The organism is Micromonospora sp. L31 (assembly GCF_052068075.1).
GTDB classification, from domain to species: domain Bacteria; phylum Actinomycetota; class Actinomycetes; order Mycobacteriales; family Micromonosporaceae; genus Micromonospora; species Micromonospora purpureochromogenes.
Map to the genome: position 1 here is coordinate 57,404 of NZ_JBQHDC010000003.1, position 447,454 is coordinate 504,857.

At 73.1% G+C, this 447,454-nt stretch carries 425 protein-coding genes, 7 tRNA genes, 8 pseudogenes and 1 riboswitch (1 of these 441 only partly in view); of the genes and pseudogenes, 176 read left to right on the forward strand and 264 right to left on the reverse strand.

Translation table 11 applies throughout. The features are described 5' to 3' along the window. The first annotated feature begins 18 nt into the window (after positions 1–18). From ACTMS9_RS09840 to ACTMS9_RS09860, 5 genes are all read left to right on the forward strand, one after another. Positions 19–90, forward strand: a tRNA-Arg gene (locus tag ACTMS9_RS09840). A 379-nt stretch (positions 91–469) separates the two neighbouring features. Next, positions 470–2,017, forward strand: coding sequence for a multiple monosaccharide ABC transporter ATP-binding protein (mmsA, locus tag ACTMS9_RS09845; protein ID WP_441164735.1), 1,548 nt, complete (start codon positions 470–472; stop codon positions 2,015–2,017). Further along, a complete protein-coding gene (gene mmsB, locus ACTMS9_RS09850; RefSeq protein WP_441164737.1) occupies positions 2,014–3,312 on the forward strand; it encodes a multiple monosaccharide ABC transporter permease in 1,299 nt (432 codons plus the stop codon). Before mmsA ends, mmsB begins: the two co-directional genes overlap by 4 nt. A gap of 50 nt (positions 3,313–3,362) precedes the next feature. Then, a complete protein-coding gene (locus ACTMS9_RS09855; RefSeq protein ID WP_280835974.1) occupies positions 3,363–4,463 on the forward strand; it encodes a substrate-binding domain-containing protein in 1,101 nt (366 codons plus the stop codon). 116 nt (positions 4,464–4,579) lie between these two features. Next, positions 4,580–5,806, forward strand: coding sequence for an ROK family protein (locus tag ACTMS9_RS09860; protein ID WP_441164965.1), 1,227 nt, complete (start codon positions 4,580–4,582; stop codon positions 5,804–5,806). Positions 5,807–5,944: 138 nt separating this feature from the next. Here ACTMS9_RS09860 and ligD read toward each other — a convergent pair whose 3' ends face one another. Then, positions 5,945–6,904, reverse strand: a complete 960-nt coding sequence (gene ligD, locus ACTMS9_RS09865) for a non-homologous end-joining DNA ligase (protein ID WP_441142964.1) — start codon at positions 6,902–6,904, stop codon at positions 5,945–5,947. Positions 6,905–6,952: 48 nt separating this feature from the next. Continuing rightward, entirely contained in the window at positions 6,953–7,714 is a 762-nt protein-coding gene (locus ACTMS9_RS09870) for an isocitrate lyase/PEP mutase family protein (RefSeq protein WP_441164739.1), read from the reverse strand. Positions 7,715–7,767: 53 nt separating this feature from the next. Between ACTMS9_RS09870 and pdxR the strand changes: the two genes are divergently transcribed. Next, a complete protein-coding gene (pdxR, locus tag ACTMS9_RS09875) occupies positions 7,768–9,174 on the forward strand; it encodes a MocR-like pyridoxine biosynthesis transcription factor PdxR (RefSeq protein WP_441164966.1) in 1,407 nt (468 codons plus the stop codon). Here the strand turns inward: pdxR and ACTMS9_RS09880 are convergent. Then, positions 9,114–10,556 carry an MFS transporter gene (locus ACTMS9_RS09880; protein WP_441164740.1) on the reverse strand — a complete coding sequence of 481 codons (1,443 nt, stop codon included), beginning with the start codon at positions 10,554–10,556 and terminating at the stop codon, positions 9,114–9,116. The genes pdxR and ACTMS9_RS09880 overlap by 61 nt on opposite strands. A 99-nt stretch (positions 10,557–10,655) precedes the next feature. Between ACTMS9_RS09880 and ACTMS9_RS09885 the strand changes: the two genes are divergently transcribed. After that, a complete protein-coding gene (locus ACTMS9_RS09885; protein ID WP_179801629.1) occupies positions 10,656–11,024 on the forward strand; it encodes a winged helix-turn-helix transcriptional regulator in 369 nt (122 codons plus the stop codon). Here the strand turns inward: ACTMS9_RS09885 and ACTMS9_RS09890 are convergent. Then, positions 10,978–12,225, reverse strand: a complete 1,248-nt coding sequence (locus tag ACTMS9_RS09890; RefSeq protein ID WP_441164741.1) for an FAD-dependent oxidoreductase — start codon at positions 12,223–12,225, stop codon at positions 10,978–10,980. The two genes, ACTMS9_RS09885 and ACTMS9_RS09890, sit on opposite strands and share 47 nt — an antisense overlap. Before the next feature lie 57 nt (positions 12,226–12,282). On the opposite strand from ACTMS9_RS09890, the gene ACTMS9_RS09895 reads away from it, so the two are divergent. The 3 genes from ACTMS9_RS09895 to ACTMS9_RS09905 all read left to right on the forward strand — a co-directional run bounded on the left by ACTMS9_RS09895 (position 12,283) and on the right by ACTMS9_RS09905 (position 15,729). Beyond that, complete coding sequence (locus ACTMS9_RS09895) at positions 12,283–12,894, forward strand: PadR family transcriptional regulator (RefSeq protein WP_441164742.1); 612 nt, start codon at positions 12,283–12,285, stop codon at positions 12,892–12,894. Between the two features lie 77 nt (positions 12,895–12,971). Next, positions 12,972–13,532, forward strand: a complete 561-nt coding sequence (locus tag ACTMS9_RS09900; protein WP_441142975.1) for a TetR/AcrR family transcriptional regulator — start codon at positions 12,972–12,974, stop codon at positions 13,530–13,532. Positions 13,533–13,545: 13 nt separating this feature from the next. After that, a complete protein-coding gene (locus tag ACTMS9_RS09905; protein WP_441164743.1) occupies positions 13,546–15,729 on the forward strand; it encodes an MMPL family transporter in 2,184 nt (727 codons plus the stop codon). Positions 15,730–15,752: 23 nt separating this feature from the next. Here ACTMS9_RS09905 and ACTMS9_RS09910 read toward each other — a convergent pair whose 3' ends face one another. Next, positions 15,753–17,009 (reverse strand): erythromycin esterase family protein, encoded by a 1,257-nt coding sequence (locus ACTMS9_RS09910; protein WP_441164744.1) that lies wholly within the window; start codon positions 17,007–17,009, stop codon positions 15,753–15,755. Between the two features lie 140 nt (positions 17,010–17,149). Between ACTMS9_RS09910 and ACTMS9_RS09915 the strand changes: the two genes are divergently transcribed. Next, on the forward strand, positions 17,150–17,341 hold the full coding sequence (locus ACTMS9_RS09915; RefSeq protein WP_210778133.1) for a DUF2795 domain-containing protein: 192 nt from the start codon (positions 17,150–17,152) through the stop codon (positions 17,339–17,341). Here the strand turns inward: ACTMS9_RS09915 and erm are convergent. From erm to ACTMS9_RS09930, 3 genes are all read right to left on the reverse strand, one after another. Then, the gene (gene erm / locus ACTMS9_RS09920; protein ID WP_441142981.1) at positions 17,295–18,149 is read right to left on the reverse strand and encodes an ErmE/ErmH/ErmO/ErmR family 23S rRNA (adenine(2058)-N(6))-methyltransferase; all 855 of its coding nucleotides are present in this window, start codon (positions 18,147–18,149) and stop codon (positions 17,295–17,297) included. The genes ACTMS9_RS09915 and erm overlap by 47 nt on opposite strands. A 230-nt stretch (positions 18,150–18,379) precedes the next feature. Further along, on the reverse strand, positions 18,380–18,502 hold the full coding sequence (locus ACTMS9_RS09925; protein WP_255540576.1) for a hypothetical protein: 123 nt from the start codon (positions 18,500–18,502) through the stop codon (positions 18,380–18,382). A gap of 327 nt (positions 18,503–18,829) precedes the next feature. After that, a complete protein-coding gene (locus tag ACTMS9_RS09930; RefSeq protein WP_441143996.1) occupies positions 18,830–19,729 on the reverse strand; it encodes a Gfo/Idh/MocA family protein in 900 nt (299 codons plus the stop codon). A 169-nt stretch (positions 19,730–19,898) separates the two neighbouring features. Between ACTMS9_RS09930 and ACTMS9_RS09935 the strand changes: the two genes are divergently transcribed. Both ACTMS9_RS09935 and ACTMS9_RS09940 read left to right on the forward strand, forming a co-directional pair. Beyond that, complete coding sequence (locus ACTMS9_RS09935) at positions 19,899–20,294, forward strand: hypothetical protein (RefSeq protein WP_441142984.1); 396 nt, start codon at positions 19,899–19,901, stop codon at positions 20,292–20,294. Then, positions 20,287–20,703: a hypothetical protein gene (locus ACTMS9_RS09940; RefSeq protein ID WP_441142986.1), complete on the forward strand. Its 417-nt coding sequence runs from the start codon at positions 20,287–20,289 to the stop codon at positions 20,701–20,703. Before ACTMS9_RS09935 ends, ACTMS9_RS09940 begins: the two co-directional genes overlap by 8 nt. A gap of 115 nt (positions 20,704–20,818) precedes the next feature. On the opposite strand, the gene fabG is transcribed toward ACTMS9_RS09940, so the two are convergent. Both fabG and ACTMS9_RS09950 read right to left on the reverse strand, forming a co-directional pair. Then, entirely contained in the window at positions 20,819–21,577 is a 759-nt protein-coding gene (gene fabG / locus ACTMS9_RS09945) for a 3-oxoacyl-ACP reductase FabG (protein WP_154942235.1), read from the reverse strand. A gap of 157 nt (positions 21,578–21,734) precedes the next feature. Then, complete coding sequence (locus ACTMS9_RS09950; RefSeq protein ID WP_441164745.1) at positions 21,735–23,387, reverse strand: alpha-amylase family protein; 1,653 nt, start codon at positions 23,385–23,387, stop codon at positions 21,735–21,737. Positions 23,388–23,482: 95 nt separating this feature from the next. On the opposite strand from ACTMS9_RS09950, the gene ACTMS9_RS09955 reads away from it, so the two are divergent. Both ACTMS9_RS09955 and ACTMS9_RS09960 read left to right on the forward strand, forming a co-directional pair. Then, complete coding sequence (locus tag ACTMS9_RS09955; protein WP_441164746.1) at positions 23,483–24,091, forward strand: DUF1349 domain-containing protein; 609 nt, start codon at positions 23,483–23,485, stop codon at positions 24,089–24,091. Positions 24,092–24,305: 214 nt separating this feature from the next. Beyond that, positions 24,306–24,977 carry a DedA family protein gene (locus ACTMS9_RS09960; RefSeq protein ID WP_441164747.1) on the forward strand — a complete coding sequence of 224 codons (672 nt, stop codon included), beginning with the start codon at positions 24,306–24,308 and terminating at the stop codon, positions 24,975–24,977. A gap of 15 nt (positions 24,978–24,992) precedes the next feature. Here ACTMS9_RS09960 and ACTMS9_RS09965 read toward each other — a convergent pair whose 3' ends face one another. From ACTMS9_RS09965 to ACTMS9_RS09985, 5 genes are all read right to left on the reverse strand, one after another. Then, the gene (locus tag ACTMS9_RS09965; protein WP_441164748.1) at positions 24,993–26,531 is read right to left on the reverse strand and encodes a cellulose binding domain-containing protein; all 1,539 of its coding nucleotides are present in this window, start codon (positions 26,529–26,531) and stop codon (positions 24,993–24,995) included. 273 nt (positions 26,532–26,804) lie between these two features. Beyond that, the gene (locus ACTMS9_RS09970) at positions 26,805–28,205 is read right to left on the reverse strand and encodes a chitinase (RefSeq protein ID WP_441164749.1); all 1,401 of its coding nucleotides are present in this window, start codon (positions 28,203–28,205) and stop codon (positions 26,805–26,807) included. Between the two features lie 135 nt (positions 28,206–28,340). After that, positions 28,341–29,753: a carbohydrate-binding protein gene (locus tag ACTMS9_RS09975; RefSeq protein ID WP_441142559.1), complete on the reverse strand. Its 1,413-nt coding sequence runs from the start codon at positions 29,751–29,753 to the stop codon at positions 28,341–28,343. A 78-nt stretch (positions 29,754–29,831) separates the two neighbouring features. After that, positions 29,832–30,575, reverse strand: a complete 744-nt coding sequence (locus ACTMS9_RS09980; RefSeq protein WP_441164750.1) for a YidC/Oxa1 family membrane protein insertase — start codon at positions 30,573–30,575, stop codon at positions 29,832–29,834. Between the two features lie 91 nt (positions 30,576–30,666). After that, complete coding sequence (locus tag ACTMS9_RS09985) at positions 30,667–30,981, reverse strand: DUF6412 domain-containing protein (protein ID WP_441164751.1); 315 nt, start codon at positions 30,979–30,981, stop codon at positions 30,667–30,669. 158 nt (positions 30,982–31,139) lie between these two features. On the opposite strand from ACTMS9_RS09985, the gene ACTMS9_RS09990 reads away from it, so the two are divergent. The 4 genes from ACTMS9_RS09990 to ACTMS9_RS10005 all read left to right on the forward strand — a co-directional run bounded on the left by ACTMS9_RS09990 (position 31,140) and on the right by ACTMS9_RS10005 (position 35,714). Beyond that, a complete protein-coding gene (locus ACTMS9_RS09990) occupies positions 31,140–32,276 on the forward strand; it encodes a carboxylate-amine ligase (protein ID WP_441142553.1) in 1,137 nt (378 codons plus the stop codon). Positions 32,277–32,300: 24 nt separating this feature from the next. Next, positions 32,301–33,671 (forward strand): FAD-dependent oxidoreductase, encoded by a 1,371-nt coding sequence (locus ACTMS9_RS09995; protein WP_441164752.1) that lies wholly within the window; start codon positions 32,301–32,303, stop codon positions 33,669–33,671. A gap of 85 nt (positions 33,672–33,756) precedes the next feature. Next, on the forward strand, positions 33,757–34,704 hold the full coding sequence (locus ACTMS9_RS10000; RefSeq protein WP_441164753.1) for an endonuclease domain-containing protein: 948 nt from the start codon (positions 33,757–33,759) through the stop codon (positions 34,702–34,704). A 143-nt stretch (positions 34,705–34,847) separates the two neighbouring features. After that, the gene (locus ACTMS9_RS10005; RefSeq protein WP_441164754.1) at positions 34,848–35,714 is read left to right on the forward strand and encodes an aminoglycoside phosphotransferase family protein; all 867 of its coding nucleotides are present in this window, start codon (positions 34,848–34,850) and stop codon (positions 35,712–35,714) included. 7 nt (positions 35,715–35,721) lie between these two features. On the opposite strand, the gene ACTMS9_RS10010 is transcribed toward ACTMS9_RS10005, so the two are convergent. Further along, the gene (locus ACTMS9_RS10010; protein ID WP_441164755.1) at positions 35,722–36,531 is read right to left on the reverse strand and encodes an Fpg/Nei family DNA glycosylase; all 810 of its coding nucleotides are present in this window, start codon (positions 36,529–36,531) and stop codon (positions 35,722–35,724) included. A 118-nt stretch (positions 36,532–36,649) separates the two neighbouring features. Here ACTMS9_RS10010 and ACTMS9_RS10015 point away from each other — a divergent pair, with 118 nt between their 5' ends. The 3 genes from ACTMS9_RS10015 (at position 36,650) to rocD (ending at position 39,807) form a co-directional block, all read left to right on the forward strand. Then, a complete protein-coding gene (locus ACTMS9_RS10015) occupies positions 36,650–37,438 on the forward strand; it encodes a thrombospondin (protein WP_441164756.1) in 789 nt (262 codons plus the stop codon). 342 nt (positions 37,439–37,780) lie between these two features. Beyond that, a complete protein-coding gene (gene ddaH / locus ACTMS9_RS10020; protein WP_441142654.1) occupies positions 37,781–38,596 on the forward strand; it encodes a dimethylargininase in 816 nt (271 codons plus the stop codon). Beyond that, positions 38,593–39,807 carry an ornithine--oxo-acid transaminase gene (gene rocD, locus ACTMS9_RS10025; RefSeq protein WP_441142541.1) on the forward strand — a complete coding sequence of 405 codons (1,215 nt, stop codon included), beginning with the start codon at positions 38,593–38,595 and terminating at the stop codon, positions 39,805–39,807. Before ddaH ends, rocD begins: the two co-directional genes overlap by 4 nt. A 61-nt stretch (positions 39,808–39,868) precedes the next feature. On the opposite strand, the gene ACTMS9_RS10030 is transcribed toward rocD, so the two are convergent. Together ACTMS9_RS10030 and ACTMS9_RS10035 are read right to left on the reverse strand one after the other, a co-directional pair. Beyond that, entirely contained in the window at positions 39,869–41,020 is a 1,152-nt protein-coding gene (locus tag ACTMS9_RS10030; protein WP_334569071.1) for an FHA domain-containing protein, read from the reverse strand. Next, the gene (locus tag ACTMS9_RS10035; RefSeq protein WP_441142538.1) at positions 41,017–41,310 is read right to left on the reverse strand and encodes a 4a-hydroxytetrahydrobiopterin dehydratase; all 294 of its coding nucleotides are present in this window, start codon (positions 41,308–41,310) and stop codon (positions 41,017–41,019) included. The genes ACTMS9_RS10030 and ACTMS9_RS10035 overlap by 4 nt, the downstream gene beginning before the upstream one ends. 214 nt (positions 41,311–41,524) lie before the next feature. Between ACTMS9_RS10035 and ACTMS9_RS10040 the strand changes: the two genes are divergently transcribed. After that, positions 41,525–42,295 carry a hypothetical protein gene (locus tag ACTMS9_RS10040; protein WP_441142536.1) on the forward strand — a complete coding sequence of 257 codons (771 nt, stop codon included), beginning with the start codon at positions 41,525–41,527 and terminating at the stop codon, positions 42,293–42,295. A gap of 66 nt (positions 42,296–42,361) precedes the next feature. On the opposite strand, the gene ACTMS9_RS10045 is transcribed toward ACTMS9_RS10040, so the two are convergent. From ACTMS9_RS10045 to ACTMS9_RS10085, 9 genes are all read right to left on the reverse strand, one after another. Beyond that, entirely contained in the window at positions 42,362–43,408 is a 1,047-nt protein-coding gene (locus ACTMS9_RS10045) for a fatty acid desaturase family protein (RefSeq protein WP_441164757.1), read from the reverse strand. A gap of 121 nt (positions 43,409–43,529) precedes the next feature. Further along, positions 43,530–47,150 carry an SCO7613 C-terminal domain-containing membrane protein gene (locus tag ACTMS9_RS10050; RefSeq protein WP_441164758.1) on the reverse strand — a complete coding sequence of 1,207 codons (3,621 nt, stop codon included), beginning with the start codon at positions 47,148–47,150 and terminating at the stop codon, positions 43,530–43,532. 79 nt (positions 47,151–47,229) lie between these two features. Continuing rightward, positions 47,230–47,685, reverse strand: coding sequence for a pyridoxamine 5'-phosphate oxidase family protein (locus ACTMS9_RS10055; RefSeq protein ID WP_441164759.1), 456 nt, complete (start codon positions 47,683–47,685; stop codon positions 47,230–47,232). A 116-nt stretch (positions 47,686–47,801) separates the two neighbouring features. Continuing rightward, entirely contained in the window at positions 47,802–48,428 is a 627-nt protein-coding gene (locus ACTMS9_RS10060) for a glyoxalase (RefSeq protein WP_441164761.1), read from the reverse strand. Positions 48,429–48,433: 5 nt separating this feature from the next. Beyond that, entirely contained in the window at positions 48,434–48,898 is a 465-nt protein-coding gene (locus tag ACTMS9_RS10065) for a helix-turn-helix transcriptional regulator (RefSeq protein ID WP_441164762.1), read from the reverse strand. A gap of 81 nt (positions 48,899–48,979) precedes the next feature. After that, positions 48,980–49,390: a VOC family protein gene (locus tag ACTMS9_RS10070; protein ID WP_441164763.1), complete on the reverse strand. Its 411-nt coding sequence runs from the start codon at positions 49,388–49,390 to the stop codon at positions 48,980–48,982. Positions 49,391–49,470: 80 nt separating this feature from the next. After that, entirely contained in the window at positions 49,471–49,791 is a 321-nt protein-coding gene (gene cutA / locus ACTMS9_RS10075) for a divalent-cation tolerance protein CutA (protein ID WP_154942211.1), read from the reverse strand. Positions 49,792–49,838: 47 nt separating this feature from the next. Then, complete coding sequence (locus tag ACTMS9_RS10080; protein WP_441164764.1) at positions 49,839–50,861, reverse strand: 1-acyl-sn-glycerol-3-phosphate acyltransferase; 1,023 nt, start codon at positions 50,859–50,861, stop codon at positions 49,839–49,841. Next, positions 50,861–51,694 carry a patatin-like phospholipase family protein gene (locus ACTMS9_RS10085; RefSeq protein WP_441164765.1) on the reverse strand — a complete coding sequence of 278 codons (834 nt, stop codon included), beginning with the start codon at positions 51,692–51,694 and terminating at the stop codon, positions 50,861–50,863. Before ACTMS9_RS10085 ends, ACTMS9_RS10080 begins: the two co-directional genes overlap by 1 nt. 192 nt (positions 51,695–51,886) lie before the next feature. Here ACTMS9_RS10085 and ACTMS9_RS10090 point away from each other — a divergent pair, with 192 nt between their 5' ends. Then, positions 51,887–53,362 (forward strand): protein kinase domain-containing protein, encoded by a 1,476-nt coding sequence (locus ACTMS9_RS10090; RefSeq protein WP_441164766.1) that lies wholly within the window; start codon positions 51,887–51,889, stop codon positions 53,360–53,362. Positions 53,363–53,399: 37 nt separating this feature from the next. On the opposite strand, the gene ACTMS9_RS10095 is transcribed toward ACTMS9_RS10090, so the two are convergent. From ACTMS9_RS10095 to ACTMS9_RS10135, 9 genes are all read right to left on the reverse strand, one after another. Beyond that, positions 53,400–54,455, reverse strand: a complete 1,056-nt coding sequence (locus ACTMS9_RS10095; protein WP_441142650.1) for a glycosyltransferase family 4 protein — start codon at positions 54,453–54,455, stop codon at positions 53,400–53,402. Between the two features lie 151 nt (positions 54,456–54,606). Next, positions 54,607–55,278 carry a BON domain-containing protein gene (locus tag ACTMS9_RS10100; protein WP_441164767.1) on the reverse strand — a complete coding sequence of 224 codons (672 nt, stop codon included), beginning with the start codon at positions 55,276–55,278 and terminating at the stop codon, positions 54,607–54,609. Between the two features lie 190 nt (positions 55,279–55,468). Further along, on the reverse strand, positions 55,469–57,088 hold the full coding sequence (locus ACTMS9_RS10105) for a trypsin-like peptidase domain-containing protein (RefSeq protein WP_441164769.1): 1,620 nt from the start codon (positions 57,086–57,088) through the stop codon (positions 55,469–55,471). Between the two features lie 62 nt (positions 57,089–57,150). After that, entirely contained in the window at positions 57,151–58,707 is a 1,557-nt protein-coding gene (locus ACTMS9_RS10110; RefSeq protein ID WP_441142516.1) for a sensor histidine kinase, read from the reverse strand. After that, positions 58,704–59,405, reverse strand: coding sequence for a response regulator transcription factor (locus ACTMS9_RS10115; RefSeq protein ID WP_154942204.1), 702 nt, complete (start codon positions 59,403–59,405; stop codon positions 58,704–58,706). Before ACTMS9_RS10115 ends, ACTMS9_RS10110 begins: the two co-directional genes overlap by 4 nt. 68 nt (positions 59,406–59,473) lie before the next feature. Next, the gene (locus ACTMS9_RS10120) at positions 59,474–60,076 is read right to left on the reverse strand and encodes a PadR family transcriptional regulator (RefSeq protein ID WP_441142515.1); all 603 of its coding nucleotides are present in this window, start codon (positions 60,074–60,076) and stop codon (positions 59,474–59,476) included. Beyond that, entirely contained in the window at positions 60,073–60,909 is an 837-nt protein-coding gene (locus ACTMS9_RS10125; RefSeq protein WP_441164771.1) for a DUF4097 family beta strand repeat-containing protein, read from the reverse strand. Before ACTMS9_RS10125 ends, ACTMS9_RS10120 begins: the two co-directional genes overlap by 4 nt. A gap of 101 nt (positions 60,910–61,010) precedes the next feature. After that, on the reverse strand, positions 61,011–61,946 hold the full coding sequence (locus ACTMS9_RS10130; RefSeq protein ID WP_441164772.1) for a lysophospholipid acyltransferase family protein: 936 nt from the start codon (positions 61,944–61,946) through the stop codon (positions 61,011–61,013). Continuing rightward, positions 61,943–62,722 (reverse strand): GNAT family N-acetyltransferase, encoded by a 780-nt coding sequence (locus tag ACTMS9_RS10135; protein ID WP_441142512.1) that lies wholly within the window; start codon positions 62,720–62,722, stop codon positions 61,943–61,945. The genes ACTMS9_RS10130 and ACTMS9_RS10135 overlap by 4 nt, the downstream gene beginning before the upstream one ends. Positions 62,723–62,901: 179 nt before the next feature. Between ACTMS9_RS10135 and ACTMS9_RS10140 the strand changes: the two genes are divergently transcribed. From ACTMS9_RS10140 to ACTMS9_RS10170, 7 genes are all read left to right on the forward strand, one after another. Further along, positions 62,902–63,573 carry a hypothetical protein gene (locus ACTMS9_RS10140; RefSeq protein ID WP_441164773.1) on the forward strand — a complete coding sequence of 224 codons (672 nt, stop codon included), beginning with the start codon at positions 62,902–62,904 and terminating at the stop codon, positions 63,571–63,573. Between the two features lie 151 nt (positions 63,574–63,724). Next, entirely contained in the window at positions 63,725–64,663 is a 939-nt protein-coding gene (locus tag ACTMS9_RS10145; protein WP_441142510.1) for an ATP-binding cassette domain-containing protein, read from the forward strand. Then, the gene (locus ACTMS9_RS10150) at positions 64,660–65,493 is read left to right on the forward strand and encodes an ABC transporter permease subunit (protein ID WP_280835925.1); all 834 of its coding nucleotides are present in this window, start codon (positions 64,660–64,662) and stop codon (positions 65,491–65,493) included. Before ACTMS9_RS10145 ends, ACTMS9_RS10150 begins: the two co-directional genes overlap by 4 nt. A 257-nt stretch (positions 65,494–65,750) precedes the next feature. Continuing rightward, entirely contained in the window at positions 65,751–69,461 is a 3,711-nt protein-coding gene (locus tag ACTMS9_RS10155) for a multifunctional oxoglutarate decarboxylase/oxoglutarate dehydrogenase thiamine pyrophosphate-binding subunit/dihydrolipoyllysine-residue succinyltransferase subunit (RefSeq protein ID WP_441142509.1), read from the forward strand. A gap of 89 nt (positions 69,462–69,550) precedes the next feature. Further along, the gene (locus tag ACTMS9_RS10160; RefSeq protein ID WP_088960493.1) at positions 69,551–69,730 is read left to right on the forward strand and encodes a DUF6104 family protein; all 180 of its coding nucleotides are present in this window, start codon (positions 69,551–69,553) and stop codon (positions 69,728–69,730) included. 81 nt (positions 69,731–69,811) lie between these two features. Then, positions 69,812–71,878 carry a phosphate acetyltransferase gene (gene pta, locus ACTMS9_RS10165; protein ID WP_441164774.1) on the forward strand — a complete coding sequence of 689 codons (2,067 nt, stop codon included), beginning with the start codon at positions 69,812–69,814 and terminating at the stop codon, positions 71,876–71,878. Beyond that, positions 71,875–72,996 (forward strand): acetate/propionate family kinase, encoded by a 1,122-nt coding sequence (locus ACTMS9_RS10170; protein ID WP_441164775.1) that lies wholly within the window; start codon positions 71,875–71,877, stop codon positions 72,994–72,996. Before pta ends, ACTMS9_RS10170 begins: the two co-directional genes overlap by 4 nt. 22 nt (positions 72,997–73,018) lie before the next feature. Here ACTMS9_RS10170 and ACTMS9_RS10175 read toward each other — a convergent pair whose 3' ends face one another. Beyond that, positions 73,019–73,189, reverse strand: a complete 171-nt coding sequence (locus ACTMS9_RS10175; RefSeq protein ID WP_280835921.1) for a hypothetical protein — start codon at positions 73,187–73,189, stop codon at positions 73,019–73,021. A gap of 158 nt (positions 73,190–73,347) precedes the next feature. Between ACTMS9_RS10175 and ACTMS9_RS10180 the strand changes: the two genes are divergently transcribed. Further along, positions 73,348–74,235, forward strand: a complete 888-nt coding sequence (locus ACTMS9_RS10180; RefSeq protein ID WP_441164776.1) for an alpha/beta hydrolase family protein — start codon at positions 73,348–73,350, stop codon at positions 74,233–74,235. 99 nt (positions 74,236–74,334) lie between these two features. Next, on the forward strand, positions 74,335–75,303 hold the full coding sequence (locus ACTMS9_RS10185; RefSeq protein WP_441164777.1) for an alpha/beta hydrolase family protein: 969 nt from the start codon (positions 74,335–74,337) through the stop codon (positions 75,301–75,303). A gap of 76 nt (positions 75,304–75,379) precedes the next feature. Here the strand turns inward: ACTMS9_RS10185 and ACTMS9_RS10190 are convergent, their stop codons facing one another. From ACTMS9_RS10190 to ACTMS9_RS10200, 3 genes are all read right to left on the reverse strand, one after another. Further along, positions 75,380–76,342: a zinc-binding dehydrogenase gene (locus ACTMS9_RS10190; RefSeq protein WP_441164778.1), complete on the reverse strand. Its 963-nt coding sequence runs from the start codon at positions 76,340–76,342 to the stop codon at positions 75,380–75,382. A 155-nt stretch (positions 76,343–76,497) separates the two neighbouring features. Beyond that, on the reverse strand, positions 76,498–77,676 hold the full coding sequence (locus ACTMS9_RS10195) for an NAD(P)-dependent malic enzyme (protein ID WP_441164779.1): 1,179 nt from the start codon (positions 77,674–77,676) through the stop codon (positions 76,498–76,500). A gap of 141 nt (positions 77,677–77,817) precedes the next feature. Further along, positions 77,818–78,171 carry a S26 family signal peptidase gene (locus tag ACTMS9_RS10200; protein ID WP_441142502.1) on the reverse strand — a complete coding sequence of 118 codons (354 nt, stop codon included), beginning with the start codon at positions 78,169–78,171 and terminating at the stop codon, positions 77,818–77,820. A gap of 84 nt (positions 78,172–78,255) precedes the next feature. Here ACTMS9_RS10200 and sodN point away from each other — a divergent pair, with 84 nt between their 5' ends. The 3 genes from sodN to ACTMS9_RS10215 all read left to right on the forward strand — a co-directional run bounded on the left by sodN (position 78,256) and on the right by ACTMS9_RS10215 (position 79,675). Then, positions 78,256–78,660 (forward strand): superoxide dismutase, Ni, encoded by a 405-nt coding sequence (sodN, locus tag ACTMS9_RS10205; protein ID WP_088960486.1) that lies wholly within the window; start codon positions 78,256–78,258, stop codon positions 78,658–78,660. Between the two features lie 65 nt (positions 78,661–78,725). After that, complete coding sequence (locus ACTMS9_RS10210) at positions 78,726–79,235, forward strand: GNAT family N-acetyltransferase (RefSeq protein ID WP_350797447.1); 510 nt, start codon at positions 78,726–78,728, stop codon at positions 79,233–79,235. 32 nt (positions 79,236–79,267) lie between these two features. Beyond that, positions 79,268–79,675: an ATP-binding protein gene (locus ACTMS9_RS10215; protein WP_154942188.1), complete on the forward strand. Its 408-nt coding sequence runs from the start codon at positions 79,268–79,270 to the stop codon at positions 79,673–79,675. Positions 79,676–79,697: 22 nt separating this feature from the next. Here ACTMS9_RS10215 and ACTMS9_RS10220 read toward each other — a convergent pair whose 3' ends face one another. After that, on the reverse strand, positions 79,698–80,087 hold the full coding sequence (locus tag ACTMS9_RS10220; protein ID WP_210774483.1) for a hypothetical protein: 390 nt from the start codon (positions 80,085–80,087) through the stop codon (positions 79,698–79,700). 43 nt (positions 80,088–80,130) lie between these two features. On the opposite strand from ACTMS9_RS10220, the gene ACTMS9_RS10225 reads away from it, so the two are divergent. Together ACTMS9_RS10225 and ACTMS9_RS10230 are read left to right on the forward strand one after the other, a co-directional pair. Continuing rightward, the gene (locus ACTMS9_RS10225) at positions 80,131–81,081 is read left to right on the forward strand and encodes a diacylglycerol/lipid kinase family protein (RefSeq protein WP_441164780.1); all 951 of its coding nucleotides are present in this window, start codon (positions 80,131–80,133) and stop codon (positions 81,079–81,081) included. A 441-nt stretch (positions 81,082–81,522) separates the two neighbouring features. Continuing rightward, complete coding sequence (locus tag ACTMS9_RS10230; RefSeq protein WP_088960482.1) at positions 81,523–81,780, forward strand: WhiB family transcriptional regulator; 258 nt, start codon at positions 81,523–81,525, stop codon at positions 81,778–81,780. Between the two features lie 127 nt (positions 81,781–81,907). On the opposite strand, the gene ACTMS9_RS10235 is transcribed toward ACTMS9_RS10230, so the two are convergent. The 4 genes from ACTMS9_RS10235 to ACTMS9_RS10250 form a co-directional block, all read right to left on the reverse strand. Further along, positions 81,908–82,666, reverse strand: coding sequence for a sirohydrochlorin chelatase (locus ACTMS9_RS10235; RefSeq protein ID WP_441164967.1), 759 nt, complete (start codon positions 82,664–82,666; stop codon positions 81,908–81,910). 89 nt (positions 82,667–82,755) lie between these two features. Next, a complete protein-coding gene (locus tag ACTMS9_RS10240) occupies positions 82,756–83,517 on the reverse strand; it encodes a phosphoadenylyl-sulfate reductase (protein WP_441164781.1) in 762 nt (253 codons plus the stop codon). Beyond that, entirely contained in the window at positions 83,514–83,675 is a 162-nt protein-coding gene (locus tag ACTMS9_RS10245; protein WP_170285433.1) for a hypothetical protein, read from the reverse strand. The genes ACTMS9_RS10240 and ACTMS9_RS10245 overlap by 4 nt, the downstream gene beginning before the upstream one ends. Further along, positions 83,672–85,384, reverse strand: coding sequence for a nitrite/sulfite reductase (locus tag ACTMS9_RS10250; protein ID WP_334569115.1), 1,713 nt, complete (start codon positions 85,382–85,384; stop codon positions 83,672–83,674). The genes ACTMS9_RS10245 and ACTMS9_RS10250 overlap by 4 nt, the downstream gene beginning before the upstream one ends. A gap of 1,090 nt (positions 85,385–86,474) precedes the next feature. Between ACTMS9_RS10250 and ACTMS9_RS10255 the strand changes: the two genes are divergently transcribed. Next, positions 86,475–88,196 carry a glycosyltransferase family 39 protein gene (locus ACTMS9_RS10255; protein ID WP_441164968.1) on the forward strand — a complete coding sequence of 574 codons (1,722 nt, stop codon included), beginning with the start codon at positions 86,475–86,477 and terminating at the stop codon, positions 88,194–88,196. Here the strand turns inward: ACTMS9_RS10255 and ACTMS9_RS10260 are convergent. Together ACTMS9_RS10260 and ACTMS9_RS10265 are read right to left on the reverse strand one after the other, a co-directional pair. Further along, positions 88,193–89,728: a sensor histidine kinase gene (locus ACTMS9_RS10260; protein ID WP_441164782.1), complete on the reverse strand. Its 1,536-nt coding sequence runs from the start codon at positions 89,726–89,728 to the stop codon at positions 88,193–88,195. The two genes, ACTMS9_RS10255 and ACTMS9_RS10260, sit on opposite strands and share 4 nt — an antisense overlap. Before the next feature lie 25 nt (positions 89,729–89,753). Next, the gene (locus ACTMS9_RS10265) at positions 89,754–90,785 is read right to left on the reverse strand and encodes an SIS domain-containing protein (RefSeq protein ID WP_441164969.1); all 1,032 of its coding nucleotides are present in this window, start codon (positions 90,783–90,785) and stop codon (positions 89,754–89,756) included. Positions 90,786–90,968: 183 nt separating this feature from the next. On the opposite strand from ACTMS9_RS10265, the gene ACTMS9_RS10270 reads away from it, so the two are divergent. After that, positions 90,969–92,804 (forward strand): tetratricopeptide repeat protein, encoded by a 1,836-nt coding sequence (locus ACTMS9_RS10270; RefSeq protein WP_441164783.1) that lies wholly within the window; start codon positions 90,969–90,971, stop codon positions 92,802–92,804. 138 nt (positions 92,805–92,942) lie between these two features. Here ACTMS9_RS10270 and ACTMS9_RS10275 read toward each other — a convergent pair whose 3' ends face one another. Then, on the reverse strand, positions 92,943–94,529 hold the full coding sequence (locus ACTMS9_RS10275; RefSeq protein WP_441164784.1) for an MDR family MFS transporter: 1,587 nt from the start codon (positions 94,527–94,529) through the stop codon (positions 92,943–92,945). A gap of 106 nt (positions 94,530–94,635) precedes the next feature. Here ACTMS9_RS10275 and ACTMS9_RS10280 point away from each other — a divergent pair, with 106 nt between their 5' ends. Then, entirely contained in the window at positions 94,636–95,229 is a 594-nt protein-coding gene (locus ACTMS9_RS10280; RefSeq protein WP_441164785.1) for a TetR/AcrR family transcriptional regulator, read from the forward strand. Here the strand turns inward: ACTMS9_RS10280 and ACTMS9_RS10285 are convergent. After that, positions 95,220–95,732, reverse strand: coding sequence for a GNAT family N-acetyltransferase (locus tag ACTMS9_RS10285; RefSeq protein ID WP_441142493.1), 513 nt, complete (start codon positions 95,730–95,732; stop codon positions 95,220–95,222). The genes ACTMS9_RS10280 and ACTMS9_RS10285 overlap by 10 nt on opposite strands. Next, a complete protein-coding gene (locus ACTMS9_RS10290; RefSeq protein ID WP_088973021.1) occupies positions 95,729–95,944 on the reverse strand; it encodes a biotin/lipoyl-binding carrier protein in 216 nt (71 codons plus the stop codon). The genes ACTMS9_RS10285 and ACTMS9_RS10290 overlap by 4 nt, the downstream gene beginning before the upstream one ends. 248 nt (positions 95,945–96,192) lie before the next feature. Between ACTMS9_RS10290 and ACTMS9_RS10295 the strand changes: the two genes are divergently transcribed. Continuing rightward, positions 96,193–96,267 (forward strand): 50S ribosomal protein bL37, encoded by a 75-nt coding sequence (locus tag ACTMS9_RS10295; RefSeq protein WP_407940601.1) that lies wholly within the window; start codon positions 96,193–96,195, stop codon positions 96,265–96,267. Between the two features lie 110 nt (positions 96,268–96,377). Here the strand turns inward: ACTMS9_RS10295 and rsrA are convergent, their stop codons facing one another. The 5 genes from rsrA to ACTMS9_RS10320 form a co-directional block, all read right to left on the reverse strand. Further along, positions 96,378–96,665 carry a mycothiol system anti-sigma-R factor gene (gene rsrA / locus ACTMS9_RS10300; RefSeq protein WP_441142492.1) on the reverse strand — a complete coding sequence of 96 codons (288 nt, stop codon included), beginning with the start codon at positions 96,663–96,665 and terminating at the stop codon, positions 96,378–96,380. A gap of 1 nt (position 96,666) precedes the next feature. Then, positions 96,667–97,485 carry a sigma-70 family RNA polymerase sigma factor gene (locus tag ACTMS9_RS10305; protein WP_357617859.1) on the reverse strand — a complete coding sequence of 273 codons (819 nt, stop codon included), beginning with the start codon at positions 97,483–97,485 and terminating at the stop codon, positions 96,667–96,669. A gap of 238 nt (positions 97,486–97,723) precedes the next feature. Beyond that, complete coding sequence (locus ACTMS9_RS10310; protein ID WP_441142491.1) at positions 97,724–98,338, reverse strand: alpha/beta hydrolase family protein; 615 nt, start codon at positions 98,336–98,338, stop codon at positions 97,724–97,726. Positions 98,339–98,458: 120 nt separating this feature from the next. Next, on the reverse strand, positions 98,459–98,851 hold the full coding sequence (locus tag ACTMS9_RS10315) for a WhiB family transcriptional regulator (RefSeq protein WP_088979381.1): 393 nt from the start codon (positions 98,849–98,851) through the stop codon (positions 98,459–98,461). Between the two features lie 200 nt (positions 98,852–99,051). Continuing rightward, entirely contained in the window at positions 99,052–99,750 is a 699-nt protein-coding gene (locus ACTMS9_RS10320; RefSeq protein WP_441142490.1) for an SOS response-associated peptidase, read from the reverse strand. A gap of 102 nt (positions 99,751–99,852) precedes the next feature. On the opposite strand from ACTMS9_RS10320, the gene aroA reads away from it, so the two are divergent. The 4 genes and pseudogenes from aroA (at position 99,853) to ACTMS9_RS10340 (ending at position 104,073) form a co-directional block, all read left to right on the forward strand. Then, a complete protein-coding gene (aroA, locus tag ACTMS9_RS10325; RefSeq protein WP_441142489.1) occupies positions 99,853–101,151 on the forward strand; it encodes a 3-phosphoshikimate 1-carboxyvinyltransferase in 1,299 nt (432 codons plus the stop codon). An 18-nt stretch (positions 101,152–101,169) separates the two neighbouring features. Continuing rightward, positions 101,170–102,255, forward strand: coding sequence for a ribosome small subunit-dependent GTPase A (gene rsgA / locus ACTMS9_RS10330; protein WP_441164970.1), 1,086 nt, complete (start codon positions 101,170–101,172; stop codon positions 102,253–102,255). 25 nt (positions 102,256–102,280) lie between these two features. Next, positions 102,281–103,099 carry a histidinol-phosphatase gene (gene hisN / locus ACTMS9_RS10335; protein WP_441164786.1) on the forward strand — a complete coding sequence of 273 codons (819 nt, stop codon included), beginning with the start codon at positions 102,281–102,283 and terminating at the stop codon, positions 103,097–103,099. Positions 103,100–103,159: 60 nt separating this feature from the next. Continuing rightward, positions 103,160–104,073 (forward strand): annotated as a pseudogene (locus tag ACTMS9_RS10340) (hypothetical protein). Here ACTMS9_RS10340 and ACTMS9_RS10345 read toward each other — a convergent pair. Beyond that, positions 104,031–105,230 carry a glycosyltransferase gene (locus tag ACTMS9_RS10345; RefSeq protein ID WP_441142487.1) on the reverse strand — a complete coding sequence of 400 codons (1,200 nt, stop codon included), beginning with the start codon at positions 105,228–105,230 and terminating at the stop codon, positions 104,031–104,033. The pseudogene ACTMS9_RS10340 and the gene ACTMS9_RS10345 overlap by 43 nt on opposite strands. Before the next feature lie 461 nt (positions 105,231–105,691). Between ACTMS9_RS10345 and ACTMS9_RS10350 the strand changes: the two genes are divergently transcribed. The 3 genes from ACTMS9_RS10350 (at position 105,692) to ACTMS9_RS10360 (ending at position 108,136) form a co-directional block, all read left to right on the forward strand. Beyond that, the gene (locus tag ACTMS9_RS10350) at positions 105,692–106,693 is read left to right on the forward strand and encodes an SDR family oxidoreductase (protein ID WP_441142486.1); all 1,002 of its coding nucleotides are present in this window, start codon (positions 105,692–105,694) and stop codon (positions 106,691–106,693) included. Between the two features lie 56 nt (positions 106,694–106,749). Further along, complete coding sequence (locus tag ACTMS9_RS10355) at positions 106,750–107,490, forward strand: ATP-binding protein (RefSeq protein ID WP_441142485.1); 741 nt, start codon at positions 106,750–106,752, stop codon at positions 107,488–107,490. Between the two features lie 73 nt (positions 107,491–107,563). Next, on the forward strand, positions 107,564–108,136 hold the full coding sequence (locus ACTMS9_RS10360; RefSeq protein WP_280841218.1) for a DUF5709 domain-containing protein: 573 nt from the start codon (positions 107,564–107,566) through the stop codon (positions 108,134–108,136). Between the two features lies 1 nt (position 108,137). Here ACTMS9_RS10360 and ACTMS9_RS10365 read toward each other — a convergent pair whose 3' ends face one another. Both ACTMS9_RS10365 and macS read right to left on the reverse strand, forming a co-directional pair. Then, positions 108,138–108,785, reverse strand: coding sequence for a response regulator (locus ACTMS9_RS10365; RefSeq protein ID WP_441142641.1), 648 nt, complete (start codon positions 108,783–108,785; stop codon positions 108,138–108,140). Between the two features lie 14 nt (positions 108,786–108,799). Next, positions 108,800–109,930 (reverse strand): MacS family sensor histidine kinase, encoded by a 1,131-nt coding sequence (macS, locus tag ACTMS9_RS10370; RefSeq protein ID WP_441142484.1) that lies wholly within the window; start codon positions 109,928–109,930, stop codon positions 108,800–108,802. A 119-nt stretch (positions 109,931–110,049) separates the two neighbouring features. Here macS and ACTMS9_RS10375 point away from each other — a divergent pair, with 119 nt between their 5' ends. After that, complete coding sequence (locus ACTMS9_RS10375) at positions 110,050–110,517, forward strand: ATP-binding protein (RefSeq protein ID WP_441164787.1); 468 nt, start codon at positions 110,050–110,052, stop codon at positions 110,515–110,517. A gap of 11 nt (positions 110,518–110,528) precedes the next feature. Here the strand turns inward: ACTMS9_RS10375 and ACTMS9_RS10380 are convergent, their stop codons facing one another. The 6 genes and pseudogenes from ACTMS9_RS10380 to ACTMS9_RS10405 form a co-directional block, all read right to left on the reverse strand. Continuing rightward, positions 110,529–111,467 carry a ribose-phosphate diphosphokinase gene (locus tag ACTMS9_RS10380; RefSeq protein ID WP_441164788.1) on the reverse strand — a complete coding sequence of 313 codons (939 nt, stop codon included), beginning with the start codon at positions 111,465–111,467 and terminating at the stop codon, positions 110,529–110,531. Positions 111,468–111,657: 190 nt separating this feature from the next. Further along, on the reverse strand, positions 111,658–111,933 hold the full coding sequence (locus tag ACTMS9_RS10385) for a DUF397 domain-containing protein (protein WP_441164789.1): 276 nt from the start codon (positions 111,931–111,933) through the stop codon (positions 111,658–111,660). Then, positions 111,855–112,187, reverse strand: coding sequence for a DUF5753 domain-containing protein (locus tag ACTMS9_RS10390; RefSeq protein WP_441164790.1), 333 nt, complete (start codon positions 112,185–112,187; stop codon positions 111,855–111,857). Before ACTMS9_RS10390 ends, ACTMS9_RS10385 begins: the two co-directional genes overlap by 79 nt. Further along, positions 112,153–112,341, reverse strand: coding sequence for a Scr1 family TA system antitoxin-like transcriptional regulator (locus tag ACTMS9_RS10395; protein WP_441164791.1), 189 nt, complete (start codon positions 112,339–112,341; stop codon positions 112,153–112,155). Before ACTMS9_RS10395 ends, ACTMS9_RS10390 begins: the two co-directional genes overlap by 35 nt. A gap of 175 nt (positions 112,342–112,516) precedes the next feature. Beyond that, positions 112,517–112,639: pseudogene (locus tag ACTMS9_RS10400) on the reverse strand (helix-turn-helix transcriptional regulator); the annotation flags it as partial. A gap of 103 nt (positions 112,640–112,742) precedes the next feature. After that, on the reverse strand, positions 112,743–113,576 hold the full coding sequence (locus tag ACTMS9_RS10405; RefSeq protein WP_441164792.1) for a phosphoribosylaminoimidazolesuccinocarboxamide synthase: 834 nt from the start codon (positions 113,574–113,576) through the stop codon (positions 112,743–112,745). Between the two features lie 208 nt (positions 113,577–113,784). Between ACTMS9_RS10405 and ACTMS9_RS10410 the strand changes: the two genes are divergently transcribed. Next, positions 113,785–115,116 carry an ABC transporter substrate-binding protein gene (locus ACTMS9_RS10410; protein WP_441164793.1) on the forward strand — a complete coding sequence of 444 codons (1,332 nt, stop codon included), beginning with the start codon at positions 113,785–113,787 and terminating at the stop codon, positions 115,114–115,116. A gap of 35 nt (positions 115,117–115,151) precedes the next feature. On the opposite strand, the gene ACTMS9_RS10415 is transcribed toward ACTMS9_RS10410, so the two are convergent. The 7 genes from ACTMS9_RS10415 to ACTMS9_RS10445 form a co-directional block, all read right to left on the reverse strand. After that, positions 115,152–115,400: a hypothetical protein gene (locus tag ACTMS9_RS10415; protein ID WP_179801708.1), complete on the reverse strand. Its 249-nt coding sequence runs from the start codon at positions 115,398–115,400 to the stop codon at positions 115,152–115,154. Between the two features lie 111 nt (positions 115,401–115,511). Then, positions 115,512–115,585: transfer RNA gene (locus tag ACTMS9_RS10420), tRNA-Met, on the reverse strand. 126 nt (positions 115,586–115,711) lie between these two features. Beyond that, positions 115,712–115,788 (reverse strand) — tRNA-Met (locus tag ACTMS9_RS10425). Between the two features lie 59 nt (positions 115,789–115,847). Beyond that, positions 115,848–116,771, reverse strand: coding sequence for a hypothetical protein (locus ACTMS9_RS10430; RefSeq protein WP_441164794.1), 924 nt, complete (start codon positions 116,769–116,771; stop codon positions 115,848–115,850). Next, positions 116,761–117,270: a SigE family RNA polymerase sigma factor gene (locus ACTMS9_RS10435; RefSeq protein WP_210774458.1), complete on the reverse strand. Its 510-nt coding sequence runs from the start codon at positions 117,268–117,270 to the stop codon at positions 116,761–116,763. Before ACTMS9_RS10435 ends, ACTMS9_RS10430 begins: the two co-directional genes overlap by 11 nt. A 151-nt stretch (positions 117,271–117,421) precedes the next feature. Beyond that, on the reverse strand, positions 117,422–120,376 hold the full coding sequence (locus ACTMS9_RS10440; protein ID WP_441142478.1) for a UPF0182 family membrane protein: 2,955 nt from the start codon (positions 120,374–120,376) through the stop codon (positions 117,422–117,424). Positions 120,377–120,491: 115 nt separating this feature from the next. Then, positions 120,492–121,505, reverse strand: a complete 1,014-nt coding sequence (locus ACTMS9_RS10445; RefSeq protein WP_441142477.1) for a YlbL family protein — start codon at positions 121,503–121,505, stop codon at positions 120,492–120,494. Between the two features lie 182 nt (positions 121,506–121,687). On the opposite strand from ACTMS9_RS10445, the gene ACTMS9_RS10450 reads away from it, so the two are divergent. Continuing rightward, complete coding sequence (locus ACTMS9_RS10450) at positions 121,688–122,923, forward strand: zinc-dependent metalloprotease (RefSeq protein WP_441142476.1); 1,236 nt, start codon at positions 121,688–121,690, stop codon at positions 122,921–122,923. A gap of 95 nt (positions 122,924–123,018) precedes the next feature. Here ACTMS9_RS10450 and ACTMS9_RS10455 read toward each other — a convergent pair whose 3' ends face one another. After that, positions 123,019–123,627 carry a hypothetical protein gene (locus ACTMS9_RS10455; protein WP_441164795.1) on the reverse strand — a complete coding sequence of 203 codons (609 nt, stop codon included), beginning with the start codon at positions 123,625–123,627 and terminating at the stop codon, positions 123,019–123,021. A 140-nt stretch (positions 123,628–123,767) separates the two neighbouring features. Further along, a complete protein-coding gene (locus ACTMS9_RS10460) occupies positions 123,768–124,298 on the reverse strand; it encodes a M48 metallopeptidase family protein (RefSeq protein WP_154942154.1) in 531 nt (176 codons plus the stop codon). 514 nt (positions 124,299–124,812) lie between these two features. On the opposite strand from ACTMS9_RS10460, the gene ACTMS9_RS10465 reads away from it, so the two are divergent. The 3 genes from ACTMS9_RS10465 (at position 124,813) to ACTMS9_RS10475 (ending at position 127,770) form a co-directional block, all read left to right on the forward strand. After that, entirely contained in the window at positions 124,813–124,980 is a 168-nt protein-coding gene (locus tag ACTMS9_RS10465) for a DUF5679 domain-containing protein (RefSeq protein WP_165945332.1), read from the forward strand. A gap of 204 nt (positions 124,981–125,184) precedes the next feature. Beyond that, the gene (locus ACTMS9_RS10470) at positions 125,185–126,270 is read left to right on the forward strand and encodes a ThiF family adenylyltransferase (RefSeq protein WP_441164797.1); all 1,086 of its coding nucleotides are present in this window, start codon (positions 125,185–125,187) and stop codon (positions 126,268–126,270) included. Positions 126,271–126,438: 168 nt separating this feature from the next. Further along, positions 126,439–127,770 (forward strand): ABC1 kinase family protein, encoded by a 1,332-nt coding sequence (locus tag ACTMS9_RS10475; RefSeq protein WP_441142473.1) that lies wholly within the window; start codon positions 126,439–126,441, stop codon positions 127,768–127,770. Between the two features lie 305 nt (positions 127,771–128,075). Here ACTMS9_RS10475 and ACTMS9_RS10480 read toward each other — a convergent pair whose 3' ends face one another. From ACTMS9_RS10480 to ACTMS9_RS10490, 3 genes are all read right to left on the reverse strand, one after another. Beyond that, the gene (locus ACTMS9_RS10480; protein WP_088960445.1) at positions 128,076–128,441 is read right to left on the reverse strand and encodes a WhiB family transcriptional regulator; all 366 of its coding nucleotides are present in this window, start codon (positions 128,439–128,441) and stop codon (positions 128,076–128,078) included. Positions 128,442–128,570: 129 nt separating this feature from the next. Beyond that, positions 128,571–128,825 (reverse strand): hypothetical protein, encoded by a 255-nt coding sequence (locus ACTMS9_RS10485; RefSeq protein WP_088964418.1) that lies wholly within the window; start codon positions 128,823–128,825, stop codon positions 128,571–128,573. A 124-nt stretch (positions 128,826–128,949) separates the two neighbouring features. Beyond that, a complete protein-coding gene (locus ACTMS9_RS10490; protein WP_441142472.1) occupies positions 128,950–131,115 on the reverse strand; it encodes an ATP-dependent DNA helicase UvrD2 in 2,166 nt (721 codons plus the stop codon). A gap of 93 nt (positions 131,116–131,208) precedes the next feature. On the opposite strand from ACTMS9_RS10490, the gene ACTMS9_RS10495 reads away from it, so the two are divergent. Continuing rightward, a complete protein-coding gene (locus ACTMS9_RS10495) occupies positions 131,209–131,451 on the forward strand; it encodes a mycoredoxin (RefSeq protein WP_154942149.1) in 243 nt (80 codons plus the stop codon). A gap of 70 nt (positions 131,452–131,521) precedes the next feature. Here the strand turns inward: ACTMS9_RS10495 and ACTMS9_RS10500 are convergent, their stop codons facing one another. Next, positions 131,522–132,781, reverse strand: coding sequence for an MFS transporter (locus ACTMS9_RS10500; RefSeq protein WP_441164798.1), 1,260 nt, complete (start codon positions 132,779–132,781; stop codon positions 131,522–131,524). 228 nt (positions 132,782–133,009) lie between these two features. Here ACTMS9_RS10500 and ACTMS9_RS10505 point away from each other — a divergent pair, with 228 nt between their 5' ends. The 3 genes from ACTMS9_RS10505 (at position 133,010) to ACTMS9_RS10515 (ending at position 134,782) form a co-directional block, all read left to right on the forward strand. Continuing rightward, a complete protein-coding gene (locus ACTMS9_RS10505) occupies positions 133,010–133,984 on the forward strand; it encodes a helix-turn-helix domain-containing protein (protein WP_441142470.1) in 975 nt (324 codons plus the stop codon). Between the two features lie 72 nt (positions 133,985–134,056). Beyond that, positions 134,057–134,290 (forward strand): DUF397 domain-containing protein, encoded by a 234-nt coding sequence (locus ACTMS9_RS10510; protein ID WP_154942146.1) that lies wholly within the window; start codon positions 134,057–134,059, stop codon positions 134,288–134,290. Between the two features lie 216 nt (positions 134,291–134,506). Next, complete coding sequence (locus tag ACTMS9_RS10515; protein ID WP_441142469.1) at positions 134,507–134,782, forward strand: hypothetical protein; 276 nt, start codon at positions 134,507–134,509, stop codon at positions 134,780–134,782. A gap of 155 nt (positions 134,783–134,937) precedes the next feature. Here the strand turns inward: ACTMS9_RS10515 and nudC are convergent, their stop codons facing one another. The 3 genes from nudC to ACTMS9_RS10530 all read right to left on the reverse strand — a co-directional run bounded on the left by nudC (position 134,938) and on the right by ACTMS9_RS10530 (position 138,885). Next, the gene (gene nudC, locus ACTMS9_RS10520; RefSeq protein WP_441142468.1) at positions 134,938–135,885 is read right to left on the reverse strand and encodes an NAD(+) diphosphatase; all 948 of its coding nucleotides are present in this window, start codon (positions 135,883–135,885) and stop codon (positions 134,938–134,940) included. Then, positions 135,882–137,219, reverse strand: a complete 1,338-nt coding sequence (locus ACTMS9_RS10525) for a M16 family metallopeptidase (protein WP_441164799.1) — start codon at positions 137,217–137,219, stop codon at positions 135,882–135,884. The genes nudC and ACTMS9_RS10525 overlap by 4 nt, the downstream gene beginning before the upstream one ends. A 355-nt stretch (positions 137,220–137,574) precedes the next feature. Next, entirely contained in the window at positions 137,575–138,885 is a 1,311-nt protein-coding gene (locus tag ACTMS9_RS10530; protein ID WP_441142466.1) for a M16 family metallopeptidase, read from the reverse strand. 272 nt (positions 138,886–139,157) lie between these two features. On the opposite strand from ACTMS9_RS10530, the gene ACTMS9_RS10535 reads away from it, so the two are divergent. Genes ACTMS9_RS10535 through ACTMS9_RS10550 form a run of 4 tightly spaced genes read left to right on the forward strand, consistent with a single transcriptional unit; the run spans position 139,158 to position 142,434 of the window. Further along, on the forward strand, positions 139,158–140,216 hold the full coding sequence (locus tag ACTMS9_RS10535) for an ABC transporter substrate-binding protein (protein WP_441164800.1): 1,059 nt from the start codon (positions 139,158–139,160) through the stop codon (positions 140,214–140,216). Next, positions 140,213–140,992, forward strand: coding sequence for an ABC transporter ATP-binding protein (locus tag ACTMS9_RS10540; RefSeq protein ID WP_154942140.1), 780 nt, complete (start codon positions 140,213–140,215; stop codon positions 140,990–140,992). The genes ACTMS9_RS10535 and ACTMS9_RS10540 overlap by 4 nt, the downstream gene beginning before the upstream one ends. Continuing rightward, positions 140,982–141,866, forward strand: a complete 885-nt coding sequence (locus tag ACTMS9_RS10545) for an ABC transporter permease (RefSeq protein WP_441142463.1) — start codon at positions 140,982–140,984, stop codon at positions 141,864–141,866. Before ACTMS9_RS10540 ends, ACTMS9_RS10545 begins: the two co-directional genes overlap by 11 nt. A 1-nt stretch (position 141,867) precedes the next feature. Further along, a complete protein-coding gene (locus tag ACTMS9_RS10550) occupies positions 141,868–142,434 on the forward strand; it encodes an RrF2 family transcriptional regulator (protein WP_441164801.1) in 567 nt (188 codons plus the stop codon). Positions 142,435–142,521: 87 nt separating this feature from the next. Here ACTMS9_RS10550 and ACTMS9_RS10555 read toward each other — a convergent pair whose 3' ends face one another. From ACTMS9_RS10555 to ACTMS9_RS10585, 7 genes are all read right to left on the reverse strand, one after another. Continuing rightward, the gene (locus tag ACTMS9_RS10555; RefSeq protein ID WP_154942138.1) at positions 142,522–142,722 is read right to left on the reverse strand and encodes a hypothetical protein; all 201 of its coding nucleotides are present in this window, start codon (positions 142,720–142,722) and stop codon (positions 142,522–142,524) included. Between the two features lie 281 nt (positions 142,723–143,003). After that, positions 143,004–144,308 (reverse strand): DEAD/DEAH box helicase, encoded by a 1,305-nt coding sequence (locus tag ACTMS9_RS10560; RefSeq protein WP_441142461.1) that lies wholly within the window; start codon positions 144,306–144,308, stop codon positions 143,004–143,006. 249 nt (positions 144,309–144,557) lie between these two features. After that, positions 144,558–144,761, reverse strand: a complete 204-nt coding sequence (gene cspE, locus ACTMS9_RS10565; RefSeq protein ID WP_007464836.1) for a transcription antiterminator/RNA stability regulator CspE — start codon at positions 144,759–144,761, stop codon at positions 144,558–144,560. Between the two features lie 204 nt (positions 144,762–144,965). After that, entirely contained in the window at positions 144,966–148,421 is a 3,456-nt protein-coding gene (locus tag ACTMS9_RS10570; RefSeq protein ID WP_441164802.1) for an ATP-dependent helicase, read from the reverse strand. Beyond that, positions 148,418–152,287: an ATP-dependent helicase gene (locus tag ACTMS9_RS10575; protein WP_441164803.1), complete on the reverse strand. Its 3,870-nt coding sequence runs from the start codon at positions 152,285–152,287 to the stop codon at positions 148,418–148,420. The genes ACTMS9_RS10570 and ACTMS9_RS10575 overlap by 4 nt, the downstream gene beginning before the upstream one ends. 133 nt (positions 152,288–152,420) lie before the next feature. After that, a complete protein-coding gene (locus tag ACTMS9_RS10580; RefSeq protein WP_441142458.1) occupies positions 152,421–152,966 on the reverse strand; it encodes a TIGR00730 family Rossman fold protein in 546 nt (181 codons plus the stop codon). 3 nt (positions 152,967–152,969) lie between these two features. Further along, positions 152,970–153,869: a TIGR00730 family Rossman fold protein gene (locus tag ACTMS9_RS10585; RefSeq protein WP_441142457.1), complete on the reverse strand. Its 900-nt coding sequence runs from the start codon at positions 153,867–153,869 to the stop codon at positions 152,970–152,972. Between the two features lie 155 nt (positions 153,870–154,024). Here ACTMS9_RS10585 and ACTMS9_RS10590 point away from each other — a divergent pair, with 155 nt between their 5' ends. Then, positions 154,025–154,183, forward strand: a complete 159-nt coding sequence (locus ACTMS9_RS10590) for a hypothetical protein (RefSeq protein WP_441142456.1) — start codon at positions 154,025–154,027, stop codon at positions 154,181–154,183. 182 nt (positions 154,184–154,365) lie between these two features. Here the strand turns inward: ACTMS9_RS10590 and dapE are convergent, their stop codons facing one another. Further along, positions 154,366–155,439, reverse strand: coding sequence for a succinyl-diaminopimelate desuccinylase (gene dapE / locus ACTMS9_RS10595; RefSeq protein ID WP_441142455.1), 1,074 nt, complete (start codon positions 155,437–155,439; stop codon positions 154,366–154,368). Between the two features lie 80 nt (positions 155,440–155,519). Between dapE and dapD the strand changes: the two genes are divergently transcribed. After that, positions 155,520–156,479, forward strand: a complete 960-nt coding sequence (dapD, locus tag ACTMS9_RS10600; protein ID WP_441142454.1) for a 2,3,4,5-tetrahydropyridine-2,6-dicarboxylate N-succinyltransferase — start codon at positions 155,520–155,522, stop codon at positions 156,477–156,479. A gap of 84 nt (positions 156,480–156,563) precedes the next feature. Here the strand turns inward: dapD and ACTMS9_RS10605 are convergent, their stop codons facing one another. After that, entirely contained in the window at positions 156,564–159,953 is a 3,390-nt protein-coding gene (locus ACTMS9_RS10605; protein WP_441164804.1) for a S8 family serine peptidase, read from the reverse strand. A 113-nt stretch (positions 159,954–160,066) separates the two neighbouring features. Between ACTMS9_RS10605 and ACTMS9_RS10610 the strand changes: the two genes are divergently transcribed. Beyond that, complete coding sequence (locus ACTMS9_RS10610; protein ID WP_441142452.1) at positions 160,067–160,624, forward strand: sugar O-acetyltransferase; 558 nt, start codon at positions 160,067–160,069, stop codon at positions 160,622–160,624. Between the two features lie 345 nt (positions 160,625–160,969). Here the strand turns inward: ACTMS9_RS10610 and ACTMS9_RS10615 are convergent, their stop codons facing one another. Genes ACTMS9_RS10615 through fdxA form a run of 5 tightly spaced genes read right to left on the reverse strand, consistent with a single transcriptional unit; the run spans position 160,970 to position 164,755 of the window. Further along, entirely contained in the window at positions 160,970–161,617 is a 648-nt protein-coding gene (locus tag ACTMS9_RS10615; protein ID WP_441164805.1) for a nucleoside/nucleotide kinase family protein, read from the reverse strand. Continuing rightward, positions 161,617–162,258 carry an SIMPL domain-containing protein gene (locus ACTMS9_RS10620; RefSeq protein ID WP_441142450.1) on the reverse strand — a complete coding sequence of 214 codons (642 nt, stop codon included), beginning with the start codon at positions 162,256–162,258 and terminating at the stop codon, positions 161,617–161,619. Before ACTMS9_RS10620 ends, ACTMS9_RS10615 begins: the two co-directional genes overlap by 1 nt. 4 nt (positions 162,259–162,262) lie before the next feature. Further along, positions 162,263–163,309, reverse strand: a complete 1,047-nt coding sequence (locus ACTMS9_RS10625; RefSeq protein ID WP_441142449.1) for a prephenate dehydrogenase — start codon at positions 163,307–163,309, stop codon at positions 162,263–162,265. 7 nt (positions 163,310–163,316) lie between these two features. Next, a complete protein-coding gene (dapC, locus tag ACTMS9_RS10630) occupies positions 163,317–164,432 on the reverse strand; it encodes a succinyldiaminopimelate transaminase (protein WP_441164971.1) in 1,116 nt (371 codons plus the stop codon). Further along, positions 164,429–164,755, reverse strand: a complete 327-nt coding sequence (fdxA, locus tag ACTMS9_RS10635) for a ferredoxin (RefSeq protein WP_007464872.1) — start codon at positions 164,753–164,755, stop codon at positions 164,429–164,431. Before fdxA ends, dapC begins: the two co-directional genes overlap by 4 nt. 79 nt (positions 164,756–164,834) lie before the next feature. Here fdxA and ACTMS9_RS10640 point away from each other — a divergent pair, with 79 nt between their 5' ends. After that, the gene (locus ACTMS9_RS10640) at positions 164,835–165,794 is read left to right on the forward strand and encodes a GNAT family N-acetyltransferase (RefSeq protein WP_441142448.1); all 960 of its coding nucleotides are present in this window, start codon (positions 164,835–164,837) and stop codon (positions 165,792–165,794) included. 107 nt (positions 165,795–165,901) lie between these two features. Then, on the forward strand, positions 165,902–166,828 hold the full coding sequence (locus tag ACTMS9_RS10645) for a hypothetical protein (RefSeq protein ID WP_441164807.1): 927 nt from the start codon (positions 165,902–165,904) through the stop codon (positions 166,826–166,828). A 278-nt stretch (positions 166,829–167,106) separates the two neighbouring features. Here ACTMS9_RS10645 and ACTMS9_RS10650 read toward each other — a convergent pair whose 3' ends face one another. The 3 genes from ACTMS9_RS10650 to mshB all read right to left on the reverse strand — a co-directional run bounded on the left by ACTMS9_RS10650 (position 167,107) and on the right by mshB (position 169,031). After that, positions 167,107–167,571: a hypothetical protein gene (locus ACTMS9_RS10650; protein ID WP_441142446.1), complete on the reverse strand. Its 465-nt coding sequence runs from the start codon at positions 167,569–167,571 to the stop codon at positions 167,107–167,109. A gap of 81 nt (positions 167,572–167,652) precedes the next feature. Further along, positions 167,653–168,090 (reverse strand): hypothetical protein, encoded by a 438-nt coding sequence (locus tag ACTMS9_RS10655; RefSeq protein WP_441142637.1) that lies wholly within the window; start codon positions 168,088–168,090, stop codon positions 167,653–167,655. Positions 168,091–168,107: 17 nt separating this feature from the next. Beyond that, positions 168,108–169,031 (reverse strand): N-acetyl-1-D-myo-inositol-2-amino-2-deoxy-alpha-D-glucopyranoside deacetylase, encoded by a 924-nt coding sequence (gene mshB / locus ACTMS9_RS10660; RefSeq protein WP_441142445.1) that lies wholly within the window; start codon positions 169,029–169,031, stop codon positions 168,108–168,110. 87 nt (positions 169,032–169,118) lie between these two features. Here mshB and ACTMS9_RS10665 point away from each other — a divergent pair, with 87 nt between their 5' ends. Beyond that, positions 169,119–171,260, forward strand: a complete 2,142-nt coding sequence (locus ACTMS9_RS10665; protein WP_441164808.1) for a prolyl oligopeptidase family serine peptidase — start codon at positions 169,119–169,121, stop codon at positions 171,258–171,260. 56 nt (positions 171,261–171,316) lie between these two features. Here the strand turns inward: ACTMS9_RS10665 and ACTMS9_RS10670 are convergent, their stop codons facing one another. The 5 genes and pseudogenes from ACTMS9_RS10670 to ACTMS9_RS10690 form a co-directional block, all read right to left on the reverse strand. Further along, positions 171,317–173,011 (reverse strand): ABC transporter substrate-binding protein, encoded by a 1,695-nt coding sequence (locus ACTMS9_RS10670; protein ID WP_441164810.1) that lies wholly within the window; start codon positions 173,009–173,011, stop codon positions 171,317–171,319. 203 nt (positions 173,012–173,214) lie between these two features. Continuing rightward, positions 173,215–174,201, reverse strand: a complete 987-nt coding sequence (locus ACTMS9_RS10675; RefSeq protein WP_441142442.1) for an ABC transporter permease — start codon at positions 174,199–174,201, stop codon at positions 173,215–173,217. 10 nt (positions 174,202–174,211) lie between these two features. Continuing rightward, positions 174,212–175,222, reverse strand: coding sequence for an ABC transporter permease (locus tag ACTMS9_RS10680; protein WP_441164812.1), 1,011 nt, complete (start codon positions 175,220–175,222; stop codon positions 174,212–174,214). A 185-nt stretch (positions 175,223–175,407) separates the two neighbouring features. Next, positions 175,408–176,427, reverse strand: a pseudogene (locus ACTMS9_RS10685) (ABC transporter ATP-binding protein); the annotation flags it as partial. Further along, complete coding sequence (locus ACTMS9_RS10690; protein ID WP_441142635.1) at positions 176,424–177,479, reverse strand: ABC transporter ATP-binding protein; 1,056 nt, start codon at positions 177,477–177,479, stop codon at positions 176,424–176,426. The gene ACTMS9_RS10690 and the pseudogene ACTMS9_RS10685, both read right to left, overlap by 4 nt. 287 nt (positions 177,480–177,766) lie before the next feature. Here ACTMS9_RS10690 and ACTMS9_RS10695 point away from each other — a divergent pair, with 287 nt between their 5' ends. The 7 genes from ACTMS9_RS10695 to ACTMS9_RS10725 all read left to right on the forward strand — a co-directional run bounded on the left by ACTMS9_RS10695 (position 177,767) and on the right by ACTMS9_RS10725 (position 186,769). Beyond that, on the forward strand, positions 177,767–178,315 hold the full coding sequence (locus ACTMS9_RS10695) for a Uma2 family endonuclease (protein ID WP_441164972.1): 549 nt from the start codon (positions 177,767–177,769) through the stop codon (positions 178,313–178,315). 33 nt (positions 178,316–178,348) lie between these two features. Beyond that, entirely contained in the window at positions 178,349–179,785 is a 1,437-nt protein-coding gene (locus ACTMS9_RS10700; RefSeq protein WP_441142440.1) for a TldD/PmbA family protein, read from the forward strand. Beyond that, the gene (locus tag ACTMS9_RS10705; RefSeq protein WP_441164814.1) at positions 179,782–181,161 is read left to right on the forward strand and encodes a TldD/PmbA family protein; all 1,380 of its coding nucleotides are present in this window, start codon (positions 179,782–179,784) and stop codon (positions 181,159–181,161) included. The genes ACTMS9_RS10700 and ACTMS9_RS10705 overlap by 4 nt, the downstream gene beginning before the upstream one ends. A gap of 191 nt (positions 181,162–181,352) precedes the next feature. Then, complete coding sequence (locus ACTMS9_RS10710; protein WP_441164815.1) at positions 181,353–182,696, forward strand: DUF4872 domain-containing protein; 1,344 nt, start codon at positions 181,353–181,355, stop codon at positions 182,694–182,696. A gap of 269 nt (positions 182,697–182,965) precedes the next feature. After that, on the forward strand, positions 182,966–183,772 hold the full coding sequence (locus tag ACTMS9_RS10715) for a hypothetical protein (protein ID WP_441164816.1): 807 nt from the start codon (positions 182,966–182,968) through the stop codon (positions 183,770–183,772). A 13-nt stretch (positions 183,773–183,785) separates the two neighbouring features. Further along, the gene (locus ACTMS9_RS10720; protein WP_441142436.1) at positions 183,786–185,702 is read left to right on the forward strand and encodes a fumarate reductase/succinate dehydrogenase flavoprotein subunit; all 1,917 of its coding nucleotides are present in this window, start codon (positions 183,786–183,788) and stop codon (positions 185,700–185,702) included. Further along, entirely contained in the window at positions 185,702–186,769 is a 1,068-nt protein-coding gene (locus tag ACTMS9_RS10725) for a succinate dehydrogenase/fumarate reductase iron-sulfur subunit (RefSeq protein ID WP_441164817.1), read from the forward strand. Before ACTMS9_RS10720 ends, ACTMS9_RS10725 begins: the two co-directional genes overlap by 1 nt. A 168-nt stretch (positions 186,770–186,937) precedes the next feature. On the opposite strand, the gene ACTMS9_RS10730 is transcribed toward ACTMS9_RS10725, so the two are convergent. Next, positions 186,938–187,327: a (deoxy)nucleoside triphosphate pyrophosphohydrolase gene (locus ACTMS9_RS10730; protein WP_374103781.1), complete on the reverse strand. Its 390-nt coding sequence runs from the start codon at positions 187,325–187,327 to the stop codon at positions 186,938–186,940. Between the two features lie 237 nt (positions 187,328–187,564). Here ACTMS9_RS10730 and ACTMS9_RS10735 point away from each other — a divergent pair, with 237 nt between their 5' ends. Both ACTMS9_RS10735 and ACTMS9_RS10740 read left to right on the forward strand, forming a co-directional pair. After that, complete coding sequence (locus ACTMS9_RS10735; protein WP_154942109.1) at positions 187,565–187,873, forward strand: 4a-hydroxytetrahydrobiopterin dehydratase; 309 nt, start codon at positions 187,565–187,567, stop codon at positions 187,871–187,873. Between the two features lie 304 nt (positions 187,874–188,177). Beyond that, positions 188,178–188,516, forward strand: a complete 339-nt coding sequence (locus ACTMS9_RS10740) for a hypothetical protein (protein ID WP_247658321.1) — start codon at positions 188,178–188,180, stop codon at positions 188,514–188,516. Positions 188,517–188,580: 64 nt separating this feature from the next. Here the strand turns inward: ACTMS9_RS10740 and ACTMS9_RS10745 are convergent, their stop codons facing one another. Beyond that, on the reverse strand, positions 188,581–189,654 hold the full coding sequence (locus tag ACTMS9_RS10745) for a DUF4190 domain-containing protein (protein WP_441164819.1): 1,074 nt from the start codon (positions 189,652–189,654) through the stop codon (positions 188,581–188,583). A gap of 85 nt (positions 189,655–189,739) precedes the next feature. Here ACTMS9_RS10745 and ACTMS9_RS10750 point away from each other — a divergent pair, with 85 nt between their 5' ends. The 8 genes from ACTMS9_RS10750 (at position 189,740) to ACTMS9_RS10785 (ending at position 195,062) form a co-directional block, all read left to right on the forward strand. Continuing rightward, complete coding sequence (locus ACTMS9_RS10750; protein WP_088960401.1) at positions 189,740–190,102, forward strand: PH domain-containing protein; 363 nt, start codon at positions 189,740–189,742, stop codon at positions 190,100–190,102. Between the two features lie 193 nt (positions 190,103–190,295). Next, a complete protein-coding gene (locus ACTMS9_RS10755; protein WP_441164820.1) occupies positions 190,296–190,919 on the forward strand; it encodes a DUF6928 family protein in 624 nt (207 codons plus the stop codon). Continuing rightward, a complete protein-coding gene (locus tag ACTMS9_RS10760; RefSeq protein WP_441164822.1) occupies positions 190,916–191,596 on the forward strand; it encodes a class I SAM-dependent methyltransferase in 681 nt (226 codons plus the stop codon). The genes ACTMS9_RS10755 and ACTMS9_RS10760 overlap by 4 nt, the downstream gene beginning before the upstream one ends. A gap of 35 nt (positions 191,597–191,631) precedes the next feature. Then, a complete protein-coding gene (locus ACTMS9_RS10765) occupies positions 191,632–192,156 on the forward strand; it encodes an SMI1/KNR4 family protein (RefSeq protein ID WP_441142430.1) in 525 nt (174 codons plus the stop codon). A 606-nt stretch (positions 192,157–192,762) separates the two neighbouring features. Continuing rightward, positions 192,763–193,539, forward strand: coding sequence for a class I SAM-dependent methyltransferase (locus ACTMS9_RS10770; protein ID WP_441164823.1), 777 nt, complete (start codon positions 192,763–192,765; stop codon positions 193,537–193,539). 91 nt (positions 193,540–193,630) lie between these two features. Beyond that, positions 193,631–193,885, forward strand: a complete 255-nt coding sequence (locus ACTMS9_RS10775) for a zinc finger domain-containing protein (protein ID WP_441164824.1) — start codon at positions 193,631–193,633, stop codon at positions 193,883–193,885. A gap of 181 nt (positions 193,886–194,066) precedes the next feature. After that, complete coding sequence (locus ACTMS9_RS10780; protein WP_441164825.1) at positions 194,067–194,405, forward strand: hypothetical protein; 339 nt, start codon at positions 194,067–194,069, stop codon at positions 194,403–194,405. A gap of 360 nt (positions 194,406–194,765) precedes the next feature. Continuing rightward, positions 194,766–195,062, forward strand: a complete 297-nt coding sequence (locus tag ACTMS9_RS10785; protein WP_441164827.1) for a hypothetical protein — start codon at positions 194,766–194,768, stop codon at positions 195,060–195,062. A gap of 90 nt (positions 195,063–195,152) precedes the next feature. On the opposite strand, the gene ACTMS9_RS10790 is transcribed toward ACTMS9_RS10785, so the two are convergent. The 4 genes from ACTMS9_RS10790 to ychF form a co-directional block, all read right to left on the reverse strand. Further along, positions 195,153–196,085: a hypothetical protein gene (locus tag ACTMS9_RS10790; RefSeq protein ID WP_441164829.1), complete on the reverse strand. Its 933-nt coding sequence runs from the start codon at positions 196,083–196,085 to the stop codon at positions 195,153–195,155. After that, entirely contained in the window at positions 196,082–196,603 is a 522-nt protein-coding gene (locus ACTMS9_RS10795) for a SigE family RNA polymerase sigma factor (RefSeq protein WP_441142423.1), read from the reverse strand. Before ACTMS9_RS10795 ends, ACTMS9_RS10790 begins: the two co-directional genes overlap by 4 nt. A gap of 82 nt (positions 196,604–196,685) precedes the next feature. Further along, positions 196,686–197,396, reverse strand: a complete 711-nt coding sequence (locus ACTMS9_RS10800; RefSeq protein WP_441164830.1) for a VOC family protein — start codon at positions 197,394–197,396, stop codon at positions 196,686–196,688. 177 nt (positions 197,397–197,573) lie between these two features. Continuing rightward, positions 197,574–198,659, reverse strand: coding sequence for a redox-regulated ATPase YchF (gene ychF, locus ACTMS9_RS10805; RefSeq protein ID WP_441142421.1), 1,086 nt, complete (start codon positions 198,657–198,659; stop codon positions 197,574–197,576). 104 nt (positions 198,660–198,763) lie between these two features. On the opposite strand from ychF, the gene ACTMS9_RS10810 reads away from it, so the two are divergent. Continuing rightward, on the forward strand, positions 198,764–199,348 hold the full coding sequence (locus ACTMS9_RS10810; RefSeq protein WP_441164832.1) for an exonuclease: 585 nt from the start codon (positions 198,764–198,766) through the stop codon (positions 199,346–199,348). 46 nt (positions 199,349–199,394) lie between these two features. On the opposite strand, the gene ACTMS9_RS10815 is transcribed toward ACTMS9_RS10810, so the two are convergent. Together ACTMS9_RS10815 and ACTMS9_RS10820 are read right to left on the reverse strand one after the other, a co-directional pair. Continuing rightward, a complete protein-coding gene (locus ACTMS9_RS10815) occupies positions 199,395–200,129 on the reverse strand; it encodes a Type 1 glutamine amidotransferase-like domain-containing protein (RefSeq protein ID WP_441142419.1) in 735 nt (244 codons plus the stop codon). Between the two features lie 70 nt (positions 200,130–200,199). Further along, positions 200,200–200,739: a MarR family winged helix-turn-helix transcriptional regulator gene (locus tag ACTMS9_RS10820; protein ID WP_308495021.1), complete on the reverse strand. Its 540-nt coding sequence runs from the start codon at positions 200,737–200,739 to the stop codon at positions 200,200–200,202. A 52-nt stretch (positions 200,740–200,791) separates the two neighbouring features. On the opposite strand from ACTMS9_RS10820, the pseudogene ACTMS9_RS10825 reads away from it, so the two are divergent. Beyond that, positions 200,792–201,613, forward strand: a pseudogene (locus tag ACTMS9_RS10825) (EamA family transporter); the annotation flags it as partial. Between the two features lie 77 nt (positions 201,614–201,690). Here ACTMS9_RS10825 and ACTMS9_RS10830 read toward each other — a convergent pair. Then, the gene (locus ACTMS9_RS10830; RefSeq protein ID WP_357610316.1) at positions 201,691–202,140 is read right to left on the reverse strand and encodes a hypothetical protein; all 450 of its coding nucleotides are present in this window, start codon (positions 202,138–202,140) and stop codon (positions 201,691–201,693) included. Between the two features lie 174 nt (positions 202,141–202,314). On the opposite strand from ACTMS9_RS10830, the gene ACTMS9_RS10835 reads away from it, so the two are divergent. The 8 genes from ACTMS9_RS10835 to valS all read left to right on the forward strand — a co-directional run bounded on the left by ACTMS9_RS10835 (position 202,315) and on the right by valS (position 213,546). Next, complete coding sequence (locus tag ACTMS9_RS10835) at positions 202,315–202,824, forward strand: SigE family RNA polymerase sigma factor (protein WP_179801770.1); 510 nt, start codon at positions 202,315–202,317, stop codon at positions 202,822–202,824. Continuing rightward, positions 202,821–203,300: a hypothetical protein gene (locus ACTMS9_RS10840; protein WP_441164835.1), complete on the forward strand. Its 480-nt coding sequence runs from the start codon at positions 202,821–202,823 to the stop codon at positions 203,298–203,300. The genes ACTMS9_RS10835 and ACTMS9_RS10840 overlap by 4 nt, the downstream gene beginning before the upstream one ends. 153 nt (positions 203,301–203,453) lie before the next feature. Then, entirely contained in the window at positions 203,454–204,962 is a 1,509-nt protein-coding gene (locus tag ACTMS9_RS10845) for a DNA-3-methyladenine glycosylase 2 family protein (protein ID WP_441164837.1), read from the forward strand. Then, on the forward strand, positions 204,959–205,468 hold the full coding sequence (locus ACTMS9_RS10850; protein ID WP_441164838.1) for a methylated-DNA--[protein]-cysteine S-methyltransferase: 510 nt from the start codon (positions 204,959–204,961) through the stop codon (positions 205,466–205,468). The genes ACTMS9_RS10845 and ACTMS9_RS10850 overlap by 4 nt, the downstream gene beginning before the upstream one ends. A gap of 37 nt (positions 205,469–205,505) precedes the next feature. Continuing rightward, positions 205,506–207,311: an ABC transporter ATP-binding protein gene (locus tag ACTMS9_RS10855; protein ID WP_441164839.1), complete on the forward strand. Its 1,806-nt coding sequence runs from the start codon at positions 205,506–205,508 to the stop codon at positions 207,309–207,311. Continuing rightward, positions 207,308–209,182, forward strand: coding sequence for an ABC transporter ATP-binding protein (locus tag ACTMS9_RS10860; protein ID WP_441164840.1), 1,875 nt, complete (start codon positions 207,308–207,310; stop codon positions 209,180–209,182). The genes ACTMS9_RS10855 and ACTMS9_RS10860 overlap by 4 nt, the downstream gene beginning before the upstream one ends. A gap of 154 nt (positions 209,183–209,336) precedes the next feature. Continuing rightward, positions 209,337–210,926 (forward strand): trypsin-like serine protease, encoded by a 1,590-nt coding sequence (locus ACTMS9_RS10865; RefSeq protein ID WP_441164842.1) that lies wholly within the window; start codon positions 209,337–209,339, stop codon positions 210,924–210,926. Positions 210,927–210,981: 55 nt separating this feature from the next. Beyond that, entirely contained in the window at positions 210,982–213,546 is a 2,565-nt protein-coding gene (gene valS / locus ACTMS9_RS10870; RefSeq protein WP_441164843.1) for a valine--tRNA ligase, read from the forward strand. Between the two features lie 52 nt (positions 213,547–213,598). Here the strand turns inward: valS and ACTMS9_RS10875 are convergent, their stop codons facing one another. Genes ACTMS9_RS10875 through ACTMS9_RS10890 form a run of 4 tightly spaced genes read right to left on the reverse strand, consistent with a single transcriptional unit; the run spans position 213,599 to position 217,053 of the window. Beyond that, positions 213,599–214,309 (reverse strand): ABC transporter permease subunit, encoded by a 711-nt coding sequence (locus ACTMS9_RS10875; RefSeq protein WP_441164844.1) that lies wholly within the window; start codon positions 214,307–214,309, stop codon positions 213,599–213,601. Continuing rightward, complete coding sequence (locus tag ACTMS9_RS10880) at positions 214,309–215,268, reverse strand: ABC transporter ATP-binding protein (protein WP_441142408.1); 960 nt, start codon at positions 215,266–215,268, stop codon at positions 214,309–214,311. Before ACTMS9_RS10880 ends, ACTMS9_RS10875 begins: the two co-directional genes overlap by 1 nt. Beyond that, positions 215,265–216,146, reverse strand: coding sequence for an ABC transporter permease (locus ACTMS9_RS10885; protein WP_441142407.1), 882 nt, complete (start codon positions 216,144–216,146; stop codon positions 215,265–215,267). Before ACTMS9_RS10885 ends, ACTMS9_RS10880 begins: the two co-directional genes overlap by 4 nt. Then, positions 216,139–217,053, reverse strand: a complete 915-nt coding sequence (locus ACTMS9_RS10890) for an ABC transporter ATP-binding protein (RefSeq protein ID WP_441164845.1) — start codon at positions 217,051–217,053, stop codon at positions 216,139–216,141. Before ACTMS9_RS10890 ends, ACTMS9_RS10885 begins: the two co-directional genes overlap by 8 nt. Positions 217,054–217,243: 190 nt before the next feature. Between ACTMS9_RS10890 and ACTMS9_RS10895 the strand changes: the two genes are divergently transcribed. The 4 genes from ACTMS9_RS10895 (at position 217,244) to galT (ending at position 221,438) form a co-directional block, all read left to right on the forward strand. Beyond that, positions 217,244–217,822 (forward strand): DM13 domain-containing protein, encoded by a 579-nt coding sequence (locus tag ACTMS9_RS10895; RefSeq protein WP_441164846.1) that lies wholly within the window; start codon positions 217,244–217,246, stop codon positions 217,820–217,822. 97 nt (positions 217,823–217,919) lie between these two features. Further along, positions 217,920–219,449 carry an adenylyl-sulfate kinase gene (cysC, locus tag ACTMS9_RS10900; RefSeq protein WP_441142405.1) on the forward strand — a complete coding sequence of 510 codons (1,530 nt, stop codon included), beginning with the start codon at positions 217,920–217,922 and terminating at the stop codon, positions 219,447–219,449. Positions 219,450–219,558: 109 nt separating this feature from the next. After that, on the forward strand, positions 219,559–220,365 hold the full coding sequence (locus ACTMS9_RS10905; RefSeq protein ID WP_441142404.1) for a DeoR/GlpR family DNA-binding transcription regulator: 807 nt from the start codon (positions 219,559–219,561) through the stop codon (positions 220,363–220,365). After that, entirely contained in the window at positions 220,362–221,438 is a 1,077-nt protein-coding gene (galT, locus tag ACTMS9_RS10910) for a galactose-1-phosphate uridylyltransferase (protein WP_441142403.1), read from the forward strand. The genes ACTMS9_RS10905 and galT overlap by 4 nt, the downstream gene beginning before the upstream one ends. Before the next feature lie 386 nt (positions 221,439–221,824). On the opposite strand, the gene ACTMS9_RS10915 is transcribed toward galT, so the two are convergent. Continuing rightward, positions 221,825–223,042: an NADP-dependent isocitrate dehydrogenase gene (locus tag ACTMS9_RS10915; RefSeq protein WP_441164847.1), complete on the reverse strand. Its 1,218-nt coding sequence runs from the start codon at positions 223,040–223,042 to the stop codon at positions 221,825–221,827. Between the two features lie 136 nt (positions 223,043–223,178). Here ACTMS9_RS10915 and ACTMS9_RS10920 point away from each other — a divergent pair, with 136 nt between their 5' ends. Next, positions 223,179–223,985 (forward strand): MBL fold metallo-hydrolase, encoded by an 807-nt coding sequence (locus ACTMS9_RS10920; RefSeq protein ID WP_441164848.1) that lies wholly within the window; start codon positions 223,179–223,181, stop codon positions 223,983–223,985. Between the two features lie 185 nt (positions 223,986–224,170). Here the strand turns inward: ACTMS9_RS10920 and ACTMS9_RS10925 are convergent, their stop codons facing one another. Both ACTMS9_RS10925 and ACTMS9_RS10930 read right to left on the reverse strand, forming a co-directional pair. Continuing rightward, positions 224,171–225,121, reverse strand: a complete 951-nt coding sequence (locus ACTMS9_RS10925) for a malate dehydrogenase (protein WP_154942076.1) — start codon at positions 225,119–225,121, stop codon at positions 224,171–224,173. 101 nt (positions 225,122–225,222) lie between these two features. After that, on the reverse strand, positions 225,223–226,083 hold the full coding sequence (locus tag ACTMS9_RS10930) for a bifunctional methylenetetrahydrofolate dehydrogenase/methenyltetrahydrofolate cyclohydrolase (RefSeq protein WP_441142400.1): 861 nt from the start codon (positions 226,081–226,083) through the stop codon (positions 225,223–225,225). 414 nt (positions 226,084–226,497) lie between these two features. Here ACTMS9_RS10930 and ACTMS9_RS10935 point away from each other — a divergent pair, with 414 nt between their 5' ends. The 5 genes from ACTMS9_RS10935 to ACTMS9_RS10955 all read left to right on the forward strand — a co-directional run bounded on the left by ACTMS9_RS10935 (position 226,498) and on the right by ACTMS9_RS10955 (position 232,129). After that, positions 226,498–228,102 (forward strand): peptide ABC transporter substrate-binding protein, encoded by a 1,605-nt coding sequence (locus tag ACTMS9_RS10935; RefSeq protein ID WP_441142399.1) that lies wholly within the window; start codon positions 226,498–226,500, stop codon positions 228,100–228,102. Positions 228,103–228,181: 79 nt separating this feature from the next. Next, a complete protein-coding gene (locus ACTMS9_RS10940; RefSeq protein WP_154941917.1) occupies positions 228,182–229,120 on the forward strand; it encodes an ABC transporter permease in 939 nt (312 codons plus the stop codon). Continuing rightward, positions 229,113–230,069: an ABC transporter permease gene (locus ACTMS9_RS10945; RefSeq protein ID WP_210779652.1), complete on the forward strand. Its 957-nt coding sequence runs from the start codon at positions 229,113–229,115 to the stop codon at positions 230,067–230,069. Before ACTMS9_RS10940 ends, ACTMS9_RS10945 begins: the two co-directional genes overlap by 8 nt. 7 nt (positions 230,070–230,076) lie before the next feature. Further along, a complete protein-coding gene (locus ACTMS9_RS10950; protein WP_210779651.1) occupies positions 230,077–231,114 on the forward strand; it encodes an ABC transporter ATP-binding protein in 1,038 nt (345 codons plus the stop codon). Further along, positions 231,098–232,129: an ABC transporter ATP-binding protein gene (locus tag ACTMS9_RS10955; protein ID WP_441164849.1), complete on the forward strand. Its 1,032-nt coding sequence runs from the start codon at positions 231,098–231,100 to the stop codon at positions 232,127–232,129. Before ACTMS9_RS10950 ends, ACTMS9_RS10955 begins: the two co-directional genes overlap by 17 nt. 154 nt (positions 232,130–232,283) lie before the next feature. Here the strand turns inward: ACTMS9_RS10955 and purH are convergent, their stop codons facing one another. Continuing rightward, positions 232,284–233,855, reverse strand: a complete 1,572-nt coding sequence (gene purH / locus ACTMS9_RS10960) for a bifunctional phosphoribosylaminoimidazolecarboxamide formyltransferase/IMP cyclohydrolase (protein ID WP_441142398.1) — start codon at positions 233,853–233,855, stop codon at positions 232,284–232,286. Then, positions 233,852–234,472 (reverse strand): phosphoribosylglycinamide formyltransferase, encoded by a 621-nt coding sequence (gene purN, locus ACTMS9_RS10965; protein ID WP_238451937.1) that lies wholly within the window; start codon positions 234,470–234,472, stop codon positions 233,852–233,854. The genes purH and purN overlap by 4 nt, the downstream gene beginning before the upstream one ends. Before the next feature lie 178 nt (positions 234,473–234,650). Between purN and ACTMS9_RS10970 the strand changes: the two genes are divergently transcribed. Both ACTMS9_RS10970 and ACTMS9_RS10975 read left to right on the forward strand, forming a co-directional pair. Further along, positions 234,651–234,956, forward strand: a complete 306-nt coding sequence (locus tag ACTMS9_RS10970) for a CD225/dispanin family protein (protein ID WP_441142397.1) — start codon at positions 234,651–234,653, stop codon at positions 234,954–234,956. 26 nt (positions 234,957–234,982) lie between these two features. After that, positions 234,983–235,621 carry a DUF4190 domain-containing protein gene (locus ACTMS9_RS10975; RefSeq protein ID WP_441142396.1) on the forward strand — a complete coding sequence of 213 codons (639 nt, stop codon included), beginning with the start codon at positions 234,983–234,985 and terminating at the stop codon, positions 235,619–235,621. A 228-nt stretch (positions 235,622–235,849) separates the two neighbouring features. Here ACTMS9_RS10975 and ACTMS9_RS10980 read toward each other — a convergent pair whose 3' ends face one another. After that, positions 235,850–237,268 (reverse strand): cell division protein PerM, encoded by a 1,419-nt coding sequence (locus ACTMS9_RS10980; protein WP_441164850.1) that lies wholly within the window; start codon positions 237,266–237,268, stop codon positions 235,850–235,852. Between the two features lie 156 nt (positions 237,269–237,424). Between ACTMS9_RS10980 and ACTMS9_RS10985 the strand changes: the two genes are divergently transcribed. Next, positions 237,425–237,688, forward strand: coding sequence for a DUF4190 domain-containing protein (locus ACTMS9_RS10985; protein WP_154941910.1), 264 nt, complete (start codon positions 237,425–237,427; stop codon positions 237,686–237,688). Between the two features lie 78 nt (positions 237,689–237,766). On the opposite strand, the gene sucD is transcribed toward ACTMS9_RS10985, so the two are convergent. The 3 genes from sucD to ACTMS9_RS11000 form a co-directional block, all read right to left on the reverse strand. Then, on the reverse strand, positions 237,767–238,654 hold the full coding sequence (gene sucD, locus ACTMS9_RS10990) for a succinate--CoA ligase subunit alpha (protein ID WP_441142394.1): 888 nt from the start codon (positions 238,652–238,654) through the stop codon (positions 237,767–237,769). Positions 238,655–238,656: 2 nt separating this feature from the next. Beyond that, on the reverse strand, positions 238,657–239,835 hold the full coding sequence (gene sucC, locus ACTMS9_RS10995) for an ADP-forming succinate--CoA ligase subunit beta (protein ID WP_210778428.1): 1,179 nt from the start codon (positions 239,833–239,835) through the stop codon (positions 238,657–238,659). A 542-nt stretch (positions 239,836–240,377) separates the two neighbouring features. Then, the gene (locus ACTMS9_RS11000) at positions 240,378–240,782 is read right to left on the reverse strand and encodes a cobalamin B12-binding domain-containing protein (RefSeq protein ID WP_154941907.1); all 405 of its coding nucleotides are present in this window, start codon (positions 240,780–240,782) and stop codon (positions 240,378–240,380) included. 387 nt (positions 240,783–241,169) lie between these two features. Here ACTMS9_RS11000 and ACTMS9_RS11005 point away from each other — a divergent pair, with 387 nt between their 5' ends. The 3 genes from ACTMS9_RS11005 (at position 241,170) to ACTMS9_RS11015 (ending at position 243,788) form a co-directional block, all read left to right on the forward strand. Next, a complete protein-coding gene (locus tag ACTMS9_RS11005) occupies positions 241,170–241,886 on the forward strand; it encodes a M23 family metallopeptidase (protein WP_441164851.1) in 717 nt (238 codons plus the stop codon). 262 nt (positions 241,887–242,148) lie between these two features. Continuing rightward, a complete protein-coding gene (locus ACTMS9_RS11010; RefSeq protein WP_441142392.1) occupies positions 242,149–242,922 on the forward strand; it encodes a M23 family metallopeptidase in 774 nt (257 codons plus the stop codon). A 119-nt stretch (positions 242,923–243,041) separates the two neighbouring features. Beyond that, positions 243,042–243,788 (forward strand): hypothetical protein, encoded by a 747-nt coding sequence (locus tag ACTMS9_RS11015; RefSeq protein ID WP_441164852.1) that lies wholly within the window; start codon positions 243,042–243,044, stop codon positions 243,786–243,788. Positions 243,789–244,043: 255 nt separating this feature from the next. Here the strand turns inward: ACTMS9_RS11015 and pcrA are convergent, their stop codons facing one another. Further along, on the reverse strand, positions 244,044–246,449 hold the full coding sequence (gene pcrA, locus ACTMS9_RS11020) for a DNA helicase PcrA (protein WP_280836885.1): 2,406 nt from the start codon (positions 246,447–246,449) through the stop codon (positions 244,044–244,046). Positions 246,450–246,650: 201 nt separating this feature from the next. Here pcrA and ACTMS9_RS11025 point away from each other — a divergent pair, with 201 nt between their 5' ends. Together ACTMS9_RS11025 and ACTMS9_RS11030 are read left to right on the forward strand one after the other, a co-directional pair. Beyond that, the gene (locus tag ACTMS9_RS11025; RefSeq protein ID WP_441164853.1) at positions 246,651–248,504 is read left to right on the forward strand and encodes a bifunctional metallophosphatase/5'-nucleotidase; all 1,854 of its coding nucleotides are present in this window, start codon (positions 246,651–246,653) and stop codon (positions 248,502–248,504) included. Positions 248,505–248,765: 261 nt separating this feature from the next. Next, positions 248,766–249,107, forward strand: a complete 342-nt coding sequence (locus tag ACTMS9_RS11030; protein WP_154941902.1) for a chorismate mutase — start codon at positions 248,766–248,768, stop codon at positions 249,105–249,107. Positions 249,108–249,295: 188 nt separating this feature from the next. On the opposite strand, the gene ACTMS9_RS11035 is transcribed toward ACTMS9_RS11030, so the two are convergent. The 8 genes from ACTMS9_RS11035 to ACTMS9_RS11070 form a co-directional block, all read right to left on the reverse strand. Beyond that, the gene (locus tag ACTMS9_RS11035) at positions 249,296–250,309 is read right to left on the reverse strand and encodes an ABC transporter ATP-binding protein (protein ID WP_441142388.1); all 1,014 of its coding nucleotides are present in this window, start codon (positions 250,307–250,309) and stop codon (positions 249,296–249,298) included. After that, positions 250,302–251,330 carry an ABC transporter ATP-binding protein gene (locus tag ACTMS9_RS11040; RefSeq protein ID WP_441142630.1) on the reverse strand — a complete coding sequence of 343 codons (1,029 nt, stop codon included), beginning with the start codon at positions 251,328–251,330 and terminating at the stop codon, positions 250,302–250,304. The genes ACTMS9_RS11035 and ACTMS9_RS11040 overlap by 8 nt, the downstream gene beginning before the upstream one ends. A gap of 26 nt (positions 251,331–251,356) precedes the next feature. Then, entirely contained in the window at positions 251,357–252,331 is a 975-nt protein-coding gene (locus ACTMS9_RS11045) for an ABC transporter permease (RefSeq protein WP_441142387.1), read from the reverse strand. Then, positions 252,324–253,250 carry an ABC transporter permease gene (locus ACTMS9_RS11050; protein WP_441142386.1) on the reverse strand — a complete coding sequence of 309 codons (927 nt, stop codon included), beginning with the start codon at positions 253,248–253,250 and terminating at the stop codon, positions 252,324–252,326. Before ACTMS9_RS11050 ends, ACTMS9_RS11045 begins: the two co-directional genes overlap by 8 nt. A 146-nt stretch (positions 253,251–253,396) precedes the next feature. After that, a complete protein-coding gene (locus ACTMS9_RS11055) occupies positions 253,397–255,037 on the reverse strand; it encodes a peptide ABC transporter substrate-binding protein (protein ID WP_441164854.1) in 1,641 nt (546 codons plus the stop codon). A 691-nt stretch (positions 255,038–255,728) separates the two neighbouring features. Then, positions 255,729–256,904, reverse strand: a complete 1,176-nt coding sequence (locus ACTMS9_RS11060) for a thioester domain-containing protein (RefSeq protein WP_441164855.1) — start codon at positions 256,902–256,904, stop codon at positions 255,729–255,731. A gap of 181 nt (positions 256,905–257,085) precedes the next feature. Next, the gene (locus tag ACTMS9_RS11065; protein WP_210778416.1) at positions 257,086–257,772 is read right to left on the reverse strand and encodes a response regulator; all 687 of its coding nucleotides are present in this window, start codon (positions 257,770–257,772) and stop codon (positions 257,086–257,088) included. A 2-nt stretch (positions 257,773–257,774) separates the two neighbouring features. Beyond that, positions 257,775–258,968 (reverse strand): PspC domain-containing protein, encoded by a 1,194-nt coding sequence (locus ACTMS9_RS11070; protein WP_435819927.1) that lies wholly within the window; start codon positions 258,966–258,968, stop codon positions 257,775–257,777. 243 nt (positions 258,969–259,211) lie between these two features. Between ACTMS9_RS11070 and ACTMS9_RS11075 the strand changes: the two genes are divergently transcribed. The 3 genes and pseudogenes from ACTMS9_RS11075 to ACTMS9_RS11085 all read left to right on the forward strand — a co-directional run bounded on the left by ACTMS9_RS11075 (position 259,212) and on the right by ACTMS9_RS11085 (position 263,051). Next, entirely contained in the window at positions 259,212–260,801 is a 1,590-nt protein-coding gene (locus ACTMS9_RS11075; protein ID WP_441142383.1) for a PspC domain-containing protein, read from the forward strand. Beyond that, a pseudogene (locus tag ACTMS9_RS11080) lies at positions 260,798–261,037 on the forward strand (hypothetical protein); the annotation flags it as partial. The gene ACTMS9_RS11075 and the pseudogene ACTMS9_RS11080, both read left to right, overlap by 4 nt. A gap of 766 nt (positions 261,038–261,803) precedes the next feature. Continuing rightward, entirely contained in the window at positions 261,804–263,051 is a 1,248-nt protein-coding gene (locus ACTMS9_RS11085) for a phosphatidylserine decarboxylase (protein ID WP_441142382.1), read from the forward strand. Positions 263,052–263,109: 58 nt separating this feature from the next. Here ACTMS9_RS11085 and ACTMS9_RS11090 read toward each other — a convergent pair whose 3' ends face one another. The 3 genes from ACTMS9_RS11090 to ACTMS9_RS11100 form a co-directional block, all read right to left on the reverse strand. Next, positions 263,110–263,940 carry a CDP-alcohol phosphatidyltransferase family protein gene (locus ACTMS9_RS11090; RefSeq protein WP_441142628.1) on the reverse strand — a complete coding sequence of 277 codons (831 nt, stop codon included), beginning with the start codon at positions 263,938–263,940 and terminating at the stop codon, positions 263,110–263,112. A gap of 436 nt (positions 263,941–264,376) precedes the next feature. Next, positions 264,377–265,288 (reverse strand): NUDIX hydrolase, encoded by a 912-nt coding sequence (locus ACTMS9_RS11095; RefSeq protein ID WP_441164856.1) that lies wholly within the window; start codon positions 265,286–265,288, stop codon positions 264,377–264,379. Between the two features lie 110 nt (positions 265,289–265,398). Next, positions 265,399–266,346 carry an NUDIX hydrolase gene (locus ACTMS9_RS11100; protein WP_154941892.1) on the reverse strand — a complete coding sequence of 316 codons (948 nt, stop codon included), beginning with the start codon at positions 266,344–266,346 and terminating at the stop codon, positions 265,399–265,401. 144 nt (positions 266,347–266,490) lie between these two features. Here ACTMS9_RS11100 and ACTMS9_RS11105 point away from each other — a divergent pair, with 144 nt between their 5' ends. Continuing rightward, the gene (locus tag ACTMS9_RS11105) at positions 266,491–266,859 is read left to right on the forward strand and encodes a PspC domain-containing protein (RefSeq protein ID WP_441164857.1); all 369 of its coding nucleotides are present in this window, start codon (positions 266,491–266,493) and stop codon (positions 266,857–266,859) included. A 10-nt stretch (positions 266,860–266,869) separates the two neighbouring features. Here ACTMS9_RS11105 and guaA read toward each other — a convergent pair whose 3' ends face one another. Further along, complete coding sequence (gene guaA, locus ACTMS9_RS11110; protein WP_441142380.1) at positions 266,870–268,426, reverse strand: glutamine-hydrolyzing GMP synthase; 1,557 nt, start codon at positions 268,424–268,426, stop codon at positions 266,870–266,872. A gap of 146 nt (positions 268,427–268,572) precedes the next feature. Then, a complete protein-coding gene (locus ACTMS9_RS11115; RefSeq protein ID WP_441164858.1) occupies positions 268,573–270,270 on the reverse strand; it encodes an FAD-dependent oxidoreductase in 1,698 nt (565 codons plus the stop codon). 137 nt (positions 270,271–270,407) lie between these two features. Here ACTMS9_RS11115 and ACTMS9_RS11120 point away from each other — a divergent pair, with 137 nt between their 5' ends. Further along, complete coding sequence (locus tag ACTMS9_RS11120) at positions 270,408–271,538, forward strand: LCP family protein (protein ID WP_441142378.1); 1,131 nt, start codon at positions 270,408–270,410, stop codon at positions 271,536–271,538. Here the strand turns inward: ACTMS9_RS11120 and ACTMS9_RS11125 are convergent. The 4 genes from ACTMS9_RS11125 to guaB all read right to left on the reverse strand — a co-directional run bounded on the left by ACTMS9_RS11125 (position 271,535) and on the right by guaB (position 277,214). Beyond that, positions 271,535–272,983 (reverse strand): M1 family metallopeptidase, encoded by a 1,449-nt coding sequence (locus ACTMS9_RS11125; protein ID WP_441142626.1) that lies wholly within the window; start codon positions 272,981–272,983, stop codon positions 271,535–271,537. The genes ACTMS9_RS11120 and ACTMS9_RS11125 overlap by 4 nt on opposite strands. A 61-nt stretch (positions 272,984–273,044) precedes the next feature. After that, on the reverse strand, positions 273,045–274,454 hold the full coding sequence (locus ACTMS9_RS11130; RefSeq protein WP_441142377.1) for a M1 family metallopeptidase: 1,410 nt from the start codon (positions 274,452–274,454) through the stop codon (positions 273,045–273,047). Positions 274,455–274,504: 50 nt separating this feature from the next. Further along, complete coding sequence (locus tag ACTMS9_RS11135) at positions 274,505–275,623, reverse strand: GuaB3 family IMP dehydrogenase-related protein (protein WP_441164859.1); 1,119 nt, start codon at positions 275,621–275,623, stop codon at positions 274,505–274,507. A gap of 28 nt (positions 275,624–275,651) precedes the next feature. Then, positions 275,652–277,214 (reverse strand): IMP dehydrogenase, encoded by a 1,563-nt coding sequence (guaB, locus tag ACTMS9_RS11140; RefSeq protein ID WP_357918528.1) that lies wholly within the window; start codon positions 277,212–277,214, stop codon positions 275,652–275,654. 196 nt (positions 277,215–277,410) lie between these two features. Between guaB and ACTMS9_RS11145 the strand changes: the two genes are divergently transcribed. Continuing rightward, positions 277,411–277,821 (forward strand): DUF5319 domain-containing protein, encoded by a 411-nt coding sequence (locus ACTMS9_RS11145; RefSeq protein WP_154941884.1) that lies wholly within the window; start codon positions 277,411–277,413, stop codon positions 277,819–277,821. Between the two features lie 35 nt (positions 277,822–277,856). On the opposite strand, the gene ACTMS9_RS11150 is transcribed toward ACTMS9_RS11145, so the two are convergent. Next, entirely contained in the window at positions 277,857–278,681 is an 825-nt protein-coding gene (locus ACTMS9_RS11150) for a response regulator transcription factor (protein WP_441164860.1), read from the reverse strand. A 254-nt stretch (positions 278,682–278,935) separates the two neighbouring features. Here ACTMS9_RS11150 and ACTMS9_RS11155 point away from each other — a divergent pair, with 254 nt between their 5' ends. Next, positions 278,936–279,319, forward strand: coding sequence for a WhiB family transcriptional regulator (locus ACTMS9_RS11155; protein ID WP_441142375.1), 384 nt, complete (start codon positions 278,936–278,938; stop codon positions 279,317–279,319). Positions 279,320–279,593: 274 nt separating this feature from the next. Here ACTMS9_RS11155 and ACTMS9_RS11160 read toward each other — a convergent pair whose 3' ends face one another. The 3 genes from ACTMS9_RS11160 to groES all read right to left on the reverse strand — a co-directional run bounded on the left by ACTMS9_RS11160 (position 279,594) and on the right by groES (position 283,608). Then, positions 279,594–281,453: a molybdopterin-dependent oxidoreductase gene (locus ACTMS9_RS11160; protein ID WP_441164861.1), complete on the reverse strand. Its 1,860-nt coding sequence runs from the start codon at positions 281,451–281,453 to the stop codon at positions 279,594–279,596. A gap of 129 nt (positions 281,454–281,582) precedes the next feature. Next, positions 281,583–283,223: a chaperonin GroEL gene (groL, locus tag ACTMS9_RS11165; RefSeq protein ID WP_441164862.1), complete on the reverse strand. Its 1,641-nt coding sequence runs from the start codon at positions 283,221–283,223 to the stop codon at positions 281,583–281,585. A 70-nt stretch (positions 283,224–283,293) separates the two neighbouring features. Further along, complete coding sequence (gene groES / locus ACTMS9_RS11170; protein WP_088960325.1) at positions 283,294–283,608, reverse strand: co-chaperone GroES; 315 nt, start codon at positions 283,606–283,608, stop codon at positions 283,294–283,296. Positions 283,609–283,895: 287 nt separating this feature from the next. Between groES and ACTMS9_RS11175 the strand changes: the two genes are divergently transcribed. From ACTMS9_RS11175 to ACTMS9_RS11210, 8 genes are all read left to right on the forward strand, one after another. Further along, positions 283,896–285,083 (forward strand): THUMP-like domain-containing protein, encoded by a 1,188-nt coding sequence (locus ACTMS9_RS11175; protein ID WP_441164863.1) that lies wholly within the window; start codon positions 283,896–283,898, stop codon positions 285,081–285,083. 28 nt (positions 285,084–285,111) lie between these two features. Further along, the gene (gene ybaK, locus ACTMS9_RS11180) at positions 285,112–285,591 is read left to right on the forward strand and encodes a Cys-tRNA(Pro) deacylase (RefSeq protein WP_441142372.1); all 480 of its coding nucleotides are present in this window, start codon (positions 285,112–285,114) and stop codon (positions 285,589–285,591) included. A gap of 244 nt (positions 285,592–285,835) precedes the next feature. After that, positions 285,836–286,933: a sugar ABC transporter substrate-binding protein gene (locus tag ACTMS9_RS11185; RefSeq protein WP_441142371.1), complete on the forward strand. Its 1,098-nt coding sequence runs from the start codon at positions 285,836–285,838 to the stop codon at positions 286,931–286,933. Between the two features lie 33 nt (positions 286,934–286,966). Next, the gene (locus ACTMS9_RS11190) at positions 286,967–287,791 is read left to right on the forward strand and encodes an ATP-binding cassette domain-containing protein (RefSeq protein ID WP_441142370.1); all 825 of its coding nucleotides are present in this window, start codon (positions 286,967–286,969) and stop codon (positions 287,789–287,791) included. Continuing rightward, positions 287,788–289,047: a sugar ABC transporter permease gene (locus tag ACTMS9_RS11195; protein ID WP_441142369.1), complete on the forward strand. Its 1,260-nt coding sequence runs from the start codon at positions 287,788–287,790 to the stop codon at positions 289,045–289,047. Before ACTMS9_RS11190 ends, ACTMS9_RS11195 begins: the two co-directional genes overlap by 4 nt. Positions 289,048–289,066: 19 nt before the next feature. Continuing rightward, positions 289,067–290,248: an ROK family protein gene (locus ACTMS9_RS11200; protein ID WP_154941874.1), complete on the forward strand. Its 1,182-nt coding sequence runs from the start codon at positions 289,067–289,069 to the stop codon at positions 290,246–290,248. Between the two features lie 44 nt (positions 290,249–290,292). Further along, entirely contained in the window at positions 290,293–290,589 is a 297-nt protein-coding gene (locus ACTMS9_RS11205) for a DUF1707 SHOCT-like domain-containing protein (protein ID WP_441142368.1), read from the forward strand. Positions 290,590–290,724: 135 nt separating this feature from the next. Next, positions 290,725–291,462, forward strand: a complete 738-nt coding sequence (locus ACTMS9_RS11210; protein ID WP_441164864.1) for a DUF4142 domain-containing protein — start codon at positions 290,725–290,727, stop codon at positions 291,460–291,462. A gap of 67 nt (positions 291,463–291,529) precedes the next feature. Here the strand turns inward: ACTMS9_RS11210 and ACTMS9_RS11215 are convergent, their stop codons facing one another. The 4 genes from ACTMS9_RS11215 to tsaB are packed head-to-tail and all read right to left on the reverse strand — an operon-like array spanning position 291,530 to position 294,004. After that, the gene (locus tag ACTMS9_RS11215) at positions 291,530–291,784 is read right to left on the reverse strand and encodes a hypothetical protein (protein ID WP_179805953.1); all 255 of its coding nucleotides are present in this window, start codon (positions 291,782–291,784) and stop codon (positions 291,530–291,532) included. Between the two features lie 23 nt (positions 291,785–291,807). Beyond that, complete coding sequence (gene tsaD / locus ACTMS9_RS11220) at positions 291,808–292,854, reverse strand: tRNA (adenosine(37)-N6)-threonylcarbamoyltransferase complex transferase subunit TsaD (RefSeq protein WP_441164865.1); 1,047 nt, start codon at positions 292,852–292,854, stop codon at positions 291,808–291,810. Beyond that, the gene (gene rimI, locus ACTMS9_RS11225) at positions 292,854–293,330 is read right to left on the reverse strand and encodes a ribosomal protein S18-alanine N-acetyltransferase (protein ID WP_441164866.1); all 477 of its coding nucleotides are present in this window, start codon (positions 293,328–293,330) and stop codon (positions 292,854–292,856) included. Before rimI ends, tsaD begins: the two co-directional genes overlap by 1 nt. Next, complete coding sequence (gene tsaB / locus ACTMS9_RS11230) at positions 293,327–294,004, reverse strand: tRNA (adenosine(37)-N6)-threonylcarbamoyltransferase complex dimerization subunit type 1 TsaB (protein WP_441164867.1); 678 nt, start codon at positions 294,002–294,004, stop codon at positions 293,327–293,329. The genes rimI and tsaB overlap by 4 nt, the downstream gene beginning before the upstream one ends. A 266-nt stretch (positions 294,005–294,270) precedes the next feature. Here tsaB and ACTMS9_RS11235 point away from each other — a divergent pair, with 266 nt between their 5' ends. Further along, positions 294,271–294,585, forward strand: coding sequence for a helix-turn-helix domain-containing protein (locus tag ACTMS9_RS11235; RefSeq protein WP_441164868.1), 315 nt, complete (start codon positions 294,271–294,273; stop codon positions 294,583–294,585). 56 nt (positions 294,586–294,641) lie between these two features. Continuing rightward, a complete protein-coding gene (locus tag ACTMS9_RS11240) occupies positions 294,642–294,977 on the forward strand; it encodes a hypothetical protein (RefSeq protein WP_441164869.1) in 336 nt (111 codons plus the stop codon). On the opposite strand, the gene ACTMS9_RS11245 is transcribed toward ACTMS9_RS11240, so the two are convergent. From ACTMS9_RS11245 to ACTMS9_RS11270, 6 genes are all read right to left on the reverse strand, one after another. Continuing rightward, entirely contained in the window at positions 294,966–295,667 is a 702-nt protein-coding gene (locus ACTMS9_RS11245) for a uracil-DNA glycosylase (RefSeq protein WP_441164870.1), read from the reverse strand. The two genes, ACTMS9_RS11240 and ACTMS9_RS11245, sit on opposite strands and share 12 nt — an antisense overlap. 53 nt (positions 295,668–295,720) lie before the next feature. Further along, positions 295,721–296,203: a tRNA (adenosine(37)-N6)-threonylcarbamoyltransferase complex ATPase subunit type 1 TsaE gene (gene tsaE, locus ACTMS9_RS11250; RefSeq protein ID WP_210775394.1), complete on the reverse strand. Its 483-nt coding sequence runs from the start codon at positions 296,201–296,203 to the stop codon at positions 295,721–295,723. Beyond that, on the reverse strand, positions 296,200–297,294 hold the full coding sequence (locus tag ACTMS9_RS11255; protein WP_441164871.1) for an alpha/beta fold hydrolase: 1,095 nt from the start codon (positions 297,292–297,294) through the stop codon (positions 296,200–296,202). Before ACTMS9_RS11255 ends, tsaE begins: the two co-directional genes overlap by 4 nt. Further along, positions 297,291–298,409, reverse strand: coding sequence for an alanine racemase (gene alr, locus ACTMS9_RS11260; protein ID WP_441164872.1), 1,119 nt, complete (start codon positions 298,407–298,409; stop codon positions 297,291–297,293). The genes ACTMS9_RS11255 and alr overlap by 4 nt, the downstream gene beginning before the upstream one ends. Before the next feature lie 88 nt (positions 298,410–298,497). Next, the gene (locus ACTMS9_RS11265) at positions 298,498–299,970 is read right to left on the reverse strand and encodes an NAD(P)H-hydrate dehydratase (protein ID WP_441164873.1); all 1,473 of its coding nucleotides are present in this window, start codon (positions 299,968–299,970) and stop codon (positions 298,498–298,500) included. A 55-nt stretch (positions 299,971–300,025) separates the two neighbouring features. Then, positions 300,026–300,394: a holo-ACP synthase gene (locus ACTMS9_RS11270; RefSeq protein ID WP_088960309.1), complete on the reverse strand. Its 369-nt coding sequence runs from the start codon at positions 300,392–300,394 to the stop codon at positions 300,026–300,028. A 145-nt stretch (positions 300,395–300,539) separates the two neighbouring features. On the opposite strand from ACTMS9_RS11270, the gene ACTMS9_RS11275 reads away from it, so the two are divergent. Then, entirely contained in the window at positions 300,540–300,857 is a 318-nt protein-coding gene (locus ACTMS9_RS11275; RefSeq protein WP_441164874.1) for a hypothetical protein, read from the forward strand. Next, positions 300,854–302,569, forward strand: a complete 1,716-nt coding sequence (locus ACTMS9_RS11280) for an alpha/beta hydrolase (protein WP_441164875.1) — start codon at positions 300,854–300,856, stop codon at positions 302,567–302,569. The genes ACTMS9_RS11275 and ACTMS9_RS11280 overlap by 4 nt, the downstream gene beginning before the upstream one ends. A gap of 147 nt (positions 302,570–302,716) precedes the next feature. Here the strand turns inward: ACTMS9_RS11280 and glmS are convergent, their stop codons facing one another. After that, a complete protein-coding gene (glmS, locus tag ACTMS9_RS11285) occupies positions 302,717–304,630 on the reverse strand; it encodes a glutamine--fructose-6-phosphate transaminase (isomerizing) (RefSeq protein ID WP_441142355.1) in 1,914 nt (637 codons plus the stop codon). A gap of 243 nt (positions 304,631–304,873) precedes the next feature. Between glmS and ACTMS9_RS11290 the strand changes: the two genes are divergently transcribed. The 4 genes from ACTMS9_RS11290 (at position 304,874) to ACTMS9_RS11305 (ending at position 309,630) form a co-directional block, all read left to right on the forward strand. Continuing rightward, entirely contained in the window at positions 304,874–305,974 is a 1,101-nt protein-coding gene (locus ACTMS9_RS11290; protein ID WP_441142354.1) for an MmpS family transport accessory protein, read from the forward strand. 30 nt (positions 305,975–306,004) lie between these two features. Beyond that, on the forward strand, positions 306,005–307,195 hold the full coding sequence (locus ACTMS9_RS11295; RefSeq protein ID WP_441142353.1) for a pyridoxal phosphate-dependent aminotransferase: 1,191 nt from the start codon (positions 306,005–306,007) through the stop codon (positions 307,193–307,195). Further along, complete coding sequence (locus ACTMS9_RS11300; RefSeq protein WP_441164876.1) at positions 307,195–308,304, forward strand: threonine aldolase family protein; 1,110 nt, start codon at positions 307,195–307,197, stop codon at positions 308,302–308,304. Before ACTMS9_RS11295 ends, ACTMS9_RS11300 begins: the two co-directional genes overlap by 1 nt. Positions 308,305–308,670: 366 nt before the next feature. Continuing rightward, positions 308,671–309,630 (forward strand): aldo/keto reductase, encoded by a 960-nt coding sequence (locus ACTMS9_RS11305; RefSeq protein WP_441142351.1) that lies wholly within the window; start codon positions 308,671–308,673, stop codon positions 309,628–309,630. Between the two features lie 198 nt (positions 309,631–309,828). Here ACTMS9_RS11305 and glmM read toward each other — a convergent pair whose 3' ends face one another. The 7 genes from glmM to ACTMS9_RS11340 form a co-directional block, all read right to left on the reverse strand. Beyond that, the gene (gene glmM, locus ACTMS9_RS11310; RefSeq protein ID WP_238449061.1) at positions 309,829–311,184 is read right to left on the reverse strand and encodes a phosphoglucosamine mutase; all 1,356 of its coding nucleotides are present in this window, start codon (positions 311,182–311,184) and stop codon (positions 309,829–309,831) included. Positions 311,185–311,297: 113 nt separating this feature from the next. Then, positions 311,298–311,762, reverse strand: coding sequence for a 30S ribosomal protein S9 (gene rpsI / locus ACTMS9_RS11315; RefSeq protein ID WP_088998399.1), 465 nt, complete (start codon positions 311,760–311,762; stop codon positions 311,298–311,300). Between the two features lie 20 nt (positions 311,763–311,782). Further along, complete coding sequence (gene rplM / locus ACTMS9_RS11320) at positions 311,783–312,226, reverse strand: 50S ribosomal protein L13 (RefSeq protein WP_154941857.1); 444 nt, start codon at positions 312,224–312,226, stop codon at positions 311,783–311,785. A gap of 191 nt (positions 312,227–312,417) precedes the next feature. Next, the gene (locus ACTMS9_RS11325) at positions 312,418–313,800 is read right to left on the reverse strand and encodes a nitrate/nitrite transporter (protein WP_441142350.1); all 1,383 of its coding nucleotides are present in this window, start codon (positions 313,798–313,800) and stop codon (positions 312,418–312,420) included. 124 nt (positions 313,801–313,924) lie between these two features. Then, entirely contained in the window at positions 313,925–314,218 is a 294-nt protein-coding gene (locus tag ACTMS9_RS11330; protein ID WP_088960296.1) for a type II toxin-antitoxin system PemK/MazF family toxin, read from the reverse strand. After that, positions 314,208–314,465, reverse strand: a complete 258-nt coding sequence (locus ACTMS9_RS11335; protein ID WP_154941856.1) for a DUF6364 family protein — start codon at positions 314,463–314,465, stop codon at positions 314,208–314,210. The genes ACTMS9_RS11330 and ACTMS9_RS11335 overlap by 11 nt, the downstream gene beginning before the upstream one ends. Positions 314,466–314,816: 351 nt before the next feature. Next, a complete protein-coding gene (locus ACTMS9_RS11340; RefSeq protein ID WP_441164877.1) occupies positions 314,817–315,518 on the reverse strand; it encodes a class I SAM-dependent methyltransferase in 702 nt (233 codons plus the stop codon). A gap of 146 nt (positions 315,519–315,664) precedes the next feature. On the opposite strand from ACTMS9_RS11340, the gene ACTMS9_RS11345 reads away from it, so the two are divergent. Genes ACTMS9_RS11345 through ACTMS9_RS11365 form a run of 5 tightly spaced genes read left to right on the forward strand, consistent with a single transcriptional unit; the run spans position 315,665 to position 323,255 of the window. After that, positions 315,665–317,773, forward strand: a complete 2,109-nt coding sequence (locus ACTMS9_RS11345; protein ID WP_441164878.1) for a molybdopterin oxidoreductase family protein — start codon at positions 315,665–315,667, stop codon at positions 317,771–317,773. Beyond that, entirely contained in the window at positions 317,770–319,200 is a 1,431-nt protein-coding gene (locus ACTMS9_RS11350; protein ID WP_441142347.1) for an FAD-dependent oxidoreductase, read from the forward strand. The genes ACTMS9_RS11345 and ACTMS9_RS11350 overlap by 4 nt, the downstream gene beginning before the upstream one ends. Positions 319,201–319,255: 55 nt before the next feature. Beyond that, on the forward strand, positions 319,256–321,787 hold the full coding sequence (gene nirB, locus ACTMS9_RS11355; protein WP_441164879.1) for a nitrite reductase large subunit NirB: 2,532 nt from the start codon (positions 319,256–319,258) through the stop codon (positions 321,785–321,787). 32 nt (positions 321,788–321,819) lie between these two features. Further along, the gene (gene nirD / locus ACTMS9_RS11360) at positions 321,820–322,167 is read left to right on the forward strand and encodes a nitrite reductase small subunit NirD (RefSeq protein WP_441142345.1); all 348 of its coding nucleotides are present in this window, start codon (positions 321,820–321,822) and stop codon (positions 322,165–322,167) included. Continuing rightward, on the forward strand, positions 322,167–323,255 hold the full coding sequence (locus ACTMS9_RS11365) for a uroporphyrinogen-III synthase (protein WP_441142344.1): 1,089 nt from the start codon (positions 322,167–322,169) through the stop codon (positions 323,253–323,255). The genes nirD and ACTMS9_RS11365 overlap by 1 nt, the downstream gene beginning before the upstream one ends. Positions 323,256–323,267: 12 nt before the next feature. Here ACTMS9_RS11365 and ACTMS9_RS11370 read toward each other — a convergent pair whose 3' ends face one another. From ACTMS9_RS11370 to ACTMS9_RS11385, 4 genes are all read right to left on the reverse strand, one after another. Beyond that, complete coding sequence (locus ACTMS9_RS11370; protein WP_441142343.1) at positions 323,268–323,888, reverse strand: GTP-binding protein; 621 nt, start codon at positions 323,886–323,888, stop codon at positions 323,268–323,270. Further along, a complete protein-coding gene (locus ACTMS9_RS11375) occupies positions 323,869–324,231 on the reverse strand; it encodes a DUF742 domain-containing protein (protein WP_088960287.1) in 363 nt (120 codons plus the stop codon). Before ACTMS9_RS11375 ends, ACTMS9_RS11370 begins: the two co-directional genes overlap by 20 nt. A gap of 89 nt (positions 324,232–324,320) precedes the next feature. Next, positions 324,321–324,728: a roadblock/LC7 domain-containing protein gene (locus ACTMS9_RS11380; protein WP_007465177.1), complete on the reverse strand. Its 408-nt coding sequence runs from the start codon at positions 324,726–324,728 to the stop codon at positions 324,321–324,323. Continuing rightward, the gene (locus ACTMS9_RS11385) at positions 324,725–327,976 is read right to left on the reverse strand and encodes a nitrate- and nitrite sensing domain-containing protein (protein WP_441164880.1); all 3,252 of its coding nucleotides are present in this window, start codon (positions 327,974–327,976) and stop codon (positions 324,725–324,727) included. The genes ACTMS9_RS11380 and ACTMS9_RS11385 overlap by 4 nt, the downstream gene beginning before the upstream one ends. Before the next feature lie 435 nt (positions 327,977–328,411). On the opposite strand from ACTMS9_RS11385, the gene ACTMS9_RS11390 reads away from it, so the two are divergent. Next, positions 328,412–329,593, forward strand: coding sequence for an ABC transporter substrate-binding protein (locus tag ACTMS9_RS11390; RefSeq protein ID WP_441142341.1), 1,182 nt, complete (start codon positions 328,412–328,414; stop codon positions 329,591–329,593). A 131-nt stretch (positions 329,594–329,724) separates the two neighbouring features. Here ACTMS9_RS11390 and ACTMS9_RS11395 read toward each other — a convergent pair whose 3' ends face one another. Continuing rightward, positions 329,725–330,609 carry an ABC transporter permease gene (locus ACTMS9_RS11395; RefSeq protein ID WP_441164881.1) on the reverse strand — a complete coding sequence of 295 codons (885 nt, stop codon included), beginning with the start codon at positions 330,607–330,609 and terminating at the stop codon, positions 329,725–329,727. Positions 330,610–330,711: 102 nt separating this feature from the next. Beyond that, positions 330,712–331,740: an ABC transporter substrate-binding protein gene (locus ACTMS9_RS11400; RefSeq protein WP_441142339.1), complete on the reverse strand. Its 1,029-nt coding sequence runs from the start codon at positions 331,738–331,740 to the stop codon at positions 330,712–330,714. A 268-nt stretch (positions 331,741–332,008) separates the two neighbouring features. Between ACTMS9_RS11400 and ACTMS9_RS11405 the strand changes: the two genes are divergently transcribed. From ACTMS9_RS11405 to ACTMS9_RS11420, 4 genes are all read left to right on the forward strand, one after another. Next, positions 332,009–332,788, forward strand: coding sequence for an ABC transporter ATP-binding protein (locus ACTMS9_RS11405; protein ID WP_441164882.1), 780 nt, complete (start codon positions 332,009–332,011; stop codon positions 332,786–332,788). 2 nt (positions 332,789–332,790) lie between these two features. After that, positions 332,791–333,741, forward strand: a complete 951-nt coding sequence (locus tag ACTMS9_RS11410) for an LLM class F420-dependent oxidoreductase (RefSeq protein WP_441142624.1) — start codon at positions 332,791–332,793, stop codon at positions 333,739–333,741. After that, positions 333,738–334,046: a cupin gene (locus ACTMS9_RS11415; protein ID WP_154941843.1), complete on the forward strand. Its 309-nt coding sequence runs from the start codon at positions 333,738–333,740 to the stop codon at positions 334,044–334,046. Before ACTMS9_RS11410 ends, ACTMS9_RS11415 begins: the two co-directional genes overlap by 4 nt. A gap of 65 nt (positions 334,047–334,111) precedes the next feature. Beyond that, positions 334,112–337,276 (forward strand): hypothetical protein, encoded by a 3,165-nt coding sequence (locus ACTMS9_RS11420; protein ID WP_441164883.1) that lies wholly within the window; start codon positions 334,112–334,114, stop codon positions 337,274–337,276. Between the two features lie 57 nt (positions 337,277–337,333). On the opposite strand, the gene thiC is transcribed toward ACTMS9_RS11420, so the two are convergent. The 10 genes and pseudogenes from thiC to ACTMS9_RS11470 all read right to left on the reverse strand — a co-directional run bounded on the left by thiC (position 337,334) and on the right by ACTMS9_RS11470 (position 347,115). After that, positions 337,334–338,926: a phosphomethylpyrimidine synthase ThiC gene (thiC, locus tag ACTMS9_RS11425; RefSeq protein ID WP_441142336.1), complete on the reverse strand. Its 1,593-nt coding sequence runs from the start codon at positions 338,924–338,926 to the stop codon at positions 337,334–337,336. 17 nt (positions 338,927–338,943) lie between these two features. Further along, the gene (thiD, locus tag ACTMS9_RS11430) at positions 338,944–339,732 is read right to left on the reverse strand and encodes a bifunctional hydroxymethylpyrimidine kinase/phosphomethylpyrimidine kinase (RefSeq protein WP_441164884.1); all 789 of its coding nucleotides are present in this window, start codon (positions 339,730–339,732) and stop codon (positions 338,944–338,946) included. Positions 339,733–339,980: 248 nt separating this feature from the next. Beyond that, a pseudogene (locus ACTMS9_RS11435) lies at positions 339,981–340,580 on the reverse strand (thiamine phosphate synthase); the annotation flags it as partial. Positions 340,581–340,711: 131 nt separating this feature from the next. After that, positions 340,712–341,491: a thiazole synthase gene (locus ACTMS9_RS11440; protein WP_441142334.1), complete on the reverse strand. Its 780-nt coding sequence runs from the start codon at positions 341,489–341,491 to the stop codon at positions 340,712–340,714. Next, the gene (thiS, locus tag ACTMS9_RS11445) at positions 341,488–341,688 is read right to left on the reverse strand and encodes a sulfur carrier protein ThiS (protein ID WP_088960276.1); all 201 of its coding nucleotides are present in this window, start codon (positions 341,686–341,688) and stop codon (positions 341,488–341,490) included. The genes ACTMS9_RS11440 and thiS overlap by 4 nt, the downstream gene beginning before the upstream one ends. Then, complete coding sequence (gene thiO / locus ACTMS9_RS11450) at positions 341,679–342,818, reverse strand: glycine oxidase ThiO (protein ID WP_441164885.1); 1,140 nt, start codon at positions 342,816–342,818, stop codon at positions 341,679–341,681. Before thiO ends, thiS begins: the two co-directional genes overlap by 10 nt. Continuing rightward, the gene (gene thiE / locus ACTMS9_RS11455) at positions 342,812–343,438 is read right to left on the reverse strand and encodes a thiamine phosphate synthase (protein WP_441164886.1); all 627 of its coding nucleotides are present in this window, start codon (positions 343,436–343,438) and stop codon (positions 342,812–342,814) included. The genes thiO and thiE overlap by 7 nt, the downstream gene beginning before the upstream one ends. After that, a riboswitch (TPP riboswitch) is annotated at positions 343,433–343,541 on the reverse strand. Its footprint overlaps the gene before it by 6 nt. Before the next feature lie 242 nt (positions 343,542–343,783). Next, positions 343,784–344,746, reverse strand: coding sequence for an aldo/keto reductase (locus ACTMS9_RS11460; RefSeq protein ID WP_441164887.1), 963 nt, complete (start codon positions 344,744–344,746; stop codon positions 343,784–343,786). Positions 344,747–344,788: 42 nt separating this feature from the next. After that, a complete protein-coding gene (locus ACTMS9_RS11465) occupies positions 344,789–346,468 on the reverse strand; it encodes an ABC-F family ATP-binding cassette domain-containing protein (protein ID WP_441164888.1) in 1,680 nt (559 codons plus the stop codon). Positions 346,469–346,509: 41 nt separating this feature from the next. Next, positions 346,510–347,115 (reverse strand): class I SAM-dependent methyltransferase, encoded by a 606-nt coding sequence (locus ACTMS9_RS11470; RefSeq protein ID WP_441142622.1) that lies wholly within the window; start codon positions 347,113–347,115, stop codon positions 346,510–346,512. Positions 347,116–347,242: 127 nt separating this feature from the next. Here ACTMS9_RS11470 and ACTMS9_RS11475 point away from each other — a divergent pair, with 127 nt between their 5' ends. Further along, positions 347,243–348,337, forward strand: coding sequence for a hypothetical protein (locus tag ACTMS9_RS11475; RefSeq protein ID WP_441164889.1), 1,095 nt, complete (start codon positions 347,243–347,245; stop codon positions 348,335–348,337). 175 nt (positions 348,338–348,512) lie between these two features. Here ACTMS9_RS11475 and truA read toward each other — a convergent pair whose 3' ends face one another. The 58 genes and pseudogenes from truA to ACTMS9_RS11765 form a co-directional block, all read right to left on the reverse strand. After that, positions 348,513–349,343 (reverse strand): tRNA pseudouridine(38-40) synthase TruA, encoded by an 831-nt coding sequence (gene truA, locus ACTMS9_RS11480; RefSeq protein ID WP_441142328.1) that lies wholly within the window; start codon positions 349,341–349,343, stop codon positions 348,513–348,515. A gap of 74 nt (positions 349,344–349,417) precedes the next feature. Continuing rightward, positions 349,418–349,975: a 50S ribosomal protein L17 gene (rplQ, locus tag ACTMS9_RS11485; RefSeq protein WP_280836951.1), complete on the reverse strand. Its 558-nt coding sequence runs from the start codon at positions 349,973–349,975 to the stop codon at positions 349,418–349,420. Between the two features lie 34 nt (positions 349,976–350,009). Next, positions 350,010–351,032: a DNA-directed RNA polymerase subunit alpha gene (locus tag ACTMS9_RS11490; protein ID WP_154941831.1), complete on the reverse strand. Its 1,023-nt coding sequence runs from the start codon at positions 351,030–351,032 to the stop codon at positions 350,010–350,012. A 97-nt stretch (positions 351,033–351,129) separates the two neighbouring features. After that, positions 351,130–351,756 carry a 30S ribosomal protein S4 gene (rpsD, locus tag ACTMS9_RS11495; RefSeq protein WP_154941830.1) on the reverse strand — a complete coding sequence of 209 codons (627 nt, stop codon included), beginning with the start codon at positions 351,754–351,756 and terminating at the stop codon, positions 351,130–351,132. Between the two features lie 14 nt (positions 351,757–351,770). Then, the gene (gene rpsK, locus ACTMS9_RS11500) at positions 351,771–352,178 is read right to left on the reverse strand and encodes a 30S ribosomal protein S11 (RefSeq protein WP_013288613.1); all 408 of its coding nucleotides are present in this window, start codon (positions 352,176–352,178) and stop codon (positions 351,771–351,773) included. An 18-nt stretch (positions 352,179–352,196) separates the two neighbouring features. Next, positions 352,197–352,577 carry a 30S ribosomal protein S13 gene (gene rpsM, locus ACTMS9_RS11505; protein WP_091079342.1) on the reverse strand — a complete coding sequence of 127 codons (381 nt, stop codon included), beginning with the start codon at positions 352,575–352,577 and terminating at the stop codon, positions 352,197–352,199. 261 nt (positions 352,578–352,838) lie between these two features. After that, complete coding sequence (gene rpmJ / locus ACTMS9_RS11510; protein ID WP_012184307.1) at positions 352,839–352,952, reverse strand: 50S ribosomal protein L36; 114 nt, start codon at positions 352,950–352,952, stop codon at positions 352,839–352,841. Positions 352,953–353,045: 93 nt separating this feature from the next. After that, the gene (gene infA, locus ACTMS9_RS11515) at positions 353,046–353,267 is read right to left on the reverse strand and encodes a translation initiation factor IF-1 (protein ID WP_007073013.1); all 222 of its coding nucleotides are present in this window, start codon (positions 353,265–353,267) and stop codon (positions 353,046–353,048) included. A 357-nt stretch (positions 353,268–353,624) separates the two neighbouring features. Next, positions 353,625–354,476, reverse strand: coding sequence for a type I methionyl aminopeptidase (map, locus tag ACTMS9_RS11520; protein ID WP_441142327.1), 852 nt, complete (start codon positions 354,474–354,476; stop codon positions 353,625–353,627). A gap of 94 nt (positions 354,477–354,570) precedes the next feature. After that, positions 354,571–355,224 carry an adenylate kinase gene (locus ACTMS9_RS11525; RefSeq protein WP_280836954.1) on the reverse strand — a complete coding sequence of 218 codons (654 nt, stop codon included), beginning with the start codon at positions 355,222–355,224 and terminating at the stop codon, positions 354,571–354,573. Beyond that, entirely contained in the window at positions 355,225–356,553 is a 1,329-nt protein-coding gene (secY, locus tag ACTMS9_RS11530) for a preprotein translocase subunit SecY (RefSeq protein WP_441142326.1), read from the reverse strand. Between the two features lie 233 nt (positions 356,554–356,786). Further along, on the reverse strand, positions 356,787–357,230 hold the full coding sequence (gene rplO, locus ACTMS9_RS11535; RefSeq protein WP_280836956.1) for a 50S ribosomal protein L15: 444 nt from the start codon (positions 357,228–357,230) through the stop codon (positions 356,787–356,789). After that, positions 357,230–357,412, reverse strand: a complete 183-nt coding sequence (gene rpmD, locus ACTMS9_RS11540) for a 50S ribosomal protein L30 (protein ID WP_074314584.1) — start codon at positions 357,410–357,412, stop codon at positions 357,230–357,232. The genes rplO and rpmD overlap by 1 nt, the downstream gene beginning before the upstream one ends. After that, the gene (gene rpsE / locus ACTMS9_RS11545; protein ID WP_154941824.1) at positions 357,412–358,026 is read right to left on the reverse strand and encodes a 30S ribosomal protein S5; all 615 of its coding nucleotides are present in this window, start codon (positions 358,024–358,026) and stop codon (positions 357,412–357,414) included. The genes rpmD and rpsE overlap by 1 nt, the downstream gene beginning before the upstream one ends. A 33-nt stretch (positions 358,027–358,059) precedes the next feature. Continuing rightward, positions 358,060–358,449: a 50S ribosomal protein L18 gene (rplR, locus tag ACTMS9_RS11550; protein WP_030329901.1), complete on the reverse strand. Its 390-nt coding sequence runs from the start codon at positions 358,447–358,449 to the stop codon at positions 358,060–358,062. After that, entirely contained in the window at positions 358,446–358,988 is a 543-nt protein-coding gene (gene rplF / locus ACTMS9_RS11555; RefSeq protein WP_154941823.1) for a 50S ribosomal protein L6, read from the reverse strand. Before rplF ends, rplR begins: the two co-directional genes overlap by 4 nt. A gap of 16 nt (positions 358,989–359,004) precedes the next feature. Beyond that, a complete protein-coding gene (gene rpsH / locus ACTMS9_RS11560) occupies positions 359,005–359,412 on the reverse strand; it encodes a 30S ribosomal protein S8 (protein WP_013288624.1) in 408 nt (135 codons plus the stop codon). A 72-nt stretch (positions 359,413–359,484) separates the two neighbouring features. Next, a complete protein-coding gene (locus ACTMS9_RS11565; RefSeq protein WP_007465272.1) occupies positions 359,485–359,670 on the reverse strand; it encodes a type Z 30S ribosomal protein S14 in 186 nt (61 codons plus the stop codon). 4 nt (positions 359,671–359,674) lie between these two features. Continuing rightward, positions 359,675–360,244, reverse strand: a complete 570-nt coding sequence (gene rplE, locus ACTMS9_RS11570) for a 50S ribosomal protein L5 (protein WP_154941822.1) — start codon at positions 360,242–360,244, stop codon at positions 359,675–359,677. Beyond that, the gene (gene rplX, locus ACTMS9_RS11575) at positions 360,244–360,564 is read right to left on the reverse strand and encodes a 50S ribosomal protein L24 (protein ID WP_207914040.1); all 321 of its coding nucleotides are present in this window, start codon (positions 360,562–360,564) and stop codon (positions 360,244–360,246) included. The genes rplE and rplX overlap by 1 nt, the downstream gene beginning before the upstream one ends. After that, complete coding sequence (rplN, locus tag ACTMS9_RS11580) at positions 360,561–360,929, reverse strand: 50S ribosomal protein L14 (protein WP_007465279.1); 369 nt, start codon at positions 360,927–360,929, stop codon at positions 360,561–360,563. The genes rplX and rplN overlap by 4 nt, the downstream gene beginning before the upstream one ends. A gap of 98 nt (positions 360,930–361,027) precedes the next feature. Then, positions 361,028–361,303 (reverse strand): 30S ribosomal protein S17, encoded by a 276-nt coding sequence (gene rpsQ / locus ACTMS9_RS11585; RefSeq protein ID WP_179801877.1) that lies wholly within the window; start codon positions 361,301–361,303, stop codon positions 361,028–361,030. After that, entirely contained in the window at positions 361,300–361,536 is a 237-nt protein-coding gene (gene rpmC / locus ACTMS9_RS11590; RefSeq protein WP_013288628.1) for a 50S ribosomal protein L29, read from the reverse strand. The genes rpsQ and rpmC overlap by 4 nt, the downstream gene beginning before the upstream one ends. Beyond that, entirely contained in the window at positions 361,536–361,961 is a 426-nt protein-coding gene (gene rplP, locus ACTMS9_RS11595; RefSeq protein ID WP_073834927.1) for a 50S ribosomal protein L16, read from the reverse strand. Before rplP ends, rpmC begins: the two co-directional genes overlap by 1 nt. A 3-nt stretch (positions 361,962–361,964) precedes the next feature. Beyond that, positions 361,965–362,834 carry a 30S ribosomal protein S3 gene (gene rpsC, locus ACTMS9_RS11600; protein ID WP_088960256.1) on the reverse strand — a complete coding sequence of 290 codons (870 nt, stop codon included), beginning with the start codon at positions 362,832–362,834 and terminating at the stop codon, positions 361,965–361,967. After that, a complete protein-coding gene (gene rplV / locus ACTMS9_RS11605) occupies positions 362,834–363,292 on the reverse strand; it encodes a 50S ribosomal protein L22 (protein ID WP_088960255.1) in 459 nt (152 codons plus the stop codon). Before rplV ends, rpsC begins: the two co-directional genes overlap by 1 nt. A gap of 40 nt (positions 363,293–363,332) precedes the next feature. Beyond that, positions 363,333–363,614 (reverse strand): 30S ribosomal protein S19, encoded by a 282-nt coding sequence (rpsS, locus tag ACTMS9_RS11610; RefSeq protein ID WP_007073032.1) that lies wholly within the window; start codon positions 363,612–363,614, stop codon positions 363,333–363,335. A gap of 12 nt (positions 363,615–363,626) precedes the next feature. Next, a complete protein-coding gene (rplB, locus tag ACTMS9_RS11615) occupies positions 363,627–364,466 on the reverse strand; it encodes a 50S ribosomal protein L2 (RefSeq protein WP_088998353.1) in 840 nt (279 codons plus the stop codon). Positions 364,467–364,478: 12 nt separating this feature from the next. Further along, a complete protein-coding gene (rplW, locus tag ACTMS9_RS11620) occupies positions 364,479–364,781 on the reverse strand; it encodes a 50S ribosomal protein L23 (RefSeq protein WP_073834931.1) in 303 nt (100 codons plus the stop codon). Beyond that, positions 364,778–365,428 carry a 50S ribosomal protein L4 gene (rplD, locus tag ACTMS9_RS11625; protein WP_154941819.1) on the reverse strand — a complete coding sequence of 217 codons (651 nt, stop codon included), beginning with the start codon at positions 365,426–365,428 and terminating at the stop codon, positions 364,778–364,780. The genes rplW and rplD overlap by 4 nt, the downstream gene beginning before the upstream one ends. Further along, positions 365,425–366,090, reverse strand: a complete 666-nt coding sequence (gene rplC, locus ACTMS9_RS11630) for a 50S ribosomal protein L3 (RefSeq protein WP_334569339.1) — start codon at positions 366,088–366,090, stop codon at positions 365,425–365,427. Before rplC ends, rplD begins: the two co-directional genes overlap by 4 nt. A gap of 11 nt (positions 366,091–366,101) precedes the next feature. Further along, complete coding sequence (gene rpsJ / locus ACTMS9_RS11635; RefSeq protein WP_007073037.1) at positions 366,102–366,410, reverse strand: 30S ribosomal protein S10; 309 nt, start codon at positions 366,408–366,410, stop codon at positions 366,102–366,104. Positions 366,411–366,763: 353 nt separating this feature from the next. Beyond that, complete coding sequence (tuf, locus tag ACTMS9_RS11640; RefSeq protein ID WP_334569340.1) at positions 366,764–367,957, reverse strand: elongation factor Tu; 1,194 nt, start codon at positions 367,955–367,957, stop codon at positions 366,764–366,766. 222 nt (positions 367,958–368,179) lie between these two features. After that, the gene (gene fusA / locus ACTMS9_RS11645; protein ID WP_346538166.1) at positions 368,180–370,276 is read right to left on the reverse strand and encodes an elongation factor G; all 2,097 of its coding nucleotides are present in this window, start codon (positions 370,274–370,276) and stop codon (positions 368,180–368,182) included. Positions 370,277–370,351: 75 nt separating this feature from the next. Next, the gene (gene rpsG / locus ACTMS9_RS11650) at positions 370,352–370,822 is read right to left on the reverse strand and encodes a 30S ribosomal protein S7 (RefSeq protein ID WP_088647009.1); all 471 of its coding nucleotides are present in this window, start codon (positions 370,820–370,822) and stop codon (positions 370,352–370,354) included. 1 nt (position 370,823) lies between these two features. Next, positions 370,824–371,198: a 30S ribosomal protein S12 gene (rpsL, locus tag ACTMS9_RS11655; RefSeq protein ID WP_007465318.1), complete on the reverse strand. Its 375-nt coding sequence runs from the start codon at positions 371,196–371,198 to the stop codon at positions 370,824–370,826. 470 nt (positions 371,199–371,668) lie between these two features. After that, a complete protein-coding gene (locus tag ACTMS9_RS11660) occupies positions 371,669–372,091 on the reverse strand; it encodes a hypothetical protein (protein ID WP_441164973.1) in 423 nt (140 codons plus the stop codon). Positions 372,092–372,575: 484 nt separating this feature from the next. Then, a complete protein-coding gene (locus ACTMS9_RS11665) occupies positions 372,576–372,944 on the reverse strand; it encodes a hypothetical protein (RefSeq protein WP_154941815.1) in 369 nt (122 codons plus the stop codon). Between the two features lie 118 nt (positions 372,945–373,062). Next, on the reverse strand, positions 373,063–376,950 hold the full coding sequence (locus tag ACTMS9_RS11670) for a DNA-directed RNA polymerase subunit beta' (RefSeq protein ID WP_441142325.1): 3,888 nt from the start codon (positions 376,948–376,950) through the stop codon (positions 373,063–373,065). An 80-nt stretch (positions 376,951–377,030) separates the two neighbouring features. Then, the gene (gene rpoB, locus ACTMS9_RS11675) at positions 377,031–380,462 is read right to left on the reverse strand and encodes a DNA-directed RNA polymerase subunit beta (protein ID WP_441142324.1); all 3,432 of its coding nucleotides are present in this window, start codon (positions 380,460–380,462) and stop codon (positions 377,031–377,033) included. A gap of 574 nt (positions 380,463–381,036) precedes the next feature. Then, positions 381,037–381,420, reverse strand: a complete 384-nt coding sequence (gene rplL, locus ACTMS9_RS11680; RefSeq protein ID WP_088960246.1) for a 50S ribosomal protein L7/L12 — start codon at positions 381,418–381,420, stop codon at positions 381,037–381,039. 54 nt (positions 381,421–381,474) lie between these two features. After that, positions 381,475–382,020: a 50S ribosomal protein L10 gene (gene rplJ / locus ACTMS9_RS11685; RefSeq protein WP_120729737.1), complete on the reverse strand. Its 546-nt coding sequence runs from the start codon at positions 382,018–382,020 to the stop codon at positions 381,475–381,477. Positions 382,021–382,428: 408 nt separating this feature from the next. Continuing rightward, positions 382,429–383,118 (reverse strand): hypothetical protein, encoded by a 690-nt coding sequence (locus tag ACTMS9_RS11690; protein WP_441164890.1) that lies wholly within the window; start codon positions 383,116–383,118, stop codon positions 382,429–382,431. Next, positions 383,115–383,930: an ABC transporter ATP-binding protein gene (locus ACTMS9_RS11695; protein WP_441164891.1), complete on the reverse strand. Its 816-nt coding sequence runs from the start codon at positions 383,928–383,930 to the stop codon at positions 383,115–383,117. The genes ACTMS9_RS11690 and ACTMS9_RS11695 overlap by 4 nt, the downstream gene beginning before the upstream one ends. Before the next feature lie 79 nt (positions 383,931–384,009). After that, positions 384,010–384,726: a 50S ribosomal protein L1 gene (gene rplA, locus ACTMS9_RS11700; protein WP_334569349.1), complete on the reverse strand. Its 717-nt coding sequence runs from the start codon at positions 384,724–384,726 to the stop codon at positions 384,010–384,012. Positions 384,727–384,809: 83 nt separating this feature from the next. Beyond that, a complete protein-coding gene (gene rplK / locus ACTMS9_RS11705) occupies positions 384,810–385,241 on the reverse strand; it encodes a 50S ribosomal protein L11 (protein ID WP_088960243.1) in 432 nt (143 codons plus the stop codon). 196 nt (positions 385,242–385,437) lie between these two features. Further along, entirely contained in the window at positions 385,438–386,160 is a 723-nt protein-coding gene (gene nusG / locus ACTMS9_RS11710) for a transcription termination/antitermination protein NusG (RefSeq protein ID WP_179801890.1), read from the reverse strand. A 38-nt stretch (positions 386,161–386,198) separates the two neighbouring features. Next, positions 386,199–386,603 (reverse strand): preprotein translocase subunit SecE, encoded by a 405-nt coding sequence (gene secE / locus ACTMS9_RS11715; RefSeq protein WP_441142321.1) that lies wholly within the window; start codon positions 386,601–386,603, stop codon positions 386,199–386,201. A 212-nt stretch (positions 386,604–386,815) separates the two neighbouring features. After that, positions 386,816–386,888: transfer RNA gene (locus tag ACTMS9_RS11720), tRNA-Trp, on the reverse strand. A gap of 127 nt (positions 386,889–387,015) precedes the next feature. Further along, positions 387,016–387,408, reverse strand: a complete 393-nt coding sequence (locus ACTMS9_RS11725) for a MaoC family dehydratase (RefSeq protein ID WP_441142320.1) — start codon at positions 387,406–387,408, stop codon at positions 387,016–387,018. A gap of 1 nt (position 387,409) precedes the next feature. Continuing rightward, positions 387,410–387,856 carry a MaoC family dehydratase N-terminal domain-containing protein gene (locus ACTMS9_RS11730; RefSeq protein WP_280836968.1) on the reverse strand — a complete coding sequence of 149 codons (447 nt, stop codon included), beginning with the start codon at positions 387,854–387,856 and terminating at the stop codon, positions 387,410–387,412. Between the two features lie 128 nt (positions 387,857–387,984). Continuing rightward, positions 387,985–388,152 carry a 50S ribosomal protein L33 gene (gene rpmG, locus ACTMS9_RS11735; protein WP_013288652.1) on the reverse strand — a complete coding sequence of 56 codons (168 nt, stop codon included), beginning with the start codon at positions 388,150–388,152 and terminating at the stop codon, positions 387,985–387,987. A gap of 132 nt (positions 388,153–388,284) precedes the next feature. Beyond that, positions 388,285–388,357 (reverse strand) — tRNA-Met (locus tag ACTMS9_RS11740). Positions 388,358–388,383: 26 nt separating this feature from the next. Then, positions 388,384–388,456 (reverse strand) — tRNA-Thr (locus ACTMS9_RS11745). Positions 388,457–388,551: 95 nt separating this feature from the next. Continuing rightward, entirely contained in the window at positions 388,552–391,098 is a 2,547-nt protein-coding gene (locus ACTMS9_RS11750) for a putative bifunctional diguanylate cyclase/phosphodiesterase (RefSeq protein ID WP_441142319.1), read from the reverse strand. A gap of 884 nt (positions 391,099–391,982) precedes the next feature. After that, entirely contained in the window at positions 391,983–392,270 is a 288-nt protein-coding gene (locus ACTMS9_RS11755; protein WP_441142318.1) for a DUF1905 domain-containing protein, read from the reverse strand. A 94-nt stretch (positions 392,271–392,364) separates the two neighbouring features. Further along, the gene (locus ACTMS9_RS11760) at positions 392,365–393,261 is read right to left on the reverse strand and encodes an alpha/beta fold hydrolase (RefSeq protein WP_441164974.1); all 897 of its coding nucleotides are present in this window, start codon (positions 393,259–393,261) and stop codon (positions 392,365–392,367) included. Between the two features lie 27 nt (positions 393,262–393,288). Further along, positions 393,289–393,587, reverse strand: a pseudogene (locus ACTMS9_RS11765) (epoxide hydrolase N-terminal domain-containing protein); the annotation flags it as partial. 434 nt (positions 393,588–394,021) lie between these two features. On the opposite strand from ACTMS9_RS11765, the gene ACTMS9_RS11770 reads away from it, so the two are divergent. Further along, positions 394,022–394,666, forward strand: coding sequence for a dihydrofolate reductase family protein (locus ACTMS9_RS11770; protein ID WP_441164892.1), 645 nt, complete (start codon positions 394,022–394,024; stop codon positions 394,664–394,666). A gap of 486 nt (positions 394,667–395,152) precedes the next feature. Here ACTMS9_RS11770 and ACTMS9_RS11775 read toward each other — a convergent pair whose 3' ends face one another. Both ACTMS9_RS11775 and ACTMS9_RS11780 read right to left on the reverse strand, forming a co-directional pair. Further along, positions 395,153–396,367, reverse strand: a complete 1,215-nt coding sequence (locus ACTMS9_RS11775) for a PP2C family protein-serine/threonine phosphatase (RefSeq protein WP_441164893.1) — start codon at positions 396,365–396,367, stop codon at positions 395,153–395,155. A gap of 243 nt (positions 396,368–396,610) precedes the next feature. Beyond that, positions 396,611–396,694 (reverse strand) — tRNA-Tyr (locus ACTMS9_RS11780). 148 nt (positions 396,695–396,842) lie between these two features. Between ACTMS9_RS11780 and ACTMS9_RS11785 the strand changes: the two genes are divergently transcribed. The 8 genes from ACTMS9_RS11785 (at position 396,843) to ACTMS9_RS11820 (ending at position 403,286) form a co-directional block, all read left to right on the forward strand. Beyond that, entirely contained in the window at positions 396,843–397,337 is a 495-nt protein-coding gene (locus ACTMS9_RS11785; RefSeq protein ID WP_441142315.1) for a YajQ family cyclic di-GMP-binding protein, read from the forward strand. Between the two features lie 176 nt (positions 397,338–397,513). Further along, complete coding sequence (locus ACTMS9_RS11790) at positions 397,514–397,870, forward strand: hypothetical protein (protein WP_441164894.1); 357 nt, start codon at positions 397,514–397,516, stop codon at positions 397,868–397,870. Continuing rightward, positions 397,867–398,316, forward strand: coding sequence for a MerR family transcriptional regulator (locus ACTMS9_RS11795; protein ID WP_441164895.1), 450 nt, complete (start codon positions 397,867–397,869; stop codon positions 398,314–398,316). The genes ACTMS9_RS11790 and ACTMS9_RS11795 overlap by 4 nt, the downstream gene beginning before the upstream one ends. After that, positions 398,300–398,608 (forward strand): hypothetical protein, encoded by a 309-nt coding sequence (locus ACTMS9_RS11800; protein WP_441142312.1) that lies wholly within the window; start codon positions 398,300–398,302, stop codon positions 398,606–398,608. The genes ACTMS9_RS11795 and ACTMS9_RS11800 overlap by 17 nt, the downstream gene beginning before the upstream one ends. Next, positions 398,605–398,940, forward strand: coding sequence for a YnfA family protein (locus ACTMS9_RS11805; protein ID WP_441164896.1), 336 nt, complete (start codon positions 398,605–398,607; stop codon positions 398,938–398,940). Before ACTMS9_RS11800 ends, ACTMS9_RS11805 begins: the two co-directional genes overlap by 4 nt. 939 nt (positions 398,941–399,879) lie before the next feature. Next, on the forward strand, positions 399,880–400,182 hold the full coding sequence (locus ACTMS9_RS11810; RefSeq protein ID WP_441142310.1) for an FIMAH domain-containing protein: 303 nt from the start codon (positions 399,880–399,882) through the stop codon (positions 400,180–400,182). A gap of 83 nt (positions 400,183–400,265) precedes the next feature. Beyond that, positions 400,266–401,843, forward strand: a complete 1,578-nt coding sequence (locus ACTMS9_RS11815) for a protein kinase domain-containing protein (RefSeq protein WP_441142309.1) — start codon at positions 400,266–400,268, stop codon at positions 401,841–401,843. Between the two features lie 1,047 nt (positions 401,844–402,890). Beyond that, positions 402,891–403,286 (forward strand): low temperature requirement protein A, encoded by a 396-nt coding sequence (locus ACTMS9_RS11820; RefSeq protein WP_441164975.1) that lies wholly within the window; start codon positions 402,891–402,893, stop codon positions 403,284–403,286. Positions 403,287–403,494: 208 nt separating this feature from the next. Here ACTMS9_RS11820 and ACTMS9_RS11825 read toward each other — a convergent pair whose 3' ends face one another. The 8 genes from ACTMS9_RS11825 to ACTMS9_RS11860 all read right to left on the reverse strand — a co-directional run bounded on the left by ACTMS9_RS11825 (position 403,495) and on the right by ACTMS9_RS11860 (position 412,741). Beyond that, positions 403,495–404,754 (reverse strand): MFS transporter, encoded by a 1,260-nt coding sequence (locus tag ACTMS9_RS11825; protein ID WP_441164897.1) that lies wholly within the window; start codon positions 404,752–404,754, stop codon positions 403,495–403,497. A gap of 137 nt (positions 404,755–404,891) precedes the next feature. Further along, positions 404,892–405,770 (reverse strand): zinc metalloprotease HtpX, encoded by an 879-nt coding sequence (htpX, locus tag ACTMS9_RS11830; protein ID WP_358000201.1) that lies wholly within the window; start codon positions 405,768–405,770, stop codon positions 404,892–404,894. 321 nt (positions 405,771–406,091) lie between these two features. Next, the gene (locus ACTMS9_RS11835) at positions 406,092–407,591 is read right to left on the reverse strand and encodes an NADH-quinone oxidoreductase subunit N (RefSeq protein WP_441164898.1); all 1,500 of its coding nucleotides are present in this window, start codon (positions 407,589–407,591) and stop codon (positions 406,092–406,094) included. 157 nt (positions 407,592–407,748) lie between these two features. Beyond that, on the reverse strand, positions 407,749–409,251 hold the full coding sequence (locus ACTMS9_RS11840; RefSeq protein WP_441164899.1) for a complex I subunit 4 family protein: 1,503 nt from the start codon (positions 409,249–409,251) through the stop codon (positions 407,749–407,751). A gap of 55 nt (positions 409,252–409,306) precedes the next feature. Beyond that, on the reverse strand, positions 409,307–411,238 hold the full coding sequence (locus tag ACTMS9_RS11845) for an NADH-quinone oxidoreductase subunit 5 family protein (RefSeq protein ID WP_441164900.1): 1,932 nt from the start codon (positions 411,236–411,238) through the stop codon (positions 409,307–409,309). After that, positions 411,235–411,633 carry an NADH-quinone oxidoreductase subunit NuoK gene (gene nuoK, locus ACTMS9_RS11850; protein ID WP_441164901.1) on the reverse strand — a complete coding sequence of 133 codons (399 nt, stop codon included), beginning with the start codon at positions 411,631–411,633 and terminating at the stop codon, positions 411,235–411,237. The genes ACTMS9_RS11845 and nuoK overlap by 4 nt, the downstream gene beginning before the upstream one ends. Beyond that, positions 411,630–412,151, reverse strand: a complete 522-nt coding sequence (locus ACTMS9_RS11855; RefSeq protein ID WP_441142302.1) for an NADH-quinone oxidoreductase subunit J family protein — start codon at positions 412,149–412,151, stop codon at positions 411,630–411,632. The genes nuoK and ACTMS9_RS11855 overlap by 4 nt, the downstream gene beginning before the upstream one ends. After that, on the reverse strand, positions 412,151–412,741 hold the full coding sequence (locus tag ACTMS9_RS11860; RefSeq protein ID WP_280836989.1) for a NuoI/complex I 23 kDa subunit family protein: 591 nt from the start codon (positions 412,739–412,741) through the stop codon (positions 412,151–412,153). The genes ACTMS9_RS11855 and ACTMS9_RS11860 overlap by 1 nt, the downstream gene beginning before the upstream one ends. A 104-nt stretch (positions 412,742–412,845) precedes the next feature. On the opposite strand from ACTMS9_RS11860, the gene ACTMS9_RS11865 reads away from it, so the two are divergent. Continuing rightward, positions 412,846–413,418 carry a Uma2 family endonuclease gene (locus ACTMS9_RS11865; RefSeq protein ID WP_441164902.1) on the forward strand — a complete coding sequence of 191 codons (573 nt, stop codon included), beginning with the start codon at positions 412,846–412,848 and terminating at the stop codon, positions 413,416–413,418. An 86-nt stretch (positions 413,419–413,504) separates the two neighbouring features. Then, the gene (locus tag ACTMS9_RS11870; protein WP_441164903.1) at positions 413,505–416,024 is read left to right on the forward strand and encodes a carboxypeptidase-like regulatory domain-containing protein; all 2,520 of its coding nucleotides are present in this window, start codon (positions 413,505–413,507) and stop codon (positions 416,022–416,024) included. A 242-nt stretch (positions 416,025–416,266) separates the two neighbouring features. On the opposite strand, the gene ACTMS9_RS11875 is transcribed toward ACTMS9_RS11870, so the two are convergent. Beyond that, a complete protein-coding gene (locus ACTMS9_RS11875) occupies positions 416,267–416,674 on the reverse strand; it encodes an ester cyclase (RefSeq protein WP_441142299.1) in 408 nt (135 codons plus the stop codon). Between the two features lie 132 nt (positions 416,675–416,806). Here ACTMS9_RS11875 and ACTMS9_RS11880 point away from each other — a divergent pair, with 132 nt between their 5' ends. Then, positions 416,807–417,844, forward strand: coding sequence for a glutathione S-transferase family protein (locus ACTMS9_RS11880; RefSeq protein ID WP_441164904.1), 1,038 nt, complete (start codon positions 416,807–416,809; stop codon positions 417,842–417,844). Positions 417,845–417,854: 10 nt separating this feature from the next. Here ACTMS9_RS11880 and nuoH read toward each other — a convergent pair whose 3' ends face one another. Together nuoH and ACTMS9_RS11890 are read right to left on the reverse strand one after the other, a co-directional pair. Beyond that, a complete protein-coding gene (nuoH, locus tag ACTMS9_RS11885; protein WP_441164905.1) occupies positions 417,855–418,817 on the reverse strand; it encodes an NADH-quinone oxidoreductase subunit NuoH in 963 nt (320 codons plus the stop codon). Then, a complete protein-coding gene (locus tag ACTMS9_RS11890) occupies positions 418,817–419,599 on the reverse strand; it encodes an NADH-quinone oxidoreductase subunit C (protein ID WP_441142297.1) in 783 nt (260 codons plus the stop codon). Before ACTMS9_RS11890 ends, nuoH begins: the two co-directional genes overlap by 1 nt. A 105-nt stretch (positions 419,600–419,704) precedes the next feature. On the opposite strand from ACTMS9_RS11890, the gene ACTMS9_RS11895 reads away from it, so the two are divergent. Beyond that, the gene (locus ACTMS9_RS11895) at positions 419,705–420,751 is read left to right on the forward strand and encodes a glucose 1-dehydrogenase (protein WP_441142296.1); all 1,047 of its coding nucleotides are present in this window, start codon (positions 419,705–419,707) and stop codon (positions 420,749–420,751) included. A 12-nt stretch (positions 420,752–420,763) separates the two neighbouring features. Here ACTMS9_RS11895 and ACTMS9_RS11900 read toward each other — a convergent pair whose 3' ends face one another. After that, positions 420,764–422,080 (reverse strand): DUF2252 domain-containing protein, encoded by a 1,317-nt coding sequence (locus ACTMS9_RS11900; protein ID WP_441164906.1) that lies wholly within the window; start codon positions 422,078–422,080, stop codon positions 420,764–420,766. Positions 422,081–422,155: 75 nt separating this feature from the next. Continuing rightward, positions 422,156–422,731 carry an NADH-quinone oxidoreductase subunit B gene (locus ACTMS9_RS11905; RefSeq protein WP_441142294.1) on the reverse strand — a complete coding sequence of 192 codons (576 nt, stop codon included), beginning with the start codon at positions 422,729–422,731 and terminating at the stop codon, positions 422,156–422,158. A 165-nt stretch (positions 422,732–422,896) separates the two neighbouring features. On the opposite strand from ACTMS9_RS11905, the gene ACTMS9_RS11910 reads away from it, so the two are divergent. The 3 genes and pseudogenes from ACTMS9_RS11910 (at position 422,897) to ACTMS9_RS11920 (ending at position 424,971) form a co-directional block, all read left to right on the forward strand. Continuing rightward, positions 422,897–423,055 (forward strand): hypothetical protein, encoded by a 159-nt coding sequence (locus ACTMS9_RS11910; protein ID WP_441142293.1) that lies wholly within the window; start codon positions 422,897–422,899, stop codon positions 423,053–423,055. Positions 423,056–423,248: 193 nt separating this feature from the next. After that, positions 423,249–423,779: pseudogene (locus tag ACTMS9_RS11915) on the forward strand (SigE family RNA polymerase sigma factor). Then, complete coding sequence (locus ACTMS9_RS11920) at positions 423,772–424,971, forward strand: hypothetical protein (RefSeq protein WP_441142292.1); 1,200 nt, start codon at positions 423,772–423,774, stop codon at positions 424,969–424,971. Before ACTMS9_RS11915 ends, ACTMS9_RS11920 begins: the two are co-directional and overlap by 8 nt. A gap of 43 nt (positions 424,972–425,014) precedes the next feature. Here the strand turns inward: ACTMS9_RS11920 and ACTMS9_RS11925 are convergent, their stop codons facing one another. Genes ACTMS9_RS11925 through ACTMS9_RS11935 form a run of 3 tightly spaced genes read right to left on the reverse strand, consistent with a single transcriptional unit; the run spans position 425,015 to position 428,219 of the window. After that, positions 425,015–426,493, reverse strand: coding sequence for a pyridoxal phosphate-dependent decarboxylase family protein (locus ACTMS9_RS11925; RefSeq protein WP_441164907.1), 1,479 nt, complete (start codon positions 426,491–426,493; stop codon positions 425,015–425,017). Next, complete coding sequence (locus tag ACTMS9_RS11930; protein WP_441164908.1) at positions 426,490–427,872, reverse strand: MFS transporter; 1,383 nt, start codon at positions 427,870–427,872, stop codon at positions 426,490–426,492. Before ACTMS9_RS11930 ends, ACTMS9_RS11925 begins: the two co-directional genes overlap by 4 nt. 32 nt (positions 427,873–427,904) lie before the next feature. Then, positions 427,905–428,219, reverse strand: coding sequence for an MGMT family protein (locus ACTMS9_RS11935; protein WP_441164909.1), 315 nt, complete (start codon positions 428,217–428,219; stop codon positions 427,905–427,907). 61 nt (positions 428,220–428,280) lie between these two features. Here ACTMS9_RS11935 and proB point away from each other — a divergent pair, with 61 nt between their 5' ends. From proB to ACTMS9_RS11975, 8 genes are all read left to right on the forward strand, one after another. Further along, complete coding sequence (gene proB, locus ACTMS9_RS11940; protein ID WP_441164910.1) at positions 428,281–429,390, forward strand: glutamate 5-kinase; 1,110 nt, start codon at positions 428,281–428,283, stop codon at positions 429,388–429,390. Between the two features lie 90 nt (positions 429,391–429,480). Next, positions 429,481–430,725, forward strand: coding sequence for a glutamate-5-semialdehyde dehydrogenase (locus ACTMS9_RS11945; protein ID WP_441142288.1), 1,245 nt, complete (start codon positions 429,481–429,483; stop codon positions 430,723–430,725). 85 nt (positions 430,726–430,810) lie between these two features. Next, positions 430,811–431,209, forward strand: coding sequence for a YbaB/EbfC family nucleoid-associated protein (locus ACTMS9_RS11950; RefSeq protein WP_441164911.1), 399 nt, complete (start codon positions 430,811–430,813; stop codon positions 431,207–431,209). Positions 431,210–431,211: 2 nt separating this feature from the next. Next, a complete protein-coding gene (locus ACTMS9_RS11955) occupies positions 431,212–431,538 on the forward strand; it encodes a WXG100 family type VII secretion target (RefSeq protein ID WP_441164912.1) in 327 nt (108 codons plus the stop codon). A 30-nt stretch (positions 431,539–431,568) separates the two neighbouring features. Further along, positions 431,569–432,063, forward strand: coding sequence for a hypothetical protein (locus tag ACTMS9_RS11960; RefSeq protein WP_441164913.1), 495 nt, complete (start codon positions 431,569–431,571; stop codon positions 432,061–432,063). Then, positions 432,056–432,673 carry a hypothetical protein gene (locus ACTMS9_RS11965; protein WP_350797929.1) on the forward strand — a complete coding sequence of 206 codons (618 nt, stop codon included), beginning with the start codon at positions 432,056–432,058 and terminating at the stop codon, positions 432,671–432,673. The genes ACTMS9_RS11960 and ACTMS9_RS11965 overlap by 8 nt, the downstream gene beginning before the upstream one ends. After that, positions 432,670–433,290, forward strand: a complete 621-nt coding sequence (locus ACTMS9_RS11970) for a hypothetical protein (RefSeq protein ID WP_441142285.1) — start codon at positions 432,670–432,672, stop codon at positions 433,288–433,290. Before ACTMS9_RS11965 ends, ACTMS9_RS11970 begins: the two co-directional genes overlap by 4 nt. Before the next feature lie 29 nt (positions 433,291–433,319). Then, positions 433,320–433,835, forward strand: coding sequence for an SUKH-4 family immunity protein (locus ACTMS9_RS11975; RefSeq protein WP_358000267.1), 516 nt, complete (start codon positions 433,320–433,322; stop codon positions 433,833–433,835). Here ACTMS9_RS11975 and ACTMS9_RS11980 read toward each other — a convergent pair. From ACTMS9_RS11980 to ACTMS9_RS12005, 6 genes are all read right to left on the reverse strand, one after another. Continuing rightward, a complete protein-coding gene (locus ACTMS9_RS11980) occupies positions 433,819–434,649 on the reverse strand; it encodes a prenyltransferase/squalene oxidase repeat-containing protein (protein WP_154942060.1) in 831 nt (276 codons plus the stop codon). The genes ACTMS9_RS11975 and ACTMS9_RS11980 overlap by 17 nt on opposite strands. Positions 434,650–434,752: 103 nt before the next feature. Then, positions 434,753–436,003 carry an adenylyltransferase/sulfurtransferase MoeZ gene (moeZ, locus tag ACTMS9_RS11985; RefSeq protein WP_358000654.1) on the reverse strand — a complete coding sequence of 417 codons (1,251 nt, stop codon included), beginning with the start codon at positions 436,001–436,003 and terminating at the stop codon, positions 434,753–434,755. 41 nt (positions 436,004–436,044) lie between these two features. Next, entirely contained in the window at positions 436,045–436,890 is an 846-nt protein-coding gene (locus tag ACTMS9_RS11990) for a DUF3152 domain-containing protein (protein WP_441164914.1), read from the reverse strand. Between the two features lie 83 nt (positions 436,891–436,973). Next, entirely contained in the window at positions 436,974–437,852 is an 879-nt protein-coding gene (locus tag ACTMS9_RS11995; protein WP_441164915.1) for a DUF3152 domain-containing protein, read from the reverse strand. A gap of 5 nt (positions 437,853–437,857) precedes the next feature. Beyond that, positions 437,858–438,832 (reverse strand): alpha/beta fold hydrolase, encoded by a 975-nt coding sequence (locus tag ACTMS9_RS12000; RefSeq protein ID WP_441142281.1) that lies wholly within the window; start codon positions 438,830–438,832, stop codon positions 437,858–437,860. 46 nt (positions 438,833–438,878) lie between these two features. Continuing rightward, positions 438,879–440,993: a hypothetical protein gene (locus ACTMS9_RS12005; protein WP_441164976.1), complete on the reverse strand. Its 2,115-nt coding sequence runs from the start codon at positions 440,991–440,993 to the stop codon at positions 438,879–438,881. Positions 440,994–442,283: 1,290 nt separating this feature from the next. On the opposite strand from ACTMS9_RS12005, the gene ACTMS9_RS12010 reads away from it, so the two are divergent. Both ACTMS9_RS12010 and ACTMS9_RS12015 read left to right on the forward strand, forming a co-directional pair. Next, positions 442,284–442,922: a TetR/AcrR family transcriptional regulator gene (locus tag ACTMS9_RS12010; RefSeq protein ID WP_280837012.1), complete on the forward strand. Its 639-nt coding sequence runs from the start codon at positions 442,284–442,286 to the stop codon at positions 442,920–442,922. Between the two features lie 65 nt (positions 442,923–442,987). Further along, entirely contained in the window at positions 442,988–443,215 is a 228-nt protein-coding gene (locus ACTMS9_RS12015) for a DUF3107 domain-containing protein (RefSeq protein WP_334449574.1), read from the forward strand. A gap of 57 nt (positions 443,216–443,272) precedes the next feature. On the opposite strand, the gene ACTMS9_RS12020 is transcribed toward ACTMS9_RS12015, so the two are convergent. After that, complete coding sequence (locus ACTMS9_RS12020) at positions 443,273–443,920, reverse strand: ferritin-like fold-containing protein (protein WP_441142279.1); 648 nt, start codon at positions 443,918–443,920, stop codon at positions 443,273–443,275. Between the two features lie 291 nt (positions 443,921–444,211). On the opposite strand from ACTMS9_RS12020, the gene ACTMS9_RS12025 reads away from it, so the two are divergent. Together ACTMS9_RS12025 and ACTMS9_RS12030 are read left to right on the forward strand one after the other, a co-directional pair. Continuing rightward, a complete protein-coding gene (locus tag ACTMS9_RS12025; RefSeq protein WP_441142278.1) occupies positions 444,212–445,891 on the forward strand; it encodes a DEAD/DEAH box helicase in 1,680 nt (559 codons plus the stop codon). A gap of 250 nt (positions 445,892–446,141) precedes the next feature. After that, entirely contained in the window at positions 446,142–447,299 is a 1,158-nt protein-coding gene (locus ACTMS9_RS12030) for a class I SAM-dependent methyltransferase (protein WP_441164916.1), read from the forward strand. Positions 447,300–447,353: 54 nt separating this feature from the next. Here ACTMS9_RS12030 and ACTMS9_RS12035 read toward each other — a convergent pair whose 3' ends face one another. Beyond that, a protein-coding gene (locus tag ACTMS9_RS12035; protein WP_441164917.1) for a hypothetical protein crosses the window boundary here: on the reverse strand, positions 447,354–447,454 show its 3' end. 340 nt of this gene lie beyond the right edge of the window; 101 of the gene's 441 nt are visible here — the last part of the coding sequence; its start codon lies beyond the right edge, outside the window; it ends in the stop codon at positions 447,354–447,356.

Sequence of the window (447,454 nt, forward strand, 5' to 3'; positions counted from 1 at the left end):
CTCTTCTCGGGTCGCTGAGCCCCCGTAGCTCAGGGGATAGAGCACCGCCCTCCGGAGGCGGGGGCGCAGGTTCGAATCCTGCCGGGGGCACACAACATCGCAGGAGCGGGCTCCGCGACAAGACGAACGAGGATTCCCCGGCGGGTACGCCGGGGAATTTTTCGTTTCCCGGATCGGCACTCACCCGCAGGTCGTGGCCCCGGCGACCAGGCGGCGGGGTGGACCGGCCCGGGCGGGAGACCGGCGCCACAGCCGCCGATGTCTACCGCGTCACCCGGCCGCCGAGGAACCAGACAGCCCCGCCAGCCGGGGCAGGGACCGGACTCCATATTGCCGGATTGTTACAACGGCCGGCCAACGGAAACTTGCGGATCGCCGTCGCGCGTGAATAAGTTGTGGTACGCAACAAAACCTCGTGAGGCCCGATCCAGCGAGAGGCATCCATGATGTTGGCGAGGTGCAGCAAGTCATGAGCGACGCGCCCATCCTCCTGGAAATGCGCTCCATCACCAAGGAGTTCCCGGGAGTCAAGGCCCTTTCCGACGTCAACCTCGTGGTTCGCGCCGGTGAGATCCACGCCATCTGCGGCGAGAACGGTGCGGGCAAGTCGACGCTGATGAAGGTGCTCAGCGGCGTCTACCCGTACGGCACGTACGACGGCGACATCATCTACCAGGGCGCCGAGACCCGCTTCTCCGACATTCGGGCGAGCGAGGCCGCCGGCATCGTGATCATCCACCAGGAGCTCGCGCTCATCCCGCACATGTCGATCACCGAGAACATCTTCCTCGGCAACGAGCCGCGCAAGCGGGGTGCGATCGACTGGAAGGCCGCGAACCGGATGGCCCTGGACCTGATGGCCCGGGTCGGTCTCCAGGAGGACCCGGACACCCTGATCAAGGACATCGGCGTCGGCAAGCAGCAGCTGGTGGAGATCGCCAAGGCGTTCGCCAAGGACGTCAAGCTGCTCATCCTGGACGAGCCCACCGCCGCGCTCAACGAGGCGGACTCGCGGCACCTGCTGGACTTGCTGCGCGGCTTCCGCTCGCGCGGCATCACCTCGATCATGATCTCGCACAAGCTGAACGAGATCGAGGCGATCGCGGACCAGATCACCATCCTGCGCGACGGCCGGACGGTGGAGACCCTGGACGTCCAGGCCGGGGCGGTCGACGAGGACCGGATCGTGCGGGGCATGGTCGGCCGCGAGCTGAGCAGCCGCTTCCCGGACCACACGCCCAAGATCGGCGAGGTCTTCTTCGAGGTCCGCGACTGGAACGTCCGGCACCCGATCTCGGCCGAGCGCCAGGTCTGCAAGAACGAGAGCTTCGTCGTACGCCGCGGCGAGATCGTCGGCTTCGCCGGCCTGATGGGCGCGGGCCGCACCGAGCTGGCGATGAGCGTCTTCGGCCGCTCCTACGGGGTGTACGAGTCGGGCACGATCATCAAGGACGGCAAGGAGATCGTGCTGAAGTCGGTGGCGGACGCGATCGCCCACGGGCTCGCGTACGTCAGCGAGGACCGCAAGGCGATCGGCCTCAACCTGCTCGACGACATCAAGGCGTCGACGGTGGCCGCCAAGCTGTCCAAGATCTCCCGGCACGGCGTCCTCGACGAGGTCGCGGAGTACAAGGCGGCCGAGTCGTACCGCCGGGAGCTGCGCACCAAGGCCCCGTCGGTCGACGAGGGCGTCTCCAAGCTCTCCGGCGGCAACCAGCAGAAGGTCGTCCTGGCGAAGTGGATGTTCACCGACCCCGACCTGCTGATCCTCGACGAGCCGACGCGCGGCATCGACGTGGGCGCCAAGTACGAGATCTACGGAATCATCCAGCGGCTCGCCGACCAGGGGAAGGGCGTCGTCGTCATCTCCTCGGAACTGCCTGAGCTGATCGGGCTCTGCGACCGCATCTACACCGTGTTCGAAGGAACCATCACCGGCGAGATCGCCCGTGAGGATGCGGACCCGGAGACCCTCATGAAGCAGATGACCTCTACGAAGAAGATGCAGACACGATGAGCCGATTGAAGGACCTGCAGAAGAACCTCTTCGGAGGCACCACTTCCAACGCCCGCCAGTTCGGGATGATCTTCACCCTGGTGGCGATCGTCGTCCTGTTCCAGATCTGGACGGACGGGCTGACCCTGCGGTCGGACAACCTGATCGCGCTGTTCCAGCAGAACTCGTACATCCTCATCCTGGCCATCGGCATGCTGATGGTGATCGTCGCCGGGCACATCGACCTCTCGGTCGGCTCGGTCGCCGCCATCACCGGCATCCTGGTGGCCAAGTCGATGGCGGAGTGGTCGCTGCCCTGGCCGGTCGCCATCCTCTACGGTCTCGCCATCGGCGCGATCATCGGCGCCTGGCAGGGCTTCTGGGTCGCCTACATCGGGGTGCCGGCGTTCATCGTCACCCTGGCGGGCATGCTGCTCTTCCGGGGCGGCAACCAGTTCATCGGCGACGCCAACACCATCCCGGTGCCGGAGGGCTTCCGGGTGATCGGCTCGGGCTTCCTGCCCGAGGTCGGCCCGAGCACGGGCTACAACAACCTGACCCTGCTGCTCGGCCTGGCCGCCTGCGTGGCCGTGGTGTGGCGGGAGCTGAAGTCCCGCAAGACCCGCCGGGAGATGGACGCCGACCCGGCACCGATGTGGATCTCGGTCCTCCGGATGGCCGTCATGGTCGGTGTGATCGTCTTCGCCTCGCTGCGCTTCGCCAGCGGCCGCGTCGGCACCAGCTTCCCGGTCTCCGGCATCATCCTGGTGGCGCTGGTGCTGGCGTACTCCTTCTACACCCGCAACACCGCCGGTGGCCGGCACATCTACGCGGTCGGCGGCAACTCGCGGGCGGCGGAGCTCTCCGGCGTCAAGCTCAAGCGGGTCAACTTCTTCGTCATGATGAACATGTCGGTCCTGGCCGCGCTGGCCGGCATGATCTTCGTGGCCCGTTCGGCGGCCTCCGGTCCGCAGGACGGCAACGGCTGGGAGCTGGACGCGATCGCCGCGGTCTTCATCGGCGGCGCGGCCGTCGCCGGCGGCATCGGCACCATCAGTGGCTCGATCGTCGGCGGTCTGGTCATGGCCGTGCTCAACAACGGCCTGCAGCTGAAGGGCGTCGGCAGCGACCAGGTCCAGATCATCAAGGGGCTGGTCCTGCTGCTGGCCGTCGCGCTCGACGTCTACAACAAGAAGCAGGGACGCTTCTCGATCATCGGCAGCCTCACCCGCTCGTTCCGCCGAGACGCACCCAGCACGCCCTCGTCTGCGTCGGAAGCGGAGCGCGAGCCCGCCAAGACCGCGGTGTCCGGCTGACGGCCACCGACCTCTCCCCTATCACCACTCCAGAAGGGCACTACCCTCTCATGCGCAATCTCCTTGCCAAGACGGTGGCCATCGGTGCCATCGCGACGCTGGCCCTGACCGGCTGCGGCTCCGGCCGTGACGGTGAGTCCGGCGGTGCCGGCGCCCCGACCAAGGGCTTCGCGGCCGACTCCCTGATCGGTGTCGCCCTGCCGTCGAAGACCTCGGAGAACTGGGTCCTCGCCGGTGACCTGTTCACCAACGGCCTGAAGGAGGCCGGCTTCAAGAGCGACGTGCAGTACGCCGGCGCGTCGACCACCGTTGCCGACCAGCAGGCGCAGATCACCGCCATGGTGACCAAGGGCGCCAAGGTCATCGTCATCGGCGCGACCGACGCCGCGCAGCTGTCGACCCAGGTCGCCGCGGCGCACCAGGCCGGCGTGAAGGTCATCGCGTACGACCGGCTGATCACCAACACCCCGGACCTCGACTACTACGTCGCCTTCGACAACTTCAAGGTCGGCCAGCTCCAGGGCCAGGCCCTGCTGGACGGCATGAAGGCCAAGAAGCCGAACGGCCCGTACAACATCGAGCTCTTCTCCGGCTCTCCGGACGACAACAACGCCGGTGTCTTCTTCAACGGCGCGATGAGCGTGCTCAAGCCGGAGATCGACAAGGGCAACCTCGTCGTCGCCTCGAAGCAGACCGACGTCAAGCAGACCGCCATCCAGGGCTGGAAGGCCGAGGGTGCGCAGGCCCGCATGGACCAGCTGCTGACCTCCGCCTACGGCAACAAGCAGCTGGACGGCGTCCTCTCCCCGAACGACACGCTGGCCCGCGCGATCATCACCTCGATCAAGGGTGCCGGCAAGCCGATCCCGGTCGTGACCGGTCAGGACTCCGAGGTCGAGTCGGTCAAGTCGATCATGGCTGGCGAGCAGTACATGACGATCAACAAGGACACCCGGAACCTGGTCAAGCAGACCATCGCGATGGTGAAGTCCCTCCAGGCCGGTGACAAGCCGGAGATCAACGACACCAAGTCGTACAACAACGGCAGCAAGGTCGTCGACACGTACCTGCTCCCGCCGGTCGCCGTGACCAAGGCGAACGCGGCCGAGGCGTACGCGAACGACCCGAAGCTGGCGCCGCTCACCAAGTAAGCACCAGCGGGTAGTCACGACGTCGGGTCCCGGAAGTCCGTTTCCGGGACCCTTCGTTGTACTCCCCGGCAGATACCCACAACAGACCGGGAGGCGGCCTGACCGTGGCGACACCCATGCGGTCCGGGCCACCCCGGCAGGGCCGCAACCCGGAACCCCTGCCGGCCTCGGCGCCCGGCGCCAGCCAGGAGGAGATCCGCCGGAAGAACCTCGGCGCCGTGCTGCGCTACGTCCACGTGCACGGCCCGACCTCCCGCGCCGAGCTGACCAGTCGGCTCCGGCTCAACCGGAGCACCATCGGTGCACTCGCCGCCGACCTCGCCGCCGCCGGCCTGGTGACCGAGGAGGCGCCGACCACCGCCCGCCGCGCCGGCCGCCCCTCGCTGGTGGTCAGCCCCCGCTCCAGCCGCGTCTACGCGCACGCGCTGAGCATCGAGGCGGACCGGCTGCGCGCCGCCCGCGTCGGCCTCGGCGGCCGCATCCTCGACCTGCGCGAGGCCGACCGTCCGTCCGGAATGGCGGCCCCCGACGCCGTCGCCCCGCTGGCCGACTTCGTCCGCGACATGGAACGCGCCGTCCCCGGTGACGCGCTGCTGGCCGGCGGCGCGGTCGCCGTGGTCGACACGACCCGCGACGCCGACGGCCGGATCCGGATCGGCGGCGCCGACGAGACGCTGCACGCCGCGCTCAGCGCGGAGTTCGGGGCCGGACCCCGATTCGTCACCGGCGACCTGGCCGACATCGCCGCTCTCGCCGAGCACGTCCGGGGCGTGGCGGCGGGGGTCAACGACGTCGTCTACCTGCACGGTGACCTGGGCGTCAGCGCCGGCATCATCAGTGGCGGCCGGCTGGTGCTCGGCCACCGCGGGCGCAGCGGCAAGGTCGGCCACATGGTGGTCAACCCGGACGGCCTGCCCTGCGGGTGCGGCTCACGCGGCTGCTGGGAGACCGAGATCGGCGAGGCGGCACTGCTGCGGCACGCCGGCCGGGAGCCGGGCGGCCCGGACGCGGTCGCCGACGTCCTGCGCGCGGCGGCGGCCGGGGAGCAGCCGGCGGTGGCGGCCGTGGAGCGGGTCGCCGACTGGCTCGGCTTCGGCGTGGCCAACCTGGTCAACGTGGTCAACCCGAACACCGTGGTGTTCGGCGGCTCGCTGCGCGAGCTCTACCTCGCCGGCGCGGGCACGGTCCGCCGCCGCCTGGACACGATGGTCCTGCCGCCCTGCCGCGAGATCGTGCACCTGCGCGCGGCGGCGCTCGGCCGCGACGCCGCCCTGATCGGCGCCGCCGAACTGGCCTTCGACACGCTCCTGGCGGACCCGCTGCAGATCGCCGCCACCGGCTAGGCGACTTCCCCGGCGGTCCGCCCGAGCGCCGCCGGCCGGCACCCGCCGCCTGGCCGGTCCCCGACGAGCGGCAGCGGACCCGAGGGCGCACGACACGTCGCCGGCGCTCGGCCGGCCCCGGTGGACCGAAACCGAAGGTCAGCCGGCCGCCCGCCGGGCCCGGGCCCGGCGCTTCCCCTCGTGCATGGCCTGCACCCGGGCGACCGGAATGGTCCGCCCCTCGGCGACCAGGTCGGCCGGGAGCCGCTGCGGCGCGGGCAGCGCGTCGGCCCACGGGTCCCGGTCGGCCACCAGCGCCGGCACCGTCCGCACCGTGAAGTCGGCCGGGGTGACCCGGTCGAGGTCGTCCCAGGCCACCGGGAAGGAGACCGGCAGGCCGGGCCGGACCCGTGGGCTGTACGCGGCCACCACGGTCGCCCCGCCGGCCCGGGTCGCGTCGACGAAGACCCGGCCACCCCGGTCCTCCCGGATGAAGGCGGTGGTGGCCAGGGCCGGGTCGAGCCGTTCGGCGTGCACGGCGAGCGCCCGGGTGGCGGCGGCCGCCTCCTCCGCGGTGGTCGCCGGGTCGACCGGTACGAAGACGTGCACGCCCTTCGCCCCGCTGGTCTTGAGCGCCCCGGCCAGGCCCACGTCGTCGAGCGCCTGCCGCACCAGCGCGGCGGCCCGGACGACCAGCCCGAACGGCTCCCCCTCCGGCGGGTCGAGGTCCAGCACCAGGTGGGTCGGGTGCTCGGGGTGCGCCACCGTGCTCAGCGTCGGGTGGTACTCGATCGCCCGCTGGTTGGCGAACCAGAGCAGGGTGCGCCGGTCGTCGCAGAGGGCGTACGACACCTGCCGGTGGGACGCCTCCGCCCAGACGGAGGTGCGGCGCACCCAGTCCGGCGTGTACTTGGGCAGGTTCTTCTGCATGAACGGGTCCTGCCCGCGCAGCAGCCGGATCACCGAGAGCGGCCGGTCGCGCAGGCCGGTCAGGATGCGCTCGCGCACGGCGTCCAGGTAGTCGACCAGGTCCCGCTTGGTGACGTCACCGCCGGCGAGCAGCGGTTGGTCCAGGTTGGTCAGCCCGACCCCGTCCCGGGTCTCCTCCGCCCCGCTCATCAGCCCACCTTCCCGGCTGCACCGTCCGGCCGCAAGCCGACGCGGCGGTCAGCCCGCGAACGGGTCGCCGCCGCCGCGCAGCACGTCGAGCATCCCGGCGGCCCGGGCCCGGGCCGCGGCGTACACGCCGGAGCCGAGGCTGATCCGGGCCACGCCGAGGCGGGCCAGCTCCCCGACCCCGGGGGTGCCGGGGCGCAGCAGCACGTTCACCGGCCCGTCGACCGCCGCGACGAACCGCCCGATCAGCTCCGGGTCGGCCAGCAGGATCGGGTAGACGCAGTCGGCGCCGGCGGCGCGGTAACGAACGGCCCGGCGGACCGCCTCGTCGAATGCCCGGGCCGGATCGCCGGCGGCGCGCAGGAAGACGTCCACCCGGGCGTTGACCACCAGGTCCGGCCCGGCCGCCGCACGGACGGCGGCGAGCAGGTCCGCCTGATCGTCCACCTCGCACAGCCGTCCGGTACCCGGTTCGGAGTCCTCCAGGTTGAGTCCGGCCGCCCCGGTGGCGAGCAGCCGCTCGGCCAGTTCGGCCGGCGGCAGGCCGTACCCGCGCTCCAGGTCGGCGGTGACCGGCACCTCGACGGCTCCGACGACCCGGGCCACCGCGGCGAGCATCTCGGCCACCGGGGTGGCCTCGCCGTCGGTGTGGCCGAGCGATTCCGCCACGGCGGCGCTGCTGGTGGCGACGGCGGGGAAGCCGGCGGCGGCGACGGCGCGGGCGGAGCCGGCGTCCCAGGCGTTCGGCAGGATCAGCGGGTCGCCGGGGCGGTGCAGGGCACGCAGCGCGGCGGCGGAACGGGTCGACGTCATGGGTCGATTCTCGGCCGGCGGGTGGCCCACCCCTAAGCTCCAATCCCGTGCCGATGGACTGGGCCGGTTTCGGCGTCGACCTGCACCTGGAGTTGGACGCCAGCGGCGGCCGGCGGGCCGGGCTGGAACGCGCGCTGCGCGCGGCCATCCGGGACGGCCGGCTGCCGCCGTCGACGCGGCTGCCCGCAACCCGGGCGCTCGCCGCCGAGCTGGGCCTGGCCCGGGGCACCGTCAGCGCCGCGTACGACCAGCTGGTCGCCGAGGGCTGGCTGGTGGCCCGGGTCGGCTCCGGCACCGAGGTGAGCCCGCTGCGGCAGGCCGGGCCGCCGGCCGCCACGCCGCCGCCCGGTCCCGCCGCGCCCCGGTACGACCTGCGGCCGGGCAGCCCGGACGTGGGCGCCTTCCCGGTCACCGCCTGGCTGCGGGCCACCCGCCGGGCGCTGGCCGTCGCCCCGGCGAGCGCGTACGGCTACGGCGATCCGCGCGGGCGGGCCGAGCTGCGGGCCGCGCTCGCCGGCTACCTGGGCCGGGCCCGCGGCGTGCTGGCCGACCCCGAGCGGATCGTCGTGACCAGCGGATACGTCCAGGCGCTGGTGCTGCTGACCACGGTGCTGGCCGACGCCGGCGCGCCGACGGTGGCGATGGAGGACCCGGGGTTGCCCTTCCACCGCGAGGTGGTGCGCCGCCAGGGCGGCCGGGTGCTCCCGCTGCCGGTGGACGACGGCGGGGCCCGCGCCGACCTGCTCGGCTCCGGTGCGCTGGCCGAGGTGGCGGCGGCGGTGGTCACCCCGGCCCACCAGTACCCGACCGGGGTGACGCTGCGCCCGGACCGCCGGCACGCGCTGACCGGCTGGGCCCGGGACGCCGCCGCCCTGGTGGTGGAGGACGACTACGACGGCGAGTTCCGCTACGACCGGCAGCCGGTCGGCGCGGTGCAGGGCATGGCCCCGGAGCAGGTCGCCTACGTCGGCACCGCGGCGAAGACCCTCGGCCCGGCGTTGCGGCTGGCCTGGCTGGTGCTGCCGGCCCGGCTGGTCGAGCCGGTGGTGGAGGCCAAGCGCCACCTGGACGTGCAGACCGAGGTGGTCGGGCAGCTCGCGCTCGCCGACCTGATCACCAGCCACGGGTACGACCGCCAGGTGCGCACCGTCCGCCGCCGCTACCGGCAGCGGCGTGACCTGCTGCTGGACCGGCTGGCCGGGCTGGCGCCCGTCGGCGGGGTCGCCGCCGGGCTGCACGCCACCGTCGCGCTGCCGCCGGGCGGGCCGACCGAGGCGGAGGTGCTGGCCGCCGCGGCCGCCCGGGGGTTGGCGCTGACCGGGCTGGACGCCCACCGGCACCGCCCCGGGGCGGGCCCGCCGGGCCTGGTCGTCGGGTACGCCACCCCGCCCGCGCACCGCTATCCGGCCGCGCTGGACGAGCTGGCCACGGTGCTGCGTACCGTCTCCACCCGGCCCTGACCCCGGCGCAGCGCCACCAGGGCGACCAGCAGCGCGGCGGTGACCAGGGCGGCCGCGGCGGCGAACGCGGCGCGGTAGCCGGCGGCGAGGGCGTCGGTCCCGGCCCGGCCGGCGGCGCCCAGCACGTCGGTGCGGTGAGCGGCCAGGGTGGCCAGCGCGGCCAACCCGAGCGCGCCGCCGACCTGCTGGGTGGTGTTGGCCAGCCCGGAGGCGAGGCCCGCGTCGGCCGGGTCCGCGCCCGCCATGGCGAGGGTGGTGACCGCGGGCAGGGTCAGCCCGCCGGCCAGGCCGAAGACGAGGATCGCCGGGAGCACGTCGGTCGGGTAGTCGCCGTCCACCGGCAGCCGGGCCAGCAGCAGGAACCCGGGTACGGCCAGCGCCAGCCCGGTGAGCAGCACCGCCCGGCCGCCGAACCGGGCGATCAGCCGCCCGGCGAAGCCGAGCGAGACCACCGCGATCACCACCGGGGTGGGGAGGAAGGCCAGCCCGGTGGCGGCCGGCGCCAGGCCCAGCACGAGCTGGAGTTCCAGGGCCAGCAGGAACTGGAAGCCGAAGAACGCGGCGATGGTGAGGAACTGGACCAGGTTCGCGGCGACCAGGTCCGGCGTGCGCAGCACCCGGGGCGGTAGCAGCGGGGTGGCGGCGACCGCCTGCCGGAGCGCGAACGCCCCGAGCAGCGCCCCGGCCAGCAGCGCGGCGGCGAGGGTGCGCGGGGACGTCCAGCCGTGCTCGCCGGCGCCGACGATCGCCACCACGGTGGCCATCAGGCCGGCGGTGACCAGCGCCGCGCCGGGCAGGTCGAGGCCGGCCCGCAGCCCGATGCCGGAGTCGGCCGGCACCCACCGCGCGGCGCCGCCCACGATGAGCAGGCCGATCGGCAGGTTGATCAGGAAGATCGCCGGCCAACCGGCCAGCTCGGTGAGGAACCCGCCGGCCAGCAGGCCGAGCGAGGCGCCGGCCGCGCCGGTGAAGCTGAACACCGCGATGGCCCGGGCCCGCTCGGCGGGCGCGGGGAAGAGCCCGACGACCATGCCGAGGCCGACCGCGGTGGTGAGCGCGCCACCGGCGCCCTGGAGGAACCGGGCGACGACCAGGGTGGTCGGGTCGCCGGCCAGCGCGCAGGCCACCGAGGCGAGGGTGAACAGGGCGACCCCGGCGAGGAACACCCGCCGACGGCCGGCCAGGTCGCCGAGCCGCCCGGCGAGCAGCAGCAGCCCGCCGAACGCGACCAGGTAGGCGTTGACCACCCAGGGCAGGTCGGCGGCGGCGAAGCCGAGGTCGCGCTGGATGGCGGGCAGGGCCACCGCGACGATGCTCCCGTCCAGAATGATCATCAGGCTGCCGGCGCAGAGCACGAGCAGCGCCGCCCATCGGTTCGTCATCGACGTCCTCCTTGGTGCACGGTTTGTTACCAAGGCCATCGTCTGTGACCATCAGACCGAGCGGAAGGAGGCACTTTGGTGTCCCAGGGGAACAGCTGTGTGTCCATCGGACGCGCCCAGGCCCGCGCCTGCACCGTCCGCGAGGCGCTGGACCGGGTCGGTGGCAAGTGGAGCATCGGCATCCTGGTGGCGGCCGCCAAGGGGCCGGTCCGCTTCACCGAACTGGAACGGCAGGTGGAGGGGATCAGCCGGCGGATGCTGACCCTCACCCTGCGCAACCTGGAACGGGACGGCCTGCTGCACCGGCGGGTGTACCCGACCGTGCCGCCGAAGGTGGAGTACACCGCCACCCCGATGGCCCTGGAGCTCTACGAGTCGCTGGTGGCGCTCACCGACTGGGCCGAACGGCACCGCGGGGCGATCAGCGAGGCGCGGGCCGCGTACGACCGGGAGCACGCGGCGCAGTGACTCCGGCGGCGACCGGCGCGTCCCACTCGACGTGGTGGTCGTACAGCCAGGCGAGGGAGGCGCCGCCGGTCTTCGCCATCCGCTTGGCGTACAGGGGCAGGGCGATGTCCCGCACCAGCCGGGCGACCGGACCGGCGGCCTTGGTGCCGCTGTTCCGCCGCCCCTGCGCCACCACCCGCTCGACCCGCTCCCGGCGCAGCCGCTCGTACGCGGTGAAGGCGGCCGGCACGTCGGGCAGGTCGCGCAGGCACCGGGCCAGCGTCACCGCGTCCTCGAACGCCATCGCCGCGCCCTGACCGGAGGAGGGGGCGGCGGTGTGCGCCGCGTCGCCGATGACGATCATCCGGTCGCGGTGCCAGACGGGCAGCGACGGCAGGTCGTAGGTGGGCCAGCCGTACCGGATCCGGTCGGTGGCCTCGACGATGCGCAGGGCCGGGCCGGCGTCGTCCGCGAAGAGGGCGCGCAGCCGGGCGCGTGACTCCTCCGGGCCGATGGCGGCGAGCTGATCCGGGGTCAGCTCCGCCGGCTGGGGCGGGTTGGCGAACCACCAGATCTCGTCGTCGCCCACGGGGATCCAGCAGAAGAAGCACCGCCGACCGAAGACCATGTTCATCACGCCCGGCTCGCCGGGCAGCCCGAGGCCGCGGGTGAAGCCACTGGCGTTGAGCAGCGGGACGTAGCGGGGCGCGGGCGCCGCCGGGTCGATGATCTCCCGGGTCCGCGAGCGCAGCCCGTCCGCGCCGATCAGGAGGTCACCCTCGGCGCTCCGGCCGTCGGCGAACCGGGCCGTTACCCCCACCCCGGTCGACTCGGCCGACACCAGGCGGGCGCCGTGCACGATCGGTACGCCCTGCCGGGCGGCCTCGTCACGCAGCGCCCGGTAGAGGTCGGACCGACGCACCGTGGTGCTGCCCCGCCCCCGGGTACGGGTGCCGCTGGTGCCGAACTCGCCCAGCCGGCGGCCCTGGTGGTTGAACATCGCCATCCGGGGAGTCGGGTGGCCGAGCCCGGCGACCAGCGCGTCCAGGCCGATTGCCCGCAGCGCGTCCATCCCGTTGACCGAGAGGGTCAGGAAGGAGCCCACGCCGACGGCGTCCCGCTCGTACGCCTCGTGGATCGCCGAGTCGATGCCGGCGCGGCGCAGGGCGAGGGCGGCGACCGGGCCGGCGATGCCACCACCGATGATCAATGCTTTAGTCATGTAATGACTATACATAGAATGACTATGACGGGGAAGACCGTCACCTAAGGTGAGGCCATGGCCGCCCGCGCACACCGCCACTCACCGCTGGCGATGATGGTGCTCGCCCTCCTGGTCGAGCAGCCGATGCACGCGTACCGGATGCAGCAGCTCATCCAGGAGCGCGAGAAGCAGGACGTGGTCAACGTCGCGCAGCGCAACAGCATCTACCAGGCCATCGAGCGGCTGCGGCGCGACGAGCTGGTGCGGGTCAGCCACACCGCCCGGGACGAGCGGCGGCCGGAACGCACGGTCTACGAGCTGACCGACGCCGGCCGGCGGACGCTGGACGGCTGGCTGGTCGAGGCGCTGGCCACCCCGGCGCGCGAGTTTCCCGAGTTCCCCGCCGCGCTCTCCTTCCTGCCGCTGCTGCCACCGGCCGAGGCGGCCCGGCAGCTCGAACGACGCGCCGAGACCCTCGCCGCGCGGCTGCGCGAACGCGAGGCCGTCCTCGCCCGGGTCGACCTACCGCGGCTCTTCCTGGTCGAGGACGAGTACCGGCTGGCACTGCTGCGCACCGAGCTGGACTGGGTCCGCGGCCTCGCCGGCGACCTGCGCGCCGGGACGCTGACCTGGTCCGGCGAGTGGCTGGCCGGCTGGACCGGCGGGGCGGACGGCGCCGGGGAGTGACCGGTGTGGCGAACGCCACCCGATGCGTCTGACCGATCGGTCAGGCTCTGACCGATCGGTCAGGCATGCTGGAACGCATGGCACGGACGACCCCGCAGACCCACGGCGAGATCCTTGCCGCGGCGGCACGGCGGTTCGCGGTGACCGGCTACAAGGGCACCTCGTTGCAGGACATCGCCCGTGCGGTGGGCTGTTCCAAGGCGGCCGTGCTCTACCACTTCGCCAACAAGGAAGCCCTGCTCGCCGAGCTGATGGCCAGGCCGATCGAGGTGCTGCGCCAGCTCGACGAGCGGATCGCCGCCCTCGACGGCGCCGCCGCCCAGCGCGCCGCCGCCGAGGGCTTCGTGGACCTCGCGGTCCGCTTCCGGCGGGAGATCGCGCTGCTGCGCGGCGAGTTCCCCGAACTGCTGGCGCAACCGGCCTTCGCCCACGTCCAGCGCATCTCCGAACGGCTGCTCGACGCGCTCGCCGGGCACTGCGAGGGCCCGGGCGGCCGGATCGCGGCGATGGTCGTGCTGGCCGGGGTGCCGGAGGCGTGCGCCGAGTTCGTCGACGTGCCCGACGACGAGTTGCGCCCCGCCCTGCTGGCGATCGCCACCCGGGCGCTGGCACCGCTCGACCCACCCAACCCCGAATGAGGACAAGGATCTGATGGCGACCCTGCTGTACCGGCTCGGCCGGGCCTCATTGCGCCACCGGCGACTCGTCGTCGCCGTCTGGCTCGTCGTACTCGTCGGCCTCGGCCTCGCCGCGGCGACCCTGCGCGGCCCGACGGCGAGCAACTTCACCATGCCCGGGACCGAGTCGCAGCAGGCACTGGACCTGCTGGCCGAGCGGTTCCCGGCGGCCAGCGGCGCCACCGGGACCATCGCGGTCAAGGCGCCGGCGGACGGCCAGCTCGCCACGCCCGAGGGGCAGTCGGTGGTCAAGGGCGTCGTGCAGGAGGCCGCGGCCCTGCCCGGCGTGGTCGGCGCCGTCGACCCGTTCCAGGTCCAGGCGGTCTCCCCCAACGGCCGGTACGCCCTGGTGCAGGTGCAGTTCGCGACGGGCGCCGACGAGGTCACCGACGACCAGCGCGAGGCGTACGAGAAGGTCGGCGCGCAGGCCGAGGCGCAGGGCTGGCAGGTCGCGCCCGGCGGCGAGGTGCTCAACACCGAGCCCGAGGTCGGCTCCACCGAGGCGCTGGGCGTGCTGGTCGCCGCGATCGTCCTGATCATCACGTTCGGCTCGCTGGTCGCCGCCGGGATGACCATGCTCAACGCCCTGATCGGCGTCGCCGTCGGCATGGCCGGCCTGTTCGCGCTCAGCGGCGTGGTCGAGCTGACCAGCACCGCACCCATCCTGGCCCTGATGCTCGGCCTGGCCGTCGGCATCGACTACTCGCTCTTCATCACCTCCCGGCACCGGCAGAACCTGCTCGACGGGCTGGAGCCGGACGAGGCGGTCGGCCGGGCGGTGGGCACCGCCGGCTCCGCCGTCGTCTTCGCCGGCGCCACCGTGGTCATCGCGCTGGCCGGCCTGGCCGTGGTCAACATCCCCTTCCTCACCGTGATGGGTCTGGCCGCCGCCGGCACCGTCACCGTGGCGGTGCTCGTCGCGATCACCCTCCAGCCGGCCCTGCTCGGCTTCGCCGGCCGCAAGGTGCTCCCCCGCAGGCTGCGCCGGGCCGAGGCCGCGCCGGCCGCCGGCGACACCCCGCCCGCCGAGGACCGCTCCGGCTTCGGCTTCCGCTGGGCGCACTGGGTCACCAAGCTGCGGATCCCGGTCATCCTGGTCGGCCTGCTCGGCCTCGGGCTGCTCGCGCTGCCGGCGCAGGACATGCGGCTGGCCCTGCCGGACGCGGCCACCGCGCCCGAGGGCAGCGCGGCCCGGGTCAGCAGCGACGTCATCCGCGAGGGCTTCGGGCCCGGCTTCACCGGCCGGCTCGCCGTGGTGGTCACCTCGGACTCCCCGCAGGACACCGCGGCCGCCGTACCGCAGGTCACCGCGCTGATCCAGCGCACCGAGGGCGTGCTGGCCGTGGCCCCACCGCAGGTCGACCCCTCCGGCCGGACGGCGCTGCTCGGCGTCATCCCCAGGACCGGGCCGACCGACGCGGCCACCGAGACGCTGGTCCACGACATCCGCGACGGCGTCGGCTCGATCGGCAACGCCGAGGTGCTGCTCACCGGCGTCACCGCGATCGGCATCGACGTCTCCGAGAAGCTCTCCGACGCGCTGCCGGTCTACCTGCTGCTCGTCGTCGGGCTGTCGATCCTGCTGCTGATGCTGGTGTTCCGCTCGATCCTGGTGCCGGTCAAGGCGGCGCTGGGCTTCCTGCTCACCGTGGCCGCCACCTTCGGCATCACCGTCGCGGTGTTCCAGCAGGGGCACCTGGCCGACCTGGTCGGGCTGGACACCCCGGGCCCGCTGATCAGCTTCCTGCCGATCCTGCTGATCGGCATCCTGTTCGGACTCGCCATGGACTACGAGGTCTTCCTGGTCTCCCGGATGCGGGAGGACTTCGTGCACGGCGACACCCCGCACCAGGCCACCATCAACGGGATGGGCCACGGCGCCCGGGTGGTCACCGCCGCCGCGCTGATCATGATCTCGGTCTTCGGCGGCTTCGTCTTCCTCGACGACCCGGTGATCAAGTCGATGGGCTTCGCGCTCGCGATCGGCGTCGCCATCGACGCCTTCGTGGTGCGGATGACCATCGTGCCGGCGGTGATGTCGCTGCTCGACCGGACGGCCTGGTGGCTGCCCCGCTGGCTGAACCGGGCACTGCCCAACGTGGACATCGAGGGTGAGGGGCTGCGCGCCCACCTCGACCGGGAACCGGTCGACGCCTGACGGACGGGGCCTGCCCGGCCGGCCTACACGCCGGCCGGGTAGGTCTCCATCTCACCCATCGCGCTCAGCGCCGGCAACGGATGCAGCGCGGTGGTCTCGTCGCACCAGATGAACCCGTCGTACCGCTCGGCCAGCCGGGTCGGCACGTAGTTGCCCCAGGACTCGAAGGTCGGGTCGTAGACCACCCCGATCGCCCGGTGGTCGACGGTGCCGGTGATCCACTCCGGCTCGTCCGCACCGCCGAAGACCAGCACCGCGCGCTCCGGCATCAGCTCGTGCAGCCGCCGCTCCACCGAACCCTCCCGGGCCGGCGGCACCACCATCGCCTCGGCCGGCGAACCCCAGCGCGGCGCGGCGACGACCGTCCCCCGGTAGCCGCCGAAGCCGACCAGCACGACCCCGTCGCGGCCCAGCCGTTCCCGGCCCAACTGGCCGATGTTCACCAGCCCGTCGGCGGCCATGTCGGTGGCCCGGGCATCTCCCACGTGCGTGTTGTGCGCCCAGACGATCCCCCGCGACTGGGGGCCGTAGTGCTCCAGCAGGCGGTCCAGGGTGTCCGTCATGTGGATGTCCCGCACGTTCCACGACTCCGGGCCGCCGCGCACCATCGCCCGGTAGTAGCGCTCCGCGCCGGCCACCACCTCCGCGTTCTGCCAGGCCGCGAAGGCGTCCGGGCCGTCCGCCGCGGCGTGTGCCCGGGTACGCGCCAGCAGGCGTACCACCTCCTCCTCGCAGCGCGCGGAGACGAACCGGCTGGCCGCGCCGTACTCCTCGACCTGCTTGCCGTACGGCTCGAAGCAGCGGTAGGCCTCCTGCGCCGCCTCCAGCGACTGCGGGTCCTCCTCGCCGAGGTAGTCGAAGATGGCCTGCATCGACTCCCACAGGCTGTAGACGTCCAACCCGTGGAAGCCGGCCCGCTCCCCCGCCGGGCGTTCCATGTTCCAGGCCCGCAACCAGCGGCAGAACCGGTTCACCTCGGCGTTCGCCCACATCCAGGTGGGCCAGCGTTCGAAGCATTCCAGCGCGAGCCGCGGGTCGGCGGCGCCGCCGGGCGCGCCGGTCACCGACCGGTTCACCCGGTCGCAGTCCGGCCAGTCGCCCTCCACCGCCACGAAGGAGAAGCCGTGCTCGGCGATGAGCCGGCGGGTGAGCTGCTCGCGCAGCCGGTAGTAGTCGTAGTTGCCGTGCGTCGCCTCGCCGATCATCACCACCCGGGCGTCCCCGACACGCGCCAGCAACGGATCGAAGTCGCTCGGCGCGCCGAGCCGCTGAACCAGCATGTGCGCGGCTACCCGGCGGGCCGGCGACCAAACCGCCGCCCGTGGCCGCGGGCGTCGACGGGCGTCCCGGTCTCACCCCTGGAACCGGTCACTTCCGCCGATTGCGGTGTGCCGGCGCGCAGGACGGGTAGCCGGGCGGCATGACCGTCACCGGGGCGCAGTTGCAGGACTACCTGGCCGGGCTCGACTACCCGGTCTCCCGTGAGGACCTGGTCCGCTGGGGTCAGGAGAACGGGGCCAGCACCGAGCTGTTGCAGATGTTGCGGGCGTTGCCCGTCGAACAGTTCAACGACCCCGCCGAGCTGCACGAGGCGCTGGCCACGCTCGCCTGAGATCGCGCGGGTCGCGGGCATGCAGCAGACGGAACAGGACCAGCCACTGCTCCGGCCAGACCAGCCCGACCGGCGTGGCCGGGTCGAGCCGGGCGGCCCGTAGCGCACCGTCCACCCGGCCGCGCGGGTGCGCCGTGCGCAGCGAGGCGGCGAGTGAGCCGCCGGCGCCGCCGAACCCGAGCTCGACCATCCTCCGGTACGCCGGCAGCGCCGCCGGGGGCAGCAGCGGCTCGGGCCGGCGCTCGACCCGCAGGATCCCGCCGTCGACGCCGGGCACCGGCCGGAACGCGGCACGGGGCACCCGCCCGGCCAGCCGCCAGTGGTGTTCCGGCCAGGTGAGCACGGTCAGCCTGCTCCACCGGCCGTGGTCGCCGGTGCGCTTGCGGGCGTACTCCAGCTGGGTGAGCAGCGTCGCGGCCCGCAACCCGGGGGCGGCCAGGCACCAGCGGACCACCGCGGCCGTCAGCGACCAGGGGATGTTGCCGACCACGGAGAACGGCTCGTCCGGCGGCGGTGCGGCCAGGAAGTCCTCCTGCCGGTGGCTGACCTGGGGCAGTTGGGCGGCGAGGGCGGCCAGGTCACCGGCGGCGGCCGGGTCCACCTCGTAGGCGACCAGCCGCGCGCAGCGGACGGCGAGCGGACGGGTCAGTTGACCCCGGCCCGCACCGACCTCCAGCAGCAGGTCGTCGGGGCCGGGCCGGGCGGCCCGGACCAGCCGCGCGACGGCGGCCGGATCGGTCAGGAAGTTCTGGGACAGTACGCGACGGGACCGGTCGCGTGCGGTGGTGCGGGGTCGGCGGGGCGCCACGGGAATCGTCCTGTCTGTCGCCGGTCGGCGACGGGTACGGACAGGCAGCGCGCACGGCGGGCCTGTCCGAGTGGATCGGGACTCGGACGACCCTGGAGATTCGGCGTGGGACGCGGAGGTGCGCCCGCCGACCGCGAGGTGTCAGCGGTCAGCGGCATGGCGGCGCCGGGTGCGACGCGACCGCACCGACCCCGGTCGGTGGACGGGTCGGCGACGGTGCGGAGGTCAGGTCAGGCGCGGCGGTGGGCGTCCCGGCCGGCCAGGGCCGGGCGCCGGACTCGCGGGCGGGCAACCAGGAGGAGGCCCCGCACGGCCGGCGCGGCGGCCACGTCGATCAGGGCGTGCGTGAACATGTCGGCCAGGCTAGCGGCGGGCCGGTCGCGCCGCGAGGGGTTTCCGGAACCGTCCGGGTCGTCGCCATCCACCGGTCACCTGGCTGTTCGACTCGCCGAGTCGCCACCGAGGTTGCCGGCTGCGGGCCGGCGGGCTGTCGGCGGCTCGCCCGGCCCCGGGGCCACGGAGGGTAGCGTCCGCCCCCACTCTCCACAGCGAGCGATATACCTCTGAGGCATATTTATGCCTCAGAGGTATATCGCTCAGGACTCATATGCCCTTGGACCGACGACACGCCCGGCCGGCACAGCGGCCGGGGTCAGCGACCGGCCGGACCCGGGAAGGGCTCAGATTTCGACGGTGCGGCCCTCTGCGCGGGCGACCTCGGCGGCGGACAGGATCTCCACCACCTCGCGACCGAAGCGCACGTCGCAGCGATGGTCCCGGGTGCCGGCGTCGATCTCTTCGAGGAGCTGGTCGATCGCGGTGCCGAAGGCGGTGATGGCGTCGCCGTCGCCCGGCGGCACCGTCTCGGTGCCGTTCTCGCCGAAGAAGACGAAGTCGCGGGTCGTCGCCTCACGAGGCGCGTCCAGGGTGAGCGAGATCGCGCTGGTGGCGCCGCCGACGTGGGTGAGCAGCAGGTGGACCAGGCCGCTCGGGCCGTTCATCGCGGCCACCCGGGTGACCCGGCCGAGCACCGGCAGGATGATCGACAGCGCGTGCGGACCGATGTCCCAGAGCGCGCCGTGCTCGATTCGCCACTGCGAGTCGCCGTACGGGCTGCCGGGCTGGTAGATCGAGGCGAACATGGTCGCCCGCGCGTGCTGCCAGCCGCCGGCAGCGGCGGTCGAGGCGAGGAAGGCGGTGACGTTCGGGTGGTAACGCTGGGTGAAGAAGACCACCGAGGCCACCCCGGACTGCTGGGCGGCGGCGACCACCCGGTCGGCGTCGGCGAGGGTGAGCGCCAGCGGCTTGTCCAGCAGCAGGTGCCGGCCCGCGATGGCGGCGCGTACGGCGAGGTCCGCCTGGATGTCGGGCGGGAGCGCCACGGCGACCGCGTCGCACTCGTCCAGCAGCGCGTCGGCGTCGCCGAACGCCGGTACGCCGTGCCGGTCGGCCAGCTCGGCGGCCCGCTCCGGGTTGCGTCCCCAGACCCCGACCAGTTCGGCGCGCGGGTGCGCGTCGATCGCGGCGGCGTGCGTCTCCGCCGCCCAGTGACCGGTGCCAAACAAGCCGAACCGCAGCACGAGTACCCCCGGTGTCGTCGTCCGCCACGGCGGTGCCGTGGCGTGATCCAACCTAGTCGTCCCCGGCCGGGCACGTCCGGCCGACCTGGCCGAGTGACCGGGGCGAGGGCGATTACTACGACGGTTAGTAGGCTGTGCCGGTGACCGAGACTGGGACGGTGTGCCCGCGATGACCAGCGCAGCCTCAGCCGGCTCGCCGGTGGACGGGATCCTCGCGACGGCAACGATCGTGCTGTCGCTCGTACTCGCGCTCTGGAGCCTGGTGGCGACGCTGCGCCACCGCGCGCCGGACCGGCTCCAGTTCGTCGGCCTGGCGGTGCTGGAGGTGGCGCTGCTCGCGCTGGCGGTGGCGGCGCTGGTCGCGCTGAGCGGCGGCGAGCGGCCGGGCGAGCCCGGCGCCTTCTTCGGCTACCTGGTGACGCTGGTCTGCCTGCCGCCGCTGGCCTGGGTGCTGGCCAGGATGGAACCGACCCGCTGGGGCTCGGCGATCGTCTGCGCGATCTGCCTGGTCACCCCGGTGGTCGTGGTCCGGCTCCAGCAGACCTGGGAGGTCCTCGGTGGTTGAGACCCGCACCTCCGCGCCGGCCACAAACAAGGGTCCGGGTCGGCTGCTGATCGCGGTCTACCTGCTCTTCGCGATCGCCGCGACCTCGCGGGCCGGGCTCCAGATCGCCACGAAGTTCGACGAGGCGCCGGTGGCGTACCTGCTCTCCGCGCTGGCCGCGGTGATCTACATCGTCGCCGCCGTCGGGCTGGCCCGCGCCGGTCACGCCGGCCGCCGGGTCGCGCTCGCCTGCTGCTCGGTGGAGCTGGCCGGGGTCGTCGGGGTGGGCCTGCTGAGCCTGGTCGACAAGGAACTCTTCCCGGACGAGACGGTCTGGTCCGGATTCGGCAGCGGCTACGGCTACATCCCGCTCGTCCTGCCCATCCTCGGCCTCCTCTGGCTCTACCGCACCCGCCACACCCCCACCTGACCCCGCGCGACCCCCGGCCTGCGGCCGCACGTTCGGAGAAAGCGTGGCCTTGGAAGCCGAAATGGCCACTCTTTCTCGGAAAGAGTGGCCATTTGGTGGTGCGGGGGGGTAGGGGTCAGTCCTTGGGGCCGCCGGCTACGTAGATGACCTGGCCGGAGACGAAGGACGCGCCCTCGCTGGCGAGGAACGAGATGGTGTGGGCGACGTCCTCCGGGCGGCCGCAGCGGCGGACCGGGATCTCCGCGGCGGCGTGCTGCTGCAACGCCTCGAAGTCGACCTTCATCCGGGCGGCGGTCGCGGCGGTCATGTCGGTGACGATGAAGCCCGGCGCGACCGCGTTGACCGTCACGCCGAACGGGCCCAGCTCGATGGCGAGCGTCTTGGTGAAGCCCTGGAGGCCGGCCTTCGCCGCCGAGTAGTTCGCCTGGCCCCGGTTGCCCAGCGCGGAGGTGCTGGAGAGGTTGACGATCCGGCCCCACTTCCGGTCGACCATGTGCTTCTGGGCGGCCTGGCTGAACAGGAACGCGCCGCGCAGGTGCACGCCCAGCACCGTGTCCCAGTCGGCGTCGGTCATCTTGAACAGCAGGTTGTCGCGGAGCACGCCGGCGTTGTTGACCAGGACGGTCGGCCCGCCCAGCTCGGCGGCGATCCGCTCGACGGCCGCCTCGACCTGGGCCCGGTCGGACACGTCGGCGCCGACCCCGAGTGCCCGGCCGCCGTCGGCGGCGATCGCGTCCACGGTCTCCTTCGTCGCCGACTCGTCGATGTCGACCACGGCGACGGCCATGCCGTCGGCGGCCAGCCGGCGGGCGGTGGCCGCGCCGATGCCGCGCGCGGCTCCGGTCACGATGGCGACGCGGGGCTCCTCCGACATGATTACCTCCCGGTAACTTGTGGGTCGATCGAAGGAGCTTAACCCAGGGGTACGCCCACCCGGACCGGCCCGCAACGGCGGTCCGCGCCCCCGGACGCGGGCCGGCTCCTGAGCACATCGGACACCGCCGGGCCCGGCCGGAGGTCGGTCGGGAGGGTCAGACGGCCTCGCCCCGGCAGAGCCGGATCCAGCGGTAGCCGTAGCCGGCCAGCTTGAGGTTGTCCAGCTTGCCCACCTCGCCGTACCCGCGGTCGGAGAGGACGTCATTCGGCAGGTCCGCCTCGGGCGCGAGCACGCTCAGGTCGACCTCGACGTCCTCGGTGCCCAGGTTGTGCAGGAAGACCATCGTCCCGGTCGGACCGTCAGCGCGGTGCGCCAGCACCCCGGCCGGCATCGGCACGTCGATGTGCGTCGTCGCGCCCGAGCCGATCTCGGGGGCCTCGCGCAGCGTACGGATCATCCGCTCGAACCAGGCCAGCAGCGACTTCGGGTCACGGCGCTGGGCGGTCACGTTGACCTTCTCGTAGCTGAACTCACCCTTGTCGATCACCGGCCGGACCAGCTTCTCCGGGTCCGCGGTGGAGAACCCGGCGTTCGGCTTGAACGACCACTGCATCGGGGTGCGGATGGCCTCCCGGCCGGGCAGCGACAGGTCCTCGCCCATCCCGATCTCCTCGCCGTAGCGCAGCACCGGCGTGCCGCGCAGCGAGAACTGCAGGGCGTACGCCAGCTCGATGCGGCGGCGGTCGTTGCCGAGCATCGGGGCCAGCCGGCGCCGGATGCCCCGGTCGTAGATCCGCATGTCCTCGTCCGGGCCGAACTCGGCGTACACCTGGTTGCGCTGCTCGGCGGTGAGCCGGGAGAGGTCGATCTCGTCGTGGTTGCGCAGGAAGGTGGCCCACTGGCCGCCGGCGGGCAGCGCCGGGGTGTCCCGCAGCGCCTCGATCACCGGCTCCGGGTCCTGCCGGGCCAGGGCCAGCATGAGCCGGCCGTTGAGCATGAAGTCGAAGAGCATGTGGATCCGGTTGCCGGAGCCGCCGCTGTCGCCGAAGAACGTGGGCAGCTGGTCCGGCTCGACGTTCGCCTCGGCCAGCAGGACCGCGTCGCCGCGCCGCCACTGCACGTGCTGGCGCAGCTCGGTGAGGAACTCGAAGTCCTTGGGCGAGTTGGGGTTGCCCGGCTCGGTCAGCTCGATGATGAACGGCACCGCGTCCATCCGGAAACCGGAGACGCCGAGCTGGAGCCAGAACGACATCACCTTCTTGATCTCCGCGCGGACCTCCGGGTTGGCGAAGTTGAGGTCCGGCTGGAACGTGTAGAACCGGTGGTAGTACCACGCCTTGGCGGTGCGGTCGTAGCTCCAGGTCTCGTTCTGCTCGCCGGGGAAGACCATGCCCTGGTGCCGGTCGTCCGGCTCGGTGTCGGACCAGACGTACCAGTCCCGGTACGGCGAGTCGGGCGAGGAGCGGGCGGACTGGAACCAGGGGTGCTCGTCGGAGGTGTGGTTGACCACCAGGTCGATGATCACCCGGATGCCCCGGTTCTGCGCCTGGTGCAGCAGCTCCGCGAAGTCGCCGAGGGTGCCGAAGCGGGGGTCCACGTTGTAGAAGTCGGTGGCGTCGTAGCCGTCGTCCCGGCTCGGTGAGGGGTGGATCGGGTGCAGCCACAGGCAGGTCACCCCGAGCCGGGCCAGGTAGTCCAGCCGGCCGATCAGCCCTCGGATGTCACCGACCCCGTCGCCGTCGGAGTCCGCGTACGTGTCGATGTCGAGGCAGTAGACGACGGCCTCGGAGTACCACCTGTCACCCATGCCGACCTTATGTCTCCGATCGGCCGTCCCGGCAAACGCGAGGCCGTCGCCGCCGGCCCTCGGATCGGCGCCGTCCGGACGGGTACGGTGCCGGCATGGGCGAGGACGAGACGCTGCGGGACGTCGACTGGGCCGACGGTCGCTGGCTGCGCGAGCCGGTGCGGGTCGAGCGGACCGACGCGGGTGACCTGCTGGTGGAGCCGGGCGCGGAGAGTGACTTCTGGCGGCACACCGGCTACGGGTTCGTGCACGACGACGGGCCCGCCCTGCTCGCCCCGCTGCCCGGCGGCAGCGCCGTCGAGGTGAGCTTCCGGCTGGACTACGGCGAGCAGTTCGACCAGGCCGGGGTGCTGGTCCGGGTGGACGAGCGGAACTGGGTCAAGGCCGGGGTGGAGGTCAGCGACGGCGAGCCGCAGCTCGGCGCGGTGGTCACCCGGGAGGTCTCCGACTGGTCGGTCGCGCCGGTGCCGGACTGGGCCGGGCGGGAGGTCACCGTCCGGGTCAGCCGGGACGGCGACGCGCTCACCGTCCGGGCCCGGGTGGACGACGAGCCGTGGCGGCTGGTCCGGCTCGCCCCGCTCGCCCCGGAGGCGGCGGCGTCCGCCGGTCCGTTCTGCTGCTCGCCGACCCGGTCCGGGCTGACCGTCCGGTTCACCGGCTGGCGCCAGGGCCCGGCCGACCGCCAACTGCACCCCTCGACCTGACCTGCCCGGCCCCCAGCAGACCCACGATTTGCGGCGTGTCGCGGTGTCGCGGGTGCCGGACACCCCGACACGCCGCAAACGGGGCGGGCCGGCGGGCAGGTCGGCGGGCGGACCGGGCCTGAGCGGATGGTCAGTGGGGCGGGTCACCGGCAGGTGTGGGGGTCGGATGCGCGGGTACGACTCTCCGATCCCGGCAGCTCTCGGAAGGACGCCCATGGCTCTCGCCCAGAACGTCGACCCGAACCAGTTCACCGGGCTGACCGGCTGGGTGGCGAGCGTCATCGACTCGCTGGGCGCGGTCGGGGTCGCGCTGCTGGTGGCCCTGGAGAGCATCATCCCGCCGATCCCCAGCGAGGTCGTGCTGGCGATGGCCGGCTACCTCGCCAGTGCGGGCCGTTTCCACCCGGTGGTGATCGTGCTCGCCGCGACGGTGGGCTCGCTGTTCGGCGCGCTGGTGCTCTACTGGCTCGGCGCGGCGCTCGGCGAGGAACGGCTCAAGCGCTGGCTGGACCACCTCCCGCTGGTGGACTCCGACGACCTGGAGAAGGCCGACCGCTGGTTCGAGCGGTACGGCCGGTGGGCGGTGCTGATCGGCCGGGTGGTGCCGGTGGTCCGCAGCCTGGTGTCGGTCCCGGCCGGGGCGAACCGGATGCCGCTGGGTGAGTTCGTCCTGTTGACCACGCTGGGCAGCGGGGTGTGGAACACCGTGATCGTGGGGCTGGGCTACGCGCTCGGGTCGCGCTGGGAGGACGTCGACCGGTACAGCAGCTGGTTCAACTACGCGATCTTCGCCGTCTTCGCCGTCATGATCGCGAGCTGGGTGGTGAAGAAGGTCCGCAAGCGGCGGGCGCGGCGCGACCGGCAGTCGGTGACCGCCGGTCGCTGACCGCGACGCCGTCGCTCAGTACTTCGCGGTGATCGAGGTGAACTCCCAGGTGTTCTGGGCGATGCCGGAGCAGTTGGAGACCACTCCCCCGCCCGGGCAGGGGCGGTCCCGGTTGACCGACCAGAAGGTGAAGCGGGACAGGCCGCGGGCCTTGGCCCAGTCCCGGATCTGCGTCCAGGTGGCCGGAGAGGTCAGCTCCTGCTGGTCGGAGAGGCCGTTCATGCCGGAGATGCCCATGTGCGCGTACGCGGTGGCGTCCGACCAGCCGAAGGCCGTCTTCAGCGCGTTCTTCAGGCCCTCCGCCGCGTTGATCGTGTTCTGGTACATGTTCGCGCCACCGCCGAAGTCGAACGGCATGATGGTGAAGGTGTCGATGTTCGCGCCGAGCGCGGCGGCCTGGTTGATCAGCCGGGTGCCCCAGTAGTTCGGCCCGGTGGTCGAGGTGCCGAACGTGACGATCGTCTTGATCCCCGGGTTGTTCTGCTTGACGATCTTCAGCGCGCCGAGGATCCGGTCCTGCACCACCGCGTTCTCGAACTCGTCGCTGTTCTCGATGTCGATGTCGATCGCCTTCAGCCCGAACGCGTTGATCACCTGCTGGTACGCCCCGGCGAGCGCGGCGGCCGAGGAGCAGTTCGGGCCGAGCTTGTTGCCGCTCCACCCGCCGATGGACGGGATCACGTCACCGCCTGCGGCCCGGATCGCGGCGATCGTGTTGGCGTGCGCGCCGCCGGTGAGCGGGCCGCTGCCGTCCCAGGCCGGGGTGCAGCCGCCGCCGGAGAGGACGAACGCGATGGTGAACCACTTGATCCCGGTCGCCCCCATCACCGTCGACGGCGCGGGCGGGTCGCCCCAGCCCGGGTAGAGGTAGGGCGCGGCGGCCATCGGGGCGGTGCCGCCGGTGCAGCCGGTGGTGGTGGCGGAGACCGGCGCGGACTTCGCCGACTCACCGGAGGAGTTGTACGCGGCCACCGTGTAGCTGTGCGCGGAGCAGGCGGCCAGCCCGCTGACCGTGGTCGAGGTGCCGGTGAGGGTGGCCCGGACGGTCGAGCCCTCGTACACCCGGTAGCCGGTGACCGTGCCGCCGACGGCGTTCCACGCCAGCGCGATCGAGGAGGCGGTGGTGCCGGTGACCCGCAGGCCGCCGGGGGTGGCCGGGGCGGACGGGTTGCCGCCGCCTCCGGTGCAGGAGCCGCCGTTGACCGTGCAGTTGGTCGGGTCGCCGTTACCGCTGACCACGAAACCGAACGAGGTGCTGGCACCCGGGGCGAGGGTGCCGTTCCAGGACTGGTTCACCGCGGTCACGTGCTGGCCGGAGGTGGTCAGCCGGGCGTCCCAGAAGGTGCCGAGCGAGCTGCCGGCGGGCAGGTCGAACTGCACGTTCCAGGAGCTGATGCTGGCCGAGCTGTCGTTGGTGACGGTGAACTTCGCCTCGTACCCGCTGCCCCAGCTGGAGGTGCGGACGAAGGCGGCGGTGGCGGCGGACGCGGCCGGTGGAGCCACGACGGTGGCCGCGACCAGGGCGGCGGCGAGCGCGACGGCGAATGTCGCCACGCGTGGCGAGCGGAGTTTCACGGTGGCCTCCAGGGACCTGTGGTGGGGGACCGCCCGGGGTGGGCGGGGTCGCCGGCCCGCAGGAGGCGGGTCGGTGGCGCGGGAGGACCGGCCCGGCCGCTGCGGTGGGCCGGCGGTGCGGACGGCCCGGCCGGGGGTGGGCCGGGTGCGGACTCGCCGGCCGGGGGTGGGCCGGGTGCGGACGGACCGGCCGGGGGTGGGCCGGGTGGTGCGGCGTGGCCGGCCCGCGGGACGGCGGACCGGCCACGCCCGTCAGGGCAGGGTGGCCAGGTGCGGCTTGACGGTGCGGGCGAAACCGTTGCCGTTGCTGACGTCCCAGTTCACCGACCAGGTCATCGCGCCCCGGATGCCCGGGTAGGTGCGCGGCGGCCGGAAGCTGCCGCAGTTGGTGCCGCGGGCCAGGCAGTCCAGGGCGGCGTTGACCACGCTCGGCGCGACGATGCCACCGCCGGCGGCGCCCGGTCCGGCGGGCAGGCCCAGGCCGACCTGGTCGGGGCGCAGCCCCGCCTCCAGCTGGATGCAGGCCAGGGCGACGATGAAGTTCACCGTGCCCTGCGAGTACGCGGCGTTCTGGTCGCAGCCGAGCATCGCCCCGGAGTTGTAGAACTGGGTGTTGACCACGGTGAGGATGTCCCGGATGTCCAGCGCCAGCTTGAAGTAGCCGGTGGTGGGCGACTGCATGTCGATGGTCTGCGGTGCCATCGCGATGATCAGGCCGGCCCCGACCTTCGCCCGCAGGGCGCGCAGCGCCTGGGCCATGTACGTCGGGTTGAGCCCGTTCTCCAGGTCGATGTCGACCCCGTCGAAGCCGTACCGGCGGATCAGCGCGTGGACGGTGTCGGCGAAGGCGGTGGCCGAGGTGGCGTCGTTGACCGCGACCCGGCCGGTCTCGCCGCCGACGGAGAGGATCACCTTCTGGCCGCGCGAGCGCAGGGTCTGCACGTCGGCGGTGAACTGCGCGTCGGTGTAACCGCCGAGTGCGGCGGACAGGCCGGGGTCGACGGCGAACCCGACCGCGCCGGGCGTGGCGGTGGCCTCGCCGAAGGCGACGGCGACGATGTCGTACTCGGCGGGCACGTCGCGCAGTCGCAGCTCGACCGCGGGGTTGTCGAAGTTGTGCCAGTAGCCGGTGAGCAGGTGCTTCGGCAGCCCGCCGGTGGGCGGCGGCGGAGTGGTGGTGGGCGGCGGGGTGGTCGGCGCCGGGGTGGTGGGCGACGGCGTCGGAGTGGTCGGCGTCGGGCTCGGCGGGGTGCTGCCGCCACCGCAGGGCGCCCCGTTGAGCAGGCAGTTGGTCGGCGAGCCGGTCCCGGTCCCGAGGAAGCCGAACGACACCGAGGCGCCCGGGGCGACGGTGCCGTTCCAGGACCGGTTGGTGAAGGTGTACCGCTGGCCGGAGCTGGTGAGCAGCGCGTCCCAGTAGCTGCCGACGGTGGTCCCGGCGGGCAGGTCGAAGGAGACGGTCCAGCCGGAGATGGTGCTGCCGCCGCCGTTGGTGATCGTGTACTTCCCCTCCCAGCCGCTGCCCCAGTCGGAGGTCTTGACGAAGCTGGCGGTCGCCCCGGCCGCGTACGCGGGCAGCGCGACCCACGCCGCGCCGAGGGTCGCGACCAGCGCGGCGACCAGGGAGAGGAGCAGGGTTCTGGAACGCGTCATGCGACCCTCCGTACTGCGATCGATCCATGGATGTCGACGTGCGCGCTTATTATTAAGACTGTTAACTGATTCTGTCCAGAGTGGTCGACCCATCGATCGGGGCCCGCGTCGCCTCGACGCGGGCCCCGGACGCGCTCAGCGCCGGAAGGTGAACCAGTTGACGTTGACGAAGTCGGCGCTCTGGCCGCTGCTGAAGGTCAGGTAGACGGTGTGCCGCCCGGTCGCCGCGGCGACGTTGCCGGGCACCGAGCGCCAGCTCTGCCAGCCGCCGGTGTTGGCGATGGCGAAGCTGCCGATCGGCGTGCTGGTCGGGCTGTCCAGGCGCACCTCGACCAACCCGCTCACCCCGCCGGCCGCCCCGGAGGCCACCCGGGCGACGAAGTCGCGGGGCGGGGTCGCGCCGAAGTCGACGTTGTCGTAGCGGACCCAGTCACCGCTGCGCACGGCGCCGATGTTCTGCCCGCCCTCGGCGCACGCCTCGACGATCACCCCGTTCTGCGCGGTGAACGCCTCGGCCTGGATCGTCCCGTACGCGTCGACGCCTCCGGACGGCGGCGGGGTGGTCGGCGGTGGCGTGGACGTGCCCCGCCGGTAGACCGCCACGTAGTCGACCAGCATCGGCCGGCCGGAGACGGTCGAGGCGGTCGGCGTGGCGTAGCCGGCCACCCCGTTCGGGAACGAGCCACCCATCGCGACGTTGAGCAGCAGGAAGTAGCCGGCGTGGCCGGTCATCTGGGTCCAGTACGGCTCGCCGACCTGGTTCTGGCCGACGGTGTGGAACAGCTGCCCGTCGACGTACCAGCGCAGTTGCTGCGGGGCGACCGAGGCGTCCCACTCGAACCGGTAGGTGTGGAAGGCGGACTGGCAGGTGCTGCCGGGGCAGGGCCGGGAGTTGCCGAGGCCGCTGAACTCGTTGCACGGGCCGCCCGGGGCGTACCCGCAGTGCAGCACGCCCCAGACCTGGTTCAGGCCGTTGACGTTCTCCATCACGTCGAACTCGCCGATGCCGGGCCAGTTCTGGTAGTTGCCCCGGTACGGCGAGCCGAGCGCCCAGAACGCCGGCCAGTACCCGGCGGCCTGCGCGCCGGTGACGTTGGGCATCTGGATCCGCCCCTCGATGGCGAGCACTCCCCCGGCGGGCGGCTTGAAGTCGGTGCGGACGGTCTCGATCCGGGCGGAGGTCCACCGGCCGGCGCCGTCGCGGACCGGGGTGATCCGCAGGTTGCCGGCGCCGTCGTGGGCGAGGTTGGTGGTGCTGGCGGTGTACGTCTGGATCTCGCCGGTGCCCCAGTTGGCCGGGCCACCCGGGTAGCTGGTGCCGGTGTCGATGATCCAGTTGGCCGAGGACGGCAGGGTGCCGGCGGAGCCGGTGAAGTCGTCGCTCCACATCAGGCTCCAGCCGGACGGGGGCGGTGGGACGGCGGCCTGCGCGGTCACGGTCACGCCGGCCAGCGCGGTGGTGGCGACGGCCAGCGCGACGGCCAGCGGGAGCCGTCGGCGCGACCGGGGTGGGCGGGGGGCGGCGGAGGCCGCCGGGGCAGGGTTCATCGGGGGTGCCTCTCTGCGGGGGACGGGTCGAGAGAGCGCTCTCTGACAGCGATTTGTACGCCGCCGAGCCGACATATGTCAACGCTTGTCGATGGGTTCCGGCTGCGGGCGGCGCAACGTCACCTGCTCCAGCGCCGTCCACGCCGTGGTGGTCACCAGGTAGATCACCGCGGCCAGCGGCACCACCAGCGCCACCAGCACGGTCACGTACGGCAGCAGCGGGATCAGCCGGCCCAGCGTGGCCGCGCCCGGTCCCTCGATCGGCGTACCGGCCACCGTGCCCGTCGACGCCGCGGCGCGCTTCGCCCGCCGGGAGGAGAACCAGGCGAGGCCGGTCAGCACCGCCAGCAGCAGGCCGAAGACCAGCACCACCGGGCCGGAGAGCCCGTCGCCCAGGTGCCAGCCCAGCGGCACCCCGCCCAGCCGCTCGTCGAGCAGCCCGCCGCCGCCCTCACCGGTGGCGAAGAGCCGGTACATGACCAGGAAGAAGGGCGCCTGGAGCAGCGCCGGCAGGCAGCCGGCGACCGGACTGGCGCCGGCCTTCCGGTAGAGCCCGAACAGCTCGGACTGCAACCGCGCGGGGTCGTCGGCGTACCGCTGCTGGAGCTGGCGGACCTCGGGGGCGAGCGCCGCGCGGCGCCGCTCCCCACGGACCTGCGCCAGGGTGAGCGGCGAGATCAGCAGCCGGACGGCGATGGTGAACAGGACGATGGCGGCGGCGGTGGCCGTCCCGCCGGTCAGCGGCGCGAGCGCGTCGGAGAGCCAGGTGACGGCGGCGCCGGCGGCAGCCACCGCGTCGTGCACGGGTGAGAAGGCGAGCATCAGGTGACCCCTCGGTCCGATCCCGGATGTCCCCCGGCCGGGGCCGGTGGGACGGATGACGACGGAATCGGCCGGGCGGCGACGCGCGGGATCAGCCCGCGACCGGACGCCACCCGGCCGAGGGACGCCACCCCGGGGCCCGGGGACGGGGCCGGCCGGCCGCGTCCGGATCGACCTGGCGCGGCACCCGCCGGCGCCGGGCCCGCTCCCGCAGGCCCACTGCCCGCCGGCCACCCCGGGCCGGGCCGCCCACCCGGCGGGGACGCGCCGCCAGCAGCGCCGCGAGCAGCAGCGCGGCCACCACCGCCGCGCCGGCGAGGAGTTCCGCCGGACGCTGCCCGAGCAGCGTCAGCTCGGTGAGCGCGTACGCCCACAGACCCGTCACCGCCACCAGCAGACCCGGCACGCGATCAGCCTAGGGTCCGTCGTCCACTCCACCGGCGGGATCGGCGACACGCCGCCCCGACGCGCCGGTCCGGCGTTTTCCGCCGCCGCCACCCTGGGTAACCAGAGCCCCGACCGGCGCGGACGGACCGTGACCGGGGCGAACGGACGGTGGTGGCGATGACCGGCCAGGTGGCGGCGGCGAGCCCGGCGGCCCCGAACGGCACCGACCTGCTCACGGTGGGCGTCGAGGAGGAGTTCCTGCTCGTCGACCCGCACACCGGTGCCGCGGTGCCCGCCGTCGACCTGGTGCTGGAGCAGGTGCCGGCGGAACTGCGCGGCCAGGTGGAGCGGGAGTTCCAGACCAGCCAGATCGAGATCGGCAGCCCGCCCGGGCTGGAACTCCGGTCGATCCGCCACTCCCTCGGCGTGCTGCGGGCCGCGCTCGCCGACGCCGCCGAGCGGGCCGGCGTACGGCTGCTCGCCATCGGCACCGGCCCGGTCGACGGCCCGGTTCCGCCGGTGGTCGACAAGCCCCGCTTCGACCAGATGATCGAGCGGTTCCGGCTGCTGGTGCCGGGCCCCGGCAACAACGGCATGCACGTGCACGTCGGCGTCCCCGACCCGGAGACCGGCGTCCAGGTGCTCAACCACGTCCGCCCCTGGCTGCCCGTGCTGCACGCGGTGACCACCAACTCCCCGTTCGCCCGGGGCGAGGACACCGGCTACGCGAGCTGGCGCTCGGTCGAGTGGGAGCACTGGCCGTCGGTCGCCCCCACCCCGTTCCTGAAGTCGCACGAGCACTACCAGCGGCTGATCCGGCAGCTCATCTCCAGCGGCGTGATGCTCGACGAGGGGATGCTCTACTGGTACGCCCGGCTGTCGGCGAAGTACCCGACGGTGGAGATCCGCATCGGTGACGTCTGCCCGTCGGTGGACGACGCGGTGCTGGTCGCGGCCATGGTCCGGGCGATGGTGGCGACCGCGATGACGGACATCGCCGAGGGCCGCCGCGCGGTCAACACCGACCACCACCTGCTGGTCGCCGCGCACTGGCGGGCCGCGCACGACGGGCTGGAGGGCGAGGGCGTCGACCTCACCAACGGCGAGCTGCGCCCGGCCTGGGAACTGCTGGACGCCCTGGTCGAGCGGGTGCGCCCCGCGCTGGAGAGCCACGGCGACCTGGCCGAGGTGACCGACCTGCTGGGCGGGCTGCGCCGGCACGGCAGCGGCGCCGCCCGGCAGCGGGCCGTCTTCGAGCGGACCGGCCGGCTGGAGGACGTGGTGGCGGACGTGGCGCGACAGACCCGCGGCTGAGCCCTGCGTGGAAGACTGGTCACCGTGGCACAACGGCTGATCGTCATCGGCGGGGACGCCGCGGGCATGGCGGCGGCCTCCCAGGCCCGCCGCCGTCGCCGCCGCGACGACCTGGAGATCGTCGCGTTCGAGCGGGGGCACTTCACGTCGTACTCGGCGTGCGGCATCCCGTACTGGATCAGCGGGACGGTCGAGGAACGCGACGACCTGATCGTCCGGTCCCCGGCCACGTTCCGCGAGGAGCACCAGATCGACGTGCGGACCCGCACCGAGGTCACCGGCATCGACCTGGACCGCCGCGAGGTCGTCGCCCGCGACCTGGACCGCGGCGGCGAGGTCCGCGAGCGGTTCGACACCCTGGTGTACGCCACCGGCGCGGTGCCGACGAAGCCCGACTGGGCCCGCGACGACGTGGGCGGGGTCTTCGGGGTGCAGACCCTCGACGACGGCGCGGCGGTGCGCGACTGGCTGGACGCCGAGCCGAAGCCACGCCGGGCGGTGGTGGTCGGCGGCGGCTACATCGGGGTGGAGATGGCCGAGGCGCTGGTCCAGCGAGGACTTTCGGTCACCCTGGTGGAGCAGGGCGAACAGCCGATGTCCACCGTCGACCCGGACATGGCGTCCCTGGTCGCCACGGCGATGCGCGGCCTCGGCATCGAGATCCGCACCGGCGTCCGGGTGACCGGGATCGAGGAGCGCGACGGCCGGGTCGTCGCGGTGGTCACCGACGCCGGGTCGCTGCCGACCGACGTCGTGGTCCTCGGCCTCGGGGTACGCCCCAACACCGCGCTCGCCGCGGCCGCCGGCCTGCCGGTCGGCACCACCGGCGGGGTCCGCGTCGACCGGCGGATGCGGGTGCCGGGGATGCCCGACGTCTGGGCGGCCGGCGACTGCGTGGAGACGCTGCACCGGGTCAGCGGGATGTCCGTGCACGTCCCGCTCGGCACGCACGCCAACAAGCAGGGCCGGGTGGTCGGGATCAACATCGGCGGCGGGTACGCCACCTTCCCCGGCGTCATCGGCACCGCCGTGACCAAGGTCTGCGACCTGGAGGTGGGGCGTACCGGGCTGCGGGAGCGGGAAGCCGCGTCGGCCGGCTTCGAGTTCGTCACGGTGCGGGCCGAGTCGACCAGCCGGGCCGGCTACTACCCGGGGTCCCGCCCGATGACCGTCAAGCTGATCGCCGAGCGTCCCACCGGGCGGCTGCTCGGCGCCCAGATCGTCGGCCGCTCCGAGTCGGCCAAGCGGATCGACGCGCTGGCCGTGGCGCTCTGGAACGGCATGACCGTGGACGACATGACCGCGCTGGATCTCGGCTACGCCCCGCCGTACGCCCCGGTGTGGGACCCGGTGCTGATCGCCGCCCGCAAGGCCGTCGACGCGCTGGCCAGCTGACCTCACCCTGTCGACTTCGGGTGCGGTTCTTGTCGTCCGGACGACAATCACCGCACCCGAAGTCCGGTGTCATGGCGGGGTGCGGATGCCGAGCGACGACGCGTCAGGGTTGGACTGGCTGCTGTTCACCCAGTCGGGGGTACTGACATGGGGGCAGGCGACCGGCGAGCTGAGCCCGTCGGCGGTGCGGCACCGCCTCGCCACGGGGCGCTGGCACCGGATCTGCCGAGGGCTGCTCCGGGTGGGCGACCCGCACGCGGCATTCCACCGGGACCAGCAGTGGTGGGTGGCGGTGCTCGCCGCCGGGGAGGATGCCGTCCTCGCGGGACTGGCCGCGGCGCAGGCCGCGGGGCTGCGCGGCAACTGGCGGTACGAGGTCGTCGACGTGCTCGTGCCCCACGGCCGGCGGGCGGCGGACCTGCTGCGTCGGCTTCCACCGGGGCTACCGGCCGTCCGGGTCCGCCGCACCCGTGACCTGCCGGCCGAGGATCGCCAGCGCGGCCACCCCGACCGGACCGGGATGGCGCGTTCCCTGGTGGACGCAGCCGGGTGGGCCCGCACGGACGACCAGGCGCAGGAGATCCTGGCGGCCGGCTGCCAGCAGCGCCGGGCTACGCCGGACGAGATCGGCGTGGTGCTGGAGCGGATGCCACGGGCCCGTCGCCGGCTCCTGATCCGGCAGACCCTGCGGGACATCGTCGGCGGAGCCCAGGCGCTGTCGGAGATCGACCTGGTCCGGCTCTGCCGGCGGCACCGGCTACCCCTCCCTGAGGGGCAGGAACGGCGGCGCGACGCCGACGGGCGCGTGCGTTACCTGGACGCCTACTGGCGGCGATGGGGCCTGCACGTCGAGGTCGACGGCGGGCACCACATGGACGTCCGGCACTGGGCGGCGGACCTGCGGCGGCAGAACCAGATCTGGATCGAGGGCGACCGCATACTCCGGTTCACCGCCTTCGACGTCCGTCGCCGGCCCGACGAAGTGGCGGCCCAACTACGCGCCGCGTTGACGGCCGCCGGTTGGCGCCCCTGATCGGTGCGGTGTGGGTGCGTTTCCTGTCGTCAGGGTGACAAGAAACGCACCCGAAGCCTGCATCACCCGGCCGGCGAGGGACGCGCGAGGCCGGCGGAACGGGGTGGGTCCGGCACTGCCCGGGGGGCGGGCAGGATGGCCGGGTGGAGATCCCGGAGGGGTTGTCCTGGGTGCGGGGTACGCCGGTGGGGCGGGACTGGTTGGCGACGCTGCCCCGGTGGCGGGACGAGTGCGTCGAGCGCTGGTCACTGCGGCTCGGGCCGCCGTTTCCGTACGCGTTCGCCTCCCTGGCGATGCCCGCCACGCTGCCCGACGGCACCCCGGCGGTGCTCAAGCTCCAGTACCCGGACGAGGACAGCCGCCGTGAGGCCGACGCGCTCGCGCACTGGGCCGGCGACGGGGCGGTACGCCTGCTCGCGCACGACCCGCGGCGGCGGGCGCTGCTGGTCGAGCGGTGCCTGCCCGGCTCGCCGGTGCACGAGCTGCCGCCCGACGAGGCGCTGGACGTCGTCGCCGGGCTGCTGCCCCGGCTGTGGCAACCGGCCGGCGGGCCGTTCACCACGCTCGCCGAGGAGGCCGCCGGCTGGCGCGCACGGCTGCCGGTGAACTGGGAGCGGGCCGGCCGGCCGTACGAGCGGCGGCTGCTCGACGCGGCGCTCGGCCGGCTCGCCGACCTCGTCGACGACCAGGGCGAACAGGTGCTGGTCAATCAGGACCTGCACGCCGGCAACGTGCTGCGCGCGACCCGCGAGCCGTGGCTGGTGATCGACCCGAAGCCGCTGGTCGGCGAGCGGGAGTTCGGGGCGGTGCCGATCGTGCGCGGCCCCGAGCTGGGTCACTCGCCGGCAGCGCTGCGGCGGCGGCTCGACCGGCTCACCGGCGCGCTGGGGCTGGACCGGGACCGGGTCCGGGGCTGGGCGATCGCACAGACGCTGGCCTGGAGCACCGACGGGGAGGTCGTCTTCCCGAACCAGGTCGAGTCGGTCCGCTGGCTCGTCGACGGCGACTGAGCCGGGCTCAGCCGGCCTGGCAGGTGGCGCACCAGTAGAGGTTGCGGCCGGCCAGCACGCCTCGGCGCACCGGCGTCGCGCAGACGTGGCAGGGGTCGCCGGGGCGGCGGTAGACGTACACCTCGCCGCCGTGCCGGTCGACGCGGGCCGGGCGGCCCATCGCCTCCGGCAGGTGCGCGTCGCGGACGGTGTCGATCCGGCCGCGGTCGACGGCCAGCGTCATCAGCTCGACCAGGTCGGCCCAGAGCGCGTCCCAGCCGGCCGGGGTCAGCTCCCGGCCGGGCAGCGTCGGCGGCAGCCCCGCCCGGAACAGCGCCTCGGTGACGAAGATCAGCCCGGTGCCGGCCACCACGGACTGGTCCAGCAGCAGCGCGGCGAGCGGGGTGGGACTGCGCCGGACCCGCGCCCAGGCCCGGCGCGGGTCGGCGTCGGCGCGCAGCGGGTCCGGGCCGAGCCGGTCGCGCAGCGCGGCGACCTCGGGCGGGGTCAGCAGCTCGCAGGCGGTGGGGCCGCGCAGGTCGAGCCAGTGCCGGTCGCTGGCGAGCCGCAACCGGACCTGCCCGACCGGGGGCGGCGGCTCCCCCGGGCCGTCGGTGAACTTGCCGTACAGGCCGAGGTGCACGTGCAGGGTCAGCTCGTCGGCGTAGTGGTGCAGCAGGTGCTTGCCGTACGCCTCGGTGCCGTCGAGGACGGTGCCGGAGAGCCGGGCGGCGCCCTCGGCGAAGCGGCCCTGCGGGCTGGCGGCGGTCACCTTGTCGCCGGCGAACAGCTCGGCGTGCCGGGCCGCCAGGCGGTGGATGGTGTGTCCCTCTGGCACGACGGCAACGGTAGCCCGGGTGTGGCGGATCGGGCCGCTGGGTACCACAGCGGTGATACGCGTGGCTGCCCACCGGCGCTTACCGAGGCCTCCACGCATCGATCAGGAGGTGTTCACAATGAAGATTCCTTCGCTGTCGCGCCGGACCGAACCGGCGCCCACGACCGACCGTAACGGCGACGGGCGCGTCGACGGACACGACCGGAGCGCCACCGTCGACCGCCCGGCCGATCCGCCGGTGGTCACCGACCGGGACGCCGAGCAGACGACGTACCGCAGCAACGCGCTGGCCACCGACGGCGAGCGCGACGCCGAGACGGAGCGCCGGGCGGCGGAGCGCGCCGCGCTGGCCCGGGCGTCCACCGCCCGCTCCGAGTCGACCCGCGGCCCCTCCGGCCGGGTCGCCGCGATCGACGACGAGCCCCGGCGTACGACGTCGGACCGGCTCACCGGCGCGGACCGGGACGCCCGGCCGGGCACCGGCCTCGCCGACCCCACCGCCGAGCGGACGGTCGACGTGGACCGGGACGGTGTCCCCGACCGGGACGAGGCCCGCCGGGAGACCCCGGTGGTCGCCGGCCCGAAGCCGCGGGCCAGCCTGCTGGCCACCCTCGGCCTGATCGTCTCCGTGGTCGGTGCCCTGTTCGTGCTCACCGGCACGCTGGCCGGGTACGGCATCGCCGTCGGCGCGGCCGGCGCGGTGCTCTCCGTCCTCGGCCTGATGGCGACCCGGCGGCGGCACGTCGCCGGCAAGACCGACGCGCTGATCGGCATCCTGGTGGGCCTGGCCGCGGTGGTGGTCGGGGTGGTCGCGATGACCGGCCAGTTCGACTGGCCGACCGCCGACGGCGAGTGGGTCTCCCGGTTCCGGGAGTGGCTCGACTCACAGTTTGTCGACCGGTTCTGACGGGCACCTTTCCGCTCGCCGGTGGTGCGCCGGCGACGCCCGATCAGTCTGGTGGTTCACCAGCCGGGCACGCATCCTTTCGGGGGCGGCGTTCGCCGCCCCCGAAGCGCGTCCAGGGGCCGTCACCTCCCGTTCCGGGGGTGGCGGCCCCTTCGTCATGTGGGTGGTAGGCGGGAACGCAACAGATCGCCGCCCGGCCGACGCCAGACGCAACGTTTCGTCGGCGTACGCAAGTCTCGGCGGTGGATGTCGTCGGCCGATGCCGCATACCGTTGACGGACGGCGCCAGCCCGTCGGCCGAGGTGGCCGGGCGCGCCCGACCCCCAGGAGCAGGACATGACGATGGACGCCATCAGCCAGCGCTTCCTGATGTGCCGGCCGACGTACTTCGCCGTCGACTACGCCATCAACCCGTGGATGGACCCGACCGCGCCGGTCGACGCCGACCTGGCCATCCGGCAGTGGGAGCAGCTGCGCCGGACCTACCTCGACCTGGGCCACTCCGTCGAGCTGATCGACCCGGTCGCCGGCCTGCCGGACATGGTCTTCGCCGCCAACGGCGGCACGGTGATCGACGACAAGGCCATGGCGGTGCAGTTCCGCGACCCGCAGCGCGCCGACGAGGCCCCCGCCTACCGCGCCTGGTTCGAGGCCGCCGGCTTCGAGATGTACGACCCGAAGCACGTCAACGAGGGCGAGGGCGACGTCCTGCTGGTCGGCGACTACCTGCTCGCCGGCACCGGCTTCCGCACCGCGCACGCCTCGCACGCGCAGCTGCAGGAGGTCTTCGGCTACCCGGTGATCACGATGCAGCTGGTCGACCCGCGCTTCTACCACCTGGACACCGCCCTGACCGTGCTCGACGAGCGGACCGTGGCGTACCTTCCGGAGGCGTTCTCCCCCGGCAGCCAGGCGGTGCTGCGCCGGCTCTTCCCGGACGCGGTGCACGCCACCATGGCCGACGCCGAGGTGCTGGGGCTGAACGCGGTCAGCGACGGCCGGCACGTGGTGCTGCCGGCGCAGGCCACCGACCTGGCCGCGAAGCTGCGCGACCGGGGTTACGAGACCATCGGGATCGACCTGTCCGAGCTGCGCAAGGCCGGCGGCGGACCGAAGTGCTGCACGTTGCGACTCCGTCAGGGAAAGGCGACCAAGTGATCGAGGACATGCTGCGGACTCCGGCTGCGGTACGGGACGCGGAGAAGCACACCGCGCACAACTACCACCCGCTGCCGGTGGTGATCTCCTCCGCCGAGGGCGCCTGGCTCACCGACGTGGACGGCCGTCGCTACCTGGACTGCCTCGCCGGCTACTCGGCGCTGAACTTCGGCCACCGGCACCCGACGCTGATCCGCGCCGCCCACGAGCAGCTCGACAAGCTGACGCTCACCAGCCGCGCGTTCATCCACGACCAGTTCGCCGACTTCTGCAGGGAGCTGGCCGAGCTGTGCGGCAAGGACCTGGTCCTGCCGATGAACACCGGCGCCGAGGCGGTCGAGACCGGCGTCAAGGTCGCCCGCAAGTGGGGCTACCAGGTCAAGGGCGTCACCCCCGGCCAGGCCAACATCGTCGTCGCCGAGGGCAACTTCCACGGCCGGACGACCACCATCGTCAGCTTCTCCACCGACGAGGACGCCCGCGCCGACTTCGGGCCGTACACCCCGGGCTTCACGGTCGTCCCCTACGGCGACCTGGACGCGCTGGCCGCCGCGATCGACGAGAACACCGTCGCCGTGCTGCTCGAGCCGATCCAGGGCGAGCAGGGCGTGGTGGTGCCGCCGGAGGGCTACCTGCCGGGTGTCCGCCGGGTCTGCACCGAGCGCAACGTGCTCTTCATCGCCGACGAGATCCAGTCCGGCCTCGGCCGGACCGGGCACACCTTCGCCTGCGACCACGAGGGCGTCGTGCCGGACATGTACCTGCTGGGCAAGGCGCTCGGCGGCGGCATCGTGCCGGTCTCCGCGGTCGCCGCGAACGCCGACGTGCTGGGGGTGCTGAAGCCGGGCCAGCACGGTTCGACCTTCGGCGGCAACCCGCTGGCCTGCGCGGTCGCCACCGAGGTGGTCCGGCTGCTGGCCACCGGCGAGTTCCAGCGCCGCTCCGCCGAGCTGGGCACGCGGCTGCGCGCCGGCCTGGAGGGGCTGCTCGGCAAGGGTCTGGTTGCCGTCCGGGTCCGGGGCCTCTGGGCCGGGGTGGACATCGACCCGGCGCTGATGAGCGGCCGCCAGGCATGCGAGCGGCTGATGGAGCGCGGCGTCCTGGCCAAGGACACCCACGGCTCCACCATCCGGCTGGCCCCGCCGCTGGTGATCACCGAGGAGGAGATCGACCACGCGGTGGCCCAGCTCGCCGCCGTGCTGGCCGGCTGACCTCGTACGCGCGAAGCGGGCGTCGGGACCACGGTCCCGACGCCCGCTCGTCGTTCGTCGGTCAGTTGCGGGGCAGGCGCATGGCCATGGTGGGCGCCTCGGCCATCACCGAGGTGGGGGTGAACGGGGCGCCGGTGGGCAGCTCGCCGGCGCGGCCGACCTGGACGCCCGGGTAGAGCTCGACCATGTCGGCGCCGCCGAGCACCCGGGACTGGTTCGGCGCGAGCGGGATCCGTTCCGCCTCGGTCATCGACCCGTGCGGGCGGATGCCGGAGCCGTTGGTGCTCACGTCGGTCACGATCACCTCGCCGACCCGCAGCTCCAGCTTCAGGTGGCTGCGGCTGATCCAGCGCCGGGCCTCGTCGTTGAGCCACTGGCCGAGCACGATCCCGCCGCTGGCCTCGGGCGCCCGCCCGACGAAGACCGGCTGCTCCTCGGTGAGCACGAACCGCCGCCGGACCAGGCCACCGATCCGGACCGCCAGCACCTCGGTGCGGGGCCGCGGCCCGGCGTCACCGAGCCGGGCGCCGTGCCGGGGGCAGGTCGGCACCCCGTTGCGCAGCGCGGGTGGCGGCTGGCCGGCCGGCGCGCGCTCGACCCGGGCCAGGTCGGCGAAGGCGCCACCGCCCCCGCCGCCGCCGAAGAGGGCGCAGCCCGGCTCCGGGCAGCGCCACTGCCGGGCCAGCAGCTTCGCCCCGACCGGCGAGCGGTCCCCCTCGACCGGGGTCGAGCCGCCGCCGACGTGCGCGACGAAGACCGGGCCGCCGGCGCCGGGCACCGGCGCGAGCACCCGGCCCGGCTGCTCCACCAGCCACGGGAACCGACCGCGCAGGCTGTCGAACCGGACCCGGGTGAGCACCGGCAGGCCGAGCAGATCGGCCACCTCCAGCATCCGGTCGCCCGGGTTGTCCAGCACCTCGACGAGGCCGTCGTCGGCCCAGCGCCGGACCACCATCCGCTCGTTCGAGGTGAGGTCGGCGTCGGAGAGCAACGCCCGGTGCACCACGGCGTAGACCGGGACGCTGTCCTCCTCCAGCTCGCGGGAGAGGGCGTCGATCACCATGCCGAGCCGCAACAGGCTGGCCGGCCGGCCACCGTCGAGATCCTGGTAGCGGATCACCTCGGCCAGGTCGAGGACGGCCCGGGCCAGGGACGGGTCGGTGCAGACGCGCCCCTCGATGGCGTCCAGCACCTTGCTGATCTCGAATCTCATCGGACGCTCCGGACGATGTCGTCGATCTGGCGCGCCAGCTCCACGTCCCGGTGGGTGACCCCACCGGCGGAGTGGGTGACGCAGCGGAAGGTCACGGTCCGCCACCGGATGTCGATGTCGGGGTGGTGGTCGAGTCGCTCGGCCACCTCCGCCACCCGGTCGACCACGGCGATGGCGGCCGGGAAGCTGCCCAGCTCGACGGTGCGGCTGATCTGAGTCGGGTCGCCCGACCAGTCCGCCAGCCCGCCCAGCTTCTCTCGCACCGCCTCGGCGGTGAGCAGGTCTGTCATGGCCCGACCCTACCGGCACTGGCCTGGGCAAGTCGGACGCGCCGGAGGTGGGTCGACGCCCATTGACCGGGTGTGCCGGGTCGAGCACCGACGGCTACGAGGGACGGACATCGACACCCGACTGTCGCTTTCGCCCGCTACGCTGACCGACGGCCCGGCCGGTGGCGGGCAGCACACGCCGCACCGGCCCACCCTTCACGAGGAGTAATCCACAATGAACACTCGACGGCTGGCGACCACGGGGGTCGCGCTCGTCGCCGCGCTGGGTCTGCTGACCGGCTGTGGCAACCAGGACGGAGCGGACGCTCCAGCCGCCGGCGGAAGCGCCGCGAGCGTCGCCCCGAGCAGCAGCGCGTCGGTCGCTCCGCTCGACGAGCTGACCGCCGCCGCGCTCAAGCTCAGCGAGGACAGCGTCCGGGTCACCATCACCTCGTCGGTGGTCAACGGCGGTGGCCTGCTGGACCCGCGGACCAAGGCGATCGACATGACCCTCGACATGGGCAGCCAGGGCAAGGTCCGGATGATCACCCTCGGCGACGACGCCTGGATGAAGATCAGCGGCATGGCCGGCGCCCCGAAGAAGTGGCTGCACATGGACGCCACCAGGCTCGGCGCCAGCGGCCAGATGAACCTGATGCCGGACGGCGACCCGGGCGGCGCCAAGCAGATGATCAAGGGGGTCACCGAGGTCGAGAAGACCGGTGAGCACGCCTTCGCCGGCACCCTCGACTACACGAAGGCCAAGCCGGACGACAAGGGCATCAAGGCGCTCGGCGCCAAGGCCAAGGCGGTGCCCTTCACCGCGAAGACCGACGACCAGGGCCGACTGATCGAGCTGGTCGTCGACACCACCGTGCTGTCCCCGGCAGCCGGCAAGCTCAAGACCACCTACACCGACTTCGGCGCGGCCGTCGCCCCGCAGAAGCCGCCGGCCAGCCAGACCCAGGAGGCTCCGGAAGAGCTGATCAAGGCGTTCGGCGGCTGACCGCCCCGCACCCCGACGCGACGGGGCGGCACCGTGACCGGTGCCGCCCCGTCGTGCGTACGAGGGTCAGCCGCGCAGCGGCCGGCCCACCTCGTGCAGGTGCGCCAGCGCCTGCCGGTACGACTCGACCAGCCCGGTCTCGACGTACGGCACCTCGCGCTCCGCGCAGTACGCCTGCACGATCGGCTGCGCCCGGCGCAGGTTGCCCCGCGGCATGTTCGGGAACAGGTGGTGCTCGATCTGGTAGTTGAGCCCGCCCAGTGCGACGTCGACGAACCGGCCGCCCCGCACGTTGCGCGAGGTGAGCACCTGCTTGCGCAGGTAGTCCAGGTTGTCTTCCGCCGTCGGCATCGGCATGCCCTTGTGGTTCGGGGCGAACGCGCAGCCCATGTAGAGGCCCCAGAGCCCCTGGTGGATGGCGATGAAGGCGAGCGCCTTCGCCGGCGACATCACGGCGAAGATGAGCCCCAGGTAGCCGACGGTGTGCGCGACGAGCAGCAGCCCCTCCACGCCCCGGTGCCGCATCGGCGTGGACCAGCCGCCGTCCGACCGACCGACCAGCGCCTTGATGCTGGCCACGTGCAGGTGGAAGCCCTCCAGCAGCAGCATCGGGAAGAACAGCCAGGCCTGCCGCCGCGCCAGCCAGCGCAGGTAGGGCGGCGTCGCCGCCGCCTGCTCGTATGTCCAGACCAGCGCGCCGCCGCCGACGTCCGGATCCTCGTCGGTGTGGTTCGGGTTGGCGTGGTGCCGGTTGTGCTTGTCGACCCACCAGCCGTAGCTGAGCCCGACCGCCAGGTTGCCGGCGAGCAGACCGGCCAGCTCGCTCGGGCCCCGGCGGCGGAACATCTGCCGGTGCCCGGCGTCGTGGCCGAGGAAGGCGACCTGGGTGGTGGCCACCGCCATGCCCACCGCCATCAGCAGCTGCGCCCACGAGTCGCCGACCGCCACCACCGCGGCCCAGCCCGCCAGGAAGAAGGTCGCCGTCAGCGCGATGCGCACCGCGTACCGGCCGGGGCGGCGCTCGAGCAGGCCCGCCTCGCTGATCCGTCGGGACAACACGGCATAGTCACTGCCGCGTCGTACCGGTTGGTCCGCCACCGCTGAACGCGCCATCTCCGCTCCCTGTCCTCGATCGGGGCCGCACCCGTTGGCGGGCCCACCCTTGATTCTCGCGGCGACGGTTGCGCCTGGTAATCATGGCAACACCCCGATTCGTGGTGGTGTTGCCCCTACCTCAGCCCATTCGGCCGACGGCCGCGCGCAGCCGGGTCAGGTCACGCCGCCGCCGCTCGTAGGTGGCGGCGAGGGCGATCAACGCGAGCCCGCCGACGGCCAGGAAGATCCACCGGGGCAGCAGGTCCCAGCCGCGGACCAGCTCGTGCAGGGCCAGCAGGGTCAGCGTGGTCCCCCCGAGCACCACCGGCGCCTGCCAGCGCCGGGTGGCCCCGGCGAGCACCACGGCCAGCGCGGCGACCCCGAGCAGCAGCCGTCGCCAGGGTTGGGGCTCGGGGGCGACCAGCACCGACACCAGGCCGGGCAGCAGCCCGGCGGCCAGCCCGGGACCGAGCGCCAGCCAGCTGGTCAACCCCGGCCGGGTACGCAGCGCGACCACCCCGGCGACCAGCGCCAGCCCCGCCGCCGGCAGGGTGTACGCCTCCAGCAGCACCACCTTGCCGGCGGCGAGCAGCAGCCAGGCGCCGAGCAGTTCGCTGCCGCCGGCGATGCCCGCGAAGGCCCACCGCCGGTCGGCGGACTCGCTCCGCCGCAGCACCCGCGGCGCCACCGCCGCGCCCCAGAGCACACAGACCGCCGCCGCGTGGCGCGGGGCGGACGCGGTGAGCAGGAGCGCCAGCAGCGCCACGGCCTGGGCCGCGCCCTCGGACGCCCGTCCGGTCACCGGCGTGCGCCGGGCCAGCGGCGGCGCGGCGTACAGCACCGCCACCGCCACCGCGAGCACCGCGAAGCCGGCGGCCCGCAGCGGCAGCCCCGCGGCCAGCGACGCGGTCACCGCGAAGCCGGTGGCCGCGGCGACCGCCACCAGGAAGCCGAGCAGCCGCACCTCGGCCCGCCGCCCGGCGACGCCGGCCACCGCCGCCGCCACGACCAGCAGCGCCAGGCCGGCGAGGGTGCCGGCCCGGGTGGCGAGCAGCCCGGTCAGCCCGGCCACGGTCCAGAGCGCCCCCACCGGCACCGCGACCGCGCCCAGCAGGGGGCCCGGGCGCCGCAGCGCGGCGGCCAGCAGGGCGGCCAGCCCGGTGAGCAGCGCCACCGCCGGCACCACCGGCCAGGGCACGCCGGCCGCCGCCAGCAGCACCGGCAGCGCGGCGGCGGCGAAGGGCAGTGCCAGCAGGGCCGGGACGGCCGCGCCGCCCCCGGTCCGCCGGCCGACCAGCGCGGCGGCGACCGCCAGCACCAGCAGGGCCGCGCCACCGGCCCACCCGCCGGGCAGCGGCCCGGTCGCGGGTACGCCCGACCAGGGCTCGACCGGCCCGTCGTACGGGGACAGCAACGCCGTCACGGCCACCGGGGCGGCGGCGAGCGCCGCGACCACGGCCAGCGCGGCGGCCACCACCCGACCGACGGCCGACGCCGGGGTGGCCCGGTCGACGACCACCAGCAGCAGCGCGGCGAGCGCGGCGTAGAGCGGGACCGGTTCGGCGGCCGGTACGACCACCGGCGCCAGCCCGAGCACGCCGAGCGCCACGGCGGCGGCGGTCGAGGCGTACCCGTCGAGGTCGGGCCAGTGGCGGCGGACCGCGCCGAGGGCGAGCAGCGGGACCACGGCGGCGGCGAAGCCGGCCCGCAGCTGCCACCAGGGGGCCGAGCCGGCGGCGAGGAGCGCGACGACCGTCCCCGCCGGCACGGCGAGCAGCGCCACGGCCAGCCCGCCTCCGGCGACGGCGCGCTGCGCCGGGGTCCCCCGGCGGGCGAGGGCCGCCACCGCCAGCCCGGCGGGCAGCAGCACCCCGAGCGTCACCAGCATGCCGCCCGGCGCGGCCAGGGCCACCAGCAGACCGTGCCCGAGCAGCGCCGCGCCGGCCAGCGACCCGACCACCACGGTCGGGGTGCGGCGAGCCGGCCGGACGACGGCCAGCAGGAGCGCCACCCCGACGACGAGATCGACGGCGAGCGCCGCCGGCCACGGCGCGGCGGCCACCGCCGGCAGGGCGGACGCGGTCAGCGCGACACCGACCAGCCCGGTCACCGGGCGGGCGCCCCGGGGCAGCAGCAGGCCGATCGCGGCGGCCGTCAGCGCGACGGCGACCGGAAGCTGCCAGCCCCAGCCGACCGCCGGGCCGGCCGCCGCGCCCCGCCACCCGGGCAGCGACCGGGCCACCGCGCCACCGGCGACCAGCAGGGTGGCCAGGACACCCACCTGGGCCAGCGCGCCGGCGACGAGCAGGGCGCCGACCCGGGGGCCGGAGCGCAGCCGCGCCGGGGCCACCCGGGCCGCCCCGGCCAGGGCGGCGGTCACCAGGGCGGCCGCCACCAGCAGCACCCCGGGGCGCAGCTCGGCCACCGGGCGGAGTAGCGCGGCGGCCAGCAGCGGCACCAGCAGCGCCGCCGCGACCTGACGGAACAACCGGCCGCCGGCGGTCCACGCCGCGCCGAGCAGGACCAGCCCCACCAGCAGCAGCGGCGCCCCGGCCAGCAGCGGCCGGCCGGCGGCCCGGCCCCAGGCCAGCGGCACCAGCGCGCAGCCGGCGGCGAGCGCCGTCGCGGCACCGAAGCCGAGCCAGGCGAGCACCTGTCCGGCCCGCACGACGGCCGGGACGCGCGGCCCGGCGACCGGTCCCCCACCGGCCGCCGGCCCCCCGATCCGCGCCCCCGGCCCAGCGGCCGGCGTCCCCCCGCCGACCACCGCCGGCCCCCCACCGGCCCCCGCCGACGCCGGCTGGCCGGTGGCCGTGTCCTGGTCCGCCCCACCAGCGGTGGCCGCACCGGGCGGAACCGGAGCGGCGGCCGGGGACGGCACCGGACCGGGCTCGGAACGCCCGGCCGGCGCCGCGGAGCGGCGACGCAGCGCGACCACCACCACGAGGTCGAGCAACGCCACCCCGAGCAGGACCAGGGCCCACCCGGCGGCATCGGGGCGGGCCGCCACCGCCGCCAGCGGCAGCACCGGCTGCGCGACGAGGAGCGCCGCGAACCAGGGCACGGTCAACCGGCTGAGCCGGGCGTACCCGGCGGCGATGGCCGCGCCGGCCCCCCCGACCAGCGCGGCGTACCGGGTGCCCGGCCAGTCGGCCACGCCGAACAGGTCCACCGCCCAGGCGGCGTACCCGTCGAGGACCACCAGCAGCAGCCCCACCGCGGCGAAGGTCTCCGCGGTGCCCCGCAGCCCGCGCCGCGCCGCGACCAGCGGCGCGGCCAGAGCCAGCACGGTGAACGCGGCCAGGATCGCGGCCCGCCCGGCGACCCCGACGGCGGCCCAGGCCACGGCGGTGAAGACCACCGCCGCGGTGCCGAGCAGCAGCCCGCCGAGGACGAACAGCAGCCCCTGCACCGTCCGGGTGGAGGTCTCCGGCCGTCCCGGCGGCGGCGGGACCGGGGCGGGTCGGACCCGGACCGGCGGTACCGGGGGCAACGGACCGGCCGGCACCGGCCGGGCGACCTCCGCGCGGACCCGGGCCGCCAGCTCCGCCCGCCGGCGCTGCGCCGCGAGCAGCCGACCGGCGAGCCCCTGGTACGCCTCGCGGGCCCGCTCCACCTCCTGACCGAGCGCCCGGATCTCCGCGTCCAGCCGGATCACCTCGGCGGCGGGCGGGTACGGCGGGCGGCCGCAGCCGGAGCAGCCGCGGACGAGATCGGCGGGCGCGCCGCAGCCGGGGCAGGGGTAGCCGGTGTTCTCCACCCGGCCATCCTCGCGGCCGGGCGGGGGCGCGCCCAGAGTGCGCGTACCTAGGTGTACCGGTGCGGTTTCCCTGCGACGGTCAGCCGAGCCAGCGGCCGTCGCGCATGAGGACCCGTCCCCGCATCTCGTTCACCTCGCGCCAGGCCTGGATGCGTCGCGGCCGGATCCGGAAGTACTGGTAGGGCTCGTCGAGTTCGCGCGGGTCGAAACCGGTCCTGGCCGCGAACGCGTCGCCCGCCTGCTGGCCGAGGTCGGCGATGGCCACCGGCTCGGCGGTGCCGTCGACGATCACGACGTCGCGCGTCGGCCCGAGGCTGAGCCGCACCCGGCCGTCCGCCAGCAGGTTGCGGCCGGTGACCGAGGCGCGCGACGTCGAGATGACGAACGCGGTCCCGTCCCAGAGGTACGAGAGCGGAATGAGGTGGACGCCGCCCGGGGAGCCCGACGTCGCGGCCCAGAGATCGACCTCGCTATCCAGTTTCGCGCGGGTGTCCCGCAGCCTCTCCTCAAGCCCACGCGGCGGCGCGCCCGTCATGCTTCCCCCAGTCACTTCGTGGCGAGCCCTTCCTTCAGGGAATGGGCTCCGGCGGTCATCGGTCGGTTCACCCGGCGGCCGTCTCGTGATCGGCCGCCGGACAGGGCACGCAGCCGTCAGGGCGTGGGTGCCAGCGAGACGGCCTCCCAGGCGAACCCGTCCGGGTCGGTGAACGGCCCGGCAGGGCCGCCGATCATGAGCCGGTGCGATCCGGTGCCGTCGGGAGCGACGCCGACGTCCTTGGCAAGGGCACGGCGCCGGTACAGCGCCAGCTTGACGGGACTCGACCCGGCAGCGAACTCGACGTACATGCGGCTGAAGCTCTTCGCCACGGCAAGGCCGCGCTCGACGTAGAACCGCTTGCTCGCGGCCACGTCCGCGACCCCCAGCAGGAGCACGATCTCGTCGATCTGCCGGGTCGCCGGGCCGGTGTCCTTCTTCGCCGAGGTCGCGACCTTCCAGATCGTCCCGTCCGGGGCCTGTACGACACCGCCGTAGCCCCAGAGCGACTTCGCGGCCGGCTTCAGCGACGTGGCGCCGGCGTCCAGGGCAGCGCCGATGAAGCCGTCGACGGTGGCCGGCTGGGACACCGTGAGGGCCAGGATGAACCCACGGAAGCCGGTCGTCGGTGCCGCCGAGGCCCGCAGGCGGATCTGCGTGTCCAACCCGAAGGCGGCGGTGTAGAAGCGCTGGGCGGCCGTGGGGTCGGCCACTTCGAGGGTGACGGATTCGATGTTTGCCATGGTCGTCACGCTAGGTGCGGCTCGGCGACCGGCGCTTCTCGATTCCTGACCGGTCTGGTCACCTGTTTCGCCACACACGGCGGCATCCCCGCCGCAGCGCCCGTCGCACGGCGTCGGTAGGCGCTGGGCGGCATGCCGACCAGCTCGGTGAAGCGGGTGCTGAAGGTGCCCAGCGACGAGCAGCCGACCGCGAAGCAGACCTCGGTGACGCTCAGGTCGCCACGGCGCAGCAGCGCCATGGCGCGCTCGATGCGCCGCGTCATCAGATAGGAGTACGGCGACTCGCCGTAGGCCTGCCGGAACTGGCGGCTGAGGTGACCGGCCGACATGTTCGCGCCGCGGGCGAGCGCCTCGACGTCCAGCGGCCGCGCGTACTCCCGGTCGATCCGGTCGCGGACCCGGCGCAGCCGCGCGAGGTCGCTCAGGCGCTGCGCCTCGGCGAGTGCGCGCCCCCACGAGGGGTGACACATGGGAGAACTCCTTTCAACGATGTCCGGGAGCACCCGGGGCGCCTGCCGAGCAGGCGGCCGGGTGCTCGACGACCGGAGGGCTCAGCGAAGCTCCTGGATGCGGACCAGGTTGCCCGCGGGATCGCGGAAGGCGCAGTCGCGGATGCCGTACGGCTGCTCGATCGGCTCCTGGACGACCTCGGCGTCGCCGGCCTGCAGCTTCTCGAACGTGCCGTCGAGGTCGTGGGTGGCCAGCAGGATCCAGCCGTAGGTGCCTTTGGCCATCATCTCGGCGATGGTGCGGCGCTCGTCCTCGGTGACCCCGGGGTCGGCGGCCGGCGGCGCCAGGAGGATGGACGTGTCGGGCTGGCCGACGGGGCCGACGGTGATCCACCGCATCTTGCCCTGTCCGACGTCGTTGCGGACCTCGAAGCCGAGGACGTCGCGGTAGAAGGCCAGGGATTCGTCCGGGTCGACGTGCGGCAGGAAGCTGGTGTGAATGGTGATGTCCATGACGATCACGTTAGGCGCGGCACCATGACCCGCACTTCTCGATTCCTGATCGATCCGGCCACCTGCTCGGCCAGGTACACCTAGGTACGCGTGTTCTCGTGCACCCAGGCGGCGTACGCCGGCTCCCCGCACTCCACCCGGGACACCAGGATCTCCGGCACCTCGTACGGGTGGGCGGCGCGGATCCGGTCGACCAGCGCGACCACCCGGTCGGGGGCGGTCTTGAACTGCACCGACCACTCGGTGCCGGTCTCGACGGCGGACCGCCACCAGTAGGTGCTGTCGACCTGGCCGCCCACCTGCGCGCAGGCCGCCAGCCGCCCGGCGACCGCCTCGGCCGCGAGCGCGTCCGCGACCGGGCGCGCGTCCACCACCGTCGTGACCACGCAGATCTGTTCCATCAGCGCACCCTACGCGGCGTCGCCACGGGCGGCCCCGACCCGCGCGGTCAGCCGGTGGACACGCCGTCGCGGTTGGCGGCGATCCAGGTGTCGATCCGGGCCCACCAGTCGAAGAGCCAGTCGATGCGCTCCTGCCGGTCGGTCGGCACCTCCTCCGGCGGCACCGACCAGAAGCGCATCACGATCCGCTTGTCCATCGGCAGCTCCCGCCAGACGTCGGTTACGGTGAGCATCCGGTCCAGCCCGGTGTGCGCCACGAAGATCACCCCGGCGTCCGGGGCGGCGTCCAGCGCGGCGAGCAGTCCGCCGGGCTGTGGTGCCAGCACGTGCCGCATCCGCTCGGCGCGCGACGCCATCCGCTCCAGCCCGAGCGCGCGAAGCCGGGCGATGGCCCGCAGCCGGCGGCCGGGCGTGAAGTTGCCGCCCTCCGGAAAGATCACGAACGCGTCGTCGTCGTCGAGGTCGGTGGCGAGCTGGCCGATCTGCCGGACCGCCGAGTCACGGCCGTCCGGACCGGGCGCGATGAACCGGTTGGGCAGCCGGTTGAGCAGCACGTCGATCGCCGGGTCCCACTGGAGGCTCTCCTTGAGCACGATCCGCGGCTCGCGGTGGAACCAGTTGACCAGCGCGTGGATCAGGATGAACGAGTCGCCCGGTCCGGCGTGCCGGCAGAGCACCAGCTCCGGGCGGCCGGGCAGGGCCGTGTCCGGGTCGGTGCCGACCACGTCGATACTCAGCCGCAGCGTCCAGCGGGCCTGCCAGAAGAGCACCCGCAGGAAGCGGCCGGCGAGCGCGTAGTGCGCGCGCTGGAAGGCCGGCGAACGCTTGCGCAGCCCGAACCCGGACGCCAGCCAGAGCAGGAAGAGCGCGGCCAGCGCCGCCGCGTCCCAGACCAGGTAGACGGAGCCGATCCAGAGCAGGCGCAGCGGCCGCAGCCGGCCGGGCACGAAGGGCGACAGCGCCAGGCCGAGCAGCGCCCAGACCGGCACCGTGGTGACCACCGCCAGCGCGAGCAGCACCACGCCGGGGGCCAGCAGCATCCGGCGTACCCACCGGGGTGGCAGCGGCATCAGCGGTCCAGTTGGGTGGCCAGGTAGTGCCGGGAGGCGGTGTAGGCCCGGCTGATCCGCCGCCCCACCGCCGCCATGTCCCGGTAGGCCCACGGGCTGTCGTCCCGGGGATTCAGCCCACCGGTGGGCAGCACGTGCACCTCCACCCCGTCGGGCAGCGCCGCCATCTCCCGGGCGAACCGGTGCCGCCGGGCGATCTCGAACGCGACCTGGGCGATCTCCCAGGGCCGCTGGGGCGGCGTCAGCTCCCGTTCGATCCGACCCACCTGGAGTACGAAGATCTGCCGCGCGCCCAGCGCGACCGCTTCGCCGATCGGGATGGAGTTGACGATCCCCCCGTCGACGTAGTGCTGGTCGCCGATCCGGGCCGGTGGCAGCAGCCCCGGCACGGAGGCCGAGGCGAGCACGGCCGGCACCAGCGGACCGCTGTCGAACCAGTGCTCGGCGGCCCGCTCGATGTTCGCCGCGCAGCAGCGGAACGGCACCTTCAGGTCGGCGAAGGTGGTCTCGGCGCCCAGTTCGGACTCCAGCAGCTTGCGCAGCGGCCGGGGCGAGTGCAGGTGGGTACGCGCGGCGAACCGGCGCAGCTGGCGGGCGACCGAGTCGCCGTACACCTCGCTCGCCTCCGGCGAGGCCCAGAGCCGGACCAGCCGGTCGGTGACCGCCTCGGACGGGTCGGCGGCGACCAGCGCGCCGTTGACCGCCCCGATGGAGGTGCCGAGCACCACGTCCGGGCGGATCCGGGCGCGGAACAACGCGCGCAGCATGCCCACCTCGACCGCGCCGAGCACTCCCCCGCCGCCGAGCACGAACGCCACCGGACCCCCAGCCATGTCGTTCATCCTGGCACGTGCCCGCCGCCCGACCGGCTCCAGCCGCTGGTCACCCGGGTGCGGCCGGGTCCAGGTGGCGGTGTGCGAGCCGTCCACGACGGAGGGTGACCACCAATCCGGACGACCGTTGACACGGCGGACACATTCCCGCAACCTGATACCGCCCCCACCCCCAGGCAGGTGCGATCACTGATGGCAGCGCTGCACGCCGGCAGGTTGCTGGCCCGCCGGTACCGGCTGGTCGACCAGATCGGGGCCGGTGGCATGTCGGTGATCTGGCGGGCCCGCGACGAGGTGCTCGACCGGATCGTCGCGGTCAAGGTGCTCGCCCCCTCCCTGGCCACGGACGCCCGCTTCCGGGACATGGTCCGCGAGGAGGCCCGCTCCGCCGCCCAGCTGGTCCACCCGCACGTGACCTCGGTGCACGACTACGGCGAGACGCTCGCCCCGGACGGCTCGATCACCTCGTTCGTGGTGATGGAGCTGCTCACCGGGGAGGAGCTGGAGCACCGGCTCACCGAGGGGCCGCTGCCCTGGGCCGAGGCGGTCGAGGTGGGCGCCCAGGTCGCCGAGGCCCTCGCGGCCGCGCACCGGCTCGGCATCGTGCACCGGGACATCACCCCGTCCAACGTGATGATGACCCGGGTCGGCGCGAAGGTGCTGGACTTCGGCATCGCCACCCACGTCGGCGCCCCGGACGAGGACGAGGACGGCGGCACCTTCGGCACCCCCGCGTACGTCGCGCCGGAGCGGCTGGACGGGGCACCGGCCCAGCCGGCCACCGACGTCTACTCCCTCGGCGTGCTGCTCTACGAGACGCTGACCGGCCAGGTGCCGTACCCGGCGGACACCTGGGAGCAGCTCGGCGAGGCGCTGGCCGCCGACGAACCGCCCACCCTGGACGGTGTGCCGGGGCTGCCGCCGGCGGTCGCCCGTACCTGCCTGCGCTGCCTGGCCCGCGACCCGCGCGACCGGCCCACCGCGCACCAGGTGGCCGCGGCGCTGCGCGACCAGCTGCTGCCCGGCGACCCGCAGGCGGCCACGATGCTCGCGCCGACCGTGACCCTGCCCGCGCTGCCCGGCCAGGCAACCGGGCAGGCAGCCGGGCAGGCGGAACCGGCCGGGCGATCCGCGCAGGCCGGAGGGCCGCCGCGGCGACGGCGGCCGCTGCTGGTGGTGGCCGCGCTGGTGGTGGTGACCACGGCCGCCGCGCTGCTCGCCCCGACCCTGGTGCCGGAGTCGACGCCGCCGCCGGACGCCCGGCGGACCGGCGCCCCGGCGGTGCAGCCGACGATCCCGCCCGCCGAACCGTCCACATTCCCACCCGAGTCGACCGCGGCGGCGACCAGCGCGCCGCCGTCCCGACCGCGACCCGCCCCGGACGGCGGGCAGGGCGCCGGTGGGCTCACCGAGGCCGCCGAGCGGCTGCGCCGACTCATCGACGACGGGGTGCGCAGCGGCGACGTCCGCGCCGACGTCGGCACCGACCTGCGCAACGTGCTGGCCAACCTGACCCGGTCGGCCGCCTACGGGCGGTCCGACCTGGCCGAGCCGGTGGCGCTGCTGCGCGAGAAGGTCACCCACCGCGTCGACGAGGGCGGCATCACCCCGGCGTACGCGCGCCGCCTCGACGCGGCCATCGTGGACCTCGGCACCAGCCGGGTCTGACCTCCGGTCGGGGCTGCGCCGGTCCCGCTGCCCGTGGTCAGCGGGTGGCGACCGGCGTCGGCTCCCGGGCCGGCGCGGCGGCGCCGAAGGCGAGCCGCCGGTACACCGCCTCGTAGCCCTCCGCCATCCCGTCGGTGGAGAAGCTCCGGGCCACGTGCGCGACGGATGCCTGCGGGTCCAGCCGGTCCGCCGCGCGCAGCGCCGCCGGCAGCTCCTCGGCGTGGTCCCGGATCAGCCCGGTGACCCCGTCCACCACCAGCTCCGGTACGGCGCCGCGCCGCAGCGCCACGACCGGCGTACCGGTCGCCATCGCCTCCACCATCACGATGCCGAACGGCTCGTCCCACTGGATCGGCATGATCAGGCAGCGCGCGTCCACCATCAGCCGCATGGTCGCCTCCCGGTCGGCGTTGAACACCACGGTGACGTCCTCGTCCAGCAGCGGCTCGACGACCTCGGCGAAGTAGCGCCGCTCGGCGGGCTCGTTGCACTTGCCGGCCAGGGTCAGCGGCAGGCCGGCCGCCCGGCAGGCGCGGATCGCGAGGTCCGGGCCCTTGTCCGGACTGAACCGGGCCAGCCAGAGCACCGGGCCCCGGCCGGGGCCCTGCTTGTGCGGGAACTCCCGCACGTCCATCGCGTTGTGCACGGTCCCCACCCAGGGCAGGCCCGGGTTCAGCCGGCGCTGCGCGTGCGAGATGGCGACCAGCCCCACGTCCCGGTCGACGTCGCTGAGCACGGTGCCGTACTCGCCGACGGGGTTGCCGTGCACGGTGGCCACGGTCGGCACCGCCCGCCGGCCGGCGACCAGCGGGCCGATCGTGGTGTGGTCGTGGATCACGTCGAAGTCGGCCGCGGTGACCAGATGCCTCACCCGGGCCAGGTGGGCCAGCTCCGGCAGCGCCTCGCCCAGCCTTTCGTACTGGAGGTCCTCGACGGTGGAGACGAAGTCGGCGGCGGTGCCGTTGTGCCGGCCCGCGCCGAACAGGGTCACCGCGTGGCCGCGCTCGACCAGGCGGTCCACCAGCCCGTGCACCACCTGCTCCAGCCCGCCGTACCCGGGCGGCGGCACCGACAGCCACGGTGGGACCACCATCGCGATCCGCAGCGGCCCTCCCGGCGGGCTCTCCGACGGACGGTGGGTCACGGCCACAGGTCCTCCCCGTTGCTTCCCGGTGAGCGGGATCGGCGGCGATTTCCCCACCCCGGCTGCGCTAAACGGACATTCGTCGGACGCGACGGGCGGCTCACCCGGTGACGACGAGACGGTCGTCGACGGCCCGCACGCCCGGTGCCGACCAGGCGACCCGCTCCGCCTCGTCCCGCTCCCACCAGGAGCGGACGGTGCCGCCCAGGACGACGGTGTCGCCGGCCAGCTCCACGGTGATCGCCTCGGTGCCGGTCCGGCGGCGCAACGCCCGGCGCAGGTCCAGGGCGGTCTGCTCGGCGCTGGGCGGGGCCGGCGGCACCACCTCGACCAGGTTGGTCACCCCGCGTACGCCCCGCAGCCGGCGCAGCTCCTGCTCGGCGGTACGCCGCTGGTAGCCGAACTCCACCTCGCCGCGCAGCATCAGCCAGCCGTCGGAGACCGTCACGTCCAGCCGCTCGGCGGGCACGAAGCTGTCCCACTCCAGCGCCCGTACGGCGGCGAGGGCGAGTTCGCCGTCGTCCTGGCCGTCCAGGCCGGGCAGGCGTACCTCGATGTCGTCGGCGACCGCCCGCACGCCTCGTACCCGGTGCGCGCAGCGCTGCGCCGCCCACTTGCGGGCGTAGCTGTCCACCCGGCCGGTCAGGGTGACCACGCCGTCGGCGACGCTCACCCCGATCTCGTGCGGCTGGGCCTGCGGGTCCCAGGCCAGTTCGTCGAGCACGTCGCGCTGGATGTCCGGATCGGTGCGGGTGGCCGCTGCCGTCGTCATGGCGTCCCCTCCCGTGCGGTCGGCTCCTGGCGAGGATGCCGACTCCTCGGGTGAGGCCGGCTCACCCCGCCGGGGTGAACCGGCACCGGACCGGCGTCGGGGGCCGCGCGGGGTACGAAAAAGGCGACGGGTGACGGAGCCAACCCCCTTGGCCCCGCCACCCGCCGCCCCGGAGGAGGCAGGTCTGGTGTTATGACGTCTCGGCGAGCGTCACGGTTGCCTTCGCCTCCGCACCATTTCGCTTGTAGGTCACCTCGACCCGGTCGCCGACCTTGCCGGCCTGCACGGCGCCGACCAGGTCGTTGGAGTCGTTGACCACCTTGTCGCCGAACCTGGTGATCACGTCGCCCCGCTGGATGCCGGCCTTCTCGGCGGCGCTGCCCGGCACGACCGCGGCGACCAGCGCCCCGCCGTCCTCGGCGGCGTTGACGCTCACCCCGAGGGACGGGTGGCTGACCTTCTCGCCGCGCTGGAGCTTCTCGGCGACGTCCTTGGCCTTGTTGCTGGGGATCGCGAAGCCGACCCCGATGTTGCCACTGCTGCCCTGTCCGGCGGTGGCGATCGCGGTGTTGATGCCGATCACCTCGCCCCGGGTGTTGACCAGCGCGCCGCCGGAGTTGCCGGGGTTGATCGGTGCGTCGGTCTGGAGCAGCCCGGAGATCGAGCTGGCGCCCTGCTGCGGGTTCTGCTGCCCGTTCTCGCCGGCCTGGATGGTCCGGTCCCGGGCGCTGAGGATGCCGGCGGTGACCGAGCCCTGCAGGCCCAGCGGGCTGCCCAGGGCGAGCACCTGGTCGCCGACCTGCATCCCGTCGCTGTCGCCGAACTTCGCGGCCTTCAGGTCGCTGACGCCGCTGGCCTTGACCACGGCGAGGTCGGTCTTCGGGTCGGTACCGACGATCTTGGCCTGGGCGGTCTTGCCGTCGGCGAAGACCACCCGGACCGTGTCGCCGGAGGCGGAGGCGACCACGTGGTTGTTGGTCAACACGAAGCCGTCCGCGCTCAGGATCACGCCGGAGCCCTCGCCGTTGCCCGTGATGATGGAGACCACGCTGTCCTGCACGGCGGCGGCGATCTTCGGCAGGTCGGCGCTGTTGATCACCGGCGCTGCCGAGTAGGTGCGGGTGATGCCGCCGGAGTCGCCGTCGACCGCGAGAGCGAGCGCGCCGCCGGCCACGCCGGAGCCGAGCATCAGGGCGAAGACCGCCACGCCGGCGCCGACGAACTTGGCCACCTTCGAGGGGCGCGGGCCGGCGGCCCAGGGCGGCACCGGCTGCCCGCCGTGCTGCGGCGGGACCGGCCCACCGGGCCCCTGCGCACCCGGGTAGCCCGCCGGCCAGCCGGACTGCTGCCCGGGCTGCCCGGGCTGGTAGCCGGCGGCCGGGTACTGACCGGCGGACGGATACGGCTGGTAGCCGGGTCGGTAGGCCTGGTCGCCACCGTGCGCCCCGCCCGGGTACGGCGCGGCGGAGACCTGACCCGCCTGCTGGTACCCGGCCGACGGGTACCCGGCATCGGGAGTCTGGCCGGCGTACGGCGCGGCGGAGGTCTGCCCGGCACCCGGGTACGGGCCGGCGGAGGTCTGGCCGGCGTACGGGGCGGCCGAGGTCTGGGCGTCCGGCGTGGTGGCGGCGCTCGGCTGGGTGCCGGCCGGCTCCCCCGCGGTGCCGGCGGCGTCGCCCGGGGCGGCCGGGCGAGGTTCGGTGGAGTCGGACTGCCCACGCTCGACGGGGGACAGCTCGGCGGTGGGGTGCGACGGCTCCGCGTCGGGGGCGGCCGGCCGCCGCTGCGGGTCGGTCTCGAACTCGGTCATGACTCCACTTTCTCCCGTCGCACTGGCACCAGCCTGGAACCCGCCTGAATGTTTTCTGAAAGTCACTCGATCTCGCCGTCGGCGTCCGGCAGCAGCGGCAGCCGGACCCGGAAGGTCGCCCCGCCGCCCGGGGTCTCGGCGACCTGCACGGTGCCGTGGTGGGCGGCGACCAGGGCGGCGACGATGGCCAGCCCCAGCCCGGTGCTGGTGATCCCGCTCGCCCGGCGGGTCCGGGCCGCGTCGGCACGGTAGAAGCGCTCGAACACCCGCTCGGCCTGCTCCGGGGTGAGGCCCGGACCGGTGTCGGCCACCTCGACCACGGCCAGGTTCCCCGGCTCGGCGCGCAGGCGCAGGGTCACCGACGCCTCGGGCGGGGTGTGGGTGAGCGCGTTGGTCATCAGGTTGCCGATCACCTGCCGCAACCGGGCGTCGTCGCCGTGCACCACCAGCGGGCCCGAGCCGGGCTCGATCTCCAGCTCGATCCGCCGGTCGGGGGCGACCACCCGCGCGGCCTGCACGGCGTCGGAGGCGAGCACCGGCAGCTCGATCGGGGCCAGCGAGAGCGGCCGTTCCCGGTCCAGCCGGGCCAGCAGCAGCAGGTCCTCCACCAGCAGCCCCATCCGGGCCGCCTCGTCCTCGATGCGGCGCAGCAGGTCGGCGGTCTGCTCGGGCGCGCGGGCCGCGCCCTGCCGGTACAACTCGGCGAAGCCCCGGATGGTGGTCAGCGGGGTACGCAGCTCGTGCGAGGCGTCCGCGACGAACTGCCGCATCCGCTCCTCCGAGCGGCGGGCCCGCGCCTCGGAGATCTGCGCGGCGTGTGCCGCGTCCCGGGCGCCGGCCTCGGCCGAGCGGGCGGCGGTCTCCGACGCGGCCCGGGCGGTGAAGGCGGCCTCGATCTGGGCCAGCATCGCGTTCAGGGCGCGGGAGAGCCGGCCCAGCTCGGAGGTCGCGCACTCCTGCCCCTCCTCCGGGTCGGGCACCCGTCTGGTGAGGTCGCCACCGGCGATCGCGGCGGCGGTGCGCTCGATCTCCACCAGCGGCTTGAGGCTGGTCCGCACGATCGCCGCGCCGATCGAGGCGAGCAGGATCAGCACCGCCCCGCCGACCAGGAGGTCTATCCAGACCAGCCGCTTGACGGCCAGGTCGACGTCGGTCAGGTGCTGGCCGAGCGCCAGGACGCGGCCGTTCCCCAGGTCGGTGTAGAGCATCCGCCACCGGGTCTTGCCGTCCTGGGACCGGACGGTGAAGGGTGCGCCCACCTGGTCGGCGAAGCCCTGCACGTCGGACGGCAGCGGCGGCAGCTCCTCCGCACCCAGGCCGGAGTAGCGGGAGGCGGGCCGAACCCCCAGCTCCGGAGAGGCCTGCGCGGCGACGTAGTCAGTGGGGAGACCGACCAGGATCTGGCCGCCCCGGGCCTGGTCGAGCGCGTCGGCCACCTCCATGCTGTCGCCCCGGAGCTGCTCGTCGACCTGGCTGATCAGGTAGTCGCGCAGGAAGTACGTGGTCAGTGAACTGATCACGACCAGCGCCATGGCGACCAGCGTGAGCACCGACGCGACCAGCTTGATCCGCAACGGGACGCTGCGGAGTCGACCCTTCGCGTCGTGCAGGACGCTCACGCTGTCGGCTTGCGCAGCACGTAGCCCACCCCGCGCAGGGTGTGGATCAGCCGGGGCTGGGTGTTGTCCACCTTGCGGCGCAGGTACGAGATGTAGGACTCGACGATGTTGTCGTCGCCCCGGAAGTCGTAGTTCCAGACGTGATCGAGGATCTGCGCCTTGCTGAGCACCCGGTTGGCGTTGAGCATCAGGTAGCGAAGCAGCTTGAACTCGGTCGGCGAGAGCTGCACCCGCTGGCCGGCCCGGTGCACCTCGTGGGTCTCCTCGTCCAGCTCCAGGTCGGCGAAGGTGAGCCGGGAGGGGGCGTGCTCGCCGGTGGCCGTACGCCGCAGCACCGCGCGGATCCGGGCGGTCAGCTCCTCCAGGCTGAACGGCTTGGTGACGTAGTCGTCGCCGCCCAGGGTGAGCCCACGGATCTTGTCGTCGGTGGCGTCCCGCGCCGTCAGGAACACCACCGGGGTGCGGGTGCCGCCCTCGCGGAGCATCCGGATGACCTCGAAGCCGTCCAGGTCGGGCAGCATCACGTCGAGGACCACGAGGTCGGGACGGTGGTCCTTCGCGGTGCTCAACGCCGCGCTGCCGCTGGTGGCGGTGGCCACGTCGAAGCCGGCGAAGCGCAGGCTGGCGGAGAGCAGTTCGAGGATGTTGGGATCGTCCTCGACGACGAGCAGTCGCGCCTCGGTCTGGGTAGCGGCCATGCCCGCCATCATCCGCGACGCGGCTGCGCCGGCGCTGGACGCTTCCTGAAAAGACCCTGTGAGCCGCGTCAGCGCAGCAGCCGGCGGAGCCCGTCGAGCGCCCCGTCGAGGACCCGGATCGCCGTACGCAACTGGTTGTCGGAGAGTCGGTGCGCCCGGACCAGCCCGCCGACCTCCATGGTGAAGGCGGCCAGCCGCTGGTCGAACTCCGTCAGCAGCGGTGAGGCGGCGGGGGCGGGAGCCGGCGGCGGCACCGGCCGGTCCCAGCGGGCCTGCCGGGTCTGCCGGGCCGCCTCGCGCAGCTCGCGCTTGAGGCCCCGGACCGAGCCGCGAACCTCGGTCTGGATCTCCCCGGCGAGGGTGGAGAGGTCCTGCACCGAGGCGGTGATGTCGGCCTCCAGGGTGGCCAGCTCGGCGGCGCGCTGCCGCAGCTCCGCCCGGCCGGCCTCGGTGATCTCGTAGACCTTGCGGCCGCCGGCCGCGGTGTGGGTGACCAGCCCCTCCACCTCCAGTCGTTGCAGGCGGGGATAGATCGTGCCGGCGCTCGGGGCGTACAGGCCGAGGAAGCGGTCCTCCAGCAGCCGGATCAGCTCGTAGCCGTGCTTCGGGCCGTCGTCGAGCAGCTTGAGCAGGTAGAGCCGGAGCCGCCCGTGACTGAACACGGCGGTCACGGCAGCTCCTCCTGGTCGTCGTCCACCGGACGGGCGAGCAGCGCGATGCTGCCCGACGTCGCGGAGGCCCAGAGCTTACCCTCGCCCGCTCCCAGGACTCCCTCGCTGTCGCGCACCGCGGCCAGCCCCCGGCTGGCCAGCACCTGCGGAAAGCCGCTGGTGATGCGACCGGAGGCGGTGTGCAGCCGGACGGCGAGGTCGCTGTCCTCCCGGACCCGGACGGTGATGCTGCCGGAGATGGTGCTGAGCCGGATCTCGCTACGGCGGGGGTTGTCGAAGTCGCAGGTGATCGCGCCGGAGACGGTGCGCGCGCTGACCTGGCCCGGCGCGCTGTCGGCCAGGATGACCTCGCCGGAGACCGTCTCCAGGGTGACCTCGCCGGCCACCCCGAGCGCCTCCACCGGACCCGAGGCGATCTTCGCGGCGGTGGTGCCGCGCAGCCCCATCAGGGTGATCTGGCCGGAGGTCACCTCGGCCCGGGTCCGCCCGCGCAGCCCGGAGGCGACCAGCGAGCCGGCGATCAGGTGGAGGGTGGCCGCCACGGGGGCGGGGACCGCGACGGAGACGTCGACCCGGGGCCAGCGGGCCAGTGGGCCGACCCACCGGAACACCTCCGACCAGCGGAACTTCCGCTCCTGGACGACGCTGAGCCGGCCGTCGCGGTGCTCGACGTGGATCGGCCGGCCCTCGCCGCCGGCCTGGGTGATGTCGACCCGGGCCGGGCCGTCGGTGGCGACCACGTTGAGCCGGCCGCTGATCAGCCGCACGTCGAGCTCGGTGACCGGGTCGTCCAGGGTGAAGCGTCGCGGCTGCTCGACCGTCCAGCGGGTCATGGCATCCTCCCCTCGATGCGCACGGCCGGCGGCCCACGCTCGGGAGGAGCATAACGCGATACATCGCGATAGGACAAGACACGTCGCGAGTCGGGTACGCGTCAGGCCGCCAGGTCCAGCCTCCGTGCGGTCGCCGGCGCGGGGGTCGGGACGACCGCCCCGACGGGACCGCCGGCGGCCGGCGCGGTCACCGGCCGGAGCGCAACGGGCCGGGCCGGCACCAGGTGGACCGCAGACTCGGCGGCCCGGGCCAGCGCCCGCCGGTCCGCGTCCGGGGCCGGGTGCAGGGCCGCGGCGACCCGGACGGTGACCACCAGGTCGCGGGCGGCGAGCACCCGGCGCACCGACCGCCAGAGGGTGTCGTCGCCGAGGAAGGCGGCCGCCGTGGTGGCCTCGCCGGTCGCGGCGCGGCGGTAGCCGACGCGCAGCGGCACCACCGGCGCCCCGGCGTCGATCGCCGCCTGGAACACGGCCGGCCGGAACCCCCGCCCCGGCCGGCAGTCGCCGGCGGTCAGGGTGCCGCACCAGGTCGTACCCTCCGGGAAGACCGCGACCGGGTCACCGGCCCGCAGCGCCCCGGCGATCCTGGCGACGGTCGCCGGCAGCTCGCGGGGCCGGGCCCGGTCGACGAAGAGCGCGCCGCCCGCGCGGGCCAGCACCCCGACCAGCGGCCAGGCCCGGACCTCCCGCTTGGCCAGCATCCGGGCCGGCGTGATGGCCAGCACCGCCAGCACGTCCAGCCAGGAGACGTGGTTGGCGACCAGCAGCGCGCGCCGGCGCGGCGGCCGGCCCCGCACCTCCAGCCGCACCCCGAGGGCGCGCGCCGTCGCCCGCGCCCAGTTGCGCAGCGCGGTCGCGCGCGACGCCGCCGGCAGCACCGGCAGCAGGCCGGCCAGGCCGGCCCCCACCAGCAGCATCCCGAGTACGCCCAGCAGCCGGGCCACCCGCCGGGCGGCCGGCACGGCGGGCACCTGGCCCGACACCGGCAGGCAGTCCGGACCGCAGCCGGAGGTGGGCCGCCACAGCTCGGCGCTCACTCCTGCGCCCCGCCGAGGAAGTGCCGCAGGTAGCGCGGGTTCATCCGGTCCAGGGAGAAGAGCACGTAGAAGTCGGCCACCCCGAAGTCCGGGTCGTACGCCGGCTCCCCGGCGACCCAGGCGCCCAGCCGGAGGTAGCCGCGCAGCAGCGGCGGGATCAGCGCCTGCCCGGCGGCGCCGCCCTCGGCGGTGTCCAGCGGGACCGCCCCCGGCTCGGCGAACCAGGGCCGCAGCGGACGGACCCGCAGCAGCGGCGGGGCCAGGTGCCGGGCGCGGGCCCGGGCCCACACCTCGGCGGCGGCCCGGCCCCCGTCGCCGACCGGCACCGAGGCGCAGCCGCCCAGCCAGCGGGAGCCGCGCAGGTGCAGGTAGCGGGTGATGCCCGCCCACATCAGGTTGATCACGGCGCCCGAGCGGTGGTCGGGGTGGACGCAGGAGCGGCCGGCCTCCACCAGGACGTCGCGCAGCGGGTCCAGGGAGGTCAGGTCGAACTCGCTCTCGGCGTACCGGCGGTCGGTGCGTCCCGGCGGCAGCAACCGGTACGTGCCGACCACCGCGCCGGTGCGCTCCTCGCGCACGATCAGGTGGTCGCAGTGGGTGTCGAGGTCGTCGACGTCCAGCCCGGCCCCGCCCGGGCGCAGGGTCGCGCCCAGCTCGGTGGCGAAGACCTCGTGGCGCAGGCGTTGCGCGGCCGCGACCTGGGTGGGGTCGTCGGCGATCAGCAGGGTGTATCCGCTGGTCGTCAGGGGTGCGCCAGCGGCGTGCAGAACGGCCATGGGACCTGTGTAGGTGTCCGGGGTTGCCGGCCGCCCCGGCGAAGGATGTCGATCCGGTGAACGGCGGTCGGCGGTCCGCCCCGAATCGCCGACCCGGCTACCTGACCTTCCGCCGGGTCGGCGTGGCAGGCTGCCCGGGCGGACCCGGCGGCGGCGCCGGGCACGACGGAGGTGCGTCGATGATCATCGAGTCCCGGTTCAACGGGCCGCCCGGATCGGGCAACGGCGGGTGGAGCGCCGGGGTCTTCGCCGAGGCGTACGGGGGCGACCGGCCGGTCGAGGTGACGCTGCGCCGCCCGCCCCCGCTGGAGACCCCGCTGACCCTGGCTGACGGCGACGTCCTCGACCCGGACGGGCAGCTCGTCGCCCAGGTCCACCCGACCGACGACCCGCCCGCGGCGGTCGCCCCGGTCGACCCGGCGACGGCGGCGGCCGCCTCGGCCGCGTACCCCGGCCTGCGGGACCACCCCTTCCCCGGCTGCTACGTCTGCGGCCCGGACCGCCCGGACGGGCTGCGGATCTTCCCGGGACGGCTGCCGGACGGCCGCACCGCCGCGCCGTTCCGCGCGCCCGACCGGGTGGTGCCCGCCACGGTCTGGGCGGCGCTGGACTGCCCGGGCGGCTGGGCGGTCATCGCCCCGGGCCGGCCGTACGTCCTCGGCCGGGTCGCCGCGGTCGTCGACGCGCTGCCCCGGCCCGGCGACGAGTGCGTGGTGACCGGCGAGCTGGTCAGCGGTGAGGGGCGCAAGGCGGTCGTCCGCACCAGCCTGTACGGCCCGACCGGCGCGCTGCTCGGCCGGGCCCGGGCCACCTGGATCGCGCTGCCCCCGGAACCCGCCTCTCGTCCCTGAGGACGACCGCCTCCTGCGTGAGGTGGAGCCCGGACTACGGACCGCGCCCGATTGACCGGGTTGCGCGCCCTTGCCAGGCTGTGCCCCGGCGCTCTCCGCAACGGCGCCGCACACCGCGGCGCGTGACGCGCCGCCGCACGGGAGGAGCACGATGTCCGACGGGCAGTGGAGCCCCAGCACCGGGACCGGCCAGATCGTGGTGTCCGGACTGACGAAGCACTACAAGAACGTCCGGGCGGTGGACAACCTGTCCTTCACCGTCGAACCGGGGCGGGTGACCGGCTTCCTCGGCCCGAACGGCGCCGGCAAGACCACCACGCTGCGCATGCTGCTGAACCTCGTCACCCCGACCAGCGGTGACGCCACCGTGGACGGGGTCCGCTACGCCGACCTGACCGACCCGCTGCGGCACGTGGGCGCGGTGCTGGAGGCGTCCAGCGCGCACAAGGGCCGTACGGGCCTGAACCACCTCCGGGTGATCTGCGCCGCGGCCGGGCTGCCCCGGCAGCGCGCCGACGAGGCGCTGGCCCTGGTCGGGCTGACCCCGGCCGCCCGGCGCAAGTTCAAGGGCTACTCGCTGGGCATGAAGCAGCGGCTCGGCATCGCCGCCGCGATGCTCGGTGACCCGCGGGTGCTGATCCTGGACGAGCCGGCCAACGGGTTGGACCCGGAGGGCATCCGGTGGATGCGCGGGTTCCTCAAGAGCCTGGCCCAGGAGGGCCGCACGGTGCTGGTCTCCAGCCACCTGCTCTCCGAGATGCAGCTGCTCGCCGACGACGTGGTGATCATCGCCGCCGGCCAGCTGATCCGGCAGGGGCCGGTCGAGCAGGTGATCGGCTCGATGGCCCAGGGCGTGCGGGTGCGGGTACGCACCCCGCAGGCCGAGGAGCTCGTCGCCGCGCTGAAGGCGCAGTCGGCCACCGTCACCCCGGACGAGCACGGCGTCCTGCTGGTGGACGGGGCGGACGCCCCGACCGTCGGCCGGGTCGCCCTGGCCGCCGGGGTGGAACTGCACGAACTCACCACGGAACGACCCGACCTGGAACGGGTCTTCCTGGAGCTGACGGCCGGGAAGGCGGGCATTCGATGAACCTGGTCCGAGCCGAACTGCTCAAGATCCGTACGACCAACACGTGGTGGCTGTTCGGCCTCGGCGCGCTGGTCACCCTGGCCCTGGCGTTCCTGGTCAACGCGGTCAACGCGAACCTCAGCCTCAGCGGCCCGCAGGACGTGGAGGGCCTGCCGCGGGAGCAGGCCGAGCAGGTCCTGGCCTCGGCCGACGAGGTCTACCAGGCGGCGAACCTGTTCACCTCGGGGCAGTACTTCGGGCTGCTCTTCGTGCTGCTGCTCGGCATCATCGTGGTAACGAACGAGTTCTACCACCAGACCGCGACGACCACCTTCCTCACCACCCCGCACCGGACGGTGGTGGTCACCGCCAAGCTGGTCGCGGCGGCGCTGATCGGCGCGCTCTTCTGGCTGGTCACCACCGTGCTGACCGTGCCGGCGACGCTGATCTTCTTCGCGGCCAAGGGGTGGGACGCGCACCTGGGCGACTGGGACATCACCCGCGCGATCCTGCTCAACCTGCTGGCGTACGTGCTCTGGGGCGTCTTCGGCGTCGGCTTCGGCGTGCTGATCCGCAGCCAGATCGGGGCGACCATCACCGCCGTGGTGCTCTACCTGGTCGGCACGACGGCGGCGAACCTGATCTTCTTCCTGCTCCAGCAGTGGCTGGAGCAGGACTGGATCGGCAAGCTGGCGGTGATCGTGCCGTCCACCGCGTCCTCGCTGATGATCAGCGGCACCGAACTGCCGGGCAGCCCGCCGCAGTGGGTGGGCGCGGTGGTCCTGATCGCGTACGCCGTGGTGACCTCGGCGGCCGGCAGCCTCATCATGCGGCGCCGCGACATCGCCTGAGTCGGACCCGGGCGACGGCCCCGGTCGGTGGCGGTGACGTCACCGACCGGGGCCGTCGCGTCTATCAGGAGTCGGCGCGACACGCAGGGTTTGGCGAACTTCTGGCATCTTCTGTGAAACGGGCCACCCGTCGGAGGCGGAAATGCCTGCGGCATTCGTACGGCGTAGCCTGGGAGCCGTCTCCCGTGCGCCGGTAACCGGGCACGGGTGCCGACCGCGTGACATACGAACCCGCGTGAAAGAGGCGATTACCGGCCGTGTCGACCCAGCAGACTTCGCAGGAGAACCCACTGGCGGGTTTCGGCCCGAACGAGTGGATCGTCGAGGAGATGTACCAGCGCTACCTCGCCGACCCGTCGAGCGTCGACTCGGCCTGGCACGACTTCTTCGCCGACTACCGGCCGGCCCCGGGCGCCGCCACGCCGCGCCCCGCCGAGGAGAAGGCCCCGGCCAAGGCCGCCCCCGCCGAGCCGGCCGGCCAGCCGGAGGCCGCCGTGACCGTGGCGCAGCCGGCCGCCCCCGCCAAGCCGGCCCCCGCCGCCAAGGCCCCCGCCAAGCCGGCGCCGGCCAAGGCCGCCCCGGCCAAGCCGGCCGCCAAGGCGCCGGCCGTGAGCGGTGCGGGCACCACCCCGCTGCGCGGCGTGGCCGCCAAGATCGTGCAGAACATGGACGCCTCGCTGGCGGTGCCGACCGCGACCAGCGTGCGCGCCGTCCCGGCCAAGCTGCTGGTCGACAACCGCATCGTGATCAACAACCACCTCGCCCGCGGGCGCGGTGGCAAGGTCAGCTTCACCCACCTGATCGGGTACGCGCTGGTCCGGGCGCTGGTCGAGCACCCCGAGATGAACAACTCCTTCGCCGAGGTCGACGGCAAGCCGGCGATGGTCCGCCCGGAGCACGTCAACCTGGGCATCGCCATCGACCTGGCCAAGCCGGACGGCTCCCGCAACCTGGTGGTGCCGTCCATCAAGGCCTGCGAGCAGATGGACTTCCGGCAGTTCTGGCAGGCGTACGAGGACGTGGTCCGGCGCGCTCGCCGCAACGAGCTGACCATGGAGGACTACGCCGGCACCACCATCTCGCTGACCAACCCGGGCGGCATCGGCACGGTGCACTCGATCCCCCGCCTGATGCAGGGGCAGAGCGCCATCATCGGCGTCGGCGCGATGGAGTACCCGGCGCCGTACCAGGGCATGAGCGAGACCACCCTGGCCGAGCTGGCGGTCAGCAAGATCATCACGCTGACCAGCACGTACGACCACCGGATCATCCAGGGCGCGCAGTCCGGCGAGTTCCTCAAGGTGATGCACGAGCTGCTGCTCGGCGAGCGCGGCTTCTACGACCAGATCTTCACCTCGCTGCGCATCCCGTACGAGCCGGTGCGCTGGATGCGGGACGTCGCGGTCGACTCCGAGGGCCAGATCAACAAGACCGCGCGGGTGCACGAGCTGATCCACGCGTACCGGGTGCGCGGCCACCTGATGGCCGACACCGACCCGCTGGAGTTCAAGATCCGGAAGCACCCGGACCTCGACGTCCTCCAGCACGGGCTGACCCTGTGGGACCTCGACCGGGTCTTCCCGGTCAACGGCTTCGCCGGCCGGCAGCGGATGAAGCTGCGGGAGATCCTCGGCGTGCTGCGTGACTCGTACTGCCGCCGGGTCGGCATCGAGTACATGCACATCCAGGACCCGGAGGAGCGCCGCTGGATCCAGGAGCGGATTGAGCGCCGGTACGAGAAGCCGTCGGCCGACGAGCAGAAGCACGTGCTCAACCGGCTCAACGCCGCCGAGGCCTTCGAGACCTTCCTGCAGACCAAGTACGTCGGGCAGAAGCGCTTCTCGCTGGAGGGCGGCGAGTCGCTGATCCCGCTGCTCGGCGAGATCCTGGAGTCGTCCGCCGAGGGCGGGCTGGACGAGGTCGTCATCGGCATGGCCCACCGCGGCCGGCTGAACGTGCTGGCCAACATCGTCGGCAAGCCGTACGAGAAGATCTTCTCCGAGTTCGAGGGCCACCTGGACCCGCGCTCGACCCAGGGCTCCGGCGACGTGAAGTACCACCTGGGCCAGAACGGCAAGTTCACCACCCCGGACGGCGACCACGCGGTCAAGGTCTCGGTGGTGGCGAACCCGTCGCACCTGGAGGCCGTGGACCCGGTGCTGGAGGGCATCGTCCGGGCCAAGCAGGACCGGATCGACCTCAAGCTGGAGGGCTACACCGTGCTGCCGCTGGCGGTGCACGGTGACGCCGCCTTCGCCGGCCAGGGCGTGGTCGCTGAGACGCTCAACCTCTCCCAGCTGCGCGGCTACCGCACCGGCGGCACCGTGCACGTGGTGGTCAACAACCAGGTCGGCTTCACCACCGCCCCGGAGTACAGCCGCTCCAGCCTCTACAGCACCGACGTGGCCCGGATGATCCAGGCGCCGATCTTCCACGTCAACGGCGACGACCCCGAGGCCGTGGTCCGGGTCGCCCGGCTGGCCTTCGAGTACCGGCAGGCGTTCAACAAGGACGTCGTGATCGACATGGTCTGCTACCGCCGGCGCGGGCACAACGAGGGCGACGACCCCTCGATGTCCAACCCGGAGATGTACAAGATCATCGACTCGAAGCGCTCGGTCCGCAAGCTCTACACCGAGGAGCTGATCGGGCGGGGTGACATCACCGTGGAGGACGCGGAGGAGCTGCTGCGCGACTACCAGGGGCAGCTGGAGCGGGTCTTCAAGGCCACCCGCGACGCCGCGACCACCCCGCGCAAGCTCAGCCGGCCGCGCCGCGAGGAGGAGCCGGAGCCGCAGGTGGAGACCGCCACCGACGCCGCCGTGGTCAAGGCGATCGGCGAAGCGCACGTCAACCTCCCCGAGGGCTTCACCCCGCACAAGCGGATCCAGCAACTGCTCGACCGGCGGGCCAAGATGTCCGTCGAGGGCAACATCGACTGGGGCTACGGCGAGATCATCGCCTTCGGCGCGCTGCTGCACGACGGGGTCACCGTCCGGCTCGCCGGGCAGGACTCCCGCCGCGGCACCTTCGTCCAGCGGCACGCCTCGGTGGTGGACGCCAAGACCGGCGACGACTACCTGCCGCTGAAGTCGCTCACCGGTGACGGCGAGCGGTCCCGGTTCTTCGTGCACGACTCGCTGCTGTCCGAGTACGCCGCGATGGGCTTCGAGTACGGCTACTCGGTGGAGAACGTCAACGCGCTGGTCTGCTGGGAGGCCCAGTTCGGTGACTTCGTCAACGGCGCCCAGTCGGTGATCGACGAGTTCATCTCCTCCGGCGAGGTGAAGTGGGGCCAGCGCTCCGCGGTCACCCTGCTGCTGCCGCACGGCCACGAGGGCCAGGGCCCGGACCACACGTCGGGTCGCCCGGAGCGGTTCCTCCAGCTCTGCGCGGAGGACAACATGCGGGTGTCCATCCCGACCACCCCGGCGAACTACTTCCACCTGCTGCGTCGCCAGGCCCTGTCGCCGAAGCGCAAGCCGCTGGTGGTGTTCACGCCGAAGTCGCTGCTGCGGCACAAGCTCTGCGTCTCCTCGGTGGAGGACTTCACCACCGGCACCTTCCAGCCGGTGCTGGCCGACACCGCCGCCCCGGCGCCGGAGCAGGTGAAGCGGGTGCTGCTCTGCTCGGGCAAGGTCTACTACGACCTGTTCCAGGCCCGGGCCGAGCGCGGCGTCACCGACACCGTGATCCTCCGGATGGAGCAGCTCTACCCGCTGCCGATCGAGGAGATCCGGGCCGCGCTGGCGCAGTACCCGAACGCCGAGGACTTCGCCTGGGTGCAGGAGGAGCCGGCCAACCAGGGTGCCTGGTCGTTCGTCGCGCTCAACCTGCTGGAGCACCTGGCCGACGTCCGGCTGCGGCGGATCTCCCGCCCGGCCGCGGCGGCCCCGGCGGTCGGCTCGGCCAAGATGCACGAGGTCGAGCAGACCGCGCTGATCGAGGCGGCCCTCCCCCGCCCGTGACCTGACCGCACCGCCGAGACCCGGGGCAGCGCCGTCCGCCGACGGCCCTGCCCCGGTTCCGTCGGCACCCTCCCGACAAGGACGTACGGATGTACTTCACCGACCGTGGCATCGAGGAACTCGTCGAGCGCCGGGCCGACGAGCAGGTCAGCATCGAGTGGCTCGCCGAGCGCCTGCGCGACTTCGTCGACCTGAACCCCGAGTTCGAGACCCCCATCGAACGCTTCGCCACCTACCTGGCCCGCCTCGACGACGAGGACGACGAGTAACCCCGGGACCATCCCGTCCGGCCCGGGTGGGTGGGACGGAGGTCCCGGGCGCGGGAGCGCGTGATCTCCTAGGGTGGGGGCGTGGCCCGCAGCGTCTACCTGACCAGCGTGGGGTCCGGCGGGGGGAAGTCGACCATCGCCCTCGGCCTCGCGGAACTCCTCTCCCGACAGGTCGAGCGGATCGGCGCGTTCCGGCCGCTGGTCGCCGACACCGGCGCCGATCCGATCCTCGCCCTGCTGATCGACCGCTACCGGGTGGACCTGCCGCAGCATGAGCTGACCGGCGCCACCTACGCCGAGGCGAGCGCGCTGGTCGCCGACGGCCGCCGGGAGGAACTGATCTCCCGGATCGTCGAGCGCTACCGCAGCGTCGAACAGCGCTGCCCGGCCGTGGTCGTGGTGGGCAGCGACTTCGCCGACGGCGGCGACGGCGCGGGCCCCCGCGAGCTGGCCTTCAACGCCCGGCTGGCCACCGAGTTCGGCAGCGTGGTGGTGCCGGTGATCGACGGCTTCGGGCAGGAGCCGGAGGCGATCGCGGCGGCGGCGCGTGGGGCGTACCACGATCTGGAGGACCTGGGCGCGACGGTGCTGGCGGTGATCGCCAACCGGGTGCCCGGGCCGATGACCCTGCCGGAGCTGCCCGTCCCCGCGTACGCCATCCCGGAGGTGCCGACCGTGTCGGCGCCGACGGTGGCCGAGGTGGCGGCGGCCCTCGGCGCCATCCTGCTCGCCGGGGACGACGCCGCGCTCGACCGCGACGTGCTCGACTACGTGGTCGGCGCCGCGCACGTGCCCACCCTGCTCGACCACCTCACCGAGGGGGCGCTGGTGATCACCCCGGGCGACCGGGCGGACCTGCTGGTCGCGGCCAGCGCCGCGCACGTCGCCGGGCAGGTCTCGGTGGCCGGGCTGGTCCTCACCCTTGGCGAACAGCCCGATCCCCGGGCGATGCGGCTGGTCGAGGGGCTCAACACCGGGCTGGCGGTGCTCTCGGTACGCAGCGACAGCTACGACACGGTGGCCGCGTCCAGCCGGATCGAGGGGCGCCCGAGCCCGGCCAACCCGCGCAAGGTGGAGGCGGCGCTCGGCGCGTTCGAGGGCAACGTGGACACCGTCGACCTGGCCCGCCGGCTGCGGGTCAGCCGGTCCGAGCGGGTCACCCCGCTGATGTTCGAGTACGACCTGATCGACCGGGCCCGGGCCACCCGCCGTCGGCTGGTGCTGCCCGAGGGGGCCGAGGAGCGCATCCTGCGGGCGGCGGAGGTGCTGCTCCGGCGGGGCGTGGCCGACCTGACCCTGCTCGGCCGCCCGGACGACGTCACCCGCCGCACCCGGGAGCTGGGCATCGACGTCACCGGCGCCGACGTCGTCGACCCGGTCACCAGCGCGTGGCGCGACGAGTTCGCCGTCGAGTACGCGCGGCTGCGCGGCCACCGCGGCGTCACGGTCGAGCTGGCGCACGACGTCGTGGCCCGGCCCAACTACTTCGGCACGATGATGGTGGCCACCGGGCACGCCGACGGCATGGTCTCCGGGGCCACCCACACCACGGCGGCGACCATCCGCCCGGCGTTCGAGATCATCCGGACGGTGCCCGGGGTCTCGGTGGCCTCCAGCGTCTTCTTCATGCTGCTCGCCGACCGGGTGCTGGTCTACGGCGACTGCGCGGTCAACCCCGACCCGGACGCCGCCCAGCTCGCCGACATCGCCATGTCGTCGGCCGACACCGCCGCCCGGTTCGGCATCGAGCCCCGGGTGGCGATGTTGTCGTACTCCACCGGCGACTCGGGGGCCGGGGCGGACGTGGAGAAGGTCGCGGCGGCCACCAAGCTGGTCCGCGAGCGCCGCCCGGAGCTGCTGGTCGAGGGCCCGATCCAGTACGACGCGGCGATCGATCCGCAGGTCGCGGCGACGAAGCTGCCGCAGAGCACGGTGGCCGGCCGGGCGACGGTCTTCATCTTCCCGGACCTGAACACCGGCAACAACACGTACAAGGCGGTGCAGCGCTCGGCGGGCGCGGTCGCGGTCGGCCCGGTGATGCAGGGCCTGCGCCGGCCGGTCAACGACCTGTCCCGGGGCGCGACGGTCGCCGACATCGTCAACACGGTGGCGATCACCGCCATCCAGGCCGCCGCGGAGGCGTCATGACCGACCGGGTGCTGGTCCTCAACTGCGGTTCCTCGTCGGTGAAGTACCGGCTCTACGACGGTGAGACGGTCCGCGACTCCGGCACCGTGGAGCGGGTCGGCGAGCCGGGGGGCGGGCCGGCCGACCACGTCACCGCCGTCCGGCAGATCCTGGACCGACTCGACTTGGACGGGCTGGGTGCGGTCGGGCACCGGGTGGTGCACGGCGGCCGGCGGTTCAGCGAACCGGTGCTGATCGACGACGCGGTCCTCACCGCGATCCGGGAGCTGGTGCCGCTCGCGCCGCTGCACAACCCGGCCAACCTGGCCGGCATCGAGGTGGCCCGGGAGGCGCTGCCCGACGTGCCGCAGGTCGCCGTCTTCGACACCGCCTTCCACCATTCGCTGCCCGAGGCCGCCGCCACCTACGCCATCGACCGGGACGTCGCCGAGCGCTACGGCGTCCGCCGGTACGGCTTCCACGGCACCTCGCACGCGTACGTCTCGCGGCGCACGGCGGAGCTGCTCGGCCGGCCGTACGAGGCGCTGCACACGATCACCCTGCACCTGGGCAACGGCGCCAGCGCCTGCGCGGTCTCCGGCGGGCGCAGCGTGGCCACCTCGATGGGCATGTCCCCGCTGGAGGGCCTGGTGATGGGCACCCGCAGCGGTGACCTGGACCCGACGGTCATCTTCCACCTGCGCCGGGAGGGCGGGCTGGGGGTGGACGAGATCGACGACCTGCTCAACCACCGCAGCGGGCTGCTCGGCCTGACCGGCGCGAACGACATGCGCGAGGTGCTCCGACGGCGGGCCGCCGGGGACCCGGCCGCCGCGCTGGCCTTCGACGTCTACTGCCGCCGGATCACCGGGTACGTCGGGGCGTACTACGCGCTGCTCGGCCGGGTCGACGCGGTCACCTTCACCGCCGGCGTGGGTGAGCACTCCGCCGACGTCCGGGCCGCGGCGCTGGCCGGGCTGGACCGGCTGGGCATCGCCGTGGACCCGGCGCGCAACGCCGGCGCCGGCGACCGGGTGATCTCCCCCGACGGCGCCGAGGTCAGCGTGTGCGTGATCGGCACCGACGAGGAGCGGGAGATCGCCCGGGAGGCCCGCGTGGTGGCGGCGACCGCCGGCTGAGGGGAACCGGGTCGGCGGCGGCTCAGCCCAGGGCCAGCCAGCCGGCGACGGCGACCAGCAGCACCGCGACCGCGGCCGCGCCGGCGATCAGCGGCAGGCGGGACGCCACCTCGGCGGGCGCGGCGGGCTCCGAGTGGGCGAAGGCGCGGAACTGCTCGGTGTTGCCGCTGGGGTCCACGTACTCGTCAGACATGCCGGAGACCCTAGCGAAGCCGCGCACCCCGCACGGTCCCGCCGAACCCCGGGTGACGCTTGCGATCCGAGCGGTGGACGGGAACCGGCCGGGCGGCGGGCGGCACCCGGTCCGGACGGTGGGCCCGGGGTGGGCCGCCGGCCCCCTACCGTGCAGGGATGGGGGTGCCGCGGCCGGTCGTCGCGTTGATCACGGCGCTGCTGGCGGGCTGCGCACCGGCCAATGCCGCGGTCGGCGGGCCGCCGCCGGCCGGGCACGCCCCGGACCGGCTCCACCCGGTCGCGGTACGCACCCTCACGATCGACCCGACCGGGCCCCGGCCGCTGCCGGTGACGCTCTGGTACCCGACCGAGGGCGGGCGGGTTGCCCCGGGGCGGTTCCCGGTGGTGGTCTACAGCCACGGCCTGTGGAGCCTGCCCGAGCTGCACGCCGGGCTCACCACCCGCTGGGCGGCGGCGGGGTTCGTGGTGGCCGCGCCGACGTACCCGCACACCAACCTGCGGGCCCGGACGTTCACCCGGGCCGACGTACGGCACCAGCCGGCGGACGGCTGGCGGCTGGTGCGGCACCTGGCCCGGCTCGACGCGGGCCGGAAGGACCCGCTCGCCGGGCACCTGGACGTCAGCCGGGTCGCCGCCGCCGGCCACTCGGCGGGCGGCTTCACCACCGCCGGCATGTTCACCTCGGGGCACTCGGCCCGGCTCCGCGCCGGCATCGTGATCGCCGGCGGCGGGCTGGCCGGCAGCTTCGCCGGGCCGGCCGCTCCCCTGCTCTTCGTGCACGGCACCGCCGACCCGGTGGTGCCGCTGGGCGTCGGTCGGGCCGCGTACGACCGGGCCGGCCCGCCGGCGGCCTTCCTGAGCGTGCTCGGGCAGGGGCACGGCGAGTACCTGACCCCGGGCGGCCCCGGCTTCGACCAGGTGCTCGCCACCACCACGGACTTCCTCCGCTGGACGCTCTACGACGATCGGGAGGCGGCCCGACGCCTGCCGGCCGACGCCCTCCGGCCCGGCGTCACCGCCCTCGACGACCGCCTGCGTCCCTGAGCGCGGGCGCCCGGCGGTCCGGCCACCGACGGTCCGCCGCAGGTCACACTGCGTCCAACAGTGGCCGGGCACCCCGGTGACCGGGGCACAATCGGATTCATGTCCCGTCGCCCCACCCCGGTCCTGCTCGCCACCGCCCTGCTCTCCGTCGGCCTCGCCGGCTGCTCGGCGGCTCCCGCCCCGACCGCCCGGCCGGCCGCCCCGCCGGAGCCGCCGAAGGCCACCACCCCGGCGCCGCAGGTACCCGCCGGCACCGCGCCGGGGAAGACCTTCGCCGTCGGCGTACGGCAGGTGAAGCTGAACCGGGACGGTGACCGCCCGCTGCCGGTGACCCTCTGGTACCCGGCCCGGGGCGCAACCGGTGGCGGGCCGGAGCGGGGGGCGGACGTGGCGGACGGGCGGTTCCCCGTGGTGATGTTCAGCCACGGCCTGAACGGCCGGCCGGACGACTACGCGGAGCTGCTCACCCGGTGGGCGGCGGCCGGGTTCGTGGTGGCCGCGCCGACCTTCCCGCACACCAGCCGGGGCGCCGACGGCAACGTGCTCGACGTGCTCAACCAGCCCGCCGACGTCTCGTACGCGCTGGACAAGGTGCTCGCGCTGGACGCGAAGGCCGGCGACCCGCTGCGCGGCCGGCTGGCCACGGACCGGGTTGCCGCGGCCGGGCACTCGGCCGGCGGGGTGACCACCATCGGCCTCTTCACCGCCGGCCGGGACGAGCGCCTCGACGCCGGGGTGGTCTTCGCCGGGACCGCGCTCGGGGTCGGCACCGCCTTCGCCGGGGCCGCCGCGCCGCAGCTCTTCGTGCACGGCGAGGCCGACGAGGTGGTCGACTACGCCGCCGGCAAGGCGGTGTACGACGCGGTCCCCTGGCCGAAGGCGATGCTGAGCCTGCCGAAGGGCGACCACGGCCGGGCCCTGCTCAGCGACGGCGCGGCGCTGCGGGTGGTCTCCGACACCACGTCGGAGTTCCTCCGCTGGACCCTCTACGGCGACGCGGCGGCCCGGGACCGCCTCCCCGCCGACGCCGCCCGCGGCAACCTCGCCACCCTCGACGACCACCTCTGAGGCACTTTCCGAGAAAGAGTGGCCATCCGACGCGGAATGGCCACTCTTTCTCGGAAGGTGCGGGGAGCTTGGGGGGTCAGGCGGTGTGGTCGATGACGACCTTGCCGAAGACGTCACCGGAGTGCAGGCGGGCGAAGGCGTCCTCGACCTTGCTGAACGGCACCACGCTGTCCACCACCGGGCGCACCTCGTGCTCGGCGCAGAAGGCCAGCAGGTCGGTCAGCTCGTCCGGGGTGCCCATGGAGGTGCCGAGGATCTCCAGCTGCATGGCGAAGACCCGCCGCAGGTTGATCTTCGGCTCGTGCCCGGCGGTCGCACCGGAGACCACGATCCGGGCCAGCGGGGCGGCGGACTTCAGCGAGTGGTCGAAGGTGGCCGCGCCGACCGTCTCGATCACCACGTCGACCCGCTCGGGCAGGCGTGCGCCGGGTTCCAGCGCGGTCGCCCCGAGGGCGGCGATCCGCTCCCGCTTGCCGGCGTCCCGGCTGGTCGCGTACACCCGCTTGCCGTGCCCCACGGCGAGCGCGACGGCCGCGGTGGCCACGCCGCCGCCGGCACCCTGGACCAGCACCGACTCGGCGTCGTCGATCCGGCCCTTGGTGGTCAGCATCCGCCACGCGGTCAGCCAGGCCGTCGGCAGGCAGGCCGCGTCGGTCGCCGACAGGCCCGTCGGCAGCGGGATCAGGTTCACCCGGGGTACGGCCACCCGCTCGGCGAGGGTGCCGGCGAAGTGCTCGGAGAGGATGGAGACGCCACGTGGGTCGCCGGGGGTGGGCACCACCGGGTAGATGACCACCTCGTTGCCGTCCGGGTCGGTGCCGACCGCGTCGCAGCCCAGGATCATCGGCAGCTGGTCGGGGGCCAGGCCCACCCCGCGCAGGGACCACAGGTCGTGGTGGTTGAGCGAGCTGGCCCGCACCTGCACGGTCACCCAGTCTTCCTCCGGGTGGGTCGGCTCGGGACGCTCGCCGACCGTCAACGCGGCGAGCGGATTGTCGGTGTCGAAGCTCGAGGCATAGGCGGCACGCATGGTCGGCACCGTAACAAGGAGAACCGCCGCCGACACAGGACCTACCCCACAACCCCGCCCCCGCCCCCGGTCACCACCCCCGCACATTCAGAGAAAGAGTGGCCTCCCGGCGTCAGGAGGCCACTCTTTCTCGGAAACTGCGTGTCCCGGTGGGCGGAGCGCGGTCAGGCGCGGGTGACGCCGTCGCGCCGGGCCGCCTCGGCGACCGCCGCCGCCACCGCGGGAGCCACCCGGGGGTCGAGCGGGGAGGGCACGATCGCGTCGGCGGTGAGCGACTCGGCCACCACCCCGGCGATCGCGTCCGCCGCGGCCACCTTCATCCCGTCGGTGATCCGGGTGGCCCGGGCGTCCAGCGCACCCCGGAACACGCCGGGGAACGCCAGCACGTTGTTGATCTGGTTGGGGTAGTCGCTGCGGCCGGTCGCCACCACCGCGACGTGCCGGGCGGCCACCTCGGGGTGCACCTCGGGGGTGGGATTGGCCAGCGCGAAGACGATGCCGCCGGGCGCCATGCCGGCGATCGCCGCCTCGGGGATCTGCCCGCCGGAGACGCCGACCAGCACGTCCGCGCCGCGCAGCGCCTCGGTGATGTCACCCTCGCGGCCCTCGGCGTTGGTGGACTCCGCCAGCTCGGCCTTGGTGCCGGTCAGCCCGGCGCGGTGCCGGCCGATGATGCCCTTGGAGTCGCAGACCACCACCTGGTCGGGGTTCACGCCGCCGGCGACCAGCATCTTCGTCACCGCCACCCCGGCCGCGCCGGCGCCGCTGACCGCCACCCGCAGGTCGCCGAGCTTGCGGTTGAGCAGCGCCGCCGCGTTGCGCAGCGCGGCCAGCACGACGATCGCGGTGCCGTGCTGGTCGTCGTGGAAGACCGGGATGGCCAGCGCCTCGTCCAGCCGGCGCTCCACCTCGAAGCAGCGGGGGGCGCTGATGTCCTCCAGGTTGATCCCGCCGAAGGAGGGGGCGAGCGCCTTCACCGTCGCCACGATCTCGTCCACGTCCTGGGTGTCCAGACAGATCGGTACCGCGTCCACGCCGGCGAACTGCTTGAACAGCACCGCCTTGCCCTCCATCACCGGCAGCGCGGCGCGCGGGCCGATGTTGCCGAGGCCGAGTACGGCCGAGCCGTCGGTGACGACCGCGACGGTGTGCGACACCCACGTGTAGTCGTCGGCCAGGGCCGGGTCGGCGGCGATCGCCTCGCAGACCCGGGCGACGCCCGGGGTGTAGGCGAGGGAGAGGTCCTCGCGGCTGGTCAGCGGGACCGTCGAGGTGACGGCCATCTTGCCGCCGACGTGCAACCGGAAGACGGGATCAGCGGGATCCACGGTGGACGCAGACATGGTGACTCCAGGATCTGTCGAGCAGACGGAGCGGCCGGCGCGGGCGCGAGGTGAGGCGCCTGGCGGCGGCACGCGGTGCGGGGGGTCACCCGGGCACTTTCCGAGCATAGTCACGCCAGGGGTGCGCCGATGTGAGCAGGGTCATAACGGGTCGCGTGGCAGCCGACCGGGGCGGGGCCAGTAGCGGCACACCACCCGTCCGAGCACGTCGGCCACCCCGTACGCCCGGGAGTCGTCGGTGACGAGTTCGTTGTCGCCGCGTACCCACCAGCCGCCGTCCTGCCGGCGGACCGCGCGCTTGACCACCAGCAGGTCGGGCCGGGTCCGGAAGACCGCGACCACGACGTCGCCCGGCCGGACCGACCGGCCGACCCGACGGACCAGTACGGCGTCCCCGTGCCGCAGCGTGGGCGCCATGGACGGACCGGTCACCCCGACGGCCGTGAGCCACCGGCGCAGCCGCGCCGCCGCCGGGCCCGCCCCCTCGACCGTCACCAGGTTTCCCCTCCACCCCTGCCGGGGACGCCCCCAGGAGTAATGTCGGCTTGGATCATCGCAAACATCCCGTGGAGGACCCAGATGCGACTTCCCCGCATCCTTACGCCCCGTCTGACCGCCAGCGCCCACTGCGACCTGCCGTGCGGCGTCTACGACCCGGCGCAGGCCCGGATCGAGGCCGAGTCGGTCAAAATGATCTGCGAGAAGTACCAGGCGAACACCGACCCGGAGTTCCGCACCCGGGCCATCATCATCAAGGAGCAGCGGGCCGAGCTGGTCAAGCACCACCTCTGGGTGCTGTGGACCGACTACTTCAAGCCGGCCCACTTCGAGAAGTACCCGCACCTGCACCAGCTCTTCAACGAGGCCACCAAGATGGCCGGCGCGGCCGGCGCCAAGGGCGCGACCGACCCGAGCAAGGCCGACGAGCTGCTGCAGAAGATCGACGAGATCTCGAAGATCTTCTGGGAGACCAAGAAGGCGTGACCCTGGCCTCCCCGGCACCGACGATCCGGCCGGCGCGTCCCGCGGACGTGCCGGCCGTCGTCGCGATGGTGCACGAACTCGCCGACTACGAGCGCGCCGCCGACCAGTGTCGGCTGACCGAGGAACAGCTCACCGCCGCCCTGTTTGCGACTGCTCCAGGTCGCGGCGCGGCGTCAGACGCGCCGAGCTGGAGTAGTCGTAGCCCGGCGCCGGCGTTGTTCGGGCACGTCGCGGTGGACGACCGGGACGAGCCGGTCGGGTTCGCGCTCTGGTTCCTCAACTTCTCCACCTGGGCCGGCGTGCACGGCGTCTACCTGGAGGACCTGTACGTCCGCCCCGAGCACCGGGGCACCGGCGCCGGCCGGCTGCTGCTCGCCGCGCTCGCCGCGATCTGCGTGGAGCGGGGCTACGAGCGGCTGGAGTGGTGGATGATCAACTGGAATCCGGCGGCCCGCTTCTACGCCTCCATCGGCGCGGTGCAGCTCGACGAGTGGGTGCCGTACCGGCTCAGCGGGCCGGCGCTGCACGGGCTCGCCGCCCAGTCGACCTCGGCCCCCGCCCGGCCGGACGCCTGAGGGGGTAGAGTCCCCGACCGGGGGGATGAGGCGTGACTCAACTGACCGGCCAGCCGACGACCGACGACGACGTCGTGCACCTCACGGTGCCCGCCGACGGCGGCTACCTCGGCGTGCTGCGCACCGCCACGGCGGGGCTCGCGGCCCGCCTCCAGTTCGCCCTCGACGAGATCGAGGACCTGCGCATCGCCGTCGACGAGGCCTGCGCGATGCTGCTCGCCATCGCCACCCGCGACGCCGAACTGGAGTGCCGCTTCTCGGTCACCGAGGACGCGCTCACCGTCGAGGTGACCGTGCCGACCGTGCGGGGCGCCACGCTGCCGTCGGAGTCCTCGTTCGCCTGGAAGGTGCTCACCGCGCTGACCACCGCCGCCTTCGCGGACGCGGCCGACGGCCGGGCCACCATCTCGCTGCTGACCCGGCGCTCCTCCGGCTACTGAGCCGCCGGGCGGCCCGCGGCGGTCACCGGAAGCCCAGGGCGCGCGTCGTGGGCGGGCTGACCAGCAGCGCGCAGACGCCGACCCCGAGGACCATCAGCGGTACGCCGAGCCACCCCAGGCCGCCGGAGATCATGAACCAGCCGACCGGCAGCAGCATCAACTGGAGCACCATCGCCGGCGCGCGGGCACCGGCCCGGCGACGGGCCAGCGCCGCGCCGAGAGCCCAGAGGGCGGCGGCGCCGGCGAACGCGAACCCGGTCACGAAGAGTGCCGACACCAGATCGGTCTTGGTGGCGGTCAGGTCGGCCCAGATCAGCCAGGCGGCCAGCAGCGCCAGCGCGACCGCCTCGCCGCGCAGCAGCCGTACCGCCCAGCGCAGCGTGTCGGGCACCGGGCCGGAGTCGATGGTCACGCGCGCCACGATACCCGTGACGGATCGGGGTACAGTGCCGCCCATGCGGGCCGTCCTGGTGGTCAATCCGAAGGCCACCACCACCAGCGAGCGCAGCCGGGACGTCCTGGTCCGGGCCCTGCGCAGCGAAGTAGACCTGTCGGTGCGGTACACCCGGCGACGGGGTCACGCCATGGACATCGCCCGGGAGGCGGTCGCCGAAGGGGTCGACGTCGTCGTCACGCTGGGTGGCGACGGGACGGTCAACGAGGTGGTGAACGGCCTGATGAAGGCCGCGCCGCCGGCCACCCGCCCCGGCGGTACGCCCGCCGAGCGACTGCCCGCGCTGGCCACCGTGCCGGGTGGTTCGACCAACGTCTTCGCCCGCGCCCTGGGGCTGCCCCGGGAGTGGCCGGAGGGCACCAGCATGATCCTCGAAGGGCTGCGGCTGGGCCGCTCCCGCACGATCGGGCTGGGTCGCGCCGACGACCGCTACTTCACCTTCTGCGCCGGCTTCGGAGTGGACGCGGCGGTGATCCACCGGGTGGAACAGGCCCGCAAACGCGGTCGCGTCTCCACCCCGGCGCTCTACTTCCGCTCCACGCTCAGCCAGTACTTCCTCGACTCCGACCGGCGGCACCCGGCGATCACCCTGGAGCGCCCCGGTGAGGCGGCCGAGGCTGAGCTGGCCACGGTGATAATCCAGAACTGCGCCCCGTGGACGTACCTGGGCGAGCGGGAGATCAATCCGAATCCGGAGGCCTCGTTCGATCTGGGGCTCGACGTGATGGCGCTGCGTCAGCTCCGGGTGGCCAGCACCACACGCACAGTGACGCAGTTCCTGTCCCGGCACCCCGATCCGCGCGGCAAGCAGGTGCTCCGGCTGCACGACGTGCCCGAGTTCACGCTGATCAGCGCTCGCCCGCAAGCGTTCCAGCTCGACGGGGACTACCTTGGCGAACGGGAGAAAGTCAGATTCACATCCGTTCCCGACGCACTGAGAGTAATCTGCTAGGTCTCGGGTAACGCCCTAGGTTGACGGTCGTTACACCGCACGACGCGGTGGCCGCCACAACGAGGGGTTGGTGCCGGAAATGTCAGCAATGTCACGCGCACTGTACTATATTGATCCTCGACTGTGGTACGCCGGGTAACCAGGGACGCCTGGAATCCGGACAAAAGGGTCGTGAGCTTGCTCACCGTGCGGAGTTTTTCCGCGCGGCACCCTTGACATCGACAGCGTTCGTGAAAGTATTCACAAGCGAACTTGAGTTACCGGGACATTGCCTGGATATGCTCGGCAGGTTGAGCTGTTCCAGCAGGTCCAGGGACTGCACAAGCCTGCTCACGCACTGCCGAATAGTCAGACGCGAACCGTCACGACCGGCACTGCGGACGCATATAAGAAAAGCACCAGCGTTTCTGCCACCCATCCAGAATGAGGAGTGTTGCCGCCATGGACTGGCGCCACGATGCCGTCTGCCGCGACGAGGACCCGGAGCTGTTCTTCCCGATCGGGACGTCCGGTCCGGCCCTCCTGCAGGTGGAGCAGGCCAAGGCCGTCTGCCGGCGCTGCCCGGTGACCGACCACTGCCTGCAGTGGGCGCTGGAGTCCGGTCAGGACGCCGGCGTCTGGGGCGGGATGAGCGAAGAGGAGCGCCGCGCGGTGAAGCGCCGCGGCGGCATCCGGGTGCTGCGCGCTCACTCTGCCTGACCCACCACACAGTCGTACGCCCCGGCCGGGTTCCACCGGTCGGGGCGTTCTGCTGTCCGGACGCCGCACGGCTGCTCCGATACCCGGCCGGGCACCGATCCGATCATCGACGGGACGGTGAGCCCGGTCACCACCGCTGCACCGCATCGACCCGCCGCAGCACCAGCTCGGCCAGCTCGGGCGTATCGGTCAGCGGCCCGCTGACCGCCACCGCACCGGCCCGGCAGGCCGCCGCCACCACCCCGTCGTGGAAGAGCCCCGGGGCCAGGAAGTACGCCGCCACGGCCACCCGCCGGGCGCCGGCGGCGCGCAGCCGGGCCACCGCCACGTCGGTCGTCGGCGGCGCCGCCGAGGCGTACGAGACGGTGCAGGGGACCCCCAGTTCGGCGGCGAGCGCCGCGGCGACCCGACCCACCGAGCCGCGCGCCCGGGCGTCCCGGGTGCCCGCCGCCGCCAGCACCAGGGCGTCGAAGTCGTCCGGCTCCGCCTCCGCCAACCGCCGCCGCAGCCCGGCCAGCAGCCGGGCGTCGACCGTGCCGTCGGCGGGGCCGAGCACGTCGGTGACGCGTACCGCCAGCTCCGGCGCCGTGTCGCGAGCCGCCACCACCGCCGCCGGGATGTCCACCCGCCGGTGGTAGGCGGCGGTGAGCAGCAGCGGCACCAGCACCGCCCGGGTGTGCCCCGCCACGGCCAGCCCGCGCAGCACCGCCGTCGGGTCCGGTGCGGTGTGGTCCAGCCAGCTCGGCAGGACGGCCGTGCCGGGCCGGGCCGCCTCGACCGCCCGGGCCAGCGCCCGGGTCGCCTCGGCCGCCCGGGGATCCCGGCTGCCGTGCGCCACCAGCACCACCGGCGGACGGCCGCCGCCCGGCCCCGGGCAGGGCCGGATCCCCCGCGCCGGCGCCGAATGGTCGCCGACCGGCACGGCCGGTCCGCTGGCCCCCGGCGCGGTCTCCCCCGCGCCGGGAACCGGCCCGGTCAGACGTGCAGGCCGCACTCGGTCTTCTCGAACATGGCCCAGCGGCCGGCCCGCGGGTCCTCACCCGCCTTGGTGCGGCGGGTGCACGGCCAGCAGCCGATCGAGCCGTAGCCGCGACTGAACAGCTCGTTGACCGGGATGTCGTACCGGGAGATGTAGGAGTCCACGTCGGCCTGGGTCCAAGCCGCGATCGGGTTGACCTTCACCTTGCCGCGCCGGGCATCGAAGGTCACCACCGGCGTGTTCGCCCGGGTGGGCGACTCGTCCCGACGCAGCCCGGCGGCCCAGGCGTCGTACCCGGCCAGGGCCCGCTCCAGCGGCTCCACCTTGCGCAGCTGGCAGCAGTCGTCGGGCGAGCGGTTGAACAGCCGGGGGCCGTACTCGCCGTCCTGCTGGCCCACGGTGAGCCGGGGGCGGATCGAGCGGACGTTGACCGGCAGCCGGCGGGCCACCTCGTCGCGCACCTTCAGCGTCTCTGGGAAGTGCAGCCCGGTGTCGAGGAAGACCACGTCCACCCCGGGGGCGACCCGGGAGACCAGGTGCGCCAGCACCGCGTCCGCCATCGAGCTGGTCACGCAGAACCGGTCGCCGAAGGTCTCGGCGGCCCAGCGGGCGATCTCCAACGCCGGGGCGCCCTCCAGCTCCCGGCCCGCCCGCTCGGCCAGCGCGCGCAGCTCCTCCGGGTCACGCCGCGCCGGTTCGGCCGGCAGCGGGCCGCCGATGCCGACCAGGCCCAGGCTCGTAGCGGAGGCCAGGTTCATCGGGCCACCACCTTGGCGAGCAGGCCGGTGAACCGCACCGTGAAGACGCGGGCGCAGGCGTGGCACTCCCAGGCGCCGTGCCCGGCCTCGTTCGGCCGCAGGTCCTCCTCGCCGCAGTACGGGCAGTACAGCGGCGCGGAACGGGTTTCGCTACTCATCGAAGCTCCTCCTCGTCGACCCTGATCACCCAGTTGGCGAACGTCTCGCCCTCGCTCCGGCCGGCCAGGTAGCGGCGGGCCAGTCGTTCCACGTACTCCGGGAGCTCCTCGGCGGTGGTCTTGAGGCCGCGCAGCTTGCGCCCGAAGCCGGCCGTCTGCCCCTGGGCCATGCCCAGCCCGCCGCCGAGGTGCACCTGGAAGCCCTCCACCTGCCGGCCGTCCGGGCCGACCACCAGCTGCCCCTTGAGGCCGATGTCGGCGACCTGGGTGCGGGCGCAGGCGTTCGGGCAGCCGTTGAGGTGGATGGAGATGTCGGCGTCGAAGTCGCGCAACCGCTCCTCCAGCCGGGCCACCAGTTCCTCGCCGCGTCGCTTGGTCTCGACGATGGCCAGTTTGCAGAACTCGATGCCGGTGCAGGCCATGGTGCCGCGCCGCCAGGCCGACGGCCGGGCCTCCAGGCCGATCCCGCGCAGCGCGTCGACCAGGGACTCCGTCCGCTCCGGCGGCACGTCGAGCACCAGCAGCTTCTGGTACGGGGTGAGCCGTACCCGGTCGCTGCCGTGCGCCTCGACCGTGTCGGCCAGCTGGGCGAGCTGACTGCCGGAGACCCGCCCGACCACCGGGGCGGCCCCGACGTAGTTGCGACCGTCGCGCTGGCGGTGCACGCCGATGTGGTCGACCGGCTTGTCGGGCAGCTCCGGGGCCGGGCCGTCGAGCAGGGTCCGGCCCAGGTACTCCTTCTCCAGCACCTCGCGGAACTTCTCCACGCCCCAGTCGGCGACCAGGAACTTCAGCCGGGCCCGGTTGCGCAGCCGGCGGTACCCGTAGTCGCGGAAGATGCCGACCACGCCGGCCCACACGTCCGGCACCTCGTTCAGCGGCACCCAGACGCCCAGCCGCTTGGCCAGCATCGGGTTGGTGGAGAGGCCGCCGCCGACCCAGACGTCGAAGCCGGGGCCGTGCTCCGGGTGGTCGACCCCGAGGAAGGCGACGTCGTTCGCCTCGTACGGGGTGTCGACCAGCCAGGAGATCGTCGTCTTGAACTTGCGCGGCAGGTTCGAGTACGCCTTGTCGCCGACGTACCGGCGGACGATCTCGTCGATCGCCGGGGTCGGGTCGAGCACCTCGTCGCGGGCCACCCCGGCGACCGGGCTGCCGAGCACGATTCGCGGGCAGTCACCGCACGCCTCGGTGGTCTGCAGGCCGACCGACTCCAGCCGGCGCCAGATCTCCGGCATGTCCTCGACCCGGATCCAGTGGTACTGGATGTTCTGCCGGTCGGTGATGTCGGCGGTGTCCCGGGCGAACTCGCGGGAGATGTCGGCGATCACCCGGAGCTGGGCCAGGTTGAGCTGGCCGCCGTCGACCCGCACCCGGAGCATGAAGAACTCGTCCTCCAGCTCGTGCGGCTCCAGCACGGCGGTGCGCCCGCCGTCGATGCCGGCCTTGCGCTGGGTGTAGAGGCCCCACCAGCGGAACCGGCCACGCAGGTCCTGCGGGTCGATGGCGGCGAAGCCGCGGTGGGCGTAGATGTTCTCGATCCGGGCCCGGACGTTCAGCGGGTCGTCGTCCTTCTTGATCCGCTCGTTGGCGTTGAGCGGCTCGCGGTGGCCGAGCGCCCACTGCCCCTCGCCGCGCGGACGACGGGCTGCCCGGGCGGCGGGTGCCGCCGGGGTCTCCGGGCGGGCCGGGGTGCTGCTGACCGCCATCGCGGCGTCCTCCGTTGTCTGCTGTGCCTCGGTGGGATACGCGGGCGCGGCGGCCGACCCGTGGGACGGGCCGAGGACAACGGTGTCGGAACGGCCGGCGCGCAGTACGCGCCCGAGACGGATGGGTCGGGCGTCGTCAGTGGGCCGGACAGATCGCGCTGCGCACGCGGCCGTAGTCGACGTGGCGACGGGCCACGAAGCGGCGGACGACAGCGGCGGTCATGGGGCCATGCTGCCACACCCCTGGGGGGCCGGCCAACGAGCGCGTGCGCCATCCCACATCACGGGCCGCGGCCGCCGCCGGCACCGCCCCCGCGCTGCGACCGCCTCCGCCAGCCCTTCGACCTCCGCGAATGGGTTGCCCGGGCAGGGCCCGCATCTGCCGGTGTTCCCTCACGCCCAGTGCTTCCTCACGCCCGACGGTCTTTCAGGCCCGGTACTTCTTCCCGACGTCCTTCAGGCCCGCTGCTTCTTCACGCCCGGCCCTTCAGGCCCGGTGGTTCTTCAGGCCCGGTGGTTCTTCCGGCCCCGTGGTCTCCACGGCCCCTGCTGGTCGACACGGCCTCCCCCACTCCTCGGGCGGCCCCTGATCGGCTCGGGTCCCTGCCATCACCTGCCCTGCGCCGGCCCTTTCGAGCTGATGTCGTGAACGAATCAACGGCCGCCCGCCGGATCCCTGCGGTCACGTCATCGCACCGGCCGAGTGAGGCCGGTCGGGGGCGGAGAAAGAGCGGCGCAGGCTGTTCGCAGCACTGCTGAATCGTCTACGACATCAGCTCGAAAGGGCCCGCACGAGGCATCCAGCCCGCTTCCCAGGGCCACCACCCGGCGTGCGGCCAAGCTTCCCAGGGCCAGCGCCAGGCGTCCGATCAAGCTACGCGGGGCCAACGCTGGCATCCAGCCACGCTTCCCCAGGGCCAGCACCGGGCGTCCGGCGACGCTTCCCCAGGGCCAGCGCCGGGCGGCCGGTCGAGCTGCGCGGGACAGCGGTGAAGCTCTGGCCGTGTTCGTGGGGATGGGCAGCACGGCGGCCGGGGCCGCTGTGGCAGCGTGGCCCGGCGCGGTGTGGGACGCTCGGCGCGTGGGCAGTATGTCCGGAAAGCGGCATGCGTTGGAGGGGTGGGCGCGGCTCGTCTGGGTGCCGCCCCTGCTGGCCACGCTGATCGTCGGGCTCTACGGCATCGGCCACGCCCAGCCCTGGCGGGACGAGCTGGCCACCTGGAGTGCCGTCACCCGCCCGCTGGGCGACCTGCTCCGGCTCACCGGCACCGTGGATGCCGCTACCGGGCCGTACTACGTGCTCATGCACGGCTGGGTCCGGATCTTCGGGGACTCGGCGACGGCGCTGCGGCTGCCCTCGGCGCTGGCCATGGCCGGGGCGGCCGGGCTCACCGCCGTACTCGGCAGGTGGCTGCTGGGGACGCGGGCCGGCCTGCTCGCCGGCCTGCTCTTCGCGGTCCTTCCCGGCACCTCCCGGTACGCCCAGGAGGCCCGCCCCTACGCGTTGGCCAGCCTCTTCGCGGTGCTGGCCACCCTGCTGCTGGTCGCGGCGGTGCGCCGGCCCGCGTGGACCCGCTGGGCCGGGTACGCGACGGCAGTCGCCGCACTCGGCCTGACCCACCTGCTGGCGCTCACCCTGCTGGCCGCGCACGCCGCGGTGGTGCTGGTCGCCTGGTGGCGCGGCCCCACGGCGGCCGGCCTCGCCCCACCGCCCGCACCGGCGGCCGGACTCAACCCGCCACCCGCCAACCCGGCGGACCGAGAGCCGACTGCCGACCTACCCGCCCCGGCACACGACCGGAACGGGACGGCGGACCGCCGGAACGGAACGGCCGATCCGGACGGGCGGTTGCCGGTGCGCTGGATGCTCGCCGTGCTGCCGGCGCTCGCGCTGCTCACCCCGCTGCTGCTCACCGCCCGTGGGCAGCGCTCCCGCCAGCTCGACTGGGTCGAACCGGCACGGCTGGCCGACCTGGCGGCGCTGCCGGGCGGGGTGGCGCAGAGCTCGGTGGTGGGCGGCCTGCTGGTCGGGCTGGCCGCCCTCGGCGCGGTCCTGGCTGGTCGCCGGGCGCTGCTGCCCGGGCTCTGCGTGCTCCTGCCGGTGCTGCTGGTCTTCGTCGGCGCGCTGGTGGTGGCCCTCTGGGTGCCCCGCTACCTGGTCTTCACCGTGCCCTTCGCGAGCGTGCTCGCCGGCGCCGCGCTGGCCAGCGCACCGACAGCCGACCCGCCGGCAGACCAGCGCGGGCCGGATGCGTCGGCCCGGGCCACGGCCGCCGGCCCAGCGGCGTCGGCGTCGGCTTCGGCGGCATGGGCGTCGGTGCCGGCAGCGTTGGCGTCGGTGTCGGGGGCGCTCGCGGTCGTGGTGCTCGCCGGGCTGCTCGGCCTGCCCGACCAGGCGGCGCTGCGGCGGACGCACGGCTGGCCGCGCAGCGCGACCGTCGACTACCGGGGGGCGGCGTGGATCGTCGCGGCCGGCCAGCAGCCCGGCGACGCGGTCGTCGTCCACCCCCGGGACGGCTGGCTCTTCCTCGACCTCGGGCTGACGTACCACCTGGGCGGGGCGCGGCCGCGCGACGTGCTGGTGGTACGCGACCAACGGCAGCGCGCGGACCTCTGGGCCACCGAGTGCGCCCGGCCGGCCGAGTGCCTGGCCGGGGTGCGGCGGGTGTGGCTGGTGGTCGCCGGCCGGCGACCCGATCCGCTGGCGGCGGTGCCCGGCGCCAAGGGGGACGCGCTGCGGGCGGGCTTCACCGTCGGTCAGGTGTGGCAGCGGCCCGGTGTCACCGTCGCTCTGCTCACCGCGCGCGGCTAGCCGCGCTCTCCCCGCGCCAGCGGCACGACCAGCACGGCCTCGGTGCCGCCGGCCGCGCCGGGTCGCAGCTCGATGCTGCCGCGCAGCTCCCCGGTGACGAGCGCCCGGACGATCTGCAGGCCCAGCCGGCCACCGCGCTCGGGGTCGAACTCGGCCGGCAGGCCGCGCCCGTTGTCGGCGACCGAGACGTGCAACTGCTTGCGGAACCGGTGCGCGGTGACCACCACCTGCGGCGCGGCGCCGCCCTCCGGGCCGGCGACGCCGTCCTCACCGGCCGGCGGGAAGCCGTGCTCGACGGCGTTGAGCAGCAGCTCGTTGAGGACCATCACCAGCGAGGTGGCGATCTCGGCCGGCAGGACGCCGAAGCTGCCCTTGCGGCGCATGCCGACGCTCACCTCGGTCGCCGCGACCTCGGTGGCCGCGCTGGCCACCCGATCGACGATCCCGTCGAACTCGACCGCCTCGTCGCTGGACATGGAGAGCGTCTCGTGGACGAGGGCGATCGAGGCGACCCGGCGTACCGATTCCTCCAGCGCCACCCGGGCCTCGGGCATGGACACCCGGCGGGCCTGGAGGCGCAGCAGCGCGGCGACGGTCTGGAGGTTGTTCTTCACCCGGTGGTGGATCTCCCGGATGGTGGCGTCCTTGGTGATCAGCGCCCGGTCGCGGCGGCGTACCTCGGTGATGTCGCGGACCAGCACCAGCGCGCCGATCGGCACGCCGGCCGGCATCAGCGGCAGCGACCGGGTGAGCATGGTGGCGCCCCGGGCGTCGATCTCCCGCCGGGGCGGGGCCTCGCCGCGCAGCGCGGCGAGCACGCCGTTGGCCGCGTCGGTCCCCTCCAGCGGGTCGCTGGCCAGCCGCCGGTGCAGCTTGGCCAGGTCCTCCCCGACCAGGTGGGAGGCGTAGCCCAGCCGCCGGTACGCCGACTGCGCGTTCGGGCTGGCGTAGGTGACCTTGCCGTTGGCGTCCAGCCGGACCAGGCCGTCGCCGACCCGGGGCGCCGAGGTGGTCTCGCCCGGGTGCCGGGGCGGCGGGAAGGTGCCGTCGGCGGTCATCTGGGCCAGGTCGTCGGCGGTGGTGAGGTAGTTCAGCTCGAGCTGGCTGGGCGTACGGGCGGTGGAGAGGTTGGTGTCCCGGCCCACCACGGCGACCACCTCACCGGACTCGCCGTCGGCGGTGCGCAGCCGCACCGGGATCGCCTCGTGCCGGGCGGGCACGTCGCCGTACCAGACCGGGTCGCCCTCCCGCCAGATCCGGCCCTGCCGGTAGGCGACCTCCAGGTGCGCCACCTCCGGCCCGCCCACGATCCGCCCCACCTGGTCGTCGAGGTACGCGGTGGGGGCGGTCGTCGGGCGGACCTGGGCGACGCAGAGGAACGTCCCGTCGCCGTCCACCGGCACCCACAGCAGCAGGTCGGCGAAGGAGAGGTCGGACAGCAGCTGCCAGTCCCCCGCGATCCGGTGCAGGTGGTCGATGTCGGCCGGCCGGAGCTGGGTGTGCTCCTCGGCGAGGTCGCGCAGCGTGGACACGAGACACAGCGTGCCACGCCGGGCCTCACCTCGTCGCGGTGACCTTCTTCAGCCCGCGCGGGGCGTCCGGGTCCTCGCCCCGCGCCAGCGCCAGCGCCAGCGCCAGCCGTTGCAGGGGCAGGATGTCCAGCAGCGGGGCGTACCGCTCGTCAACCTCGGGCACGGCCATCCGGGTGGCCCCCTCGACCTCGGCGGAGCCGACCACCACCACGTCGGCGCGGCGTTCGCCGAGCCGGGGCAGCACCTCCTCCATCGACCGGCCGCCGGGGCCGGAGCCGACCACGGCCAGCACCGGCACGTCCGGGTCGGTCATCGCCAGCGGGCCGTGCAGCAGGTCGGCGCCGGAGAAGGCGAGCGCGGGCAGGTAGGAGGTCTCCATCAGCTTCAGGGCGGCCTCCCGGGCGGTCGGGTACGCGTACCCCCGGCCGGTGGTGACGAGCTGGCCGGCGAAGCGGTAGCGGGGCGCGAGCTGGGCCGGGGTGGGGTCGGTCAGGGTGCGCTCGGCCAGCCCGGGCAGGGCGTCCAGCGCGGCCCGCTCGTCGGCGGGGAGCACCCCGTCGCCGGCCCGGACGCCCTCGACCAGCATCAGCAGGGCCAGCAGCTCGGCGGTGTACGTCTTGGTGGCGGCGACCGCCCGCTCGTGCCCGGCGGCGATGTCGACGGAGAGTTCGGCGGTCTCGGCCAGCGGGCTGCCGGGGGCGTTGGTAACCGCCAGGGTGAGCGCCCCGGCGTCGCGGGCGGCGCGCAGCACCTCGGTGAGATCGGGCGACCCGCCGCTCTGGCTGACCCCGACGACCAGGGCGTCGGAGAGGTCGGGGCGGGCCCCGTAGAGGGTGACCACGCTCGGCGAGGCGAGCCCGGCCGGCAGACCGAGCCGGATCTCGGTCAGGTACGCCCCGTAGAGCGCCGCGTGGTCGGAGGTGCCCCGGGCGGTGAAGACCACGTGCCGGGGCCGCCGCTGCGCGATCACCGCCGCGACGCGGGCGATCGCCCCGGCGTGCTCGGCGGTGAGCAACCGGGCGTAACCGGCCGGCTGCTCGTCGATGTCGGCGGCCATCCCGGCCCCTGGACGCGTCACGGAAGCTCCTCCCACTGCGCGATTGCCGCGCGTTTCGTGCTCAGTCTTGCACCATTGTTCGCGTCTGATCAATCCTACGAGCAGGAATGCGCAGTGGATCACCAGATCGGCGCGTCATCCCCTAGGCTTGCCCAGCCCTGGAACTGCGAGCGAGAGGCCGACGTGTCGGAGGGACCTGACGAACCTGTGCTGTCCGCCGCGGAGGAGCTCGCGCTGGCCCGGCTGGCGCTCGACGAGGGCGACCTGCCGCACGCCGCCGGTCACCTCGCCGCCGCCATCGTCCAGGCCCCGACCCTGCCCGAGGTGCACGAGGCGCTGGCCCGCATCGCCGCGGCCTCCGGCAACGACCTGGAGCTCTTCCCGCTCGGCCAGCGGGTCTTCGTCGGCGCGGTGGTGGCCCGGGCCCATCTGCTCGCCGCCGCCGGGCGCCCGGCCGAGGGGCTCGACCTGCTGGTCGCCGCCACCGGGCACGCACCCGGGGTCGACTGGGCCGGCGTGCCCTGGGTGAGCGCCCCCGAGCTGGCGCGACGGCTCGACCCGGAACGCGCCGCCCGGATCCTGATGCAGGTCTGCGCCGCCGTGCCCGACCCGGTGCCCCGGGCCGGCCGGCCGCCGCTGCTGCCGTACCTCACCCTCGCTCGCAACGCGGTGGCCGCGCATCCGCGCCACGCGCTGCTGCTGGGCGCGGCGTCCGCGCTGGCCCGGCGCCTCGGCGAGGTCGCCCTCGCGGTCACCTGGGCCAGCCGCGGGGTACGCGTGGAGCCGTCCAAGCTCGGCGAGGTCTGGCTCGGGTACGCGTACCGCAGCGCGGGCCGGACCCGGGACGCCCTGGCCGCCCTGGAACGGGCCGTCGACCACGATCCCGACGACCTCGCCGTGTACGCGGACATCGCCGGCACCCTGGCCGACACCGGCCGGCTGGACGCGGCGCTGGAGTGGATCGACCGGGCGCTGGCCCGCGACCCCACGTTCGACTGTGCCGTGCACACCGCGCACCGGCTGCGCTACCTGCGCGACGGGGACGTGGCGCACCTGGTCGCCCTCGCCGACTTCGTCCGGGACCATCCCGACGACAGCCACGAGCACGGCGACCTGGCCGAGTGCTGCCGGGGCCGGCCCTGGCTTGGGCAGGTCACCCCGGCGGCCGGCGCGATGGTCGACGCGCTCCGCCGCGCCCTGGCCGCCGACGGCACGCCCGGCGCCTCGGTACGGCTGGCCGCCGTCGAGCCGCCGAGCGCGATGCGTACCGTGGCGGCGGCCGTGCCGGGCCTGGACGTCGAGGTCACCGGCGTGGCCGACCCGGACCCGCGGGAGCCCCGCCGGGCCACCACCTGCCAGCTCTGGCGCTACGACGGCAGCACCGCCGCGCCCACCCTGCCGGTCCCCTCCGCCGACGCGGCGGACCGGGTCCGCCACCTGGCGCATCCCGCCTGGCCCCACCCGCCGGCCGCGTACGACGCCGCGGTGGGGCTGGCCACCCTGGAGCTGGGCGACCTGCTGGGGCTGCTGGTGCATCCGCCCGAGGCGCCCGCGACCGCGCTGGGGCGGGTGCTGACCGGGCAGGACCCGTCGCTCTGGGTGCGGTGCGTGCAGGTCTGGGCCTGCCTCGGCCTGCTGCACCACCGCACCGACGAGCCGTGGGCGGAGTCGACCCGGCGCCGGGTGCTGGTCGAGCTGGTCTGGGGTGTGGAGGACTGGATCACCGAGGCGGCGCTGTTCGCCCTGGTCACCGCCGCCTGGGTCGACCCCGCGGTACGCCCCGACGTGGCCCGGGTCGTCGCCGAGCGGCTCGCGGACGCGGCGGAGGTGGCCCGGGACCGGCCGGTGCCGATCGCCACCTCGCTGGCCCACCTGGCGCTGGCCACCCCGGCCCTGGACGAGGCGACCACCGCGCTGGCCGACCGGATCGTCGCCGCCGCGACGGCGCCACCGCCCCGCCGTCCGGGCCTGCTGGCCCGCCTCCGCGCCCTCCTGTCCCGCGCCCTCCGCCGCCCCTGACCCCGCCCGACCGAGCGCCACCCCCGCTCGCGGTTTGCGGCGTGTCGCGGTGTCCGGTCGCCGGGACACCGCGACACGCCGCAAACGGGGTCGATCATGCCCCCGGGGAGGGGACGACGCGGCCGCGACGGAGCCGGGTCAGGCCACCGGGGCCTTGCCGAGGGCGGTCTCGGCCTGCTCCTCGGGCGTCGCCCCGGCCGGGGCGTCGTTGGACGACCGCAGCGGGACCTCCTTGATGAACCAGGCGAGCACCGGCACGACGACGGTGAAGAGGACCGCCCAGAGGAACACGTGGGAGATCGCGCCGGAGAGGCCGCCGAGCACCAACTCGCGCGCCTGGGCCGGCAGCTCCTTGAGCTTCGCCAGGTCCATCCCCTGTCCCTCGCCGGCACCGCCGCTGAACGCGCTGCCGGCCGCGGAGTCGGCCAGCCGGTTGGCGAAGATGGCGCCGAAGAGCGAGATGCCGAACGAGCCGCCGATGGAGCGGAAGAAGGTGGCCGCGCCGCTGGCCGCGCCGAGGTCCTTCTGCTCGACGCTGTTCTGCGCGATCAGCATCGAGGTCTGCATCAGGAAGCCCATGCCGACGCCGAGCACGACCATGTAGAGCGAGGACTCGACCTTGCCGGTGTGCACGTCGAGGCGGCTGAGCAGGAGCATGCCGGCGGTCATCACCACGCCGCCGACGATCGGGAACATCCGGTACCGGCCGGTCCTGGTGATCGCCCGGCCGACCACCAGCGAGACCACCAGCATGCCGAACATCAGCGGGAGCAGCAGCAGGCCGCTGTTGGTGGCCGAGGCGCCCTGCACGGTCTGCTGGTAGAGCGGCAGGAAGTTCATCGCGCCGAACATCGCGAAGCCGAGCAGGAAGCCGATCACCGAGATCAGCGCGAAGTTGCGGTTGGCGAAGAGCCCCAGCGGCAGGATCGGCTCGGGAACCCGGCGCTCGACGAGGCCGAAGGCGACCAGCGCCACCACGGCGAGCACCGCCAGGCCGAGGATCTGCGGGGAGACCCAGTCGTACTCGTTGCCACCCCAGGTGGTGAGCAGGACGATCGCGGTGATGCCGACCGAGAGCAGGGCGGCGCCCAGCCAGTCGATCTTGTGCTCGGTCCGGTACTTCGGCAGGTGCATGGTGGTGGCCAGCACCAGCAGCGCGACCCCACCCAGCGGCAGGTTGACGTAGAACGCCCAGCGCCAGGAGAGGTTGTCGGTGATGAAGCCGCCGACCAGCGGGCCGGCCACCATGGCGATGGCCATGATGCCGGCGATCATGCCCTGGTAGCGGCCGCGCTCGCGGGGCGGCACCAGGTCACCGATGATCGCCATCACGCCGACCATCAGGCCACCCGCGCCCAGGCCCTGCACCGCGCGGAACGCGATCAGCTCGACCATGCCGTCGCCGGGGCCGCCGAGCATGTCCGAGCCGGCCATCCCGCAGAGCGCCGAGCCGACCAGGAAGACGACCACCGAGGTCAGGAAGACCGCCTTGCGCCCGTACAGGTCGCCGAGCTTGCCCCAGATCGGGGTGGAGACGGTCGTGCCCAGGACGTACGCGGTGACGACCCAGGTGAAGTGGTCGACGCCGCCGAACTCGCCGACGATCCGCGGCAGCGCGGTGCTGACGATCATGTTGTCGAGCATCGCGAGCATCATCGCGATCATCAGGCCGAACAGCACGACCCTGACGTTGGGTCTCGCCGCCGTCTGGCTTTCCTGACTCATGGGTAAGCTCCCCCGGAGAAGTGTCGCACTTACTTGCCGCCCGGCTAGTTACCTTACTAGCCGCACGGTAAGTTGGACAGCGAGAGACCGTCAAGCGAGTTGGGTGGTGCAGGTGAGGGAGAGCACAGGCGGCACGCGTGAGCGTATCCAGGCCGTCGCGCTGGAGCTCTTCACCGAGCAGGGGTACGAGCGGACCTCGCTGCGCGAGATCGCCGAGCGGCTCAACGTCACCAAGGCGGCGCTGTACTACCACTTCAAGAGCAAGGACGAGATCGTCAACAGCCTGGTCGAGGACCGCGTGCGGCGGATCGACGAGCTGATCGCCTGGGCCCGGTCGCAGCCGCCCACCCGGGACACCCGGCGGGCGCTGCTGAACAGGTACGCCGACATGATGTTCGCCAGCGAGCAGCCCTCGGTGATGCGGTTCTTCGAGCAGAACCAGACCGTGTTGAAGAGCCTCTCGGCCGGCATGCAGATGCGTGAGCGGATGCTGGGCCTCGCCGACCAGCTGTGCCAGGGCGACAAGTCACCCGCCGCCCAGCTGCGCGCGACCCTGACCCTCTTCGCGGTGCACAGCAGCTGGTTCGCCGTGCGCGCCCCGCACATCACCGACCAGGAGCGCAAGAAGATCGCGCTGGAGGTCGCCGACGAGCTGCTCGCCGGGATCGGTGAGCCGGAGCCGGACGCGACTCAGGACTGAGCGGTCAGCTCCAGCCGCAGGCCCAGCAGGTCCACCCCGGGCACCGGCGACCAGTCCTTCTCGCGCAGCCGGACGAAGCCCATCCGCTCGTAGAGCCGGTGCGCGGGCGCGGCGAACCCACCGCGTACGCAGATCACCACCGCCGTGCAGCCCAGCGCAGCGGCCCGGTCGACGCAGGCCCGGGCCAGCACCGCCCCGGTGCCCCGACCCTGGGCCGCCGGGTCCACGGCGAGCATGCGGAACTCCGCCTCGCCGGGACCGGAGAGCTCCGCGTACGGGCTGCCGGGCAGCACGAAGGTCACCGAGCCGAGCACCTCGCCGGTCGCCTCGTCCACGGCCACCAGCACCTCGCCGTGGGTCGCCCGGTGCGTCACGTCGGCGAGCACCTCGGCGTACCCGTGCTCGCCCTTGAGCTGCCCGTCCGCCTCGTACGCGGCCACCGTCAGCCGGGCGACCGCGGCGAAGTCGGCCGAGGTCGCCGGGCGGACCAGCAGGCCGGTCAATCGATCACCGCGATCAGGTCACCGTCCTGCACGACGTCGCCCTCGTTGACGGCGAGCTGCTTGACCACGCCGTCGGACTCGGCGACGACGGGGATCTCCATCTTCATCGACTCCAGGATCACGAGCGTGTCCCCCTCGGACACGGTGTCCCCGGCCGACGCGACGACCTTCCAGACGTTGGCCACCATCTCGGCACGGATCTCCTCGGCCATCTCCCGGCCCTCCCTCTCGCGATTGCCTGCCGACGTATCCAATCATGCGGCGGCACGCGATGGGCGGGGAGCGGGCGGCGCCACGTCCACGACCGGAAACGCCGCGCGCCCTCCCCGCCCCGGCGGACGATGGCGGATACCGGCCGCACTAGCATCAGCGGGTCGGACCCTGGCGCCGGGAGGACCGGTGCGTGCACCGGCGCCGAGGGTCGCCGCAGCAGGGATCCGCCCATCACGAGGAGGTCAGCATGGCGAAGAAGTCCCGTAGGAAGAAGGCCCGTAGGAAGAACGCCGCGAACCACGGCAAGCGCCCCAACTCCTGATCTCGCACGGCGGGACCCCGCCGTCGCGGTCAGCACCGCCGGCCCGAGGGCCGGACAGACCGGTGGCCCGGGTCGAATCGACCCGGGCCACCGTCGTGTTCCGCGTACGTTCAGTCGGCCAGTTCGCGCGACTCGGTCGTCTCGAAGACCACCAGCTCGGTCAGGCGGATCCGCAGCCGCTCGCGCAGCTGGTCGGGGGCGGCCTCGTTGCCGCAGCAGCGGGCGACGAGCGCCTTCACCTCCTGCTCGATGCCGTACTCGCGCAGGCAGTGCCCGCACTCGTCGAGGTGGTGGCGAATCAGGGTGCGCCGTTCCTCCGCGCACTCCAGGTCCAGGTAGAGGTAGACCTCCGCGAGTACCTCACGGCAGTCCGTCTCGTGCGGCTCTCCACAGCTCACGTCACACCTCCCGGCCGGCAGCGGCGGTCGAGCCCTTCGAGGACTGCGCGGCGCTGAAACCGCGCTCCGCGGCGTAGCGCTCGAGCAACTTCCGCAGATTACGTCGGCCCCGGTGCAGCCGGGACATCACGGTGCCGATCGGCGTGCCCATGATGTCGGCGACCTCCTTGTAGGAGAACCCCTCGACGTCGGTCAGGTAGACCGCCAGGCGGAACTCCTCCGGCAGCTGCTGGAGGGCCTCCTTGACGTCGCTGTCCGGCAGCCGGTCCAGCGCCTCGGTCTCGGCCGACCGCAGACCGCTGGAGGTGTGCGACTCGGCCTCGGCGAGCTGCCAGTCGGTGATCTCCTCGGTGGGCGCCTGGATGGGCTGGCGCTGCCGCTTGCGGTAGGTGTTGATGTAGGTGTTGGTCAGGATCCGGTAGAGCCAGGCCTTCAGGTTCGTGCCCTGCTCGAACTGGTGGAAGGCGGCGTACGCCTTCAGGTACGTCTCCTGGACCAGGTCCTCGGCATCCGCGGGGTTGCGTGTCATCCGCAACCCGGCAGCGTAGAGCTGGTCGACGAAGGGCATCGCGTCCCGCTCGAAGCGGGCCCTGCGCTCGTCCGTCTTCTCGGTGGTCAACCGCACATCCCCTCGCGTCGGATGCTTCCCCGCCGAGGATACGCGTACGGGCCTGCCGGCAGATTCGGTTCCGCCGGGTGTGCCCGCTCTCACCACCGCCGTGCCGCCCACCGTCGCGGGCCAGTCCGGTCCGCCCAGCAGCTGCCGGAGCTGCCGCGCTTCCCGTTCGTCCCGTTCCCGGCTCCGTGTCTCGGTCGGCACCGGTCACCCCCCTCGCCAGATGTGTCGCTCCGGTGGTGGTAACGCCCGGTCGGGGTCCGGACATTCCGCCAGCCGCCCCCGTTCCTGGTCCCGGCCTCGGCGGAGACCGACGCTGGGACCAGGAAGGGCCTGGGAGGACGGTGCCGTTCGCCCGGATCGGGCGGCCGGCACCATCCGATGCAACGACCCTGCGCCGCCCCGGTCACGCTCGTCGGGCGGGGCGGCCGCACGCCGTGGCTCAGGGCAGCGCCCAGCCCCGCTCGCGCAGCCAGGCGAGCACGGCGGTGGCCACGGCGGCCGGATCCTTGCGCAGGTCGTGACGCTCACCGGGGCGGACGACCACGCGGACCGAGGCGTCGGCCTCGGGCACGCCGAAGGGATCGCGGTCGCCGTTGACCACCAGGGTGGGCAGCCCGGTCAGCAGCTCGGCGGCGCGGGACCGCTCCGGCCGGCCCGGCGGGTGCAGCGGGAAGGCCAGCGCGACCACCCCGGCCGCACCCACGGCCGCCGCCGTACGACAGGCCACCCGGGCACCACTGGAACGCCCGCCGACCAGCAGCGGCACGTCCGGGTGCCGGGTACGCAGTCCGACGGCCACCGCCGTCCACGCCTCGTCGACGTGCCCGGCCGGTGCCGGCGCCCGCCGCCCGGCCACCCGGTACGGCTGGGTCACCCGCGCCACCGCCACCCCCGCGCCGACGGCCGCGTCCCGGACCGCGAGCAGGTCGGGGGCGTCCACGTCGCCACCCGCTCCGTGCCCGAGCACGAGCAGGGCGACCGGCGGGCCGGCCGGCAGGTCGGTCTCGACCCGGGCCGGGCCCCGTGGAGTGTCGATCTCGTCGCGGTGCGGCACCGGCCCATTCTGCGCCGTATGGCCGCCGGACACGGCGACCAGGCCGGCCGGGACGCCCGACGGTGGGGCGACCCCGGCCGGTTCAGTCGACGAGCGGTGCCGTGGCGTTCGGGTGCGGCCTCAGCTCAGCGGCACCAGCGTGAGCAGGCGGTCGCGCACCGGCGGGCCGGCGTCGTCCGCGGCGTCCGGATCCGGCTGCACCTCGCTGCGCCAGGCGACCAGCATGGCCCGCCGCTCGCGCGGCGTGGTGCCACCCCAGACACCGTGGCAGTCGCCGACCTCCAGCGCCCAGGCCAGGCACGAGCCCTGCACGTCGCAACTGCGGCAGAGCGCGACGGCGGCGTCGGCCGGCTCGTTGGGCGCCGGAAAGAATGTTTCCGGATCGACGCTCTGGCAGGTCCCTCTGGTCCGCCAGGCCTCGTCCTGGCGGCGTTCGCGCAACGCCCGCAACAGTCGCGGATCTCGTCGTGCGGCGGCCACCTCGTGCGGTCGGGGCATACGCGCCCGGGTCATCACACCCACCTCCCCCGTGGGACCGGCAAGATCGACGGGCATCGTTCGCACCGCGCGAAGACGCTCCCAGTGCCGGCGCTGTGTTCTATCGCACCCGTGCACACGGAGACAAGAGGATGTGCACAAAGATGACTGAAGATCCGAGCGAAATTTCGCCCGGAACTCTGGCAATTCGTACGCGACAATGTCGCGAATCGCGTTCAGAAAAGCGTCATTTCCCCCTCGACGCGCTCCTCGGGCAGCGGCACCCGCTCGATCAACCCCGGGCCGTCGTTGCGCACGTCGCCCACCGCCGGACCCACCGGCCGGATCTCCAGACCGGCGAGCCAGTCGACCGGCGGCGGGGCGAGCAGCGTCGCCGGGTCGTCGGCCGGCCCGAGCCAGGCCGCCCAGCGGTCGGCGGGCAGCAGCAGCGGCATCCGGTCGTGCACCTCGGCCAGCTTCCCCACCGCGGCGGTGGTGAGCACGCTGAAGGTGAGCAGCGACTCCCAGCGCGACCAGATGCCGGCGAACGCCAGCACGGAGCCGTCGCGGGGGGTCATGTAGTAGGGCTGCTTGCCGCCGGCGGGGCGGCGCACCCACTCGTACCAGCCGTCGGCGGGGACCAGGCAGCGCCGGCGGGCGAACGGGTCGGCGTACGCGCGACTGGTGGCGACCGTCTCGACCCGGGCGTTGATCATGCGGGCGGCGCCGGCCGCCGAACGGGACCAGTGCGGCACCAGGCCCCAGCGCCCCGCCGACAGCACCCGACCGGCCTCGGCGTCCATCCGCACGACCGGCACCGGGTCGGTCGGCGCGACGTTGTGGTCAGGCGCGAGCCGGCCCTCGGTGTCGTCGTACGACTCGAACAGCGCGCTCAGGTCACCGGCGCTCCGGGTCGTGGCGTACCTCCCGCACATGGCGCACACGCTAACGCCCCGCCGGCTTCCCGGCTGTCCCGCCAACCGGGAGTAGGACCAACGGCCGGCTCCACGGGCCGGCGAGCTTGGCAGAATGTAACCGTGGGGAATCCGACCGCGACCCGGCCGCAGCCGTGGACCGCACCGACCGCCAGCGATCCGGTTGCCGCGACGCTGCGCCTGCCCGGCTCCAAGTCGATGACCGCCCGGGCGCTGGTGCTCAGTGCCCTGGCCAGCGGTCCGTCGACCCTGCACGGGCCGCTGCGCGCGCGGGACACCGAGCTGATGGCCGCCGGGCTGCGGGCGATGGGCGCGCACATGTCGATCTCCGACGACGAGCGCTGGCTGGTCCGGCCGCACCGGCTGGTCGGTCCGGCCCACGTCGACGTCGGGCTGGCCGGCACGGTGATGCGCTTCGCGCCGCCGGTCGCCGGCCTGGCCGAGGGACGGGTCACCTTCGACGGCGACCCGCAGGCCCGGGTCCGCCCGCTCGGTCCGCTGATCGGCGCGCTGCGCTCGCTCGGCGTACGCGTCGAGGCCCCGGCCGCCGGCAGCCTGCCGCTGACGGTGCAGGGCACCGGCCGGGTCGCCGGCGGCGAGGTGGTGATCGACGCCTCCGCCTCCAGCCAGCTCGTCTCCGGCCTGCTGCTCGCCGGCGCGCGCTTCGACCGGGGCGTGGTGGTGCGCCACCAGGGCCCGCCCGTCCCCTCCGCGCCCCACCTGCGGATGACCGTGCAGATGCTGCGGGCGGCCGGCGCCGCGGTCGACGACAGCGTCCCGGACGTCTGGGTGGTCGAGCCCGGCCCGCTGGCCGGGCGCGGCTGGGAGATCGAGCCGGACCTCTCCGGCGCGGTCCCGTTCTTCGCCGCCGCGCTGGTCACCGGCGGTGAGGTGACGTTGCAGGGCTGGCCGCGCAGCAGCGCGCAGCCGGTCGAGCAGCTCCGCTCGCTGCTGCACCGGATGGGCGGCGAGGTGACGCTCGGCACCGCCGGCCTGACCGTGCGCGGCACCGGCACGGTGCACGGGCTGGAGGCCGACCTCTCCGACGTCAGCGAGCTGACCCCGGCGCTGACCGCGCTGGCCATGCTGGCCGACTCCCCGTCCCGGTTCACCGGCATCGCGCACATCCGCGGCCACGAGACCGACCGGATCGCCGCCCTGGCCCGCGAGTTCACCTCGCTCGGCGCCGACCTGACCGAGTCCTCCGACGGGCTGGAGATCCGGCCCCGCCCGCTGCGCGGCGGCACCTTCCGCACCTACGCCGACCACCGGATGGCGCACGCCGCCGCGGTGGCCGGGCTGGCCGTCCCCGGTATCGAGGTGGACGACGTGGCGTGTACCTCAAAGACCATGCCCGAGTTCCCGGCACTATGGTCGGCAATGGTGACCGGTAAAAGCTGAGGCGTAGAGGGGGCGGTCCTGGCGACCAGACGGCGGGAGTACGACGAGGACGACGTACGGGTCCGGCCCGGAAAGTCCTCGCGTCCACGCACCCGTACCCGCCCCCGGCACGCCGACGCGGTCGACGGCTTCGTGATCGCCGTCGACCGGGGCCGCTACACCTGCGTGCTGGCCGGCGCCGACGCCGACGACACGGTGACCGCGATGCGGGCCCGGGAGCTGGGGCGCAAGTCGGTGGTGGTCGGCGACCGGGTGGGCCTGGTCGGGGACACCTCCGGGGCGGCCGGCGCGCTGGCCCGGATCGTCCGGATCGCCGAGCGGCGCTCGGTGCTGCGGCGGACCGCCGAGGACGACGCGACCACCGCCGAGGGTCGGCTGGAACGGGTCGTGGTCGCCAACGCCGACCAGTTGGTGATCGTCAGCGCGCTGGCCGACCCGCCGCCGCGCACCGGCTTCATCGACCGCTGCCTGGTGGCCGCGTACGACGCCGGCATCGAGCCGCTGCTCTGCCTGACCAAGGCCGACCTGGCCGGGCCCGAGCAGGTGCTCGGCTACTACACCGAGCTGGAACTGCCGTACGTGCTCGTCCGCCCGGACTCCGACCTCGACGCGCTGCGGGCGCTGCTCGCCGGCCGGGTCTCGGTCATGGTCGGGCACTCCGGGGTGGGCAAGTCGACGCTGGTCAACCGCCTGGTGCCGGACGCCGCCCGGGCCGTCGGCGTGGTCAGCGCGATCGGCCGGGGCCGGCACACCTCGACCAGCGCGGTGGCGCTGCGGCTGCCGCCCGCGCCCGGCGTCGACGGCGACCCCGGCTGGATCATCGACACCCCCGGGGTGCGCAGCTTCGGGCTCGCCCACGTCTCGGCGGAGAGCCTGCTGCACGGCTTCGCCGACCTGGTCGAGGCGACGGTGGACTGCCCGCCGAACTGCCCGCACACCGCCGACGCGGCCGACTGCGCGCTGGACGCCTGGGTGGCCGCCGGCAAGGCCGATCCACGCCGGCTGGCGTCGTACCGTCGGCTGTTGTCCTCGCGGTCCGGGGAGGGTGACCCGCGCGGCGAGGCCGACCAGCGGAATCCGGGCGACCCGCTCGCCGGGTCCTGAACCGGGCGTGGCTACGGTTTCTCCCATGACCGGGTACGCCGACGACATCGCCCTCGCCCACCAGCTCGCGGACGCCGCCGACGCCATCTCCACGGCCCGCTTCCGGGCGCTCGACCTGCGGGTCGAGGCAAAGCCGGACCTCACCCCGGTCTCCGACGCGGACACCGCCGTGGAGCGGGAGATCCGCGCGCTGCTGGCCGACCGCCGTCCCGGCGACGGCCTGCTCGGCGAGGAGTACGGCGAGCAGCCCGCCGCCGGGCCCGGGGGGCGGCGCTGGGTGGTCGACCCGATCGACGGCACCAAGAACTTCGTCCGGGGCGTGCCGGTCTGGGCCACCCTGATCGCCTTGCTGGAGGGGGACCGTCCCGTGGTCGGGCTGGTCTCCGCCCCGGCGCTGGGCCGCCGCTGGTGGGGCGCGCTCGGCGAGGGCGCGTACGCCGGGCCGGACGCCGCCTCCGGCACGCCGATCCGGGTCTCCGCCGTCGGCGACCTGGCCGACGCGAGCTTCTGCTACTCCTCGCTCAGCGGCTGGGAGGAGGCGGGCCGGCTGGACGCGATGCTCCAGCTCATGCGGGACACCTGGCGCAGCCGCGCGTACGGCGACTTCTACGGTTACATGCTGCTGGCCGAGGGCGCACTGGACGTCATGGTGGAGCCCGAGTTGTCACTCTGGGACGTCGCCGCGCTGGTGCCGGTGGTGACCGAGGCCGGGGGCGTGTTCACCGATCTGTCCGGCCGTGGCGTCCCTGCTGGGGAGGGTTCCGGGGAGCACAGCGCCGTGGCCAGCAACGGCCTGCTGCACGCCGACATCCTCGCCCGGCTGGGTCGGCCAACCGCGCGCTGAACCCCGGGCACCCTCTATCCTCGCCAGGTGGTGTCCTCCGGTTGGTGCTTCCTCGCGGCCATGATCGTCGCGTACGGCTTCGCCAACATGCTGCAGTCGGTCGCCGCCGCCCGGACGACCGTGCACCACACCTTCGATCCGGGGCTGCTGCTGAAGCTGGCCGTGCACCGCACCTACCTGGTCGGTCTGCTCTGCCAGGTGGCCGGGTTCGTGCTGGCCTTCCTGGCCCGCCGGGACCTGCCGCTGTTCCTGGTGCAGGCCAGCGTGGCCGCCGGGCTGGGGGTCACCGCCGTGCTGGGCGTGGTGGTGCTCAAGTGGCGGCTGCCGAAGGCGGAGGTGGCCCTGCTGGTGCTGCTCTTCGGCGGGATCACCGCGCTGGTGCTCTCCGCCCAGCCGGCGCCGTCGAAGTCGCTCGGCACCGCCGGCCTGGTCGCTCTCGCCGTGGCGCTGGGCGGCATCGGGATCCTCGGCTTCTTCGCCGTCCGCCTGCACGGGCCGCCCGGGTCGGTGGCGCTCGGCTCGCTGGCCGGGATGGCGTTCTCCGCCGCCGCGGTGGCCGCCCGCCCGCTGGCGTCCGCGCCGACGGCCGAGGCGTTCGTCCAGGACCCGCTGCTCTACCTGCTGATCGCCCACTCCCTGGTCGGGCAGCTGCTGCTCGGGCTGGCGATGCAGCGCGGCTCCACCACGGCCGCCGTCGCCGCGATGGACGCCGCCGGGGCGGTGCCCGCCGCGATAGTCGGCCTGCTGCTGCTCAACGACCGGATCTGGCCGGGCCGGGAGTGGCTGGCCGCGGTCGGCTTCCTGGTCACCCTCGCCGCGGTCATCGGGCTCACCCGGTACGCCGAACCACAGCACCACCATGCCGTCGTCCGGCGACGGGAACGGATCGCGGTCGGCGCCGGCTCCGGCCGACCACCGCTGTGACCGACGGTCAGGCCTCGACCGGCTTGCGCCGGAGCACCACCCGCTCGTAGAGCCGCTCCAGGGCGCTGGCGGTGCGCTCCCAGGTGTAGCTGCACCGCACCCGGTCCACCGCCGCGTGCCCGTACGCGAACCGCCCGGCGTTGTCGGCCAGCAGCCGGCGCAGCGTCACGCCCAGCGTGCGGACGTCGCCCGGGGGCACCAGCCGCCCGGTGACCTCGTCGACCACGGCGTCGGCGATGCCGCCCATCGCGTACCCGACCACCGGTACGCCGCAGGCCATCGCCTCCAGCGACACCCGGCCGGCGGAGGAGTAGTGCGGGGTGCAGGCGACCACGTCGGCCGAGCGGTACCAGGTGGCCATCTGGTCGTGCGGTACCGCCCCGACCAGCTTCACCTGGTCGGCGACCCCGGTCCGCTCGGCCAGCTCGCGCAGCCGGCGGGCCTCGGCGTGGGTGGCCAGCTCCTCGGGCGGCGGGCCGCCGGCGATGACCAACTCGGCGTCGCCCACCAGGCGCATCGCCCGGATCAGGTCCTCCTGGCCGTGACCGGGCGACAGCCCGCCGACGGAGAGGATGCGGGCCCGCTGGTCGCGGGGGGCCGCCTCGCCGTCGGGGTGGAACCGCTCGATGTCCACCCCGGCGGGGACCATCGCCACCGACGTGCGTTGCAGGCCCATCCGGGTCAGTTCGTCCACCTCGTCGTTGCACTGCGCGACCGCGATGTCGACCGCACGGGTCAGCGCCCGCTCCAGCGGGATCCGCTCCCCCGGGCCGTCGTACTGCTGGCCGAGGTGGCGCAGCTGCTCGACGCCGAGGGAGTGGAAGGTCTGCACGACCGGGATGTCCGTCTCGCGGACCGCGTGGGCGGCGGCCAGGCCGCCGATCCAGTAGTGCCCGTGCACCACCTCGGGGGTCCACTCCGCGGCCCAGCGGTCGGCCAGCCACCGGCCGAACTCCGACACGTACGGCACCAGCTCGGCGGTGGGCGTGATCCGGGCCGGCCCGACGGGCACCCGTTCGAGGCGGTAGCCGTCCACCTCCACGGCCTCCGGCAGGGCGGGGTCGTCGCGGCGCTCGTAGACCCGTACGTCGTGGCCGCGCCCGGCCAGCTCGGCGGCGACCCGGGCGATGTGCTCGTGGGTGCCGACGGCGGGGGCGTCCGCATGCCGGGCCGAGCCGGCGTGCGCGCAGACGAGGCCGACGCGCATGGTCACCTCCATGCGATTCGTGAGGGATGGTCCTCCGGTCAGAGGGTCCCATTAACCCGGCCCCGGCGAGCCGAAACCTGGCAGATCGGGAGCAGTCGGAACGCCGCCGGCCGACCGTTGCGGGCACCCGACCAGCGAGCCGCCGGCAGGCCCCCGCCACCGGACTTTCCGCAGGTCCCACGCGATTTCGCGGGGGGTCCGGCCGGGTGAGCGGAGGCCGGTACCCGGCCGTTCGGGGTGATCGGTTTACGCCATCGTCCAGCGGGGTGTCCGGAAGGCCCGGAAGGCCGGGATCGCCGCCCCGGCACGCGCCGGCGCAGGACCCCCCGACCGCGGGCTCCCGGCGACCGCCGGGCGCCCGCCCCAGCCCTCGGCCCCGGGCTCACGCGGGCCGCCCGACCCGGTGCCGATCCGTGCCCACCCGGCCGCATGACCCACTCTGGTCGGGGTACCGACGAAGAATGCCGCTAACCCGCAGTCTCTCGGACGCCGTCGTGGTGGTCACCGGCGCCTCGAGCGGCATCGGTACCGCCACGGCCTACGCGCTGGCCCGCCGGGGCGCGGACATCGTCCTCGCCGCCCGCAGCGAGCCCGCCCTGGAGGACGTCGCCCGGCGCTGCCGGGAGCTGGGCGGGCGGGCGCTGGCGGTGCCCACCGACGTGACCGACCCGGTGGCGGTCGAGGAACTGGCCGCCCGCACCGCGGCCGAGTACGGCCGGATCGACGGCTGGGTGAACAACGCGGCGGTCAGCGCGGTCGGGCTCTTCGACGAGATCCCGGTGTCGGAGTTCCGCCGGGTGCTGGAGGTCAACCTGCTGGGCGCCGCGTACGGCATCCGCGCCGCGCTGCCCTGGTTGAGCCTCTCCGGCGGCGGGGTCGTGGTCAACAACGCCTCGGTGCTGGCCGAGGTGGCGATGCCCTACCAGTCGGCGTACAACGCCACCAAGCACGGCATCCGCGGGCTGGCCGACACGGTCCGGCAGGAGCTGCGGGTCACCGGCCGGGGCAACATCTCGATCTGCACCGTGCTGCCGGCCACCATCGACACCCCGTTCTTCCGGCACGCCGGCAACCACACCGGGCGCGAGCTGGTCCCGCCGCCGCCGGTGTACCCGCCCGAGATGGTGGCCGAGACCATCGTCCGGCTGCTGCGCCGCCCGCGCCGGGAGGCGTACGCCGGCGGCGCGGCCCGGCTGATCGGCCTGCAGTGGCGGCTCGCGCCGGCGCTGGCCGAGCGGGCCCTCGGCTGGTACGCCCACCGGACGCAGTTCGGGCCGTCGGGCGCGGCGGACAGCACCGGCAACGTCTTCCGCGCTGACGCCGAGGCGCAGCGCGCGGGCGGCTGGCACGGCCGACGCCGGCAGGTGGTCCGGGTGACCGCCGCGTTCGGGCTGGCTGCCGCCGGGACCGCGGTCGGCACGATGGCCGCGATGACCCGCCGCTCCCGGGCGGAACGGCGATGACCGGCACGGAGCGGCCGGGTGCGCGTCCGGCCGCCGGCATGCACAATGGGACGATCATGCCGACGGACGCGCGATGCCTGGTAGAGGCGGACGAGTCGTCCGCGACCGTGCGGCTGAGCGGCGTGCTGGAGCCCACCACCGCCGACCGGGTCCGCGACGCCCTGCTGGCGCGACTGAGCGACCGGCCCGGCCCGATCGTGGTCGACGTGGCCCGGCTCCGCTCCACCGACGGCAGCGCCGCGCGTCTGCTGGCCGAGGTCCGCCGCGCAATTGCCGACTGGCCCGCCGCCGACCTGCTGGTGCTCGACCCGGCCGGCACGGTCACCGGCGCCGACGCGACCGGGCTGCCGGTGTACGCGACCGCCGACGAGGCGACCGCCGCGCTGGCCCGTACCCCGATGGCCGCGCTGCTCGCCGCGGACCTCGCGCCCACGGTGGGGGCCGCCCGGCAGGCCCGGGCGATGATCGCCGACGGGTGCGCCCGCTGGGGTGTGCCGCAGCTGACCGAGCCGGCGTCGATCGCGGTGACCGAGATGGTCAACAACGTGGTGGCCCACGCGCGGACGCCGATGACGGTCCGCCTCGCGCCGCGCGACAGCTCGTTGCACGTCGCGGTCCGCGACCACTCCCCCCGACAGCCCGCGTACGCCGGCCTGGCTCCGCTCACCTCGACCGGCGGCCGTGGCCTGCTGCTGATCGACACGGTGGCCCGACGCTGGGGCAGCACCCCGGTGCCGAACGGCAAGGTGGTCTGGTGCGTGCTCCACGCCGAGGACGAAGCCGCGCGCCAGGGCTGACTCCTCCCTTTTCGTCCCGATTGCGGGGTCCGGCTCCGGTTACCCCGGGCATGGCAGTGGGTAGTGATCAGTCATGCGCGACGACGAGTACCCGACCCCCCTCTCCGACCCTGAGGCGGAGGGTCTGCCGCAGACCGCCGACGACGACTCCACCGCCAACGACGACGTCCTCACCGGCCGCGAGGCCGACGGCCCGGAGCCGGCCCAGCTGCCCGGCGACCGCACACCGGTCGCGGTCGACAGCTTCGGCACCACCGCCGAGGAGCAGCTCGAAGGGGAGTCGCTGGACTACAAGCTGCAGCGGGAGCAGTACGAGCGCGCCGCCGACGACCCGCTGGCCGGCCCGGTCGACCCGGACATCGCCGCCGAGGCGGACAGCGACGAGGCCGCCGCCGAGGCGCAGCTGGACGCCGATGTGATGAACCCCGGTCCCACCTCGGACCCGCACTCCCCGGTCTCCATCTACGACCACGGCAAGCTGGGCACCATCGCCGACTCCCAGGTGGGCCGGCTGGTCGAACCGGACGAGGGGGCGCACACCGACCAGGAGACCGACTCGGTCGCCTACGACGCGGGTTCGGCCGGCGGCGGGGCCACCGCCGAGGAGCTGGCGATCCACGAGACCCGGCCGCCGGAGTCGCACTGACTCAGTCGTCGAGCCCGCGCTCGATCGCGTAGCGGGTCAGTTCGACCCGGTTGTGCAACTGGAGCTTGCCCAGCGTGTTCTGGACGTGGTTCTGCACGGTGCGATGCGAGAGCCCCAGCCGCTCGGCGATCTGCCGGTACGACAGCCCCTTGGCGACCAGACGCAGCACCTCGGTCTCCCGCTCGGTGAGCCGGGGGGCCGCGTCGTCCCGGCCCGACCGGGCCCCGCCGTCCGTGGCGCCGGCCAGCCGGCGGTACTCGCCGAGGACCAGTCCCGCCAGGCCGGGCGTGAAGACCGGTTCCCCGGCGGCGGTGCGGCGCACCGCGTCCAGGAACTCGGCCGGCGCGGCGGACTTCACCAGGTAGCCGGTGGCACCGGCCTTCACCGCGTCCAGGACGCTCTGCTGCTCGCCGCTGGCCGACAGCATCAGCACCCGCACCTGGGGCAGCACGGCCCGCAGGCCCCGGATCACCTCGACTCCGGAGATGTCGGGCAGCTGGAGGTCGAGCACCACCACGTCGGGCCGGGCCGCGGCGGCCACCCGGACGGCCTGCCGCCCCTCACCACTGGTCGCCACCACCCGGTGGCCGGCCTCGGTGAGGTCGCGGGCCACCCCCTCCCGCCACATCGGGTGGTCGTCGACCACCATCACGCGTACCCCGGTCACCCGTCCTCCCTCGGTACCACCAGCTCGACCTCGGTGCCCTCCCCCGGCGCGGAGACGACCCGCACCTCGCCGCCGAGGTCGGCGATCCGGCCCCGGATCGACTGGCTCATGCCCAACCGCCCCTGCCGGGCCGCCTCGACCAGCCGGCCCGCTCCGATGCCCGGGCCGGCGTCACGCACCGACACCGTCACCGTCTCCCCCTCGTCCTCGACCAGCACCCAGGCGCGCCCGTCGGCGTGCCGCCGCACGTTGTCCAGCGCCGCCGCGGTGGCGGCGGCCAGTTCCCGGGCCACCGGGGCGGGCAGCGGGACCGGGGTGGCCGGGGCGGAGACGGAGACCGTCGCCGAGGCGTACCGGCCGAGCAGGGCGCGCAGGTCCAGGGTGCCGGTCGGCTCGTCGGCGGCGGGCGCCGGGTCGACCCCGGCGATCAGGGCGCGCAGCGCCGCCTCCTGCTCGCCGGCGAGCCGGGCCAGCTCACCGGCCTCGCCGTCGAGGTGGGCGCCGCGCCGCTGCACCAAGGCCAGCACCTGGAGCACCGAGTCGTGGATGCCCCGGGCCAGCCGCTCCCGCTCCCGGGTGGCCGCCTCCAGCTGCACCGCCCGGTGCAGCCGCTCCTCGGCGGTCACCGCCAGCCGCGCGACGTGCCCCACGATCACCCCGGCGAGCAGCAGCAGGATCACCCCGGTGAGCGAGGACGGGCCGATCCGTCCCCGGCTGGCCAGGTCCGCCGCGCCGAGCGCCAGCGCCGCGACCGCGCCGCGCCGCCGCCCGCCGGAGACCGCCCAGGCCAGCACCGGGCCGGCCAGCCAGACCACGGCCAGGGTCGGCACACCGGCGGCCAGCGCCGGGCGGCCGACCACCCACGGGGAGACGGCGAGGACGACGAGCACGACGCCCAGGTCGGCCAGGAGCAGCGGCCAGTGCCGGTTCGCCGGCCGGGCGTAGCCGGCGGCGGTCACCCCGGACCAGGCCAGCATCGACAGCAGGACGGCGCCGGCGGCGAGCGGGTGGGCGTACCGGTCGGCGTCGCGGAGCACCAGCAGGCAGACGTACCCCAGGGCGGCGAAGCGGAAGACGGCGATGGAACGCCACAGCGGCACCTCGAGACCACCCGGCGGCGACGGCATGGCCGTCACGATGCCACAGCCGCCGGCCGGCTCGGCGCCGCCGCCGGTCGCGGTACGGAGAACCCTGACGTACGGTGGAAATGCCGCGAAACTCCGAGACCGGCTGTCGGGACAGGGCCATGACGAACGCAGATCCGCCCCCGCCGCGTACGGTTGTGCCCATCGAATCTTCCGTTCTCATCGCCGAGGCCTTCGAGCAGGCCCAGGTGACCGAGCTGCGACACTCGGTCACCTCCTGCGCGCACGCCGCGGGGCTGAACGGCCAGCGGCTGGACGACTTCGTCCTCGCCGTCAACGAGCTGATCACCAACGCGGTCCGGCACGGCGGCGGCCGGGGCTGGCTGCGGCTGTGGCGGCGGGCCGACGAGCTGGTCTGCGAGGTCTCCGACCACGGCGCGGGAATCAGCGCGCAGCGGCTCAGCGACCACAGCCGCCCGGCGCCGGACACCGCCGGCGGGTGGGGGCTGTGGCTGGCCCGGGAGCTGAGCGACGCCATGGAGGTCGAGACCAGCCCGGCCGGCACCACGGTACGGATCAGCGCCCTGATCCGGGAGCTGCGCCGCGCGGGCGGCCCGGCCGGCGACTGACCCGGCCCGACTCAGCCGAAGAGCGCGCTGACCGACTCGCCGTTGTGGATCCGCCGCACCGCCTCGGCCAACGCGGGCGCCACCGAGAGGATCTCCAGCTTCGGCACCCGCTTCTCCGCCGGGATCGGGACCGTGTTGGTGCAGACGATCTCCAGCACCCCGTCCTCGCCGCTGAGCCGCTCCAGCGCGCCGCTGGAGAAGAGCCCGTGGGTGCAGGCGAGCCGGATCGAGCGCACCTTCCGCTCGCGCAGGTGCGCCATCAGCTCGATCACCGTGCTGCCCTTGGCGATCTCGTCGTCGAGGACGATGACGTCCCGGTCGGCCACGTCGCCGATCACCGTACTGATCTTGACCCGGTCGTCGCTGAACCGCTGTTTCGCCCCGGCCGCCACCGGCGTGCCGAGCATCCGGGCGAAGGCGGCGGCCTCCTTGGCGTTGCCCAGGTCCGGCGAGACCACCACGGTGTCGGTCAGGTCGTAGCGCCGGAAGTGGGCGGCCAGCTCGCGCAGCGCGTGCAGGTGGTCGACGGGAACGCTGAAGAAGCCGTGCACCTGCGGCGAGTGCAGGGTCATCGCCAGCACCCGGTGCGCCCCGGCCGAGGTGAGCAGGTCGGCGACGAGCCGCCCGCCGATCGAGATGCGCGGGGCGTCCTTCTTGTCCGACCGGGCGTACGCGTAGTGCGGCAGCACCACGGTGATCCGGCCGGCGGACGCGCCCCGGGCCGCGTCGATCATGAGCAGCAGCTCCACCAGGTGCTCCTGGACCGGCGGCACCAACGGCTGGATCAGGAAGACGTCGCGCTCCCGGCAGTTCGCCTGCAACTGCACCTCCAGGCAGTCGTTGGCGAACCGGGAGACCCGCACCGGGTGCAACGGGACGTCGAGGTGGGCACAGATCTCGGCGGCGAGTTCGGGATGGGCACTTCCGCTGAACACGGCGATGTCACGCACGGTCCAGATCGTACGGACGCCCCGGGGCGGGCGACGCGTGGGCGCGCGAGCTGCGCAAGGGTGGCGCGCACCCTGGACCGGGTGGAGTGAACGCCGGGTACTCATGATCATCTGATGAATCCCGACGGGCGGCACGGCGTGTCGCGTCGGTTCCCATCAGACGATCATGAGACCGGCCCGTCGGGAGGATTCAGATGCTCGGCGCTGACTTGATCAGCGCGACGAAGGACCGCCAGGCGGCCGGAGCGAAGGTGAGGATGCCGCCACTGGGGTCTTTCGAGTCGCGGACGAGCACGCGGCCGGACAGGTTGTCGGCCACCTCGACGCAGGTGTCGCCACCGTTGCCCGACCGGCTCGACACTCGCCACCGAGGGGTGGGGGCAGTGTTCACAGCTCGCTCACCAGCTTTCCGATCAACTCTGCGGACACATTCTGCGGCAGGGCCTCGCTGAGGAGTGTGTCCCACATGACCCTGATCGTATCCAGCGCGTCCGGCTGATCCATGACCTGACCGAAGACGCCGTCCACATAGGCGACCTCGTCACCGTCCGGCAGCGTGGCCAGCACGAAACCGCCGGCCAGACCCGGATGAGCTCCCACCCCGATCGGCACGACGTACAGCCGGATGTGGGGTAGATCCGCCAACTCCCTCAGACGTTCCAGCTGTGCCCGCTGGGTCTCCCGGTCACCGACCACCCGCCGCAGGGCGGCCTCGTCCATGATCGCGGGTGAACCGCTTCGGCACTTCGCCGGTGAGCAGATCCTGACGTTCCATCCGGCCGGCGACGAGGTGCGCCACCTGGTCGGGCCCGTGGGTGCCCTGCGCCGTGAGCACCGCCCGCGCGTACGCCTCGGTCTGCAGGAGGCCGGGCACCAAACGACGGTTGGAAGGTACGGAGGATGCACGCGGCGGCCTCGACCCCGCGCCACGGCGCGAACCACGTCGGCGATTGCTGGCGGTTGGCCGCAGCCAGCAGCTCGGAGAGCAGGCCTGCGGTGCTCAACGCATCGTCGGCGGCGGCGGCGAACTGCGGGGTCGGCCGCCGCCGACCGGTCTCGATCGCCGCGATGGTCGACGGACTCCAGCTGATCCGCTCCGCGAGGGCCTCCTGGGAGACTCCCGCGCTGGCCCGGGCGGCCTTCAGAGCTCGGATCCACATGTCGAAGTTCATCTCCACCAGCCCGACATTCACGAATGCGGAAAGCGACGATGCAACCCTCAATCGTGACGGCCGGGAGGTCCAGCCGGACGCCCGCCCTGCTGCGGCTTTCTGATCAGGCCCAGCGGTTGCCGGTGAGCCTCTCGTAGACGTCGACGTAGCGGGCCCGGGTCGCCTCGACCACCTCGGCCGGCACCTCGGGAGCCGGGCCCTGCTTGTCCCAGCCGCTGTCGGTCGCCCAGTCCCGGACGTACTGCTTGTCGTAGGAGAACTGCACGCGGCCCGGCTGGTACGACTCGGCCGGCCAGAACCGGGACGAGTCGGAGGTCAGCAACTCGTCGCCGAGCATCAGGGTGCCGTCCGGCGTCCAGCCCAGTTCGAGCTTGGTGTCGGCGACCAGGATGCCCCGGTCGGCGGCCAGCTCGGCGCCGCGGCGGTAGACGTCGAGGGTGATCTGGCGCAGCCGCTCGGCGGTCTCCGCGCCGACCTTGTCCACCACCTCGGCGAAGGTGATCGGCTCGTCGTGCTCCCCCACCGGCGCCTTGGTCGACGGGGTGAAGATCGGCTCGGGCAGGATCGACGCCTCGACCAGGCCGCGCGGCAGCGCCACGCCGGAGACGGCGCCGGTGCGCTGGTACTCCTTCAGGCCGCCGCCGGTCAGGTAGCCGCGGGCGACGCACTCCACCGGGACCATCTCCAGCCGCCGACAGCGGATCGCCCGGCCGGCGAACTCGGCGGGCACGTCGGTGGTCGAGATGATGTGGTTCGGCACCAGGTCGGCGAGCTGCTCGAACCACCAGACGGAGAGGGCGGTGAGCAGTCGACCCTTGTCCGGGATCGGCGTCGGCAGCACCACGTCGTAGATCGAGATGCGGTCGGAGGCGACCAGGATCAGGTCGTCGCCGTCGGCGTAGACGTCCCTGACCTTGCCCGAGTGCAGAAGTTCCACGCGCCCTAGTACATCAGACGACGTCGGGACGCCTGGTGCGGCCACCGGCCGTCCCGAGGCCGGCGGGCCCGGGTCGGCTCGGCGCGCATCGATGCCGGTCAGCGCCCGAGCGACCGTCCCCGCCGCCGCCGGCCGCCCGGCGTTGACACCCGGGCTCACCGCCTGCGTGAATGGTCCGGCCCGCACCGCCGCGCACCAGGAGCCCCCCGTGCCCGCTGCCCGCCCTCCGCGCCCCCGGCCCGGCGCCGACCCGGACCGGCGGCGGCTGCTCGGCGCGCTGCTGGCGGTGCCGGCGCTCGCCACCGGCGGCCTCGCCGGGTGCAGCGACGGCCCGGCCGCCCCGGTCGACGAGAACGGGCCGATCGAGTTGTCGGTCTTCTGGTGGGGCAACACCCGGCGCGCGGAGGCCACCGAGCGGGCACTGCGGCTCTACTCCTCGCGCAACCCCCGGGTCACCTTCCGGGTCACCTGGCAGGCCGCCAGCGGCTACTACGACCGGCTCGCGACCCAGGCCGGCGGCGGCAACGTGCCGGACCTGTTCCAGGTCGACGACACCGTGCTGACCGAGTACGCCCAGCGCGGCATCGCCCTGGACCTCAGCCCGTACGCCGCGGACGGCCGGCTCGACCTCGGCGGCCTGCCGCCCGGGCTGGCCGACTACGGCCGGGTGGACGGTCGGCTGTACGGCGTCCCCGCCGCGCAGACGCACGTCGCCGTGGTCTACAACAAGGACCTGCTGCGCCGGCTCGGGGTGCCCGCCCCGACGATCATGCCGTGGGCGGACTACCTGGCCTGGGCCGCGCGGGTCACCCAGGCCAGCGGCGGGCGGGTGGCCGGCACCATGGACCCGTCCGGCGACCACCGGGCGCTCTGGCTCTGGCTGCGCGGCCAGGGCGGCAAGTTCTACCAGGGGCGGCAACTCGGCTTCAGCTCGGCGGCCCTGGTCGACTGGTTCGAGCTCTGGCAGCGGGCCCGCAACGACCGGGCGACCCCGGCCGCCGCGTTGGTGGACCGGGCCGACGGCGGCGAACCGGCCCGACAGCTCGTGGTGACCGGCCACACCGCCGCCTCGTTCGCCTGGTCGCACCAGCTGCCCGAACTCCAGCGCTACACCGACGACGAGTTGGGGCTGGCCGCCTTCCCCGGGCCGCCGGCCGCCCAGTGGGACCTGGCCTCGATGTACTGGGCCGGCTTCCACGGCACCCGGCACCCCGGCGTGGTGGCCGACGTCGTCGCGTTCCTCACCACCAACGTCGAGGTGGGCCGGATCCTCGGCACCGACCGCGGGCTGCCCGCCGACCTGGCCGTGCGGCAGGCCGTCACCCAGGCGTCCGACGATCCGGTGGTCAAGCGCGTCGCCACCTTCGGCACGTCCCTCAACGACCTGGTCGGGCCCGCCCCGGCCCCACCGCCCCGGGGGCACGCCCGGGTACGCGCGCTGCTCACGGCGGCGGCCCAGGACGTCCGGTCGGGCCGGGTGGGAGCGCGGGCCACGACGTCGAAGTTCATGGCGCAGGCGCAGGGGGCGCTGGCCGAGTGACCCCGGCCGGCGTCTGCCGGCCGGGGCCAACCGGATCAGCTCGGCGGACGGTTGCGGCGGTTGCGCATCAGCCGCAGCACCAGGAACACGATCAACCCCACCACGACGAGGCAGCAGAGCAGGCCCAGGATGCCGCCACCGCCCCGGCCCCTGCGCCGTGCCGCCTCCACCACCAGCTCGCCCTGGCCCGTGGACGCCCAGGCCGCGACCGGTACGAAGACCGAGAGCACGACCGCACCGAGGACCGCGCTCAGCCGGCCCCACCACCTGTTCCAAGATGACATGCCCCCATCCTGACCGAGCCGGGCAAGCGAGGCACGCCGGACGGAGGGGAAACCTCCGGCGGGCGGAAACGGCGAAGGCCCCGGAGCTGGGCTCCGGGGCCTTCGAACGAGTAGCGGGGACAGGATTTGAACCTGCGACCTCTGGGTTATGAGCCCAGCGAGCTACCGAGCTGCTCCACCCCGCGTCGGCTCCATAAGCCTAGCGCATCCCCCGGACCGAGATCAGGCGGGTCCCGGATCGGCCATCGGGGGCCGCGCCGGGCGGGGAAAAAGCGAACGGCCCGAGGATCAGATCCTCGGGCCGTTCGTCGTGGTAGCGGGGACAGGATTTGAACCTGCGACCTCTGGGTTATGAGCCCAGCGAGCTACCGAGCTGCTCCACCCCGCGTCGACTCGTTAACCGTAGCCTACGAGGCCCCGGACCCGCAAAACGGGCCCGGGACCCACTCAGCGCAACCAGTTGCGGATCGCCAGCACCGCCCGCCGGCTGTCCGCGTCGACCTGCGACTTCGGGCTGGAACTGCCCTCCCAGCCCTGCTCCCAGAGCACCGTCACCACGTTCCCGATCCGGATGGCCCGGATCAGTCGGACCTCCTCGTCGCCGGTCGGCTGGTCGTTGACGTCGAGGAAGGGCTTGCGCATCTCGAACAGCACCGACTCGTCGCCGTAGCCGCTGCTGGGCAGCAGCTTCTGCCGGGACTTCACCTTCCCGACCGGCTGCTCGGCGCAGTCGCGTACCGCGTCGCGCACTTCGTCGAGCGCAGCGGCGGCCTTACCGTCGCGGTAGATGGTGATGCTGTGCCGGTAGAGACCATCCGGGATGTTCCCCTCCGGCGTGCCGGCCAGCTTGAACGGCACCGTCCGGACCCGCTGCCGGACCGTCCCCGACGCGCCCGGCTCCGCCCCGCAGAGCGCGGGCAGCACCTGACCCTCGCCGAACCCGGCCCCCGCCCCGGTGTCGTTCGCCGCCGCCAGCGCGAAGAAGGCGGAGTCGGGAATCGAGGTCGGCGTCCGGACGGGCGGCGGGACGCCGACGCTCGTCGGTGACGTCGACGGCGAGTGCTGCGACACCGACCCGCTCGGGCCGGGCGAGGTAGCCGACGGGGTGGGCGTCGGGTTCGACGGCACCGGCGAGGGCGGGGCCGGGGTGTCGGCGGGCGGCCCGACCCGGGTGGCCGGGCCGGCGGTGAGGACGAACTGGGCGCCGACGGCCGTCCCGCCGACCAGCGCCGCCGCGGTCAGCACCCCCAGCGCCGCCCGGGTCCGCGCCCGCCGGTCGGCGTACCGACGCACCAGGTCGGGCGCCGCCAGGCCGCGTGGGTCGGTGTCCTCGGCGAGCGAACGGTAGAAACCGGTCAGTTCACGCGACATCGTTGACCTCCAGCTTCTCGGACGCGACCCCGGGCAGCAGCTCGGCCAGCCTCGTCCTGCCCCGGGACAGCCAGGACTTCACGGTGCCGGTGGGCGCCCCCGTCTCGCGGGCGATCTCCTCCACCGGCATGTCGAACAGGTAGTGCAGGGCCAGCGCCTGCCGTTGGTTCGCCGGCAACTGCCGCAGGGCAGCGACCAGCAGGACGGTGTCCTCGCCCGGTGGCCGTACGTCCTCGGGTAAGCCGGTGCGGCTCACCGCCGTGCGCCAGCCGCGCAGCCGGCGGAACCGGTCGGTGGCCAGGCGGCTGACCACCAGCCGCAGCCACGCCTCCGGCGCCGGATGGGTGGCCAGGCTGCCCCACTGCCGCCAGGCCCGGGCGTACGCCTCCTGCACGAGGTCCTGCGCCTCGCCGTGGTCACCCGCCACCGCGTGGCCGTACCGCAGCGTCCGCCCGGAGGTGCTCCGGTAGAACTCGTCGAAGCTCTGCGCGTCCCTCATGCTCACACCACGTCTCCCCGTTTCCCCCACCTGCTGACAAGACGGTGGACGGGGCCGTTCGGTTGCAGGGATCGGGTCGGAAAAGCGACAAGCCCGCGACCGGAGAACCTGCAGGTCCTCGGGTCGCGGGCTTGTCGGGTCGCGCTGCGGCTCAGCCGCTCGGCGTCGGTGCCGGCGCGGACGGGCTGCCGCTCGGCGTCGGGGCCGGCCCGGCGGTCTGCTGCGCCTGCTGGAACGCGGTCATCGCCTCGTCCAGCGCCTTGAGCGCCCGGCCGTACCGCTCGAAGTCACCGGACGTCTGCGCGGCCTTGACCTCGACGATCGCCGTCTGCACCCGCTCCGCCGCGGCGGCCAGCTCACCGGTCAGCGGCGGCGGGTTGGTGCCGCCCGGGGGCGGTGGCGGGGTGCCGCCGGGCGGCGGCGTCGTGCCCTGCCCGGCCCGTTTGCCCTGGTCGACGAGCTGCTTGATGCCGTCGGTGAGGTTGTCGGCCAGCGCCACGTAGGAACCGCCGTCGCCGTACGAGAGCAGCACCTTCTGCAGCAGCGGGTACGCGTCCTGCTGGTTGCTCTTCACGTAGACCGGCTCGACGTAGAGCATCCCGTCGCCGAACGGCAGCGACAGCAGGTTGCCGTACTGCACCTGGGCCTGGTTGGAGGAGAGCAGGTTGAGCTGCTGCCGGATGTTGGCGTTGTTGGTCATCTGCTGGTGCACCTGGACCGGCCCGGAGACCCGGGTCTGGTCCGGCAGCTCCCACACCTCCAGCTTGGGCTGACCGTCGACGTACGACCCGGAGATCAGCGCGGCGAGGTTCTGCCGCCCGTTCGGGGTGACCGCCGCGGTGATCTGGAAGCGCGGCCCCTGCTGCCCGGGGAACTGGGTGAACAGGTAGTACGGCGGCTGCTTCTGCCCGCTGTCCGGCGCGTCCGGCACGTTCGGCACCTGCCAGAAGTCCTGGCCGGAGTAGAAGTCGCCGGGGTCGGTCACGTGGAACTTGGTGAGCAGGTTCCGCTGCACCTTGAACATGTCGGCCGGGTAGCGGAAGTGCTCGGCCAGCTCCGCCGGGATGGCGGTCTTCGGCAGCACCAGGTCGCCGCCGAACGCCTTGTTCCAGGCCTTGAGCACGGGGTCGGTCTCGTCGAACTCGTAGAGCCGCACCGTGCCGTCGTACGCGTCGACGGTGGCCTTCACCGAGTTGCGCATGTAGTTGACGTTCTCCCGGGCCAGCTGGAACGTGCCCCGGTTGGTCAGCTCGTCGGCGGTCTCGGTCTGCAGGTTGACCCGCTCGGCGTACGGGTAGGTCGCCGCCGTGGTGTAGCCGTCGACGATCCACTGGATCCGGCCGCCCACCACCGCCGGGTACGGGTCGCCGTCGAGGGTGAGGAAGGGGGCGACCTTCTCCACCCGGTCCCGCGGGTTGCGCACGTACAGCAGCCGCGAGTTGTCGTTGACCGCCTCGGAGAGCAGGAAGTTCGACTCCTGCTCCTTGATGGCGTAGAGCAGCCGGCGGGTGAACGAGCCGATCTCGACGCCGCCCTCACCGGTGTAGGTGTAGTACTGCTCGCCGCCGGTGGTCGGGGTGGGCCGGTCGAACTCGGCGTTGCGGGACTTGTCGGACTGCCCGACGATCGCGTAGTCGTCCTCCTTCATCCGCTCGCCGTAGTAGATCCGCGGCTGGGTGGCCGGGATCTGCTCGGCCTGCGAGGAGCACGCCTCCTGCGCCTTCTCGCCGAGGAAGCCGGAGACGAAGTACGGCTGGCCGCCGCAGACCACCTGGTTGGCCGGGGCCGCGACGAGGCCGTACCCGTGGGTGAAGACGGTGTGCCGGTTGATCCAGTTGTTCTGGGTCAGCTCGCCGTAGTTGATCTCACGGACGCCGACCACGTAGTCGGAGGTCTTGTTCGCCACCGAGTACCGGTCGATGTCGAGCTTCGGCCCGAAGTCGTAGAAGCCGCGGACCTGCTGGAGCTGCGTGTACGTCTCGGAGACCAGCTGCGGGTCGAGGAGCCGGACGTTCGGCACCACCGAGGTGTCGGTGGCCAGGTTCGCCGGCGGGGTGAGGTTGCTCGCCGCGTACCCGGTGGTCTTCGTGTCGCCCAACCCGAACGCGGCGCGGGTGGCCCCGATGCTGCGTTCGATGTACGGCGCCTCCTTGTCCCGGGCGCTCGGCTTGACCTCGAAGGTCTGCACCGCCCACGGGTAGATGCCGCCGATCGCGACGGCGGAGACACCGAGCAGGGCCAGCGCGATGCCCGGCCAGACCAGGTTCCGCATCACCGCGTTGGAGAAGACGATGATGGCGATCGCCACCACCACCGAGATGTACGCCAGGATCTCCTTGGCCGGCAGCAGCGCGTTGACGTCGGCGTAGCCGGCGCCGTAGAGCTTGGCGCCCTCGTTGTACTCCAGCAGCATCGCCCGCCGGTCCAGCACGTACGCGACGGCCTTGAGCAGCACGAAGACGGCGACCAGCGTGGAGAGGTGGGCCCGCGCGGCGTTGGTCATCCGGTCGCCGACGCCCTGCAACCGCACCCCGCCGAAGATGTAGTGCACGGCCAGCGCGCCGAGCAGCGCCAGCACCACCGCGGTGAAGCCGACGCCGAGCAGGTACCGCCAGAAGGGCAGCTGGAAGACGTAGAAGCCGACGTCGACGCCGAACTCCGGGTCCTTGACGCCGAAGTCGCCGCCGTTGCGGAAGAGCAGCCACTGGTTCCACCGGCTCTGCGCGGAGAGGCCGGCGAAGAGCCCGAGCACGACCGCGGTCAGGCTGATCCAGGTGCCGATCCGGGGCGTGAGCAGCATCCGGTAGCGCTCCAGGGTGGCCTGCTCCAGCGAGTGCGGCCGCAGCGCGGGTCGCAGCCGGTACGCCAGCCAGAGGTTGCCGCCCACGAAGAGCCCCAACCCCACGCCGATGGTGAGGAAGAGCAGCAGCCGGGTGACCAGCACCCCGGTGAAGACCTGGGTGTAGCGGACCTCTTCGAACCAGAGCCAGTCCGTCCAGGCCTGGACACCCCAGCCGAGCAGGGTGAAGAGCACGAACACCCCGACCAGGACTCCGATGGTGACGCGTCCGCGCCGGCTCATCCTCGGCAGGGGGCTGCTACGCATGACCACTGTTGGCTCCGCACGCTCGATGTGATCGGCTCCGGACAGGCACCCAGAGTACGGGGTGTTCCTGAACGTGTCGGTCCAAGGTCACGGCGGGCTGCCGCGGTGCCCGGGCTCAGCAACGGATCGGCTGCCCACCCGACCGCAACGTCTCCAGCGCCGTCAATGCCTCGTCCAGCGAGCCGACCCTGATCAGGGGCAGGTCGGGCTGCGGATTGCGGACCGCCTCGGCGCAGTTGTCCGCCGGCACCAGGAAGACCTTCGCGCCGGCCTTCTTCGCCCCGACCAGCTTCTGGGCGATCCCGCCGATCGGACCGACCCGGCCCTCGTCGTCGATGGTGCCGGTGCCGGCGATGATCTTCCCGCCGGTCAGGTCGGCCGGTTCGAGCTTGTCCACGATGCCGAGGGCGAACATCAGCCCGGCGCTCGGCCCGCCGATGTTGGCCAGGTCGATCTTCAGCGTGAACGGGTGCGGCTGCCGCTGCTCCGGCACCAGCCCGACGCGCGGCCGGCCGTCCTGCTCCCGGCTGGTCACCGTGGCCGTGCCGGCCACGCCGTCGCGGGTGTAGCCGATCCGCAGCGCGGTGCCGGCCGGCTTCGCCCGGACCAGCTCGACCAGCTTGGTCGCCGTGGTCACCTTCACGCCGTCGACCGTGGTGATCACGTCGCCGGCCTTGAGCACGCCCGCCGACGGGCCGTCGGAGGCGACCTCCTTGGCCACCACCTGCACCGGGTAGCCGAGTTCCACCAGCGCGGCGGTCTCGGCGCTGGTCTGCGAGTTCTGGAAGTCCTCGGCGTTGCGCTTCTCCACCTCCTCCTGGCTCTCGTTCGGCGGGTAGACCAGCTCGCGCGGCACCACCGCCTCGTCGGCGGAGAGCCAGCCGGCGATCGCCGCGCGCAGCTTGACCGTGGGCTGCACCCCCACCGTGGTCATCCGCAGCTGACCGACGGAGTTGGACGTCGACCGGCCGGTGACCTGGATGACCTCCTTGCCGTCCGAGGTGCCGAGGGTGTTCACCGTCGGCCCCGGGCCGAGCACCACGTACGGGATGGGCGCGCCGAGCACGCCGATGCTGAGCAGAGTGGTGAGCAGAGCACCGAGGAGGACGGTCACGCCGCGACGTCTCATGCGGCAGAGCGTACCGATTCAGGCGGTGCCGCCCGGGCGGCCGAGGCCGACTTCGCCCTCAGCGCAACGACAGCGAGGGCGACCTGGGGCGCGGCGCGCGTACCGTAGACGTCGTGCCTGATATTCCGTTCGGTTTCGCGCTCCCGGGTGGGCAACCACCAGACCCCAACGATCCCGCGCAGATGCAGCAGTTCATGTCGCAGTTGCAGCACCTGCTCTCCGCGTCGGGCAGCGGGCCGGTCAACTGGGACCTGGCCCGGCAGGTGGCCGCCAGCCAGCTCGCCGCCGCGGGCGACCCGGCGGTGTCGCCGTACGAGCGGCACGCGGTGGAGGAGGCGCTGCGCATCGCCGACCTCTGGCTGGAGCCGGCCTCCGCGCTGCCGTCCGGCATCCGCACCTCGGTGGCGTGGAACCGCAACGAGTGGATCTACAAGACCCTCGACGTCTGGCGCAAGCTCTGCGACCCGGTGGCCAGCCGGATGGTCGGCGCGATGGGCGACCTGGTGCCGCCGGAGGCGCGGGCCCAGCTCGGCCCGATGCAGTCGATGGTGGCGACCCTGGGCGGGGCGCTCTTCGGCGGGCAGCTCGGCCAGGCGCTCGGCTCGCTCGCCGCCGAGGTGCTCTCGGCCGGCGACATCGGCCTGCCGCTGGGCCCGGCCGGCACCGCCGCGCTCGTCCCGGCCAACATCCGGGCGTACGGCGAGGGCCTGGAGCTGCCCGAGGACGAGGTACGCCTCTACGTCGCCCTGCGCGAGGCCGCCCACCAGCGGCTCTTCGAGCACGTCCCGTGGCTGCGCGGGCACGTGCTGACCGCGGTGGAGAACTACGCCTCCGGCATCCGGGTCAACCGAGAGGCGATCGAGGAGGCGATGGGCCGGGTCGACCCGACCGACCCGGAGTCGATGCAGGCCATCGCCCTGGAGGGCATCTTCACGCCGGAGGACACCCCGGCGCAGAAGGCGTCCCTGGCCCGACTGGAGACGGTGCTCGCGCTGGTCGAGGGCTGGGTCTGCCACGTGGTCGACAACGCCGCCGGCGAGCGCCTGCCCAGCGTGGTCCGCCTCGGCGAGGCGTTCCGCCGCCGCCGGGCCGCCGGCGGTCCGGCCGAGCAGACCTTCGCCGCGCTGGTCGGGCTGGAGCTGCGACCGCGCCGGCTGCGCGAGGCGTCGGCGCTCTGGGCCGCGCTCACCACGCACCGGGGCATCTCCGGCCGGGACGCGGTCTGGGGCCACCCCGACCTGCTCCCCTCCGACGACGACTTCGCCGACCCGGTGGCCTTCGCGACCGCTCAGCTCGACCTCGACGACGAGCTGGCGAACTTCGACTTCACCGCGCCGGGCGGCCCGGAGGAGCAGGCACCGGGTGACGGCACCCCGCCCCGCTCCGACGACTCCGGGGACGACACCGACAAGTCCTGATCCGCACCGCACCGGCCGGGCCGCACCCCACGCGCGCGCCCGGCCGGCGGCGTCTGCACGCCCGTCCGGTGGGTCGCCCACCGGCTTCAGAGCGGTCAGCTTCGGCGGGCGGGGCCGGAGAGGAGGGCCCGGGTGGCCTCCCAGCCCTCGACCGCCGGGTTCAGGGCGGCCAGGTCGGCCGGGCCGCGCAGCCGCCGCCAGGCGGGAGTGACGGCCACGTCGCCCGGGGCCGGCGCCGCGCGGCGCACGTCCGCCGGCACCGCCGCGTCGAGGTCCACCGCCGGCAACCATCCGGGTACGGGCAGCCGGGTCGCCACCCCGAGCAGGCCGGGCCCCTCCCCCTCGACCGGGGCGACCGCCACGGGCCGGCTGGTGAGCGGCCGGAGCAGCTTGCCCAGGGTCAGGCCGGGCAGGTCCGGGGCGTCGGCGGCAACCACGGCCGCCTGGTCGTACCCGGTCAGCGCGGCCAGTACGGCGTTCACGGCGGGCTCGGCCACCTCGTGCACGGCGGTACCCGGCCAGATGACGGCGTCGGCGAGCCAGCGGTCCGCCGGGATGACCGCCACCGCGGTCTCCACCTCGCTGAGCGTGGCGAGCATGTCGACGGTGTCCTCAGCCAGCGCGGTACGCCAGTCCACGGCATCGATTCCCGGCGGCGACCAGGTCACCGGGCCGAGCAACGCCACCACCACACGTCGGGTCACCCTCCGACCCTAACGTCCGGGGTGATCGACTCCGGGTCGCGGCAATGGCGGTATCGGAGGCGGACGGATGCCGCCACGTCGCCGACCTGGAGTCGATCATCATGCGGTGGCGGGAGGGGGGCCGGGCAGAGCGGTGCGGGTCAGCCGGGGACGGGTACGGCGGAGGCGGCGGCGACGCCTTCCAGGTAGCCGCGGGCCCGCTCGGTCTTCGGGTACCGGCCGACGAGCTCCCAGAACCGGGCGTTGTGGCTGGGCACGATCAGGTGCGCCAGCTCGTGCAGCAGCACGTAGTCGAGCACCCAGTCCGGCATGTCCTGGAGGCGGTGCGAGATCCGGATGGTCCGGTCCGCCGGGGTGCAGGACCCCCACCGGCCGTTCTGGTTGGTGACCCAGCGGACGCTGGCGGGCAGGGCGTCGCTGCCCTGGTCGGGGAGGTAGAGGTTGATCAGGCGCAGCGCCCGGTCGAGCAGTTCGGTGTCGGAGCGGGCGAGCCTGCCCTCACGGGCGGCGAGCCGGGCGAGCATCCGGTCGACCCACTCGCTCTCCTCGGCCCGGGAGAACTGGTCGGGGATCAGCACCACGACCCGCTCCCCGTCGCGGTAGGCGGACACCGTGCGTCGCCGGCGCTGACTGCGCCGTACCTCGACGACCGGCTTCCGCGCCCCAGCCATCAGTGGGCCGCGCAGCCGTGCATTCCTGCCACGAGGGAAAGCTAATGCGTACTGACCAGGGGTCCGCAAGGGTCAACACCGCGACACGCGCCCGGAAAATGGTGGTTGGTCGCGAGGAGTCCCGAAAAAAACTGTGGATGACCATGTCGGGCCGCCCCGGTCACCCTTCGTGGCGGCCGGAGAGGCACTTCGACGCTCGCGTCTCACCCACCGTAGGTGATCACCCTCCGCAGCGCCGCTCGGGCCCCGTCCGGGCGTGTTTGCGGGTCTCCGACCGGCGTGTCCCCGGCAAACTCACTAATCCGGCCCATTCCGGCATGCACACTCTCGACGTCGACTTCCTCACAGTGTCGATGCACAGCTGACATGGATTCGCCCAGATCTGGGTAGGGTCCGCCAACCAGCGGTCACGAAGGTGTCCGCGGAGAAAGACCCAGCGTCTGGGCCCCGCGTGGCCCGCCGCCGGGAGACCCGCCGGGCCGGCTCGCCCGGCGGACGAGACGAGGAGGCTACCGTGGCCGACCAGGCCCAGACCTACAACGGTTACTGCGTCAAGTGCAAGGAGAAGCGGGACTTCGAGGGGCGCATCGAGGTTTCGAAGACCGGGATGAACATGGCCAAGGGCAAGTGTCCGGTGTGCGGCACAACAGTGAACCGCATCCTGGGCAAGGCCAAGGTCTGACCCGTACGCGTTCCGGGGGAGGGGTGGCCGGCGGCCACCCCTCCCCCGCGCCGTTCCCGGGGGCACGACGGTGTCGGGAGGGCGACAGAGTTACCCGCCGGTTGTGGATATCCCGCCGCTTCCTGTGGACAGCGCTGGACAGAGCGCCGCGCACCTGTGGACAACGATCGACGGACAGCGTGGATTCGGTCACGATCCGTCGTCATGAGCCCGTCGACCCGCCCGGCCCACCCGACCCTCTCCCGCCCGCCCCTGCCCCGCCCGACGCTGCTGCCCGGCCTGACCCGGCTCTGGCGCGACCGGCACACCCTGCAACTCGGGCTCGACCCGGGGCGCGCCGTCCTGCTCGAGGTCGCCGACCCGCGCGCCGCGCGCCTGCTCGACCTGCTCGACGGCAGCCGCAGCGAGCGCGGGATCCTGGCCGATGCCGCAGCCGCCCGGATCGGCCCGGACGAGGCCCGCGAACTGCTGGACGCGCTGCGCGCCGCCGGTCTGGTCGTACCCGCGCACACGCTGCTCCCCCGAGACCTGGCCGGCCCGGCGCGCAGCCGCCTCGCCGCGGAGGCCGGGGCGCTCGCGCTGGCCGCGCCCACCCTGCCCGGCACCCCGGCGCAGGTGCTGCGCCGGCGGCGGACCGCCCGGGTGGTGGTCGCCGGCGCCGGCCGGCTCGGCGGCCCGGTCGCCGTCGCGTTGGCGCAGGCCGGAGTGGGTCACGTGGCACCCGAGCTCGCCGGCACGGTCGGCCCCGCCGACCTGGTCGGCACCGGGCTGGCCGCGTCCGACGTGGGACGCCCGCTGGCCGCCGCGCTCCGCTCGGCGATCGGCCGGACCGCCCCCGGCACGCAGACCCGCCCGTTGCGCCGCGCTCGGGTGGAGCTGGTGGTCCACCTCGGCGCCGACCGGCCAGCCGCCCTGCTCGCCGCCGGGTACGCCCAGCGTCGCCAGCCGCACCTGCTGCTCGGCCTGCGCGAGGGCGTACCCGTGGTCGGGCCGCTGGTGCGACCGCCGGTCGGCCCCTGCCTGCACTGCCTGGACCTGCACCGGGCCGACCGGGACCCGGGCTGGCCCGGGCTGGCCGCCCAGCTCGCGGCGGACCCGGCCGACCAGGCGTGCGCCGCCGCGACCCTGCTGGCCGCCGTCGGCTACGCGGTCGCCGAGGCGCTGGCCCACCTCGACGGCGGCGCTCCGGAGACGCTCGGCTGCGCCGTGGAGATCGGCGCGGCGGGCCGGTTCCGGCGCCGGATGTGGCCGCCGCACCCCTCCTGCGAGTGCGCCGGCCGCCGGCGCTGACCGGCCGCCCGCAGCAGCGGGAGGACGGCCGGAGGCGAGGTCGGGCGGCGCGTCGGCCCGCTCGGGCGGCGGGGCGGGTGGGGCCGGAGGGGGCGCGGAGGAGGGAAGCCGGGGCCGAGCCCGGCTTCGGAGCAGCAGCGGGCCCACCGAGTCGGTAACAATGACCAAGTGACCGACATCCCGCGCCGGGCCGTGTCCCGGACCGCCAAGCTCGCCGCTCTGCCGCTCGGCTTCGCCGGGCGGACCGTCCTCGGCATGGGTAAGCGCGTCACCGGGCTCGCCTCCGACGTCATCTCCGCCGAGATCCAGCAGCGCACCGCCGAGCAGCTCTTCAGCGTCCTCGGGCAGCTCAAGGGCGGGGCGATGAAGTTCGGTCAGGCGCTGTCGGTCTTCGAGGCGGCGCTGCCGGAGGAGATCGCCGCCCCCTACCGGCAGGCGTTGACCAAGCTCCAGGAGGCGGCCCCGCCGCTGCCCGCGGCGACCGTGCACAAGGTGCTCGCCGAGCAGCTCGGGCCGGACTGGCGGGACCGGTTCGTCGAGTTCAACGACACTCCGGCCGCCGCGGCGAGCATCGGGCAGGTGCACAAGGCGATCTGGCGGGACCCGGAGACCGGCGAGGCGCGGACCGCGGCCGTCAAGATCCAGTATCCGGGCGCCGGTGACGCCCTGCTCGCCGACCTCAAGCAGCTCTCCCGGCTGGGCGGGATGTTCCGGGCCATCCAGCCGGGTCTCGACGTCAAGCCGCTGCTGGTCGAGCTGCGGGAGCGGGTCACCGAGGAGCTGGACTACGAGCTGGAGGCCGAGTCACAGCGGGCCTTCGCCGCCGCGTACGCCGACGACCCGGAGATCTTCATCCCGGCCGTGCTCTCCAGCTCGCCCCGGGTGCTGGTCACCGAGTGGATCGAGGGGACGCCGCTGGCGGACATCATCCGCGAGGGCACCGAGGAGCAGCGGGACGAGGCGGGCCGGCTGATGGCGACGCTGCACCTCTCCGCGCCGCCCCGGGCCGGCCTGCTGCACGCCGACCCGCACCCCGGCAACTTCCGGCTGCTGCCCGACGGTCGGCTCGGCGTGATCGACTTCGGCGCGGTGGCGCGGATGCCGGAGGGCACCCCGGAGCCGATCGGCCGGATCGCCGGGCTGGCGTTGCGCGGCGACGCGGACGGGGTGGTGGACGGCCTGCGGAAGGAGGGCTTCGTCAGCTCCACGGAGCCGATCGACGCCCACGCGGTGCTCGACTTCCTGCGGCCGATGCTGGAACCGATCGCCGCCGAGGAATTCCGGTTCAGCCGGGCCTGGCTGCGGTCCGAGGCGGCCCGGCTGGCCAGCCCGAAGTCGCCGACCTACCAGCTCAGCCGGCAGCTCAACCTGCCCCCGTCGTACCTGATGATCCACCGCGTGACGCTGGGTTCGATCGGGGTGCTGTGCCAGTTGGAGGCCAAGGCGCCGTATCGGGGGATCCTGGAACGCTGGCTGCCCGGCTTCGCGCCGGTGGCCTGACCGGGACGTAACGACGCGGGAGCGGTGACCGGATTCCGGTCACCGCCCCCGCGTACTCGGTAGGGATCTAGAGAGCGCCCAGGTCGCGAGCCGACTGGCTCCGGCTCTTCATCGCGACGGTACGGGCGGAACGGGTTGCCTCAGTGCTCGTGGTGGTACGACCGGCCTGAGGCCGGCGCATTCGAGCACGGGACAACGCTTCGTGGAGTAGTTGCATCTCGGTTCCGTTCGGGTAGTTCAGCAGCATTGGTTTCGGCTTTCTCGCGGCCGGTGTCGGACACCGGCGGGGTTGGAACGGGAAGTTGTCAGGCCGCCAGCCGGACCGCGTTGCGCGACGTGGCCACACCACTGGCCACCAGTCGCGCCTCGGCCTCGACCCGGAGCGCCGCGTCACGGGCGAGGTCCTCCTTGCGCGGACGGCCACGGGGCCGCTTGCGCGGGACGACCGCGCCACGCTCGAAGATCTCGCCGCCCCAGACGCCCCACGGCTCCGCCCGCTCCACCGCACCGGCCAGGCACTCGACGCGCAGCGGGCAGTCCCCGCAGAGCGACTTGGCCAACTCCAGCTCGGCGGGCTGGTCGGAGAACCACAGGTCAGGGTCGAACTTCCGGCAGGGCAGGTTCGCCTCCATCTCGACGCTCACGTCGAGCGGGGCCAACGCCAGACTCATCGCCCGGTCACCTCTCTCTCACTTCGATCTCGTGGATCGCATTTCCGACGTACGGCGGGGCAAAAAACTGAGGCCGCGGATCCCGGTGAGCGGGTTCCGCGGCCTCGAGGTGAGCCGGTGGTCTGGGATTCAGACCGGTCTACCTCGAGGTGGAACGCCGCGGACATCCGTGCGCTTCTTGGCGACACCGATGCCCATGCCCGTGAAGCCACTGGTCCCCTCGACTCCGATCGGTGCGACGGTCAGGGTCAGCTCGGCCTGAGCCTGGACCTGGTGCACCTGCGGAACCGACGGTCGCGTGGCGGCAAGGGCCACCCGGACAGTCGACAGCGGAGCGCAGGCAGCTGGCATCGCCGCCGGACGCTCATAGGTGAAGATCTCCACGGGTGCCACCTCCCTCACGTTCCTCGTGCCGACTTGGTCTCCCACCCCGTGAGCAGCCGGAATGGCGCCGCTCCCGAGGTGTGCCATGAGGCTATTCCTCGCCCGGGGGCGAGGGCAAACGAATTTACGACGAGATTTCGAAAGTTTTTTGCGGCGCGATGTCGTCCACCGCCGCACCGTCCACTAGCGCCAGCACCGCCTCGCCGTAGAGGCCGAGCTTGCGCGGTCCGATCCCGGCGATGGCGATCAGCTCCTCGGTCCGCCCGGGGCGCCGCTCGGCCAGCGCGGTCAGGGTGGCGTCGGTGAAGACGACGTACGCCGGGACCTTCTGCGCGCCGGCCACCCGGGCCCGCCAGTCCCGCAGCCGCTCGTACAGGTCCTCGTCGATGTCGGACGGGCAGGTCGGGCAGCGGCCCAGCTTGCGGTCCGGGCCGGCGAGCAGGGTCGCGCCGCAGATCCGGCAGGAGACGATCTGGGTGGCGGGGCGGCGCGCGGCGGTGCGCTTCGCCACGCCGCCGCCGGCCCGCTCGCCGCCGCCGGAGCGGTCCAGCTGCGGCAGGAACCGGGACGGCCGCCGGGCCCGTCCGCCCGGCGAGCGGGCCGAGGCGTACGACAGCCAGAGCCACTGCCGGGCGCGGGTGATCCCGACGTAGAGCAGCCGGCGCTCCTCCTCGACCTGCTCCGGGGTACGGGCGTACGTGGTGGGCAGGGTGCCCTCGGAGAGCCCGACCAGGAAGACCGCGTCCCACTCCAGCCCCTTGGCCGAGTGCAGCGACGCCAGCGTCACCCCGTCGACGGTCGGCACGTGCTGCTGGGCGGCACGGCGGGCCAGTTCCTCGTTGAAGTCGCTCAGGGTCACCGGCCGCTCGATGGCGGCGGCCTCGCCGATCGGCAGCACCTCGGGCGTTGCCGCGTACTCCTCGGCGAGCTGGACCAGCGCGGCCAGCGCCTCCCACCGTTCCCGCGCGGCACCGCCCGCCGGGGGCGCGTCGGGGGCCCAGCCCACCGCGGCGAGCGCCTCGACCACGGCGGTCGGCAGCGGGGTCTCCCCCGGGATCGAGCGGGTGGCGGCCCGCAGCGCGACCATCGCCTGGCGCACCTCGACCCGCTCGAAGAACCGCTCCGCCCCCTGCACCACGTACGGCACGCCGGCCTCGGTCAGCGCCTTCTCGTACGCCTCGGACTGCGCGTTGGTCCGGAACAGCACGGCGATCTCCTTCGCCGGAGTGCCCCCGTCGACCAGGGTCCGGCAGCGGGCGGCGACGGCGTTCGCCTCGGCCGGCTCGTCGGTGAAGATCCGCAGCTCCGGCTCGGGGCCCGGCGGGCGCTGCCCGTGCAGCTCCAGCCGCAGCCGCGCCTCGGCGCCCCGGGCCTGCGAGATCACCGCGTTGGCCAGCCCGACCACCTGCGGGGTGGAGCGGTAGTCGCGGACCAGCCGGACCACCGTCGCGCCGCGGTGCCGGCGCGGGAAGTCGACCAGGTACGACGAGGTGGCCCCGGTGAACGAGTAGATCGTCTGGCTGGCGTCGCCCACCACGGTCAGGTCGTCCCGGCCGCCGAGCCAGGCGTCCAGCAGCCGCTGCTGCAACGGGTTGACGTCCTGGTACTCGTCGACGACGAAGTGCCGGTACTGGCCGCGTACCTGCTCGGCGACGTCCCGGTGCTCCTCGATCCCCCAGACCGCGGCGCGCAGCATGTCCTCGAAGTCGATCACGCCGTTGGAGCGCTTGAGCCGTTCGTACGCGGCGAAGACCTCGGCCACCTTCGCCGGCTCGTACGGCGTCTCGCGCAGCGCCTTGGCCGCGGCGACCACGTACTCCCCCGGCTCGACCAGCGACGACTTGGCCCACTCGATCTCGCCGGCGAGGTCGCGCGCGGCGGCCCGGTCGGCGCGCAGGCCGACCTTGGCGGCGGCCAGGGTGACCACCCGCACCTTGCTGTCCAGCAGCTCGGGCATGGCGCGCCCCTCGAGCAGCCGGGGCGCGAAGTAGCGCACCTGGCGCAGCGCGGCGGCGTGGAAGGTCCGCGCCTGGACACCGGACACCCCGAGCACGGTGAGACGGGCCCGCATCTCGGCGGCGGCCCGGGCGGTGAAGGTGACCGCCAGCACGTGCCGGGGGGAGATCTCGCCGGTCAGCGCGCGGTGGGCGATCCGGGAGGTCACCGCGCGGGTCTTGCCGGTGCCCGCGCCGGCCAGGATGCAGACCGGGCCGGCGGGGGCGGTCACCGCCGCGCGCTGCTCCGGGTCGAGCCCGGCGAGCACGACTTCCGCCGCTGAGTGAACCCCCACAGCGAGGAATCATCTCAGCTCCCGCTGATGTTGCAGCGGTTAGCCTGACCTGAACGACAGGCCGGGCGACGCGAGCACTTGGAGGACCTGACCATGTTGACGATGTATTCCACCCCGTGGTGCGGCTACTGCCACCGGCTCAAGTCGCAGCTGGACCGGGAGGGCATCGGGTACGAGGTGGTCGACATCGAGCAGGACCCGAAGGCGGCCCAGTTCGTGATGAGCGTCAACGGCGGCAACCAGACCGTCCCCACGCTGCGCTTCGCCGACGGCAGTGCCCTGACCAACCCCTCCATCACCCAGGTCAAGCAGCACCTGGCCAGCCTCGCCGGCTGACCCCTCAGCAGTCAGGAGAAGTGGTCGTTCCCCCCGGAACGGCCACTTTTCCGTGTCCGGGTGCGGGCGCTCAGAGGCGGGTGGCGTCGGGGGTGAGGTGTTCGGCCGGGTGGGGACGGCGGGGCGACGGGACTCCAGCGGGCGTCCCGGGCGGCGGGGAGAGCCGGCGGCCGCGCCAGAGCCAGGCGCCGGCGGCGGTGGTGACCACCCCGACCAGGACGAACAGCAGCCGGTAGTCGAACACCCCGACGAGCAGCGCGCCCGCCCCGATGGAGCACGCCTGCGGGCCACTGACCAGCGCCTCGGACGCCGCGGCGACCCGGCCCAGCAGCCGGGGCGGGGTGCGCCGCTGGATCAGCGTGGCGAGCCCCACCATGGTCAGCGGCAACGAGACCCCGGCCAGCAGCAGCGCCAGCACCCCGAGCCGGAGGTCCGGCCAGGCCAGCGCCAGCGCGGCCGGGCCGAAGAAGGTCACCCCGGCGGCGAGCGCCCCGACCTCGCCGATGCGGCGTACCACCGCGGGTGAGAGCAGGCCGCCCACCAGCCCACCCACCCCCTGCACGGTGACCAGTACCCCGACGAACGCGGCGTCGCGGCCCAGCCCCTGGTCGACGTACGCGAAGATCAGCGACTCGCTGAAGCCCATCACCAGCGAGCCCAGCCCGTAGCCGAGCAGGGCCCGGCGCAGCGCCGGCTCGCCGGCCAGGTGCCGCAGCCCGGCGCCCAGCTCGGCCGGCCAGCGCAGGGTGGCCGCCGCCGGTTCGGTCTCGGCCACCCGGAGCAGCCCGACCACGGCGGCGGCGGTGACGAACCCCACCATCGCCAGGGTGGTGAGCAGCCAGCCACCGACGGCCGCGTAGAGGGCCGCCCCGGCCAGCGGGCCGCCGAGCCGCAGCCCCTGCCGCACGGTCTGCAGCGCCCCGTTCGCGTCGGCGAGCAGTTCGCTGGGCACCAGCTGCCGGATCAGGCCGCTCAGCGTCGCGCTGAGCGTGAGATACGACAAGCCGTACAGCGCGGCCACCACGTAGATGATCCAGACATCGGCGCGGTCCCGGACCGCGAAGAGCGGGGTGAGCAGCATGGCGGTGCCCAGGTTCGCGGCGACGAAGAACGGCCGCCGCCGGTAGCGGTCGACCACCCAGCCGACCAGCGGCGCCAGCGTCATCGGGGCGACGATCGCGAAGATGGTGGCGCCGGCCAGCCCGTCGGAGGAGGTCAGATCCTTGACCCAGATGGCGAGCGCGAGCAGCAGGATCGACTCGGCGGCCATGCTGGCCAGCAGCGCGCCGAAGAGCAGTCGGAAGTCGGGGCGGCGCAGGACGGTGCGCATGAGGGTTCCCTCCGCGGGGATGGCGCCGGTCGGCGCGTCAGGGGAGGTGCGGCCGGCCCGGTCATCGTCGCCCGGACGGCCGACACCTTCCACAGTCCTCTTTTTGTCTCGTGACACGCCCTCGCCGGAACCTCCGGCACCGGTCGCGCCGTCCATACTGACCGTGGGGGGCGAATTTCATACAGTTACCGTCGCGTCCGCGGCGGTCGACGCGAAACGAGGACACCCGTGCCTCCTGCCGTGCCCAGTCCGATCCTGCGACGACGCAGGCTCGGCACCGAACTGCGCCGCCTGCGCGAGGCGGCGGGACTCACCGGCGACCAGGTCATCGAGCGGATCGGCTGGGCGTCGGCGTCCAAGCTGTCCCGGCTGGAGAACGGGCGCAGCCGCCCGGACCCGGACGACGTACGCCTCCTGCTGGACCTCTACGGCGCCGAGCCGGAACTGCGCGACGACCTGATCGGGATCACCCACGAGGCCGGCGACATGCGCGGTTGGCGCAAGTCGTACCCGGTGATGACGCAGCAGCAGCTCGGCTGGGCGGAGATCGAGGCCGGCTGCGCGGAGATCCGCGAGTACAACCCGGTGCTGGTGCCGGGGCTGCTGCAGACCCCCGGCTACGCCCGGCTGCGGATCGTCTCGGCCGACCGGGCGGCCAGCGCGACCGGCGACCCCGAGGCCGGCGAGGACCCGGAGACCGAGGTACGCGCCCGGCTCGCCCGCCAGTCGCTGCTGGACCGGGTCGACGGCCCCCGCTACACGGCGGTGCTGGAGGAGGCCGCGCTGGGCCGCCGGGCCGGGCCGCCGGAGGTGCTGCACGAGCAGTTGGTGAAGCTCTGTGAGCTGGCCATCCTTCCCAACGTCACGCTGCACCTGCTGCAACGCGACACGGTGATCGGCGATTTCTACCTGCCACCCACCGCCTTCTCGCTCTACCGGTTCGCCGATCCGCAGGATCCGGAGACCCTGGCGATCGAAGGTGGCTTCATCGACGTCATGTCACACGAGGCAAACCCGGTAAATCGCTATAAAGTGGCCTTCGAGTGGCTGTGCTCGGCGGCGCTCTCCGCATCGGACACCCTCTCCTGGCTCTTCGAGGCGACGGGGCGGCTGACCGACTCGGCAGCCCCGTCCACGTCGGCCCACGGGTCGGCACCGCCGGTCCAGCGCCGGCGACACTCCGGGCGCCTGACGGAACGGTGATCCACACCGGACCCCGTCGGGGCCGGGCGGGCCACTCGTCCCCATCGGAGTTCCAGGAGCAGGAGCAGAACCATGAACGACATCCGCAACACCGTCTCCGCCCGGCAGCTCGCCGACGCCCCGTGGCGCAAGAGCACCCGCAGCCAGACCTCGAACTGCGTGGAGGTGGCGCCGCTGGGAGCCGGTCCGGCCGTGGTCGCGCTGCGGGACAGCAAGGACCCGAGCGGGCCCGTGCTGCTGTTCAACCGGGCCGGCTGGCTCGGCTTCGTCGGCGGCGCGAAGAACGGGCAGTTCGATCTGAACTGATCCGGTGACGCAGCGAGGGGCCGTCGGCGCACCGCTGGCGGCCTCTCGTCGTCTCCGCCGGCGCGAACGTCCGGACCGGGCATCGGATGATCGGACGAGAGCGGACGGATGGCCGCGTTTCACTTGCTGGGACGACGTGCGGGCGTAACATGACGAAAGAGTGACGTGGAACTTCCACAGCGTGCTCGCCCCGTCGCGGTCCATCCGGAGACAGCCATGCGTTTCCTGATCGTTCGTACCGACATCCGCACCGCCGCCGACAACGACATCGCCGCCGCCTGGGCCGGTGGTGGCCTGCTGCGGGACGAGACGACCGCGCCCGAACCGCGCCGTCAGATCGTGCACGCCGAGGACCGCGACGCCGCGCTGCTGCTCGCCCGCGCGCTGTCCACCGTCGGCGCCGTCCGGTCCGGCCGGCAACGGGTCAAGGTGCTCCCACTCGACGATCCCGGCGTCGTCTACCAGGAGTGGTGGGAGGCCAGCGGCACCTGAGAACCACCGACGTCCGCCGTGGTCGGACCGGCTCCCCCGCCGTGTTCCTCGCCTCATCCGCCACGACGGTCCGTGTTCCCGGCCCGGGATCGTCGCGGCAACGACGGTCCCGGGCCGGGACCGCGTCCAGGCCCGGTGCCCGGACCGTCAACCGGTCAGCAGTGCCCGTCCAGCCAGCGGTGGATGAGGAAGAGGGCGATCGAGGAGGGCGGCGGCAGGATCACCCGGTCCCCGTCGCCGGCGTCCACCGCCCGCCCGGCCAGCACCGCGCCGACCTCCCGCCGGGTGAACCAGCGGGCGTACGCGATCTCGGTCGGGTCGAGGAGGACCGGCGCCTTCGGGTCCGCCTCGGCCAGGAAGCCGAGCATCAGCGAGCCGGGGAACGGCCAGGCCTGGCTGCCCGCGTACCCGATCCGCTCGACCGCGACCCCGACCTCCTCGTGCACCTCGCGCAGCACGGCCGCCTCGGCCGACTCCCCCGGCTCGACGTAGCCGGCCAGGCAGGAGAAGCGGCGCTCCCCCGCCGTGCGTGGCCAGGTCGCGTTGTTGCCGAGCAGGCAGCGCCCGTCCGGACCGTCCACCCCGTCGTGCACCAGCACGATCATCGCCGGGTCGGTGCGCGGCCAGGCCCGGTGGCCCTGCGCGTCCACCCGGGACCAGCCGCCCTCGTCGATCTCCGTCCGGTGCCCCGTCCGCGGCGACCAGCCGTGCCCGAGATGCCAGTTGACCAGCGCCAGCGCGGTGGTGAAGATGCCCGCGTCCCGGTCGCTGAGCAGGTGCCCGACGTCCCGCAGGTGCACCGCCCGGGTGTCCGGCAGATCGGGCAGCGGCGCGTCCACCGCGAAGACCGGCGCCCCGTCCGGCTCCAGGCCGAGGAAGAGCGGCGCGGCGTCGGCGATCCCGTTCAGTTCGCCCGGCTCGCGCAGCACCAGCGCCGGCGGGTTGGCATCGGTACGGACCAGCGTCATCCCCTCCCGCGACGAGTCGAGCACCAGCACCCGGGACCGCCGCCAGGCCTGCGCCAGCCAGTCCGGGTCGGTACGCCGGTGCGCGGCCCGGTCCAGGGTGGTGCGGGCCAGCGGCGGGGCGGGCTCGCCGCTCACGCCGACTCCCGGCGTACCGGGGTCAGCGCGGCCAACTGTCCCTCGATCCGGTCGGCGTCGCCCAGCACCACGGTGACCGCCTTCGTCGGGGCGAGGTAGCGGGCCGCGACCTCCGCGACATCCTCGGGGGTCGCCTTGGCCAGCCGGGCGGCGTGCTCGGCCAGAAAGTCCAGTCGCAGCCCGTTGCCGGCGTACGCGCTGGTCAGCGAGGCGAGACCGGCCTGCGTGGACATGCCGAGCTGGAGGGTGCCCAGGGCGTACTGGCGGGCCTGCTCCAGCTCGTCCGGCTTCGGCGGCAGCGAGGCGAGCCGGCCCAGCTCGTACGTCGTCTCCAGCAGTGCCGGGCCGGTCACCTCGGTGGCCACCTCGGCGGCGGCGACCAGCACCGAGCCGGCGACCGAGTGCTCGACCGACGAGTGCGGCCCGTACGTGTAGCCCTTGTCCTCACGGATGTTCTCCACCCAGCGGGAGGAGAAGTAGCCGCCGAAGACCAGGTTGGCCAGTTGCAGCGCGGCGTGGTCCGGGTGGGTGCGCGGCACCGCGGGCAGCGCGATGCGCAGCGAGGACTGCACCGAGCCGGGCCGGTCGACCAGCAGCAGCGGACCGGGCTCCAACGGCGGGGTCGGCGGCAGGTCGACCCCCCGGGTCTCGCCGCGCCAGCCGCTCAGCGCCTGCTCGGCGGCGTCCAGCGCCCGCTCCGGCCGCACGTCGCCGACCAGCACCAGCACCGCCTCGGCCGGGTGCACCCGCTCGGCGTGCAGCTTGCGCAGCGCCGGAGGCTTCACCGCGCGGACCTGCTCGGGCTCCGGGGTCTGCACCCCGTACGGGTGGCTGCCGTAGATCCGCTTGAGCAGGGCCGTCCGGGCCAGGTGCGCCGGCTGGCTCTGCGCCACCTGGATCCGGTCGATCAGCCGGTCCCGCTCGGTGCCGACCCAGTCGGCCGGGTACGTCGCGTCGGTCAGCACGTCGGCCGCCAGCTCCAGCATCCGGCCCAGGCCGGTGACCAGGGCGGCCCCGGAGAGCATGAGCCGGTCCGGGTCGATACCGGCCGACAGCCCGCCGCCGACCTTCTGCAACTCGGCGGCGATCTGGGTGGCGGTGTGGGTCTGCGTGCCGGAGAGGATGGTCTGCGAGAGCACCGCGCCGCGCGCCAGGTGGGTACGGCCGAACGGCAGCCACAGCCGCAGCTCGACCAGGGGCACGGCGGGGCGGCGTACCGCGATCACGGTGAGCCCGTTGGCGAGCCGCCGCTCGGCCTGCTTCGGCACCTTGAGCTTGCGGGTGGGGCCGAGCGGCGGCAGCGCGCGCGGCGTGGCAGGGGCGGTCGTCGTCACCGGGCCACCTTCGTTCGCGACTGCGGGGCTCGCAACCCCGGCTCACTCCTCGCGCTCACCGGGGTCACCTTCGTTCGCGACTGCGGGGCTCGCAACCCCGGCTCACTCCTCGCGCTCACCGGGGTCACCTTCGTTCGCGACTGCGCGGCTCGCAACCCCGGCTCACTCCTCGCGCTCACCGGGGCGTCTTCCGTTCGCGACTGCGCGGCTCGCAACCCCGGCTCACTCCTCGCGCTCACCGGGGCGTCTTCCGTTCGCGACTGCGCGGCTCGCAACCCCGGCTCACTCCTCGCGCTCACCGGGGCGTCTTCCGTTCGCGACTGCGGGGCTCGCAACCCCGGCTCACTCCTCGCGCTCACCGGGCACCTCCGGGAATGACCTCGACGGCGGCGCGGCGCTCCGGCCGCAGGGTGGCGGCGGCGGCTCGGACCTGCTCCTCGGTGACCTCGCCGACCAGCCGGGGCAGCTCGTTGAGCAGGCCCGGCTCGCCGCGCTGCTGTTCCAGCACGGCCATCCGCAACGCCCGACCGAGCACCGCGTCGGTGTCCCGCAGCAGGTGGGTGGCCATCCTGGCCTGGGTACGCGCCAGCTCGCCCTCGATCAGCCCGTCGGTGGCCAGCCGGTCCATCTCCTCGTCGATGGTGCGCAGCACCTTGTCCACGTCGCCGCCGGGTGGCAGGTGCGCCTGGAGCAGCAGCGCGGTGGGGTCGCGCACGTCGAACGGGTCGCCCATGAAGCCGAGGTAGCCGCCGAGGCCGGTGACCGTCCGGTCCCGCTGGACCAGCCGCTCGACCAGCCGGGAGGCGTCGCCGTCGGTGAGCACCTCGGCCAGCACCACGTAGGGCAGGTAACCGCCGAAGTCGTCGATCGGGTCGGGCACCCGCCAGGCCCCGGCGACCGCCGGCAGCGGCGCCAGCGTGTCGGTGTACGTGCTGCGCCGCTCGGCGGTCAGGTCCGGCTCGGTGAAGTCGGGCCGCCGCGGCGCGGGTCGGGCCGGCACGTCGGAGAAGTGCCGCTCGATCAGGGTCATCGCCTCGGCGACGTCGATGTCCCCGCTGACCGCCAGCACCGCGTTGCCGCTGGCGTAGTAGCGGCGGAAGAAGTCGGCGGCGTCGGCGACGGTGGCCGACTCCAGGTCGACGAAGGAGCCGTAGCCGTCGTGCGCGTTGGGGAAGGTGTCGAACATGACCGGCGGCAGGGTCAGCCACGGGAAACCGCCGTACGGCCGGTTCAGCACGTTGACCCGGATCTCCTCCTTGACCACGTCGACCTGGTTGCGCAGGTTCTCCTCGGTCAGCCGGGGGCCGCGCATCCGGTCGGCCTCCAGGAAGAGCGCCCGTTCCAGGGCGTTGCTCGGCAGCGTCTCGAAGTAGTCGGTGTAGTCCAGGTGGGTGGAGCCGTTGAAGGTGCCGCCGGCGCCCTGGACGTGCCGGAAGTGGGCCAGCTTCTCCAGGTTCTCCGAGCCCTGGAACATCAGGTGCTCGAAGAGGTGGGCGAAGCCGGTACGCCCCTCGGGCTCGGACCGGATGCCGACGTCGTAGACGACCGCGACCCCGATGACCGGGGCGCTGCGATCGGGGGTGAGGACCACCCGCAGGCCGTTGTCGAGGGTGTACCGCTCGACCGGATATTTCGTCGCGGGGATTCTGACTCTGCGCGTCGGCACGAGATCGACCCTAGCGCGTTGGCACCCCCAACACCGGCGACCTCCGCGCAGAAGCGGTCGGCACCGGCGGGTGCTCCGCCGCGGGGGGTGGTGCGCCGCCGGACGGCGGTTCGGCGGGCGACCGACCGACGCCGCCAACCCCACCGAACAGGTGGGAATTGCCGAGATTCCCCCGGCAGGCCGTCCCGGATCGTGGATGGGTCTTGACGCCGGCCGGCCACTGCCCCACTCTTCCTACTAATCAAGTAGGAATACTGCGGATTGGATGGACGATGAGACGGCTCCCCTTCCGTCGGTTGGTCTCCCTCGCCACCCTCGCCGTCATGGGCGTGGCGACGGCGGGGACCACGGCGGCGTGCGGCGACGACAGCGAGGCCGGCGGCTCCGGCCCGGTCACTCTGCGGCTGGGCTACTTCCCCAACATCACCCACGCCCCGGCCGTGGTCGGCGTGGAGAAGGGCATCTTCACCGAGAGGCTCGGCACCGACGTCAAGCTGGAGACCAAGACCTTCAACGCCGGCCCCGCCGCCATCGAGGCGGTCTTCTCCGGCGCGCTCGACGCGACGTACATCGGTCCGAACCCGACCGTGAACGCCTTCTCCAAGTCCAAGGGCGAGGCGGTCCGGGTGATCTCCGGCGCCGCCTCCGGCGGCGTGGCCCTGGTGGTCAAGCCGGAGATCACCTCGGTCGAGCAGCTGCGCGGCAAGAAGATCGCCACCCCGCAGCTGGGCAACACCCAGGACGTGGCGCTGCGCTACTGGCTCAAGGAGAAGGGCCTGAAGACCACCAAGGAGGGCGGCGGCGACGTCACGATCGTGCCCCAGGAGAACGCCCAGACGGTGGAGACCTTCGGCAGCGGCGCGATCGACGGCGCGTGGGTGCCCGAGCCGTTCGTCTCGCGGCTGGTCAACGCCGGCGGCAAGGTGCTCGTCGATGAGCGTGACCTCTGGCCGGACCGGAAGTTCGTCATCACCAACCTGATCGTCAGCACCAAGTTCCTCAAGGCCCACCCGGACGTGGTGAAGAAGCTGGTCGAGGGGCAGGTCGCCGCGAACGAGTTCGTCAACAGCAAGCCGGACGAGTCCCAGCAGGCGATCTCTGCGGCCGTCGGCAAGATCACCGGTAAGCCGCTCGACCTCAAGCTGATCAAGCAGGCCTGGCCGACGTTGGAGTTCACCAACGACCCGATCGCGGCCTCGCTCAAGACCGGGCTCGACCACGCGGTCGCGGTGGGACTCACCCAGCCGGTCAGCCTCGACGGGCTGTACGACCTGACGTACCTCAACGAGGTGCTCAAGACGCAGGGCAAGACCGAGGTCGCCCAGCCATGACGTCGACCACGACGGCGCCGGGAAGCGCGACCACCGCGGTCGCGCTCTCCGGCGTGACGAAGGTGTACGGGCGCGGGGCGAACGCCGTCCTCGCCCTCGACGGGGTGAGCCTCGACGTCGCGCCCGGGGAGTTCGTCTGCCTGGTCGGCGCCTCCGGCTGCGGCAAGAGCACCCTGCTGAACCTGGTGGCCGGCCTGGACCGGACCAGCGGTGGGCGGATCGCGCTGGCCGGCGACGCGAGCCCGGGGCTGATGTTCCAGGAGCCGGCGCTCTTTCCGTGGCTGACCGTCGAGGCCAACGTGGAGGTGCCGCTTAAGCTGCGTGGGCTGCCCCGGGCCGAGCGGCGCGAGCGGGTGGCGGAGCTGCTGCGCACCGTCCACCTGGCCGAGTTCGGCCGCAAGCGCCCGCACGAACTCTCCGGCGGGATGCGCCAGCGGGTCGCGCTGGCCCGCACCCTGGCCCTGGACACCCCGGTCCTGCTGATGGACGAGCCGTTCGGCGCGCTGGACGCGATGACCCGGGACATCCTGCATGACGAGCTGGAACGGATCTGGTCCGAGCGGAAGCTGTCAGTGCTCTTCGTGACCCACAACGTCCGCGAGGCGGCCCGGCTCGCCGACCGGATCATCCTGCTCAGCAGCCGACCCGGCCGGATCATCTGGTCGACCGAGGTGGACGTGCCCCGACCCCGGCGCATCGACTCCCCCGAGGTCGCCGCGATCGCCGCCGAGGTCACCGACCGACTTCGTACGGAGGTGGGCCGTCATGGCCGGTGACACCCTCACCGGGGCGCCGCGTACCGACGCGGAGATCTCCGGGCTGGACGCGCTGGAGATCGCCGGTCGGGACAAGGAGGTCTCCCGGGGCGCCCGGCTCTGGGCGGCCACCTGGCCGAAACTCGCCGCGCTGGCCCTGGCCATCGCCATCTGGCAGGTGGTGGTCTGGAGCGGCTGGAAGCCACCGTGGTCGCTGCCGGGACCGGTGGTGGTGGGCGAGGAGCTGATCCGGCAGGCGAGCGGCGCCCAGCTGTGGGAGGGCATCGCGATCACGCTGCGCCGGGCCGCCGTCGGGTACGTCTTCTCGGTCGCGGTGGGCCTGCTGGTCGGCCTCGCGGTGGCCCGGTCCCGGGTGCTCCGGGCGGCCATCGGCTCGATGATCACCGCCCTGCAGACCATGCCGTCCATCGCCTGGTTCCCACTGGCGATCCTGCTCTTCGAGCTGAGCGAGAAGGCGATCTTCTTCGTGGTGGTGCTCGGGGCCGCCCCGTCCATCGCCAACGGGGTGATCAGCGGCGTCGACTACGTGCCGCCACTGCTGCTGCGCGCCGGCCGCAACCTCGGCGCCCGGGGACTCAACCTCTACCGGTACGTCATCGCACCGGCCGCGCTGCCGGCGATCGTGGCCGGCCTGAAGCAGGGTTGGGCCTTCTCCTGGCGCAGCCTGATGGCCGGTGAGCTGCTGGTGGTCGGCATCTCGCAGACCTCGCTCGGCGCGCAGCTCACCTACGCCCGGGAGCTGGCGGACTCGCCCTGGCTGCTCGCCACGATGATCGTGATCCTGGTCGTCGGCCTGCTCGTCGACGCGGCCTTCGGCGCGGCGGACAAGGCGATCCGGCGCCGCTGGGGCGTGCTGGACCAGGCCGGTCAGTGACGTGTACGTCTCCGCGCGCAGCGACTACGCGCTCCGGGCGATGCTCGCCGTCGCCGCCGCCTCGACCGGCGGCGACGGCGGTCCGGTGGGCTCGGAGTCGCCGACGGCCCCCGTTCCGGCGGGCGGGTCGGGTACGCCTACCGGCTCCCGGGCCGGGCCGGCCGGCGGGTCGGTGCCGGCCGGCGGGCCGACAGCGCCCGGCGGGGCCGGTGGCGAGCTGGTGAAGGCGGCGGCCCTGGCGGAGAGTCAGGGCATCCCGCTCAGCTTCCTCCAGGGCATCCTGCTGGACCTGCGCCGGGCCGGGCTGCTGCACAGCCACCGGGGCACCGAGGGCGGGTACGCGCTGACCCGGCCCGCCGGGGAGATCAGCGTCGGGGACGTGCTGCGCGCCGTCGGCGGCTCGCTGACCACGGTGCGCGGCCTGCCGGCGGAGGACGCCGGCTACCACGGGGTGGCGACGGGGCTGCGCGACGTCTGGCTCGCGGTGCACGGCGCGATCGCCGTGGTGGTCGACCGGACCACGCTGGCCGACCTGCTGGTCCGCCGCGAGAATTCCGCCATCGGGTGACGGCCGGTCGGTCCTCCCCCCGGAGCCCGACCGGCCACCCCCGCGTACCGGCCCCTCGCCGGCCGCGGCCCCGGGACCATCTCCCGGCTAGCCGGAGGTCAACTCCACCGCCGGGCCGGCCGAGCCGGCCGGGCTGCGCAGTTCCACCAGCCCCGCCGGGGCGGCGCGCCCCGGCCTCGGGTGCCAGGGCGCGAACGCCGCGACCATGGCGAGCACCAGCCCCGCGCCCGCCACTGCGAACACCACCAGCAGCTCGCGCACGGCCCCCGAATCGGCGTCGCCCGCCATGGTCACCCCTCCCGTGCCCGGCCGCCCCCCGGCCGGATCTTCCCCCCGGGTACAAGCTTTGATCAGGCAGGGGCCTCGGGACAGTCGCCGATCGGACCCAACCTCGCCTGTTTGCCGACTCAGCCGGCCGAACGTTCACCCAGCGTGGCCGTCCGGCCCCGCCAGGTCGACGATTTCCAGCGATGCCGCGACTCCGGGCCAGACGGGACGTGCCGGAAAACCGAAACAGCGGCCGCGCGACCGCCGTCGGGCGGTGCGCGGCCGCTGCGGGCCGGACAAGGTCAGGCGGTACGCGGGCGGCGCGGGCGCCGGGAGCGGCCCGAGGTGCGGTGCGCGGAGCGCGCGCCGTCCCCGCCACCGTTGGCCGTACGCGCGGCCGGTGCCGGCTGCGGGACGGCGATGGTCACCGGCAGGCCGGACGGCTCCCGGGCACCGGTCACCCGGGCCAGCGACCCGTCGTTGAGGCGTACCTGGGTCGACTGCGGCTTGATCCCGGCCACGCTCATCAACCGGGAGACGTCCCGGCGCTGCTCGGGCAGGACCAGTGTGACCACGGTGCCGGACTCCCCCGCCCGGGCGGTACGACCGCCCCGGTGCAGGTAGTCCTTCGCCTCGGTCGGCGGGTCCACGTTGACCACCATGTCCAGCCCGTCCACGTGGATGCCGCGGGCCGCCACGTCGGTGGCGACCAGGGCGGTCACCTGGCCGGTGCGGAACTGCTCCAGGATCCGGGTGCGCTGCGGCTGGGACTTGCCGCCGTGCAGGGCGGCGGCGCGTACCCCCTTGGCCAGCAGCTGGCGGGCCATCCGGTCGGCGCGGTGCTTGGTGGCCATGAACATGATGGTGCGGCCCTCACGGGCGGCGATCTGGGTGAGCGCGGCCGGCTTGTCGGCCGCGTCGACGTGCAGCACGTGGTGCGTCATCGCTGTCACCGTGGCGGTGCCCGGGTCGACCGAGTGCGAGACCGGGTTGGTCAGGAACCGGCGGACCAGCTTGTCCACGCCGCCGTCCAGGGTGGCGGAGAAGAGCATCCGCTGGCCGTCCGGGGCGACCTGCTCCAGCAGCTTGGTGACCTGCGGCAGGAAGCCCATGTCGGCCATCTGGTCGGCCTCGTCCAGCACCGTGATGGCGACCTGGTCGAGGCGGGCGTCGCCCCGGTTGATCAGGTCGTGCAGCCGGCCGGGGGTGGCCACCACCACCTCGGCGCCGGAGCGCAGCGCGTCCGCCTGCCGCTGCAACGACAGGCCGCCGACCACGGTGGCGCAGCGCAGCCCGACGGCGCGGGCGTACGGGGCGAGCGCGGTGGTGACCTGCTGGGCCAGCTCACGGGTCGGCACCAGCACCAGCGCCAGCGGGCGACCGGGGCGGGCCCGACGGCCGGCGGTACGCGACAGCAGCGGGAGCCCGAAGGCGAGCGTCTTGCCAGAGCCGGTACGGCCCCGGCCGAGCACGTCGCGGCCGGCGAGCGAGTCCGGCAGGGTGGCCGTCTGGATCGGGAACGGCTCGGTGATGCCCTGCGCCGTCAGCTCGGTGAGCAGCGCCGGCGCCAGGCCGGTCGCGGCGAAGGTGGGAATGGTCATGGTCATGCGGAAATGCCTTCCTCGACGCGGCACGTGTCGAGGGAGGGCGCCGGTGAATCGGCGCTGTCGCCGGCGGAGCGGATCCGCCGCGACTCACAAGCACGAACCGAAGGGGTACAGGCCGGTCCGCCGCAGCACGCCACTCCCGCCGGAGCGGGGGGCGGCGCGGCGGACCGGTCCCGTCACCGCGCCCGGAGGGCGCGGAGGTGTTACGGGTCGATCCGAAGATCAGGGTGTTACGGATTGATCCGAGGATCAGAGCGGGCGGATGTTCTCCGCCTGCGGGCCCTTCTGGCCCTGGGTCACCTCGAACTCGACCCGCTGGTTCTCGTCCAGGCTCCGGTAGCCGGAGGACTGGATCGCCGAGAAGTGGGCGAAGACGTCAGCGCCGCCGCCGTCCGGGGTGATGAAGCCGAAGCCCTTGTCAGCGTTGAACCACTTGACGGTGCCAATAGCCATGTGTTCTGTCTCCTTGACGGAACGTCGAACCCGCACCTGTTGCGGACTCGAAGAGGAGCGCTCCGCGCGGGAATGCGCGAATCGCTTGTCGCTTCTGGTCGCCCCGCCCGGAGAACTCCGGACACAACAAAGAGCGCCTGGGGCCACAATCCGCCAGGCGCACACAGAGTCTCTGGAAACCAAAACTGCAACGGGACGAACCTATCACGGATTGCCCGGCGCGCCACCCCCGGGCCGAAATTCCGGTACGCCGGAGATCAACGCGGTGAGCCCGTCGGCGTCGAGCAGGTCCGTCGGCCGCACCGTCACGCCCTCCCGGACGTAGTGGAAGGCCGCGCCGACCCGGTCGACCGGCACCCCGGCCAGCTCGGCCCAGGCCAGCCGGTAGACGGCCAGCTGCACCGCCGCCACCTCGGCTTCCCGGCCGGTGGGCCGGCGGCCGGTCTTCCAGTCGACCACGTCGTAGCGGCCACCGGGGCGGGTGAAGACGGCGTCCATCCGGCCCCGGACCACCACCCCGGCGAGCACTGTGGCGAACGGCACCTCCACCTCCACCGGCACCCGCTCGGCCCACTCGCTGGCCAGGAAGCGCTCCTGCAACTCGGCCAGCGCCTCGTCCGGCGCGGCGTCCGCGTCGGCCGCGCCGGGCAGCTCGTCCACGTCGAGCAGCCGGTCGGCGCCGAAGCGCTGCTCCAGCCAGGTGTGGAAGGCGGTGCCCCGCCGCGCGTACGGGTTGGGCTCGGTCGGCATCGGCCGGCGCAGCGTCCGGGCCAGCGCCTCCGGGTCGCGGCGCAGCGCCACCAGCTGGGTCACCGACAGGTGCCCGGGCAGCGCCACCTCCACGGCTTCGGCCTGCCGGAGCAGCTCTGCCCGCTCGGCGAGGAGCAGGTCGGCCTCCCGCCGCCAGCGCGCCACCTCCGGATCGTCCACCTCGGTCGGCCGCACCTCGCCCGGGGCCGGCTCGGCCTGATCCTCGCCCGAGGCCGACTCGGACCGGCCCTCGGCCGGGGCCGAATCGCGGCGGGCCGCGGCGGGGTCGGCGAGGAACCGGCGGACCAGCGCGGCGGCCTCGGCCAGCGCCGGCCGGCGGGCGCCCAGCGGGTCCGCCGGCCACTCCGCCCGCAGCACCATCTCGGTGGTCGGGTTGACCGCGTCCCCGGCCGGCTCGGGCGCCCAGGCGTCGACCAGGTGCCCGGTCGCGCCGTCGAGGCAGGCGTCGTGCACCTCGCGGAGAAAGACCGACGGACCCCGGAAGCGTTTGGTCCCCTCCCCCCACCAGTAGCCGGAGCAGAGCAGCAGCCGACGCGGCCGGGTCACCGCCACGTACGCCAGCCGGCGCTCCTCCCGCTCGTCGTGCGCCCGCCAGGCGTCGGTGAAGTCCTCCACGGCCCGGGCCACCCCGCGCTGGTCCTCCGCCCCGGCCAGGCCCAGCTCGGGCAGCCCGTCGGCGTCGCCGCGCAGCGGGAACGGCAGCACGCCGAGCCCGCCCAGCCAGTGGTCCGAGTTGCGCACCGGCCCCGGCCAGCCTCCCCGGGTCAGCCCGGCGACCGCCACCACGTCCCATTCCAGCCCCTTGGCGGCGTGCGCGGTGAGCACCTGCACGGCGCCCTCGACCACCTCCACCTCGCCGGGGGCCAGGCCGCGCTCCTCGTCCTCGGCGGCGGCCAGGTAGGCCAAAAACCCGGCGAGGGTGGCCCCCGGGGTCTCGCCGCTGAACCGGGCTGCCACGTCGCCCAGGGCGTCCAGGTGGCCCCGGGCCAGCCCGGCGTCGCCGGCGCCGTCCCGGCCGGCCCGGACCGCCACCTCCACGTCCAGGCCGATGGTCCGCTCGATGTCGGCGATCAGCTCCGGCAGGGTCTGGTCCAGCCGGTAGCGCAGCAGCGCCAGTTCCATCCCGTACGCGCGCAACCGCGCGTAGCCCTCGGCCGAGTACGCCTGCGCCGGCCCGAGGTCGGCCAGCGCCTCGACCAGCGTCGCCTCGTCCAGCACGTCCACCGCGATCTCCGGCCCGTCGTCGCCGGTGAGCCGGTGCCGCGCCCGCGCGATCGCCCGGGCGCGCCGGTGCAGCGCCACCAGGTCACGCGGCCCGATCCGCCAGCGCGCGCCGGTGAGCAGCCGCAGCAGCGCCGCCCCGTCGGTCGGGTCGGCGAGCACCCGCAGGGTGCAGACCACGTCGCGGACCTCGGGAGTGTCCAGCAGGCCACCCAGGCCGACCACCTCGACCGGCAGGCCGCGAGCCCGCAGCGCCGCCTCGATCGCCGGGATCTGGCTGCGCAGCCGGACCAGCACGGCGGTGGTGGGGCGCTGCGGCACCGGGATGTGCTCGGGCAGCGCCCCGGGCAACCGGGCGGCGCCCCGCCAGGCGGCGAGCACGCTGTCGGCGATCCAGTCGGCCTCGTCGGCGTACGTCTCCAGCAACGCGCAGTGCACGGTGCCGGCGGCGTGGCCGCCCGGGCTCCGGTGCGGAATCGGGTCCCGGACGCTCAGCGCCGCGCGCAGCTCGGGCACCCGGGCGCCGGCGGCGCGCAGCGGCAGGGAGAGCGCGTTGGCCACGCCGAGGATCTCCGGTCGGTTGCGCCAGCTCGTGGTGAGGCTCAGCACCTCGGCCGGGGTGCCGTCGGCGCGGGTGAACTCCGTCGGGAACCGCTCCAGGGTGCCGGCGCTGGCCCCGCGCCAGCCGTAGATGGACTGGCACGGGTCGCCGACCGCGGTGACCGGGTGGCCGCCGCCGAACAGCGCGTTGAGCAGCACCACCTGGGCGTGGCTGGTGTCCTGGTACTCGTCGAGCAGCACCACCCGGAAGCGGTCCCGCTCGACCGCGCCCACCGCCGGGTGGTCGCGGGCCACCCGCGCGGCCCGGGCGAGCTGGTCGGCGAAGTCCATCGCCTCGAAGTCGTCCTTCCGCCGCGCGTACGCCCGCACCAGCGGCAGCAGCTTGAGCCGGGTCTGCTGGAGCTGCAACGCCCTGCGCACGTCGGCGTAGACCCGGCCGGGGCGGGACTGCACGTCGGCGAAGAAGCGGCCGGTCCAGGCGGCCAGCTCGTCCGGGTCGACCAGGTGCTCGTCCAGCTCCCCGGCCAGCGCCAGCACCGCGTCGGTGATGGTGCTGGGCATCCGGTCGACCTCGGACATGTCGCCGTCGTAGTTGCGCACCAGCAGGTCGACCAGCTGCCAGCGGGACGCCTCGGTGAGCAGCCGGGTGGTCGGCTCGTACCCGGCGCGCAGCCCGTGCTCGGTGACGATCCGGCCGGCGTACGAGTGGTAGGTGGAGACGGTCGGCTCGCCGGCGAGCGGGTCGTCCAGCGGGTCGCGCCCGCGCCGGCCCAGTCGCCGGACCAGCTGGTCGAGCCGGGTACGCACGCGGTGCGCCAGCTCACCGGCCGCCTTGCGGGTGAAGGTGAGGCCGAGGATCTGCTCCGGCCGGACGTACGAGTTGGCGACCAGCCACACCACCCGGGCGGCCATCGTCTCGGTCTTGCCCGATCCGGCGCCCGCCACCACCAGCAGCGGTTCCACCGGCGCGGCGATGATCGCCGCCTGCTCCCGGGTCGGAGCCGGCAGCCGGAGCAGCTTCGCCAGCTCGACCGGGGTGTAGCGGGGCCCGGCGTCGGCGGCCCGGGGCGCCGGGGCGGCGGTGCTGAACAGGGTCGGCTGGGTCACGGCTCCTCCGGGGTGCGGATCGCCGGGGGCTCGACGACCTGGCGCCCCTGCCCCGAGACCGGGCAGCTGGTGCGCACCGGGCAGACCCGGCACTTCGAGTTGGCGACCGCGGCGAAGGTGGCGGCGGCCATCGTATCGGCGGTGCGCCGGACCAGGGCGGTGGCCCAGCCGGCCTCCGGACCCTCCCCGGCGGCGGCCTGGGCCTGCTCCTTGGCGTCCTTCGCCCCCGTGCCGAGCTGCACCAGCGCGGCACCGCCGGACTCCTCACCGAACTCGGCGAACGCCCCCGCCTCCACCGCCGCCTGGTACGCCCCGAGCTGCGGGTGCTCGGCCACCTCCCGCTCGGTGACCGCCGTCGACTTGCCGGTCTTCAGGTCGATCACCACGAGCCGGCCGTCGGCGTCGACCTCCAGCCGGTCGACCCGGCCGGTCAGCTCGACCGGGCGGGTCGGGTCGTCGAGGCGGACGGCGAACTCGTGCTCGATGGCGAGCAGCCGGCGCGGGTTGCCGGCGAGCCAGCGCAGCAGCTTGTCCACCATGGCCTCGGCGCGGGAGCGTTCCGGGCCGACCATCCACCGGGCGGCCAGCTCGATGGCGTCGAACCGGGCGGCGACGTACTCCAGCAGGGCGGTGCGGTCGGCGCTGGCGTCCTCGGCGAGCATCGCGGCGGCGTGCACCAGGTTGCCGACCCCCTGCGCGGCGCTGGCCGGGCCGCTGCCGCCGTGCCGTTCCAGCAGCCAGCGCAGGCTGCACCGCAGCGCGCTCTCCATCGCCGACGGGGTGACCCGGACCGGCTCGCCCTCGTCGACCAGCGGCCGGTCGTCGGAGAGGCCGCGCAGGCCCCACCAGTCGTCCGGGTGGGCGCCGGGGATGCCGGCGGCGGCCAGGCGGGCCAGCTCGGCCGCCGCCGCGCGCCGCCGGGCGGGTGGCGCCGCCGGCTCGGTGACCGCGGTACGCAGCTCCGCGACCAGCGCGGACAGGGTGAGCGCCCGGGGCGGACGCCCGAGCGGCAGCTCGCCGGGTTGATGGGGCTCGTCGTCGTCCACCGCCGACGACACGGTAGCGCCGGGCTGGGCCGCTGCCGCCGAGGCGGTCAGGGCGGCGCCGTCGCCCGGCCGGTCGGGGGCGACCCGGCCAGTGACCGCGGCACGGTCGCTGGGCCCGTCCGGGGCGGTCGCTGCGGCACCGTCGCCCGGCCGGTCGGCGACTGGGCTCGTCACCGCGGCACGGTCGCCCGGCCGGTCCGCCACCGGGGCGGTCGCTGTCGCGCCGTCTCCCGGTCGATCCGGCGTCCGGCCGGTCGCCTTCGATCCGGTCGACGTCAAGTCGGTCGGCTTCGAACCGGGCACCGGGCCGGTCGGCTTCGGGCCGGGCACCGGGTCGGTCGGCGCGGGGCCGCCCGACCCGGTCGCGGGTGGCTCGGTGGTGCCCAGCTCGTGCAGAAAACGGCTCGGCTGCTCCTCGTGGTCGTCGCCGCCGACCGCCGCCGAGGCGACCGCGGTGACCAGCAGCCGGCGCCGGGCCCGGGTCACCGCGACGTGGAAGAGCCGACGTTCCTCGTCGAGCAGGGCCGAGGTCTGGCCGACCAGGCTGGCCCGGGTGCCGGCGCCGTCGGCCCGGCCGGCGAGCACGTCGACCAGCCGCTCGGAGCCGAGCAGGCTGCCGCGCAGCCGCAGGTCGGGCCAGATCCCCTCCTGGACCCCGGCGACGGCGACCAGGTCCCACTCCAGTCCCTTGGCCGCGTGGGCGGTGAGCAGCCGGACGGCCTCGCCCCGGTCCGCGCTGGCGGCCAGGGTGTCGGCCGGCAGGTCCTGGCCGAGGACGTGGTCGAGGAAGACCTCGGTACGCGCGCCGGGCAGCCGGTCGGTGAAGCGGGCGGCGGCGTCGAAGAGCACCATCACCGCGTCGAGGTCGCGGTCGGCGGCCTCGGCCCGCCAGCGCTGGGCGGTCTCGTGCTCGCCGGTGGCGGCCCGACCCCGGTTGATCGCCCCGGCCCAGCGCTCGGCGAGGCCGCTGGCCCGCCACACCGCCCAGAGCACGTCCTCGGCGGTGGCACCGGGGGTGGCCGCCGCCGTCCGCGCGGTGGCCAGCAGCTCGGCCACCGTCCGGGCCGGCTCGACCCAGCGCCGGTCGATCGCGGCCAGCTCCGCCGGGTCGCGCAGCGCCTCGACGATCAGCTCGCCGGAGGGGCGGCGGTCCCCGGCGGCCAGCGCGAGCGCCCGCAGCCCCTGGCGCAGCCGTCGCTCGGCGAGCGGGTCGGCGCCGCCCAGCGGCGAGTGGAGCAGGGCGACGGCGGTCTCCTCGTCCAGCCGGTCCGGTTCCAGCGCGCAGCGCAGCAGGAGCAGCAGCGGCGCCACCGCGGGTTGCAGGTGCAGCGGCAGGTCCTCGCCGTGCACCACGGTCGGCACCCCGGCGGTGTGCAGGGCGCGGCGCAGCGAGGGCAGGTGCAGGTTGGTCGAGCGGACCAGCACCGCCATCCGCGACCAGGGCACCCCGTCGAGCAGGTGCGCCGACCGCAGCGCGTGCGCGAGCCAGGCCGACTCGCTGGTGCCGGAGCGGAACGTGCGCACCTGCACCGTGCCGGGCGGCGCGTCGGGCAGCGGGTGCAGGGCCCGGTGCGCGGCCGGGCCGCGCAGCCGCCGGGCCAGCCGCCCGGTGGCGGCCAGCAGCCCCGCCCCGGCCCGGTACGACGTGGTCAGCACCACCTGCGCGGCCGGCGCGCCGGAGGCCGTCCGGAACCGGTGCGGGAAGGTGTGCACCACGGCCGGGTCGGCACCCCGGAAGGCGTACGTGGAGGAGTCCGGGTCGGCGAAGGCGACCAGGGGCTTGCCGCCGCCGGCGATGACGGCGAGCAACTCCTGCTGGGCGGGGTCGGTGTCGGCCAGCTCGTCGACGTAGACGTGGGCCAGCCGGCGCCGCTCGGCCGCCAGCAGCTCGGGGTCGTCCAGCAGCATCCCGGTGGCGGCGCGGACCAGCTCCGCCGGGTCGTACGCGATCGAGCCACGGTTGGCGACGTCGCGCAGGGCGAGCACGGCGACGTACTCGCGGAGGAAGCGGGCGGCGGCCGGCCAGTCGGCGCGGCCGAGCTTCTCGCCGAGCCGGGCCAGCTCGACCGGCCCGACGCCGCGCTCGGCGGCCCGCATCAGCAGATCGCGCAGCTGGCCGGCGAAGGCCCGGGTACGCAGCGCGGGGCGCAGGTCCTCCGGCCAGCCGACCGGGTCGTCGCCGGGCTCCTCGCCCACCACGTCGAGCAGCTCGCGGATGATCAGATCCTGCTCGGGACCGGTGAGCAGCCGGGGCGACGGCTCGCCCCGCTCGGCGGCGGCGCGGCGGAGCAGCCCGAAGGCGTACGCGGGGAAGGTGCGCACCAGCGGCTCGCGGACCACCCGGGCGGGCCGGGTCACGGTGCTGCTCCCCGCCGGCGGGCTGCTGGCCGCCCGCCCCTCCTCCGGGAGGTGGCCGGCGCCGGCGATCCGCGCCTCGATCCGGTGGCGCAGGTCGGTGGCCTGCCGCCGGGCGAAGGTGAGCACCAGGATCCGCTCGGGGTCGACCCCCTCGGCCACCCGGGCGGCGACCGCCTCGACCAGGGTGCTGGTCTTACCGGTGCCCGGGCCGCCGATGACCAGCATCGGCCCGTCGGTGTGGCCGACGATCTCCGCCTGGAGCGGGTCGGTCAGCCGGGCACCGGGCTGCGCGCCATCGACCGCCGACCCCTCGGACCGCGGCTCCCCCTCGACGCCCGCGCCCGCCCGGCCGTGTCCCTGAATCGCTCCGCCGGCTGGCCGGTCCCCCCGAACCGTCGCGGCGGACCGCTCCGCCCCCGGGCCCGGTCCGGCAGGCCGGCGCACCAGCCGGTACCCCTGCACCCCCACATCCCACCACGCCCCTACGACACCCACCCCGCCCCCACCCCGCCGGACATTTGTCGATCATGAAGTTGTCGCCACGACACGCCGGCATCGAGGGCAACAACTTCATGATCAACGGGCGGACCCGGGATCAGGTGAGGTGGGATTCGAGGAGGTCGAGGGCGGCGGGGACGGTGTCGGCGACCAGGAGGAGGCCCAGGCCGGCGGGCTTGAGGAAGGTCTGGTCGGCGAGGGTGGCGAGCCAGTCCAGCAGCGGACGGTAGAAGCCGTCGATGTCGACCAGCACCATCGGCTTGGCGTGCAGGGCCAGCGTGGCGGTGGTCCAGACCTCGAAGAGCTCGTCCAGGGTGCCCAACCCGCCCGGCAGGGTGAGGAAGGCGTCCGACTTGTCGACCATCAGCGTCTTGCGGCTGGCCATGCCATCGGTGACCAGCAGCTCGTCGGAGGCCAGGTCGGCGACCTCCAGGTCGACCAGCGCCTGCGGGATCACCCCGACGGTGCGCCCGCCGGCCGCCCGCGCGCCGTCGGCCAGGGCACCCATCATCCCGACGCAGCCACCGCCGCTGACCAGGGTGTGTCCGCGCCGGGCGAGCTCCGCGCCCGTCTCGGCCGCCAACTCCAGCCAGCGCCGGTCGAGGGTACGGGAGGAGGCGCAGAAGACGCAGATCGCCGCCACGGCTCAGCCCTTCCGGCCCGCGCCCGACCCGGTCGGGCCGGCCGGCCCGCCGCCCTGTTCGCGGCTGCCCGCGCTGTCCGCGGCGGCCTGCTGGTCGGCGGCGGTCCGCGCGACGGCCTCCTCGCGTACGGCCTCCTGCTCGACGGAGAGGGCGGCCTCCGCCTCGACGATGTGCCGGACCGCGGCGTCCACGTCGTCGGTGAGGCAGATCAGGTCCAGGTCGACCGGCCCGATCTTGCCCTCGGCGGCCATGCTGTCCCGCAGCCAGTCCAGCAGCCCCCGCCAGTACGCGGTGCCCATCAGCACCACCGGGAACCGGGTGACCTTGCCGGTCTGCACCAGGGTGAGCGCCTCGAAGAGCTCGTCCATGGTGCCGAAGCCGCCGGGCAGCACCACGAACGCCTGGGCGTACTTGACGAACATGGTCTTGCGGGCGAAGAAGTACCGGAAGTCGATGGCCAGGTCGACCCAGTCGTTGAGCCCCTGCTCGAAGGGGAGTTCGATGCCGAGTCCGACGGAGAGTCCACCGGCGTCGCTGGCCCCCCGGTTCGCCGCCTCCATCACGCCCGGCCCGCCACCGGTGATCACGGCGTAGCCGGCGCGGGCCAGGGCGGCCCCGAGCTCCCGGGCCAGCCCGTACTCGGGGCTGTCCAGGGTGCTGCGGGCGGAGCCGAAGACGCTGACGGCGGGCGGCAGGTCGGCCAGGGTGTCGAAGCCCTCCACGAACTCGGAGAGGATCCGCAGCGCGCGCCAGGCGTCCTTGGTCTTCCAGTCGCCCCGGCCCCGGGAGTCGAGCAGCCGCTGGTCGGCGGTGCTGGTCGGGATCGCGCCGCGGCGCAGCGTGACCGCGCCCCGGTGCCGCTCCGGATCGCGGCCCGGCTGCCGCCCGTTGCTCTGGCTCATGGGAGCAACCGTAATGGAGCGGCACCGGCCGGGTGCGGTGCCAGGCGAGCCGGAGAAAAAGTTCGCGATCTTGGGCAACTAATTCTGTCGCCCGTACGTCTTACTATTCACATACCGGGTATGCCCCGGCGCGCGCCTTCGGGGGAGGAGCAAGCGTGATCAACAACAACGAGCGGATGCGGATCCGCCGGCAGATGCAGCGGCGCATCCGGGACGTGGTGGCCGAGCGCCGCCGTGCCCGACAGTTGGAGTCCCCGGCGGCACCGACCGCCGACCCCGAGACCACCGACTCCCCTGCCCTCACCACCGCCTGACCACCCACCGCACTCCGCACCCACTGCCGAGGCCCGGGCGCGCCTCGCCGGCCCGGGCCGCCCGGTGCTTGGTGGCGATCAAGAGGTTTGCGTCACCTGAAGGGCCTCTTTAGACGCAAACCTCTTGATCACCGAGGCGAGCGGACCGGGAGCGCGGGCCGAGCCGGACGAGAAGCGCGGGGTCAGGCGGAGGCGAGCCAGCGGTGCAGGGTGGCGGCGCCGTCGCGGATCTTGGTGATCTCGACGTGCTCGTCCTTGTGGTGGGCCAGGTTGGGGTCGCCGGGGCCGAAGTTCAGCGCCGGGATGCCCATCGCCGCGAACCGCGCCACGTCCGTCCAGCCCAGCTTGCCGATCGGCGCGGCGCCGACGGCGGCGAGGAATTCCTGCGCCGCGGGCGACTCCAGGCCGGGGGCCGCGCCCGCCGCCGCGTCGGTCACCGTCAGGTCGAAGCCAGCGAAGACCTCCCGCAGGTGCGCCTCGGCGGCGGCCGGGTCACGGTCCGGGGCGTACCGGTAGTTGATCTCGATCTCGCAGCGGTCCGGGACGACGTTGCCGGCCACCCCGCCGGCGATCCGCACCGCGTTCAGTCCCTCGCGGTAGTCGCAGCCGTCGATGGTGACCCGTCGGGCCTCGTAGCCGCCCAGCCGGCGCAGCACCTCGCCCGCGCCGTGGATGGCGTTCACCCCGTGCCAGGACCGGGCGGCGTGGGCGCGCTCGCCGTACGTGGTGACGACCGCCCGCATGGTGCCCTGGCAGCCGGCCTCGACGATCCCGTACGTCGGCTCCAGCAGCACCGCGAAGTCGGCCTCCAGCCACTCCGGGTGCGCCTGCCCGACCAGGGTGAGCCCGTTGTACCTCGACTCGATCTCCTCGGCCTCGTAGAAGAAGTACGTGACGTCGTAGCGCGGGTCGGGCAGGGTCACCGCCAGGTGCAGCGCGAACGCCACCCCGGACTTCATGTCCGAGGTGCCGCAGCCGTACATCAGGTCGCCGCGCATCGTCGACGGGAAGTTGTCGTTCAGCGGCACCGTGTCCAGGTGGCCGGCGAGCACCACCCGGGACGCCCGGCCCAGGTCGGTACGGGCCATCACCGTGTTGTTGTGTCGGAACGTGGCCAGGTGCGGCACGCCCCGCAGCACCTCCTCGACGCAGTCGGCGATCGCCTTCTCGTTGAGGGAGACGGACTCTATGTCGACCAGGGCACGGGTCAGGGCCACCGGATCAGCCAAGACCTCGGGGGTCAGCGGGTTCTCCATGCTGGGCACGGTACCGTCAAATTCGGTGCACGCGGGCAGTGAGCCCGCGTGCCCCGCAGCCGCGAACGAGAGGTGTAACAGTGACGTCCGCAGTACCCGCCTGGGGCATCGGCCTGGCCACCGTCACCGCTGACGACCAGGTGCTCGACACCTGGTACCCGACCGGCAAGCTCGGACTCGGCGAGCTGCCGCTGGTCCCCGGCGAGGACCAGGGCGACGTGCTCGACCTGCCGCCGGGCGCGATCGGGGAGCGGGCGCTGCCGGGTCTGCGTACCGTCGAGGTCACCACCGTGCTCGGCTCGCTGGACGACCCGATCAAGGACGCCGCCGACGCGTACCTCCGGTTGCACCTGCTCTCCCACCGCCTGGTGCGGCCCAACGAGGTCAACCTGGACGGCATCTTCGGCAAGCTGGCGAACGTGGCCTGGACGTCCGCCGGGCCGTGCCCGCCGGAGCGGGTCGACGAGCTGCGGGTGATCGAGCGGGCTGCCGGCCGGTACCTGGCGGTGTACGGAGTGGACAAGTTCCCCCGGATGACCGACTACGTGGTCCCCTCCGGGGTCCGGATCGCCGACGCGGACCGGGTCCGGCTCGGCGCGCACCTGGCCGCCGGCACCACCGTGATGCACGAGGGCTTCGTCAACTTCAACGCCGGCACGCTGGGCACCTCGATGGTCGAGGGGCGGATCGTGCAGGGCGTGCTGGTCGGTGACGGCTCCGACATCGGCGGCGGGGCGTCGATCATGGGCACCCTCTCCGGCGGCGGCAAAGAGAAGGTCAGCATCGGCGAGCGGAGCCTGATCGGCGCGAACGCCGGCGTCGGCATCTCGCTCGGCGACGACTGCGTGGTCGAGGCGGGCTGCTACATCACCGCCGCGTCGAAGATCACCCTGCCGGACGGGCGGGTGGTCAAGGCCCGCGAGCTCTCCGGCGTGGACGGCCTCCTCTTCTGGCGCAACTCCGTCACCGGCGCGCTGGAGGCGAAGCAGCGCACCGGCAAGGGCATCGAGCTGAACGCCGCCCTGCACGCCAACGACTGACGGACCGGTCGGGGCCGGGGCGAACCGCCCCGACCCCGACCGGCGTCCCGGCCCACGGCGGTGAGACCGCGGGCCCGGCGTCGCTCACCGCAGGCGGTACGCCTGGACGATCCGCTCGGTCACCGTGTTGCCGGCGGTGTCCCGGGCGGTGGCCCGCAGGGACACGTGACCGGGGCCGGCCGGGTGCCGCAGCAGCGCGACCCAGCCCTTCCCGGGCACCCGCAGTACGGCGGCCTTGCGCCAGGTCTTCCCGCCGTCGTACGAGGCGTCGACGGTCAGCTTCTCCACCCCGGCGGCCGGCGCCCCGGGCTGCCGCTGCACCTGCACCGGCACGGCGAAGAGGCGGCCGGCCGGCGCGCTGTTGTCGACCCGCAGCGGCGGGGCGAAGCGCACCGCCATCAGCGGCAGCCGGGCCGGGGTGTCACCGGCGACGTGACCGGACCGGAAGGTCCACGTCGACTCCACCTCGGTGCTCAGGTCGGTGAAGCTCCGGGTGGCCGACACCGTCAGCTTGTAGTCGGCCGCCGCGGGCGGCACGGTGAACTCGCCGTAGCCGGCGTACTCGCTCTCGCCGACCAGCTTCCCGTTGCGCCACAGGGCGGTCCGGGCGGTGTCGGTGACCGACCCGCCGGGGTGCCCGGCGGCGTCGCTGTGCACCGGCAGGCCGACGAAGATGAGGTCACCGGTACGGCTGACGCTCTCCTCCGGCCAGCGCGGGGCCGGGAACGACGGCCCGTACGGAGCCTGGTTCCAGGTCTCGTGGACCGTCCGCCCCGCCTTGTACGCGGTCGGCACAGAGAACAGCGCCGCCTTCGGGTCCAGCCAGCCCTCCTCGTCGACCACCCCGAAGTCGATCTCGGACTCCCAGCGCACGCCCCTGGTGTTGTAGTGCTCCACCCGCTCACCGGGCACCTCGGTCGGCAGGATGATCGCCGAGGCACCGGTGTTGTACTCCAGCTCCGGCATGACGAACCGCTCGGCGACCATCCCCGGGTAGCCGCCCCGGAACCGGTGCACCACGGTGGCCAGGTCACCGGCCCGGTAGTGCCGGACGAAACCGGTCGGCATCCGGCCGGGGACCGCCTCGCTCAGCGCGTACAGGTAGGGGCTGCTGGCGGCCTCCCGGTCGGCCCACTGGCTGCTGACCGTCGAGACGAACCGGTCCGCGGAGACCGGGCTGCCGAGCTGGGCGGTGGTCAGGCCGGCGAAGCTGTCGGCCCAGAGCCCGAAGCCGTAGCTGCTGCCATCGTCGCCGAAAAAGACCGCGCTGACGTCGATCAGCAGCGGCGTCGCGTCCCGCTTCGGGATCGTGGTCAGGACCGGCTTGCCCCGCCGGGCGTCCACGGTGACCGAGAGGTCCCGGTCGACGGTCAGCTCGGGCTGGGCCAGCATGGTGAGCCCGCCGGCTTCGCCCTCGGGGGCGGGCTCGAAGATGAGCGTGCTCAGGCCGTAGCGCCCCTTGGGCAGCCGGACCTGGGCCACTCCGTCGGGGTCGTAGGCGTCCCGGACGTCGAAGCGGTCCAGGCTGGCCAGGCTGGTGTAGTAGTCCGCCGTCGTCGCGCCGGACCGGTCCAGGTGGGTCAGCGTCAGGGTGTAGCTCTCCACCTCCCGGTTCACCGCCACCGGGGTCACCGCGACGGTGGCGCCGAAGCGGGCGACGACCCGGCCGGTCCAGTAGCCGTCGGCGGCCCCGAGCCGGGTGTCGGCGGTGACGGTGGTCTCCGCCCGACCGCCCGCGGGCACGGTCACCCGGGTCGCGCCGAGGCGGAACATCCCGGCCGGCGCCGGCTGGCCGCCCGGACCGGTGATCTCGGTGCTCAGGTCGAGCGTGACGGCGGTCGGGCCGGCGTTGCGCCAGGCCACCGTGCGGGTGATCGGCGCGTCGTCGCCGTGCGGCCAGAGCGCACGGCCGAAGGAGACGCTCACCGGGTCACTGGTCACCTGCTGGCCGATCGCGCGGGTCAGGTCGACCCGGCCGGCCCCCTGCTCGTACGCGGTCTGCGCCGGGTGCGGCTTCGCGGCGGCCATCAGGGTCGCCTTGAACTGGCCGGCCTTCCAGTCCGGGTGCTGCTGGGCCAGCAGCGCCACCGAGCCGGCCACGTGCGGGGTGGCCATCGAGGTGCCGGAGAGCGCGACGTACCTCTCCCCCACCGGGTCGCCGATGCTGCCGCTGGCGGACCGGGCGGCGACGATGTCGACGCCGGGCGCGGTGATGTCGGGCTTCACCGCGTCGTCGCCCACCCGCGGGCCCCGGCTGGAGAACTCGGCAAGCTGGTCGTCGCGGTCCACCGCGCCGACGGCGAGCGCCGCGTCGGCGCTGGCCGGGGAGCCGACGGAGGCGTCCGACCCGGCGTTGCCGGCGGCGGTGACGAAGAGGGTGCCGGTCTGCGCGGTCAGCGTCTGCACCGCCTCCTCCAGCGGGTCGACCTCGGGGAAGTCCCAGCCGCTGAGGCTCATGTTGACCACGGCGGCCCGCTTGTCGACGGCGGCCCACTGCATCCCGGCCAGGATGGCCGAGTCGGTGCACCCGATGTCCTCGCAGACCTTGCCGTTGAGCAGCGTGGCGTCCGGCGCGACGCCCTTGTACCGGCCGCCGGAGGCGGCGCCGCTGCCCGCGATGGTGGAGGCGACGTGGGTGCCGTGGCCGACCGTGTCCCGGTCGTCGGTGACCTCGGTGAAGTTGCGCGACTCGGCCACCTTGCCGGCCAGGTCGGGGTGGCTCGTGTCGACGCCGGTGTCCAGCACCGCCACGCTGACGCCCTTGCCGGTGAAGCCGGCCGACCAGGCGGTGGGCGCCCCGATCTGGGGCACGCTGTGGTCCAGGGTGACCCGACGTCGGCCGTCGAGCCAGATCCGCTCGACGCCCCCCGCCGCGCCGAGCCGGGTGCCGGTGGAGCCGGTGGTGACCGCCGCCCACACCTGACCGGCGGTGGACTTGCCGGTGGTGAGGGCGGCGCCGCGGATCGCCGGCAGGTCCCGGGTCACCCGGGCGCCGGGCAGCGCGGCCACGCCGCGCCGGGCCTCCCCGGAGGCGTACGACACCAGCAGCGGCAGGTCGTCGCGGCGGGCGTCGTCGTAGCCGGCGGAGATCAGCTCGGTGACGTCGAAGAGTCGGCGGTCGACCCGGCCGGCGCGGATCAGCGCCAGCGCATCCTGGGGCACCACGGTGAGGTGCCCGCGCTCCCGGCGTACCACGAATCGCACATCGCTCCGGCCGGCGGCGGGCCGGACGGCGGCGTCGCCGGAGCCGGTGACGGTGACCCGGTCCCCGGTGACCAGGGTGACGGTGGTCGACCCGCCGGTCGGGGCGGACGGTTTCCCGGCCGGCCGGGACGCCTCGGCGCCCGCCGGTGCGGTCGGTGCGGCGGCCGATGCGGTGGCCGGGGCGCCGAGCGCCAGGCCGAGCACCAGCCCGAGCGCGACGGTCTTCCTTCTGGTTCTGTGCAACGGATCCTCCTCGGGAAGCGTCTTCATAGACGGGAGTCGCATTGACGGGGACCAGAATTACATACCGGGTATGCACAAGGAAAGTCCGGAATATGACGGTCCCCGCCCCTGGCGGGGACCCGGCCAGCGATGATCGCCCGGTGACGTCCATGCGGGAACGAATGCTGGCCGGCGAGCCCTACATCGCCAACGAGCCCGAGATCATCGCCGACCTCGACCGCGCCGCCCAGCTGATGGAGCGCGTCAACACCACCGCCGCCACCGACCCGCAGGGCCGCCTGGCCGCGCTGCGCGAGCTGCTCGGCTCGCTCGGCGAGGGCACCTGGATCCGTCCACCCTTCTACTGCGACTACGGCTGGCAGATCCACCTCGGCCCGCGCTGCTTCGTGAACTTCAACGCGGTCTTCCTCGACGTCGCCCGGATCACCATCGGCGCCGACGTCCAGATCGGACCCAACGTGCAGCTGCTCACCCCCACCCACCCGATCGAGCCGGGTCCGCGCCGGGAGAAGTGGGAGGCGGCGAAGCGGATCACCATCGGCGACAACGTCTGGCTCGGCGGCGGGGCCATCGTGCTCGCCGGGGTGACCGTCGGCGCGAACACCGTGGTCGGCGCCGGCGCCGTCGTGACCAAGGATCTGCCACCGAACGTGGTCGCCGTCGGCAATCCCGCCCGCCCGGTGCGCACCCTCGAATAACCCGGTTGACCTGCTAAAACAGCAGACGTGCGGGTGGCCGGAACCGGGCACCAGGGTGCACTCTGGGTAGTGAGCGCGACACCAGGGGGCACGGATGGGCGATCGGGTGCTCGAACTACGGGTGCACGGGGTGTCCAACACTCCGCCCGACCAGCTCCTCGGGCTGCGGCCCGAACCCGCCGAGGCCGGCCCGCAACCCGCCCGGTCGTCGACCCGGAGGCGCTGCACCCCAGCGGCGGCGAGGTCGCCGACCCGCCCATCCGCAACCACAGCGGATACCCGGAGGCGGTGGAGTTCCAGCGGGAACGAGCCCTGGTCGCCCGGCTGCTGCGGCGCGGTGTCCCGTCACCCCGGCGGGGGGTCGGTTAGGCGTACCACCAGGTCGGCGTAGTTCGCGGTGTTGCGGACCAGGGCGGCGTTGGTCTCGTCGCTGCCGTACGCCCAGGCCGCCGCCTGCTCCGGCGTCCGCCCGTACGCCTCGTGCCGGGCGACGAGCCGGCGCAGCCGCGACTCCGCGTCCAGGTCGACGAACCACGCCTCGTGCAGCAGCGCCCGCACGTCGTCCCACGGCGGGTCGCTGAGCAGCAGGTAGTTGCCCTCGGTCACCACCAGCCGGACCGAGGGCGGCACCTCGATCGCCCCGGCCACCGGCTCCTCCAGATCCCGCCGGAACAGCGGCGCGTAGACCGCGGTCGGCTCCAGCCGTCGCAGTCGGCGCAGCAGCGAGACGTACCCGTTGGCGTCGAAGGTGTCCACCGCGCCCTTGCGGGCGGCGCGGCCCAGCCGCTCCAACTCGGCCTGGGCCAGGTGGAAGCCGTCCATCGGCACCAGCCGGGCGTTCGGGCCGATCGCCGCGACGATCCGCTCGGCGAGAGTGGACTTGCCCGCCCCGGGCGCCCCGGCGATGCCGAGCAACTGCCGGGGCCCCGCCTCGGCCAGGGCACGAGCCCGGGCCACCAGGTCGTCGAGCGGGAGCGGGGTGGCCTCGGGCATCAGGGCAGCACCGGGTCGCTGACCGTGAACCGGGCCCGCACCACGGCGTGCACGGTCTGCAGCTGCGGGTCGAGTTCCAGCTCCGGCGGCGCGCCCGTCTCCATGCGGTGGGAGAACGCCGCGCCGGCCATCGGGGCGAACCCCTCCTCCGCGTCGGCCAGCTCCAGCAGGGCGGTGACCCGGGCGCCCAACGCCTCGGCGTACTCCCGGGCCCGATGCAGCGCGTCGGCGATGGCGGCGTGCCGGGCCTCCCGGTGGGCCGGGCTGTCCGGCCGCAGCGACCACCAGGGGCCGGCCACCTCGACCTGCTCCTGGTCGGCCAGGCGGAGCATCAGTTCGGCGAGGACGGCGAAGTCGGTGACGGTGACGCTGGTGGTGACACTGCCGTGGTAGCCGACCACTCGCTCGCCGGAGCGGTTGGTCTCGGGGCGTACCCGCAGGTCGCCGGCCTCCCGGCGGTCGAGGGCGGCGGCGTGCTCGTCGAGCAGCACCCGCACCGCGGCGGCCCGCTCGGCGAGCCGGGTCAGGGTGACCTCCCGGTCCCGCTCGCGGGCCGTCGCGGTCACCTGGAAGCGGGCCAGCTCGGGCGCGACCTCCCGGTACGCCTCACCGCGTACCGCCACGACCGGTCCGTCCGTCACGCCCTCACCCTAGCGGCGGGCCCGGTGCGCCGTCCGGTTCCACGGCCAACCGACGGGCCAGGTACTCGACCTGGTCGCCGGTCGTCCGGCACCCGTCGAGGTACCCGCCGGCCGCGCCCAGTTCGAGCAGGAAGCGCAGCTCCGCGTCCCCGCTGCCGGCCAGCGGGAAGGCCCGACGCAGCTCGACCGTCGCGCGGCCGGCCAGCGCGGCCCGGGCGTCGCGGCCCTCGCCGTGTCGGGCGGTGAGCGCGGCCCGGTCGTCGTCACGCAGCGCGGCCGCCAGTTCGTCCAGGAAGGAGGTGACCGAGGTCAGCGCGGCCAGCACCGCCGCCCGGTTGGCGAGCAGCATGTTCGCCGTCCGCTCCGGTGGCGTGCCGGCGACCCGGGTGCCGTCGCGGAAGCTGCCGGCGGCGAGGCCGAGGACGGCGTCGCGCAGCGGGGAGCGCTCGGCCGCGCCGGCGAGGGCGCCGGCGAGCAGGTGCGGCACGTGCGAGGCGAGCGCGACGACCGAGTCGTGCCGATCGGCCGCCATCGGCACCACCCGGGCGGCGAACACCTCCATCACCAGCACGGTGAGCCGGCGGAAGGCGGCCAGGCCGGGACCGGGCGCGGGGCAGAGCACCCAGGCCGCGTCGTCGAAGAGCCCCGGCACCGCAGCGGTCAGGCCGGCCCGGTCGGTGCCCGCCATCGGGTGGCCGGGGACGAAGCGGTGGGTCAGCCCCTGCGCGGCGGCGAACGCGGCCAGCTCCGCCTTGGTGCTCCCGACGTCGGTGAGCAGGCAGTCCTCGGCGGTCACCGCGGCCACCTCGACCAGGGTCCGCGGCAGGGTGGGCAGCGGCCCGCAGAGGAAGACCACGTCCCGGTCGGCCACCGCGTCGACCAGACGCTCCGGTGCCGGTACGCCGGCCCGCCGGGCCTGCCGCCGGGTCGCCTCGTCCGGGTCCCAGCCGGCCACGTCCAGCCCGGCCGCGTGCAGCCGGAGCAGCACCGAACCGCCGATCAGCCCGGTGCCGACCACCGCCGCCCGGACCACCCCGCCGGCCCCGCCCATCGGCGCGTCAGGCCCGTGCGAGCCGCGCGGCGACCGCCGCGACGTGCGCGTCGGACTCGGTCAGCGCGGCCCGGACGTGCTGCGCCCCGCCGGGGCCGTAGAAGACGCCGGCGGCGACCAGGATGCCCCGGCGGGCCAGCCAGTCCACCGTTGCCCAGCAGTCCTCGCCCCGGGTCATCCACAGGTAGAGCCCGGCCTCCGAGTGCTCCACGGTGAAGCCCGCCCCGGTGAACGCGGCGAGCAGCGTCTCCCGCCGGGCCCGGTAGCGTTCCCGCTGCTCGTCGGCGTGCGCCTGGTCGGAGAGCGCGGCCACCATGGCGGCCTGCACCGGCGCGGGCACGATCATGCCGGCGTGCTTGCGGATCTTGAGCAGCTCGGCCACCAGCGCCGGGTCGCCGGCGACGAAACCGGCCCGGTAGCCGGCCAGGTTGGAGCGCTTGGAGAGCGAGTGCACCGCCAGCACCGAGTCGTACGACCCGCCGCAGACCTCGGGCGAGAGCACCGAGACCGGCTCGGCGTCGGCCGTCCAGCCCAGCGGCAGGTAGCACTCGTCGCTGGCCACCACGGCGCCCCGCTCGCGGGCCCAGTCGACCACCTTGCGCAGGTGGGCGGTGGGCAGCACCCGACCGGTCGGGTTGCCGGGCGAGTTGACCCAGACCAGGCGTACCCGGGAGGTCGGGCCGACCGCGGTCAGCGAGTCGGCGCGGACGGTGGTGGCGCCGGCGAGCCGGGCCCCGTCCTCGTACGTCGGGTAGGCGATCGACGGCACCACGACCACGTCACCGGGGCCGATCCCGAGCAGGGTGGGCAGCCAGGCGACCAGTTCCTTGGAGCCGATCGTGGGCAGGACGCCGAGCCCGTCGACCCCGGCCCCGCAGGTGCGGGCCACCCAGCCGGCGATGGCGTCGCGCAGCGCCGGGGTGCCCGCGGTCAGCGGGTATCCCGGGGCATCGGACGCGTCCGCCAGCGCCTGCCGGATCACCGGGGGCACCGGGTCGACCGGCGTGCCCATCGAGAGGTTGATCAGACCGTCCGGGTGCGCCGCGGCCACGGTGGCCGCGGCGTCCAGGGTGTCCCAGGTGAACTCGGGCAGCCGCGACGAGACCGGCGCGGGCCGGTTCAGTGGCCCTCTCCGCGCGGCGGCTGGGCGGCGACGAACGTCGCGTCCTTCTCCACCTTGCCGATCTTCGACGCGCCACCCGGCGAGCCGAGGTCCTCGAAGAACTCGTAGTTGGCCCCGGTGTAGTCCTTCCACTGCTCCGGGACGTCGTCTTCGTAGAAGATCGCTTCGACCGGGCAGACCGGCTCACAGGCACCACAGTCGACGCACTCGTCGGGGTGGATGTAGAGCATCCGATTGCCCTCGTAAATGCAGTCGACCGGGCACTCCTCGATGCATGCCTTGTCGAGCACATCCACGCACGGCTCGGCGATGATGTAGGTCACCGGTCTTCTCCTCCGCAAGACTCGCCGCGATCACCCGCGACGCTAAGAGCCTAGTATCTCGCCGGGGAGGAGGTCGATCGTGCTCCGACAGCAGGACGTGGGCCACCGGATCGTGGTGCGCCGCATTGTGGGGATTCGCGAGGGCCGCCCCCTCTTCTCGGACGCTCTCGGCGAGCTGGTCGAGCTGACCGAGACCCATCTCACTCTCGCCACCAGGCAGGGCCGGCTGCGGGTACCGGTGACCGAGGTGCACCGGGCCAAGCGCGTGCCGCCGACCCGCCGGCCGACCGCCTCGGCCGTGATCGAGCTGGAGCTGGCCTCCGACGAGGCGTGGCCCGCCGCCGTCCGGGACCGGCTGGGCGACTGGCTGCTGCGCTCCGCCGCCGGCTGGTCCGGCCGGGCCAACTCCGCGCTGCCGGTGGGCGACCCGGACCGGCCCCTGCCGGCCGCGCTGGACGCGGTGGAGCGCTGGTACGCCGACCAGGGGCAACCGGCCATGGTGAACACCCCGCTCCCGCTGGCCGCGCCGGTCGGCGCGGAGCTGGACGCCCGGGGCTGGGGCAGCCGGCCACCGGTGCTGGTGCAGACCGTCGCCCTCGCCGCGCTGCCGCCGGCCGCGTCGGCCCCGGCCGGCTCACCGCCGGTCGAGCTGGCCGCCGCGCCGTCGGACGACTGGCTCGCGATCGCCGCCGGCCGCAAGGGCGGCCTCCCGGACGCCGCCCGGCACGTGCTCACCGCCGTGGCCCGGGTCCGCTTCGCCCACGTGTACGCCGACGGCACGCTGGTCGCGATCGGCCGGGGCACCGTCACCGGGCGGGGACGCTGGCTCGGGCTCAGCCTGATCGAGGTGGTGCCCGAGGCCCGGCGGCGCGGGCTGGCCGGCCGGGTGGTCCGGGCCCTGGTCGACTGGGGCGTGGCGGAGGGAGCGACGCACGCCTTCCTCCAGGTGGAGCAGCGCAACACCGCCGCGGTGACGCTCTACCGGGGACTGGGGTTCACCACCCACCACACCTACCTGACCCGGGTCGCCCCGGACTGAGCACAGGGACGATTCCCGCAGGTCGTTCGGGGTACCGGAAGAACTGGACGCGGCACGACGCGCGTCGTGACGCCTCCTTCGACCCCGGACCAGGAAGGACCTGCTCGATGGCCACGCGCAGCGGATCGGGACGCGCCAGCGCCTCGACGGCGACGAAGAACGCCCCCGGCAACCAGACTCCGAACACCCCCGACGTCAACGAGAGCGAGATCGCCCGCCTGAAGGTCGACCAGCTCCGCGACCGACTGCGCCGACGCGGCATCACCGGCACCGCCGACATGCGCAAGGACGAACTCGTCGACGCCCTGATCACAGCGCTGCGCGAGGGCCGGAAGACCACCCGCTCCCGCAACACCTCCGGCAGCGGCCCGGCGTCGCGCTCCGACGGCGGCTCGCGGGGGAACTCCCGCGACGGCGGCACCGCCCGCGGCCGGGGCGGGTCGCGCGGCGGCGGTTCGCGCGGGGCGCAGACCGGCGAGCAGCCGGGCAACCAGACCCCGAACACCCCCGACGTCAACGAGAGCGAGATCGCCCGCCTCAAGGTCGACCAGCTCCGCGACCGACTGCGCCGACGCGGCATCACCGGCACCGCCGACATGCGCAAGGACGAACTCGTCGACGCCCTGATCACGGCGCTGCGCGAGGGCCGGAAGACCAACGGCTCGGGCTCCGGCCGCTCGGCCAGCTCGGGCTCCGGCCGCTCGGATTCCGTGCGCTCGGCCGGCTCGGATTCCGGACGCACTGGCTCCGGACGCTCGACGACCGGCGGTAGGTCGGCCACCCCCGACCGCTCCAACCCGCGTCGGCCTCGGCCCGAGTCGCCGGAGGTGGAGCTGGCGGAGGTGGAGCGGCGGGCGGCGGAACTGGCGGACGTGACGCCGCTGGCCGTCGAGGTCGAGGAGGTCGAGCGGCGGGCGGCGGAGCTGGAGGAAGCGGTGTCCGAGTCGACGACGACCGCGCGCCCGAATGCCCGCGTCCCGCAGCCCCGGGCCGGAACGGACACCAGGGACCGGGCCTCCTCCCCCGCCAGCTAGGCGAGCAGCAGGGTCGGGGGCCGTCACCGGCCCTCGACCCGGCCCGGCCCTGCCCGGCTCGGGGCGCGCCCCGTCCGCCGAACCACGGATGCTCCGGACGCGACAGCGCGACCTCCCGCACCGGGGCCGGCCGGAGGACGACACCCGTACGAGCGATATGCCTGAGAGTCATAAATATGCCGCTCAGGCATATCGCTCACACCGACGTTGCCACCGACGCCACGACACGCCGGACCGACGAGTGGGCCGCGCCGATCGGGACCGGAGAACTCGACGCCTCAGCGGCGGACGACCCGGCGCGGCTTGGCAGACTTGATCTCGGCGTACCGCTTGAGCTGCTGTGAGCGGTGGTCGAGGCCGAGCGCGGTGAGCAGCAGGTAGCCGACCGCCACGCCGGCCCCGGCGGCCAGCAGGTAGAGCCAGATCTGGGCGAAGAACAGCCCGGCGCCCCCGCCGAACGGGTTGTTGCCGACCAGCAGCGGCCCGACCAGCACGGTCAGCAGCAGCGCCACCAGCACCGCCGCGCCGACATCGGTGCCCCAGGCGCCCGCCGGACGGGTACGGCCCTGCACGAAGACCACCCCGGCGAGGATCAGCCCGATCACCACGAACATGCCCAGCGAGACCCGGTCGGCGGCGGTGTCGTTCCCGTCGAAGCCGAGCTTGATGATCACCCGAGCCACCACGTTGACCGCGAACAGCGCCCCCGCGAGCACGCCGACCGCGCGCCACCGATTCCCCATCGCACGCCTCCCGCCGTACCGCCCGCCCCACTGGCGAGCCTTCTGGCAGGAATGTCTACCACCACAGGCTGTGCGGCGTCATCACCCGTCGTGACGTCGTTGCGGCGGGCCGAGGATCTGCCGGAACGCCATCACCGCGAAGGTCATCGCCCCGGCGGTGATCATGCCCAGCCCCACCCAGTTGTCGCCGGCGACGAGCAGGTCGCCCTCGGTGGTGCGGACCGCCGCCACGGCCATCAGCACGAACCACGGCAACGCCGGCAGCGCCACCGCCCACTTTCGGCCGACCGTGGCGTACGCGAACCAGCTCACCGCGACCGCCGCGCCGATGGTGACCAGCACCGACACCCCGATCAGGTGACCGCCCACCCGGACGGTGGACAGCAGCAGCCCGAGCAGCGCCACCAGCACCCCGCCGACCACCGAGACCAGCCCGCCGGCGATCCGCAGGGCGACGTCGAGCAGCCGCGTGGACCGGCCCGGGGGCGGCGGTGTGACCTGCTCCTCGACCACCGTCATCGGCGCGGCGGGCAGGGTCACCGGAGCCCGGCCACCGCGACCGGGGAGCGGTCGGTGCCGTCCGCGGCCAGCCCGGCGAAGAGGTCGTCCTCCCAGCCGTACGGGCCCTTGCCGGGGCCCTTCTCGCCCACCGCGAGGGTGAAGTACTCCACGCCCATGAACTCGGCGCCGAAGTTGCCGGCGATCGAGTACAGCCACGAGGTGGCCGGGATCTGGGTGGCGTGCGCGCGCATCGCCGCCTCCTTGGCGGCATGCTGGTCGGTGGCGTCGATCCGCGCGGCGATCTGCGGATCGGGCGTGCCGAAGGGCAGCTCGTCTGCGCTGTCGATGCCGTCGAAGGGGTTGTCGGACGCCTCGGTGAAGGCGGTCAGGCCGGCCTCCAGCACGCTGCGCGGCATGGCCGTCCAGTAGACCTTGGCCGGGGCGAAGCCCTCGGCGGCGGCCAGCTCGTGCGCGCGCATCGCCACCCGGTGGGCCTGGATGTGGTCGGGGTGGCCGTAGAAGCCGTTCGGGTCGTACGTGATCATGACCTGCGGGCGGACCTCGCGCATGATCTCCACCAGGTGCCCGGCGGCCTCGTCGAGGTCGGCCTGCCAGAAGGCCCGGGGGTGCTCGTTGGTGGCGAGCCCCATCATGCCGGAGTCGCGGTAGCGGCCGGCGCCGCCGAGGAAGCGGTGGTCGGTGACGCCGAGCGCGGCACAGGCGGCCGCCAGCTCGCCGATCCGGTAGCCGCCGAGCTGGTCGGCCTCGGCGGCGGCGAGCTGCGCCAGCTCCGGCACGTGGATCTCGCCCTCCTCGCCGAGAGTGCAGGTGACCAGCGTGACGTGAGCGCCGCTGGCGGCGTACCAGGCCATCGTCGACCCGGTGCCGATGGACTCGTCGTCGGGGTGCGCGTGAACCAGCAGAAGGCGTCGATTGGGCAGCGTCGTCACGTCCGTCACTCTAACCGGCGGTCTCCGTCCGCCGAGCCTGACGCGTCCGCCCAGGTCGGCCACATCACGTCGCGAGCCGCCCTACGATCTGGAGCTGTGGACTTTCCCGAGCTGGCCGCCCGCACCCGTCGGTTCAGCCACGGGGCGCCGCGCGCCGTTTCCGTGGCCGACGACGGCTCCCGGGTGGTCTTCCTCCGCTCGGGCGGTCCCGAGGACCCGGCCGAGCAACTCTGGTCGCTGGAGGTCGCCAGCGGCGAGGAGCGGCTGATCGCCGACCCGGCCGCGCTGCTCGGCGCCGACACCGAACCGGGCGCGCTCGCCCCGGGCGAGCGGGCACTGCGCGAACGGCTGCGGCTCAGCAGCGCCGGCATCGGCTCGTACGCCCTGGACGCCGCCGGCCGGGTGGCGGTCTTCGCGCTGGCCGGGCGGCTGTTCCGGGCCGACCTGGTGCACGGCGACGTGGTCGAGGTGGAGACCGTCGGGCCGGTGATCGACCCGCGGCCGGACCCGACCGGCGAGCGGCTGGCGTACGTCACCGACGCCGCCGAGGGCGTCCGCCGGGGCCAGCTGCGGGTGGTCGAGTCCGACGGCACCGACACCCTGCTGGCCGGCGAGGATTCCGGCGTGACCTGGGGGCTGGCCGAGCACGTCGCGGCCGAGGAGTTCGACCGGTTCCGCGGCTACTGGTGGGCGCCCGACGGCCGGTCGGTGCTGGCCGCCCGGGTGGACGAGTCCCGGCTGCCGCGCTGGCACCTGCACGACCCGGCCGACCCGACGAGCCCGCCGACCACGGTCGCGTACCCCCGCGCGGGCGGGCCGAACGCCGAGGTCAGCCTGCACCTGCTCGACCTTGACGGCGGCTGGGTCGACGTGCACTGGGACCGCGAGACCTACCCGTACCTGGCCTCGGTGGGCTGGGCCGACGGCGGGCCGCTGATCACGGTGCTGCGCCGCTCACAGCAGCACGGCCTGGTGCTGGCCGTGGACCCGCGCACCGGGGAGACGCAGGTGCACGCCGAGCTGGCCGACCCGCGCTGGGTGGAGCCGATCCCGGGCACCCCGGCGCACCTGCCGGACGGCCGGGTCCTGGTCGGCGGGGAGCTGGCCCACGACGGGTACGACGCCCGCTGCCTCTTCGCCGACGGCACCCTGCTCACCCCGCCCTCGCTCTACGTACGCCGGGTGGTGGGGCGGCTGCCCACCGGCGGCGGCCCGGCGGACCTGCTGGTCGAGGCGAGCGAGGGCGAGCCGAGCCAGCGCCACCTGTACCGGGTCCGCACGGTGATCGGCGGCGGCGTGGACGCCCGCCGGATGAGCGGCACCCCCGGCTGGCACACCGCCGCGGTGGGCGGGGACGTGCTGGTGGTGGGCACCGCCTCGCTGGACGACGCGGGGACGAGCTGGTCGGTCTGGCGCGGCGACCGGGAGGTGGCCCAGTTGCGCTCGCTGGCCGCCACCCCGCCGTACGCCCCGCGCCCGATGCTGGTCCGGGTGACCGACCGGCGGCTGCCGTCCGGCGTGCTCTACCCGAGCGACCACGTCAAGGGCACCCGGTTGCCGGTGCTGCTGGACGTGTACGGCGGTCCGGGTCACCAGGAGGTGGTGGCCGCCCGGGCGGCCTGGCTGGAACGGCAGTGGTGGGCCGACTCCGGCTTCGCGGTGGTGACCGTCGACAACCGGGGCACCCCGGGGGTGGCGCCCTCGTTCGAGAAGGCGGTGCACCGCCGGCTGGCCGACGTGATCCTGGCCGACCAGGTGGACGCGCTGACCGCGCTGGCCGGCAAGCACCCGGACCTGGACCTGGACCGGGTGGCGATCCGGGGCTGGTCGTTCGGCGGCTGGCTGGCCGGGCTGGCCGTGCTGCGGCACCCGGAGCTGTTCCGCTGCGGCATCGCCGGCGCCCCGGTCACCGACTGGCACCTGTACGACACCGCCTACACCGAGCGCTACCTGGGCCTGCCGGACGACGGGATCGACGTGTACGGCCACCACTCGCTGGTGGAGCTGGCCGCCGAGCCGCTGCTCGAGTCGGAGCAGGCCCGGCCGCTGCTGCTGGTGCACGGCCTGGCCGACGACAACGTGGTGGCCGCGCACACGCTGCGGCTGTCGGCGGCGCTGCTGGCCACCGGGCGCCCGCACGCGGTGCTGCCGCTGACCGGGGCCAGCCACCTGGCCGCCGACGGGCTGTCCGAGCGGCTGCTCCGGCTGGAGCTGGACTTCCTGCGTACGCACCTCTGAGACGCGGAAGGCCCCGGCCGACACCGTTGTCGACCGGGGCCCGTCCCTACCGCGAGTTACTGCTTGACGTGCGCGTTGACGAAGGACGGGTAGCCGAAGACGCTGGAGATGAAGACCCCGCCGGCCTTGGAGCCGTGCACGACGTAGGCCACGTCGACGTAGAGCGGCACCACCGGGGCGTGCTCCTTCATGATCCGCTCATCGAGCTTGCCCCACTCCGGGCCCTGGTCGGCCGGGGCCATGGCCAGGATCCGGTCGAACTCGGCGTTGATGGCCGGGTCGTTGAAGTAGGACTGGTTGCTGTTGCCCTCGGCCTTGATCGACCGGCCGTCGTAGAGCACCGGCAGGATGGACGCGCCGCTCGGCCAGTCCGCCGCCCAGTTGCCGATGTACAGGTCCCAGGGGTTGTTCTTCTTCTTGATCTCGTCGAGCTTGGCGTCGTCCGGGATGTTCCGGATCGTGATCTTGAAGCCGGCCTTCTCCAGGTTGCTCTTGATCTGGGTGGCCATCTCCTGCTCCTCCGAGTCGTCGGAGGCGCCGAGGACGAGCTGCGGGGTCTGGCCGCCGAGCAGCTCCTTGGCCTTGTCGATGTCGCCGCTGGCGCCCGCCGGGTACGCGTCGTACGCCTTGTAGCCGATCGTCGCCGGCGGCATCAGCGTGGTCAGCGGGGCCGCCACGGTGGAGCCACCGATGGTCTTGATCAGGCCGTCCCGGTCGATGGCGTAGTTGAGCGCCTGCCGGACCTTGAGGTCGGTGACCCGCTGGGTGTTGATGACCAGCTGGTTGGCGCTCGGCGTCGGGGAGAGGATGGTCCGCGACTTCAGGTTGGCGTCACCGGCGACCTTGGCCACCAGCGAGGCGGGCACGAAGTTCCACGCGAGCGCGCTCTGGTCGGCGCCGTTGTCGGCGATCACCCGGTTGTTCGCGGCGTCGGCGGTCGGGCCGAACGTCCAGACGAACTGGTCCGGGTACTGGTGCCGCACCGGGTCGGTCTTCGGGTCCCAGTTCGGGTTGCGGTCCAGGGTCAGCTGCACGCCGACCTGGTGCTTGGCGACCTTGTACGGGCCCGACGAGAACGGCTTCTGGTCGAGGTTGACGCCGGTGTCCATCTCCGGCTTGAGCGGCGCGGTGGTGGGCAGCGAGACGGCGAACGGCAGGTCGCAGCGGGGCTTGGCGAACTCGAAGCGCAGCGTCTTCGCATCCGGCGTGGTCAGGCCCGGGGGCAGCCCGGTCTTGTTCTTCTTGAAGTCCCACTTGGTGTCGAACTGCGGGCTGTCGGCCAGCCACTCCTGGATGTAGGTCGGGCCGCCGGGCAGGTCCGGGTCGAAGGAGCGGGCGATGCCGTACGCGATCTCCTTCGAGGTGATCGCGCTGCCGTCCTCGAACTTCACCCCGTCCTTGATCTTGAATTCCCAGACCTTGCAGTCGTTGTTGACGTTGGTGCCGGGCGTCTCGGCCAGGTCACCCACCAGCACCAGGCCGCCCTTGCCGTCGTCCTTCCAGGTGGTCAGGTAGCGGGCGAAGAGCGGGTTGGCCATCAGGCCGGCGAACGAGTACGTCCGCTGCGGGTCCAGGTGGGAGATCGGCGTCTCCCGGATGATGCTGAAGGTGCCGCCCTTCTGGGCCCCCTCGACCTCGGCCGCCGGCCCCTGGGAGTCCTTCGGGTCGGTCGCGATCACCCCGGTCTGCTTCCGGTTGTTGTCCACCACCGGGCCGTCGTCCGTGTTCTTCGTGCACGCGCCCAACGCCACAACCAGTGCGATAGCGCCGGATGCGGCTGCCGCCACCCGTGGTCGCATGTCGTACCTCCTCCACCGTGTGCTCTGCGGGCGCCGGGCGGGGACCCGCCGACGTCCCGAGGATCGTAAAGAAGAAAACCTTCAAGTTGTGTAACAGTTGTCGCTAAATTTCAACGACGCGTACATCGGGTGTCCGCTCCCGACCCGCGACGGCGTCAGCCAAGCCGGACCCGCGGGTCGATCGCGGCGTAGAGCAGGTCCACCACCAGGTTGGCGACCACCACGAAGAAGGCCGCGATCAGCACGGTGGCCATGATGGTGGGCAGGTCACCGCCCTTGACCGCGTCCACGGCGGTACGCCCCAGCCCGGTCAGGCCGAAGGTCAGCTCGGTGATCACCGTGCCGCCCAGCGCTCCGCCGACGTCCAGCCCGGCGATGGTGACCACCGGGGTGATCGCCGCGCGCAGCGCGTGCCGCCCGTACACCTGGGGTTTGGCCAGGCCCTTGGCGCGCGCGGTCCGGACGAAGTCCTCCGACAGCGTCTCCAGCATCTGTGCCCGGGACAGCCGCGCGTAGATGGCGGAGAAGAGGAAGGCCAGCGCGACCCAGGCGAGCACCAGCCCGCTCGCCCACTTCAGCGGATTGTCGAGGATCGACGTGTAGCCGGGCACCGGCAGCAGCCGCGTGGTGTAGACGAAGACCAGCAGCAGCACCGCGCCGACGAAGTAGAGCTGCAACGAGGCGCCGGTCAGCGAGAAGCCGATCGCGGCCCGGTCCACCCAGGTGCCCCGACGCAGCGCGGAGATCATGCCGAGACCCACCCCGAGCAGCAACCAGAGGATCGCCGCCGGGATCACGATGCTCAGCGTCACCGGCAGCACCCGGGCGATGGTGTCGGAGACCGCCTCGTTGGCCACGTAGGACCAGCCCAGGCAGGGGGCTTCACACCGACCGCCCTGGGCGCTGCCCAGGTCCCGGCCGGTGAAGATGCCCTTCATGTAGCCGGCGTACTGGGTGACGAGCGGATCGCGCAGCCCCAACTCCTGGCGTACCCGCTCCAACCGCTCCGGGTTGCAGTTCTTCGGGCACATGCCGCTGACCGGGTCCCGGGGCAGCGCGAAGAACATCAGGAAGGTCAGCACGCTCACCACGAAGAGGGTGAGGGCGGCGGAGAAGATCCGCTTGATCAGGAAACGGGCCATGTCGGCACCCCTACCGCGACGACTTCGGGTCGAGCGCGTCGCGCAGCGCGTCCCCGAAGAGGTTGAAGGCCAGCACCAGCAGGAAGATCGTGACGCCGGGGAAGAAGACGTACATCGGGTCGGTCTCCAGGTACCGCAGGCTCCGGAAGATCATCCGGCCGAAGCTCGGCGTCTCCTCGGAGAGCCCGACGCCGATGAAGGCGAGCGCCGCCTCGCTGGTGATGAACTGCGGCACCGCCAGCGAGAAGGCCACCAGGACCGGCGCCCAGATGTTCGGCAGCAGCTGCCGGAAGAGCATGTGCCCCAGGCCGGCGCCGCTGGCCCGGGCCGCCTCCACGAACTCCCGCTCGCGCAGCGCGATCACCTGCCCGCGGACCAGCCGCGCGGTGCTGGTCCAGCCGAAGACCGCGAAGATCCCGATCAGCATCGCCACGCCGAACGCCTCGGGCACCGCGGCGCGCTGGCCGTAGAAGCGCAGCACCAGCGTCGGCGTCAGGGCCAGCGCGATGATCAGGAACGGCATGGCCAGCACCAGGTCGGTGATCCAGGTGATCACCGCGTCGACCCAGCCGCCCAGGTAGCCGGCGACGACACCGAGCGTCACGCCGAGCGCGGTGCTGAGCACCGCCGCCGAGAAGGCGATCAGCAGGGAGGTCCGCAGCCCGTACACCATCCGGATGAAGATGTCCCGGCCGGTGCCGGGCTCCAGCCCGAACCAGTGCTCGCCGGAGATGCCGCCCAGGTAGCCCAGCGGCATGCCGCAGCACGAGTCCAGCTTGTCCTTGAAGTCCTCGCCGGGACCGACGCCGTACACCATCGACAGCAGCGGGGCGACCAGCGCGACCACCACGAAGAAGACCAGCAGGGCGGCACTGACCCGGGCGGTCCGGTCCCGGCGCAGCCGGGCCAGCGCGAGCTGACCGGGTGACCGGCCGACGACGCCTCTGCTCCGCGGCGCGTCGCCGTCGCCGCCGGACTCGATCTCCGCCAGCGCCACGCCCTCGATCGGGGACAGACTCACTTCGCCACCTCCTCGCCGCTCGCGCCCACCGACCCGGCCGGGGGCGTCGACCCGGCCGGAGCCGTCGACTCCGCCGACTCCACCGACTCCGCCGGCTGCACCGGCCGCACCGGCCGCACCGGAACCACCGGGCCGGCGGCGGCCACCGGGCCGGCCTCCGGGCTCGTGCCGGCCGGTTCCCCTTCGGGGCTCGTGCCAGCCGGTTCCCCTTCGGGGCTCGTGCCAGCCGGTTCCCCTTCGGGGAAGTGGCAGGCGGTGGCCTGCCGGCCGCCGTCCCGGGGCACCAGGGCCGGTTCCTCGGTGGCGCAGACGTCCTGCGCCTTCCAGCAGCGGGTCCGGAACCGGCAGCCCGAGGGCGGGTCCAGCGGCGTCGGGACGTCGCCGGCCAGCCGGATCCGCCCGGCCGGGCCGAGCGCCGTCACGTCCGGGATCGCCGACAGCAGGGCCCGGGTGTACGGATGCTGCGGCCGTTCGTAGATGTCGGCCCGGTCGCCGATCTCGACGATCCGGCCGAGGTACATGACGGCGACCCGCTGGCAGAAGTGCCGCACCACGGCCAGGTCGTGGGCGATGAACACGAACGCCAGGTCGAGGTCGCGTTGCAGGTCCCGGAGCAGGTTGATCACCTGCGCCTGGATCGAGACGTCCAGCGCGGAGACCGGCTCGTCGGCGACGATCAGCTTGGGCCGCAGCGCCAGCGCCCGGGCGATGCCGATGCGCTGCCGCTGCCCGCCGGAGAACTCGTGCGGGTAGCGGTTGTAGTGCTCCGGGTTCAGCCCGACCAGCTCCAGCAGTTCCTGCACCCGCTTGCGCACCCCGCCGGGCGGGTCGATGCCGTTGACCTGCAACGGCATCGCCACGATCCGGCCCACGGTGTGCCGGGGGTTCAGCGAGGCGTACGGGTCCTGGAAGATGATCTGAAGGTCCTGCCGCAGCGGCCGCAGCTCCCGCCGCCGGGCGTGGGTGATGTCCCGGCCGGCGAACTCGATGGTCCCGGCGCTGGGCTCCAGCAGCCGCACCAGCATCCGGCCAGTGGTGGTCTTGCCGCAGCCGGACTCCCCGACCAGGCCCAGGGTCTCCCCCGGCCGCACGTCGAAGTCCAACCCGTCGACCGCCCGCACCAGCCCCCGGCTGCGTAGTCCGGTGCGCACCGGGAAGTGCTTGGTCAGCCCGCGTACCCGCAGCAGGGGTTCGGTCTCACTCATCGGGCCACCCCCACCTGTGCCACGTCCTCCTGGTAGAGCCGGGTGCGCTCCTGCGCCGACAGGTGACAGGCGACCAGGTGGCCGGCCTCGCCCGCCGGGCCCAGCTCGGGCACCTCGGCGCGCGAGCGGTCACCGTTGCGGCCGGCGTACCGGCAGCGCGGGTGGAACGCGCAGCCCGACGGCAGGTTGATCAGCGAGGGCGGCGTGCCGGGGATCGGCACCAGGTCCGCGTCCGCGTCGCCGTGCAGCGAGGGCACGCTCGACAGCAACCCCCAGGTGTACGGGTGCTGCGGGCGCCGCAGCACCTGCTCGACCGTGCCCCGTTCGACCGCCCGGCCCCCGTACATCACCAGCACGTCGTCGGCGACCTGGGAGACCACGCCCAGGTCGTGGGTGATCAGGATGATCGCCGAGTGGAACTCGGCCTGCAGGTCGGTGAGCAGGTCCAGGATCTGCGCCTGCACGGTCACGTCGAGGGCGGTGGTCGGCTCGTCGGCGATCAGCAGGTCCGGGTTGTTGACCAGCGCCATCGCGATCATCGCCCGCTGCCGCATGCCGCCGGAGAACTCGTGCGGGTACTGGTCGAAGCGGCGCGCCGGCTGCGGGATGCCGACCCGGCCGAGCATGTCGACCGCCCGGGTACGCGCCTCCCGCCGGCCCGCCCCCGGGTGGTGCACCCGGTACGCCTCGGCGATCTGCCGGCCCACCGTGTAGTAGGGGTGCAGTGCCGACAGCGGGTCCTGGAAGATCATCGCCATGTCCCGGCCGCGCAGCCGGCGCACCTCCTCGTCGGGAAGGCCGACCAGTTGACGACCGCCGAGGGTGATCTCCCCGGTGATGGTGGTCCGCTTGGCGTCGTGCAGGCCCAGGATGGCCAGCGAGGTGACGCTCTTGCCCGAGCCGGACTCGCCGACGATGCCGAGCGTGCGCCCGCGCGCCACCGAGAAGGACACCCCGTCGACCGCGCGTACCACCCCGTCGGTGGTGTCGAACCGGACCCGCAGGTCGTCGACCCGCAGGTGGGGCGCCTCGACAGCGCGCTGCTCCGGCACGCCGGGGCGGTCGTCCGACTGCCCGGACGGCACGGGTTCCGGACTGTCCACGACCGCCTCCCTCAAGTTGTAGAGAACCTACAACAAAGCTTCGAGGGTGAAAATAAGCTACAAGCCGCGGAGCTGTCAGCGGCCCACAGCGTAACGAGTCGACAACGGGCGTGAACAGCCCTCACCAGGACATCCACCGCGGCAACTCGATGTCGTCGGCCCACGCTCGCACGTCGGGTGCGACGATGGTCGTGGCGGCCACGGAAGGATTCGACGCCAGAGAGGTGGAGGTGACGATGACCGCGGCGGTGTTCGACCACGACGGCCCGTGGACCGAAGAGGAGTACCTCGCCCTCGGCGAGACGCAGCAACGCGTCGAACTCTTCGACGGGAGCCTCCACGTGACCCCAGCCCCCACTCCACGCCACCAGCGCATCTCGCGCAAACTGGGCAACATCCTCGAAGCCGCGGCCGAGACCGCCGGGCTGGAACTCCTGGAGGCGGTGAACGTCCGGCTCCGACCGGGCCGGATCCCCATTCCCGATCTCGTCATCACCGGACCGGTCGACCTGGACGAACTCATCATCGACGCGGTCGACGTCCGGCTCATCTGCGAGATCATCTCGCCGAGCAACGCGGCCACCGACAAGGTGCTCAAGATGCACTACTACGCCGCCGCCGGCATCGAGTGGTACCTCCTCGTCGAGCAGGAGACCGGCACGTTGCACCTCTACCGGCGGCAGGGCAGCCACTACGTCGAGCAGTCGGTGACCAAGCCAGGTGACACGTTGGAGCTGAGCGAGCCGGTGAAGGCCGCCATCCGGCCGGAGGAGCTCGTCCCCTGACGAACGTCGGCCGGCTCGCCTAGGGTCGGGCGCATGACCGAGTTCGACGCGGCCTCCGCCGCCGTCCAGGCCGCCCTCGACGCGGGCGCCCGGTACGCGGACGCCCGGGTGATGCACCGCCGCTACGAGTCGATGTCGGCCCGCAACGGCGCCATCGAGGAGCTGACCCAGGACGAGAGCATCGGCCTGGGGGTGCGGGCGCTGGTCGGGTCGAGCTGGGGCTTCCACGCCGTACCCGAGCTGTCCGACGCCGCGGCCCGCGATGCCGGCCGGCGCGCCGCGGCGATCGCCGCCGCGAGCGCGCGGGTGCCCGGCCCGCCGATCGACCTGGTGCAGGCCGGAGCGGCCGTGGCGAGCTGGGCCTCGTCGTGCCGGGTCGACCCGCTCGGGGTCGCCCTCTCCGACAAGGGCGACCTGCTGGTCGGGGCCACCGCGACGATGCGGGAGCACGGCGCCGACCTGGCCGAGGGGCTCTACCAGATCTGGGACACCGCCAAGTGGTTCGTCTCCAGTGAGGGGCACCGGATCGACCAGCGCATCCGCGAGTGCGGCGGCGGCATCTCGGCCACCTCCATCGGCGACGGCGAGACCCAGCGCCGCTCCTACCCCAGCTACCGGGGCCAGTACGGCACCACCGGTTGGGAGCTGGTCGAGTCGCTGGACCTCACCGCGCACGCCGCGCGCATCGCCGAGGAGTCCCGGGCGCTGCTCACCGCGCCCGAGTGCCCGGCCGGCGAGACCGACCTCATCCTCGGCGGCGAACAGCTCGCGTTGCAGATCCACGAGTCGGTCGGCCACGCCATCGAGCTGGACCGCATCCTCGGCTGGGAGGCCGCCTTCGCCGGCACGTCCTGGTTGGACCTGGCCCAGCTCGGCTCGCTGCGCTACGGCTCCGAGCTGATGAACGTCACCATCGACCCGACCATCCCGGGCGCACTGGGCAGCTTCGGCTTCGACGACGAGGGCTCCCCGGCGGTCCGCCGGGACGCGGTCCGCGAGGGGCGCTGGGTGGGCGTGCTCGCCGGTCGGGACTCGGCCGCCGTCGCCGGTCTCGACCACGGCGGCAGCGTACGGGCCGACGGCTGGGCCCGGCTGCCGATGGTCCGGATGACCAACGTGGGCCTGGAGCCCGGCCCGCACACCCTCGACGAGATCATCGCCGCCACCGACGACGGGGTGCTGATGGACGTCAACCGCTCCTGGTCGATCGACGACAAGCGGCTCAACTTCCAGTTCGGCTGCGAGATCGGCTGGGAGGTGAAGAACGGCCGGCGCGGGCGGATGCTGCGCAACCCCACCTACACCGGCATCGGCCCGCTCTTCTGGCGCTCGATGGACATGCTCTCCTCCGAGACCGTCGCCTGGGGCACACCCAACTGCGGGAAGGGCCAGCCCGGCCAGGTCGGCCACACCGGCCACCCGGCCGCCCCGGCCCGCTTCCGGGACGTCCGAGTGGGGGTACGCGCATGACCGAGCTGGACGTCGCCGGTCAGGTGATGGAGCTGGTCCGCCGGCTGGCCGGCCCCGACGCGCAGGCCGAGGTGACGGTGACCCGGCACGACCTGGCGCTGACCCGGTTCGCCAACTCCTTCATCCACCAGAACGTGGCCGAGTCCGGGGTATCGGTGCGGCTGCGGCTGCACGCCGACGGCCGGACCGCCGCCGGCGGTGGCAGCCTGGTCGACGCCGACGGCCTGCACGCGCTGGTCGAGCGGACGGTGGCGGCGGCGCGGCTCTGCCCGCCGGACCCGGCCTGGCCGGGGTTGACCCCGCCCACGGCGGTGCGCTCCAGCGGCCTGCTCGACGAGGACACCGCCTACGCCGAGCCGGGCGCGCGGGCGGACCGGGTGCGCGCCTTCGTCGACGCGGTGGACGGCCTGGAGGCGGCCGGCTACTGCCGGACGTCGTACCGGTCCGGGGCGTTCGCCAACTCCGCCGGCCACACCGCGCAGGGCCGCACCACCGAGGCGGCGATGGACGGCATCGCCCGGACCGGCGGCGCGGACGGGGTGGCCCGGCTCTGCGCCGACCGCCTGGCCGACCTCGACGGGGCGGCGCTGGGCACCCGGGCCGCCGGCAAGGCGCGCGCCGCCGCCGACCCGGTGGAGCTGCCCCCGGGCCGGTACGAGGTGGTGCTGGAGCCGGCCGCGGTGGGCGACCTGCTGCAGAACTTCTCCTGGTACGGCTTCAACGGCAAGCGGTACGCCGAGCGGCAGTCCTTCGCCGAGCCGGGCAGCGCCCAGTTCGACCCGTCGGTGACCCTGGTCGACGACCCGCTGCACGCCTCCGCCCTCCCGTACGACCTGGAGGGCACCGCCCGGCGGGCGCTGACGCTGGTCGAGGCCGGGGTGACCAGCGCGGTGGCACACGACCGGCGCAGCGGCGCCGAGGTGGGCACCGGGTCCACCGGCCACGGCATGGTCGGCGCGTCCACCTTCGGCCCGATCCCGCGCAACCTCCGCCTGCTCGCCGCGGCCGGCCCCGGCAGCGGCGCCGAGTTCACGCCCGGGGCGGTGGCGGACGGGGACACGGCCGCGCTGGTCGCCGGGATGGAGCGCGGGCTGCTGGTCAGCGACTTCTGGTACACGCGGGTGCTCGATCCGAAGAGCCTGGTGATCACGGGGCTGACCCGCAACGGGGTGTGGCTGGTCGAGGACGGGGTGCCGACCCGGGCGGTCCGCGACTTCCGGTTCACCGAGTCGTACCCGCGGGCGCTGGCGCCGGGCGCGGTGCTCGGCCTCGGCCGACGGCCGGTCCGCCAGCCGGACCGGCTGGACGGGGTCTGGTGGGAGGCGCCGGCGCTGCGCCTGGCGGCCTGGAACTTCACCGGCGGCGCCTCCGGCTGACCTCGGGTACCGTGGTCGCCGGCACGCTCGCGTGCCGGACCTCCTGACCTGGCGCCCACGCCGCCGGGCCGAGCGGGGGCGAAGGTGGCCCGTTGCCATCGCGAGTGACGCGTGTCGTTCGGGCCGATCCGCCGGATGGACGCGACGCTGGCGTGGGGTACGGCGGTCGCGCTGTCCAGAAGGCGTAGCTCATGACCGAACAGAAGAAGCTCAAGCAGCGGGTACGGGCCCGCATGGCGGCCACCGGCGAGAGCTGGACCACCGCCCGCCGTCAGGTGCTGGCCCACGCCGAGCCGTCGGCGGACCGGGTGCTCCCGCCGGGCCTCGTGCCCGGCTACCGCACCTTCGGTCCCCGCCAGCACCGCGAGTCGGGGCTGCTCGCCCACGTGCTGGCGGCACAGGGGGTGCGCGCGCCGCACACCGACGCCCCGTACACCGAGGCCATGCTCGCCGGGCTCGGCGGCGGTGTGGGATTCATGTACGCGGTGTTCGAGTACCGCGACCTGCCCCCGTTGCTGACCATCGTGGCCCAGCACCATCCACAGCCCTGGGTACCGGCCGCGCTGGACCGGCTGGGCCTGCCGTACGTCGAGGAACACAGCTCGAAGGCGGGACCGGCGATCGAACGGCTCCGGACGGCGCTGGGCGCAGGCCGACCTGTCTTCGCCACCGTGGACCGCAGTCGACTCCCGTGGCACGGACTGGAACCGGGGCCCGGCAACGACCCCTATCCGGTGGTGGTCGCCGGCGTCGACGGGGATGTCCTCCACCTGGACGACGAGGGGCCGCACCCCCGCCAGCTCCCGGTGCAGACGTTCGCCGCCGCCTGGTCGGCCCACCGCAAGGGGCGCCACCAGGCCGTCACGGTCACCGCCACCCGCCAGCGGACCGACCTGCCGACCGCGATCCGCGACGCCGTCGCCACCACCGTCGCACACCTGACCGGTCCGGTCCTCCACACCAGCTTCGACACCAACTTCGGCTTCAGCGGCATGGCGAAGCTCGCCCACCAGTTGCGCGACACCCGCACCAGAACCGGTTGGGCCCGGCGCTTCGGGGCCCCGGTGCCCTTCTTCCACGGCGTGCGCCGGTTGTACGAGTGCCTGGAGGTGGAGTACACCGCGCCCGGCGCCACCCGGCTGGTCTACGCCGACTTCCTCGACGAGGCCGCACCCCTGGTCGGCGACCGGCTCACCGAGGCCGCAGCGCTGTTTCGCCACTCCGGTGAACAGTGGTCGCGCCTCGCGGCACTCGCCCTGGACACGGTGCAGGGACTCGGCGCGTACACCGAGGTGGCCGAGCAGCGCATGGCGCTGGTCTTCAGCCGGGGGCGCGACGCCGAGGCCGAGATCCGGGAGCTGACCCGACGCCTGGCCGAACTCACCGAGGAGTTCACCGCCGAGGACCAGCTCGGGGCGGTCGGCCGGCAGGAGCTCTTCGCCGCCATGGCGGATCTGGTGGAATCCTGCCTGGAGTCGGAGCGGCACGCGGTGACCGCGCTGGCCGGCAGGACCATCGGCGGGGTCGTCGGCTGACCGTCCGGCGTCAACCGAAGACGATCTTTTCCGGCTGACGGACATTGATCATGCTCCGGGTCTTTCCAACCTGCGGGACACACGGGACACTGCGTTGCGCGGCCGGGCCGTGGAGATCGGCGTAACGTGTGTCACTTAGCTGCGCCGTCATGCCGGTGCGGTCGTTGGTGTGCGCAAAGACGTGGCAGTGGACCCCAGTCCCACCGGTCCGCTGACCGAACGGAACGTGATCCGCCGCCCGCGAGGGCCCCGTCAGGGAGACGACTCGAATGACATCAACGGCAACGAAGCCGCTGCGGGCGCGGGCGCGCGCCGCCATCGCGGCGAAGACGTTGCGGACCGACCGATGGTGGCTCGCCCCACTGCTCACCTTCCTCGGGCTCAGCGCCTGGGTCGCGTACGCGACGGTCCGGGTCTTCATGCACAAGTGGTACTGGGTCGACGCGTACCACTACCTGACCCCGTTCTACTCCCCGTGCGTGACCGACCGGTGCGTCGAGGGTGCCTCGCACTTCGGCCGGTTCCTGCCCGGCTGGTGGATCGTCCCGGACGCCGCGCTGACCCTGCCGTTCCTGCTGTTGTTCCGGTTGACCTGCTACTACTACCGCAAGGCGTACTACCGCTCGTTCTGGCTGTCGCCGCCGGCGTGCGCGGTGCCGGACGGGCACAAGGCGTACAGCGGCGAGACCCGGTTCCCGCTGCTCGGGCAGAACCTGCACCGCTACTTCTTCTACGCCGCCGCGATCATCTCGCTGATCAACACCTGGGACGCGATCCTGGCCTTCCACTCGCCGAAGGGCTTCGGCTTCGGGCTGGGCAACATCATCCTGCTCGGCAACGTGGTGATGCTGTGGGCGTACACCATCTCCTGCCACTCCTGCCGGCACATCATCGGCGGGCGGCTCAAGCACTTCTCGAAGGCTCCGATGCGTTACAAGGCCTGGACCTTCGTCTCCGCCCTGAACGTCCGGCACATGCAGCTCGCCTGGATCACCCTCGGCACCCTCGCCCTGACGGACTTCTACGTCATGGCGGTCGCGGCCGGCTGGTTCAACGACCTGCGGTTCATCAACTAGAGGGCGCCTGGACATGACGACTACCACTCGCATCGAACGACACCACTACGACGTCGTCGTGATCGGGGCCGGCGGCGCCGGCCTGCGCGCGGCGATCGAGGCCCGGCTGGCGGGCAAGAAGACGGCGATCATCTCCAAGTCGCTCTTCGGCAAGGCGCACACCGTGATGGCCGAGGGCGGCGCGGCGGCCGCCATGGGGAACGTGAACAACCGGGACAACTGGCAGGTCCACTTCCGCGACACCATGCGCGGCGGCAAGTTCCTCAACAACTTCCGGATGGCCGAGCTGCACGCGAAGGAGTCGCCGCAGCGGATCTGGGAGCTGGAGACCTACGGGGCGCTCTTCGACCGCACCAAGGACGGGAAGATCTCCCAGCGCAACTTCGGCGGTCACGAGTACCCGCGGCTGGCGCACGTCGGCGACCGCACCGGCCTGGAGCTGATCCGCACCCTCCAGCAGAAGATCGTCTCCCTCCAGCAGGAGGACAAGCGCGACCACGGCGACTACGAGGCCCGGATCAAGGTCTTCTCCGAGACCACGATCACCGAGCTGCTGCTCGACGGTGACCGGGTCGCCGGCGCGTTCGGCTACTACCGGGAGTCCGGCGAGTTCGTCCTCTTCGAGGCGCCGGCGGTGGTGCTGGCCACCGGCGGCGTCGGCCGGTCCTACAAGGTCACCTCGAACTCCTGGGAGTACACCGGGGACGGTCACGCGTTGGCGCTGCGCGCCGGGGCGACGCTGATCAACATGGAGTTCCTCCAGTTCCACCCCACCGGCATGGTCTGGCCGCCCTCGGTGAAGGGCATCCTGGTCACCGAGTCGGTGCGCGGCGACGGCGGCGTGCTGAAGAATTCCGAGGGCAAGCGGTTCATGTTCGACTACGTCCCCGACGTCTTCCGCAAGCAGTACGCGGAGACCGAGGAGGAGGCGGACCGCTGGTACACCGACCCGGACAACAACCGGCGCCCGCCGGAGCTGCTCCCCCGCGACGAGGTCGCCCGCGCGATCAACAGCGAGGTCAAAGCCGGCCGGGGTACGCCCGCGGGCGGCGTCTACCTGGACATCGCCTCCCGCCGCTCGGCGGAGGAGATCCGTCGCCGGCTGCCGTCGATGTACCACCAGTTCAAGGAGCTGGCCGACGTCGACATCACCGCCGAGCCGATGGAGGTCGGCCCGACCTGCCACTACGTGATGGGTGGCGTGGAGGTGGACCCGGACTCGGGCGCCGCGTACGGCACCGTGCAGGGGCTCTTCGCTGCGGGTGAGGTCTCCGGGGGCATGCACGGCTCCAACCGCCTCGGCGGCAACTCCCTGTCCGACCTGCTGGTCTTCGGCAAGCGGGCCGGCGGGCACGCGGCGTCGTACGCCGACCAGCTCGGCGCGCGGCCGAAGGTGTCGATCGGCGCGGTGGAGGCGGCGGTGGAGACGGCGCTGGCGCCCCTGCAGCGGGACACCGGTGAGAGCCCGTACACCCTCCAGCAGGATCTCCAAGCGGTGATGGGGGATCTGGTCGGGATCATCCGGCGCGAGGGTGAGCTGGTCGACGCGCTGCGCCGGCTGGCGGAGCTGCGCGAGCGGGTGGCCAAGGTCAGCGCCAGCGGCGGCCGGCGCTACAACCCGGGCTGGCACCTGGCCCTGGACCTGCGCAACATGCTGGTGGTGTCGGAGTGCACCGCCAAGGCGGCGCTGGAGCGGCAGGAGTCCCGGGGCGGGCACACCCGGGAGGACTTCCCGGCGATGGAGCCGAAGTGGCGGCGGGTCAACCTGGTCTGCTCCCTGGACGGCGACACCGTACGCCTGGACCACAAGCCGCTGCCGACGATGCGGCCGGAGCTGATCGGCCTCTTCGACCGTGCCGAGCTGGCCAAGTACCTGACCGACGAGGAGCTCGCGGAGTTCGACGCCCTCGCTGAGGAGGCGGGCAAGTAATGGGCAACAAGCGACAGTTCCGGATCTGGCGGGGCGACGAGACCGGCGGCGACCTGCAGGACTACACGGTCGAGGTGAACGAGGGCGAGGTGGTCCTCGACGTCATCCACCGGCTCCAGGCCACCGACGCGCCCGACCTCGCCTGCCGGTGGAACTGCAAGGCGGGCAAGTGCGGCTCCTGCTCGATGGAGATCAACGGCAAGCCGCGGCTGAGCTGCATGACCCGGATGTCGACCTTCGAGGAGGCCGAGACGGTCACCGTCACCCCGCTGCGCACCTTCCCGGTCATCCGGGACCTGGTCACCGACGTCTCGTTCAACTACGAGAAGGCCCGGGAGATGCCGGCCTTCGCGCCGCCGGCCGACGTGCCGCCCGGGGACTACCGGATGCAGCAGGTCGACGTGGAGCGCTCGCAGGAGTTCCGCAAGTGCATCGAGTGCTTCCTGTGCCAGACCGTCTGCCACGTGATCCGCGACCACGAGGAGAACAAGCAGGCCTTCGCCGGCCCCCGGTTCTTCATCCGGGCGGCGGAGCTGGACATGCACCCGCTGGACGCGAAGACGGACCGCAAGGATTACGCGCAGGCCGAGCAGGGCCTCGGCTTCTGCAACATCACCAAGTGCTGCACCGAGGTCTGCCCCGAGCACATCAAGATCACCGACAACGGGATCATCCCCATGAAGGAGCGGGTCGTCGACCGCAGGTACGATCCCCTCGTGTGGCTTGGTAGCAAGATCTTCCGTCGGGGTGACACGCCCCAGAGCACCGCGGGCAGCGCGGGGAAGGAGTCCGCGGTGCACAGCGGCGCTCGTCAGGCTGGGGTCCACTCGCACGCGGGGGGTTCGCACGATCCGCTCGCCGAGGTGCAGGCCCAGCAGGGTGTGAACTGGCACCGCGAGGTCCCGCACCCGACCGCCCCGGCGGTCGACGCCACCGGCCGGCTGCCGCTGACGGAGCTGACCTTCGACCGGGCGGCGGCACCGTCGCCGTTCGGCGACGACGTCACCTTCCCGCTGCCGCCGGAGCACCTCAACTTCGCTCACCCGAGCCAGGACGAGAAGCACTGATCACGACAAGCATCGACGGGGGCCGCGGCGACAGCCGCCGGCCCCCGTCCCCTTTTCGCCCCCCTGTCGCTTTCCCCCGGGCCGCCCAGCTCGTCGATCATGAACTTGTTGCCCGCCGGCCGGCGTGTCGGGGCGACAACTTCATGATCGCCGGGCGGACACCGGGGGTCAGGGGGCGGTCAGCAGGAGGGGGCGGAGGGCGGCCACGATGGGAACGTCGGCGGGGAGCCAGGTGACGGTGTCCAGTTCGGCGGCGGAGAGCCAGCGCATGGCCTGGTGCTCCAGCGCCTTCGGCTGGTCGTCGTGCAGGAGCCGGGCCGCGTACACCTTGAGCACCGAGCGGCCGTGGGCCATCCGGACGTCGCGGCCCACGCGGTCGCCGATCTCGACGCGTACGGCCAGCTCCTCGGCGCACTCACGGGCCAGCGCGGCGGTCTCGCTCTCGCCCGGCTCGACCTTGCCGCCGGGGAACTCGTACATCCCGGCCACCTCCGGCGGCGCGGACCGCGCGCAGGCCAGCACCCGCCCGTCGCGGATGATTGCCGCCCCGACGACCACCTTCGGCTCGCGCCGCTCGGCCTGTCCGCTTCCGCCTACCCGTTCGGTCCGCACGGGCGTCCAGCGTGCCAGATCAATCGTCGGTTTGGGTACCGTCCCCGACCGGTAGGTCAGCAGAACACGGAAGTGTGGGCGTGGACACACCGTCCCACTGACGACAGACTAGTGAACATCGCGAGGACACGGGACGGCGACGATTTGGCCACAAGCCGGCAACGACGCCTGGGAGGTGCGGTGATGCGCGGGCTGTTCAACAGCCGGTCGAAGCACGACTACCTCAGCGACGCGCTGACGCTCCTCACCGGGTGGACCCGCGAGGGTGAGCAGATCCGGCGGACCCTCGTGATGGACGACACCCAGCACGCGGCGCTGACCGAACGCGTCAAGGTGGTCGCGGACGCGCTCCGGCTACGTCCCGAGATCAGTCGCCGGGACGAGGAGACCCAGATCCGGGTCGGGCACGGCGACGGTGAGCCGCTGACCGAGGGCGAGGTCCTGCTGGCGGCCCGCATCGAGGACGCGTACCGGGCGGTCACCGCCTCCTGAGCGGCACCCGTCGTGGCCGCAGCCTGGTGGCCCGTCTCCATCGTCGGCCCCCGTCCCCCACCGCCGGGGTGATCGGCGGCGTCGCTCCCAGCCTAGGGCTCGCCGGTGCCGCCCGGCCTCGCCGGAACGTGCGGGCCCGGGCCGGCCGAGTGGCCGGTCGGCGACGGTCCGTCGCCCCCTCCTGAGACTTTCCTGAAAATCTGTCGTTTCCGTGAAGTCGCCCAGGGTAGAAGCTTCGGCACGGGCCGACTGAAAAGGCCCGTAGAGGACTAACCCACACGAAGTTATCCCCTTTGGAGCTGACATGACCACGCCCACCGGCACCAACGTCACCACCCACGGCGTCGACCACCACGGCGACCACCTCGGCCACCACGACGTGCGGGTCGCCCGTCGGCACGGCGACGAGACCAAGCCCTCGTGGAAGACCACCGAGCTCGCCGTCTACCTGCTCTCCGTGATCGGCGTGCTGATCGCCTCGAACGCCGTCGGCGACGGCGCCGCCAACAACGGCGGGGACTACTTCGCCGCCGACAAGGCCTGGTGGTACATCACCCTGCTGACCATCGGTTATCTGGTCAGCCGGGGCCTGGCGAAGTCGGGCAGCCGCAGCCGCGACGACGACCCGCGCACCAACCACTGACGACCGCACCTCCGCAGCCCTGCCGCGCCGCGTCCCCCGACGCGACCGGCGGGGCTCGCGGGTGTCAGCGCGCCGGTTCGCCCTGCACGGTGGACAGACCCAGGGCCCGGCGTACGGCCAGCTCCGTCTGCGGCTCGCGACGCTGCTCGGCCTGCGCCACCAGCCGGAGCGTCTGGTCACGGTCGGCGGCCTTCTCGGCGTCCCGCCAGTACGCCGCGGCCTCCTGCGCCTCGGCGATCAGCTTCTCCATCGGCTCCTTGACCTGCGCCGGCCACGCCTGGGCGCTGAGCGCGAGCCAGAACCGGCCGTTGGCCGTCGCCGTCCGGGCCACCATGGCGCGCAGCTCGGCCGGCGCGGCGGTCGGGCCGTGGGCGGCGAGGACCGCCCGGGCCTCGTCGAGCTCGCGGGTCGCCATCAGGTAGGCCAACTGCTCGGGGCGGACCACCGTGGCGTCCTGGCGCAGCTGCCTCGTCAACGGCGTCGACCCGGCGGCCAGATAGCAGGTGATCTGCGGATAGGTCGGCCACTCGACCCGCGACGGGACGTACCAGCGCAGCCGCACGTCCGGCGGGAGCGAGAGCGGGTCGAGGACGTAGCTGCGCTGCTGCTGCCGGCAGGCCGTCTCGGCCCGCGCAGACAGCGCGGCCGTACCCGGGTACGCCTCACCGGCGTGCCGAACGTAGGCGGGCAGGCGGTCGACCAGCTCCGCGTCGTGCGGCGTGGTGCAGGGCACCGTGGTGACCTCCTCCGGCGCGGTGCGCGTACCCGTGGGGGTGTCGTCGACGCGGAAGCAGTCACCCGCCCGCAGCCCCCGGACGCCGACCGCCGGGTCGGGCCGGGACACCACCCCGGTGAGGACCAGCACCAGCGCCAGCGCCCAGACGCCGCAGAGCACCAGGCCGGCGACCGCCAGACCCCGGCCCCGCTCGCCGGTCCGCCTGATCCGGCACAGCGCGAACACCCCGGCCACCGCCCCCAGCACGCCGCCGAGCAGGCCGAGGACGAAGGCGGCGACCGCCAGGCGGTTCATCCGCCCGTGCGACGGCCGGGGACCCGCCCACGGCTCCCACTCGCCCGCGGCCGCCTCGGCGAGGCCGGGCGACGCCGGTTGCCTCGACCTGGTGTCGTCCGTGGTCATGTCGCGTTCCTTCCCCCGTGTCCCCCGTGCGGCGTGCAGACTAGTCGACCGGGCCGGCTGGCGTCCGCTTCCTACCGTGGGATCCATGGCCAATGCGACGTACGACCGCAAGGAGCAGTTCCAGCAGATCCAGAGTGGACTGCTCGACGGAGAGCAGATCATCGCCGTCTACGACGCCGTCGGCACCGGCACCGGGTTCATCGGGCTCACCGACCGGCGCGTGATCATTCAGGACCGGTCGTTCATCGGCAAGCGGTACGCCATCACCAGCATCCCGTACTCGAAGATCACCAGCGTGAGCGTGGTGAGCAACAAGTCGTGGGGTGGCTCGTTCTTCTCCACCGGAGCGATCGCCGTCCACGTCGGCACGCACACCTACGAGGTGGAGTTCCGGGGCGCGCAGAAGAGCCACCACGTGCACAACGTGATCCTGCACTACATCTCCTGACCCCCCGGCTGTCGTAGCTTCCGGCTAGCGTCGCCGGCATCGCATGAGACCGACGGGGAGTGGTGGATGGGCGCCAAGACCGGATTGCTGGCCTTCGCCGACGGGGACGTGCCGAGCGCACTCCGACGCGGCGGCACACCCGACGCTCGCCGCACAGCCGAACTGGTCCGCCGCCGCGCACCCGGGTTTCGACGTGCGCGCCACCGCTGGCAGCACCCTCTCCGACGGCAGCTACCCGCCGGACGACGTGACCTACGCGGCGAGCCTGCCCGGCGTCGACATCCTCTGCGACCAGCGGTTCATGGTGGACCGTCCATCCGAGCTGCCGGCTCACCTGCTGGGGCTGGCCGCCGGCCGGCGGGTCGTCCTGCACGCGATGCACTCGGTCGTCGACTGGCTGGCCTTCGCCGTCTGGGAGGACGGGGAGCTGGTCCGCTCACTGAGCGTCTCCCCCGGTGGCGGTGTCGGCGAGGACATCGGCACGCCGTACGCCTTCGAGCTGCCGTACCGGGCGGGCGAGCACCCGGTGCGGCCCGTGCCGGGGTGGACCGACGACGAGCCGTACCCGCTGCCCTACCACCCGCTGACGCTGGGCGAGGAGGCGCTGCGCCACCTGTTCGGCTTCGTCCTGGAGGGTCGCCGGAAGCCCGACGATCTGGACGCGGACAGGATCGCCCTGCTCGGCTTCCGGGTGGTGGACCCGACCGGCCGTGCGGCCGCCGAGCGTGCCGCCATGTTGGAGCTGGTACGGACGATGTGGCCGCCCCGCCGGTTCCGTTACGAGAACGGCCGGATGGTCGAGGTCGTGGACCGGTGATCGCCCCGGACGGTTCCGACGGCGTGCCCCGCGCGACCGACCACGACCGGGTACGCCGGAGCTACGACACGGTGGCCGAGACGTACTGGGAACGCATCGGCGACGAACTGGCCGGCAAGCCCCTCGACCGGGCGCTGCTCGCGGCCCTCGTCGAGCGGGCCGGCGTCGGGCCGGTGGCCGACCTGGGGTGCGGGCCCGGGCACGTGGCGGCCTGGCTGGCGGAGCGCGCCGTCGTCGCCGTCGGCGTCGACCTCTCCCCCGCGATGGTCGCCGCCGGCCGGCGCAGGTACCCGGAGGTGGAGTTCCGCCAGGGTGACCTGCTGAGCCTGCCGGCGGCGGACGGCGAGTTCGGCGCGGCGGTGGCGCTCTACTCGGTCATCCACCTGCGCCCGGCGGAGCTGCGGCCGGCGTTCGCCGAGATGCGGCGGGTGCTGCGGCCCGGCGGCCCGCTGCTGGTGGCGTTCCACGTGGGCGCCGAGGTGCAGCGGCTGACCGACTGGTGGGGCCACCACGTCGATGTCGACTTCCACTACCACGAGGTGGAGACCGTCGCCGGAGCACTGCGCGAGGCCGGCTTCACCGAGGAGGCTCGGCTGGAACGGGCACACCACCCGCAGGAGGGCGAGACGCAACGCTGCTACCTGCTGGTCCGGCGCCCGGACGAGGGACCGAGCTGAGCGGACGTGTCGGGGGCCGCCGCTAGGGTGCGGCGGTGACCGGAGGACAACTCACGCTCCCCGCCCCGCTGCGGGAGGCCCACGACGGTGGCTTCGACTACGACGGCGGCGACGGCATCGATTTCGAGCCGTACGACGCCTTCCTCACCCTCCCCGAGACCGCCGAGTGGTGGCAGGCGTGGAGCGGCAACCCCTCGATGGACGGGGTCGACTTCCGGATCTTCGGCCAGGACGGCACGGGCGGGCTGGCGGCCTGCTGGCTGGTCCGCCCCGGCGAGCCGATCGAGCGCCAGCCGGTGGTGTTCCTCGGCTCCGAGGGTGAGATGTCCGTGATCGCCCGCGACCTGGCGGCCTACCTCTGGCTGCTCGCGGGCGGTTTCGGCCCGATGGAGGCGACGATGTGGCCGCAGCACGAGCACCAGCCCCGCCCGGACGCCCGTCGCACGACGATCGCCGAGCGGTACGCGCCGCAGGCGCGACAGACCGCGCCCGAGGTGATCGAGGCGGCGCGGGCCGAGTTCCCCGACTTCGAGCCGTTCATCGAGTCCCTCTGCCACTGAGGGGCGGGGCCGGTCCAGGGGGCGTACCCGGGCGCCACGCGACGCGAGTCGGCCGCCTCCGCCAAGCCGGAGGACCTGCCGGAGGCGCTGGCCCGACGGCAACTCCCGCAGATTGATGTCGAAATCGGGTCCTCGCCACCGGCCGGGTGGCCGTTCAGCCCCCGGCCGGTCGCGCTCTCACTGGAAACGCCTGCCGGGCCTTCTGGCGCCGGTCGGCTTGCTGATCACGGAATCCTTGGCTCGGCGGCGCACCACGATCGCGCTCGCCCTCTTCCGCAACCCTTTCAGGATCCTGTCCTTCATCGCCGGCATCCCCTCTCGCGTACGTCAGATCAGTCGTGCGCGTTTCCGCACCCGGACAATTGATCCTTCGCGTACCGCAGTCCGCGTACCCGATGGGACAGCAGCCATTCATCAGCGTCGGGCCACGCTGCCTGGCCGACGTCGGCTGGCAGACCGACCACCCCGCCCACCGCGCCCGACCAGGGGGCGGAGGCCCGAATCGGACGTTGAGGCGGAACTTGGGCAGCCCTCCCGTCACCTGTACCGACCTGGCGGCTGGGTCGCGCGGAAAGTCCGGGCATCGACGGCGCAGATCGTGCCAGGATGCTCGCCATGTCTCGTCGCGCACTGAGCTTCGGAGTGGTGGCGGAAGCATACGAACGGTTCCGGTTGGGGTATCCCGTAAAACTCTTCGACATGGTGATGACGTACGCGGGTCAACCGGTCCGGACTGCCCTGGAGATTGGCGCCGGGACCGGCAAAGCAACGCGGCTGTTCGCTGAACGAGGGTTGACGGTCACCGCGACCGAGCCTGACGGGGCCATGCTCGCCGAGCTGCGTAAGCACGTGGCAGCAAACGTCAAGACCGTGCAAGCCGCGTTCGAGGACTTGCGACCGGGCGAGCGCTACGGGCTGGTGTATGCGGCAGCGGCGCTGCATTGGACGAATCCGGAGGGCCGGTGGTCGCGCATGGCCGCGCTGCTGGAGCCGGGTGGCGTGTTCGCCTCGTTCGGTGGACCACTCCAGCTGGCCGACCCGGCTCTGGAAGAAGCTGTTCGCGCGGCCCGGGCACCGTTCTTGGAGAGCGACGATGTTCCGTCTCCAGATGGGACGCCTCCTGGACATGACATGCAGTGGCCGGGTACGGAGCTCCGCCGGTCTGAGTGGTTCGCCGATGTTCGGCAGTCCGTGATCGTGCGACGGGCGACGATGAGTGTTCGCGACTACGTCGGCCATCTCTCGACCATTTCGGCCTATCTCGAATTACCGACCCCGGAGCGGGAGCAGGTATTCAGTCAGATCATGCAGGTCCTGCCCGAGACGGTCGAGATTGCCGCCGACCTCACCGTCCACCTCGCGCGTCGGTGCTGCGACCAGTAGTGCTTCGACATGCTGGAGCAGGCCGGCACCGCGCTATCCGCAGGGCAACAGGGGTGCGTGTGACGGCGCGCACGGCGGGAAGGTCAGTCGGATGACTGACCCAGGGGAGCTGGCGCGAAGCGCGCTCCAGCGAATCCACAAGGCTGCCGTGAGACATCGGGACCTTGAGCTGCACCGAGCGGCCGATGACATCGTCCGAGCGGCCCAGGCGAGGGACCTCGATCCGGGGTCCGTCGAGTCGTACCGCCCCTGCCCGGTGTGCGGTGCCGAGCCGGGACAGTTGTGCATGAGCGTCCCTGGCCGCCCAGTGACGCCGGGCGACATGCACCCTGAGCGCACGCAATAGGGCCGCTTTCCGATCCCGTCAGCCCTCGAAACGGACGTAGCCAACCGCCTGACCTGCGGGAAGGGGCCGGAATCAGACGTTGTGTGGGCCAGTGTTGACCGCTGCACCGGGCACGCGGCGGGCACGGCCCCGCCCGCCGGCCTGCGGACGAGACCTAGCCGTGCACCTTACGTTGAAGCGCGTGGAGATCCCCCTGTTGCGCTCCGGCTGGATATCGCACGTCAGCGGGGCATTTGTTGCCGCGCTTCCCCACGCTTTGTTGCTGTGGAGACTCGGGTGGGGGCCGGTAGGAAACGACAACGTGGGGGAGTGGTTTTTCGCCCTGGCGTTCGTCGGTTTCTGTCCAGCGGTTGTCACCGTTGTGGTGGCAATGCTTCTACTACGCACCAGATTTCGCGGCGCTGGCGTCGGAGCGCTGAGTGGAACCGCCGTCCTGATTCTGCTGTGGATGGTCGGCGTAACGTCCTACGCCGCCGGCGTCGTGCCACCAGGGATGATGGACGCTCCCCGCATGCGCTGAGGCTACGTCTTGCCTTTTCGATGCTCACTCCCATGGCGGTCAACCTCCGCCGGCCACCCCGCTGACGGAGGTTGGCCCCTTTCGCCCCGAAAAGACCACCAGCAGTCAATGAACTGCTTGAGCCTTGGGACTCGCCTGTCCGAGGTCCACCAGCGTCCGACATTGCTCGCGCCCGTGGTCACCCAGAAAGTCACTCAGCATCGGTCGATGCGTCCCTCCTTGGCTGCCATGTCATTGGTACGGTTGGCGCGGGAGGCTCCGCGAATGTCCGGATCAGACCAGCGTTGGCACTGGTTCGTGCCCACAGCCGGAAACCAGGCGGCACCGGTGCCGACACCTCCGCGCCCAACCGTGGCAGCGGTGGTGCCGAGCCTGATCGGGGCTGTTCCCGGAGTGGCACTGTCGCTTGCTCCGCTGGCACTCATTCATCAGTACGTGGAGGTGTTCGCGGCCACCGCCACACCGGACAGCGGGTTCAACATCTACACCCTCGGGGCGCTGGCCTGCTTGGCGCTCGGCGGCCTCCTGCTGGTGAGCGCACTTGTGTCGTTGTTCTTCCGGCAGACACGGGCGCTCGGTATCGGGTACCTGTCTGGGCTCGTAGTCGGGCCTGTCTCCTTCATGTTTGTCCTTGGGGTCACGAGGCTGGCCGCATAGGGCCGTCAGAGCGGCATCATCAGACACAGGTGCTGCTCGGCTCGCCCGGGTACGCCCGTCGTCATCGCCGAGGCGCTTCGTCCGAATCAGTTACTTGGACGACCACGTATGGAAGTGGGCCGGCGGTTCGACCTTCACTGGCGTGCCGTAGTCGGACAGTTCGGTGACCACGTGCAGGTGGTAGGTGAAGACCTTACCCCTGGTGACGGAAACCTTACGGTCGTAGGCCACCTTCGCGATTCGTTTGTCCGCGCCGAGCGTCACCTCGCCCACGAGACGGTCGACGGCGCCCCGCGAGGGAACGTCCTTCACCTGGACCTCGAAGTGGTAGGCGCCATCGGGGGTCTCGGTGACCTTGGCCCCGGCCCGCCGCAGGGCACCGAACAGCCCCTGCGGATCCGCCGAAGCGGCCAGGCCACCGCCCAACACGAGGTCGTAGTCCAGGTTGGCCTGCTGGCCCGGGTATCGGCTCCAAACGATCTTGCCGTTGTCAGGCGCGGAGCCGTCCCGGGTACCGATGTACCGGACGCCGTTGACCAGCCGCTCATGTTCGAAGCCTGCGGCGACCATGGGACGCAGACCCGTGTACGGCGAGTCCAGGTAGCCGGTGGCCGTCGCCGGATCGAAGGCTCCCTTGGTGACCCAGCTCGGGCTCACCGGCTCGGGCAGTTCATTCTTCGGCGGGAGCTTGTCCTTCACGGTGGTCGTGACCCTCACCCGGTAACTGATGTTCTCGCTGGCCGCGGCAGCTGCGGCCAGCCGCAGCTGCGGCGTGTCGGCCGTCGTCGCCGTGGGCCGCTCGGCAACCGGCCCGGGCGAGACTGCCGTGCCGCCGCCCACGGTCATGGCCGCGGCAAGCGCCCCGGCCACACCGACGACGCCAACGGCGTACGCGGTGCGGCGCAAGGCGGTGCGCCGCTGGTGCCGTCGAGTGGCTTCCCCCAGTACGTCACGGGTGAACGCCAAGCCGGCGACCTCGTCCCGCATCCCGACGGTCAGCTGATTTTCCAGGTCAGTGGTCATCTACCCACTCCGTTCATGCCTGCGTCTTCGAGCACCCAGGCGGCCGTGAGCTCGCGTAGCCGGGCCAGCCCCCGGGAGGCGGTCGACTTGACGGTGCCAACCGAGCAGCCGAGCAGCTCGGCGGCTTCGGATTCGCTGAACTGCTCCCAGTAGCGGAGCACCAGCACGGCCCGTTGCCGCGGCGGCAGCATGGCCAGCGCCTGGATGAGTGCCTGCCGGAGGTGCAGCGCCTCGGTACCGTCCGCCTGGCCCGGCGGCTCAATCTCGGCCAACACCTCCGGTCGGCGCCCGCGGAGCCGCCACCGGTCAACCGCAAGGTGGTACAGCGTGCGACGCAGGTACCCCTCCTTGTCGCCCTGTACCCGGCTCCAGTTCCGCATCAGCCGTTCCAGCGCCACCTGCAACAGGTCCTCCCCAGCGACCCGGCTGCCGGTCAGCAGGACCGCCGTCGCGAGGAGCGCACCGCCGCGTTCGGCGACGAGGACGTCCAACCCGTCGAAGCGTTTCTTCCGCCGCACCCGATCTCCTTCCGTCCTCACCAAGGACGACGGGTACAGCCCGAAGGTTGACTGGCAGGCGAAACTCGCCTGCGTTGCCGAATCACCTGAGCGTCGCCGCGAGTTCGGCGGCGTTCTCGAACGCGGAGGCCGCCCGTTCTGATTCATCCGCGTTCAGCACGACGCGTTCGACACGGGCCAGCATCTCGCTTGCGGTATCAAGGTCGTGCAGCACCACCGCGAGTTCGGCGCGGTACACGAGGACCTCTATCTGTGCGACCGGATCGTCCCCGGCCTGGGGGCGGGCCAGTGCGCTGTCGAGGATCCGGACGGCCTGCCGGACATCGCCCCTGGAATCGGCCTGCACGACAGCGTTCGCCAGAGCCTTGGCCAGGCGCCCCGCTGGCGTGGGTTCAGGGGCGGCGGCCTGGTGGACGACGCGGATCCAGTTGCCGCCGGGGTCGATGACGCTGAACCCGCTCACCCCGTCAGAGTTCTTCCGCGCCCGAGGCCGGGTCATGCGCGGCGTTCCGGACACCAGAACCTTCCCGTACGTGGCGCGCATGCCTGCGGCGAACGCCCGGTGCAGTCCTTCGATGTCCGAGGTGAGGACCAGGCAGGAGCCGTAGGACTGCTCCGGGTCGAAGCCGGCGATCTCGAAGAAGTGAAGATGCAGGTCTTCACGCTGCAATGCCACGTACGGGTTGGGCTTGCGCTGCCGGTAGGTCGTACGAAAACCGAGAACCTCGTAAAAATCGACCATGTCGTCGATGGAGGCGCAGGGCAGCAGCGGAACGGTCACCTCGTTGGCCATGCCCCCTTCCTACGCAGGTCGGGGAGCCCGTCGCACATGGAAATAGCCGTTCGCCGTCTCCAGCCACCTGATCGTCGACCACGCCACCCGGACGGTTCGGATCGAATGGCAGTTCGCGCCGCAGTCAAGGTGCGCATCGAGCCGAAGACTCGCCGGTGACGCCGGAGCGGGCCGGATTCAGACGTTGAAGCGGAACTCCACCACGTCGCCGTCCTGCATGACGTACTCCTTGCCCTCGATCCGGACCTTGCCGGCGGCCTTGGCCGCCGCCATCGATCCGGCCTCGACCAGGTCGGCGTAGGAGACGACCTCGGCCTTGATGAAGCCGCGCTGGAAGTCGCTGTGGATGACGCCCGCGGCCTCCGGCGCGGTCGCGCCGACCGGGACGGTCCAGGCGCGCGCCTCCTTGGGGCCCGCCGTCAGGTACGTCTGGAGCCCGAGCGTGCGGAAGCCGACCCGGACGAGCTGGTTGAGGCCGGGCTCGTTCTGCCCGATCGACTCCAGCAGCTCGCGGGCCTCCTCCTCGGGCAGGTCCACCAGTTCGGACTCGATCTTCGCGTCCATGAAGACCGCCTCGGCGGGCGCGACCAGCGCGCGCAGCTCGTCGAGGAACTCGGCGTTGGCCAGCTCGGCCTCGTCGACGTTGAAGACGTACAGGAAGGGCTTGGTGGTGAGCAGGTGCAGCTCGCGCAGGTGCTCCAGCTCGATCTTCGCGGCGGCGGCGCCGGCGTAGAGCGTGGTACCGCCGTCGAGCACGTCGACGGCGGCCTTGGCGGCGGCGACCGCGGCGGCCCGGTCCTTGCGGAGCTTGGCCTCCTTCTCCAGCCGCGGCAGCGCCTTCTCCAGGGTCTGGAGGTCGGCGAGGATCAGCTCGGTGTTGATCGTCTCGATGTCGTCGGCCGGGGAGATCTTCCCGTCGACGTGCACCACGTTCGGGTCGGAGAACGCGCGCACCACCTGGCAGATCGCCGAGGCGTCGCGGATGTTGGCCAGGAAGGCGTTGCCCCGGCCCTGCCCCTTGGAGGCGCCCCGCACCAGGCCGGCGATGTCGACGAACGACACCGGCGCCGGCAGCACCTTCTGCGAGGCGAAGATCTCCGCGAGCGTGGCCAGCCGCTCGTCCGGCAGCCCGACGACGCCGACGTTGGGCTCGATCGTGGCGAACGGGTAGTTCGCGGCGAGCACGTCGTTCTTGGTGAGCGCGTTGAACAGGGTGCTCTTGCCGACGTTGGGCAGGCCGACGATGCCGATGGAGAGACTCACGACGAGCCAGCTTACGCCGGTGTCCGCCGACACCCGGCAGGTAGGCCCACCAGCCGGGGGAAAAGACGTCCCGGGTACGCCGACAGCGTTGCTAGCCTGCCCGGATGACGAGCGGGGCGGACGAGCGGCTGCCGGAGCTGTACGTGGCGGTGGACGTCGAGGCGGACGGCCCGATCCCCGGCCCGTACAGCATGATCTCGCTGGGCATGGCGGTGGCCGGGCGACCCGACCTCACCTTCTACACCGAGCTGAAGCCGATCTCCGAGGAGTTCGTGCCGGCCGCCCTCGCGGTCTCCGGGCTCGACCGGGACCGGCTGCTGCGGGAGGCGCCGACCGCCGAGGAGGCGATGGCCGCCGCCGCGAGCTGGGTCAACGGGCTGCGCCCGATCGGCCGGCCGGTCTTCCTGGCGGCGCCCGCCGTCTGGGACGGCATGTTCGTGCACTGGTACTTCGTCCGGTTCACCGGCCGCAGCCCGTTCGGCGCGACCGGCTCCGGCGTGGACCTGCGTAGCTGGTGGATGGGGCGGACCGGCTGCGAGTGGGTGCGGACCCGCAAGGGGATCATCAAGCACGAGCTGGGCCTGACCGACGTGCCGCACACCCACCACGCCGGGGAGGACGCGGCCGAGCTGGCCCAGGTCTTCGACGCCGCGCTCCGGCACCGCCCCGGGCGGGCCGAGACGGGCTGAACCGGGCCGCACCGTGCGCGTACCCGAAGGGGCCGGCGACCGGCGCTCAGGCGGTGAGCAGCCGGGGTTCGATCCGGGTCTCCCGGGCGCCGCCCGCGCCGTCCGGGGTCAGCTCGTACGCGGCGACGCCCTCGCGGTCGGCGACCGCCTCGGCCAGCCGGGTACCCCGGTAGACCAGCCCCACCCCGTCGTCCGTGCAGTGGCTGACCGGCAGGGTGCCGTCGCCGACCAGCCGGTGCATCAGCGGGCGGCGCTGCTCCTCGCTGTCGTAGTGCACCCCGTTGCCGTACGGCAGCCACCCGAGGCCGTCCGTGAAGGCGCGCAGCGTGCGGCCGAAGCTGTCGGTGGCACCGCCGACGTGCCAGCAGATCGAACCGGCGGAGACGCCGCCGAGCACCACGCCGGCTTCCCAGCACTCACGCAGGATCTTCGGCAGGCCGTGCACCCGCCAGACGGCGCAGAGGTTGGCGACGCTGCCGCCACCGACCCAGATGATGTCCTGGGCGAGCAGGTGGTCCCGGATGTCGTCGACCGTCGGCATCGGGAACAGCGCCAGGTGGGAGGGGCGGAACCGGGTGCCGGCGAAGGCGCCGTAGAAAACGGTGAACGCGGTGGGCTGGTCGCCGACCGCCTGGTTGAGGTAGCAGATCTTCGGCTCGTCGGCCCCGGCCAGCTCGGCCATCAGGTCGAAGACCGGCCCGGGCTTCGCGTCCCAGGGGCCGCGGTCCCGGCTGCTGAAGCCCATGCTGGTCGCGACGATGGTGGGTTCGCTGGCGGGCACGGATGATCCTTCCGTCGGGCGGGGTGACGGCCTCATCCTGCGTCATGGCCGGCCCGGCCGTCGTACCTGGTCAGCCCGCCTCGGCGGCGGCGAGCAGCGCGCGCAGCAGGTCACCCAGGCGGGTCTGGTCCGCCGGGGGCAGGGCGTCGAGGATCCTCCGCTGCACCGCCAGCCCCGCCTCGGCGGCCTCCTCGACCGCACGGCGGCCGGTGTCGGTCAGGGTCACCCGCAGGCCCCGCCGGTCGGCGGGGTCGGGCGCGCGGCGCAGCAGCCCGGCCCGTTCCAGCCGGTCGAGCCGGCCGGTCATCCCGCCCGAGGTGAGCATCAGCGCGGCGGCCAGCTCCTTCGGCGCCAGCGTGTACGGCTCGCCGCTGCGGCGCAGCGCGGCCAGCACGTCGAACTCGCCACGGCCGATGCCCCAGTCGGCGTAGACCCGCTCCTGCGCGTCGCCGACGATCCGGGCCAGCCGGTAGATCCGGCCGAAGACCGCCATCGGCTCGGGCCGCATCCCGGCGCGCTCGCGGCGCCACTGCTCGACGATGAGGTCGACGTCGTCCCGGTCGGTCACCCCCGGATTGTGCCCCACGTCGCCCTTCCGCTTTTCGCTCACGGGTGATTAGCTTAGCACTAAGCTACTTACTGCAAAGAGAATCGAGTGCCCGATGAGCCGTCGCCGCACCGACATCGCGTTGACCGCCCTCGCGCCCACCGTCTGGGGCACCACCTACCTGGTCACCTCCGAGCTGCTGCCGCCGGACCGGCCGCTCTGGTCCGGCGCGCTGCGGGCCCTGCCCGCCGGGCTGCTGCTGCTCGCGCTGACCCGTCGCCGGCCGCACGGCTCCTGGTGGTGGCGGGCCGCCCTGCTCGGGGCGCTGAACATCGGCGCGTTCTTCCCGCTGCTCTTCCTCGCGGCGTACCGGCTGCCGGGCGGCACCGCCGCCGTGCTCGGCGCCGCCCAGCCGCTGCTCGTCGCCGGCCTCACCGTGCTGGTGCTGCGGGACCGGCCGCACCGGCTCGCCCTGCTGGCCGCCGTGGCCGCCCCGCTGGGCGTCGCGCTGGTCGTGCTCCGGCCGGATGCCGGCACCGACCCGCTCGGCGTGGCCGCCGGCCTGGCCGGCACCGCCGCGATGGCCACCGGGCTGGTGCTCACCCGCCGCTGGGGCCGCCCGGCCGGAATCAGCACCCTGGCCGCGACGAGCTGGCAGCTCACCGCCGGCGGCCTGCTGGTCACGCCGGTCGCCGTCGCGGTCGAGGGCGCGCCGCCGGCCCCGGACGGCCCGGCCCTGCTCGGGTACGCCTGGCTCGGGCTGGTCGGCACCGCGCTGGCGTACGTGCTGTGGTTCCGGGGCGCGGCGCGGCTGCCGTTGACGCAGGTCTCCGTGCTCGGCGCGCTGAGCCCGCTGACCGCCGCGGCGCTGGGCTGGATCGTGCTGGACCAGGCGCTGAGCCCGACCCAGCTCACCGGCTTCGCGCTGGCGGTGGCGGCGATGGTGGTGGCGCAACTGCCCGCCCGCCCCGGTGGCGCGGCGTCCGGACCCGTCGGCCGCCTCGGCGGGGCGGGTCAGCCGGCCAGGCGCCAGTCCGCCCCGAGGGTGTCGGCCTCCGGCAGCGCCCCGGCGGGCAGCTCGGCCGCCGCGGCCAGCGGCAGGGTGAACCGGTGCGCGGCGGACGGGCCGGCCGCGTACGACTCGCCGAGCATCCAGCGCACCTCGTCGGCCGTCCAGCCCAGCCCGCGCCGGCCGGCGATCTCGCGGACCAGCCGCAGCCCCGGGCGGGTGTCGTCGTCGTAGAAGCGCATGCACCAGTGGTGCGCCCACATGCCCAGCGCCCGCACGCCGGCCGGATCCAGCGACGCGGCGAGCCGGCCGCACGCCGTCTCCCCGAACGGGCGCCCCGGCTCACCGACCCGGTCCCGCTCGATCGCCCCGTACGCCGCCGGCGCCACCGCCCGCATCCGGTCGTAGAAGCCCTGCACCACCGCGCGGTCGAGCCGTGCCCGCCCCGACCGCATCAGCGGGCACCCCGCCCGGCCACGCTCGCCATCGCCCCCGCACCCTTCTTGAGTTGGTGGCCGGACCGTACCGACCACTACCGACAATTTCTCGCGTCAGATTCCTTGCCCCGCAACGGATAGCTGGCCCGAGCTGCGGCGTCTGTATCGGTAGGAGCGGACCGGGGAGGATGCGTGGACGAGGACGAACGGGCCCGGCTGGCCGAGTTCGTGGCGAGCCGTACGCCGGCGCTGATGCGGGTCGCGTACCTGCTCACCGGCGACCGGCACGCGGCGGAGGATCTGGTCCAGTCGGCGCTGGCGCGGACGATCCCGCGCTGGCGGACGCTGCGCAACGCCGACCCCGAGGGCTACCTGCGCACGGTCATGTACCGGGAGCAGGTGAGCTGGTGGCGGCGGCTGCGCCGGTACCGGGAGTCGCTGCTCACCGGCGCGCACGAGGTGCCCGCCGCCGATCCCAGCGGCGGCACCGACCTGCGGCTGGCCATGCGGGCGGCGCTGCGGCACCTGCCGCCGGCGCAGCGGACCGTGGTGGTCCTGCGCTACTACGAGGACCTCACCGAGACCCAGGTGGCCCAGGTGCTGGGCTGCTCGGTCGGCACCGTCCGCAGCCGTACCCATCGCGCCGTCTCTCGGCTGCGCGAGCTCCTGCCGGATGTCGAACTCCTGGAGGTACGGCGATGACGTCCCCCCTCGAAGACCTGATCCGCGACACCCTGACCGACCTTGCCGAGGAGGCCCCGACAGTGCAGGACCAGTTGCCGCCGGCGGAACGACGAGCCCGGACCCGACGCCGCGCCACGGTGACCATGGGCGCGGTGGGCACGCTCGCCGCCGTCCTGATCGCCGCCCCGCTCGCCATCGCCCAGGCCGGCTCGGACGCCCCCCGCCCGGCCGCCCCCACCGCCCCGACCCCGTCGCCGCGCTCGGCCGAGCCGGTCCCCTCCCCCAGCTCCGACCCGACCCCCGCGCCCCGACCCCCGCTGCCCAGCCCGACCGCTCCGCAGACGCCCCCGCCGCCGGGCGTCCCCAGCCCCGCCAGAGTCGTGCCGTCGGAACCGCCGGCGGCCAGCCCGGCGCACCCCGGCGCGCCCCGGCCGCCGGGGGTGCCGAGCCCGATCGGCACCCGGACGCCGGGCCCCGCCCCGTCCCCGCGCTGACCCGCGAGGGCGCTCCCGGTCGCACCTGCGCCGGGGGCGCGAACGGGATACGCCAGGCGCCCCGGCCGACTCGCGGCCGGGGTGTCGGGCGTCGCCACGCCCAGGTCCGATTCCCGCGAGCCATCGGCCTGACCAGCGGGCATCATCGGTGGCGTGGAGTTGGACTTCGAACGGTGCTACCGGGCCGTGGACAGCCGTGACCAGCGCTTCGACGGCTGGTTCTACACCGGCGTGACGTCGACCGGGATCTACTGCCGGCCGTCCTGCCCGGCGATGACGCCGAAGCGGCAGAACGTCCGGTTCTTCCCGTCGGCCGCCGCCGCGCAGGGCGCCGGACTGCGCGCCTGCCGCCGCTGCCGCCCGGACGCGGCGCCCGGCTCGCCACAGTGGGACGTCCGGGCCGACGTGGTGGGCCGCGCCGTCCGGCTGATCGCCGACGGGGTGGTCGACCGGGACGGCGTACCGGGGCTGGCCACCCGGCTCGGCTACACCGAGCGGCACCTGCACCGGATGCTCCGCGCCGAGCTGGGCGCCGGCCCGCTGGCGCTGGCCCGGGCCCAGCGGGCGCAGACCGCCCGCACCCTGATCGAGACGACCGGGCTGGGCATGGCGGAGATCGCCTTCGCGGCCGGGTTCGGCAGCGTCCGGCAGTTCAACGACACGGTCCGCGAGGTCTTCGGCATCGCCCCGTCGGAGCTGCGGGTGGCGCGGGGCGGCCGGCCGGTGGCGGGCGGCGCGGGGACGATCACGCTGCGGCTGGCGTACCGGCCACCGCTGCACGCCGCCGCGCTGCTGGACTTCCTCGCGCTCCGCGCGCTGCCGGGCGTGGAGGAGGTACGCGACGGGACGTACCGCCGGGGGTTGCGACTGCCGCACGGCGCCGCGGAGGTGGCGCTGACCCCGGCGGCCGGCCACGTCTCGGCGACCCTGCGCCTGGCCGACATGCGCGACCTGGCCCCCGCGGTGGCCCGCTGCCGCCGCCTGCTCGACCTCGACGCGGACCCGCAGGCCATCGACGAGACCCTCGCCGCCGATCCGGCCCTGGCCGCCGCGGTGGCGGCCGAGCCCGGCATCCGCCTGCCCCGCGCGGTGGACGGATTCGAGGCGGCCCTGCGCGCCGTGGTCGGCCAGCAGGTCTCCGTCCGCTCCGCCCGCACCACCCTCACCCGCCTCCTCCAGGCCGCCCGCCCCCTGACCATCCCCGGTGATCATGAAGTTGTTGCCCCCGACGACGGCGTGTCGCGACAACAACTTCATGATCACGGCGCGGGCACGGCGGGCGGGCTGCGGGGGTTTCTTCGGGCGGAGGAGGTGGCGGGGTTGCCGGACTCGGCGTTCGGGATGCCGGCGGGGCGGCGGGAGACGGTGCGGGCGCTGGCCCGGGCCGTCGCCTCCGGCGAGATCGACCTCGACCCGGGCGGGGACCGGGAGGAGGTGGTCCGGCGGCTGACCGCCGTGCCCGGGATCGGGCCGTGGACCGCCGGCTACGTGGCCATGCGCGCCCTCGGCGACCCGGACGTCCTGCTCCCCACCGACCTCGCGGTAGGCCGGGGCGCCGCCGCCCTCGGCCTGCCCATCGACCCGAAGACCCTCGACACCCACGCCGAACGCTGGCGCCCCTGGCGCTCGTACGCGGTGATCCGACTCTGGAGAGCAGCATGAGCATCGACAGCACCGTCATCGACACTCCCGCCGGCCCGCTGAGCGTCCTGGCCGGCCCGGACGGGGCCGTCCGGGCGGCCGGCTTCACCCCGGCCCCGGAGAACCTGCTCCCGCTGGTGCACCCGAGCCTGCGCGGGGCGCTGCGGCACCGCGCCGACCTCGGCCCCGTCACCGTCGCCGTCCGGTCCTACCTGGACGGTGACCTGACCGCCATCGACGGGGTGCCGGTACGGCAGTACAGCGGCGGGGCGTTCATGACCCACGCCTGGGAGGTGCTGCGCGAGGTGAAGCCGGGCGATCCGGTGACGTACACCGGGTTCGCCGGGCTGGCCGGCCGGCCGGCCGCCGTACGGGCGGCGGCCGCCGCCTGCGCCCGCAACGCCGCCGCCCTCTTCGTCCCCTGCCACCGGGTGCTGCGCACCGACGGGACGCTCGGCGGCTACCGCTGGGGGCTGGACGTGAAGGAATGGCTGCTCGGTCATGAGCGGCGAGTGACGGCAAGCTGACAGCGGTGAGGCCGTCATCTGACGCTACCGTCGGGTAGTGCCCGCGCAGCGCGACGGCGACCCGACCCACCGGGTGGACGCCCGGCCGCGCCCGCTGCACAACCTCCGGCGACTGGGCCCCTACCTGCGCCCGTACGCGGGCGAGTACTGCTGGCTGCTGCTCGCGGCGCTGGCCGCCACCGCGGCCAGCCTGGCGGTGCCGCTGGTGGTGCAGCGGGTGGTCGACGGCCCGATCGCCCGGCACGACGCCGACGGGCTGCTCCGCCTCGGCGGCCTGGCCCTGCTGCTCGGGCTCGCCGAGGCGGTGCTGATTTTCATCCGGCGGTGGACCCAGTCTTCCTCCTCGGTGGGCATGGAGTCGGCGATCCGCGCCGACCTCTACGCCCACCTGCAACGGCTCCCGGCGGGCTTCCACGACCGGTGGCAGTCCGGCCAGCTGCTCTCCCGGATCACCAGCGACCTGTCGGTGATCCGCCGGTTCCTCTCCTTCGGCCTGCTCTTCCTGGTGCTCAACCTGATCACCTACCTCGCGGTGGTGGCCCTGCTGATCCGGCTGCACGGCCCGCTGGGCCTGCTGGTGGCGGCCAGCGCGGTGCCGCTGTTCCTGATCAGTCGCCGGTTCGCCCGGCACTACCACGCCGCGTCCCGCCGGATGCAGGACCAGCAGGGCGACGTGGCCACCCTGGTCGAGGAGACCGCGCAGGGCCTGCGCACCATGAAGGCGTACGGGCGGGGGCCGGAACTGGTCGCCCGGTTCGGCGAGCGGGCCCGGGCGCTGCACGACACCGGCGTCGACAAGGCCCGGCTGCTGGCCCGTACCTCCGCGCTGTTCGACCTGGTGCCCAACCTGACCCTCGGCGTGGTGCTGGTCTGCGGGGCGGCGCTCGCCGCCCGGGGCACCCTCACCATCGGCGAGCTGGTCGCCTTCGTCAGCCTGCAACTGATGCTGATCTGGCCGGTGCAGTCGCTGGGCTGGATCATCGCGAACGCCCAGGAGGCGGCGACCGCGGCCGACCGGATCCAGGAGGTGCTGGACACGCCGCCGTCCATCGTGGACGCGCCGCACGCGGTCACGCTCGCCCCGGCGGCGGTGCGGGGCCGGCTGCGCTTCGAGGGCGTCTCGTTCCGCTATCCCGGCGCGCCCGAGCCGCTGCTGCGGGAGGTCGAGCTGACCGTGGAGCCGGGCGAGACGCTGGCGCTGGTGGGCGCCACCGGCACCGGCAAGAGCACCCTGCTCTCCCTGGTGCCCCGGCTGCACGAGGTGACCGGCGGGCGGATCACGCTGGACGGGCACGACCTGCGCGACCTGCGGCTGGCCTCGCTGCGCCGGCTGGTCGGGGTGGCCTTCGAGGAGCCGACGCTGTTCTCCATGTCGGTCTGGGAGAACCTCACCCTGGGCCGCCCCGACGCCGACGAGGAGGAGGTCCGGGCCGCGCTGGCGCTGGCCCAGGCCGAGTTCGCGTACGACCTGCCGTGGGGGCTGGCGACCCGGGTCGGCGAGCAGGGACTGTCGCTCTCCGGCGGGCAGCGGCAACGGCTCGCGCTGGCCCGGGCGGTGCTCGGCCGGCCCGCGCTGCTCGTGCTGGACGACCCGCTCTCCGCCCTGGACGTGCACACCGAGGCGCTGGTCGAGGCGGCGCTGAGACGGGTGCTGCGGGACACCACCGCGCTGCTGGTGGTGCACCGCCCGTCGACCGTCGCGCTGGCCGACCGGGTGGCGCTGCTCGACGGGGGCCGGATCGTCGCGGTGGGGCGGCACTCCGAGCTGCTCGCCACCGTGCCGGCGTACCGGGCGGTGCTCTCCGCGGAGCCGAACTCCGCGCCCGGTCTGGTGCACTCATGACACTCCGGCTGCCCCGGCAGCGGGCCGAGCCACCCGAGGAGTCCCGCTGGCGGGGGCTGGCCACCGATCCGGACGCCGACCGCAGCCGCGCCGAGGACACCGCACCCGAGGCGGTGGCCCACCTGCGCGCCCGCAGCCGGGCGCTGCTGGGCGAGCTGCTGCGCCCGCACCGGGGCCGGCTGGGCCTGGCGGTGGGCCTGCTGCTGGCGCAGAACGTGGCCGCCATGTCCGGGCCGTACCTGGTCATGCTCGGCATCGACCGGGCCATCGCGCCGCTGCGGGCCGGCGACGCGCGCCCGCTGGCCGCCGTCGCCGGCGCCTTCGTGGTCGCGGCGGTGACCGAGTACGCGGCCCGGCGCGGCTTCCTCACCCTCTCCGCGCGGATCGGCCAGGCCGTCCTGCTGGAGCTGCGCCGGCGGGTGTACGGGCACTTCCTGCGCCTCTCCGTCGGCTTCCACGAGCGCTACACCTCCGGCCGGGTGGTGTCCCGGCTGACCAGCGACCTGGAATCCATCGCCGAGCTGGTCGACGGCGGCATCGACAGCCTGGTGACCGCCGCGCTGTCGGTGCTCTCCGTGGCCGCCATCCTGCTCTGGCTGGACCTGCCGCTGGCCGCGGTCACCCTGCTCGCCTTCCCGTTCCTCTACCTGCTGTCCCGCTGGTTCGCCCGCGCGTCGGCCGACGCGTACCGGCGCAGCCGGGAGGCGGTGGCGCTGGTCATCGTGCACTTCGTGGAGTCGCTGCGGGGCATCCGCGCCGTGCAGGCGTACCGGCGGGAACCGCGCAACCAGCAGATCTTCGGGGCGGTCAACGACGGGTACCGGCGGGCCAACCTGCGGGCGTTCCGGCTGATCGCCACCTACTCGCCGGGGATCAAGGTGATCGGCAACGTCACCGTCGCGGTGGTGCTCGGGTACGGCGGCTGGCGGGTGCTCGGCGGCGCGACGGAGGTGGGGGTGCTCGCCGCCTTCCTGCTCTACCTGCGCCGCTTCTTCGAGCCGATGCAGGAGCTGAGCCAGTTCTACAACTCGTTGCAGTCGGCGACGGCGGCGCTGGAGAAGCTGGCCGGGGTGCTCGACGAGCGGCCCGGCGTACCCGAACCGGCACAGCCGGTGCCGCTGCCCACCGGGCCGGGGCGCGGGGCGGTGGCGTTCCGGTCGGTCTCCTTCGGCTACCGGCCGGGCACGCCGATCCTGGTCGGGCTGGACCTGCGGGTGCCGGCCGGGCAGACGGTCGCGCTGATCGGGCCGACCGGGGCGGGCAAGTCCACCGTCGCCAAGCTGCTGGCCCGCTTTCACGACCCGGACAGCGGCGCCGTCGAGCTGGACGGGATCGACCTGCGCGACCTGGCCGACCCGGAACTGCGCCGCGCGGTGGTGCTGGTGACCCAGGAGAACCACCTGTTCAGCGACACGGTGGCGGAGAACATCCGGTTCGGCCGCCCCGGCGCCGACGACGCGGCGGTGCAGGCCGCCGCGCGGGCGATCGGCGCGCACGACTTCATCGCCGCGCTCCCCGACGGGTACGCCACCGAGGTGCACCGGCGCGGCGGCCGGCTCTCCGCCGGGCAGCGGCAGCTCGTCGCGTTCGCCCGGGCGTTCCTGGCCGACCCGCGGGTGCTGATCCTCGACGAGGCGACCTCGTCGCTGGACGTGCCGACCGAGCGGCTGGTGCAGCGGGCGCTCGCCACCGTGCTGCGCGACCGCACCGCGCTGGTGATCGCGCACCGGCTCTCCACGGTCGAGACCGCCGACCGGGTGCTGGTCCTCGACGGGGGTCGGGTGGTGGAGGACGGACCGCCCGCGCGGCTCGCCGCCGCCGGTGGCCGGTACGCCGCCCTGCACCGGCAGTGGCGCGACTCGCTGGTCTGAACCGCCGGTCCCCGGGCGCTGTCGCGACGACGCGGGCAACCCGGGGACCCGTCCCCCGGCTAGACTGCCGGGCGTCGATCGGCCCGGCGATCGCCCGAGGGCGACGCCCGGTGGGACCGGTCAGGCACAGCCGAACACACGGGGAGGTTGCGGCGTGCGGATCCGACGACGAGTGGTTGTCGCGGCGGCATTGGTGATCAGCACGGTGGGCGCGGCGACGGTCGCGCTGACCAGGGAGGGCGACGCCGGTGCCACACCGACCGCCGTCTCGGCGGCCGGCGACCTGTCGGCGACGGCCGGTGCCGCCCCGGCGGACACGCCGCCCAGCGCGGACAGCGGCATCGGCAGTCGAGCCGGGGCGACGCGCTCCACGTCGGACGCCCGACCGGTCACCGCGGTCGGGCGGCCCGCCGGGGAGGTGGCGAAGGACGCGCCGGCCTCGGTGGCCTACCTGAGCGACCGCTACCGGGTCAGCCAGGACGAGGCGGCCCGCCGGGTCGCTCTCCAGGAACTTTCCGCGCCGCTCGCGGCCACCCTCGCCGCGAGGTACCCCGCCGAGTACGCCGGCATGTGGCTGGACCAGGCCGGCGGCGGCGTCCTCACCATCGCGGCCACCGACCCGGCCCCGGTCGCGAAGGCGGTCACCGGGGTGCCGGACGCCGCCCACGTGAAGGTCGTCCCGGTGCGCCACTCGCTGCGCGAGCTCACCGAGGCGGCGACCCGCGTGGCCGGCGCGCTCGGTGCGACCGCGGGCACCGACGTGGTGGTCGACGAGCAGGCCAACGAGGTCCTGGTCCTCACCGGCGGCGCGGTCGCGGCGGACGACGCCCGACTGGCCGGCGCGATCGAGGCCGGCGGGGTGCCGGCCCGGAGCCGACAGCTTCCTCCCTCGATCGAGAAGGCGCCGTGCGACCCGCGGTACTGCGCCCAGGCGCCGATGCGCGGCGGCATCCGGCTGGACGTACCCCGGGACCGGAACATCGGCACCGTCGGCGGCTGCACCAGCGGTTTCAACCTGCGGGCGCGGTCCGGGCGGTACTACGTACTGACCGCCGGGCACTGCGTGGTCAGCAGTACCCACACCGAAGTGGACCGGACCTGGCACCAGTTCCTCGGCCCTAAGGTGCCGATCGGCGTGGAGTCCACCAGCCCGGTGCTCGCCGAGAACACCACCACGTACGACTACGCGGTGATCCCGTACCAGGACGGCGCGATCGACCGGTGGGCGTACCCGCGGCGGAGCGGCGGCGACCAGGCCAGCCTGGTCAACTACTGGTGCGTGACGGACAACCCGGCCTGCGCCACCAAGGGCAGCCGCGACGTGAAGATCACCGGGTACACCCCCTACAGCGCGGTGCAGGTCGGCTGGGTCGTCTGCGCGACCGGCTCGGCCTACACCCCCAAGGCGGGCGAGGTGTACGTCGACTCGGGGGCGGGCGAGGGTTACGTTCCGGGTACCCGCTGCGGCACGGTCACCAGCAAGACCAACGGCCGTATCAACGTGCGGGTCTGCGCCCGCCCCGGTGACAGCGGCGGCCCGCTCTTCACCGAGTCGGACGGCCGGGCGCTCGGCATCCTGAACGACGGGGACCCGGGCAGCGGCGCCTGCACGAACCCGAACGAGCAGAACTACTACATGCCGGTCTCCACCATCCTGGACCGGGTGAACGCCAACACCGGCCTCGGCATCCAGCTCGCCACCCGCGGCCCGCTGCTCAACCCGATCGGCTCCTCGAACCGTTAGGCGACACCCCGGATAAGCCGTGGGCAGGGCGACGTGGGCTGCCTACGATCGACCGATGACTGATACGGCGAGGACGGCCCGCGCCGGCGTCCCCGAGCGTCCGACCCTGGACGGGCTCGAGGAGACCTGGGCGCGCCACTGGCAGGAGGAGGGCACGTACGCGTTCGACCGCTCGAAGGAGCGGTCGGACGTGTACGCGATCGACACCCCGCCGCCGACCGTATCGGGCGAGCTGCACATGGGACACGTCTTCTCGTACACGCACACCGACATGGTGGCCCGCTTCCAGCGGATGCGCGGCCGGACGGTCTTCTACCCGATGGGCTGGGACGACAACGGCCTGCCCACCGAACGGCGGGTGCAGAACGTCTACGGGGTGCGCTGCGACCCGTCGCTGCCGTACGACCCGCACTGGCAACCGCCGGCGACGCCGGTGAGCGAGGAGCGGCGCAAGGACCCGACACCGATCGACCGGCGCAACTTCGTGGCACTGTGCGAGCGGCTGACCGCCGCCGACGAGCAGGTCTTCGAGGCGCTGTGGCGGCGGCTCGGGCTGTCGGTGGACTGGTCGCTGACGTACACGACGATCGGGCGGGTGGCGCGGGCGACGAGCCAGCGGGCGTTCCTGCGCAACCTGGCCCGGGGCGAGGCGTACCAGGCGGAGGCGCCGACGCTCTGGGACGTCGGCTTCGCCACCGCGGTGGCCCAGGCGGAGCTGGAGGACCGGGAGCGGCCCGGGGCGTACCACCGGCTCCGGTTCACCGGGCCGGGCGGGCGCGAGGTGCTGATCGACACCACCCGCCCGGAGCTGCTGCCGGCCTGTGTGGCGCTGGTCTGCCACCCCGACGACGAGCGATACGCGGACCTGGTGGGCAGCTCGGTGCGTAGCCCGGTCTTCGCGGTCGAGGTGCCGGTGCGCGCGCATCCGGTGGCGGACCCGGCCAAGGGCACCGGCATCGCCATGGTCTGCACCTTCGGCGACCTGACGGACGTGACCTGGTGGCGGGAGCTGCAGCTGGACAACCGGGTGGTGATCGGCCGGGACGGCCGGCTGCTGCCGGAGCCGCCGCACGGGGTGCCGGCCGAGCCGTACGCCGCCCTGGCCGGGCAGACCGTCAACGGGGCCCGGCGGACCATGGTGCAGCTGCTGGCCGACGCCGGTGACCTGGTCGGCGAGCCGCGCGCGATCACCCACCCGGTGAAGTTCTACGAGCGCGGCGACCGGCCACTGGAGATCGTCTCGACCCGCCAGTGGTACCTGCGCAACGGCGGGCGGGACGCCGGCCTGCGGGAGCAGCTGCTGGCCCGGGGCGGCGAGCTGCGCTGGGTGCCGGAGCACATGAAGCACCGGTACGACCACTGGGTGGGCGGGCTGACCGGTGACTGGCTGGTCAGTCGGCAGCGCTTCTTCGGGGTGCCGGTGCCGGTGTGGTACCGGCTCGACGACGTTGGCGAGCCGGACTTGTCCCACCCTCTCACACCGGACGAGGCGATGTTGCCGGTCGATCCGTCCAGCGATCCGGCGCCCGGTTTCGAGGAGTCGCAGCGCGGGCTGCCGGGTGGCTTCGTCGGCGACCCGGACGTGCTGGACACCTGGGCGACCTCCTCGCTGACCCCGCAGATCGTCGGCGGGTGGGAGACCGACCCGGACCTGTTCAGCCGGGTCTTCCCGATGGACCTGCGCCCGCAGGGGCAGGAGATCATCCGGACCTGGCTCTTCTCCACTGTGGTCCGTGCCCACCTGGAGCACGGCGTGCTGCCCTGGCGGGACGCGGTGCTCTCCGGCTGGATCCTCGACCCGGACCGGAAGAAGATGTCCAAGTCCAAGGGGAACGTGGTCACCCCGATGGCGCTGCTGGAGCAGCACGGCTCCGACGCGGTGCGGTACTGGGCGGCCAACGGCAAGCCCGGCATGGACCTGGCCTTCGACCCGGCGCAGATCAAGGTGGGCCGGCGGCTCGCCACCAAACTGCTCAACGCCTCCCGGTTCGCCCTGGGGCTGGGCGCCGCGGACGCGTTGCGCGCCCCGGCGACCGCGCCGCTGGACACCGCCATGCTCGCCGAACTCTCCGGCGTGGTCGCCGCCGCGACCTCCGCCTTCGACTCGTACGACCACACGGCGGCGCTCCAGGTCACCGAGGCGTTCTTCTGGCGGTTCTGCGACGACTACATCGAGTTGGTGAAGGAGCGCGCCTACGGCTCCGGGCCGGGTGCCGAGTCGGCACGGGCGGCGCTGGCCACCGCGCTGTCGGTGCAGTTGCGGCTCTTCGCCCCGGTGCTGCCGTACGTGGCCGAGGAGGTCTGGTCCTGGTGGCGGTACGGCTCGGTGCACCGGGCCACCTGGCCGACCACCTACGAGGTGGGGCGGGCGGTCGAGGGCACCGCCGACCCGCACCTGCTGCGGCTGGCCGGGGACGCGCTCGGCCAGGTGCGCCGGGCCAAGTCGGAACGGAAGCTGTCGATGAAGGCGGAGGTGCCGCTGGCCGAGGCGCTCGGCCCCGCCGCCCTGCTGGAGCAGCTCACCCTCATCGCCGACGACCTCCGCGCCGCCGGCCGCATCGCCAAACTCGACCTGCTCCCCGACCGCACCCCCGAACTCGTCATCGCCTGCGCCTTCTAACCCCCACCGCCCCGCCCCGCTTCGCTTCGGCGGGGCGGGGCGGTGCGGGCGGTCAGCTGGTTTCGCCGGCCATGGAGAAGGAGCGGAGGCGGTCGATCGCCAGGACGGTGAAGCCGACCGCGACGACGCCGGTCAGCACCGCCGCGACGGGGACGGAGACGGTGGCCGACAGCAGGTCGGTGGGGGCCATCCGGTCGGCCATGGCGACCACCCACTGCTGGACCGAGAGCACCTTCGTGCCGCTGACGAAGTTGCCCAGCAGCCCCTCCCAGATCAGCACGTAGACCAGCCCGAGCAGGACCGGCCGCCGGGTGAGCAGGCTCAGCGCCAGGAACAGCGCCGAGTACGCCAGCGCGCCGAGCGCCGAGGCGGCGGCGAGGGCCAGCCCGAGGCGTACCGAATCGGCGAGCACGCCCGCGACGAAGAGCGGCACGGCGACGGTGGTCGCGCTGACCACGGCGGCCACCGCCAGCTTCGGCAGCACAATCTGCCAGCGCGGCAGCGGCTTGGTGAGGATGTGCACCACGGTGCCGTCGTCGATCTCGGCGCCCAGCACGCCGGTGCCCACGATCAGGGCGACCACCGGCAGCACCACGGCCAGGCCGAGGCCGACCAGCACCGGCGGCCCCCAGTCACCCGGCTCCACCCCGAGCGACCGGCAGAGCATCGCCAGCCCGAGCAGCAGGAGCGGCAACGGCAGCAGGATCAGGAAGCGACGCCGGCCGAACAGCCCGCGCGCGGTGATCCAGGAAACGGTCGACATCAGGCCTCCACCAGGTAGGAGAAGACGCTCTCCAGGGACTCGTCCTCGGGCAGCAACTGCCGGACCCGGACGCCGTGGGCCAGCGCGATCTTCGGCAGCGCCCGGGTGAAGGCGCCGTAGTCGCCGGCCTTGACGGTCAGGCCGGTGCGGTCCAGCTCGACGCCGGTGACCGAGGGCTCGGCCATCAGCGCGACCGCCAACCCCCGGTCGTCGGTGGAGCGGACGGTGAACACGTGCGGCCGGTTGGTCATCAGCCGGCGGATGGTCCGGAAGTCCCCGGAGGCGGCGAGCCGGCCGGCCACCATCACCTGCACGGTGCCGGAGACCTGCTCGACCTCCTCCAGGATGTGCGAGCTGAACAGGATCGTCCGGCCCGCGTCGCCGAGGGAGTGCAGCAGCCCCATCATGTGCAGCCGCTGGCGCGGGTCCATCCCGTTGAACGGCTCGTCGAGCAGCAGCACCTGCGGGTCGTGCACCAGCGCCGCGGCGACCCGGGCGCGCTGCCGCATGCCCTTCGAGTACGTCCCGATCCGCCGGTCCTGGGCCCCCTCCAGCTCGACCAGGGCGATCGCCCGTCGGGCTGCCGCCGCCGGGTCGGGCAGCCGGTGCAGCTTCGCGCTGGCCAGCACGAACTCGTACGCGGTGAGGAAGGTGTGCACCGCCTCCCGCTCGCTGACCAGCCCGAGCCGGCGGTAGACCTCCGGGTGGCGCCAGGTCGGCTCGCCGTCCAGGGTCACCGCGCCCCGGGACGGGGCGAGGAAGCCGGCCATCATGTGCAGCAGGGTCGTCTTGCCGGCGCCGTTCGGGCCGAGCAGGCCGGTGACCCCGGGGCCCAGCCGCATGGTGATGTCGTTGACCGCCACCACGTTGCCGTACCAGCGGGACACCCCGGCCAGGTCGAGGGTGCTGGTGGCGGTGGTCGGGACGCTCGCCGTGGGATCGGCGCTGATCGTGGTCATCGGGCGGCCACCTTCCGGTATCGCAGCAGCAGCAGGGCGACGCAGCCGGCGACCAGCAGCATGGCGGCGAGGGCGTAGACCGGGCCGAAGCCGCCGATGTCCGGTCCACCCTGGTCCTCGGAGACCAGCAGGTCGCCCAGCGACCAGATGCCGACCCCCTGCACGATGGTCGACGGCGAGCCGAGTCCGGCCAGCTCGTTGACGGTGCGGGAGGGCAGGATGGACAGGGTGCCGACGATCGGGGTGGTCATCAGGAAGACCGCCACGATCCCGCCGGCCGCGAACGCCCGCTTGCCGGTGAGCGAGGCGACCAGCAGGCCGACCGAGGCGAAGACGACCGCCCAGAGGCCCGCGTAGAGCAGCCCCGGCAGCAGGTCGAGCAGCTCGTTCCAGACGCCGCGCATCCCGTCGCCGGTGGTGAACGCCGCGCCGAGGAACATCACCAGCTGCGGCGCGCCGAGCAGCAGCCAGAGCGCGCTGACCAGGGCCAGCAGCTTCGCCAGGGCGTAGTCGCCGCGCGGCAGCGGCCGGGAGAAGTACAGCGGCAGCACGCCGCTGCGCAGGTCCCGGGAGACCAGTTCCGGCGCGGCCACCGCGGCGAAGAAGATGACCAGCCAGCTCATCGAGTCGGCGAACTGGGCGTACGTCATCACCACCTCGCCGATCTGGCTGCGGACCGCGGTGGCGCCGGCGGCCACCAGGGTGACGATGCCGACCACCAACCAGGGGAAGATCTTGGCCTTGGCGCTGCGGCCCAGCCCGAAGGCGGTCCGCAGGCCGTGCAGGTAGAGCGCGCCGAAGACGTGCCGGCGGCCGAGGCGGGGGCCGGTGTAGCGCTGGTAGCCGATGTCGTGGATGACGCCGGTCGGCTCAGACATGACTGGGCTCCCTCGTGGCGAAGAGTTCGGCCACCCGGTGCCGCCGCTGGTCGAGCCGGTGCAGCGGCAGGTCCAGCTCGGCGACCGCGCCGAGGATCAGGTCGTAGGTGGCCTCGTCGGCGAGCGGGACGAGCAGCATCCGCCCGTCCCGGCTGACCGGCAGGTCGAGCGCGGCGAGCCGGGTGGCCAGTTCCTCCGTACCCTCGCTGACCTCGACGGCGAGCACGTCGGTGGCGGAGGTCATGGCGGCGATCGGGCCGGCCCGCAGCAGCCGCCCGCCGTCGATGGCGACCAGCGTGTCGCAGATCCGCTCCACCTCGCCGAGCAGGTGCGAGCAGACCAGCACGGAGATGCCGAACTCGGTGCCGATCCGGTGCACCAGCGCGAGCATGTCGTCCCGGCCGGCCGGGTCGAGGCCGTTGGTCGGCTCGTCGAGCAGCAGCAGGTCCGGGTCGTGCACCAGGGCCTGGGCCAGCTTGACCCGCTGCTTCATGCCGGTCGAGTAGCCGCCGACCGGCCGGTAGCGCTCCTCGTAGAGGCCGACGTGCCGCAGCGCCTCGGACGCCCGCTCGCGGGCCGTCGTCCGGGGCAGGCCGCTGATCCGGCCGAGGTGGGTGACCAGCTCGGCGGCGGTGAGGTCGGGCGGCAGCGCGTCGTGCTCGGGCATGTAACCCACCCGGGCCCGTACGGCCGCCGGGTCGGTGCTCGGGTCGAGGCCGAGGACGGAGACCCGGCCGCTGGTCGGGGCGAGCAGGCCCAGCAGGATCTTGATGAGGGTCGACTTGCCGGCGCCGTTCGCGCCCACCAGGCCGATGATCCCGGGCTCCACCGCGACGGTCAGGTCGGCCAACGCGGTGATCCGACCCCCGTACGTCTTGGTCAGCGACTCGGTCGCTATGAGTGTCACGCCCGTCAGCGTAGGAAGCCGACGCCCGTGGGGGTATCAGGAATCGCCCGGGGTCGTCCCTGAGAACCCGTCCGGGGGACACGCCAGCCGGACTTCCTGCTGCCGGTGCGCCCGGCCCGAGCCCTCGGTAAGGGTTTCGTAACCCGGCGGCGCGATGACCGGGGCGGCCCGGCCCGGCAGACTGGACGACGTGGTCACTCGCCTGCTGCGTACTCCGCTGACCTGGGCCGTCGTCGTCGTGCTCGCCGCCGGGGCGGCCGTCGGGCTGTGGTGGTTCCAGCCCTGGAAGGCGGTCACCGACACCCGGGTCGCCGAGCGGCTGTCCGACGTGGGCGTGGCCGCCACGCCGTCGGTCGGTCCCACGCCCACGGGGGGCGCGGGACCGACCGGGCCGACGCCGACCCCGGCGGGGCCGACGCTGCTCAGCCGGGGAGAGTTCGTCACCCACGAGCACGACACCTCGGGCGCCGCCCGGGTCGTCCGCGCCGGCGACGGGCGGCACCGGCTGGAACTGGTGGGCCTGGCCACCTCCAACGGCCCCGACCTGCGGGTCTGGCTTTCCGATCAGCCGGTACGCGCCGGCCGGGCCGGCTGGGACGTCTTCGACGACGGCCGGTGGGTCGAGCTGGGCCGGCTCAAGGGCAACCGTGGCGACCAGGCGTACGACATCCCGCCGGGCACGGATCTGGCCGGGCTGACCAGCGTGTCCATCTGGTGCAAGCGGTTCGCGGTCTCGTTCGGGGCCGCCCCGCTCACCCCGACCGGTTGAGCCGTTCCCAACCGCCCGGGCCGCAGTGGAGTGGCGCTCTCGACCGATCGCCGGTCGGCTGCGAAACTGTGTGCCGGTCAGCGAGTGAGGGGTACGGATGAGCAACGGGTGGGTGCTGCCCGACGAGGTGCTTCGGGACGCGCCGGCGTACACGCCGCGCCCGGGTGAGCTGGCCGATCTGGAGCTGTTGCTGACCGGGGCGTACGCGCCGCTGGTCGGCTTCATGACCCGCGCCGACCTGGCCTCGCTGCAGCGTCGCGGCCGGCTCGCCGACGGCACGCCGTGGCCGGTGCCGGTGACCCTCCAGGTGCCGGCGGCGCTGGCCGCCGGGCTGGACCCGACCGACCCGGGACGCCGCACGGTGGTGCTCAGCGACGGCGAGGGCGCACCGGTCGCCGCGCTGGAGGTCGCCGACGTCTGGGCGGCCCGCGAGGGCGTGGCCGGGGTGGGCGGCCCGGTCCGCCGGCTCGGCGACGGCGGGCACGGCCCGTTCCAGCGGCTGCGCCGCAACCCGGAGGAGGTTCGGGCGCTGCTGCCCCCGGGCCGGGTGCTCGGCGTGATCGCCGACCGGCCCCTGCACCGGCCGCAGCTGGCGCAGATCGCGCACGCCGCCCGTACCCTGGGCGCCCACCTGCTGGTGATGATCCCGGTGGGTGAGGGCGGCTCCGGCGGCGTGCCGCCGGAGGCCCTGGTGCGCAGCGTCTTCGCCGCCCGCGACCGGATGCCCCCGGCGACCCTGGTCGCGGTGCCGATGCCGCGCGGTCGCGACGAGATCGGCGACGCCCTGCTGCGGGCCCGGATCTCCGCCGCGTACGGGGTGACCCACCTGCTCTCCACCGGCGAGATGCTCTCCGGCGCCGGCCTGCGGGTGCTGGTCCCCCGCGAGCTGGCCTACGACAACCGGGACGGGCAGTGGCGCTGGCGGGAGGACATCCCGCCGCGCAACCGGCGGCTGGCGCTGCGCCAGGAGGAGATCGACGACCTGCTGGACCGGGGCTTCCCGCTGCCCGAGTGGCACACCCCGCCGGCGGTGGCGAAGGAGCTGAGTCGGGCCCGCCCGCCGCGGCGGCACCGGGGCCTGGTGGTCTTCCTGACCGGCCTGTCCGGCTCCGGCAAGTCGACCATCGCCCGCGGGCTGGCGGACGTGCTGCGGGAGCAGGGCGACCGGACGGTGACCCTGCTCGACGGCGACGTGGTGCGCCGGGAACTGTCGGCGGGGCTCGGTTTCAGCCGGGCGGACCGGGACGCCAACGTCCGCCGGATCGGCTGGGTGGCCGCCGAGGTCGCCCGGCACCGGGGGGTGGGCATCTGCTGCCCGATCGCCCCGTACGCCCAGGCGCGGGCGACCGCCCGGGAGATGGCGCTGGCGGCCGGGGCCGGTTTCGTGCTGGTCCACGTGGCCACCCCGCTGGAGGTCTGCGAGCGGCGTGACCGCAAGGGCCTGTACGCCCGGGCCCGGGCCGGCCTGCTCACCGGGATGACCGGCGTCGACGACCCGTACGAGGAGCCGACCGACGCCGAGATCGTGGTCGACACCACCGACCTGACCGTCGACGAGGCGGTCCTGTCGGTGATGAACCACCTCACCGAGACCGGCTGGGTGGAGCCCCGCCTCCAGTCCGCCTGATTCCCGCCAGGGTCACCTTCCGTCGCTGCCCCCTGCGCGCTAGTGTTCATCTTTGTTGGAACACGTTTGAGCGCGTGTGAGAGTGCGCGGGAGCCGGAGGTACGGACGGATGCTGGCGCGGCAGCGGCAGGCGGCCATCCTCGACCGGGTCCGCACCACCGGCGGCGTCCGCGTCACCGAGCTGGCGGCGGAGTTCGGCGTCTCCGACATGACGATCCGACGTGACCTGGAGACGCTGCACGAGCAGGGCCTGCTGGCCAAGGTGCACGGCGGCGCCACCGTCCCCGGCCCCAGCTCCACCGACGAGCCGGGCTTCCACGCCAAGTCGGTGCGGCAGCTCGCGGAGAAGGCCGCCATCGCCGGCCGGGCCGCCGAGCTGGTCCGCCCCGGCGCGGCGGTCGCGCTGTCGGCCGGCACCACCACCGCCGAGCTGGCCCGCCGCCTGGTCGAGGTGCCCGGGCTGACCGTGGTGACCAACTCGCTGCCGGTGGCCGAGATCCTGCACGCGCAGGGCCGCACCGACCAGACCGTGGTGCTCACCGGTGGGGTGCGCACCCCGTCCGACGCGCTGGTCGGCCCACTTGCCGTGGAGGCGATCCGCTCGCTGCACCTGGACCTGCTCTTCCTCGGCGTACACGGGATCACCGAGCGGGCCGGCTTCACCACGCCGAACCTGATGGAGGCGGAGACCGACCGGGCCCTGGTGGCCGCCGCCGACCGGTTGGTGGTGCTGGCCGACCACACCAAGTGGGGCACCGTGGGCATCTCCTCGATCGTCGGCCTCACCGCGGCCGACGTGCTGGTCACCGACGACCGGCTGGCTCCCGAGGCGCGCCGGGTACTGGACGAGAAGGTGGGCGAGCTGGTGGTCGTGGCGAGCACGGGCCGGGCGACGACGGAGAGGACGGCGCGGTGAAGCGTACGGCGATCGAACTGGCGGACGGCCGCGAGCTGATCTACTTCGACGAACGGGACGACGCGGTCCGCGACCAGCCGGACCGGCGCGAGCTGCCCCCTCCCCCGCCCGCCTCCCAGCTGCGGTACGACCCGCTGACCGACGAGTGGGTGGCGGTGGCGGTGCACCGGCAGACCCGCACCTTCCTCCCCCCGGCCGACCAGTGCCCGCTCTGCCCCACCCGGGGCGACCGGCTCAGCGAGATTCCGGCCCCCGACTACGACGTGGCCGTGTTCGAGAACCGGTTCCCCTCGCTGAGCCAGCGGGTGGCCGACGAGCCGGCCGAGATCACCCCGTTCACCCCGGTACGCCCGGGCCGGGGCCGCTGCGAGGTGGTCTGCTTCACCGACGACCACAACGCCTCGTTCGCCGGCCTGCCGCCGCGCCGGGTGCGCACCGTGCTGGACGCGCTCGCCGACCGGACCGTGGCCCTCGCCGAGCTGGCCGGCGTCGAGCAGGTGTTCTGCTTCGAGAACCGGGGCGTGGAGATCGGGGTGACCCTGCACCACCCGCACGGGCAGATCTACGCGTACCCCTTCGTCACGCCGCGGACCCGGTCGCTGCTGGCCGCCGCCCGCCGGCACGCCGAGCGCACCGGCGGGGGCAACCTCTACGCCGACGTGCTCGCCGCCGAGCGGGCCGCCGGCGACCGGGTGGTCACCAGCAACGAGCACTGGACGGCGTACGTCCCGGCGGCGGCCCGCTGGCCGTTCGAGGTGCACGTGGCGCCGCACCGGCCGGTGCCCGACATCCCGGCGTTGACCGACGCCGAGCGGGACGCGTTCGGCCCGCTCTACCTGGACGTGCTGCGCCGCTTCGACGGGCTCTTCGACCTGCCGATGCCGTACATCGCGGCCTGGCACCAGGCGCCGGTGCGGATCGACCGGGAGCTGGGTCACCTGCACCTTCAGCTGTTCAGCATCCGGCGGGCCAAGGACAAGCTGAAGTACCTGGCCGGCTCGGAGTCCGGCATGGGCGTCTTCATCAACGACATCGCGCCCGAGCGGGCCGCGGAGCTGCTCCGCGCCGCCTGACCCCGGCCCGCGTCCGGGCGGCGAGTGCGGCAGCGCCCGGGGAACAGGGCGCGGGGGGCCCGGGACAGGGCCCCCCGCAGGGAAGGGACGGCTGGCTGTGCGCGACAGCCGGGAAGGTTGGCTGATCGGCACTCGTGCCGCGAGGCGACCGCGGTCAACCTTCCTGGACGAGACTGGCATCACGTCCACCCACTTCAACGACCCACGCCCACCCCGGTGACGTCGGGGGCTGCGGCCACGGATTGATCGCCACCGTTTGCGGCGTGTCGCGCGATCCGCTCGCTCGGACACCGCGACTCGCCGCGAACCGCGCGACGGCCGGGCCCCGGGTACGACGGAGCCCGCCGGCGGAGGCCGGCGGGCTCGGTCGGTGACGCGTACGAGGATCAGGCGGAGAGCTTGCGCGCCAGGTTCTCGTCGAGCGCGTTCATGAACTCGTCGGTGGTCAGCCACGGGGCGTCCCGCGAGATGAGCAGCGAGAGGTCCTTGGTCATCTGGCCGCCCTCGACGGTGTCCACGATGACCTGCTCCAGGGTGTTGGCGAACTCGGTGACCGCCGGGGTGCCGTCCAGCTTGCCCCGGTGGGCCAGGCCCCGGGTCCAGGCGTAGATCGACGCGATCGGGTTGGTCGACGTCTTCTCGCCCTTCTGCCACTGCCGGTAGTGCCGGGTGACCGTGCCGTGCGCGGCCTCGGCCTCGACGGTACGGCCGTCCGGGGAGAGCAGGACCGAGGTCATCAGGCCGAGGGAGCCGAAGCCCTGCGCGACGGTGTCCGACTGCACGTCACCGTCGTAGTTCTTGCAGGCCCAGACGTAGCCGCCCTCCCACTTGAGCGCGGCGGCGACCATGTCGTCGATCAGCCGGTGCTCGTAGGTGATGCCGGCGGCCTCGAACTCGGCCTTGAACTCGTTCTCGAACACCTCGGCGAAGATGTCCTTGAACCGGCCGTCGTACGCCTTGAGGATGGTGTTCTTGGTGGACAGGTAGACCGGGTAGTTGCGGTCCAGGCCGTACCGGAACGAGGCCCGGGCGAAGTCCCGGATCGACTCGTCGAAGTTGTACATGCCCATGGCGATGCCGCCGCCGGGGAAGTTGGCGACCTCCATCTCCATCGGGGCGCCGCCGTCGGCCGGCGTGTAGGTGATGGTCACCGTGCCCGGGCCGGGAACGACGAAGTCGGTGGCCTTGTACTGGTCACCGTGGGCGTGCCGGCCGATGATGATCGGCTTGGTCCAGCCGGGGACGAGCCGCGGCACGTTGGACATGATGATCGGCTCGCGGAAGACGACGCCGCCGAGGATGTTGCGGATGGTGCCGTTCGGCGACCGCCACATCTTCTTCAGGCCGAACTCCTCCACCCGGGCCTCGTCCGGGGTGATGGTCGCGCACTTGACGCCGACGCCGTGCTCCTTGATGGCGTTGGCGGCGTCGACGGTGACCTGGTCGTTCGTCTCGTCGCGGTGCTGGATCGAGAGGTCGTAGTAGTGCAGGTCGACGTCGAGGTAGGGCAGGATCAGCTGCTCACGGATCTGCTTCCAGATGATCCGGGTCATCTCGTCGCCGTCGAGCTCCACGACCGGGTTGTTTACCTTGATCTTCGCCATCGACCGGCGCTCCTCTCGGGGGACACGTGCTCAAGCAGTACGAGCGTACTGGAAACGGGCCGGCACCCCCCAGCCGGCCTCGGGTCGGCCGGATAACCGGATGCCCGGCACGGGAGTTCACTGGCACCATCGCCCGATGCCACTGAGCCGCACCCTCGGGTCTATCACGGTCACCGCGCTCACCGACGGCGAGGGGGCGTTCTTCCAGCCCCGCACCGAGGCGTTCCCCGACGCCACCGCGGCGCACTGGCGCGAGGCGGACCGGCGCGACCCCACCTCGGTCACCGCGGACGGCCGCTGGTGGCTGCCGTTCCGCAGCTTCGCGGTGCGCGCCGGCGACGGGCCGGTCACGCTGGTCGACGCCGGCATCGGACCGGCCGGCTCGCCCGCCGCGAGCTGGGCCCCGGTGCCGGGGCGGCTCCCCGCCGAACTGGCCGCCGCCGGCATCGACCCCGCCGACGTGCGCACCGTCGTCCTCACCCACCTGCACAGCGACCACATCGGCTGGGCGGTCACCGGTACGCCCGGCCGCCCGTACTTCCCGCACGCCGACTACCTGGTGCAGCGGGCCGAGCTGGACGCGATGGAGACGATCAACCCGGGGCTGCCGGCCGGTCTGGTCGCGCCGTTGCGCGCCGCCGGCCAGCTCCGGGTGGTCGACGGCGACACCCCGCTCACCCCGGGGGTACGCCTGCTGAGCACGCCCGGGCACACCCCCGGCCACCAGTCGGTGCTCATCGACTCCGGCGACGAGCGCCTCCTGCTCACCGGCGACCTCCTGGTGCACGCCGTCCAACTAGTCGACCCCGACCTGGCCTACGCCCACGAGGAGGACCCGGCAACCGCCCGCACCTCCCGCGCCACCCTCCTCCACACCCTCGCCACGGCCGGCCGGACCCACCTGGCCACCCCCCACCTCGGCACCCCCTTCACCCCCCTCTAACCCCACCCCTCCCTGCCGCACCGGTGATCATGAAGTTATTGCCGCGACCCGCCGTCTGGAGCGACAACAACTTCATGATCGACGGATGGGGAGCGGGAGGTGGGGTGCGGTGGGGTGGGGATGGGGATGGGGAAGGGGGCACGCCGGTGGGTACCGGCGTGCCCCCTTCGGGTGGTGCTGGTGGATCACATGTTGGCGACGTCGGCCTGCTTGGCGCGGACGGCCTCGGCGGCCTCCTTCAGGCTGGCCAGCTCGTCGGCGTCCAGGTCGGTCTCGACGACCCGCTTGACGCCCTCGGCGCCGATCTCGGCCTCGACACCCAGGTAGACGCCGGCGATGCCGTACTCGCCGTCGACCCAGGCGCAGACCGGCATGACCTCGCCGGAGTCCTCCGCGACGGCCTTGGCCATCCGGGCGGCGGCGGCCGACGGGGCGTAGTACGCCGAGCCGGTCTTCAGCAGCGCCACCACCTCGGCGCCACCGTTGCGGGTCTTGACGACCAGCTCCTCGATCTGCTCGGCCGGCATCGCGTCGCGCAGCGGCTTGCCGTTCACCGTGCTCTTCGACGGCACCGGGACCATGGTGTCGCCGTGCGAGCCGAGGGTCAGGGTCTTGACCGACTTCACCGGCACCTGGAGGGCCTCGGCGACGAAGTTGGTGAACCGGGCGGTGTCGAGCATGCCGGCCTGGCCGAGCACCCGGTTCTTCGGGAACTGGGTGGCGAGCTGGGCCAGCGCGGTCATCTCGTCCAGCGGGTTGGAGACCACGATGACGACCGCGTTCGGGGCGTACTTGGCGACGTTCTCGGACACCTGGCGGACGATCTTGGCGTTCGTCTCCAGCAGGTCCATCCGGCTCATGCCCGGCTTGCGCGGGAGGCCGGCGGTGATGACGACGACGTCCGAGCCCTCGATGGCCTCGTAGCCCTCGCCGTTCGGGCCGGTGGTGACGCCGACGACCTTGGTCTCGAAGCCCTCGACCGCGCGGGACTGGTTGAGGTCCAGCGCGAGACCCGCCGGCTTGCCCTCCACGATGTCGGTGATCACGACGGTGTCGAAGACGTCGTACTCGGCCAGGCGCTGTGCGGTGGTGGAGCCGTAGAAGCCGGCCCCGACGACAGTGACCTTCTTACCCATGGTCGTCCCACTCCCTGCTACCAGTCGGTTTTCCGGACCGTATCAGCCATCCTGGCACCGATCAGGGCAGGGGCGGACAGTTATGACACCGATGGGCGTCCTCAGCCCCGCTCGGCCCGTTCCACCACGTTGGTGAGCAGCATGGCGCGGGTCATCGGCCCGACACCACCGGGCATCGGGACCACCTTGCCGGCCGCCTCGGCCACCTCCGGGTCCACGTCTCCGGTGTACCGGCCCTTGCCGTCCGCGCCGATCACCCGGGTGATGCCGACATCGACCACGGTCGCGCCCGGAGTGATCATGTCGGCGGTGAGCAGCCCGGGTACGCCCGCGGCGACGATCACGATGTCGACGGCGCGGGTGTGCGAGGCGAGGTCGAGGGTGCCGGTGTGGCACAGGGTCACGGTGGCGTTCTCGCTGCGCCGGGTGAGCAGCAGCCCCAGCGGGCGGCCGACGGTGTTGCCCCGGCCGACCACGGCGACCGTCGCGCCGCGCAGCGGTACGTCGTGCCGGCGGAGCAGCTCGACGATCCCGCGCGGGGTGCAGGGCAGCGGGGCGTCGTAGCCGAGCACCAGCCGGCCGAGGTTGACCGGGTGCAGGCCGTCGGCGTCCTTGTCCGGGTCGATCATCTCCAGCACGCGCTGGGTGTCCAGGTGGGCCGGGAGCGGCAGCTGGACGATGTAGCCGTGACAGGCCGGATCGGCGTTCAGCTCGGCGAGGACCGCGTCGACCTGCTGCTGGGTGGCGTCGGCGGGCAGCTCGCGGCGGATGGAGGCGATCCCGACCTCGGCGCAGTCCCGGTGCTTGCCGTTGACGTACGCCTGGGAGCCCGGGTCGGCCCCGACCAGGACGGTGCCGAGGCCCGGGGTGATGCCCCGCTCCGCGAGTGCCTTGACCCGCGTCCGCAACTCGTCCTTGATCTCCGCCGCGGTCGCCTTGCCGTCCAGGATCGTCGCCGTCACGTCCAGATCGTCTCACGGCGACAGCCGCAGGTTGGGACGACGACCAACCGTGACTTTCCGTTAGGTGGCTCTAATCACCCAGAGTGACCATGTGTGGAGTCGACCACAGCTCGGGACGGACAGCCGATCAGGAAACCGCACAGAGCGGACGGCGGGCCGGCAACCACGCAGGGCGGCCCGGAGCGCGCCCCCGGGCGCGGGGCGCCGGCCTCGAAACCGACATTGAACAGCAGCTTCACCGCACCGCTCATAGCAGAGGGGTGGAAGGGCGACAAGACGAGGGCGGGCTTTCCGTTACTGGTTCGCAACGCTCTCGTTGCCGAACAGCCAGCCGCGACCTACCGTTGCCCAACGTTGCGCAGCGTTACCCAGCACCGGGCCAGACTGCGCAGCGTGAGGAGATGAGGAGACTCAATGCGAGTTCGTAGGCTTGCCGCCTGGACCGCTCTCCCGCTCGCGGTGACGCTTGGCCTGGTGGCCTGCGGCTCGGGCGGCGACGGCGGATCAGGGCAGAGCGACCCCAACGCGGCCGTGCGGATCGAGATCGCCGAGCCGCAGCACCTGGTGCCCACCAACACCAACGAGACCAGTGGTTCGCAGGTGCTCGCCGCCCTGTTCAGCCCGCTGGTCGACTACGACGAGGCCAACAAGCCGTACGAGGTGGCGGCCGAGTCGGTGACGTCGTCGGACAACAAGGTCTGGACGATCAAGCTGAAGGACGGCTACACCTTCCACAACGGCGAGAAGGTCACGGCCGAGAACTACATCGACGCCTGGAACTACGGCGCTTACGCCCCCAACGGCCAGAACTCGAGCTATTTCTTCGAGAAGGTCGCCGGCTACGCGGACCTGCAGGGCGAGAAGCCGGCCGCGAAGACACTGTCCGGGCTGAAGAAGGTCGACGACCTCACCTTCACCGTGACGTTGGCCGAGCCGTACAGCGAGTTCAAGACGATGCTCGGCTACACGGCCTTCTACCCGCTGCCGAAGGCGGCCTTCTCCGCCCCGGGCGTGCTGGCCGAGGGCTACGAGCAGGCGCCGGTCGGTCAGGGCCCGTTCAAGATCAAGGGCACCTGGCAGCACGACGCCAAGGTCGAGGTCGAGAAGTACGACGCCTTCCCCGGCCAGCAGCCGAAGGTGGCCGGCGTCGAGTTCCGGATCTACCAGCAGCCGACCGCGGCCTACGCGGACGTGCTGTCGGACAACCTGGACGTCATCAAGACCCTCCCGACCGAGAGCCTGTCGACGGCCGCCACCGACCTCGGTGACCGGTTCCAGCAGAGCCCGGCCTCGTCGCTGCAGGTGCTGGCGTTCCCGACGTTCCAGAAGGAATTCAGCAAGCCGGAGGTCCGCAAGGCGATCTCCATGGCGATCGACCGGGACGAGATCACCAAGTCGATCTTCAAGGACTCGCAGCAGCCGGCCCGTTCCTTCGTCTCGCCGGTCGTGGCCGGCTACCGGGAGAACACCATCGGCGCGGCGGGCGAGTTCGACCCGGCCAAGGCCAAGGCGATGTACCAAGCCGCGGGTGGCCCGTCCAAGATCGAGCTGTCGTACAACGGTGACGGCGGCCACAAGGACTGGATCGACGCGACCTGCAACCAGCTCAAGGCCAACCTGGGCGTGGAGTGCGTCGGCACCGCCGAGCCCAAGTTCGCGGACCTGCTGACCAAGCTCAAGGCGAAGCAGCCGGTCGGCCTGTTCCGGATGGGCTGGGTCATGGACTACCCGTCCATGGAGAACTACCTGGGCCCGCTGTACAGCACCAACGGTTCCTCGAACTACTACGGCTACAGCAACCCCGAGTTCGACAAGCTGCTGGCCGAGGGCGCCAAGGCGCCGAGCGAGGAAGAGGCGATCAAGAAGTACCAGGCGGCGGAGGACCTCCTGGCCGAGGACCTGCCGGTGATTCCGCTGCGGTACGGCCAGAACAACTTCGGGCACTCGACCAAGGTCAAGAACGTGGAGATGGATCTCTTCGACCGGGTCGACCTGCTGAAGATCGAGGCCGTCAAGTAAGAGCGCTGGTCGGGTCGGGCCACCGCGAGGTGGTCCGACCCACCACGCCCTTCGCCCCTTTTCAGAGAGACTTCACAGTATGTTCCGCTTTATTCTGCGGCGACTGCTCCAGATGGTCCTCGCCTTCTTCGGGACCACGCTGATCGTCTACGCACTGATGTTCGCCGGTCAGGGCGACCCGATCCAGGCGCTCGCCGGCGAGCGCCCGGTCACCGCCGCCCAGCGGGCATACCTGACAGAGAAGTTCCACCTCGACCAGACCGGGGTCGGCGGCTTCTTCTACCGCTACTTCGACTACATCAAGAACCTGCTCCAGGGTGACCTCGGGCAGTCGCTGACCGGCCGCCAGATCGGCGACATCCTCGCCGCCGCCTGGCCGGTGACGGTCAAGCTGGCGCTCATCGCGATGGCCGTGACGATCCTGTTCGGCGTCACCGCGGGCGTGCTCGCCGGCATCCGCCGGGCCAGCATCTTCGACAACTCGACGCTGGTGCTGACCCTGCTGGTGCTCGGCATCCCGACCATCGTGCTGGCCCCGCTGGCGCAGTACCTCCTCGGCGTCAAGTGGCAGCTCTTCCCGCCCACCGCCGGCGCCGAGCCCGACCTGTACGCGCTGCTGCTCCCCGGCATCGTGCTCGGCTCGCTCTCGCTGGCCACCGCGCTGCGGCTGACCCGGACCTCGGTGGCGGAGAACCTGCGCGCCGACTACGTCCGGACGGCCCGCTCGAAGGGCCTGGTCAAGCGGCGGATCGTCAGCGTGCATGTGCTGCGCAACTCGCTCATCCCGGTGGTCACCTTCCTCGGCGTCGAGCTGGGCAACCTGATGAGCGGCGCGATCATCACCGAGGGCGTGTTCAACATCCCCGGCGTCGGCTTCAACCTGTTCCGCGGCATCCGCACCGAGGACGGGCCGCTGGTGGTGGGCATCGTCAGCGTGCTCGTCGTGGTCTACCTCCTGTCCAACCTGGTGGTGGACGTCCTGTACGCCGTACTCGACCCGAGGATCCGCTATGAGTGACTTCGAGACCGTGGCGGCCACGGAGAACCAGGCCGCGCGGCGGGGCGTGTCCGGCGAGCCCGGAGCGCCCAACCAGATCGGCGCGCCGCAGAAGGCCCGCAGCCTGGCCGGTGACGCCTGGCGCGACCTGCGCCGCAATCCGATCTTCTGGATCAGCCTCACCCTGGTCGTGGTGGTCGCCGCGATGGCCGCCGTACCCTCGCTCTTCACCGCCAACGACCCGCGCGACTGCCTGCTCTCCCGGCAGCACGACGGGGCGTCCGGCGGGGCCATCTTCGGGTACGACTTCCAGGGCTGCGACACGTACGCCCGGGCGGTCTACGGCGCCCGCGCCTCGCTGCTGGTCGGCGCGCTCTCCGCGCTGATCACCGGCATCATCGCGCTGGTCATCGGCATGCTGGCCGGTTACTTCGGCCGCTGGGTCGACGCGGTGCTCTCCCGCGTGATCGACATCGTGCTCGGCATCCCGCTGCTGCTCGCCGCGATCGTGCTGCTCAAGCGGGTGAGCACCAGCAGCGACAACGTCCGGCTGTTCGCGGTGATCTTCGTGCTGGCGGTGCTCGGCTGGACCACCGCGGCCCGGGTGGTCCGCTCCTCGGTGATCACCGCCAAGGAGCAGGACTACGTGGCGGCGGCCCGGATGCTCGGCGCCGGCAACGGCCGGATCATGTGGCGGCACATCCTGCCGAACGCGCTCGCCCCGGCGATCGTGGTGCTCACCATCGCGCTCGGCTCGTTCATCGCCGCCGAGGCGACGCTGAGCTTCCTCGGCATCGGTCTCAAGGCCCCGACCATCTCGTGGGGCATCGACATCGACGCCGGCCGGGTGCACATGCGCGAGTCGGCGACGCCGCTGGTCGTCCCGTCCGCCTTCCTCGCGCTGACCGTCCTCGCCTTCATCATGCTGGGCGACGCCATCCGCGACGCCTTCGACCCGAAGCTCCGGTGAGAACCTCATGACCCAGTCCGCTGTCCACCCGACGCCGGCCTCCCCCACGCCCGAGGGCGGCCACCTGCTCGACATCCGGGACCTGCACGTCGAGTTCCGGACGAGCGAGGGCGTCGCCAAGGTGATCAACGGCGTCTCCTACCACCTGGACGCCGGCGAGACCCTCGCGGTGCTCGGCGAGTCCGGCTCCGGCAAGTCGGTCACCGCCCAGGCGATCATGGGCATCCTCGACACGCCGCCGGCGGTGATCCGCTCCGGTCAGATCCTCTACCAGGGTCGGGACCTGCTGAAGCAGTCGGAGGAGCAGCGCCGCCAGGTGCGGGGCAAGGAGATCGCGATGATCTTCCAGGACGCCCTCTCCGCGCTGAACCCGGTCTTCGGAGTCGGCTGGCAGATCGGCGAGACGCTGCGCCAGCGCGAGGGGATGTCCAAGGCGGACGCCCGCCGGCGCGCGGTCGAGCTGATGGACCTGGTCCGGATCCCGGCCGCGGCGAAGCGCCTGGGCGACTACCCGCACCAGTTCTCCGGCGGCATGCGGCAGCGCGTCATGATCGCGATGGCGCTGGCGATGAACCCGAAGGTGCTGATCGCCGACGAGCCCACCACCGCGCTGGACGTCACCGTGCAGGCCCAGATCATGGACCTGCTGGCCGACCTGCGCCGGGACCTCAACATGGCGATGATCCTGATCACCCACGACCTCGGCGTGGTCGCCGGTGTCGCGGACCGGATCGCGGTCATGTACGCCGGTCGGATCGTCGAGCACGCCGACGTCCGGTCGCTGTACCGGTCGCCCGCCCACCCGTACACCAAGGGCCTGCTGGAGTCGATCCCGCGCATGGACGTGCGCGGCCAGGAGTTGTCGACGATCAAGGGGCTGCCGCCGAACCTGATGCGGATCCCCTCCGGCTGCCCGTTCCACCCCCGGTGCCCGTACGTGCAGCAGGTCTGCGTGGACGTGGTGCCACACGACCTGGTCCTCGGCGACGGCCGGACCAGCGCGTGCCACTTCGCGCAGGAGGTCCGAGATGACAGCGCCCGCTAGCCCGACCAAGGTCCGCGGCGAGACCATCCTCTCCGTCGACAACCTGGTCAAGCACTTCCCGATCACCCAGGGCGTGCTGTTCCAGAAGCAGACCGGCGCGGTCCGGGCCGTCGACGGGGTGAGCTTCGAGCTGCGCCGGGGCGAGACCCTGGGCATCGTGGGCGAGTCCGGCTGCGGCAAGTCCACGCTGGCCCGACTGCTGATGCGGCTGGAGACGCCCACGTCCGGCGGGGCCACCCTGGAGGGGAAGGATCTGTTCAAGGCCTCCGGGGCCGAGCTGCGCCGGCTGCGGCGGAACATGCAGATGGTGATGCAGGACCCGTACACCTCGCTCAACCCGCGGATGACGGTCGGCGACATCATCGGCGAGCCGTTCGACATCCACCCGGAGGCGGCGCCGAAGGGCAGCAAGCAGCGGCGGGTGCAGGAGCTGCTGGACGTGGTCGGGCTCAACCCGGAGCACGTCAACCGCTACCCGCACCAGTTCTCCGGCGGCCAGCGCCAGCGCATCGGCATCGCCCGGGCGCTCGCCCTGCGGCCCGAGGTGATCGTCTGCGACGAGCCGGTCTCCGCGCTGGACGTCTCGATCCAGGCGCAGGTGATCAACCTGCTGGAGCAGCTCCAGGACGAGTTCGGGCTCTCGTACATCTTCATCGCGCACGACCTGTCGGTGGTCCGGCACATCTCGGACCGGGTCGCGGTGATGTACCTCGGCAAGATCGTGGAGATCGGCACCGAGGACGAGATCTACGAGCGGGCCACCCACCCGTACACCCAGGCGCTGCTCTCGGCGGTGCCGGTGCCGGACCCGGACGTCCGCAACGACCGGACCATCATCCGGCTCACCGGTGACGTGCCGAGCCCGGCCGATCCGCCGTCCGGCTGCCGCTTCCGTACCCGCTGCTGGAAGGCCCAGGAGGTCTGCGCCCGCGAGGAACCCCTGTCGGTCTCCCGCGCCGCCGACCCCCACCCGTCCGCCTGCCACTTCGCCGAAGTCCGCCCGTCCCTCCCCTGACCCACCCACGGTTCCCGCCGTCGATCATGAAGTTGTTGTCTCGACACGCCGCGGTACCGGACAACAACGTCATGATCGACAGGTTCAGGGCGGGGGCGGCGTCCGCCCCGCGGCGGACCGCCGGGGGCCGCGTGGCCCCCGGCGGTGTCGTCGGTCAGTGGAAGAAGTGCCGCGTGCCGGTGAGGTACATGGTCACGCCGGCCTCCTTGCACGCGGCGATGACCTCCTCGTCGCGGATGGAGCCGCCGGGCTGCACGATCGCGCGTACCCCCGCCTCGATGAGGATCTTCGGGCCGTCGGCGAACGGGAAGAACGCGTCCGAGGCGCAGACCGCGTCGCGGGCCCGCTCGGCGCCGGCCCGGTCGACCGCCAGCCGCGCCGAGTCCACCCGGTTGACCTGCCCCATGCCGACCCCGACGGTGGCGCCGTCCTTGGCCAGCAGGATCGCGTTGCTCTTCACCGCGCGGACCGCCCGCCAGGCGAAGGCCAGGTCCCGCAGGGTGGCCTCGTCGGCCGGGTCGCCGGTGGCCAGCCGCCAGTTCGCCGGATCGTCGCCCTCGGCGTCGACCTTGTCCCGCAGCTGCACCAGGACACCGCCGGTGACCTGCCGCCACTCCGCCGGCAGCGGGTCGAAGGCCGGGGCGTGCAGCAGCCGGATGTTCTTCTTGGCCTGCAGGATCTCCGCCGCGCCCTCGTCGTACCCGGGGGCGACCACGACCTCGGTGAAGATCTCGGCCACCTGCCGGGCCATCTCCACGCTGACCGGCCGGTTGACGGCGATCACCCCGCCGTACGCCGACACCGGGTCACAGGCGTGCGCCCGGCGGTGCGCCTCGGCCACGTCCGCGCCGACCGCGATGCCGCACGGGTTGGCGTGCTTGATGATCGCCACCGCCGGCTGGTCGGTGAAGTCGTTCGCGGCCCGCCAGGCCGCGTCGGCGTCGACGTAGTTGTTGTAGGACATCTCCTTGCCGTGCAGCTGCTCGGCCTGGGCCAGGCCGGCGGGGCTGGACGGGTCGGCGTAGACGGCCGCCGCCTGGTGCGGGTTCTCCCCGTAGCGCAGCACCGCCCGGCGGCGCAGGCTCAGCCCGGCGAACTGCGGCCACCCGTCGGCGGCCGGAGCCAGCGTGGTGGCGAACCACTCGGCCACGGCGACGTCGTAGTCGGCGATGTCGGCGAAGGCGCGGGCGGCGAGCGCCCGACGCTGCGCCAGCGTGAAGCCACCGTCGGCGAGGGCGGCCACCAGGGCCGGGTACGCCGCCGGGTCGGTCACCACCGCGACCGACGCGTGGTTCTTGGCGGCGGCCCGGACCATCGCCGGCCCGCCGATGTCGATCTGCTCCACGCACTCGTCCTGGCTCGCGCCGGAGGCGACCGTGGCCTGGAACGGGTAGAGGTTGGAGACCAGCAGGTCGATCCCGGCGATGCCGTGCTCGTCGAGCTGGGCGGCGTGGGTGTCCTTGCGCAGGTCGGCCAGGAGACCCCCGTGGATCTTCGGGTGCAGGGTCTTCACCCGGCCGTCGAGGATCTCCGGAAAGCCGGTCACCTGCTCGACCGGGGTCACCGGCACCCCCGCGCCCGAGATGGTGGACGCGGTGCTGCCGGTCGAGACGATCTCCACCCCGGCGTCGTGCAGGGCCCGGGCCAGCTCGACCAGGCCGCTCTTGTCGTAGACGCTGACCAGTGCCCGCCTGATCGGGCGACGCTCGTCCTGAGTGGAACTCACGGGACCGTGACCTTTCTTCCGGTGATCGTCCAACCTTCGCGGACCAGCCGACCGACCTGCTCGACGAGCTGGCGCCGCTCGGCCTCCTTGATGCGCTCGGTGAGCGTCTCCACGTCGTCGTCGTCGCGTACCGGCACGGCGACCTGCGCGACGATCGGGCCGGTGTCCATCCCGGCGTCGACGAAGAAGAGCGTGGCCCCGGTGACCTTGACGCCGTAGGCGAGCGCGTCCCGGGGGCCGTGGATGCCGGGGAACGCCGGCAGCAGGGTGTTGTGCGTGTTCAGGTAGCGGTCACCGAAGGCGGCCAGGAAGTGCGGCCCGACCAGCTTCAGGAAGCCGGCCGAGATCACCAGGTCGGGTCGGTGCTCGGCGACGTGCGCGGTGAGCGCGAGGTCCCAGTCCTCCCGCGACGGGTGGTCCTTGACCCGGTCGACGAAGGTCGGCACCCCGGCGGCGGCGGCCCGGTCCAGGCCGGCGATCCCGTCGCGGTCGGCGCCGACGGCCACCACCCGGGCCCCGTACGCGGGGTCGGCGGTGGCGTCGAGCAGCGCCTGGAGGTTGCTGCCGGAGCCGGAGACGAGGACGACGAGGCGGGCGACGGACGCGGGCTCGGTCACGCGGCCACCCTATCGGGCAGGTCAGGACTCCCAACGATCGGGCAGCGGCGATTCGGGTGATCACGCGAGTGGCACGTACGCGATACGCTGCCCGTCGCTCGGTGGCTGCCGTCCGGCCCGCCGCCGCACCCTTCACACAAGATCAGGCACGGACAGTGCCGACGGAGCGAGGAGCACCATGCAGCCCGGTTACCCCAACCCCGCGCAGCAGCCGCCGATCAACAACAACATGACGATGTCCATCGTGGCCATCTTCTTCTTCTGGCCGCTGGCCATCCCGGCCATCATCAACGCCTCCAAGGTCAACCCACTGCTCCAGCAGGGTGACTACGCGGGCGCCCAGGCGGCGGCGAACGAGTCGAAGAAGTGGTCGAAGTGGGCCATCATCATCGGCGCCGTCTGGCTCGTGATCGTCCTGCTGTGCTGCCTCGCCGGTGGTCTGGCCGGGATCATGGGCTCCGACACCAGCGCCAGCAGCTACTGACGATCATCGACTGAGGAGCATCCGCCATGCAGCCCGGACCCCCCGGTCAGGACCCGTACGGCCAGCAGCCCCCGCACGACCCGTACGGCCAGCCCGCCTCCGGGCAGCCCTACGGGCAGCCGTACGGGCAGCCGCAGGACCCGTACGCACCGCCCCCGCAGGCGCCGTACGGGCAGCAGCCGCACGATCCGTACGCCCCGCCGCCGCAGGCCCCGTACGGCCAGCAGCCCACCTCGGGCCAGCCGTACGGGCAGCCGGTCTCCGGTGACCCCTACGGCCAGCCCACCTCGGGCCAGCCCTACGGGGCGCCGGGCCAGCCGTACGGGCAGCAGCCCTACCAGGATCCGTACGGCCAGCAGCCCTACGGCATGCCGGCGTACCCGAACGCGGGCTACCCGCAGCCCCAGGGCCAGCAGAACACGCTGGGCCTGGTGTCGATGATCCTGGGCATCGTCTCCATCCCGATGGTCTGCTGCTACCTCGGCATCCCGCTGGGCATCGCCGCGGTGGTCACCGGGTGGCTGGGCCGGCAGAAGGCGGCCCAGGGGCTGGCCAGCAACGGCGGTCAGGCCCTCGCGGGTCTGATCTGCGGCGGAATCGGTCTGGCGCTCGGGCTGCTGCAGATCGTGGCGCTCGCCGCCAACATCTCCTTGCCGAACTCCTGAGCCGACACCCGGAAGGGGCGTCCCGGATCTCCGGGGCGCCCCTTCCGTCGTCCCGGCCCCGCGCGCGCCGGTCGTTGTGGGGACACGTCGCACGCGGCAGCAGCCGGGTGAGCGGCCCAAGCGCGGGTGAGCGGCCCGGGCGTGGGTCAGCGGGTCAGGCGCGGGAGGCCGGGCGGGTCGGGTGTGGCCGCGCGGCCAGCAGCCGGGTGAGCGGGCCGGGTCGGCGGGTCAGGCGCGGGGTGCCGGGCGGGCGAGCACCCGGGCGGCGGCGGCCCCGAGCAGCGCGCCGACCGTGACCACCGCGGTGGAGACGGCGGCCACCTGCCAGGGAACCGGGCCGATCTCGGCCAGCCGGCCACCGCCGAGCGGGCCGCCGGAGGCCGCGGCGGCGAGGCCGGCGAGCAGGCCGACCACCGGGCCGGCGAGCGCCGCCGGGCCGAGCAGGGCAGCCCAGTCCGGCACCGCGCGCTCGTCCGCGTCGCGGAGCAGCCGCCGGGCGAGCAGCCAGCCCGCGGCCATCCCGGCCAGCACCGGCACCGCGAGCAGCGCCGCCCCGAACCCGTCGACCGGGCCGCTGGGCAGCCCGGCGAGCAGGGGTACGGCCGGCAGCGCGCCCACCGAGACCTCGCTGGTGCGTACCGCCGTGCCGGCGCCGACGGCGAAGCCGGGCCCGAGCAGGTACGCGGTCGACCAGATCGTGGCGTTCGGCGCGTAGGCGAGGCTGACCAGGGTGATGCCGGCCTGCCCGGCCACCCCGGTCCGGTACGCGCTGATCATGTCGGCGGCGTCGCCCCCGCCGGTCGCCACCGCCAACCCGGCCGCGCCGGCCCCCGCGCCGAGCAGCAGCAGCCCGGCGACCAACCCGGTGCGCACCCCGTCGCGCAGCGCCGCCGGCGCGCGCTCGGCGAGCAGGCCGGCCACGCCGGTGGTGCGCAGTGCCCCGACCAGCGCGGCGAGCGCGCCGAAGACCGCGTGGGTGACGCCGGCGCGGACCGGGGAGACCCGCAGGTCGTCGGTGCTCACCAGCACCGCGGCGAGGGCGCCGAACAGCCCGTACCCGAGGCCGACCGCGACCGCGGCGGTGAGTGCCTGGCGGGGCGAACGCCCGCCCCGCGCGCCCATCGCCCGGCTGGTGTGCACGCCGGCCCGGGTCAGCCGCCAGAACGCGAGCCCGGAGAGCAGCAGCGGGACCAGGCCGAGCGGGCCGGCGGTGGTCTGCAGCGGCACCCCGTGGCCGAGCAGCCAGCCGGACAGCCCGGCGCGCAGCGCACCAGCGACGGAGCCGGCGTCCTCGCTGATCTGGGCCAGCGCCAGCACCAGGGCGACCGGCAGGTACGACGTGAGCGCCGCCCAGCCTGCGGCGACCCCGGCGGCGACGACGAGCGGCGCCCGCCCCCGGCCCGACTCCGGCCGGCGGGGCGCGGGCACCCGGCCACCCGACGCGGGCCGGCCCCCGGGCCGGTCGTGCTCCCGGCGGGCGTCCTCCCGGCGGGCGTCCTCCCGGCGGGCGTCCTTCCGGCGGGCGTCGTCGGTCCGGCGGCCGTCGTCGGTCCGGCGGGTGCCGGCCGGGCGGGCATCGTCCCGGCGGGCGTCGGCGCGGACGCCGGCGGCGGGACGGCGAGGCTGATCAGGGGTGACCGGGGACATCGGGTCTACTCTGGCACGCCGCGCGGGCGGCGGCTGCCCGGCGGCCCCACCTGGCCCCGGCGAGTTCCGTGATCCACCGGTTTCCGGGCCGGAATCCGGTCTAGCCTCGGCGCAGGACGCGACTGCAGTCGCGGCATGAAGCGCTGGGAGGAAGCCGTGAACGCTCCGTACCCGCCGCCCCCACCGCCGCCGGCGGCCGGCAAGGACCGCACCACGCTGTGGGGCGTGCTCGGCATCGTCCTGGGCCTGATCTGCTGCGGCATCCTCGGCATCGTCTTCGGTTACCTGTCGATCCGCGACGCGAAGCGCTACGGCCAGTCCCCGGTGCTCGGCTACCTGGCGATCGCCTTCGGCGTGCTCAACATCATCGGTACCGCGATCTGGCGGGCCAGCGGGACGTACCCGCTCTGGGACGACTGAGGGGGCCGACCGTCGCCGGCCGACCCCCTCGGTGTCTCACCCGTCCGCCCAGCGGCGGACGGTGCTGCTGACGGCCGCTCAGCGGCCGGCCATGATCTCCCGCATCAGCTTGGCGGTCTCGGTCGGCGTCTTGCCGACCTTGACGCCGACGGCCTCCAGGGCCGCCTGCTTCGCCTCGGCCGTGCCCGCCGAGCCGGAGATGATCGCGCCGGCGTGCCCCATGGTCTTGCCGGGGGGCGCGGTGAAGCCGGCGATGTAGCCGACCACCGGCTTGGTGACGTTGGCCTTGATGAACTCGGCGGCCCGCTCCTCGGCGTCGCCGCCGATCTCACCGATCATCACGATGGCGTCGGTCTCCGGGTCGGCCTCGAACGCGGCGAGGGCGTCGATGTGGGTGGTCCCGATGATCGGGTCACCGCCGATGCCGACGCAGGTGGAGAAGCCGATGTCGCGCAGCTCGTACATCATCTGGTAGGTCAGCGTGCCGCTCTTGCTGACCAGGCCGATCCGGCCGGAGCCGGTGATGTCGGCCGGGATGATGCCGGCGTTGGAGGCGCCCGGCGAGGCGATGCCGGGGCAGTTCGGCCCGATGATCCGGGTCCGCTCGCCCCTGCTCACGTTGTACGCCCAGAAGGCGGCGGTGTCGTGCACCGGGACGCCCTCGGTGATCACCACGGCCAGCGGGATCTCGGCGTCGATCGCCTCGACCACGGCGCCCTTGGTGAACTGCGGCGGCACGAAGATGACCGTGACGTCGGCCCCGGTCTCCTTCATCGCGTCCGCGACGGAGGCGAAGACCGGCAGCTCGGTGCCGTCGAAGTCGACCGTCTGGCCCGCCTTGCGCGGGTTGACGCCGCCGACCACGTTGGTGCCCGCGGCGAGCATCCGCCGGGTGTGCTTGGAACCCTCGGAACCGGTCATCCCCTGGACGATGACCTTCGAGTCCTTGGTCAGCCAGATAGCCATCGTCAGACCCCCGCAGCTGCCAGCTCGGCGGCCCGCTCGGCCGCGCCGTCCATGGTGTCGACCCGCTGGATCAGCGGGTTGTTCGCGCCGTCGAGGATCGCCCGACCGGCCTCCGCGTTGTTGCCGTCGAGACGGACGACGAGCGGCTTGGTGGCCTTCTCGCCCCGCTGCTCCAGCAGGGCCAGCGCCTGCACGATGCCGTTGGCGACCGCGTCGCAGGCGGTGATGCCGCCGAAGACGTTGACGAAGACGCTCTTCACCGACGGGTCGGAGAGCACGATCTCCAGGCCGTTGGCCATCACCTCGGCGCTCGCGCCACCGCCGATGTCGAGGAAGTTCGCCGGCTTGACGTTGCCGTGCCGCTCGCCCGCGTAGGCGACCACGTCGAGCGTGGACATGACCAGGCCCGCGCCGTTGCCGATGATGCCGACCTCGCCGTCGAGCTTGACGTAGTTGAGGTCCTTCTCCTTGGCGGCCTGCTCCAGCGGGTCCACCGCGGCCTGGTCGACCAGGGCCTCGTGGTCCGGGTGCCGGAACCCGGCGTTCTCGTCGAGGGTGATCTTGGCGTCGAGCAGCAGCAGCTTGCCCTCGCCCGTCTTGGCCAGCGGGTTCACCTCGACCAGCGTGGCGTCCTCGGCGACGAAGGCCTTCCACAGGCCCACCGCGACCTCGACGACCTGGTCGGCGACCTCGGCCGGGAAGCCGGCGGCGTCGACGATCTCGCGGGCCTTCGCCTCGTCCACGCCCTTGACGGCGTCGATCGGGGCCTTGACCACCTTGTCGGGGGTCTCGGCGGCGACCTGCTCGATGTCCATGCCGCCGGCGACGCTGGCGATGCAGAGGAAGGTGCGGTTCGCCCGGTCGAGCAGGTACGAGAAGTAGTACTCCTCGGCCACGTCCGCGGTCACGGTGATCATGACCTTGTGGACGGTGTGACCCTTGATGTCCATGCCGAGGATGTCGGTGGCGCGGGCCACCGTCTCCTCCGCGCCCTCGGCCAGCTTGACGCCGCCGGCCTTGCCTCGGCCGCCGACCTTCACCTGCGCCTTGACGACCACCCGACCGCCGAGGCGTTCGGCGATCGCGCGGGCCTCCTCCGGGGTAGTGGCGACGCCGCCGGCGAGCACGGGCAACCCGTGCCGCTCGAACAGGTCCCGCCCCTGGTACTCGTACAGGTCCACGATTGCGCGTCCCGTCCCGTCTCCGCGGCGCGCCGTCGCGCCGCCACCAGCGTTGTGGAAACTCCGTTGACGCCCGTCATCAGTTGAAACGGGCCATCGGCCGCAGCCTAGCGAGATGAGCACCAGCGGCAACCGAGCGGGTGCGCGGTGTGCGGTAATGCACAGCGCGCCGCCCGCGACTCGCCGGTGCGCGGGCCCGGCCGGCAACCGCCGCGAAGGATGTCGCCGACGACGCGTAACCCCCTGGTGGGGGCATCGTTGAGTCTGATGTCGGAGCGCTGATTCAGCGCGAGGACGGGAACGGCCGATGCCCTGTCGGTCGAGGGGTGGCGGCGGGGCATCGTGCATAGAAGGGCCGGGCGTGTGAGGGGTGCGTCCGGCCCTTCCCCCGTGCCCGGATCCGGCCGGCCCTCCCCAGCGTCGCCGGCAGCTCCCGACCCACTCCAGGTACGCGACTCCGGCGGCATCCACCGGATACCGCCGGAGTGCGCGAGACGGAGTCGACCAGGGTGCCGGGCGCGGGCCCGGCGGTTGCGCAGTCGTCAGGCGACGGACTGGGCCACGTTCCCCCGGACCCACTCGACGATCGACTGGGTCGTCGCGCCCGGGGTGAAGATCTTCGCCACGCCGAGCTGCTGCAGCTCGGGGATGTCGGCGTCCGGGATGATGCCGCCGCCGAAGACGACGATGTCCCGGGCGTCCCGCTCGGCGAGCAGCTCCAGCACCCGCCGGAAGAGCGTCATGTGCGCCCCGGAGAGTACGGAGAGGCCGACGGCGTCGGCGTCCTCCTGAATGGCGGTCTCCACGATCTGCTCCGGCGTCTGGTGCAGGCCGGTGTAGATGACCTCCATGCCGGCGTCGCGCAGGGCACGCGCGACCACCTTGGCCCCACGGTCGTGGCCGTCGAGGCCCGGCTTCGCGACGACGACCCGAATACGAGAGCTCATCAGCGCACACCTTTCACGGGCTCCGCGGCTATCACCTGAACGAACGGTAACCCGCCCGGTCGGGGGCGGGAAATCCGGGCCGTACCCCTACCGTCCGGCCGCCCCCCGAGAAAGCCGGACGCCTCCGCCGAACGGTCACTCTGCGCGACGAACGGGCAGTAACGGGGACGGCCGTCCGGCGTACCGAGCTATGACAATGATGGACGGAAAGGGACAGAAAGACTCACCGATTCGGCGGTTCCGCTTGTGACCGGCGCGGCGGAGGGCTAACGTGTCCACGGTTGTCATCAGGTCCACCGACGGGTGACGACGCGACCAACGGACGTTCGACCGAGCTTCACCGAACGGCCGGAGATCGCATCGGATCCCCGACAACGGAGGGTGTGCGTGCGCCAGCGCCTGTCGTCTGAGCCCGATAGATATCGCGGCCGCCGTCGCGTACCCACTCCCCCGCGCAGCCGCTACGCGGCAGTCGTCACCACCGCGTTCGTCGGTGCCGGCATCGTCGCGCTGGGCGCGAACGCGCTCCCCGACGCCAAGAGCGTGAGCCCGTCGGTCCTCGACGAGCTCAAGCAGGCCTCGATCACCAGCCAGGACGCGGCGGCCCGCGCCGACGCCGCCGACCGCGCCTCCCGCGACACCAACCGCGACGCCGAGGTCAACGCCGGCGACCAGGACCCGTGGCTGCTGCCCCTGCAGGGCTACGACTTCAACTCCCCGTACGGGATGCGCTGGGGCAAGCTGCACACCGGCATCGACCTGGTCGCCGCCGAGGGCACCCCCTACGTCGCCATCCACTCCGGCACCGTCACCAAGGCCGGCTGGTTCGGCGGGTACGGCTACGCCGTGATCGTCCAGCACACCGACGGCAGTGAGGCCATCTACGGCCACTCCTCCTCCGTGAACGTCAAGGAGGGGCAGCAGGTCAAGGCGGGCGACCAGCTCGGTCTGGTCGGCAACACCGGCCACTCGTACGGCTCCCACCTGCACCTGGAGATCCATGTCAAGGGCGAGCCGCGGGACCCGGTGCCGTGGCTCCAGGAGCGCGGAGTGGACATCAAGCTGCAAGTCGAGGCTTATTACAGCGAGGTAGCGGCTTCCTGACGCTCCGTATCGCCTGATGACCGCCCGGATCAACCGATCCGGGCGGTTTTTCGTGCGCGGAAGTCTGCTGGGTCACAGTCAGGACTGTGAGCGATGCCACCGTCGCCCAAGATCAGGTATCGGGGCAGAGACGGCCATTCCGCCACAATGGCTGACAGTTGCCCCGCCGGTCGCTGGCGACCCTGCGGTACCCGTACCCACCGCGGACCCGGTCGACACCCAGGATGAGTTGTCCCCAGCCCCCTGAGTGTGAAGGTCAGCCGTGCAGGAAGACACCCCCGCCCAGAACGAGATGACCGTGGCCGCCCCGGGCCGGCACCGGCTGCGGAAGCGGCGCGGCGGGCACGCTCTCGTCGTCGGCGCGGTCGCGCTGGTCGGCCTCGGCCTCGCCGGCGCCTCCACCATCGCGTTCGACCGCGACGACGCCCCCGCCCCCACCGCCGTCTCGCTGGACGCCGCGTCCCGCGCCGAGGACGCCGCCCGCGCCGACCGTTCCGCCCGTGAGTCCGCCTCCCCGGCCACCCCGTCGGCCAGCCCGACCACCGCCGGCCCGACCGCCAGCCCGTCGGCCACGCCGACGAGGAAGGCGACCCCGAAGCCGAAGCCCACGCCGACGAGGACGGCCAAGCCGAAGCCGTCCTGGGTCATCCCGATGAAGGGCGCGGAGATCACGTCCTGCTACGGGCAGCGGTGGGGCACCCTGCACGCCGGCATCGACTTCGCGATGCCCGCCGGCACGCCGGTCCGTGCCGCCTTCGGCGGCACCGTGGAGAAGGCCGGCGACGTCGGCGACGGCTACGGCATCTCGGTCGTGGTCAACCACGGCAACGGCTACCTGACCCACTACGCGCACCTGAGCACAGCCAAGGTCGGCGTCGGCGAGAAGGTCGGCGCCGGGGAGACCCTCGGCCTGGAAGGCTCCACCGGCGACTCCACCGGCCCGCACCTGCACTTCGAGGTGCACCAGGGTCAGATGTGGAACCAGATCGACCCGGCGCCGTTCCTGCGCGCCCGAGGCATCGACGTGGGCTGCTGAGCCCTTGGAGTCGGCCAGGTCGTGGGGACGGTCACCGGCAGTCGGCCCCGCCGGGCCCTCCGTTCACACTGGTCGCCCGAGAACCGTCAGAGCTCGCAAGCGACTGCTACCTTCGCGCCATGTCGGAGCAGCAGCCTCGGGTGCCGTTGGCCGTGGAGGCCCGGGGTGACAGTGCCGGTCCGACCGGGTGGCGGCTGCGCGCGGTCAGACTCACCATGGCCATCCGCCGCGCGCTGCCGCTGGTGGGCGTCCTCACCGCGGGCATGCTGGTGGGGGCCGTGGCCGGCAGCGCACTGCTGAATCCAGACTGGTTCCTGCTGGGCTTCCTCGTCGGCATGTTCGTCTCGCTGGGCGGCATCTATGTGATCTCCGGCCGCGACCTGCGTTTCGGCTGGGGATTCACCGCTGTGGGTCTCGCGATCCTGGTCAACGTCGCGTTCCTGCACGGCGCCTCGAAGGTGGTCCTCGAGCTTCGGGGCGAGCCGATCCGCGCGACGGTGGCCGCGGTGCGCGACGGATTCGAAGGCAAGGGCGAGCCCACCCGCCGGTTCCGGCTGGTGGAGGCCGGCGGTGTCCCGATCCGGGGCGAGCTGACGTTGTCGCGCGACGTCGAGCTGGGGGTGGGCGACGAGGTGAGCGTGCTGCGGGACGCCGCCGGCCTGGCGCACCCCGTCCCGGCCGACGAACAGGTGGCGGGCAGTACCGGCGCGATGGTGTTCTTCTGGCTGCTGGTGGCAGTGCCGGCCCTGATCTCGGGGCGGCCGCCGCGGTATCCGTCGGGCGCCGCCGCCAATCCCGGCCAGAGCCGCGTTGTCGAGACGGCCCGCCGCCGCAAGCGCGACCGCCCGCGCTCCAAGCGGCGATGACCCCGCAACACGGCCACGTCCGCCGATCGCCTCGCCGCCCGCCAGTTATCGTCACCGCCACGGGCACGGCAACCCGACCCGGATCAGGACCGCTGCGGGGCCCGTGAGAGAAGTCGGGCGATCCGCCGATGAGAATGGCCGGGCGAGTTCCTGGTCAGCGCCCGGACCACCGACATTTCGCCGAACACCCACAGCCGCGGACGACGCGAGCAGGGGCCGGACCCGGGCGGTGCGCCGGGTCCGGCCCCTGCGTCGTCAGAGCTTGTCGATCGGGGCGTGCCGCAGCACCAGCCACATCGTCTGGTCCCCGAAGTCAATCTGCGCCCGGGCGCCCGGGCCGTGCCCCTCCACGGCGAGCACCCGACCGAGGCCGTAGCGCTGGTGGTTGACCCGGTCCCCCGCCGCCACCTTGGGCCCCTGCGGCAGCTCGCTCGCGGTGGCCAGCCGACTGCCGTCCACCCCGAGCCGCTTCGCCAGCTCCGCCGCCTTCGGCGTACCCCCGGCGAAGCCGCCGCGCGCGCCGGGCGCGCGGTCCGCGCGGCCACCGACGCCGCCGCCCCCGCCGGCCCAGGAGGTGTACGACCCCTCGGTGCGCTCCCAGCGGACCAGCTCCGGCGGCAGCTCCTCCAGGAACCGCGACGGCGGGTTGTAGGCCGGCTGCCCCCAGGCCGAGCGGGTGACCGCCCGGGAGAGGTAGAGCCGCTGCCGGGCCCGGGTGATGCCCACGTACGCCAGCCGGCGCTCCTCCTCCAGCTCCCGGCTGTCGCCCAGCGAGCGCAGGTGCGGGAAGACGCCGTCCTCCAGGCCGGTCAGGAAGACCACCGGGAACTCCAGGCCCTTGGCCGTGTGCAGCGTCATCAGGGTGACCACGCCCTGGTGGTCCGGGTCGTCGGAGGGGATCTGGTCGGCGTCGGCGACCAGCGCCACCTGCTCCAGGAACCCGGCCACCGTGGCCCGCTCGCCCTCGGCGCCCAGCGCCTCGATCCGCTCGGTGTACTCCCGGGCGACGCTGACCAGTTCCTGGAGGTTGTCCACCCGGCCGGCGTCCTGCGGGTCGAGGCTCTCCTCCAGCTCGGTGAGGTAGCCCGAGCGGGTCAGCAGCGCCTCCAGCACCTCCTCCGGGGTGCCGGTCTCGGCCAGCTCCCGCGCGCCGTCGAGCAGCGCGACGAAGTCGGCGATGCCGTTGGCCGCGCGGGTGGAGATGCCCGGTGCCTCGCGGGCCCGGCGCAGCGCGGCGCCGAAGGAGATCCGGTCGCGGCTGGAGAGCGCCTCCACGCACGCCTCGGCGCGGTCGCCGATGCCCCGGCGCGGGGTGTTGAGCACCCGGCGCAGGCTGACCGTGTCGTCGTCGTTGACCACCGCGCGCAGGTAGGCCAGCGCGTCGCGGACCTCCTTGCGCTCGTAGAAGCGCACCCCGCCGACCACCTTGTAGGGCAGGCCGGCCCGGATGAACACCTCTTCGAAGACCCGGGACTGGGCGTTGGTGCGGTAGAAGACGGCGACGTCGCCGGGGCGGGTGTCGCCGGCGTCGACCAGCCGGTCGACCTCCCGGCCCACCCAGTCCGCCTCGGCGTGCTCGGTGTCGGCGACGTAGCCGACGATCTGCTCGCCGGCTCCGGCGTCGCTCCACAGCCGCTTGGGCTTGCGGGAGGTGTTCCGGTCGATGACCGCGTTGGCGGCGTTGAGGATGGTCTGGGTGGAGCGGTAGTTCTGCTCCAGCAGGATCGTCCGGGCGTCGGTGAAGTCCCGCTCGAACTCCAGGATGTTGCGGATGGTCGCGCCCCGGAACGCGTAGATCGACTGGTCGGCGTCGCCCACCACGCAGAGCTCGGCCGGCTCGATCCCCTCGGTGCCGGAGACCAGCTCCTTGATCAGCGTGTACTGCGCGTGGTTGGTGTCCTGGTACTCGTCGACCAGGACGTGCCGGAACCGGCGGCGGTAGCTCTCGGCGACGTGCGGGTGCGACTGGAGCAGGTGCACCGTCGTCATGATCAGGTCGTCGAAGTCCAGCGCGTGGGCCTCGCGCAGCCGGCGCTGGTAGAGCGTGTACGCCTCGGCCAGCGCCCGCTCGTTGGGGCCCTTGGCCCGGGCGGCGAACGCCTCCGGATCGACCAGCTCGTTCTTCAGGTTGGACACCTGGGCGGCCAGTCCGCGCGCCGGGTAACGCTTGGGGTCGAGGTCCAGCTCCCGGGTGACCAGCTGCATCAGTCGGCGCGAGTCGTCGGCGTCGTAGATCGAGAAGGTGGACTTGAGCCCGGCGTGCTCGTGCTCGGCGCGCAGGATCCGCACGCAGGCGGAGTGAAACGTCGACACCCACATCAGCCGGGCCCGCGGGCCGACCAGATGGGAGACCCGCTCCTTCATCTCGCCGGCGGCCTTGTTGGTGAAGGTGATCGCGATGATCTCGCCGGGGTGCACGTCCCGCGCGGCGAGCAGGTACGCGATCCGGTGGGTGAGCACCCGGGTCTTGCCGGAGCCGGCGCCGGCCACGATCAGCAGCGGGGAGCCGGCGTGGGTCACCGCGTCCCGCTGGGGGCCGTTGAGCCCCTCGACCAGGGCCTGCGGATCGAGGTGCGCGGCGGAGGACCCGGGCCGGCGCGCCGGCGGGCGGGCAGGCTCGGGCGCGGGCGGGGACGCGGGGATGTCGAAGAGAGGATGCATCGCACGGCGAGTCTATGCCGCCGGCCGGACACTTCCCGTCCGCGCACGCCCCGGCGCGACGGCGCGGTCACGGGGGCCCGGCCGGTCGGCGCGCTGAGACGAACCTGTCACGGCGTCACCCCTGGCGCCTTCGTCCCCGAAGCGCAACGATGACCGTGAAAACCCCGACTACTCCCCCGTACACGACTTGGGAGAACCACCATGACTCCACCGCGCTCGCGCGGTCGGGCCCTGCTGCGTCACCTCGCCGCACCGGCCCTCGCGCTGGCCGTCGTGGCCAGCCTGCCCGCCACCGGACGGCCCGGACCGCAACCGGCCGCCACCGATCCGACGGCCGGCCTGGCCCCGGTCGCCGTCTCCTACGCCACGCCCACCGGCGGCGAGGTCAAGGGCAACTTCCTGAGCTACAACGACTTCCACGGCGCCATCGACCCGCCCGGCGGCAGCGGAGCCGCGGTCAACGGCACCCCCGCCGGCGGCGTGGAATACCTGGCGACCTGGCTGAAGAAGCTGCGCGCCGACGCCGCGGCCGAGGGCCGCCGCACCACCACCGTCGGCGCCGGCGACCTGATCGGCGCCACGCCGCTGGTCAGCGCGGCCTTCCACGACGAGCCGACCATCGAGCTGATGGACGAGGTCGGGCTGGAGATCAGCTCGGTCGGCAACCACGAGTTCGACGAGGGCGTCGCCGAGCTGATCCGGATCAACAAGGGCGGTTGCCACCCGGTCGACGGCTGCCAGGACTCGGACGGCTTCGCTGGCGCGAAGTTCACCTACCTCGCCGCCAACACGCTCGACCGGAAGACCGGCCTGCCGATCCTGCCCCCGGTGGACGTGAAGTTCGTCGACGGCGTGCCGGTCGGCTTCGTCGGCGTGACCCTGGAGGGCACTCCGGGCATCGTGAACCCGGCCGGCATCGCCTCGGTGCGGTTCGCCGACGAGGTCCGGACCGCCAACAAGTGGGGCGGGCTGCTCAAGCTCTTCGGCATCCGGGCGATGGTGCTGCTGGTGCACGAGGGCGGCGCCCAGTCCCCGCCGCCGGCCGCCCCGGGCGTCTCGGACTGCGCCAACTTCTCCGGCCCGATCGTCGACATCGTCCGCGGCCTGCGGCCGGAGTTCGGCCTGGTGGTCTCCGGGCACACCCACCGCTTCTACTCCTGCTCGCTGCCGAACTCCTCGGGCGCGCAGAGCGTGGTCACCAGCGCCGGCAGCAACGGGCAGCTGATCACCGACATCGACTACTCGCTGGACCGGCGCACCGGCCGGTTCACCGCCATCTCCGCCCGCAACGTGGTGGTGGAGAACGGCGTTCGCAACCCGGACGGCAGCTGGCAGCAGAGCGCCCCCGGCGTCTACGTCCGCAACCCCGAGCTGGTCGACGCGGGCGCCAAGGCGCTGGCCGACAAGTACCGGGCCGCGGTCGCCCCGATCGCCAACCGGGTGGTGGGCAGGATCAGCGCGGACATCGTCCGGGACGCCAGGCCCAACGGCGAGAGCCCGCTCGGTGACGTGATCGCCGACGCGCAGCTCGCGTACACGAAGGGCGACGGGGCGCAGCTGGCGCTGATGAACCCCGGCGGCGTCCGGGCCTCGCTGTCGTACGCGGCGTCGGCCGGCGGCGAGGCGCCGGGCGAGGTGACCTACGGCGAGGCGTTCACCGTCCAGCCGTTCAACAACCTGGTGGTCACCCAGACGCTGACCGGCGCGCAGCTCAAGAGCGTGCTGGAGCAGCAGTTCGTCGGCTACCAGGGGCAGACCACCCAGCGGATCCTCCAGGTCTCCGCCGGGCTGACCTACTCCTACGACAGCACCGCCCCGGCCGGCTCGCGGATCAGCGCACTGGCGCTGAACGGCGTCCCGGTGGAACCGGCGGCCGGCTACCGGGTCACCACCAACGACTTCCTCGCCAACGGCGGGGACGGGTTCACCGCGCTGACGGCGGGCACCGGCCGCACCACCGCCCCCGGCTTCGACGTGGACGCGCTGGTGGCCTACCTGGGCGCGGGCGCGCCGGTGGTCCCGGGCCCGGCCGACCGGATCACCCGGCTGGGCTGAGCGGACGTCGCCCGGCCCCGGCGTCGGGGCCGGGCGACCTTCCCAACTGTTGGCGGAATCCTTGCGCGGCCGTACCCGCGGTCGGCATACTCGACTCCGTGTTCGGTCAGCGCTTCTACTTTTACTACGGCACCGGGAGTCCGGCAGCCGTGGGTCGCGCCTGATCAACCAGACCTACGAAAAGCCCCGGGCTCCTGGAGTCCGGGGCTTTTCGCGTTCCGGGTTCCCGACACCGGGCACGACGTCAGAGAGGTACGACCGATGATGACAGACGTGGCGGAACAGAGCGGCAACACGGCACGCTCCCGGGCGGGCGACGGCCGGAACGCGGCACCCGGGTTCGGCACCGACGAGCCCGCGGCGGCGGCCCGGATCGCAGCCATCCGGGAGCGCATCGACGAGATCGACCGGACGCTGATCGGGCTGTGGCAGGAGCGGGCGGAGCTCTCCCAGCAGGTCGGCGCCACCCGGATGGCCTCCGGCGGCACCCGGCTGGTGCTGTCCCGGGAGCGGGAGATCCTGGAGCGGTTCCGGCAGGCGCTCGGCGCCGACGGCACCCAGTTGGCCCTGCTGCTGCTGCGCGCCGGCCGCGGACCGCTGTGACGGGTGCCGCCGGTCCGGGAGCCGGGCGGGACGCCCGGCCCGTTGTCCTGCGGCGTACCCTCTGGCGGCCCTGAGCGACAGCACGGCCCGGGCCGTTCGCGGGCGCCCGGCCCGGCGGCGGTCGGGCCCGGATACGACGAACCGCCTGCCGGCGTCACGCGGACGCCGGCAGGCGGTTCGGAGGAGTCTCACACCTCGTGCGTGGCGACGATCTCCCGCTTCTCGGCGAAGTGGCAGGCGCTCGGGTGGTCCGAGCCCTGCCGGATCTGCAGCAGCGGCGGCTGCTCGGCGCAGATGTCCTGCGCCTTCCAGCACCGGGTGCGGAACCGGCAGCCCGAGGGCGGCGACACCGGGGACGGGACGTCACCGGTGAGCCGGATGATCGCCTTGTTGTTCCGCAGCGTCGGGTCCGGCACCGGCACCGCCGACAGCAGCGCCTGAGTGTACGGGTGGGTGGGCCCCTCGTAGATCTCGTCCTCGGTGCCGATCTCCACGATCTTGCCGAGGTACATCACCGCGACCCGGTCGGAGAGGTGACGCACCACCGACAGGTCGTGCGCGATGAACACGTACGACAGGCCGAGCTCGTTCTGGAGCTTCTCCAGCAGGTTCATCACCTGCGCCTGGATCGAGACGTCCAGGGCCGAGACGGGCTCGTCGCAGATGATCACCTCGGGCCGCAGGGCGAGCGCCCGGGCGATGCCGATGCGCTGGCGTTGACCGCCGGAGAACTGGTGCGGGTACCGGTTGATGTGCTCCGGGTTGAGGCCCACCAGGTCGAGCAGTTCCTTGACCTTGTCCCGGCGGCTGCCCTTCGGCGCCACCTCCGGGTGGATCTCGAACGGCTCGCCAATCAGGTCACCGACCGTCATCCGCGGGTTCAGCGAGGTGTACGGGTCCTGCATGACCAGCTGGATCTGCCGGCGCAGCCGACGCAGCGCGCCGCCGGACAGCTTGGAGATGTCCTGGCCCTTGAAGAGCACGCTGCCGGCGGTCGGCTTCTCCAGGTTCATCAGCACCCGGCTCAGCGTCGACTTGCCGCAGCCGGACTCGCCGACCACGCCCAGGGTCTCACCGGCCCGCAGGTCGAAGGAGACGCCGTCGACGGCCTTGACGTGACCGATGGTCTTCTTGAACACCACACCGCGGGTGACGGGGTAGTGCTTGACCAGGTCGCGTACCTCGAGGATGTTCTCAGACACGGTTCACCAGCTCCTCGGCGAAGTGGCAGGCGCTGGCCCGACCGGCGCCGATCTGCAGCAACGGGGGGAGCTTCTCGCGGCACACCGGCTGGGCCATGGCGCAGCGCGGGTTGAACGGGCAGCCCGGCGGGATGTTCATCAGGTTCGGCGGGAGGCCCTTGATCGTGCGGAGCTGCTGGCCCTTCTCGTCCAGGCGGGGGATCGAGTCGAGCAGGCCGAGGGTGTACGGGTGCCCCGGCTTCGCGTACAGGTCGTACACGTCGGCTTCCTCGACGATCCGGCCGGCGTACATGACCGCGATCCGGTCCGCGACGTCGGCGACCACGCCGAGGTCGTGGGTGATCAGGATCATGCCCATCCGCCGCTCCCGCTGGAGCTCGCCGAGCAGGTCCATGATCTGGGCCTGCACGGTCACGTCCAGCGCGGTGGTCGGCTCGTCGGCGATCAGCACCTCGGGGTCGAGCGCCAGCGACATCGCGATCATCGCGCGCTGCCGCATACCGCCGGAGAACTGGTGCGGGTAGTTGCTGAACCGGCCCTTGGCGTTCGGGATCTTGACCTGGTCGAGCATCTCGATCGCGCGCTTCTTGGCGTCCGCGCGGCTCATGCCGCGCCGGATCCGGAACTGCTCGGCGATCTGGAACCCGACGGTGAAGACCGGGTTCAGCGCGGAGAGCGAGTCCTGGAAGATCATCGCGATGCCCTCGCCACGGATGCGGCGGCGCTCCTCGGCGGACATCTTGAGCATGTCCTTGCCGTGGAAGCGGACCTGACCGCCGGTGACGAAGCCCGGCGGCATGTCGAGGATGCCCATGATGGTCTGCGCGGTGACGCTCTTGCCGGAGCCGGACTCGCCGAGCACGGCGAGGGTCTCCCCCGCGTCGACGTGGTAGGTGACCCCGTTGATGACCTTGGCGACGCCGTCCCGGGTGCGGAACTCCACCCGCAGGTCGTCGACCTCGAGCAGCCGGCCCGAGGGGCGGCCGGATCCGTCGGCGCCCGGCGCGGTCTGCTCGGACACGAGAATGTCGGACAACTCAGTCTCCCCTATCGGAGCTTCGGGTCGAGGGCCTCGCGGACGGCCTCACCGAGCATGACGAAGCTCAGCACGGCAGTGACGAGGAACGCGGAGGGGAAGAAGAGCAGGTACGGCGACGGCCGCAGGTACTGCTGCGCTTCGTTGACCATGATTCCCCAGGAGACCACCGGGCTCTTCAGGCCGATGCCCAGGAAGGAGAGCGTGGCCTCGGCGCCGATGAACGAGCCGACCATGATCGTCCCGTACACCAGCAGCGGCGCCAGGCAGTTCGGCAGCAGGTGCTTGAGGATGATCCGGCTGGTGCTGGCGCCCATGGCCCGCGCCGCCACGATGTAGTCGGCCTCCTTGTTGGCGAGCACCGAGGAGCGCATCAGCCGCATGACCACCGGCCAGCCCAGGAGGACCAGCGACGCGATGACCAAGCCCTTGATCTCCCACGCGCTGTTGTCGCTGCCGGCGCCGTTGAAGGTGGTCAGGATGACGATGGCGCCGAGCACGAACGGCAGGCCGAAGAAGATGTCGGCGATCCGGGAGAGCACGGCGTCCACCCAGCCACCCCGGTAACCGGCGATGACGCCCATCGTCCCGCCGATGAGCATGACGCCGAGCACGGAGAGCAGCGACACCACGATCGACGCGTTGGCACCGTAGATCACCCGGGCGAAGACGTCACGGCCCTGCACGTCGTAGCCGAACCAGGCGTCGCCCGACGGCTCCACCCGGCTGCGCGACAGCGCGCCGTTGTACGGGTCACCGTCGGTGAACAGCGACGGGAAGAGCGCCATCAGCACGAAGATCACGATGAACGTGGCGGAGATCCAGAACAGCGGCTTGCGCCGCAGGTCCCGCCAGGCGTCGCCGAGCAGACCGCGAGGCTTCTCCTTGCGGGTCCCCTCCGGCTGGCCCGGGGTCGCCGGCACCATCTCGGTCGGGTTCTCCGGTCGGGGGGTGCTGACGATGGAGGCGGTGGAAGGGTCACTCATAGCGAATCCTCGGGTCCAGGGTGGCGTAGAGCAGGTCCACCAGGAGGTTCATCAGGAGGTAGACGAGCACCAGGACCACCACGATGGAGACAACCGTAGCGCTCTCCTTGGTGACGATCGCCCGGAGGACCGCACGGCCGATGCCGTTGATGCTGAAAATGCCCTCGGTGATGATCGCGCCGCCCATCAGGGCGCCGAGGTCGGTGCCGAGCAGGGTCACCACCGGGATCAGCGAGTTGCGCAGCAGGTGGATGCCGACCACCCGGCGCATGGGCAGGCCCTTGGCGATCGCGGTCCGCACGTAGTCGGCGCGGCGGTTCTCCGCGATGCTGGTGCGCGCCACCCGGGCGACGTACGCCATGGACGCGCTACCGAGCACGAAGCCCGGGAGGATCAGTTCGGAAAAGCGCATCTCGCTGGAGACCGTCGGCTTGACGATCTCCCACTGCACGCCGAAGAGCCACTGGAGCACGAAGCCGATGACGAAGACCGGCAGCGCGATGAGGAACAGGGTGCTGACCAGGACCAGGTTGTCCAGGAAGCCGTTGCGCCGCAGGCCGGTGAGCACACCTGCGGTGAGGCCGATGACCGCCTCGATGAGCAGGGCGACCGCGGCGAGCTTGAGGGTGTTGGGATATGCCGTCGCGATGATGTCGTTGACCGAGCGCCCGGACCAGGTCGAGCCGAAGTCCCCCTGGAAGAGGTTCTTCATGTAGATGGCGTACTGCACGAAAAACGGCTCGTCCAGTTGGTACTTCTCGGTCATCATGGCGACGTAGTTGTCCGGGCAGCCCCGATCACCGCACTTGCCGGCGAACGGGTCACCGGGAACCGCCCAGACGAGCGCGTAGATCATTAACGTCGTCCCGATGAACACCGGTACGAGTTGGAGCAGCCGTCTCAACAGATAACGGCCCATGGGGTGGTCCTCCAGACAGGGGGCGCGTCGGACGGCCGACACGGATGGTGACAACGTGGCGAGGGAATGTTGTAACACCCCTCGCGGAACGGCCCCGGGTCGGGCTCACCGGTTGGCGAGCCCGACCCGGGGTCAGACCGTTCGGATCAGAGTTCGACAGAGGTGATGTCGAGCTCGCCGACGTTGGTCAGCTCCATCTTCTTGATCTTCTCCGAGTGGCCGGACTGCTGGCCACCGAAGTAGACCGGGACGGTCGGCACGTCGGCGTCGATCTTCGCCACGGCCTGCTCGAACAGCGCGTGCGAGGCCTCGAGGCTCGGGGCACCGCTGGCCTGCTTGGCCAGGGCGTCGACCTCGGGGTTGCTGTACAGACCGTCGTTCGAGGAACCACCGGTCACGTAGAGCGGGTTGACCCAGTTCTCGACGTCCGGGTAGTCCTGCTGCCAGCCGGCGCGGTACATGCCGTCCATCTTGTGGGCGTTGATGTTCTGGCGGAACACCGCGAAGGTCGGCACACCGGTGGCGACGGCGTCGATGCCCAGCGTGGTCTTGATCTGCTGCGCGACGGCCTCCATCCACTCCTTGTGGCTGGCGTCCGCGTTGTAGTAGAGCTTCAGCTGGCCCTTGAAGCCGCCAGCCTTGGCCAGCAGCTGCTTGGCCTGCTCCGGGTCGTACTTGCAAGCGGTGCAGTTGCCCGGCTTGGCGCCCGGGGTCAGCGGGTTGGCCCAGCTGTCGGCCGGCTTGCGGTTGCCGAAGAAGATCTTGTCGCTGATCTCCTGGCGGTTGATCGACAGCGAGATCGCCTTACGCAGGTCCGCGTTCTTGAAGCGGGCGTCGTAGATCGGGAAGGCGATGATGCCGGTCACCGGGGTGGTGGAGGAGATCGCCCGGTCGCCCAGGTCGTTCTTCCAGTTGTCACCCGCGAGCGAGGAGACCGGAACCTGCTGCATGAAGTCCAGGTTGTTCGAGACCAGGTCGCTGTAGGCGGCCGTGTCGTCCTGGTAGATCTTGACGTTGACGTCCTTGATCTTCATCTTGTCGCGCAGGGAGTACTCGTCGAACCGCGTCAGCTTGATCGCGACGTTGTTCTCCCAGGACACGAACTTGACCGGGCCGTTACCGATCGGCTTCTTGCCGAAGTCCTCCGCCTTGCCGGCGAAGAAGGCGTCCGGCAGCGGCATGAAGGTGCTGTAGCCGAGCTTGGTCGGGAACACGGCGGTCGGCGCGGCCAGCGTGACCTCGAAGTTCCAGTCGTCGACGACCTTCAGGCCGGACATGGTCTTCGACTTGGGCTCGGGGGCCTTCTTCGGGCCGTCCTCGTCCGGGTCGGTGGTGTTGACGTCCGCGAAGCCCGCGATGTCGGCGAAGAAGCTGGAGTTCTGCGCGCCGTTCGGCGAGTAGGCGCCCCAGTTCCAGGCGTCCACGAAGTTCTTGGCCTTGACGACGGTGCCGTCGTGGAACTTCGTGTTCTGCTTGATCTTGATCTTGTAGACCTTGGAGTCGGCCGTCTCGATCGACTCGGCCAGCGCGTTCTGCGGCGCGCCACCGTTGTTCGGGTACTCGACCAGGCCGGTGAACAGCCAGTCGATGATCTTGCCACCACCGGTCTCGGTGGTGTTGGACGGAACCAGGGGGTTCTCCGGCTCCGTACCGTCGACGACGATGCTGCCGTCAGAACTCTTGGCGGCGGTGTCGCCGCCGTCGTCGTTGGTGGAGCAGCCGGACGCGATGAGCGCGAATGCCGCGCCCACGGCGATGGCGCCGCTCGCCCGCTTCGAGACTCTCATTCCGAGGGGCCTCCTCTTTCGTAACCTGGTTCCGTCGTGGGTTTCACGCACGCATGGGGGGTGACGCCGCCGGTGACCCCGTGTCGCAGGTCACCGGTACTACCGCAGAGAAATCGGGACACCCCAGGGGGACCGATCCGCCGGGCCACCGCACCACTGGAGCTCGACACCGCGCAGGCTCGACGGCCACGAACCGCACTGGTGGGCGGTGCCGTGGTCGGCGGGACGTACGGGGTGCCTCACACCAGGGGTGAGGTGCTGCCACTGTGACACTCACCGGCCCATTACGTGAAGGTGCCGTTATCAAGACGTTAGTTGCCCGCCACGTTGCCGATACTTGAGAAAAGATCATGAAGTGCCCTGGTCGTACCGCTCTGAGCAGGTAAGACAGCAAGGCACCGCATCTCCGCACCACCCGTGGGCTCGGGGCTTGTGAGCTTCCCCGCCTGCGCTCCGGCGCTCTCCGAGGTCCACCGAGCGCTGGCCGTTTTTGCCCATCCGGATGATGTCGACTTCGGCTGTGCGGGCACCATAGCAGGCTGGGTGGAGGACGGCGTAGCGGTGGTCGTACCTGATCGTCACCCGTTGCGACGGCGGCGGCTTCGACGCCACCGCCCGCGAGCCTCCGGCCGACCCGGAACGGACTCCGGCCCCGGCACCACAGGGTGCCGGGGCCGGAGAGGGTGGTTCGTCAGGCGGTGAAGCGCACCTTGCGGCGGCGGACCACCAGCAGGGCGACCGCACCCACGGCCAGCAGCAGCACGCCGGCGGCGGTCGCGGCCGCGATCGGCGAACCGGTCAGCGGCAGGTCGCCGCCGTTGCCGGCCGGCGAGGTGGACGGCGCCGGGCTCTCCCCCGGGGTCGACGGCGAGGGCGACTCGACCGGGGTCGACGGCGAGGGCGACGCCGACGGGGTGGTCGGGGACGCCGACGGGCTGGCGGGTGCGGCGGCGAAGCTCGCCGAGGCGTCGGCGGTGACCGTGGCGCCGGCGCTGCCGCCGAGGATCAGCTTCTGCTTCTCGTCCTTGCCGCCGGAGAAGAGGAAGACCCGGCCGAAGGAGACCGAGTCCTGGGCGGAAACGGTCACGGTGACCGAACCGGGATCGGTCGCGGTCAGCCAGAAGGCCCCGCCGTTGGTGGTCGTGGTGACCGGCTTGCCCTCGGCGTCGACGGCGGTGCCGCCGGAGACCTTCAGCGCGATCTCGCCGGCCGGGCCCTTGACGGTGAACGGGCCGGCCTTGCCGCCGGCGGTGGCGGTGGCCTTCGCCGGGTCGATGGTCAGCTCGGCCTTCGGCTCCGGCTGGTCGGTCGCGTTCGCCACCAGGTAGTCGTAGATCTTCTTGATCACGCCGTACTCGGCGGCGTCGGTCAGGCCCTGCTCCCAGTCGCCCAGCTTGACGCCGTCACTGAAGTGCCAGACGGCGGTCTGGGTGCCGAAGTAGAGCAGGGTGTCACGCCGCTTGTCGCCCAGCCCGGCCGGCAGCTCCGTCCCCGCCGCCTTGAGCAGCGCCGGCACCTCGGCGTTCGGGTAGCCGTGGGTGAGCACCCACTGCACCTTGCCGAGGTTCTCGACCTCCGACTGGCCCCAGGTGCCCTCGGTGTACTCACCGTCGCGGGCCACCGGCGTGTGGAAGTCGATGCAGAAGACCGGCACCGTGCCGTCCTTGAGCTCCAGCGCGAGCGCCGACGTCGACAGCTTCCGCTTGTCGAGCTTCAGCACCACGCCGGTGTCCTTCACCGCGCGCGCCACGCCGGTCGCCGGCGCCTCGGCGGCGGCCGGAGCGGCCGAGCCGAGCACCATCGCGCTGCCGGCGACGAGCGCCGTGGCGATTCCGGCCCAGCGTCGTCCCAGTTGTTTGAACGTCAAAGTCGTACACCTCTCCCCAGGGGTGGGCCCGCATCCGGCGGGCCTGCACAGGTCGCCGTTCTCGCGGGGTTTCGCACCACCCGCACGCGAGAAAAACGCGACGGGGCATTATGCGACATGAGTGGATCTCTTGTCAGCCCCTGGGGTCGTTCGGTCCGATTGTGAGGATCTGCCCCTGCCGTCACACCAGCCGGCGGTCCGCCGCCCAGCGGGACAGCTCGTACCGGTTGGACATCTGGAGCTTGCGCAGCACATTGGACACGTGCGTCTCGACCGTCTTGATCGAGATGAACAGCTCCTTGGCGATCTCCTTGTACGCGTACCCCCGGGCCAGCAGGCGCAGCACCTCCCGCTCCCGGTTGGTGAGCTGGTCCAGCTCCGGGTCGGCGACCGGCGCGTCCGGCCGGGCCGCGAAGGCGTCCAGCACGAACCCGGCCAGCCGGGGGCTGAACACGGCGTCGCCGTCGGCCACCCGACGGATCGCGGCGGTCAGCTCGTCCGGCGAGATGGTCTTGGTGACGTAGCCCCGGGCACCCGCCCGGATCAACCCGATCACGTCCTCGGCGGCGTCGGACACGCTCAGCGCCAGGAACTTGACCTGCGGATGGGTACGCCGCATCGCGTCCAGCACCGCGCGGCCGCCGCCGTCGGGCATGTGCACGTCCAGCAGCACCACGTCGGGCTGGGTCGCGGCGATCCGGGTGAGCGCCTCGGCCACCGTGCTCGCCTCTCCCACCACCTCGACGTGCGCGCCCAGCTCGGCCCGTACGCCCGCCCGGAACATGGCGTGGTCGTCGACGAGGAAGACCCGCAGCCGCTCCACCCGGGCGTCCGCGCCCTCGACCGGTTCCATCGACTGCTCCGCCATGATCATTTGTCCCTCTCCGCCGTGGAGCCGTTGCCGGTGATCGGCAGGATCAACCGGACCTCGGTTCCCTCTCCCGGCCCGGACCGGATCTCCGCCCGGCCGCCGTGCCGCTTCATCCGCCCGACGATCGATCCTCGTACGCCGTGCCGGTGATCCTCCACCGTATCCGGGTCGAAGCCCTTGCCCCGGTCCCGCACGAAGACGCTCACCTGCTCCGGCTCGACCTCGGCGTAGAGCGACACGGTCTGCACCCCGGCGTGCCGGGCCGCGTTGACCAGCGCCTCCCTGGCCGCCGCCACCAGCGCGCCGACCCGCTCGTCGGTCTCCCGGTCGCCCACCACCACCGCCTCGACGGTGATCGCGAAGGTGTCCTCCACCTCGGCGGCGGCCTGCTCCAGCGCGGCGGCGAAGCGTTCGGTGGGCGAGCCGGTGGGCTTGTAGAGCCAGTTGCGCAGCGAGCGCTCCTGGCCCCGGGCCAGCCGCTGCACCGTCTTGACGTCGGTGGCGTTGCGCTGGATCAGGGCCAGGGTGTGCAGCACCTGGTCGTGGACCATGGCGGCCAGCTCGGCGCGTTCCTGCTCGCGGATGCGCCCCTCCCGCTCCGAGCGGAGCTGGTTGTACGTCCGCCACAGCACCGGCGCCGCGACCACACCGACGCCGGCCAGCCCGACCAGCGCGAAGATCACGCCGTTGACCACCGCGTCGAAGTTCTGCACCGGGGAGTAGACCGCCGCCACGCCGATGATGCCGACCGCGACCAGCACCCCGCCGCCGACGAAGCGGAGCACGAACGCCCGCCGGTCGCTCTCCTCGACCACCGCGCCGAGCCAGGGCACCGGGGAATCGCCCCACTGCCGGCGGCGCTCCGGCGCGGACTGGTGCCAGATCACGCCGGCGCCCACCGCGATGATCGCAACCAGCCAACCGGCGGTGCCGGTCGCGCCCACCGAGTCGAAGACCAGCACCTGCATCAGCAGCACGCCCAGCCCGATCAGCACGAACGGCAGCAGCTGCGACAGGTCCCGGCGGGGCGGCGCCGCGGTGTCGCCGGGACGCAGCGGGACCACCGCCCAGAAGGCGGCGTAGAGCAGCAGCCCCAGGCCGCTGAGGCCGAGCAGGACCATGAAGGCGACCCGTACCCGCAGCACCGGGATGCCGAGGTGGTCGGCGATGCCGGCGGCCACGCCGGCGGCCATCCGGTGCTCGGGTGCCCGGTAGAGGCGGGGCGGTGGGGTCGTCACGGTGCTGATCGGAGGCTCCCCTGTTCAGGCCCGGTGCGGCGCAGGTGCCGGGGTCGTCCGGCTCCGGTCCGATCGTCACACGGGGCGACGCCCGGCGACCACGGGGACGCCCCGGACATTCCCGCCCCCACGATCTCAGGGTGGGGTCAGGGTCGGGTCCGGAGGACGCTCGGGCGTCCGGCGCAGCAGGATCGGAGCATGACCGAGGAAGCTGCCCCGCCGCCCCGCCCGTGGGCGACCGAGCCGGAGAGTCCGCCGCCCACCACCACCGGCGCGCCGGGCCCGTGGGCGTCCGCCCACGGCGGCCAGACGCCACCCCCCGGGGGGTACGCTCCGCCGCCGTTCGGCGGCGCCGGCTTCACCTCACGGTACGGGCTGGTCCGGCCGCGGGAGGGCCGCTACCTGGCCGGGGTCTGCGCGGCGATCGGCCGGGCCACCAACACCGACCCGGTGCTCTGGCGGGTGATCCTCGCCGTGCTCGGCTTCTTCGGCGGCGTCGGCATCCTGCTCTACGTCGCGGCCCTGCTGGTCATCCCCGGCGAGGGCGACAGCGGCTCCCCGGTGGAGTCGATGCTCGGCCGGGGCCGGTCCAGCATGTCGCCGGTCACGGTCATCGTGCTGAGCATCCTGGTCGCGGTGAGCTTCGGCTTCATCGTCACGGACGCGTTCCGGGCCGTCCTGCTCGGCGCGGCGATCCTCATCGGCGGCGCGCTGCTGCTCAACCGGGACGGCCGCACCCCGCCCGCCGCCGTCCCCACCGAACCACCGGCCCCGGCCAGCGCCCCACCCGGCCCGGTGCCACCGGTCAGCTACCCCGCGCCCGGCCTCTTCACCCCGGCCCCGACCGGTCCGCTCGCCCCGACCGCACCGCTGCCGGTCACCGTGCCGGCGGAGCGCACCGCCGAGCAGGCCGCCTGGTCACCCGCGCCGCCGGCCGCACCGCCCGGCGCCCGGCCGGACGCCCGGACCGCCGCCTGGCCGGCCGCACCGGGAACGGCCGAGCCCGCGCCGGCCACCTGGCCGCCGGTCGCCGAGCCGACCGTCCCGGCGCCACCGGTGGGCGCGGCGGTGCCCGCCGGTGGCTACCGCCCGCCGTTCGCGCCGCGCGGGCCGTACGCCGGGCCGCCTTCGCCGCCCCCGCCCCCGCCGCCCCGGGTGAAGCCGCCGAAGCGGCCGCGCGAGCGGTCGGCGCTCGGCGCGGTGACCTTCTCGCTGATCTTCCTCGCCCTGGGCGTGGTGGCCATCCTGGACCTGCTGGGCGTCTTCCCGGTCGGCGCCGCGGCCTACTTCGCGGCGGCGCTGGCCACCATCGGCCTCGGGCTGCTGGTGGGCACCTGGTTCGGCCGGGCCCGCTGGCTGATCGCGCTGGGGCTGGTGACCGCGGCGGCGCTGGGGGTGGCCACGGTGGCCGAGTCCTACGACCGGATCCGCGGCGTGGACGGCAACGTCACCTGGGCCCCCACGGACGTCCGCGACCTGGCCACCCGCTACGAGAACAGCTTCGGCGACACCACGCTGGACCTGCGGGGGATCAACTTCGACAAGCGGACCACCGAGATCACCGTTGTGGTCAACTTCGGTGAGGCGACGATCGTGGTGCCGCCGAACGTCGACGTCACCACCGTGACCGACGTCAACGCCGGGGACGCCACGGTCTTCGGCCGGCGCACGGGCGGGCTGGACGGCCGTTCCCGGGAGAGCACCGACCTCGGCCCGGACGGGGCCGGTGGCGGCACGCTGCGCCTCAACGTCCACGTCAACGCCGGCAACCTGGAGGTGACCCGGTGAGGGTGCACCGCACGGACCTCGTCTCGCTCGCCTTCGGGCTGCTCTTCCTCGGGCTCTCCGTCTGGTGGCTGCTCGCCCAGATCCTCGGCCTCGCCCTGCCCCCGGTGGGTTGGTTCCTGGCCGGCGCGCTGGTGGTGATCGGGCTGCTCGGCCTGGTCGGCGCGCTGCGGTCGGGCCGGCACGACCGGGAGGCCCCGCCGGCCGCCGGGCCGGAGCCGACCGAGCCCGACCCGTCCGCCGCCGGCTGGTCGGCGCCGCCCGCCGGGCCGCGGGACGCCGCCGACGGGTTCCCCGGGCCGGCCGACACCGCGATCGCGGACCGGGAGCCGGCGCCGGTCCCCTTCGAGCCGGCCGACCTCCGGTACCCGCGGGACGACGAGGCCGTCCCCACCCGCTGGGAGACCACCGAGACCCCGGGCGCCGAGCGGGAGACGGCCGAGATCCACTACGCCGACCCGGGAACGGACGAGGACGTGCCCACCCGCCCACAGGTGACAGGGCAGGAGACGGCGGCGCTCGGAACGGCCGGAGAGCAGACCGCCGAGGTCCTGTTCGCCGGTCCGGACGACGCCACCGCCCCGGTGTGGGGACCGGACGGGACCGGTGACCGCTTCACCGAGCCGCAGACCCGGGCGATCGGGTCGGCCGGCGAGGCGGACGAGTGGCCCACGGCGGCGATCAGCGACCGGCCCGCCGAGGCGGTCGAGGACCGGGCGGCCGACGCGCCGGACGACCGGCCCCGCTGGTCGCCCGCCGAGCCGGTCAGCGGCCCGCCGGCCGGGGAACGCCGCGCGCCGGACTGACCGCGGCGGTGCGGTCGCAGCCGACGGACTCGTATGCTGGCCGGTGGAGATCCCGCCTCCGCCGGCCGGCCGCGCCGGCGGGCCTCGTCCGCGGCCGAGCGGTCCGGTCAGCGGTCCCGTCCGGGGCCGAGCGGACCAGGTCGCCCGTGGCGGTCCCGCCGCGACAGCCCGTCTCTACCTCGTCAGGAGCCCGTCCGACATGACCCAGTCCCCCGCCGAGCGCACCCCCGGCCGGTCCGGTCCGGTCCGCATCGGCGAGCGCGCCGCCCGTACCCTCGTCACCGAGCTGGCCCGGCGTAACGACCCGAAGGCCGCCCTCCTGGTCGACGCGTCCCCGGAGTCCGCGGTGCTCGCCGCGGCGATCGACGCGCTGCTGCCCGGCGACACGCTCACCGTCGTGCCGGCCGAGCCGGCCGGCGCCGGCGCGCTGCGCCAGCACGTGGCGGCCCAGGGTCGCTGGGTCGCCGACCGGGTACGCGTCGTCGACTCCCTCGCCGAGGCGGACGCCGCCGAGGTGGTCATCGCCGCCGAGCCGCTGACCGGCACCGCGGAGCAGGCCCGGACGACCGTCGACGGCCTGGTCAAGTACCTCAGCGAGGGCTCGGTGCTGAGCGTGGCCGCGCCGGTCTTCCGTACCGAGGGCGCCGCCGCCGAGCTGGACCGCCAGGGCGTGCTGCACGGGGTCGGCACCGACCTGGTGCTGCGCAACTCCCCGCCGGTACGCGTGCACCATCTGCGCTTCACCCCGGCCAGCCCCGCGCTCGCCGCCCGGCTGGCCCCCGCCCACCGGCCCTCCAGCGTGCCGCTGACCCGCGGCATGCACATCGACTCCAACGGCGTCGCCGCGGCCGGCATCGCCCTCGGGCTGGCCGCCGTGGCCCGCGTGGTCCGCCCGAAGTCCAAGCTCTGGCTGCTGCCGGCGCTGGCCGCCGGCCCGGTGGCCGCCTTCTTCCGGGACCCGGAGCGGGACGTCCCGGAGGACCCGTCGGCCGTGGTCGCGGCCGCCGACGGTCAGGTCCTCTCCGTGCAGCGGCTGCACGACGAGCGGTTCGGCGACGGCGAGTGGCTGCGGATCGCGGTCTTCCTGTCGGTGCTGGACGTCCACGTCAACCGCGCGCCGGTGCCCGGCAAGGTGGTGGACTACTTCGTCGCCGACGGCGGCTTCGTCAACGCGATGAAGCCGGACGCCGAGCACAACGTGGCCGCGTACACGGTGCTGGACACCGACCACGGCACGGTGGTGGTGGCGCAGCGCACCGGGCTGATCGCCCGGCGGATCGTGCAGCGGGCGCCGATCGGCGCGCTGCTGGCCCGGGGCGAGCGCTTCGGCCTGATCCGGTTCGGCTCGCGCACCGACGTCTACCTGCCGGCCGACGCGGCGGAGCCGCTGGTCGGGCCGGGCGACAAGGTGGTCGGCGGGTCCACGGTCATCGCCCGCTGGCGCTGACGGAACGCGAGAAGGGGCGCCGCGGTCGCGGCGCCCCTTCTGCGTACGTGCGGGTGGATCAGGCGGTGCGGCGCTGGTGCAGCCAGAGCAGCGGGCCGCTGACCAGGTAGCCCACCACCACCAGGGCGAAGGTGAGCCGGATGTCGACCAGCGCGCCGATCACCGGGGCCAGCCACAGCCACGGCGGCAGCTTGAGCAGCCGGGCGAGCTTCGCGTACGGGAAGCTGGAGACCATCGCGAAGGCCAGCAGCGCCACCCCGGCGATCTGCACCACGGCGGGCAGCGGCAGGCCGATCGCGACCGTGAGGGCGAGCACCGCCGCCGCCATGGTCGTCGGCACCCCGCAGAAGAACCGGCCGTCCTTCGGCGAGACGTTGAACCGGGCCAGCCGGATCGCGGCGCAGGCCGCGACGAGGGCCGCGGCCACCGCGGCGGCCGCCGTGGGGGCCGACCCGGCCAGCGAGGCGTAGACCACCACGGGGGCGGCCAGGCCGAACGAGCACATGTCGGCCAGCGAGTCCATCTGGGCACCGAACGGGCTGGCCACGCCGAGCTTGCGGGCGAGCGCGCCGTCGAGGCCGTCGAAGACGACGCAGGCGATGAGCAGGAGCGCCGCGACCCGGGCCTCGCCGGCCATGGCCACGAAGATGGCGTTGATGCCGAGCATCAGGCTGGCCAGCGTGCAGGCGTTGACCAGCGCGAACTTCATCCGGCGCGACGCGGTGCGCTCGCCGGGGAGCAGCGGGATCGACATCGCCGACGCATCGTCGTCCACCGACGGAGCGGGGGCGAGGGCCGGGCTGACCGGCATGACCGCCTCGATCTCCGCGCGGCGGGCGCGGTCGAAGCCGTACCGGCGGGGCCGGTCGACGAGGTGCTCGGGGACCACCAGCTCGGCGCCGATACGCGGGTCGCCGTCACGGCGGCCCACCCGGACCAGCAGCACCTGCCGGGCGAACGTGCTGCTGCGGCGCAACCGGCCCGCCCAGCGACGCCCGGCGGGGCGCGGACTGTCAGTCGTACGACGCCGGCGCCATAGGGCTCTCGGCACGTTTCCTCCATCACCGGATCGACTGGCCGCCCACGGGGGGCGGGTGTCCGGCTGTCTCGTGCCGGACCGCTCTTGGCCCGGCAGCCCGTTCAAACGGTGTACACCATTGCACAGGGAAGTGGCGGTTGGCGATAGCTGCCGGCGGTACTTATATCTCCGTTAAACCGCGCGAACCGCTGTCTTATTCCCATCTCGGGCGTCATCGCCCGTTTTCTCCGCCAACCTCACTTACGACTGTACCGGAGCACCCTCACGACGGCCCGGCGAGCGAGGGCTATCGCCCCCGACGTCCGGTTGCCAGGGCGGCGACCTCGGTCAGCGACAGCGTCGCCAGCTGCGCGGACGTGAACCAGCCCGCCGCCGCGGTCGACCCGCCGGCCAGCTCGGTCACCTCCGGCTCGGTGGGCGCCGAGACCAGCACCCGGTAGACCACCCGGACGGCATGCCAGTCCAACGGGCGCCCCTCCGGCCCGAGCGCCGCGGGGTTGTGCAGATTGTCGACCGTCAACAGGTCGACAACGGTCCCGAGCTGCCCGGACTCCTCCACCAGCTCGCGCAGCAGCCCGGCGGCCGGCTGCTCGCCGTGATCCGTGCCACCGCCGGGCAGGTGCCACCGGCCCGCGCCCGGGTAGCCCGGTGCGATCCGGGTCAGCAGGATCCGGTCAGCGGGGTCGGTGACCAGCCCGTACGCGGCGAACCGCTGGCGCCGGTCGGCGGGCGGGGCGGCCTGCCCGGCCGGCAGCGCGCCGGGCAGGCCGGCCGGCAGGGGCGTGACGGGCAGGCCGAGCAGCTCGGCGGTGAACGGCATCAGCGGCAGCGCGGCGGCCTCGTCCGGCGTGCACCAGGCCAGCTCATCGCTGCCGCCGGCCGGCTCCGGGCGCAGCTCGCCGCCGTGCTGCTCGACGTCGAAGACCAGCCGGTCGGTGTGCACGGCGACGCCCTCGGCGCGGAACGTGGTGACGTCGGCCAGGGCGGCCCGCACCTTGGTCACCTCGACGGCCAGCCCGGTCTCCTCGGCGAACTCGCGGACCACCGCCCGCGCCGGGTGCTCCGCATGCTCGACACCGCCCCCCGGCAGCTGCCACACGCCCGGAAACGGACAGCGGGCGGATCCCCGGGCCAGCAGCACCCGCCCCGAGGCGTCCCGCAGCACCCCGTACGCCCCGACCCTGCGCCGCTGTTCCACGCCCACCACGCTCCCCCGCCGTCCGGCCAACCGGCCGTCGATCATGAGGTTAACGGCAGGCGGGAGCGGTATCAGGCGGTCGACGCCCAGGATCGACGGCGGACCGAGCGTCAGGTGAGGCGGGCGGCCTGGACGGCTTCGGCGGTGACCTCGGTGAGCCGGTCGGTGGGGAGGGCGCCCAGCTCCTCGCGGGCGAACCAGCGGGCCTCGCAGGTGGAGCCGCCGACGTCGGCGACGGTGGGCGGGGCGGGCTGGTCGACCACCACCCGGTAGAAGGCGCGCACCCCGTGCCAGTCGATCGGGTAGCCCTCGGGGCCGAGCGAGGCGGCGTCCCGGTGGCTGGCCACGCCGAGCAGCTCGACCAGGCGGCCGGTCTGGCCGGTCTCCTCCACCAGCTCCCGGATCAGCGCCGCGCCGGGCTGCTCGCCGTAGTCGGTGCCGCCGCCGGGCAGGTGCCAGCAGCCGGCCCCCGGGTACCCGTCGGAGACCCGGGTCAGCAGCACCCGGTCATCGGGGTCGGTCACCACCGCGTACGCCGCGAAGCGCTGCGCCCGGTGCAGGCCGTCCGGGCCGGGGACGGCGTAGAAGGAGGGGAACTCCGGCGGCTCGTCCGGGACGACGTCGGCGGAGGAGGCGGGCAGGCCCAGGGCACGCGCGGTGAACGAGCGCAGCGGCAGCGCGCGGGCCTCGTCGAGGGTGTACCAGCGGGCCAGGTCGGTGGGGCGCTCCACCCGGTCGGTGAGGGTGCCACCGCGCACCGAGACCCGGTAGAGCAGGCGGTCGGTGTGGATGGTGATGCCCCGCTCCGGCAGGGCCCGCATGTCGGCGAGGACGTCCTCCAGCCCGGAGACGGCGACCGAGAGCCCGGTCTCGGCGGCGGTCTCCCGGACGACGGTGTGCTTCGGGTCCTCACCGTGGTCGACCGCCCCACCGGGCAGGGACCACACGCCGGGGGTGCCGGAGCGCTCCGATGCGCGGACCAGCAACACTCGGCCGACTGAATCAGCACAGACTGCGTATGCCGCGATCCTGCGGAGCGGCTCCAGCAAGGTGGTCACGGAGCCAAATTCTCCCCGCCCAGGGTTACCTGGATCGAAAAGAGTCAGATTCCTGACTCATGACTGGCAGGTCAGGGATCGGTCAGGGTAGGGATCCGGGCGGTCACCGAGGTCGCCCGGCCGCCCCGCGCGGAACGTGGAGACATGACCTCGACGAGCACCCCCCAGGCCCCGTACAAGCAGCTCCGCCGACCCACCACCGACCGGATGGTGGCCGGCGTCGCCAGCGGCCTCGGCCGCTACTTCGCCGTCGATCCCACCCTGGTCCGGGTGGTCTTCGCCGTGGCGACCCTGCTCACCGGCGGCTTCGCCGCGCTGGCGTACCCGATCATGTGGTTCCTGATGCCGGAGGAGCCGGCGGGCGCGCCCGCCTGGCCGCACCCGACGGGTGCCGCGCCGCACGGCACGCCGCCCACCCCGGGGTACGTCCCGCCGCCGGCCCCGACCACGCGGCCCGAGCCGCCGACGGTCGCGCAGCCGACCTACCCGCAGCAGCAGCCGCCGACGGCGTGAGCCGACCGGCTCACTCCCACTCGATGGTGCCCGGCGGCTTGCTGGTCACGTCCAGGACCACCCGGTTGACCTCGGCGACCTCGTTGGTGATCCGGGTGGAGATCCGGGCGACCACCTCGTAGGGCAGCCGGGACCAGTCGGCAGTCATCGCGTCCTCGCTGGAGACCGGGCGCAGCACCACGGGATGCCCGTAGCTGCGCCCGTCACCCTGCACGCCGACGCTGCGCACGTCGGCCAGGAGGACCACCGGGAACTGCCAGACGCCCCGGTCCAGGCCGGCGGCGGAGAGCTCCTCGCGGGCGATCAGGTCCGCCTGCCGGAGCAGGTCCAGCCGCTCCTGGTCGACCGCGCCGATGATCCGGATGGCCAGACCCGGGCCCGGGAACGGGTGCCGCCAGACCATCGCCTCGGGCAGGCCGAGCTGGAGGCCGAGCGTCCGGACCTCGTCCTTGAACAGCGTGCGCAGCGGCTCGACCAAAGCGAACTTCAGGTCCTCCGGCAGGCCGCCGACGTTGTGGTGGCTCTTGATGTTGGCGGTGCCGGTGCCGCCGCCGGACTCCACCACGTCCGGGTAGAGGGTGCCCTGCACCAGGAACTCGACGTCGCCGTGCGAGGCGATCTCGCGGGCGGCGGCCTCGAAGACCCGGATGAACTCCCGGCCGATGATCTTGCGCTTCTGCTCCGGGTCGGTGACCCCGGCCAGCGCGCCGAGGAACCGCTCCTGCGCGTCGACCACCTTCAGCTTGATGCCGGTCGCCGCGACGTAGTCCTTCTCCACCTGCTCGGCCTCGCCGGCCCGCAGCAGGCCGTGGTCGACGAAGACGCAGGTGAGCTGGTCACCGACCGCCTTGTGCACCAGCGCCGCAGCGACCGCGGAGTCCACGCCGCCGCTCAGGCCGCAGATGACCTCCTTGTCGCCGACCTGCTCGCGGATCCGGGCGACCTGCTCGTCGATGATGTTCTCGGGCGTCCAGGTCGGCTCGATGCCGGCGATGTCATACAGGAAGCGGGTCAGCATCTCCTGGCCGTGCGCGGTGTGCCCGACCTCCGGGTGGAACTGCACGCCGGCCCGGCGGCCGGCCAGGTCCTCGAAGGCGGCGACCGGGGCGCCGGCCGACTCGGCGGTCACCGTGAAGCCCGCCGGGGCCTCGGTCACGCAGTCGCCGTGGCTCATCCAGACCGGCAGGTCGGCCGGCAGATCGCGGAGCAGCACACCGGGATCGAGGAGGCGGGGGCGCAGCGGGGTGCCGCCGTACTCGCGGTTGCCGGTCTTCGCGACCGTGCCGCCGAGCGCCTGGGCCATCGCCTGGAAGCCGTAGCAGATGCCGAAGACCGGCACGCCGGAGTCGAACATCCCCGCGTCGATCTGCGGGGCGTCGGGCGCGTAGACGCTGGACGGGCCGCCGGACAGGATGATCGCGGCCGGGTCCTTCGCCAGCATCTCGGCGACCGGCATCGAATGCGGGACGATCTCCGAGTAGACCTTGGCCTCGCGCACCCGGCGCGCGATGAGCTGGGCGTACTGGGCTCCGAAGTCCACCACCAGGACGGGGCGAGGCGTGCTCATGTGCAGAAAGCCTACCGACAGTCACCCCCGGCCCGGGCACTGGCCGGGCTCCGGGCGTGCCGCGTCACGTCCGGAGCCGGTCAACCGGCCCGCCCGCGCGCCACCGGCCGGCCGCGCTCCCGGTGCCCGCGGTCCGGCCGGGGCGGTCAGCCGCGCAGCGCGGCGGGGGCGTCCGCCGGCACCGCCGGGCGCCCCGGGGGTACGGGCGCCACCCGCCGGTACGCCTCGCCGAGCGGCGGACGGGGATCGTCCTCGCCCTTGTTCGGCCAGAAGGACATCGCCCGCTCCGCCTGGGCGGTGATCGTCAGCGACGGGTTCACGCCGAGGTTCGCCGAGACCGCCGCCCCGTCCACCACGTGCAGCCCCGGGTGGCCGTAGATCCGGTGCCACGGGTCGATGACCCCGTCGGCCGGGGACGCCCCGATCACCGCCCCACCGAGGATGTGCGCGGTCATCGGGATGTTGAACGGCTCGGTGAGCGCGCCGCCCGGCGTACCGCCGATCTCCTCGGCGAGCAGCCGGACCGCCTGGTTGCCGGCCGGGATCCAGGTCGGGTTGGGCGCGCCGTGACCCGGCCCGGAGACCAGTCGCCGGCCGAAGAGGCCGCGCCGGAACCGGGTGGTCAGCGAGTTGTCCACCGACTGCATCACCAGGGCGATCACCGTCCGCTCCGACCAGCCGCGCACCGACAGCATCCGGGCCGCCAGCCCGGGTTGCCGGACGATGCTGCCCAACCAGCGTCGGACCCGGTGCGGGCCGCCGTCGACCAGCAGCGACTGGAGCAGCCCCATCGCGTTCGAGCCACGGCCGTAGCGCACCGGCTCGATGTGGGTCTGCGGGTCGGGGTGGAAGGAGCTGGTGATCGCCACCCCCTCGGTGAAGTCCACCCCCTCGGCGCGGGCCCGCGCGCGGGGCACCGAGGCGCCGAGGATGGCCTCGGAGTTGGTGCGGGTCAGTTCGCCGAGCCGGTCGGAGAGGCCGGGCAGCGCGCCGGTCGCCTTCATCTCGTGCAGCAGCCGCTGGGTGCCCAGCGCCCCGGCGGCGAGGACCACCTGGTCGGCGTGGATGACCTGCCGGCGCCGCCGCAGCCAGGCGCCCGTCCGCTCGGTGTGCACCTCATACCCGCCGTCGGGGGCCGGCCGGACGGCGGTCACCGTGGTCAGCGGGTGGACCTCGACGCCGAGCCGCTCCGCCAGCCAGAGGTAGTTCTTGACCAGCGTGTTCTTCGCGCCGTGCCGACAGCCGGTCATGCAGGAGCCGCAGTGCGTGCAGCCGGTGCGCTCCGGGCCGACCCCGCCGAAGTACGGGTCGGGCACCCGTTGGCCGGGGCGGCCGATGTGCACGCCCACCGGGGTGGCGTGGAAGGTCCGGCCGACCCCCATCCGCTCGGCGACCGCGCGCATCGCCCGGTCCGCACCGGTGTCGACCGGGTACGTGGTGACGCCGAGCATCCGCTTCGCCTGGTCGTAGTGGCGGGCCAGCTCGTCGCGCCAGTCGGTGATGCCGCGCCACTGCGGGTCGTCGTAGAAGGCGTCCAGCGGCTCGTAGAGGGTGTTGGCGTAGACCAGCGAGCCGCCGCCCACCCCCGCCCCGGAGAGCACCATGACCCCGCCGCCGGCCTTGCGGTCGGCCGAGCGGAGCAGCGTGATCCGTTGCAGGCCGTAGCAGCCGAGCTTCGGCGCCCAGAGGAAGCGCCGGGCCCGCCAGGACGTCTGCGGGAACTCGTCGTCGGCGAACCGCCGACCGGCCTCCAGAACGCCGACGGTGTAACCCTTCTCGGCCAGCCGGAGCGCGGTGACGCTGCCGCCGAAACCGGACCCGATGACGACCACGTCGTACCGCATGAACGCATCATTACCGCTGAGTAGCCATCGCGCCAGCGGCAGTTTTCGCGCGATCATGATCGCGTCCACCGATCCGTCCGGCCACGCCCGCAACTCCGGGCCCCCGTCGGAGCGTTGTCCCAACGGGGGTGTCGAGCATGGCTCACGAGACAGGGGCGCGACGACCGCGCCGGGCGCTGCTGCTGGCCGCCCTCGCCGCGGTGGTCCTGGTCGCCGGGGGCGCCCTGGTGGTGAACCGGCTGGTCAGTGACGACGGGCCGCAGCGCCGACCGGGCGCGGTCGCCGCCACCGCCACCGCGACCGCCACACCGGGCGCCGCCCCGGAGCCCAGCCCGACCACCCCGCCCGGGGCCGGCATCACCGGCCCGCTCAACCTGCTGCTGGTCGGGGTGGACACCCGGGTCAGCGTCCCCGGGTGGGAGCCGCACAGCGACGCGGTGCTGGTGCTGCACGTGCCGGCCGGGCTGGACCGGGCGTACCTCTTCTCGCTCCCCCGCGACCTGCTGGTGGACATCCCGGCCTTCCCCAAGGCGGGCTACAAGGGCGGGAAGACCAAGCTCACCCACGCGATGAGCTACGGCAGCCGGGTGCCGGGCAAGCCCAAGGAGCATCGCGTCGCCCAGGGGTACGAGCTGCTGCGCAGCACGGTCAGCGGATACACCGGGCTGCGGATCGACGCCGGCGCGGTGATCACCTTCAACGGCTTCGACAAGCTGGTGGACACCCTGGGCGGGGTGGACATCCACGTCGACCAGCGGGTGGTCTCGCTGCACCGCCGGCCGGACGGCAAGCACCGCGACCCGGCGCCCTCCGGCGGCGGCTACGTCGGGCCGCAGATGGTCTACGAGAAGGGCCAGCGGCACCTCAACGGCTGGCAGGCGCTGGACTACGCCCGCCAGCGCTACATCACCGGCGGCGACTACGCCCGGCAGCGCCACCAGCAGCAGCTCCTCCGGGCGCTGACCGCCAAGATCCTCGACGAGAACCTGGCCCGCCAGCCGGACCGGGTCCAGCAGGTGGTCGACGCGCTCGGCGACACCCTGATCTACGCCGGCGGTCCCCGCATCGTCGACCTCGCGTACGCCCTCGGCGGGCTGAGCGTCGACCGGTTCACCCCGGTCGCGCTCCCCGGCAGCGGGGTGGGCAAGGGCAGGGCCTACCGGGGTGAGGAGCTCAAGGCGGTCGGCCGGCAGTTCCTCACCGCGCTCAAGGCCGGCGACGCCGAGCAGTTCCTCGCCGCCCACCCCGAGCTGCGGGTGAAGAACTAGAGACGCTTTGGCGCCGGCGGGCGCTCGGTGCCGTGCAGCCAGGCGGCGAAGAGCTTGTCCAGTTGCTTGCCGGAGACCCGCTCGGCGACCGCGACGAACTCGTCGGTGGTGGCGTTGCCGTTGCGCTTCTCCGCCGCCCAGGTCTTGAGGATCTTGAAGAACGCCGGGTCGCCGACCGCCACCCGCAGCGCGTGCACGGTCATCCCGCCGCGCTGGTAGACCGACTCGCTGAACAGGTTCTGCCGGCCGGGCTCGGCCGGCGGCGTCTGCCAGAGGCGGCTGGACGAACCGGCGTACCGCCGATCGAAGGCCGCCTGGGCGGTGCCGGTGCCCCGGTGCTCGGCCCAGAGCCACTCGGCGTAGGTGGCCAGCCCCTCGTTGAGCCAGATGTCCTGCCACTTCGCCAGCGAGACGCTGTTGCCGAACCACTGGTGGGCCAGCTCGTGGGCGACCACGCCGGTGTTCTCGCCGCCCCGGAAGAAGCCCGCGCCGTAGACCGGGCGGCTCTGCGTCTCCAGCGCGTACCGGATCCGCTCGTCGGCGACCACCACCCCGCCGTACGCGGCGAACGGGTACGGCCCGAAGACGCTCTCCAGGTAGTCGGCGACCTCGGTGGTGCGGGCCATCGACGCGTCGGCGGCCCCCTTGCCGAGCTTGGTGCTGACCGCGCTGAACACCGGCCGTCCCTTGTGCTCGCCGGTCTCGACCCGGTAGTCCCCGATCACCACGGTGCTCAGGTAGCTGGCCATCGGGGCGGCCTCGGACCACTTCCAGGTGGTCCAGCCGTCGGCGTCCGAGCGCCCCTTCGGCACCCCGTTGCTGACCGCGGTCAGCCCCTTCGGGACGGTGATCTCGACGTCGTAGGTCGCCTTGTCCGAGGGGTGGTCGTTGACCGGGAACCAGGTGCTCGCCGACTCCGGCTGGCCGAGCGCGATCGCGCCGTCGGTGGTGTGCAGCCAGCCGCCCTCGCCGAGCACCTCGTTGGCCAGCGGCTCCGGCTTCCCCTCGTAGCTGATCTCGGCGGTGAAACCGTTGCCGGCGGTGAGCCCGGCGGCCGGGGTGACCACCAGCTCGTCGGCCTCGCGGGCGTGCCGGGCCGGCGCGCCGTCCACGGTCACCTTCCGCACGGTCAGCCCGGCCAGGTCCAGGTGGAACGCGGACAGGTCGGCGGTGGCCGTCGCCTGCACGGTGGCGGTGCCGGTGAGCCGGTCGGTCGCCGGGTCGTAGCGGACCTTGACGGTGTACCGCCCGACGTCGTACCCGCCGTTGCCGTAGCTCGGGAAGTAGGCGTCGCCGACGCCGGCCGCGCCCGGCGCGAACTGCCGCCCGGCCGTCGGGGCCGGAGCCGCGGCCGGCGCCGGCCGCGGCTCCGGCTCGGACCCGCACCCGGCGAGCCCGAGGGCCGCCACCGTCACCAGACCGACGCCCCGCCGCATCCGCGCCATGGCCACCCGGCACCTCCCCGTGTCGTCGGCGGCAGCCTACCGACCGGCGGTCACCCGCGGGTCACGGAAGGGCGGGCGCGACGCCGCCGGCCAGCCAGGCGTCCAGCAGGGGGCGCAGCGGGCGGCCGGCGACCCGCTCGGCGTACCCGGCGAAGTCGGCGGTGCTGGCGACGCCGCCGCGCCGCTCCTCGGTCCAGCCGCTCAACAGGCGGAAGAACGTCTCGTCGCCGACGGTTCGGCGCAGCGCGTGCACCGCGAGGGCACCCCGCTGGTAGACCCCGTCGCCGAACATCGCCGCCCGGCCGGGATCGACCGCCGGCTGGGACCAGTCGGTGACGGCGTGCCGCAGCTCGAAGGCACGCTGCGCGGTCCGGCCGCCGTCGTGCTCCGTCCACAGCCATTCCGCGTACGTGGCGAAGCCCTCGTTGAGCCAGATGTCCTGCCAGCTCGACAGCGAGACGCTGTTGCCGAACCACTGGTGGGCCAGCTCGTGGACCACCACGGACGGGTTGGGCCGGCCGCCGGAGAAGAAGCCCGGCCCGTAGACCGGGCGGGACTGGGTCTCCAACGCGTACCCGATCCGGCTGTCGGTCACCACGATGCCGCCGTAGGAGTCGAACGGGTACGGCCCGAACCGGCTGGCGAGGAAGTCCGCTATCTCGCCGGTACGGGCCAGCGAGGCCGCCTCGGGGCCGGTCGCCGGCAGGCCGGCCGGCACCGCCGTGACCATCGGTCGGCCGCCGTGCGTGCCGGTCTCGACCCGGTAGTCGCCGATCACCAGGGTGGTCAGGTAGCTGGCCATCGGCGCGCGCTCGGCCCACCGCCAGGTGGTCCAGCCGCCGGTGCTGCTCCGCTCCCCCGGCACCCCGTTGCTCAGCGCGGCCAGCCCGTCGGGGACCGTCACCTCGACGTCGTAGGTGGCCTTGTCGGACGGGTGGTCGTTCACCGGGAACCAGGTGGCCGCCGACTCGGGCTGGCCGAGCACGATCGCCCCGTCGGCGGTGTGCAGGAACCCGCCGCTGCCCAGCTCGCCGTCAGGGACGGCGGTCGGCACCCCGGCGTAGTCGACGTCGACGGTGAACCCGGTGCCGCGGGGCAGCCCCCGCGGCGGCGTGATCACCAGCTCGCTGCCGTCGCGGCGGTGCCGGGCCGCCGCCCCGGAGACGGTCACCCGCGAGACGTCCAGCCCGATCAGGTCCAGGTTGAACCGGGAGAGGTTGCCGGTGGCGGTCGCGGTGACGGTGGCCCGGCCGGTCAACCGGTCGGTCGCCGGGTCGTACCGCACCCGCAGCCGGTAGCCGGAGACGTCGTAGCCGCCGTTGCCCCGACCCGGGACGTACGGGTCACCGGCGTCGGCGGCGCCGGGCCGGAACTCGTTGCGGTCGTCGCGGTCGGACGTACAGCCGGCGGTCGCCACGGTCGTCGCCGCCACGACGGCGGCGAGCAGAAACCTGGACCGGATACGACGCACCGGCCGAGCCTAATCGGCGCGACCGGTGCGTAGGGGTGGTTTTGTCCGGGTCAGCGGTCCAGGACCAGGCCGACCTTCTGGAACTCCTTGAGGTCGCGGTAGCCGCACTTGGCCATCGCGCGGCGCAGCCCGCCGAAGAGGTTGAGCTGGCCGTCCGGCTCGTCGGCCGGGCCGAAGAGCAGCTGTTCCATCGAGCCCAGCGGCTCGCCGGCGATCTCGAACGCGCCGCGCGGCAGCGACGGGTGGCTGGCGGCCGAGTGCCACCAGGCGCCACCGGCCGGCGCCTCCTCGCAGAGCGACAGCGCCTCGCCGAGCATCACCGCGTCCGCGCCGCAGCCCAGCGCCTTGGCGATGTCGCCGGAGGTCTGGATGTCGCCGTCGGCGATCAGGTGCACGTACCGGCCGCCGGTCTCGTCCAGGTAGTCGCGGCGGGCCGCGGCGGCGTCGGCGATCGCGGTCGCCATCGGCACCCGGATGCCCAGCACCGACTCGGTGGTCGACCAGTCGTCGCCGCCGATACCGACGATCACGCCGGCCGCGCCCGTCCGCATCAGGTGCAGCGCCGTCTTGTAGTCGGTGCAGCCGCCCACCACGACCGGCAGGTCGAGGTCGGCGATGAACTCCTTGAGGTTCAGCGGCTCGTCGGTGGTCGAGACGTGCTCGGCCGAGACGATGGTGCCCTGGATGACCAGGATGTCGACGCCGGCGTCGAGGATCACCGGGGCCAGCGCCAGGGTGTGCTGCGGAGAGACCCGGACGGCCACCGTGCCGCCGCCGGCGCGCAGCTCGCGCACCCGCTCGGCGATCAGGTCGGGGCGGATCGGCTCGGAGTAGACCTCCTGGAGCCGCTTGGTCGCCCGGGCGTCCTCGCCGAGACCGGCCAACTCCTCCAGGACCTTGGTCGGGTTCTCGTACCGGGTCCACAGGCCCTCGACGTTGAGCACGCCGAGCCCGCCGAGCTGGCCGAGCCGGACGGCGGTGGCCGGGCTCATCGTGGCGTCCGACGGGTGCCCGACGCAGGGAATGCCGAACGGGTACGCGTCGAGCTGCCAGCTCGTCGAGACGTCGTCGACGTCCCGGGTCCGGCGGCTCGGCACGATGGCGATGTCGTCCAGGTGGTAGCCGCGCTGCGCGGTCTTGCCCAGCCCGATCTCGACCACGTCACGCATGGGGACTCCAGGTGGTTGGGGGTGATGGTCAGCGGGAGTGGTAGTTGGGTGCCTCGACGGTCATCTGGATGTCGTGCGGGTGGCTCTCCTTGAGCCCGGCCGCCGTGATCCGGATGAGCTGGCCGCGGCGGTGCAGCTCGGGGATGCTCTCCGCGCCGACGTACCCCATCGCGGCGCGCAGCCCACCGATGAGCTGGTGGGCGACCGCGGAGAGCGGCCCCCGGTAGGGCACCTGGCCCTCGACGCCCTCGGGGACGAGCTTGTCCTCGGCGAGCACGTCCTGCTGGAAGTAGCGGTCCTTGGAGTAGGACTTGCCCTGGCCGCGGGACTGCATCGCGCCGAGCGAGCCCATCCCCCGGTACGCCTTGTACTGCTTGCCGTTGATGAAGATCAGCTCGCCGGGGCTCTCCTCGCAGCCGGCCAGCAGGCTGCCGAGCATCACCGTGTCGGCGCCGGCGACCAGCGCCTTGGCGATGTCCCCGGAGTACTGGATGCCGCCGTCGCCGATCACCGGAACACCGGCCGGGCGGGCGGCCCGCGCGGCCTCCATGATCGCGGTGATCTGCGGTACACCCACCCCGGCGACGATCCGGGTGGTGCAGATCGCGCCCGGGCCGACCCCCACCTTGACGCCGTCGGCGCCCGCGTCGACCAGCGCCTTCGCCCCGGCGTACGTGGCGATGTTGCCGCCGACGATGTCGATGCCGACGTCCTTCTTGAGCTGGCGGACCATGTCCAGCACCGCCCGCTGGTGGCCGTGCGCGGTGTCCACGATGATCACGTCGACGCCGGCGTCCACCAGCGTCCGGGCCCGCTTGTACGCGTCGTCGCCCACGCCGACCGCCGCGGCGACCCGGAGGCGGCCCGCCTCGTCCTTGGTGGCGTTCGGGTACTGCTCGCTCTTGGTGAAGTCCTTGACCGTGATCAGCCCGCGCAGCCGGCCCGAGTCGTCCACGATCGGCAGCTTCTCCACCTTGTGCCGGCGGAGCAGGTCGAGGGCCTCGTCCTTGCTCACCCCGACCGGAGCGGTGATCAGCGGGGTGCGGGTCATGATCTCGTGGACCGGGGTCTCCGGCGCGGAGACGAACCGCATGTCCCGGTTGGTGACGATGCCGACCAGCTGCCCGTCGCCGTCGACCACCGGCACGCCGGAGATGCGGTAGCGGCCGCAGAGCTCGTCGACCTCGCGGAGGGTGTCGTCCGGGCTGGCGGTCACCGGGTTGGTGATCATGCCGGACTCGGAGCGCTTGACCAGGTCGACCTGGAGCGCCTGGTCCTCCAGCGAGAGGTTGCGGTGCAGCACCCCGATCCCGCCCTGGCGGGCCATCGCGATCGCCATCCGCGCCTCGGTGACCGTGTCCATCGCGCTGGACAGCAGCGGCACGGTCAGCTCGATGTTGCGGGTGAGCCGGGTGCGGGTGTTGACCCGGCTGGGCACCACGTCCGACTCGCCCGGCTGGAGCAGCACGTCGTCGAAGGTCAGACCGAGCGGCACCACCCGTGCCGAGCCGGCCGGCAGCTCCGGCAGGTGACCACCCGGCTCGCCGTCGCCGACGCCGCCGGGAAGATCAGTGCTGGGCGAATTCTCCACGATTGCTCTCCTGAGCTGCTTGGACGGGCTTCAGCGAGGTGGCGCGCGCGGGCACCGGCGCACGCCGAGGTGACGGCGCGTCGTTTCATCGTACCCATTGAGCTGGGCCGGCCCCGGCGGTGCCGGCGCGGGTCGGCGAGGCCACAGGGGTGGCCGGGGGGACGCGTCCGGCGAGCGTTGGGACTACGGTGAGGGGGTGCACGACGAGCCCATCGACCCGTTCAACGGCGACCCGGCCGATCCGGCTGCTGGCCTGCACGATCCCCGTGAGGACGATCCGCTCGACCCGCTGACGGAGGTCGAGCGCCAGGACGTCCTGGAGGACCTGGCCGACCTGGAGATCTACCAGGCCCTGCTGTCGCCGATCGGGGTGCGCGGGCTGGTGATCGAGTGCGAGGACTGCCGGGAGCCGCACTACTTCGACTGGGACCTGCTCCGGGGCAACCTGCGCCACCTGCTCAGCTCCGGCCGGCCGCGGGTGCACGAGCCGGCCTACGACCCCGACCCCGACCACTACGTCACCTGGGACTACGCCCGTGGCTACGCGGACGGGGTGCACGACACGCTGACCGAGGCGGCCGAGGAGGAGTCCCCCTCCGACGACTGAGCCCGGACGACTGGGCCCGACCGCGGGCGGCCGGCTCAGGCGACCAGGCCGGCGCGGAAACCGGCGGCCACCGCGTGCGCGCGGTCCCGGGCACCGAGCTTGCGGAACAGCCGTCGGGCGTGCGTCTTGACGGTGTCCTCCGAGACGAACAGCTCCCGCCCGATCTCGGCGTTGCTCTTTCCCTCGGCCATCCCGAGCAGCACCTGGAGCTCCCGCTCGGTCAGTCCGACGGCGCCGCGCCCGCTGCGCGCGCCGGGCGCGCCCCGCCGACCGGTGGGCGCGGGCACCTCCGGCTCGGCGGCGGCCTCCGGCTCTGCTTCGTCGTCGCCGCGCTGCACCGGTACCACCGACGGTCCCCCGGGCACCTCGGCCGGTCCGGCGGACCAGCCCGGGCCCGGCTTGCCAGGGGTAAGCCCGGCCGAGGGCCGGGGCGGCGCGCCGACCGCGGCGGTGTCGCGGGCCGGGTCGGTGACCCGGTTCCGGGTCGTCCGGCCGGGGGCGGAGAGCAGCAGCAGGGCCTTGGCCACCGCGCTGGTCAGGTCGTGGTCGGTGCCCTGGATCAGGCCCCGGGCCCCGGCGTTGATCGTCGCCGCGGCGGCCTCGGACTCCTCGGCGCCGAGCAGCAGCACGGCGGCCTGCGGCGCGCGGGCGAGCACCCGGCGGACGAAGCCGGCACTGTCGGGTCGGGTGAGCGCGGTGTCGGCGAGCACGACGTCGACGGGGCGCTCGGCCAGCCGCAGCATCACCTCGGGATCGGAGACGGCGGTCCGCACGACCGCGGCCAGGCCGAGCCGGGCCGCGGCCGAGGTCAACTGCTGCGCGGCGAGCGGTGTCCGGACGCAGACGAGAACGGTACGCACGGTGGTCTCCTCTCCGCAGAGAGCAGACCATGGCCGGCTGGGCCGGGGTGGAGGTTCCCGGCAATCCTCCGAACTTTTCCGACATCCAGGGCATATGCCGCGAGTTGTCCGAGGTTTTCGATCACAGAAGTGTGAGTCGGGGAAAGGTCGGGTACCGAGACGCCAGGCCGGAAACGGTGCGCCTGCGCGGACCGCCGCCCGGACACCGGATGCGAACGAGACCTCCGCGGTGCCGCGCGGGAGGAGGGGTGCTGATGTCGAACGTACGTAGACTGCCCGGACCCATCGTCGACCTGTGGGACTGGCAGCGGCTCGGTGCCTGCCGGGGCCGCGACAGCGCGCAGTTCTTCCACCCCGACGGCGAGCGCGGCTCCTCACGGCTGCGCCGCGAGTCCGGCGCCAAGGCCGTCTGCCGGGCCTGCCCGGTCCGGGCCGAGTGCGCCGCCCACGCGCTGTCCGTCCGCGAGCCGTACGGCGTCTGGGGCGGCTTCAGCGAGTCCGAGCGGCTGCGGCTGCTCGCGCTGGGCTGGGAGGACCTGGCCGACCGCCGGCAGACCCGGGTCGACATCGGCCGGCTGGAGGCCCGCCTGGGCCGCCCCCACAAGTCCGCCGTGCCGGACCAGCGCAAGGTCGCCTGACCCGCCGAGAGACCCCGACCGACGCCGCGCTCCGCAACCGGAGCGCGGCGTCGGCGCATTCCGGTCCCGGCCTGGTCCCGGTTTGGGCGGCAGGTGGGTCGGAGACGCTACGGAGCTGATGACGTGAACGGATCAGCCACGCCTGCCACCGGGGCGACTCCGATTGCGGAGTGTCGCGGCGTCGCAGTCGTCGGACACCGCGACACACCGCAAACGGCGAACTCGCGTGGACGAACCGGGCGGGACCGGCTCACCTGGGGTGGCCTGGGCGGGGTCAGCGGACGGTGACCTTGACCGTGTGCCAGCCGGTGGCGCCGTCCGGCTCGACCGGCTGTTCCCGGCCGGTCTGCGTCTCGCCGGTGGCATCGGTCGCCCGCACCTGGAGGGCGTGCTCGCCCGGGGTGGCGTCCCAGCGCCAGGACCACTGCACCCAGGTGTCCACCGACACCGTCGGGGCGAGCGCCGCCTCCCGCCACGGGCCGCCGTCGACGCGTACCTCCACCCGGCTGATTCCACGGTGCTGGGCCCAGGCCACCCCGGCCACCATCACCGGGCCGGTGGTGAGCCGGTTGCGCGGGCGGGGCGTGTCGATCCGGGACTGCGTCTTGACCGGTCCCTGCGCCGACCAGCCCCGCGGCACCCAGTACGCGTCGAAGTCGGCGAAGCTGGTCAGCTCCAGCTCGGTCACCCACTTGCACGCCGAGACGTAGCCGTACAGGCCGGGCACCACCATGCGGACCGGGAAGCCGTGCTCGACCGGCAGCGGCTCGCCGTTCATCCCGACCGCCAGCAGGGCGTCCCGCCCGTCCCGCAACACCGCCGTCGGGGTGCCACAGGTCCAGCCGTCGACCGAACGGCCCACCACCTGGTCCGCGCCCTCCTCCGGGTCCGCCTCGTCCAGCAGCTCCTTGAGGGGTACGCCCAACCACCGGGCGTTGCCGATCAGGTCCCCGCCCACCTCGTTGGAGACGCAGGCCAGGGTCACGTACCGCTCCACCATCGGCCGGGCGAGCAGGTCGGCGAAGCTCAGCTCGATCGGGTTGCGGACCCGTCCGTGGATGCGCAGCCGCCAGGTCTCCGGGTCGACCTGCGGCACCACCAGGGCGGTGTCGATCCGGTAGAACCCGCTGGTCGGGGTGATGTAGGGGGCGAGCTGCGCCAGGGACAGATCGGCACCGGCCGGTACCGCGGGCGCCGCCGCCGACGGGGCGGGCAGCGTGACCGCCTCCCGGGCCGCCGACACGCCCCGGCGCCCGGCGAGCCAGTGCCCGCCCAGCCCGGCCACGGCGGCCGCGCCGGCCAGCACGCCCACCCCGCGCAGGAACCGGCGCCGCGACTCCGGGTCGCTGCTCTCCAACGGCTCCCACCCGACCGGCGGACGGCTCACCGGATCCGGGCCGGGTGCGGCCTCCACGCCGCCGGCCAGGCCGGGTGCGGCCTCCACGCCGCCGGCCAGGCCGGGTGCGGCCTCCACGCCGCCGGCCAGGCCGGGTGCGGCCTCCACGCCGCCGGCCAGGCCGGGTGCGGCCTCCACGCCGCCGGCCAGGCCGGGTGCGGCCTCCACGCCGCCGGCCAGGCCGGGTGCGGCCTCCACGCCGCCGGCCGGGCCGGGTGCGGCCTCCACGCCGGCGGCCGGTTCGGGCGCGACGGGCGTCGACGGGTCGGGCGGGGGTGTCGGCGGGGTCCAGGGCCACGGGTCGACCTCCAGCGGGCCGGCGAGGAAGGCCCAGAGCACCAACCCGCCCAGCCCCGCCCCGACCAGCGAGGGCAGCGCGTCAGCGGCGTCCGCGCCGGCCCGGGTGAGGGCGGCGGCCACGCCGAGACCGGCGAAGGCCGCGATGCCGGTCAGGCCGATCCACAGCCGGCGGACCGCCAGCAGCCCGAGCAGCGCGGCGAACGCGGCGAGCAGCAGCGCCGTCCCGACCAGCAGGGCGATCTTGTCGTACGTGCCGAACAGGGTGATGGCGAACTGCTTCAACGGCTCGGGTACGACGTCCACGACCAGCCCGCCGACCGCGATCAGCGGGGCGGACCGGGGGCCGGTGAGGACCGCGACCGGCTCGGCGACGCCGATGGCCACGGCGGCGGCCGTGATCCCGGCGAGCGCGGCGAGGCCGCGGGGTGTGTTGCTCATCGGACCAGTGTTGTCGATCAACCGGACCGACCGCCAACCACGTCAGCGTTCCGTAATGCCCGCCGCAGAACGCGTCAGGGCGCACCGTCTGGCGAAGACGGTGCGCCCTGAGTCGGCGTACGCCGTGGGTCAGAAACCCGGGCCGTGCTGGTGGCCGTGACCGTGGCCGTGCCCACCGGCGGCGGCCGGCTCGGCCTTCTCCGGCTTCTCCACCACGAGGCTCTCGGTGGTGAGCAGCAGGCCGGCGATCGAGGCGGCGTTGGTGACCGCGTTGCGGGTCACCTTCACCGGGTCGATGATGCCGGACTTCACCAGGTCGACGTACTGGCCGGTGGCGGCGTCGAGGCCGTTGCCCCACTCCTTGCCGGCGACCTTCTGCACCACCACGTAGCCGTCGTGGCCGGCGTTCTGGGCGATCCAGCGCAGCGGCTCGACCAGCGCCTTGCGGACGATCGAGACGCCGGTCTTCTCGTCACCGGTCAGGCCCAGGTCGTCGGCGAGCACCGGCAGGATCTGCGCCAGGGCGGCACCACCACCGGGCACCGTGCCCTCCTCGACGGCGGCCTTGGTCGCGGCGATGGCGTCCTCGATGCGGTGCTTGCGCTCCTTCATCTCGACCTCGGTCGCCGCGCCCACCTTGATGACCGCGATGCCACCGGAGAGCTTCGCCAGCCGCTCGGCCAGCTTCTCCCGGTCCCACTCGGAGTCCGAGGCCTCGATCTCCTTGCGGATCTGCGCGACCCGGTCGGCCACCTCGGAGGACTGGCCGCCACCGTCGACGACGGTGGTGTTCTCCTTGTCGACCACGACGCGCCGGGCGGTGCCGAGCACCTCCAGGCCGACCTGGTCGAGCTTGTAGCCCAGCTCCGGGGCGACCAGCTCGGCGCCGGTCAGGATCGCCATGTCCTGGAGCATCGCCTTGCGGCGGTCGCCGAAGCCGGGGGCCTTCACCGCGCAGACCTTGAGGGTCTTGCGGATCGAGTTGACCACCAGGGTCGACAGCGCCTGGCCCTCGACGTCCTCGGCGATGATCAGCAGCGGCTTGCTGTTCTGGAGGACCTTCTCCAGCAGCGGCAGCAGCTCCTCGATCGCCGAGATCTTCTGCGTGGTGATCAGGATGTACGGGTCCTCCAGGACCGACTCCTGCGACTCCACGTCGGTGACGAAGTTCGGCGAGATGAAGCCCTTGTCGAACTGCAGACCCTCGGTCACCTCCAGCTCGGTGGTGAGCGCGGAGCCCTCCTCGACGGTGATGACACCGTCGCGGCCGACCTTCTCCATCGCCTCGGCGATCAGCTCGCCGATGGTGGCGTCCTGCGCGGAGATGGTCGCGACGTTCGCGACCGCCTCCTTGCTGGAGACCTCGACGGCCCGGTCGAGCAGCGCCTCGGAGACCTTGGCCGCCGCCGCGTCGATGCCCCGCTTGAGACCGGACGGGTTGGCCCCGGCGGTCACGTTGCGCAGGCCCTCGCGGACCATGGCCTGGGCCAGCACGGTCGCGGTGGTGGTCCCGTCGCCGGCGACGTCGTTGGTCTTGGTCGCCACCTCCTTGACCAGCTGCGCGCCGAGGTTCTCGTAGGGGTTGGTGAGCTCGATCTCCTTGGCGATGGTCACGCCATCGTTGGTGATCGTGGGCGCACCGAATTTCTTGTCCAGGACGACGTTGCGCCCGCGCGGGCCGAGGGTGACCTTGACCGTGTCCGCGAGGGCGTTGACACCGTGCTCGAGCAGGTGCCGGGCGTCGTCCGAGAAGCTCAGGATCTTCGCCATGAATGTCCCTTCGAAGCGCCGTTGCCCCGGCCCGGCGAGCCGGACCGGGGCAACGACACTGATCGGTTGCTTACTTCTCGATGACCGCGAGGACGTCGCGGGCGGAGAGCACCAGGTACTCCTCGCCGGCGTACTTGACCTCGGTGCCGCCGTACTTCGAGTAGATGACGGTGTCGCCGACGTTCACGTCAACCGGGATCCGGTTGCCCTTGTCGTCGATGCGGCCCGGGCCGACAGCGAGGACGGTGCCCTCCTGCGGCTTCTCCTTGGCGGTGTCGGGGATCACGATGCCCGACGCCGTGGTGGTCTCAGCCTCGTTCGCCTGGACCAGGATCCGGTCCTCGAGCGGCTTGATCGCAACCTTGGTCGCGGTAGTCACGGGCATACCCTCCTGGGGTACTGGTTTCGTTGCCGGTCGACCGGGGCCGACCAGCGTCAATCTGCCACATGCCACCGGGCGGGGCCGTCGTCGCGGGTGCCGGTCCGCCTGGCGTTCAGCGCCCGCGTCGGATGGCCCGGGAGCTGGCACCCTCGGGGTGAGAGTGCTAATCGCAGGTTATTCCTCGGCTAGCACTCCGTCAAGGAGAGTGCCAGCGCGTCGCGCCCGAACGGCCGCGATCGACGCGGCAGGGGCCGGTCGGACGGCGCGAGGCGGGTCGGGAGAATGGGCGGGTGGACATCGACCAGCTCGCCGCGCTGCGTACCCCCGAGGGGTCGGCCGCGCTCGCCGCGGCGGCCGAGCTGGCCGGCGGTGACCCGCTGGCCTCGGCCGCCGCGCTGCGCGCCGCCGGGGTGCCGGCCGGGCTGGCCGCCGCCGCGCTGACCCAGGCCGAGCTGCGCCGCCGGGCGGTGGCCAAGTTCGGACCCGAGGCCGCTGGAATGTTTTTCACCCGGGCCGGGCTGGAGCAGGCCACCCGTCGGCCGGTCGCGGATCGGCGCGCCGCGCGGCTGCGCGCCGCCGGCGTGCGCACCCTCGCCGACCTCGGGTGCGGCCTCGGCGCCGACTCGCTCGCCGCCGCCCGCGCCGGCATCCGGGTGTACGGGGTGGAGGCCGACCCGGCGACCGCCGCGATGGCCGCCGCGAACGCCGAGTCGGCCGGGCTGGCCGAGGAGTTCACCGTGGAGTGCGGCGACGCCACGGCGTTCGACGTGACCCGGGTGGACGGGGTGTTCTGCGACCCGGCACGACGCCGGGCGGGCACCGGCCGGCGGATCTTCGACCCGAACGCCTACTCGCCACCCTGGGACTTCGTCATCCGGCTGGCCGAGCGCGTGCCGTACACGGTGGTGAAGGTGGCCCCCGGCATCGACCACGCGCTGATCCCGGCGGGCGCCGAGGCGGAGTGGGTGAGCGCGGACGGCGACCTGGTCGAGGCGGCGCTCTGGTGCGGCCGGCTGGCCGAGGTGCCCCGCCGGGCCACCGTGCTGCGCGGCGACGTCGCGCACCGGCTCACCGGCTCGGGCGCGGCGGAGGCGGCCGTCGGCCCCACCCGCCGCTTCCTGTACGACCCGGACCCGGCCGTGGTCCGCGCGCACCTGGTCGCCGAGCTGGCCGACACCCTCGGCGCGACGATCGCCGACCCGAGCATCGCCTACCTGTACGCGGACACCCCGACCGCGACCCCGTTCGCCCGCTGCCTGGAGATCACCGACGTGCTGCCGTTCTCGCTCAAGCGGCTGCGCGCGCTGCTGCGGGAGCGCCGGGTCGGCCGGGTGGAGATCCTCAAGCGCGGCTCGGCGCTGGAGCCGGAGAAGCTGCGCCGGGACCTGAGGCTGGCCGGCGACGCGCCGGCCAGCCTGGTGCTCACCCGGGTCGCGGGGGCGCCGACCGTGCTGGTCTGTCGGCCCGTCGCGAGCTGACGTCCGGCGTCCGGTTAGCGTGACCGGCATGGCGGGACAGGGCACTCCGGCGACGGCGCTGCTGGCGAAGCGGAAGATCCGGCACAGCACCCACCCGTACGACGTCTCCCCCGACGCGCCGAACTACGGCGCGCTGGTCGCCGAGGCGCTCGGGGTGCCGCCGGAGCGGGTGTTCAAGTCGCTGGTCACCGAGGTGGACGGGGGGCTGACGGTGGCCGTCGTCCCGGTCACCGGCGAACTGGACCTCAAGGCGCTGGCCGCGGCCGTCGGCGGCAAGCGGGCGACGATGGCCGACCGGGCGGCCGCCGAGCGGGCCACCGGTTACGTCCGGGGCGGGATCAGCCCGCTCGGCCAGCGCAGGCGGCTGCCCACGGTGCTGGACTCCTCTGCGCTGGCGTACGACACCATCTACGTCTCGGCCGGCCGTCGCGGCCTCCAGCTCCAACTGGCCCCGGCCGATCTGGTCGCGCTGACCGACGCCACGATCGCCGCCCTCGCCGCCCACTGATCAGTTCCGGCCGCCGGAAAAGGAAACGGCACCGGTGTGGAAACGATTCTCCACGCCGAAACTGGTCGAGCGGCAGAGCGGATCGGACCTGCGGAGATCGCGCCTTTTCCCGCGTTACGGGATCGTTACGGCGGTCCGCCAAACTCGTGAGCTCGGCAGCCTTGCGCCGCCGACACGGGTGGCAATACGTTGCCGCTCACAACAAACCAGCCTGCCACCACCCACCCCGAAAGGACCCGTGCAGATGCGCAAGGGCCTCCTCGCACTCACCGTCGTCGGCCTGCTGGCCGCCAACGGCGTGGCCGGTTGCGGCGACCAGCTAACCAGCGGCAGCGCGGCCGATGGCGCCAGGAAACCGAAGATCGGCGTGATCCTGCCCGACAGCAAGTCCTCCGCCCGGTGGGAGGGCGCGGACCGCAGGTTCCTCGAGGAGGCGTTCGATGCCGCCGGAATCGACTCCGACATCCAGAATGCTCAGGGTGACAAGAGCCAGTTCTCGAACATCGCGGAGCAGATGATCACCAATGGGGCAACGGTCCTGATGATCGTCAATCTCGATTCCGGCACCGGCAAGGCGGTGCTGGAGAAGGCGCGGTCGCAGGGCATCGCCACCATCGACTACGACCGGCTCACCCTCGGCGGCTCGGCGCAGTACTACGTCAGCTTCGACAACGAGGCGGTGGGCAAGCTCCAGGGCCAGGGCCTGGCCAGGTGCCTGACCGAGAAGGGCGCCCGGAAGCCGGTCGTCGCCTTCCTCAACGGTTCACCCACGGACAACAACGCCACCCTGTTCAAAAGCGGCTACGACGCGGTCCTCAAGCCGAAGTTCGACGCCGAGGAGTTCCGCAAGGGCCCGGACCAGTGGGTGCCCGACTGGAACAACGCCCAGGCCGGCGTCATCTTCGAGCAGATGCTCACCCAGACCGAGGGCCGGATCGACGGCGTCCTCGCGGCCAACGACGGCCTGGGCAACGCGGCCATCTCGGTGCTGAAGAAGAACAAGCTCAACGGCAGGATCCCGGTGACCGGCCAGGACGCCACCACCCAGGGACTGCGCAACATCCTCGCCGGCGACCAGTGCATGACCGTCTACAAGGCGATCAAGGACGAGGCGAAGGCCGCTGCCGACCTGGCCATCGCGCTGGCCAACGGGGAGCGGAAGGAGACCGGCCAGACGGTCCGGGATCCGGAGAGCGGCCGCGCCGTCGACGCCATCCTGCTCACCCCCAAGGCCATCTACGCCGACGACGTCGCCGAGGTGATCGCCGACGGCTTCGTCACCAAGGACGAGGTCTGCTCCGGGGAATACGCCAAGCTCTGCGCCGCCGCCGGCGTCAACTGACGGCACCCCTGCCGACGCGCAAAGGAGAACCCCGTGTCCGCGACCCCCCTGCTGGAACTGCGCGGGATCGACAAGAGCTTCGGTCCCGTGCAGGTCCTGCGTGACGTCGCTCTCTCCGTTCACCCGGGCGAGGTGACCGCGCTGGTCGGCGACAACGGCGCCGGAAAGTCCACCCTGGTCAAGTGCATCAGCGGGATCCACCCGACCGACTCCGGCGAGTTCCTCTTCGAGGGCCGCCCGGTCACCGTCAGCAGCCCCCGCGACGCCGCCGCGCTGGGCATCGACGTCGTCTACCAGGACCTCGCGCTCTGCGACAACCTCGACATCGTGCAGAACATGTTCCTCGGGCGGGAGAAGCGCCGCGGGATCGTGCTCGACGAACCCACCATGGAGCAGATGGCCGCCGAGACGCTCGCCGGGCTGGGCGTGCGGAACGTCAAGTCGCTGCGCCAGCACATCTCCAGCCTCTCCGGCGGCCAGCGACAGACGGTCGCGATCGCCAAGGCCGTGCTCTGGAACAGCCGGCTGGTCATCCTCGACGAGCCGACCGCCGCGCTCGGCCTCGCGCAGACCGCGCAGGTCCTGGAGATAGTCCGCCGGCTGGCGGACAACGGCCTGGCCGTGGTGCTCATCTCGCACAACATGAACGACGTCTTCGCCATCTCCGACCGGATCGCCGCGCTCTACCTCGGCCAGATGGTCGCCCAGGTGAGGACCACCGACATCACCCACTCGCAGGTCGTCGAGCTGATCACCACCGGCCGCTCCCGCCACCTCGGCCTGGGCGCCGGGCCGGACGCCGGCGGCACGCGCGACGGCAGCGAGCCAGCCCACCTGACCCCGGGAGCAGTCCGATGACCACCACCCTCCTGCCGCGGGACGGGCTCGGGGCCGGCACCCCGGCGCCGACCGTCGGCGACCACGTCCGCGACTACCTCGCCCGGGTACGCGGGGGCGACCTCGGCTCGCTGCCGGCCGTCATCGGCCTCACCGTGCTCTGCCTGGCCTTCGCGACCGTCCGGCCGGTCTTCTTCTCGGCGGCCAACTTCGCCAACCTGTTCACCCAGGGCGCCGCGGTCACCGTGATCGCGATGGGCCTGATCTTCGTGCTGCTGCTCGGCGAGATCGACCTCTCCGCCGGCTTCGCCAGCGGCGTCTGCGCCACCGTGCTGGCCAACGTGCTCAGCGTGCTCGGCTACCCCTGGTACGTCGCGGTCCTCGCCGCCATCGGCACCGGTGTCCTCATCGGCCTGACCATCGGCTTCCTGGTGGCCAAGGTCGGCATCCCGTCCTTCCTGGTCAGCCTGGCCGGCTTCCTCGCCTTCCAGGGCATCGTGCTGCTCCTGATGAAGGAGGGCACCAACATCTCGATCGATGACCAGGTGATCATCGCGATCGAGAACAACTACGTGCCGCCGGCGATCGGGTGGCTGCTGGCCGGCGTCGCCGTCGCCGGGTACGGCGCCGTGCAGTTCCTGCGCCACCGCAACCGGGCCACCCGGGGCCTGGTCACCGAGCCGGTCGCCGTGGTGGCCGCCCGGGTCGCCGGGCTGGCCCTCCTGCTCGGCTGCGCCGTCCACGTCCTCAACCAGGAACGCAGCATCAACACGGCGATCAGCTCCACCAGGGGGATGCCCGTGGTCGTACCGCTGATCGGGGCCCTGCTGGTCTTCTGGAGCTTCGTGCTCAACCGCACGGCGTACGGCCGGCACCTGTACGCGGTGGGCGGCAACCCGGAGGCCGCCCGGCGGGCCGGGATCAACGTGGACCGACTGAAGATCTCCGCCTTCGTCATCTGCTCCAGCATGGCGGCCGTCGGCGGCATCATCGCGGCCAGCAAGGACCGCTCGGTCGACCCGAACACCGGTGGCAGCAACGTCCTGCTCTACGCGGTCGGCGCGGCGGTCATCGGCGGCACCAGCCTCTTCGGCGGCAAGGGGCGGATGATCCACGCGGTACTCGGCGGCGCGGTGGTGGCTGTCATCATCAATGGGATGGGCCTGCTGGACCTCAGCTCCGGCCTCAAGTACACCTCGACCGGACTGGTGCTGCTGCTGGCCGCGGGCGTCGACGCGCTGTCGCGCCGCCGTTCCGTCGCCACCGGCACGCGCTGACCACGGAGTACCAGGAACGATGCGGGTAGGACCGAGCCAGGACGAGATCCGGCGGCAGAACCTCGGGGCTCTGCTGCGGCACGTGCACGTCCACGGCGCGACCTCCCGCGCGGAACTGACCACCACCCTCGGGCTCAACCGCAGCACCATCGGCGCACTCACCGCCGACCTGGCCGGCGCCGGGCTGGTCAGCGAGGGGACGCCGAAGGAGACCGGTCGCGCCGGCCGGCCGTCGCTGGTCGTCCGGCCCGAGTCGGCCCGGGTCTACGCGTACGCGTACAGCATCGAGGTGGACCGGCTGCGGGCCGCGCGGGTCGGTCTCGGCGGTGAGGTGCTCGACCGCCGGGACCTGGACCGGCCGCGCGGCCTGGACGCCGGGGAGACCGCGCCGCTGCTGGCCGGCGCGCTCAAGGAGATGCACCAGCACGTGGCGCCCGGCTCGCTCTGCGTCGGCGCCGGGGTGGCGGTGTGCGGGATGGTCCGCCGCGACGACGGGCTGGTCCGGCTCGGCCCGGCCACCGGCTGGGTGGACGAGCCGATCGGCACGGTGCTCGCCACCGAGCTGGGCATCGACGTACCCGTCACGGTGGGCAACGTGGCGGACATGGCCGCCTTCGCCGAGCACGCCCGGGGCGTCGCCGCCGGCTGCGACAACGTCATCTACCTGTACGGCGACGTCGGCGTCGGCGCCGGCATCATCGCCGGCGGCCGGCGGCTCACCGGCCACGGCGGGTACGGCGGCGAGGTCGGACACATGGTGGTGGTCCGCGACGGCGCCCCCTGCGAGTGCGGCTCCCGGGGCTGCTGGGAGACCGAGATCGGCGAGCACGGGCTGCTCCGCGCCGCCGGTCGTTCGGACGCCCGCGGCCGCGACGCGCTGCTGGCCGTCTTCGACGCCGCCGACCGGGGCGACGCCCGGGCCCAGACGGCGGTACGTCGAGCCGGCGACTGGCTCGGCTTCGGGGTGGCGAACCTGGTCAACATCTTCAACCCGGAGATGGTCATCTTCGGCGGCACCATGCGCGACCTCTACCTGGCCGCCGCCGCCCAGGTCCGCAGCCGGCTCAACTCGATGGGGCTGCCCGCCTGCCTGGAGCACGTCCGGCTGCGCACTCCCAAGCTCGGCGCGGACGCGGCGCTGATCGGCGCGGCGGAGCTGGCCTTCGAACGGCTTCTCGCCGACCCGCTCGACGCCGGCTGACCGGCGGCTCCCGCCGACGCCCCGGCCTGCGTACCCTGTCGCACGTGGACGTCCAGCTGCGCGCCTCCGACGACGACCGGCACCGGGTGGTCGCCGAGCTGCAACGGCACACCGGCGCCGGGCGGCTCACCCTGGACGAGTTCTCCGATCGCGTGGCCGCGGTCTGGACGGCGCGCACCCTGGGCGAGCTGGCCGACCTGACCCGCGACCTGCCCACGGCAATCGCGCCGGCCGCCGCGGGCGACGCCACCGGGCACGGCCGGCGCGAACTGCTGGTGCTCTTCGCGGTCGCCGCGGCCACCCTGCTGCTGCTCGGGATCTTCATGGCGCTGTCCCGCTGACCGGCATCCCGGGCTGACTTGTCGCTCAGCATCGGTGAACTGATCGGGTCGGTGGTCCGTACCAGTGGACGGACGGGCAGCCGGGTGCGCTGCCCGGCGTGACACGTACGGCCCGGACCGAGGAGGCACCGCAGGATGGCACCGCTGGAATCCGCACGTCGTCGGCCAGGGCACCGGACCCACCGGGTGGCGGTGCTGCTCATCGCGCTGGTGGCAGGGCTCGGCGTCCTGCCCGGCGTGGCCGTGGCCGCACCGGGCAACCAGATCAACGCCGCCGACATGACGCTGCTCAACGGGGTACGGCTGGCCGGGCTCTGGGAGATGCCGGCCGGGCAGATGGCCGCCGAGAAGGGGGTGTCCCCCCGGGTGCGGGAGATCGGGGCCGAGATCGCCCGCCAGCACGGGGTGCTCGACCAGTTGGTCGTCAACGCCGCCAACAAGCTGGGCACCACCCTGCCGACGGATCCCACCGCCGAGCAGAAGGGGTGGCTGACCGAGATGCAGGAGGCGAACGGCAACCAGTTCGACCAGATCTTCGTCACCCGGCTCCGGGTGGCGCACGGCAAGATCTTCCCGGTGATCGGCGCGGTCCGGGCCAGCACCCGGGACGCCACCGTCCGTAGGCTCGCCGACGAGGCCAACAAGTTCGTCACCGACCACATGGCGATGCTGGAGAGCACCGGGCTGGTCCGCTGGCAGCAGATGCCGCCGGCCGCGCTGCCGCCCGCTCAGAGCGACTCGCTGATCGCCGCCGCCAAGGCCGGCGCCCCCGCCCCGTCGGTCGGGGTCAGCACCACCATCGTCTGGGCGGTCTTCCTGCTCGCCCTCGGCGTCGGGGGCTTCTCCACCTGGCGCATCCTGCGCCGCAGCTGACCGACGGAGCGCCGACGGCGGCCGGGGACGGGGCATGCCCGTCCGGACCGGCGGCCGTCGGCGTCCGTCAGCGGTCGACCTGGGTGAAGTCCCAGGAGTGCGGGGGCCGGGCGACCAGCATGGCCGGCGGCTCGGGCAGCGGCCGGGGGCTGCTCCGCCACTTGGAGACGACCACCACCCGGTGATCGGTGGAGGAGAAGACCTCGCTGGACAGGTGCAGCGGGTCGTGTTCCAGCTCCGGCAGGGCGGTGTCGCAGACCCAGGTGATCAGGTCGGCGAAGCCGTACGGCTCCGCGCGCGCCTCCCACATCCGCACGATCACGTCGGCGCTCCCCTTCCGTGCCGTCACACGCTGACCGTGGTCAACGGCAGGGCCGAGTCGGCCGGCAGGTCCAGCCGGCTCGGCGTCACCCCCGCCGCGACCAGGTGCGAACCGAGCGCCGCGACCATGGCGCCGTTGTCGGTGCAGAGCTTCGGCCGGGGTACGCGGACCCGGATGCCGTGCTTCGCCGCGCGGTGCTCGGCCATCGCCCGCAGCCGCGAGTTGGCGGCCACTCCCCCGCCGATCACCAGCGTCTCGATCCCGTTGGCCCGGCAGGCGTCGAGCGCCTTGGCGGTCAGCACGTCACAGACCGCCTCCTGGAAGGAGGCCGCCACGTCGGCCACCGGCACCGGCTCACCGGCCCGCTGGCGCGCCTCGACCCAGCGGGCGACGGCGGTCTTCAGGCCGGAGAAGGAGAAGTTGTACCGGTGGGCGGCGAGGTCCTTGGCGGCGGTGAGACCGCGCGGGAACCCGATCGCCGCCGGGTCGCCGGCCCGGGCCTCCCGGTCGATGTACGGTCCGCCGGGGAAGGGCAGTCCGAGCAGGCGGGCGACCTTGTCGAAGGCCTCCCCCGCCGCGTCGTCGATGGTCGCGCCGAGCGGGGTGACCCCACGGGCGAGGTCGTCGACGAGCAGCAGGGAGGAGTGCCCGCCGGAGACCAGCATGGCGACCGCCGGCTCGGGCAGCGGGCCGTGTTCCAGGGTGTCCACGGCGACGTGCGCGGCGAGGTGGTTCACCCCGTACACCGGCTTCTCGGCGGCCAGCGCGTAGCCCTTGGCGGCGGCCACGCCGACCAGCAGCGCGCCGGCCAGCCCCGGGCCGGAGGTGACCGCGATGGCGTCGATGTCGGCGAGCGTCACGCCCGCCTCCTTCAGCGCCCGGTCCATGGTGGGCACGATCGCCTCCAGGTGCGCGCGGCTGGCGACCTCGGGCACCACGCCGCCGAACCGGGCGTGCTGCTCGACGCTGGAGGCGATCGCGTCGGCGAGCAGGGTGTGCCCGCGCACGATGCCGACACCGGTCTCGTCGCAGGAGGTCTCGATCCCCAGGACCAAAGGCTCGTCAGCCATCAGTCGTCCGTCCCGTCCTCGGTCGGGGCCGCGACGCGCCGCATGACCAGCGCGTCGGTGTTGCTCGGTTGGTAGTAGCCGCGGCGGACGCCGATCGGCTCGAAGCCGTACGTGGCGTAGAGCTTCTGGGCGGGGGCGTTGTCCGCCGCCACCTCCAGCAGGACGGTGCGGACGTCGCGCCGGGCCGCCTCGGCGAGCAGTTCCTCCAGCAGCAGCCGGCCGACGCCGCGCCGCTGGGCGTCCCGCCGGACGGCGATGTTCTGCACCCAGGCCTCGTCCGGCTGGACGGTCAGCCCCGCGTACCCGAGCACGGTGCCGTCGACGTCGGTGGCGACCCGGTACCAGTGGCCGCTGGCCAGCTCGTTCCAGAACATCGCCGGGGACCACTGCTCGGTGCCGAAGAGGTCCGCCTCGATCGGCAGCACCTCGTCGACGTGCCACCAGCGGAACCGGGTCAGTCGTACCGGCGGGCTCACGGCAGGACCGACTTGCGGGCGGTCGCCGCCACCGCGTCCGGCCGGCGCAGGTACAGCGGGGTGAGCGCCTCCGTCGGCGCGCCGGCCCGGATCCGCTCGGCGGCCAGCGCGGCCAGCGCGGTGGCGTCGGGGTAGCGCGGCTCGACCCGCAGCGGCAGGTCGAGCACGTCGGCGTACCGGTGGGCGCCGTCGCCCACCGCGGCGGTGACGGCGAGGCCGCGGGCCCGTTCGGCGGCGACCGCGGGGGTGTCGACGTTCGGCCCGGCGATTCGCTGGCCGGCGCCGTCGTAGACGGCCCAGTAGACCTCCCGGCGGCGGGCGTCGCTGGCCGCCAGGACCGGTTCGCCGAGCGCCGCCGGGTAACCGATGGCGTCCAGCGAGCAGACGCCGTACGTGGGGACGCCGAGCACCTGGCCCATCGTGGCGGCGGTGACCAGACCGACCCGCAGCCCGGTGAACGGGCCGGGACCGAGGCCGGCGACGATCGCGCCCAGGTCGCGCGGCCGCGCCTCCGCGTCGGCGAGCACCGCGTCCACCTGCGGCGCGAGCAGTTCGCCGTGGGCCCGCGCGTCAATCGTGCAGCGGTGCGCCCGCGGCACGACCCCGTCCGCCGAGACCTCCACCAGCGCCGCGGTCACCGCGGGGGTCGAGGAGTCCACCACCAGTACGAGCACGGTATGCCAGCCTAGTCGCCCTACCGGTCATCCCCGGTCACACCCCGTCGGCCCGGGCGCCGCGGGGCGGTCCTCGGGGCGCGAGCGACCGGTCAACCGCCCACGGCCGCCACGAGTGCCGCGTGGTGGACCGGTTGACCACTGGAACGGCCGCCGTCACCGACGGTAACGTCAGCCCCCCACACCCCGCAGTGAGCGATATGCCTGTGAGGCATAAATATGACTGACAGGCATATCGCTCACTGCCGTTAGGCCATCATCCGTGGATGCCTGAGAGTAGTCGCCTCGCCACCCAGATCGCCGCCATCCTGCGTCGGGAACGGGGCGCGCGGTCGCTGACGCAGCAGGAGCTGGCTGACCTGGCCGGGGTGAGTCAGGGGGCGGTGGCGCGCGTCGAACGGGGTGAGCGGGTACCCAGCGTCCCGCTGATCGAGCGACTCCTCGCCGCGTTCGATCTCCAGCTCGCCGTCGCGGTCGAGCCACTGGACTGCCACCTCGACGCCCGGATGGACGCCCTGGCCGCCCGGCCACTCGCCCAGCGGGTCGATGAGCTGGGGCTGGACCGAATCCTGGACGGCTGAGCGACCTACCCCATCTGCTGACCGGCAGTACCGCAGCGCTACTCCAGGGCGCCCCGGTGCCAACCGACGCGGTCGAGATCGCCGTTCGCTGGCGTGACTCGGCCCGCTTCACCGCCTGGCTGGACGCGGCCTACGGACAACGGTGGAACGCCCGGTGGAGCGAGTTCGGCGGGCTCCGCCTGGAACCGGAGGAGCCCGGCGAGCACCGCTGGCAGACCCGGTACGGCCAGCTCCGCGCGCAGATGTGCGAAGAACTGCCGGAGGCGATCGAGGTGCGGCAGGGGCACCGGAGCTACCGGGTGGTGCCGCTGGTCGCGGTGGAGCTCACCGACCCCCGCGCCGCCGAACTGCTGCGTCGCCACCGCCAGCGGACGGCCGGGTCAGCCGGCTGAGCGCTCCCAGTCGACGGTGGGCAGACCGGCGTCGGCGAGTGCCTTGTTCGCGGCGCTGAACGGCCGGCTGCCGAGAAAGCCACGCGGGTTCATCGGGCTGGGGTGCCCGGCCTCCAGCACCACGTGCTGCGGGTTGGTGACCAGGGCCGCCTTCTTGCGGGCGTAGCCGCCCCAGAGCAGGAAGACCACCCGCTGCTCCATCGCGTCGAGCGCCCGGATGGTGGCGTCGGTGAACTCCTCCCACCCCTGGTTGCCGTGGGAGCCGGGGGTGGCCTGGCGGACGGTCAGCACCGCGTTGAGCAGCAGCACGCCCTGCGCCGCCCAGCCGTTGAGGTTGCCGCTGCGCGGCTTGGGCACGCCGAGGTCCTCGCCCAGTTCCTTGAAGACGTTGCGCAGGGACGGCGGCACCGTCACCCCGTCACGGACGCTGAAGCTGAGCCCGTGCGCCTGCCCGGCCCGGTGGTAGGGGTCCTGCCCGAGGATCAGCACCCGGGTCTCCCGCGGCGCGCACAGCCGGTAGGCGGAGAAGAGGTCCTCCACCGGCGGGAAGACGGTCTGGGTGGCGTACTCATTGGCGACGAACTCGGCCAGCGCCGCGGTGCGGGCCGGGTCGAGGTGCGGGGTGAGCACGGCACGCCACTCCTCCGGCAGCAGCGCCAGCAGGTCGAGGGCAGGGGTGTCGTCGGGCATCGGCAACCTTTCGCAGTCTGTGCCGGCACTCTAGGCAGCTGGTACGACAGCCCTCAGCGCAGGGCTGCCAGGCGCCGCGCCCAGTCGCCCCCCACCGGCTCCAGCTCGACCAGCCGGGTGTCGTCCTCCCGCCGGTCGAGGCGTACCCGCAGGTGGGCGTCGACCAGCTGTTCGACCAGCCCCTCGCCCCACTCGACCACGGTCACCGAGTCGTCCACCGAGGCGTCCAGGTCCAGGTCGTCGATCTCGGCCCGCGGGTCGGCCGCGTCGCCCAGCCGGTACGCGTCGGCGTGCACCAGGGCCACCGTCCCGCCCCGGGCCGGGTCCGGCCGGTGCACCCGGGCGATCACGAAGGTCGGCGAGGTGATGGCGCCGAGCACCCCCAGCCCGGCGCCGATGCCCTGGGTCAGCGCGGTCTTGCCGGCGCCCAGCGGGCCGGTGAGCAGCAGCAGGTCGCCGGCGCGCAGCACCCCGGCCAGCCGGCGGCCGAACGCGTGGGTGTCCTCGACCGTCGGCAGCGTGACGGTCAGCGTCACAGCCCCTCCAGGAAGTCCCAGAGCGCCTTGTTGACCTCGTCGGCGTGTTCCAGCATCACCACGTGCCCGCTGTCGTTGACCTTGATGTACCGGGCGTGCGGCAGTCGGCGCACGATCTCCTCCGAATGGGTCACCGGCGTGATCATGTCCTTGTCACCGACCACGACCAGCACCGGCGTGCCGCTGAGCGCGGCCAGCGCCGGGAAGCGCGAGTGCGTGGCGAGGGTACGCAGGTAGCGGGTGACCGTGTCGGCGGAGGTCCGCGAGTTCATCTCCTCCACATAGGAGACCAGGGCCGGGCTCGGCTTGCGGGTGCCGAAGCCGTACTTGCGGGTCAGCAGCCAGGCGACGTTGGAGGTCGACTTCCGGGCCCGGTCGATGACCGTCCCGCCGTACCGGGTGGCGTTGCTCATCATGTAGAGCACCGGCGCGCCGACCCGGCCGATCAGCGCCGGGGCCACCAGCTTGGTCTCCGCGATCAGACCGCCCGAGGTGGCCATCAGCACCGTGCCGACCACCCGGTCGCCGAACATCTCCGGGTACAGCTCGGCGAAGGCCATGATGGTCATTCCGCCCATCGAGTGGCCGACCAGCACCAGCGGCCCCTCCGGGGCGGTCCGGTCGATCACCCGGCGCAGGGTGCGGCCCAGCGCGGCGAGGTCGTACTCGCCGCTCTCCAGCCGCCCGGAGCGGCCGTGACCGGGCTGGTCGTACGCGACGATCCGGTGCTCGCCCCGCTCGGCGAGCAGCTTGCGCTGGAAGTGGAACGTCCCCATGTCCAGGCAGAAGCCGTGCACCAGCACCACGGTCGGCCGCCCCGGCGCCGGACGGGTCGGCTCGACCACCTCGACATGGATGTCGGTGCCGTCCGGCAGCTCCAGCCGGAACGCGTCGTCGTACCGCTGCTCGCCGAAGACCTCGTGCGCGTACCGGTCGGTGGGGTCGGCCTTGAGCCGGCGGACCAGGACGCGCTCGCTCACCATGCCCGCGGCGAGCCCCGCGGCGGCGACGCCGACCGCGGCCCCGACCACGCCGGCGACCTTGCCGGCGGCGGTGCGCGGTCGCGGGATCCGGAAGCGCTGTGCACTCACGGCCGCTCACCGTCGTAGGCCCGGGGCACCCGGCTGCTGCCGAAACGGGTGACGATCTCGTAGTTGATGGTGCCGACCGCCTCGGCCCAGTCGTCGGCGGTGGGCTCGCCGTCCGCGCCGCTGCCGAAGAGGGTGGCGACGTCCCCGGCGGTGACCGCGTCCTCGCCGCAGTCGAGCACGAACTGGTCCATGCAGACCCGGCCGGAGATGGTGCGCCGCTTCCCGCCGAGCTGCACGGGCCCGACGTTGGAGGCGTGCCGGGGCACCCCGTCGGCGTAGCCGAGCGGCACCACGGCCAGGTTCGCCTCCCGCCCCGTGGTGTAGGTGTGACCGTAGGAGACGCCGGTGCCCTCGGGCACCCGCTTGGTCAGCATCACCCGGGCCCGGCCGGTCATCGCCGGACGCAGCCCGAAGCGCTCCCCCGCCACCGGCGAGAGGCCGTAGACGGCGATCCCCGGGCGGACCAGGTCGAAGTGGGTGTCCGGGCGGGTCAGCGTGGCCGCCGAGTTGGCCAGGTGCCGGTAGCGCGGGCGCAGCCCGGCCCGCTCGACCATGGCCAGCCCCTCGTGGAAGACCGCGAGCTGGCGGTCGGTGGTGGGGTGGCCGGGCAGGTCCGCGTACACGAAGTGGCTCCACACGCCGACCACCTCGACCAGGCCGTCGGCCTGGGCCTTCGCGGCGGCCTCCAGCAGGGTCGGCCAGTCGGCGACGGTGGCCCCACCCCGGGACAGCCCGGTGTCGATCTTCAGGTGCAGCCGGGCCGGGCGGTCCACCCGGCGACTCGCCTCGATCATCTCGTCCAGCTGCGGCAGGCTGGCGGCGCCCAGGTCGACCCCGGCCGCCACGCCCTCGTGCAGCGGCAGCCCGGGGGCGAGCAGCCAGGCCAGCACCGGCGCGGTGATCCCGGCCCGGCGCAGGGTCAGCGCCTCGTCCAGCGTGCAGACCCCGAGCCAGTCCGCCCCGGCGTCGAGCGCGGCCAGGGCCGACGGGACCATGCCATGGCCGTACCCGTCGCCCTTCACCACCGCCATCAGCTCGGCGCTCGTACCCGACCGGAGCCGGGCCACGTTGTCACGGATCGCGTCGAGATCGACGCGTACCTCGGCCTGCCACATACGCCCAGCCTACTTGCGCCGGTGATCACACGACCGGGCTCCCGCCCGCGTCGGCGACCCGCGCCACGCCGGGGAGCGCGACCGCGGCTCAGTCCACCAGCGGGGCCAGCACCGGGCGCAGGGCGGCCGCCACGTCGGACGCGGTCACCGGCCCACCCCGGGCCGCCTCCCGTCCGGCCAGCCCGTGCAGGTACGCGGCCGTCGCCGCCGCCCGCTCCGGGGCCAGCCCGGCGGCGAGCAGCGAGCCGAGCAGCCCGGCCAGCACGTCCCCGGTGCCCCCGGTGGCCAGCGCGGAGGTGCCGGTCGGGTTGACGTACGCCCGGCCGTCCGGCGTGCCGATCACCGTGCGGTCCCCCTTGAGCAGGACCGTCGCGTTCATCCAGGCGGCCAGCCGCAGCGCGGCGGAGACCCGGTCGGCCCCCGGCTCCTCCCCGCAGAGCCGGGTGAACTCGCGGTCGTGCGGGGTGATCACGATCGGGGCGTCCCGGTTGCGCAGCCGGTCGGCGAGCGAGCCGTCCACCAGCAGGGTGAGCGCGTCCGCGTCGAGCACCACCGGCACCGGCGCGGAGAGCACCGCGCGCAGCTCGCCGGCGGCGTCCTCGCCGGTGCCCAGCCCGGAGCCGCAGACCCAGGCCTGGACCCGGCCGGCGTCGGCGACCCGCCCGGTGGCGATCACCGACGGGTGCTGGTGCAGCACCTCCGCGCGGGCCCCGCCGGCGTAGCGGACCATGCCGGTCGGCCCGGCCAGGGCGCCACCCACCGAGAGCACCGCCGCGCCCGGATAGGTGGCCGACCCGGTCGCCACCCCGACCACGCCCCGGCTGTACTTCTCCGTGGCCGGGCCGAGCCGGGGCCACCACTCGACCATGTCCGACCACTCGGTCACCCGCAGCGCCGGTGACCCGCGCAGCCACGGCTCCAGCCCGATGTCGACCAGCTCCACCTGCCCGGCGAGGGGGGCGGCCGGCCCGACCACCAGGCCGGGCTTGAGCGCGCCGAAGGCCACCGTCACGTCGGCCCGCACCGCGCTGTGCCGGCCGGAGGCGGTCAGCGGCACGTGGCCGGTGTCCACCGCCACCCCGCTCGGCACGTCCACCGCGACCACGGTCGCCCGCGCGCCGTCGCGCCCGCAGTACCGGACCAGGCTGGCCGCGAGCTGCTCTGCGGTCTCCCGCAGCCCGCCGGTGCCGCCGATTCCGACGATGCCGTCGAGCACCAGGTCGACCATGGCCGGGGGCCGGTCGACCAGCCGCCCGCCGGCGGCGCGCAGCGCCGCCACCCCCTCGGCGTGCGTTCGGCCGGGGGTCAGCAGCAGCGCCGACACGGCCACCCCGCGCCGGGCCAGCAGCGCCCCGGCGTAGAGCGCGTCACCGCCGTTGTCGCCGGTGCCGACCAGCAGCAGGACCCGCGCGCCGTACACCCCGCCCCGGTCGGCGAGGAGCAGCGCGCAACGCCGGGCCAGCCCGGAAGCGGCCCGCTTCATCAGCGTCCCGGGCGGGAGGGTGGCCATCAGGCCGGCCTCCGCCGCGCGTACGTCCGCGACCCGCCACACCGGTTTCATGCCACACCGTCCCGTCTGTCACCTCGCGGGCCGGCCCGGGGGCCCGCCCGGCCGATCAGCGTTCCGCGACCACCATGGCCGAGGCGATCCCGCCGTCGTGCGACAGCGAGAGATGCCAGCGGTTGATCCCGCGCTCCACCGCGGCGGCGGCCACGGTGCCGGAGACGGTGAGCCAGGGCCGGCCGTCCGGGTCCGGCACGATTTCGCAGTCGTGCCAGCTCAGGCCGGCCGGGGCGCCCAGCGCCTTGGCGACCGCCTCCTTGGCGGCGAACCGGGCGGCCATCGACTCCGGGGAGCGCGGGTTGCCGGAGCGGGTGTACCGCTCCGCCTCGGTGAAGAGCCGGTCGGCGAGCAGCGGAGTGCGGGCCAGCGCCCGGGCGAACCGGTCCACCAGCACGACGTCGATGCCGACCGCGACGATCACGACGCTCACCCTACCGGCGGGAAGGGCGGCAGATTAGCTGCCTGCTCGGCTGTGGGCAACGCCTGTGGAAAACCCTCGGGTACGACCACCGTCCGCCGTCCACAGGCCCTCCCGGTGACCGGTGCCGCTGCCTAGCGTCGACGTGGTGCTGACGGAGGGGGCGCGGGTGGACGGGGAGCCGGTGCAGGTGCGGGCCGCGGTGCTGCGCGAGGTGGCGGGCGGGCTCGCCGACGAGGCGTACGCGCTGGCGCACGGGCTGGTCGGCGTGCCGGGGCTGGTCGTGGTGGCGGCCGAGTGGCGGGCGGCGGCCGCGCTGACCCGGCTGGAGTCCGCGGTGCACGACTGGCACGGCGCGCTCGCCGCCCGGGTGGCGGAGGCCGGCTCCGCGCTGCGCGCGGCGGCGGACGGGTACGACGCGGCCGACGACCGGGCGGCCGGCCGGCTCGCCGGGCTGCCCCGATGACCGGGTACGGGCAGCTCTGGCGCGCCGCCCCCGGCAGGTGGGGTGCGGCCGGCGCGGCCTGGCGCGGGCTGGCCGACCCGGTGCGGCGCCGCCGGGCGGCGCTGAACGAGCGCGCGACGACCCTGCGCGCGGGCTGGTCGGGTGGGGCCGCCGGGGCGGCCGACGGGCGGCTCGGCGCGCTCCGGGGCGAGCTGACCGCGCTGCTGCCCGCCCTGATCGAGGCCGACCAGGTGCTGGCCGAGTTCGCCGGCCGGCTGCGGGTGGCGAAGGCCCGGCTGGCGGAGGCGGTGGCGCTCGCCGACCGCACCGGCGTGCTCGTCGACCGCCACGGCGGGGTCAGCGCGGCTCCGCCCAGCGCGCCGACCTGGGCCGGCCCGGAGGCCGGTGTCCTGCCCGGCACCGGGCTCCGCTCGGGCGCACCGCCGGGCGGCCGGTCCCTGCCCGGCGGACGGACCGGGTCGGGCCCGGCCGCGATGCCGAGCGCGGACGTCGGCGCGGCAACCGGCCCGGCGGCGCTGGACCAGGTGGCCGCCGCGGTGCGGGACGCGCTGGCGTTGGCCGACGCGGCGGACCGGGAGGCGGCCATCCGACTGGACGAGCTGAGCGCGGCGGCCCGCGGCGGTTGGGCCGACCCGCCGCCACCGGGCCGCCCACCGGCCGACGCCGACCCGGCGACTGTGCGGGCCTGGTGGGCGGGGCTCACCCCGGCCCAGCGCCGCTGGCTGGTGCGGTACGAGCCAAGCCGGGTCGGGCGGCTCGACGGGGTGCCGGTCGCCGCCCGGGACCAGGCCAACCGGCTGCTGCTCGACGACCGGCGGGAGGCGCTGCTCGCCGCGCGGCGGGAGTTGCTGGGCCGGCCGGCCCACGGCCCGGCGGAGCTGGCCGGGCTGCGCCGCCTCGACGCGGGACTGGCCGGCCTCGACGGGCTCGCCGGGCGGCTGGCGACAGCGGAGCCGCCCCGGTCGTACCTGCTGGGGCTGGATCCGACCGGGGACGGGCGGGCCATCGTGGCGCTCGGCAACCCGGACCGCGCCGACCGGGTGCTGACCTACGTGCCGGGGATGACCGCCGACCTCGCCGACGCCCCGGCCGAGCTGGGCCGGGCCGGTCGGGTGCTGTCCCGCTGCGCCGGTCTCGCGCCGGGGCGGGAGACGGCGGCGGTGCTCTGGCTGGACTACGACGCGCCGGACTTCCTGCCCGAGGCGGCCCGGTCCAGCCAGGCCGGGGATGCTGGGCCGGCGCTGCACCGCTTCCAGGAGGGGCTGCGCGAGACCCACGAGGGCCCGCCGGCCCGGCAGACGGTGCTGGGGCACAGCTACGGGTCGCTGGTGGTGGGCGCCGCCGCCCGGGACCACGGTCTCGACGCGGACGCCCTGGTCTTCGTGGGCTCGCCGGGGGTCGGGGTGGACCGGGCCGAGGCGCTGCGCCTGCCACCGGAGCGGGTCTGGGCGAGCACCGCGCCGGACGACGTGATCCGGCTGGTCGAGCCGCCCGGGCAGCTCACCGGCCGGGCGGTCCTGGCGGCGTCGCCGCTGGCCACGGCGGTGTCGCTGCTCCGCCCCGACGACCACGAGCTGTGGTTCGGCTACGACCCCAGCGACCCGGGCTTCGGCGGGCGCACCTTCCCCAGCGGCCGGTACGGCCACACCGGTTACTGGGACGCCGGCAACCCGGCGCTGGAGGGGATGGCCCGGATCGTGCTCGGCCGGTGACCGGCCCCACCCGTGCCGTCGGTCGTCCCGCCGGCGGGCGGCCCCGGTCTTCCGGGTCGGCCGGGCCACGGCCGCGGGCGGGCGGAACGACCGGACCCCGCCGGCCGTGGTCACGGCGGGCGGGGTCCGGTGGACGCTGGCGTCAGGTCACTCCACGGTGACCGACTTCGCCAGGTTGCGCGGCTGGTCCACGTCGTGTCCCCGGGCCGCGGCGATCTCGGCGGCGAGCACCTGGAGCGGCACGGTGGTGACCAGCGGGGCCAGCAGGGTCGGCGTCCGCGGCACGTAGATCAGGTGGTCGGCGTAGCGGACGACCGCCTGGTCGCCCTCCTCGGCGATCACGATGGTCCGGGCGCCCCGGGCGCGGACCTCCTGGATGTTGGAGACGACCTTGTCGTGCAGCATGCCCCGGCCGACCGGCGACGGCACCACGCAGATCACCGGGGTGCCCTTGTCGATCAGGGAGATCGGGCCGTGCTTCAGCTCGCCGGCGGCGAAGCCCTCGGCGTGCATGTACGCCAGTTCCTTGAGCTTGAGCGCGCCCTCCAGGGCCACCGGGTAGCCGACGTGCCGGCCGATGAAGAGCACGGTCGGCTCGGACTTCAGCTCGCGGGCCAGCTCGCGGACCGGCTCGATCCGGTCGAGCAGCTCGCGCAGCTTGCCCGGCATCTCCTGGAGCTGCGCGACCACCGCGCCGACCTCGTCGGCGAACTTGATCCCGCGCACCTGGGCCAGGTGCAGGCCGATCAGGTAGCAGGCGACCACCTGGGTGAGGAACGCCTTGGTGGAGGCGACCGCGATCTCCGGCCCGCCGTGCGTGTAGAGCACGGCGTCGGACTCGCGCGGGATGGTCGAGCCGTTGGTGTTGCAGATGGCCAGCACCCGGGCCTTCTGCTCCTTGGCGTGGCGCAGCGCCATCAGGGTGTCCATGGTCTCGCCGGACTGCGAGATCACCACGATCAGCGTCGACCGGTCGAGGACCGGGTCGCGGTAGCGGAACTCGCTGGCCAGCTCCACCTCGCAGGGGATCCGGGTCCAGTGCTCGATGGCGTACTTGGCGACCAGGCCGGCGTGGTAGGAGGTGCCGCAGGCCACGATGAAGATCTTGTCGACGTCGCGCAGGTCCTGGTCGCTGAGGCGGACCTCGTCGAGGGCGATCTCACCGGTCTCGGTGAGCCGGCCGAGCAGCGTGTCGGCGATCGCCTGCGGCTGCTCCTCGATCTCCTTGAGCATGAACCAGTCGTAGCCACCCTTCTCGGCGGCCGAGGAGTCCCAGTCGATGTGGAAGTCCTTGCCGGTGGCGGGCTGGCCGGCGAAGTCGGTGATCTCGATGCTGTCGCCGGTGATCAGGACGATCTGGTCCTGGCCCAGCTCGACCGCCTCGCGGGTGTGCTCGATGAACGCGGCCACGTCGCTGGCCAGGTAGTTCTCCCCGTCGCCGCGACCGACGACCAGCGGCGAGTTGCGCCGGGCGCCGACCACCGCGCCGGGGATGCCGGCATCGACGGCCAGCAGGGTGAAGGCGCCCTCCAGCCGCTGGCAGACGACCCGCATGGCCGAGGCCAGCAGCTGCGGGTTGTCGGCCTCGCCGGCCCCGCGCAGGTCGGCCAGCGCCGCCGACAGCAGGTGGGCGGCGCACTCGGTGTCGGTGTCGCTGGTGAACTGGACGCCGTCGGCCTCCAGCTCGGCCCGGAGCTTGGCGAAGTTCTCGATGATGCCGTTGTGGATCACGGCGACCCGGCCGTCGGGGGCCAGGTGCGGGTGGGCGTTGCGGTCGGTCGGACCGCCGTGGGTGGCCCAGCGGGTGTGCCCGATGCCGGTGGTGCCGTCCCCGATGCCGATCGGGCTGGCGGCGCAGTCGTCGGGGTTGCTGGCGGCGCGCTCGGAGAGCACCTTCTCCAGGTTGGCCAGCTTGCCGGCCTTCTTCTCGGTCAGCAGTTCGTCATCGCAGACGATCGCCACGCCGGCCGAGTCGTAGCCGCGGTACTCCAGCCGCCGCAGTCCGTCGAGCACGATGCCGAGCGCCGGGCGCGAGCCGGCGTAACCCACGATTCCACACATGGTCCGCAGCCTAACCCAGTTTCGCTCATCGCGCGTGCGCGGAAGTCGGGTAAACAATCACTGAATCTGAGCGATCGGCCGGTAACGGGCGTCCTGCGGACAACCCTGCCCCGCCGTCCGTGCGGGCCACGGGGCCCGACGGGGTTGCGGGCCCGCCGCCGGTACGACAGTCTCTCGGCGGATCCGGCACGTCCCTCGGGCGGCCCGTTCGTCCCGTTCCCCCTCGCCCGCTCCGGAGCAGCCATGTCCGACCCGTCCTCGCCCGAGCCGTCGCCGCCAGCACCGCAGGCCTCCGAGCCGTCGCCCGCCGCCCCGGTCGAGCCGTCGACCCCGACGGCCGGCTCCGCCCCGGCGGACCCGACCGCCCCACCGGCCCCCTCGCCGTCCACCTGGACGCCGCCGGACCCGCTGGCCGCGCCGCAGCCCTGGACGGCGCCGGACCCGTGGGCGGCCCCGTCGACCCCGGCGACGCCGCCGGCTCTCCCCGCCGACCCGGCCACATCTCCGGGCGCGTCAGGGCCCGACGGCTCCGCCGCCTGGGGCGTGGGGGTCCGGCCGCCGGTCCCGCCGGCCGCACCCCGGCCCGCAACGCCCGCCGCCGGGCCGCACGCCGCACCCCGGCCCGCGACGCCCGCCGCCGGGCCGCACGCCGCACCCGCCGGACCCTTCGCCGCGCCCGGCGGCGCTCTCAGCGGCGCACCCGGCGGCCCGGCCGGACCGGGTACGCCGCCCGTCGGCTGGCCGCCGGCCGGGTACCCGTCGCCCTACCCGCCGTCCGGCTACCCGCCGCCCTACGCGTACCCCGGGTACCGGCCGCCACCCGACCCGGCCCAGGGACGTCGGGTCGTGGGCATCGTCATCGCCGTCGTCGCGGTGCTCGTCCTCGGCGTGTGCGGGTGCCTGGGCGTGGGCAGCGTGCTGGTCGGGCGGTACACCCCGACCGCCGACGATCCGTACTACGACGACCCGGACCCGTACTACGACGGCGACTACGACGAGGAGAGTCCGTTCCCCACCTGGACGCCGCCCACCCCCAGCGAGCCCGCGACGGCAGCCGCCACGCCCTCGACCGGTCGCGGCCGGATCGTCGTGTCCTACGAGGTGACCGGAAAGGGGCGCGGCGACATCCAGTACTACGACGCCAACGGCGAGTTCATCCGCCTCGAGGCCGTGTCGCTGCCCTGGCGTCAGAAGATCCGCACCGACGACCCGAACCGGGTGCTGGTGATGGCCGGCAACACCGACGACGAGGGGAGTGTCGCCTGCTCGACCAGGGTCGGCGACCGTGCGCCGGTGACCGACGCGGGGGCGCCGGGATACCAGGTGACCTGCGGGAGCAGGTGATGCCGGCGGCGCGCCCGTAGGCTGGCCGGCGTGACGACGCCAGATGTCGACCCGCTCGTGGCCCGGATGCGTCCGTTCGGCACCACGATCTTCGCCGAGATGTCCGCGCTGGCCGTCCGCACCGGCGCGGTCAACCTCGGGCAGGGCTTCCCGGACAGCGACGGCCCGCCGGAGATGCTGGCCGCGGCGGCCGAGGCGCTGCGCGGCGGGCAGAACCAGTACCCGCCGGGCCCGGGCATCCCCGCGCTGCGCCGGGCCGTCGCCGACCACCAGCGCCGTTTCCACGGACTGGAGTACGACCCGGACGGCGAGATCGTGGTCACCGCCGGCGCCACCGAGGCGATCGCCGCCAGCATCCTCGCCCTCTGCGAGCCCGGCGACGAGGTGGTCTGCTTCGAGCCGTACTACGACTCGTACGCGGCCTCCATCGCGCTGGCCGGCGCGGTCCGGCGGCCGGTGACCCTGCGTCCCGGCGACGACGGGCGGTACGCCTTCGACCCGGCGGCGCTGCGCGCCGCGTTCGGCCCGCGGACCCGGCTGGTGCTGCTGAACTCCCCGCACAACCCGACCGGGAAGGTGTTCACCCCCGACGAGCTGGCCCTGGTCGCCGAGCTCTGCCAGGAGCACGACGCGTACGCGGTCACCGACGAGGTGTACGAGCACCTGGTCTTTCCCGACGCCGCCGCGCCGCACGTGCCCCTGGCCACCCTGCCCGGGATGCGGGAGCGGACGCTGCGCATCTCGTCGGCGGGCAAGACCTTCTCCTGCACGGGCTGGAAGGTCGGCTGGGCGAGCGGCCCGGCCCCGCTGGTCTCGGCGGTGCTGCGGGTCAAGCAGTTCCTGACCTTCGTCAACGCGGCGCCGCTGCAACCGGCGGTCGCCGTGGCGCTGGCCCTGCCGGACGCCTACTTCACCGACTTCCAGGAGGGCATGCGCCGGCGCCGGGACCAGCTCGTCGCCGGGCTGACCGACGCGGGCTTCGACGCGCTGAGCCCGGAGGGGACGTACTTCGTCACCGCCGACGTGACCGCGCTGGGCGGGCGGGACGGGGTGGAGTTCTGCCGGTCGCTGCCCGAGCGGTGCGGCGTGGTCGCGGTGCCCACCCAGGTCTTCTACGACGACCCCGAGGCGGGCCGGCGGCTGGTCCGGTTCGCCTTCTGCAAGCGTCCCGACGTGCTCACCGAGGCGGTCACCCGCCTGCGCCGACTGAAGGAGGCCTGATGACCGACGGGTACGCCGATCGGGTCCGCCGGCTCAGCGCGCTGCGCGGCTGCGACACCGTGCTCTCCGGGGCCCGGCCGCCCTCGGTCGTCGAGCAGCTCGACACCATCCGCGCCGCCGCCTCCGACGAGCTGCTGCCGGACTTCTACGGCGAGGGCGGCGCGGTCGAGGCGGTGGAGCGCCGGGTGGCGGACCTGCTCGGTACCGAGGCGGCCGCCTTCTTCCCGAGCGGCACGATGGCCCAGCAGGTCGCCATGCGCTACGGCGCCGAGCTGACCGGGCGCAGCGCGGTCGGCCTGCACCCGCTGAGCCACCCGCTGGTGCACGAACGGGACGCGTACGCGGTGCTCGGCGGGCTGCGGGCGGTGCTCACCACGGCGGCCCCACGCAACCCGACCGCCGCGGAGGTCGCCGCGCTCGACGAGCCGGTCGGCAGCCTGCTGCTCGAACTGCCGCTGCGCGACGCCGGTTTCCTGCTGCCGACCTGGGACGAGCTGGTGGCGGTGGTCGGGGCGGCCCGGGACCGGGGCGCCCGGGTACACCTCGACGGTGCCCGGCTCTGGGAGTCCACCGTCCACCTCGGTCGGTCCCTGGCCGAGATCGCGGCCCTCGCCGACAGCGTCTACGTCTCGTTCTACAAGTCCCTCGGCGGCCACTCCGGCGCCGCACTGGCCGGCCCGGCCGATCTGCTCCGCTACGCGCGGGCCTGGCGGCACCGGTATGGCGGCACCGTCTTCCAGCAGTGGCCGGCGGCGCTGGCCGCCCTCGCCGGCCTGGACCGGGAGCTGCCGCGGCTGGCCGGCTACGTCGGGCACGCGAAGGTGGTTGCCGCGGCGCTGGCCGGCCTGCCCGGCGCGCGGGTGTACCCTGCACCGCCGCACACCCACCAGTTCCGGCTGTGGCTGCCGCATCCGGCGGGCGCGCTGAACGACGCGAACCTCGCCCTCGCCGAGGAGGAGAAGGCGTGGTTCGTCGGCGGCTGGCAGGACACCGAGGTGCCGGGGCTGGCGATGGCCGAGGTCACGGTGGCCGGGCCGGCGACCGAGCTGGACGCCGACCAGGTGGTCGAGCTGGGCGGGCAGTTCCTCCGCCGGCTCCGCACGGCCTGACGGCCGGCGGCCGGCCGCGCCGGGGAAGGTGGAGCGCGCAACTCGGCCGGGCCGTGCACACCCGGCCCCAGCACCTGTATCTCGGCTCCGTCCATTTTCCCCCGTTGTTCATTTCCGGTTGGCCCGCCGAGGTGTGTGCGCGGTCCACCGCGGCACACCCGGCGCATCGATCGGCGGACAACATCGGCCGACCCGACAATCGCGCCGCTCACCAGCGCAGATCCACTGCGTGCGAGAATTCCCCCGGCCACAAATGACCATTCCCCGTCACGAGTGGCTGACGTCAATACCCTGTCACATTCTCACACCCGCATCCAATGACGGCGGGTGATAGGCTGACCCGAGCCCGATTGCAACCAATTCGGCATGGGGGAGAAGATGCGCTACACACGGCTCGGCGGCGACGGTCCGCAAATCCGAGCCATCGGCCTCGGCTGCATGGGAATGTCGTGGGGATACGACGAGGACGGGCGCGACGACGACCATTCCGTCGCGGTCATCCACCGGGCGATCGAGCTGGGCTGCAACCTTCTCGACACGGCGGACCTGTACGGCCCGTTCACCAACGAACGCCTCGTCGGCCGGGCGCTGCGCGGGCACCGTGACCAGGTCGTGCTGGCGACCAAGGGCGGCCTGCTGGCCGACGGCAGCCGGGTGCACCGCAACGGACGCCCCGAACACCTGCGGGCGGCGTGCGAGGCGAGCCTGCTCAGGCTGGGTGTGGACCATGTCGACCTCTACCAGTTGCACCGCGTCGACCCGGCCGTTCCGATCGAGGAGAGCTGGGGGACGCTGTCCGAGCTGGTGACCGAGGGCAAGGCCCGGATGATCGGGTTGTCCGAGGTGTCGGTCGACGAGATCCGGCGGGCCGAGGAGATCCACCCGGTCGCGAGCGTCCAGTCCGAGCTGTCCCTGTGGACGCGTGAGCCGCTGGATTCGGTCCTGCCGTACTGCACCGCGAAACAAATCACATTCTTGCCGTTCGCGCCGCTCGGCCGCGGTTTCCTCACCGGTCGTTTCGCCAGCACCGCCGATCTGCCGGTCCGGGACGCCCGGCGCAACCTGCCACGTTTCCAACCGGATACAATTTCCGCAAATCAAGAAATCGCCCGGCGGATTGTTCGTATCAGTTCCGAAATGGGTTCGCCACCTGCGCAGGTGGCGCTCGCCTGGCTACTGGCGCTCGCCGACAACGTGCTTCCCATTCCGGGCACGAAGACGCTCAGTCATTTGGAAGACAACATGGCCGCGGATTCGATCACGCTGACTGCGGACGCGCGTTCGGCACTCGACGCCCTCCCCGAGCCCGTGGGCAACAGGTACTGAGCCGGCACACATTCCGCGACGCAATTCGACGACGGTCGCCCGCCCCACATCATCGGGGCGGCAACCGTCGCGTCGTGGAGGACGTCACCTCAGCGACGGCGAGGACCCCGCCGACACCTTCGAGCGGGCCACCCGGCTGCGCCTCTGAACGGCGCCGGGCCCGGCCGCGAGCCCTGGGCGCGCGGCCGGGCCGACCCGTCAGGCGGTCGGGCTGGCGGCGCGTACGTGCTCGGCGATCCGCTCGGCGACCGAACGGGCGGTCGCCTCGGTGGCGGCCTCCACCATCACCCGCACCAGCGGCTCGGTGCCGGACGGGCGTAGCAGCACCCGGCCGGTCTCGCCCAGCTCGGCCTCGGCGCGCTCCACCTCGGCCCGCACCTCCGGCGCGCTGGCGCCGACGGTGCGGTCACCGACCGGCACGTTGATCAGCACCTGCGGCAGCTTCGTCACGACCGAGGCCAGCTCGGCCAGCGACTTGCCGGTGGCCGCGAGCCGCGACATCAGGTGCAGCCCGGTGAGCACGCCGTCGCCGGTGGTGGCGTACGCCGGCATGACGATGTGACCGCTCTGCTCGCCGCCGAGGGCGAGGCCGGAGGCGCGCAGCTCCTCCAGGACGTACCGGTCGCCGACCTTGGTCTCGATCAGCCGGATGCCCTCCGCGGACATCGCCAGGCGCAGGCCGAGGTTGCTCATCACGGTCGCGACCAGGGTGTCCTGGGCGAGCGTGCCGGCCTCCCGCATGGCGAGGGCGAGGATCGCCATCACCTGGTCGCCGTCGACCTCGTCACCGTCGGCGGTCACCGCGACGCACCGGTCGGCGTCGCCGTCGTGCGCGATGCCCAGGTGGGCGCCGTGCTCGACGACGGCGGCGCGCAGCCCGTCGATGTGGTTGGAACCGCAGTCGTCGTTGATGTTGAGCCCGTCCGGCTCGGCGTGGATGGCGATCACCTCGGCGCCCGCCTCCCGGTACGCCACCGGGGCCACCTCGGCGGCGGCGCCGTTGGCGCAGTCCACCACCACCTTGATCCCGTCCAGCCGGTGCGGCACCGTGCCGACCAGGTGCTGCACGTAGTGGTCGGCGCCGTCGAGCAGGTCGTGCACCCGGCCGACGCCGGCGCCGATCGGCCGGTCCCAGGCGGTGGTGGCGTTCGCCTCGACGGCCGCCTCGATCCGCATCTCGATCTCGTCCGGCAGCTTGTGCCCGCCGGCGGCGAAGAGCTTGATCCCGTTGTCCGGCATCGGGTTGTGCGAGGCGGAGAGCATCACGCCCAGGTCGGCCTTGGCCTCGGCGGTGAGGAAGGCGACCGCCGGGGTCGGCAGCACGCCGACCCGGACCACGTTCGCCCCGGCGCTGGTGAGCCCGGCGACCACGGCCGCCTCCAGCATCTCGCCGCTGGCCCGGGTGTCCCGGCCGACCACGGCGAGCGGGGGATGCGTCTTGTCCGACTCGGCCAGCGTGTGCGCGGCGGCCACCGCCACCGCCAGCGCCAACTCGGGGGTGAGATCCGCGTTCGCCCGCCCGCGTACGCCGTCCGTGCCGAACAACCGGCCCATACCCGCCAACCTCCGATGAAAGGGTCCCAGGGGAAACGGCGAACGGCCGGGCCACCTCCCGTGTGGGGAGGCGATCCCGGCCGTCCGTCAGAAGTACAACGTGTCGCTGATGATCAGCGCTTCGAGTACTGAGGAGCCTTACGGGCCTTCTTGAGGCCGTACTTCTTGCTCTCCTTGACCCGGGCGTCCCGGGTCAGGAAGCCGGCCTTCTTCAGGGCCGGTCGGTCGTCCGGCTCGTTGACGATCAGCGCCCGGGCGATGGCCAGCCGCAGCGCACCGGCCTGGCCGGTGGTGCCGCCGCCACGCAGGTTGGCGATGACGTCGAACGCCTCGGGCTTCTCGGCGGTGACCAGCGGGTCCTTGATGAGCTGCTGGTGCACCTTGCTCGGGAAGTAGGCCTCGAGGTCCCGGCCGTTGCAGGTGATCTTGCCGCTGCCGGGGACGATGCGCACCCGGACGATGGCCTCCTTGCGCCGACCCACGGTCTGGATCGGGCGGTCACCACGAGGCGCGCGGGCGACGGGCGCCGGCGCCTCGGTGGCCTCGGGGGCGACCTCGGTCTCGGTGATGTCGGTCATGCTGCTTCCTTCGCCCGCGCTCACTGCGCGATCTGCTTGATCTCGAACGGCACCGGCTGCTGCGCGCCGTGCGGGTGCTCGGCACCGGCGTAGACCTTCAGCTTCTTGATGAGCTGACGGCCGAGCTTGTTGTGCGGGAGCATGCCCTTCACGGCCAGCTCGATGGCCCGCTCGGGACGCTTGGTCAGCAGCTCGTCGTAGCCGACCTGCTTCAGACCACCCGGGTAACCGGAGTGGCGGTAGGCAATCTTGGTCTGACGCTTGTTGCCGGTCAGCGCAACCTTGCCCGCGTTCACGATGACGACGAAGTCGCCCGTGTCGACGTGCGGCGCGAAAGTCGGCTTGTGCTTGCCGCGCAGCAGCGTGGCGGCGTGGGTGGCCAGGCGGCCCAGCACGACATCAGAGGCGTCGATAACGTGCCACTGACGCTCGATCTCACCCGGCTTCGGGCTGTACGTACGCACAGGTCTACCTTGTCTCGTCGTCGGTCTGGGGTCGCGCGCCGAGGTGACCAGGCGCGCACGAACGACCAAGCGTACCTGATGCGGCACGCCTCTGGATGTCGTACAACAGCAGGCAACGATACCCGGCGCCCCGTCGGCAGGTCAAAACGGGGGGTCACCCAGCGTGGCTTGCGACATGGCGATGGTACAGGTCACACCCCGGCCAGCCGGCGCGGGCCCGGGCGCAGGTACACCGCCCAGGTCAGGGCGAAGCAGAGCGCGTACCAGCCGATGAAGGCCAGGTACGCCGCGTCGGCGTTGCCGGAGGTCAGGAACGACTGCCGGAAGGCGATGTTGACCAGCACCCCGCCGGACGCGCCGACCGCCCCGGCGATGCCGATCAGCGACCCGGAGAGCCGGCGGGCCCGCCGCTCGGCCGCCTCGGGGTCGCCGGTCAGCTCGCCCTCGGCCGCCGCCTTGGCGCGGAAGATCGCCGGGATCATCTTGTACGTCGACCCGTTGCCGATCCCGGAGAAGACGAAGAGCGCCAGGAACCCGGTCAGGTAGAGCGGGAACGACTGCTCCCGGGCCGCGTACAGCACCAGCCCGGCGCCGGCGGCCATGGCCACGAAGTTCCAGAAGGTGACCCGGGCGCCGCCGAGCCGGTCGGCCAACTGGCCGCCGAGCGGCCGGATCAGCGACCCGACCAGCGGGCCGAGGAAGGTCAGCCAGGCGGCGTCGACCGGGGTCGGGAAGCGCTCGGCGAACTGGAGCTGGAGCACCTGCCCGAAGGCGAAGCCGAAGCCGATGAAGGAGCCGAAGGTGCCGATGTAGAGCAGCGACATCACCCAGGTGTGCGGTTGGCGGGCCGCCTCGCGCAGCGCGCCCGGCTCGTTGTGGGCGTTGGGGAGGTTGTCCAGCCAGCGCGCCGAGGCCAGCGCGGCCAGCACGATCAGCGGCAGGTAGACCGCCGGCACCAGCCGGGGGTACGCCGCCCCCGCGGTGGCCAGCACGGCGAGCCCGACCAGCTGCACCGCCGGTACGCCGAGGTTGCCCCCGCCGGCGTTGAGCCCCAGCGCGCGGCCCTTGAGCCGGTCCGGGAAGAAGAGGTTGATGTTGGCCATCGAGGAGGCGAAGTTGCCCCCGCCGACCCCGGTGAGGCAGGCCAGCACCATCAGCGTGGTGTACGACACTCCCGGTTCCAGCAGCACCGTCATCGGCACCGCCGGCACCAGCAGCAACAGCGCGCTGACGATGGTCCAGTTCCGGCCGCCGAAGCGGGCCACCGCCAGCGTGTAGGGCAGCCGCAGCACCGCGCCCAGCGCGGCCGGCACGGCGGTGAGCAGGAACTTCCCCGCCGGGTCGATGCCGTACGCGGGACCGAGGAAGAGCACGGTGACCGACCAGAGGCTCCACACGGAGAACCCGATGTGCTCAGCGAAGATCGACACCCAGAGGTTCCGGCGGGCGATCGGCGCCCCGGTCGTACGCCAGAACGTCGGGTCCTCGGGGCGCCAGTCGTCGATCCGGTGCCGGCGCCCGGCGGCGGCCGTGGGGTCGGCGGGGGCTGATGTCGTGGGGGCGAGCGTGCTCACGGCGGCTCCTCCTGGTCGATGTGACGCTCAGGAGATTAGGAACGGCCGGTTACCCGACGGTACCTGTCGCGGGTCGTTCCGGAAACGGAGATCGCACGTCGGCCGCAGGGCGGTGGTGAGGCGGTCAGAGCTGCTGGAGGATGCGCAGCGCCCGCCCCACCCGCTGCATGGTCTCGGTGTCGGCGACGTCGACGCACTCGGTGAACCACTTCTTCATCGGCGAGGAGAGCCGGTCGGGCATCACCACGTACCCGCCCATCGGCACGGCGAGCGGGGAGTCCCGCAGCAGCGCCGTCTCGACCACCTCCGCCACCATCACGATCGGCACGTCGGTGGAGTTGTAGACGTCGGTGCTGATCACCAGCCCGAGCCGTTCCCGGGCGCCCTCGATCCGCCAGATCTCGCCCCTACGCAGCACGCGGACGTCCGCCGAAGAGCGCGTCGTCGACCATGCCGACCTCCCGGGCGTCGGCGAGCGCGGCGGTCTCCAGGTCGAGCCCCGCCCGGCCGACCGCGGCGGCGTGCGCGGTGAAGACCTCGCGCAGCGCCTTCTCCCGGGCCGCCTGGTCCATCCAGGCGGAGAGCGACAGCCCCTCGCGCTTGGCGAACCGGCGTGCCTCCTCGATCGTCTCGTCGGAGAACGACAGGGTCACCTTGGCAGTCATGCCGCTGAGACTACCCGCTGGTATGACCAGCAGTCATCCCACTTCGCGCCGGTCGGCCAACGGCTCAAAACGCCCTCGTCCGGGGTCGGGCCACCCGGCGTGTCACGCCCTCCGTTCCCCGCGCGTCCCATTCGCGGCGGCTCGCGGCACCGTTGGGCCACGCCTCCCGCTTTGCGGCGTGTGGCGGTATCCGGCTGCCCTGACACCGCGACACGCCGCAAACGGTGTCGCAGCGCGCGGCGCGCGGCGGGCAGTCCGGGGGACTGGGAGGGTCGTGGGAGCGGGACACCGACCGGGCCGACGGGGTCGGGCCGGCGCCCGGGCGATCCGGCTAGCGGCGGCGCGGCGGGTTCAGGCGGGCGGGCGGGTGCCGCCGAAGACGGCGAAGCGCCACGCCTTGAAGAAGCAGTCCACGTCGACCAGCCCGGCCTCGGCGAGCCACCGGCACTGCGCGTCCACCGGCGCCGGCCGGTCGTGCCGCATCCGCTCCCGGGCGGCGGCCAGCTCCGCGTCGTCGGACCCGAGCGCGGTGGCCTGGGCCACCCAGACCTCGTCGTAACGACGGTCCAGCGCGGGGGTCGGGCCGGCCACCTGCTCGGCGTTGACGAACACCCCGCCCGGCGTCAGCGCCGCGGCGGCGCGCCGGTAGAGGGCGCGCTTGCCGTCGTCGTCGAGGTGGTGGACGGCCAGGGCGGAGACCACCGCGTCGTACCGGCCGGCGGGGAGCGGATCGGCCAGGTCGGCGACCACCGTCCGGTGCGGCACGCCCCGGGCGGCCAGCGCGTCGGCGGCCACCGCGAGCATCCGCGGGGCGCCGTCGAGCAGGGTCACCCGGACCCCGGGCAGCGCCGCGGTGAGCAGCAGCGAGAGCAGCCCGGTGCCCGCGCCCAGGTCCAGCACCTCGGGGGTACGCCCCGCGGCCAGCGCGGCCCGCAGCGGCACGGCCGCCACCTCCACCGCGGTGCCGTAGAAGTCGTCGAAGCGCGGCACCAGGCGCCGTCTGGCCTGGTCGTAGCTGGCGGCCACCGCGTCGAACGCTGCCGTCACGCTCATCGTCGTCTCCCATATTTCAGGACGGTTGTCCCATATCATAGACCCTCCGACCGGCCGGCTGCCCCGGTGCGGTGTGAGGCGCTCTTGACAGGACCGAAACAGACGGGACCCGGACCGGAAACCGCCCCCCGGCACGCTTCACTGGCATGACACACCGTGCCCGCTCCGCGACCCGATCGGGGGGCGACCCCCGGCAGGCGGAGACGCACTGCCCGTACTGCGCCCTGCAGTGCGGGATGGTCCTGCGCGAGACCGGCGATCGGGTGGAGGTGCTCCCCCGCCAGTTCCCCACCAACCGGGGTGGGCTGTGCCAGAAGGGCTGGACCGCCGCCGAACTGCTGGACCACCCGGACCGGCTGACCACCCCGCTGGTGCGCGACCCGGCCACCGGCGAGCTGCGCCCGGCGACCTGGGCGGCCGCGCTCGACCGGATCGCCGCCGACATCCGCGCCGTCCAGACCGGATACGGCCGGGACGCGGTCGCGGTCTTCGGCGGCGGCGGGCTCACCAACGAGAAGGCGTACGCGCTCGGCAAGTTCGCCCGGGTGGCGCTGCGTACCCGGCACATCGACTACAACGGCCGGTGGTGCATGTCCTCGGCCGCCGCGGCCGGGATCCGCGCCTTCGGCGTCGACCGAGGGCTGCCCTTCCCGCTGGCCGACCTCGGCCGGGCGGAGACCCTGCTGCTGGTCGGCGCCAACCCGGCGGAGACCATGCCGCCGCTGATGCGCCACCTCGCCGACCAGCGGGAACGCGGCGGACGCCTGATCGTCATCGACCCCCGGGTCACCGCCACCGCCCGGCAGGCCGACCTGCACCTGCAACCGCTGCCCGGCACCGACCTGGCGGTGGCCAACGCGCTGCTGCACATCGCGCTCACCGAGGGCCTCATCGACAAGGACTACGTCGCCGCCCGGACCACCGGCTTCGACGAGGTACGCCGTACCGTGGCCGGCTACTGGCCGGCGGAGGTGGAACGGCTCTCCGGAGTGCCGATGGCCGACCTGGAGGCGACCGCCCGCGCGCTGGGCACCGCACGCAGCGCGATCATCCTCACCGCCCGCGGCGCGGAACAGCACGCCAAGGGCGTCGACACCGTCAGCGCCTTCGTCAACCTGGCGCTCGCCCTCGGCCTGCCCGGCCGCCCCGGCTCCGGCTACGGCTGCCTGACCGGCCAGGGCAACGGCCAGGGCGGGCGGGAACACGGGCAGAAGGCCGACCAGCTCCCCGGGTACCGGAAGATCGACGACCCGGCGGCCCGGGAGCACGTGGCGGGGGTCTGGGGCGTCGACCCCGACGACCTGCCCGGGCCGGGCGTGCCGGCATACCAGCTGCTGGAGTCGCTCGGCACCCCGGGCGGCCCCCGGGCGATGCTGGTCTTCGGCTCCAACCCGGTGGTCTCCGCACCCCGGGCCGCCCTGATCGAATCCCGGCTGCGCGGGCTCGACCTGCTGGTGGTGGCCGACTTCCTGCTCTCCGAGACGGCCGCCCTCGCCGACGTGGTGCTGCCCGTCGCGCAGTGGGCCGAGGAGGAGGGCACGATGACCAACCTGGAGGGTCGGGTGCTGCGCCGCCACGCGCTGCGCCAACCCCCACCCGGGGTCCGGACCGACCTGGCGGTCCTCACCGAGCTGGCCGCCCGGCTCGACGCCCCGGCGTCCTTCCCGGCCGACCCGGCCGAGGTCTTCACCGAGCTGCGCCGGGCCTCGGCCGGCGGCGTCGCCGACTACGCCGGGGTGAGCTGGGAGCGGATCGACGCCGACGAGGGGGTCTTCTGGCCCTGCCCGGACCCCGACGGGCCGGACACGCCCCGGCTCTTCGCCGACTCCTTCGCCACCCCGGACGGCCGGGCCCGGTTCCAGCCGGTGACTCACCGGCCCGCCGCCGAGCAGGTCTGCGTCGACTACCCGCTGCACTTCACCACCGGCCGGGTGCTCGCCCAGTACCAGTCCGGCACCCAGACCCGCCGGGTCGCCGCGCTGCGCCGGGCCGCCCCCGGCGGCTTCGTCGAGCTGCACCCCGACCTGGCCGCCCGGCTCGGGGTGGTCGAGGGCGACGAGGTGCGGGTCGCGTCCCGCCGGGGCGAGCTGCGGGCGCCGGCCCGGCTCACCCCGACGATCCGGCCGGACACCGTCTTCGCGCCGTTCCACTGGGGCGGCGCGGCCCGGGCCAACTCCGTGACCAGTGACGCGACGGACCCGGTCTCCGGGATGCCCGAATTCAAGATCTGCGCCGTACGGGTGGAGAAGGCATGAACGTAGTCATCGTGGGATACGGCATGGCCGGGTCCCGGCTCGCCGCCGAACTGCACGCCCGGGACGGGGACCTGAAGGTCGTCGTGCTCGGGGCGGAGCCGCACCGGGCGTACAACCGGATCATGCTCTCCACCCTGCTGGCGGGGAAGGTCGCCGAGCCGGACGTGGAGCTGGCCGAGGTGGCCGGGCAGGGCGTCGACGTGCGTACCGGCGTGCAGGTGACCGCGATCGACCGGGACGCCCGCGTGGTCCACACCGACGACGGCGACCGGATCCCCTACGACCACCTGGTGCTCGCCACCGGCAGCCGGGCCATCGTGCCGCCGCTGCCCGGCCTGGACCCGGCCGACCTGCCGGAGCGGGTGGTCCCGTTCCGCACGCTGGACGACTGCCGGCGGATCCTCGCCGCCGCCGAGGGCGCCCGCAGCGCCCTGGTGCTCGGCGGCGGGCTGCTCGGGCTGGAGGCGGCGCGCGGGCTCGCCGCCCGGGGGCTCGACGTCGGCGTGGTGCACCCGGTGCCGTACCTGATGGAACGCCAACTCGACCCGACCGGCGCGGCCGTGCTGGCCGGCACCCTCGCCGGCCTCGGGGTGACCACCCACCTGGCCGTCGCGGCCACCCGGGTGGCGGCGGACGCCGACGGGGTCCGCCTCGACCTGGCCGACGGCCGGTCGCTCTCCGCCGACCTGCTGGTGATCTCCTGCGGAGTACGCCCCGACACCGCGCTGGCCGCCGCGGCCGGGCTGAGCGTGGACCGGGGCGTGGTGGTCGACGACCAGCTCCGCACCGACGACCCCCGCATCTCGGCGATCGGCGACTGCGCCCAGCACGACGGCATGCTGACCGGGCTGGTCGCGCCGGCCTGGGCGCAGGCCCGGGTGCTGGCCCAGGCGCTCACCGGCGAGGACCCGGCCGCCCGTTACCGGCCCCGGCCGGTGGTGACCCGGCTCAAGGCGGCCGGCATCGACCTCGCCGCGATGGGCGACCCCGCCGACGGCCCGGGCGAGGAGCTGACCTTCGCCGACCCGGCCCGGGGCACGTACGCCCGGCTGCGCATCCACGAGGAGCGACTGACCGCCGCGATCCTGCTCGGGGACAACCCGTCGGTCGGCACGGTGGTGCAGCTCTTCGACCGGGGCGCGCCGGTGCCGGCCGACCGGCGGGCGCTGCTGCTGGGCCGCGCGCTGGGCGGCACCGCGGCGGCGCCGGCGGAGTCCCCGGCGCTGATGCCCGACGCGGCCACCGTCTGCCAGTGCAACGACGTGCGCAAGGGCGCGCTGGTCGCCTGCTGGCGGGCCGGGGCCCGGACGGTGGACGAGGTGGTGGCGACCACCCGGGCCGCCACCGGCTGCGGCGGCTGCCGGGACGCGGTCGCCGGCATCGTCGACTGGCTGTCCGAGGCGGACTCGGTGGGGGCGACCCGATGACCGGGCGGAATGCGATCGACGGAATTGACGCGACGGACCGCGAGGAGGTGACGCGATGACCGGCGGACGATTGGTCGTCGTCGGCAACGGCATGGTCGGACAACGGTTCGTCGAGGCGCTGCGCGCCCGCGACCACGACCGGCGGTGGCGGGTGACGGTGCTCGCCGAGGAACACCGGGCGGCGTACGACCGGGTGCGGCTCTCGGCGTTCTTCGACGGGGTGGGTGCCGACGAGCTGAACCTGCACACCCCCGACGACGGGGTCGAGCTGCGCCTCGGCGAGGCCGTCACCGGCGTCGACCGGGAACGGCGGGTGGTGACCACCGCGGCCGGCGAGCACCCGTACGACGCGCTGGTGCTGGCCACCGGCTCGTACCCGTTCGTCCCGCCGGTGGACGGCGCGGCGCTGCCCGGGGTCTTCGTCTACCGCACCCTGGACGACCTGGAGGCGATCCGGGCGCACGCCCGGGGTCGGCGTACCGGCGCGGTGATCGGCGGCGGCCTGCTCGGCCTGGAGGCCGCCAACGCCCTGCGCCTGCTCGGCCTGGCCACCCACGTGGTCGAGTTCGCGCCCCGGCTGATGCCGGTGCAGGTCGACGAGGCGGGTGGCGCGATGCTGCGCCGCTACGTCGAGGAGCTGGGGGTCACCACCCACCTCGGGGTGGCCACCACCGCGCTGCGCCCCGGCCCGGACGGCGTCGTGGCCGGGCTGGAGCTCTCCAACGGCAGCACGGTCGACGCGGAACTGGTGGTGGTGGCCGCCGGCATCCGCCCCCGCGACGAGCTGGCCCGGGCCGCCGGGCTGGCGCTGGGCCCGCGCGGCGGGGTGCTGGTCGACGCGACCTGCCGCAGCGACGACGAGCGGATCTGGGCGGTGGGCGAGTGCGCGGCGGTCGACGGCACCTGCCACGGCCTGGTCGCCCCCGGGTACGCGATGGCCGAGGTCGTCGCCGACCGGCTGCTCGGCGGGTCGGCGACCTTCCCCGGGGCGGACACCGCCACCAAGCTCAAGCTGCTCGGCGTGGACGTGGCCTCGTTCGGCGACGCGCACGGCACGACGCCGGGCTGCCTGGACGTGACCTTCACCGACCCGGCCACCCGGTCGTACGCGAAGCTGGTCCTCTCCGACGACGCGCAGACGCTGCTGGGCGGCGTGCTGGTCGGGGACGCGAGCGCCTACCCCACGCTGCGGGCCAGCGTCGGCGGGCCGCTGCCCGCTCCCCCGCTGGCGCTGCTGGCCCCGGCCGGCGGGGCGGGCGCCGGGGCCGGGGCGCTGCCCGGCGCGGCGCAGGTCTGCTCCTGCAACGCGGTGACCCGCGACGACATCGACGCCGCGATCGCCGGCGGCGCGACGGACGTGCCGGCGCTGAAGGCGTGCACCCGGGCCGGCACCAGCTGCGGATCGTGCGTGCCGATGCTCAAGCAGTTGCTCGACGCGGCCGGGGTGAAGCAGTCCACGGCGCTCTGCGAGCACTTCGACGCCAGCCGGCAGGAACTCTTCGACATCGTCCGGGTGCGCGGCATCCGCACCTTCTCCGGGCTCATCGCCGAGCACGGGCGGGGACGCGGCTGCGACATCTGCAAGCCGGTGGTGGCCTCGATCCTGGCCTCGCTCGGCACCGGGCACGTGCTCGACGGCGAGCAGGCCTCGTTGCAGGACACCAACGACCACTTCCTGGCCAACCTGCAACGCGACGGCAGCTACTCGGTGGTGCCCCGGATCCCCGGCGGGGAGATCACCCCGGAGAAGCTGATCGTGATCGGTGAGGTGGCCCGCGACTTCCGGCTCTACACCAAGATCACCGGCGGGCAGCGGATCGACCTGTTCGGCGCCCGGGTCGAGCAGCTGCCGCAGATCTGGCGCCGGCTGGTCGACGCGGGCTTCGAGTCCGGCCACGCGTACGGCAAGGCGCTGCGGACGGTGAAGTCCTGCGTCGGCGAGACCTGGTGCCGGTACGGGGTGCAGGACTCGGTCGGCCTGGCCATCGCGCTGGAGCTGCGCTACCGGGGCCTGCGTGCCCCCCACAAGATCAAGTCGGCGGTCTCCGGCTGCGCCCGGGAGTGCGCCGAGGCCCGCAGCAAGGACTTCGGCATCATCGCCACCGACACCGGCTGGAACCTCTACGTCGGCGGCAACGGGGGCTTCCGGCCCCGGCACGCCGACCTCTTCGCCACTGATTTATCCACAGAAGCACTGATTCGACTAATCGATAGATTTTTAATGTATTACATCCGCACCGCCGACCGGCTGCAACGCACCGCCGCCTGGATCGAGGCGATGGACGGCGGCCTCGACCACCTGCGCTCGGTGATCGTGGACGACTCGCTCGGGCTCTGTGCCGACCTCGACGCGGCGATGGCCCGACACGTGGCGGCCTACTCCGACGAGTGGCGCGACGTCCTCGACGACCCGGAGCGGCTGCGCCGCTTCACCTCCTTCGTCAACGCCCCGGACGTGCCCGACCCGTCGATCAGCTTCGCCGTCGAGCGCGGGCAACCGGTGCCCGCCCGCGGCGCACCAGCCACCCCGGCGACCGACCGCCGCCGCCAGCCGGTCGCCCTCGGCCTTCCGGAGGTACGGCGATGAGCCCGACGAGCACCGTGGACGGAGACAGGGCGATGAGCTCGACGAGCACCCTGGACTGGACGGCCGTCTGCCCCCTCGACCGGTTGGATCCCGACCGGGGCGTCGCCGCGCTGGTGGACGGCGTACAGGTGGCGCTCTTCTCGACCGGCGGCGAGCTGTTCGCGGTCGACAACCTCGACCCGGTCGGCGGCGCGTACGTGATGTCCCGGGGCATCGTGGGCAGCCGCGGCGGGGTGCCGACCCTCGCCTCCCCGCTGCACAAGCAGGTCTACGACCTGCGTACCGGGCGCTGCCTGGACCTGCCCGGCGTGACGCTGCCCGTGCACCGGGTCCGCTGCCGGGACGGGCTGGTCGAGGTGCGGCTGCGACAGGAGGAGTGATGCGGGAGGAACTGGCCGGCTTCACCATCGGGGTCACCGCCGACCGGCGGCGCGACGAGCTGGCCGCGCTGCTGCAACGCCGCGGCGCCCGGGTGGTGCTCGCCCCGGCACTGCGGATCGTGCCGCTGGCCGACGACAGCGACCTGCGCGAGGCCACCCGCGCCTGCCTGGACCGGCCGCCGGACATCCTGATGGCGAACACCGGCATCGGGATGCGCGGCTGGCTGGAGGCGGCCGAGGGCTGGGGGCTCGCCGAGCCGCTGCGCTCGGTGCTCTCCCAGTCGTACGTGGTGGCCCGGGGACCCAAGGCGCGCGGCGCGATCCGGGCCGCCGGGCTGCACGACCAGTGGTCGCCGGAGTCGGAGAGCTGCGACGAGGTGATCGACCACCTGTGCCGGCGCGGGGTGGCCGGTCAGGTCATCGCCATGCAGCTGCACGGCGACCGGCAGCCGGAGTGCACCGAGGCGCTGGAGGCGGCCGGGGCCACCGTGATCGAGGTGCCGGTCTACCGCTGGGCGCCGCCCACCGACCCGGCCCCGCTGCACCGGCTGATCGACCTGGTCGCCGGCCGGCTGGTCGACGCCGTCACCTTCACCTCCGCGCCGGCGGCGGAGGCGCTGCTGCGGGCGGCCGGCGACCGGGCCGAGACGGTGCTGGAGGCGCTGCGCGGGGACGTGCTGGCCAGCTGCGTCGGCCCGGTCACCGCGGAGCCGCTGGTCCGCCGGGGAGTGCCGGTCAGCGCGCCCGCCCGGGCCCGCCTCGGGGCACTGGTCCGGCAGATCGTCGACGAGCTGCCCCGTCGTACGGTGACCGTCAAGGCCGCCGGGCACCTGCTGACCCTGCGCGGGCACGCGGCCGTGGTCGACGGGGAGCTGCGGCCGCTCGCGCCCGCCCCGATGGCGGTGTTGCGGGCGCTCGCCGCGTCGCCCGGCCGGGTGCTGTCCCGCACCGAGCTGCTGCGGACCCTGCCCCGGGGCGCGGACGAGCACGCGGTGGAGATGGCGGTGGCCCGGCTGCGAGTCGGGCTCCAGGCCCCCAGCGTGGTGCAGACCGTGGTCAAGCGGGGCTACCGCCTCCGGGTCGACTGACCCGGAGGCGGTTCAGCCCACCGGGGCGTAGCCCCGACCGTGCTCGGACTCCAGCCGCAGCATGGCGTGCTCGACCACGGTCACCAGCACCTGCTTCACCGAGTCCCGCTGCCGGGCGTCGCACATCACCAGCGGCACGTCCGGCGAGATGGCCAGCGCCTCGCGGACCTCCTCCGGCTCGTACTGCGGCGCGTCGTCGAACCGGTTCAGCGCCACCACGTACGGCAGGTTCCGGTTCTCGAAGTAGTCCAGCGGCGCGAAGGCGTCCGTGATCCGGCGGGTGTCCACCAGCACGGCGGCACCCACCGCCCCCCGGATGATCTCGTCCCACATGAACCAGAACCGGGTCTGCCCCGGAGTGCCGAACAGGTACAGGATCAGATCCTGCGCCATGGTGATCCGGCCGAAGTCCATGGCGACCGTGGTGGTCTCCTTGCCGGGCACCTTCGACGGGTCGTCGATGCCCACGCCGGCCGCCGTCATCAGCGCCTCGGTGGTCAGTGGCGTGATCTCGGAGATGGCGCCGACCATTGTCGTCTTGCCCACGCCGAAGCCACCCGCGACCACGATCTTCGCGGAGATGATCTCCCGGCTGCGGCGCGCCCCGGCGGGGTCATAGTTCGCGAAGTCCACTTAGCACCCTTCCCAGCAGGTTCATCCGCTCCTCGTAGCCCTCGGCTGGAGCGGCAGTGTGTAGCGTCAGCAGGCCCTCGGCCACCATGTCGGCGACCAGCACCCGGGTGACGCCCAGCGGCATCCGGGTGTACGCGGCGATTTCCGCCAGCGACTGTGCCCGGCCCTCGCAGACCGTGGCGATGCGGTACTTGTCGTGCCCGGCGAAGCGCGCTTCCGCACTCTGGGTGAGGCTGGCCGACAGCACCGCCTCCAGGGCGATGTCCCGGCTCGGCTCGGTACGGCCCCGGGTGACCGCGTACGGCCGCACCAACGCCCCGCGTGGGTCCCGCCGGGGTTCCATCCGCCATCACCTCCTCCGCCCGGAGCCCACCGGCACCGGATCGCCTGTCCCTCGCCGGGCGCGAGCGCGCCCGGCGTCGTACCGCCCGCCTACGAGCGCACGGCGTCCCGGGGCAGCGGCACCAGCGCGGCGCCCACCCGCTCGACGAGCAGCGCCATCTCGTAGCCGACCTGCCCGACGTCGCAGCTGCGCGCCGCGAGCACGGCCATCGACGACCCGTCACTGATCGACATCAGGAACAGGTAGCCGCTGTCCATCTCGATCACCGTCTGGAGCACACCGCCCGCGCTGAACATCCGGGCGGCTCCCTCGGTCAGGCTCACCACGCCGGAGGTGATGGCGGCGAGCTGGTCCGCCCGGTCCCCCGGTAGGTCCCGCGACGAGGCGAGCAGCAGCCCGTCCGCGGACACCGCCACCACGTGGGCGATACCCGCCACGCTGTCGGCGAAGTTGGTGAGCAGCCAACCCATGTCCTGCATGGCAGCTGGCCTGTTCATCGGCGCGTCTCCTTGGTCGAGGTGCTGTTCTGGTCCGTACCGGCCGAACGGCCGCGCTGCACCCCACGGTGGTAGGCGGAGAGCAGGCCGCGGACCTCGTCGGGGGTGCGGCGGCTACGGTCCCGCCCGTCCTTCGGCTCGATGCCGCCGGGGACGAGCTGGGCCTGGGGCACCCGCTTCGGCAGGCCGGAGCGGGTGGTGCCGCCGGTGGCCGGCTCGGCGGCCCGGGTGGCCCGGGACCAGCCTTCGTCGGCCGCCGTCCGCCAGGCGTCCGACTCCGCGGGTGGCGGGGTGGCGGACTCCGTGGGCGGCGGGGCGGTGGGGGTCGCCGGCGGCGCGGACGGCGCCGCCTGCGGAACGTACGACGGGGGCGGCGGCGCGACCGGCGGCTGCCCGGCGGCCGATCCGACGGACGCGGTGCCGGCGGTGGGTGACCCCACGGACGGGGTGCCGGTCGCGTTCGGGGCACCCGGCACCCGGGTCGGCAGCGGCGGCCGGCCGGGCTTCGCGGCGGAGGCGTCGGCCCGCGGCTCGTCGAAGTTGGGCCGGGTGAAGATCGCGGTGGCGTCGTCCCCGTGGGACCGGAACCAGACCGCCTCCATCTCCCGGAATATCGGCGAGTCGGCCGGCCGGGTCGGGCGGGCCACCACCGGGACGGCCGGCGCCGGGGCGGGCGGGGTGTACGGCGCCGCCGGGCTCTCCGACGCCGCCGGGGTCGCCGGGGCGAACGGTGCCGCCGGCGCCGCCCCGAACGGGGTGAACGGTGGGGGCGCCGGGGTGAACGGTTCGGCCGGTGCCGACGGCACGCCGGCGACCGGCCCGAGGGGCAGCGCCGGGGCGGCGTCGGCGGCCGGGGTCCGCTTCGGCAGCCTCGGCCGCGGGTCGACCAGGGGCTGCGTTCCCGTCGAGTAGCCGGCTCCGTACGCCGGCTCCGCCGGGGCGGCCGAGTACGGCAGCGCGGAGGTGGGTGCCGCCGACGTCGGCACGGCCGAGGCCGGCACCGCGGACGTCGGCACGGCCGAGGCGGGCACGGCGGAGGTGGGCGCGGACGGAACGTGGCCGCCGAGCGTCACCGCCGGGGCGGTGTCCCGCGCGTCGACCGGAGGCTGCCAGGGCGCCGGAGCCGGCGGGGCGGCCCGCCATTGGTCCGTCAGCGTCGCCACGCCGGTACGCCCGCTGGTCAGCGAATCGCCGAGGCCGGCCGGGGTGAGCGGCGGCTGCTCGACCGCCAGCGGCTGGCGCGACCGGGGCAGCGACTGGTCCCGGCCCCGGTGGGCGGGCAGCACCACGGTCGAGGTGGGCAGCGTCACCTGGGCGACCGTGCCGCCCTCGACGTTGCGCCGCAGCTCCACCCGGATGCCGTACCGGGAGGCGAGCCGGCTCACCACGGCCAGACCCATCAGCCGGAACGCGGCCACGTCCACGCTCGGCGGCGCGGCCAGCCGGCGGTTGAGCGAGTCGAGCTGCTCGTCGGTGAGGCCCAGGCCCCGGTCCTCGATCTGGATCAGCACGTAGTCGCGGATCCGGCGGCCGTCGGCGACCACCGTGGTGGTCGGCGGCGAGAAGCGGGTGGCGTTGTCGAGCAGTTCGGCGACCAGGCGGACCACGTCGTTGACGGCGTGGGCGGAGACCGAGATGTCGGTGTCGACGGTGCCGAACTCGATGCGGTTGTAGAGCTCGACCTCGGACTGGGCGGCCCGCAGGACGTCGACCAGCAGCGCGTCGTCGCGGCGGGGCACCGCCGAGTCGGCGCCGGCCAGGACGAGCAGGTTCTCGTCGTTGCGGCGCATCCGGGTGGCGAGGTGGTCGAGCTCGAAGAGTTGAGCGAGGCGCTTCGGGTCCTCCTCGCTGCGCTCGATCGCGTCCAACTCGCCGATCATCCGGTCGACCAGCGTCTGACTGCGCCGGGCCAGGTTGAGGAACATCGCCGAGACGCTGGTGCGCAGGGCGGCCTGTTCGGCGGCGACCCGGACCGCCTCGCGGTGCACGACGTTGAAGGCCAGCGCCACCTGGCCGACCTCGTCGCGGTTGCGCAGCCGGATCGGGTCGCGGACCTGGCGCACGATCTCGTCCACGCCGCCCTCGCCGACGCTGCCCATGTTCTGCAGCCGCCGCACCGCGTCCGGCAGGTCGTGGTTGGCCACCGACAGTGCGCCCTCGCGCAGTCGCCGCAGCGAGTGGTTGAGCGAGCGGGCCAGCACCACGGCGAGCGAGACGGCGATGATCAGGGTGAGCAGCACCAGCGCCGACTCGATCACGGCCTGCCGGATGACGTCGCTGCGGGCCTGCTCGGCCCGGTCGAGCAGGCGGCCCTGGAGCTGGATCTCGGCCCACCGCATCAGGTCGTTGACCGCGCCGATCGAGGCGCTCGCGTCGGCCGCGCCGACCAGTGGTTGCTGCCCCACCGAGCGGGTGATGTCGGCGGCCACCCGGTCGGCGAGGCCGACCGCGTCGCCGGAGACGGTGCCCTCGACCAGGGCCCGCTGGTCCGGGTCGGCGGCCAGGGAGAAGGCGACCAGCGCCTCCTGCTGGCCGGTCAGCGTGGTGACGAAGGCGGAGAACTGCTCCTCGTCGATCCGGCCGGCGCTGAGCGCGGTGTAGGCGACCGCCTCCTCCTCGGCGACGGCCGCCTTGGCGCGGCTGAACGCGGCCACCGCGCGGCGGGCGTCGGCGAGGCTCTCCTGGCCGGGGAGCTGGGCCAGGGCGTCGCCGTACGAGACGAGGTCGGTCAGGACGATGCCGTAGCGCAGGGTGGCCTCGGCCACCGGCATCTGCCGACGGTCGAGCACCTCCTGGCGGGTGCCGTTGAGCGTCTCCAGGTGATCGTCGATGACCTTGAGCCGGTCACGGACGGCCGACGGGACCTCGCCGATCCTGCCGCGCTCGGCGCGGTACTCCCCGATCCGCTGGTCGGTGGCGCGGACCCGCAGGTTGTAGTCGTCGGCCTTCTGCTGCGGGGTGGCCAGGTAGCCGGCCGCCGCCATCCGCTCCTTGTGCAGATCCTGGGTGAGCGCGGAGACGTCGACGGAGAGCGCGGTCAGCGACCGGATCCGGGTGGCGTCGTACGCGCCCTCACCGGTGGAGATGAGTCGGATAGTTGCCAGAGCAATGACGGCGGCGACCGGAACCACCAGAATGAGGGCGAGTTTCGAGCGGATCCGCGCGTCCCTCAGTCGGGGCAGCCGCCGCCCCCGGTCACGCTGGGCGGCGTCGCCGATTTCGGGCAGGGTCGTCGGTCCGGTGCTCACGACATCGCCTCCGTCGTATCTTCCACGCCTGACCCGCCGACCCGTGCCTGGTGCAGCGGAGAGCGCCACGCGCGGCACGGCCGCGATTTCATCAGAGAAGATCGCGTTTGGGAAGCCGCAGTGCGGCAGGAAACGGTCAACCGGCGGCCTCGTCGCCCTTTGGCCTCATTGTCGCCCACGCTCTGAACAGGCATTCTCACTCCAGAGTGGCCGATCGCGTCTCCGAAGTGAGCGTCGGTAAATATCTGATGACCCCAACATGTGGGAAAGCCGTCCCGAAACCACATCGGGCTACCGCGCTTGACCGCGGGGCCCGGCATTGGCAAGGTTTTGCAGGCTTCGCGCACACCGTACGGCAGACAATCCCGTATCTCCACAGAGGACGGACTAGCGGCGGTGACCGGGCAGCGCCCGCGCCGCACCTGGAGGACTGAGTTGAGCCCCATCCGCTCCGCGACCATCGTGGCGCTCGCATCGGCCGTGCTGGCCACCACGCTCACCGGCTGTTCGTTCGGGGCGGGGCAGGAGGACACCAGCCCCATCGTCATCGCCGCGGACCTCGAACTCTCCGGTGCGGCGGCCCCGGTCGGCAAGGCGTACCAGCGCGCGCTGGAACTGAAGATCGAGCAGCTGAACACGTCCGGCGCCCTGGGCAGCCGAAAGATCCGGCTCGAGGTGAAGGACAACCGTTCCGACGCCAGTGAGTCACTGCGGAACATCACCGACTTCAGCGGCGATTCCAAGGTCAGCGCGATCATCATGGGCGGTTGCAACGAATGCGCCGTCGGCGCCGTACTCACCATCAACGAGAAGAAGATCCCCACCATCGCGCTCGCGCCGTCCAGCGCGATCTCCAACCCGGTCGCCGATCGGCGGTACGTCTTCAAACTGGCCCCCAACGCCGCCGACAGCGCCGCGGCGCTCACCACGGAACTGCGCCGAAAGGGCATCCGTAAGGTCGCCGTGCTGCACAGCGATGACGACTACGGCCGGGAGGGCCTGACCGCGCTGCGCGGCGAGTTCGACAAGGCCAAGATCCGGCTGGTCCGCAACGAGGCGGTGCGCACCACCGACACCGACGTCAGCCAGCCGGTCCGCCTGCTCACCTCCGGCGAGGCGCAGGCGCTGCTGCTCTGGACCCCGCCGGAGCAGGCCTCCCTCGCCGCGACCAGCGCGCAGGAGGCGGGCTTCTCCGGGTCGCTCTTCCTCGACGCGGCCGCCGCCGGCGACCTTTTCCTCGGCAACGCCGCCCGGTCCAGCGAGCGGGCCACCCTGATCTTCACCCAGACCATGGTGATCGACGACGTCATCGCCACCACCCCGGCCAAGGCGGCCCGGCGGCAGTGGTTCCAGGACTACACCGCCCGGTTCGGCGGCTACAACGGCTTCTCCTCCTTCGCCGCCGACGCCGTCCAGCTGATCGCCGACGCCGCGCTGCGGGCCGGCGGCCCGGCCGACCAGGTCAACCGGGACGGCATCCGGGACGTGCTGGAGACGTCCCAGATGGACGGGCTGTCCGGGCCGATCCGGATGACGCCGGACAACCACTCGGGGCTGATGCCCCAGGCGCTGACGACGCTGGTCGCCCGGGGTGGGCGCTGGCGGCTGGCCGGCTGAGGGGCGGTGTGGCCCCCCACCGTCCCCGGCTCCGGGCGGTCAGGCTTGATCCCTACGCCGGGGACGGTGGCCACACCTCGGGCGATCCCGCAACTCCAACGGTTGACGTCGAGGTCAACGGTCGACCTGGGTCAGCGGGCGCTGGTGGTGGCGCGCACCCAGGGCAGGGCGAGGCGCTCCACCAGGGAGAGGGCGGCGTAGAGCAGGATGCTCATCGCCGCGATGAGCACGATCGCCGCCCAGGCGGTGGCGGTGTCCCCGATGCCGTTGTACTGCAGGATCTGGTAGCCGAGGCCCGGCTTGTCGGAGTAGAACTCGCCGATCACCGCGCCGATGGCGGCCAGCGGCATCGCCACCTTCAGCCCGACGAAGATCTGCGGCAGCGCGGCCGGGAAGCGCACCTTGCGGAACGCCTGCCACCACGAGGCGTTCAGCGACCGGGCCAGCTCAGCCAGGTCCGCCGGGGTGGTGGTGAGCCCGGTCGCGGTGGACAGCACGATCGGGAAGAAGCAGAGCAGGAAGACCATGGTCAGGATGGGTTTCTCGCCCCAGCCGACCGAGACCACCAGCAGCGGCCCGAGGGCGATCTTCGGCACCGCGTTGATCGCCACCAGCAGCGGCGCGAACATCCGCTCGGCCCGCCGGGAGGCGGCCAGCGCCATCCCGATCAGCACCCCGGCGGCGGCGGAGAGCACGAAGCCCAGCAGCGTCATCAGCGTGGTGATCCCCAGCGCCGGCAGCAGCACGTCGGCCGCCGCGGTCAGCGCCGCCCAGACGTCCTGCGGCGGCGGCAGGGACGCCGGATGGACCAGCTTCAACCCCGAGGTGACCAGCCACCAGACGGTCACCGCGATCACCAGGCCGAGCAGCGGCAGGCCGACCGTAGCCGGGCGTACCTGCGGGCGCCGCGGCGCCGCGGCGGCCGGTGGCGTGGTCGGCACCCCGGGCGCGTCGGCCGCGGCGGCCGTGTCGCGCTCCGCCTCCCCCGCTCCGGAGCGGGTACGGATCTGCGTCACGTGTCCCATCCTCTCCTGCCGGCCGGGGCCAGCACGGCCACGGGGGCGCGGCCACCGGTCGCTGTCCCGGTGACCGCACCCCCGTGGCACGGTCGGTGTCGATCAGGCCTTCGGCGTCAGGCTGAAGTCGATGATCTGGTCCGGGGTGATGTTCTGCTTGAGCGCGCCGGCGCCCTGCAGCAGCGCGATGCTCTTGGCGACCCGCTCGTTGTCCAGGGTGCCGATGGCGGTGCCGGAGTTGCTGGACCGGACGTACGCGGCCATCAGCTGGAGCTCGGCGGCGGCCGCGGCCGGGTTGGTCGCGGCGACGTTCTTCTTCAGCAGGTCGGCGGCCTCCTGCGGGTGGGCCAGGGCGTACTCCAGGCCCTTGAGCAGCGCCGCGGTGAAGCGCTTGACCATCTCCGGCTTCTCCTTGGCCAGCTTGGTCGAGGTGATCAGCGCGTTGCCGTAGAGGTCCTGCATGACCTCGCTGTACGCCAGGATGACCGGCTTCTTCTTGGTCACCGCCTCGACGGTGGGCTGGCCGACCACGAACTGACCGATGCCGTCGACCGTGCCGGAGGCCAGGGTGCCCATCAGGGTCTGCGCCTCACCGTTGACCCAGGTCACCTTGCTGGCGTCGACGCCGGCGAGGCGGGCGTACGTCGGGAAGAGCTGGCGGACCACGGAGGTGGGGGTGTCGGCGAGCTTCTTGCCCTCCAGGTCCTTCGGCGTGGCGATGTTCTTGCCCTCGACAGTGACCACGGCGGCCATGGTGCGCTGCTGGATCGCCGCCACCGCCACGAAGTCCTTGGCGGCGCCGTTGCCGAGTTGGAGCAGGCCACCGGTCAGGTCGATCGGGCCGAAGTCGGCCTGGCCACCGACGACGGTCTGGATGACCGAGCCGGTGCCCTGGCCCGGCTTGATCTCCACCTCGAAGCCGGCCTCCTTGAAGAAGCCCTTCTCCTTCGCCACCCAGGCGTACGAGTCACGGCCGAAGTTGCCGAAGGAGGTCAGGTAGGTCACCTTCTCCAACGCCTTGCCGTCACCGCCCTTGGCGTCGGAGTCGTCCGAGCCGCTGCTGCACGCGGAGACCAGGGCGAGGGCGGTGGCCAGGGCGGCCGCGGCGACCGTACGGGTCAGCCTTCTCATCAGTGCACCATGTCCTTTCCGACCGGGTCATGCCACCCGGAGGGGTTGTCGGTCCGGCGGTGCCGGCGTGGAGGGGGGAGCCGACGCCACCGTCGTGAAGGGACTCTTCGCGGGCACAGCGTACGAGAGACCCGCCGTCACGACACCAGTCGCGTCGGGTTGCGGAACGGAAACAACTGAGCGTCCACCCCGGACTGTTGGCAAGTGCCACACGCCGGATAGCCTTTGTCGGATTCCTGACCGCCCACTCAGGGGAGGCCCGCCGGACATGATCCGACTCGCCGACGTGTCGCGTACCTTCGACGGCCGCTCCGGCCGGGTCGAGGCGCTGCGCGGCATCGACCTGGCGGTCGCCGAGGGCGAGTTCGTCGCGGTGCTGGGTCGCTCCGGCTGCGGAAAGTCCACCCTGCTGCGCATGGTCGCCGGGCTGCTGCCGGTGACCAGCGGCGAGATCACCGTGGGCGGCACGGCGGTCACCCGGCCCCGCCAGGACATCGCGATGCTCTTCCAGCGCCCCGCCCTGCTCCCCTGGCGCACCGTGCTCGACAACGTCCTGCTGCCGGTGGAGATCTTCGGCTGGAGCCGGGCCGGGCACCGCGACCGCGCCCGCCAGCTGCTGGAGATGGCCGGTCTCGGCGGGTTCGAGAAGCGGCTGCCGCACGAGCTCTCCGGCGGCATGCAGCAGCGAGTGTCGCTCTGCCGGTCGCTGATCGGCGAGCCCCGGGTGATGCTGATGGACGAGCCCTTCTCCGCCCTGGACGCGCTCACCCGCGAGGAACTCTCCGGCGAACTGCAACGCGTGCACATGGAGACCGGAGCCACCGTCGTCTTCGTCACCCACTCCATCGACGAGGCGGTGCTGCTCGCCGACCGGGTGGTCGTGCTCAGCCCACGCCCGGGGCGGATCCGCAGGATCGTCGAGGTGACCATCCCCCGACCGCGCACCCTCGGCCGCAACGCCCACCTGGCCGACGTCGCCCGGGTCAGCGCCGAACTGCACGAACTGCTGATGGAGCGCGAGACGCCGGCCGTGGCGGAGGGACGATGAGCATGCGGGTGGCCGTCTTCGTCGAGCCGCACCGCGGTGCCAGCTACGACGACCAGCTCCGGTTCGCCCGGCTGGTGGAGGCGGGCGGCTTCGACGGGTTCCTGCGGGCCGACCACTACCAGGCGATGGGCGACGAGCCGGGGCTGCCCGGCCCGACCGACGCCTGGCTGACCCTCGCCGCGCTGGCCCGGGAGACCACCCGGATCCGGCTCGGCACGCTGGTCACCTCGGCCACCTTCCGGCTGCCCGGGCCGCTGGCCGTGATGGTGGCCCAGGTGGACCAGATGAGCGGCGGCCGGGTCGAGCTGGGCATCGGCGCCGGCTGGTACGAGCGCGAGCACACCTCGTACGGCATCCCGTTCCCCGGCGTGGGTGAGCGCTTCGACCGGCTGGCCGAACAGCTGGAGATCATCACCGGGCTGTGGCGGACCCCGGTCGGCGACACCTACACCCACCTCGGCGACCACTACCGGCTGGTGGACGCGCCCGCGCTGCCCAAGCCCGTGCAACGGCCCGGTCCGCCGGTGATCGTCGGCGGGCGCGGCCCGAAGCGCACCCCCGAGCTGGCCGCCCGGTACGCCGACGAGTTCAACATGCCCTTCAAGTCGGTCGAGGAGACCGCCGGCGCGTACGAGCGGGTCCGCGAGGCGTGCGACCGGACCGGGCGTGCCGAGTCGGGGCGGGCCCCGCTGGTGCTCTCCGCCGGGGTGGTGGTGGCGATCGGGCGGACCGACGCCGAGGCCCGCCGCCGGGCGGCGCCGCTGCACGTCAAGAGCGCCCTGCCGCCGGAGGACCCGGTGGTCGGCTCCCCCGCGCAACTCATCGACCGGCTCGGCGAGTTCGCCGCGATCGGCGCCACCCGGGTCCACCTGCGCCTGATCGAACTCGACGACCTCGACCACCTGGAGCTCATCGCCGGCGAGGTGCTCCCACAACTGAACGGAACGCCATGACCGACGTGGTCGACGGTACGGAACTCGGCCCGGTGGGCCAGGAGATCGTCTTCGAGAACGAGCGGGTCCGGGTGTGGCACATCCGCCTGGAGCCGGGTGAGCGGCAGCCGCTGCACCGGCACGACCACCCGTACCTGGTGGTGGCCGTCCAGGGCGCGAAGAACGTGGTGCAGACGATCGACGGCACCCGGATCGACGCCGACGAACCCACCGGCGGGGTGGTCTACCGGGACCCGGGCGCGGTCCACATGCTCACCAACGTCGGCGACACCACGTATCTGGCCCGTCTCGTCGAGTTGAAGTAACCCCAGGCAGTCGCCCCGCCGCGCCACAGTGGCGATCGGGCGCACCGGGCCGTAACGTGCGCGACATGGCCTTTCGGACGTGGGGCAAGCTGCTGTTCACCGCATTCGGGGTGAGCGTGCTGGCCGGAGCCGGTCAGCTCGGCATCGCGTACGGGTTCGGGATCGTACGACTCAACGGCGCGTTCACGGATGTGAACCGGTGGCCGGCCCAGCTCGCCTGGGTCGGCTGGTTCGCCGTGACCGCCGCCGTGGTCGGCGCCGTGGTCACCGTCCGGCTCGCCCGCCGCGTCGGGCTGTCGGACGGCACCGGCGCGCAACTCGCCGTCTCCGGCGCGGCCGCACTCGGCGCGACCGTCGTCGCCCCGCTCTGCATGCAACCCGCCCGGGCCGCGGAGCTGAGCACCGTCGACCCGGTCTGGGCGGTCGGGATCTGCGCGGTCGTCGGCGCGGTGGTGGGCGCGGGCGCCGCCTCGGCCGTGCTGCTCCGGCCGCCGCTGGGCTGGAACGTCGCCCTGCTGACCGGCGCGGTCTGGCTGATCGCGCTGGTCTCCGTCGCGCCGGCGCTGCTGTCCACCGGGGTGCTGCGCTCCGTACGCCTCGGCGTGCTGGAGCCGTCCTGGTTGGACGCGGACGCGGCGCAGCGGCTGGCCATGCTGACCCTCCCCGCGGTGGCGCTGCTGGCCGGCGCGGCGACCGGTGCGCTGGCCCGCTGGCGCGGGCACGTCCCGCTGGTCAGCGGGGCGGCCGGGGTGGCCGGCCCGGTGCTGCTCGCCTTCGCCTACCTGACCGCCGGCCCGGGCGACTCCGCCGACCGCTACCAGCTCGCCCCGTACTACGGCGCGGTGATCGCCGTCGCGGCCGGCGCCCTGGGCTCGGCCGCCGCTACGCTGCTGCGCTGGCCGCTCTTCCCGGCGAGCGACGCCGGGACCGCCGCCGGAGCCGACGACGCCATCGAGCCGACCAACATCCTGCGCCCGCTGCCCGACAGCCCGGCCCTGAGCAGCGCCTCCGGCGACGGTACGGCGACCGTGGACCTGGCCGGCGCCGCCGGCGCGGGCACCCTGGCGGGGGCCGGCACGCCGGCCGGCGCGGACCGGGCCGCTGACCGGGCCGCTGACCGGGCCGCGACCCGGGCGACCGGGCCGACCCCGGCGCACTGGGACTGGCCGGTCACCCCCGGCACCCCGACCCCGTCCGGTCCGCGCCCGGACAGTGGTTTCGCCCTCGACGACCCGGCCGGCGCACCCGCGTCGGCGACCTGGCCGGAGCCATCCGGCCGGCCGCCGGACGAGCCGTCGTACGGCGACCTGCCGACGGGCCCGAGCCGCGCGCCGCAGGCCGAGGCCGCCGGCGCGGCGGGCGCCCCGCAGCCCCGGGACCGTCGCGGTACGCCGGAGTCCCGGTGGACGGCCGGCCCGGCCGCGCCGACCGGCGAGCCGGCGTCCCTCGCCGGTCACCGGGTGGAGCCGACGGCGTGGGACGCCGCGGCGGACCGGGAGGCGCTGGCGGAGCCGGCCAGCGGGGTCGACGTCGGGGACGGAGCCGACTGGGACGGTACGGCCAGCCGGATCACGCCGGCGGTGTCCACCGGGGAGCCGGTGGTGGGCAGCTCCTCCGCGTCGGTCCCGTCCGACGGGTTGCGAGCGGTCGACCCGATCCAGGTGCCACCGACCGCCGACCCGGCCCAGATTGCACCGGCTGCCGTTCCGTCCGACGGGCCGTGTGCGGCCGATCCGGTCCAGGTTGCTCGGGCCGCCGGTCCGGCCGACGCGGCGGCAGCGGCCGGCGAGGTCACACCGCAGGTCGTGGTCGGGTCCGTGGCGGTCCCACGGGTAGCGGACCGGGCCGAGCAGCCGAACCGCACCGAGGAGACGGCAGCCACCACTCACCACACCGCGACGGCCGAGCAGCCGCACGACACCGAGCAGACGGCAGTGACCGCCGATCGCACCGCGCCCGCCGAGCCCACCACCGTCACCCCCCGGCCCCGACCGAAGCGGACCCGCAAGTCCCGCTCCGCCGGGTCGGACGAGCCGGTCGCCACCACCGCCAGCAGCGCCGGATCGGACGCTCCGGTGACCGCCACCTCCACCACGACCAGCGACGTCCGATCGGACGACCCGGTGGCGGCCACCCTCGCCACCACCGGCGACGCGGCGCCGGCCACCGACGCAGGTCCCGCGGCTGCCACCACCGCACCCACGGCTGCCACCACCGGCTCCGCCGCTCCTGCCGCTGCCGCCGGCTCCGCCGCTGCGGTCAGCGGCCATAAGGGCTCGGCGAAGCGGGCGATCCGCCCCGCGACGGACCCGACAGCCGCCCCCGAGCCGGCCGACTCCCCCGCTCCGGCACCCGCCGCCCGTTCCGGTGCGGACACCGCGCCGGCCGACAACCCCGAGCGTGCGCTCGACCGGCCCAGGCTCGACCGCCCCGGGCTCGATCGGGCACTCGACCGGAGCCGCCTCGACCGGCCGGAACTCGACACAGCCCGGCTCGTCGAAGCCGGCCATGGCACCACCGAACTCGACCCGGCCACGCCCGACCCGGCACGGTTCGACCCGCCAGCGCTCGACTCAACCCGCTCCGAGTACCCCTCGGCCGGGTCCACCAGGGACGACCTCCGCGACGCGCCGGTTCGCCGGCCCGGCGTGCGGCCGTCGGATGCGGACCGCAGCCCGGCGCGCCACACCCCGCCCACCGCCGGCGCCACTCCCACCGCCGAGCCGGCGCCCCGCCCCCGGCACCAGCTGCCCGACCTGAACAGCGCGGCGAGCTGGAACGCCTTCACCGCTCCCCGCCCCGCGCCCGCGCCGCCCCGCGCCGGCCTGCCCTTCCCGGACCACGGTCCGGAGGAGGAACCGAAGCCGGTCACCTTCCGCTGGGACACGGACGACTCCCGGCCCGGCACGCCCACTACGGCGAGCCGGTCGACGGACCTGCCCGCCGCCGAGGTGCCCGGTGCCGAACCTCGCGGGGCCGAAACGGCGTCGGAGGTCGAGCCGGAGCCGGCGGCCGACCGGTCCCGGCCGAAGCGGAGCTTGTTCCGCCGGAACAAGGCGCGCGGCGCCGAACCGCCGGCCGAGAGCCCGGAGGCGGAGCCGCTCGCCGCGCAGGACGAGGAGTACGTCGACTGGGTCGCCGGCCTGAGCCGCCCGTTGGCCGACAACGAGCCGGAGACGGAGAGCGGCCGCCGCTCGCTGCGGTCCAGCGGCCGGCACCACCGGGACTGAGGAAGCACAGCGGTCCGGCGACGGCACCCGCCGTCGCCGGACCGGCGTGGTCCAGGGTCAGGCCATCGGCAGGTACACCCGGCCGCCGGAGGAGAGGAACTCCGCCGACTTGTCCTGCATGCCGCGCGCGGCGTAGTCCTTCAGCTCCTGGGTGATCTTCATGGAGCAGAACTTCGGCCCGCACATCGAGCAGAAGTGCGCGGTCTTCGCCGGCTCGGCCGGCAGCGTCGCGTCGTGGTACGACCGGGCGGTCTCCGGGTCCAGCGAGAGGTTGAACTGATCCTCCCAGCGGAACTCGAACCGGGCCTTGGACAGCGCGTCGTCCCAGGCCTGGGCGCCGGGGTGGCCCTTGGCCAGGTCGGCCGCGTGCGCCGCGATCTTGTACGCGATCACGCCCGCCTTCACGTCGTCCCGGTCCGGCAGCCCGAGGTGCTCCTTCGGGGTGACGTAGCAGAGCATCGCGGTGCCGAACATGCCGATCATCGCCGCGCCGATGGCCGAGGTGATGTGGTCGTACGCGGGGGCGATGTCGGTGGTCAGCGGGCCGAGCGTGTAGAACGGCGCCTCGTGGCACCACTCCTGCTGGAGGTCCACGTTCTCCTTGATCTTGTGCATCGGCACGTGGCCCGGGCCCTCGATCATCACCTGCACGTCGTACTCCCAGGCGATCTTCGTCAGCTCGCCGAGGGTCCGCAGCTCGGCGAACTGGGCCTCGTCGTTGGCGTCCGCGATCGACCCGGGCCGCAGCCCGTCGCCGAGCGAGAACGTGATGTCGTAGCGGGCCAGGATCTCGCACAGCTCCCGGAAGTTGGTGTAGAGGAAGTTCTCCTCGTGGTGCGCCAGGCACCAGGCCGCCATGATCGACCCGCCCCGGGAGACGATCCCGGTCACCCGGTCCACGGCCAGCGGCACGTACGGCAGCAGCACCCCGGCGTGCACGGTCATGTAGTCGACGCCCTGCTCGGCCTGCTCGACGACGGTCTCCCGGAACACCTCCCAGCTCAGCTTCACCGGGTCGCCGCCGACCTTCTCCAGCGCCTGGTAGATCGGCACGGTCCCGATCGGCACCGGCGAGTTGCGCACGATCGCCTCGCGGGTCTCGTGGATCCGCTTGCCCGTCGACAGGTCCATCACGGTGTCCGCGCCCCAGCGGGTCGCCCAGGTCAGCTTCTCCACCTCCTCCGCGACCGACGAGGTGACCGCGGAGGTGCCGATGTTGGCGTTCACCTTGACCAGGAACGCCTTGCCGATGATCGCCGGCTCGCACTCCGGGTGGTTGACGTTGAGCGGCAGCACCGCCCGCCCGGCGGCGATCTCGTCCCGGACGAACTCCGGCGCCATCCCCTCCCGGATCGCCACGAACTCCATCTCCGGCGTGACGACCCCGGCGCGGGCGTACGCGAGCTGGGTGGGCCGCTTCCCGTCCGCCCCGGCCAACGGCGTGCCGGCACCCCGGACCGGGGCCACGTCACCGCGCTCGGCGATCCACCTCCCGCGCAGCGGCGGCAACCCCACCTCCGGATCGGAGCCCGGGCCGGAGGTGTCGTAAAGGCGCAGCGGCGGGTTGTCCCCGGCCAGCTCCACCTCGGCGAACGGCACCCGGACGTCCGGCCGTGACCCCTCGACGTAGACCTTGCGACGTGCCTGCATGACAGCCTCCCTGATGGTCAACAGGACCAGCCGAAGTGGTCCAGCGGGCCGCGTCCCGCGCCCAGTTCCCAGTCCCGCGCGCCGGTCAGCGCGCGGGTGACGTACTCCTTGGCGGCGGCGACCGCGACCGGCACCGGGTCGCCCGCCGCCAGCCGGACGGCGATCGCCGCCGAGAACGAGCAGCCGGTGCCATGGGTGTGCCGGGTCCGCACCCGGGGCGCGCGCAGCAGGATGGTCGTCCCGCCGCCGCACAGCACGTCGACCGACTCGCCGCCGGCGTCCACGTCACCGCCGGTCACCACCACGTGCCCCGGGCCGCCGGCGGCGATCGCCTCGGCGGCGACCGCCATCTCCTCGACCGTGGTCACCGGGCGTCCGGTGAGGGCGGCGGCCTCCGCGCAGTTCGGCGTCGCCACCTCCGCGTACGGCAGCAGCCGCTCGACCGCCTCCACCACGCCGAGCGGGTGTCCACTGGTGGCGACCAGCACCGGGTCGACGACCAGGTACGGCAGCCGGCCCGCCTTCGCCGCCTTGGCCACGGCGTCGGCGACCGCCGGGGTGCCGAGCATTCCGGTCTTCACCGCCCGGACACGGAAGTCGCCGAGCACGCTGTCGAGCTGCTCGGTGACCGTTCGCGGGGGCAACGGCAGCACGGCGTCGACGCCCCGGGTGTTCTGCGCCGTGACGGCCGTGATCACGCTGGTCCCGTACGCGCCGAGGGCGGCGAAGACCTTGAGGTCGGCCTGAATGCCGGCACCGGCGCCGGAGTCCGAGCCGGCGATGGTGAGGACGGTCGTCGGCGTCACTGTCCCTCTTCCCGAGTCGCTGTTGAAGGCCGGCCGTGCGTCGAGGTCGGCGTTAGGGGCTGCGGCCGACCGTGCGGGTCCCGCGTTGTCGCTGTGGGGGGCTGCGGCCGACCGTGCCCACTCCGGGCGGTCAGGCTTGATCCCTGCGTGGGCACGGTCGGCCGCAGCCCCGTGTCGGAGACCTCCGCGCGGGCGTGCCAGGTTCGCGGCATCGGGGCGGGTGGGAGCGCCGAGACTGCTGATGTGGCGGTGGTGGTGGGGCTGGCTGCTCGGAAGGCCTCGGTCAGGGTGGCGGCTGCCTGAGTGGGGTCTTCGGCTCGCATGATGGCGCCGAGCACGGCCACTCCGACGGCTCCCGCTTCGACGCAGGCGTGCACCTGGTCGGGGGTGTCGATGCCGCCGAGGGCGAGGATCGGCACGGGGCTGGCCTGGATCAGCTCGGCGAGCCCGTCCGGGTGCAGGGGTGGGCCGTAGCCGGGTTTGGTTTTGCTGGGGAAGACGGGTGAGAGGGTGGCGTAGTCCTCTGTGGTGAGTCGGGCCAGTTCGACGCGGTCGTGGCAGGAGCGGCCGACCAGGCCGAGGGGCGGTGGCGGGTAGGGGCCGGCCGACGGCAGGTGGACGGCGTCGCCGGCCAGAGGGTCGGGGCCGGCGACGATCAGGGTGCCGCCGGCCTCGGCGAGGAGCGGGCGCAGCGCGGCGGCGAGGGCGGCACGGTCGGCGCGGGGCAGGTCCTTCTCGCGCAGCACCACCCAGCGCACTCCCCCGGCCACCGCCGCCGCGACCACCTCCGGCAGCGGCCGCCGGGCCTGCCAGCGATCGGTGAGCACCACCAGCCCGGAGGGCACCACCGGACGGGCTGGCCCGGGCGCGGCGAGCCGCCCCGAGCCGGCTCGACGCGGGTCCGGGCGCGTCCCGGCGGGGCGTGGACCGCGCACTGCGCCCGCCTCGGGCGGCCCGTCGACGACCTGCCGCGTCGCCGTCACAGGTCGGGCCTTCCCTCGTCGGGCGTGGAGGCGAGGGCGTGGAAGCGACGGGCGATCCGGCCGGCGCCGTACGCGAGCCGGCCCGCCTCCACCGCGTACCGCATGGCGGTGGCCATCGCCACCGGGTCGGCGGCCCGGGTGACCGCGCTGGCCAGCAACACCGCGTCGCAGCCCAGCTCCATGGCGAGCGCCGCGTCCGAGGCGGTACCGATGCCGGCGTCGAGGATCACCGGCACGGCCACGCTCTGCCGGATCAGCCGGATGTGGTGCGGGTTGGACACGCCCAGCCCGGAGCCGATCGGCGCGCCGGCCGGCATCACCGCGGCGCAGCCCACGTCGGCCAGCCGGCGGGCCAGGATCGGGTCGTCGGAGGTGTACGGCAGCACGGTGAACCCGTCGGCGACCAGTTCCTCGGCGGCGCGCAGCAGTTCCACCCCGTCGGGCAGCAGCGTGCGCTCGTCGCCGATCACCTCCAGCTTCACCCAGTCGGTGTCGAACGCCTCCCGGGCCAGGTGGGCCACCTTCACCGCCTCGCCGGCGGTGTAGCAGCCGGCGGTGTTCGGCAGCAGCCGCACCCCGCACCGGTCCAGCACGTCGAGCAGCCCGCCGGCCGCGGCGTGGGTGGTGTCCACCCGGCGCAGGGCCACGGTGACCAGCTCGGTGCCGGAGGCCCGGACGGCCTGCTCCAGCACGTGCAGGTTGGCCGCGCCGCCGGTGCCGAGGATGAGCCGCGACCCGAGGGTGACGGTGCCGATGGTGAGCGTCACGCCGCTCACCCGCCCTGCGCGGCGCTGAGCACCTCGACCCGGTCGCCGTCGCGCAGCACGGTCGCCGGCCAGCCGGTGCGGGGCACCACCTCGCCGTTCACCGCCACCGCGAGGCCGCGCCGCTGCTCGGTGACCGCGCGGACCAGGTCCGCCACGGTCGACCCGCCGGGCAGGTCCCGGCCGGCACCGTTGACGATCAGTTGCACGTCTCCTCCTCGGGGGTGGGTGCGATCCGGTCCCGGCCGGCGGCTCGGGCGGCGGCGCCGGCGGTGAACCGATCCGGCGCAAAGGGGGCGAGCAGCGGGTCCGCCGCGCCGGTGACCACCAGGTCGGTGATCAGGTCGGCGGTGACCGGGGTGAGCAGGATGCCGTGCCGGTGGTGGCCGGTGGCGACCAGCACACCGGGCCGGCCGGGCAGCGGCCCGAGGATCGGCGCGTTGTCCGGCGTACCGGGGCGCAGCCCGGCGGCGGCCTCCACCAGGTCGTACTCGGCCAGGTCGGGCACCAGGTCGACGGCGGCGCGGAGCAGCCGCAGCACCGCCCCGGCGGTCACCTCGGTGTCGGCGCGCTCCTCGACGGTCGCGCCGAGGACCACCTCGCCGTCGGCGCGCGGCACCAGGTACACCGACTCGCCGTCGGCGTACCCCCGGATCACGTGCCGGAAGTCCGGCGTGCCGCGACCGGGCGCGCGCAGCCGGAGCACCTGCCCCTTCACCGGCCGGACCGGCAGGCCGGTGAGCGCGGCGGCGCCGCAGCCGGCGGCGACCACGGTGACCCGGGCGTCCACGTCGGTGAGGCTCGCGACCGCGCCGGGCACCAGCGTGGCCCCGGCCCGCTCGGCCGCCGCCCGCAGCGCGGCCACCAGCCGCCGGGGGTCGACCTGGTGGTCGCCGGGCGCGACCGCGCCGCCGCGCACCCGCGGCGCCAGCGCCGGCTCGCGGTCCCGCAGCTCGGAGGAGCGCAGCGGGGTGATCGGCAGCCCCAACCCCCGCTGGTACGACCAGAGTCGCCGCGCCTCGGCCAGGTCGTCACCGGTGAGCCCGACGACGAGGGTGCCCTCGGTGCGGTGGCCGAAGTCGGTGCCGGCGGCCTCGGCCAGCTCGGCGGCGAAGCCCGGCCAACGGGCGGCCGACTCGGTGAGCAGCCCGGTCAGCTCGTGCTCCCCGAAGTACGCCTCGGCGACCGGTGAGAGCATCCCGGCGGCCACGTGGGACGCGCCGGAGCCGGGGGCGGGATCGTGCACGACGACGCGCAGCCCGCGCGCGGCGCAGCGCCAGGCGATCGCCAGCCCGACCGGTCCCGCCCCCACCACGGCGACGTCCGGTCGGGTCAGCACGTCAGCGCCCTGAGCAGTTCAGCGGCAGCTCGGGCCGGATCCGTTGATCCGGACAGCGCCCCCACCACCGCCACCCCGTACGCCCCGGCGGCCCGCAGTGCCGGCACCGACGCGGCGGTCACCCCGCCGATGGCGATCACCGGCACGGCGACGGCCTCGGCGACGGCGCGTACCCCGTCCGGGCCGATCGGGGCCGGCAGGCCGATCTTGGTGGTGGTGGCGTGGCAGGGGCCCACGCCCAGGTAGCTGGCCCCGGCGGCGACCGCCTCGGTGGCGGCGACCGGTTCCCGGGCGGTGGCGCCGAGCACGGCGGTGGCGCCGAGCACCCGGCGGGCCGCCCCGACCGGCAGGTCGTCCGCGCCCACGTGGCCCCCGGCGGCGCCCACCGCGAGCGCCACGTGCAGCCGGTCGTTGACCAGGCACGGCACCCCGTACGGCGCGCACAGCGCGAGCACCCGGCGGGCCAGCTCGTACGCCTGCCGGTCGGTGGCGTCGTCGTCCACCCGGACCTGTACGACCAGCTCGGCGCGGGCCACCGGCAGGGCGGCGCGCAGCACGGCGAGCGGCTCGCGCCCCGGCCGGGTGTCGGTGATCAGATGCAGTCGTCCCAGGGACGGCACGGCAACGCTCCTCCCTGCGCCGGCATTACCCGGATCAGGTTCGACGGTCGGGGGCTTCAGCCCCCCTCTCAGCCCGGTGCACCGGGCTCCCGTGGGTTACTTGCGGCATACCGTACGACGGATGCGCCGATCCGCCAAGGGCGGGGGTGCGCTTTTCCCACGGACCGTCTCAACTCGACGGTGCGGGCAGCGCGTGACGGACCGCTCACGCCATGCTGTCCGGTTGGCCCTGAGTGGACGGACCGGGCACGAAAGAGCGGGGCACCTCGGCGGCGTCGCAACGACTCCGAGGTGCCCCGCTCACGGCTGGTGCGACCGCCGGCGGGCGGGCCGACGGGCCGACGGTCAGAGGATGGCGTCGAGGGCGTCCAGGTCCTCGTCGGTGGGCTGCCAGGTGCCGGCCTCGGCGTTCGCCCGCACCTGCTCCGGGGTGGTAGCGCCGGCGATCACCGAGGTCACCGCCGGACGGGCGGCCAGCCCGCCGATCGCCACCTGGAGCATCGACAGGCCCCGCTCGCCGGCGTACGCCTCGATGGCCTCGATGGTGTCCCAGTCCGCGGCGGCGAGGCGCTGCGCGTACCGGCCGCCGCCGGAGAGTCGGCTGCCGGCGGGCGGCGCCTCGTTGCGCTTGTACTTGCCGGTGAGCAGGCCGTTGGCGAGCGGGAAGAACGGCAGCATGCCCAGGCCGAACCGCTCGCAGGCGGGCACGACCTCGGTTTCGACGGAGCGTTCCAGCAGCGAGTAGTGGTTCTGCGCGCTGATGAACCGGGCCCGTCCGTTGGACGAGGCGACCCAGTCGGCGTCGGCGATCTGCCAGCCGGCGAAGTTGGAGTTGCCAAGGTAGCGCACCTTGCCGGCGCGGACGAGGTCGTCCAGGGCGGCGAGCGTCTCGTCGATCGGGGTGCCCGGGTCGGGCTCGTGCATCTGGTACAGGTCGATGTGGTCGGTGCCGAGCCGGCGCAGCGACGCCTCCACCGCCCGGGCGATGTAGCGGCGCGCGCCCCGGGCGCCGTGGTCGGGGCCGTTCATGCCGTGCATGTCCATGCCGAACTTGGTGGCCACCACCACGTCGTCCCGGCGCCCCTTGAGCGCCTGCCCGAGCAGTTCCTCGGAGCCGCCCTGCGGTTCGCCGTAGATGTCGGCGGTGTCGAAGAAGTTGATCCCGGCGTCGAGGGCGGCGTCGACCACCGCCCGGGTGCCGTCGAGGTCGAGCTTGCGGCCGAAGTTGTTGGAGCCGATGCCGACCACGGACACCACGAGCCCGGAGTCGCCCAACCGGCGGTAGGTCATCTCAGTCACGTGATCCACCCTATGCCCGCCGTGAGGGAGGGGCCCCGCGACCGCCGCCCGTCAGCGCACGTCCCAGACCGGCTCCGGCGTCTCCACCACCTCGCCGTCGCCGCCGAACAGCACGAGCCGGTCGAAGGACCGGGTGAACCAGCGGTCGTGGGTGACCGCGACCACCGTCCCGGAGAACGCGGCCAGCCCGGCCTCCAGCGCCTCGGCGGAGGCGAGGTCAAGGTTGTCCGTGGGCTCGTCGAGCAGCAGCAGGGTCGCCCCGGACAGTTCCAGCAGCAGCACCAGGAAACGCGCCTGCTGCCCGCCGGAGAGGGTGCCGAAGCGCTGGTCGCCCTGCGCGGCCAGCTCGTACCGACTGAGCGCCGCCATCGCGGCGTGCCGGTCCATCCCGGCCCGGTGATCGTCGCCCCGCCAGAGGATCTCGACCAGGGTCTTCGCCACCAGCTCGGGCCGGTCGTGGGTCTGGGAGAAGTGGCCGGGCCGGACCCGCGCGCCGAGCCGGACCGTGCCGTCGTGGGCGACCGGGGCCAACGCGGCCGCGCCGTCGACCGGGCCGTTGACCGGGTCCGGGTCGGTGCCGCCCCGGGCCAGCAGTCGGAGAAAATGGGACTTCCCCGTCCCGTTGGCACCGAGCACGGCGACCCGGTCGCCGTACCAGAGTTCCAGGTCGAAGGGGTAGGTCAGGCCGTCGAGCTCGAGCTGGTCGCAGATGACCGCGCGCTTGCCGGTCCGCCCGCCGGCCAGGCGCATCCGGATGTCCTGGTCCTTCGGGGGTACGGGCGGCGGCCCGGCCTCCTCGAACTTGCGCAGCCGGGTCTGCGCGGCCTGGTAGCGCGACGCCATCCCGTCGTTGTACGCGGCCTTCTGCTTGTACATCAGCATCAGCTCGCGCAGCTTCTGGTGTTCCTCGTCCCAGCGTTTGCGCAGCTCGTCGAGGCGGGCGTGCCGGGCCACCCGGGCGTCGTACCAGCTGGCGAAGCCCGCCGGGTGCACCCAGGCGCTGCCGCCCTCGACGGCGACCACCCGGTCGGCGGTCTGGGCCAGCAGTTCCCGGTCGTGCGAGACGTAGAGCACCGACTTGCCGGACTCGCGCAGCCGCGCCTCCAGCCAGCGCTTGCCGGGCACGTCGAGGAAGTTGTCCGGCTCGTCGAGGAGCAGTACCTCGTCGGTGCCGCGCAGCAGCAGTTCCAGGGCGAAGCGCTTCTGCTGCCCGCCGGAGAGGGTGCGCACCGGGCGGTCCCGGGCGGCGTCCCAGGGCAGGTCCAGCACGATGGTGGCGACCGTGTCGAAGAGCACCTCGGCGTCGTACCCGCCGGTCTCGCCCCAGGCGGCCAGCGCGTCCGCGTACGCCAGCTGGGCCTTGCCGGCGGCGGTGCTGTACTTGCCGCGCAGCTCGGCCGACCGCATGGCCGCCTCGGTCTCGGCCAGCCGGCGGCCGGCGTCGCGCAGCGCCGGTGGGGCGAGCGAGAGCGCCAGGTCGGCGAGCGTGGTGTCGTCCCCGATCATGCCGATGAACTGCCGCATCACACCGAGGCCGCCGGCCCGGGCGACGGCGCCGGTCTTCACCGGCAGGTCGCCGGCGACCATCCGCAACAGCGTCGTCTTGCCGGCGCCGTTCGGGCCGACCAGGGCGACCTTGGCACCCTCACCGACCCGGAACGACACGTCGGCGAAGAGTTCCCGGCCGTCGGGGAGGATGTACCCGACCCCTGCCACGTCCACGTATCCCACGCCGGCATCCTGCCGGAGCGGGCGGCGCGGGCGACACCCGATTACCGGGTGACCCGCAGCACCCGGTAGCCCTTCTGGCTGGCGTGCCGCTCGACCTGCCAGCCGCCGTCGACCAGCCAGCGGTGCAGCGAGTCGCCGCCGAGGTGACGGGCGATCACCAGCCAGGCGACGCCGTCCGGGGCGAGCCGGGGCAGCCAGCGGCGCAGCAGCTCGTGCAGTTCGGCCTTGCCGATGTGGATCGGCGGGTTGGACCAGATCTGGGCGAAGGTGACGTCGGCCGGGACCTCGTCCGGGGCGACCGCCCGCAGCCGGTCGGCGGCGCCGACCCGGCGGGCGTTCTCGGCGGTGAGGGCGCGGGCCCGCTCGTTGACGTCGACCGCCCAGACGGTGGCGGCCGGCGCGCTGGTGGCCAGCACGCAGCTGATCGGCCCGAAGCCCGAGCCGATGTCGAGCAGGTCACCGCCGACGGTGGCGGTTGGCAGCTCGGCCTTGCGCAGCAGGACGGCGGTGCCGGGGTCGAGCCGGTCGGCGGAGAAGACCCCGCTGGCGGAGGCCAGGGTGTAGTCGCGCCCGGCGACGGAGAACTCGACCTCCCGCGGGCGCGCCGCAGCGGTGGGGCTGGTGGAGAAGTAGTGGTCGCCGGTCACGTCCGGCATTCTCCCACCGGCCCGGAACCGCCTCGCGGTCGCCTCGGCGGGGAGGACCCCGACGCGCCCGCGCCGGAATTTCCCATTATTACCCCCTAAAGGGGCAATGGCTCCTACTCTGGGCGACATGGTGTATCGGTACGAGTCCGATGAGGACGCCTTCGTGGAGTACCCGCGGTCCGAGTCGGACCTGCCGGAGTTCTCGCCCGGCCCGCCCGCGCCGGCCGGGCCGTCTCCGTCCCGCTTCCCCACCCCGTCACTGCCGCGGACCACCCGGCCGGCCCTCCCGGCCGCCGAACCGGCTCCGGTCCGCCCGTCCGTCCAGGTCCCGCCGCCACCCACCCTCCCCCGCGAGTACGCCCCGACCGGGCCGATCGAGCCGCCGGGGCCGCCCGCGTCCGGCGGGTCCGGCTCCCGGCGCGGCGGTGGTCGGCTGTGGCAGGTGCTCGTCGGCGGTGCGGCGGTGCTGGTCCTGCTCGCGCTCTGCGGCCTCGGCGCGGCGGCCCTGCTCGTCGACCGCACGCCGAGCGACGACCCGACCGCGGCGGCACCGCAGCCCACCACGGCCGCCCCGGTCGACGGGTCGACCGCCGACGACCTCGACTCCCGCGACACCGACCAGCAGCCGCTGACCGCCCGCGAGGTCTTCGCCGGCAAGAAGCTGGTGGTGGCCGACGGACGACCTGCCTACGACGTGCTGAAGACGCACTCCGGTGGCAGTTGCGCGGTCGCCGCCACCGGCGAGATCGCCGACCTGCTGGTCCGGCTCGGGTGCAGCCAGGTGGTACGGGGCACGGTGCGCTCCGCCGACGGCGAGCACCTGGCCACCGCCGGCCTGTTCAACCTGACCGACAAGGCCAGCGCGCAACGCGTCCGGGACCGGATCCGGCAGCTGCTCGACGAGCGGCAGGGCCGCTTCCTCGGCCTGGCCGCCGGTGACGGCACCGAGGCGCTCACCACCGCCGCCGCCCGGATCGGCTGGCAGGTACGCGGCCACTACCTCGCCTACTGCCTGGTCGTCCGCGCCGACGGCGGCGCCGTGCCAGCCGGCGACAACGCGGTCCGCGACATCATCTACGACCTGATCGAGCTGCACCTCGACAAGGGCGTGCTCGAGCGGCGGGCCACCGGCGGCAGCGCCGTCCAGCCCACCGCGAGGGCGACCGAGGGCGCCGGCACCCAGGGCGGCAACGCCACTCCCGACGAGCTGCCCGGCGACTGAGCCGCCGGTCGACGGCGAGCGACGCGAGGCCCGGTCCGAGTCCTGCGGACCGGGCCTCGCCACGTGTCTCGCTCGCCTGAGCACGGCCCGGTCACGCGTCACGCCGCCCGCGCGGGCGCGCTGCGCACGGGGTGGGTGCCCTTGGCTGCACCGGGTCTCGCGAACCCCCGTGCGCTCAGGCCTCGGTGGAGACGCGGAGGCGGCGGGTGAGGTCGGCGCGGCGGGCGTACTCGGCCGGGTCGTCCGGGTAGCCGACCGCGACCAGGGTCAACCCGTGCGCCGCCGCGACGGTCACCTCGCTGGAGCGTTCCCGCCGGCTCAGCAGGCTCGCCGGCCACTCGACCGGCCGCCGGCCGTCCCCGGCGACCAGCATCGCCCCGACCAGGCTGCGCACCATCGCCTGGCAGAACGCGTCGGCCTGCACGGTGGCCACGAGGATGCCGTCCGGGTCGCGCCGCCAGTCCAGCCGGGTCACCTCGCGCAGCGTGGTGGCGTTCTCCTTGCGCCGGCAGTACGCGGCGAAGTCGTGCTCCCCCACCAGGCCGGCCGCGGCGGCGTTCAGCGCCGTCAGCTCCAGCGGCTTCGGCCAGGCGAGGGTGTCGTGCCGGCGCAGGGGCTCGGCGCCCCAGGGGGCGTCGGTCACCCGGTACTCGTAGCGGCGGAAGGTCGCCGAGAAACGGGCGTCGAAGTCGGCGGGCACCTCGCTCATGGCGCGGACCCGCACGTCGGTCGGGAGCAGCCGGGCCAACCGGCGCAGCAGCCGCCCGTCGTGTTCCCGCCACACGGCGGTGGGCAGGTCGAGGTGGCAGACCTGCCCGGTCGCGTGCACCCCGGCGTCGGTGCGGCCGGCGACGGTCAGCCCGGTCGCCGTGCCCGCGCCGAGGACCAGGTCCAGCGTCTGGGTCAGCACCCCGGCGACCGTCCGCCGGGTCGGCTGGGCGGCCCAGCCGGAGAAGTCCGTGCCGTCGTACGAGACGTCCAGCCGCAGCCGGGTCCGCTCGTCCACCTCGTACCTCCCGTTCACGCCGTCGGGCCCGGCACCCCAGGAAGGGATGCCGGGCCCGACGATGACGCCTGTGCTCAGGCCTTGTTCTCGTTGGCCTCGTCGCTGTCCTCGCGGGCGGCGTCGGTGTCACCGGACGCCGACACCGGCGGCTCGGCGTCCTGGTCGCCCGAGTTCGACTCCGGGGTCTCCTCGGCCGGGGCCAGGGCCTCGACCTTGTCCTGCTGGGCGGCCTTGCGGGCGGCGGTCTTCTTGTTCGCCTTGGGCTCGGCGACCTGAAGCTCCTCGACCAGCTCGATGATCGCCATCGGAGCGGCGTCACCCTTGCGCGGACCGGTCTTCACGATCCGGGTGTAGCCACCGTTGCGGTTGGCGTACCGGGGCGCGATCTGGTCGAACAGGGCGTAGACCACGTCCTTGTCCTTGACGACGCCCAGCACCCGCCGGCGCGCGGCGAGGTCGCCACGCTTGGCCTTGGTGATGAGCTGCTCGGCCAGCGGACGCAGCCGCCGGGCCTTCGTCTCGGTGGTCTGGATCTTGCCGTGCTGGAACAGCGCGGTGGCCAGGTTGGCCAGCATCAGCCGCTCGTGCGCGGGGCTGCCGCCGAGGCGGGGGCCCTTGGTGGGCGTGGGCATGCTTGGTGCTCCTCAGGTGTGGCGGCAGCGCGGACTAGAGCTGCTCGGTCTCGCGGTAGTCGTCGGTGTCGTAGTCGGCCTCGCCGAAGGCGTCCACGACGTGCGCCGGGTCGAAGTTCGGGGCCGAGTCCTTCAGCCCGAGACCCATCCCGGCGAGCTTCATCTTGACCTCGTCGATCGACTTCTGACCGAAATTCCGGATGTCGAGGAGGTCGGCCTCGGTACGCCCGATGAGCTCACCAACGGAGTTGATGCCCTCGCGCTTGAGGCAGTTGTAGGAGCGGACGGTGAGGTCCAGCTCCTCGATCGGCAGGGCCAGGTCGGCCGCGAGCTGGGCGTCCTGCGGGGACGGCCCGATGTCGATGCCCTCGGCGGTCTCGTCCAGCTCCCGGGCCAGGCCGAAGAGCTCCACCAGCGTCGAGCCGGCGGAGGCCAGCGCGGTACGCGGGCCCATCGACGGCTTGGTCTCGACGTCGATGATCAGCCGGTCGAAGTCGGTCCGCTGCTCGACGCGGGTCGCCTCGACGCGGTACGTCACCTTGAGCACCGGCGAGTAGATCGAGTCGACCGGGATCCGGCCGATCTCGGCGCCGGCCTGCTTGTTCTGCGCCGCCGTGACGTAGCCACGACCCCGCTCGACGGTCAGCTCCATGTCGAGCCGGCCCTTGCCGTTGAGGGTGGCGAGCTTCAGGTCCGGGTTGTGCACCGAGACGCCGGCCGGGGGCTGGATGTCGCCCGCCGTCACGTCGCCCGGGCCCTGCTTGCGCAGGTACATGCTGACCGGCTCGTCGTGCTCGGAGCTGACGTTGAGCTCCTTGATGTTCATGACGAGCTCGACCACGTCCTCCTTGACCCCGGGGATCGTGGTGAACTCGTGCAGCACACCGTCGATCTTGATCGAGGTGACCGCCGCACCCGGGATGGACGACAGCAGCGTGCGCCGCAGCGAGTTACCCAGGGTGTAGCCGAAACCGGGCTCCAGCGGCTCGATGGTGAACCGGGACCGGGTCTCGTTGATCGACTCCTCGGAGAGGGAGGGTCGCTGGCTGATGAGCAATTTCTTCTCTTCTCTTCCGGGACGCCCGCTATATGACGCCCACGACACAAACTGTTCCGGTGGCCCGCCCCGAAGGGCGGGCCACCGCAACGAGCCCTTACTTGGAGTAGAGCTCGACGATCAGCTGCTCCTGGACCTGGGTGTCGATCACCTGGCGGGCCGGGAGCGAGTGCACGAGGATCTTCATCTGGCTCGGGATGGCCTCCAGCCACGCCGGAACCGACCGCGAACCGGCCTGAGCCTGCGCCACCAGGAACGGGGTGAGCTCCTTGCTCTTGCCCCGGACCTCGATGATGTCGTGCTCCTTGACGCGGTACGACGGGATGTCGACCTTCTTGCCGTTCACGGTGAAGTGGCCGTGCTTGACCAGCTGGCGGGCCTGGTCACGCGAGCTGGCGTAGCCGGCCCGGTAGACCACGTTGTCCAGCCGCGACTCGAGGATCTGCAGGAGAACCTCACCGGTCTTGGCCTTCTTGCTCACGGCCTCTTCGTAGTAGCCGCGGAACTGCTTCTCCAGCACGCCGTAGACACGACGGGCCTTCTGCTTCTCACGGAGCTGGAGCAGGTACTCCGTCTCCTTCGTGCGGCCGCGGCCGTGCTGCCCGGGCGGGAACGGCCGGGACTCGAACGGGCACTTCGGACCATCGCACTTGCTGCCCTTGAGGAACAGCTTCATCTTCTCCCGCCGGCAACGGCGGCAGTCAGCACCGGTGTAACGAGCCATCTCTCTCTAACCTCTCAGACCCGGCGACGCTTCGGCGGACGGCATCCGTTGTGCGGCTGCGGGGTGACGTCGGAGATCTGCCCGACCTCGAGGCCCACGGCCTGCAGCGAACGGATGGCGGTCTCCCGGCCGGAGCCGGGACCCTTGACGAACACGTCGACCTTGCGCATGCCGTGCTCCATCGCCCGACGCGCGGCGGCCTCGGCGGCGAGCTGCGCGGCGAACGGGGTCGACTTGCGGGAGCCCTTGAAGCCCACCTGGCCGGAAGAGGCCCAGGAGATGACCGCACCGGTCGGGTCCGTGATGGACACGATGGTGTTGTTGAAGGTGCTCTTGATGTGCGCCTGCCCGTGGGCGACGTTCTTGCGTTCCTTGCGCCGGACCTTCTTGACGGCGGCTCCGGCACGAGCCTTCGGTGGCATAAGTCTGTGCGCTCCTAGTTACTTCTTGCCGGGCTTCTTCTTGCCGGCGACGGTCCGCTTCGGGCCCTTGCGGGTCCGCGCGTTGGTCTTGGTCCGCTGGCCACGCACGGGCAGGCCCCGGCGGTGCCGGATGCCGGCGTAGCAGCCGATCTCGACCTTGCGGCGGATGTCAGCGGCGACCTCGCGGCGCAGGTCGCCTTCAACCTTGTAGTTGCCCTCGATGTGGTTGCGGAGCTGGACCAGCTCCTCATCCGTGAGGTCCCGAACGCGCTTGTCCGGCGAAATGCCGGTAGCGGTGAGCGTCTCCAGGGCGCGGGTACGACCGACCCCGAAGATGTAGGTGAGCGCGATCTCCATCCGCTTCTCGCGGGGGAGGTCGACGCCGACTAGACGTGCCATGTGCGGGCGTACTCCTCGTGATGTTGTGGCGGAGGTCTGGACCCGTCCCACCCCGCTACCGGCCGTCCCGTCCTTCCGACGCTGTCAGCGCCGGCGACCGGGATCGGTCGTGCCCGAGCGGGCCCCGGCCTCCGACCGGGGGTCAACCACGATTGAGTACGCGCTGCGTACCGCTCGCGGCTGGGACGAGCTGATGATGTGCTTCCTGGATCTGCGGCCCGGACCGATCCGACCGGCCGTGTCACGACCGGTGGGACTGGTTCAGCCCTGGCGCTGCTTGTGGCGCGGGTCGGTGCAGATGACCATGACCCGGCCGTGCCGACGGATCACCCGGCACTTGTTGCAGATCCTCTTGACGCTCGGCTTGACCTTCACGGTTGCCTTACTTCCCATCTGGCCCGGTGGCGCGACCACGCGCGACGCCGGACGTCGAAGACGGACACGGGGACGTCCCGGCCGTCGTCAGGATTACTTGTAGCGGTAGACGATGCGCCCGCGGGTCAGGTCGTACGGCGAGAGTTCGACGACGACCCGGTCCTCCGGCAGGATACGGATGTAGTGCTGCCGCATCTTGCCGCTGATGTGAGCCAGCACCTTGTGGCCGTTCGCGAGCTCCACCCGGAACATTGCGTTCGGCAGGGGCTCGATGACCCGACCCTCGATCTCGATGGCTCCGTCTTTTTTCGGCATGTCCTCCGCTGTCCTGACGTCGGTTACTCCGGACGGCCCACAACGTCTTACACGGGCATCCGACCGAGATCGGAGGGCCCGCGCCAGCCGCGGCTCCGACTCCCACCGAAGCGCGTAGTGGGCATGCCGGAGTGGACGCTGTGCGCCGATCTGAAAGTGTACGCCCGAGTGCGGGCCGTCGCCAAACCGGCCACCCCGCCCGTCACCCGGAGGAAGGAAAACGGACGCGAGGCGACATCTCCCCCGCCGCCGGCGGCTCCGGCCGGCAGCCCGAAGGCCGGCCGGATCAGCCGGGTCCCGGATCGGCCCTGCCGCGCCAGCTGAGCCCGGTGTCCGGTTCGACGTCGCGGAGCCGGATCAGGACGCGGCGGACTCGGCCGGCTGCCGGGTGGTGACCAGGTCGCCCAGTCGGGCCCGCCCGCCGTCGAAGGCGGTCAGCACCCAGACCCCGTCGGGCAGCAGCGCCATCGAGTGCTCCACGTGCACCGCCATCGACCGGTCCCGGGTGACGACCGTCCAGCCGTCGGCCAGCTCGACGGTACGCGGCGACCCCATCGTGATCATCGGCTCGATGGCCAGCGCCAGGCCCGGCACCAGCCGCGGGCCCTTGCCCGGCCGCCCGTGGTTGAGCACGTGCGGGTCCTGGTGCATCTCGGTGCCGATGCCGTGCCCGCCGTAGCCGTCGACGATGCCGTACCGGCCGCCCTTGCGGACCGCGTTCTCCACCGCGTGCGAGATGTCGGTCAGCCGGCCCCTGCCGCTGGCGGCGCCCCGCGCGGCGGCGGCGATCCCGGCCCACATGGCGTCCTCCGCCACCTCGGCCATCTTCAGCAGCGCCGGGTCGACCTCGCCCACGCCCACGGTGATCGCGGCGTCGCCGTGCCAGCCGTTCAGCACCGCGCCGCAGTCGATGGAGATCACGTCGCCGTCGCGGAGCACCTGCTGCGCCGACGGGATGGCGTGCACCACCTGCTCGTTGACCGACGAGCAGATCGAGGCGGGGAAGCCGTGGTAGCCCTTGAACGAGGGAACGGCCCCGGCCTCGCGGATGGTCGATTCGGCGATCGCGTCCAGGTCTGCGGTGCTGACCCCGGGGGCGACGGCCTCCCGCATCCGACGCAGGGCCTCGGCGACCACCAGGCCGGCGGCCCGCATCTTCTCGATCTGGTCGGGGGTCTTCAGCTGGATGTCCAGCTGGGGACGGCGCATGGAGCGAATACCTTTCGTTGCCGGACAGCGATCAGCGGGGCACGTCGCACGTACCCCGCTGTTCGCACTCTATCCGCCGGAGCCCGGCAGGACCTCAGCCGCCGTACGACCGCAGCGCGTCGATGGCGCGGACCGTGACGTCCTCCACCGGCCCGGTGGCGTCGATCCCGACCAGCTTGTTCTGGGCGCCGTAGTAGTCGACCAGCGGCGCCGTCTTCTCGGCGTACTCCCGCAGGCGGGCCGCGATCGTCTCCGGCTTGTCGTCGTCCCGCTGGAACAGCTCGGCACCACAGCGGTCGCAGATGCCCTCGCGGGTGGTGGCGTCGAACTCGACGTGCCAGATCTTGCCGCAGCCGCGGCAGGTGCGCCGGCCGGAGAGCCGCCGGATCACCTCGTCGTCGTCGACGACCAGCTCCAGCACCAGGTCCAGCGCGGTGCCGAGGTCCGCGAGGAGCTTGTCCAGCGCGGCGGCCTGCGGCGTCGTCCGCGGGAAGCCGTCGAGCAGGAAGCCGTCGGCGGCGTCCGGCTCGGCGAGCCGGTCCCGGACCATGTTGATGGTGACCTCGTCCGGGACCAGCTTGCCGGCGTCCATGTACCGCTTGGCCTCGACACCCAACGGCGTGCCCTGCGAGACGTTCGCCCGGAAGATGTCACCGGTCGAGATCTTCGGCACCGAGAGGTGTGCGGCGATGAATTCCGCCTGCGTGCCCTTGCCCGCGCCCGGCGGGCCAACCAGAACGAGTCGCATCTACCGCAGGAACCCTTCGTAGTTCCGCTGCATGAGTTGGCTCTCGATCTGCTTCACGGTCTCGAGACCGACGCCGACCATGATGAGCACAGCGGTGCCGCCGAACGGGAAGTTCTGGAACTGCTGGCTGTTCAGCCAGATGAAGAAGAAGTTCGGCAGGATCGCGACGACGCCCAGGTAGAGCGCGCCCGGCAGGGTGATCCGGCTGAGGATGAAGTCCAGGTAGTCGGCGGTCGGCTTGCCGGGGCGGATGCCCGGCACGAAGCCGCCGTACTTCTTCATGTTGTCCGCGACCTCGGTCGGGTTGAACGTGATCGACACGTAGAAGTACGTGAAGAAGATGATCAACAGGAAGTAGAGCGCGATGTAGATCGGGCTGCTCGGGTCGACCAGGTTGTTCTGGATCCAGGCCTGGGTCTTGCCCGGGTCGGTCTGGTCGAAGAACTGCAGCGCCAGCTGCGGCAGGTAGAGCAGCGACGAGCCGAAGATGACCGGGATCACACCCGCCTGGTTGACCTTCAGCGGGATGTAGGTCGAGGTGCCGCCGTACATCCGCCGGCCGATCATCCGTTTGGCGTACTGCACCGGGATGCGGCGCTGCGCCTGCTCGATGAAGCAGACCGCAGTGATGACCAGCAGCACCAGCACGAGCACCAGGCCGAACTTGGCCCAGCCCTCGTTGGTCTTGATCTTCCAACCCTCGCTGGGGAGGCGGGCCGCGATCGAGGTGAAGATGAGGACGGACATGCCGTTGCCGACGCCGCGGTCGGTGATCAGCTCACCGAGCCACATCACCATGCCGGTGCCGGCGGTCATCGTCATGACCAGGATGGACAGGGTGAGCCAGTTCGGGATGCCGGTGCCCTCAGGCACGATCGGGAACTGGTCGCAGCGGTTCTGGAACAGCTGCCCGGAGCGGGCCAGCGCCACGAAGGCCGACGACTGGAGGATGCCCAGCCCGAGGGTCAGGTAGCGGGTGTACTGGGTGATCTTCGCCTGGCCGGCCTGGCCCTCCTTGCGGAGGTGCTCCAGCCGCGGGATGACCACGGTGAGCAGCTGCAGGATGATCGACGCAGTGATGTAGGGCATGATGCCCAGCGCGAAGACCGAGAGCTGCAGCAGTGCGCCGCCGGAGAAGAGGTCCAGCAGGTTCAGCACTCCGGTGCTCTGACCCTGGAGGGTGTCGAGGCACTTCTGCACGTTGCCGTACGAGACGCCGGGGCTGGGCAGAGTGGCGCCGAGCCGGTAGACCGCGATGATGCCTACTGTGAACAGCAGCTTCTTGCGCAGGTCAGGCGTACGGAACGCACTGAGAAAGGCGGACAGCAACTTCTTCCTCCTGCGCGAGGCGGGCCGCCGGTGATCCCTGGCGGGGGCGGGGTGGGTGCCGGGCGAGTGCCCGATATCCATAGCTGGGAAGGGACTCTAACAGCCCGCTCCCGGTCCGGGCAGATGTGCCCGGCTACATAAACCGAATCCGATGTTACTCGGCGCACACATGCCTGGTAGACCACGGCGCCCGCCCAGTTGGGGACAACTGAGCGGGCGCCATGGGTCGTGCCTTACAGCTCGGTGACGGAGCCACCGGCAGCGGTGATCTTCTCCTTGGCCGACGCGCTGAACCCGTGCGCCGACACCTGGAGGGCCACACCGCCGAGGTCGCCGGTGCCGAGGACCTTGACCGGCTGGCCCTTGCGGACCGCGCCGACCTCGACCAGCTCCTGCGGGCCGACCTGGCCGCCGTTCGGGAAGAGCTCGGCGAGCCGGTCCAGGTTGACCACCTGGAAGACGACCTTGAACTTGTTCTTGAAGCCCTTCATCTTCGGCAGGCGCATGTGGATGGGCATCTGCCCACCCTCGAACGACGCCGGGATGTTCTTGCGGGCCTTGGAACCCTTGGTACCGCGACCGGCGCTCTTGCCCTTGGAGCCCTCACCGCGACCCACCCGGGTCTTCGCGGTCTTGGCACCCGGGGCCGGGCGCAGGTGGTGAACCTTGATCGTCATTACTCGACCTCCTCGACCTTCACGAGGTGGTTGACCGTGAAGATCATGCCGCGAATCTCGGGCCGGTCCTCCTTGACCACCACGTCGTTGATCCGCTTCAGACCGAGCGAACGCAGCGAATCACGCTGGTTCTGCTTGGTGCCGATGCCAGACCGGACCTGGGTGACCTTCAGGCGTGCCATCAGGACGCCACCCCCGCCCGCGACGCCAGCATGGCGGCCGGCGCGACGTCCTCCACCGGCAGACCACGACGGGTCGCGACGGCCTCGGGGGACTCGAGCCCCTTCAGCGCCGCCACCGTGGCGTGCACGATGTTGATCGGGTTCGACGAGCCGAGGCTCTTGGAGAGCACGTCGTGGATGCCCGCGCACTCCAGCACGGCACGCACCGGGCCACCGGCGATGACACCGGTACCGGCCGACGCCGGCTTGAGCAGCACGACGCCGGCAGCGGCCTCGCCCTGCACCGGGTGCGGGATCGACTGGCCGATCCGCGGCACCTTGAAGAAGTGCTTCTTGGCCTCCTCGACACCCTTGGCGATCGCCGCGGGCACCTCCTTGGCCTTTCCGTAGCCCACGCCGACCGTGCCGTCGCCGTCGCCCACGATCACCAGGGCGGTGAAGCTGAAGCGACGACCACCCTTCACGACCTTGGCGACGCGGTTGATCGCGACGACCCGCTCGAGGTGCGGGGTCTTCTCGACGGGCGCGTTTCCGCGGCCGCCCTCACGGCGGTTGTCGCGGCGACCACCCTCGTTGCCACCGGACCCGCCGCCACGGCGCTGTTGACCTGGCATCAGCAGCCTTCCTTATCTCTCGTGACGGGGTTTCTAGAACTCGAGCCCGGCTTCGCGGGCGGCGTCGGCAAGCGCGGCGACCCGCCCCGCGTACCGGTTGCCACCGCGGTCGAAGACGACCTTGGAGACGCCGGCGGCCTTGGCGCGCTCGGCGAGCAGGGCGCCGACCTTGCCGGCCAGGGCGCTCTTGTCGCCCTCCGCACCACGCAGCGACGCGTCCAGGGTCGAGGCCGACGCCAGGGTGTGACCCTTGGTGTCGTCCACGATCTGGGCGACCATGTGCCGCAGGGAGCGGGTGACCACCAGGCGGGGACGCTCGGCGGTGCCGCTGACGTTCTTGCGGACCCGGAAGTGCCGGCGCGCACGCCCGACGGCACGCTTGGCGGCGACGCCGCGGCGGCGCTTGAGCAGCGTGGCGCTCACTTCTTACCTGCCTTTCCAGCCTTGCGGCGGATGACCTCGCCCTGGTACTTCACGCCCTTGCCCTTGTAGGGCTCCGGCGGGCGGATCTTCCGGATGTTGGCGGCGACCTCACCGACCTGCTGCTTGTCGATGCCGGCCACGTGGAACAGCGTCGGCTTCTCCACCGTGAAGGTGATGCCGTCCGGAGCCGGCACCAGCACCGGGTGCGAGAACCCGAGCGCGAACTCGAGGTCCTTGCCCTTGGCGGTGACGCGGTAACCGGTACCGGCGATCTCCAGGCTCTTGCGGTAGCCCTCGGTCACACCGACGATCATGTTGGCGACCAGGGTACGGCTGAGGCCGTGCAGTTCCTTGGCCTTGCGCTCGTCGTTCGGCCGGTTGACGTGCACCTGGCCGTCCTCGCCACGCTCCGCCGTGATCGGCTCGGCGAGCGTGTGCGACAGCTCGCCCTTGGGGCCCTTGACCTTCACGGTCTGGCCGTCGATCGTGATGTCGACGCCGGCCGGTACCGGGATCGACTTACGTCCAATACGCGACATTTCTACCTGTCTCCCGTTACCAGACGAAGGCGAGGACTTCCCCGCCAACGCTCCGCTTGCGGGCCTGCCGGTCGGTGAGCAGCCCCTGGGACGTCGAAATGATCGCCACGCCCAGCCCGCCGAGCACCCGCGGGAGCCCGTCCGACTTGGCGTACACCCGGAGACCGGGCTTGGACACGCGCTTGATGCCGGCCAGGCTCCGCTCGCGGTTCTGGCCGTACTTCAGCTCGACGACCAGTCGCTTGCCGACGGCGCCCTCCTCGGGCTCCTCGACCGACCAGGTGGCGATGTAACCCTCGGCCTTGAGGACCTCGGCGATGTTCGCCTTGATCTTCGAGTAGGGCATCGTCACCCGGTCGTGGTACGCCTGGTTGGCGTTACGCAGACGCGTGAGCATGTCTGCGATCGGGTCGGTCATCGTCATGAATTCGTCAGCCTTTCTCGCCGGGGTTCCCGGGGCGTTCCGCCCCGGGCCTACGGCGAAGAGCAATAGCTATTACCAGGAAGCCTTGGACACGCCGGGCAGCTCACCGCGGTGGGCCATCTCCCGGATGCACACCCGGCAGAGACCGAACTTGCGGTAGACCGCCTTCGGACGCCCGCACCGCTGGCAGCGGGTGTACGCGCGAACCGAGAACTTCGGCTTCGCGGCCGCCTTGATGATCAGCGCCTTCTTGGCCATTCGCTCAGTTCTCCTTGAACGGGAAGCCCAGGAGCTTGAGCAGCGCCCGGCCCTCGTCGTCGGTCGTGGCGGTCGTGACCACCGTGATGTCCATGCCCCGCTGGCGATCGATCTTGTCCTGGTCGATCTCGTGGAACACCGACTGCTCGGTCAGACCGAACGTGTAGTTGCCGTGCCCGTCGAGCTTGCGCCCGTCGAGACCGCGGAAGTCGCGGATACGCGGGAGGGCGATCGACAGCAGCCGGTCCAGGAACTCCCACATCCGGTCGCCGCGCAGGGTCACCTTCGCACCGATCGGCATGCCCTCACGCAGCTTGAACTGCGCGATGGACTTGGTCGCCCGCCGCACCTGCGGCTTCTGGCCGGTGATCGTGGCGAGGTCGCGGACCGCGCCGTCGATCAGCTTGGCGTCGCGAGCAGCCTCGCCGACACCCATGTTGACGACGATCTTGACCAGCCGCGGAACCTGCATGGGGTTCGCGTAGCTGTGCTGCTCCTGCAGCTGCGCCACGATCTCGTTACGGTACCGCTCCTTGAGGCGCGGCATGGTCTTGGTTTCGGTAGCCGTGGTCATCACAGGTCCTTACCGGTGCTACGCGCGATGCGGACCTTCTGGCCGTTGTCGTCGATCCGGTACCCGACGCGGGTCGGGTTCCCGTCGGAGTCCAGGACCTGCACGTTGGAGACGTGGATCGGGGCCTCCTGGGTGACGATGCCACCGGTCTTGGCGCCACGCTGGGTGGTGCTGATGCGGGTGTGCTTCTTGACCCGGTTCACGCCCTCGACCAGGACCTTGTCCTGCCGCGGGTAGGCCGCGATGACCTTGCCCTTGGCACCCTTGTCCTTGCCGGCGATGACGACGACCGTGTCGCCCTTCTTGACCTTCACGGTCACAACACCTCCGGCGCGAGAGAGATGATCTTCATGAACCGCTTGTCCCGCAGCTCCCGACCCACCGGGCCGAAGATACGGGTACCGCGCGGGTCCCCGCCGTCCTTGATGATGACGGCGGCGTTCTCGTCGAAGCGGATGTACGAGCCGTCCGGCCGCCGCCTCTCCTTGGCGGTGCGGACGACGACGGCCTTGACGACGTCGCCCTTCTTGACACCGGCACCCGGGATCGCGTCCTTGACCGTGGCCACGATGACGTCGCCGATGCTCGCGTAGCGCCGACCGGAGCCACCGAGAACCCGGATGCACAGGATCTCCCGGGCACCCGTGTTGTCGGCGACGCGCAGTCGCGACTCCTGCTGAATCACGTCTATCTCCTATGTCTGCCGGTTCTCCGGCCGCCCGGAGGCAGCCGGAGCCTGGCGGAACGTGCGCCCGACCGATACCGGCCGAGCTCGAGCCTTCGCTACTTGGCCTTCTCGAGGATCTCCACGAGCCGCCACCGCTTGGTGGCGGAGAGCGGCCGGGTCTCCATGATCAGGACCCGGTCGCCGATACCGGCCGAGTTCTGCTCGTCGTGCACCTTCAGCTTGCGGGTACGGCGCATGATCTTGCCGTACAGCGCGTGCTTGACCCGGTCCTCGACCTCGACCACGACGGTCTTTTCCATCTTGTCGCTGACCACGAGGCCCTCACGCACCTTACGGCGGGCCCGCGCGGCGGCGGTGGTGTTCTCGCTCATGATGCAGTCACCTCAGTCGGCGCGGCCGAGAGACCCAGCTCGCGCTCACGCATGATCGTGTAGATCCGGGCGATCTCCCGACGGATGACCTGCAGCCGCCGGTTGTTGTCCAGCTGCCCGGTTGCGGCCTGCACGCGGAGGTTGAACAGCTCCGCCTTGGCCTCACGCAGCTTCGTGACCAGCTCCTCCTCGGAGAGCTCACGCAGCTCGGAAGGCTTGACGCCCGCTGCCATCAGGATTCACCCACTTCGCGCGTAACAATGCGGCACTTCATCGGGAGCTTGTGGATCGCGCGACGCATCGCCTCTCGCGCGATCTGCTCGTTGGGGAAGGACATCTCGAAGAGAACCCGCCCCGGCTTGACGTTGGCGACCCACCACTCGGGCGAGCCCTTACCGGAACCCATGCGGGTTTCCGCCGGCTTCTTGGTGAGGGCCTGGTCCGGGAAGATCGTGATCCAGACCTTGCCACCACGCTTGATGTGGCGGGTCATCGCGATACGGGCCGACTCGATCTGGCGGTTGGTCACGTACGCCGGCTCGAGAGCCTGGATCCCGAACTCGCCGAACACCACCCGGTTACCACCCTTGGACGCGCCGTGGCGGTCCGGGTGGTGCGGCTTGCGGAAGCCCTTCGGGGGCTTGCGCGGCATCAGCATCTGTCAGCCCTCCTGCTGCGTTTCTGCCGGAGCAGCCGCGGCCGAGGCGACAGCAGCACTGTCGATCGGCTCGCCACTCGGCGTCTCGGCCTGCTGAGCGATGGTGGTCGCAGCAGCCCGGCCGGCCTCGGTGCCGCCGGCGGTCGTGCCGGACGAACCCGACCGGCCACGGCGCGGCCGCTCGGGGCGGTCGCCGCGGTCACGGCGCGGGCGGGACGGACCGGCCTCGGCCGGAGCCTCCCGGCCCGGGACGGCGTCGCCCTTGTAGATCCAGACCTTCACGCCGATCCGGCCGAAGGTGGTACGGGCCTCGAAGAAGCCGTACTCGATGTTGGCCCGCAGCGTGTGCAGCGGGACGCGACCCTCGCGGTAGAACTCGGTCCGGCTCATCTCGGCACCGCCGAGACGACCCGACACCTGGACCCGGATGCCCTTGCAGACCGGGTTCTTCATCGCCGACTGCATCGCCTTGCGCATCGCCCGACGGAAGCTGACCCGGCTGGAGAGCTGCTCGGCGACGCCCTGGGCGACCAGCTGCGCGTCCGACTCGGGGTTCTTCACCTCGATGATGTTCAGCTGCACCTGCTTGCCGGTGAGCTTCTCCAGCTCGCCGCGGATCCGGTCGGCCTCCGCACCCTTGCGGCCGATGACGATGCCCGGCCGGGCGGTGTGGATGTCCACGCGGACCCGGTCACGGGTGCGCTCGATGTCGACCTTGGAAATGCCGGCACGCTCGAGGCCCTTGGACATCATCCGGCGGATCTTGACATCCTCGCCGATGTAGTCCTTGTAGAGCTTGTCCGCGAACCAGCGGGACTTCCAGTCGGTCGAGATGCCGAGCCGGAACCCAGTGGGGTGAACCTTCTGACCCATTACTCGGCGCCCTCCGTCTTGCTCTCCGTCTCAGCGGCCTCGGCCTGCTTCGCCGGGGCGGCCTTCTTCGCGGCGGCCTTCTTCGGCGCAGCCGGCGCGACCGCCTCGACCGCCACGGTGATGTGGCAGGTGCGCTTGCGGATCCGGTACGCCCGGCCCTGCGCCCGCGGCCGGAACCGCTTCATGGTCGGGCCCTCGTCGACGAACGCCTCGCTGACGAGCAGCGCGTCGGGGTCCAGCCGCTCGTTGTTCTCCGCGTTGGCGATCGCGCTCGCGAGCACCTTGTACACCTGCTCGCTCGCAGCCTGCGGCGCGAACTGCAGCACCGTGAGCGCCTCCTTCGCGGGCAGGCCGCGGACGAGGTTGACCACCCGGCGCGCCTTCATCGGCGAGATGCGCACGTGCCGCGCAACCGCCCGCGCGCCCGGAAGCACCGGAGCGTCGCCCTTTCCTGGCATCGCTGTAACCCCTTGTTCCTCTATCCGTATGCCCGCGGCGTCAGCGCCGACGGCTCTTCCGGTCGTCCTTCTCGTGACCCTTGAACGTGCGGGTCAGCGCGAACTCGCCGAGCTTGTGCCCGACCATCGCCTCGGTCACGAACACCGGGACGTGCTTGCGTCCGTCGTGCACGGCGATCGTGTGACCCAGCATCTCCGGGATGATCGTCGAGCGCCGCGACCAGGTCTTGATGACGTTCTTCGAGCCCTTGTCGTTCTGCGTCTCCACCTTCTTGAGCAGGTGGTCGTCGACGAACGGGCCCTTCTTCAGGCTGCGAGGCATGTCTTATCTCCCTCAGCCGCGCTTACGCGTGGCGTAGCGACGGCGGACGATCAGCCGGTCACTCGGCTGGCCCTTACGACGGGTGCGGCCCTCGGGCTTACCCTGCGGGTTGACCGGGTGGCGACCGCCGGAGGTCTTACCCTCACCACCACCGTGCGGGTGGTCGACCGGGTTCATCGCCACACCACGGACGGTCGGGCGCTTGCCCTTCCACCGCATGCGGCCGGCCTTGCCCCAGTTGATGTTCGACTGGTCGGCGTTGCCGATCTCGCCGATGCTGGCGCGGCAGCGCACGTCCACCCGCCGGATCTCACCGGACGGCATGCGGAGGGTCGCGTACACACCCTCACGGCCGAGCAGCTGGATGCCGACGCCGGCCGAGCGGGCCAGCTTGGCGCCGCCGCCCGGACGAAGCTCCACGTTGTGGATCGTCGTACCGACCGGGATGTTGCGCAGCGGCAGGTTGTTGCCCGGCTTGATGTCGGCACCCGGACCGGACTCGACGCGGTCGCCCTGCTTCAGGTCCTTCGGCGCGATGATGTACCGCTTCTCGCCGTCGGCGTAGTGCAGCAGCGCGATGCGCGCGGTGCGGTTCGGGTCGTACTCGATGTGCGCGACCTTCGCCGGCACGCCGTCCTTGTCGACCCGCTTGAAGTCGATCAGGCGGTACTGCCGCTTGTGGCCGCCACCGTGGTGCCGGGTGGTGATCCGGCCGTGGGCGTTGCGTCCGCCCTTCTTCGGCAGCGGAGCCAGCAGCGACTTCTCGGGCGTCGACCGGGTGATCTCGGCGAAGTCGGCGACGCTGGAGCCACGTCGGCCCGGCGTCGTCGGCTTGTACTTACGGATAGCCATTGTCTACACCCCTCAGCTGACCGGGCCGCCGAAGGCCTCGATACGGTCACCGTCAGCCAGCTTCACGATCGCCCGCTTGGTCGCCTTGCGCTGACCGAAGCCGGTCTTGGTGCGCTTGCGCTTGCCCTCGCGGTTGAGCGTGTTGACCGTCAGGACGCGGACGTTGAAGATCTGCTGGATAGCGATCTTGATCTCGGTCTTGTTGGCGTCCGGGTGCACCAGGAAGGTGTACCAGTTCCGGTTCAGCTCGCTGTAGCTCTTCTCCGAGACGACCGGCGCGACGATGATGTCGCGCGGATCGGCGATCGTGCTCACTTGCCACCCTCCTCGGTGGTCTCGGCGGGAACGCCCAGGAACTCGTCCAGGGCCTCCTTGGTGAAGACCACGTCGTCGGCCACCAGCACGTCGTACGTGTTGAGCTGGCCGGCCTCGATCAGGTGCACCCGCGGCTCGTTGCGCAGCGACACCCAGTTCAGCTCGTCGGCGCTGCTCAGCACGACCAGGACCCGACGGGCCTCGGTCAGCTTCGCCAGCGTGGCCAGAGCGGCCTTGGTCGACGGCTTCTCGCCCGAGACGAAGGCCTCGACGACGTGCACCTGGCCGGCGCGCGCCCGGTCGGAGAGGGCGCCACGCAGGGCGGCGGCCTTCATCTTCTTGGGGGTGCGCTGGCTGTAGTCGCGCGGGACCGGGCCGTGCACCACGCCACCGCCGGCGAACTGCGGCGCGCGGATCGAGCCCTGCCGGGCACGACCGGTGCCCTTCTGCTTGTACGGCTTCTTGCCGCCACCGGCGACCTCGCCGCGGGTCTTGACCTTGTGCGTGCCCTGCCGGGCCGCCGCGAGCTGGGCCACCACGACCTGGTGCATCAGCGCGAGGTTGGCCTGGACGTCGAAGATGTCGGCCGGCAGCTCGACGGAGCCGCTCTTGGCGCCCTCGACGTTGCGGACGTCAACGGTGGTCACTTGGCCGCACCGCCCTTCTTCACCTTGGTCTTGGCCGCGGTACGGACCAGGACCAGCGCGCCCTTGGGGCCGGGGATGGCACCACGGACGAGCAGGAGGTTGTTCTCGGTGTCGACCGCCTGGACGGTCAGGTTCTGGACGGTGTAGCGCACGCCACCCATCCGGCCCGCCATCCGGGTGCCCTTGAAGACGCGACCCGGGGTGGCGCAGGCGCCGATGGAGCCCGGCGAGCGGTGCTTGCGCTCCACACCGTGGCTGGCGCGCAGACCGTGGAAGCCGTGCCGCTTCATCGGGCCGGCGTAGCCCTTGCCCTTGGTCTTGCCGGTGACGTCGATGGCGACGCCGGCCGGGAACTGCTCGACCGTGACCTCCTGGCCCAGCGAGTAGTCCGCGGCGTCCGCGGTGCGCAGCTCGACGATGTGCCGGCGCGGCGCCACGTCCGCCTTCGCGTAGTGCCCGCCCAGCGGCTTCTTGACCTTGCGCGGGTCGATCGTGCCGTAGGCGAGCTGGACCGCGGAGTAACCGTCCTTCTCGGCGCTACGAACCTGGCTGACGACGCACGGGCCGGCCTGAACCACGGTCACCGGGACAACGCGGTTGTTGTCCCAGACCTGGGTCATGCCGAGCTTTGCGCCCAGGATCCCCTTGACTTGCCTGTCCATTTGTCCGGTCCCTACAGCTTGATCTCGATGTCGACGCCAGCCGGCAGGTCGAGGCGCATGAGCGAGTCGACCGTCTTCGGGGTCGGGTCGATGATGTCGATCAGCCGCTTGTGCGTGCGCATCTCGAAGTGCTCGCGCGAGTCCTTGTACTTGTGCGGCGAGCGGATAACGCAGAAACGGTTGATCTCCGTGGGCAGCGGCACCGGGCCTGCGACCTGCGCCCCGGTACGCGTCACCGTCTCGACGATCTTCCGAGCCGAGGAGTCGACGACCTCGTGGTCATAGGCCTTGAGCCGGATGCGGATCTTCTGTCCCGCCATGGTGGCTTCTGTTCCTTCTCTCGATGCCGCTGTGTTGCGGGCGCCTGTACCGGCTGGTACAGGCCCACTTCGCCGACCCCCGCGGTCGGGCGTGTCGCGCCCTGGGGCCAGGCTCCGCCCCGGGACTCCGGAGCGGTTCTTGAACCACGCGGTGGGTCAAGGCGCCGATCGCATCACAGCGATCTGGACGCCGTGCGAGGGTGGTTGACCGCCAGGGGCGATCAACCACCCTACGCGCGACTGTTGGTCTCCCGGAGGTCCAGCTTTCACCGGACGCAGGTGACTAACCGTCGTTACGCAACCTGACTAGTATGCCGCACGACCGGCGGCGACGCTAATCGGGGTTACCCAGCTCACTTGAGGATGTTGGTGACGCGACCAGCGCCGACCGTACGACCACCCTCGCGGATCGCGAACTTGAGGTTCTCCTCCATGGCGATCGGCTGGATCAGCTTCACGGTCATGGTGGTGTTGTCGCCCGGCATGACCATCTCGGTGCCCTCGGGCAGCGTGACGACGCCGGTGACGTCCGTGGTCCGGAAGTAGAACTGCGGACGGTAGTTCTGGAAGAACGGGGTGTGCCGGCCGCCCTCCTCCTTGGAGAGGATGTAGACCGTCGCCTCGAACTCGGTGTGCGGGGTGCTGGTGCCCGGCTTGATGACAACCATGCCGCGCTCGACGTCCTCGCGCTTGATGCCGCGCAGCAGCAGACCGACGTTCTCACCCGCGCGGGCCTCGTCGAGCAGCTTGCGGAACATCTCGATGCCGGTGCAGGTGGTCTTCATCGACTTCTCGCGGATGCCGACGATCTCCACCTCCTCGTTCGGCTTGAGGATGCCGCGCTCGGCCCGACCGGTGACGACGGTGCCACGACCGGTGATCGTGAAGACGTCCTCGATCGGCATGAGGAACGGCTTCTCGGTCTCGCGCTCCGGCTGCGGGATCGCGGTGTCGACAGCGTTCATCAGGTCCAGGAGCTTGCCGGTCCACTCGGGGTCACCCTCGAGGGCCTTCAGCGCCGAGACCCGGACGACCGGCAGGTCGTCACCCGGGTACTCCTGCGCCGACAGCAGCTCGCGGACCTCGAGCTCGACGAGCTCCAGGAGCTCCTCGTCGTCGACCATGTCGCTCTTGTTGAGCGCCACGACGATGTACGGCACACCGACCTGACGGGCCAGCAGCACGTGCTCGCGGGTCTGCGGCATCGGGCCGTCGGTCGCCGCCACCACCAGGATCGCGCCGTCCATCTGCGCGGCACCGGTGATCATGTTCTTGATGTAGTCGGCGTGACCGGGGCAGTCGACGTGCGCGTAGTGACGCGCCTCGGTCTGGTACTCGACGTGCGCGATGGAGATCGTGATGCCGCGGGCCTTCTCCTCCGGCGCCTTGTCGATCTCGTCGAACGGCGTGTACGGGTTCAGGTCCGGGAACTGGTCGTGCAGGACCTTGGTGATGGCCGCCGTCAGCGTCGTCTTACCGTGGTCGATGTGACCAATGGTGCCGATGTTGACGTGCGGCTTAGTCCGCTCGAACTTCGCCTTCGCCACTGGTGTCCTCCTGTGGACTTCTTGGTTCGTTCGCCCCGGCGCGCCGATTGGCGCTTAGGACTCTGTCGACAGCCTTTCCGGCCTGGCGGCCGGAGAGCTTTGGTGGGTTCTGCGGCGATGAAGCCTACAGGCCCGGTCTCACACAACCCGATCGAGGTGGCCGCGGGCGGGGAGTGCCCTCCCGCGACCAGCCTCGAACCATCGGATCAACTCAGGTGAGCGTCACTCACCAGTCGCCTTGGCGATGATCTCCTTCGCCACGCTCTGCGGAACCTCGGCGTAGGAGTCGAACTGCATGCTGTAGCTAGCCCGGCCCTGGGTCTTCGACCGCAGGTCGCCGACGTAGCCGAACATCTCCGACAGCGGCACCAGGGCCCGGACGATACGAGCGCCGCTGCGCTCCTCCATCGCCTGGATGATGCCGCGCCGGGAGTTGAGGTCGCCGATGACGTCACCCATGTTCTCCTCCGGAGTGGTGACTTCAACGGCCATCATCGGCTCGAGGAGCGCGGGGTCGGCCTTGCGGGCCGCCTCCTTCATCACCATCGAGCCGGCGATCTTGAATGCCATTTCCGACGAGTCGACCTCGTGGTACTGGCCGTCCAGCAGCGTCAGCTTGACACCCACCAGCGGGAAGCCGGCGAGGATGCCGTACTGCATCGCGTCCTGGGCACCCGCGTCCACCGAGGGGATGAACTCCCGGGGGATGCGGCCACCGGTGACGGCGTTCGCGAACTCGTAGGTCGGCGAGTCGTTGTCCAGCGGCAGCGGCTCGACGCTCACGATCACGCGGGCGTACTGGCCGGAACCACCGGTCTGCTTCTTGTGGGTGTACTCGATCTTCTCCACCTTGCGGCGGATCGTCTCGCGGTACGCCACCTGCGGCTTGCCGATGTTCGCCTCGACGTTGAACTCGCGGCGCATCCGGTCGACCAGGATGTCCAGGTGCAGCTCGCCCATGCCGGAGATGACCGTCTGACCGGTCTCCTCGTCCAGCTTGACGCGGAAGGTCGGGTCCTCCTCGGCCAGCCGCTGGATGGCGGTGCTGAGCTTCTCCTGGTCGGCCTTGGTCTTCGGCTCGATCGCGACCTCGATGACCGGCTCCGGGAAGGTCATCGACTCCAGGATGACCGGGTTCGCCGGGTCGCAGAGGGTGTCACCGGTGGTGGTCTGCTTGAGACCCTGCACCGCGATGATGTCGCCAGCCTGGGCCGAGCTGCGCTCTTCCCGCTTGTTGGCGTGCATCTGGTAGATCTTGCCGATCCGCTCCTTGCGGTCCTTGGTGGAGTTGACCACCTGGGTACCGGTCTCGACCACGCCGGAGTAGACCCGGACGTAGGTGAGCTTGCCGAGGTGCTTGTCGGTCTGGATCTTGAAGGCCAGGCCGGAGAAGGGCTCCGACTTGGACGGCTTCCGCTGCAGCGGGGTCTCGCCGTCGGTGGCCGTACCCTCGATCGCCGGAACGTCCAGCGGCGACGGCAGGAAGTCGACGACGGCGTCGAGCATGGGCTGCACGCCCTTGTTCTTGAACGCCGAGCCGCAGAGCACCGGGTTGGCCTTGCTGGCGATGGTGGCCCGACGGATGGCGGCCTTGATCTCCTCGACGGAGATCTCCTCGCCCTCCAGGTACTTCTCCATCACCGAGTCGTCGACGTCGGCCAGGGTCTCCATCAGCTTCTCGCGCCACTCCGCCGCGGAGTCGGCCAGCTCGGCCGGGATCTCCTCGATGGCGTAGTCCTCACCCTTCTGGGTCTCCCCGCGCCAGGTGAGGGCGCGCATGCCGATCAGGTCGACGACGCCGATGTGGTCGCCCTCGAGGCCGATCGGGATCTGGAGCACCAGCGGGGTGGCGTTGAGCCGGTCGATCATCATCTGCACGCAGCGGAAGAAGTCGGCACCGGTCCGGTCGAGCTTGTTGACGAAGCACATCCGGGGGACGTGGTACTTGTCGGCCTGACGCCAGACGTTCTCCGTCTGCGGCTCCACGCCGGCGACACCGTCGTAGACCGCGACCGCACCGTCCAGCACCCGCAGCGACCGCTCGACCTCGACCGTGAAGTCGACGTGACCGGGCGTGTCGATGATCTGGATCGTGTGGCCCTTCCACTCACACTTGGTGGCAGCGGAGGTGATGGTGATACCACGCTCCTGCTCCTGCTCCATCCAGTCCATGACGGCAGCGCCCTCGTGGACCTCACCGATCTTGTACGTGATACCGGTGTAGAACAGGATCCGCTCGGTGGTCGTGGTCTTACCGGCATCGATGTGCGCCATGATGCCGATGTTGCGTACGTTGGCGAGCGCGTCTGCGGCGGCCACTTCAATCCCTACTTATCGTCGTCTCGACTCAACTGGTGGCGGTTCCGGCGCCGGTCCGGCGCCGGAACCAGGGTGTTACCAGCGGTAGTGCGCGAAGGCCTTGTTGGACTCCGCCATCTTGTGCGTGTCCTCGCGCCGCTTGACGGCGGCACCCAGACCGTTGCTCGCGTCCAGCAGCTCGTTCATCAGCCGCTCGACCATGGTCTTCTCACGACGGGCCTTGGAGTACGTCACCAGCCAGCGCAGACCGAGCGTGGTCGCGCGGGCCGGACGCACCTCGACCGGCACCTGGTAGGTCGCGCCACCGACACGGCGGCTGCGGACCTCGAGGGTCGGCTTGACGTTGTCCATCGCGCGCTTGAGCGTGACGACCGGGTCGGTGCCGCTCTTCTCGCGGCAGCCCTCCAGGGCGGCGTACACGATGCGCTCGGCGAGCTGACGCTTACCGCGCATCAGGATCTTGTTCACCAGCTGGGTGACCAACGGCGAGTTGTACACCGGGTCAGCGACCAGCGGCTTCCGCGGAGCGGGTCCCTTACGCGGCATGTCAGCTCTTCTCCTTCTTCGCGCCGTACCGGCTGCGCGCCTGCTTGCGGTTGCGGACACCCTGGGTGTCCAGCGAACCGCGGACGATCTTGTAACGCACGCCGGGGAGGTCCTTCACCCGGCCGCCGCGGACGAGCACGATCGAGTGCTCCTGCAGGTTGTGACCGACGCCCGGGATGTAGGCGGTCACCTCGATCTGGCTGCTGAGCTTGACACGAGCGACCTTGCGGAGCGCCGAGTTCGGCTTCTTGGGGGTGGTGGTGTACACGCGGGTGCACACACCGCGCCGCTGAGGGGAACCCTTCAGCGCCGGGGTCTTCGTCTTGGTCGTCTTGGCCTGGCGGCCCTTTCGGACCAGCTGCTGGATGGTGGGCACCGGGTTTCTCCGCTCCCTTCGGCCGCTGTCGCGGCCGCGCCGTCTGCTCGTTAGCCGACCTGATGGACGGCTCTCCTACATTCCGACCAGGGCCACCTCACGGAGGTCCCGGCACCCGCGGTCGGGCGTGTCGCCCAGCTCACGGTCCCGGTGCCGTCGCTCGCGCGTCGCACCGGGTTCTGTTCGCCGGCACGCGGTGGACCGTGCGCCGGGTCTTGGACTGTGTCGTACGGCCGCTCGATCGCCGGATGAACCGGGACCCGCGCACGCACGAGTTGCCCGGGCGGGCCCGGGCACAAGGGGAAAGAGTACCTACCACAGCCTCGCAGGTCAAAACGGAATGGTCCGGCGGATCTCAAACCCCGCCGGTCGCCCGCCCCGTGGCGCCTGCTCGCCCGTGCTGGGCACCTACGGCTCCAAGTGTACCGGCTGCCCTCGGAAGCGGCCCGTCGCCCCCGCCGCGACCGCCGTCACCCGAACTGCAGCAGCAACGCCAGCCCCAGGCCCGCCAGGCAGAGCAGCAGACCCGTCGCCCCGCAGCTGATCCCGGCCGTGGCGAGCCCTCGCCCGGTGAACCGGACCGCCGGCGGCGGCGCCGCCCGCCGGATCTGCCGCCGGGCCAGCAGCCCGGCCACGATCGCGGCCGCCCCGGCCAGCGCGCCCGGCACGGTGAACGCCCCGGCCGCCCAGGCCCCGCCGTACCGCGCCGCCCCGACACCGAAGCAGACCACCAGCACCGACACCAGGATCGACACCACCCCGGCCACCAGCGAGCCCACCGCCGGACCGGAGGTCACCGCCGGCACGTCGAGATGGACCACCCCGAAAGGGGTACCCGGTACCGCGTCGACCCGCTTGGGCGGTTTGGGCGCCTCCCGCGGCGGCGGGGGCAGCCACCCCGGACCGGGCGGCCACCCGCCCCCCGGCGCCCCACCGAGGTACGCCCCCGCCGGAGACGCCCCCGGGTACGGCCCGGCCACCTGACCCGACTGCCCCGGCGACAACTGCCCGGGGTGACCGCCGAAGGGCTGCCCTGGCGACAACTGCCCGGGGTGCGCCGGCGACGCGTACCCGATGGGGGTGGCCTCCGGCGGCGTGCCGGCGCCCGGGGTGGACCGGTCGCCCGTGGCGGCCCCCTGCGCCGACCAGGGCGAGACCTCGGGAACGGCGGTCGCGGGCGGGGCGGCACCGGCGGAACCGGGCGCGCCCGTCTCCGGGGGCCCGGCGGGCTGGCCGCCCGGGTCGGCTCCCGACGGCGGCGCCGGTTCCGTCACGTGGTCCTCCTGTCGACAAGCCAGATCCCTCGCCGCGCGACGGACACCGGCCAGGCTACCGTCGGCGCGCACCGCCCCGCAGGGCCCGCGCGAGCACCGGCGCTCAGTCCACGTTCGGGGCGTAGTCCTGCCCGAACGGAGCGTCGGCCAGCCGGACCACGCCGATCACCACCAGCGTCACCACGGCGACCGCGACCAGCACCAGACCCGCCCAGGCCAGCCGCTCCCCCTGCCGCAGCCAGGCCGCACCGGTGAGGTACCCGCCGGAGGCGTACGCCTCCCGCCGGGCCTGCCGGGCGAGCTGGAGCGCCACCGTCGCGGGCACCACCCCGCCGACGAACAGCCCGGTCAGCGCCCCGATCAGGCCCAGCGCGAAGACGGCGCGGGCCTTCGTCGCGGGCGCCGGGTCGGGGTCGAGCGGGTGGCGTGGCGGCTGGTGCGCCACGGGCAGCTGCCCGGGAGCGGTCGTCATACCCCCATCATGCCCGCCGGCGCACGCCGGGACCGGCCACCTCGGCCCCGAAGGCCGGCCCACCCCCGAACACGACGAGGCCCCCGGCGGTCACGCCGGGGGCCTCGTCGGTCACTGCTTAGCGGTACGACCCGAAGTCGAAGTCGTCCAGCGGCACAGCCTGCCCGCTGGCCGGCCCGAAGCCGTAGTCGGTCTCCGGGTAGCCGGTCATCGAGTAGACCTTGGCCTTCGCCTCCTCGGTCGGCTCCACCCGGACGTTGCGGTACTTGCTGATGCCCGTACCGGCCGGGATGAGCTTACCGATGATCACGTTCTCCTTGAGGCCGACGAGCGAGTCGCTGCGCGAGTTGATCGCCGCGTCGGTCAGCACCCGGGTGGTCTCCTGGAAGGAGGCCGCCGAGAGCCAGGAGTCGGTGGCCAGCGAGGCCTTGGTGATACCCATCAGCACCGGGCGACCGGCGGCGGGCTCGCCACCCTCGCCGACGAGCCGGCGGTTCTCCGACTCGAACAGCGCCCGGTCGACCAGCACGCCCGGCAGGAACTCGGTCGAGCCGGAGTCGATGACCGTCACCCGCTTGAGCATCTGGCGGATGATGATCTCGATGTGCTTGTCGTGGATGAGCACACCCTGCGAGCGGTAGACCTCCTGGACCTCCTGGGTCAGGTGGACCTGGACCGCGCGCGGGCCGAGGATGCGGAGCAGCTCGTGCGGGTCGATGGTGCCCTCGGTGAGCTTCTCGCCGACCTCGACGTGGTCCCCGTCGTGGGTCCGCAGCTTGACCCGCTTGGAGATCTTGTCGTAGACGATCTCTTCGCTGCCGTCGTCCGGCACCACGATGATCTTCCGGGACCGCTCGCCGTCCTCGATCCGGACCCGGCCCGGGGTGTCGGCGATGGGCGCCTTGCCCTTCGGGATCCGGGCCTCGAAGATCTCCTGGACACGGGGCAGACCCTGGGTGATGTCCTCACCCGCGACACCACCGGTGTGGAAGGTACGCATCGTCAGCTGCGTACCCGGCTCACCGATCGACTGGGCGGCGATGATGCCGACCGCCTCGCCGATGTCGACCGACTTGCCGGTCGGCAGCGAGCGGCCGTAGCAGGCCGCGCAGACGCCCAGCTTCGACTCGCAGGTGAGCACGCTGCGCACCCGGACCGTCTCCACCCCGGCGGCGACGATCTTGTCGACCAGGATCGAGTTGAGGTCCTGACCGCGCTGCGCCACCACGTTGCCGTCCGGCCCCTTGATGTCGTCGGCCAGGGTCCGGGCGTGCACGCTGGTCTCGGCGTGCGTGTGCACGACCAGCTTGCTGTCCAGCCGCTCGCCGATCTGCATCGGGATCGCCCGGTCGGTGCCGCAGTCCTCCTCGCGGATGATCACGTCCTGCGAGACGTCCACCAGACGACGGGTCAGGTAACCCGAGTCGGCGGTCCGCAGCGCGGTGTCGGCGAGACCCTTACGGGCACCGTGCGTGGAGATGAAGTACTCCAGCACGGACAGACCCTCCCGGTAGCTGGCCTTGATCGGCCGCGGGATGATCTCGCCCTTCGGGTTGGCCACCAGACCACGGATCGCCGCGATCTGCCGGAGCTGGAGCAGGTTACCGCGGGCACCCGAGTGGATCATCTTCCACAGCGGGTTCTCCTGCGGCAGCGCGGTGTCCATCTCCTTGGCGACCTCGTTGGTCGCCTTGGTCCAGATCTCGATGAGCTCGCCGCGACGCTCCTCGGCGGTCATCAGACCACGCTGGTACTGCTTGTCGATCTGGTCGGCGTCCTTCTCGTACCGCGCCAGGATCTCCCGCTTGCGCGGCGGCGCGATGACGTCCTCCATGCCGATGGTGACGCCGGACCAGGTGGCCCAGTGGAAACCGGCCTCCTTGAGCCCGTCCAGGGTGGCCGCGAGAGCCACCTTCGGGAAGCGCTCGGCGAGGTCGTTGACGATCGCGGAGAGCTGGCCCTTGCGGATCTCGTAGTTCACGAAGCGGTAGCCCTGCGGCAGCGTCTCGTTGAACAGGACCCGGCCCAGCGTGGTCTCCACGGTCAGCGGCTCGCCCTCGGCCCAGCCCTCGGGCGCGACCCACGGCTCGGCGCCGGCGCCGTTGTCGACACCGACCACACCGCGCAGCCGGATCTTGACCGGGGTCTGCAGGTGCAGCTCGCCGCTGTCGAACGCCATCCGCGCCTCGGCGTCCGAGCTGAACGCCCGGCCCTCGCCCTTGCCACCCGGAGTGAGGTGGGTGAGGTGGTAGAGACCGATGACCATGTCCTGGGTGGGCATGGTGACCGGCTTGCCGTCGGCCGGCTTGAGGATGTTGTTCGACGACAGCATCAGGATCCGCGCCTCGGCCTGGGCCTCGGCGGACAGCGGCACGTGCACCGCCATCTGGTCACCGTCGAAGTCCGCGTTGAACGCGGTGCAGACGAGCGGGTGGATCTGGATCGCCTTGCCCTCGACCAGCTGCGGCTCGAAGGCCTGGATGCCCAGGCGGTGCAGGGTCGGCGCGCGGTTCAGCAGCACCGGGTGCTCGCCGATGACCTCTTCCAGCACGTCCCACACGACCGGCCGCTGCCGCTCGACCATCCGCTTGGCGGACTTGATGTTCTGCGCGTGGTTGAGGTCCACCAGCCGCTTCATCACGAACGGCTTGAACAGCTCCAGCGCCATCTGCTTGGGCAGGCCGCACTGGTGCAGCTTCAGCTTCGGGCCGACCACGATGACCGAACGGCCGGAGTAGTCGACGCGCTTGCCGAGCAGGTTCTGGCGGAACCGGCCCTGCTTGCCCTTGAGCATGTCCGACAGCGACTTGAGCGGGCGGTTACCCGGACCGGTGACCGGCCGGCCGCGACGGCCGTTGTCGAACAGCGCGTCGACGGCCTCCTGGAGCATCCGCTTCTCGTTGTTGACGATGATCTCGGGCGCGCCGAGGTCGATCAGCCGCTTGAGGCGGTTGTTCCGGTTGATCACGCGGCGGTACAGGTCGTTCAGGTCGGAGGTCGCGAAGCGGCCACCGTCGAGCTGCACCATCGGGCGCAGGTCCGGCGGGATGACCGGGACGCAGTCCAGCACCATGCCGAGCGGCGAGTTGCGGGTGTTCAGGAACGCCGCGACGACCTTGAGCCGCTTGAGCGCCCGGATCTTCCGCTGGCCCTTGCCGGAGCGGATGGTCTCGCGCAGGCTCTCGGCCTCGGCGTCGAGGTCCATGTTCTGGACCAGCGCCTTGATGGCCTCGGCGCCCATGCCGCCGGTGAAGTACTCGCCGAACCGGTCGCGCAGCTCGCGGTAGAGCAGCTCGTCGGTGACCAGCTGCTTCGGCTCCAGCTTGCGGAAGGTGTCCAGCACCTCGTCGAGGCGGTCGATCTCGCGCTGGGCCCGGTCGCGGATCTGGCGCATCTCGCGCTCTCCGCCCTCCTTGACCTTGCGCCGGACGTCCGCCTTGGCACCCTCGGCCTCCAGCTCGGCCAGGTCGGCCTCGAGCTTGGCGGCCCGCTTCTCGATCTCCGAGTCGCGGCTGTTCTCGGACTGCCGCTTCTCGGCCAGGATCTCGTTCTCGATGGTCGAGAGGTCACGGTGACGCGACTCGGCGTCCACGCTCGTCACGACGTACGAGGCGAAGTAAATGATCTTCTCGAGGTCCTTGGGGGCGAGGTCCAGCAGGTAGCCCAGCCGGCTCGGCACGCCCTTGAAGTACCAGATGTGGGTCACCGGAGCGGCCAGCTCGATGTGCCCCATCCGCTCACGACGGACCTTGGAACGGGTCACCTCGACGCCGCAGCGCTCGCAGATGATGCCCTTGAAGCGGACCCGCTTGTACTTACCGCAGTAGCACTCCCAGTCCCGCTGCGGACCGAAGATCTTCTCGCAGAAGAGCCCGTCCTTTTCCGGCTTCAGGGTGCGGTAGTTGATCGTCTCAGGCTTCTTGACCTCACCGTGCGACCACTGACGGATGTCGTCGGCGGTGGCGAGGCCGATGCGCAGCTCGTCGAAGAAGTTGACGTCGAGCACTATGTCCCCTATGTCGTCGTCTGTACTGCTAGCTAGTGGGTGGGGTCGGGAGCCGGCGAACCGGCTCCCGACCGCTCACCTCAGACCTCTTCGACCGAGCTCGGCTCGCGCCGGGACAGGTCGATGCCCAGCTCCTCCGCGGCCCGGAACACCTCGTCGTCGGTCTCGCGCATCTCCAGGGCCACGCCGTCGCTGGAGAGCACCTCGACGTTGAGGCACAGCGACTGCAGCTCCTTGAGCAGCACCTTGAACGACTCCGGGATGCCCGGCTCGGGGATGTTCTCGCCCTTGACGATCGCCTCGTAGACCTTGACCCGGCCCAGGACGTCGTCGGACTTGATGGTCAGCAGCTCCTGCAGGGCGTAGGCGGCGCCGTACGCCTGCATGGCCCAGCACTCCATCTCACCGAAGCGCTGGCCACCGAACTGCGCCTTACCACCCAGCGGCTGCTGCGTGATCATCGAGTACGGGCCGGTCGACCGGGCGTGGATCTTGTCGTCGACCAGGTGGTTGAGCTTCAGGATGTAGATGTAGCCGACCGCGATCGGGTCCGGCAGCGGCTCGCCGGAACGACCGTCGAACAGCTGCGCCTTGCCGGAGGACCCGATCAGCTGCTTGCCGTCCCGGTTGGGCAGGGTCGACGCGAGCAGACCGGAGATCTCCGCCTCGCGGGCACCGTCGAAGACCGGCGTGGCCACGTTGGTGTCCGGCTCGGACTCGTGGGCGTCGATCGAGCGCAGCGCCTTCTTCCACTCCGCGTCGTCACCGTCCACGCTCCAGCCGGTCTTGGCGACCCAGCCGAGGTGGGTCTCCAGCACCTGACCGATGTTCATCCGGCTCGGCACACCGAGCGGGTTGAGCACGATGTCGACCGGGGTCCCGTCCTCCAGGAACGGCATGTCCTCGACCGGCAGGATCTTGGAGATGACGCCCTTGTTGCCGTGCCGGCCGGCGAGCTTGTCGCCGTCCTGGATCTTGCGCTTCTGGGCGACGTAGACCCGCACCAGCTCGTTGACGCCCGGCGGCAGCTCGTCGCCGTCCTCGCGGGAGAAGGTACGCACGCCGATGACCGTGCCGGTCTCGCCGTGCGGCACCTTCAGCGAGGTGTCCCGGACCTCGCGCGCCTTCTCACCGAAGATCGCGCGGAGCAGCCGCTCCTCCGGGGTCAGCTCGGTCTCGCCCTTGGGCGTGACCTTGCCGACCAGGATGTCGCCGGGGACGACCTCGGCGCCGATCCGGATGATGCCGCGCTCGTCGAGGTCCGCGAGCATTTCCTCGCTGACGTTCGGGATGTCGCGGGTGATCTCCTCCGGGCCGAGCTTGGTGTCCCGGGCGTCGACCTCGTGCTCCTCGATGTGGATCGAGGTGAGCACGTCCTGCTGCACGAGGCGCTGCGACAGGATGATCGCGTCCTCGTAGTTGTGGCCCTCCCAGCACATGAACGCCACCAGCAGGTTGCGCCCGAGCGCCATCTCGCCCTCGTCGGTGCACGGACCGTCGGCGATGACCTGACCGGCCTCGACGCGGTCGCCCTCGAAGACGACCGGCTTCTGGTTGACGCAGGAGCCGGCGTTGGAACGGCGGAACTTGTGCAGCAGGTACGTCCGGCGGTGGCCGTCGTCCTGGTGGATGGTGATGTAGTCGGCGCAGAGGTCCTCGATCACACCACCGACCTCGGCGACGACGACGTCACCGGCGTCGACGGCGGCCCGGTACTCCATGCCCGTGCCGACCAGCGGCGCCTCGGCCTTGACCAGCGGCACCGCCTGGCGCTGCATGTTCGCGCCCATCAGGGCCCGGTTGGCGTCGTCGTGCTCGAGGAACGGGATCATCGCGGTCGCGACCGAGGTCATCTGCCGCGGCGAGACGTCCATGTAGTCGACGGCGCTGGGGACCACGTCCTCGGTCTCGCCACCCTTACGGCGGCACAGGACCCGGTCCTCGGCGAAGGTGCCGTCCGCCTTCAGCGGCGCGTTGGCCTGCGCCTTGACGTACCGGTCCTCCTCGTCCGCGGTCAGGTAGTCGATCTGGTCGGTGACCCGACCCTCGACGACCTTCCGGTACGGCGTCTCGATGAAGCCGAACGGGTTGACCCGGGCGAAGGTGGAGAGCGCGCCGATCAGGCCGATGTTCGGGCCTTCCGGCGTCTCGATCGGGCACATCCGACCGTAGTGCGACGGGTGCACGTCACGGACCTCGAAGCCGGCCCGCTCCCGGGACAGACCACCCGGGCCGAGCGCGCTCAGCCGGCGCCGGTGGGTCAGGCCCGCCAGCGGGTTGGTCTGGTCCATGAACTGGGACAGCTGCGACGTACCGAAGAACTCCTTGATCGCCGCCACCACCGGGCGGATGTTGATCAGGGTCTGCGGCGTGATCGCCTCGACGTCCTGCGTGGTCATCCGCTCGCGGACGACCCGCTCCATCCGGGACAGGCCGACCCGGACCTGGTTCTGGATCAGCTCGCCGACCGTACGCAGGCGCCGGTTGCCGAAGTGGTCGATGTCGTCGGCCTCGTAGCCGTCCTCACCGGCGTGCAGCCGGCAGAGGTACTCCACGGTGGCGACGATGTCGTCCTCGGTGAGCGTGCCCGTGGTGATCGGGACGTCCAGCTCGAGCTTCTTGTTGAACTTGTAACGACCGACCTTGGCGACGTCGTACCGCTTCGGGTTGAAGAAGAGGTTGTCGAGCAGGGTCTGGGCGTTCTCACGGGTCGGCGGCTCGCCAGGGCGGAGCTTCCGGTAGATGTCGAGTAGCGCCTCGTCCTGGCCGGCGATGTGGTCCTTCTCGAGCGTGGTCATCATCAGCTCGGACCAGCCGAACCGCTCACGGATCTGCTCGGCCGACCATCCGATGGCCTTGAGCAGGACCGTGACGGCCTGCCGACGCTTACGGTCGATGCGGACGCCGACCGTGTCGCGCTTGTCGATGTCGAACTCCAGCCAGGCACCCCGGCTCGGGATGACCTTGACGCTGGAGAGGTCGCGGTCGGAGGTCTTGTCCGGCTGCTTGTCGAAGTAGACGCCCGGGGACCGGACGAGCTGGCTGACCACGACGCGCTCGGTGCCGTTGATGATGAAGGTGCCCTTCGGCGTCATCATCGGGAAGTCACCCATGAACACCGTCTGGCTCTTGATCTCGCCAGTGGTGTTGTTGGTGAACTCCGCGGTCACGAACAGCGGCGCGCAGTAGGTCAGGTCCTTCTCCTTGCACTCCTCGATCGAGGCCTTGACCTCGTCGAAGCGCGGAGCCGAGAAGGAGAGCGACATGGTGCCGGAGAAGTCCTCAATGGGACTGATCTCTTCGAGGATCTCCGCGAGACCCGATCGTGCGTGCGGGTCGTCCGCCGACCGGCCCTGCCAAGCCTCGTTGCCGACGAGCCAGTCGAAGGACTCGTTCTGAATGGCGAGGAGGTTGGGGACCTCGAGGTGTTCGGTGATCCTGCCGAAAGAAACTCGGCGGGGAGCGAAAGCGCTCGACGTACGACTGGTCTTCGCAGGGCGGGAAGCTGCCAAGATGCGTCCTTCCGAGGACCGGTGCTGCAGAACGGCTGGTACGCGTGCACTCCAATGACCCCACCAGAAATATCCGTAAACGGACATTTCCGAGCAGGGGTCAAGTCGGAAGGCAGCGCAAACTAGCAGTGTAGCCGAGAGGCTAACCGCTGTCCAGCCCACCCCGCAGGTCGTCGCGGAACGTGCCTCGGGACCCCGGGAAACCGGGTCTGCCGGGCCGCTCGGAACGCGGCGTTCCTGCGGGCCGCTCGGGTGGCGCGGCGGGTGGTGCTGCCGTTGCCATTACCCAAGTGGTGGCCGTCGCAAGCGCGGAAGGTCTTGCTGGTGTCAGCGTGCCTGGCAGTCCGGTGCCGCGTCAAGGGCCGGCGTCGGGTCGCCGCCCTCTTTCCCGCTCCGGGACCATTGCCGGGCACCGCCGTGGTGCCGTACGCCGGGTGCCGGACGTCCTGCTCACGCCGCTGCCACCGGTAGCCACCAACCACAGCGGGCGGTGATCCGTTCCCGGATCACCGCCCGCCGCGATGCGGTGTGCCCCGGCTCACGTGAGCCGGACGCGCGCCTGGTCGTACCTCAATTACTTGAGGGTGACCTTGGCGCCCTCGCCCTCGAGCTTGGCCTTGGCCTTCTCGGCGGTCTCCTTGTTGACCTTCTCCAGGATGGCCTTCGGCGCGGACTCGACCGCGTCCTTGGCCTCCTTGAGGCCCAGGCCGGTCAGCTCACGCACGACCTTGATGACCTGGATCTTCTTGCCACCGTCGCCCTCGAGGACGACGTCGAACTCGTCCTTCTCCGGCTCGGCCTCGGCCGGGGCAGCAGCGCCACCGGCAGCGGCGACCGCGACCGGAGCCGCGGCGGTGACCTCGAAGGTCTCCTCGAACTGCTTCACGAACTCGGAGAGCTCGATCAGCGTCATCTCCTTGAACGCGTCGAGCAGCTCGTCGGTGCTGAGCTTCGCCATGTCTGGCGTCCTTTCCTGAATCTGTTAGGTAAGAACTGGGTGCGCCGGGAGGCCTCAGGCCGCCTCGGCGCCCTCCTTCTCGCGCTTGTCCTGCAGGGCGGCCGCCAGACGGGCGGTCTTGGAGAGCGGAGCCTGGAACAGGGCCGCGGCCTTGCTCAGGTTGCCCTTCATCGCGCCGGCCAGCTTGGCCAGCAGCACCTCACGGGACTCCAGGTCGGCGAGCTTCGTGACCTCGGCCGCGGAAATGGCCTTGCCCTCGAAGACACCGCCCTTGATGACGAGCTTCGGGTTGGCCTTCGCGAAGTCGCGAAGCCCCTTCGCCGCCTCGACGACGTCGCCCGAAACGAAAGTCAGCGCGGTAGGACCGGTGAACAGCTCGTCGAGGCCGGAGATGCCCGCCTCGGTCGCGGCACGCTTGGCCAGCGTGTTCTTCGCGACCGTGTAGGTGGTCTCCTTGCCGAGCGAGCGCCGCAGCTGGGTGAGCTGGGAAACCGTCAGACCACGGTACTCGGTCAGCACCGCAGCGCCCGCGTTACGGAAGCTCTCGGTCAGCTCAGCGACGGCCGTGGCCTTGTCGGCCCGGATCGGCTTGTCCGCCATGTCCCTCCTCTCTCGTTGCTCGAGGCTGGTCGCCGTCGGCAGGCCGGGAGGCCTGGGACGGCGGCGGAGGATCACGACAACGAGAAAAGCCCCGGCGCAGGGCGCACGGGGCGAGGGCCGGCACGATCACCATGGTCGGCGGACCACGGGAGGAGCCGATTTTCGCTTGCCGCCCTGCGCGGGTCGCCCGTCATCGCGGGACCTTCGACCGTGCCGGAGCACGGTGACCAGCGGTCTCTGGGTGGAACTTCGTGACCAGGTTACGGCACGCGACGGTGCGCACCAAATCGCCCCCCACGTGCGCCCGGTCACTCCGGCGCCGCACCTTCCGGCGGCGGTCCGCCGGCGGCCCGGCCCCGCTCAGCGGCGGACCCGGTCAGGGGCGGACCCGGTCAGGGGCGGACCCGGTCAGGGGCGCACCCGGCGCCGCCAGACGTAGCCGGCCAGGGCCACCGCCGCCCAGGCCAGCGCGCCGGCGGTGAGCAGGAGCGCCGTCGAGCCGGCCAGCGGGCCGGTCACCGCCCGGGCGGTCGCCATCACCGGCGGCGCCAGCCAGGGCACCACCGAGCCGCTCAGGCCGAGGACCAGGGCGCCGACCGCGCCCAGGGCCAGCACCGCCACGCCGTAGCCCGCGCTGCCGGTGACCGCCCGGCTGGCCAGGGCGCCGAGTGCCACCGCCGCGGGCAGGGCCAGCAGGTGGGCCCAGAGCCCGAGGGCGAGACCCACCGGCAGCGACCGGTCCCCCGGCCCCACCGGGCCGGTCACCCCACCGACCAGCCACGGGAAGATCATCGCGACGGCCACCGTGCCGAGCGCGGCCACCGTCGCCGCCAGCAGGCCGGCCGCGCGCTCCCGGGCCGGGCCGAGGACGACCAGGGCCAACCGCCGCTGCACGTCCGGCTCCACGTCGAGCAGGATCCTGGTCTGCCAGGCCAGCACCGGGAAGAGCACCACCGCGGAGACGCCGTACGCCTCCGCCGGCTGGGCCCGGCCGCCGCCGTACAGGACGCCGAGAGCGAGCAGGCCGGCCAGCAGCGGCGCCAGCGCCCTCCCGGTACGCAGGAAGCCGGCCAGCCGCAGCCGCACCAGCGCGCTCACCGGGGCACCTCCCGCGCCGGGCCGTCCGCTCCGACGCCCTCTCCCGCTGCCGGCTCGGGTGACCCGACGTCCGGCGGGGCGGCGTCGGGGCGTACCCGCAGGACGTGGTGGCCCTCGGCGCGCAACCGGGCGACGGCGCCGGCCACCCGCGCGGCCGGCACGGCGACCTCGACCACGGCCATCGGCTCCGCCCCGGCGGACGTCTCCTCGGTCACCACGCCGTCCGCGACGGTCCAGCGGCGGGCGCCCGGCAGCCGGGCGGTCTCCCCCCGGTGGTCGCTGACCAGCACCGACCCGCCGGCCGCCAGCACCTCGTCGACGAGGGCGGGGACCAGCTCGCGGGCGGCGGAGTCCAGGCCCTCCCAGGGCTCGTCGAGCACCAGCAGGCCGGGCCGGCGGAGCATCGCCTGGGCCAGTCCGACCTTCTGCGCGGTGCCCTTGGACAGCTCGGGCAGCTTCACGCCCCGGAACCGGGTCAGGCCCAGCCGCTCGGTCCACCGGTCGGCCTCCCGCGCCGCCCCGGGCCGGGACAGCCCGGCGACCCGGCCCATCGTGATGAGGTAGGCCTGGAGGGTGAAGGGCTGGTCGGCGGGGAACCGCTCCGGCACCCAGCTCACGTGGCGGGGCCGGTCGACGACCCGGCCCCGGCCCGGCCGGAGCACCCCGGCCGCGAGCTGGAGCAGGGTGGACTTGCCCACGCCGTTGCGGCCGAGCACGACCGCCACCTCACCCGGCTCGATCCGGGCCTGCGCCGCCCTCAGCACCCACGGGCCGCGCCGGTGGTACCGGAGCCAGACGTCCTCCAGCAACATGCCGCGAGCCTGCCACAGCCGGACGAACGGCAGGGGCCCCGCCACGAGTCGTGGCGGGGCCCCTGCGCGGGAGTCGTGCTCAGCCCTCGGTCGGGGCCTCGTGCAGGTTCTTCACCAGCTTCGGGTCGACCGGAACGCCCGGGCCCATGGTGGTGGTGAGGACGACCTTCTTGAGGTACGTACCCTTGGCCGCCGACGGCTTGGCGCGGAGCACCTCGTCGAGGACGGCGGCGTAGTTGTCCACCAGCTGGGTCTCGGAGAACGAGGCCTTGCCGATGATCAGGTGCAGGTTGGAGTGCTTGTCCACCCGGAAGGTGATCTTGCCGCCCTTGATGTCCTGAACGGCCTTGGTGACGTCCATGGTCACCGTGCCCGTCTTCGGGTTCGGCATCAGGCCGCGCGGGCCCAGGATCCGCGCGATCCGGCCGATCTTGGCCATCTGGTCGGGGGTGGCGATCGCGGCGTCGAAGTCCAGCCAGCCGCCCTGGATCCGGGCGACGAGCTCGTCCGTGCCCACCTCGTCGGCACCGGCGGCGGCGGCCTCCTCGGCCTTCGCGCCGGCGGCGAACACGATCACGCGGGCGGTCTTACCGGTGCCGTGCGGCAGGTTGACCGTGCCGCGGACCATCTGGTCCGCCTTGCGGGGGTCGACGCCGAGGCGCATGGCGACCTCGACCGTGGCGTCGAACTTGACGTTGGTGGTCTCCTTGGCCAGCTTCACGGCCTCGGCGGGGGTGTAGAGCTTCGACCGGTCGATGACGTCGGCGGCCTTGCGGTAGCTCTTGCTGCGCTGCATTTCTGGTTACTCCTGTGGTCTCTGGCGGGCCGCGGTCATCGCGCGCCCTCCCACGAACTGATCGGGTGAGTGCTCAGGCGACGTCAGTCGCTGACGATGATGCCCATCGACCGGGCGGTGCCGGCGATGATCTTCGCAGCCTGGTCGATGTCGTTGGCGTTGAGGTCGACCATCTTCTTCTCGGCGATCTCACGCACCTGGGCCTGCGACACGGAGCCGACCTTGTCCTTCTGCGGGACGCCCGAGCCCTTCTCCACGCCGGCGGCCTTGAGCAGCAGCCGGGCGGCGGGCGGGGTCTTCAGGACGAAGGTGAAGGACCGGTCCTCGTACACGCTGATCTCGGCGGGGACGATGTCGCCCCGCTGGGACTCGGTCTGCGCGTTGTAGGACTTGCAGAACTCCATGATGTTCACGCCGTGCTGACCGAGCGCGGGGCCCACCGGCGGCGCCGGCGTGGCCTGGCCCGCCTTCAGCTGAAGCGTGAACGTCTTGACGAGCTTCTTCTTCGGAGGCATGTCACTTCCTGGGGCTTGGAACTGGGAAAGGTGCCGGGCCGCGGGCGCGCACGGTCAGCGCGATGCGACAACGACGACGTTCTAGGGTAGCGCAGCGTTGCACCGCCCCGTCCGTCGAGGTCCGTCGAGGTCCAACGGAGGGGCGGAAACGGGTACGCCGGCGGCGGGCGAGTGCCCACCGCCGGCGACCCGGACGTCAGATCTTGGCGACCTGGTTGAAGTTCAGCTCGACCGGAGTCTCCCGGCCGAAGATCGACACCAGCACCTTGAGCTTCTGCTGGTCGGCGTTGATCTCACTGATCGTCGCCGGCAGCGAGGCGAACGCGCCGTCGGTGACGGTGACCGAGTCGCCGACCTCGAAGTCGAGGACCCTGACCTCGGGCTTGGCCTTCTTCTCCACCGCCTCGACCGCCGGGGCCAGCCACTTCAGCACCTCGTCGAGGCTCAGCGGCGCCGGCCGGTCGGCCCGGTCGGTGGCACCGACGAAGCCGGTGACCCCCGGCGTGTTGCGCACGCAGGAGTACGACTCGGCGGTCAGCTCCATCCGGACCAGGATGTAGCCCGGGAAGACCTTGGCCTGGACCTGGGACCGCTTGCCGTTCTTGACCTCGACCTCTTCCCGGGTCGGCACCTCGACCTGGTAGATGAAGTCCTCCATGTCGAGGGAGGTGATCCGGGTCTCGAGGTTGGTCTTGACCTTGTTCTCGTAGCCGGCGTACGAGTGCACCACGTACCAGTCGCCCGGGGCGTAGCGCAGCTTCTGGCGCAGCTCGGCGACCGGGTCGTACTCCTCGTCCGGGGCCGGCTCGGTGGTCGGGAATTCCGGCTCGCTGGCGGCCTCGACCGACTCGTCGCTCGCCGCCGTCGCCACCGTGGACTGGTCGTCCGTGGTCTCGGCGGTCTCGTCGTACTCAGGCACGCTCGCTCACTTCCGTCACTATCGGCTCAGTCGGCCGGTCAGCTGGGGTTGCCGAAGACCCACAGCACGCCCTTCGCGAAGGCGAAGTCGAGAAGGCCGACGATCGTCAGCACCACCGCGACGAACGTCACCACCACGGCCGTGTAGGTCAGCAGCTCCTTGCGGGTCGGCCAGATGACCTTACGCAGTTCGGCGACCACCTCGCGGAAGAAACGCGCGATGCGGGCGAACAGCCCGATCCGGTCGGTGTCGGTACGGGTCTTCGGCCTGCTGTCGGCCGAACCGGCACGGGCCCGCGAACGGGTCGCGGTGCCGCCCCGGGAGACCGGCTCGTCCGCGCCGGTGGCGTCGTCGTCGGCGGCCACGTCGTCAACGAGCTCGTCGCGCTCGTCGCGCAGACCCTCGTCGCCGGCGTCCTCGCCGCGCCGCTTGCTCTCGGCCACTTCGCCCTCCGTCGCGGGATGTCGGTCGTACGCCTCATGGGCGTACGCGGCGTTTGGTCACGCCGGCCGGACCAGCCGTCCCGCGACGGGCCGCGGCCGGCGGACCGGACGAAGGGGCCCGATGCCTCGGAACCACCCCGCCGATGCCACCACCACGGGCCGGACGCCGCCAGTCGGCGGCGCGACCCACGGGAACGGTCAGGCCTGAGGCGCAGGGGTGACAGGACTTGAACCTGCAGCCTGCGGTTTTGGAGACCGCTGCTCTGCCAATTGAGCTACACCCCTGTGCGGCAACGCTCGCCCCGCTCGGCCACGAGGGCCGGGCACGGATCACTTGCCCCACGGCGGACCAGTGTACGGGTAGTGCCCCGACTTTCCCAACCGGCACCGCCCATCACCTGTCCAGCACCGGTCAGCGGGTGGTCCGGACGATCGCCCGGGCCTGCGAGAGGACCTTCTCCCCCAGGCAGGTGGCGGTCACGTCGAGCCTGGTCAGGCCCTCCTCGGTGACCTCCTTCACCACCGCGTTGACCTCGATCTCGGTGCCCTCGTCGTCGTCCGGGACCACCACCGGCCGGGTGAACCGGACGCCGAAGTCGACCACCGCGTCGGGTGCCCCCGCCCAGGTGGTGACGGCCCGACCGACCAGCGCCATGGTGAACATGCCGTGCGCGATCACCCCGGGCAGGCCCACCTTGGTGGCGGTCCGGTCGCTCCAGTGGATCGGGTTGAAGTCGCCGGAGGCGCCCGCGTAGCGAACCAGGTCCGCCCGGGTGATCCGGAACGTCTGAGTCGGCAGTTCCATCTCAGCCCTCCCCACGTACGACGAGCTTGGACCAGACCGCGACCACCGGCTCGCCGGCGACGGTGCGCACGTCGGTGCGGGTGGTCAGGAAGCCGTGCCCGCCCCGGTTGGTGACCTCCTCGATGGTGTTCACGCAGACCAGCTCGTCCCCGGCCACCACCGGACGGGTGTACGCGAAGCGCTGGTCGCCGTGCACCACCCGGCTGTAGTCGACGCCCAGCGCCGGGTCCTCGACGATCTGGCGGTTCGCGGCCATGGTGATCACGAAGGGGAAGGTCGGCGGGGCGACCACGTCCGGGTGGCCCAGCGCCCGGGCCGCCTCCGGGTCGTGGTGGGCCGGGTCGGTGGCGCCGATGGCGGCGGCGAACTCGCGGATCTTTTCTCGGCCCACCTGATAGGGGGCGGTCGGCGGATAGGTCCGGCCGACGAAGGACGGGTCCAGGGACATGCCGCCGAACCTACACGCAAAGCACGAACGCCGATCCGTACGGGAGGGGCGGCGAAAATGCCGCGCCATCCGTGCGGATCGGCGTCCGGGAAGTGCTCAGGGACCGGGCCGGCGATGCCGGCCGCAGCTCAGCGGGTCTCGCGGTGGACCGTGTGCTTGCCGTCCCGGGGGCAGAACTTCTTCAGCTCGATGCGGTCCGGGTCGTTACGACGGTTCTTGCGCGTGATGTAGTTGCGCTCCTTGCACTCCACACACGCCAAAGTGATCTTCGGCCGGACATCGGTCGCCTTCGCCACGGCGGAGTGCCTTCCTCGCTGGGGTATCAACTACGACGCATCAGCCTACGCGGTCGATGCGCGGACATGCAAAGTGGGCGCCAGTGGCGCCCGTTCCACCGGCCGCCGGGAACCAGGCCCGGAGGACGAGAGTAGCGGTGGCCGGACTTGAACCGGCGACACAGCGATTATGAGCCGCTTGCTCTGCCATCTGAGCTACACCGCCGCAGGCGGGTCCAGCCGGACCCTCTGAGCCCCCTTACGGAATCGAACCGTAGACCTTCTCCTTACCATGGAGACGCTCTGCCGACTGAGCTAAGGGGGCCTGCCCGATCACCCGGAGGGCGTCGCGCAGAGGTAACAGTACATGACCTCGCCGCCGAGGTGAAATCGGATCCCCCTGCCCCGCGTTTCCACAGATCAGGGCACAACCCGCAGCCTCGGCGACTCACCCGCGGAGATCGTCTCCGGGTCCACCTGGGCGCCGAACCAGGCCTCCAGGCGCTCGTACGGCAGCGGGCGGCTGAACAGGAAGCCCTGGCCGATCTCGCAGCCGATGTCCTGGAGCAGCTCCAGGGTCAGCTCGCTCTCCACGCCCTCGGCCACCACGGCGAGACCGAACTGCTGGGAGAGCGTGACCACGGCGTTGACGATCGCCAGGTCGCCCGGATCCGTCGCCATCCCCTGCACGAACGAGCGGTCGACCTTGACCTCGTGCACCGGCAGCCGGCGCAGATGGGCCAGCGACGAGTCACCGGTGCCGAAGTCGTCCACCGAGAGCCGCACGCCCAGGTCCCGCAGCCGGCGCAGGGTCGGGATCGGCCGGTCGGTGCCGTCCAGCACCCCGGACTCGCGGATCTCGAGAGTGAGCCGCTGCGGCGGGACGCCGTACTCGGTCAGCAGCTCACCTACCCGGTCAGGGAAGTGCTGGTCGGTGAGCGTACGCGCGGCGAGGTTGACCGCGACGGCGAGCGGCTGGCCGGTGTGGCTCCAGTCCCGGCTGCGCCGCAGCCCCTCCCGCAGCACCACCTCGGTGAGCCGGCCCAGCTGGCCGGTGTGCTCGGCCACCGCGACGAAGTCCTCCGGACTCACCGTGCCGTGCGTCGGGTGTTCCCACCGGGCCAGGCACTCGACCCCGACCAACCGCCGGTCGCGCAGCGTCACCTTCGGCTGGAAGTAGACCTCCAGCGCGCCCTCGTCCAACGCCCGACGCAGATCGCCGGCGAGGCCGAGCCGGCGCAGCGACCGCGACTCCAACGCCGGATTGAACAGCTGCACACTGCCCGGGACCGACTTGGCCGCCGTCGCGGCCAGGTCCACCCGTTGCAGCAGCGACGCGGCGTCGCTGCCGTGGTCCGGGTGCACCGCCACCCCGACCGCGGTGTCGACGTCGAGGGTGAGGGCGTCGAAGACCATCTCGTCGCGGATCTGCTCGCGCAGCTGGGCGGCCAGTTCCAGCGCCGCCTCGGCGTTCTCCAGCCGGAGGGTGACCAGGAACTCGTCGCCGCCGGCGCGGCCCACCAGGGCCGAGGAGGGCGCGCAGGCGCGCAGCCGCTCGGCCACCTCGACGAGAACCTTGTCGCCCGCGGCGTGGCCGAGGGACTCGTTGACCTGGCGCAGGCCGTCCACGTCGAAGAGCAGCACCGCCACCACCTCACCCGGTGCACGGATCTTGACCGCCTCGTCGAGCGCGCCGGTGATCCGGCGGCGGTTGGGCAACTTGGTGAGCGTGTCGTGGTACGCGTCGTGGCGCAGCCGGTCGACCAGGCGGGAGTTTTCCAGGGCGACCGCGGCGTGCGCCGCCACGGTCTCGAAGATGGGAATGTCACTGTCGGTGAAGTGGCCGACGTCGCTGAGCCGGTTGGCCACCTCCAGGGTGCCGATGACGGCCTGGCCGGAGCGCAGCGGTACGGCGATGACGTCCTTGACGCCGGTCGTACGCAGCGACGCCCGCAACTCCTCGTCCCCGCCGAGCCGTACGCCGAGCGCCAGGCTCCGCTGCTGCCGTCGGGTCTCCTCCCGGATCACCTCGGGAGTGGGCGCGACGTCGAGCAGACCCGAGTCGTCCACCCGGGCGGTCAACATGACCTCCGGGTGCCGTCCCTGGGCGGGCAGCCAGAGGGTCGCGTACTCGGCCTGCATCAGCGCCCGGATCCGGCCGAGCAGGACGTCCACCAGGTTGCCGCTCTGCCCCTCCGCGGTCATCGCCTTGGTCAGGTCGTACATCCCGCCCAGCGTCCGGTGCTGCCGGAAGAACTGGGCGTACGAGCGGTAGACCAGGGCGACGGCGGCCGCCAGCGCGGCGATGAGGACCGCCGACCACCAGGTGGTGTCCAGCACGATGAGTACGACCAGACCGACCACCACGTTGACCGCAGAGGTCGGCAGCGTCGACGGCGCGTTCCGTAGCACCTTGGCACCGGCCTGCCAGCCGTGCATGACCATGATGACCCCTGCCACGCCGAACAGGGTGGCCAGCGTGAACGTGCTGACCGAGGCGAAAAGGATCCCCCAGGTGCCCGGCCCCACCCCACGGATCGGCGGGAGGGCCAGCAGCACCAGCGCGGCGAAGGACGCCGCAGCGGAGGCGTTGGCCACGTTGAACGCGAGCTTGGCGACCCCGAACCGGTAACGGAGATGGGTGAGCAGGGTCGCCAGCGTGTACGCCAGCACCACCATCAGTGGCGGCAGGAAGTAGAAGGCCAGGACCAGCGGGATCTCGGTGAGCCGCACCCCGAAGGACTGCCTGCCGATCACGAAGTTGAGCATCGGCAGGCCCGCCACCACCATGACGGTGAGCAGAACCGCGGCAATGCCCCATGACCCGAGCGGCGGCGAAGTGACCAGGCCGATCGCGGTGGAGAAGACGATGGCCACGATGGCCAGCGGTCCGGTGACCAACCAGGCGTGTTCGGCGGGCCGCCGAGGGGACGATGCCCCCGCCGATGACGACCGACGGTCGGCCATAACTCTCCTCATCGGTCATCGTGCCGAGGACCGTGGACTGATGGGCGTCAGGTCGCCGTCGACAAGTCTGGGCCCAGACCCGGGCGGGCGCCGACGAGACTACGGAGCCGGCGGGGCCGTCCAGACATAGTCAAAGGTCCGGATCTCAACCGGCCCGTTGCCGATCAGCCCACCGCCGACTCCAGCGGCGAGGGCGACGAGCATGAGCATCACGCCGACCCGCCGGGCCAGCCTTCGACCAGACATTCGCGTGCTCCTGTCGGCAGGGTTGTCGGTGGTGAAGATTCCACGATCGTGCCACAAGCGGGTCGACCCGCAAAGCGGACGGACGGCCCATCGGCGTGGTCCGTACCGGCCGGTTCGGACGGTCGACGACAAGTCACCAGCCGGAGCGACCTGCGGGCGTGAGCAGCGCACAGATGACGCGTCTTCCGTCTTTAGCCGCGATTCCCATCGTCCTCCGGCGAGTGGGACCTTTGCCACGAGAGCCGGCCAGTCAGAAGATCCGGTCAGAAGCGACGGAGGCGGTGGTACGCCCCGGAACGGCCTCAGCCCTCCCCGGGAGCCCGCGGCCTCCGGCCACCGCAGCCGGGCGGGTGAAGCCGGGCGAGGAATCGGTCGACCGGCGCTCCACCGACCGGCGACACATCCACGACCGTCAGAATGCTCTACGCGACGCAGAAGCGCCAGCCCTTAGCCGACAGTAAGCGACGTGAATACGCTCACCCGTCGGCGGCGGCGGCCAGGACGAGGGCTGCAACCCGCTTCTTCGCAGGTCAGGCCGCTCGGTCTCGCTGCGGGTCAGCCACCTCAGGCCGATTACTCCGCTGGGGTGCGGGGCGTGCCGCGCAGGGCCGGCAGCCGGCAAGCGGGGTGCCGCCCGCTCACCCGTCGACCACGAGCTGGACCGTCACCAGGTCTCCGACGTTGAGCCGCTCGGCCGCTCGGACGCCCGCCTTCACCGGCACCACGTACCGCCCGTCCTTGGGGAACAGCGACGTCGTCCACCGGGTCCGCCCGATCCGGGCCCTGACCGGCACCATGCCCCAGCCGTAGCTCACGGACGCGGCGGTCACGCTCAACTCCAGGCAGTCCTCGTCCGGGACGGTGACGAAGTGCCAGGGCGCCGGGCCCTTCCAGAACCACACCTCGCCGCTGAACTCCAGCTCCATCCGGCCAGGATAGGAGGGCGTCTGCCGGAGTGGGGTGACGAGAAGGGCCTGGCGGCTCACTGACCAGGAGGGTCACCCGCGAACCGGAGCGGGCTCAGGATTTCCGCAGCGGCCGGAACGCGGCCCGCACCTCGGTGGAGAAGATCTCCGGCTCCTCCCAGGCGGGGAAGTGGCCGCCGCTGTCGACCTCGTTGAAGTAGGCGACGCCGGGGTAGACCGTCTCGACCCAGCTGCGCGGGGCAGCCCAGATCTCGCCGGGGAACGTCGTGAAGCCGACCGGAACCGCGACCGCCGGAGGAGCCTGGCCGGCCGCACGGGCTCCGGCCACGAACCGTCCGAATTCCCAGTACCACCGGGCGGCCGAGGCGCCGGTGCCCGTCAGCCAGTACAGCGTGATGTTGTCGACGATGCTGTCCCGGGTGAGACCGCCCGCGGGCTCGCCGTCGACGAACGCGCGGGAGATCTCGTAGTAGCTGTCCGTGTCGTGGTCGAGCATCCAGGCCGCCAGCCCGACGGGTGAATCGAGCAGGGAGTAGCCGATCGTCTGCGGCCGGGTGGACTGCTCCAGGAAGTAACGGAAGCCGTCCGTCGTGAACGTCTCGAGCGCTTTGTGCGCCGCGCGTTCCTGCTCGGACTCCGCCGGCAGTTGGTCCTTGATACCGAGCGCCCCGGCGAGCAGGTTGACGTGGATGCCGAGCAGGCCCTCGGGTGCTTGGCGACCCATCGCGTCCGTGACGCTGGCGCCCACGTCGCCTCCTTGGGCGACGTAGCGCGGGTAGCCGAGGCGGTCCATCAGCTCCGCCCACGCGCGTGCGATGCGGCCGGACTCCCAGCCGAGCTCGGTCGGCTCGCCGGAGAAGCCGTAGCCAGGCAGGGACGGCAGCACGAGGTGGAATGCGTCGTCGGGGGTGCCGCCGTGAGCGGTCGGGTCGGTCAGCGGGCCGATAGTCTCCAGCAGCTCGACGACCGAGCCGGGCCAGCCATGGGTCATGATCAGCGGCAGCGCATTCTCCTGCCGCGACCTGACGTGGATGAAGTGGATCTCGACCCCGTCGATCTCGGTCGTGAACTGGGGCAGCCGTTCAGTCTCGCCTCGCACCTGCGCCAGTCGTACTCATCCGTCCAGTAGCGGGCCAGCTCCTGGACCGTCGCCAGCTGCACGCCCTGGGAGCGATCGGTGACCAGCTCTCGTGTGGGCCAGCGGGTGGCCGCGGTCCGGCGCCGGCGGGGCTGACACGCGCCCAGTCTCACACCGGCCCGGCGACCGGCGGACCCGAAACGCGGTTTCGCGCTCGGGTCCGGCCCGGACCTGCTCACTGACCTCTGTCATGGAGAGTGCGCCGGTCACGGTGGCGGTCGTCACCAGCCGCACCGAGGCGGAACTGGCCGTCGGCCTGTTGCGCAGCCACGGCCTGCGGCCGACGCGACGGCCATCAACACCGCAGAGATCGCACCCACCGAAGCGGCTCGACAGATCCGAGAGCGGCCGTCGATCCCGCCGGTGACCTGCGGTGACGCTGGGCGCAGGGCAGCCACCCAGTTCGGACGCGGCTGTGATCTATCGTGAGTGGGGAGTGCCGGTGCGGCGTCCCGGGCGTCGCAAGGACGCTGACCGCGGGACGGGGTGGTGACCGATGCACCGGGCGAGGCGGTGGACAAGTACGAAACTTGGTGCCGTCGCAGCGATGAGTCTGCCGGTGCCCACAGGTCTACCTCCCGACCGAGACAACCAAACTCATCGGGAGTAAGGCATGGGCCTCATCCACATCGAGCTGTTCGCAACCCTCGACCTCGTCGGGCAGGCGCCCGGCGGCCCCGACGAGGACCCGGTGGGGTTCCCGTTCGGCGGCTGGCAGGCGCCCCTGCTGGACGAGGTCGCCGGGGCGCAGGTCGGTGCCGCGTACGAGGGCACGGACGCCCTCCTGCTCGGCCGGCGGACGTATGACATCTTCGCCGCCTACTGGCCGCACCAGGAGGGCGGCGAGGACAACGAGATCGCCACGCTCTTCAACAGCGTCCCGAAGTACGTGGCCTCCCGCGGCAGGCCCGACCTCTCGTGGGCCGGGTCCACGCAACTCGGCCCGGATCTGGCCGGCGCGGTGCGCGAGGTCCGTGACCGGCACGAACACGTGAAGGTCGTCGGAAGCCTGAACCTGGTGAAGACCCTCCTGCGCGAGAAGCTCTTCGACCGTCTCGACCTCTGGGTGCACCCGATCGTGCTCGGCCTCGGAAAGAAGGTGTTCGACGGTGGCGCGGTGCCCACGAACCTCACACTCCTCGAACCGCCGGTAGCCAATCCGAAGGGCACCGTGTACCTGCGCTACGGGCTCGCCGATGGCACGCCCGGGACGGGGGACATGAGCGCACCCGATCGCGGTGCCGGACGCGACGACTGAAGCCGACCCGCGCCAGGTGGGTCCGTGTCGTCGGCGGTGAACCCGCCAGGTCGGCATTCCGTCACGCCCACCAGCGGCATATGTTGCCGCGTATGGGACCAGGGGAGGCACCAGCTTTGCCGGGTCGCCGGGCGGCGGCGGCGATCCGTTGGTTCAATCATCGCGCCATTGGCCTTGGGTAGTTCTCTCGCTCGTAGCCGTGCTGTGTACCGGGATTGTGGCTGTGCCGGTGTCGTGGGCTGCGCTTCGGCAGGCCGAGGCGGAGCGGGACTTGTGAACTTCCGCCGGGGCGGGGTGCAGGTTTCGGGCGGGTCGACGAGGACCAGGTCCAGGCCGTCACCAGGCCGTCGGAGGCCGACCGTGAGCGATCAACGACGACCACTGGTGACGACGTCTGCCGAGGTGACACGGCGTGGTCGGCCCGAAGACCAGGCCGGCCGGGGTCCCTTACCTGTAGTTGGTGAACCGCAGGCTCGCGCAGGCGTTCTAGTTGGTCAGCCGGCGGATGGCCAACAAAGCGATGTCGTCATCCGGGTGCTCCGCGTCGAGGGTCGCCATGACGGTCTGACACACGGTCTCGACGGGAGCCAACGGAACGGCGGTCATCAGACGAGCCATACCGGCATCGAGCAGTTCGCCCCGGCGTTCGACGAGCCCGTCGGTGTAGAAGACGAGGACCGCGCCGGGTGGAAAGTCGAGGCTGGTCGTGCGCCGCTGCGGCTGCCGGGGGCCGATGCCCAGCGGAGGGTCGATGTGCGCGGGAAGCATTGTGGTCGACTCACCGGGAACGGCCAGGACCGGCCGGGGGTGTCCGGCCAGGGAGACGTGCACGGTGGAGGCATCCGGAGAGATCATCGCGTACAACGCGGTGGTCAGGCTGCCGGCCTCGAAATGAGCCACCTTTCGATCGAGAAGGGTCAGCGCCTCTGCGGGGTCATCGCAGACCAGGGCGTACGCGCGAAGCGCACTGCGGACGCGTCCCATCACCACCGCAGACTGCAACCCATGACCCGACACATCACCCATGACCACGCCCAGCCAACCGGAGGGAAGGGTGAACACGTCGTACCAGTCACCGCCGACGCCAGAGGCGTGACCCGGCACGTACCGGCCGGCCATCTCAAGGCCGGGCACCTCGGGCAGTTCGGTGGGGATCAGGCTACGTTGCAGAGCCAGGGCGGTTGCCTGATCCAGCGTGTTCGCGCGAGCCCGGCTGGCCAGGCTGACCCGATCGGCGACCAGTTCCAGCAGGCGGACGTCGTCGGGGGTGAACCGGCGCGGCGTAAGGGTGCCGACGTGCAGAACGCCGACAAGTTCGGCACGAGCGATGATCGGTACGCCCAGCAGGGACTGGACACCGGTTTGCAGCAGGATCGGGTTCACCACGTTGTCCGAGGTGACCTGCTCGATGATCACTGGCTGCTGGGTCAGGGCGATTCGGCCGGCGAACCCTCGACCGATCGAGATGCGGAAGCCCTGGCGGACCTCCTCCTCCAGCCCCTTAGCCGCAGTGGCCACCAACTGCCGGGCGGGTACATCGAGCAGGAGGATGGCGGCCGTGTCAACCTGCATTAGGTCGCGGACTCGGTCGAGTAGCTCGTCGAAGAGGTCGGCGGCATCGAGTCGAGACAGGGCCGCATCAGTCACGGCCTCAATGCGGCGTAACCGCTGCTCATCTCTCCGGCTCTCCGCGCGAACCACCCCCGGATCGTAGTTGTACCTCCGCCACTTCTGGCCCAAGCGAGACGAAGCCCTTGGTGAGCGAAGCCACGTCAAGCTGCCACTGAGCCATTACGCTCTCCCCTGGCCGCAGCTTCGCCGGTATAGCTCCCCCCGATACGCCCCCGGACTGTGATCGACGGCGGGCGACGGCTGGACTCAGCGGGACCGAACGAGATTGGCCCCCGACCCGCATTTCTGCTGGTCAGGGGCCTTTGTCGCACCTGGTGGCGGGTAGAGGATTCGAACCTCTGAAGCTTTCGCGACGGATTTACAGTCCGCTCCCATTGGCCGCTCGGGCAACCCGCCAGGGCGTACCACCGCACTCGCGCGCGGCAGCGACGCCAAGGATAGCGGTTGCCCCCGGGGCCGCCGCAACCGGGTACGGTCAGGGGGTCGTGCCGCTGGTCAGCGGGCGACGGTACGTGACAGACCGCCGGACAGCAGGAGCATGAGCATGGCAGCGAACCCGTCGTTCGACATCGTGAGCAAGGTCGATCGCCAGGAGGTCGACAACGCCCTCCGTCAGGCGGAGAAGGAGCTCGCGCAGCGGTTCGACTTCCGCGGCACCGGCGCGGAGATCTCCTGGTCCGGCGAGGAGGCGATCAGCCTCCAGGCGGAGACCGAGGAGCGGGTCAGCGCCGCGCTGGACGTCTTCAAGGAGAAGCTGGTCAAGCGGAACATCTCGCTGAAGTCGCTGGATGCCGGCGAACCGCGCTCCTCGGGCAAGGTCTTCAAGATCGACTGCAAGGTGATCCAGGGCATCGACTCGGACAAGGCCAAGGCGATCAGCAAGAAGATTCGCGACGAGGGCCCGAAGGGCGTCCAGGCCCAGATCCAGGGTGACCAGCTGCGCGTCACCGGCAAGAAGAAGGACGACCTGCAGGCCGTCATCGCGCTGCTCAAGGGCGAGGACTTCGGCGTGGCCCTGCAGTTCACCAACTACCGGTAAGGCCCTCTCTGCGCGCAGGTCACCGTCTGGACCACGTCGCGCTACCTGCGCAACCGTCGTCGCCAATGGCCATCTTTGGTGGGCTTGTCCGACCTCTGACGGCCTGGCGACGGCCTGGATCCCTCCACCGACCGGGGCTTGCATCCGGTACCTAGGTACAGGCTTACCGTCGGAGTATGAGCGACCGACATGTCACCACGGATGACTCCTGGGCGCCGGATGCGTGCACCCTGCCGACGCACGAACGGCCGCTGCGGCTCGCCGAGTTCGATCAGTTCTTCCGCGATGCGGTCCAGGGTGTCGACCGGCCGTCGGCACAGCATCTGCGATTGCAGCTCGACGGCGCGGAGCAGGTGGAGGAGACTGCGCGGGATCTGACGGACCGTGAATCGTCCTGCTGTTCGTTCTTCGCTTTCGACATCATGCGACCCAGCCCGGACTCGCTGACCCTGGACGTCCGGGTACCGGCGGCACACGTCGACGTCCTCGATGCCCTCGCCGAACGGGCGACGTCTGTCCGGGGCCAGAAATGACCGGATCGGGGCTACGCAGCGGCCAGCTGGCCGACGCGGCCGGCGTCAACTTGCAGACGCTGCGCTACTACGAGCGCCGGGGACTACTTGCCTCTCCCCAGCGGTCGCCGGGCGGGCATCGGCTCTACCCGTCCGACACGGTCACCCTGCTGCGGGTCATCAAGACCGCACAGCGCCTCGGCTTCACTCTCAACGAGGTCGCCGACCTGCTCGACGCGGGCCGACATCAGCACAGCGGCCGACCCGACGCCGGACTCCAGGCACGGGCAAAGGACAAGCTCGTCGAGGTGGAACGGAGGTTGGCAGACCTGACCGTCATCCGCGACACCCTGCACGCCGCCATCTCGGCCGGCTGCGACGACCTGGTCGCCTGTGCCAGCAGTTCCTGCTGCCCCCTGCCCTTTGCGGAACTCGCCAGAAGGAACGACCGTGCCGACACCTGCTGACCGGCTGCGCCGCCTCCTCCCCTCCAGCATGACCGGACTCGCAGGAGCCGCCTGCGCCGCCTGCTGCATCCTGCCGCCGCTGCTGGCAGCCGGGGTTCTCGGCGGTGCCGGCTGGGCCGCGGTCAACCGTTTCCTGCCCGGCGTCGCCGTCGCCCTGGCCGTGCTCGCCGGCCTGTCCTGGTGGTGGGCCACCAAACGCCGCCACACCACCGGCTGCGCCGGCGGCAACTGCTCCTGCGGCCAACCCGACCAGCACGACCGCCAGGTGGTCACGCTACGGTCCGACGCGTGACGGTTGCCCGCTCAATCCTGCTGTTCCTACTCGCAGCGCTCGCCGAAATCGGCGGCGCCTGGCTGGTGTGGCAGGGCTGGCGGGAAAACCGCGGGCTGCTCCGGATAGCGGCCGGAGTCATCGCGCTCGGGCTCTACGGCTTCGTCGCCACCTTCCAACCCGACCCGAATTTCGGCCGCATCCTCGCCGCCTACGGCGGAATCTTTGTCGCCGGCTCCCTCGCCTGGGGCATGGTCGTCGACAGGTTCCGCCCCGACCGCTACGACGTCATCGGTGCAGCCACCTGCCTCACCGGCGTGGCCGTCATCATGTACACCCCGCGTGCCAGCTAGCTCCTCCGCTGCTGTTCCGATTCCTCACTGGTGAGAACTCCGCGCCTCGTCCGGCTGTGTCCGCCCGCGTCCTCGCCCTCGGAGTGTTCGCGTCACCGATGCTGCCGACGGCCACCCGCGCCAGGTGCAGCGGCAACGACTCAGGTGTAACGCCCGTCCCGTCTGCCACGCCGATGGGAAGGGCGGTGTAGGCGCGGCGCGGCGGCGGAGCGTAGAGGTGCTCAGCGTCAGCGACGCGCCCAGACCAGCCTCGGACGCCCGCCCGGTACGCCCTAGGGAGTTGTGTCATGGCCCAGTCAGCACACCGCACGTCGTCCGCTCGGTGGCCCCACGTCAACGTTTCCAATGCCACGCCCTCGACCTCTCACGGATGGAACTCGCCGACTCGCCCTGTCCCCGTTCTGTCGAGGCGCTCGGATCCGTGGTGGTCGTATGCCATGTTTGGGGGAATCATCCTTGTGGTCGGATCCATTGCTCTCGGCGTGGTGCTGTTGAGCCGATGAAGCGACACACTTCTCTCTCCAGAAGAGTCCATCTGGACTGCCGTGAGCTGGCCCAGCACCAGTCCCCCGACGGGTGCGACACACCGTTGAACCTCGTCGCCTGGATGGCCGCGGGGGCTCTGGCGTGACTTCCGACTTTCCTGCCACCCCTACCGCTCCCGGTCCGGACTCGGCGACCCGCACGATGCCGATGGTGCGGAGAGGCGGACACCGGCGGGCCGAGACCGACGCGACGCGGTGGTTCATGTGGGCGGCTGTGGCTGGTGCTCTGGTCGCGGTGCTCCTTGCGGCCATGGTGGTGACGTTCACGGGCGGCGATCCTGAACCGTCCGCAGCCGGGCCGGGGGTCCCTGTGGCCAGCGGGGACGTTGCACCGGAGGCTGCTGACGCGGCGATGGCCGAGGAGCCGTCAGAGTCTCCGTCAGCCTCACCAACGGTGAAGCCGTCCCCCCGCCCAAGCCTGAACGCCACCCAGCTCATCGCGGGGCTGCGCACCACTATCGTGGGGCTCGCTGAGAACGGGCAGTTGACTCCGAAGGCCGCTGAGGAGCTGACAAAGCGACTGCGGGAAGCCGCCGAGAAGCAAGCTGCCGGGGAGGAGGACAAGGCCCGGGAAAAACTAGCGGAGTTCGGCGAAAAAGTCGCCGAACTGCGGAAGGAAAACAAGATCTCCGAGGCCGGTTACCAGACTCTCGCCGCTGGGCTGGCACAACTCGTGCGAGTCCTGCCCAGCCGCTGATCCGTCCTGCTGGTCGAGCCGGCGCCGCACGGACACGTCGGGTCACTGTTTCGTCCGGTGCCCGCCTGGGCACCGCTACCGTCATGGAGAGCGGGCATCTGCTCAACGGCCGGTACCGGCTGGTGGACCGCCTGGGCGCGGGCGGCATGTCGGTCGTCTGGCGGGCCCACGACGAGGTGCTCGGACGAGACGTCGCGGTCAAGATGCTCTCGCCGGAGCTGGCCGCCGACCCGCAACTACTGCAGCGTGTCCGGCTGGAAGCTCGTTCGGCGGCGCGGTTGCGCCACCCGAACATCGTGGAGGTCTACGACTACGGCGAGGCGGCCGACGGCGCCGGGCGCCGGCTGCCCTATGTCGTCATGGAGGTCGTTGAAGGCCGCTCGCTGGCACAACTGCTGACCGGCGGTGCGCTGCCGTGGCGACTGGCTGTGCTGATCTGCGCCCAGGTCGCCGCCGCGCTGGCGGCGGCCCATGACCGCGGCGTCGTTCATCGTGATGTCAAACCCGGCAACGTGATGGTGACCGCGGCAGGGGCCAAGTTGGTGGACTTCGGGCTCTCGGCCGCTTCCGGCGACGCGGATGGTTCGGCCGGCCCGCTGCTCGGTACACCGGCGTACCTAGCTCCCGAACGGCTGCAGAAAGGGTTGGTGCAGCCGGCGACGGACGTGTATGCGCTGGGTCTGTTGCTCTATCGGGCACTGGCCGGGACTCTGCCGTGGCACGCCTCCAGCACCACCCAGATGCTGGTCGCGCACCGGTATCAGGAGCCAGCCGCCTTGCCGCCCATCGAGGAACTCCCGCCCGAGGTGACGGAGTTGTGTCGGCGGTGCCTTGGCAAGGAGCCAGCCCAGCGGCCAAACGCGGCCGAGGTTGCCATGGTCCTCAGCGACGTTGCTGGGCTCTCGGCCGCCACGCTCGTGCTGCCCCAACAGGAGGCCACGGCCAAGGCAGGTCCGACGAAGGTCGCTGTACCGGGCCGAGCGACCGGCGGTGCCGGCAACCTAACCAAGATCGCGGTTGGGCTGCTGGCACCAGGCCCGTACGAGCAGCTTCTAGCCCGCTGGCGACAACTGTTGCCGAGCAGACGTCGCCAGGTCGCGGCCACTGGCGCCGCCGCCCTGCTGTTCCCGGGCGTATTCGCTGCCGCTTGGCTGAATCACACAGCAGGTCAGGGAGAGGATGAGGCCCTGGTTGGCACGCCCAGCGCCGTCGCCGGAATGGGCGAGCGTAAACCAGAGTGCAGTGTCCAGTACACCGTCCGGCGGGCCGTCAACGGCCGTTTCTCCAGCACTGTCAGCATCTCCAACACCGGAACCACGGCCATCAACACCTGGCGGCTGACCTTCGACCTTCCAGGCGAGCAGCGGCTTCTGCGCGGCTCTCCAGGTGCATGGAAACAGAAGGGCCGTTCGGTGGAGGTGCGGGGCGATGCACTGCCTGCGAAGAAGTCCGTCACCGCTCGCGTGGACGGGACTTACCAAGGGGTGAACTCCCTTCCCACCACCTTCACGATCAACGGGACCGTCTGCCGGTCGAATTTCTCCGTCGCCGGCCAGACCATCCGGCCCGTCCCGCCCCCAGGTGAGGGTAAGAACGACGAGAAGAAGGGCGAGGAAAAGAAGGACGAGGAAAAGGAAGACGAGGAAAAGGACGACCACTAGATCCTCCGCAGTGGCCGTCCCACCGTGCGGCCTGACGACCGCCTGGACGTGAGCCGCGTCGACGGCGTGCGGAACCGCTCTGCCGCCGGCTTCGCCAGGGCGTAGTCTGCCCGCCCACGCAGAGCCATGTAACACGCACCCGGGCTCGTCACGCCTCCAGGAGGTGGAGTCAAGCCTCAGTGAATGGCGCGACGTGCCTGATCTTTCCGACAGGAACTGCACGCCCGTGGCCGGATCTGCCGCTGCCTGCCCGGGGAACCGGATCTGGATGACGGCAGCAGCCTGCTGCCGGAGCGGCACGAAGAGGGTTGGACTGTTGTCGTCATCGTGAGCGGACTCGCTACGGAGACAGACGGTAGGCGCTGGCGCTCCCACTCGAACCCGACTGTCGCTGCGCTCGCCGCGGGCGCAGGTCTCGTCTGCCCGCTTGGCTGCTTTCGCGGGACCTGCCCAGCCATGGAACGTGCGATGATCGGTGGGTGACTCGCCGGTTCGCCGCTTGGCTCGGCATGGCGGTCGTGCTACTCGCTGGCTGTTCTGAGCCGGAGTACATATTGCCCGACCGCGGCACCGCTGCTGTCCAGGTTGAGGAAAAGCGGCTCGCCTCGCTCTTGCCTGGCAAGTTGCTCAGCGGTCCGGGTACATGCAACGTCCGACTGCTTGGACGGGACGGTTCCTCGTCGTTTGCCTGGGCGCTGTGCGAAGGCGCACCGGAGCCGGGGGTTACCTCGGGTGTCTCCTTGCCGGTGCGGGTAGATGGTGACCAGGTGAGCCGACCCTTGGACGGGAGCGAGTACGCCGCGAGCGTCAAGCGAATGTTCCCGGCGGACCTGGCAGAAGCCGTTCTCGACTCTCCCGGCAGGATGCATCCATGAGCTGAGGCTTGGCCATGCCGTTCAAGCGGCGCCTGTCCGCGGGGGAGATATCCGTTCTCTATGGCAGCGGCTTTCGCGGCTGATCGGAGCGCGGCGTTCGTGGTGTCGTTCGTCATCACGGTGCTGTTCTGGCGGATCTACATCTACCGCGCCCGGGAACTGTTGGCCGAGGCTGTCGCAGCGGCCCCGGACCCGACCCGCGTCGCCTTCTCGGCGACATACTCCCAGCCGATCATGGTGGCCGGCGGTCGTCGTCACCTCCGTCGGCGTCGAACTCGTCATCGCCCATCCACTCGGACACCCGCAGCCGGCCTGGGTCGCCGTCATCCTCGGCGGACCCGTGCTGTTCCTGGCCGGGCGCGCCGGCTTCGAGTACGCGGTATTCAGCCGCGTGTCCCTGGATCGGCCGATCGGCGTGCTCGTGCTGGCCGTCCTGGCACCGGCGATGCTGTTCGTGTCGCCGCTGCTGGCCGCCCTCGCCGCGACCGCGGTCCTGGCCGGGGTCGCCATCGCCGACGCGGCCCGCGCGAAAGGACGCCCACTCGAGCCACCGTCACCACCTGGCTAGCACCTCAACGCCGGGTTGTTCAGCGAGAGAAGATCAACAACAGCACCACGGTCAGGATCGCGCTGATCAACAGGGAGCCGAGGCACCCCACCCGGTTCGAGAAGAAGAGAAACATTCCGACGCTGTACCCCGATCAGGGGAATGCAGGCCGTCGCGGCCGTTCCTCAGGGGGAACGGCCGCGACGCCGCTTCCGGCCATGGGGGCCGGTCAGACCAGGCTGGGTTGCTCGGCGCGTACCGCTGTCGCCTCGGCCCGGGCGATCGGCCCGGCGGGCATCGCGGCCACCGCGGCCCCGACGGCCACCGCGGCCCCGGCGAAGAGGAACGCCCACGGCACGCCGCCGGCGTGGTCGACGATCAGCCCGGCCACCGCGCCGCCGGCGGCGCTCGCCGCGACCGACATGGTCACCACCCAGGTGTACGCCTCGTTCAGCATGCCGGGCGGGGCGATCCGCCCGACCAGGGTGTTCTCCAGGGTGAGCGCCGGCGCGATGGTGGCGCCACCGACCACCAGCGCGACACCCAGCGCCGCCGGGCCGGGCATCACCGCGAAGACGGCGAAGCTGGCGGCCACCGCGCCGAGGAGCCAGGCGAACTGGCGGGTCATGTTCGCCGACGGCTTGCGTACGCCGAACCAGAAACCCCCGGCGGCGCTGCCGACGCCCCAGACGGCGAGCAGGATGCCGGCGAGGCTCTCCGGGTCGGCGGTGGGCTGGTCACCGGCGAAGGCCGGCACGATCACCCCGGCCGCGCCGAACGCGATGCCGAGGCTGGCGACGCAGACCAGCAGCGCGGGGAAGCCGCCCACCCGCAGTGGGCCGAGACCCCGGGCGTGGTGCTCGCGCGGGTGCGGCTGCCAGCCGCGCATCACCCGCCCCAGCGCCACGGCCGCCGTGCCGACCAGGGTGACCAGGGCGGCGCCGACCAGCGCGGCAGCAGCGTCGGCGACGAGCACGAAGCCGGCCACCAGCAGCGGGCCGAGCACGAAGACGACCTCGAAGAGCGAGGTCTCGGCGGCCAGCGCGGTGTTGCGCAGGTGGTACCGCCCGGAGTTCGGGCCGGTGAGGTCGTTCCAGGCACCCCGGATCGCGGCGGTCAGCGGCGGGTAGGTCGCACCGGCGATCCCCGCGGCCAGGTAGATCAGGCCGAGGCCGCCGGCCTCCGCGCGGCTCGCCCAGAGCAGGCCGAAGAGCGCCAGCGGGTGGGCGACGGCGGTGGCCAGCAGCACCCGGGTGGGACCGATCCGGTCGGCGACCCGGCCGGCGACGGGGCTGAGCGCGGCGCCGGAGAGGGCGTAGACGCCTCCGGCGACCGCGGCGAGCGAGTATCGCCCGGTCACCTGCTCCACCACCAGCAGCAGCGCCAGTGGCGTCATGCCGATCCCGAGCCGGCCGATGATGCCGAAGACCAGCAGCATCGGTGCGCCGGGGATCCGCCAGACGCCCAGGTACTGGCGCAGTGCGGCCACGGTCGACCTCCAGAGGTGTAATGGGTGAGAGACGTTTCGACCCTAACGCCGGTCTCGCCGCGAGGGAAACGGTTAGTGCCCGCGGACACGACCGCGCCCGCGTCCGGCGAACCGGACGCGGGCGCGGGTGTCGTACGTCAGCGCTGGAACTGCACCGGACCGCTGTTGGCGGCCAACTGCTCCAGTCGGGCGACCCGCTCCTCCATCCGGGGGTGGGTGGAGAAGAGCGCGGCGATGCCGCCGCCCCGCTTGAACGGGTTGTCGATCATCAGGTGGGCGGTGCTGGTCAGCTGACCCTGCGCGGGCAGCGGACGCTTCTGGGTACCCATGTGGATCTTCTTGAGGGCGCTGGCCAGGGCCAGCGGGTCCCGGGTGAGCTGGGCGCCGGAGGCGTCCGCCTGGAACTCCCGGCTCCGGCTGATCGCCAGCTGGATCACGGTGGCCGCGATCGGGCCGAGGATCAGGGTGAGCAGCAGCACGACCGGGTTCGGGGCGTCCTCGTCGTCGCCACCGCCCAGCGGGATGAACCAGGCGATGTTGGCCAGCGCGGTGATGATGCCGGCCAGGCCGGCCGCCACGCTGGAGATGAGGATGTCCCGGTTGTAGACGTGCGACAGCTCGTGGCCGATCACCCCGCGCAGCTCCCGGTAGTCCAGGATCTCGGTGATCCCCTGGGTGACGCAGACCGCCGCATGGGCCGGGTTGCGCCCGGTCGCGAACGCGTTGGGCTGCGAGGTCGGGCTGACGTACAGGCGGGGCATCGGCTGCCGCGCCTCGGTGGCCAGCTCACGGACCATCCGGTACAGCTCGGGGAATTCGGCCTCGCTGACCGGTTGCGCCCGCATCGAGCGCAGCGCCAGCTTGTCGGAGAAGAAGTAGGACACACCGTTCATCAGCAACGAGACGACGACGGCGATGACGAGGCCGCCGCTGCCGCCGAACCAGTAGCCGACCGCGAGGATCAGCGAGGTCAACAGGCCGAGCAGCGCTGCGGTCTTCAGACGGTTGTGATGCACGATCACTCCTTCGGTGCGCGGGCCACGCGGGACCCGCTGACCGGTCCAACGTCACCGGTACCCGTCAACCATCCTGCTCATGACTGTGAGTTGGCTGGAGGTCGCTGTGGGCGCGCTGGGAGCGCGACCTCGCGCGCTTTGCGGCGTGTCGCGGCATCTCTCGGCCGGGACACCGCGACTCCCCGCAAACCGCTCGACAGGGGTGGCGAGGGCGCGAGCGAGTCGAAACTGTGCGGGCGGTGGCGGAAGGGGGCGGCGAGGTCGCGACGGGTGTGGCGGGGGCGAAAGGGGGCGGCGAGGCCCGGTAGGCAGGAGAAGGGATCAGCGAGCGGCGAGGTCGAGGACGAACTGCGGGGCGAAGCCGACCACCACGGCCAGCGCGGTGGCCAGGGCCAGCGCGGTGGTGACCGTCCAGGCCACCCGGCCGCCGGCAGCCGGCACCCTGCCTTCCTCGCCGGATCGGTCGTCGCGGGTGTCGCCGGCGTACAGGGTGGCGGCGAGGCGCAGGTAGTAGGCGAGCCCGATCACCGCGTTGACCGCCACCACCAGGGCCAGCCAGCCGGCACCACCGGTCAGCAGCGACCGGACCACGGTGACCTTGGCGAAGAGACCGGCCAGCCCCGGCGGCAGGCCGGCCAGGCCGATCAGCGCCAGCGCGAGGGCCGCCGCCACCCACGGCTGCCGGCGGGCCGATCCGCGCAGGTCGTCGACCGTGCCGCCGTCCGCGCCGGCCGGGCGCAACGCCACCAACGCCGCGAAGGCCGCCAGCTCCAGCAGCACGAAGAAGACCGCGTACGCGACCGCGGCGGCGTACGCCTCCGCCCGCGCCTCGTCGGTGCGCCCGGCGGCCAGCGCCAACGCGCCCAGCGGGGCCAGGATGTAGCCGGCCTGGGCCACCGACGACCAGGCGAGCAGTCGGACCGTACGCCGCTGGCGCAGCGCCACCAGGTTGCCGACCGTCATGGTCAGCACGGCGAGCAGGGCGAGCACCGGGCCGGTGACGTCGGCCGGCAGCGCGCGCTGCACCACGGCGAGCAGGGCCACCACCCCGCCGAGCTTGGAGGCGGTGGAGAGGTACGCGGCCACCGGCAGCGGCGCGCCGTCGTAGGTGGCCGGCGCCCAGGCGTGGAACGGCACCGCCGCCACCTTGAACGCCAGGCCGAGTACCACGAGCGCGACGGCGGCGGTGGCCAGCGGCAGGTCGAGCAGCTCCGGGCGGTCGTTGAGGATGGCGCCCAGCCGGTCCAGGTGCAGCCCGCCGGTGACCGCGTAGAGCAGCGCCGCGCCGAGCAGGGTCAGGGTGGTCGCGACCACGCTGACCACGAAGAAGGTGACCGCCGCCTCGGCGCTGGCCAGGCTGCCCCGGCGCAGGCCGACCAGCACGTACAGCGGCAGGGTGAGGGTTTCCAGCGCGACGATCAGGGTGATCAGGTCGCCGGCGGCGCCGAGCACCACGCCACCGGTCATCGAGCAGGCGAGCAGGAAGCAGAACTCCCCCGGCGGCGTCGGCCCGCCGCGCAGCAGCGGCCCGGAGAGCCCGAGCACCCCGAGGGTGAGCAGTGCGAAGACGGCGGCGACCAGGGCCGCCCGGCCGTCCAGGACCCAGGAGCAGTCGGCGCCGACGCAGAAGGTCCGCCGGGTCTCCCCCGCGCCGACCAGCACAGCGCCGGCGGCGGTGGCGACGGCGCCCGCGGCGGCCACGGCCACCGTCGCGCCGCGCCGGGCCACCAGCAGGTCGGCCAGGAGCACGAGTACGGCGGTGCCGGCGGCCAGGTACGCCGGCAGCAGCGCCACGTTGTCCACGCTCTGCACGAGACTCATGCCGCCCACTCCCGCCGCCCGGCCACCCGGTCGCCTCCGACCGCGACCCTCACGCCGCACGTCCGACGCGCGACGGTCCACTTCCGTCCACGACCGCGCGGGCCCGCCGTGCCGCGCGTACCCGCCGCGCCGCCGTCGACCGGGGCGGTCCGCGCGGTCACCGGAGCACTCCCACCAGGGCGTCGACCGGACCGGTGGCGAGGCCGAGCACCAGCGTGGGCGCCAGGCCGACCGCGAGGGCGAGCAGCACCAGGGGCGCCCAGGCGGTCAGCTCGGCCCCGGCCAGCCCGGGCGCGAGCCGGCCCACCGCCGGGCTGGGCCGCCCGTGGGTGACCTGCCGCAGCAGCCGCAGGAAGTACGCGGCGGTGAGCGCCCCGCCCACCGCGGCCAGCACGGCCAGCGTGGTCCAGAGCGGCCCGCCCCGCCGGACGGCGGCGAACACGGCGAACGCCTCACCCCAGAAGCCGGCCAGCCCGGGCAGGCCGAGCGAGGCCACCGCGGCGAAGCCGAGCAGCCCGGCGAGCCGGGGCGCGGTCTCCCGCAGCCCGGACAGCTCGGCGAGCGCGCCGGTGTGCGTACGGTCCTTGACCGCCCCGGCGAGGAAGAAGAGCAGGCCGGTGATCACCCCGTGCGCGATGTTGCCGATCAGGGCCGCCTGGATGCCGGTGGCGGTCAGCGTGGCCACCCCGAGCAGCACGAACCCCATGTGACCGACGCTGGAGTACGCGATCAGCCGCTTCAGCTCGTCCTGCGCGAGGCAGACCAGCGAGCCGATCAGGATCGCCGCGACGGCCAGCACGCCGAGCACCGGGGCGGCCCAGCGGGCGCCCTCGGGGGCGACCCCGACCGCGACCCGGATCAGGCCGTACGTGCCCATCTTGAGCAGCACCCCGGCGAGGATCACGCTGCCGACGGTCGGCGCCTGGGTGTGCGCGTCGGGCAGCCAGGAGTGCAGCGGCCAGAGCGGGGCCTTCACCGCGAAGGCGAGCCCCAGCAGGGTGAACGCCGCCAACTGGGTGCCCCGGGACAGCCCGGCCCCACCGGTGAGCGCGACGATGTCGGCGGTGCCGGCGGCGGCGACCACCACGTAGACGCCGACCAGCAGCAGCACCGAGCCGAGGAGCGTGTAGAGGGCGAACTTGCGCGCCGCCCGGCGCCGGTCCGCGCCGCCCCAGCCCGCGATGATCGCGTACATGGGGAGCAGGACGACCTCGAAGAACGCGAAGAAGAGCACCAGGTCGAGGGCGAGGAAGGTGCCGAGGATGCCCACCTCGACCACCAGCAGCAGCGCCACCAGCGCCCGCCCGCTCCCGCCGGCCGGCACCCGCCAGAGGGTGTAGCCGCAGCAGAGCAGGGTGAGCAGGGCGGTGAGCACCACCAGCGGCCAGGAGATCCCGTCCACCCCGAGGTGGAAGCGCAGGTCCAGGCCGGGCACCCAGGGCAGGTCGAGCTGGTGCCACGGCTGCACCGCCGGCGCCGGGCCGTAGCCGAACCAGCCGTGGTCGCCGAACACCAGCAGCACCGCGCCGACCAGGGTCAACGCGGCCACCGCCGTGCCGACCAGCCGGGCCACCCGCTCCCCGGGCGTCACCGCCACCAGACCCGCCCCGACCGCCGGCAGGGCCAGCACCGCGACCAACAGGAAATGTCCCAGACTCACGGGGCCACCTCGGTTCGCGACTGCGGGGCTCGCAACACCGGCTCACTCCTCGCGCTCACGGCAACCCTCCGATCAGGACGGTGGCCACCCCGATCAGCAGCGCGCCGGCCAGCACCGCCGCCGCCGCGCGGGGCAGCGCCGCCCGGTGCAGCGCGGCCAGGCCACCGCCGAGGCCGGACGCGCCCCGGCCGCTCCCCTCGACCAGGCCGTCCACCCCCACCTCGTCACCGGTACGCGCGAGGCGGGCGAGCGCCCTCGCCGGGCGTACGACGAGGGCGTGCTGGACGTCGTCGAGCCGGAACGCCCGGGCGAAGACCGGCCGCAGCGGGCCCAGCGCGCGGGCCGGATCGGCGGCCGGGTCCCGGCGCCAGCCGGCCCAGGCCAGCCCGGCCCCGAGCAGCAGCAACGCGGCCGGCAGCAGCAGCGCCGGCCCGACGTGGACGAGCAGCGCCTCCCCCGGCGCCAGCGTCGGCACGGTCGGGACGAGCAGCCGGTCGGCGATGGACTGGACGAAGCCGACCAGCCCGAGCAGCGCGGCCGGGACCGCGAGCAGCAGCACCGGCCAGCGCATCGCGGCCGGCGGGTCGTGCGGGCGCAGCAGCGGCATCCGGGGCTCGCCGAGGAACGTGCGCAGCAGCAGCCGGGTGGCGTACCAGGCGGTGATCACGACGCCGAGCAGCCCGGCCAGCCAGACCAGCCAGCCGACCCAGGCCGGTGCGGGGCCGGTGCCGTCCAGGGCGGCGGCCTCGGCGACGGCGAGCACGCCGTCCTTGCTCCAGAAGCCCGACAGCGGCGGCACCCCGGCCAGCGCGCCGAGCCCGATCAGCGTGCACCAGAAGGTCAGCGGCATGTCCCGGCGCAGGCCGCCCATCCGGGACATCAGTGTGGTGCCGACGGCGTGGATCACCGCACCGGCGGCGAGGAAGAGCAGCGCCTTGAAGGCGGCGTGGGTGAGCAGGTGGAACAGCGCGGCGGCCGGCGCGCCGACGGCGAGCGCCCCGGTCATGTAGCCGATCTGGGAGACCGTCGACCAGGCGAGCACCCGCTTGAGGTCGTCCTGGGCGGTCGCCGCGAGGGCACCGAGCAGCAGGGTGATCGAGGCCATCACCCCGAGCACGGCCAGCGCGGTCGGGGTGGCCTCGAACAGGGGGTAGAGCCGGGCCACCGCGTACACGCCGGCGGCGACCATGGTGGCCGCGTGGATCAGCGCGGAGATCGGGGTCGGGCCGGCCATCGCGTCCGGCAGCCAGGTGTGCAGCGGGAACTGCGCGCTCTTTCCGGCCACCCCGGCCAGCAGCAGCAGGCAGGCGGCGGTGAGGGTGCCGGTGGCGTGGTCGTGGGCGAGCACGTCGGCGATCCGGAAACTGCCCGCCGAGACGCCGAGCAGCGCGATGCCGAGCAGGAAGCCGACGTCGCCCACCCGGGTGACCAGGAACGCCTTCATCGCGGCGGCCGGCGCCTCGGGCAGCCGCCGGTCGTGGGCGATCAGCAGGTAGGAGCAGAGGCCCATCACCTCCCAGCCGACCAGCAGCATGACCAGGTCACCGGCGACCACCACCAGCAGCATCGCGGCGGTGAAGAGGCTGATCTGGGCCGCGTACGGCGGGTAGCGGTGGTCGACCTCGACGTCGTCGTGCGGGCCCCGCTTCAGGTAGGCGGTGGAGTAGACCTGCACGGCCAGCGCGACCGTCGCGACGGCCACCGCGACCAGGGCGGCGGTGCCGTCCAGCCGTACCCCGAGGGTGACCCGCAGCCCGCCCAGGTCGATCCAGGTCGCGGAGGTCTCGACCGGGTCGCCGACCCGGGCCAGCAGGAGCAGCGCGATCAGCAGCGCCCCGGCCGCGCCGGCCACCCCGAGGCCGATCGCGACCCGCCGGGCCCGATCCTCCCCGGTGGCCGCGCCGCGCGGCGACGGTGGCAGCAGCAGCCCGATCAGGCCGGCCACCAGGGGTACGGCCGGCAACGCGGCCCCGAGCAGCCCGGTCACCGGTCCCCCTCCGGCCGGTCGGCGGGCCCGCCCGACGGCCGCTCGACGCCGGCTCCCGCAGCGAGCCGCTCGGCCGGCACGAGCGCCGGAGCCTCGGTCAGCGGCACCTCGTCCACGGCGACGCTGGCCCGCAGCCGGTAGAGCTGGAGCACGATCGCCAGGCCCACGCCGATCTCGGCGGCGGCCAGCACGATCACGAAGAGCGCGAAGACCTGCCCGCCGTGCGGCAGGGCGGCCTTCGCCGTGGTGTCGGCGGTGACCAGGATCAGGTTGACGGCGTTGAGCATCAGCTCGACCGCCATCAGCACCAGCACCGCGTTGCGGCGGCGCAGCACGCCGTAGACGCCGAGGCCGAACAGCAGCGCGGCGGTGACGTACGGGATGACGGGTCTCACCGGCGGCCGCCCTCGCCGGGGCGGCGGCCGATGTCGGGGCGGGAGAGCACGATCGCGCCGACCAGAGCGGCCAGCAGCAGCACCGAGAGCACCTCGAACGGCAGCACCCAGGAGCGGAAGACCTGCTCACCCAGGCGCTCGGCGGTGCCCGCCGCCGGCAGTTCGACCCGGGTCCAGCGGAACGCGTCGACCAGCAGCACGGCCAGCCCCAGCCCGCTGCCCGCACCGATCAGCGCGGCCGGCCAGCCGGGGCGGTCCAGGTCGTCGGAGGCGCCGATCGGGGCGCGGGTCAGCATCACCGCGAACAGCAGCAGCACCACCACCGCACCCACGTAGATCAGCACCTGCACCCAGGCCACCAGCTCGGCGGTGAGCACCAGGTAGTCACCGGCCAGCGCGCCGAGGCAGACCACCAGGTAGAGGCCGGCCCGCACCAGGTGCTTGGTGCCCACCACCAGCACGCCCGCCCCGACCGCCACCGCGCCGAGGGCGAGCAGCAGCACGTCCGCACCGGTCATCAGGGCGTACCCCCGTCGGCGGCGGGGCCGGACTCGGGGCGTACCACGGTGGGGCGGGCGGCGGAGCTGGTCGGGGCCGCGGCCTTGCGCGCGGCGGTGGCCTCCTCCTTGGCCGGCTCACCGTTGTGGTCGTGGGCGGGCGGCGGCGGGACTGTCCCCATCCACTGGCCGAGGTGGTCCTTGTCGTGCAGCAGGTCCTTGATGTCGTACTCGGCGTACTCGAACTCCGGCGACCAGTAGAGCGCGTCGAACGGGCAGACCTCGACACAGATCCCGCAGTACATGCAGAGCGAGAAGTCGATGTCGAACTTGTCGAGCACGTTGCGCTGGCGGGGGCGGGCGGCCCCGGCCACCACCACCTCCTCCTTGTGGGAGTCGATGTAGATGCACCAGTCGGGGCACTCCCGGGCGCAGAGCATGCAGACCGTGCAATTCTCCGCCAGCAACGCGATCACACCCCGGGAGCGGGGCGGCAGCTCGGGGGCGACGTCCGGGTACTGCTGGGTGGTCGACCGGCTGGTCATCGTCTTCAGCGTGACCGCCAGCCCCTTCACCAGGCCCTCGCCGGGAATGCCGCTGCGCTCGCTCATGACGCTCATCCTGCCCTGTGCCCCCGGCGCGCGCGACCACCACCCGTCTGTTGACGGCGGTACCGTGACGGTGGGGAGAACGACGCACCGGGAAGGACCCGTCGATGACCGCCGCGCTGCACGACGACTACCCGCCGCCGGGCGAGTGGACCACCGACGACCTCGACGCCCTGCCGGACGACGGCCGCCGCCGCGAGCTCCTGGACGGAACCCTGCTCATGTCGCCCTCCCCCACGCGACTCCACCAGTCCATCGCGCTGCTGCTCGGGGCAGCCCTGCAAGAGAGCTGCCCCGCCGACCTCGACGTGACCCAGGCCGTCGAGGTACGGCTCTCCCGGACCCGCGCGTTCATCCCCGACCTGCTCGTCACCCAGCTCGACGCCGCCGAGCGAAACCCGTCGCACTACCGCCCGCACGAGGTGCTGCTGGTGGTGGAGATCGTCTCCGAGGGCTCCCGGAGCGTGGACCGGGTCCTGAAGCCCGCCCTGTACGCCGAGGCGGACATCCCCTACTTCTGGCGGATCGAGACCACCGACGGGATCGTCGTGCACGCGTACAAGCTGGACCCGGTGAAGCGGGTCTACGTCGAGCAGGCCCGGATGACCGACGGCATCCTGCTGCCCGAGCCGTGGGAGATCGACGTGCCGCTGGCGCGGATCACCCCCCGCCGCGCGTGACCTGATCCGGGGCTCCGCGCGGGGACGTCGCCGACGTTGTTGATCATCTATGCTGCTCCGGCCGACGTAGAAGGGGCCACGGCCGGATGAAGAAGACCACGACCCGGGTGACGGCGGCGCTGGCCGTCGTCACCATGGTGCTGTTCGGAGCGACGGCCGCCCAGGCCGAGCCCGGTGCCACGATCACCGGAAGGGTGACCGACCGGGCGACCGGTGCGCCCCTCGCCGGCGCCTGCGTCTCGCTGATGTCGACGGCGGAACGGGCGCTGGCGACGCGCTGCACCGACACCACCGGCACCTACACCTTCACCGGGGTCACCGGGCAGTCCTTCTGGGGCGTGCACATCCGGGCCCGGGCGACCGGCCGGCCCGACGTCTGGTGGCCGAGCGCGCCGGACTACTACAACGGCGAGCGGCTGCACGTGGATCCGGGTACGACCGGCCGGGCCGACTTCAGCATGGTCACCGAGGTGGGCGGCTTCCAGGGCCGGATCACCCACCCGGACGGCAGCCCCGCGTACGCCAGCGAGGTCACCGCCGTCGCCGTCGACGGCGACTGGCGGGCGCGGGCCCTGACCGACAACGAGGGCCGGTACCGGCTGGTCAACCTGCCGGTCGGCGCGTACCGGCTGGGCGTGGGGCCCGAGGGCTGGGTCCCCCAGCAGTGGGTACCGGGCAAGGCGAGCCAGGGCGACGGGACCGTCTTCACGGTCACCGCCGGCAGCAGCACCACGGTCGACGAACGGTACGTCTCGGTCGCGCCGCCGACGCGCATCGGCAACGGCACGATCACCGGCCTGGTCACCGCCCGGGCCACCGGGGAGCCGGTCGCCGGCGCCTGCGTGACCGCCGTCAACGCGGACCTCGGCGGGGAGGTCGGCCGGTCGTGCACCGACGCGACCGGCCGTTACCGGATCGAGCGCCTGTGGTACCAGTACCGCTACCGGCTGCGAGTCCAGGCCGAGGGCTTCCCGGAGCAGTGGGCCAAGGACGCCAACGACTTCGACAACGCGACCCTCTATTCGACCTCGGGCGAGGAGGTCACCACGGTCGACGTCGCGCTGCGGGTCGGTGGCGGCACGATCCGCGGCCGGGTCACGCCGGAGGAGGGCGGCACCATGCCCTGGTCGCTGTCCGTGGTGGCCAGGGCGGTCGACGACTCGTGGCGGGGCGGTGTGATGGCCGTCGACGGCGAGTACCGGCTCGACCGGGTGCCGCCCGGTGACTACCGGGTCTACTTCTACGCCGCCGGCCGGACGCGCCAGTTCCACCCGGGCGTCGCCACCGCGGAGGAGGCGGCCATCGTCCACGTCGCCGAGGGCGGGACGACCGTCGTCGACGAGCGACTCGTGCCCGCCGGCTCGGTCGAGATCGACCTGGTGAACAAGAGCACCCGCGGCCCGGTCAGCGGCTGCGTCGAACTGGTCGAGTCGGTCGAGAGGGCCTGCACCCCGAGCGGCTCCAACCGGGTCACCTTCCCGGTGGTCTGGGCCACCACCCAGCGGGCGGAGACCGCGCGGGTGACGCCGGGCCCGGGGTACTGGCAGCGCTCGGTCGGCGGCATCCAGGTGACGTCGGGCAAGGCCACCCGGCTCACCCTGGAGCTGGAGCCCGCGGCCACGGTGCGGACCAGCGTGGTCGACGGCGCGGGCAACAAGGTCGCCGGGGTCTGCGTCAAGCCGGTCTCCGGCCACCCGGTCCCCACCACCCCGCTCCGCCAGGAGAACCAGGACCGCCGGTACTGCTCGGACGCCTCGGGCGCGGTGACCCTCGGCCCGCTGCCCGCCGGCCCGACGCAGCTCTTCGTGCAGTCGACCAAGCCGTGGGGCGCCCAGTGGTACGCCACCACCGGCGGCACCGGCGACCGGCGTACCGCCACCACCCTGAACCTCGTGGCCGGCACGGTGACCAGCACCGCACCGATCCGCCTCGACCGGGCCGGCTCCATCACCGGAACCGTCAACGGCGCGGACGGTAAGTTCGTCGAGGGCTGCGTGCAGGCCGGCGCCGACCAGCCCGACCTGGTTGGCGGCGCGGCCAAGGGGTGCACGGTGTTCACCAACCCGTACGAGGGTCGGTTCACCATCACCGGGCTCGGCCCGTACCGGTGGCCGTTGCAGTACACCGGGCAGTGGATCGGCGACGACAAGCCCTTCGCGCTGGCCTGGTCCGGCAACGCCACCAACCGGTACCTCGCCACCCCGGTGCAGGTGAAAGCGGACGCGACCGTGACCGCCCCGCCGGTCACCCTGCCCTACGACGGCACCATCCGGCAGTTCGACGTGGGCGCCGGCGCCGGCACGACCTGGTCGGTCGAGGCGTACCACCCGAGCACCGGAGACCTGGTGGCGGTCTACCGCCGGCCGTACGACGAGGCGATGGTCGGCCTGCCGGCCGGTCCGCTGCTGCTGCGCCACGTCCCGAGCAGCGGCAAGCCGTGCTGGTACGTGGCCGGCGGCGCGACCGGGGGCGCCGGGAGCAATCCCCGGCCGACCGTCGTGACCCTCGCCGCGCGGCAGGTCATCGACAGCGTCCGCCTGGTGCCGGGCAGCACCTGCCTGGCCGTCCCGGTCGCGACCCGGGAAGGCCCGTCGAAGCCGGGCTGAGCCCCGGCGCGTCCGCGGCCCGTGCCGGCGTCCCCCGCGAAGGGCGCCGGTGCGGGCCGCGGCCGTTCCGGCCGGAGCACCCCGGACGGACCGCGGGCCGGCCCGGCGCCGGAGGCGGATGCCGGTACGAGCGTGATACCTCTGGGTCATCAATATGCCTCTGAGGCATCACGCTCATCCGCGCTCAGGCCCGCGGCGGGGTGACCCTGAGTGACAGAGCCGGCGAGCGGGGGCCGTGCCGGTCAGGCCGGCGGCAGGACTTCCACGCCGAGCTGCTGGAGGAGCTGGAACAGCTCGTTGACGCTCCACACGTCGACGATCCGGCCGTCGCCGTCGAAGCGCAGGAAGGTCGCCCCCGAGTAGCTGACCACCTGCCCGGTCGGCGGCACCGGGCCGAACTGCCCGGCCTGGGTGCCGGCCGCTCGCCAGCGCACCGCCACCCGGTCGCCGGCGGCCACCACGTCCACGATCTTGTAGCGCAGGTCGGGGAAGGCCGCCCGGCGGTCCCGGTGCCAGGCCAGCGTCGCCTCCGGTCCGACCCCGCCGAGCCCCGGGCACTCCGCCCCGATCAGCTCGTACACGGAGTCCTCGCGCCCGCCGTTCCACACGTCGGCGACGAACCGCCGCGCCAGCGCCTCCCGATCGATCATCCGGGCAGCCTAGCCGGGGCCGCGCCGGGCGAAATGCGGTCGTGCGACCGCGGAGACGGACGCTCACCGGACCCGGGCGCGCGAGATCGGCAAAGATGGAGGGGACGCGACGAACGGACTCCAGGGGGCGAAGTGGGCGAGGCGGCAGGCGAAACGACCGGCGGCAAGTACGTCGAGCCGGGCGGTGAGTTCACCCGCGACCAGCGCTACATCGCCACCCGGATCACCGCCGACGGGCGGGACGGCTACCCGGTCGAGCCGGGGCGGTACCGGCTCGCGGTCAGCCGCGCCTGCCCCTGGGCGAACCGGCTGATCATCGTGCGGCGGCTGCTCGGGCTGGAGGACGCCATCTCGATGGCGGTGGCCGGGCCGACCCACGACGCCCGGAGCTGGACGTTCGACCTGGACCCGGGCGGGCGGGACCCGGTGCTCGGCATCGAGCGGCTCCAGGAGGCGTACTTCGCCCGCTTCCCCGGCTACGAGCGGGGCATCACGGTGCCGGCGATCGTGGACGTGCCGACCGGGCAGGTGGTCACCAACAACTTCGGGCAGATGAGCCTGGACCTGTCCACCGAGTGGACGGCGTACCACCGCGAGGGCGCGCCACAGCTCTACCCGGAACGGCTGCGCGACGAGATCGACGAGGTGAGCGCGGCGCTGTTCCGGGACGTCAACAACGGCGTGTACCGGTGCGGCTTCGCCGGCAGCCAGGAGGCGTACGAGAAGGCGTACCACCAGCTCTTCGACCGGCTGGACTGGCTGACCGAGCGGCTGGCGGGCCAGCGCTACCTGGTCGGCGACACCATCACCGAGGCGGACGTGCGGCTGTTCACCACCCTGACCCGCTTCGACCCGGTCTACCACGGCCACTTCAAGTGCAACCGCAGCAAGCTGACCGAGATGCCGGTGCTGTGGGCGTACGCGCGGGACCTGTTCCAGACCCCCGGCTTCGGCGACACGGTCGACTTCGACCACATCAAGCGGCACTACTACGAGGTGCACCGGGACATCAACCCGACCGGCGTGACGCCGCTCGGCCCCGACCTGTCCAACTGGCTCACCCCGCACGGCCGGGAGGAACTCGGCGGACGGCCCTTCGGCGACGGCACCCCGCCGCCACCCCCGCCGGCCGACGAGCGGGTCGACCCCGCCCACACCCCGCTGCGCTGAGCGCGGGCCGTTACAGCGCGACGCGCACGGCGGCGGTGAGGACCAGCTGGGCCAGGGAGAGCGGCACCAGCACCAGCCAGCAGAGGCGTTGCAGCTGGTCCTCCCGCAGCCGCGGGTACGAGACCCGGAGCCAGATGATCATGAAGGAGACCGCGAAGACCTTCAGCAGCGTCCACAGCCAGCCGAGCTGACCGTCGGCGAACGGGCCCTGCCAGCCGCCGAGGAAGAGCACGGTGGTCAGCGCGGCGATCACCACGATGCCGACGTACTCGGCGAGCAGGAAGAAGGCGAAGCGCAGGCCGGTGTACTCGGTCATGTAGCCGAAGACCAGCTCGGAGTCGGCGATCGGCATGTCGAACGGGGGCCGCCGGATCTCGGCCAGCCCGGCGACGAAGAAGACGAACATCGCGGGCGCCTGCCAGAGCAGCCACCAGGGCTGCCACGCCTCGACTATGCCGGAGAGGCTGAGCGTGCCCGCCGCCATCGCCACCGAGGCGGCGGAGAGCACCAGCGGCAGCTCGTAGCCGAGCAGCTGGGCCGCCCCGCGCAGGCCGCCGAGGAGGCTGTACTTGTTGGCCGAGGCCCAGGCCGACATCAGCACCGCGACCACGCCCACGCCGACCACGGCGAGGACGAAGAAGAGGCCGATGTCCAGCGGCTGCCCGACCAGGTCGTCCGGGCCGAGCGGGATGACCAGCAGGACCAGCAGGTAGGGCACCAGGGCCACCACCGGGGCGAGCCGGAACACCGCCCGGTCCGCCTCGCGCGGGGTGACGTCCTCCTTCTGCACGAACTTCACCCCGTCGGCGACCAGCTGCGCCCAGCCGTGGAAGCCGCCGGCGTACATCGGGCCGAGCCGGCCCTGCATGTGCGCCATCACCTTGTGTTCGGCCTGGCCGACCACCAGCGGCAGGGTGAGGAAGGCGACCAGCACGCCACCGACCCGGATCACCAGCTCCAACCAGGTGGGCATCAGGCCGTACCTTCCTCGTCGCGCGGCGCCGGGCCGTCGCCGGTCGCGGGCTCTCCGGCCGCCGCCGGGCCGTCGCCGGTCGCCCCGGCCCCCGGGGTACGCGCCGCGCGCGCGCCCGGAGCCGGCCGGGCGGGCCGCTCCCGGACCGGGCGGGCCGGGGTACCGCCGCGCGGCCCCTCGCCCACCCCGGCCGCCCCGGCGGGCGTCGGCGTGGTGCCCCACTCCCCCGGCGCGGGTACGCCCGGCGGCCGGATCGGCCGGCGACCGCCGCCGGCCTCCGACTCGCCCGGCTCCTTCGCCCCCGGCCAGGGCTTGGCCACCCGGGAGGCGAGCACGAACTCCTTGCGCAGCGGATGCCCCTCGAACTCGGGCGGCAGCAGCAGCGGGGCCAGCCCGGGGTGACCGGCGAAGTCGATGCCGAACATCTCGTGGGTCTCCCGCTCGTGCCAGGCGGCGCCCGGCCAGAGGTCGACCACCGAGGCCACCGTCGGCGACTCGCGGGGCACCCGGGTGCGCAGCAGCACCCCGTGCCGGCGGGTGGTCGACCAGAGGTGGACCACCACGTCGAACCCGTCGGCCAGCTCGTCGACCGCCGAGAGCCAGTCGAAGAAGTCGCAGGCCAGCTCGGCGTCGTCGCGCGCAGCGCGCAGCGCGTCGGTCCAGCTCGCAAGGGGTACGTCGACGGTGGCGCGGGCGTGGGACTGACCGCCGGAGACCGACGTGGTGGCCTCGACCGGCGCGAGCAGCGCGACCACCCGCTGGCCGACCTCTTCCGGAGTCATGCCGCTGATCCTAGGGCCGCCGGCTCGCGGCCGTGTCGGCCCGCCCGGGCGGCATCTGGTCGCTTTACCCGGCGGGTGGACGCCGGAGGGGGAAAGATGTTCACCGTGCGTGCTGTCACTGTGACTCCCGGAATGCCCGACTCGCTGCGCCTGGTGGACGACTGGCCCGAGCCGGCGCCCGAGGAGGGCGCGATCCTGGTCGAGGCGCTGGCGGTCGGCATCTGCGGCACCGACCTGGAGATCGTCGCCGGCGAGTACGGCGAGGCCCCGCCCGGCCAGGATCGGCTGGTGCTCGGGCACGAGGCGCTGGGCCGGGTGCTGGAGGATCCCACCGGCACCCTGCACCCGGGCGACCTGGTGGCGGGCGTGGTCCGCCGGCCCGACCCGGTGCCCTGCCCGAACTGCGCCATTGACGAGTGGGACATGTGCCGCAACGGGCAGTACACCGAACACGGGATCAAGGGCCTGCCCGGCTACGCCCGGGACCGGTGGCGGATCCAACCGAAGTACGCCGTCGGCCTGGACCCGTCCCTCGCGCCCGTCGGCATGCTGCTGGAGCCGACCAGCGTGGTGGCGAAGGCCTGGGACCACATCGAGCGGATCGGCGCCCGCGCCGAGTGGAAGCCGCAGACCGCGCTGGTCACCGGCGCCGGGCCGATCGGCCTGCTGGCCGCGCTGCTGGCCACCCAGCGCGGCCTGGCGGTGCACGTCCTCGACCGGAACACCACCGGCCCGAAGCCCGACCTGGTCCGGGCGCTCGGCGCGACGTACCACACCGTGCCGGTGGCCGAGCTGGACTTCGAACCGGACGTGGTGGTCGAGTGCACCGGTGCACCGCCGGTGGTGCTGGACGCGATGCGCAAGGCCGGGCCGATCGGCATCGTCTGCCTGACCGGCGTCTCCAGCGGCGGCCGGAGCATCGAATTCGACGCGGGCGCGCTCAACCGGGACCTGGTGCTGGAGAACAACGTGGTCTTCGGGTCGGTCAACGCCAACCGGCGGCACTGGGAGCTGGCCGCCGAGGCGCTCGCCCGGGCCGACCGGTCCTGGCTGGAATCGCTGATCACCCGCCGGGTGCCGGTGTCGGCGTACGCCGAGGCGTACACCCACACCGGCGGCGACATCAAGACGGTGCTCGACTTCACCGCCTGAGCGGCGGACGCCTCAGATGCCGGGTAGGCGGCCGTTGCGGAACAGGTCCACGAAGAGCTGGTGGTCCTCCCGGGTCCGGACGCCGTAGGCGTGCGCGAAGTCGACGAGGTGGGTGACGAAACCGGCCTCGTCGGCGTCCACCGCCGCCACGATCGACTCCTCGGTGGAGTAGTCCACCAGGTCGTGGCTGGACTCGTCGTCGGCGACCGAGTGCATCCGGGCCACCGCCCGGCCCAGGTCGCTCAGCACCCCGGCCAGCTCGTCCGGCTCGTTGACGTCCGCCCAGTCCAGGTCGGCGGCGTACGGGGAGATCTCGGCGACGAGCTGGCCGGTCCCGTCCAGCTCGGTGAAGCCCAGCCACGGATCGGCGTGCGCCTGGAGTGCCCGCTGCGACTCGGCCGTACGGTGGCCCTGATGCCGGAAGTAGCCGCGGACCCGCTCGTCGTCGATGTGCCGGGCCACCGCGGGCACCTGCGCCTGCTTCATGTAGATCACGACGTCGTTCTCCAGCGCCTGGGTGTGCCCCTCCAGCAGCAGGTTGTACGACGGCAGCCCGGCCGAGCCGATGCCCACGCCCTTGCGCAGCACCACGTCCTTGATGTGGGATGAAACAGGACGCAGCCGCGGGGGCGATGCCGGCAACGACCCCAGATAGCTCTCGAAGGCAGCGCAGACCTTCTTCCGGGTGGCCGCGTCGATCTCGAACACCCCGTCGCCGAGGGAGAAGCGGCGCTCGTAGTTGTCGATGGTGGTCTGCGTGGCGAGCAGGTCCACCCGGGTGTTGAGCCGGGCCTGCTGGAGCACCCGGCGCAGCACGCCGTCGGCGTTGTCCAGGGTGATCGAGCCGATCGCGTCGTCCCCGCCGGCCGCGATGGCCCGCAGCTCGGTCAGGTACGACCGGGCGAACCGGGCGACCAGCTCACTGATCACCTGGTCCGACAGGGCCTTGGCGTAGCAGAGCAGGGCGACGCTGGCCGCCAGGCGCTTGAGGTCCCAGGAGAACGGCCCGACGTACGCCTCGTCGAAGTCGTTGACGTTGAACACCAACTGCCCGGAGCCGTTCATGTAGGTGCCGAAGTTCTCCGCGTGCAGGTCGCCGTGGATCCACACCCGGCTGGTCCGCTCGTCGAGGAACGCCTCGTCGGCGAAGTCGCCGCGCTGGTCGGCGTAGAACAGGGACGCGCTGCCCCGGTAGAAGGCGAACGGGGAGGCGGCCATCTTGCGGAACTTGCGGCGGAAGGCCGCCGGGTCGAGTGCCATCGACGCACCGAACTCCTCGGTGAGCACGTCGACGATGAAGGCGGAACGCTGCTCCGCGGACTGGGTCATGGACCGCAGGCTAACCGCCGGCCGCCAGCCGGGGCGCTCGTCCGAGCGGGTCGGCCGGGTGGGCCGGGTGGCGGTTCAGGACACCGGCGGGCGTACCGGCGGGGAGGTGAGCGAGCCGACCGAGCGGGGTGGGAAGTCCGGGCGCGGCGCGTCCGCCGGCGAGGCGAGCGCGTCGGGGCGGGCCACGCCGCCGATCCCGGACTGCTCGGCGGCGATCTTCTCCTGCAGGCGGAGGATGCCGTGCAGCAGCGCCTCCGGCCGCGGCGGACAGCCGGGCACGTAGACGTCGACCGGGATGAGCTGGTCGACGCCCTTGGTCACCGAGTACGAGTCCCAGTACGGGCCGCCGCAGTTGGAGCAGGCGCCGAACGAGATCACGTACTTCGGCTCGGGCATCTGGTCGTAGAGGCGCTTGATCGCCGGGGCCATCTTGTCGGTGACCGTGCCGGAGACCACCATCAGGTCGGCCTGCCGGGGGCCGTGGGCGAACGGGATCACGCCCAGCCGGATGAAGTCGTGCCGACCCATGCTGGTGGCGATGAACTCGATCGCGCAGCAGGCCAGGCCGAAGTTGAAGACCCAGAGCGAGTAGCGGCGGCCCCAGTTCAGCACGAACCGGATCGGCTCGCCGAGCACTCCCGGCAGCTGCACGACCGCCCCCTTCCTGTCTCCCACCGGACAGTCAACCACAGCGCCCGGGCTGCAACCGGAACGGCCGTCGCGGGCTTCTACGGGTGTGACGACGCGGAGGAAACCCACCCGCGCGCCACCAACGGGCGCGGCCGACGCCGCGACCGACGATCACGGGGAGAAAGCATGGACGTAGGAACCGGAGGACGGGTCGCCGGCGCGCCGCTCGGGTCGGCGCTGGCCGTCCTGGCCGCGGCACGGGCCGCCGCCACCACGACGACCGGCCGGCCGGCCACCGTCTCGGCGGGCCGGCTGACCACGCTCGACGCCGTCGACAACGGCTGACGTCCATGAGCCACCGCCGGCCGGGCACGGGGGTCTCGGCCGGCGGTGCCCGTCCGGGTCCGGTCGTCCCGGCCCCGACCGCCCTCCCCCGTCGAACGACGACAACCGGCCGGTGCCGGTACCGGAGTGACCGGTGCCGGCGGGTACGGACCCACGGCCGCCACGGGGAGGACGAGTGACTGTGACGAGAGACGTGCGGGTCGCCGAGCCACCGCCGGGCCCGGCTCCCGAGCCGCCCGAGCTGATCTTCGACGACTTCTACCACGCACACTTCCGGGGGCTGGTCGTCCAGCTCACCGCGTACACCGGTGACCTCGGCCAGGCGCAGGACCTGGTCCAGGAGGCCTTCTGCCGGGCGTACGTGCGCTGGGACCGGGTGGCCGGCTACGAGGACCCGCTGGCCTGGGTACGCAAGGTCGCCTGGAACCTGGGCCACCACCGCTGGCGGCGGCTGCGTACCGCCGAACTGTTCCTGCGCCGGCAGCGGGAGACGCACGTGGCCGGGCCGACGCCGGACCGGGTGGCGCTCGACCAGGCCCTGGCGCAGTTGCCGCCCAAGCAGCGCCGCGCCGTGGTGCTGCACTACCTCGCCGACCTGACGGTCGCCGAGATCGCCGCTTAGCAGCAGGTCGCCGAGGGCACGGTCAAGTCCTGGCTGCACCGGGGCCGGGCGGCGCTCGCCACCCACCTGCGCGAGACCACCGAGGAGGTGCGGGATGCCTGAGCAGGAGGTTCTCGCCACGGAGTTCGCCCGCTACCGCCAGGCGGTGATGACCGAGATCGAGGTGCCGGGACCGGCCGCCGTGCGGCGGGCCGTACGCCGGCGGCGGCGCAGCCACCTCGCCGCGGGGGCGACGGCCGCGCTGACCCTGCTGGCCGGGCCGGTCGTCGGGTACGCGGCGCTGGACCGCTCGGCCCCCGGCCCGACCCCGGTCGAGCCGACGCCGAGCGCCACCGCGAGCCCGTCGCCGACGCCGAGCGGCTCCGGCAGCCCGACCCCGTCCTCGGCGACCACCAGCACGAGCCCGACCGGGGCGCCGGACGGCCGGATCAGCCGGGCCCAGCTCCTGGCCGGCCCGGTCACGCTGCCCACCTGGCACGTCGACGCCGGTTGCCCGAACGGCCGGGTCCGGTTGACCGGCGAAGCCGGGTGGGAGACGAACACCCTGCTCGCGCTCGACACCGGTGACATCGACGGCGACGGGGCGGCCGAGACCGTGGCGCTGGTGCAGTGCGTGCGGGGCACCGGCGGCCCGCAACAGGTGGTGGCCTTCGACCGGGACGGGTCGGGACGGATCGTGACCGTCGGCCGGGTGGCGGCGAGCAGGTTGGAGCGACCGCAGTGGCTGATCGCGCTCGATGTCCGCGACGACGGTGTGGTCCGCGTGCAGGTCGGCGACATCGCACCCGGCGGCGGCTGGCCCGGTGACTGGTCGCAGCGGCAGTGGCGCGGTTACCGCTGGGACGGCCGCTCGTTCGGTCAGGTCTCCGGGCCGACCGCCTTCGGCCCGAACCCGTACTCCGCCAACCTCGCGATCAGCGTGGCGGAGCTGCGGCTCACCGAGGCCGACGACGGTTCCCGCGTGGGCTGGATCGAGGCGCGGATCCGGCACCTCGGCGGTCGGGAGGTCGCCGCGGTCCAGCTGCGCCTGGATCTGCCCGCGCAGCTCGAACCGGACGTCGACGGCTGGGGTGGCTGCGGCGCCGACGTGGCTGACCGCACGCCGTTGATCTGCCGGTTCGGGTCGCTCGAGTCCGGCGGGGAGCTGCCGTTACGGTTGGCCGTCCGGGTGCGGCCGGGGGTCGCCCTGCCCGCCGGGACCGCGCCGTTGAGCGTGGCGGCGCTCGGGCCGGGCAGCAACTACCTGCTGGAACGGGACGACAGCGACAACCAGGACACGATTGCCTGGCGGTGAGGCTGGGACCCGGTGCGGCGTCGGCGATCGCCACACCGGGCACTCAGTACGTCGGGCGCTGGAGCAGGCTGACGAACTCGACCAGCAGCCGCTCCCGCAGCGCCGGCGGCGCGGCGTCGAGCAGCGCGTTGACCAGGGCCATCCGCTCCGGTAGCGCGCCGCCGCCAGTCGGGGCCGGGTCGGACCCGGCGCCCAGGCCGAGGCCGGCGGCCAGACCGGCGACCAGGTCCGGGGTGAGCGCGTCCGGGGTCAACGCGGTGGCCAGGGCGCGCAGTTCGTCGGGGAGCCGCACCGGCCCGGCGGCCCGGGCCGCGGCCACCGCGGCCACCAGGTCCGGGCCGAACTCGGCCACCCGGGGCGCGACCGACGCGGTGACGGTGAGGTGCACGCTGGCCGGCAGGTCGGCGTACGACAGCTGCGGCTGGGTGTGCCAGCCGCGCGCGGCCAGCTCGTCGACCAGCACAAACAGGTCCAGCTCGGGGTCGGTGCTGGTGAAGCAGACGACGGTGGACTCCGGCTCGGCCATCAGCCGCAGGCCGGCCACACCGCGCACCGCGTCGGCCAGGCCGGCCACCGCGTCCCGGGTCAGCCCGGCGAGCCGCAGGTAGCCGGCGTCGCCGAGGTGCCGCAGGGTGGCGTACGCGGCGGCGATCGGCCCGCCCGAGCGGGTCGAGGCGAGCACCGGGTTGACCATCGTGTACCCGGGCCAGTCCGCGTACGCGAAGTACTGCGGGGCGCGCAGCGCCGGGTCGCGGTGCAGCAGCACCGACACGCCCTTCGGGGCGTACGCGTACTTGTGCAGGTCCACCGAGATCGAGGTGACCCCGTCGACGGCGAAGTCGAACGGCGGCACCGGCGCGCCGAGGCGGCGCAGGTAGGGCAGCGTCCAGCCGCCGAAGCAGGCGTCCACGTGGCAGCGCACCCCGGCCGCCGCGGCCGCCGCGGCGATCTCCGCCACCGGGTCGATGACGCCGTGCGCGTACGAGGGGGCGGAGCAGGCCACCAGCACCGTCTCCGGGCGGATCGCGGCGGCCACGTCGGCGGCCGCCGGGCGCAGCGTCTTCGGGTCGACCGGCACCGTGTCGAGGGTGACCCCGAGCAGGTGGGCGGCCTTGGCGAAGGCGGCGTGCCCGCTGGCCGGCACCACGATCCGGGGCGCGGTCAGCTCGGGGCGGGCGTCCCGGGCGGCCTTGACGGCGAGGATCAGCGACTCGGTGCCACCGCTGGTGACGCTGCCGACCACCTCCGCAGCGGTCGTGCCGGGGCCGCCGCCGAGCAGCCGGGCGGCCGCTCCGACCAGCGCGTTCTCCATCGCCAGCAGGGACGGGAACGCGGTTGGGTCGAGCCCGTTGACGTGCGCGCTGCCGGCGTGCGCGGCGGCGGCCAGCTCGTCCAGGCCGGGCACGGCGGGGTCGTAGACGTAGGCGAACAGCCGTCCGCCGTGTGTCGGCCGGTCGAGGGCCCGCAGCTCGAGGATCTCCGCCAGCACCCGCTCGGCGGGTGCGCCGTCCTCGTCGATCATCGGTCGCCCTTCGGGTCGGGGTCCAGGGTCCAGCCGCGCAGCAGCAGCACGGCGAGCCCGACCAGCAGGGCGGGCAGCACGGTGAAGCCGAGCAGCACGCCGAGCCGGGCCTGGTCGGACTGGGCCGCCGCGGTGCCGGTGTCGGAGGAGACGTAGCCGGAGACCTGGAGCACCAGGCCGTAGAGGCCGGGGCCCAGCGCCAGGCCGAAGGTCTCTCCCGCCGTCCACAGGCCGGTGAAGACGCCCGCCTGCCGGCGGCCGGTCCGCGCGGTCTCGTGGGCGACGCAGTCCGGCAGCAGGGCCAGGGCGAAGACCTGCTGGCCGGCGTACCCGACGCCGAGCAGCGCGACCACCGCGTAGACGGCGGCGGCGGGCAGCGCGGGCGCGGCGACCAGGGCCAGCGCCCCGGCGGCGAGCAGCAGCGAGGCGGCGACCAGGGTGGTCCGCTTGCCGAGCCGGGCGCCGAGCCGGGACCACAGCGGCATCACCAGCAGCGCCGGCCCGACGAAACAGGCGAAGAGCAGGGTCGGGCCGTTCTCCGGGTCGCGCAGGATCTGGTCGGCGAAGTAGCTGACCCCGGCCAGGATGGTCGCCACCCCGGCCGACTGGATCACGAAGCAGAGCAGCAGCGCCCGGAACGGCCGGTTGCCGGCGGCCACCGCGAGCTGGGCGCGCAGCGTGGGCTCGGTCTCGGTCACCGCGCCGGTCGCGACCGCGCGGGTCCCGAGGAAGGCGCCGACGGCGCCGAGGGCGATCAGCGCGGCGACGAAGAGGCCCATCCACCGGTGCCCGGCGAGGCCGTCGCCGGTCGCGGTCACCACCATCGGGGCCACCGCGCCGGAGACCAGGATGGCCAGCGCCAGCACCGCGATCCGCCAGGTCATCAGCCGGGTACGCTCCGCGCGGTCGCCGGTCAGCTCGGCCGGCATCGCCACGTACGGCACCTGGAAGAAGGCGAACGCGGTGGCGGTGGCGAGGAAGGCGAGCGCCACGTACGCCCCGGCGGCGGGACCGGCGCCGAAGGGCGCGGCGAAGATGGCGGCGAAGAGCACCGCGAGGGCGAGCCCGGCGCCGAGCAGCCACGGTCGGCGCGGCCCCCAGCGGGAACGGGTGCGGTCGGAGAGCCGCCCGGCCACCGGGTTCACCAGCACGTCCCACGCCTTGGGCAGCAGCACCAGCAGGGCGGCCACCCCGGCGGCCACGCCCAGGGTGTCGGTGAGGTACGGCAGCAGCAGCAGCCCCGGCACGGTGCCGAACGCGCCGGTGGCCAGCGACCCGAGGGCGTAGCCGGCGTGCACCCGGCGCGGCAGCGGGTCCGGTCGCCGCGCCTCGGTCGTGCCGGCGACCGAGGGGTCGGCTTCAGCCGGCGGCGCGTCCATGGGGCCGAATGTTACTCACGTTATGGCCAGGGTCACATTCCCTCTTCCGGCCACCAGCTCGCCGCCGGCATGTCCACCCCGGCGGCCCGCAACGGGCAGCCCTCAGCCCGCAACCGGGCCCGCGCCTCGACCTCGTGACCCGGCGGCAGTCGGCCGGCGGAGGTCACCACCCGGTGCCAGGGCACCCCGCCGCCGTGCCGGGCCATGATCGAGCCGACCAGCCGCGCGGAGGCCCGGCCCGAGCGCTCGGCGAGGGCGTCGGCGACCGCCCCGTACGACATCACCCGGCCCGGCGGGATCCGCTCGACCAGCGCGAGCACCGTCTCGACGTACTCCTCAGGCGTCACGACCGGCCACGATATGGGAAGCCCGCCGGGTCGTGCGGAACCGACCGCGCAGAATGGGCGGGTGCGCGAAGCAGTCACCCAGGCCCGGCGGATCGTCGTCAAGATCGGTTCGTCCTCGCTGACCACCGGCGGCGGTGGGCTGGACGACGCCCGGGTCGACGCCCTGGTGGACACCCTCGGCGCGCTCGCCGCCCGGGGGCACGAGGTGGTGCTGGTCTCCTCCGGCGCGATCGCCGCCGGCCTGGCCCCGCTCGGGCTGGCCCGGCGTCCCCGCGACCTGGCCACCCAGCAGGCCGCCGCGAGCGTCGGGCAGGGCCTGCTCATCGGCCGGTACGCGACCGGCTTCGCCCGGCACCGGCTCACCGTCGGCCAGGTGCTGCTCACCGTCGACGACGTGACTCGGCGGGCGCACTACCGGAACGCGTACCGGACCCTGCGCAAGTTGCTCGACCTGCGCGCGGTGCCGATCGTCAACGAGAACGACACGGTCGCCACCGAGGAGATCCGCTTCGGCGACAACGACCGGCTGGCCGCGCTGGTCGCCGCCCTGGTCGACGCCGACCTGCTGGTGCTCCTCTCAGACGTGGACGCGCTCTGGACCGGGGACCCGACCCAGCCGGGCAGCGCCCGGATCACCGAGGTGCGCGGCGAGGCCGACCTGGCCGGCATCGACATCGGCGGCGCGGGCCGCTCCGGCGTCGGCACCGGCGGCATGGTCACCAAGGTCGAGGCGGCCCGGATCGCCACCGGCTTCGGCATTCCGGTGGTGCTGACCGCCGCGCCGCTGGCCGCCGAGGCGCTGGCCGGCGAGCCGGTCGGCACCTTCTTCCACGCCAGCCGGCAGCGGCCCGCGGCCCGACTGTTCTGGCTCGCGCACGCCACCTCGCCCCGCGGGCGGCTGCACCTCGACCCCGGGGCGGTGCAGGCGGTGGTGGGGCGACGCAAGTCGCTGCTGCCGGCCGGGATCACCGCCGTGGACGGCGCGTTCACCGCCGGCGACCCGGTCGACCTGGTGGACGCCGAGGGCGCGCCGGTGGCCCGGGGGCTGGTCAACTACGACGCGGTGGAGCTGCCTGGGCTGCTCGGCCGCTCCACCGGAGAACTCGCCGCGGCGCTCGGCCCGGCGTACGAACGGGAGGTCGTCCACCGCGACGACCTCGTGCTGCTGTGAGGAGTTGCCGATGAGCGAGCGTCAGCGAGCGTTTCATCAGTTCAGCGCGATGGTGCCTCATGGCGGCACGGAGCGCGGCGGAGCGCCGGCATGAGCGTCAGCGAGCAGGCCCGCCGGGCCCGGGACGCGGCGGGCGAGCTGGCGGTCGCCACGCGTACCGCCAAGGACGCCGCGCTGCACGCGATGGCCGACGCGCTGGTGGCGCGTACGCGTGAGATTTTGACCGCCAACGAGGCGGACCTGGCGGCGGGGCGCACGGCCGGGCTGAGCGCGGCCGTGCTGGACCGGCTGGCGCTCGACGCGGGCCGGGTGGCGGGCATCGCGGACGCGCTGCGCCAGATGGCCGCGCTGCCCGACCCGGTGGGCGAGGTGGTCCGCGGCTCGACCCTGCCCAACGGGCTGGAGCTGCGCCAGATCCGGGTGCCGTTCGGGGTGGTCGGCATCATCTACGAGGCCCGGCCGAACGTGACCGTGGACGCCGCCGGGATCTGCCTGAAGTCCGGCAACGCCGCGCTGCTGCGCGGCTCCTCGTCGGCGGCGCACTCGAACGCGGCGCTGGTCGCCGTCCTGCGGGACGCGGTCGCCGGGGCCGGCCTGCCGGCGGACGCGGTGCAGCTGCTCGACGCCACCTCGCGCGACTCGGTCAAGGAGCTGATGCGGGCGCGCGGGCTGGTCGACGTGCTGATCCCCCGCGGCGGCGCGTCGCTGATCCGCACCGTGGTCGAGGAGTCGACGGTGCCGGTGATCGAGACCGGGGTGGGCAACTGCCACGTCTACGTCGACGCCGCGGCGGACGTGGCGAAGGCGGTGGCGGTGACCCTCAACGCGAAGACCCAGCGGCTGTCCACCTGCAACACCGCCGAGTCGCTGCTGGTGCACGCGGACGTCGCGGACGCCTTCCTGCCGCCGGCGCTGGCCGCCTTCGCCCAGGCCCGGGTGACCGTGCACGGCGACGACCGGGTGGCCGCGTACTCCGCCGCGGTGGTGCCGGCCACCGACGAGGACTTCGCCACCGAGTACCTCTCGGCGGACATCTCGGTGGCCGTGGTCGACTCGCTCGACGCGGCGGTCGCGCACATCCGCCGCTACGGCACCGGGCACACCGAGGCGATCCTCACCGACTCCGCCGCGGCGGCCCGGGAGTTCGTGGCCCGGGTGGACGCGGCGGCGGTGATGGTGAACGCGTCGACCCGGTTCACCGACGGCGGCGAGTTCGGCTTCGGCGCCGAGATCGGCATCTCCACGCAGAAGCTGCACGCCCGCGGCCCGATGGGTCTGCCCGAGCTGACCTCGACGAAGTACGTGGTCACCGGGAACGGACACCTGCGCGGCTGACCGTCCGGGTTGGACGGGCGTACGCGGGGGTGCGCGGGGCCGCTAGTCTGAGGCCGGTTCAGTACGGCTTGTCTGGGGAGGCGGCATGCTGGGCGAGAGCGCCCTGGAAGAGCAGCTGGCGCAGGCGCGCGCCGCGCTGCGGGAGGTGAGCCGCACCGTCACGCCCCGGGAACGGGTCGAGTCGGTGGGCGAGGCCGCCGACGGACGGATCCGGGTCACCCTCGGCACCGACGGGCGGGTCAGCGCCATCGACCTCGACCCCCGGGTGCTGCGCGAGGGGGCGGAACACCTCGCCGAGGAGTTGCGCCGGGCGGTGAACGCGGCGCTCGACGGGCAGGACGACCCGGCCGCGGCCGAGCCGATGCCCGACCTCGCCGCGATGACCGCCACCGTCGAGCGCCTCCAGGACCAGGGCCTGCGCCAGATGCGCGAGATCAGCCAGACCATCAGCGAGACCATGCGCAAGATCCAGCAGCGGAGCTGACGATGGAGAACCTCGAGGTCGACATCGACGCCCTGCGCCGCGGCGCGGACGAGCTGACCCAGGCCAAGGAGGAGGTCCGGCAGGCCTTCGAGGCTTTCCAGGGCGCGCTGGGCAGCTACGCGCAGGCCTTCGGCGGCGACGAGATCGGCATGCTGGTCGGTGTCGCCCACCAGGCCTGTGTGGACGCCCTGACCGAGTGCCTCAGCACCAACGTCGCCGAGCTGGAGAGCTACGCCGACGGCCTGCACGGGATGGCCGAGAACTACCGGGCCGTCGAGGAGGACGTCACCGCCTCGTTCCGCTCGATCCTCGGCTCGCTGGGCGGCTGAGCCCCCTCCGCACGTACGAAAGGAGTCGCCGTGGGCCTGACGCTTCCGGGCGAGCTCGCGTCCCTGCTCTCGATGATCGGCTACGACTGGCCGGAGTCCGACGAGACCGCGATCTTTCAGCTCGCCGGCGAGTGGACCGGCATGGCCGACCGGATCAACAGCTCGGTCGCCCGGTTGGAGTCGGCGGCGCGGACGGTGCTGGAGACCAACCGGGGCGAGAGCATCACCGCCTTTGCCAGCGAGTGGAACGACAAGGAGTCGGCCGCCCGCAACATCGCCGACGCCACCAACCCGACGAACGTGATCGCCATCGGGCTGATGGCCGCGGCGGGGGTGGTGCTGGCCCTGAAGATCCAGGTGATCATCCAGCTGATCCTGCTGGCCATCCAGATCGCGCAGGCGATCGCCACGGCGGCGGTCACCTTCGGCGCCTCCCTGCTGGAGATCCCGATCTTCAAGATGATCACCGGGATGATCGTCGACCAGCTGATCGGGCTGGCGGTGGACACGGTGCTCAATGGCTAGGAAGCGGACCAGCCCGCCCCGCCAGGCGCAGGCCAAGGGGGCTCGGATCGTCTCGGCGTACCTGGAGAACGCCGACGTGTTCCGCACCGCCAAGGCCGCCGGCACGAAGGTCGACGGGCCGGCCGTGCTGGTGCTGAAGAACCGTCCGGACTTCGACAAGCGGGACTTCGACCGCAAGGCGGGCGACCTGCGCCGGCTCGGCCAGGAGGGGCGGCTGAAGAAGGCGAAGCCGGACCGGGACAGCAACAAGGTCTACGACCCCCAGCAGCAGAAGAGCCGCACCCGCACCAACATCTACCGGGACCGGATGATCCGGGACCTCACCAAGGACGGCCGCCTCAAGGCGGACATGGGCACCCCGGAGACCAACAAGTACCTGGCCAACAAGACCGTGGTGGACCGGCTCTTCGCCGGCAAGGGGCCGATCACCGAGCGCGGCCAGGGCTACGACCCGGACCACATCCACGAGCTGCAAATGGACGGAACGGACACGTACGATAATCTCAGGCCGATGGACGCCTGGACCAACCGCGAACTCGGCAGGGAGATCTCCTTGGCGCTACGGGACGTCCCCGAGGGCACCCCGATCATCGTGCGGGTCATCGAGTGAGCGACCCCGACGTCCCCGCCGGCCTGGACCGGATCCGGGAGAAGCTCGCGCTGCTGCGGCGGCTGGAGGCCGAGCAGGGCTTCGGGGTGGTCATCGGCGAGCCGGCCCCGCTGGAGCCGCTGCCCGCGCTGCCCGGCGTGGCCGAGGTCTACCGCCTCTTCGGCCGGCTGGAGGGCGACAACTTCCGGTTCACGCCGCCGGAGGAGATCCTCAGCCCGGCGGCCTGGGCGGCCCGCACGGTGAACGAGAACGACCCGATGGGCAGTCCGCTGCCGGTCGGCCACGAGGTGGACAGCATCCCGCCCGGCCTGCGCGGCGATATCAAAGGCGGCGCTCCGATCTACCTGGACACCGAGGACCTCGACGTCTACTGGATGGAGCCGGACGCCTACGTCTTTCTCTACGAGCACCCGGACACCGAACCGGAGCTGACCGTCATCGCCCCGGACGTCGTCACGTTCTTCGACGAACACGTGCTCGGCCCCGGCTACCCGGCGCTCGTCGGGACCGTGCTCGGTCCGGGCGTGGCCGAGCGGCGGCTGCGCAAGGGGCCGCACACCGGCGAGTACGCCGACAACTGGCGACGCCTGCTGATCGCCGCCGGCCTGTCCTCCTGAATCCCCCGTCGACCCGCGGAAGGACCGTCATGGCAGCTGATCCCCGGTTCACGGCACTGTGGAGCGAGGACGAGCTCATCCCGTACCCGCGCGAGGCGTGGCTGGAGGGTGGGTTCAGCCCCGACCTGCTCCCCGCCGGTGATGAAATCCCGCTCGACGTGGCGGTCGTCTACACCGCCTTCCTCGAAGGCGACATCGAGCTGTACGACACCATCCAGCTCAGCACCGAGGACGGTTCGCTGGACGTCCGGCTGATCGTGGTGGGCGCGGTCGCCGACAACCCCGACCTGCTCTACGTGCTGGACCCGCGCAACGGCGAGATCCTCCAGTTCGACCTGGACCAGCAGGACATCCAGGGCGTCAACAGCAGCTTCCGTACCTTCGTCGAGTTCCTCTACCAGTTCGCGCTCTTCGTCGAGGCGGACGAGGGCAAGGCGGGCCGGGCCGAGCGGGCCGAGACGCTGCGGATGGTGCTGGAGAGCATCGACCCGGCCGCGTTCACCCCGGACGGCTGGTGGCCGCTGGTGATCAGCCAGTTGAAGTGACCGTCCGGCAGGCCCGGATCGCCCGCAGGGTGGTGTGCACGTCGAACTGGTGACCGTCGTCGCTGTCCCAGCCGCCGTCGCTGCGCTGGGTCTCGGCGAGCCGGCGGCGGGCCGAGACCAGCAGCCACTGCTCCTCGCCCACCTCGACCCGACGCAGCGTCGCGGCCAGCCAGGCGACGTCGGCCGGGGACATCTTCGGGATCCGCTCGGCCAGCACCGCCTGGATCCGCGCCGACTCGTAGTACATCTCCTGCCGGTGCAGCACGGCGGCGCTCAGCCAGCCGGCGGGCAGGAAGGACGGCCAGCCGCCGTCCGGGGCGAGCTGCGCGGCGACCGCGTGCGCCGCCGCCTGCACCACCCCGGCGTACGCGCCGCCGACGCGGTGGTCGAGCGGGCCGGCGGCGCGGGCGTCCAGGCCGGCCACGGTCAGCCAGAACCCGGCGTTGGCGGTGAGGTAGAACCGGGCCTCCGGATCGCCCGGCCGGGCCCACTCGGGGGCGAGGCCGGCCAGCGAGGGGTCCTCGTCCCAGCCGCCGTCGGGCAGTTGGCGGGCGGCGAGCCAGTCCAGCGCGTGCCGGGCCGCCGGGCGGCCGAGGGCGCCGAGGTCGTCCAGCTCGGCGAGGCGGAAGCAGGTCGCGTCGACGGAGCCGACGGCACCGTCCAGGACGGCCGGCCAGCCCCCGTCGGGCGTCTGCCCGGCCTCGGCGGCGTCAAGCAGCTCGACCGGCACCGGCGCGCCGGTGCGCAGCCGGGAGAGCCGCGCGCGGTCCACCGCGTCCCCGTGCGCCACGACGAAGCCGATAGCGGCGTCCATGTCCACCACGGCGGTCACGCTACCTGCGCAAAGGGGATCGCGCCTCGGGGAATCGGCCGAGGCCGGGGCGGGTGAGTGGCCCGCCGCCGGCCCCGGCCGTCGCTCAGTACGCGGGCAGCGAGGGATCGATCTGCTTGATCCAGGAGAGCACACCACCCTGGACGTGCACCGCGTCGCGGAACCCGGCCGCCTTGAGGGCGGCGAGCGCCTCGGCGGAGCGGACGCCGGACTTGCAGTGCAGCACGATCTGCCGGTCCTGCGGCAGCGTCGCCAGCGCCTCGCCGGAGATGATGTCGCCCTTGGGGATCAGCGTGGCGCCGGGGATGCGGACGATCTCGTACTCGGCGGGCTCGCGGACGTCGACCAGGAAGATGTCCTTGCCGGCGTCCTGCCACTCCTTGAGCTCCAGCGCGGTGATGGTGGCGTCGATGACCGCCTCCTGCGCCTCCTCGGAGACCGCGCCGCAGAAGTCCTCGTAGTCCTCCAGCAGGTCGGTGACCGTCGGGTTCTCGCCGCAGAGCACGCAGTTCGGGTCCTTGCGAACCTTGATCTTGCGGTACGACATCTCCAAGGCGTCGTAGACCATCAGCCGGCCGACCAGCGGCTCGCCGATGCCGGTGAGCAGCTTGATCGCCTCGTTGACCTGGATCGAACCGATCGACGCGCAGAGCACGCCGAGCACGCCGCCCTCGGCGCAGGACGGGACCATGCCGGGCGGCGGGGGCTCCGGGTAGAGGCAGCGGTAGCAGGGGCCGTGCTCGGCCCAGAACACCGACGCCTGGCCGTCGAAGCGGTAGATCGAGCCCCAGACGTACGGCTTGCCGAGCAGCACCGCCGCGTCGTTGACCATGTAGCGGGTCGCGAAGTTGTCGGTGCCGTCGACGATCAGGTCGTACTCGGCGAAGATCTCGCGGACGTTCTCCCGGTCCAGCGCGGTGTTGTGGATCCGCACGTTCACCAGCGGATTGATCTCGCGGATCGACGCCGCGGCGGACTCCGCCTTCGGGCGGCCGACGTCGGAGACGCCGTGGATGACCTGCCGCTGGAGGTTGGACTCGTCGACGGTGTCGAAGTCGATGATGCCGAGCGTGCCGACGCCGGCCGCGGCGAGGTACAGCAGGGCGGGTGAGCCGAGACCGCCGGCGCCGACACACAGCACCCGGGCGTTCTTCAGCCGCTTCTGTCCCGCGACCCCGACGTCCGGGATGATCAGGTGGCGCGAGTAGCGGCGGATCTCGTCAACGGTCAGCTCGGCGGCGGGCTCGACGAGCGGGGGCAGCGACACGGTGGACTCCCCGGGATCGGCTGGTGGCGAACCGCGCCATTGTCGCTCGCCGGGGGTCCGGTCGGCCATGAGCAGTGACACGTGGCCCGACATTCGGGAGCGGGAATAACTCAGGCACCGGGGACGAGCGCGCCCTCATGGCGCACCCCGTCGACGTACGGCCAGGCGTTGGCGACGCAGCCGTCCAGGCCGTACGTCTGCTGCTGCATGACCGGGGCCGGCGCGCCGGGGCCGGGGCAGGCCTGGTGCTCCTCGCCCAGTTCGTGGCCGATCTCGTGGTTGACCACGTACGTCCGGTAGACGGCCAGCGGGGCACCGTAGTCGGGCACCGCGTCCATCCAGCGGGCCAGGTTGATGATCACCTGACCGGGCAGCCGGCAGGAGGTGTACCCCTCGGTCATCAACCCGCCCTCGGCGCACATCCGCTCGGAGGTGGCCGGGCTGGTCAGGTAGACGGTGAAGTCGGCGGCGGCGGCCTCGGGCACCCGCTGCACCCGCAGTTCGCCCGAGGCGATCCAGCTGCGCCGGTCGGCGAGCGCCTCGTCCACGGTGTCGGCGAAGAGGTCGACGTCCTGCCCGGTGCCCTCCTCGACCGCCACCCGGTAGCGGCGCAGCGGGCCGTCGTACCCGCGCACCGGCGAGCGGCCGTCGGCGGCGGCGAAGCGACCGGAGCCGCTGGTCGGGTACGCGGCGGGCGCGGCGTCCTCGCTGGCGCCGAACCCGTGTGGCCGCGACAGCCCGGCGGACGCGGGGACGGACGGCCCGTCGTCGGCCCGGACGAGGGCGACGCCGGCCACGGTCGCGCCGAGCGCCACCAGGCCGAGCAGGGCGGCACGCCGCCGGCGGCGGCGCATCCGGACCAGCCCGGGTCGGGTGTCGCCAGCGGGTCGGGCGGGGTCGGCCTGGTCGGCCGGTTCCGGTTCGCCACCCTCGGCGAGCGGGGAGAACGGGGTCACCCGATCAGCATGACAGACTAATCGGGCATATCAGCGCTTTTCCGGTCGGCAACGTGAGTATGTTTCAGATCGCGCGGCGGGGCTCAGACCGGACGGCCGGTGTACGGCCGCCCGTCGAGGTACGGCCACGGGTTGGCGGTGCAGCCGTCCAGGAAGAGCGACTGCTGCTGCATCACCGGCGCCGGCCGGCCCGGCCCCGGGCAGCGCTCGTGGCGGTGCCCCAACTGGTGGCCCACCTCGTGGTTGACCACGTAGGTGCGGTAGAGCGACAGCGGCACACCGGCCCGCACGAAGTGCGGCACCGAGGTCCGCCACCGGTCCAGGTTGATGATCACCTTCCCCGACGCCCGGCACGACGTGTACGGCCGGCCGCCCACCCGGATGTCCACTCCCCCGGCCCGGCACATCAGCCCCGCCGTGGTCGCCGTGGCCAGGTAGATCGTGAAGTCGTACGCCTCGCCCGCCGGCACCCGGCGCAGCCGCAGCCGCCCGCTGTCCACCCAGCTCCCGGGCCCGGCCAGCGCCGCCTGCGCCTCCTCGGAGAAGGCGTGCACGTCCTCACCGGAGCCGTTCTCCACCGCCACCCGGTACCGCTGCACCGGGCCACCCCGCCCCAGCACCGGACCGGCCCGGTCGTCGTACCCGAAACTGCCCCGCCCGGCGGACGGTACCGGGCCCGCGAGCTGGAGCAGCGGGGCCGGGCTGGTCGCGGACGGGCTCGGGGTGACCACCGGCAACGGCGACGGGGTGAGCGGCGCGGCGGTCGGCCGAGGGGCGGGCGTCCCGGCGGCGAGCGTCCCGGCGACCGCCCCGGGACGGCCGGCGGAGAGCGCCCCGCCCGCACCGACCACCACCGCGAGCATGGCCAGCAGCAGGACCGTCCAGCGACGGCCTCCGACGGGCGCGCGGCGGCCACGGGGGGTCGCACGCGCGCGGTGACCGTGGGGGAGGAACTCGGGCATCCGGGTCATCCTGCCATGTCGGAGCGCCTCCCGGCCTCCTCCGTTTCGGCGAGCAGGTGCAGCACCGCCCGCGCCACCGTGCGCGGCACCTCCACCTGCGCGACGTGGCCGACCCCTTCGAGCATCATCAGCCGGCTGTCCGGGATCGCCCGGGCCGCCTGCGGCGCCACCCGCACGTCCACCAGCTTGTCCTGCAGGCCGCCTACCACCAGCGTCGGGGCCTGCACGGACGCGGCGATCCGCCACATCGACCCCGCCCCCGGCAGGTACGAGCGCAGGAAGCTGGAGACCAGGCCACGGAACGTCCGGACGTACGCGGCGGCGTAGTGCGCGGCCTCGTAGCGCACCCGGATCTCCTCCAGCGCCTCCTGCCGGCGCTGCTCGCTGAGCCGGCTCAGGTCGGCGAAGCACGCCTCCAGCACCTGCTGGGCCATCACCTCCGGGGCGAGCTGGGCCAACCGCCAGGCCGCCAGCCGCTCCCCGCGCGGGATGGCCAGCAGCGGCAGCATCCGCCCCTGCAACGAGCGGCGGAAGTCCAGGAACGGCAGCGCCGGGGAGACCAGCGTGAGGGTACGCACCAGCTCCGGCCGCAGCCCCGCCACGTGCACCGCGATCGCCCCGCCGAGGGAGTTGCCGAACAGGTGCACCGGCCCCCGGTCGGAGTGCTCGATCCAACGGACCACCCGCTCGGCGAAGGCCGGGATCGTGTAGCGCCGCCCCGGCTCGCTGCGCCCGAACCCGGGCAGGTCGATGGCCTGCCCGTCGAGCCGGTGGGCGAGCAGGCCGGCCAGGTCCGTCCAGTTCTGCGACGAGCCGCCCAGCCCGTGCACGTACAGCGCCGGCTCCGCGTCCGCACTCGTGGCCGGGGTGTCCCGGACGTAGGTGACCGTGCCGTCGAGGCGTACCTCCCGGCCCGGCCAGGGCGGCGGAACGTGGTGCGGGGGCAGCAGATGCTCGGGCCAGAGAGCGGCTCGCTTCATGCCTCCCAGTGTGCCCAGCACGACCTGCCGGCGAACACCGAGCCGCTCAGGCCAGCAACGCCTCCAGGCGCCGGTTGACGGCGGCCAGCGTCGCGCGGACCACCGCCTGCCGGGGGTCACCGGCGACCAGCGCGGAGCCGGCGAGCTGCTCGACCCAGCCGTCGCAGACCAGCAGGACCACCACCGTGGCCACCTCGCAGTTGCCGAACGGCACCACCGCGGCGTGCTCGACGAAGCACCGCCCGCGCTCGGCCGTGCCGTCGGCGCCCCGCAGCAGCTGGTCCACCGCCGCCGCGGCGGCGACCGCGCAGAGCCGCAGGACGTACCCGTCCACGGCCGGCCCGCTGGAGTGCCCGGCCGCCTGCTCGCCGCCGGCGAGCAGGCGTACCTCGACGGTGGCGTCGAGACCGAAGGTGCTCACCTGGACATGGTCGATCACCACCCGGGGCCCCGGCGCGCCGCCGGTGTCCAGCGGTCGGGAGGGGGCGCTCTCCGTCGTGGTCAGCTGCCCGCCGGAGTACGAGGTGCCGAGCGTGACCGGGCTGCCGGTGGCCGGCGGCGCGGAGGCCGAGCTCGCCTCCTCCACACTGGCCCGGCCCCGGTGCGCGGAGACCTGCCGGCGCCGGCGCGGCACCCCCTCGACCGTGCCCGGGTAGTCCTCCACCCGGCCGGGCGCGGGGGCCGCGGTGGCCGCCTCGGCCGCCGGGCGGGCCCCGGGCGGCTGGTCGGCGACGCCGCGCCCGGTGCCGGCGGGTGCGCGACCCTCACCCGACGGATCGGCCGAACGGGACCGCCTCGACGGGCCGGCCCCGGGCTCCTGCCGGCGCAGGTCGCCGGGGCGGGACTCCGCGTCGCGCGGCCGGGCCGGCGCCTCGCCGGGGCGCGGCTCGGCGCCCCGCGGCTCGGGGGCACGGGTCTCGGGCGCGCGGGTCTCGGCGGAGCGGCGCCGCAACGGCGCCGGGGCGGGCGTCGTGCCGGGCAGGTTCTGCGGGGCCGCGGCCAGCCCCATCCGCTCCTGGAGCAGTCGGGCCACCATCCGGCTCACCTCGGCCGGGTCGGCCCCGTCGGCGAGGTCCAGCCGGAGGCTGTGCGCGCCGGCCGGGGTACGGCGCAACGCGGCGTCGCGCACGCCGGCCACCTCCCGCACGGCGTCGAGGATGGCGTTGACGTCGAAGCCCTCCGGCCGCTCCCGCAGCGGGGCGGGCTCGTCGTCGCGGCGCAGGTGGGTGGCGATGCGGGCGAGTTCGGGGGTCTCGGCGGGTGGCTCCACGGCTGGCGGCTCCGGCACAACGGGCACGTCCGGCTCGGCGGGGACGCGCTGCGGCAGCACCACCGCGCCGGGCTCCGGCGTCCCGTCCTCCACGGCCGGCTCGGCCGGAGGCGCCGGATCGGGTGCGGAGCGGCGGGCCGCGTAAGGGGGTGCGCTCGTCGGAGCGGGCGCGGAGGAGGGGCGGTCCAGGCGGCGTGGCCCGCTAGTGGCGGGATCCGGCGCGGCGCCGGGACCGGTGGGGGTCGGCGGGTGGCCGGGAAGCTCCGCCGGGGCGCTGGCGGTCTCCGCCGGCACGGACCGGAGCCGGAACGGCCGGTCGACCCGGTCGGTGGTCGGACTGCTGTCGGCGGCCGGCGCCCGGGCGGGGGCGGGGGGCGCGCTGTAGGGGGCGGCCGCGCCGGCCGGAGGAGCGCTCCGGGGCGCGGCGGCCGGCGGGGCGCTCCAGGGCGCGGCGGCCGGAGCCTCGGCCGGCGGCGCGGGGGTGGGCGTCGAGCCGTAGGACCCGGTGCTCGGTGCGGTCCGGTAGGAGCCGCTGGGCTCCGGCCGGCTGTACCACCCCGTGCCCGGCGCCGATCCGAATGACCCGGCGGCCGAGCCGGAGGGCTCGGTGCTCGGTGCCGAACCGTACGACCCGGCTGACGGCGCCGAACCGTAGGAACCGCTGGCCGGCGACGCACCGTAGGCCGTACCCGCCGGACGTTCGCCGTATGGCGCGGCGGCGGGCGGGGCACTGGCGGGCGCGGCCGCGGGCGGCGCGCTGGCGGGGGCGACGACCGGGGGCGCGCTGGCGGGCGCGGCGGCCGGCGGGGCGCTGCGGGGGGCGGCGGAGGGCGGCGCGGAGGGCGGCGCGGTGGCGGATCGGGAATCCGCCCATCCGGCGGCTGCGTCCACGGCGGACCGATCCGGGGCCGGCCGGTCGGTCGACGGTTCCCGTTCGGCCCGGGCCTCCCGCTCGGCGCGGGTCGGCTCGTACGGCCGGGGCTCCTCGGACCGCACCGGCTCGTAGGGGCGGGCGGGCTCGGCCCGGACCGGCTCGTACGGCCGCGCCGGCTCGGCGCGCACCGGCTCGTACGGCCGGTCGGGCTCGGCCGACCACTCCGGGGTCCGGTCGGACCGGGACCGGCGGCTCGTCGGCGGCTCGTCCTCGCGGGCCCACGGCGGCGCCCAGCCGCCGCCCCAGCTCGGCCGGTTCCAGCTCGGGCCGGACCAGTCCGGTTCGTCGGCGGGCCGGTGACCGGCGTAGGGCTGCTCGGCGTGCGGGTCCGGCTCGCCGAGCCCGGCGGCCGCCTCGTCGCCGCCGCGGGCCCCGGTCGACTCGTCGGCGGAGCCGGGGTGGGGACGGTCGGCCCGGGCGCGGGACACGTCGGGCGGGAACTGGTCGGCCTCGGCCCGGTCGGGCTGTCCCCGGTCCGGCCGGGGCGCGTGGAAACCCGGGGGGACCTCGAAGCCGGAGGCGGCGGTGCCGACCGGCGGGACCTGCACGGCCGGTGGCGCGGACGTGGGCAGGCCCCCGTCCGCCCAGCGGCTGAGTCGCGGCGGCTCCTCGGAGGAGTGCCGCGCGGCGGCGTCCGGGTCGGCCGATCCGGACTGCTGCTCGGGCGGGGGTGCCGGCCGCTGCGCCGGTACGACCAGTCGATCGCCGTCGGCGTCCCGCCGCAGGTCGGCGCCGAAGCGGGGGGCGTCGGCGGGCGGGGCGCTCACCGGGGAAGGTCGGCCGCGCGGCTCCTCGCCGGGGTGGCCGACGCCGTTGAGGTGGGCGCGTCCGTTACGCGGCGCGGGGTCGAGCTCGGGGTCGGTCAGCGGCGCCGGCAGGTCGCCGTGGCGCGGGGAGGAGGCGTCCCAGCCGGTTGCCGGGTCGGGCCGGTGCCAGGGGGCGACGGTGTCCCGGTACGCGGGGGCGTCGGCCCCGCCGGACCACCCGGTCGCCGGGGGTGCCCACCCGCTGACGGAACGGGCCAGGTCGTCCTGCTGACCCGTCCCGTCACCGTGCTCTCCCGGGGTGGCGGCACCGGGTTGCCCTGTTTCACTCACCGCGCGCTCCTTGGTCGCCCCCGCTGAGGCTACCGTGTGGTGACAGTGGCGATAAGTTACAGCGGCGGGCCAATTCCGGGACCGGGGAACATGCCCCAGACCGGTACGGGGTAAAAGTGCCGGCTCGTACGAAGAAACTCGGAGGTTCCCATGACCGCTGTGGGGAACGGTGCGCAGACCGCCGGCCGGCCCACCAGGCTGCCCCGCTCGGCGCGACGTAAGCAGCTGCTCGCGGCGGCGCAGGAGGTGTTCGTCGCGCAGGGTTACCACGCCGCCGCGATGGACGACATCGCCGAGCGGGCGGGGGTCTCCAAGCCGGTGCTCTACCAGCACTTTCCCGGCAAGATGGAGCTCTACCTGGCGCTGCTCGACACGCACTGTGACGCGATGGTCGCCAAGGTGCACGACGCGATGAGCGGTACCAGCGACAACAAGGAGCGGGTCCAGGCCTCCGTCCGCGCCTACTTCGACTTCGTCGATCACGAGAGCGAGGCGTTCCGTCTCGTCTTCGAGTCGGACCTGCGCAACGACCCGGCGGTGCGGCAGCGCGTCGAGCGGGTGGAGCAGGGCGCCATCGCGGCGATCACCGACACCATCATCTCGGACACCGGCGTCAGCCGGGCGCACGCCGAACTGCTCGCCTCCGGTCTGGTCGGGGCCGCCGAGACCGCCGCCCAGTTCTGGCTGGCCGGCGGTCGCCAGGTGCCCAAGGCGGAGGCGGAGGCGCTGGTCGCGGCGCTGTCCTGGCGTGGGATCGCGAGCTTCCCGCTGCAAGGTGAGTCAGCCTGAACATCCGGCCCCGAGATCGGATAGCCTTCCCATCGGCGGCTCTTTCGCCCACCTGAGGAGGCACAGTGGAGGTCAAGATCGGCGTGCAGTACGCGCCGCGCGAGCTGGTTCTGGAGAGCGCGCAGTCGCCGGCCGAGATCGAGCAGATCGTGACCGACGCCTTCGGCAAGGACGAGGGGACGCTGTCCCTGACCGACGAGAAGGGCCGGCGGGTCATCGTGCCGGTCAGCAAGGTCGCCTACGTCGAGATCGCCGAGGCGTCCCCGCGGGCGGTCGGGTTCACCGTCCGCTGATCCGGTCCGGCCACCGCGGCGGGTGCGCCCGCCGCGGGCCGGGCCCGACCGGGCGGATCAGTTGTTCAGCCCGACGGCGGCCATCCGGGCGGTGTGGTTGGCGGTGAGCCGGCGGAACGTCGCCTGCACGTCCCTGCCGTCCCGCGCGATCAGCGCGGTCAGCGCGCCCCGGTCCGCCGCCGCGACCCGGCCCGCCTGGGACAGCGCCTCACCCACCAGGCGCCGCGCCCACATGGAGAGCCGGTTCGCCACCCGGGGGTCGGTCTCGATCGCGGCCCGGATCTCGGCGGCGGCGAAGTCGGCGTACCGGGATTCGTGCAGCACGTCGCGCACCAGCCGCCGGTACGGCTCGTCCAGCCGGTCGGCGATCTCGCCGAGGAAGTCGTCGGTGATGGCGTCCCCGACGTACGCCTTCGTCACCGCCTCCAGCCAGTCCTTCGGTTCGGTGGAGTCGTGGTACGCCTGCAAGGGCTCCACGTACGGGGCCATCACGTCGTCAGGCGTCGCCCCGAGGGCGGTGAGCCAGTCCGAAAGGCGCCGGTAGTTGCCGATCTCTACGGCGGCCATCTCGCTCAGCGCGGCCCGGCGGCGCAGGTCGGGGGCGAGCCGGGCGTCGGCGGCCATCCGGTCGAAGGCGAGCAGTTCGCCGTAGGCGACCAGGCCGAGCAGGTCGACCACGGCCTCGGGTGTTGTCGGGGCGGACACGAGCGCAGGGTACCGCCCAAACCGCCACACCGAGCCCCCGGGACAGTGGCACAGGTCACAATTCGCACCCCCGGAGGAGACCCGGCCACCGCGCTCCGGGACGTGCGCAGGGCCGCTCGGGTAGTATGGAGCAGTTGCCGCGGGCGCCGATCTGATCGAAGTCCTGCCTGCGGCGCGCGTGCGGCCCGGTCCGGCTCGGCGAATCCGCCGCCGACCGCGTGGCCCGCGCCATACCGAACGCGCCCTGAGGACAAGACGGGGCGCACCACGAGAGGGCACCCCCAGATCCAGATGAGCGAACAGATTCTCGAAGAGCTGGGTGGCCACGAACTGGCCCCCACCGCCCCGGTCCGTCCGGAGGCTCCCACCTTCGCCGCGCTCGGTGCGCGGCCCGAGACCGTCGAGGCCCTGGCCGCGGCGGGCATCACCCGCGCCTTCGCGATCCAGGAGTACGCGATCCCGATCGCGCTGCGCGGCACCGACATGATCGGCCAGGCGCCGACCGGCACCGGCAAGACCCTCGGCTTCGGCGTACCGCTGCTGGAGCGGGTCTTCGCGCCGGGCGAGGGCAGCGACGGCGTGCCGCAGGCACTGGTCGTCGTCCCCACCCGCGAGCTGGGCATCCAGGTCGCCAAGGACCTCGCCGCCGCGGGCCGGACCCGGGGCATCCGGGTGCTGCCGATCTACGGCGGCGTGGCGTACGAGCCGCAGATCGACGCGCTGCGCAAGGGCGTGGAGATCCTGGTCGGCACGCCCGGCCGGCTGATGGACCTGCAGAAGCAGAAGCACCTGCGGCTCGACCGGGTGCGCGCGCTGGTCCTCGACGAGGCCGACCGGATGCTCGACCTGGGCTTCCTCGACGATGTCGAGAAGATCCTGGCGATGCTGCCGGAGGACCGGCAGACCATGCTCTTCTCGGCGACCATGCCGGATCCGATCGTCACGCTCTCCCGGCGCTTCCTGCGCCGTCCGATGACGATCCACGCCGGGCACACCGCCGAGACCGGCCCGTCGCCGCAGACCCAGCAGCTGGCCTACCGCACCCACTCGATGAACAAGGTCGAGATCGTGGCCCGGATCCTGCAGGCCGAGGGGCGCGGACTGACCATGATCTTCACCCGTACCAAGCGGGCCGCCGACCGGGTGGCCGAGGACCTCGACTTCCGCGGCTTCGCCGTGGCCGCCGTCCACGGCGACCTCGGCCAGGGCGCCCGTGAGCGGGCGCTGCGGGCGTTCCGGGCCGGGAAGATCGACACTCTGGTCGCCACCGACGTGGCGGCCCGGGGCATCGACGTCAGTGGCGTCACCCACGTCATCAACTACGACTGCCCCGAGGACCAGGACACCTACACCCACCGGATCGGTCGTACCGGCCGGGCCGGGGCCACGGGCGTCGCGGTGACCTTCGTCGACTGGGACGACATGCCCCGCTGGCGGATCATCGACAAGACGCTCGGCCTGGACATGCCGGAGCCGCCGGAGACGTACCACACCTCTCCGCACCTCTACACCGACCTCGGCATCTCCACCGAGATCACCGGCACCCTGCCGACCGCCGAGCGGACCCGCGCCGGGCTCTCCGCGGAGGTCGAGGAGGACCTGGGCGGCCGGCCGCGGCGCGGCGAGAGCGGCCGGGGCTCCCGGCGCGGCGACAGCCGTGGTGAGAGCCGGGGCGAGAGCCGGGGCCGGGGCGAGCGCCGACGCGGCGGTCACTCCGACGCCGGCACGCCGGACGCCGACGCGCCGGCCGACGCCGCCGCCGAGGAAGGCACCCGCACCCCCCGCCGCCGGCGTCGCCGCCGGGCCGGTGAGGCGGTCGCGGGCGAGTCGACCGCGGCGGTCGCCACCGACGCCGGCTCCCCGGAGCCGGCCGTGGCCGCCGCCGAGGGCGAGTCGTCGAAGCCGCGCCGTCGCCGGCGCCGCCGTGGCGGCTCCGGTGCCGGTACCCCGGCCGAGGCGATCGCCGACTGACCGCTGCGACACCCGACGTCCCCCGCACCGTTCACCGGTCCGGGGGACGTCCCTTTTCCGGTGCGGGCTCTCGGCCTTCTTGGGGCTCCTGACGTCGACCGCAGCGTTGCCGTCGAGGCAGCAGAGCAAAGGGTGCTCCAGTGTCGGTCGACGCGCCGGGGACCGGGGTCCGGCGCGGTGGACGAGCGACGCACGGCACCATGCGGTGGCCTGCCGACGGGCGGCCCGGACCAGGAAGGAAGATGGTGGAATGCCGGAACCGTTGGACGCCGCCCTGACCGAGGTCCGGGCCCTGCTGCTCGACCCCGCGTTGACCCGCGCGGTCGCCGCCGGTCGCCGCCGTGGGCAGCGCCCCTCGGTGGTCCGCGCCGAGCTGCGCCCGGTCGCGCTCAAGGCCGGCCCCCGGTTGCAGATCTCCACCTCCGACGGCGCCCGGCCGTACACCCGCAACGTGGCTCCGGGGGCGGAGGCCGGCGCGGCGGTCGACGCGCTGCTGGCCGAGCCGTTCGGCAACTGGCACGTGGAGACCGCTGACGCCACGCTCCAGCTCCGGGTGACCAAGTCCGGCGAGGCGCAGGTGCACCGGGCCGCGGCGAGCCGCCCGGAGGCCGAGCCGGGTGGTCACGACCGCGCCAAGGAGTACCTGCTCGACCCGGGCGACCCGATCTTCGCCGAGATCGGCGGTTCGGCCGCCAAGCGCCGCCAGGTCGACGCGTTCCTGCGCGCGCTCGCCGCCACGCTCCCCGACGAGCTGACCGGCCCGCTGCGGGTGGTGGACCTGGGCTGCGGCAACGCGTACCTGACCTTCGCCGCGCACCGCTACCTGACCCAGCGGGGCCTCGACGTCGAGCTGGTCGGCGTGGACGTCCGCGAGGACCAGCGGCGGCGCAACACCGAGCTGGCCGAGCGGCTCGGCTGGGCCGACCGGGTCTCCTTCGTGGCCGGCACCATCGCCGACGCGGTGGTCGAGCCCGCGCCCGACCTGGTGCTGGCGCTGCACGCCTGCGACACCGCCACCGACGAGGCGCTGGCCCGCGCGGTGCGCTGGGACGCCCGCTGGGTGCTCGCCGCCCCGTGCTGCCACCACGACATCGCCGCGCAGCTACGCGCGCACCCGGCTCCCGCGCCGTACGAGCTGCTGACCCGGCAGGGCATTCTGCGGGAACGCTTCGCCGACGTGCTCACCGACTCGCTGCGCGCCGGCCTGCTCCGGCTGCACGGCTACCGGGCCGAGGTGGTGGAGTTCGTCGACTCCCGGCACACCCCGCGCAACCTGCTGATCCGGGCCCGCCGTACCGGCACCGCGCCGACGCAGGCGCAGCGGGCCGAGTACCAGGACCTGGTCGACCAGTGGCGGATCACCCCGCGCCTGGAGACGCTACTGACCGAGGCCGGCCCGACAGCCTGAGACCGGGCTGGCCCAAACACCCGTCCGACCGCCCGAGGTCGGCGGCGGCGCGGGTCAGCGACGGCGATCGCCGCCCCGGTTCCGCCCCGACCGCTCGCCCCCCGGGGCCCGGTCGAACACCGAGGTCCGGTCCCGCGACGATCGCTCGTCCTCGC

What these genes read in the sequence shown, in the direction of transcription:
- mmsA (WP_441164735.1), top strand. Translation starts at nt 470, where the DNA reads ATGAGCGACGCGCCCATCCTCCTGGAAATGCGCTCCATCACCAAGGAG.
- mmsB (WP_441164737.1), top strand. Translation starts at nt 2,014, where the DNA reads ATGAGCCGATTGAAGGACCTGCAGAAGAACCTCTTCGGAGGCACCACT.
- ACTMS9_RS09855 (WP_280835974.1), top strand. Translation starts at nt 3,363, where the DNA reads ATGCGCAATCTCCTTGCCAAGACGGTGGCCATCGGTGCCATCGCGACG.
- ACTMS9_RS09860 (WP_441164965.1), top strand. Translation starts at nt 4,580, where the DNA reads ATGCGGTCCGGGCCACCCCGGCAGGGCCGCAACCCGGAACCCCTGCCG.
- ligD (WP_441142964.1), bottom strand. Translation starts at nt 6,904, where the DNA reads ATGAGCGGGGCGGAGGAGACCCGGGACGGGGTCGGGCTGACCAACCTG.
- ACTMS9_RS09870 (WP_441164739.1), bottom strand. Translation starts at nt 7,714, where the DNA reads ATGACGTCGACCCGTTCCGCCGCCGCGCTGCGTGCCCTGCACCGCCCC.
- pdxR (WP_441164966.1), top strand. Translation starts at nt 7,768, where the DNA reads ATGGACTGGGCCGGTTTCGGCGTCGACCTGCACCTGGAGTTGGACGCC.
- ACTMS9_RS09880 (WP_441164740.1), bottom strand. Translation starts at nt 10,556, where the DNA reads ATGACGAACCGATGGGCGGCGCTGCTCGTGCTCTGCGCCGGCAGCCTG.
- ACTMS9_RS09890 (WP_441164741.1), bottom strand. Translation starts at nt 12,225, where the DNA reads ATGACTAAAGCATTGATCATCGGTGGTGGCATCGCCGGCCCGGTCGCC.
- ACTMS9_RS09895 (WP_441164742.1), top strand. Translation starts at nt 12,283, where the DNA reads ATGGCCGCCCGCGCACACCGCCACTCACCGCTGGCGATGATGGTGCTC.
- ACTMS9_RS09900 (WP_441142975.1), top strand. Translation starts at nt 12,972, where the DNA reads ATGGCACGGACGACCCCGCAGACCCACGGCGAGATCCTTGCCGCGGCG.
- ACTMS9_RS09905 (WP_441164743.1), top strand. Translation starts at nt 13,546, where the DNA reads ATGGCGACCCTGCTGTACCGGCTCGGCCGGGCCTCATTGCGCCACCGG.
- ACTMS9_RS09910 (WP_441164744.1), bottom strand. Translation starts at nt 17,009, where the DNA reads ATGCTGGTTCAGCGGCTCGGCGCGCCGAGCGACTTCGATCCGTTGCTG.
- ACTMS9_RS09915 (WP_210778133.1), top strand. Translation starts at nt 17,150, where the DNA reads ATGACCGTCACCGGGGCGCAGTTGCAGGACTACCTGGCCGGGCTCGAC.
- ACTMS9_RS09925 (WP_255540576.1), bottom strand. Translation starts at nt 18,502, where the DNA reads ATGTTCACGCACGCCCTGATCGACGTGGCCGCCGCGCCGGCCGTGCGG.
- ACTMS9_RS09935 (WP_441142984.1), top strand. Translation starts at nt 19,899, where the DNA reads ATGACCAGCGCAGCCTCAGCCGGCTCGCCGGTGGACGGGATCCTCGCG.
- fabG (WP_154942235.1), bottom strand. Translation starts at nt 21,577, where the DNA reads ATGTCGGAGGAGCCCCGCGTCGCCATCGTGACCGGAGCCGCGCGCGGC.
- ACTMS9_RS09950 (WP_441164745.1), bottom strand. Translation starts at nt 23,387, where the DNA reads ATGGGTGACAGGTGGTACTCCGAGGCCGTCGTCTACTGCCTCGACATC.
- ACTMS9_RS09955 (WP_441164746.1), top strand. Translation starts at nt 23,483, where the DNA reads ATGGGCGAGGACGAGACGCTGCGGGACGTCGACTGGGCCGACGGTCGC.
- ACTMS9_RS09960 (WP_441164747.1), top strand. Translation starts at nt 24,306, where the DNA reads ATGGCTCTCGCCCAGAACGTCGACCCGAACCAGTTCACCGGGCTGACC.
- ACTMS9_RS09970 (WP_441164749.1), bottom strand. Translation starts at nt 28,205, where the DNA reads ATGACGCGTTCCAGAACCCTGCTCCTCTCCCTGGTCGCCGCGCTGGTC.
- ACTMS9_RS09975 (WP_441142559.1), bottom strand. Translation starts at nt 29,753, where the DNA reads ATGAACCCTGCCCCGGCGGCCTCCGCCGCCCCCCGCCCACCCCGGTCG.
- ACTMS9_RS09980 (WP_441164750.1), bottom strand. Translation starts at nt 30,575, where the DNA reads ATGCTCGCCTTCTCACCCGTGCACGACGCGGTGGCTGCCGCCGGCGCC.
- ACTMS9_RS09990 (WP_441142553.1), top strand. Translation starts at nt 31,140, where the DNA reads ATGACCGGCCAGGTGGCGGCGGCGAGCCCGGCGGCCCCGAACGGCACC.
- ACTMS9_RS10000 (WP_441164753.1), top strand. Translation starts at nt 33,757, where the DNA reads ATGCCGAGCGACGACGCGTCAGGGTTGGACTGGCTGCTGTTCACCCAG.
- ACTMS9_RS10015 (WP_441164756.1), top strand. Translation starts at nt 36,650, where the DNA reads ATGAAGATTCCTTCGCTGTCGCGCCGGACCGAACCGGCGCCCACGACC.
- ddaH (WP_441142654.1), top strand. Translation starts at nt 37,781, where the DNA reads ATGGACGCCATCAGCCAGCGCTTCCTGATGTGCCGGCCGACGTACTTC.
- ACTMS9_RS10030 (WP_334569071.1), bottom strand. Translation starts at nt 41,020, where the DNA reads ATGAGATTCGAGATCAGCAAGGTGCTGGACGCCATCGAGGGGCGCGTC.
- ACTMS9_RS10035 (WP_441142538.1), bottom strand. Translation starts at nt 41,310, where the DNA reads ATGACAGACCTGCTCACCGCCGAGGCGGTGCGAGAGAAGCTGGGCGGG.
- ACTMS9_RS10040 (WP_441142536.1), top strand. Translation starts at nt 41,525, where the DNA reads ATGAACACTCGACGGCTGGCGACCACGGGGGTCGCGCTCGTCGCCGCG.
- ACTMS9_RS10045 (WP_441164757.1), bottom strand. Translation starts at nt 43,408, where the DNA reads ATGGCGCGTTCAGCGGTGGCGGACCAACCGGTACGACGCGGCAGTGAC.
- ACTMS9_RS10055 (WP_441164759.1), bottom strand. Translation starts at nt 47,685, where the DNA reads ATGACGGGCGCGCCGCCGCGTGGGCTTGAGGAGAGGCTGCGGGACACC.
- ACTMS9_RS10060 (WP_441164761.1), bottom strand. Translation starts at nt 48,428, where the DNA reads ATGGCAAACATCGAATCCGTCACCCTCGAAGTGGCCGACCCCACGGCC.
- ACTMS9_RS10065 (WP_441164762.1), bottom strand. Translation starts at nt 48,898, where the DNA reads ATGTGTCACCCCTCGTGGGGGCGCGCACTCGCCGAGGCGCAGCGCCTG.
- ACTMS9_RS10070 (WP_441164763.1), bottom strand. Translation starts at nt 49,390, where the DNA reads ATGGACATCACCATTCACACCAGCTTCCTGCCGCACGTCGACCCGGAC.
- cutA (WP_154942211.1), bottom strand. Translation starts at nt 49,791, where the DNA reads ATGGAACAGATCTGCGTGGTCACGACGGTGGTGGACGCGCGCCCGGTC.
- ACTMS9_RS10080 (WP_441164764.1), bottom strand. Translation starts at nt 50,861, where the DNA reads ATGCCGCTGCCACCCCGGTGGGTACGCCGGATGCTGCTGGCCCCCGGC.
- ACTMS9_RS10085 (WP_441164765.1), bottom strand. Translation starts at nt 51,694, where the DNA reads ATGGCTGGGGGTCCGGTGGCGTTCGTGCTCGGCGGCGGGGGAGTGCTC.
- ACTMS9_RS10090 (WP_441164766.1), top strand. Translation starts at nt 51,887, where the DNA reads ATGGCAGCGCTGCACGCCGGCAGGTTGCTGGCCCGCCGGTACCGGCTG.
- ACTMS9_RS10095 (WP_441142650.1), bottom strand. Translation starts at nt 54,455, where the DNA reads ATGGTGGTCCCACCGTGGCTGTCGGTGCCGCCGCCCGGGTACGGCGGG.
- ACTMS9_RS10100 (WP_441164767.1), bottom strand. Translation starts at nt 55,278, where the DNA reads ATGACGACGGCAGCGGCCACCCGCACCGATCCGGACATCCAGCGCGAC.
- ACTMS9_RS10105 (WP_441164769.1), bottom strand. Translation starts at nt 57,088, where the DNA reads ATGACCGAGTTCGAGACCGACCCGCAGCGGCGGCCGGCCGCCCCCGAC.
- ACTMS9_RS10115 (WP_154942204.1), bottom strand. Translation starts at nt 59,405, where the DNA reads ATGGCCGCTACCCAGACCGAGGCGCGACTGCTCGTCGTCGAGGACGAT.
- ACTMS9_RS10125 (WP_441164771.1), bottom strand. Translation starts at nt 60,909, where the DNA reads ATGACCCGCTGGACGGTCGAGCAGCCGCGACGCTTCACCCTGGACGAC.
- ACTMS9_RS10135 (WP_441142512.1), bottom strand. Translation starts at nt 62,722, where the DNA reads ATGGCCGTTCTGCACGCCGCTGGCGCACCCCTGACGACCAGCGGATAC.
- ACTMS9_RS10140 (WP_441164773.1), top strand. Translation starts at nt 62,902, where the DNA reads ATGATCATCGAGTCCCGGTTCAACGGGCCGCCCGGATCGGGCAACGGC.
- ACTMS9_RS10145 (WP_441142510.1), top strand. Translation starts at nt 63,725, where the DNA reads ATGTCCGACGGGCAGTGGAGCCCCAGCACCGGGACCGGCCAGATCGTG.
- ACTMS9_RS10150 (WP_280835925.1), top strand. Translation starts at nt 64,660, where the DNA reads ATGAACCTGGTCCGAGCCGAACTGCTCAAGATCCGTACGACCAACACG.
- ACTMS9_RS10160 (WP_088960493.1), top strand. Translation starts at nt 69,551, where the DNA reads ATGTACTTCACCGACCGTGGCATCGAGGAACTCGTCGAGCGCCGGGCC.
- ACTMS9_RS10170 (WP_441164775.1), top strand. Translation starts at nt 71,875, where the DNA reads ATGACCGACCGGGTGCTGGTCCTCAACTGCGGTTCCTCGTCGGTGAAG.
- ACTMS9_RS10175 (WP_280835921.1), bottom strand. Translation starts at nt 73,189, where the DNA reads ATGTCTGACGAGTACGTGGACCCCAGCGGCAACACCGAGCAGTTCCGC.
- ACTMS9_RS10180 (WP_441164776.1), top strand. Translation starts at nt 73,348, where the DNA reads ATGGGGGTGCCGCGGCCGGTCGTCGCGTTGATCACGGCGCTGCTGGCG.
- ACTMS9_RS10185 (WP_441164777.1), top strand. Translation starts at nt 74,335, where the DNA reads ATGTCCCGTCGCCCCACCCCGGTCCTGCTCGCCACCGCCCTGCTCTCC.
- ACTMS9_RS10195 (WP_441164779.1), bottom strand. Translation starts at nt 77,676, where the DNA reads ATGTCTGCGTCCACCGTGGATCCCGCTGATCCCGTCTTCCGGTTGCAC.
- sodN (WP_088960486.1), top strand. Translation starts at nt 78,256, where the DNA reads ATGCGACTTCCCCGCATCCTTACGCCCCGTCTGACCGCCAGCGCCCAC.
- ACTMS9_RS10210 (WP_350797447.1), top strand. Translation starts at nt 78,726, where the DNA reads ATGGTGCACGAACTCGCCGACTACGAGCGCGCCGCCGACCAGTGTCGG.
- ACTMS9_RS10225 (WP_441164780.1), top strand. Translation starts at nt 80,131, where the DNA reads ATGCGGGCCGTCCTGGTGGTCAATCCGAAGGCCACCACCACCAGCGAG.
- ACTMS9_RS10230 (WP_088960482.1), top strand. Translation starts at nt 81,523, where the DNA reads ATGGACTGGCGCCACGATGCCGTCTGCCGCGACGAGGACCCGGAGCTG.
- ACTMS9_RS10240 (WP_441164781.1), bottom strand. Translation starts at nt 83,517, where the DNA reads ATGAACCTGGCCTCCGCTACGAGCCTGGGCCTGGTCGGCATCGGCGGC.
- ACTMS9_RS10245 (WP_170285433.1), bottom strand. Translation starts at nt 83,675, where the DNA reads ATGAGTAGCGAAACCCGTTCCGCGCCGCTGTACTGCCCGTACTGCGGC.
- ACTMS9_RS10250 (WP_334569115.1), bottom strand. Translation starts at nt 85,384, where the DNA reads ATGGCGGTCAGCAGCACCCCGGCCCGCCCGGAGACCCCGGCGGCACCC.
- ACTMS9_RS10255 (WP_441164968.1), top strand. Translation starts at nt 86,475, where the DNA reads ATGTCCGGAAAGCGGCATGCGTTGGAGGGGTGGGCGCGGCTCGTCTGG.
- ACTMS9_RS10265 (WP_441164969.1), bottom strand. Translation starts at nt 90,785, where the DNA reads ATGGCCGCCGACATCGACGAGCAGCCGGCCGGTTACGCCCGGTTGCTC.
- ACTMS9_RS10275 (WP_441164784.1), bottom strand. Translation starts at nt 94,529, where the DNA reads ATGAGTCAGGAAAGCCAGACGGCGGCGAGACCCAACGTCAGGGTCGTG.
- ACTMS9_RS10290 (WP_088973021.1), bottom strand. Translation starts at nt 95,944, where the DNA reads ATGGCCGAGGAGATCCGTGCCGAGATGGTGGCCAACGTCTGGAAGGTC.
- ACTMS9_RS10315 (WP_088979381.1), bottom strand. Translation starts at nt 98,851, where the DNA reads ATGACCCGGGCGCGTATGCCCCGACCGCACGAGGTGGCCGCCGCACGA.
- ACTMS9_RS10320 (WP_441142490.1), bottom strand. Translation starts at nt 99,750, where the DNA reads ATGTGCGGGAGGTACGCCACGACCCGGAGCGCCGGTGACCTGAGCGCG.
- hisN (WP_441164786.1), top strand. Translation starts at nt 102,281, where the DNA reads ATGACCGGGTACGCCGACGACATCGCCCTCGCCCACCAGCTCGCGGAC.
- ACTMS9_RS10345 (WP_441142487.1), bottom strand. Translation starts at nt 105,230, where the DNA reads ATGCGCGTCGGCCTCGTCTGCGCGCACGCCGGCTCGGCCCGGCATGCG.
- ACTMS9_RS10350 (WP_441142486.1), top strand. Translation starts at nt 105,692, where the DNA reads ATGCCGCTAACCCGCAGTCTCTCGGACGCCGTCGTGGTGGTCACCGGC.
- ACTMS9_RS10355 (WP_441142485.1), top strand. Translation starts at nt 106,750, where the DNA reads ATGCCGACGGACGCGCGATGCCTGGTAGAGGCGGACGAGTCGTCCGCG.
- ACTMS9_RS10360 (WP_280841218.1), top strand. Translation starts at nt 107,564, where the DNA reads ATGCGCGACGACGAGTACCCGACCCCCCTCTCCGACCCTGAGGCGGAG.
- ACTMS9_RS10365 (WP_441142641.1), bottom strand. Translation starts at nt 108,785, where the DNA reads ATGGTGGTCGACGACCACCCGATGTGGCGGGAGGGGGTGGCCCGCGAC.
- macS (WP_441142484.1), bottom strand. Translation starts at nt 109,930, where the DNA reads ATGCCGTCGCCGCCGGGTGGTCTCGAGGTGCCGCTGTGGCGTTCCATC.
- ACTMS9_RS10375 (WP_441164787.1), top strand. Translation starts at nt 110,050, where the DNA reads ATGACGAACGCAGATCCGCCCCCGCCGCGTACGGTTGTGCCCATCGAA.
- ACTMS9_RS10390 (WP_441164790.1), bottom strand. Translation starts at nt 112,187, where the DNA reads ATGGACGAGGCCGCCCTGCGGCGGGTGGTCGGTGACCGGGAGACCCAG.
- ACTMS9_RS10415 (WP_179801708.1), bottom strand. Translation starts at nt 115,400, where the DNA reads ATGTCATCTTGGAACAGGTGGTGGGGCCGGCTGAGCGCGGTCCTCGGT.
- ACTMS9_RS10430 (WP_441164794.1), bottom strand. Translation starts at nt 116,771, where the DNA reads ATGTCGCGTGAACTGACCGGTTTCTACCGTTCGCTCGCCGAGGACACC.
- ACTMS9_RS10435 (WP_210774458.1), bottom strand. Translation starts at nt 117,270, where the DNA reads ATGAGGGACGCGCAGAGCTTCGACGAGTTCTACCGGAGCACCTCCGGG.
- ACTMS9_RS10440 (WP_441142478.1), bottom strand. Translation starts at nt 120,376, where the DNA reads ATGCGTAGCAGCCCCCTGCCGAGGATGAGCCGGCGCGGACGCGTCACC.
- ACTMS9_RS10445 (WP_441142477.1), bottom strand. Translation starts at nt 121,505, where the DNA reads ATGAGACGTCGCGGCGTGACCGTCCTCCTCGGTGCTCTGCTCACCACT.
- ACTMS9_RS10450 (WP_441142476.1), top strand. Translation starts at nt 121,688, where the DNA reads ATGCAGCAGTTCATGTCGCAGTTGCAGCACCTGCTCTCCGCGTCGGGC.
- ACTMS9_RS10460 (WP_154942154.1), bottom strand. Translation starts at nt 124,298, where the DNA reads ATGGCTGGGGCGCGGAAGCCGGTCGTCGAGGTACGGCGCAGTCAGCGC.
- ACTMS9_RS10470 (WP_441164797.1), top strand. Translation starts at nt 125,185, where the DNA reads ATGAGCCCGTCGACCCGCCCGGCCCACCCGACCCTCTCCCGCCCGCCC.
- ACTMS9_RS10480 (WP_088960445.1), bottom strand. Translation starts at nt 128,441, where the DNA reads ATGAGTCTGGCGTTGGCCCCGCTCGACGTGAGCGTCGAGATGGAGGCG.
- ACTMS9_RS10495 (WP_154942149.1), top strand. Translation starts at nt 131,209, where the DNA reads ATGTTGACGATGTATTCCACCCCGTGGTGCGGCTACTGCCACCGGCTC.
- ACTMS9_RS10500 (WP_441164798.1), bottom strand. Translation starts at nt 132,781, where the DNA reads ATGCGCACCGTCCTGCGCCGCCCCGACTTCCGACTGCTCTTCGGCGCG.
- ACTMS9_RS10510 (WP_154942146.1), top strand. Translation starts at nt 134,057, where the DNA reads ATGAACGACATCCGCAACACCGTCTCCGCCCGGCAGCTCGCCGACGCC.
- ACTMS9_RS10515 (WP_441142469.1), top strand. Translation starts at nt 134,507, where the DNA reads ATGCGTTTCCTGATCGTTCGTACCGACATCCGCACCGCCGCCGACAAC.
- ACTMS9_RS10535 (WP_441164800.1), top strand. Translation starts at nt 139,158, where the DNA reads ATGAGACGGCTCCCCTTCCGTCGGTTGGTCTCCCTCGCCACCCTCGCC.
- ACTMS9_RS10540 (WP_154942140.1), top strand. Translation starts at nt 140,213, where the DNA reads ATGACGTCGACCACGACGGCGCCGGGAAGCGCGACCACCGCGGTCGCG.
- ACTMS9_RS10545 (WP_441142463.1), top strand. Translation starts at nt 140,982, where the DNA reads ATGGCCGGTGACACCCTCACCGGGGCGCCGCGTACCGACGCGGAGATC.
- ACTMS9_RS10555 (WP_154942138.1), bottom strand. Translation starts at nt 142,722, where the DNA reads ATGGCGGGCGACGCCGATTCGGGGGCCGTGCGCGAGCTGCTGGTGGTG.
- ACTMS9_RS10560 (WP_441142461.1), bottom strand. Translation starts at nt 144,308, where the DNA reads ATGACCATGACCATTCCCACCTTCGCCGCGACCGGCCTGGCGCCGGCG.
- cspE (WP_007464836.1), bottom strand. Translation starts at nt 144,761, where the DNA reads ATGGCTATTGGCACCGTCAAGTGGTTCAACGCTGACAAGGGCTTCGGC.
- ACTMS9_RS10585 (WP_441142457.1), bottom strand. Translation starts at nt 153,869, where the DNA reads ATGAGCCAGAGCAACGGGCGGCAGCCGGGCCGCGATCCGGAGCGGCAC.
- dapE (WP_441142455.1), bottom strand. Translation starts at nt 155,439, where the DNA reads ATGGAGAACCCGCTGACCCCCGAGGTCTTGGCTGATCCGGTGGCCCTG.
- ACTMS9_RS10605 (WP_441164804.1), bottom strand. Translation starts at nt 159,953, where the DNA reads ATGAAGACGCTTCCCGAGGAGGATCCGTTGCACAGAACCAGAAGGAAG.
- ACTMS9_RS10615 (WP_441164805.1), bottom strand. Translation starts at nt 161,617, where the DNA reads ATGCCCGAGGCCACCCCGCTCCCGCTCGACGACCTGGTGGCCCGGGCT.
- ACTMS9_RS10625 (WP_441142449.1), bottom strand. Translation starts at nt 163,309, where the DNA reads ATGGGCGGGGCCGGCGGGGTGGTCCGGGCGGCGGTGGTCGGCACCGGG.
- ACTMS9_RS10645 (WP_441164807.1), top strand. Translation starts at nt 165,902, where the DNA reads ATGGCCACGCGCAGCGGATCGGGACGCGCCAGCGCCTCGACGGCGACG.
- ACTMS9_RS10650 (WP_441142446.1), bottom strand. Translation starts at nt 167,571, where the DNA reads ATGGGGAATCGGTGGCGCGCGGTCGGCGTGCTCGCGGGGGCGCTGTTC.
- ACTMS9_RS10655 (WP_441142637.1), bottom strand. Translation starts at nt 168,090, where the DNA reads ATGACGGTGGTCGAGGAGCAGGTCACACCGCCGCCCCCGGGCCGGTCC.
- ACTMS9_RS10675 (WP_441142442.1), bottom strand. Translation starts at nt 174,201, where the DNA reads ATGGCCCGTTTCCTGATCAAGCGGATCTTCTCCGCCGCCCTCACCCTC.
- ACTMS9_RS10695 (WP_441164972.1), top strand. Translation starts at nt 177,767, where the DNA reads ATGACCGCGGCGGTGTTCGACCACGACGGCCCGTGGACCGAAGAGGAG.
- ACTMS9_RS10700 (WP_441142440.1), top strand. Translation starts at nt 178,349, where the DNA reads ATGACCGAGTTCGACGCGGCCTCCGCCGCCGTCCAGGCCGCCCTCGAC.
- ACTMS9_RS10705 (WP_441164814.1), top strand. Translation starts at nt 179,782, where the DNA reads ATGACCGAGCTGGACGTCGCCGGTCAGGTGATGGAGCTGGTCCGCCGG.
- ACTMS9_RS10710 (WP_441164815.1), top strand. Translation starts at nt 181,353, where the DNA reads ATGACCGAACAGAAGAAGCTCAAGCAGCGGGTACGGGCCCGCATGGCG.
- ACTMS9_RS10715 (WP_441164816.1), top strand. Translation starts at nt 182,966, where the DNA reads ATGACATCAACGGCAACGAAGCCGCTGCGGGCGCGGGCGCGCGCCGCC.
- ACTMS9_RS10720 (WP_441142436.1), top strand. Translation starts at nt 183,786, where the DNA reads ATGACGACTACCACTCGCATCGAACGACACCACTACGACGTCGTCGTG.
- ACTMS9_RS10725 (WP_441164817.1), top strand. Translation starts at nt 185,702, where the DNA reads ATGGGCAACAAGCGACAGTTCCGGATCTGGCGGGGCGACGAGACCGGC.
- ACTMS9_RS10735 (WP_154942109.1), top strand. Translation starts at nt 187,565, where the DNA reads ATGCGCGGGCTGTTCAACAGCCGGTCGAAGCACGACTACCTCAGCGAC.
- ACTMS9_RS10740 (WP_247658321.1), top strand. Translation starts at nt 188,178, where the DNA reads ATGACCACGCCCACCGGCACCAACGTCACCACCCACGGCGTCGACCAC.
- ACTMS9_RS10745 (WP_441164819.1), bottom strand. Translation starts at nt 189,654, where the DNA reads ATGACCACGGACGACACCAGGTCGAGGCAACCGGCGTCGCCCGGCCTC.
- ACTMS9_RS10750 (WP_088960401.1), top strand. Translation starts at nt 189,740, where the DNA reads ATGGCCAATGCGACGTACGACCGCAAGGAGCAGTTCCAGCAGATCCAG.
- ACTMS9_RS10770 (WP_441164823.1), top strand. Translation starts at nt 192,763, where the DNA reads ATGCTCGCCATGTCTCGTCGCGCACTGAGCTTCGGAGTGGTGGCGGAA.
- ACTMS9_RS10775 (WP_441164824.1), top strand. Translation starts at nt 193,631, where the DNA reads ATGACTGACCCAGGGGAGCTGGCGCGAAGCGCGCTCCAGCGAATCCAC.
- ACTMS9_RS10790 (WP_441164829.1), bottom strand. Translation starts at nt 196,085, where the DNA reads ATGACCACTGACCTGGAAAATCAGCTGACCGTCGGGATGCGGGACGAG.
- ACTMS9_RS10800 (WP_441164830.1), bottom strand. Translation starts at nt 197,396, where the DNA reads ATGGCCAACGAGGTGACCGTTCCGCTGCTGCCCTGCGCCTCCATCGAC.
- ACTMS9_RS10810 (WP_441164832.1), top strand. Translation starts at nt 198,764, where the DNA reads ATGACGAGCGGGGCGGACGAGCGGCTGCCGGAGCTGTACGTGGCGGTG.
- ACTMS9_RS10830 (WP_357610316.1), bottom strand. Translation starts at nt 202,140, where the DNA reads ATGCGGTCGGGGCGGGCACGGCTCGACCGCGCGGTGGTGCAGGGCTTC.
- ACTMS9_RS10840 (WP_441164835.1), top strand. Translation starts at nt 202,821, where the DNA reads ATGACGTCCCCCCTCGAAGACCTGATCCGCGACACCCTGACCGACCTT.
- ACTMS9_RS10850 (WP_441164838.1), top strand. Translation starts at nt 204,959, where the DNA reads ATGAGCATCGACAGCACCGTCATCGACACTCCCGCCGGCCCGCTGAGC.
- ACTMS9_RS10860 (WP_441164840.1), top strand. Translation starts at nt 207,308, where the DNA reads ATGACACTCCGGCTGCCCCGGCAGCGGGCCGAGCCACCCGAGGAGTCC.
- valS (WP_441164843.1), top strand. Translation starts at nt 210,982, where the DNA reads ATGACTGATACGGCGAGGACGGCCCGCGCCGGCGTCCCCGAGCGTCCG.
- ACTMS9_RS10875 (WP_441164844.1), bottom strand. Translation starts at nt 214,309, where the DNA reads ATGTCGACCGTTTCCTGGATCACCGCGCGCGGGCTGTTCGGCCGGCGT.
- ACTMS9_RS10880 (WP_441142408.1), bottom strand. Translation starts at nt 215,268, where the DNA reads ATGACCACGATCAGCGCCGATCCCACGGCGAGCGTCCCGACCACCGCC.
- ACTMS9_RS10885 (WP_441142407.1), bottom strand. Translation starts at nt 216,146, where the DNA reads ATGTCTGAGCCGACCGGCGTCATCCACGACATCGGCTACCAGCGCTAC.
- cysC (WP_441142405.1), top strand. Translation starts at nt 217,920, where the DNA reads ATGAGCAACGGGTGGGTGCTGCCCGACGAGGTGCTTCGGGACGCGCCG.
- ACTMS9_RS10905 (WP_441142404.1), top strand. Translation starts at nt 219,559, where the DNA reads ATGCTGGCGCGGCAGCGGCAGGCGGCCATCCTCGACCGGGTCCGCACC.
- ACTMS9_RS10915 (WP_441164847.1), bottom strand. Translation starts at nt 223,042, where the DNA reads ATGGCGAAGATCAAGGTAAACAACCCGGTCGTGGAGCTCGACGGCGAC.
- ACTMS9_RS10920 (WP_441164848.1), top strand. Translation starts at nt 223,179, where the DNA reads ATGCCACTGAGCCGCACCCTCGGGTCTATCACGGTCACCGCGCTCACC.
- ACTMS9_RS10925 (WP_154942076.1), bottom strand. Translation starts at nt 225,121, where the DNA reads ATGGGTAAGAAGGTCACTGTCGTCGGGGCCGGCTTCTACGGCTCCACC.
- ACTMS9_RS10935 (WP_441142399.1), top strand. Translation starts at nt 226,498, where the DNA reads ATGCGAGTTCGTAGGCTTGCCGCCTGGACCGCTCTCCCGCTCGCGGTG.
- ACTMS9_RS10940 (WP_154941917.1), top strand. Translation starts at nt 228,182, where the DNA reads ATGTTCCGCTTTATTCTGCGGCGACTGCTCCAGATGGTCCTCGCCTTC.
- ACTMS9_RS10945 (WP_210779652.1), top strand. Translation starts at nt 229,113, where the DNA reads ATGAGTGACTTCGAGACCGTGGCGGCCACGGAGAACCAGGCCGCGCGG.
- ACTMS9_RS10950 (WP_210779651.1), top strand. Translation starts at nt 230,077, where the DNA reads ATGACCCAGTCCGCTGTCCACCCGACGCCGGCCTCCCCCACGCCCGAG.
- ACTMS9_RS10955 (WP_441164849.1), top strand. Translation starts at nt 231,098, where the DNA reads ATGACAGCGCCCGCTAGCCCGACCAAGGTCCGCGGCGAGACCATCCTC.
- ACTMS9_RS10970 (WP_441142397.1), top strand. Translation starts at nt 234,651, where the DNA reads ATGCAGCCCGGTTACCCCAACCCCGCGCAGCAGCCGCCGATCAACAAC.
- ACTMS9_RS10975 (WP_441142396.1), top strand. Translation starts at nt 234,983, where the DNA reads ATGCAGCCCGGACCCCCCGGTCAGGACCCGTACGGCCAGCAGCCCCCG.
- ACTMS9_RS10980 (WP_441164850.1), bottom strand. Translation starts at nt 237,268, where the DNA reads ATGTCCCCGGTCACCCCTGATCAGCCTCGCCGTCCCGCCGCCGGCGTC.
- sucD (WP_441142394.1), bottom strand. Translation starts at nt 238,654, where the DNA reads ATGGCTATCTGGCTGACCAAGGACTCGAAGGTCATCGTCCAGGGGATG.
- ACTMS9_RS11000 (WP_154941907.1), bottom strand. Translation starts at nt 240,782, where the DNA reads ATGAGCTCTCGTATTCGGGTCGTCGTCGCGAAGCCGGGCCTCGACGGC.
- ACTMS9_RS11015 (WP_441164852.1), top strand. Translation starts at nt 243,042, where the DNA reads ATGTCGGAGCAGCAGCCTCGGGTGCCGTTGGCCGTGGAGGCCCGGGGT.
- pcrA (WP_280836885.1), bottom strand. Translation starts at nt 246,449, where the DNA reads ATGCATCCTCTCTTCGACATCCCCGCGTCCCCGCCCGCGCCCGAGCCT.
- ACTMS9_RS11025 (WP_441164853.1), top strand. Translation starts at nt 246,651, where the DNA reads ATGACTCCACCGCGCTCGCGCGGTCGGGCCCTGCTGCGTCACCTCGCC.
- ACTMS9_RS11030 (WP_154941902.1), top strand. Translation starts at nt 248,766, where the DNA reads ATGATGACAGACGTGGCGGAACAGAGCGGCAACACGGCACGCTCCCGG.
- ACTMS9_RS11045 (WP_441142387.1), bottom strand. Translation starts at nt 252,331, where the DNA reads ATGAGTGACCCTTCCACCGCCTCCATCGTCAGCACCCCCCGACCGGAG.
- ACTMS9_RS11050 (WP_441142386.1), bottom strand. Translation starts at nt 253,250, where the DNA reads ATGGGCCGTTATCTGTTGAGACGGCTGCTCCAACTCGTACCGGTGTTC.
- ACTMS9_RS11055 (WP_441164854.1), bottom strand. Translation starts at nt 255,037, where the DNA reads ATGAGAGTCTCGAAGCGGGCGAGCGGCGCCATCGCCGTGGGCGCGGCA.
- ACTMS9_RS11065 (WP_210778416.1), bottom strand. Translation starts at nt 257,772, where the DNA reads ATGGCGGAGCAGTCGATGGAACCGGTCGAGGGCGCGGACGCCCGGGTG.
- ACTMS9_RS11070 (WP_435819927.1), bottom strand. Translation starts at nt 258,968, where the DNA reads ATGGCCGCCGGCGTGGCCGCCGGCATCGCCGACCACCTCGGCATCCCG.
- ACTMS9_RS11075 (WP_441142383.1), top strand. Translation starts at nt 259,212, where the DNA reads ATGACCGAGGAAGCTGCCCCGCCGCCCCGCCCGTGGGCGACCGAGCCG.
- ACTMS9_RS11085 (WP_441142382.1), top strand. Translation starts at nt 261,804, where the DNA reads ATGACCCAGTCCCCCGCCGAGCGCACCCCCGGCCGGTCCGGTCCGGTC.
- ACTMS9_RS11105 (WP_441164857.1), top strand. Translation starts at nt 266,491, where the DNA reads ATGACCTCGACGAGCACCCCCCAGGCCCCGTACAAGCAGCTCCGCCGA.
- guaA (WP_441142380.1), bottom strand. Translation starts at nt 268,426, where the DNA reads ATGAGCACGCCTCGCCCCGTCCTGGTGGTGGACTTCGGAGCCCAGTAC.
- ACTMS9_RS11115 (WP_441164858.1), bottom strand. Translation starts at nt 270,270, where the DNA reads ATGCGGTACGACGTGGTCGTCATCGGGTCCGGTTTCGGCGGCAGCGTC.
- ACTMS9_RS11120 (WP_441142378.1), top strand. Translation starts at nt 270,408, where the DNA reads ATGGCTCACGAGACAGGGGCGCGACGACCGCGCCGGGCGCTGCTGCTG.
- ACTMS9_RS11125 (WP_441142626.1), bottom strand. Translation starts at nt 272,983, where the DNA reads ATGGCGCGGATGCGGCGGGGCGTCGGTCTGGTGACGGTGGCGGCCCTC.
- ACTMS9_RS11135 (WP_441164859.1), bottom strand. Translation starts at nt 275,623, where the DNA reads ATGCGTGACGTGGTCGAGATCGGGCTGGGCAAGACCGCGCAGCGCGGC.
- ACTMS9_RS11155 (WP_441142375.1), top strand. Translation starts at nt 278,936, where the DNA reads ATGTCGAACGTACGTAGACTGCCCGGACCCATCGTCGACCTGTGGGAC.
- ACTMS9_RS11160 (WP_441164861.1), bottom strand. Translation starts at nt 281,453, where the DNA reads ATGAGCAACACACCCCGCGGCCTCGCCGCGCTCGCCGGGATCACGGCC.
- groL (WP_441164862.1), bottom strand. Translation starts at nt 283,223, where the DNA reads ATGGCGAAGATCCTGAGCTTCTCGGACGACGCCCGGCACCTGCTCGAG.
- groES (WP_088960325.1), bottom strand. Translation starts at nt 283,608, where the DNA reads ATGCCCGTGACTACCGCGACCAAGGTTGCGATCAAGCCGCTCGAGGAC.
- ybaK (WP_441142372.1), top strand. Translation starts at nt 285,112, where the DNA reads ATGGCGGGACAGGGCACTCCGGCGACGGCGCTGCTGGCGAAGCGGAAG.
- ACTMS9_RS11185 (WP_441142371.1), top strand. Translation starts at nt 285,836, where the DNA reads ATGCGCAAGGGCCTCCTCGCACTCACCGTCGTCGGCCTGCTGGCCGCC.
- ACTMS9_RS11195 (WP_441142369.1), top strand. Translation starts at nt 287,788, where the DNA reads ATGACCACCACCCTCCTGCCGCGGGACGGGCTCGGGGCCGGCACCCCG.
- ACTMS9_RS11200 (WP_154941874.1), top strand. Translation starts at nt 289,067, where the DNA reads ATGCGGGTAGGACCGAGCCAGGACGAGATCCGGCGGCAGAACCTCGGG.
- ACTMS9_RS11210 (WP_441164864.1), top strand. Translation starts at nt 290,725, where the DNA reads ATGGCACCGCTGGAATCCGCACGTCGTCGGCCAGGGCACCGGACCCAC.
- tsaD (WP_441164865.1), bottom strand. Translation starts at nt 292,854, where the DNA reads ATGGCTGACGAGCCTTTGGTCCTGGGGATCGAGACCTCCTGCGACGAG.
- ACTMS9_RS11235 (WP_441164868.1), top strand. Translation starts at nt 294,271, where the DNA reads ATGCCTGAGAGTAGTCGCCTCGCCACCCAGATCGCCGCCATCCTGCGT.
- ACTMS9_RS11245 (WP_441164870.1), bottom strand. Translation starts at nt 295,667, where the DNA reads ATGCCCGACGACACCCCTGCCCTCGACCTGCTGGCGCTGCTGCCGGAG.
- alr (WP_441164872.1), bottom strand. Translation starts at nt 298,409, where the DNA reads ATGTGGCAGGCCGAGGTACGCGTCGATCTCGACGCGATCCGTGACAAC.
- ACTMS9_RS11265 (WP_441164873.1), bottom strand. Translation starts at nt 299,970, where the DNA reads ATGAAACCGGTGTGGCGGGTCGCGGACGTACGCGCGGCGGAGGCCGGC.
- ACTMS9_RS11280 (WP_441164875.1), top strand. Translation starts at nt 300,854, where the DNA reads ATGACCGGGTACGGGCAGCTCTGGCGCGCCGCCCCCGGCAGGTGGGGT.
- glmS (WP_441142355.1), bottom strand. Translation starts at nt 304,630, where the DNA reads ATGTGTGGAATCGTGGGTTACGCCGGCTCGCGCCCGGCGCTCGGCATC.
- ACTMS9_RS11290 (WP_441142354.1), top strand. Translation starts at nt 304,874, where the DNA reads ATGTCCGACCCGTCCTCGCCCGAGCCGTCGCCGCCAGCACCGCAGGCC.
- ACTMS9_RS11300 (WP_441164876.1), top strand. Translation starts at nt 307,195, where the DNA reads ATGACCGACGGGTACGCCGATCGGGTCCGCCGGCTCAGCGCGCTGCGC.
- ACTMS9_RS11305 (WP_441142351.1), top strand. Translation starts at nt 308,671, where the DNA reads ATGGGGGAGAAGATGCGCTACACACGGCTCGGCGGCGACGGTCCGCAA.
- glmM (WP_238449061.1), bottom strand. Translation starts at nt 311,184, where the DNA reads ATGGGCCGGTTGTTCGGCACGGACGGCGTACGCGGGCGGGCGAACGCG.
- rpsI (WP_088998399.1), bottom strand. Translation starts at nt 311,762, where the DNA reads ATGACCGACATCACCGAGACCGAGGTCGCCCCCGAGGCCACCGAGGCG.
- ACTMS9_RS11335 (WP_154941856.1), bottom strand. Translation starts at nt 314,465, where the DNA reads ATGACTGCCAAGGTGACCCTGTCGTTCTCCGACGAGACGATCGAGGAG.
- ACTMS9_RS11340 (WP_441164877.1), bottom strand. Translation starts at nt 315,518, where the DNA reads ATGAGCGTGACGGCAGCGTTCGACGCGGTGGCCGCCAGCTACGACCAG.
- ACTMS9_RS11345 (WP_441164878.1), top strand. Translation starts at nt 315,665, where the DNA reads ATGACACACCGTGCCCGCTCCGCGACCCGATCGGGGGGCGACCCCCGG.
- ACTMS9_RS11350 (WP_441142347.1), top strand. Translation starts at nt 317,770, where the DNA reads ATGAACGTAGTCATCGTGGGATACGGCATGGCCGGGTCCCGGCTCGCC.
- nirB (WP_441164879.1), top strand. Translation starts at nt 319,256, where the DNA reads ATGACCGGCGGACGATTGGTCGTCGTCGGCAACGGCATGGTCGGACAA.
- nirD (WP_441142345.1), top strand. Translation starts at nt 321,820, where the DNA reads ATGAGCTCGACGAGCACCCTGGACTGGACGGCCGTCTGCCCCCTCGAC.
- ACTMS9_RS11365 (WP_441142344.1), top strand. Translation starts at nt 322,167, where the DNA reads ATGCGGGAGGAACTGGCCGGCTTCACCATCGGGGTCACCGCCGACCGG.
- ACTMS9_RS11375 (WP_088960287.1), bottom strand. Translation starts at nt 324,231, where the DNA reads ATGGAACCCCGGCGGGACCCACGCGGGGCGTTGGTGCGGCCGTACGCG.
- ACTMS9_RS11380 (WP_007465177.1), bottom strand. Translation starts at nt 324,728, where the DNA reads ATGAACAGGCCAGCTGCCATGCAGGACATGGGTTGGCTGCTCACCAAC.
- ACTMS9_RS11400 (WP_441142339.1), bottom strand. Translation starts at nt 331,740, where the DNA reads ATGAGAAGGCTGACCCGTACGGTCGCCGCGGCCGCCCTGGCCACCGCC.
- ACTMS9_RS11405 (WP_441164882.1), top strand. Translation starts at nt 332,009, where the DNA reads ATGATCCGACTCGCCGACGTGTCGCGTACCTTCGACGGCCGCTCCGGC.
- ACTMS9_RS11410 (WP_441142624.1), top strand. Translation starts at nt 332,791, where the DNA reads ATGCGGGTGGCCGTCTTCGTCGAGCCGCACCGCGGTGCCAGCTACGAC.
- ACTMS9_RS11415 (WP_154941843.1), top strand. Translation starts at nt 333,738, where the DNA reads ATGACCGACGTGGTCGACGGTACGGAACTCGGCCCGGTGGGCCAGGAG.
- ACTMS9_RS11420 (WP_441164883.1), top strand. Translation starts at nt 334,112, where the DNA reads ATGGCCTTTCGGACGTGGGGCAAGCTGCTGTTCACCGCATTCGGGGTG.
- thiC (WP_441142336.1), bottom strand. Translation starts at nt 338,926, where the DNA reads ATGCAGGCACGTCGCAAGGTCTACGTCGAGGGGTCACGGCCGGACGTC.
- ACTMS9_RS11475 (WP_441164889.1), top strand. Translation starts at nt 347,243, where the DNA reads ATGGTGTATCGGTACGAGTCCGATGAGGACGCCTTCGTGGAGTACCCG.
- rplQ (WP_280836951.1), bottom strand. Translation starts at nt 349,975, where the DNA reads ATGCCCACGCCCACCAAGGGCCCCCGCCTCGGCGGCAGCCCCGCGCAC.
- rpsD (WP_154941830.1), bottom strand. Translation starts at nt 351,756, where the DNA reads ATGGCTCGTTACACCGGTGCTGACTGCCGCCGTTGCCGGCGGGAGAAG.
- rpsK (WP_013288613.1), bottom strand. Translation starts at nt 352,178, where the DNA reads ATGCCACCGAAGGCTCGTGCCGGAGCCGCCGTCAAGAAGGTCCGGCGC.
- rpsM (WP_091079342.1), bottom strand. Translation starts at nt 352,577, where the DNA reads ATGGCACGTCTAGTCGGCGTCGACCTCCCCCGCGAGAAGCGGATGGAG.
- infA (WP_007073013.1), bottom strand. Translation starts at nt 353,267, where the DNA reads ATGCCGAAAAAAGACGGAGCCATCGAGATCGAGGGTCGGGTCATCGAG.
- map (WP_441142327.1), bottom strand. Translation starts at nt 354,476, where the DNA reads ATGCGCCGTCCCCAGCTGGACATCCAGCTGAAGACCCCCGACCAGATC.
- ACTMS9_RS11525 (WP_280836954.1), bottom strand. Translation starts at nt 355,224, where the DNA reads ATGCGACTCGTTCTGGTTGGCCCGCCGGGCGCGGGCAAGGGCACGCAG.
- rplO (WP_280836956.1), bottom strand. Translation starts at nt 357,230, where the DNA reads ATGACGATCAAGGTTCACCACCTGCGCCCGGCCCCGGGTGCCAAGACC.
- rpmD (WP_074314584.1), bottom strand. Translation starts at nt 357,412, where the DNA reads ATGGCACGCCTGAAGGTCACCCAGGTCCGGTCTGGCATCGGCACCAAG.
- rpsE (WP_154941824.1), bottom strand. Translation starts at nt 358,026, where the DNA reads ATGCCAGGTCAACAGCGCCGTGGCGGCGGGTCCGGTGGCAACGAGGGT.
- rplF (WP_154941823.1), bottom strand. Translation starts at nt 358,988, where the DNA reads ATGTCGCGTATTGGACGTAAGTCGATCCCGGTACCGGCCGGCGTCGAC.
- rpsH (WP_013288624.1), bottom strand. Translation starts at nt 359,412, where the DNA reads ATGACGATGACCGACCCGATCGCAGACATGCTCACGCGTCTGCGTAAC.
- ACTMS9_RS11565 (WP_007465272.1), bottom strand. Translation starts at nt 359,670, where the DNA reads ATGGCCAAGAAGGCGCTGATCATCAAGGCGGCCGCGAAGCCGAAGTTC.
- rplE (WP_154941822.1), bottom strand. Translation starts at nt 360,244, where the DNA reads ATGACCACGGCTACCGAAACCAAGACCATGCCGCGCCTCAAGGAGCGG.
- rpsQ (WP_179801877.1), bottom strand. Translation starts at nt 361,303, where the DNA reads ATGAGCGAGAACACCACCGCCGCCGCGCGGGCCCGCCGTAAGGTGCGT.
- rpmC (WP_013288628.1), bottom strand. Translation starts at nt 361,536, where the DNA reads ATGGCAGCGGGCGTCAAGCCTTCCGAGCTGCGTGAGCTCTCCGAGGAG.
- rplP (WP_073834927.1), bottom strand. Translation starts at nt 361,961, where the DNA reads ATGCTGATGCCGCGCAAGCCCCCGAAGGGCTTCCGCAAGCCGCACCAC.
- rpsC (WP_088960256.1), bottom strand. Translation starts at nt 362,834, where the DNA reads ATGGGTCAGAAGGTTCACCCCACTGGGTTCCGGCTCGGCATCTCGACC.
- rplV (WP_088960255.1), bottom strand. Translation starts at nt 363,292, where the DNA reads ATGCCAGGAAAGGGCGACGCTCCGGTGCTTCCGGGCGCGCGGGCGGTT.
- rpsS (WP_007073032.1), bottom strand. Translation starts at nt 363,614, where the DNA reads ATGCCTCGCAGCCTGAAGAAGGGCCCGTTCGTCGACGACCACCTGCTC.
- rplB (WP_088998353.1), bottom strand. Translation starts at nt 364,466, where the DNA reads ATGGCTATCCGTAAGTACAAGCCGACGACGCCGGGCCGACGTGGCTCC.
- rplC (WP_334569339.1), bottom strand. Translation starts at nt 366,090, where the DNA reads ATGGACAGGCAAGTCAAGGGGATCCTGGGCGCAAAGCTCGGCATGACC.
- rpsJ (WP_007073037.1), bottom strand. Translation starts at nt 366,410, where the DNA reads ATGGCGGGACAGAAGATCCGCATCCGGCTCAAGGCCTATGACCACGAG.
- rpsG (WP_088647009.1), bottom strand. Translation starts at nt 370,822, where the DNA reads ATGCCGCGTAAGGGACCCGCTCCGCGGAAGCCGCTGGTCGCTGACCCG.
- ACTMS9_RS11665 (WP_154941815.1), bottom strand. Translation starts at nt 372,944, where the DNA reads ATGACGACCGCTCCCGGGCAGCTGCCCGTGGCGCACCAGCCGCCACGC.
- rplL (WP_088960246.1), bottom strand. Translation starts at nt 381,420, where the DNA reads ATGGCGAAGCTCAGCACCGACGAGCTGCTCGACGCGTTCAAGGAGATG.
- rplJ (WP_120729737.1), bottom strand. Translation starts at nt 382,020, where the DNA reads ATGGCGGACAAGCCGATCCGGGCCGACAAGGCCACGGCCGTCGCTGAG.
- ACTMS9_RS11695 (WP_441164891.1), bottom strand. Translation starts at nt 383,930, where the DNA reads ATGTTGCTGGAGGACGTCTGGCTCCGGTACCACCGGCGCGGCCCGTGG.
- rplA (WP_334569349.1), bottom strand. Translation starts at nt 384,726, where the DNA reads ATGCAGCGCAGCAAGAGCTACCGCAAGGCCGCCGACGTCATCGACCGG.
- rplK (WP_088960243.1), bottom strand. Translation starts at nt 385,241, where the DNA reads ATGCCTCCGAAGAAGAAGCTCGTCAAGACGTTCACGCTTCAGCTGAAG.
- ACTMS9_RS11725 (WP_441142320.1), bottom strand. Translation starts at nt 387,408, where the DNA reads ATGGAACTGCCGACTCAGACGTTCCGGATCACCCGGGCGGACCTGGTT.
- ACTMS9_RS11730 (WP_280836968.1), bottom strand. Translation starts at nt 387,856, where the DNA reads ATGTCCCTGGACCCGTCCTTCGTCGGCCGGACCTATCCGCCGACCGCC.
- ACTMS9_RS11750 (WP_441142319.1), bottom strand. Translation starts at nt 391,098, where the DNA reads ATGGCCGACCGTCGGTCGTCATCGGCGGGGGCATCGTCCCCTCGGCGG.
- ACTMS9_RS11755 (WP_441142318.1), bottom strand. Translation starts at nt 392,270, where the DNA reads ATGGAGCTGGAGTTCAGCGGCGAGGTGTGGTTCTGGAAGGGCCCGGCG.
- ACTMS9_RS11760 (WP_441164974.1), bottom strand. Translation starts at nt 393,261, where the DNA reads ATGACCCATGGCTGGCCCGGCTCGGTCGTCGAGCTGCTGGAGACTATC.
- ACTMS9_RS11770 (WP_441164892.1), top strand. Translation starts at nt 394,022, where the DNA reads ATGGGCCTCATCCACATCGAGCTGTTCGCAACCCTCGACCTCGTCGGG.
- ACTMS9_RS11785 (WP_441142315.1), top strand. Translation starts at nt 396,843, where the DNA reads ATGGCAGCGAACCCGTCGTTCGACATCGTGAGCAAGGTCGATCGCCAG.
- ACTMS9_RS11790 (WP_441164894.1), top strand. Translation starts at nt 397,514, where the DNA reads ATGAGCGACCGACATGTCACCACGGATGACTCCTGGGCGCCGGATGCG.
- ACTMS9_RS11795 (WP_441164895.1), top strand. Translation starts at nt 397,867, where the DNA reads ATGACCGGATCGGGGCTACGCAGCGGCCAGCTGGCCGACGCGGCCGGC.
- ACTMS9_RS11815 (WP_441142309.1), top strand. Translation starts at nt 400,266, where the DNA reads ATGGAGAGCGGGCATCTGCTCAACGGCCGGTACCGGCTGGTGGACCGC.
- ACTMS9_RS11835 (WP_441164898.1), bottom strand. Translation starts at nt 407,591, where the DNA reads ATGAGTCTCGTGCAGAGCGTGGACAACGTGGCGCTGCTGCCGGCGTAC.
- ACTMS9_RS11855 (WP_441142302.1), bottom strand. Translation starts at nt 412,151, where the DNA reads ATGACCGGTGCGGACGTGCTGCTGCTCGCCCTCGGCGCGGTGGCGGTC.
- ACTMS9_RS11860 (WP_280836989.1), bottom strand. Translation starts at nt 412,741, where the DNA reads ATGAGCGAGCGCAGCGGCATTCCCGGCGAGGGCCTGGTGAAGGGGCTG.
- ACTMS9_RS11865 (WP_441164902.1), top strand. Translation starts at nt 412,846, where the DNA reads ATGACCGCCGCGCTGCACGACGACTACCCGCCGCCGGGCGAGTGGACC.
- ACTMS9_RS11870 (WP_441164903.1), top strand. Translation starts at nt 413,505, where the DNA reads ATGAAGAAGACCACGACCCGGGTGACGGCGGCGCTGGCCGTCGTCACC.
- ACTMS9_RS11875 (WP_441142299.1), bottom strand. Translation starts at nt 416,674, where the DNA reads ATGATCGATCGGGAGGCGCTGGCGCGGCGGTTCGTCGCCGACGTGTGG.
- nuoH (WP_441164905.1), bottom strand. Translation starts at nt 418,817, where the DNA reads ATGCCCACCTGGTTGGAGCTGGTGATCCGGGTCGGTGGCGTGCTGGTC.
- ACTMS9_RS11890 (WP_441142297.1), bottom strand. Translation starts at nt 419,599, where the DNA reads ATGACTCCGGAAGAGGTCGGCCAGCGGGTGGTCGCGCTGCTCGCGCCG.
- ACTMS9_RS11900 (WP_441164906.1), bottom strand. Translation starts at nt 422,080, where the DNA reads ATGACCCAGTCCGCGGAGCAGCGTTCCGCCTTCATCGTCGACGTGCTC.
- ACTMS9_RS11910 (WP_441142293.1), top strand. Translation starts at nt 422,897, where the DNA reads ATGGACGTAGGAACCGGAGGACGGGTCGCCGGCGCGCCGCTCGGGTCG.
- ACTMS9_RS11920 (WP_441142292.1), top strand. Translation starts at nt 423,772, where the DNA reads ATGCCTGAGCAGGAGGTTCTCGCCACGGAGTTCGCCCGCTACCGCCAG.
- ACTMS9_RS11925 (WP_441164907.1), bottom strand. Translation starts at nt 426,493, where the DNA reads ATGATCGACGAGGACGGCGCACCCGCCGAGCGGGTGCTGGCGGAGATC.
- ACTMS9_RS11930 (WP_441164908.1), bottom strand. Translation starts at nt 427,872, where the DNA reads ATGGACGCGCCGCCGGCTGAAGCCGACCCCTCGGTCGCCGGCACGACC.
- ACTMS9_RS11945 (WP_441142288.1), top strand. Translation starts at nt 429,481, where the DNA reads ATGAGCGTCAGCGAGCAGGCCCGCCGGGCCCGGGACGCGGCGGGCGAG.
- ACTMS9_RS11950 (WP_441164911.1), top strand. Translation starts at nt 430,811, where the DNA reads ATGCTGGGCGAGAGCGCCCTGGAAGAGCAGCTGGCGCAGGCGCGCGCC.
- ACTMS9_RS11955 (WP_441164912.1), top strand. Translation starts at nt 431,212, where the DNA reads ATGGAGAACCTCGAGGTCGACATCGACGCCCTGCGCCGCGGCGCGGAC.
- ACTMS9_RS11965 (WP_350797929.1), top strand. Translation starts at nt 432,056, where the DNA reads ATGGCTAGGAAGCGGACCAGCCCGCCCCGCCAGGCGCAGGCCAAGGGG.
- ACTMS9_RS11975 (WP_358000267.1), top strand. Translation starts at nt 433,320, where the DNA reads ATGGCAGCTGATCCCCGGTTCACGGCACTGTGGAGCGAGGACGAGCTC.
- ACTMS9_RS11980 (WP_154942060.1), bottom strand. Translation starts at nt 434,649, where the DNA reads ATGGACGCCGCTATCGGCTTCGTCGTGGCGCACGGGGACGCGGTGGAC.
- moeZ (WP_358000654.1), bottom strand. Translation starts at nt 436,003, where the DNA reads ATGGCCGACCGGACCCCCGGCGAGCGACAATGGCGCGGTTCGCCACCA.
- ACTMS9_RS11995 (WP_441164915.1), bottom strand. Translation starts at nt 437,852, where the DNA reads ATGCCCGAGTTCCTCCCCCACGGTCACCGCGCGCGTGCGACCCCCCGT.
- ACTMS9_RS12000 (WP_441142281.1), bottom strand. Translation starts at nt 438,832, where the DNA reads ATGAAGCGAGCCGCTCTCTGGCCCGAGCATCTGCTGCCCCCGCACCAC.
- ACTMS9_RS12010 (WP_280837012.1), top strand. Translation starts at nt 442,284, where the DNA reads ATGACCGCTGTGGGGAACGGTGCGCAGACCGCCGGCCGGCCCACCAGG.
- ACTMS9_RS12025 (WP_441142278.1), top strand. Translation starts at nt 444,212, where the DNA reads ATGAGCGAACAGATTCTCGAAGAGCTGGGTGGCCACGAACTGGCCCCC.
- ACTMS9_RS12030 (WP_441164916.1), top strand. Translation starts at nt 446,142, where the DNA reads ATGCCGGAACCGTTGGACGCCGCCCTGACCGAGGTCCGGGCCCTGCTG.